A 450,860-nucleotide genomic window follows, 5' to 3' on the forward strand; every position below is an offset into this window, starting at 1 on the left:
GGCCGGTGAACAGATCGGAAATGGCTACGCCTGCCTTCTGCGGCTCGCGGCCGGCCTCGCCGGTGATCGACATCATGCCGGCCATCGCCTGGATGATGAAATCGTAGCCGGCGCGGGGCGCGTAGGGACCGTCCTGGCCGAAGCCGGTGATCGAGCAATAGATGAGGCGCGGGTTGACCTGCCTCAGGCTCTCATAGTCAAGGCCGTACTTCTTGAGCCCGCCGAGCTTGAAGTTCTCGATCAGCACGTCGGCGGTGGCGACGAGGCGACGCAGCGTGTCGGCGCCCTCGGGCTTGGAAAAATCGATGGCGATCGACCGCTTGCCGCGATTGCAGGAATGATAGTAGGCCGCCGACAGGTTCTCGCCGTCATGGCTCATGACGAAGGGCGGACCCCATTTGCGGGTGTCGTCGCCGCCGTCCGGGCTCTCGACCTTGATGACATCGGCGCCGAGATCGGCGAGCAACTGGCCGGCCCAGGGGCCCGCCAGGATGCGGGCGAGTTCGATAACGCGGATGCCTTTCAGCGGGGGTTCGGCCATGGATCACCGTGATGGGTCGAAAGCGCAGCCTCTATCAACAGCAGTCGTCCCTGTCACGGCTCTTGCAATGGGCCACGCCAGATCAGGATTTGAGCACGCTGTCTGCCCAGGCAGCGAAATCATTCATGACGGCGTCGCGGTTGACCTCGTTGAGGCTTTCGTGGCGGGTCTCGGCGTAAACCTTTGAAACCAGATTCGAAAAGCCCATTCGGTCCATGCGCCGGGCGAGATGGCGAACCGCCTTGCCATAGTCGGACGCCGGGTCCTTCTCGCCGCCGACCAGGTTGACGGGGAGCTCGCGGCGCACGCCGGCGAAGCTGGAATCCTTGCCGGCGTGGAGCGCCATGTTGACCACATCGCGCCACATCGAGATCGAGGCGTTCCAGCCGCAGAGCGGATCGGCGACGTATTTGTCGACCTCGGTCGGGTCGCGCGACAGCCAGTCGAACAAGGTCCGGTGGTTTGGCACGGCCTTGCCCCAGGCCTGGAAGGTGAGCCTGGGCAGCAGGCGGGACGGCACGTCGGAGCCCAGCCGCATCCGTTCCCAGCCGAGAATGCCCAGCGCCAGCTGGCCGAGCAGGCCTTGCGAGAAATTGCCGTTCCAGATCGCGGCGGCATGGACGCGCTGCGAGTGGCGCAGGACGAAATTCAGCGCGATCGAGGCGCCGAGCGAATGGCCGAAGACGATGACCGGCAATCCCGGGTGCTCGGCGGCGATCAGGTCGTGGGCGGCGCCGACATCCGCAATCACCTTGGCGATGCCGTCGACGCCGGCGAACCTGCCGGGCGGCGCATCGGGCGCCTTTGTCGAGCCATGACCGCGATGGTCATGGGCGTAGACGTGGAAGCCGCGCGGGGCGAGGAATTCGGCAAAGCGGGCATAGCGCCCCGCATGCTCGGCCAGGCCATGATTGATCTGGATCACGGCGCGCGGGGTCGTCAGCGCCTGTTTCACGTAGATGTTGAGGTCGGCCCCGGTCGGTGAAGCCAGCCTGGTCTGTTTGTCGAATGGCATGTCTCGCTCCCTTCGCGACTGATGGGCGAGGGTTTCTGCGACGTCAAGAGCGCGCGTTCCTTCGCCCGGTATCGAGAGGCAAGCGCCTATCGCTCTCCTGGGGATTATTTCTGCGCAGTGAAAAAGATCGCAATTCTGACACGCCGCCTGTTCTAGGGTGACGAATTCAATATGGGTTCAATGATCGCCGGGAGAGTGGAATGCGGGTTTGGGCAGTTTGGGGTTCGGTTGTTCTGGCTCTGGTCGGCGCCGGGGCGGCACGGGCCGATGTGAAGATGAGCGGGACCTTCGTGTCCGACAGCGCCTGTCCTGCGACACAAGCCATCAAGAGCGGCAAGAACCCCGGCAACGTGTCCACCCAGGCAGGACAAAGCTATCAGCTTCTGGCCGGCAACAAGGACGAGCCCACGCATTACCTCATCCAGGTTCCGGGCGCCGATCCCGAGCGGCGCTGGGTGAAGATCAGCTGCGGCCATGTCAGCGGCGGCAACGCGGCGACGGCCCCGGCGCCAGCCGGCCAGACCAAGCCGCCGTCGTCGGCCTCCGGGAAACCGGAATATGTCTTTGCGCTGAGTTGGCAGCCGGCTTTCTGCGAGACCAAGGCAAGCAAGCCGGAATGCAAGGCGCAGAACCCCAGCGAGTTCGATGCCTCGCACTTTACCCTGCACGGGCTGTGGCCGCAGCCGAACGGCAATTTCTATTGCCAGGTGTCGGCGGGCGACAAGGCCAACGACAATCCCGCGCATTGGGGTGATTTGCCGCCCGTCAATCTCGACGCCAGCACGCGCGCCGAGCTCGACCAGGTGATGCCGGGCACGGCCTCCAAGCTGGAGCGTCACGAATGGATCAAGCACGGCACCTGCTACGGCAAGAGCCAGCAGGAGTATTTCTCCGACGCGCTCAATCTGATGCGCGCGGTGAACGCCTCGCCGGTGCGCGATCTCTTCACCAAGAGCGTCGGCAAGCAGCTGACATCGGAACAGATACGCGATGCCTTCGACCAAGCCTTCGGCAAGGGCGCCGGCGAGCGCGTGCGCGTCTCCTGCCTTGTCGATCCGTCGAGCGGCCGGCGGCTGATCGGCGAGCTGACGCTCGGTCTCTCCGGTCCGATCAGTCCTGACAGCAAGCTCGCCGACCTGCTCATGGCCTCGGCGCCGACGGGCAAGGCCGGCTGCCCGAAGGGCACGGTCGACGCGATCGGATTCCAGTAAGAGCTTCCGGCAGCCGGGTTGGCTGCCGGATCAGGCGCTCTTTGAGGCAGCCTCGCGACCGCCGGCGTCGCTGCCCGGTTCGCCGATGACGCGGTCGCGGCCGCCCGCCTTGGCCTTGTAGAGGCGCTGGTCGGCAAGCGCGAAGATATCGGCAAGGCAGCGTGTCGTCTCGCCGACGGTGGAGACGCCGGCGCTTACCGTGATGTTGAAGCGGCTGGTATGCGCCGAGGTCTTGACCGCGTTCCTGATGCCTTCTCCGAGCAGCTTCGCCAGCGCATGCGGTTGCGGGCTCAAGATCGCGAACTCCTCGCCGCCGATCCTGAACACCTGGTTTTCAGTGCCGACGGTTTCGATCAACACGGCCGCGACCGATTTCAGCACCTTGTCGCCCTCGGCGTGGCCGAACCGGTCGTTGATCGATTTGAAGTGGTCGACGTCGACGATGAGCAGGCTGAGCGGTCTGGCGGTCCGGATGCCCGCCGTGACAGCTGCCTCGCCGTCGGCATCGAAGCTGCCGCGATGCAAGAGCCCCGTGAGCCCGTCGCGGCCGACATGCTTGACCAGCGCCTCGTAGCGTTCGCGATAGGTGAGGGTGTCGAAAATGTCGGAGAGGCCGCGCGGCAGCGCGATCTCGTGGTCTTCGACCCATCTGAGATAGGCGACAAGCATGCCGCTGTAGACGAGTGCGGCCGCCATCTTGGCGAACCAGCCGCCGAAGAAGACCTCGATCGGCGCGCCGGCGACGAAATGCAATGCGGTGAAGAAGCCCGCCTGATCGAATGTCAGCACGCAGGCCACCGAAGCCAGGATGCGGGTGAAAGGCATATGGCGCAGATGGGCGCCGAGCTTTTCGTAGAGCAGGATGATCAGGATGGCATCGATGAAGAGCAGCGAGGTGCCCCACACCATCAGCCAGCCCATCTCGTCGATGAAGCCGATGTCGGGCATCTTGCCGTCCGGAAGCGGCGAGATCGCATGCAGGCGCAGGATCAGCACGAGCCCGATCATCACCGCATTGCCGAGCAGCAGGCCGTAGATCGGCTGGCGGACGGTCGCCGCGTCCTCCTTCATGTAGAGCAGGAGCAGCATCACCAGCTTGCCTGAAAACATGACGGCCGAGCCCGGCGAGACCATGCCGAAAGGCAGCGCGACGTAGAAGACGCTCGCGAGATAGGTTTCGAGGAACTGCATGACGCCGAGCGCGCAGACGAACACGCCAAGCCCGGTGCGGCGCCGGAAGCGGAAGAGCGTGACCATGGCGCCGAAGTAGAGAACCGCCTCGGCAAGGAGCAGGACAGCGTTCAGCACTGCGTCGATCCGATCTTTCCCGAAATCGCGCCCTCACGCGATTTTGCTCAACCTGCCATCGTTTTGACGGCGAATGGTTAACCGCTGCTTTCGTCAGCCGGGACGGAGCGACGAAAAGATCGATACCGGGGATGGATGTTTGAGCCCCGCGCAAGTTCCGGGACAAATTGCGGCATGCCGAAAGCGATTGCCGTTCGGCGCTTCATCGCCTACATAGCGCGCAACCCCCATTCAACCTGACACCTCAGTTTCCAGGGAAAGCGCGCGTGGCTCGCCAGTTCATCTATCACATGTCCGGCCTGTCGAAGGCCTACGGCACCAAGAAGGTGCTCGACAACATCCACCTGTCCTTCTATCCGGACGCCAAGATCGGCATTCTCGGCCCCAACGGCTCGGGCAAGTCGACCATCCTGCGCATCATGGCCGGGCTCGACAAGGAGTATCAGGGCGAGGCGTGGCTGGCCGAGGGGGCGACCGTCGGCTACCTGGCGCAGGAGCCGCAGCTCGACAACACGAAGACCGTGCGCGAAAACGTCATGGACGGCGTTGCCCGGAAGACCGCCATCATCGAGCGCTACAACGAGCTGATGATGAACTATTCCGACGAGACGGCGGACGAGTCCGCCAAGCTGCAGGACGAGATGGACCGCCTCAACCTGTGGGACCTGGAACAGCAGGTCGAAATGGCGATGGATGCGCTGCAGTGCCCGCCGCCGGAATCCGAGGTGACCAACCTCTCGGGCGGCGAGCGCCGCCGCGTGGCGCTGTGCCGGCTGCTGCTCGAGCAGCCCGACCTGCTGCTGCTCGACGAGCCGACCAACCATCTCGACGCCGAAACCACGCAATGGTTGGAAAAGCACCTGCGCGACTATCCGGGCTCGGTGCTGATCATCACCCACGACCGCTACTTCCTCGACAATGTCACCGGCTGGATCCTCGAGCTCGATCGCGGCCGCGGCATCCCCTACGAGGGCAACTACACCAAGTATCTCGACGCCAAGGCCAAGCGCCTGATCCAGGAAGGCCGCGAGGATGACGCGCGCCAGAAGTCGATCTGGCGCGAGCGCGAATGGATCCAGTCCTCGCCCAAGGCACGCCAGACCAAGTCGAAGGCGCGTATCAAGGCCTATGAGGAACTGGTCGAGCAGTCACAGAACCGCAAGCCGACCGACACGCAGATCGTCATTCCGTCGAGCGAACGCCTCGGCAATGTCGTGATCGAGGTCGAAGGCCTCAACAAGGGCTTTGGCGACGAGGTCCTGATCGAGAACCTGTCGTTCAGGCTGCCGCCGGGCGGCATCGTCGGCGTCATCGGCCCGAACGGCGCCGGCAAGACGACGCTGTTCAAGACCTTCACCGGCGCGGAAAAGCCGGATGCCGGTTCGATCCGCATCGGCGAGACCGTCAAGCTCGGCTATGTCGACCAGAGCCGCGACGCGCTCGATCCTAACAAGACGGTGTGGGAAGAGATCTCCGGCGGCGCCGAGGTCATCAAGCTCGGCAAGCACGAGGTCAACAGCCGCGCCTATTGCTCCTCCTTCAACTTCCGCGGCGGCGACCAGCAGCAGAAGGTCGGCAACCTTTCGGGCGGCCAGCGCAACCGCGTGCATCTGGCCAAGATGCTGAAGAACGGCGGCAATGTGCTGCTGCTCGACGAACCGACCAACGACCTCGACACCGAAACGCTGGGCGCGCTGGAAGACGCGCTCGAAGCCTATGCCGGCTGCGCGGTCATCATCAGCCACGACCGCATGTTCCTCGACCGCATGGCCACCCACATGCTCGCCTTCGAGGGCGACGCGCATGTCGAATGGTTCGAGGGCAATTTCGAGGAATACGAGAAGGACAAGCTGCGCCGCCTGGGCGCGGAAGCGGCGACCCCGCACCGCATGACGCACAAGCGGCTGACAAGGTAGGCCTGTTCGGGCGGCACGCCGGAGACACCACAAGAGGAGGCCTCACATGGCTGACTGGTCCGCCGCCCAATATCTGAAGTTCGAGGACGAGCGCACGCGGCCCGCGCGCGACCTGGCGGCGCAGGTGCCGGTCGACTTTCCGCGCCGCGTCGTCGATATCGGCTGCGGTCCCGGCAATTCGACGGAGCTTCTGGTCGCGCGCTGGCCGGATGCCGAGGTCAGCGGCTTCGACACTTCGCCCGACATGATCGAGAAGGCGAGGGCGCGGCTACCCAATGTCAATTTCGCGCTGGCGGATGCGGCCCAATGGCAGCCGGTACAGCCGGTCGACGTCATTTTCGCCAACGCGGTCTTCCAGTGGCTGCCGGAGCATCCGGCGGTGTTCCAGCGGCTGACGGGTCTGCTCGCGCCCGGGGGCGCCTTGGCCATTCAGATGCCCGACAATCTCGGCGAGCCTTCGCATCAACTGATGCGCGACACGGCGGCCGAGATGCCGTTCTCGGCCAAGCTCGAAGGCGCCGCTCGCGCGCCGCTGCCGCCGTTTTCCTTCTACTACGATCTTCTGTCGCCGCTCGCCGACCGCGTCGATATCTGGCACACGATCTACAACCATCCGCTGGCCGACGCGGAGGCAATCGTCGAATGGGTCAAGGCGACGGGACTGAAGCCGTTCCTCGATCCGCTCGACGCGGACGAGAAGAAGAGGTTCCTCGAAACCTACACCGCCAAGATCGCCAAGGCCTATCCGAAGACGGCGAACGGCAAGGTGCTGCTGCGTTTCCCGCGCATCTTCATCATCGCCAAGCGGGCTTGACCGGCCGCCGCTCAATTCGTCGCGATAACTGGGGCCAGCGGCCGGTTTAAGCTGGCATAAACCTGCCGAATGCGACAAGGGTTGCGCCGGGCCGTGTCCGCGCCCACATCAGAGCCCGCAACGCCCGTGCCTCGGACGGATTGGACATGCATCGCGTCATCATCAGCGGCATCGGCGCCGAAATCCCCGAACCCGTCATCACCAATGAAGAGCTGGTCGAAAGCTTCAACAGCTGGGTCGACGCCGAGAACGCGCGCCGCGCCGTCACCGGCGAGACGCCACTGCAGAAGTCGGACAGCGACTTCATCGTCCATGCCTCGGGCGTGCAGACCCGCCATGTGATCGAGCGCGAGGGCATTCTCGATCCCACCCGCATGGCGCCGCGCATTCCGGCGCGACCGGACGACGCGCTGTCGCTGCAGGCGGAATTCGGCATCGCCTCCGCCAGAAAGGCGATCGCCCATGCGGGTGTCGATCCGTCGGATATCGACCTGGTGATCTGCTCGGCCTCGCACCATCAGCGGCCGTATCCGGCGATCGCCATCGAGATGCAGGAGGCGCTTGGCACCAAGGGCGCCGGCTTCGACATGGGGCTGGGCTGCTCTTCCGCCGCGGCGGCGCTGCACATCGCGGTCAACCTGGTCAGGGCTGGGGCGCACAAGCGCATCCTGGTGTCGACGCCCGAGATCATCACCGGCCATCTCAACTTCCGCGACCGGCAGACGCATTTCATCTTCGGCGACGCCTCGGTCGCCATGATCGTCGAAGGGCTCAGCCAGGGCGAGAAGCGGCCGGGGCGTTTCGAGGTGCTCGACACGCGCACGTGGACGCAGATGTCGAACAACATCCGCACCAATCTCGGCTATCACACCCGCACCGCCCAGGACGATCCCTACATGATCAACCTGGAGGGGAACCTCATCAAGCAGGTCGGCAACAAGGTGTTCAAGGAAGTCACCGTTGCCGGCCACAAATTCATCGTCGAGTTCCTGGCCGAGCACGGGCTGACGCCGCAAGGCATCCGCCGCTTCTGGCTGCATCAGGCCAATGCGCGCATGAACGCGATGATCCTGAAGCTCGCCTTCGGCCACGACGTCGACCATGATCGCGCGCCGATGGTGCTCGAACGGCTCGGCAATACGGCGGGCGCCGGCGCCATCGTGGCGCTGTCCGAAAACCACGCCGACATGAAGGCCGGCGATTTCGGCCTGCTCTGCGCCTTCGGCGCAGGCTATTCGATCGGCGGCGCGCTGCTCAGAATGCTGTAGCCGTTTCAGGCCGGCGCGAAGGGCACCAGCATCGGCACGCGCTTGGCATACTCGTGATAGGCTGGGCCGAGCTCGCCGCGCAGGAAGCTCTCTTCCAACCTGGCCTTGACGACGATGCCGACAAGCAGAAGGGCGGCGCCGGCGATGCCCCAGACAGTGCCCTTCGCCGCCATGGTGGCCAGGATCGAGAGCAACAGGCCGGTATAGATCGGGTGGCGGACCAGCCGGTAGGGCCCGGTGTCGACGACGCGATGGTCGGCCTTCGCGGTGATGGTCCCGGACCACAGCCTGCCGAGATGCAGGCGCGCCCACCAGGCGAAGGCGATGCCGATGGCGATCAGGGCGACGCAGACCCAGGCCTCGACAAGCGTCGATGTCCAAAGCCGCAGCCGGCCGACATAGCCGTGCGCGGGGACGAACAGCAGGACGGTGCCGGCGAGCCACAGTACCCGATATTGGGCCTCGGCCCTGAAGCCGGCGCGCTTTTGCACGGGATCGGCCCAGAGGGTAGCCAAACTCCACGATACGATCCAAGCCAACCACAAGGCCGCGATTGCGGGTCCGGGATGCATGACCAAGCCTCTTTCCGATCGCGGCATCATCTAAGGGACGAGGCGCGGCAAAAGATAGTCGCGGCCGGTAAGAACGTCGTGATCACGGCAGGAAAGATCGTTCTCCGCCGGATCACGGCGCGGCGGCCATCGCTGCCGCCACCAGCGCCTCGCCAGAATATTGCCGGCCGCCGATACCCCAGCCGCCGTCGGGCGCATTGAGGATGTTGATCCAGTTGACCGGCGTCATGCATGGAATGTCGATCCAGGCGCGCGACGGCGCTTCGGCTGAAGACCTCAGGGCTCTGGCCGAGACCGCTCTTGCCGCCTGGGCAGCCGAAGTGCGAAAAGTGGCCGACTCGAAAGGCGAAACCGATGTCGGACCTTTTCTCCACGATTGAACCGCCCGTCGATATCGTGCCGGGCTGCAAGCTCGCCGCCAAGGCGGCAGCGCTCTACAGGGCGCCTTCCGATCATTTCGAGACAAGGCGGGTGGAGGAATTGCGGCTCGGCTTCGACGGCATCGAAGGGGATTTCCATGCCGGCGCGACGCGACGTTCGGGCGGGCGCGAGCCCTGGTATTCGCGCGGCACCGAGATGCGCAACGAGCGGCAATTGTCGCTTGTCGCTGCTGACGAACTGGCCATCGTCGCCGAGCGCATGGGCGTCGCTGAAGTCAAGCCGGAGTGGATTGGCGCGAACCTGCTGATCGAAGGTGTGCCGCGCCTTTCCATGCTGCCGGCGGGATCGCTGCTGTTCTTCAAGGGAGGCGCGACCATCAAGGTCGATGCGCAGAACGGGCCTTGCCGCTTCTCCGGACGTTCGGTCGCCGAGAATGCCGGCATGCCCGACCGCGAGGCAGGAGCGCTGCTGTTCCCCAAGGCCGCCAAACGGCTGCGCGGCCTCGTCGCGTGGGTCGAGAAGCCGGGCGTCATCAGGGCAGGCGAGGAGATCTCGGTGCGGGTGCCGGAGCAGTGGATCTACCGCGTATAGATCAAGGCCGCGCCACTTAGAGCGGTTCAGCTTTCACAAAGTCGCTGATCCGCTCTAAGCATTTGTTTTCACGCAATTCCGAACGGAAAACCGCTACGCACTTTTCCTGGAATTGCTCTAGCAGCGCGGCCTTGACGCACTCAGGCAGCCTTGCGGTTCTTGTTCGCGCCCTGGGCCATGACCGAGATATCGTCCCACCTCTCCCAGGTAGCGATACGGTTGGCGTATTCCTGGCGGATCATCGGCAGGCCGCCGTCGCCAAAGAAGACCCGGAGCGGCGGCTCGGCGGCATCGACAATGGCCAGCATCGCCGGTCCGGTTGCTTCGGGATCACCGGCCACGGCGCGGCCGCGGCGCTCGGCCATCGCGGCGCGGGCGGGCGCATAAGCCTCGATCGCTTTCGACGTCTTGGCCGACGGGCCGGCCCAGTCGGTGGAGAAACCGCCAGGCTCGACCAGCGTGACATGGATGCCGAATTCGGCGACCTCCAGGCTGAGCGACTGGCTGAACGCCTCCAGCGCCCATTTCGAGGCATGATAGAGGCCAAGTGAGGCGAAGGCGTTGACGCCGCCGATCGACGAGATCTGGATGATGTGGCCTGAGCGTTGTTCCCGCATGATGGGGAGTGCGGCCTGCGTCACCCAGAGCGCGCCGAACAGGTTGGTCTCGATCTGGTCGCGGGCCTCCTGTTCCGTGACTTCCTCGATGGCGCCGAAATGGCCGTAGCCTGCATTGTTGATGACGACGTCGAGGCGGCCAAAACGCCTGTGCGTTTCGGCAATGGCGGCTTCGACCGCCTTCTTGTCGGTGACGTCGAGCGCGATGGCGGCGACCTTGTCGCCATATTTCTCGACAAGATCGGCGAGAGTGCCCGCGTCGCGAGCCGTGGCAGCGACACGGTCGCCACGAGCCAGCGCCGCTTCGGCCCAGACGCGGCCAAAGCCCTTCGACGATCCGGTGATGAACCAAACCTTATCAGTCATGATCTACGATCCTTGCCCTGTGGGCGTGAATTCTCGGGGGTAAAACGGAGGAAGCTCCGCTTATAGGTACGGCGCCGTCAGCGTTTTTCCAGAGGCGGCGCCGGAATTATTTGGCCGGTGCCGCGACCGAAGCGAGGGGCGGAACCCTCACTCGTCCTCGTCGTCTTCCTCCAGCAAGCGCGTCGCGCGCCAACGGGTCAGCACCGCGTTGGTCTGCTCGATGACAAAGAAGCGCGCCGAGTCCCGGTCATAGCCTTCGGCGAGCAATTTCTCATAGTCCGTATGGGCGTGGCGGATATGGGCGATGGTTGCCAGCCATACCGCGATCGTCGGCGGCAAGGTCTTCATATGCACGGCGCCGGCATCGGCGCGGATCTTTTCCATGTCGGCATAGGGGGCGAACGGGAGGAGCGCGGTCAGCGCCTTGGCAATGGCGCGGCGACGGCCGGTCGGCGCGCTCATTTCTCGTCGCGTCCGACGATGGTCGCTTCGGGGAAGGCATCGGTCGAAGCGTAGTATGGCTTGATGTCGATGACCGCCGTGCCGTCGAGCACGTCGATGGCGTCGATCCCGATCCGGCCGGCCTCGATGTCGACCGCGACAAGCTTCGCGACATGCAGGCCGACAGGGTTCGGTCGGGCAGGGGAGCGCAGCGAGAAAACGCCTTTCGGTTCAGCGGCATGGCGCGGTTTCTGCACGATGAGATTCCGCGGCGCATGATCGAGCCAGGACAGGACGACGACGTGGCTGGCGCGGTCGAGATTTTGCAATCCCTGGCGATAGGGCTCGTCGATCAGAACCGTTGCCGTGCGTCCGGTCTCGCGGGCGGTGCGCATGTTCCTGGGGCAATCCTCGCGACTGGTCCAGGGCGAGACGATATGGCCGATGAAGACGATATGGCCGTCCGCCGGCATATCAGCCGGATCGATCTTCAGGAGCTTCTCGCCCTCGCGCGTCTCGAACATCGCTTCCGTCCGTTCAACCGTTCACGGCGCGCGGACCACGGCTGCGCCATTTTCTTGTCCGGAAGCGACATAGTGCTTGCCAGGGTTTCAAATTCGACATAAACATATCTTTATATCTTTCAGCGAGAAGCCGCTCATGCATGTCACGCTCGACACGATGGTAGATACATTGAAGGCGGCGGCCGAATCCAGCCGCCTGCGCATCCTGGTTCTGCTGTCGCGCGGGGATCTCACGGTCTCTGATCTTACCGAGATCCTGGGCCAGTCGCAGCCGCGCGTCTCTCGACACCTGAAGCTGCTGCTCGATGCCGGGCTGATCGGCCGCTACCAGGAAGGCTCCTGGGCCTTCTTCAGGCTGTCGGATACGGACAGCTCGCGCGATTTCGTACAGCGCCTGGTCTCCGGGGTGCGCGAGGCTGATCCGCAGGTGGTGCGCGATCTGGAGCGGCTGGCCGCGGTCAAGCGCAAGCGGCAGGACCGGGCCGCCGAATATTTCTCCGAGAACGCGGCGAGCTGGGATCGTATTCGCTCGCTGCATGTGCCCGATCGCGCGGTGGAAGCCGCATTGCTCAAGCTCGTCGGCAAGCGGCCGTTCCAGTCGATGCTCGACCTCGGCACCGGCACCGGCAGGCTGCTGGAGATCTTTGCGCCACTCTACCGGCGCGGCGTCGGCATCGACATGTCGCGCGAGATGCTGACGGTGGCGCGCGCCAATCTCGACAAGGCGGGGATCGCCAACGCGCAGGTGCGCCAGGGCGACATCTTTTCACCGCCCGTCGAACGCAACGCCTTCGATCTCGTCACCATCCACCAGGTGCTGCACTATCTCGACGACCCGGCACGCGCCATCGGCGAAGCGGCGAGGCTGCTGCGTCCGGCCGGCAGGCTGGTCATCGTCGACTTCGCGCCCCATAATCTGGAGTTCCTGCGCGACCAGCACGCCCATATGCGTCTCGGCTTCTCGGACCGGCAGATCGCAGACTGGTTCGAGGAGGCAGGGATCGATCTCGAGGACAGCCAGGAATTCGAGCCGCGCGGGCAGGCCGAGGCCAGGCTCACCGTCAAGCTCTGGCTCGGCCGCGATCGCCGCCTTCTGATCGCGGACCCGTCCAACGACACGCTTCCAGCGAAAGCATATCCAATGGGGGAAACAGCCTGATGAACCAGTTCCGCTTTTCCCGCCGCCCCGACATTGGCGACAAGGTCCGGGTTTCGTTCGAGTTCTTCCCGCCGAAGACCGACGAGATGGAAGCAAGGCTCTGGGACACCGTCACCCGGCTGGAGCCGCTCAAGCCGAGATTCGTCTCGGTCACCTACGGCGCCGGCGGCTCGACCCGCGAGCGCACGGCGCGCACGGTGAAGCGCATCCTCAACGAGACGACGCTGACGCCGGCGGCGCATATGACCTGCGTCGACGCGCCCCGTCACCAGGTCGATGCCGTCATCCGGGAATTCGCCGACTTCGGCGTCACCCGTTTCGTCGCCCTGCGCGGCGATCCGGCCGCGGGCGTGGGCACCGCCTACCGACCGCACCCGGATGGCTATGCCAACGGCGCCGAACTGGTCGGAGCGCTGAAGAGCGTCGGCGATTTCGACATCTCGGTCTCGGCCTACCCCGAAAAGCATCCGGAAAGCCCGGATTTCGCCACCGACATAGACATGCTGAAGCGCAAGGTCGACAATGGCGCGACGCGGGCGATCACCCAGTTCTTCTTCGACAACGATCTCTACGAGCGTTATGTCGAGCGGGCGCGCCGCGCCGGGATCTACATCCCGATCGTGCCCGGCATCCTGCCGGTGCACAATTTCACCCAGGTCGCCAATTTCTCCTCGCGCTGCGGCGCGCTGGTGCCGGCTTGGCTGGCCGAGCGCTTCGAAGGGCTAGAGAACGACCCGCAGACGCATGCGCTGGTGGCATCCGCCGTGGCGGCCGAGCAGGTGCTCGACCTCGTCGAGCGCGGCGTCGGCGATTTTCATTTCTACACGATGAACCGGGCCGATCTGGTCTTTGCCGTCTGCCACATGATCGGTATCCGCTCGCATGAGGCGGAGGCGGCCGGCTCGGCGGCAGCCTGATGCTATGTCGCCCAGAAGTGTGCAGCGGTTTGGGAGAACGACATGGATCACAGTGAGGACTGAAACGGAAAAGGCCGGGTGAAACCCGGCCTTTTCGAACTGTTCGGACTACTCTCGGTGCTGGTCTTCCCGGCTTCAGCGGGTCAGGGAAGAACGCCTATGATAAGGGCACCGATGAATGCGAAAGCGGCACAAATCATCAAAGCGTTGATTGGCCTCGTCAGTCCCATGCCATAGCCTCCTCTTCAGAGCTATGGCCGGAATCTAGAGTCATTTGGGTCACAGGCAAGCGGAAAACGTGCTGCAATGCGACATGATTGTGGAATTTGCGACTTCGGATTTGCCGTTAGCCATTGAAACTCTTCGGCAAAAGCCGACTTAGGAGTTGTGAATAAATTGTGGCGGCGCTGTGGCATGACACCGCTACCATCGGCCGAACAGGCGGCCGTCGATGGTGATCAGGCCGAGTCCGATCAGCACCATGCCGCCCATTTCGAAGAGCTGCAGCCGCTCGCCGAGGAACAGGAATCCGAGCAGCACGGCGCTGACCGGCACGATCAAGGTGACCAGCGAGGCATTGGTGGCGCCGGCCGAGGCGACGAGGTTGAAATAGAGGATATAGGCAAAGGCCGTGGAGAGCAGCGCCAGCCCAAGCACGGCGGCCCAGACCGGGGGCGAAGCCGAAAGCAGCCGGGCCGGGCCGTAGGCAACCAGCACCACGGGGATCATGATGATGGTCGAGGCGGTCAGCTGCGCGGTGGCGATGACCGGCGAGGGCACCCCCTTGAAGCGTCGCGCGACCATCAGGGCGACCGCGTAGGAGAGCGAGGCGCCGATCAGCGCGAACTTGGCCCAGACCGGCCCGCCAAGGCCGGCAGCCAGACCAGGACCGATCATGACAGCCGTCCCGGCAACGCCAAGCGCGATGCCGGCCAGCTTGTTCCATGAGAGCTTTTCGTCGGTGGTGAGCGCATTGGCGAAGATCAGCGTCCAGAACGGCGTCGTGGCGTTGAGCACCGAGGCGACGCCGGCGCCGAGCTCGGTCTGGCCGGCGAAGATCAGCGAGAAAGGGACAACGTTGTTGGTCAGCGCCAGCAGGAAGAACAGGCCGGCGTAAGGAAAGGCGAGGCGGAAGGACGGGCCGCGGACGGCCAGATAGAGCTGAAGCGCGGCCGCGGCGATCGCGACGCGAAACAGCACCAGCGCCAGCGGATGGATCTCCGACACGGCAATGCGGGCAAAGAAGAAGGAGCCGCCCCAGATCGCGCCGAGCAGCAGGAGCTGCGCCCAGTCCTTGAGCGTCATCGGGCCGCGCGTCGCCGCGGCGCCAACCGTAATCGTCATGTCGTCCACCCTCCCAGGCCGATCGCAATCTCAGCCGCCGAACAGCTTCAAACGATATCCGGTCCGGCGGCAAGGGCCACCCGAAACCTGACCGATGGTTTGGCGTTGGCGGAAAGGGTGCAGTCGGCCGAGCGCCAAGGCGAGACACAGAACTGTTTTCTTTGGCGGCTAGCTGTGAGCTTTCGGGAGGTTGTCCATTCGGACCGGACCGAGGAGACTGGAGTTACCACGCTTCAGCATCCATCGGAGGATCCGAATGAACATCCATAAGAATGCCCGTCTCACACCGCTGCGTCGAGAGGAGATGGCGCTGTCGGTGATAGAAGGCGCTTTCTCCAAAGCCCATGCGGCGCGTGTCTACGGCGTGTCGGCCAAGATCGTGGCGCGCTGGGTCGAGCGCTACAAGTCCGAAGGGCGGGCCGGCATGATCGACCGTTCCTCGCGGCCCGCCCATATGCCGCAGGCCACCGCTGCGTTGATCGCCGAGCGCATCATGGCGCTGCGGCGGCAACGTTGGACCGGCAAGCACATCGCCCATGAGGTCGGCGTCTCGCCCGCCACCGTTAGCCGGGTTCTCAAGCGTGCCGGACTGTCGCGGTTGCGGGATATCGAACCGGCCGAGCCGATCCGACGCTACGAGCGCGAGCATCCTGGCGAGATGATCCATATCGATATCAAGAAGCTCGGTCGTTTCGAGCGCATCGGTCATCGCATTACCGGCAAGCGCACCGGCAATGCCAGCTCGCGCGGCAGCAGTTGGGAGTTCGTCCATGTCTGCATCGACGACGCCTCCCGCATCGCCTTCTCGCAGATCCTGCCCGACGAGAAAAAAGAAAGCGCCATCGCCTTCCTCAAGGCGGCGGTGGCCTACTACGCCAGCCTCGGCGTCACGATAGCCCGCGTCATGACCGACAACGGCTCCTGCTACAGATCAAAGGCCTTCGCCAAGGCCTGCCGCGATCTCGGCCTCAAGCACGTCAGGACAAGACCCTATACACCCAAGACCAATGGCAAGGCCGAGCGCTTCATCCAGACAGCACTGCGCGAATGGGCTTATGCCATCGCTTATCCGACTTCAGATCACCGCGCCGCAGAGTTGCCGGTCTGGCTGCACAGATACAATTGGCACCGTCCCCACGGGAGCCTAAAGTCCAAAACACCTATCAGTCGCCTCGCTCTAACCGAGGACAACCTGTTGAGGCTCCACAGCTAGCTAGGATTAATTGTGCGCGCCCAGATCAAGGATTCCCCCATGCAGCGATTCGAAAATGCCCGCGAGGCGGCACTGGCGCTTCGTCCGGACGATCCGGTCTACTGCTTCCGCCCGCAGGTTCTCAGGGCCGACGCCCTGCAGTTCATGGGCATGTTTCCCGGCAAGACCGCCTATGCGGTCAAGACCAACGGCGAGCAGATCGTGCTGAGGACGCTGGTCGAGGCCGGCGTCAGCGCCTTCGATGTGGCCTCGCCCGGCGAGTTCGCCGCCGTGCGCGCCGCCTCGCCGGATGCCGAGATGCTCTACATGCATCCGGTCAAGGCGCAGTCGGACATCAAGCTGGCGCTGGAGAAATACGGCATCCGGGTGATCTCGCTCGACCACGAGGACGAGATCACCAAGCTGACGCGCGTGGTGCGGGCGCTCGACCTCGATCCGGGCGCTCTCACCGTCTTCGTGCGCATCCAGACCAAAGGCCATGCCGCTTACGAGCTGTCGAAGAAATTCGGCGCCGGGCCCGCCAACGCGGTCGAGCTTGCCGAGCGGCTCAACCGCACCGGCTACAAGGTCGGCCTGTGCTTCCATGTCGGCAGCCAGATCGAGGACCCGGACACCTATGAGCGGGCGTTGGCCTCGGCCGACTGGGTGCGCAACCGGCTGACTTTCGACATTGCCGGGCTCGATGTGGGCGGCGGCTTTCCGGCCGAATACGGCCACGATCCCAATCGCAAGCACATTGAGATGCCGTCACTCGGCCAACTTATGTCGCGGCTCGCAGGCGACCTCAAGGAATACCAGTTTGACGAGATGCCGCTGGTGGCCGAACCCGGCCGCGTCATCGTAGCGCGTTGCCTGTCGCTGATCGTGCGCGTGCTGCTGCGCAAGGGCAAGCGGCTCTACATCAATGACGGCATCTGGGCTTCGCTCTCGGATTCATGGACCGGCAAGATCACGCTGCCGGCGCGCTTCATCCCGGATCCGGCGATCCGCACGCGCAATGGCGCCGAGAAGAACATCGTGCCGTTCAAGGTCTGCGGGGCGACCTGCGATTCCGTCGACATATTGTCCAGGCCGTTCTGGCTGCCGGAAACGGTCGACACCGGCGACTGGATCGAGATCGGCCATATCGGCGCCTATTCGCTGTCGCTGAGGACGCGCTTCAACGGCTTCTTTCCCGATACGTTCGTCGAGGTGGCGACGCCGTTCGACGAGGGCGATGCGCCGGAAGGGTTTGCGAGCTTGGAAACCATGGCAGACTAGGCAACTCCGCCGCCGGCCTGGATGTTCTCGCCGGTAAGCCAACGGGCTGCGTCGCTGGCCAGGAAGACGGCGACATCGGCAACATCGCGTGGCGCGCCTATCCGGCCGAACGGCGACATGCCGGCTGCCACGGCGCGATCCCGCTCGGGCAGCAGGTCGGTGTCGGTGAAGCCCGGCGACAGCGCATTGACGGTGACGCCGCGCGGCCCGAGCTCGCGCGAGAGCACGCGAACGAACTGTTCGACGGCGCCCTTGCTGCCGAGATAGAGCGCGGTCTGCGTGAAGAACATCTTGGTGCCGCCGGTCGAGACGGCAATGATGCGGCCCCCGTCGCGGACACGCTTGGCCGCTTCCTGAAGCGTGAAGAACGTGCCCCTGGCATTGGTGCCGAAGACGAGATCGAAATCGGCCTCGCTTGCTTCGACGAGCGGCTTCATGACGGCGACGCCGACATTGGCAACGACAATGTCGATGGCGCCGAGTTGGTCCTCGGTTTCGTCGAAGAGTCTGCGGACATCGGCCGGAATGGAAATATCCGCTTGAATGGCCAACGCCTTTCCGCCGTTGGCCGAAATGGCGGCGACCGCGTCATCGGCGGCTTTCCTGTTGCCGACATAGTTGACGACGACGGAGGCGCCCTTGGCGGCGAGACCCTCGACGATGGCACGGCCGATGCCGCGCGAACTGCCGGTGACGATTGCGGTTTTGCCCTGCAACGATTGAGACATGATCGACTTCCTTCAACTCTTCGCGGCTGCGCCGGCGGCCGTTGGGTTGAGAGATAGTGACATGCAATTGATCGAATAATTGCCTATTATCTGACTGTGTTGTTAATCCAGGAATACATAATGCGCGGGTCCGAATTCACCGAGCTCAAGGCGTTCGCGGCGATCGTGGAAGAAGGCAGTTTCGTCCGTGCGGCAGCGCGGTTGCGGGTGTCGCCGCCGGCACTCAGCCAGTCGATCCGGCTGTTGGAGGCGCGTATCGGCGTGAGGTTGCTCAACCGCACGACGCGCAGCGTCTCGCCGACCGTGGCCGGCGAGAGGCTGTTCACGCGCCTTGGCGTTGCGTTCGGAGAACTGGAAGACGCCGTCGCCGAGGTTCAGGCCGCGCGCGACAGGCCGGGGGGCTCGCTGCGCATCAACGTTCCGCGCGTCGCCGCGATGCGCTTCGTCGCGCCGGTTCTCGGCGACTTCCAGCGCACCTATCCCGACATCGCGCTGACGGTCATCGTCGACGACATGCTGACCGACATTGTCGAGGGTCGTTTCGACGCCGGAATCCGCCTCGGTGAGCGGCTGGAAAAAGATATGGTGGCAGTGAAGCTGAGTGAGGATCTGCAGATGGCAGCGGTGGCTGCTCCGGCCTATCTGGAAGGCCGCGCGGTGCCGCGTCATCCACAGGACCTGCACCAGCACCGCTGCATCAATTTCCAATGGCCCGGCGGGGGCAACATCTACCGATGGGAGTTTTCGCGCGGCAAGCGATCGCTGGAAATCGCGGTCAAGGGAAGTCTCACCGTCAACGACACGGAGCTGTTGCTCAACGCCGCGCTGGACGGGGCAGGCGTGGCCTACATGATTGATTATCAGGTGCAGCCATGGATCGAAAACGGCAGGCTGGTCCGGTTTCTCGAACCGTGGTCGCCCCGCTTTCCGGGTTTCTATCTATACCATCCGAGCCGCCGGCTCGTGCCCCCGGCGCTGCGTGCATTCATCGATTTCGTGCGGTCGAGGCGAGGTTAGAGGAATCTCGCCGCCATTCACAATTTCGCCAGCAACTCAGGCGTCGGCCACCCGTCCACCGGAAGGCCAAGCCGCATCTGTTCCTTGCGGATCGCCTCGCGGGTGTTGGTGCCCAGGATGCCGTCGACGGTGCCGACGTCGTAGCCCTTGGCCTCGAGCTTGGTCTGCAGCGCCTTCATCTGGTCGCCGCTGAGGCCTTGCTCCGGCGTGCGCGGGTCGAACTGCGGCGCGCCGGCGAGCCGGCTCGCAAGCACCGCCGCGGTGAGCGCGTAGGTGAAGGACTGGTTCCACTCCAGATAGACGTCGAAATTGTCGTAGGTCAGGAAGGCGGGGCCCTTGCGGCCCATCGGCAAGGCGAGCCCGGCCTTCAGGCCGTTGTCGACCAGCGGCGTGCCGTCCGGATTGGTGACGCCCCACTGCGCCCATTGCGAGATCGGCAGCTTGTTGGTGCGGCCGGTCTGGTCCCAGGGCATGTCGTCGGGAACGCGCACTTCCTCGACCCAGTGCTGGTCGCGCTTCCAGCCGCGCGACAGGATTTTGTCGGCCGTGGTCATGATCACATCGGGCGCACTGTTGCGGAGATCGACCTTGCCGTCGCCGTCGCCGTCGACGCCTCGGGCGAGGTAGTCGGTCGGCAGGATCTGCGTCTGGCCGATCTCGCCTGCCCAGGCGCCCTTGACGTCGACCGGCAGCACGCCGCGGTCAATCAAGGTCAGCAGCGGCACCAGCTGCGGCCGGAAGAGCTGAGGCCGGCGGCAGTCATGCGAGAGGGTGACCAGCGCGTCCAGCGTATGGAAGTCGCCCTGCACGGCGCCGAAATCGGTCTCCAGTCCCCAGAATGCCGTAATGACGGCAGGCTGCACGCCGAATTCCTTGTCGGCGCGCGCGAAGACGTCGGCATACTTCTTGAGGTTGGCCGCGCCCTGCTTCAGCCGGTAGGCCGAGACCATGCGGTTCGAGAATTGGGTGAAGGTCTGGGCGAACACCCCTTGAGCGCGGTCGCGCGCCAGCACCTTCTCGTCGATGGTGGCATTTTCCAGCGCATCCAGGCCGGCGGCGCCGACGCCGGCTGCCTTGGCTTCCGCTGCCACGCCCTGTTTCCAGGCTTCGAAATCGCCGCCGCATTCCTGCGCCGCTACAGGCCAGGCGAAAGCGCCGACCAGCAGCGCCGCCAGGATTTCAACGCGCAATCGCATCGCTTCCCTTTCGAGACCGGCGCATGATCCGCTGCCCGGCGCAGACAGGACCATGCGTAGATTTCAAAATTCAGGAGCGCCGTTCGGCACCCCGGTGGGGTGCGCCGCTCCGCATCACCAGCGGTTGCATATATCGCCGCCCGCCGTGTCGAAAAGCAGGCACGGGGGCCGATGTCAACGGGTGTTCTGCCGCAGCCACTTGTTCCAGGCGGCTTCCGAGCCGTTGAAAACGTTGATGTCGGACTTGCCGGTCATGCCGGGCACGATGCCGGTGCCGGTGTATTGCCAGAAGGTGAAAGGATGGCTGCCATACTTCTGGCGCGGATGGCCGGCGACCGAGCGCAGCCAGTAAGGATAGCCGCGGAACGTCGCCAGCCCGTTGTCGTCGAAGAAGTCGAGCGAGGTGTAGATGATCGGCTTCTTGCCGTAATGGCGCTCGACGATTTCGAGGAAGGTGCTCATTTCGCTGCGCACGGTCGCGGGGTCGGGGCGCAGCCTGCAGGTCGGCGATTTCGGGTTCCATTCCATGTCGAGCACTGGGGGCATCGCCGACGGGTCCCTCGGGACATTGGCGATGAACCAGCGCGCCTGGGTGGCGGCCGGCGTGCAGAAATAGAAGAAATGATAGGCCGCGCGCGGGATTCCGGCGGCCTTGGTGCGCGACCAGTGCTCATTGAAATAGTCATCGAAACGGTCGCCGCCCTCGGTCGCCTTGATGAAGGCGAAGGAGATGCCGCTGGCCTTGGCCGCCGGCCAATCGACCGAGGTCTGGTATTTGGAGACGTCGGTGCCGTGGATGGCATAGCTCCAGGGCGCGCCGCTATCCCATTCATGCGGCTTGGAATCCTCGAAACGGGGCGCGCGCACCGCGACCGTCGGCGCTGACGGCGACAGCGGCGAAAGATCCTCGACGGTCGAGCAGGCGCCCAACAGCGTAAGCATCAGGATGGCCGCAAGACGGCGCATGATATCCCCCGAGCCGGGATCAGCCGGCCGCTGATGGGTCCTTCACTGATGGTGGTCGCTTACGCAGGCCCCCTTCGGACAGCCACCCCACAGGGCCGCCCGCTCTTCACACAAGTCGTTGTCCCAAAGCAAGCTTGGCACTTTTGGGCGACATCCCTCCGTGATCGCCGAACATGGTTGATAATCCATTGACGGCGATCGACATCAGACATGATTTTGCGGAAGCAATGGCGGCAAATCGATGACATAAAGCGAGCCGGAAATCCAAAGGGTGGGGAAAAATGCGAGCTGTCGTGAGGTTCATCAAATGGCTGCTGGGCCTCGTGGTGCTGGCGGCGGTCGCGCTCTTCGCCTGGCTTTACCTTGCGCCGCCCGAGCTGATCCGTGTCGGCTCCGGCTATTCGGCCAAGATCGTCTGCTCCAACGTCTTCATCGCCGGCCGCGACCCGAATGAAGTGCTGGCCGTCGACGTGCAGGCGCCAGGCCACCCGCTGCTCAAGCTGATGAAGGTATCCGTCGACAAGGAAAGGGGACTTGTTTCGGCGGGCCTGCTTTGGGTTCTGGGCAAGAGCGTCGCCGTCGAGCGCGACGGTGTCGGCTGCGCATCGGTTCCGGATGGCGACACCGGAACGGCGCGGCAGACCATCCTGCGCGCGGCACCGCCCGCTGCGGCGGCGCTGCCGGACGCGCTCTGGCCCGACGGCGAGCGGGTGGATGCTTCGCAGAACCCCGAGGCTTCGAAGGTCGTCGACGATGCCGCCATGGCCGGGGCCGGCATGCGCGCGATCGTCGTGGTGAAGAACGGCCGCATCGTCGCGGAGCGCTACGGCGACGGCTTTTCGGCCAAGACGCCGCTGCTCGGCTGGTCGATGACCAAGACGGTGAATGCCGCGATCGTCGGCACGCTGGTGAAGGACGGCAAGATGGTGCTCGACAGCAAGGGCCTGTTCGCGCCGTGGAAGGCCGACGGCCGGGCGGCGATCACCCTTGCCGACATGATGGCGATGTCGAGCGGGCTGGAATTCAACGAGGACTACGGCGACGTCGCCGACGTGACGCGCATGCTCTATCTCGAGCCGGACATGGCGGGCTTTGCCAACGGCAAGCCGCTCACCGGCGAGGTAGGCAAGGTGTTTTCCTATTCGAGCGGCACGGCCGTCATGCTGTCGCGCCTGTGGCAGGACGCGGTTGGCGACAAGGCGAAGGCGCTGGCGTGGCCGCGCACGGCGCTGTTCGAGCCGCTCGGCATGAAGAGCGCCGTGCTCGAGACCGACGAACAGGGCACTTTCGTCGGCTCGTCCTATCTCTATGCCACGGCGCATGACTGGGCGCGCTTCGGCCAATTCCTGCTGCAGGGCGGCGTCTGGAACGGCGCGCAGATCCTGCCGGCCAGCTTCGTCGACTGGATGAGGCAGCCCGCGCCGGCCTCGAAAGTCTACGGCAAAGGCCAGGTCTGGATCGAGGGGCCGGGCGATGAAGAAAGTCCCGGCGCGGGCGCCGCCGCCGGCCTGCCCAAGGACACCTATTGGATGGAGGGCCATGACGGCCAGATCGTGGCCATCATCCCGTCGGAGCAACTGGTCGTGGTGCGGCTCGGACTGACGCCGGCCAAGCTCAATTATCGACCGCAGACCATGGTGGCTGCGCTGGTGAAAGCCTTACACCAGTAGCGCCGCCTATTTCGGAGCGGCGATCACCGCCAGCCAGGCATAGCCGCGATAAAGCGTTCTGAAACGGAAGGTTGCGCCGGTTCGCTCGGCCACCGATTCAAGGACGTCGCGCAGCGAGGCGCGCGGCTCGACATGGAATTTCCGCAGCCAGCCGCGCAGCAGGGCGCGGAACCAGCGCGGCAGGCCTTCCTGCTGGCCGAAATCGACGACATGCAGCGAGCCGCCGGGAGCAAGCGAAGCTAGCGCCGCCGAAACCGTCTTTTCCCAGCCGGGGATCATCGACAGCGAATAGGAGACGAAGACACGGTCGAAGCGCTCGACACCGAAAAGCGCCTTGGCGTCGAAGTCGGTAGCGTCGCCGCGCGCGAGGCTGACGCGAGCCGCGAGACCTTCGCGGGCCATCGCGGCGTCCGCCGTCTCCAGCATCTCGGCCGAGATATCGAGGCCGAAGAAGCGTGCGTTGGGATAGCGGCGGGCGGCAAGCACGATGTTGCGGCCGGTGCCGCAACCGAGCTCGAGCCCGCTGCCGCCTTGCGGCACGTCGAGCCCTGCGATTAGCCGGTCGCGGCCGAGCAGGTAGTATTTGCGGGTGAGATCATAAATGTGGCGCTGCCAACGATAGACGCCGTCCATCAGTTCGGCATGGCTGGCCGGCAGATCCGTCGTGCTCATACGGCGCGCTTCACATAGAGGTGGAAGCCGCCATAGATGGCCGAACGGTCCCTGGCCGAGAATTCGCGCGAGGCCTCGTTGTCGTAGTGCCACTGATCGAGCAAGGAGTTGGAGACGCGGCCCGGCAGCAGGCTGGGTTCGGCCGCGGTGCGGAAGATCACGCGCGCGCCGACCGAGGCCGTGCGGGTGATCTCGGTCCACAGTGCGTTGAGCAGATCATCGGTCATCCAGTCCTGCGCATCGAGCAGGACGAAGCGGTCGACCGAGCCCGCGTCCTTGCCGGCGAGGAACTTGATCAGATTGGCATGATGGATGGCGACGCGATCGATGTTGGCGCGGATCGCCTTGTAATTGCCCTGCTCGAGGTAGGCAGGGAGCGCGGCCTCGCCGGGCTCCGGGTAGCGGCGCGCAAAGGCCTGCCAGGCGAAATAGTTGTTCTTCAGCGGGAAATCACAGGCGAGCTTTTCCAGCCGCGCCTTCAAGACGCTCGCCATCGAGCCGTCGCCGGAGGTGATCAGCGAGTCGTACTGCGCCGGCGGGATGCCGAGACCAAACAGCGAAGCCTTGCGCGACGTCGCCCAGCGCAGCAGCTTCCTGTCGAAGACCGGCGCCAGCTCCTCGTTGAAGAAGCGGCGCTGTTCGCCGATATTCTCGGCCTTCATGATGCCGGCCGGATCGACACCGAACAACTTGCCGACGCGATGGCCCATGGCGATGAAAAGGCCAAGCAGGCCGGTCTGATAGAAGTTGCGGTCGAAGACCGAGATGCGGCGCCGGCCGCGCCAGTTCCTGCGCTCCCAATAGTGGCGGCTCACCGGATCGAGATGCGGCGCGATGAAGCGGTCGTAGGCTTCCGAATTGTGGCTGGTGTCGGCGGCGCCGAAGAAACGGAACAGGTCGCCCTGCGAGGGCAGATGGCGAACCGCTTCCAGCTTCATGCGGTTCAGCGCGACGTGCGCGGCGTTGAGGTCGACGGCATCGATCCGGGCCGGCGAGCGCGTCAGGTAAGCCAGAATGTTGCAGCCGCCTGACGCGATTGTGACGATCCGATGCCCGGCGCCGAGCTGCATGGCCTCCATGTCGACATCGGGGTCTTCCCAGATCTGCGGATAGACGAGGCCGGAGAACAGGAAGGCGAAAAGCCGCTCGGAAATGCCGTCCTTCGACAGTGCGCGGTTCTGATAGACCGCTTTTCCAACTTCCTTGCCACGGCGATAAACGAGTTCTCCCGAAACATCCGACATGGCAAGGTGATTCCCCGTTTGCGTTGGCGCAAGCGGGTAGCGCAGCGTCATGACAGGCAGGTGACAGGCTGTTGACGTTAAGTTTACGCCTTGCCGAACCCGCCAGGCGTCGGCGTGACGACGACGACGGCCTCGCCGGCATCGAGCGTCGTCTGGTCACAGGCCTTGAGCACGTCGACCGATCCATCGTTGCGCCTGACCTTGGTCGAACCCGCCTCGCCATCGCCGCCGCCTTCGAGACCCCGCGGCGGCCGGTTGCGGTGCGAGGAGAGGATGGCGCACTCCATCTTCTCCAGGAAACGGATGGTGCGCTTGGTGCCGTCGCCGGCGTTCCACTTGCCCTTGCCGCCGGAGCCCTCGCGGATGTGGAAGTCTTCCAGCACGACAGGGAAGCGCAATTCCAGCACCTCCGGATCGGTGAGCCGCGAATTGGTCATGTGCGTATGGACGCCGGAAGTGCCGGCAAAGCCGCGGCCAGAATTCATCCGGCCGGCCGGCGAGCCGGAGCAGATCGTCTCATAATACTGGTATTGCTTGTTGCCGAAGGTGAGGTTGTTCATCGTGCCTTGCGCGTTCGCCATCGCGCCCATGGCTCCGAACAGCGCGTTAGTGACATGCTGCGAGGTCTCGACATTGCCGGCCACGACCGCGGCCGGGTAGGCGGGCTTCAGCATGCAGCCGTCGGGAATGACGATGTCGATCGGTCGCAGACATCCGGCATTCATCGGGATCATGTCCTCGACCATGACGCGGAATGCATAGAGCACGGCCGCTCGCGCCACCGGCTCCGGCGCGTTGAAATTGTTCTTCTCGACCTTCGAGGTGCCGGTGAAATCGACCGTCGCCTGGCGCTTTTCCCGGTTGACCGTGATCTTCACCTTGATCACCTGACCGGTGTCGGTGGGGTACTCGTATTCCGAAGCGTCTGGCAGCCGTTCCAGCACGCGGCGCACGCTTTCGGCGGCGTTGTCCTGGACATGGCCCATATAGGCCTCGACGACATCGAGGCCGAAATGCGCGACCATCTTGCGCAACTCCGCCACGCCCTTTTCGTTGGCGGCGATCTGCGCCTTGAGGTCGGCGATGTTCTGCGCGGGATTGCGGGCAGGGTAGGGATGGTCGGTCAGGAGCACCTCGAGCTCCATCTCGCGGAAGCGGCCGCGATCGACGATGCGGAAATTGTCGAACAGCACGCCTTCCTCGTCGACGGTGGTGGCCAAAGGCGTCATCGAGCCGGGCGCCGTGCCGCCGACATCGGCATGGTGCCCGCGCGAGGCTGCCCAGAACAGGATTTCCTTGCGCGCGTCATCGAACACGGGCGTCACCACGGTGATGTCGGGCAAATGCGTGCCGCCATTGTAAGGCGCGTTGAGCGCGAAGACGTCGCCCGGATGGATATCGCCCGAATTCAGCCGGATGACGGTATCGACCGAGCGATCCATCGATCCGAGATGCACCGGCATGTGCGGCGCGTTGGCGACCAGCGCGCCGTGGCGGTCGAACACCGCGCAGGAAAAGTCCAGCCGTTCCTTGATGTTGACGGAATAGGCGGTGTTCTGCAACGTCACGCCCATCTGCTCCGCGATCGACATGAAAAGGTTGTTGAAGACCTCCAGCATCACCGGATCGGCCTCGGTGCCGAGCGCCGCCTGCCGGCGTTTTTTCTCGATGCGGCGCAGGAGCACATGGTTGAGGGCCGTGATCTCGGCCTGCCAGCCCGGTTCGACGACGATGGTCTGGTTCGGCTCGATGACGAGGGCGGGACCCGCCACTTTATGGCCGGGCTTCAAATCCTCGCGCCGGAAGATACCGGCATCGCGCCAGGCGCCGTCGGCGAAGAATTGCCGGGTCTGCCAGGGGCTTGCCGCCTTGTCTTCGCGGCTTGATTCACTTTCGTCGCGCGCAGCCGTTCCGACATCGCTGCCTTCGACGCCAACCGCCTCGATGATCATCGGCTTGTTTTCGTAGACGAAGCCGAACTGGGCCTTGTGGGCGGCCTCGAAATCGCTTCTGGCGCGGAAAATCGAGCCATGCTCGAAATTCACCGGCAAAGTCGTGTCGGTGCCGTCATAGCGGATCTGCAGGACCGGTCTCGAGGTGATTGCGGCTTCCGCAATGCCTTGCGCGGCAAGGTCGGCGACGACGCTTTGGCGCAAAGCCGCAATCAGTTCTTCGATCGAGGAACGGGACTCTTCGGCCAGCGGCTTCAATAGCGCCTTTTGGCGCGAGGCGAAAACCGTCGACAGTCCGATGCCGTAAGCCGAAAGCAGACCCGAGAAGGGATGGATGAGCACCGCTTCCATGCCGAGCGCATCCGCGACCAGGCAGGCATGCTGGCCGCCGGCGCCGCCGAAGCAGTTCAAGAGATATTCGGTGACATCGTAGCCGCGCTGCACCGAGATCTTCTTGATGGCGTTGGCCATGTTTTCGACGGCGATGGTGACGAAGCCCTCGGCCACCGCTTCAGGCGAGCGTCCATCGCCGATCTCGGCAGCGAGCGCGGCGAATTTTTCGCGCACGGTGCCGGCGTCGAGCGGCTGGTCCTGGCCGGGACCAAAGATCGCCGGGAAGACATCGGGCTGCAGCTTGCCGAGCGTCACATTGGCGTCGGTGACGGCGAGCGGCCCGCCGCGCCTGTAGGCGGCGGGGCCGGGATTGGCGCCGGCCGAGTCCGGGCCGACGCGGAAACGACCGGCCTCGTAATGCAGGATCGACCCGCCGCCGGCCGCCACGGTGTGGATGCGCATCATCGGCGCGCGGATGCGCACGCCGGCGACTTCGGTATCGAAGGCGCGCTCATAGTCGCCGTCATAATGCGCGACGTCGGTCGAGGTGCCGCCCATGTCGAAGCCGATGACCTTGTCGAAACCGGCGAGCTTCGCCGTCTCGACCATGCCGACGACGCCGCCGGCCGGACCCGACAGCAGCGCATCCTTGCCCTGGAACATGTCGGCGGCGGTCAGCCCGCCCGACGACATCATGAACATCAGGCGAGGGCCGGCACCCAGCTCGCCCGCCACCTTCCGCACATAGCGCGACAGGATCGGCGACAGATAGGCGTCGACAACCGTGGTGTCGCCGCGACCAACCAGCTTGATGAGCGGCGAGACCTCATGGCTGACCGAGATCTGGCTGAAGCCGATCTTGCGGCAGACCTTGGCCACCGCTTTTTCGTGGTCCGGATATTTCCAGGCATGCATGAAGACGACGGCGACCGCGTCGATGCCGTCGGCCTTGGCCTGCTCTATCGCCGGGCGGCAGGCGGCGATGTCGAGCAGCCGTTCGACGCGGCCGTCGGCGCGCACGCGCTCATCGATCTCGATCACGCGCTCGTAGAGTTGTTCCGGAAGGACGATTTCCTTGGCAAAGATATCCGGACGCGCCTGATAGGCGATGCGCAGCGCGTCGCGAAAGCCCTTGGTGATGAGCAGGAGCACCCGGTCGCCCTTCCGCTCGAGCAGCGCATTTGTGGCGACCGTGGTGCCCATTTTTATGTCGCCGATCCGGTCGGTGGGAATGGTCGCGCCGGTTTTCAGTCCAAGCAGATCACGGATGCCCTGGATGGCAGCATCGGCATAAACCTCGGGGTTCTCCGACAACAGCTTTCGGGGATGCAACTGCCCTTGCGGATCACGGCCGATGATGTCGGTGAACGTCCCGCCCCGGTCGATCCAGAAATCCCATTTCTTGTTCACCGCGGCTGCCGTCATTCTGCCTATCCAATCTGTACGAGCGTGTGCTCAGTTAGTTCGCCGTTTCGGCCGCGGCAATCACAAGTTGATGTTACATTTGGAAACGCAACGTTATGAAACCTGTGAGGCGCCCGATGCATTTCCCTTGCGGCCGTTCACCGAAACGTGAACGCTTGCTGAAGGAGAGATACCATGAAGAAGCTCATTCTGGCGTCTGTTTCGGCGCTCGCCCTGCTGGGGGTCGCGGCTTGCAGCGACAGCGGCACCGGCACAGACAACACGACCACCCAGAGCACCAACCCGCCGGCCAACGAGCAGCCGATGAAGCCAGCTACGCCTGACGCATCGAAGCCTGCTGAACCGGCTCCGGCAACACCTCCTGCTGCGCCCGCGCAGTAGAACTCAATCCAATGAAATCGGGAAGGCCGGCCTTGCGCCGGCCTTCCTTTTTTTGGCGGAACTGCCGTCCACAGCCGTTTGACCTGCGGCATCGTCCCGGCTTGATAGCGGTGCCCGGTTCGCACTAAGAAGCCGGCATGTCGATTTGGGACCGCCTCGGCGACTTCATCGCTCGTGTTTCGTCGTCGGCGTCCTCGGGCGTCGCCGATGTCGTCGAGGCCGTGCGGACCGTGTTTTCCGGCGATGCGGACCTGCGCCGGCGCGTTGCCTTCTCGGTGGCGATGATCGCGCTTTCGGCCAAGATGGCGAAGGCCGACGGCATCGTCACCCAGGACGAGGTGCGCGCTTTCCAGGAAATCTTCGAAGTGCCGCCCAGGGAAACACGCAACGTGGCGCGCCTCTACGACCTCGCCAAGCGTGACGTTGCCGGGTTCGAGATCTATGCCGAGCGCATGGCGCAGCTATGCGGTTCCGGCCATGCGAATTGCATGATGCTGGAAGACATACTCGACGGGCTGTTCCATATCGCCAAGGCCGACGGACTGATCCATGAGCGGGAAGGGCAGTTCCTGCATCGAATCGCCGAGATCTTCCGGATCGACGAGGCGCACTACCAGGCGATCCTGTCGCGGCACGTCCATCTCGGCGCCGCCGATCCCTATGTTATTCTGGGCGTCGAGCGGGGCAAGCCGTTCGAGGAGGTCAGGAAGCGCTATCGCAAGCTGATCTCCGACAATCATCCCGACAGGCTGATCGCGCGCGGCCTGCCGCAGGAATTCATCAAGATCGCCACGACCAGGGTCGCCGCGATCAATGCGGCCTATGAGATGATCGAACGGGGCCTCAGGCACGTATGAGCGGTTCTTTGCCCGACCAGCCGGGTGCCGAGGTCAGGGTGTCGCCAAATTTCGGTCCGCGGCGCGACACGCTCAGGCCCGACATGATCGTGCTGCACTATACCGGCATGGCGACGGGCGCCGGCGCCGAAGCGTGGCTGTGCAATCCGGCAAGCGAGGTGTCCGCGCATTATCTTGTCCATGAGGACGGCCGCATCGTGCAGATGGTGCGCGAGAGCGACCGCGCCTGGCATGCCGGCAAGAGTTCATGGTGCGGACGTGTCGACATCAACTCCTGCTCTGTCGGCATCGAGATCGTCAATCCCGGACATGCGCTGGGCTATAAAGCCTTCCCGAAGCGGCAGATCGACGCCGTGATCGGTTTATGCGAGGGGGTCGCCGGCCGGCATTCGATTCCACAGCAAAGGGTGCTCGCGCATTCCGATGTCGCGCCGGGACGCAAGGTCGATCCGGGCGAGAAGTTTCCCTGGAAAGCGCTCTTCGCGGCCGGCGTCGGCCATCTCGTTCCAGCGACCCCGATCAGGCATGGCGCGGCGCTGAAGGCGGGCGACAGCGGCGCTGACGTGGAGGCGCTGCAATCGATGCTGGCGCTTTACGGGTACGGCGTCGAGAAATCGGGCGCCTTCGATCGCCAAACGGAAATTGTTGTGGCGGCATTTCAGCGGCATTTCCGCCGGCAACTTGTCGACGGCGTGGCGGACGACTCGACGATCCGCACGCTGCAAAGGCTGCTGGCTTCCGTTAAGATCGCCTCGCCCAAATAGTCCCCCAAATCCTCTAAATTACAATTTGTCATACAAAGTGAATTGCCTCGCCTTCATTGGCGCCAATTCCCTCTCCAAACGCATCTCCCGCAAGTTGTCGGACATCTATCCTCCCGGGATGCTCCGATGTTGAGTTGGCCCAGCTGCGCGAAGTTCTTCGCGCGGTTCTAAAAGAACAGGACTACATGCAAAGATTGACCGTTGTAGCGGCAGCCGTTGCTGCCGGAGTGATGACTTTTACCTTCAGCTCGGCAAACAGTGCCCCGCTTAGCCTGCGGGCAGCCGACAATGGGTTCGCTGCCACCCCCGCGACGCCGAAGGCTGCCCCCGAGCCCAAAACCGCAAAAACTACGAAAGTCGACCAGGCAAAGGTGCAGAAAGCCGCGGTAACGCGGTCGGCAAAATCAACGGTCAAGCGAAGTGCAAGGCGCGGCAGGAAGACCGTCGACCTGACGACCACGGCTTCCATCCACCCCGAAAAGCCCGCCCTGTCATCCGTCGCCACCGGCGGCGGCCAATATTCGGCGATCATCGCCCGCTATGCAGCGAGCTACGGCGTGCCGGTATCGCTCGCCAAGGCCGTCATCAAGATCGAAAGCAACTATCGGCCGAACATGGTCGGCAGCGCCGGCGAGATCGGCCTGATGCAGATCAAGCCGGCGACGGCGCGGATGATGGGCTATACCGGTTCGGCCAAGGGGCTGTTCGATCCCGACACCAACATCAAATACGGCATGAAGTACCTGGCCATGGCGCAGGGCCTCGGCGGCGGCACGACCTGCGGCACGATCCTGAAGTACAACGCCGGCCATGGCGCGAGGCGGATGAATCCGGTTTCGGCCGCCTACTGCAGCAAGGTGAAGGTGCAGATGGCGGCGCTCGGCTCGCCCGCCTAAAGGCGATTTGCTTCTCTTGCATGTCGTTGTCCCAAACCGCTGCACACTTTTGGGCGACATGCATTGGCTTTTTCGTTTGCGTTTTCCGGCGGGAATCCCTTTATACGCGCTTGCCAGCTGGCCGGGCGGCCGCGCCCGCAAGAGCCGAAAGGCTGCGGGTGAGGAAAGTCCGGGCTCCATGGAGACACGGTGCCGGCTAATGGCCGGCGGGGGCGACCCCAGGGAAAGTGCCACAGAAAGCAAACCGCCGCGGCGAATGCCGCGGCAAGGGTGAAAGGGTGGAGTAAGAGCCCACCGCGCGACTGGCAACAGGAGCGGCACGGCAAACCCCACCGGGAGCAAGACCGAATAGGGGCGGTGCGAAGGGAAACCTTCGAGGGCTGTTTCCGGCCCACCGCCCGGGTAGGTTGCGTGAGGCGTGTGGCGACACGCGCCCAAGATGAATGGCCGCCACGTTCTCGCGCCGCAAGGCGCGGGAGCCATACAGAACCCGGCTTACAGGCCAGCTGGCATTTTTCCGCGACAGCCAAGAGAGCTCCTGAAATCAGCGGGTTGTGCCGTCAGGCTCGCCTGTTGATTCAGGGACGGCGGGCAGACGCTTCTTCGCACCCGGCATCCGCCACCTGATCGTCGGTGAGTATCTTACCTTTTATCGCGTTGCCGAGGACGCGATAGAAATCATCCGCATCCTGCATGGCCGGCGCAACATCGAAGCTGACGACCTGGATTCGTGATCGATCCGGCGGGTCGATCATGGTCAACCGCCAAGCCGCTCCAGCGACGCCTCGATCGCCCGCCAGAGCTCCTCGACCGGCTCGCAGCCGACCGACAGGCGCACGAAGCCGGGCGCCACGGCGTCGCCGCGCTTCGAGCGCCGCTCGGCCGACGTATGCACGCCGCCGAAGGAAGTCGCCGCTTCAATCAAAGCGCAATTGTCGATGAAAGCCTCGGCCTTCTCTTCCGACGCCAGCTCGAACGAGATCAAAAAGCCGAAGCGCTCCATCTGGGCGCGCGCCAGATTGTGCGAGGCGTCGCCCTCAAGGCCTGGAAAACGCAGGCCGCTCACGGCGCGATGCCCCTTGAGCCGGCGGGCGATCGTTTCGGCTGACGAGCACATGCGATCGAAACGCACCTCCAGCGTCTCGAGGCCGCGATGCACGAGCCAGGCCTCGAACGGTCCGGGGATGCCGCCTGCCAGCTCGCGCCAGTTCGTAACCTTGGCGATGATGTCGGAATCGCGGCTTGCGACGTGGCCGAACAGCACGTCCGAGTGGCCGTTCACCGCCTTGGTGTCGGCCGAGACCACGATGTCGGCGCCGAGGTCGAGCGGGCGCTGACCGAAGGACGTCATCGTCGTGTTGTCGACGACGAAGATCGCCCCTTGCTCATGGGCAGCCTCGGCCACAGCCGAGATATCGCAGATATCCAGTCGCGGATTGGACGGGGTTTCGGCAAAGACGAGCCGATAACCGTCGAAGCCGCCATCGAGGAAAGTCGGTGTCGGCCTTGTGTCAAAAGCGATGCCAAACGGCTTCAGGAAGCGCTCCGCCATCGCGCGCGTCGCATGATAGCCGTCCGACGGCAGAAGCACGCGATCTCCGGACTTCAGCAGCGCGAAAAACACCGAAGAGATCGCGCCCATTCCCGACGGAAAGGCAACGCATCGCGCATCTTCCAGATGGCCGAGCGCATGCTCCACGGCGCGCCAGGTCGGATTGTCGTAACGGCCGTATTGATCGAATCCGGCTTCGGCGCCCGGCGTATGGAAGATCGAGGCCATGATCAGCGGCAAGGGGATGGGGTCGCCTTTGGCGAAATCGACGCTGCGCAGATGGGCAAGTGTCGCGGCGCGTGACTTCGCGGTTTCGGTCATGGGCTCATTCCTTGCTGAACAGGGGTTCGACGCTAGGCGCGCCGCAGGCTCGCAGCAAGCGGCGTCCTTTTGGGCCAGACGGTTCTAAACGCTTCGTTAGGCTTAATAGAGGATAAAGACGAGACGTGCCGTCAGGCTGCTCTTCCTGGTTGTGGCGCGCGCGTTTGTGATGCCTCTTCCCGTTGACGCCCATAGTGCCCCATGATATCCCATTCAAATCAAGCCTTCGTTCCGCGTCAGGGTGAAGCGTGCGCCAACCGGGCAGTCGCGGCGGCTGCGCGTTTGCCGGTTTTCGCCTTGGTGAATGAAGCGGTTTGCCGCGAGGCGATGCGCGGCGGCGCGGAGAAAAACATGGGAAGGGGTGCGGCGGCGACAGCGGCTGTAACGTGTAGTGGACCGATTTCTGTCAAACGCAGTGAACAGGATCGATGCGAAGGGGCGGGTGTCCGTTCCGGCGCATTTCCGCGCGGTTGTGCAGAAGCGTGGCTATGGCGAGCTCTATGCGCTACGCTGCCTCGACCTTCCGGCGATGGACGTCGGCGGGCTCGACCTGCTCGACCGCTACGAGCAGCGGATCGCGCTGGAGGATCCCTTCCTGCAGACGGCGGACGACATGTCCTTCTTTTGCCATGGCGACGGGACGTTCCTGAAGCTCGACCAGGACGGTCGCATCACGATGACCGATTTCATCCGCGAGCATACGGGCATCTCGAACGAGGTGGCCTTTGTCGGCCGCGGCAATTTCTTTCAGATATGGGAACCGGGCCGGCTTGCCGCCTATGGGGCGCAGGCGCGGGCCAGGCTCTTGCAGCTTCGGCAGGGGACGAAGCCCGGGGAGCGACCGGAATGATGGCTGGCCACGGCGATGATCCTCACGCCGTTGGCGGACTGGTCCGTCACATTCCGGTCCTCCTTGGCGAAGTGCTGGAGGCGCTTGAGCCCAAGGCGGGCGAGACTGTCGTCGACGGGACGTTCGGCGCCGGCGGCTACACCGGAGCCATTCTCGAGTGCGGAGCTTCGGTCGTGGCGATCGACCGCGATCCGGATGCGATCGGCGCAGGCAGGGCTCTGGAACAGCAGGCCGGCGGCAGGCTGAAACTCGTGCAGGCGCCGTTTTCGACGCTCGACAAGCATGTCGAGAGCGCCGACGGCGTGGTGCTCGACATCGGCGTTTCTTCCATGCAGCTCGACCAGGCCGAGCGCGGCTTTTCCTTTCGCGCCGATGGGCCGCTCGACATGCGCATGGCACAGGCGGGCCTGAGCGCTGCAGACGTCGTCAACACCTTCAAGGCGGGCGATCTTGCCCGCATCTTCGGTTTCCTCGGCGAGGAGCGGCATGCCGGCCGCATCGCCCGCATGATCGAGACCCGGCGCCAGAAACGGCCCTTCGAGCGCACGCTCGATCTGGCCGACGCCATCGCCACCCATATCGGACGCGCGCCGAAGGACAAGATCCATCCGGCCACCCGGGTCTTCCAGGCGCTGCGCATCTTCGTAAACGACGAGCTCGGCGAACTGGCCGGCGCGCTGTTCGCCGCCGAGCGTGTGCTGAAACCTGGCGGGCGGCTCGCCGTCGTGACCTTCCATTCGCTGGAGGACCGCATCGTCAAGCGTTTCATCGCCGATCGCGCCGATGCGGCATCGGGTTCGCGCCACATGCCCGACGCGCCTGCGCGGCTGGCGACCTTCCGCAAGTCCGGCGGTGGGGTGACGCCGGGCGAGGCCGAGATCGCCGTCAATCCCCGCGCGCGTTCGGCCAGGCTGCGCGCGGCAATCCGCACCGACGTGCCGGCGCGCCCCGGCGACTTTTCGATTTTCGGCCTTCCAAAGCTTCCCGCCGTCGAGCGGCCGGGGGAGAGGTAAGCACGTGTTTCGTACCAGCGACATAGTCCTGATCGCCGTCATGGTCTCGGCGGCGGCGTTGACCTACAAGACCAAGCGCGAAGCCGAGGACCAGTTGGCGGCGGTGCAGAAGCTGCAGGCGCAGATCCGCTACGAGGAAGACACGATCGATCTTCTGAAGGCCGACTGGAGCCTGCTCACCCAGCCGGCGCGGCTGCAGAAGCTTGCCGAACTCTACAAGTCGCAGCTCGGGCTCGAGCCGCTCAACGCCCGGCAGATCGGCGGTCTCGACGACGTGCCCGTGAAACCTGTCAACATCGAGGACCTGTCGTCGCAGCGGCTTGGCGGCATGGCTGACAATTCCGGCAAAGAGCCCCCGGGAGGCAAGGATCCGGTGGTCACCGGGAGCACCGTGCAATGATCGGCAGGCTTCCAAAGATCGGTAACCTGCTGAAGCGTCGAATGAAGATGGCCGAGGACGGCTCGATCGTCGTCGATGCCGCCCGCAAGGCGACCGGCGGCAAGGCCAAGACGCGCATCGTCATGACGATGGCGGTGTTCTTCACCATCTATTCGACCATTGCCGGTAGGCTGGTCTATCTCGGCCTGCAGAACCCGGACATGTCGGGCGGTCCGCAAAGCCGGGTCACGGCCTCGCGGCCGGATATCGTCGACCGCAACGGCGAGGTGCTGGCGACCGACATCAAGACGGCGTCGCTGTTCGCCGAGCCGCGCCGCATCGTCGACGCCGACGAGGCGATCGAGAAGCTGTCGACGGTGCTTCCGGAGATCGATTATGAGCAGACATATCACAAGCTGAAGAGCGGCGCCGGCTTCGTCTGGCTGCAGCGGCAGCTGACGCCGAAGCAGCAGGCCGACATCATGGCGCTCGGCATTCCGGGTCTCGGCTTCCGCACCGAAAAGCGGCGCTTCTATCCGAGCGGCGAGACGTCCTCCTACATTGTCGGTCTCACCAACATCGACAACCAGGGCATCTCCGGCATGGAGAAGTACATTGACGACCAGGGCCTGACCGACCTGCAGGCGTCGGGGCTGGCGGTAGCCCGGGATCTGAGGCCGGTAAAGTTATCGATCGACCTGCGCGTCCAGCACGTGGTGCGCGACGAAGTCGCTACCGGCATGGAACGGTTCCATGCAATCGCGGCGGGCGCAGTGGTGCTCAACATCAAGACCGGCGAAGTGCTGGCCATGGCGTCGGTGCCGGATTTCGACCCCAACAATCCATACAACGCTCAGGAAAAGGACCGGCTGAACCGCATGTCGGCGGGCCTCTACGAGATGGGCTCGACCTTCAAGAGCTTCACCACCGGCATGGCGCTGGACTCCGGCAAGGTGACGCTGGAGAGCCGCTTCGACGCGTCCCGTCCGATCAGGATTGGCCGCCAGACCATTCACGACTTCCACAGCAAGGGCCGTGTGCTTTCGGTGCCTGAAGTGTTCATCTATTCATCCAACATCGGTTCGGCCAAGGAAGCCGAGGCTGTCGGCATCGAGGGGCATCGCGAGTTCCTGCATCGCCTGGGCGTGCTCGAAAAGATGCAGACGGAATTGCCAGAAGTGGCGCGTCCGACCGAGCCCAAGGTCTGGAAGCAGGTCAATTCGATCACGATCGCTTTCGGCCACGGCGTCTCGACGACGCCGCTGCAGACCGCCGTCGGCTGCGCGGCGTTGATGAGCGGCTATCTGATCGAGCCGACCTTTCTGCCGCGCACTGCAGAACAGGCAACGGAGGTCGCCAAAAAGGTGGTCAAAGACAAGACCGTGGAAGGGATGCGCTATCTCTACGCGCTCAATGCCGAGAAGGGCTCCGGCAAGAACGCCAAGGTTCCAGGCTATCGCGTCGGCGGCAAAACCGGCACGGCGGAAAAGGTCGTCAACGGCCGCTACTCGAAGGAGAAGAATTTCAACGCTTTCGTCGCGGCTTTCCCGATGGACGATCCACAATATATCGTGCTGACCATCGCCGACGAGCCGAAGCCGGAAAAGCCGGGCATGGGCGCCACTGCCGCCTCGAATGCCGGCATCATGGCGGGCAACATCATCAGGCGCGCGGCTTCCATGCTTGGCGTGAAGCCAGATTTCAGCCATGAAAATGGTGCAACGCTGGTTTCCTATCAGTGATTCTTGGGGCGCGCCGGCAACTGCGCGCTATTTTGTTGCGGTGAACGGGACTCAATGCATCTGAAAGATCTAGCCGGTATCCTGCCTGTCGAGGGAGCAGCTTCCCCCGATCTGGAGGTGACCGGTCTCTCCTCCGATTCCCGCCAGGTAAAGCCGGGCGTCGTCTTCTTCGCGCTCGCCGGCAGCAAGGCCGATGGCTCGACCTATGCCGCCGATGCCGCCAGCCGAGGTGCTGCTGCAATCGTCACCGGCAAGGGCGCGGGCGTTTCCGGCCTGCCGGTCCCGGTCTTTGCCGTCGATGATCCTCGCCTGGCGCTGGCGCAGAGCGCGGCGCGCTTCTTCGGCAAGCAGCCCGAGACGATGGTCGCCGTCACCGGCACAAGCGGCAAGACATCGGTTGCCGCTTTCACCCGCCAAATCTGGGAGCAGGCCGGTTTTGCCGCCGCCTCGATCGGCACGACGGGCGTCGTGGCGCCCGGCCGCAACGAATATGGTTCGTTGACCACGCCGGATCCGGTGGCGCTGCACAAGCTGCTGAAGGAACTGGCGGAGGCCGGCGTTACCCACGCCTCGATGGAGGCCTCCAGCCACGGTCTCGACCAGCGCCGCCTCGACGGCGTGAAGCTCGCCGCCGGCGGCTTCACCAATCTCGGCCGCGACCACATGGACTATCATCCGACGGTCGAGGACTATCATCGCGCCAAGCTGCGACTGTTCGACGCGCTGCTGCCCAAGGGCGCGCCGGCGATCATCTTCGCCGACGATCCATGGTCGGAGCCGACGATCAAAGCAGCGCGGGCCGCGGGTCTCAACGTGCTCACGGTCGGCCGCCACGGCGGATTCCTGACGCTGAAGCGCGTCGAGCATGAGCGGCGGCGGCAGCGTGCCGAGGTCGAAGCCGACGGCGTGCTTTACGAAATCGACCTGCCGCTGGCCGGTGATTTCCAGATCGCCAACGCGCTGGTTTCGGCAGGCCTCGCAATCTCGACTGGAACATCCGTCGGCAAAGCCTTGGCTGCATTGGAGAAACTCAAAGGCGCGCCGGGCCGGCTCGACCTTATCGGCACGACGGCGGCCGGCGCTCCAGTCTATGTCGACTACGCGCACAAGCCCGATGCGCTGGAAAATGTGCTGACCTCGGTTCGCCCGTTCACCACCGGCCGGGTCGTTGTGGTGTTCGGCTGCGGCGGCGACCGCGATCGCGGCAAGCGGCCGATCATGGGCGAGATCGCCACCCGGCTCGCCGATGTCGTCATCGTCACCGACGACAATCCGCGCACAGAAATCCCCGAAACCATCCGCGCGGCCATCCTTGCCGCGGCGCCCGGCGCCATCGAGATCGGCGACCGCCGCAAGGCGATCCACGAGGCGGTGGCGATGCTTCATGCCGGCGATACGCTGATCGTCGCCGGAAAGGGGCATGAGGAGGGCCAGACCATCGGCACCGAAACCTTCCACTTCTCCGACCATGAGGAAGTGCGCGAGGCGCTTCAGGAGCGCGCCGCATGAGCCTGCTCTGGACGTCGGAAGCGCTCGTCGAGGCCATGGGCGGCAGGCCGATCGGCTCGCTGCCGGAAGGCATCACCGGCATTTCCATCGACAGCCGCAGCCTCGAGCCCGGCAATGTCTTCTTCGCCATCAAGGGCGAGACGATGGACGGCCACGATTTCGCGACCGCGGCGGTGAAGGCGGGAGCTTCCGTGCTGGTCGTCGCCGAGGGCAAGCTGCCGTCGCTCGGCCGGCTGACGGCGCCGATGATCGTCGTCCAGGATGTGCTGGCGGCGCTCGAGAAGCTTGGCGTTGCGGCGCGCGCGCGCTCACGGGCCAAGATCATCGCGGTGACCGGCTCGGCAGGCAAGACGACCACCAAGGAGGCGCTGCGCCATGTGCTGTCGGCGGTCGGCAGGGTGCATGCCTCGGCGCAGTCGTTCAACAATCATTGGGGCGTGCCGCTGACCTTGGCCCGCATGCCGCAAGACTGCGACTACGCGGTCTTCGAGATCGGCATGAACCATCCAGGCGAGATCAGGCCGCTGGTCAAGATGGTCAGACCGCATGTTGCGATCGTCACGCTGATTGCCGCCGCCCATCTCGGCTTCTTCAAGAATCTCGACGAGATCGCCATGGCCAAGGCCGAGATTTTCGAAGGGATCGAGCCTGGCGGCGCCGCGCTGCTCAACCGCGACGATCCGCGCTGGAAGCTGCTCGGGAAAATGGCGAGGGAGGCCGGCGTCGAGCATGTCTTCGGCTTCGGCGAAAATGCCCGCTCGGCTTTCCGCCTTGCCGGCTGCGAGCTCTACGCCGATCATTCCGATATCGCCGTCAAGATCGGCAAGAAGGACGTGACGGCCCGTGTCGGGGCGCCTGGCCGACACATCGTGCAGAATGTGCTGGCCGTGCTGGGCGCCGCACAACTGGTCGGCGCCGATCTCGACAAGGTGGCGGCGGCGCTTGCGGATCTTTCGGCCGAGCGCGGGCGCGGCAGGCGCCACATCTTGCATCATCCAAGCGGCCCGATCACGCTGATCGACGAGAGCTACAATGCCAACCCGGCGTCGATGGCGGCAGCGATCGCGCTGCTCAATGCCACGCCGGTATCGGGCGAGGGCAGGCGCATCGCCGTGCTTGGCGACATGCTGGAGCTCGGCAGCCATTCGGCGAAGCTCCATGCGGCGCTTGCCGAACTCATCGTCGGCACGGAAACGCGCAACGTCTTTCTCGGCGGCCCGGAGATGCGGGCGCTGGCCGAGGTTTTGCCTTCCGATGTCGAAACCGAGTACCGGTCAGGAGCGGAAGAGCTGAAGCCGGTCGTGATGTCGGCCATCAGGCCCGGCGACGTGGTGATGGTCAAGTCGTCGAAAGGCATCGGATTTTCAAAACTGGTCGAGGCATTGCTCGGCAAATTTCCGGCGGAAGCCACAACCATTGAACCGACCTAAGGTCGGGCTCCGGGGGACGGAAGCGCATGCTCACTTTACTCGTTGATTTCGCGGACAAGATCTCAGCCTTCAATGTCTTCCGCTACATCACCTTTCGCACCGGCGGCGCGCTGATCACCTCGGCGCTCATCGTTTTCATATTCGGACCGACCATCATCAACTCGCTGCGGCTTCGTCAGGGCAAGGGCCAGCCGATCCGCGCCGACGGGCCGCAGACGCATTTCAAGAAAGCGGGCACGCCGACCATGGGCGGGCTGATGATCCTTTGCGGCATCATCGGGTCATCGCTTTTGTGGGCGAACCTTTCCAGCATCTATGTCTGGGTTGTGATGCTGGTGACGCTAGGCTTCGGCTCGATCGGTTTCTACGACGACTATCTCAAGGTCACCAAACAGTCGCATCTGGGCTTTTCCGGCAAGGCGCGGCTGGCGATCGAATTCGTCGTCGCCGGCATCGCTGCCTGGGTGATCATGCACAACGGCCAGGCGCCGTTCTCGTCCTCGCTGACCTTTCCGTTCGCCAAGGAATTCCTCATCAATCTCGGTTGGTTCTTCGTGCCGTTCTCTTGCTTCGTCATCGTCGGCGCCGGCAATGCGGTGAACCTGACCGACGGCCTCGACGGCCTGGCGATCGTGCCGATCATGATCGCGGCGGCCTCCTTCGGCGTCATCGCCTATCTTTCGGGCAACGCGGTGTTCGCCGAATATCTGCAGATCCACTTCGTTCCCGGCACCGGCGAGCTGGCGGTCGTGCTCGGCGCGGTGATCGGCGCCGGCCTCGGCTTTCTCTGGTTCAACGCGCCGCCGGCGGCGATCTTCATGGGCGACACCGGCTCGCTGGCCATGGGCGGACTGATTGGCACCATCGCGGTCGCTACCAAGCACGAGATCGTGCTGGTCATCGTCGGCGGCCTGTTCGTGGTGGAGATCCTGTCGGTCATCATCCAGGTGGGCTACTTCAAGATGACCGGCAAGCGCGTCTTCCTGATGGCGCCGATCCATCACCATTTCGAGAAACTCGGCTGGACCGAGAGCCAGGTGGTGATCCGCTTCTGGATCATCGCCGTTATCCTGGCGCTGGTCGGCCTCTCCACCCTCAAGCTCAGATAGGACACCGCTTGATCCCCGCCGCTTCCTTCGCAGGCAAACGCGTTTCGCTCTTCGGGCTCGGCGGTTCGGGGATCGCGACCGCGCATGCGCTGATCGCCGGCGGCGCCGACATTCTCGCCTGGGACGACAATCCGGACAGCGTCGCCAAGGCGGCCGCCGCCGGCATTGCGACCGGCGACCTGCGCGCCGCCGACTGGTCGCGCTTCGCGGCCTTCGTCCTCTCGCCCGGCGTGCCGCTCACGCATCCTAAGCCGCATTGGACGGTGGAACTGGCGCGTGGCGCCGGCGTGGAGGTGATCGGCGACATCGAGCTGTTCTGCCGCGAGCGCATCCAGCGCGCGCCGTCCTCGCCCTTCATCGCGATCACCGGAACCAACGGCAAGTCGACGACGACCGCATTGACGGCACATATCCTGAAATCGGCGGGGCGTGACACTGAGATGGGCGGCAATATCGGCCGGGCTATCATGACGCTCGATCCGCCAGCGCCCGAGCGGCATTGCGTGGTGGAGTGCTCTTCCTACCAGATCGACCTGGCGCCCTCGATCAACCCGACCGCGGGCATCCTGCTCAACCTGACGCCCGACCATCTCGACCGCCACGGCACGATGGCGCATTACGCCTCGATCAAGGAAAGGCTGGTCGCAGGCAGCGACACCGCGATCATCGGCGTCGACGATTCCTGGTGCGCCCAGATCGCCGACCGGCTGGAGCGTGCAGGCCGGCAGGTCATCCGCATCTCCAAGCGCCTGCCGCTAACCGACGGCTACTTCGCCGACGGCACCAGCCTGATGGAAGCCGTGGACGGCCGCTACAGCCGCGTCGCTTTCCTCGAGGGGATCGGCTCGCTGCGCGGCCAGCACAATGCGCAGAACGCGCTGGCCGCCGTCGCCGCCTGCCTCAGGGTCGGGCTGGAACTCGGCGAGATCCAGGCGGGGCTTGAAAACTTTCCGGGGCTGGCGCACCGCATGGAGCAGGTCGGCCGCAAGGACCATGTGCTGTTCGTCAACGATTCCAAGGCGACCAATGCGGATGCGGCGGCGCCGGCGCTGTCGAGCTTCAGCCGCATCTACTGGATCGCCGGCGGCCTGCCAAAGGAAGGCGGCATCGAGCCGCTGCGCGGCTTTTTCCCGCGCATCGCCAAGGCCTATCTGATCGGCGAGGCGGCGCCTGCCTTTTCAGCCACGCTCGGCGAGGCGGTGCCTTACGAAATATCCGGAACGCTGGCTGCCGCGGTCGAGCATGCCGCCCTTGACGCCGCGGGCGACGCCGGCGGCGAGGCGGTGGTGCTGCTTTCGCCGGCCTGCGCCAGTTTCGACCAGTTCAAGAATTTCGAGGTTCGCGGCGAAGCCTTCAGGCAAGCTGCGACTGCTATTGATGGGGTGAAACCCATCGGAGGGCCACGTTGATGCAAAGCCGTCTCGACAAAAGTCCAGTCGCAACCTGGTGGTGGACGATCGATCGCTGGTTCCTGGCGGCATTCCTGTCGCTGATGGGGCTGGGCATCGTTTTGTCCTTCGCGGCAAGCCCGGCGGTCGCCGAGCGCATCGGCCTCGACAGCTTCCACTTCGCCACGAGGCAGATCATCTTCACTATCCCGGCTCTCATCGTGATGCTGGCGGTTTCCTTCCTCGAGGCGCGGCAAATAAGGCGCATGTCGCTGGTGATGCTCTGCATCATGCTGGTGCTGATGGTGGCTGTGCTCTACATCGGCGTCGAGGTGAAGGGGGCGCGGCGCTGGGTGTCGCTCGCCGGCCTCTCCATCCAGCCGTCCGAATTCCTGAAGCCTGCCTTCGTCATCATCTGCGCCTGGCTTTTTGCCGAGCACAAGCGCCAGCCCGACATTCCCGGCAATCTCTTCGCCATGCTGCTGCTCGCTTTGGTGATCTCTCTCCTGGTGGCGCAGCCGGATCTCGGCCAGACCATGCTGGTGCTTGGCACCTGGGGCGTGATGTTCTTCATGGCCGGCTTGCCCTGGCTCTGGATCATCGCGCTGGGCGCCGCCGGCGTCGGCGGCGTGTTCGCGGCCTATACGGTCTTCCCGCACGTCGCCGCCCGCATCGACAAGTTCCTCACCGGCGAAGGCGATACCTTCCAGGTCGACATGGGCCGCGAGGCGCTGATCAATGGCGGCTGGTTCGGCGTCGGCCCGGGCGAGGGTACGGTGAAGCGCGTCATTCCGGACAGCCATGCCGACTTCGTCTTCTCGGTCGCGGGCGAGGAGTTCGGGCTGATCATGTGCTTCTTCATCATGGCGATCTTCGCCTTCATCGTGCTGCGCGGATTGAGCATCGCGCTCAAGGAGCATGACGATTTCACCCGTTACGCCGTCGGCGGGCTCGTCACCATCTTCGGGCTGCAGTCGGCCATCAATATGTGCGTCAACCTGCAGCTGATGCCCGCCAAGGGCATGACGCTGCCCTTCATCTCCTACGGCGGCTCCTCGCAGATCGCGATTGCCGTCTCGATGGGCATGGTGCTGGCGCTGACGCGCAGACATCCCGAAAAGCGCAAGCAGATGGGCTATGCTTTCTCGCAGCGCACTATCGCGGCGGAATGAGGCCGGATGTCGAAGGGTGTTGTCTTGCTTGCGGCTGGCGGAACGGGCGGGCATCTGTTCCCGGCCGAGGCGCTTGCGCATGAGCTGACCGAGCGCGGCTGGAAGGTGCATCTCGCCACCGACCACCGCGCCGAGCGCTATTCGCGCCAGTTTCCCGCTGTCGAAGTCCACTCGATCCCGTCGGCGACGCTAGGCTCGAAGAATCCGATCGCCATGCTCTCGGCCTTCTGGACGATCTGGCAGGGCGTGCGGCAAGCGGGGCGGGTGATAGCCAGGATCAAGCCGGAGGCCGTGGTCGGCTTCGGCGGTTATCCGACGCTGCCGCCGCTCTATGCGGCGACCCGCCGCAAGGTGCCGACGCTGATCCATGAGCAGAATGCCGTCATGGGCCGCGCCAACAAGGCGCTGTCGGGCCGGGTCGACGCGATTGCCGGCGGCTTCCTGCCGGAAGGCGCAAATGCGGCCGGCGCCAAGACGGTGACCACCGGCAATCCGGTCAGGCCGCAGATACTCGAAGCGGCAAAAACCCCTTACACGGCATCCAGCGGCGGCGAGCCTTTCCGCTTTCTGGTGTTCGGCGGCAGCCAGGGCGCGCAATTCTTTTCCGATGCCGTGCCGGCGGCGATCGTGCTTTTGCCCGAGGAGCAGCGCAAACGGCTGGTGATCACCCAGCAGGCGCGCGCCGAAGACGTGGCGCGGGTGAAGGCCGCCTATGCCAATCTCGGCGTCGACGCGCAGGTCTCGCCCTTCTTCACCGATATGGCGGCGCGCATGGCGGCGGCCCATCTGGTGATGTCGCGCTCCGGCGCCTCGACCGTGTCGGAAATCGCCGTCATCGGCCGCCCCGCGCTGCTGGTGCCTTATCCGCATGCGCTCGACCATGACCAGGCAGCGAATGCCGCGGCGCTTGCCGCGGCCGGCGGGGCCGAGGTCCATCCGCAATCGACGCTTTCGGCCGAACGGATTGCCGCGCTGGTCGGCGGACTGATGGAGGACCCCGGCCGGCTTTCAGCGATGGCCGCGGCAGCCCGCTCGGCCGGAAAACCCGACGCGGCGCGGTTGCTCGCCGATCTGACAGAGGCTATTGCGTCCGGCAAAACGGTTTCGGACCACAGGAGGACGCGCGCATGAAGATGCCGCAGACGATCGGCCTCGTGCATTTCATCGGCATCGGCGGCATCGGCATGAGCGGCATCGCCGAGGTGCTGCACAATCTCGGCTACAAGGTGCAGGGTTCCGACCAGGCGGACGGCGCCAATGTGCAGCGGCTGCGCGACAAAGGCATCGAATGCTTCGTCGGCCACAAGGCCGAGAACATCGGCGACGCCGAAGTGGTGGTGGTGTCGACTGCCATCAAGAAATCCAATCCGGAACTCAAGGCGGCGCGCGAAAAGCTGCTGCCGGTCGTGCGCCGCGCCGAGATGCTCGCCGAATTGATGCGCTTCCGCCAGGCGGTCGCCATCGGCGGCACGCACGGCAAGACGACGACCACCTCGATGGTGGCGACGCTGCTCGAAGCCGGTGGGCTCGACCCGACCGTCATCAACGGCGGCATCATCAACGCCTATGGCACCAATGCCCGCATGGGCGACGGCGAGTGGATGGTGGTCGAGGCCGACGAGAGCGACGGCACCTTCCTCAAGCTGCCGGCCGATATCGCCGTCGTCACCAACATCGATCCGGAACACCTCGACCACTATGGCAGCTTCGACAAGGTGCGCGAGGCGTTCCGCCAATTCGTCGAGAACGTGCCGTTCTACGGCTTCGGCGTGATGTGCACCGACCATCCGGAAGTGCAGGCGCTGGTCGGCCGCATCGAGGACCGGCGCGTCATTACCTATGGCGAGAACGCGCAGGCCGACGTGCGCTTCACCAACCACCGCATGGACGGAGCCGTATCGGAATTCGATGTGGTGATCCGCGATCGCAAGGGCCGCGGCACGACGACGATCGCCAATCTGCGCCTGCCGATGCCCGGCCGGCACAATGTCTCCAACGCGACGGCGGCGATCGCGGTCGCGCATGAGCTCGGCCTGTCGGCCGAGGCGATCAAGAAAGGCCTGTCGTCCTTTGCCGGCGTCAAGCGTCGCTTCACCCACACCGGCTCCTGGAACGGCGTCGACGTGTTCGACGATTACGGTCATCATCCGGTCGAGATCGCGGCGGTGCTGAAGGCCGCGCGCGGGGCTACGAAGGGCCGCGTCATCGCGATCGCGCAGCCGCACCGCTTCACCCGGCTGCACGACCTGTTCGAAGAGTTCTCCGTCTGCTTCAACGATGCCGACACGGTCATGGTGGCGCCGGTCTATCCGGCCGGCGAGGAGCCGATCGAGGGCGTGACCTCGGACGCGCTGGTGTCGCGCATCCGTGCTGGCGGCCACCGCGACGCGCGCTATATCGAAGGTCCGGCGGCAGTCGCGCCGGCCATTCGCGAGCTTGCCAAGCCCGGCGACTTCGTCATCTTCCTGGGCGCCGGCAACATCACGCAATGGGCCTATGCGCTGCCCAAGGAGCTTGGGGGAACGCCCTCATGATGCGCGGCCAGGATCTGATCGATAAGCTCGGCAACAAGCTCGCCGGCCTGCGCGGCCGCGTCACGCCCAATGCCGAGATGGACAAGATCACCTGGTTTCGCGCCGGCGGCCTGGCGGAGGCGCTGTTCCAGCCGGCCGACGAGGAGGACCTCGCGGCCTTCCTGCGCGCGGTGCCGGAAGAAATCCCGATCACCGTCGTCGGCGTCGGCTCGAACCTCCTGGTGCGCGACGGCGGCATTCCCGGTTTCGTGGTGAGGCTCTCTGCCAAGGGATTTGGCGAGGCCGAAGTCACCGGATCGACCACCATCAAGGCCGGCGCCGCGACGCCGGACAAGCGCCTGGCGGCGGTGGCTTATGAAGCCGGTATCGGCGGCTTCCACTTCTATCACGGCATCCCGGGCGCCGTCGGCGGTGCGCTGAGGATGAATGCCGGCGCCAATGGCGTCGAGACACGCGAACGCGTGGCCGAGGTGCGGGCACTCGACCGCGCCGGCAATGTCCATACGCTCAGCAATGCCGACATGGGCTATGCCTACCGCCATTCGTCGGCGCCTGGCGGATTGATCTTCACCTCCGCCGTCTTCGAGGGCGTTCCGGAAGACAAGGCGGTGATCAAGGCGGCGATGGACGCCGTGCAGAACCATCGCGAGACGGTGCAGCCGATCCGCGAGAAGACCGGCGGTTCGACCTTCAAGAATCCCGAAGGCTCGTCGGCCTGGAAAGAGATCGACAAGGCCGGCTGCCGCGGGCTGATGATCGGCGGCGCGCAGATGTCGCCCATGCACTGCAACTTCATGATCAACACCGGCACGGCGACCGGCTACGATCTCGAATATCTCGGCGAGACGGTGCGCGCGCGGGTGCTGGAGAATTCGGGCATCCGCCTGCACTGGGAGATCAAGCGGCTGGGCAACTTCCGGCCGGGTCACGCGGTCCAGGAATTCCTGGGACAGCTTCTTTAGCTCGCTGCGATCTTCAAGTAGTGCTTGAACTTCCGTGGTCGGCGACGCCGTCAAGCGTTGCCGCAAAGACTCAACAACACTCTTTTCGGTCCTGTTTTCGCGGAAAGTGAATCTCTCGGAATCATAGGCACTTGCCAGGGAATCAACTCTCTGATTCTCTGCCCTTAAGCGTTTCCTGATTTGAGTCGTTTGACGCGTTACCCGCGTTTTCCGTCTGGGGGGGCAACCTGCCGGAAGACTCGGACTCACTATGCGGGAATGTTGCGTGCGGAAATATCGGTTGCAGGCCCGGCGTGAGAGGGAATGACGGGATGAAGAAGAAGCATGTGGCTGTTCTCCTGGGTGGATTCTCCTCGGAGCGGCCCGTGTCTCTGTCCTCGGGGAAGGCGTGTGCGGATGCGCTCGAGAATGAAGGCTATCAGGTCACCCGTGTCGATGTTTCGCGCGATGTCGGGTCTGTGCTTGCCGAGCTCAAGCCTGATGTCGCCTTCAATGCGCTGCACGGCCCGTTCGGCGAGGACGGCACCATCCAGGGAATTCTCGAATATCTCGGAATTCCCTACACCCATTCGGGTGTGCTCGCTTCGGCGCTGGCCATGAACAAGGAGCAGGCCAAGAAGGTCGCCAAGGCGTCCGGCATTCCGGTCGCGGAATCGAAGGTGGTCAACCGCTTCGCCGTCCAGAACAAGCATCCGATGAAGCCGCCTTATGTGGTCAAGCCGGTCAACGAAGGGTCGAGCTTCGGCGTCGTCATCGTGCATGAGGGGCAGTCGCATCCGCCGCAGGTGATCGGCTCCTCGGAGTGGAAGTATGGCGAGATCGTCATGGTCGAGCGTTACATCCATGGGCGCGAATTGACTTGCGCTGTGATGGGCGACGTGGCGCTCGGGGTCTGCGAGATCATCCCGACCGGCCATTCCTTCTACGACTACGATTCAAAGTACGTGCCAGGGGGATCAAAACACGAAACCCCTGCAAAAATTTCACCGAATATTTACCAAAAAATACAGACACTGGCCCTCAAGGCTCATCTTGCTATCGGTTGCCGGGGCGTTTCCCGGTCGGACTTCCGTTACGACGACCGTCACTCCGAAAACGGCGAGGTTGTCTGGCTCGAGATCAACACCCAGCCGGGCATGACGCCGACGTCTCTGGTGCCCGAAATCGCCGCGCAAGCGGGACATTCGTTCGGCGATCTGTTGAGTTGGATGGTGGAGGACGCTTCGTGTCTGCGTTGAGGTGGGGACAGGGCAAGGGCGACGGGGCTGGGCCTGCGCTGTTCGGCGTGCCGCTGTCGTTCGACCATTTCGTGCTGCCGCGCCAGCTTCGGCGGCCGGTGCGCTTGCTCGCCCGGCTCTGCGGTGGCGAGTACGAGCCACCGCGCTTTTCGGCCGCGATCCTCTCTGCTGCCTTGTTGGCTTCGTCCGGAGCCTATGGCGCCTATCTCGGCGGCTATGCCGACAGCATCGTGCAGGGCGTGACGGCTCGAACCGGTTTTGCCGTCGACCAGATCATGGTCGTCGGCAATCGTCAGACTTCAGAGATCGACATACTGGACCGGCTCGGCCTCGACGGCTGGACGTCGCTGATCGGCTTCGACGCCGAGGCCGCGCGCGAGCGCATCGCGACGCTGCCCTGGGTCGAGGTAGCGGCGGTGCGCAAGATCTATCCGCATACGCTGGAAGTGCGCGTCGAGGAGCGCCAACCTTTCGCGCTCTGGCAGCAGGGCAGCTCGCTTTCGGTGATCGAGCGCTCGGGCGAGGTGATCGCGCCGTTCTCGGGCGGCAAGGAGGCTTTGCTGCCGCTGATCATCGGCACGGGGGCGCCGGCCAAGGCGCCGGCCTTCCTGGAGAAGATCAAGCGCTATCCCGAGCTGGCAGCGCGGGTCAAAGGCTATATCCGTGTCGGCGAGCGGCGCTGGGATCTCAAGCTCGAGAACGGCATCACGGTGAAGCTGCCGGAGGATGACGAGGATCGGGCGATCGCCGGGCTCGTCAAGCTCGATCGTGACAACGGACTTTTGACGCGCGACATCGCCGCCGTCGACATGCGGCTCACCGATCGGCTGGTGGTGGAGCTCTCGCCGGAAGCAGCGACGCAGCGCGAAGCTGCGCTCAGCGCAAAGCCGAAGAGCCTGTCGAAGCGCAAGCCGGAGACGAAGATATGAGCTGGCTTGGCGGCAGCGGTGATGCTTCCTCGCGGCGGTCGGGCACGCTGACGGTGCTTGACGTCGGCTCGAGCAAGGTTTGCTGCGTGGTGGCGAAGCTGAAGCCGCGCGAGGACGGCAAGCTGCTGCGCGGGCGCTCGCATCGCATCCAGGTGATCGGCATCGGCCATCAGAAGTCGCAGGGCGTGAAGTCGGGCGTCGTCGTCGATCTCGACCGCGCAGAGCATGCCATCCGTCTCGCCGTCGACGCGGCCGAGCGCATGGCCGGCCTCACCGTCGACTCCCTCATCGTCAACATGACGGCCGGCCGGCTGAAGAGCGAGGCCTTCTCGGCAACCATCAATCTCGGCGGCCACCAGGTCGAGGAAGCCGACATCAAGCGCGTGCTCGCCGCCGGCGCCAAGCAGGCATTGCGGGCCGAGCGCGAGGTGGTCCATTCGATTCCCGTCGGTTTCTCGCTCGATGCCGAACGCGGCGTGCGCGACCCGCGCGGCATGGTCGGCGACGCGCTCGGCGTCGACATGCATGTGCTGACCGGCGACGCCGCGCCGATGCGCAATCTGGAGCTCTGCATCAACCGCTCGCATCTTTCGGTCGAGCGCATGGTGGCGACGCCCTATGCCAGCGGCCTCGCGGCCCTGGTCGACGACGAGCTCGAAATGGGCGCCGCCTGCATCGACATGGGCGGCGGCACCACGACGATCTCGGTGTTCTCGGAAGGCAAGTTCGTGCATGGCGACGCCATCGCCATCGGCGGCAACCACGTGACGCTCGACATGGCCAAGGGCCTGTCGACCTCGCTCGACGCCGCCGAGCGGCTGAAGGTGATGCATGGCTCGGCGCTGCCGGGCAGCGCCGACGACCGCGACCTGGTCTCCATCCAGCCGATCGGCGAGGAGGGCGAGCTGCCGCTGCAGATCCCGCGGTCGGTGATGACGCGCATCATCCGCGCGCGCATCGACGAGACGCTCGAGCTTCTGCGCGACCGGTTGAACAAGTCGGGCTACGGCAACGCCGTCGGCAAGCGCGTCGTTCTCACCGGCGGCGCCAGCCAACTGGCCGGCCTGCCCGAAGCGGCCCGCCGCATGCTCGGACGCAATGTGCGCATCGGCCGGCCGCTCGGCGTGGCAGGCCTGCCGGAAGCGGCCAAGGGGCCGGCGTTCTCGACCCCGGTCGGGCTTCTGATCTATCCGCAGATGGCGAGCTTCGAGAGCCATTCGGCGAAAGGACTTTCCGGTTTCAGAATGACCGGAACTGGCGGAAAACTGCATCGCATGAGTCAGTGGTTGAGAGACAGTTTTTGATTTGACGGGGACAGCCCCATAGGCGGCCGCAGCGGCGAAGCGGCGGGAAAGGCAAAGGACGGAGACAATGACCATCAATCTGCAAAAGCCGGACATCACCGAGCTGAAGCCACGCATCACCGTGTTCGGTGTCGGCGGCGGCGGCGGCAATGCGGTCAACAACATGATCACCGCCGGCTTGCGCGGCGTCGAATTCGTGGTGGCCAACACCGACGCGCAGGCGCTGACGATGTCGAAGTCGGAACGGCTGATCCAGCTCGGCGCGCATGTCACCGAGGGGCTCGGCGCCGGCTCGCAGCCGGAAGTCGGCCGCGCCGCGGCTGAAGAATGCATCGACGAGATCATCGATCATCTGTCCAACACGCATATGTGCTTCGTCACCGCCGGCATGGGCGGCGGCACTGGCACGGGCGCCGCGCCGGTCGTTGCCCGCGCCGCCCGCGAGAAGGGCATCCTCACCGTCGGCGTCGTCACCAAGCCGTTTCATTTCGAAGGCCAGCGGCGCATGAAGACGGCCGACATGGGTATCGAGGAATTGCAGAAATGCGTCGATACGCTCATCGTCATCCCCAACCAGAACCTGTTCCGACTGGCCAATGACAAGACCACCTTCGCCGATGCCTTCGCCATGGCCGACCAGGTGCTCTACTCGGGCGTGGCCTGCATCACCGACCTGATGGTCAAGGAAGGCCTGATCAACCTCGACTTCGCCGACGTCCGTTCGGTGATGCGCGAGATGGGCAAGGCGATGATGGGCACCGGCGAAGCTTCGGGCGAGGGCCGCGCGATGGCCGCCGCGGAAGCCGCGATCGCCAATCCGCTGCTCGACGAAACCTCGATGAAGGGCGCCAAGGGCCTGCTGATCTCGATCACCGGCGGCCGCGACCTCACCCTGTTCGAGGTCGACGAGGCCGCGACCCGCATCCGCGAGGAGGTCGACCAGGACGCCAACATCATCCTGGGCGCGACCTTCGACGAGGAGCTGGAAGGCGTGATCCGCGTCTCCGTGGTCGCCACCGGCATCGACAAGTCGGCGGCCGAAATCGCCGCGGCGCCGATCTCGATCCGCGCGCCGCAGAAGCCGGTCACCCGCCCCGCGGCGCCTGCTCAGGAAAGCCGCCCGGCGCCGGTTCAGCAGCAGGCTTACGAGCCGCGCGCCGTCGATCCGGTCGCCGAGGCGATCCAGCTTGCCGAGGCGAACGCCGCAGCGATGGCACAGCCGCGGCCGGCGCCGGTCGACGACTTCCAGCCGCAGAGCAAGATCTTCCAGGCTCCCCCGGCCCAGCCGCGTCCGCAGCCGGTGATGCCGCAGCAGGCCATGCAGCCCGCGCCGCAGCGCGAGATGCCGCAGCCGGTTGCCGCGGCGCCGCAGCGCATGCCGCGCGTGGAGGATTTTCCGCCGGTGGTGAGGGCGGAAGTGGAAGCCAAGACCCGTCCCGCCGACCATGAGAACAGCGGGCCGATGGGGCTGATCAAGCGGCTGACGAACGGCCTGACCCGCCGCGAGGAAGAGCCGGCCCGACTGCAGCCGGCGCAGCCGCGCGAGCCGAAACTGCGCCAGGCGGCACCGGAGATGCGCCGCCTCGCCAGCCAGGACCCGCAGCTCTACGCGCCGCGCCGCGGCCAGCTCGACGACCAGGGGCGCCTCACGCCGCAGAGCCGCACGGTGCAGGAAGACGACCAGCTGGAGATTCCGGCGTTCCTGCGCCGCCAGGCCAATTAATCGTTGAAGCGCGCCGCGACAGGCAGCGCGCTTCAAACCTTGTTTGATGCGATGTCGTTTCTCTCAAAACCGCTGCGTGTTTTGGGCGACATGCACCAACGATATATAACAGCCGTTAACAGGCAGGCGAGGAATCGTCTGCCTGTTGATGTTAAAAGTTTATCTAAAACAAAGCGTTACGGACGCTTTCTCAATCGATGTCGCGGTTACATGGGGTAAGAAACCGTGATTTGGAGTCTCCCAGACGGGCCATTATCTTCGCGTCGGACTTAAGTCGGTTTGCCGGGATTCGGGGAGTTGGCCCTGCCTGCCGATCACATCAGAGCCGCATGCCCTGTTCATTTGCCGCATTGCGCGGACGCCGGATGATCGATCTGGTTGAAAATGCTCAAAGGGCCGACAAAGCGGACGCTGGCAGCTAGGGCTTATGGGGTTTGTCTTGCACGACTATCAGACGACAGTTAAAGCGCGCGCGACGTTGACCGGCACGGGCGTCCACAGCGGCAAGCCCGTCACCGTTCATTTCCTGCCCGCCGACGCCGATACCGGCATCGTGTTCCACCTTTCCAATGGCGGCGAGGGGCACGAGTTTCGCGCACTGGTCTCCGAGGTTGGCGCCACCGACCTTTGCACCATGCTCGGCGACCCGTCCGGCGAGCACATCGGAACCGTCGAGCACCTCATGGCGACGGTTTTCGGACTCGGCATCGACAACCTCATCATCGAGATCGACGGCCCGGAAGTTCCCATCCTCGACGGCAGCGCCGTGGCCTTTGTCGAAGCCTTCGAGCAGGCGGGCATCGAGACGCTGGCGGTCAAGCGCCGCTATATCCGCGTAGTCAAGCCGGTTCGTATCGAAGCCGGCGCGTCCTGGGCGGAGTTCCGCCCTTATGACGGCACGCGATTCGAGGTGGAGATCGATTTCGAGAGCCCGGCCATCGGCCGCCAGCTCTTTGCCTCCGACATCAACCCCGATATCTTCCGCCGCGACATCGCGCGGGCGCGCACCTTCGGCTTCATGAAGGATGTCGAGCGGCTGTGGGCCGCCGGCTACGCGCTCGGCTCGTCGCTTGAGAACTCGCTGGTCATCGGCGACGACAACCGCGTCATCAATGTCGGCGGACTGCGCTATCCCAACGAATTCGCCCGGCACAAGACGCTCGACGCCATGGGCGACCTGGCGCTTGCCGGCGCGCGCTTCATCGGCTGCTTCCGCTCCTATCGCGGCGGCCATCGCATGAACGCGGCGGCGCTGCGCCGCCTGCTGTCCGACCGCACGGCTTTCGAGATCGTCGAGACACGGCGCCGCGAGCGCGGCCGCGTCGCCGAGATGATCGCTGTCAGCGGACCGGTCTACGCGCCCTGGGTGATCTGATTTTTAACCGTTTTCTGGCTTTGTATCGCGAGCTTGTGTTGCACAATTGCATCATAGGTCGGTGAAATTGCGCGGCCGGGGGCGCAACGCGAGACCGCCACAAAAATGCGCGATTGGCCGGACATAGCGTTGCCGGGCAAGGGGATAATGGTTTATGGCTGCGGCCCGGACCGAAACGACGCCGAAAGGGCGGAATCCAAACATGTTTTTCTCGCGAGTTGATCAATCGAGTACGCCATATCGGGCCGTGTTCCTGGCGTTTTCGTTGGTCGTCCCGTCGCTGCTGCTGTCGGCCTGCATGTCGTCCGAGAAGGACGTCAATCTGGCGACCTATGTCGACCAGACCGAACCCGCGGACGTCCTCTACAACCAGGGTCTCGCCAACCTGAATGCCGGCCGCCTCGATGAGGCCAGCAAGAAGTTCGACGCCGTCGACCGCCAGCATCCCTATTCGGAATTCGCCCGCAAATCGATGGTGATGGGCGCCTTCGCCGACTATCGCGCCGGCAACTACGACGAGGCGATCGGTTCCGCCAAGCGCTACCTGACGCTTTATCCGTCGACCGACGACGCGCCTTACGCGCAGTACATCATCGGCTTGAGCTACTACCGTCAGATCAAGGATGTCACCCAGGACCAGAAGGAAGCGCGCCAGACTGTGCAGACCATGCAGGACCTGGTGACGCGCTGGCCGACCTCCGAATATGTCGACGACGCCAAGGACAAGATCCGCTTCGCCACCGACCAGCTCGCCGGCAAGGAGATGCAGATCGGCCGCTACTATCTCGAACGCCGCGAGTATATCGCCGCCGTCAAGCGCTTCCGCACCGTGGTCGAGACCTACTCCAACACGCGCCATGTCGAGGAAGCGCTCGCGCGCCTGACCGAAGCCTACTATGCGATGGGCCTGACCTCGGAGGCGCAGACCGCCGCGGCGGTGCTCGGCAACAACTATCCGGACAGCCAGTGGTACAAGGATTCCTACAAGCTCCTGCAGAGCAACGGGCTTCAGCCGCGTGAAAATGCCGGATCGTGGATATCCAAGGCCGGGAAGCTGATCACCGGCGCCTGACACTCCTCATGCTGTCCAGACTGTCGATCCGCGATATCGTCCTGATCGAGAAGCTGGACATCGACTTCTTGCCCGGACTCTCAGTGCTGACCGGCGAGACCGGCGCCGGCAAGTCCATCCTGCTCGATGCGTTGTCGCTGGCGCTTGGTGCGCGCGGCGACGCTTCGCTCGTCCGCCATGGCGCGGCGCAGGGCCAGGTCATCGCGGTGTTCGATGTGCCGCGCAACCATCCGGCGCGCACGCTGCTTTCCGACAACGACATAGAGGACGACGGCGACATCATCCTGCGTCGCGTGCAGACGGCCGATGGCCGCACGCGCGTGTTCGTCAACGACCAGCCATCCAGCGTCACCCTGATGCGCGACGTCGGCCGCGCGCTGGTCGAGATCCACGGCCAGCACGACGAGCGCGCGCTCGTCGATCCCGGCGCCCATCGCGAATTGCTGGATAGTTTCGGCGGCCATCTCGGCGCCGTGCGCGGCGCGGGCGAGGCCTGGCGCTACTGGCGGAACTGCGAGCAGGAGCTTTCCCGCCACCGCGCCAAGGTCGAGGCGGCGGCGCGCGAAGCCGACTATCTCAGGGCCTCCGTCGCCGAGCTGGCGAAGCTCGACCCGCAGCCCGGCGAGGAGACCGAGCTGGCCGAACTGCGCGCCCGGATGATGCGGGCCGAGAAGATCGCGTCCGAGATCCACGATGCGCAGGATGTGCTGTCGGGGCCGTCCTCGCCGCTGCCGCAGCTTGCCAGCCTGCTGCGTCGGCTGCAGCGCAAGGCGGGCGAAGTGCCGGGGCTGCTCGACGACGTGGTGAAATCGCTGGACGAGGCGATGATATCGCTCGACGCGGCGCAGTCCGGCGTGGAATTGGCGCTTCGCGCCACCGAATACGATCCGCAGCGCCTCGAAAAGGCCGAGGAGCGGCTGTTTGCGCTGCGCGCGGCCTCGCGCAAGCACAATGTCGCGGTCGACGATCTGGCGCAGCTGCGCGACACGATGGCGGCCGACCTTGCCGATCTCGATGCCGGCGAGGAGCGGCTGCACGGGCTGGAGAAGCAAGCCGCCGCCGCAAGCGAGGCTTACGACATATCCGCGGCGCAGCTCTCATCGCTCCGTCACGCCGCCGCAGCCGGCCTGACCAAGGCGGTGATGGCCGAATTGCCGGCCCTCAAGCTCGAACGGGCCGAGTTCATCGTCGAGATGGTGAGCGATGCCGAAAGCCGGATGGAAGAGGGTATCGACCAGGTCGAATTCTGGGTGCGCACCAATCCGGGCACCAGGCCTGGGCCGATGATGAAGGTCGCCTCGGGCGGCGAGCTGTCGCGCTTCCTCCTGGCGCTGAAGGTGGCGCTGGCCGACCGAGGCTCGGCGCCGACCCTGGTCTTCGACGAGATCGACACCGGCGTCGGCGGCGCGGTGGCCGACGCCATCGGCCAGCGGCTGGCGCGACTCTCGAAGCGGGTGCAGGTGCTTTCGGTCACCCATGCGCCGCAGGTGGCGGCACGCGCCGCCACGCATTTCCTGATTTCCAAGTCCGGCGGCAAGGACCGCGTCGCTACCGGCATCGCCGAGATGGACCGCGCGGCGCGCCAGGAAGAGATCGCGCGCATGCTGGCCGGCGCGACCATCACCGACGAGGCGCGCGCGGCGGCCGAGCGGCTGCTGCGCGAGAATACTGCAGCAGCTTAGAGGCTGATCTCTCCGCTTGAAGGATGAGTCAGCAGATGGCTGCATCCCGCTGTTCAGGAATGATTCTTGCGCGAGCCGACTCCCCCATGCCGAATCCTGATTTATAGTGGCGCGCCATTAATCGAGGACCGCGCTTCATGTCGGAAAAACCAGTCGAATCGCTGAGCGAAAGCGAGGCCGCGGATGAGCTGAAGCGGCTGGCGACGGAGATCGCCGAACACGACCGGCGCTACCATACGGAGGACGCGCCGACGATCTCGGACGCCGAGTATGACGCGCTGGCGCGGCGCAACCTCGCCATAGAAGAACGCTATCCCGATCTCGTGCGCGAGGATTCGCCGTCGCGCCGGGTCGGCGCGCCGCCGGCGGAAGGCTTTGCCAAGGTGCGGCACGCCGTGCCGATGCTCAGCCTCGCCAAGGCCTATACCGACCAGGACGTCGCCGATTTCATCGAGCGCGGCCGGCGCTTCTTCGATCGCGACAAGGATCTCGACATCGCCTTCACCGCCGAACCGAAGATCGATGGGCTGTCGGCATCGCTGCGCTATGAAAACGGCGTGTTCGTGCAAGGCGCGACGCGCGGCGACGGCGCCGTCGGCGAGGACATCACCGCCAATCTGAAGACGATCGCCGACATTCCGAAGGTGCTGAAGGGCTCGGGCTGGCCGGAGGTCATCGAAGTCCGCGGCGAGGTCTACATGACCTATGCCGAATTCGAGGCGCTGAAGCAGCGCTCGGCGGCGGTCGGCGGCCAGGACTACGTCAATCCGCGCAACACGGCGGCCGGATCGCTGCGCCAGAAGGACCCATCGATCACCGCCAGCCGCAACCTCAAATTCTTCGCCTATGCCTGGGGCTACACGACCGCTGATCCGGCACCGACACAGTATGATTCGGTGCAGAAATTCAGCGAGTGGGGCTTCAAGGTCAGCCCGCTGATGGTGCGGGCGAAGTCGATCGAGGAGCTCATCGCGCAGTATCATCAAATCGAGGAGCTGCGCTCGTCGCTCGGCTACGACATCGACGGCGTCGTCTACAAGGTCGATCAGCTTGAGCTGCAGCGCCGCTGGGGTTTCGTAACCGGCGAGCCGCGCTGGGCGGTCGCCCACAAATTCCCGGCTGAGCAGGCGATGACGACGGTCGAGAGGATCGACATCCAGGTCGGCCGCACCGGCACGCTTGCGCCGGTGGCGCGGCTGGCGCCGGTTACGGTCGGTGGTGTGGTGGTCGAGAACGTCACGCTGCACAACGAAGACTATATCAAGGGTTTCGACAGCAACGGCCAGCCGATCCGCGACGGCATCGATGTGCGCATCGGCGACACGGTCGTCATCCAGCGGGCAGGGGACGTCATTCCGCAGATCGTCAGCGTCGTCATCGACAAGCGTCCTGCCAATGCCGTGCCTTACGAATTCCCGCACACCTGCCCGGTCTGCGGCTCGCCGGCGACGCGTGAGATCAACGAGAAGACCGGCAAGGAGGATTCACGCCGCCGCTGCACCGGCGAACTGATCTGCGCCGCGCAAGCCGTGGAGGGGCTGCGCCACTTCGTGTCGCGCGGCGCGCTCGATATCGAGGGCCTGGGCGCCGAAAACATCGACCTCTTCTTCAATTCGGGGCTGGTCAAGACGGCCGCCGACATCTTCACGCTGAAGGACCGCAGGCCGGCCGTCACCAAGGCGCTGGCCGAGCGGCGCGAGGAGCAGGCAAGGCTGCGCGAAGAAGCATCGGGCAAGACGCGCAAGAATGTGCGCAGCGTCGAGGAGCGCAACTACGAGGGTCTCGACAAGCTGTTCGCGGCCATCGACGCGCGCCGCGAGCCGGAGCTCGACCGCTTCATCTTCGCGCTCGGCATCCGCCATATCGGCGAAACGACTGCCGCCGTCCTTGCCCGCCAGTTCTCGACCATCGAGGAGCTGATCCGTATCGGCAAGGAGACGGCGAAGGCCGAGGATCCGCACACCGTCTTCCCATCGATCAACGGGATCGGCGACACCGTGATCAACGCGCTGCGCGACTTCTTCGGCAACGAGCGCAACGACGACGTGCTCGACGCGCTGTTGGCGCAGGTCCATCCAAAGCCGTATGTCGTCGAGATTTCGGCCGACAGCGAGGTCTCCGGCAAGACGGTGGTGTTCACCGGCACGCTGGAGAAGATGACGCGCTCCGAGGCCAAGGCGATGGCGGAGCGCCTGGGCGCCAAGGTTGCCGGTTCGGTTTCGGCCAAGACCGATCTGGTTGTGGCGGGACCCGGCGCCGGCTCCAAGCTCAAGGTCGCGACCGACCTCGGCATCGAGGTGATCGACGAGGACACCTGGCTGCAACGCATCGGCAGGGCCGGCTGATGGCCGGCGCGTTCAAGGGTCTCGGGCAGAAGGCCATCCCGTTCCTGAAGGCGCTCGACTTCCACCAGAGCCGCGAGTGGTTCCAGGAGAACCGCGACCTTTATCAAAGTGAACTGCACGAGCCGTTCTGCGATCTGGTCGAGACGCTCAGCGAACGTTTCGAGAAGGCGAAACTCGGCTTGCGCGGCGATCGCAAGAAGTCGCTGTTTCGTATCAATCGCGACGTACGTTTTTCGAAGGACAAACGGCCCTACAACCGGCATCTCTCGGCCATCCTGTCGCCCGACGGCACCAAGATGGAGCAGGGCGTGTTCTACGTGCATATCGGGCTCGAGCGGTGCTTCTCCGGCGTCGCCTGGTGGCAGCCGGCGCCGGAACTGCTGCAGGCGATGCGCAGGGCGATCGTGACGAAGCCAGCGGCGTTCCGCGGCATGGTCACTTCACTCAAGAAGGCAGGCCTTGAGCTCGATGCGGAGGACCGCCTGAAGCGCGCGCCACGCGGCTTCGAGGACATTGCCGACGACGATCTCGCCCAGGCGGTGCGCAATCGGCATTTCGTGGTGCGGCACGATATCGATCCGGCGACGATCCATTCGCCGAAACTGGTCGACGATCTGGTCGATTTCACCTTGCGGGCCAAGCCGCTGCTCGACTGGGGCAGGGCGATACAGGGCAAAACCGGATAACCGGAAATCCGTTTCGCGATCAGTTCCGCTGATCGTCGGCTCAAGCGAATTGGTGTGACAAGGAAGGCGACGCTCCCTACATCAAGCCGCCTGACGCGCGTCGCCTGAAACGGGTTCAGGCGACGCGCTTCAAGTCCTTGTTTTGATGCATGTCGTTATCCCAGAACCGCTGCGCACTTCTGGGCGACATGCAAAAGGGAGCAGTTGGATGTCAGCGGAAGCAATCTCCGAAGACCGCGCCAAGAGCGAGTTCTGGGACGGTGTACGGTTGTCGATGCCGGTGGTCGTCGCTTCTGCGCCGTTCGCCGTGCTGTTTGGCGCTTTAGCTGTCGACAACGGCTTTTCCGTCCTTGAGGCTTTCCTGATGAGCGCGCTGATTTTCGGCGGCGCCAGCCAGATGGTCGGCATCGAATTGTTCGGCCAGCATGTCGCGCCGTGGCTGATCGTGTTGTCGATCTTCGCGGTCAATTTCCGCCACGTGCTCTATTCCGCCGGCATCGGCCGCCGCATTGCGCATTGGCCGGTGCTGCAGCAGGCGCTCGGCTATTTCATCCTGACCGATCCGCAATATGCCGTTGCCGAGGCGAGGGCGGCCTCCGGCCAGCCGGTCGGGTTCGTCTGGTATCTGGGGCTCGGCCTGCCGGTCTACGTGTTCTGGGTCGCCGAAAGCGCGCTTGGCGCGGTGTTCGGCAAGATGATCCCTGACACCCATGCGCTGGGCATCGATTTCTTGCTGCCGATCTATTTTCTTGGCCTGGTGCTTGGCTTCCGCAAACGGCCGCTGTGGCTGCCTGTGGTCGTGGCGAGCGCCGTTGCCTCCATCGTCGCCTACAAGACGGTCGGCTCGCCCTGGCACGTTTCGATCGGGGCCGTGGCCGGCGTGCTGCTTGCCGTGATCCTGCCGCCGCATCACAGCGGCGTGGGAGAGCGGCCATGAGCACCACCTTCTGGATCATCCTTGCCGGCGCGATCGCCACCTATCTCACCCGCGTCGGCGGCCACCTCGTCATCTCGCGCTTCGACAACATCCATCCGCGGGTCGAGGCAGGCTTGAACGCCGTGCCGGCCGCGGTGCTGACGACGCTGGTGGCGCCGGCCGTGCTCGGCGCCGGACCGGCCGAATGGGCGGCGCTGATTGTCACCGCAATAGTGTCGCTGCGTGGCGGCCTGATGGCGATGTTCCTGGCCGGCGCTGCAGTCTTGATTCTGGCCAGGCAGTTCGTCGGGTAGAAATCAGATTTTCGCGTCGTGCGGCAGCGGCGCTGTCGCCTTCTCCAGCCAGGCCAGCGTTTCGCCGTCCACCATCGGACCGATCTCCGCCAAGACCCGTGCATGGTACTGATCGAGCCAGTGCAGCTCGTCGCGCGTCAGAAGATCGGTGCGGATGAGGCGCTTGTCGATCGGCGCCAGCGTCAGCGTCTCGAGGCCATGCACGGCGATGTCGCCGCCCTCGATCTGTTCGGCGGGCGTGACGAGGATCAGGTTCTCGATGCGAATGCCGTAGGCGCCCTCCTTGTAGTAGCCCGGTTCGTTGGACAGCATCATGCCGCCAAGCAGCTTCTCGGTGCCGGTGCGGGCGATGCGCTGCGGTCCTTCGTGCACGGCAAGATAGGAGCCGACGCCGTGGCCGGTGCCGTGGGCGAAGTCGCAGCCATGCTTCCACAGCGCCATGCGGGCGACCGCATCGATCTCCGAGCCGCGCGTGCCTGCCGGAAAGCGCAGCATCGAGATGCCGATCATGCCTTTCAGCACCAGCGTGAAGCGCTCGCGCATCTCCTCGGTCGGCTGGCCGATCGGCACGGTGCGGGTGATGTCGGTGGTGCCGTCCTGGTACTGTCCGCCGGAATCGAGCAGGAACAGCTCGCCGCTCTGAAGCTTGCGGCTGGTGGCACGTGACACGCGATAGTGCATGATGGCGCCGTTCGGGCCGGCGCCGGAAATCGTGTCGAAGGAGACGTCGCGCAGCGGCATCTGCGTTTCCTCGCCGGTCTGCCGGCGCACCTCTTCGAGCTTGGTGACGACGTCGATCTCGTCGAGCTTGCCCGGCTCCTGCCGGTCGAGCCAGCAGAGCAGCTTCGCGACAGCCGCGCCGTCGCGGCGGTGCGCGGCGCGGCTGCCGGCGATCTCGGCCTGGTTCTTGGTCGCGCGCGGGATGCGGGCGGGATCGGCGGCCGAAACGACCTTGCCGCCATTGTCCTCGACCAGCATCTTGAGCTTTTCCGCCGCCAGCACGGGATCGAGCGCGATCCTTGCGCCATCGTCGGCAAGCCCAGCGATGGCTGCTTCGAACTCGCCCGGATCGTGCAGGTCGGCAAGCTGGGTGAGATAGGCCGCGACCTGGCGCGAGAATTTGCGCGGGTCCATGAAGAGCTGGTGCTTGCCGTCTGCGGCGAGGATGGCGAAGCCGAGCGCCAGCGGCGTGTGCGCCACGTCACCGCCACGGATGTTGAAGGCCCAGGCTATTGAAGAGGGGTCCGTGAGCACGGCGTGCGTCGCGCTCTCCTTTTCGATTGCGCCCGCCAGCCGGGCCAGCTTGTCCTTGGCGAGCTCGCCGGCGAAGGCGATGGGGTGGAGCTCCACCGGTGCGCGAGGCGGCTCCGGCTGGTCTTTCCAGATGATGTCGATCGGATTCCTGTCGAGCGGCACCAGCGTCGCGCCGGACTGCTCGGCCGAAGCTTTCAGCGCCTTGACCTCGCCGATCGTATGCAGCCAAGGGTCGAAGCCGAGCCTGGCGCCCTTGCCGAGATTGTCGTTGATCCAGGAGGCCGGCGGATTGTCGACGAGGCTTTCGACGGTGAAGATCGAAAGGTCGACCTCGCCGCGCACCTGCAGCGTGTAGCGGCCGTCAACGAAGATGAAGGCGCGGTCGCGCAGGATGATGGCGACGCCGGCCGAGCCGGAAAAGCCGGTCAGCCATTTCAGCCGCGCCGAGCGGTCGGCGACATATTCGCCCTGATGTTCGTCGGCGCGCGGCACCATGAATCCGTCCAGGCCGTTCTCCGCCAGCCATTGACGCAGCATCGCCACGCGCGGCTTGCCGACAGCCGGATCACCGGCGGAATCAAAGGTCTGGAACATGGTCGTCTCCCTCGAATGGCGGCGCATGACCCCGAAAATCGGAGTCGATTTTCGGAAAGGATCATGCGCGAAATCAAAGTGCTACAGCGTCCTTTGCGCGTCCAAAGGACGCGCGGCGCTGTAGCCGCGACCGTAACGCATACACCTTCAAACCGGAATCAGTTTCGGCAGGGCCAGGCGGGATTGGATCGAGTCTGAATCACCGCTTGAGGTGGATCGTCACCCAGCCCTCGCGGTGCAAGGTGCGGACGTGGCGGAAAGCCTGGCCGACATAGGCCGAGATTACCGCATCGCGCTGGCGGTCGAGGATGCCGGAGAGCACCAGCGAGCCGCCCAGCTTAATGTGCCTGGCCATCTGTGGCGCCAGCCGCATCAGCGGCCGCGCCAGGATGTTGGCGACGATCAGGTCGAAGGGGGCGCGCATGGCGAAGATCGGATGATGGAAACCCGGTGCCGTCACCGTCTCGACCAGCGCCTTGACGTGGTTGAGGCGCGCATTGGCGGCAGCGACGCGGACCGCGACTGGGTCGATGTCGGTTGCAAGCACCGGAATATGCGCGAGCTTCGCCAGGGCAATCGCCAGCACCGCGCTTCCCGTGCCGAGATCCAGCGCGTTGCGCGGGCGCTCGCGTCGCACCACCTGGTCCAGCATTTCGAGGCAGCCGGCGGTGGTGCCGTGATGGCCGGTGCCGAAGGCGAGGCCCGCCTCGATCTCGATGGCGAGATCGCTGCTGTGGCGCTTGCCGCGATCATGCGCGCCATGGACGAAGAAGCGCCCGGCGCGAACCGGCTTCAGACCTTCGAGCGAGCGCGCCACCCAGTCGATGTCGGGCAGCGCTTCGCGTTCGACCTGCTTCGACAAGGCGAGGCCCGCGAGGATGTCGTTGATCCGGGCTTCGACGGCATCGACATCGCCGTCGGCGTAGAGCGAGACTTCGTGGATGTCGTTGGACTCGTCGACCTCCAGCACGGCAAGCGGCAGGCCTTCATCCTCGAAGGCGGCGTCGAGCGCGGCGAAGATACGGTCGGCTTCGGCCTTGCCGGCGATGAAATGCAGCCTGGTCTGTCCCATCAGGCTAGTTCTCGTTTGAGCATGATCTTTTCCGAAAACCGGACGCCACTTTTCGGGATCATGCTCTAGCCCGCCGCCAATCGCTTCAGCTTGGCAATGGCGGTATCGGCGCTTTCGCCATAGGCGATGGTGCCGGCGAACTCGCCCCTGGCGTTGAGCAGCAGCACGGAGGCCGTGTGGTCCATGGTGTAGTCGCCGTCGCCGGTGTCGACCTTCTTCCAGTAGATGCCGAAGGCCTTGGCCATGGCATGGACCTTGTCCGGATCGCCGGTGATGCCGGTGATGCGGTCGGAGAAATTGCTGACGTAGGAATTGATGATCTCGGGCGTGTCGCGCTCCGGATCCACCGTGACGAAGTAGGCGTTGAGGTTCTTGCCGTCATCGCCCATCGTCTTCAGCCAGCCGGCCAGCTCGAACAGCGTGGTCGGACAGACCTCGGGGCAGTGGGTGAAGCCGAAGAATACAACGGTCGGGTGACCTCGGAACGCGGCCTCGGTGATCGGCGCGCCTTTCTGGTCGGTCAGCGCGAACGCGGCGCCGTAGGGCTCGCCGCCATAATGGCCGCGGTACCAGTCGAAGGTGAGCCAGCCGATGCCCGCCGCCATCAGGACGAGAATGCCGACCAGGATTGAGCGCATCATCAGAAACTATCCGTCGTGATCGTCGCGGCCCAGCGGATCGTGCGCGGGGCCTGTTTTGGCGACAGTCTTAACGGTTTGGCGGCGCACGCGCAAAGATGTCGCGTTGCCGCAACCGCGAGACCGGCCGTCCACGGAGAGGGGCCGAGCCCGACGGCATCGAACGGCTTGCAAATGCCATGGTCCTATCCCACCTGACATCGGCTGAACGCGAACCCGAGGAGGCTTCCTTGCGAAAACTGATCGGCTTGATGGCCGCATGCCTTGCCCTGAGCGCCGGCACTGCTGTGGCGGACGAGGTCGGCAAGGTCGGCGTCGACTGGGTCGGCAACGACATCATGATCGACGCGATCAAGGATCCGAAAGTCGACGGGGTCACCTGCCACGTCGCCTATTTCGACCGCAGCATCATCGACCGGCTGCACAAGGGCAATTGGTTCGAGGATCCATCGGATTCCTCGATCTCCTGTCGCCAGACCGGGCCGATCACCATCGGCGACATCGACATGAGCGAGGGCGGTGAGGAGGTGTTCAAGCAAGGCCTCAGCCTGATCTGGAAGAAGCAGGTGGTGAACCGCATCTACGACAAGAACAACGAGACGCTGATCTATCTGTCGCATTCGCGCCAGGTGCAGAACGGCTCGGCGAAGATGTCGGTCACCACCGTGCCGCTCTACGGCCAAAACGTCGTGTGGACGAAGGGCAAGCCGCAATAGGCACCCAAGGCATGTCTCCCGAAAGTAGGAACCGGGTTCGGGACAAAGACATGGGTAAAATCAAAAACCTCAAGCGCATGGAGCGAATCTGGAAGATCGCGACGTGCTTGTCTTATGACTTTGCTTGCCGAACGGACGATTGGTGCCGCTTGCGGGACCAATCGCGCGGGCGTAAAGCCGCGCCATGGACCGTCCTGAACACCTCGTGCTCAAAGATCCCGAGCCGCGCATCCATCCGACCGCGGAACTGAAGGGGTGCAAGCTCGGCCGCTACGCCTCGATCGGCGAGCGGGTGATCCTGCGCGAGGTGACGGTCGGCGACTTTTCCTATTTCGAGCGGCATTCGGAAGCGATCTACACGACGATCGGCAAATTCTGCTCGATCGCCGCCAACAGCCGCATCAACGCGCTCGAGCATCCGATCGGGCGGCTGACCCAGCACAAGGTCAGCTACCGCCCGAACGAATATTTCCGTTGGCTCGGCGTCGACGCGGCCTTTCGCGAGCGGCGGCAGGCAAAGCCGGTCGGCATCGGGCACGATGTCTGGATCGGCCATGGCGCCGTCGTCATGCCAGGGGTTACGATCGGCAACGGCGCCGTCATCGGCGCCAATGCGGTTGTGACGCGTGACGTGCCGCCTTACGCAATCGTCGCCGGCGTCCCCGCGAAGCCGCTGCGGCAGCGGTTCGCCGCCGATGTCGCGGCGCGCATCGAGAAGCTTGCCTGGTGGGATTGGGCGCCGGAAAAACTCGCCAGGGCGATCCCGGACATGCAGTCATTGCCGATCGAAGCCTTCCTCGATCGTTGGGAAAACGAGCCTTTCTGACATTTTGCGGGGGTCGGTGCCCCTTCCGCCATGCGGGGGTGGCGCAGCGGAAGGGGCTGGAGGCATACCGCCGTGAAGCGGAAGAAGCAGGCTTTTTGGCCTGCACGGGGCACTATCGCAACAAACGGATAAGCTGTTTCTTCATGTCCGCACGCCTTTCGCGTGTATCCGATTGCAAGCGTCTGCGTCGGAAAACTCGAACGGCGGGAACCGGAGGTGCCGCCGCCTTGTTTCTCTCTCGAAATGCCGCGCGATGGCGGCTCGTCGAGGGATCGATGATCGAGAAACTCTTTACCCGGATTGCCAATTGGGTGGCTCACCTGGCCGGTATGCCGCCGACCTTCGCCTTCTGCATTCTGATCGTCGTCGCCTGGGCGTTGAGCGGTCCAATCTTCGGCTTCTCCGATACCTGGCAACTGGTCATCAACACCGGCACAACCATCGTCACCTTCCTGATGGTGTTCCTCATCCAGAACACGCAAAATCGCGACAGCGCGGCCATCCAGACCAAACTCGACGAGCTGATCCGGGTGAGCCGGGCCCACAACACCTTCATCGGTATCGAGCATCTGACCGAATCCGAGGTCGAGGAGATTCGCGACAAATGCGAAGAGGCCGCAAAGCGGCATGACCGGGAGGTCGCCCAGGCTGCTGTCAAGAAGGCCGTGGCGAGGAAGAACGGTTCCAAGAAGAAAGCAGCTTGAACGGCCCGTCAGCGGTTCATGAAGGCGGCGAAAGCGTCCTTGTGGTCCGGGTGCCAGCGCGACAGGGCGGGGCGGTTCTCGATGATGTCGCCGATCGCCCAGGCCATGCGCTTTTCATCCGTCGGCCGCGCGACCTCGTTGTCGGGGCAGAGGATGTAGAAGTCGTCGTCGATCAGCGATCCGAGCATGAAATCGATCACCTGCTCGCCTGTCCAGGCGCCGGCAGGCTTTTCCGCCGCGCCCTCGGTCAGGCCGGTAAAGGTGAAGCCGGGGATCAGCAGATGGGCCGAGACCTTTGCGCTCGGCTCGTTGCGCAACGCGTGCGCCAGACCCTCGGTGAAGGTCTTCACGCCTGCCTTTGAGACGTTGTAGGCGAGATTGCCGGGCGGCGTGGTGATGCCTTGCTTGGAGCCGGTATTGATGATCAGGCCTGGCTTGCCTGCAGCCAGCATGCGCGGCGCGAAGGCCTCGACGCCATGCACGACGCCCCAGAAATTGATGTCCAGCAGCCGTTTCCAGACGTCACGGTTTTCCCACGGCTTGCCCGGATTGTTGCCGACCCCGGCGTTGTTCATCAGCACCGAGACCGCGCCAGATGCGCCATAGGCGAGTTCCGCCAGGCGATCGACCTCGTCGGCAGCGGAGACGTCGGTGGGAACCGGGAGAACGGCATCGTCGCCGGCAATGGCGGCGACCGCCCGTCGCGCCTGGTCGAGGCGCACGCCGCCGATATCGGCAATCACCGTCTTCATGCCCATGGCAGCGAACCGTTTCGCGGCGGCAAGGCCGATGCCGCTGGCGCCGCCGGTGATGACGGCGACATTACCGGAGGCGAAAGCGGGCAGGGCGGTCTGGATTTCGGCGTCGCTGGTCATGGTCGATGTCCTTGTTCTGGGTCGAGCCGAACTTAACGCCGGCGAGAGCCGAGACAAGCCTTGATGGCGGCAACGTTGACCGCCATAGCGGCAACTGGTTGACCGCGACGGTGGCAACGGGTTGACCGCGATGGCTCGCGCCGCGCATGCTGCACAGAAAAGGAGTTCGGTTTTGACCGACTGGATCGGCATCCTGAAGGAGCAGACTGCAACCGGCGACCAGATGGGTCGCGAGGTGCCGAAGATGCTCGCCAATCCCGATATCAGCGAGACGCAGGTCAAGACCCTGTTCGCGGCGCTGGAGAAACAGGCCGATTTCGCCGAGAAGCTGCGCCTGGCGCTGGATAAGTTCGGCCACGATTTTCCCGTCATCAAGGCGGCCGAGCGGCTGGAGGAGCGCTATGCCGAGCTTGCCGCCTCGGTGGCCGAGAAGCTGAAGGCGATGCGGGAGTAGGGCGCTACTTTTCGATCAGCCGCTCGAAACGCTTGTCCGGCACGAACCAGACAACCGCCACCAGGACATAGATCGCGACACTGATCCACTGGTTGAGCAAGGTCAGCAGAACGGCGGCAATGTAGAGCGCCAGCGAGATCTTGCCCTTTTTGTCATGCCCCACCGCCCTGGCAAAGGTCGTATCGGCGCCGTGCAAATGGCCAAGCTTGACGACAAGAATGGTGTAGGCGACTGCGCAAAGCACCAGGTCGACGCCGTACACGGCGACCGGCACGGGGGCGAAATGGTTCTCGCCCATGAAGGCCGTGGTCACGGGCATCAGCGACAGCCAGAACAGCAGGTTGAGGTTGGCCCACAAGACCCGGCCGTCGACGCGCTGCACGGTGTGGAACATGTTGTGCAGGTTGTTCCAGTAAATGCCGACGTTGACGAAGGACAGCACGTAGCTGAAGAAAATCGGCCAAAGCGGCACCAGCGCGGCCAGGTCCTCGCCATGCGGCACCTTCAGTTCCAGCACCATGATGGTGATGATGATGGCGACGACGCCATCGGTGAATGCTTCGACCCGTCCCTTGCCCATGATTCCTCCCTCGTCGGCCGGCAGACGTTACGGGAGGACAGTGCGCAAGGCCATACTGCCACAATTGTCAGGAGGGCGTTCGGCAAGCGGGTGGGCCGCTCCTACATGGGGGCCAGGGGGTTCGCAAACTGGCCGGAGGTTCCGATGACCAGCTACGCTCAGACCATCGCACGCGACAAAGAACTTGGCGGCGGCATCGCAATGACAGTCGTTGCGGCCATGATCGCTGCGCTCTTTGCCGGCAGCACCGCGCTGACACCGCTCTATGTGATCTACAAACAGGCTTTCGGCTTCTCGCAGATCACGCTGACGCTGGTCTACGCGGTCTATGTGGTCGGCAATCTGGCGGCGCTGCTGTTTTTCGGCCGGTTGTCGGACATTGTCGGCCGCCGCCCGGCGGCCATGGCGGCGATGGGCGTCGCCGTTGTCAGCGCGCTGTTTTTCCTCTTCGCCGAAAATCTGGCGTGGCTCGACGCCGCCCGCATCCTCAGCGGGCTCGGCATCGGGATCGGCGCGGGAACCGGCACCGCCTGGCTCGCCGAACTGATCGAAGGCGAGGACAAGTCGCGCGCCGCCGTCATTGCCACCAGCACCAATTTCGTCGGCCTCGGCCTCGGCGCCCTGACATCGGGGCTGCTCGCCGAATATGCGCCCTGGCCGCTCAGGCTGACCTTCGCCGTCTATCTCGTTCTGCTGGTGCTGGTCACGCTGCTGATCTGGCGCACCCGCGAGACCGTGTCCGAGCCGAAGCGGCTCTCCGACGTCCCGATGCGACCGCGGCTCTCGGTTCCCGACGGCATCCGCGCGCGGTTCGTGGCGCCGGCGGTGACCGGCTTCGGCGCGATGGCGCTCGTCGGTTTTTATGCTGCGCTGGCGCCGAGCGTTCTGGCCCAGCAACTGCATGTCACCAACCACGCCGAGGCCGGCGCGCTGTTTTTCGAGCTTGCGGTCGTGACCGCCGCGACAATCCTGGCGACGGCACGGCTCGCCAGCCGCACCGTCATGCTGGCGGCACTTGTGCTGATGATCCCGACGGTGGCGCTGGTCGTCGCCGCGCAGGTCTTTGCGTCGATGGCGTTGATGATCGTCGCCACGGCCTTCTGCGGCGTGGCGGCGGCGCTTGGCTATCGCGGCGGCCTTCAGGTGGTCAACCACATCGCGCCGGCGGACCGCCGCGCCGAAGTGGTCTCGGCTTTCTTCATCTGCTGCTTCTGCGGCAATGCGCTGCCGGTGATCGGCATCGGCGTGCTGTCGAGCCTGACGAATGCGACCGTCGCCAGCCTGGCGTTCGCCGGCATGATCACGATCTTCTCACTGGTGGCGCTGGGGTTCGGCGCGCGCTATGCGAAGTGACACTTGGCGCGTCCTTAGCCGTTCGGCGTCTCGGGCGATAAGCGCGCGCGCTGGCGCGGCACGCCGAGGCCGGTGTCCGGCGGCTCGCCGGCGGCCGGACGATCCTCGATCATATGCATGGTCCGCCAGCGGCCGAAACGATAGTAGGCGGCGGCGAGCACCAGCGAGACGATCGAGCCGGCCGGAAAGCTCCACCATAGCGCTTCCTGGCCGATGACGCTTCGCATGGAATAGGCAAAGCCGGTGCGCACGATCAGCACCGAGACGATCAGGATGATGAGCGGCGGCATGACCGCGCCGGTGGCGCGCACCGTGGCGAACAAGACGATGGTGACCCCGAACAGGATGAAGGACCAGGACGCCACCTTGTTGATGTGGGCGGCGATGTCGATCGCGGTGCTGTCGCCGCTCAGGAAAAGGCCGAGCACCGGGCGGTCGAAGAGGAAAATCAGCGCCACCAGCGCGCCGGTGAGCACGAGATTGAAGCCGACGCCCGAGGCTGCGACCTTGCCGATCCGGTCCCAGCGTCCGGCGCCGACATTTTGCGCCGCCATCGAGGAGACGGCGGCGCCGATGGCCAGAGCCGGCATCTGGATATACGTCCAGAGCTGCGCCGCGATGCCATAAGCTGCCGCGACCTGCGAGCCATAGGTGTTGACGATGCCCATCACCGTCAGAGCCGCGGCCGAGATGACGATCATCTGCAAACCCATCGGAATGCCCTTGAAGACGACGATGCGCAAAAGCGCCGGATCGGGCTTGAGCAGAGCGAGGTCGCTGTCCGCCAGCCGCAGCGGGTGCCTGCGCGCATAAAGCACGATCAGGATGGCGATCACGCTCACCGTCTGTCCGATCAGCGTCGAGGCGGCCGAACCGGCGATGCCAAGCGCCGGAAAGGGGCCGATGCCGCGGATGAGCAGCGGGTTCAGGACGACGTCGAGCACGACCGCCAGCGCCATGAAGACAAACGGCGTGCGCGAATCGCCGGCGCCGCGCAGCACCGTCATGACGAAGGACAGAAGGTTCATCATCGGCACGGCGACGAAGATGATGCGCAGATAGGCGCGCGCCAGCGGCAAGGCGTCCGCCGGCGTGCCGAGCCCGGTGAGGATGGCGTCGACCCAGATCCAGCCACAGACCGCGAACACCACCGAGACCAGGAAGAAGAAAGTAGCGCTGGTGCCGACGATGCGGCGCGCTTCGGGCAGGTCGCGGGCGCCGACCGATTGCGCGACCAGGATGGTTGCCGCCATGCCGATGCCGAACACTGTGCCGAGGATCAGGAACAGCACCAGATTGGCGTTGGATGTCGCCGTCAGCGCCGCCTCGCCGAGGAAGCGGCCGACCCAGACGGCATTGATCGAGCCGTTGAGCGACTGCAGCACGTTGGAGCCGGGCACCGGCAGGGCGAACAACAGCAGCGTGCGCGGGATCGGGCCGCTGGTCAGGTCGCCGGTCCGCTGGCGAGCGGGCTTGTCGTCATCCATGCTGTTATCCATGGTGGGCGGGCACCGAAAATGAATCAGGCCCGCGATGCTATCGCGGACCTGATGGTGATGCATCCCTGGCGGGCTGGATCGGTGCCTGCGGTTGCCCGCCCGCAGCGTGAGCATATTGAAAGGGCCAGGCGCGAAATTCCACGCCTGACAGAGATATCTTCACCGTCTATTGTCGATAGAGGGTCATGCCGGCGTGGTGCAGGATGCCGTCGATGAACTCGCCGTCTGCGGTGAAGCCGGTGTCGTCCCAATAGTCGATATGGCTCGCGTCTATTTCGTAGCGCCCCTCGTAGGCCCGCTCACGATTGCCGCGTGCCTCGACATAGCGCCCGGTCGGCAGGAGTTCATGCCGGATGTGGCCGTCTGCCGTAACCCACACGCCGATGTAAGGATGGGTAGCGCTCATTTACCTTCCGCCTTCTGCCGATAGTAGTGCGCAATATCCTCCGGCTTGACCACCCGAGCGTAGTTCAGCTCCTGACGGATCTTCCACGCGCCGTCGATGCAGGCCCAACCGAGTTGCGATCGTCCGTCGAATGCGACGACCTTTCCGTCGAGGCGGCTGATCCGCCCGACAAAACCGATCGTCGTGGAGGCGACATTGTCTCCGGCAATCTGGTCATCGCCGCCGGTGAGCGCGTGGAGAACGGAGCGTGCGCCATTTTGCAGATCTTCCCAGTTCGCTCCGTAGACAGCGGCGTTGTCGAAGAGCTGTGACGCGCCGGGTGCGAAATTGTCGTAGAAAACGCCGCGCGGCGCGTTCACATCATAGTAGCGGCTCATCTTCTTAGCGAAGACGAAAGTCGGATCGCCTTGACGGCGTTCCCAGCCGTCCATGATCCACGACTTGTGAAGGGCAAGTGGAGCGTCGTCTCCGCCCCGCGGACAGGGTTGAGCCGCGACTGGTTCAGCCAAGGCCAGCAGGCAGGTTGTGAGAAGTAGCGCTTTCATGTCGATGTTCCTTCTGGTTGTCGAATGCTCCAGAAGGTTGGACGAGAATCGATGTTGCGTGTATCTGTCGAATGCTCGACCAGGTGGTTAGTGAAATTTGACAATGCAGCTAGACTACAATCTTCTCCCCCTCTTTCTCGCCGTGGCCGAGGAGGACAATTTTCGCGCCGCCGCCGATCGTCTAGGTGTCACCCGCTCCGCCGTCAGCCAGGGAATACGACGGTTTGAAGATGGTTTCGGTGCTACGCTGGTGACGCGAACCACCAGAGCCGTGCGCCTGACCGAGGCGGGACAGCGGCTCTATGATGCGCTCTGTCAGCCGATGTCCGATATCGTGCAGGCGCTTGAAAGTGTCGACGGCGATCAATCCCCGTGGGGGAGACTGAGGATCGCGGTCACCTCGATTGCCGAGCCGTTTCTGTCCGGCTCTTTGTTGGCGGCCTTTGCCGAAACGCATCCGCACGTGATTGTCGATGTCACCGTAACGGATGAGGAATTCGACATCGTTGCCGCCGGGTTCGATGCCGGGGTTCGGTTGGGCGAGGTCATAGAGCAGGACATGATCGCCGTACCCGTCGGTGGACAAGTGAGAGAGGCTGTCGTCGCTTCTCCTGAATACCTCTTGGCGAACGGCATGCCGGAACATCCCCGCGATCTGGTCCGCCACCGCTGCATTGGTTGGCGCCGCTCGCCGGAAATCGCGCCCCACCGATGGGAATTCGAGGAGAACGGCACTTCCTTCGCTGTCTCGGTTGAGCCGCAGATCACCACCAATGATCTGCGCCTTATGCTGCGCAGCGCTCTGGCCGGCGCCGGTGTCACCTTCGCTACCGAGGAGACTTTCCGCCCCTATATCGAGAGCGGCGCGCTCGTCTCCTTGCTCGAAGAATATCTGCCGTCATTTCCGGGCTTTTTCCTGTATTTCCCAAACAGAAGGAATATGGCTCCGAAACTGCGGGCCCTGGTCGATCACATCAAGGCCAGCCACTCGGGTGGACGTCGCGCTCGATCGCGCTGACCGCCACCGAGCGTATGCCGCCGCGAGCACGGCAAAGTCACTTGTTATCCCCGCGCTCGGAAGGAAATCGAGATCATTCCAGGCCCGCGTGTCATCGCGGGCCTGTTTCATATGCACCCGCCCAGATCAGTGCCTGCGCTGGCCGCCCGCAGCGCGAGCTAGTTCGCGGCGAGGCTGTTTCCCGGCAGGCCGGGAAGCGTTACCTGATAGACGAGGAAGGTGGTGTCGACATCGGCGCCGTCCTCGGCCTTGTAGGGCGCGCCGACCTGGAAGCCGTCCTGGGTGAGAAAATCGTTGTCGTTGGCGACGAACAGGAAATAGTCGTCGGGCAGCTTCGGATCGAGCACGCTGACCAGAGACATCGCTTCCCACTTCTCCGAGAGGTTGTTCCTGTCGTTCGGTGCGCCATTGTGCAGGCCGAAGCGGCCGAGCTCGCCCTTGTCGTTGATATCGATGAAGGCGGTGAGCTTGGCCGGGGTCACCGACGGGTCGAGCGCGCCTTTCGGCGCCACAGGCTTGTCGGCGGCGTCGAACGGGCCGTTGGCGATATCGGTCGCGGCGGAGAGATCGACGATCTCGATCTTGCGATAGAGCGACTCGTCGCCCTTGACGCCCTGGCCGTTGCCCGAGTCGCGCACCAGCATCAGGAAGCTCTTGTCGGACAGAGCCACGATCTCGCTCTGCGCGGCGACCTTGGTCTTGCCCTTGGCGTCCTTGAACACCGGCAGCGGCACGACATATTCGTGCGCCAGCTTGAGGTGGGCGAGGTCGGAAGCGTCATAGACCAGCGCGCGGGTGTTCTGGCGCGTCGAGCCGGAATCGCCGCCATCCTGGCGCGGCGCCGACTGCAGCACGGCGATCAGGAATTTGCCGTCCGGCGTCATCGACATGCCCTCGAGGCCCTGGTTGTTCTGCCGGCCGGTCTCGGGATCCTTTGGATCGGGCTCGGCGGCGCCGGGGCCGGGATTGTCGGAAGCGAAGTTCGGCTTGCCGTGGCGCATCGGCACCAGGGCCGCCGGCGGCTGGGTGGCCGACATCAGACGGCCCTCGGCCGAGAAGCGGTAGATGTTCGGTCCATATTCGTCGGAGATGAACATGGTGCCGTCGGGCAGCCGCACGATCGCCTCGTCGTCCAGCGCCAGCTTGCCGTTGTCGGCTTGCGGCAGCATCGGCATGTCGCCGGCAGCCTCACGCACGCCGTTGAGCGGATCGAGCCCGGTGGCATCAGTGCCCTTGTCGTCGGTCAAGAGCATGGTGTCGGCGAGCGTCGCCTTGACGCCCGCCTGTTCTTGTCCGGCGGCGGGCGTCGCGCCAGGAGCGGTCGACGTCAGCTCGATCGCAATGGTGTTGAGGCGCGGACGGTAGTCGGTGGTGCCGGCGACGTTGTAGCCGCGATCCGGCAACAGCCAAAGCGACCCCTTGTAGCCGGCGCCGTCATGCGTCCAGGACTTGGTGTCGATCGCCATGCCGGAGCCCGAACCAAAGGTCTCGCCGAACTTGTCCTTCTGGCTGGCAGGGATGCGGCCGACGCCGACAAGCCCCTTGTTGACATAGGCGACGCCGTCGGCCAGCGCCGGGGTGAGAGCGGTGAACAGCGCGAGAGCGACGCCGAGCGAGACGGTTCGGTTGAGATGTTTCATGAATATCCCCTTCTGGACGAACAGAGCGGCCAATGCCTGGAAGGACGCGGCATCGAAGATGCGGCGAGCCGGTTCCCGTCGAGCGGTCTAGGACGTGAACGTGATGGTTGCATGACAGGCGCCGTGCACTTGCCTTCTCCCCCCTGCGGGAGAAGGAGAGGGAGATCAATCGCTCTCCCGCGCGATCAGCTCCAGCGGCCAGACTTCGCGCATGATCCGCGTTCCCTCGGGGCCGGCATGGGCCGGGAGCGAGGCCAGCAACATCTCGGCCAGCCGCCGGCCCATGGGCTCCAGCGACGGACGGAAGGCGGTCAGCGCCGGCGAGAAGTAGCGGCAAAGCGGCGTGTCGACGATGACGATCACCGCGATGTCGTGGCCTGGCCTGATGCCCATCTCGGCCAGTGCCTTGCAGCCGCCGAGCGCCATGGCGTCATTGTTGAAGATGATGGCTGTCGGCCGGTCCTTGGAGAGCATCACGCGCGGCGTCACCTGGTAGCCGCCGGCCTCGTTGATGAAGCCGTCGGCGATGAGGCCGGGGTCGACTTCGATGCCGTGCCTCTTCAACGCCTTGCGGTAGCCGTCGAGGAACAGGTAGCCGAAGTTGAGATCAAGCGAAGGGCGGATGGCGGCAATGCGGCGGTGGCCGCGCGCGACCAGCCGGTCGACGGCTTCATCACCCGCCCTCTCGAAATCGATATCGAGCGAAGGATAGGTGTCGCCGCCGGATTGACTTCGGCCAAGCGTGGCGAAGGGAAAGCCGGCCTTGCTGAGATAGTCGATCCGATCGTCTTCCCGCCGTGTATTGGCCAACACGACCGCGTCGGCCCGGCGCGTCTCAACCACGCGGCGCAGCCTCTCCTGCTGATATTGGCCGGGCTCGCCCATGACGACCATCAGATCTAGGTCATGCTCGGCGAGCCGCGCCTGCAGACCGATCAGGAAGGGAATGAAGAACGGTTCGCCATATTGCTGGTCCCCCGGATGCGGCTGCAGCATGAAGGCGATTGAACGGGTGGCGCCCTGGCGCAGGCTGCGGCCCGACTGGTTGGGCGAATAGTTCAGCTTCCTGGCCGCCTCGAGCACGCGCTGGCGCGTCTCCGCATTGACATCGGCGCGGCCGTTCAGCGCGCGGGACACGGTGCCGATCGAAATGTTCAGATGACGCGCAAGGTCGTGAATGCTGGACGCCAAGAGCCACTCTCCCCTGTCTTCGCTAGCACCGGCCGCCCCTCAGGCCAAGGCTCTTCGGACGATTTTTCGCTGACAGCCAGTTGACATTCTACGCCATTGGGTGTGTTCTCGTAAACGTTTACGGAAAAACGTTTACGGTGATGCCGTGGATGCCTTTACACTCGGCCTGGAGGGGTCGAGCGGAGGAGGAGCGCTGGATGATGAAGGTCGTCCTGGTCGGGTGCGGAGCCATGAGCAGGCAATGGCTCGATGCCGCAAGGCAGATCGACGGGCTCGCTATTGTCGGCCTTGTCGACCTCGACGCCGAGCGGGCGCAGGCGAGGGCGCGCGAATATAACCTAACCAATGCCGTCATCGGCACCAGCCTCGACGCCGTCCTCGACCAGACCAGGGCCGACGCCGTGTTCGACGTCGTGGTTCCTGCTGCCCGGCGCGACGTGGCCTTTTCCGCCTTCGCCCATCATTGCCATCTGCTGACCGAAAAACCGCTGGCCGACAGTCCGGACAATGCGCGCGCCATCATCGAAGCGGCGCGCCGGGCAGGGCGCATCCACGCCGTCGTCCAGAACCGCCGCTATGTCGCCAATGTCAGGCGCATCCGCCGCTTTCTCGACTCCGGCGCCATCGGCGCACCGACCAGCATTCATGCCGACTTCTTCATCGCGCCGCATTTCGGCGGTTTTCGCGAGGAGATGGCCCACGTGCTGTTGCTCGACATGGCGATCCACACCTTCGACGCGGCCCGCTACATGGCCGGCGGCGAGCCGGCCAGCGTCTCCTGCCAGGAATGGGAGCCGGCCAATTCCTGGTACCGGCAAGGGTCGTCGGCGAGCGCCGTCTTCGATTTCGGCGGCGGCAAGGTCTTCACCTATGCCGGCTCCTGGTGCGCCGACGGCTTCCGCACCAGCTGGGAAGGCAGCTGGCGCATCGTCGCCGAGCGAGGCAGCCTGCTGTGGGACGGCCATGACGGACTGAAGGCTGAGGTGGTTGCGTCCGGCCGCGACGGTATCATCGACAAGACCCAGCCGATCGAGGTGCAGCCGCTCGACCCTGCCGACAGGATAGACGGCCATCTCGGCATCATCCGGGACTTCATGCACGCGATCGAAACCGGAACGGAACCGGAGACGCGCGGCAGCGACAACATCAAGAGCCTGGCCATGGTCTTCGGCGCGATCGAAAGCGCCGAGACCGGCCGCCGCGTGGCGATCGCACAGGAAACGCAGTGATGCCAAACCCGCTTCTCGACATCAGGATCGGCACCATGGTGCGGGCCAATCTCGACGACCCGGCCGCCTATGTCAGACAGATCCTGGGGCTCGGCTTCGAGAGCATCCAGCCCTTCTTCTGGCAGACGCTGGGCGGCAAGGACCTGAAGCGCCTGGCGGGCGACATCCGCGAAGCGATCGGCGATGCCGACGTGACCGTGTCCTCGATCGGCGTGTTCGGCAATCCTCTCGAAAACGGCGATATCGATCGCGGCGTGCTCGCGGCCTGGGAGACCGTCATCGACCATGCGCATCTGTTCGGCGCCTCGACGGTCACTGGCTTCACCGGCCGCGTGCGGGGCAAGCCGCTGACCGACAGCCTGCCGCGCTTCCGCGAAGTCTGGGGGCCGCTGGCGAAACGCGCCGCCGACAAGGGCGTGCGCATCGCCTTCGAGAATTGCGCCATGGACGGCAACTGGGCCAGCGGCGACTGGAACATCGCCCACAACCCCGATGCCTGGGAGCTGATGTTCAACGAATTGCCCAACGACAATCTCGGGCTGGAATGGGAGCCCTGCCATCAGCTCGTCTATCTGATCGACCCGATCCCGCAGATCCGCAAATGGGCGCCGCGCATCTTCCATGTCCACGGCAAGGACGCGACGGTGCGCTGGGACGTGATCCGCGAGCATGGCGTGTTCGGCCGGCAGCCTTTCGTGCAGATGCGCACGCCCGGCTTCGGCGACAGCGACTGGACGCGCGTGATCAGCGAATTGCGGCTGGCCGGCTATCGCGGCGCCATCGATATCGAAGGCTGGCATGACCCGGTCTATCGCGACGACCTCGAGATCACCGGCCAGGTACGGGCGCTGGACTATCTGAAGCAATGCCGGGGAGGCGCCAGCTACCTGCCCAATCCGACTTGAGGCCAAATTGATGTGAGGACTGGCCGGCGGGAGGAGCCGGCCGACCAAAGCCGAAGCGATCATCGAAAACGCCCTCGGCTCGCGAGGGACAAAAAGGGAGGAACGTGCATGAGCATCACGACCAGAAGGACTGTTCTGCGCTCGACCGTCGTGGCGGCTGCCGCGGCGCTCTGCGCCTCGATCTCAACCTTGCCGGCGCACGCGCTCGACGCCCAATGGTGCAAGGACGTCCATATCCGCTTCTTCGTCGGCGGCGCCGAGGGCGACGCCTTCGGCACCATCGTCTATAATGGCGCCAAGCAGGCGGCGGCCGATCTCGGACCGAAGGTCGACTACATCTTCTCCCAGTGGGACGCCGAGAAGATGGTGCAGCAACTGCGCGAGGCGGTCGCGGTCAAGCCGAACGGCATTGCCATGATGGGCCATCCGGGCGACGCGGCGATCATGCCGCTGGCCGAACAGGCGCATAAGGACGGCATCAAGATGATGTACCAGAACGTACCGGTGCCGAAGGTGACCGCGGCGTTCGGCGGCGGCTATGTCGGCGCGCAGCAGGAGCAGCAAGGCCGCGCGCTCGGCGCCGAGGCATTCAAGCTGGGCAAGCTCAAGGCCGGCGACAAGGCGATCATGATCGGCCCGTTCGAGAACGAGAACCGCGGCGCGCGCGAGCGCGGCACCGTGGCTGCCTTGAAGGAGGCCGGCGTCGAGGTCATCCAGCTCTCCTCGCCACCGAGCGGCGAATGGGCGTCCGATCCGAACCTCGCCATTCCGGTCATCACGGCGGCACTCCTCAACCACCCCGATGTCAAGGCGGTCGGCTATCCGGGCGGGCAGATGCTAGGCAATGTCGCCACCTACATGCAGGCGGCGGGGCGCAAGCCGGGCGACATCTTCAATTTCGGCTTCGACACCAGCCCGCAGATCGTCGAGGCTTTCAAAGGCGGCTGGGTTCAGCTGACGGCCGACCAGCAGCCATTCCTGCAGGGCTATCTGCCGATCCTGAGCCTTTGCCAGCAGGTGGTGCTCGGCCTTGCGCCGATGAATGTCGACACCGGCGCCGGCTTCGTCACGCCGCAGAATTATGAGATCGTCTCAGAGCTCGCCAAGCAGGCGTTGCGCTGACCTCCCAGGCTGCCGGCCGGGTTCGACCCGGCCGGCAGGACCGCCGGCGACAGCCGGCAAGCGACAATAAGGCGAGGATTCCCATGGGCGAACGCATCATCGAACTGCGCGACATCAAGAAGTCCTATGGTCAGGTCTATGCGCTGGGCGGCGTCGATCTCAACGTCGACCGCGGCGAGGTGGTCGGCCTGATCGGCGACAACGGCGCCGGCAAGTCGACGCTGATCAAGATCCTGTCGGGCGTCGTCAAGCCGACCAGCGGCGAGATCCTCGTGCGCGACAAGCCGGTCATCGGATGGAGCGCGGCACGCTCGCGCGAGGCCGGTATCGAGACGGTGTTCCAGGACCGGGCGCTGGCGGTGCAGCAGACCATCGTGCGCAACATCTTCATGGGCCGCGAGCTGACCGGCTTCATGGGCTGGCTGAAGGTCAACAAGGAGATCGAAGAGGCGAGCCGGCTGATGCGCGAGATCGGCTTCACCTCGAAAGTGTTCACGCCGCACTCGATCGTCGGCCAGCTTTCGGGCGGCGAGCGCCAGGGCGTGGCGATCGCGCGCGCCATCTACAAGCAGGCGGAGCTGATCATCCTCGACGAGCCGACGACGGCGCTGTCGCTGACCGAAACCGCCAAGGTCTTCCATTTCGTGCGCCAGGTGCGGGCGAGCGGCCGCTCGATCCTGTTCATCGGCCACAACATCCACCATGTCTTCGACATCGCCGACCGCTTCGTCGTGCTCGACCGCGGCAAGGTGGCGCTCGCCGCCGACCGCAGCGAGGTCAAGTCGGCCGAAGACCTGATCAACTTCATGGAAGACGTAGCACACCCGGGCGGCTTGCCGGGGCTGCACGAGGCAGGCGGAGCGGAGCAGAGAGCGTGATGAGCAAGGCCATGGAACCCGATCTGCAAACGCCTCTCGGAAGGGCAAGCGGCCAGGCAGGCAAGGAATGGAGCCATCCCTCCGATCACTGGCTGCGCGGCTTCGTGCTTGAAAACCGCGCATCGCTCGGCACGCTGGCCGTGTTCATCGTCATGATGGCGGTGTTCGTGATCGCCAACCCGACGGTCTTCACCACCTGGTATCTCTACAGGTCGGTGCTGACGACGCTTCCCGTCGCGCTGTTCGTGGTTGTGCCGCTGGTCTTCGTCGTCACCTGCGACGAGATCGATTTGTCGTTCCCGGCGACGATGGGTTTTGCGTCCTGGGTCTTCGCGCTTGTGGTGCAGGCCGGCTACGATCCTTTCCTCGGCATTGCCGCGGCGCTGGTCACCGGCACGCTGCTCGGCTTCCTCGTCGGCTCGCTGGTCGTCTATGGCGGGCTGTCGTCGCTGATCGCCACGCTCGGCATGAACTTCCTGCTGCGCGGCCTGATCCAGATCATCAACGAGGGCAAGTCGACGGCGCTGACCAGTCTGGCCGACAGCTGGGCCTACAAGATATTCTCGAGCCAGATCGGGGGCATCCCCGTGCAGATCTTCTGGGCCATCGCCTTCGTCGTGTTCGCCGCGCTGCTTTACAACCGCCATCGCTTCGGCGCGCAGGTGAAGGTCGTCGGCGACAATCCGGACAGCGCCAAGCAGATGGGCATCGACGTCAAGCGCGTCAAAGTCAAGGTGTTCGTCTTCACCGGCATCGGGGCGGCGATCGCCGGCACGTTCTCGGTGATGATCAACTTCACCTGGTGGCCGACGGCCGGCGACGGCTATCTGCTGCCGGTGCTGGCCTCGGTGTTCGTCGGCGGCACGCCGACCTGGGGCGGCATCGGCACGGTGGTCGGCGGCGCGATCGGCGCGGTGACCGTGTCGTTCATCCAGACCGGTGTCGTCGCGGCGGGGCTGAGCGGCTTCTACGTCCAGTTCTTCAATGGGCTGATCATCATCCTGTCGCTGCTCGGCCATAAGTGGAACCAGGCAAGGTATCGGTGAGGGGGCTGCTCAAACCCCGGTGACGAAGCCGTCCAGCACGCGTTTCTGGCCGGCCTTGTCGAAATCGATGGTGAGCTTGTTGCCATCGATCGCCGCAATGTTGCCGTTGCCGAATTTTTGATGGAACACGCGGTCGCCGACGCTGAAGGCCGACGGCGTGTCGGCGACGGATTTGGCGACCAATTCGCCATCGATGGTGCGGCCCTTGACCGAGGTGCGGCCGGCGCCATAGCCGCTATCGGTCTCGCCATAGCCGATGCGCTCGACCTGATGGCCGGAGCGCGTGCCCCAGTTGCGATCGGTCGCCTCGGTGCGGTTGGCCTGCGCGCGCTGCCAGCCGGGCGTCGCATAGGTGTTGGAGAAGCTGCCCGATTTCTCGGCGCCGATATTGTCGAAGCGCGAGGCGCCGTAGGGGTTTTGCCGGCCGCCGCCGCGGCCCGAGGCGAATGAGCCGCCGCCGTAAGGGTTGCCATAACCGCCATAGGAATTGCCGCTGTCGGCGACATCGACATGAGTCTCCGGCAATTCGTCGAGGAAGCGCGACGGGATCGTCGATTGCCACAGACCATGGATGAGGCGGTTGGAGACGAACCAGATGTGCAGGTTCTTCTTGGCCCGCGTCAGGCCGACATAGGCAAGCCGGCGCTCTTCCTCCAGGCCGGAACGGCCGCCTTCGTCCAGCGCGCGCTGATGGGGAAAGAGGCCTTCCTCCCAGCCGGGGAGGAAGACGGTCTCGAATTCGAGACCCTTGGCCGAGTGCAGCGTCATGATCGAGACCGCGTCGAGCGACTCGCCCTGCTCGGCCTCCATGACCAGCGCGACATGCTCGAGGAAGGAGCGCAGCGACTCGTACTCCTCCATGGAGCGGATCAGTTCCTTGAGGTTCTCCAACCGCCCTGGCGCCTCGGCCGAACGGTCGTTCTTCCACATGTCGGTGTAGCCGCTCTCCTCGAGGATGGTCTCGGCGAGCTCGGTGTGGGGCGTGGTCTCCAGCGCCTTCTGCCAGCGTTCGAAGTTGGCGGCGACCTCGCGGAGTGCTGCGCGCGGCTTCGGTTTCAGCTCGTCGCTTTCGGCCAGCGTCGCGGCGGCCTCCAGCATCGGGATACGCATGGCGCGCGCCGTGTCGTGGATCTGGCGGATGGTCGCTTCGCCAAGCCCGCGCTTCGGCACGTTGACGATGCGCTCGAAGGCGAGGTCGTCGCCGCTGTTGGCAACGACGCGGAAGAAGGCCAGCGCGTCGCGGATCTCCAGCCGCTCGTAGAAACGCGGGCCGCCGATGACGCGATAGTTCAAGCCGAGCGTGATGAAACGGTCTTCGAAGGCGCGCATCTGGAAGGACGCGCGGACGAGAATCGCCATGTCGTTGAGGTTGTGCCGATTGCCTTGCCTGTCGGGGCGCTGGTAGGCCTCGATGGTCTCGCCGATGGCGCGCGCCTCTTCCTCGGAATCCCAGGCGGCATGGACATGCACCTTGTCGTCGTCAGGGTCGTCGCGGTCGGTGAACAGCGTCTTGCCGAAACGGCCTTCATTGTAGGCGATCAGATGCGAGGCCGCGCCCAGGATGTGCGCGGTGGAGCGGTAGTTGCGCTCCAGCCGGATGATGGTGGCACCCGGAAAATCCTTGTCGAAGCGCAGGATGTTGTCGACCTCGGCGCCGCGCCAGCCGTAAATCGACTGGTCGTCGTCGCCGACGCAGCAGATATTCACGCTCACGGGCTGTTCCGCGCCTGCCGGCGCGGGCCCTCCGCGGGGGCCTCGCAACGGCTCGGACGCCCGGTCGGGCTTGCGGCCTTCGGCCGAAACATCCCAATCACGGTTGTGCTCTGGTGGATCCTCTTCGGGCGCTGGGGATCTGTATTGGCCTGCCTCGGTTCTGTCGAAAGGCGCAGATTTGGACGCGCTAGGGATTTGCGGGGAACCACTCCTCGGACTGCTGGGCCGCTGCGCCAGCAAGCGAAGCCACATGTATTGCGCGGTGTTGGTGTCCTGGTACTCGTCGACCAGGATGTATTTGAATTTGCGGTGATATTCCTTCAGCACGTCCGGATAGGCGCGGAAGATGCGGATCGGGTGATAGAGCAGATCGCCGAAGTCGCAGGAATTCAGCGTCTGCAGCCGTTCCTGATAGGCCTTGTAGAGCTGACGGCCCTTGCCGTTGCCGAAGCTGCGCGCGTCGCCTTCCGCAATCTCGTCCGGACCGAGGCCCTTGTTCTTCCAGTTGTCGATCATCTGCGCGAACTGCTTGGCCGGCCAGCGCTTGTCGTCCAGCCCTTCGGCCTGGATGATCTGCTTGATCAGCCGCACCACGTCGTCGGTGTCGAGGATGGTGAAATCGGATTTCAGTCCGGCAAGCTCGGCATGGCGGCGCAAGAGCTTGACGCCAATCGAGTGGAAGGTGCCGAGCCACGGCATGCCCTCGACATTGCCTTCGCCGATCAGGATGCCGATACGCTGCTTCATCTCGCGCGCGGCTTTGTTGGTGAAGGTGACGGCGAGAATCTGCGACGGGAAAGCCCTGCCGGTGGCAAGGATGTGGGCGATGCGCGTGGTCAGGACCCGCGTCTTGCCAGTGCCGGCGCCGGCCAGCACCAGAACCGGGCCTTCCGTTGTTTCGACAGCAAGCCGCTGCTCGGGATTGAGGCCTTTCAGATAGTCGGGCGCACTGTTTTGGGCGCTGCGGGCAGCCATGGCGCGCGCGGCAATACCGGACGGGGCCGCGGGCCGCGCATTCGGTTCGTCAAAGAAGGGCATGTCTTCGGAAAAGCCGGACATCGCCCCGAATGTAGTGATTCGGTAGCGAAAGGCCAGAAGTGTCTACGTTTTGTTCCATTTTTGCACCGCCCCGGTTCGCTTGACAGGCGCGGCCGGTGAGGAAAAGCTGCCGGCAGGGCAGGGACGGCATGCCGTTGCCTGGAGAGTCGCCTCAGGCGAGCAACAGTCGAAGGAGTATCGTCTTGGCTGTCACCATCACCTCCCTCGTCCTCTTCCTCATCGGTCTGGTTCTCGGCGGCGGCGGCATCTGGCTGGGGACATTGGGCGGCAGCTGGTACTACGCCATCGCCGGCCTGGTCTTCCTGATCACTGCCTGGCTGCTCGTCAGGCGCAGGTCGACATCGCTATGGCTCTACGCTGCGTTCGTGATCGCCACTCTGTGCTGGGCTGTGTGGGAGATCGGCTTCGACTGGTGGCAGCTCGGTCCGCGCGGCGGCGTCATCGTGCTGATCGCGCTGTGGCTGCTGACGCCATGGGCAAGGCGAGGATTTACCGGCCCCGACGGTCGCGCGCCGCTGATCCTGGCTGTGCTCGCCTCGCTCGCGGTGGCCGGCTATTCGATGACCGCCGACCCCAAGGATATCGGCGGCAGCCTCGGCACGGACAAGGTAACGCCGACTGCCAATCTCGGCGGCGACATGCCGGCCGGCGAATGGCATTTTTACGGCCGCACGCCGCACGGCCAGCGCTATTCGCCGCTCGGCCAGATCACGCCGGAAAACGTCGCCAAGCTGCAGCCGGCCTGGACTTATCGCACCGGCGATGTGAAAGGTCCCGACGACATCGGCGAGACGACCTACCAGGTGACGCCGCTGAAAGTGGGCGATGCGCTGTTCATCTGCACGCCGCACAATTTCGCCATCGCCATCGATGCCGCGAGCGGCAAGGAAAAATGGCGCTACGATCCGAAGATCAAGCTCGACCCCAACCGCCAGCACCAGACCTGCCGCGGCGTGTCCTACTACGCCGACGCCAAGATCGCGGCTGGGCAGCCCTGCGCCGCCCGTGTCTATCTGCCGACGTCCGACGCGCGCCTCATCGCGCTCGACGCGGCGAACGGGCAGGTGTGCCCGTCCTTCGCCGAGGGCGGCACGCTGAACCTGATGACCAATATGCCGTATCCGAAGTCGGGCTATTATTATTCGACCTCGGCGCCGCTTATCGTCGCCGGCAAGATCATCGTCGGCGGCGCGGTCAACGACAATTATTCGACCGAGGAGCCGTCGGGGGTCATCCGTGCCTACGATGCCGGCACAGGCGCGTTGCTGTGGAACTGGGATTCCGGGAATCCGGACCAGACGACGCCGCTGCCGGCCGGGCAAAGCTACACCCACAACTCGCCCAACATGTGGTCGACAGCGAGCGCCGACGAAAAGCTCGGCCTGCTCTACCTGCCGCTCGGCAACCAGACGCCGGACCAGCTCGGCATGGGCCGCAGCGCCAATGTCGAGAAATTCTCCTCCTCGATCACCGCGCTCGACCTCAACACCGGGCAGTTGCGCTGGGTTCGCCAGCTGGTGCATCACGATCTGTGGGACATGGACGTGCCGGCGCAGCCGACGCTCATCGACATCACCTCGGCCAGCGGCGCGGTCGTGCCGGCGCTGGTCGGACCGACCAAGCAGGGCGATCTCTATGTGCTTGACCGGCGCACCGGCGAGCCGATCGTCCCGGTGAAGGAAATGCCGGCGCCGGGCGGCGCGATCGAGGGCGACCATACATCGCCGACGCAGCCGGAATCGGGGCTTTCGTTCAATCCCAAGCCGCTGACGGGCGCCGACATGTGGGGCATCACCATGTTCGACCAGCTGGCATGCCGGATCGCGCTCAGGAAATTGCGCTACGAGGGGCGCTACACGCCGCCCTCGCTGCAGGGCTCGCTGATCTATCCCGGCAATTTCGGCGTCTTCAACTGGGGCGGCGTCGCGGTCGACCCGGTGCGGCAGGTGATGTTCGGCATGCCGACTTATCTCGCCTTCACGTCGAAGCTCATCCCGCGCGCGGACGTGCCGCCGCCGGGCGACAATGCCAAGGGCAGCGAACAGGGGCTCAACCGCAACGAGGGCGCGCCTTACGCCGTGGTGATGGGGCCGTTCCTGTCGCCGCTCGGCCTTCCCTGCCAGGCGCCGCCGTGGGGCTATGTCGCCGGCGTCGACCTCAGGACCGGCCAGATCGCCTACAAGCATCGCAACGGCACCGTCTACGACATGACGCCGCTGCCGCTGCCGTTCAAGGTCGGCGTGCCGGGCATCGGCGGGCCGATGATCACGGCCGGCGGGGTCGCCTTCCTCGGCGCCGCGGTCGACGACTATCTGCGCGCCTACGACCTCACCACAGGTAGGCAGCTCTGGCGGGCAAGGCTGCCGGCGGGCGGGCAGTCGACGCCGATGACCTACACGGTCGCCGACGGCCGCCAGTTCGTGGTCATCGTCGCCGGCGGCCATGGCTCGGTCGGCACCAAGCCGGGCGATTATGTGATGGCCTACACGCTGCCGAAATAGCCGCGTCCGTTCGCAAACCGAGTTGGCTTCTCAGCCAGGCACCTGCCCGAGCACCTGATTGGTGAGGTCGGGTCCGGCGGCCATCACATCGTATTTCTGGACCAGCACCTTCGCCAGCGGATGACTGGACCGCGCGCGTTCCAACCCTATCTTGCGCGTCGGACAGCCGTCGAGGAGAGCCATGACCGAACCTCTCGCAAAGCCCGTCATCACCCAGGCGATGATCGATGCCTATGACGAATACACGCATCTGACGCTCGACCGGCGGCGTTTCATGGAGCAACTGACCACGCTCGCCGGATCGGGCGCCGCGGCCGCGGCGATCGCGCCGATACTGGCGGCGAATTCGGCTAAGGCGGCGATCGTCGCCGAGGACGAACCGCGCGTGAAGGGCGAGGACATCACCTTTCCCGGCAGCAGCGGCGAGATGAAGGCCTACCTGGTCAGGCCGGCAGATCGATCCGGCAAGGTTGGAACTGTCATCGTCATCCATGAGAACCGGGGTCTCAACCCGCATATCCGCGATGTCGCCCGGCGCGTGGCGCTGGAAGGCTTTGTCGCGCTGGCGCCGGATTTCCTGTCGCCGCTCGGCGGCACGCCCGCCGACGAGGACAAGGCGCGCGACATGTTCACCAAGCTCGACCCTGCCCAAGTCGTTGCCGATGGTGTCGCGACGGTCGCCTATCTCAAGGGCTATAAGGACGGCAACGGCAAGGTCGGCGCGGTCGGCTTCTGCTGGGGCGGCGGCACGGTGAACACGCTGGCCGTCAATGCGCCGGACCTCAGCGCCGGCGTCGCCTACTACGGCATGCAGCCGAAGGCCGAGGACGTGCCGAAGATCAAGGCGGCGCTGCTGTTGCACTATGCCGGGCTGGACGAGCGCATCGACGCCGGCATCGATGCCTACAAGAAGGCGCTCGATGCCGCGCATGTCGAGTACACCGTCTATGTCTATGACGGCGTCAACCATGCCTTCAACAACGACACCTCGGCCGCCCGCTACGACAAGAAGGCCGCGGATCTCGCCTGGGGAAGGACGATCGCGTTTCTGAAAGAGAAACTGGTGTGACTGAGCGACTTAGGCATCGGTCGCGGGCTTGTGCATGGCGACGCCCGCCACGACCAGCGCGATGCCGAGGCAATCGGTGAGGCTCGGAACCTGCCGCAATATGACGACGCCGATCAGCGTCGCGGTGAGCGGCAGGAGCGAGAGCATCAAGGCGAAGCTCGCGCGGGGCAGCCGCGCCATGGCGAGCTGGTCACAGATATAGGGGATCACCGACGAGCAGATGCCGACGCCGATGGCGGCGATCAGCAGTTGCGGGGCCGAAAAGGCCGGCAACGCCTCGCTGAAGCCGATGGGCAACACGACCAGGAAGGCGATCGCCATGGCCGTGCCGAGGCCGGCAATGCCTATTCCGGTCTGGGCCATGCGGTGGCCCAGCACGATGTAGCCGACGAACAGCGCGCCGTTGAGAAAGGCCCAGAACAGGCCGATCGGATCGCTGGACCATTTGATGTCGATCAGCAGCAAGGTGCCGGCGACGGCGACGGCGAGCGCCGCGACATTGCGCCGGCTCCTGAGGCCGACGAGCGCGACGCCGATGGTGCCGACGAATTCGATCGCAGCGACCAGCGAGATCGGCAGCCGGTCGAGGGCCAGATAGAAGGCGCAGTTCATCACCGCCAGGCAGGCGCCGAGGGCCAACAGAAGCAGGCGGGCCGAGCGGTCGGCGCGCGCGAAGACCGTCCATGGCCTGGTAAGCGGCGCGAAGACGAGCGCGGCCGTGGCGATGCGCAGCCAAGCCATGCCGAGCACGCCGACCTGGGCGAACAAAAGCACGGCGAAGGCCGGCCCAAGATAGTGGAAGATCGCGCTGACGCAGAACCAGACATGCGGCGGCAGCGCATTGGCCAGCCCGGCGAGGGCAGGGCGCGCGGCGTCGGCGTCGCCAGCGGTCCGGTTTGTCGTGCGAACTAGCGCTTTGGAATTCATTTGATCATTATCGCAGGCGAACTTTATAGTTCATATGATCGATAAATGGCTTTGATGGCCGTTTACTTTCTGAAGAAAGAGAATTCTCTTGAAACGCCTTCGAAACGAAAATCCGGCGCTGGATGCGGCGGACCTGAAAATCCTGCGGTTGCTGGAAAAGGATGCGCGTACCAGCACGGCTGAGCTGGCGCGTGCCGTCGGGCTCTCCGCGCCGAGCGTTGCCGAGCGCATCCGCAAGTTGCAGGAAAACGGTGTGATCGAGGCCTATACGGTGAGGATCAATCCGGCGGCGCTCGGCATGAAGCTTTCGGCTTGGCTGCGGATCCGGCCGGTGCCCGGGCAACTCGCCGTCGTAACCGATGTCATCCGCGAGTTGCCGGAAATCGCGCAATGCGACCGGGTGACCGGCGAGGACTGCTTCATCGCGCTGGCGCATGTCGGCTCGGTCATCGAACTGGAGCGGGTGATCGACAGGATCATTCCCTATGCGATGACCAACACCGCCATCATCCAGTCGTCGCCGGTAGAGCCGCGCTCGCCGCTTCGCGGTCTAAGGGAGCGCTGAGGGCTCGGTGTGACCGCGCTTAATGCGCGCCTGCTTGAGAATCGCGCGCCAGCGGATCATGTCGAAGGGAATGGGCTCGTTGTTGTTGGCGATGTGAAAAATCTCGTTGTTGACGTTCTTCAGCGATCGCCAGAAATCATAGTCGGTGATGCGTGGATCGGCCGCCAACCGCTCCACTTCGATCTTGATGTCGGTTTTCATGCACTGTCCTCGCACCGCATTCCGCCTGCCGCCCGCGCGTAAACCCGGTGCGGCGGTTTTCGAACGCGCCACTGAGTCGTTCAACGGACTCAAGTGAGTTGTTCACGTTAAAACCTTGGTAAGGTTAACGCGGGCGTCCGGGTGCTTCAAGCGCCCTTGCGTTTGATGCCGATCGAACGGCCGGCACGCTCCGGCATCGGCAGCGCGGCGTGGATGGCGCGCATGGCTTCAACCTTTGCCATCACATCGGCCGGGAAGGGGGCGACCTTCGGACCGGCCATATCGACATGCAGCGAGAGCGATTCGGATGTGGCGGCCAGCCAGCCGTCGACGTGGCGGATTTCCTGATAGGCCCTCAGCCGCTTCTCGTCATGGTCGATGAGCTGGAACGAGACGTTCACTTTATGATCGAGGTGAAGCTCTTGCACGTAGCAGACATGGATTTCCGCCGTGTAGATGGTGAGGCGGCGCTCCTTGGCATAGTTCGGCCCCATGCCCATCAATTCGAAGGCTTCGTCCGAGCAGCGGTCGAACAGCACGTTGTAGTAGGCCATGTTGAGATGGCCGTTATAGTCGATCCAATCTTTCTCGATCGCCATCGGGCCGGAAATGATCGGTGCGGGAATTGGCATCTGGTCTTCCTTGATCGTCGCTGGACAGGGCGTGGCTGGTGGGGTTCTCTTGTTCCGGCGCAATTCCGGACGGAAAACCGCTTCACATTTTTCCCGGAATTGCTTTAGGCATCATCCATAGCTGCATGGCAAGAGTGGCCGCTGGTCCATTCGCGGAGGAATTCATGGCTTTGAGCGACCTCAATCCCATCGAGCGCAACGAGGAAGGGATCGCCACTGTGCTCGGCATCCTCAAGCAGCGCTTCGGCGAGCGCTTCCAGACCGGCGAGGCGATCCGCGGCCAACACGCGCATACCACCACCTATATCCCGACCCAGGCGCCGGACGGCGTGGTCTTTGCTGAAACCACGCCGGAGGTGCAGGAGATCGTGCGCGCCTGCGCCGCGCATCGCGTGCCGGTGATCGCCTTTGGCGTCGGCTCCTCGCTCGAGGGCCATACCAATGCGCCGGGCGGCGGCATCTCGATCGACACCTCGCGGATGAACCGCATCCTTGCGGTCAATCCGCAGGATCTCGACTGCACGGTCGAGCCCGGCGTGACGCGTGAGGACCTCAACCAGCATCTGCGCGACACCGGCCTGTTCTTCCCGATCGATCCCGGCGCCAACGCCTCGCTCGGCGGTATGGCGGCGACACGCGCCTCCGGCACCAATGCCGTGCGCTATGGCACCATGCGCGAGAACGTGCTGTCGCTGACGGCGGTCATGGCCGACGGCGAAGCGGTGACGACCGGCAAGCGGGCGAAGAAAAGCTCGGCCGGCTATGACCTGACACGACTGCTGGTCGGTTCGGAAGGCACGCTCGGCATCATCACTTCGCTGACGCTGAGACTCCAGGGCATTCCGCAGGCGATCTCGGGCGGCGTCTGCCCGTTCCCCAGCCTGGAGGCCGCCTGCAACACGGTGATCGCGACCATCCAGATGGGCATCCCGGTGGCGCGCATCGAGCTGGTCAATGCGTTGCAGATGCGGGCGATGAAGAACTATTCCAAGCTCGACTATCCGGAGAGCCCGTGCCTGTTCGTCGAATTCCACGGCAGCGATGCCGGCGTCGCCGAACAGGCCGAAACCTTCGGCATGATCGCCGAGGAACAGGGCGGGGGACCGTTCCTGTGGACCAGCGTCGCCGAGGAACGGACGAAGCTGTGGAAGGCACGGCACGACGCCTACTGGTCGTCGCTGACGCTGCGCCCCGGCGCCAAGGGGCTTTCGACCGATGTCTGCGTGCCGATCTCGCGGCTCGCCGAATGCGTCACCGAAACCGAGGCCGATATCGCCGAGATGGGCCTGATTGCGCCGATCGTCGGCCATGCCGGCGACGGCAATTTCCACGTGCTGGTGCTGATGGATGTCGACAACCCGCAAGAGATCGCGCTCGCCGAGAAATTCGTCGCCAGGCTCAACATGCGGGCGATCGCCATGGAGGGAACCTGCACCGGCGAGCACGGCATCGGCCAAGGGAAGGTCGGCTTCCTGCGCCACGAGCTCGGCCACGGCGTCGACGTCATGCGCACGATCAAGCAGGCGCTCGATCCGCTGAACATCATGAACCCGGGCAAGATCTTGCCGGGTATAGGTCACTAAGTCATGTCCACAACCGAAAGCCTGGCGCCGGTTGACCTACCGCCATCATCGGCCGGCGCTCCGTTGCCACGCGTTTTCGCGGATGAAGAGCGGCTTTTGATCGCCTATCTTGTTAACGTCCCGGACCCGGCATTTGACGGCAGCAATGCGCGTTCCGTTTCGCCCGCGACTGGTGATCAGTCCGTCGCGATCCTGGCGGCGGAGCCATATCTCGCTGTTCAATTTGGTCCGCCCAACGATGAAGCCATCGCCGGGCATCGGCTGTATGGACTAGGCCTACGGCCCTATTCCGCATTCGAAGTTCGAAATTCCTCGTGGGTAGAATCCTTCGAGAAAGCGAACCGGGTTCATCCGTCCCACTTTCCCGAGCTGTTTTCAGGCTATCGGCATTTCATACTGACATTTCATGATTCAACGGTCGAATTCATCGCCAGGGATTTTTCGGTAAGCGTGCGCCAAGGAGCGGTCTTGGCCGCACTGGTACAAGCGATAGGGAATTAGTGCACCTCGGACGGAGGCTTGCGTACGAGCGAAGCCGTTCAATCCTGCGCGCCGTCGGCAAGCTTCTGCAGCATGGGTCGGGTGGGCGCGAAGAAGGTCGTGCCGGTGTGCGGCGTCGAGAAGTCGAGCAGCCTGTCGTAGGCGCCCGGCGGTTCGCCGACATACATGCGCTGCAGCATCTTTTCGATCACCCACAGATAGCGGGTATAGCCGATGAAGTATGTTCCGAACTCCTTCTGTCCCGGCCGGCCGAAGGGCATGTTGTCGCGCAGGATGTCGAATTCGTTGCCGGCGTCGTCCTCGATCGTGGCGAGCGACTTGTGCGATTTGCGCGGCTTGTCGTCATCATCGATCTCGATGTTGTCGATCTTGGTGCGGCCGATGATCTCTTCCTGGACGTGCGTCGGCGTTTCGGCCCAGGCACCGAGATCGTGCAGGTATTTCTGGACGACGACATAGCTGCCGCCGGCAAAGCCGGCATCCTCGTCGCCGACAAGGGCTGAAGCAGGCAGATCGAGGCCGGTCGGGTTGGCGGTGCCGTCGACGAAGCCAAGCAGGTCGCGCGCGTCGAAATAGCGAAAGCCGGTGACCTCGTCGACGACGGTGATGCTGCCCTCCAGGCTGTCCAGCAGGATGCGCTCGAACTCGAAGCACATGTCGGAACGTTCAGCACGGATATGGAAGAGGAGGTCGCCCGGCGTCGAGGGCGCCGAATGCACCGGTCCCTTGATCGGCGCAAAGGCTTTCAGCTCGCGCGGCCGCCAGTCCGGGGAAAGACGCGCCCATAGGTCGGCGCCGATGCCGGCGATGCATGATAACCGGCCCGACAGGTCGCGGAAGCCGACATTCTTGACGAGATCGTCAAGCCCGCCGAGCACCGAGGCCACCTTGGAGAGGGCCGACCGATCACTGTCGACCGTGACGACGAGGAAGACCGCAGCGAGCGACAGCGGGGCATCGACGCTCTGGGCGTCGATCGGCACCCTGTCCCAGTTCTTGCCTGACATCGGGAATGCTCCGCGTTTGACGATTTGGTTCGGACGATCGCGGCCGGCATGGCCGCAGAGACTGAGCGTGCCCCGAATGATATCGCGACCGCGAGCAGCGGCGCAATCGCGTACGCCGCCCCTTGATCGCATGCCGGCGCCGGCGAATTGCCTCTTTATCGACACGCGGATGCGGGTAGAGTGCGGCTGACTTCAATCCGGGGAGAAAATGCTCGCACGCCTGTTCGTGATCTTCGGTGGGCTGTTCGTGCTGGTGCTGTGCGCGGCGCTGGTGGTGCCGTATTTCATCGACTGGACCGGCTACCGCGCCGATTTCGAGCGCGAGGCGAGCACCATCCTCGGCCGCAAGGTGACGGTGAAGGGCGATGCGACCGCGCGGCTTTTGCCGTTCCCCTCGGTGACCTTTTCCAACGTCGAGGTCGCCGGCGGCCCCGGCGGCCAGCCGGCGATGACGATGGAGACCTTCTCCATGGATGCGGAGCTTGCCCCTTTCCTGCGCGGCGAGTTGCTGATCTTCGACATGCGGCTGGTGCATCCGAAGGCGACGATCGACGTCGCCGGCGATGGCACGGTCGACTGGGCCATCCGGCCGTCGACGCCCTTCGATCCGGGCCAGATCGCGATCGAGAAGCTGACGGTGACCGGAGGGCAGATCGAACTGCGCCATGCCGCCGGCGGGCGCAGCCATCTTATCTCCGAGATCAACTCGACCGTTTCGGCCAAGTCGCTTGCCGGACCGTGGCGGATGGACGGCACGCTGCGCTTCGACGGCCTGCGCACGGACGTCTCGGCCTCCACCGGCAGGGTGGAAGCAAATGGGCGGATGCGCCTCAGGCTGAAGGCCGATCCGGATGCCTATCCGCTGATCATCGAGACCGACGGCAATGCCGGCATCGTCAGGGGCGCAGCGGTCTATTCAGGCCAGTTCAAGGTTTCGGCCTCTGACAAGAGCGGGGCCGACAGGAACACGGCCGAATTGCGGGGCACCGACGGCGAGCCTGTGAAGGTCAGCACCGGCAGGCCCGATCCGGGGTTCCGTTTGAACGGCAAATTCGCTCTCGATCACCAGAAGCTCGGCGTCGACGAATTCCGCTTCGAAACCGGGCCGCTCGACAATCCCTACACCGCGGATGGCAAGGCCGCGGTCGATCTCGGCCTCAAGCCGCATTTCTCGATCGAAGCGAGCGGCGCGCAGGTGCAGTTCGACGAGGCGGTGGGCGCATCCGCCGGAGCCGGGCTGACGCTCGATCAGCGCATCGCGGCGTTCGAGCAGACGCTGCTGCACATGCCGAAGCCGACGATACCGGGCACGGTCGAGGTCAGGCTGCCGGCGGTGGTGGCGGGCGACACGACGGTGCGCGACGTGCGGCTTTCAGCCGAGCCGGTCGAGGGCGGCTGGTCGGTGAAGTCGCTTGCCGCGACGCTGCCGGGCCGCGCGACGCTCGAAGCCGACGGCATGCTGAGTGTCGAGGACCGTTTCGGCTTCACGGGCTCCCTGCTGCTTGCCGTCGGCCAGCCGTCCGGTTTCGCCGCCTGGCTGTCGAAGGATGTCGACGACGCGATCCGCCGTCTGCCGGCGGCGGGCTTCAAGGCCAAGGTCGATCTCAGCGCGAACCGGCAGTCCTTCAGCGATCTCGAGCTCATCCTCGGCAAGGCGAGATTCTCGGGCAGCATCGATTCCAGCCAGCCCGACGGCGCCAGGCCCTCGGTGCTGATGCGGCTGGAGGGCGGCGAACTCGACGTCGACGGGCTGGCGGCCTTCGCCTCGATCTTCGTCAGCGACAAGGGCGCCAACCGCTTCTCTGACCGCGATCTCGATTTCCAGATCAAGGCGGGCCCGGTCAGCGCCGGCGGCTTGAGCGCCGACACGGTGGATACGGCGTTGAGGCTGCGTGAGGGACTGCTCGAGATCGACCGGCTCTCGGTCGGCGGGCTTGCCGGCGCCTCGATCAGCGCCACAGGGCGGATCAAGGACTTTCCGGAAAGCCCGACCGGCAAGCTCGACGCATCCGTCGTGGCGGTGGATCTCAAGCCGCTCATCGATGTCGCGGCGCAGCATTATCCGGACAATCAGCTTCTGAAGGGTCTGGCCAGCCGCGCATCTGCTTATCCCGAATTGTTCCAGGACGCCCGCATCGACCTGGTGACGAGTGCGGCCGACAATGGCGACGGCACCACCGGGCTCGCGCTTTCCGCGCAAGGCAGAGCCGGCGGCTCCGCCTTCTCGGCTTCGCTCTCGGGCAAGGGTACCGCCGATCGGCTTCTGGAGGCGCCGGTAGCGCTGACCTTCAACGCCAGGAACGAGAACGCCGCCACGCTGCTGGCGCTTTACGGCCTGCCGGCGCTGCCGCTCGGCATGCTTGGACAGGCAAGCACCGATCTCTCGGCGAAAGGCTCGCTCGGCGGCGGTCTGGCGACCAGCTTCAATCTCACGGCCGACGATTTCAGGGCGAGCTTCGACGGGACCGTCGCCGAGACGCAGCAAGGCGCCACCGCCAAGGGCAAGGTCAACCTCGACGCCGCCGACATCGAACCGTGGCTGATGACAACCGGCGTCGGGCTGCCCGGCATGGGCACCGGCACGTCGGCATCGCTTGCCGCCGATGCCGATTTCGGCAATGGGCTTCTGGTGCTGAGCGGGCTGACCGGCGCGATCAACAAGGCCGCGGTGTCGGGCGACGTCAACGTCGACAGCAAGGATGGGCTGCCGCATCTTGCCGGCGCGCTGGCGCTCGACGAACTCGACCTCGATCCGCTGGCCGTGTCGCTGTTCGGCGATCAGTCCTTCCTTGCCGCGAAAGGCGGCGGCTGGCCAACCACGCCGTTCAGCCAGAAGTCGACCCTGCCGTTCAGCGCCGATCTCGACCTCAACACGGCTGCGTTTGCCGCCGGACCGTTCGCCACCGCGCATGATGCGACACTGTCGCTGAAGCTCGACCGGGAAGGCATCCATGTCTCGGACCTCAAGGCCAAGCTCTATGGCGGCGCGCTGACCGGCCTGTTCGAGCTGAAGAACACCGACGGCACCGGCCTGTTTTCGGGGCAGTTGAGACTGGCCGGCAGTGATCTTTCGGCAGTGCTGCCGGGTTCAGGGGTCAGCGGCAACGGCGACATTTCGGCGGCGCTATCGACCAGCGGCAAGTCGGTCGACGCGATGATCGCCGCCCTGTCCGGGTCCGGCACGACAGCGCTGAAGGGACTGACCATCGCCGGCATCAATCCCGATGCCTTTGCCCCTATCATCGCCAAGGCCGATGCAGTCGGACGTGACATCGATGCCGCCAAGACCGCGAGCTTCGCGCCTGATATCGCCGGCGCGGGCAGTTTCGCGGCCGGTGACACCGACATCGCCTTCACCGTTGCCAACGGCACGCTGCGAGCGCCGCCCATCGGCCTCGACAACCCGGCGGCGACACTGTCGGCGGACGTGATGGCTGACCTCAGCGCCAGCACCGTCACAGCAAAGGGCGCGATCACCTACCGGCCAGGCGACGAGGCGCTGGTCGGCTCCGAGCCGGCCGTGAATTTCAGCCTCGCCGGCCCGCTCGGGGCGATGACGCGCCAGTTCGACAGCGCGCCGCTGGCGCAGTTCCTGACCCAGCGCGCGCTGGAGAAAGAGCAGCAGCGGGTCGAGGCGATGCAGGCGGCACTGCTCGAGAAGCAGAGGCTGCGGCGCGAGGTCCGCTACTACGCTGCCCTGCAGACGGAGCGCGACCGGGCGGCCGAGGAATTGCGCCGGCAAGAGGAGGAGGCGCGGCAGAAGGCCGAGGCTGAGGCCAGGGCAAAAGCCGAGGCGGAGGCTGAGGCTAGGGCGGAAGCGGAGGCTCAGGCCAAAGCGGAAGAAGAGGAGAAAGCCAAGGCCGAGGTCGAGGCGCGCGCCAAGGCGGAAGCTGATGCAAAGGCTGAAGCGGAAGCCGCCGCCAAGGCAAAGGCTGAACAACGGGCCGCGGACGAGGCAAAGGCCCAGGCCGAGGCGCAACGCAGGAAGGCCGAGCAGGCGAGGCTGGAAGCCGAACGCAAGGCGGCCGAGCAGACGCCAAAAGTCGACCGGTCGCTTCCCGGCGTCAACGACAGTTCCGCCCCGGAGCCGCCCAAGCCGAAGGCCAATCCATTCACCATCGACAATCTCTTGAAATCGCTGGACGGCGGTTGAGACTTATCCGCCAAATCGGCAGCCGGTTCGGCATTTGGTTGCCTTGTTCCTCAGACCGGCTCCCGCCGCGAAAGCAGGCGCTGCAGCATGGGCTCGATGCGCGAAAGCTCGTCGAGGTGAGCGGCCGACAATTCGGCGAGCCGGTCATCGGCAAGAGGCGTTAGCTGCAGCAGCACGCGGCGGTTGTCGGCCTTGTCCTGATCCCTTGTGACCAGTCCGGCCTCGCTCAGCCGGTTCACCAACTCGACGGCGCTGTGGTGGCGGATGCGCAAGCGCTCCGCCAGGTCGCCGACCGCCACAGGTCCGCCGCCGGGATAGCCCTTGATCGCCAGCAGCGCCTGGTGCTGGCGCGGGGTCAAGCCCGCCTCATTCGCCTGAAGCTGGCTGAATTCAAGGAAGCGTCGGATGAGATAGCGGAACTGCGACAGCCGCTGATAGTCGGCCTGGCTGATGGCGGGGCGTGATTTTTTCGGCGGCGTCATTCTCCGACTTATGGACCTTTCCGGCGAAAGCTCAACTCCTGCGAAGGCTCGAGAGCGTCTGGTGAGATCCTTGTCCAAAATGACGCGGACCGACGATCGAGAAACGCCCTTGAAGATTTATATCGTGGTACGATATGTAATCGCCCGACAACCGGACGGTATCGCGCCACCAGAAAGCTCAGGCTCCAATGAAATCCGCTCATGCCGGAAACAGCCATCTCCGCGACTTCACCACCGATCCAAGGGTGCTGCTCATCGCCGCGATCGCGGTCGTGGTCGCGACCGCCGGGCTGTTTGCCGGCATCGTGCTGCTGAAGCTGATAAGGCTTGCCACCAACATTGCCTATTTCGGCCAGTTCTCGCTGGCGGAACTGAGACTCGAGGACACGCCGCTCGGCTATGCCGCCGTGATCGTTCCGGTGATCGGCGCGCTGATCATCGGGCTGATGGCGCGCTTCGGCAGCGAGAAGATCCGCGGCCACGGCATTCCCGAAGCGATCGAGGCGATCCTGCTCGGGCGCTCGCGGCTCGACGCCAAAGTGGCGGTATTGAAGCCGTTGTCGTCGGCGATCTCTATCGGTTCCGGCGGACCGTTCGGCGCCGAGGGTCCGATCATCATGACCGGCGGCGCGATCGGCTCGCTGATCGCGCAGATGCTGCCGGTCAGCGACAATGAGCGCAAGACCCTGCTGGTGGCGGGCGCGGCGGCCGGCATGACGACCGTCTTCGGCACGCCGATCGCAGCCATCATGCTCGCCGTCGAACTGCTCCTGTTCGAATGGACGCCGCGCAGTTTCATCCCGGTCGCCGTCGCCGCGATCGTTGCGGAAGTCGAACGCACCTTGCTGCACCTGCCGGGTCCGATCTTCCCGTTCTCGGGCAGCATGGAGGCGTCGATCGCCGGATTGGGCGGATGGGTACTGGTCGGCATTGCCGCTGGGCTTCTTTCCTGCCTGCTGACGCAGCTGGTCTATGCCTGCGAGGACGCCTTCCAGAAACTGCCGATACACTGGATGTGGTGGCCGATGATCGGCGGCCTCGTGGTCGGCATCGGCGGACTGATCGAACCGCAGGCGCTCGGCGTAGGCTACGACAACATCGCCAACATGTTGGATGGCCATATCCTCGCGGCGGCCGCGCTGACGCTTCTGGTGGTGAAGGCCATCATCTGGTCGGTGGCGCTGGGTTCGGGGACGTCGGGCGGCGTGCTGGCGCCGCTCTTGATCATGGGCGGTGCGATGGGCGCTGCGCTTACCGGCATCCTGCCCGAGGCGACGCCCGGCTTCTGGCCGCTGCTGGCGATGGCCGCGACCATGGGCGGCACCATGCGCGCGCCGCTGACCGCGACCTTTTTCGCGGTCGAGCTCACCGGCAACACCCATATGCTGGTGCCGCTGATCGCGGCTTGCGCCAGCGCCCATGCCGTCACCGTGCTGCTGATGAAGCGCTCGATCCTGACCGAAAAGGTAGCGCGGCGCGGACATCACCTCGTTCGCGAGTATCGGGTCGATCCCTTCGCCTTGACCAGGGTGCGCGAAGTGATGACGACCAAGGTCGAGAGCGTGCCGGCAACGATGACGCTGCATGGCGCGGCGGCATTCCTCACCGCGCCGGATACGCGGCATCCGAGCTTTCCGGTGATCGACGGGAAAGGGCATGTGCTCGGCCTCGTCGATCCGCCGGCGATCCTGCGCTGGCGCCGCGCCGGCAAGCATCGCAAGGCGACGCTCGGCGAGCTTTTGACCGGCAGCAAGGTCACGCTCGCCTATCCGGACGAATATCTGGAAGGGCTGTCCGACAAGCTGCTCACCGCCAACGTCTCGCATCTTCCGGTCGTCTCGCGCGAGGATGCACGGCTCATCGGCTATATCGGCTGGAAGGACCTGATGCGGGTGCGGTCGAAAAAGCAGGCGGAGGAGCGCGACCGCTCGGCCTTGCTCAGCTTCGGCGCCAAGCGCAAGGCGCCGCGGAGCGTGAGCGATACCGTCGGCTAGAACGGTTCAGCATTTGATGATGGTTAGTAGTGTCTCAGTTTGAATTTTGCTGCGATCGAACGTGTCTCAGCAGCGAAGTGATATAAGGCTCAATCTCAAGCCGACGAGCGGTGGAGAGCACGCTTGTCCAAGTGTCTTGCGGCTCACAGCCAGAAGCAATCATGCTTGGCGCATTATGGAGCGCGTCAGCAAGCATCCGAGCTTTATCGAGATTATCGGTCGCACGAATATCGATGAGAACAATATGTAGAATCCGCAGGATGGTGTCGTTGGTGATCGGCTGGGGATCAGTCAATTAGGCAACTTTCTTTTTGCACTGGCGAGGCTTGCCCGGCTTCAGGGACTACCGGATGGCCGGCTCGCTCGAACTATTTTGTTTATGCGATTCCGGACGGAAAACGCCTACGTGTTTTTGGTGGAATTGCTCCGGGGACCCGTCAAAACGCCTTGCCGCCGCGCTTGGCCCAGGCCAGCACGTAGAGCCTCAGCGCTGAGGAGAGGTTGGCGTCGCGGGTTCGCGTCTCGTCGATCTCGGCAACAAGGGCCGCCAGCGAAATCGAGCGCTGCGCGGCGATCGTGACGAGGTCATCGTAGAAAGGTTGCTCCAGGGAAAAACTGGTGCGGTGGCCGCGGATCGTCACCGAGCGCTTTTCGACGGCAGCCATCGGGGCGCTCAGCGCCCGTCCGGATCGCCGGGCTTTTCGCGGCGATGGCCGTCCATGAATTTTTCCGTCCTGTCGGACGTCAGCCGGTCACGCTCTCGCTCGGCCTTGGAGCGGCCATGCAATGCCCGGTTCTCACCGGCCAGGCGTTGCTTCTCGATGCGCGCTTTCTGCTTGCGGGCCTGGCGGAGATTGATGACCTCGCCCATGTCCCGGTTCACTTCTTGCGGAAGGCGTCGAGCGAAACCACGTCGGCGCTCTTGCCGCCGGTATCGGCGACGGCCGGCTTCTTCTCGGCCTCGGCGGTCTTTTTCTTCGATTCCGGTTTCTTTTCGGCGACGACGGCAACCGGCAGTTCGGAGGCAGGCGCGGCATCGTCATCTTCCGCCGCGCCTTCCGCCTTGACGTCGAATTCCAGTTCGAAATTCACCGATGGGTCGTAGAAACCGCGCACGGCAGAGAAGGGGATTTCGAGCTTTTCAGGCACGTCGGAGAAGGAGAGCCCCACCTCGAAACCGGTATCGGTCACCTTCAGATCCCAGTACTGGAACTGGATGACGATGGTCATCTGCTCCGGATAACGCTCGCGCAGCCGCGAGGAAATGCGCACGCCCGGCGCACCGGTCAGGAAGGTGATGAAGAAATGATGGTTGCCCGGAAGACCGGTGCGCGCGACCTCGGCCAGTACCTTGCGCATGACGCCGCGCAATGCCTCCTGGGCCAGAATGTCGTAGCGGATGTGGTCGTCGGCCATGTGACGGTCGGGTTCCGTTGAATCGTCCGCATAGCTGTAATCAAGCTTGAGCGCGGCGTAAACCGCATATAGGCGCCTAACGCCGAGGCCAAGAGGGGGTGGCGGCGATTTGATCGCTCAGGCGTGGGCGAGGGCGGCCTGCCTGACAGTTGTTTTCCGCGATCCGAAAGCGCGAAGGAAGGTGCGCACGCCATTGGTGGCCGAGCGCAGCACCTCCTCTTCGGTCGGCATGCCGCCGAGCATGAAGGTTGTCTGCAACTCGGCGTTGACGAGGGCAATGAACTGGCGGGCCGCCACGTCCGGATCGTCGATCGACAGGTGTCCGGCATAGGCAAGCCGCGCGAAGCGGGCGGCTAGCGCCGACCAGGTGCGGCCTGGTCCCTGTTCGCGCCACTCGGCAAAAAGCTCCGGATATCGCTCGCCCTCGGCCTGGATCAGCTTGCGCAGGAAGCGGCCGTCGCGGTTGCAGATGCAGTTGCGGTTCATGCGCACCGCAAAGGCGACAAGATCGGATTCGAGATCGGCAGGTTGGTCGGGAAAGGTTGCAAAGGTGGCGAAGATGCCGGCATTGCAGCGCTCCGTCAGGTCGCGCACGACGGCCATGAAGAGCTTTTCCTTGTCGCCATGGTGATTATAGACGGTCTGGCGCGAGACGCCGGCCTCGGCCGCGATCAGGTCGATATTGGCGCCGGCATAGCCTTCCCTACAGAACACGGAAGCTGCGGCATCGACCACCGATATGCGCTTGGCCTCATGGCTGCGTGGCGGGAAAGTGTCAGGAGAAACGCCGGGCCTCATAAAAATCTATATAGCGGTGATTGACGAATTGGACAAGCCTGTCTAAATTTGTGGACATAACAAATGGAAATCCGCTCCGGGAGACGAAAGATTTTGCTCTTGGGCGTCGGAATTCCGCGGGATGGAACGTCCTGGGGTTAGACGCCGATTTCGTGGCGCCAACCAGATCCGAAAGAAGCCCTATCATGAGTCCCAAATTCCTCCGCATCGCGGTCGTGCTCGGCTTGTTGTCCGCGATCGGCCCATTCGCCATTGATATGTATCTTCCCGCGCTGCCGTCGATCGGCGAGGATCTGCACGCCGGAACTGCCGCCGTGCAGATGAGCCTCTTGATCTTCTTCCTGTCGATGGGTTTCGGCCAGATCGTCGTCGGCCCGATCTCCGACATGGTCGGGCGCAAGCTGCCGCTCTATGCCGGCCTCGCGCTGTTCATGGTCGGCGGCGTCGGCTCGGCCATGGCGCCGACCATCGAATGGCTGATCGCCTTCCGCTTCCTGCAAGGGCTCGGCGCCAGCGCCGGCATGGCCATTCCGCGCGCCATCGTGCGCGACCTGCACACCGGCAACGAGGCCGCCAAGCTGATGTCGCTGTTGATGCTGGTGTTTTCGGTGTCGCCCATCCTGGCGCCGCTAACCGGCAGCCAGATCATCGAGAGCTTCGGCTGGCGCGCCGTGTTCTGGACGGTCACGGGCGCCGCGGCTTTAGCCACCATCCTGCTCGCCACCTCGCTGAAAGAGACGCGGTCGGTCGAGGAGCGCGCCGGATCGTCTTTCGGCACGGCATTGGCTGGCTACCGCTACCTGATGAGCGACCGCAACTTCCTCGGACTGGTGGCGATCGCCGGCTTCGGCATTGCGAGCTTCTTCGTCTATCTGTCGAGCTCGTCCTTCATCCTGATCGACCACTACGGCCTGTCGCCGTCGGTCTACAGCGTCTTCTTCTCGATCAATGCGGTCGCCTTCATCGGCATGTCGCAGCTGACCGGGATGCTGGCGGACCGCTTTGGTCTGAAGCGCGTGGTCTGGGTGGCGGTGACCGGCTACGCCACGGTGATGGTGGCGCTGTTCGCCATCATGGCATCCGGTGTCGACCGGCTCGACGTGATGGCGGCGCTGCTCTTCGTCGGCTACGGCTTCCTCGGCCTGGTTATCCCGACCACATCGGTGCTGGCCATGGAAGAGCATGGCGAGATCGCCGGCACCGCCTCGGCGTTGATGGGCACGCTGCACTTCGCCATCGGCGCGCTGGCCATGGGCGTAGCGGGGCTCTTCTTCGACGGCACGCCGCTGCCAATGGTTGCCGGCATCACGCTCTGCGCGGTGATTTCGTTCACGCTGGCCAAGGTCACGCTTGGCCGGGTGCGGGAGGCGGTCGAAGCGCCGGCGGAGTAAGAACGCACGAAAGATCGGGAAAGGCCGGGCTTGCCCGGCCTTTTTCATGTCCGCGACAGACCGGTCGCATCGAGGGCAGGGACGGCGCGTACGCTGCGCACCGGCCACCGCCGTTCAGGCGGGTTCGGATGAAAGAAAAGAGAGGGAGAAGGTGGAGGTTTCTGTTGCCAGGTACCTCCGAACCCCGCCTAGAAGTGCGAACCTCTAGGGCTTGATTTGAAGCGTTCGCACCGCATTAAGCGGCGAGACGAGCTTCCGCATAGTTGTCGTTGGCAACTATAAGTTTAGCCCGATGACGGTGGTACAATGCCGGGCAAAAGTACGATCTTTACACCTTCGTCGATCCTATTTCGCCCCCAGCAAAAGCCGCTCCGTCACCCAGAGCGGTTTTTGGTGGAGGCGCCGGGTACCGCCCCCGGGTCCGAACGGCTTATTTCATCGCCTGTTTATCGCCATAGTCGGTCAAGCCGACGAAGCGAATATAGGGACCGATCATGGAAAATGAAAGGCCAAACCGGCACTTGTCCCCGGCGCCAAACGCGACAGCCGAGGGTTGACTTGCGTGCTCACTCAATCGAAGCTCCGCCGGTGATGAGGAGTCTCTGACCTAGCGCACAGGTTGCGCGGCGCGCCACAAGCCTCATCCATCGGATCAGTGGCGCCGACGAGGGGAAGTTCGATGGCCGACTATCTTGCGGATGTGAAGAAATACGATGCCGGCGCCAGCTCCGACGCGGTCGATAAGATCGTCAAGCATCTGGGCATAGCGCTCAGGAACCGCGATTCCTCGCTGGTCTCCTGCACGGACCCGAACGAGCTAGAGCGGGTCCGCGAGAACTGGGCCGGCAAGAAGCTCGGTGTCGCCGACGCCAAGAAGGCCGACGCCTCGATCGAGAAGGTCTGCAAGGCGATGGCCGCCGACAACACCAAGAGCCGCGTGACCTTCTACTATCTGGTGGCCAAGGATCTGGGCAAACTCGGTTCCCTCTGAGGCATAGCCGTCCGCAGCCGGCACGACATCGTGCCGGCATCCTGGACTTTGTGGCGTACCATCCACATCAGTGACCGGCTTTACAGTGTTCGACCGACAGCCAGTCGGCTATGATCATCTGCCATCCGAATCGAGGCGGAGCCGATGCGCCAATATCTTGACCTGCTGAAGCACGTGCTGGAAAACGGCACCGACCGCGGCGACCGCACCGGTACCGGCACGCGCTCGGTGTTCGGCTACCAGATGCGCTTCGACCTTTCGCGCGGCTTCCCGGTCACCACCACCAAGAAGCTGCACCTGAAGTCGATCATCCATGAGCTGCTGTGGTTCCTGGCCGGCGACACCAACATCAAATATCTCAACGACAACGGCGTCACCATCTGGGACGAATGGGCCGACGAGAATGGCGATCTCGGGCCTGTCTACGGCAAGCAGTGGCGCTCGTGGCCTGACGGGCATGGCGGCGAGACCGACCAGATCGCGGGCCTTCTCAAGGAGATTCGCAAGAATCCCAATTCGCGCCGGCTGATCGTTTCGGCCTGGAACCCGGCCGAGGTGGAAGCGATGGCGCTGCCGCCCTGCCACTGCCTGTTCCAGTTCTACGTCTCGGAGGGCCGGCTCTCCTGCCAGCTCTACCAGCGCTCTGGCGATATCTTCCTCGGCGTGCCGTTCAACATCGCGTCCTATGCATTGCTGACGCTGATGGTTGCACAGGTGACCGGTCTGAAGCCAGGCGACTTCGTCCATACGCTCGGCGACGCGCATCTTTACTCGAACCATTTCGAGCAGGCGCGCGAGCAGCTGCGGCGCACGCCGAAGCCGCTGCCGACGATGTGGATCAACCCGGAGGTGCAGGATCTTTTTGCCTTCCGTTTCGAGGATTTCCGCCTCGAAAACTATTTTGCGGACGCAACCATCAAGGCGCCGATCGCGGTATAAGGCCGGTCCGGCCGCGGCCAGCGCGCTCCGGTATCGTCAATCGATGCCGACCATGACGTCCGAAGCCTTGATCACGGCATAGGCCTGCTTGCCTTTCTCAAGCTGCAAATCGGCAACGGCTTCGTTGATGATCGAAGCGGTGACGATGGCGCCGCCGCCAATGTCGATCCTGACATGCGAGGTGGTCGCTCCCTTGGCGATTTCGGTGACGTTGCCCTTCAGGATATTGCGGGCGCTGATCTTCATCTGCCTCGCCTTGGCCATCGCTGTATCGAACGGGCTTCATCGTAGGCCGGGAACACCCTGTCATACAATGGCGAGGAGGGTAAAAGGCCTTTTCTTGTTATGTTCATCCGGATATATCGATCAAAGGCATTGGGCCGAACGGTTTTTCAAAACAGGGAGAGATTTCATGACGGGGAAGGGTTTTGGATTGAGGGCAATTGCCATCGGCGGGCTCACGGCGGCGCTGATGGCGGTGGTGCCTGCAGCCAATGCCGACGACAAGGTGGTCGTGTTCGCCGCGGCGAGCCTCAAGGACGCGCTCGATGCGGTCAACAAGGCCTGCGAGCCCGAGGTCGGCGAAGCGGCGACCATCTCCTACGCGGCGAGCTCGGCGCTGGCCAAGCAGATCGAGGGCGGCGCGCCGGCAGACGTGTTCGTCTCGGCCGACCTCGACTGGATGAAATATCTCTCCGACAAGAAGCTGACCAAGCCGGACACCGAAGTGAAGCTGCTCGGCAACCAGATCGTGCTGGTGGCGCCGAAAGATTCCAAGGTCGAAACCAAGGTGGAAAAGGGTTTCGACCTCGCCAGGCTTATCGGCGACGGCAGGCTCGCCATGGGCGACTTCAAGGCGGTGCCGGCCGGCAAGTACGGCAAGGCGGCGCTGGAATCGCTGGGCGTCTGGTCCTCGGTAGAAAGCAAGGTCGCGCAGGCCGAGAATGTCCGCGCCGCGCTCAAGCTGGTGTCGACGGGCGAGGCCGCGCTCGGCATCGTGTACACCACCGACGCCCATGCCGAAAAGGGCGTGAAGGTCGTCGGTACCTTCCCCGAGGATTCGCACCCGCCGATCATCTACCCGATTGCCCAGACGGCGGATTCGAAGGACAAGGATACCGCTGCCTTCCTGAAATGCGTCGAGTCGGCCAAGGCCGCCGCGCTCTTCAAGGAACAGGGTTTTACGGTGCTCGCGCCGAGCAACTGAGAGAGACCTTACACCGCATATGAACTGGCTGCTGGACCTCACTCCCGACGAATGGAATGCGGTCCGGCTGTCGATCAAGGTGGCGACGCTGGCGATGATCGCAAGCCTGCCGCCGGGCATACTGATCGCGCTGCTGCTGGCCCGGGGCCGGTTCTGGGGCAAGACCCTGCTCAACGGGCTGGTGCATCTGCCGTTGATCCTGCCGCCGGTGGTGACCGGCTATCTGCTCCTGCTCAGCTTCGGCCGTCGCGGACCTGCCGGTGCTTTCCTCGCCGAGCATTTCGGCATTGTCTTTTCGTTCCGCTGGACGGGTGCGGCGCTCGCGTGCGGCGTCATGGGCTTTCCGCTGATGGTGCGGGCAATAAGGCTGTCGATCGAGGCGGTCGACCGCAAGATGGAGGCTGCGGCCGGCACGCTCGGCGCCAATCCGCTGTGGGTCTTTGCCACCATCACGCTGCCGTTGACCCTGCCGGGGCTGATCGCCGGGGGGATCCTCTCCTTTGCCAAGGCGATGGGCGAGTTCGGCGCCACGATTACCTTCGTCTCCAACATCCCCAACGAGACGCAGACGCTCCCTTCGGCGATCTACACCTTCACGCAGGTGCCGGGCGGCGATGCCGGGGCACTGAGGCTGACGCTGATCTCGATCGTCATTTCCATGGTCGCACTGGTGGCTTCCGAGGTCCTTGCGCGGCGGGTCGGCCGGCGGATGGACATCGAATGACGCTTTCGGTCGACATCATGCATCGCCTCGGCGATTTCGCCGTCGAGGCGAATTTCGAAAGCGCCGGCCGGCTGACGGCGCTGTTCGGGCCTTCGGGTTCGGGCAAGTCGACGCTGATCAACCTGATTGCCGGGTTGATCCGGCCGCAGAAGGGGCGGATTGCCATCGACGGCCGCGTGCTGGTCGACACCGCCGCCGGCATGTTCGTGCCGATGCACAAACGGCGGATCGGCACGGTTTTCCAGGATGCTCGACTCTTCCCGCATATGAGCGTCGCCGGCAACCTGCGCTATGGCCGCTGGTTCACGCCGTCTGCCGAGCGCTACGCCAATATGGACGCGGTGGTTGAACTCCTCGGCATCGGCCATCTGCTCGACCGGCGGCCGGCGAAACTGTCGGGGGGCGAAAAGCAGCGCGTGGCGATCGGGCGTGCGCTGCTTGCCAGCCCGAAACTGCTGTTGATGGACGAGCCGCTTGCCTCGCTCGACGAAGCGCGCAAGGCCGAGATCCTGCCCTATATCGAGCGGCTGCGCGACGAGACGAAAATCCCCATCGCCTATGTCAGCCATTCCGTCGCCGAGGTGGCGCGGCTGGCGAGCGACGTGGTGGTTCTCTCGCAAGGCAAGGTCGCGGCTTTCGGCCCGACCGAGGCGATCATGCAGCGGCTCGACCTTTTGCCGGCGGAGGAGCGCGGCGAGGGTGGCGCGGTGCTCGACACCAGGGTGCTGCGTCACGACGAGGCTTTCGGCATGACTGTGCTCGGCTCGCCGGCCGGCGATATCCGCGTGCCGCGCCTGCCACGGCAAGCGGGGGCTCTGGTGCGGCTCCGCATCCGCGCTCGCGACGTCATGATCGCGACCGAACAGCCGGCGGGCCTCAGCGCGCTCAACATCTTGGGGGGAACGATCGCCGCGGTCAGGCCGGGCGTCGGGCCGACAGTGGAGATTGCCATCGATTGCAACGGTGCGATCGTTCTGGCGCGCATCACCGAACAGTCGAAACACACCCTTCGCCTCGCGCTCGGCCGCAAGGTCTTCGCGGTAATCAAGACGGTGAGCTTCGACAGCGCGACGACCGTTCCCGGATTGCCGGAAGAGGCTGATGGTTGACGAAAGGGCAATATCGCTATGTTGCTTTGGAATAGCGATATGGCGGCAGAGGGGGTAATCTCGACATGATTGCGGAGAACGAGAGATGCCATCGCTAAGCCTGCGGATAAATCTCGACCCCGACGGGCGAATTGGTCCGGGCAAGATCGAGTTGCTGGAGCAGATCGCCGCGTTCGGCTCGATCTCGGCCGCGGCGCGCGGCATGGAGATGTCCTACAAGCATGCCTGGGATCTGGTCGAGGACATGAACCGGGTGTTCGGCAAGCCGCTGGTCGCGGCGCAGACCGGCGGCAGGAAAGGCGGCGGCGCGCAGTTGACCGCGGTCGGCCTCGCCGTCGTCAGCCGCTTCAGGGCCATTGAGCGCGCGGCGGCTTCTGCGGCCGCGGTTCATATGCAGGCGTTGCAGGCCGAGATCGACGCCGGCTGACCGTGGCCTTTTGGAGCGCCTATTCTTCCGGTTCGCCGGGCTTGCGCAGCAGATAGGTATCCATGATCCAGCCCTTTTTCCGCCGGGCTTCCTCACGGACCCTTTCGATCTCGGGGCCGACATCGCCTAAGCGTCCGGAAATGATGATCTCGTCCGTCGTGCCGAGATAGGCGCCCCACTGGATTAAGACGTCCGGGTCGGCCAGCGTGCTGAAGGCGCACTTGCCGTCGAGCATGACCACCGCGCTCCCGGCGTTGGCCGGCAGCCCTTCTTCGGTCAGCCGCCGGCCGGTGGTGACGAGAATGGAATCGCCGATGCGGTTGAGCGCCGTCGCGTGGGATGCTGCCAGCGCCTGGATGGCGGTTATGCCTGGAATGACTTCGAGCTCGAAACCGACATTGCCTCTGTGGCGCACGCGCTCCAGGATGCGCAGCGCGCTGTCATAGAGCGAAGGATCGCCCCAGATCAGGAAGGCGCCGCAGCCGTCTTCGGTCAGCTCATCGCGGATCAACCCCTCATAGATCTCGGCAATCGCTTCGTGCCAGTCGTCGACCGTCACGCGATAGGACGATGTCGGGTCGGCGCGAACCGGCACGTCGAACTCGACGCGGCGCGATTGCGGGTTGGTGACGAAACGGTCGCAGATCTGCCGGCGGAGCTCGGCGAGATCGTTCTTCTTGGCGCCCTTATCAGGAATGAACAGCACGTCGGCCCGGTTCAGGCCGTTGATCGCCTGTACGGTCATGTGTTCGGGATTGCCGGCGCCGATGCCGATGACGAGAAGCTTGCGCATGAAAGCTTCTCCTGCCTGATCGGGCAGCCGGTGTCCAGACGGCGCAGGCAGCCAGAACGCAAAGGACTTTGAAACGCAGTCCATCGTTTGGCAGAAACGCTGAACTGCCCTAGCTAGTTTTCGTGGAATTGCTCTAGATGGAAGCGCGCATCGGGGTGGTCCCGGTATTGCCGTCGAGAGGGGGATTCATGTTCCGCACTATCCTCACCGCAGCGTTGGCTTTTTTGGCCGCGCCGGCCTTCGCTAACGATTCCGTCGCCGAACTGGGTACCGGCGGGCTGATCCTGTCGCGCAGCGACGCCGTCGCCATGGAAAGCGAGAACCTTTTCATCTCGCCGGAGAAGGTGACCGTCGACTACGTCTTCCGCAACAACACCGACAAGGACGTCAGCGCCATCGTTGCCTTCCCGATGCCGGATATCGAGGGCGATCCGAACGAGATGCCGGCGCTTCCGGAAGCGCAGAGCGACAATTTCCTCGGCTTCGAGGTGACGATCGACGGCATCGACGCGAAGCCGCAGCTCGAACAGAAGGCGTTTGCGCTGGGCATCGACATCACCGCCGACCTCAAGGCGCAGGGCGTGCCGCTCTATCCCTTCGGCGACGCGGCCAAGGCGGCGCTGGCCAAACTGCCCAGGGATGTCGCCGAGGACTGGGAAAACCGCGGCATCGTCATCGAGGACACCGCCGATGACGGCTCGGGCATGCAAACCGCCTACGCGCCGTTCTGGCAGTTGCGCTCGACCTATTGGTGGCGCTCGACCTTCCCGGCCAACAAGGAAGTCCACGTCTCGCACCGCTATAAGCCCAGCGTCGGCGGCACGTCATCGGTCAGCTTCTACTACGACGGCAAGTTCCAGGGGCAGTACGACAGCTACAAGACCCGCTACTGCATGGACCAGGCGTTCGAGAATGCGGTGCGCAAGGCAGCAAAGGAAAATCCCGACGGCTATCCGAAATATTTCGAAAGCCGCATCGCTTACATCCTGACCACGGGCGGCAACTGGGCGTCCGGCAGCATCGGCAATTTCAAGCTCACCATCGACAAGGGCAACGCCAGGAATCTGGTTTCCTTCTGCGGCGATAACGTCCGCAAGGTCGGCCCGACGACGTTCGAGATGACGGCCAAGGATTTTTATCCGGAGCGCAACATTGACATCTTGCTGCTCGAGCCGTCGGACAATGGCGGGAGCGGCGGCTGATGGAAATCGCGATCTATGTCGCCATTGCCGAGAATGGCGTGATCGGACGCGAAGGCGGGCTGCCGTGGCGGCTGTCCAGCGACCTGAAGCGCTTCAAGGCCGACACGATGGGCAAGCCGATCATCATGGGCCGCAAGACCTATGAGGGCATCGGCCGGCCGTTGCCCGGCAGGCTCAACATCGTGGTGACGCGCGCCAGGGACTGGCGCGCCGAGGGCATCGAGGTCGCCCACTCGCTGGACGAGGCGATCACGCTGGCCAAGGTGCGCGGGCGCTGCATGGCGGGTGCCGAGGAGATCTGCGTGGTTGGCGGCGGCGAGATTTATGCCCAGGCCTTGCCGGTCGCCGATCGTCTCCATGTCACCCATGTGCTGGCCGCAGTCGATGGCGACGCTCATTTTCCGCCGATCGACCCGGCGATCTGGCGGATCATGCGATCCGAGGATTTCCCTGCGGGCGAAAAGGACAGCCACGCGACGCGCTACACGGTCTACGGGCGTCGCGGCGACGGTCGGTGACGAGGACAAAGGGTCGCTGCCGGGCCAAATCGGACGGCGCGTGCGGCGGACCGCGTTGAAAGCGCGTCACGGCGTCCCTATAGAAGAACGACAGTACAGCGCCGCGCGTCCAACCGGACCCGCAAAAGGCCGCTGTAAAACTTTGATTTGGCGCATGATTCCTTTCCGAAAACCGATACCGGATTTCGGGGTCATGCGTTAGGATTGCGCCGCAAGGCCCGAGGGAACCGAAGCGAAAGGACATTCATGCCCTGGAACGACAAGAGCGGTGGCGGCGGCCCATGGGGCGGCGGCGGCAATCAGGGACCCTGGGGGCAGGGACCGAGGGGCCCGAGCGGCCCGCAGGGTTCGCCTCCCGATCTCGAGGACATCATCCGGCGCGGCCAGGACAGGCTGCGGCGCGCGCTTCCTGGCGGCGGCGGCGCCAGCCCCGCGGTTCTCGGGCTGATCGTGCTCGCGCTCGTCGTGCTTTGGGCCTTCAAGGCGATCTATACCGTGCAGCCTGACGAGGTTGCCGTCGAACTGCGCTTCGGCAAGCCGAAGGCAGAACTCTCGCAGCCCGGCCTGCATTTCCACTGGTGGCCGATCGAAACTGTCGAAACGGCAAAGATCTCCGAGCAACTCGTCAGCATCGGCGGCGGATCGAGCAGCGGTTCCGGGCTGATGCTCTCCGGTGACCAGAACATCGTCAACGTGCAGTTCTCGGTCGCCTATCAGGTTTCCGATCCACGGGCCTATCTGTTCGATGTCTCCGATCCCGACGGCATGCTGACGCAGGTGGCCGAGAGCGCCATGCGCGAGGTCGTCGGCCGGCGCCCGGCGCAGGATATTTTCCGCGACGATCGGCAGGGTATCGCCACTTCGGTGCGCGAGATCGTCCAGAACACGCTCGACGGCTACAAGACCGGTCTGCAAGTCAACGCGATCTCCATCGAGGACGCGGCACCGCCGCGCGAGGTCGCCGACGCCTTCGACGAGGTGCAGCGCGCCGAGCAGGACGAGGACAAGTTCGTCGAGCAGGCCAATCAGTATTCCAACCAGAAGCTCGGCCAGGCGCGCGGCCAGGCGGCACAGATCCGCGAGGATGCCGCCGCCTACAAGAACCGTGTCGTGCAGGAAGCCGAAGGTGAGGCGCAGCGCTTCATCTCCGTCTACAACGAATACGCCAAGGCGCCCGACGTGACGCGCAAGCGCCTTTATCTGGAAACGATGGAGAGGATCCTGAAGGACTCGAACAAGGTCGTCGTCGAGCAGGGCAACGGGCAAGGTGTGCTTCCGTATCTGCCGCTGCCAGCACTGCAGCCGAAGGCGCCGCCGGCGCCGGCGCTGGGAGGTAACCAGTGATGGCCAACCGTCTTCCCATCATCGCGGTCATCGCGGCCGTCCTTCTGTTCCTGCTCTATTCGTCGGTGTTCGTCGTCAAGGCGGGCGAGCAGGCGATCGTGCTCAGGTTCGGCGAGATCATCGACGTCAAGACCGAGCCGGGCATCTACTTCAAGGCGCCATTCGCCTTTTTCGACGCCGACAGCGTTCAGACGATCGAGAAAAAAGTGATGCGCTTCGACCTCGACAACATCCGCGTCCAGGTCTCCGGCGGCAAGTTCTACGAGGTCGACGCCTTCATCGCCTACCGCATCTCGGATCCGCGCACCTTCCGTGCGGCGGTGTCGGGGCAGGTGGAACTCGCCGAAGCCCGGCTGAAGACGCGTCTCGACGCGGCACTGCGCCGCGTCTACGGTCTGCGCGACTTCGAGGCCGCACTTTCCGAGGAACGTGGCGTCATGATGCGCGAGGTGCGCGACCAGCTCCGTCCGGACGCGACGTCGCTCGGCCTCGACATCGAGGATGTGCGCATCCGCCGGACGGATCTGACGGCGGAAGTCTCGCAGCAGACCTACGACCGCATGAAGGCCGAGCGTCTGGCTGAAGCCGAGCGGCTGAGAGCGCGCGGCAACGAGGCGGCGCAACGCATCAGGGCTCGGGCCGATCGCGAAGTCGTCGAGATCGTCGCCGAGGCCCAGAAGGAATCGGAAATCCTGCGCGGCGAAGGCGAGGCGCAGCGCAGCGCCACCTTTGCCGACGCCTACAAGCGCGATCCTGCCTTCTTCGACTTCTATCGCTCGATGAATGCCTATGGCACCGCGCTGGACAACACCGGAACGACCATGGTGCTGTCGCCCGAGTCCGAGTTCTTCCGCTATTTCCGCGATCCGGCCAGCAAGACTGTGCCCGGGCAACCGACTGCGCCGGCCGCGCCGGCGACGGCCCCAGCCGCGCCTGCGACACAACCCAGCACCGTCCAGTAGCGGGCGGTGCAGGATTTCCTGGCGGCGGTCGGCCTGGTCCTCGTCATCGAGGGCTTGGTCTATGGCGGGTTTCCGGCCCTGGCCCGGAAACTCGCCACGGAAGTGCTGTCGATGCCCGAGAATGTGCTGCGGATCGGCGGACTGGTTGCGATCGGCGTCGGCGTCGGCATCGTCTGGCTGGTCCGGGGCTGATGAAATTCCTTGGTGGCGAAGCGATTGACGATTTATCCTCCGCCGATAGCTATGGCCGCAAACGTGCCTTAATTCTTGCCAACATGACTTGGACTGGCGCCGTTGCGGATGCGCTTTTCCTTTTCAGAACCACCGGGAGGCCACGATGATATCCGACACTCTGTTGCGCGCGGCGCGGCGTACGCTTTTCGCCGGCGCCACCGCATTCGTCGTCGGCATGGTTGCCGTCCCGTCTTTCGTCACGCCCACCGTCGCTTCCGACGGGCCGCCTTCCGTCGCCGATCTTGCCCAACGCCTGCTCGGCGCAGTGGTCAACATCTCGACCTCGCAAACGGTGAAAGGCACCGAGGGGCCGGGCGCGGTGCCGATGCCGCAACTTCCCGAAGGCTCGCCCTTCCAGGACTTTTTCGACGACTTCTTCAAGAACCGCGGCGGCGACAAGGGCGGCGGCGGGCAGAAGGTGCAGTCGCTGGGCTCCGGCTTTGTCATCGACGCCGAGCAGGGCATCGTGGTGACCAACAACCATGTGATTGCCGACGCCGACGACATCGAGGTCAATTTCTCCGACGGCGTGACGCTGAAGGCGACGCTGGTCGGCACCGACACCAAGACCGACGTCGCGGTGCTGAAGGTCGATCCGAAGGGCCACAAGCTGACGGCGGTGAAATTCGGCGATTCCACCAAGATGCGCGTCGGCGACTGGGTGATGGCGATTGGCAACCCGTTCGGCCTCGGCGGCACGGTCACGGTCGGCATTGTCTCGGCGCGCAACCGCGACATCAATTCCGGCCCCTATGACGACTTCATCCAGACCGACGCCGCCATCAACCGCGGCAATTCCGGCGGCCCGCTGTTCGATGCCGAGGGCGAGGTCATCGGCATCAACACGGCGATCATCTCGCCCTCGGGCGGCTCGATCGGCATCGGTTTCTCCATTCCCTCGCAGCTCGCGGCGGGCGTGGTCGACCAGCTCCGTCAATATGGCGAGACGCGGCGCGGCTGGCTTGGCGTTCGCATCCAGCCGGTGACGGACGACATCGCCGAGAGCCTCGGCATGGCGACCGCCAAGGGCGCGCTGGTGGCCGGCGTCATCAAGGGCGGTCCGGTCGACAATGGTTCGGTGCAGGCCGGCGACGTCATCATCAAGTTCGACGGCAAGGACATCCACGAGATGCGCGACCTGCCGCGCGTGGTCGCCGAAAGCCCGGTCGGCAAGGCGGTCGACGTGGTGATCGTGCGCAAGGGCGTCGAGCAGACCGTGAAGGTGACGCTCGGCCGGCTCGAGGACGGCGAGAAGCTGGCCAGCGGCGAGAACGGCACCACCGACCAGGACAAGGGCGACAAGGCGGCTCCGGTGTCCACGGCTTCGGTGCTCGGCATGACCGTCGGCGAGCTCAATGACCAGACCAGGCAGAAGTTCGGTATCGCGGCCGACGTTTCGGGCGTGGTCATCACCGACGTCGCCAAGGATTCGGCGGCAGCCGAGCGCGGCATCCAGCCGGGCGAGGTGATCACCGAGATCGCGCAGGAATCGGTCGGAACGCCGAAGGACGTCATGGACCGGATCGGCGCGCTCAAGGAGCAGGGCCGCAAGAACGCGCTGCTGATGCTGGCTTCGAAGACAGGCGAGTTGCGCTTCGTGACGATCCGGATGGACTGAGTCCGGAAAATCGCCTAGCTGACTGAGTTGCAAGAAAAAGGGCGGCTAAAGAGCCGCCCTTTTTCGCGCCTGCCAGTCCTCGCGCGACAGCCTGTACAGCACATGCCGCTTGAGATGCGGGTGGCTTTCCGGAACCGCGGGATGGTCGAAATCGGCGCCCGTATCGGCGCGCATGCCGAGGCGCTTCATGACTGCGATAGAGCGATGGTTTTCGGCGACGGCGAAGGAGACGATTTCCTCCAGCCCCAGCGTTTCGAAGCCGAAGGCCAACCAGGCTTGCGCCGCCTCGGTGACATAGCCCTTGCCCCAGAATTCAGGCGCCAGCCGCCAGCCGATCTCGATCGTGCCGTCCGGTAGCGATGGCACATCATCCGTATCCAGGAGACCGACGAAGCCGATGCACTCGCCGGTGGCGGCGATCTCGGCCGCGGCGAAGCCATAGCCGTCGTCGTCGATCCAGGCGCGGAACTCATCCATCTTGGCGTCGGCCGCGGCGAGGTCGCGGCGGAACGGGAAGAACTCCATCACGCGCTCATCGGAATTGATGCGATGGAACAGCGCGCGGTCGCGCTCTTCCCAGTTGCGCAGGATGAGACGCCCGGTGCGGATCGGCTTCATTGCGTGAAATCCTCCTGGCGATAGCCCTGGAGGTAGAGTAGCGCAGTCAGGTCGCCATGATCGATGCGGATCCGCGCCTGCTCTGCCACCGACGGCTTGGCGTGGAGGGCGACACCTGTGCCGGCAAGGCGGATCATGTCGAGGTCGTTGGCGCCGTCGCCGACGGCAATCGCGTCGGCCGTCGCCAGGCCAAGCCTTGCCGCGATGTCGAGCAGCGCCTCCGCCTTGGCGGCGCGGCCGAGGATCGGCTCGGCCACCGTGCCGGTGAACTTGCCGTCTTCCTCGATCAGCCGGTTGGCGCGGTTCTCCTGGAAGCCGAGCAAGGCGGCAATGCGGCTGGTGAAGACGTCGAAACCGCCGGAGACGAGTGCCGTCCAGGCGCCGTTGGCGCGCATCGTCTGCACCAGCGCGCGGCCGCCGGCGGCCAGCGTCAGCCGCTTGGCGATGATGCGGTCGACCACTGCCGTGTCGAGGCCCTTCAGCAAGGCGACGCGCTCGCGCAGGGCGGGCTCGAAGGCGATCTCGCCATTCATCGACCGCGCCGTGATCGCCGCGACATGCGCCTTGACGCCGATCTCGTCGGCGAGTTCGTCGATGCATTCCTGGTCGATCATGGTCGAATCCATGTCGGCAAGCAGGACCTTCTTTCTCCTGCCTTCTGCCGGCTGGACGATGATGTCGACCGGTTCGGAGGCCAATGTCGCGCGCAGGTTGGCCGTCAATTCGCCGACATCGGGCGTCTCCGGCAAAACCAGATCGCAGGCGACATCTTCGGCCAGCCAGTGAAGGGCGCTTGCGCCGGCCGCATGCGAGGCCATATTCGCAAGCGAGGCCGACACTGCGCGGTCTTTGGGACGGGAAACAAGCGTGGCGATCAGCGGCATCGAAAATTCCGGCAGGCAGGCGGGCGAAGGCCGCGTGAAGAACGCGATCCTGATAGCCGGGCCGACCGCCAGCGGCAAGTCGGCGCTGGCGCTCGATCTTGCCGAACGCCAGGGCGGCGTCATCGTCAACACCGATTCCATGCAAGGCTATTCGGTGCTCGACGTGCTGACGGCGCGTCCAAGCGTCGAGGAGATGGCACGCGTGCCGCATTTCCTCTACGGCCATGTGCATCCTTCGACAGCCTACTCCACCGGCGCCTGGTTGCGCGACGTTACCCGGCTGATCGAGGAAGGCGCTTTGTCCGGGCGGCCGGCCGTCTTCGTCGGCGGCACCGGGCTCTATTTCCGCGCTTTAGCCGAAGGGATCTCGGATATGCCCGACATTCCGCCATTGGTGCGCGAGCGCTGGCGCTACGAGCTCAAGGAACAAGGGGCCGAACGGCTGCATCGCATTCTGATGCGCGAGGACTCGGCCGTCGCCATGCAGCTCAGGCTGACCGACGGCCAGCGCATCGTGAGGGCGCTCGAGGTGCTCGACGCCTCGGGACGATCGATCCTCGACTGGCAGGCGGCGCGCGGCCAGCCGCTTGTCGACCGCGACAGCGCGCGCTTCCTGGTGATCGAACCGGATCGCGGCGAGCTCGTCGCGCACATCGAGGCACGCTTCGACGATATGCTCGACAAAGGCGCGCTCGACGAGGTCAGGCAGCTGATGGCGCTCGACCTCGCTCCGAACCTGCCGGCAATGAAGGCCATCGGGGTCCGAGAGCTGCAGGCCGCCTTGGCCGGGCAGATCAGCTTTCCCGAAGCGATCGAGCGGGCCAAGATCGCAACGCGCCAATATGCCAAACGTCAGACGACCTGGTTCAGGCACCAACTGGGACCGGAGTGGAAAAGGCTCCGCCCGGGCGATGGCCCGCCAGTCTCGGATTGACAGATTGCTAATTCAATCAGAGGCTTAAAGTGGCAATCGCGGCTTCCCGTCGCGGTTGCTCCGGTTAACGGTCCGTAAGGCGGCGCATGCCATAACGACTATGGGTCGCAGTCCCGCGGGGAGTTATGCGTTTTCACAAGGCGGAATCCGCATTCTTTGTCTTTATTTTCGTGATCCTGGCCGCCGGCCTGGTGACCTTCCACGCCTATGGCCAGTTGCAGGACATTGCGACCGATCTCGACACCGCGTCGCGTCTCGAAAGAATAGTCTATCTCAATAAACTGCTGTTCGTGACCGGCGCGCTGCTGGCCGCCGCCTTGTTCTTCGGGATCTTCTTCATCTATCCGCTGATCCGCGGCCAGGTGCGGGAAGAGGGCAAGCTGCGCGCCATGACCGTGTCGCTGAGCGCCCGTTCGCAGACGCTGGAGCAGGCGGCGCTCACCGACGGCCTGACCGGCATGCAGAACCGCCGCTACTTCGACGACGCCCTGCGGGAATATCTCGACGAGTTCGGCCGCATCGACAAGCCGGTGGGGCTGATGATCCTCGACCTCGATCATTTCAAGCAAGTCAACGACACGCATGGTCACGATGTCGGCGACGAGGTCCTGCGTGCCGTCGCGCAATGCGTGCGCGGCATGACGCGCTATCACGATGTGGTGGCGAGGCTTGGCGGCGAGGAGTTTGCCGTCGTCACGCCCAACATGGACGCGGAACTGCTCGCCCGGTTCGCCGAGCGCATCCGCAAGGCTATCGCCAACATGTCCATCCTATCGGGCAATGTGCGCCTGAAAGTCACCACCAGCGTCGGCCTTGCCGTGTGGGACCGCAAGGAGAGCGCCGAGGACTTCTACCGCCGCGCCGACCGGCAGCTCTATGAGGCGAAGAAGCAGGGCCGCAACCGCGTCTGCGCCTAAAATCCCGTCATCAAATTCGTGATGCTGGTCGCCTGAAGCCGTTTCTGCGCTTCCGGCCTTCGCCGGCCGAAGCACTCATGGTGGTCGTGGCAGTTAAGGCTACGGCCGGCGTGGGCCGGTGCTCGCGCACGGGAAAGTACGCTCCGCCCCGGTTCTCGAAAGCGGCACCATCCGGCTCGGCCTGACGAATTCCGTGACGGGATTTACCCACGTTGGCCGACAAGCAGAGAGGCAATTCTGCCGTGGTTTCGACCGGGACGACGGCAAAGTCTGGGGATCAGTCGTTCTGCTGGCGCATGCCGAAGGTCGAGGGCTTCAGGCCGTAGCGCAGGTCGAAATCATCGTCCGGCTGTGCACGCGGCGCGGGCGGCTTGCGATAGTCCGGGTCGCCAGCCTGACGGGCGGAATCCACCACCTCGGCAAAGGCCATCGCCTGCTGCGGCTTCGGCACGTTGCGCAGCCGCTCGACAATTCCCGCGAGATCGACATCGTCGCCGGCTTCCGCGGGCAGGGTCTGCTCGCGCTTGGCCGTTCCAGGTATGAATTCGCGGGACAATTTCTCGAATTTGAGCCGCATGGTCGTCGCCACGCCTTCGCCGAAGGCGATTGCCTCGCGCTGGCCCATGGAGGACAGGAACGCCAGCGTCGAGGCCGAGGAATCGGCGATCGCCGAGCGTATGATCGCCTGGTCCTGCTCGTTGGCGAGCCGCATGGCGAAGAAGGTCGAGCATTGCGACAGGATGGTCGGATCGAGCTCGCCCGGACGCTGGGTGACGACGCCGAGGTAGCAGCCATATTTGCGGCCTTCCTTGGCGATGCGCGACAAGGCGTGCCTGGTCGGCGCGAAGCCGAGGCGCGGATCGGCGGGCATGTAGCGATGCGCCTCCTCGCACAGCAGAAGCAGCCGCAGCCGGCCCTCGCTCCAGAGCGCAAGGTCGAAGGCGAGACGCGCCAGCACCGAGCAGACCGAGTTGACGACCTCGGACGGCATGCCCGCCATCTCGAAACAGGTCACCGGACGCCCATGGTTCGGCACGCGGAAGATGTTGCCGATGGTCTCGTGGATGGTGTCCTCGATCAGCCGCGAATTGAACATGAAACGGTAGCGCGGGTCGGCTGCGGCCGATTCGATTCGCGTCCTCAGCGACTTCAACGTCGGCCGATCGTTCTTGCTCTCCAGGAGACCCATGCGCTCGTCGATCTGCTTGAGGAGATCGGCGATGCGGTAAGGCACCGGTGTGTCCGCCGTCAGCGCATCGCTGCCGCGCCTGACGTACGAGCCGGAACTCGGGTTGCGGTAGAGGTTCTTGGCGGCGGGGATGAGGTCGCGTAGGACGTCGACTTCCTCCGGCACGGTCTCGCGCCCGCGAAATAGAACCTCGGCGAATTCCTCCAGCCTGAACATCCAGAACGGCAGGTCGAGCGTCTTGGAATCGACCTTCACGCAATGTTCCGGTAGCGAGGCGGCAAACTCGTTGTGCGGATCTAGGATCAGGACGCGCAGATCGGGCCGGGCCTCGATCGACTTGCGCAAAAGCAGCGAGACAGCCGTGGATTTGCCGACGCCGGTCGTGCCGACAACGGCGAAATGGCGCGCCAGCGTGTCGTCGATGGCGATGTTGGCGTCGATCGCCTCGTCTTGGGACAGCGTGCCGATGGTGATCGAATGGCGGCCGGCGAGATCGTAGACGGCCTGCAGGTCGCGGCTGCGGATGCGATGGGCAACGGCGCCGATATGCGGATAGGTGGTGATGCCGCGGTCGAAGACAGGCTTGGCGCCAGGCTCGGCGCCGTCGCGTACCTCGCCGATCAGTTCGATGCTGACCTCGATCGCGTTCTGGCCCTCGTTGCTCCAAACGCGGTCAGACTTGCCGATCGCATAGACAAGGCCAACGGTGCGGGTCGCGCCAAGGTTGATGGAGATCATCTTGCCGACGGTCCACAGGCCGGTGACCGTGCCTTCGGCATCCTCGGCATAGGCGCTGATGGTGGCACGCGCGCCGTCGCATTGCACGACATTGCCAAGAATGCGCTTGTCGCTCTGCTGGGCGTCGCGGCGCTCCTGCGAGGTCGGCTCTCCAACGGAGGCTTCGCGTTCAACAAACATCGGTGACCTGTCCCATTCCCCTCGAGGCCAAACCTATCCAATCGGGGTTAAAGTCGGGTGAGGTCGGATGGTGTAGGGCCTGTTAAGGCGGTCGCGAAAATTCGATCGAATAGCACCTTTCGCTACTGTCTATTTTCGATATATTGGACGAATGGCTGATATATCGAATGAGATCACATCCACGATCGGCAGGCGGATACGCTCGGAACGGGACTTGCGGGGATGGTCGCTGGCGGAGCTGGCCGAGCGGTCGGCTGTCTCCAAGGCGATGCTGAGCGCGATGGAGCGCGGCATGACAAGTCCGACCGCGGCGCTCCTGGTGCGCATCGCGTCGGCTTTCGGCATGACGCTGTCGACATTGATCGCCCGTGCCGAAATGCAGGGTGGCGGTGTCTGCCGCAAGGATGAGCAGCCGGTCTGGCAGGATCCGGCGACGGGCTATGTGAGGCGGCACCTGTCGCCGGCGACGCAAATGCCGCTCGAACTGATCCGGGTCAGCTTGCCGGCAGGCGCGAAGGTCGATTTCCCGGCAGCGTCCTATGCCTTCATCAAGCAGCAGATATGGCTTATCGGCGGCCGCCTCGACTTCACCGAAGGCGATGTCGTGCATAGGCTGGAACCCGGCGATTGCCTGGCGCTCGGCGCTCCGTCGGACTGCACATTCCATGCCCCGGGACCGGAAGCCGCCGAGTATCTGGTGGCGCTGGTCAGGGGCTGATCGCATGGCGCGCCGGCCGAAACGCTCGCACAATGGCGGGCCGCCTATCGACGACTATCAAGGCCCACCCTGGGGCAAGGGCGACGCCTACATCTTCCTCGCCTGGCGCGCCGCTCATGACAAGGCCTGGAAGGCACCGAGCCAGACCATCATGCTGATGCGGCTGGAAAGGGCCGAGCGGCTTGGCCTCACCTATGAGGAATACACGCTCGAGATCCTGGAGCGCGGGCGCCACCTCAGCGAGGACGATGCCGAGCGCATCGCGGAAATCCGCAGGGCCCGCCGCCGAAGGCCGAGCAGTCATTTCGAATGACCCCGGCCCGGCACCTCATCCACCTGGAGAGCATGGACATGAAAACCCTTGAAATCAGGGCGCTGGACGACGACGCGCGAACCAGCGGGATGCTGGCCGACCTGCTGATCGAGACGGTCGCCGCCGGCGGATCGGTGAGCTTCATGCATCCGCTGTCGCCCGACGCAGCCTATGGTTTCTGGCGCAAAGCACTGGCCGCCGCCGCGCGGGGAGAACGGGCGGTGCTGGGCGCATGGCACGGCGAGACGCTTGTCGGCACCGTCACGCTGCTTCTCGACTGCCCGCCCAACCAGCCGCACCGCGCCGAGATCGCCAAGCTGATGACCCGCCTCGACCATCGCGGCAGAGGCATCGCGACCCGGCTGATGCGGGCCGCCGAGAAATTGGCCGTCGAGAAAGGGCGCACCCTGCTGGTGCTGGATACCGCGGCCGAGGAAGGGGCTGCCGGCCTTTACGAGAAACTCGGCTTCACGCTCACCGGCGAGATTCCGGACTATGCGCTCAAGCCGCATGGCGGGCTCACCGGCACGCTCATCTACTGGAAGCGGATAGGCGCGGCAGTCCAGGTCCTACCCTGAAATCCCGGCGAGGCGCGATAGAAGCCAGCGTCGAAAATCCTGCTCGGCGGCGGACAGCCGTGATGACGACGGCCATGTCAGGAAATGACCCGATGGGCTCGACAGCTCGAAATCCGAAAGCCTGACGAGTAAATTGTCCTTGAGAGCGGTGTCGATCAGTGGCCGCGAGCCCAGCAGCGCTCCGGCCCCGGCCTTCGCCGCTTCCATGGCGGCAACGAAGCTGTCGAAGCGGTGCGAACGTCGGGAATGTCCAGCAAGCCCGGAAGCGGCAAACCATTCCGCCCACATCTCGCGTGCGCCGGCCACCAGCAGCAGCGGCAACGATGTCCAATCATCGTCACCGGCCAATGGCGGAGCCGCGACCGGAACAAGCTGCTCGACGGTCAGCCGGTCGGCCTCTCTGCCAGGGAAGGATCCGTTGCCGAAGCGTATATCGAGCGCCGAACCCGGCTGGTCGTAGTCGGCCGGTCGATGGATGGTCACCAGATCGAGCCTGACCCGTGGCAGCGCCTTTGCCAGATCGGGAAGAGCCGGCACGATCACGAGAAGGGCGAAGGAGATGGGAACGCGGATGCTGACGGTCTGCACAGCGCGGGGCTCGAACAGCTCGCTGGTGCTGTTGCCGATGATCGCGAACGCCGACTGGATGTGCGGCAGATAGGCGGCGCCCTCCGGCGAGAGAGCCACACCTCGCGCCAGGCGCGCGAACAATCGCGTCTTGAGCCGCTCTTCCAGGAAGCGGATGTGCTGGCTGACGGCAGCTTGCGTAAGCCCGAGCTCGGTTGCCGCGGCGGTGAAGTTCGATAGGCGCGCTGCCGCCTCGAAACTGCGCAGCCAGTCGAGCGGAGGCATCGCGCCGAAAGTTTTTTCAGCCATCAGATTTTCCGCGCCATTGGCCGCAAAACGATAATTTGAGTTATGCCTTTGGCGGCGCCAGCATGCAACCGGCACCTACGGTGGCGGGATCGAAGATGGGAGTTCAGGATATGCTGACCAGAGCAACGCTGGCCGATGACGGGCGAATGATCGAGCTTGGCTGGGAAGAGGGAACGCGCCGCCGTTTCCATGCCATGTGGCTGCGTGACAATGCGCTGGACGACAAGACGCGCAGCATCGGCAATGGCCAGCGGCTGATCACCATTCTGGATATTCCGGCAGAAACGCGGATCGGCGCGGCCTCCATCAAGGGCGAAGCGCTGGAAGTCCGGTTCGTCCCCGAGGACAAGACCGTCAGCTTCCCGGCGCAATGGCTGAGAGCCAACGCCTATGATCGCGGAGAACCTCAGCTGCCAGGCTGGACGAGTGATGTCATTCAGCGGTGGACGAAGGCGACGATGCAGAATTCGGTGCCGCGCGCCAGCTACGCGGCGGCCTTTCATGGCCGTGGCGTGTTGCGCGAATGGCTTTCGGCGGTGCGGACCTATGGTTTTGCCGTGATGGACGGGCTGCCGGCGGAGTCCGGCGCGCTGTGCAAGGTGGCCGATCTCTTCGGTTACATCAGGGAGACCAATTACGGGCGCTGGTTCGAGGTGCGCGCCGAGGTCAATCCGAACAATCTCGCTTACACCAATCTCGGCCTGCAGGCGCATACCGACAATCCCTACCGCGATCCGGTGCCGACGCTGCAGATCCTGGCCTGCATCGAGAATACGGTCGAAGGTGGCGAATCCAGTGTCGTCGACGGATTTGCAGTGGCGGCAGCATTGCAATCCGAAAACCCCGAGGGCTTCCGGCTGTTGAGTTCCTACCCGGCACGCTTCGAATATGCCGGCTCTTCCGGCGTTCGGCTGCAGTCGAAGCGGCCGATGATCGAGCTCGGACCCGATCGCGAACTCATCTGCATCCGCTTCAACAACCGCTCGCTGGCGCCGACGGTCGATGTGCCGTTCGCCGAGATGGACACATACTACGCCGCCTATCGCCGGTTCGCCGAGCTGATCGAGGATCCTGCCTTTGAGGTGACCTTCAAGCTCGAGGCGGGGCAGTCCTTCATCGTCGACAACACCCGCGTCATGCATGCACGCAAGACATTTTCCGGCAGCGGCAAGCGCTGGCTGCAGGGCTGCTACGCCGACAAGGACGGCCTGCTGTCGACACTTGCCGCGATCGAACACGATTTCAGGGAGGCGGCCGAATGAGCCCGCAGGAACTGAACACCGGCAACATCGTCGAATTCATCGCCGATATCTTCGAGCGCCGCGGGGCGGAATCCTACCTCGGCGAGCCGGTCACCATGTCGGAGCACATGCTGCAGGGCGCCTGGCTTGCCGAACAGGACGGCGCGCCGGAGGAGCTGGTGGCGGCAGCACTTCTGCACGACATCGGCCACTATACCAGCGAGTTCGGCACCTATTCGCCCGACGACGTCGAGGACAAGCATCATGACGAGGCGGGTGGCGAGGTGCTGGCGCCGTTCTTCCCGCCGGTCATCGTCGAATGCGTGCGGCTGCACGTTGCGGCCAAGCGCTATCTCTGCACCACCGATCCGACCTATTTCAGCAAGCTCTCGCCGGCCTCGGTGCATACGCTGTCGCTGCAGGGCGGGCCGATGAGCGCTGACGAAGTGGCGCAGTTCCGTAGCAATCCGTTCCATGAGGAAGCGGTGCGGGTGCGCATATGGGATGAAGGCGGCAAGGTCGCCAACATGAAGACGCGGGCCTTTCGCGACTATATGCCGTTGCTGGAGCGGGTGGTGGGAAAGTTCGCGGCCGAAAAGGCAGCTTAGCCAGGCATCACCGGAAGGAGACGGCCATGTGCTTTTTGCTTCGACGGCGAGAACGCGCTGCGTGCATACCGGCCGGACGACTGCCGCGATCGCCTGCCTGGCGCAAGTGCTCGCGCGTTGGTCCGGATTGCTTCCCGCGCCGGGCTTGGCCAGCGAGATGCAGACGGCTTGTTCAAGCCCGGCGACACCGAGCACGACCGGCGCCTTGCTGTCCTGCTCGAACGCATGTATTAGCCGCGCCCGACATGCGGCCAGGCCGTTTCAACGGCCGTGCCGGAACCGACAACGCTTTTTATGGAGGCGAAGATGAGATCTTGTTCACGCATTTTGCGCCTTCGCGGCGTACGGACCGATTGACCCCGCTGCGGGTCGCCAACTTCCCGACGATGCGAGCGCCGTCCGCGATCTGCGGTGAGCATTATCCTCTCCACGCGTTGATGCCGCGTGGAACGAAACGACGGCGAGCCGAGCGCTTTCCGCGAACGATGGCGGCTGCTCGAAAGCCTCAGATGCAGCTTTGCAACACTCCGTCAGGCCATTGTAAACATTGAGAGAATGGCGCTTGCGTCAAGTTTGCGACGCGTCTACAGGGCGCGCCATCCATAACCCGTTATCCCCGAAAGGAGACCTGTCAATGATCCCGCAATCCAGATCGTCACAGTCCGTGCCGACGCTGGAAAAGCGCGCGGCCGACAGGGTTCCAACAGGGAAGAACGGCCATGGCCAAGTCCATGATCCAGCGCAGGCAGGACGCCGAGCGCGAACGCATTGAAGCTTATGATGCAAGGCTGCGGCAGGTTTTCGCCGCCGCGCGTCCCGTTCCGGATTTCGAACGGGCGCTGGACGACGCACGCTCGGGTCTTGCCGGCATGGCGATCCGAGACGGCGCGCTGTGGCGCCCGAAGCTGAAGACGCGCGACCGCGCGCGACTACGGCTGGCCGCGGCACGCTATCTCTATGCGCGTTATCCGGTTTCGGCCGCGCTCGAGAGCGTCTGGTTGGAGAGCACGGGGCTGGACGCCAACGAGATTGCGCTCCGCAAGGCCTGGTATGTGACGGTGGCGCGCGGCGACTCGCTCTACAAGGCGGGCGCCAACGCATGGCTGTCGCGCAAGGAGGTGCATTGCTTCCTCAACGTGTCTGGCGATTTTGGTTTCGCCGAAGCGTTCTGGCTGGCGATCGCCCGGTCCTACACAGATGACCAGGGATTGGCGGTCCGGCTTGCGCGGACCAAGATCGCGCGCACGCCGCGCCACGAACTGGCCTTCTGGCGCGAGGTGGCGCGCTTCTTCTGCGGACATCCCGCCTCGAAGGAGGAGATCGACGATCTTTGCGATTACATCGGCGCCATGCATCAGCGTGATGCGGCCTACAGCCTGAAGGGGCGCACGCTTGCCTCGCTACGCCGGCAGATGGTGGACTGGCACCGCGACATCGCCGCGATCGAACGCATCGAGGCCATGCGCCGCCGCGCCGCCGGACGCACCCAGCGAGGCGCCGGAACGCAGCCCGAGCGCGGCGCCTGGGACGGCTCGCGCCTCGAAGACTGGGAATGGCAGCCATCGGCGAAAGAGGCGAAGGTGCGCGGCGAGCGCTTCTTCGTCCGGCAGCTGAAGACGGCCGAGGATCTGGTCGCCGAGAGCCGTGCAATGCATCATTGCGTGTCGATGTACGCGGCCAAGTGCATCGCCGGCAACGCCTCGATCTGGGTGCTGCGGCGCACGGCGCTGGGCAAGATCGAGCGGCTGTTGACGATCGAGCTCGATCCCCAGAACCGTGCGGTCCAGGTGCGCGGTTTCGGCAATCGTCTGGCCCTGCCGGAGGAGCGCAAGGTCGTCGAGCGTTGGGCCAAGGCGAGGGGCGTGGCGCTCAGGGCCTGAAACAAAAGACCCGCGCGGCGGAGAGGCCGCGCGGGTCCTTTGATGACTAGCCCTTATGGTGCACCTCCTGCAGCCCATAGACGGGCGTCGGCAAGCCGACTTGCCTGGCCTTCAGCTGCAGCGACAGATACTGCGAGTAGTGGCGGGACTGGTGCAGGTTGCCGCCGTGGAACCACAGCGCTTCCTGCTGCGTCGGCTTCCACATGTTGCGCTGCTCGCCTTCCCACGGGCCGGGATCCTTGGTGGTGTTGGAGCCGAGACCCCAGACCTTGCCCACCTTGTCCGCCACTTCCTGCGAGATGAGGTCCGCGGCCCAGCCGTTCATCGAGCCGTAGCCGGTGGCATAGATCACCAGATCGGCCGGCAGTTCGGTGCCGTCGACGAATTTGACGCCGGTTTCGGTAAGTTCCTGCACCGCAGCGCCCGGGCCGCTCTTCAGCTTGATCGAGCCGTCGATGACAAGATCGCAGGCGCCGACATCGATGTAATAGCCGGAACCGCGGCGCAGATACTTCATGAACAGGCCCGAGCCGTCGTCGCCCCAATCGAGCATGAAGCCGGCCTTTTCCAGATCCTCGTAGAACTTCGCGTCGCGCTCCTTCATCTGCTGGTAAAGCGGGATCTGGAACTCGTGCAGGATGCGGTAGGGGAGCGAAGCGAAGATCATGTCCGCTTTTCGCGTCGTCATGCCGTTCTCGACCGCCTGCTCGGAATAGAGGGCGCCGAGGCCGATATCCATCAGGGTGTCGGACTTGACGATATGGGTGGACGAGCGCTGCACCATGGTCACGTCCGCGCCTGCTTCCCACAGCGCCGCGCAGATGTCGTGGGCGGAGTTGTTGGAGCCGATGACGACGACCTTGTTGCCGGCATATTTGTCCGGGCCGGGATGGGTCGAGGAGTGCTGCTGCTCGCCCTTGAAGACGTCCTGGCCCTTGTATTTCGGCCAGTTCGCCTTGCCGGACATGCCGGTCGCGAGCACCAGCTGCTTCGGCTTCAGCACGATCTCCTTGCCGTCGCGTTCGACGACAACGGTCCATTCCTTGGCCTTCTCGTCATATGTGGCGGATTTCGCGGTGGTGGAGCTCCAATAGCTCAGCTCCATCACCCTGGTGTACATCTCCAGCCAGTCGCCGATCTTGTCCTTCGGCGAGAAGATCGGCCAGTTCTTCGGAAAATCGATATAGGGCAGGTGATCGTACCAGACCGGATCGTGCAGGCAGAGCGACTTGTAGCGCTTGCGCCAGGAGTCGCCTGGACGCTCGTTCTTCTCGACGATGATGGTCGGCACGCCGAGCTGTTTCAGCCTTGCGGCGAGAGCAATTCCGCCTTGGCCGCCACCGACTATGACGACATAAGGCTGCCGGCTATGGCCGAGTTCGGCGATCTCGTCGTCACGCTCCTCGCGCCATGTCTTGCGGCCCTTGCCGTGGCCGTGCTTGGCGCCGAGCGGGCGGGTGAAGCCGGCTTTCTCTTCGTGACCCTTTAGTTCGGCAATGGTGGTCAGCAGCGTCCAGATCATCTCGCCCTTGAACCGCACGAGGCCAAAGCCGCGCGCCACGCTGGTCTCGAAAGTGATCCAGGCGGTGATGATGCCGCCGTCCTCTGTCGCTTCTTCGCCCTCGGCCACCGTCCAGCCGGTCGGCTTGGTGTTGCTGAGCGTCGCCTGCAGCATGTCGCGGATTTGGTCGCGGCCCTCCATGGTCTTCAAGTTCCAGGTGAAGGCCACGAGGTCGCGCCAGTAGCAGTCAGCCTGGAAACAATTGACGGCGGTATCGATGTCGCCGGCTTCCAGCGCCTTGCCGAACTTGTCGAGCAGCGCCTGCGCCTTGGTGGTGGGTGTCCTCTCGAGCATGTCTTCTCCTCCACTTGCTAGAGTCCGATCAGAATGGGGTCGATCAGGATTTTCAGTTGGGTTCCGGCAGGATCCAAACGGCGTCGAAGCTGGCCGTCGCGACGAGGTTCGCCAGCCATGCGTCCTCCTCGCAGGCAACGTCCTTTGCGGCCGCATAGTGGTGCCTCGGAGATACGCGCTCAACTGTACTATGGTAGCGCGCGACGGTGCCGATCTCTCTGGACGCGAATTCGCGCGGCACCCCATTGACGAGCCCGCGCTTTGGCCCTTATTGTCCGCGGCCATGAAAACAGCACTCATTCTCGTAGGCTGGCGCGTGGGCAAGGCGGTGTAACCGCCGGGCGAAAACCTCCCATGCGCATCCCACAGGCTCCCTCGGGGGCCTTTTTTATTGCCCAAAATCCAACTAAACGACCAGCAAATCGCCATGCGGCGAACAGTACGGGACCAGACCGATGAGCAATGGACAGAACGAGCGGCGCGAAATGACGGGCGCCGAAATGGTGGTGCAGGCGCTGAAGGACAACGGCGTCAAGCATGTCTTCGGCTATCCGGGCGGCGCCGTTCTCCCGATCTACGATGAAATTTTTCAACAAGACGAGGTCGAGCACATTCTGGTCAGACACGAGCAGGGCGCCGGCCATGCCGCCGAAGGCTATGCGCGCTCGACCGGCAAGGCCGGCGTGCTTTTGGTCACATCCGGCCCCGGCGCCACCAATGCGGTGACGCCGCTGCAGGACGCGCTGATGGATTCCATTCCCCTGGTGTGTCTCACCGGCCAGGTGCCGACCTCGCTGATCGGCTCCGACGCCTTCCAGGAATGCGATACGGTCGGCATCACGCGGCCCTGCACCAAGCACAACTGGCTGGTGAAGGACGTCAACGATCTCGCCGCCACGATCCATGAAGCCTTCCATGTCGCAACCACCGGGCGGCCCGGCCCGGTCGTGGTCGACATTCCGAAGGACGTTCAGTTCGCCAAGGGCATCTACGTGCCGCCGCAGACGGCACCGCGCACCAGCTACCAGCCAAAGGTCCAGGGCGATCTGGAAAAGGTCAAGGCAGCGGTCGAGCTGATGGCCGGCGCCAGGAAGCCGATCATCTATTCGGGCGGCGGCGTCATCAATTCCGGCCCGGAAGCCAGCCATCTGCTGCGCGAGCTGGTCGACCTCACCGGCTTCCCTATCACCTCGACGCTGATGGGGCTCGGCGCCTATCCGGCTTCGGGCAAGAACTGGGTCGGCATGCTCGGCATGCACGGCACCTACGAAGCCAACATGGCCATGCATGACTGCGACGTGATGATCTGCATCGGCGCCCGTTTCGACGATCGCATCACCGGCCGGTTGAACGCCTTTTCGCCGAACTCGAAGAAGATCCACATCGACATCGATCCGTCGTCGATCAACAAGAACGTCCATACGGACGTGCCGATCCTCGGCGATGTCGGCCGCGTGCTGGAAGACCTGGTGCGGCTGTGGCGGGCGACCGCCAAGGCCGACAAGAAGGCGCTCTATCCCTGGTGGGAGCAGATCGCGAAATGGCGCGCGCGGGATTCGCTCGCCTACAAGATGAACAACGACGTGATCATGCCGCAATACGCCATCCAGCGGCTCTATGCGCTGACCAAGGATATGGACACCTACATCACCACCGAGGTCGGCCAGCACCAGATGTGGGCGGCGCAGCACTATCATTTCGACAAACCGAACCGTTGGATGACATCCGGCGGGCTGGGCACGATGGGCTATGGCCTGCCGGCGGCGCTCGGCGTGCAGATCGCGCACCCGGATGCGCTCGTCATCGACATCGCCGGCGACGCATCGGTGCAGATGACGATGCAGGAGATGAGCTCGGCTGTGCAATATGAGGCGCCGATCAAGATCTTCATCCTCAACAACCAGTATATGGGCATGGTGCGCCAGTGGCAGCAGCTGCTGCACGGCAACCGGCTGTCGCATTCCTACACCGAGGCGATGCCGGATTTCGTCAAGCTGGCGGAAGCCTATGGCGGCCACGGCATACGCTGCGACAAGCCGGACGAGCTGGACGACGCGATCCGGGAGATGATCTCGGTGAAGAAGCCGGTGCTGTTCGACTGCCGCGTGGCGACCTTGGCCAACTGCTTCCCGATGATCCCGTCCGGCAAGGCACATAATGAGATGCTCCTGCCCGACGAGGCGACCGACGAGGCGGTGGCCAACGCCATCGACGCCAAGGGCAGGGAACTGGTGTAGCCGCGAGCCGGGCTTGCGGCGGGAAGCCGTGTGGAAACAGAGAATTAGATCCAACAGTTTGAAGTCGAGATTCACGTCATGAACGCACAGCTCCAGCCGACCGGCTCCGCCTATTTCATCGCCAAGGAAACGGAAAAGCCAGAGAACCACACGCTGTCCGTGCTGGTCGACAACGAGCCGGGCGTGCTTGCCCGCGTCATCGGCCTTTTCTCGGGGCGCGGCTACAACATCGAGAGCCTGACCGTCTCCGAGACGGAGCACGAGAAGCACCTGTCGCGCATCACCATCGTGACGCGCGGCACGCCGCATGTGCTGGAGCAGATCAAGCATCAGCTCGAGCGAATCGTGCCGGTGCACCGCGTGGTCGATCTCACCGTGCGCTCGCACGAGCTTGGCCAGGAGCGGCCGCTGGAGCGCGAGCTGGCGCTGGTCAAGGTCGCCGGGACTGGCGACAGCCGGGTCGAAGCGCTCAGGCTGGCAGACGCGTTCCGCGCGTCTGTCATCGACGCCAACACCGAGCATTTCATCTTCGAGATCACCGGCAAGGGTTCCAAGCTCGATCAGTTCATCGCCATCATGAAGCCGCTCGGCCTGGTCGAGATCTGCCGCACCGGGGTGGCGGCGATGAACCGCGGCCCGCAGGGCATGTAGTCGGCGGCACGGCCCATACCGCTCCAATCTTCTCTGGCCCGGAAATCGCCTGCCGGTGGCTTTTGTGCGTCCACCAGATAAGGACAATATGACTGACGTATCTGGGAGGATACAATGTCGCTCGACGCATTCCTTGCTCTCTTGGTCTATGCCTTCGTGACCTCGATCACGCCCGGGCCGAACAACCTCATGCTGCTGACGTCTGGGGTCAATTTCGGCATCGCCAGGACGGTTCCGCATATGCTGGGCATCAGCATTGGCTTCCTGGTTCTGCTGCTGGCCGTCGGTTTCGGGCTCGGCGCGGTGCTAACGGCGGTTTCGGCGCTGCACACGGCGTTGAAAATCGCGGGCGCCGCCTACCTGCTCTACCTTGCCTGGAAGATCGCCATGTCACGCTCGATGAGCGATAGAAAAGGCGCGGAGGCGCGGCCGATGCGCTTCATCGACGCTGCGGCGTTCCAATGGGTCAATCCCAAGGCATGGGTGATGGCGATAACCGCCATGGCCGTCTACACCAATCCGGTCCATCCGTTCGTCTCGGTGGCGCTGGTCTCGATTGCCTTCACCATCGTCAACCTGCCAAGCGTCTCCGTGTGGGCCGGATTCGGCACCGCGCTGCGCGGCTTCCTGTCGGATCCCGTGCGGCTGAAATGGTTCAACATCGCCATGGGTTTGCTGCTCGCGGCGACGCTTTGGCCGATGTTGCGCTGAGCTTATTTCGGACCGATTAGAGGGCCCGCCACGGCACGATGGCCGGCTGCACAGCGATTGTGCAGTGCACATTAAATCTTCGTAATGCCGCGCTTTGGCCCTTTTCCGCCAAAGGCTTGTCCTATCTATTCGGCGAAAATCGCGGCAAAGCGCCGTGAATCGAGCTAAAATGAGACCACCGGGTTCGGCGTGTCTGGTAGAGGCATGGTGTCGATGCGCGGAAAAATCGCTCTTGCAGTCGTTGCGCTGGCCTGCCTCGCAGGCGCCGGCCTCTACTTCTCGCCGGCAACGCTGGGCAAGGTCCAGCAGCTGATCTCGGGCCAGCAGGCCGGCACGGCTACTGCGGACAAGACGGCGAAGGCTTCGGACAATCCGAAGGGCGGCGGCGGTGGTGGCCCGCGGTCGGCCTCCATCGTCTCGGCAGCCGCGACGACCGCCGATTTTCCGATCCGCCGCTACGCCATCGGCTTCGTTTCGTCGCCGTCGGTGGTCAGTGTGAACGCCCGCGTCTCCAGCCAGATCGTGTCTATCGCGGTGAAGGACGGACAAATGGTCAAGGCCGGCGATCTCCTCTTCTCGCTCGACGATCGCGCGCTGAAAGCCCAACTCGCCAAGGACCAGGCGATGCTCGTGAAGGACCAGGCGCTGCTGGTGAGCGCCCAGGCCGACCTGCAGCGCGCCAAGGATCTTGTCGCCCGGCAGGCAGGCACGCAGCAGACCTACGACCAGGCGCTGGCGGCGCAAAAGGCCGCGGCCGCCACCATCGATGCCGACAAGGCGACGATCGACGCCGATACGGTCCAGTTGAGCTACGCGACCATCGCCGCGCCCATCTCGGGCAGGCTGGGAGCGGTCAACGTCTCCGTCGGCGACCTCGTCACCACCAGCAACGGCAACTTGAGCAGCTCGACGCCGCTTGTCACCATCACGCAGATGGACCCGCTGCAGGTGAATTTCACCTTGCCGGAAAGCAACCTCGCCTTGCTGCACAAGGAACTGGCGAACCCGCAGCAAGGGGACGTGACGCTTACCAAGGACGGCGATCCGACGCCGATCGGCAAGGGCACGCTCGACTTCGTCGATTCCAGCGTCGATACCGCCTCCGGCACCATTGCCACGCGCGCGAGCATACCGAACGCCGACCTTTCGCTTTGGCCGGGCCAGTATGTGAACGTCGTGCTCGACGCCGGCACGATGCCGCAAATGACCTCCGTGCCGACGGTCGCGGTGCAGCCCAGCCAGAAGGGTCCGTTTGTCTACGTCGTCAAGCCTGACAACACCGTGGAGATGCGGCCGGTGCAGGTGGCGCTGACGGAAGGCGAGAACAGCGCCATCAGCCAGGGGCTGAAGAGCGGCGAGAAGGTCGTCGTCGAAGGCCAGACCAGGCTGAAGGACGGCGCCGCCGTGCACGAAGGCAAGCCCGCCACCAGCGGCGCCGATCGGTCCGCCCCTAAGGTCGCTGAAGCGGACAAGGCGAGTGGTGCCGACAAGGCTGGCGAGGCGCGCCCATGATTTCCGAATTCTGCATACGCAGACCCGTCGCCACATTGCTGATGTCGCTCGCCCTCGTGCTGGGCGGAATCTTTGCCTACAAGTTCCTGCCGGTCGCGGCGCTGCCGAGCGCCGAATTTCCGGTGGTCAACGTCTCTGCCAGCCTGCCCGGCGCTTCGCCGGAGACGATGGCGACGTCGGTGGCGACGCCGCTGATCAAGCAGTTCGCCACCATTGCCGGCATCGATTCGATCTCGACCACCAACTCGCTCGGCCAGACTTCGATCGCCATCCAGTTCGTGCTCAACCGCGATATCGATGCTGCCGCGGCCGACGTCCAGGCGGCGATAGCGCGCACGCAGCGGCAACTGCCGCCGGAGATGACCTCGCCGCCGAGCTATCGGAAGGTCAACCCCGCCGATGCGCCGATCCTTTTGATGTCGCTGGTCAGCGACACGGTTCCGCTCACCGATCTCGACGCCTTCGCCGAAAACGTCATCTCGCCGTCGCTGTCGACCATCGACGGCGTGGCACAGGTCTCGATCTTCGGCCAGCAGAAATATGCGGTGCGCATCCAGATCGATCCGACAGCGCTCGCCGCGCGCGGCATCTCGATCGATCAGCTGCAGGCGGCGATCGCGTCGGCCAACAGCAACACGCCGCTTGGCGTGCTGCAGAACGACAAGCAGCAGCTCACCATTACCGCCAACACCCAGCTCGTCAACGCCGCCGGGTTCTCCAACCTGATCATCGCCACCAAGAACGGCCGCCCGGTGCGGCTGGGCGAGGTGACCCGCGTCGTCGATTCGGTGCAGACCACGACGACCGCAAGCTGGTACGACGGCACACGTGCCATCATCATGGCCGTGCAGCGCCAGCCGGACGCCAACACCGTCGACGTCGTCGACAAGGTCAAGGCGATGCTGCCCTCCTTCCAGGACCAGATGCCGGCGGCGGCCAGCATCAAGCTGCTCAACGACCGCTCGACCTCGATCCGCCAGGCCGTCGACGACGTGCAGTTCACGCTGCTCTTGACCATCGCCCTGGTGGTGATGGTGATCTTCGTGTTCCTGCGCAGGATAACCGCGACGGTCATCCCGGCGGTGGCGGTGCCGATCTCGCTGATCGCCACCCTTGGCGCGATGTTCCTGTTCGGCTTCTCGATCGACAACATCTCGCTGATGGGCCTCACGCTCGCGGTCGGCCTGGTCGTCGACGACGCCATCGTCATGCTGGAGAACATCTTCCGCCATATGGAGGAGGATGGGCTGTCGGCATTCGACGCCTCGCTGAAGGGCGCCCGCGAAATCGGCTTCACCATCATATCGATCTCGATCTCGCTGGTGGCGGTGTTCATTCCCGTGCTTTTGATGGGCGGCGTGATCGGCCGCATCTTCAACGAATTCGCGGTCGTGGTGACGGTCGCCATCCTGGCGTCGATGTTCGTGTCGCTGACGCTGACGCCGATGCTGTGCTCGCGGCTGCTGTCCGTCACGAAAGCCGATCGCGAGGCGCAGGGCGATGGCCGCAGACATGACATCGTGACCCGTGGATATGACTGGCTGCTGAGCTTCTGCCTGCGCCACACCTTCCTGGTGTTCCTGGTCTTCGTTGGAACGGCGGCTGCATCGGTGTGGCTAATCCAGGCCTCGCCGAAGGGCTTCTTCCCGCAGGAGGACATCGGCCAGATCTCGGTGACCACCATCGCGCGCCAGGACATCTCGTTCGACGCCATGGCGAAGCTGCAGGGACAAGTGGCCAGCGTCTTCTCGCACTCGCCCTATGTCGACCATGTCGCGTGGTCGGCGGGGAGCGGCAACAATGCGCTCAACCAGGGGCAACTCTTCGTCCAGCTCAAGGGCAAGGATCAGCGTCCCAATATCGAGAAGGTGCTTGCGGATCTGAGACGACAGCTGGCCGGCGTTGCGGGGATCGAGACCTATATGCAGCCGGTGCAGAATCTGCGGCTCGGCTCGCGCTCATCCGCCAGCGCCTACCAACTCGTGGTCCAGGGCTTGGATACCGGCCAAACCGATATCTGGGCGCAGAAGCTGAATGACGCGATGGCGGCGGACCACACGACCTTTACCGACGTCACAAGCGATCTGCAGAACAATGCCCTGCAGGCGTCGCTGGTGGTCGACCGCGACAAGGCCGCCCAGCTCGGTATCGACACCAGCACGCTGCGCTCGGCCCTCTATGGCGGGTTCGGCACCGACCAGGTCTCGACGATCTTCGGTTCGGCCGACAGCTATCAGGTCATCACCGAGCTCGATCCCAATATCGAGTGGTCGCCGGAGCGGATGCTGGCCATCGAGGTCAGGACAGCGAGCGGCAGCCTGGTGCCGCTCGGCGCCTTCGCCCATGTCGATCGCACGGCAGGCGCCTTGACCGTCAACCAGCTCGGCCAGCTGCCGGCGGTGACGATCTCCTACAACCTGCCGCAGGGCGTTTCGCTCGGCGACACGGTGACCCGCATCGACCAGCTGAAAGAGCAGATCGGCATGCCGAAGGTGATCTCGACCAGCTTCGCCGGTACGGCCAAGACCTTCCAGGACTCGCTCGCCAACCAGGGCCTTTTGATCGGCGGCGCGATCCTGACGATCTACATCGTCCTCGGCATGCTCTATGAGAGCTTCATCCATCCGCTCACCATCCTCACCGGTCTGCCGTCGGCGGTGCTTGGGGCGGTGGTCGCGCTCAGTCTCGCCGGCATGGATCTGTCGGTCATCGCGGTGATCGGCATCCTGATGCTGATCGGCATCGTCAAGAAGAACGGCATCATGATGGTCGACGTCGCGCTGGAGCTCAGGCGTCAGGGCATGTCGGCCAAGGAGTCCATCCACAAGGCCTGCCTGATGCGTTTCCGGCCGATCATGATGACGACGCTGGCGGCGTTGATGGGCACGTTCCCGATCGCGCTCGGGACCGGCGCCAGCGCCGAACTGCGCCAGCCGCTCGGCGTCGCCGTGGTCGGCGGCCTGCTCGCCTCGCAGGCGCTCACGCTGTTCGTCACGCCGGTGATCTACGTCTACTTCGAGAACTTCTCCGGCTGGCTGCTCAGCTTCTCGTCGAAGAAGAGCCGGCCGGCACTGCATGTGGTGGAAGGCGGCGAGCAACCCTCGCTGTTCGACCGCGAGGCAGAGCCGAAGAAGGTGGCGGCCGAGTAGGCCGCTGTTTTCTGGCCCAAGGCGTCGTGCTTGCGACGCTGCGCCGGCGCTTCTAGTCTGGCGTCATGTCCCATGATCATGATCACGACAACGAGCTCGATCCGTTCGCAGCGCGCGTGCGCGCGCTGGAGACGATCCTCACGCAGAAAGGCCTGATCGATCCGGCGGCCATCGACGTCATCGTCGATACCTATGAGACCAAGATCGGCCCGCGCAATGGCGCGCGGGTGGTGGCGAAGGCCTGGAGCGATCCGGCTTATGCCGAATGGCTGAAGCGCGACGCGACGGCGGCGATCGAATCGCTCTCCTATACCGGGCGCCAAGGCGAGCACATGCAGGCTGTGTTCAACACCGAGGACACGCACAATCTCGTCGTCTGCACGCTCTGCTCCTGCTACCCGTGGTCGGTGCTCGGCCTGCCGCCGGTCTGGTACAAGGCGCCGCCTTACCGCTCGAGGGCGGTAATCGATCCGCGCGGCGTGCTGGAAGAATTCGGGCTGACGCTGCCGAGGACCAAGAAGATCCGCGTCTGGGATTCAACGGCCGAGCTTCGCTATCTGGTGGTGCCGATGCGGCCTGAGGGCACCGACGGCTGGAGCGAGGAACAGCTTGCCGGGCTGGTCAGCCGCGATGCGATGATCGGCACGGCGCTGGCCAAAAAAGCCGGAATAGAGAGGCAGCCGGCATGAACGGGCCGCAGGATCTCGGCGGGCAGATGGGTTTCGGGCCGGTGGCGCCCGAAAAGGACGAGCCCTATTTCCATGCCGAATGGGAGAAGCGCGCACTCGGCGTGACGCTGACCGCCGGCGCCATGGGCGCCTGGAACATCGACGAGAGCCGGCACGCACGGGAATCGCTGCATCCAGCCGACTATTATGCATCCAGCTACTATCAGATCTGGATCAAGGCGCTGGAAGTGCTCTTGAAGCGCCACGGGTTCGTCACCGAGCGCGACCTTTCGGCCGGCAAGGCGGTCGATCCGGCCGCGACGCCCAAGCGCGTGCTGAAGGGGGCGGACGTGCCGGCGGTGCTCGCCAAAGGCGGGCCGTGCGACCGGCCGGTCGCCACGCCGGCGCTATTCAAGGCCGGAGATCGCGTGCGGACCAAGAACTTCAATCCCACCGGCCACACACGCCTACCGCGCTACGCGCGCGGCAGGAACGGGACGATCGAGGCTGTGCGTGACGGCTTTGTCTTTCCCGACAGCAACGCGCATGGCAAGGGCGAGAACCCGCAATGGGTCTACACCGTGGTTTTCGACGGCGCGGAGATCTGGGGCGAGGGCGCCGATCCGACGCTCAGCGTTTCGATCGATGCCTGGGAGAGCTATCTTGAGCCGGCCTGAGGGCGTATTGCCGGCGGGTTTCGACGAGCCGGTCTTCGCCGAACCATGGCAGGCGGAAGCCTTCGCCATGACGGTGGCGCTGCACGGCAAGGGATTGTTTTCGTGGAGCGAGTGGGCGGAAGCTTTATCCGCCGAGGTCAAGAAGCCGGGCGCCGCAGCGGACGGGCACGATTACTATGAGTGTTGGCTGGCGGCGCTGGAGAAGCTTTTGTCCAGGAAGGGTGTCGCCCGCAAGGGCGATGTCGATGAACTCGCAGCCGCCTGGGAACGTGCTGCGCATGCGACCCCGCACGGCAAGCCGATCCTGCTGGAGAATGATCCCGGACCTGGCACATAGCAGTTCTGTTCCCTTTACGTTCTTGTTGGCGCCTGATAGCGTGCCGGGCCGTAGCAAATGAGATCGCCGCCGGCGACGCCGGTGATGGAACGGCCAATCTTGTCTTTCGCTTGCGAATCCGGTCTGTCGCACTGATGGAATTTTCTCCCCAACAGGACGAGGCTTTGAAGGCGGTCGGGCGCTGGCTCAAAGAGGGCCGGCCGCAGGTCTTCCGGCTGTTTGGCTATGCCGGCACCGGCAAGACGACGCTGGCGCGCTATTTCGCCGAGCATGTCGACGGGCAGGTGCAGTTCGCCGCCTTCACCGGCAAGGCAGCTCAGGTGCTGCGCTCGAAAGGCGCGATCAACGCCCGCACCATTCATTCGCTGATCTACCGGCCAAAGGGCGAGGAATCGGTCGAGGACGAGGTGACCGGCAAGACCTCGATGTCGCCGACCTTCGCGCTCAACCGGCAGAGCCCGATCGCGCGCGCCAAGCTGGTCGTCATCGACGAATGCTCGATGGTCGACGAGCAGCTCGGGCGCGACCTGCAGAGTTTCGGGACGCCGATCCTGGTGCTTGGCGATCCCGCCCAGCTGCCGCCGATCTCCGGCGGCGGCTTCTTCACCGAGCATGAGCCTGATGTGCTCTTGACCGAAATCCACCGACAGGCGCGCGACAACCCGATCATCCGGCTGGCGCTCGACGTGCGCGAGGGGCGGGAATTCATGCATGGGGACTATGGCACGGCGCAAGTGATCGGCAGGGAAGCAGTCAATCAGGAGCTGGTGCTCAAGGCCGACCAGGTGCTGGTCGGCACCAACCGCACCCGCCGGCGCTATAATCAAAGGCTGCGCGAGCTGAAGGGGTTCAACGCCGACTTCCCGCAGGCCGGTGACAAGCTGGTCTGCCTGCGCAACGACCCGGCCAAGGGGCTGCTGAACGGCTCGCTGTGGAAGGTGATGACCTCGTCGCGCGAGACGGTGAAGCCGGGCATCAACCTCCTGGTCTCGCCCGAAGAGGACGATCCCGACCGCGGCGTCGCCAAGATCAAGCTCTTGAAGGCGGCGTTCGAGGATCCGGATGCCGAGATCCCATGGCAGCAGAAGAAGCGCTTCGATGATTTCGACTACGGTTACGCGCTGACCGTGCACAAGGCGCAGGGCTCGCAGTGGAACGACGTGGTTCTGTTCGACGAGAGTTGGGCCTTCAAGGAGACCCGGCAGCGCTGGCTCTACACGGCAATCACCCGCGCCGCCGAGCGGCTGACGGTCGTTCGCTGACGTTTTTGGCCATCAGGTCGGCCTTGCGCCAAGCCACTGCCAGGCGGCTTCCTCGTCGTCGACATCGAAGCGTCTGAATTCGAAAGGCAGCGTTTTCGGGAAGACGCCGGCGACGAGAGAGGCCCAATCCGGCTCGCCGATGGCCGCGCAGCGCACGACATGTTCCATCGCGCCCGCCACGCCCTGCTTGAGCGTGTCTTGTGCAATATTAGCCCAGTCCACGCTTTCCTCGTCGGTCAGCCTGACCAGCACGTCGATCCTCGGATGCAGCGCGTAGGCGGCCTCCAGCAGGCCGAACAGGTTTTCCGCATCGGCCGGCGAGACATCGCCGACGACGTCGATGGCGAAAAGCGCGTCGCGGTTAGTATCGAGGCGGCGTATCGCCGGCACGGCTTCCAGGAATTTCACAGGCAAATCCTTGTGTTGGCCACGATCCGGTCCTCTGGAACACCGGAAACCCTCTATCTGTTCCCTGCAAAGGCGCTATAGATGCGCGCCAAAACCAAGCTGGATGCCAATTCATGCCCGCAAAACTTTCGGTCAACCTCAACGCCGTCGCCATGCTGCGCAACCGCCGCGACCTGCCGTGGCCGAGCGTTACGGGGCTCGGGCGCATCGCGCTTGCCGCCGGCGCGCATGGGCTGACGGTCCATCCGCGTCCCGACGAGCGGCATACCAGACATTCCGACCTGCCTGAGATCAGGGCGCTGATCGACGATGAGTTCCCCAAGGCGGAATTCAACATCGAAGGCTATCCGACCGAGGATTTCCTGGCGCTGGTCGAGAAGAACCAGCCGGAGCAGGTGACGCTGGTGCCCGACGACCCGGCGCAGGCGACGTCGGATCACGGCTGGAACTTCGTCGCGCAGACGGCGTTCCTGACACCGATCGTCAAGCGGCTGAAGAAGGGCGGTTTCCGGGTGTCGCTATTTTCCGACGCCGATCCGGCCGGCGTGAATGCCGCGCGCGATACCGGCGCCGACCGGATCGAACTCTATACCGGGCCCTATGGCGGTTACCATTCCGATTCAGCCAAGGCGGCCAAGGAATTGGAAAGGCTGGGAAAAACCGCGGATGCGGCACTCGCGGCGGGGCTCGAGGTCAATGCCGGCCACGATCTGACCGTGGCCAACCTGCCGGCCTTGGCCAAGCGCATCCCGGCATTGGCCGAAGTATCGATCGGACATGGGTTGACAGCGGATGCGCTGGAGTATGGCATGGCCGGCACGGTGGGACGGTTCTTGAAGGCCTGCGGGTGGTAAGGGCGCCTTGCGGCGGCTCCCAGGCTATCTGGTGAGCCCCGTGCTTTGCGGCGGCGCGGGAGCGTGGCGAATTCGATGAAATGGGGTTCATGGTGCTAGCCAACGCCAGCGAAACAGAATCCCTCGAACGTTCGGGTCATGCCGAAGCCGAGCGCCAGCACAACACCAAGGTTCTCATGCTTGGCGCGCTCGGCGTCGTCTACGGCGATATCGGCACGAGCCCGATCTATGCCTTCCGTGAGGCGCTGCACGCTTCGTCGAGTTCGGTTGCTCGCCATGACGTGCTTGGCGTGCTGTCGCTGATCGTCTGGGCGCTCACCATCATCGTCACGATCAAATATGTCGCCTTCGTGCTGAGGGCCGACAACAAGGGCGAGGGCGGCACGCTGTCGCTGATGGCGCTGGCGCGCAGCGCCTATCCGCAGGGATCCGGCCTCATCCTGGCGATCGGTCTTTGCGGTGCGGCCCTGTTCTTCGGCGATTCGATCATCACGCCCGCAATCTCCGTGCTTTCGGCGGTTGAAGGCCTGGAAGTCGTCACGCCGGCGCTCGATGCCTATGTGGTTCCGATCACGCTTGTGATCCTGGCGGTGCTTTTCGCCGTGCAGCGTTTCGGCACGGGCAAGGTGGCGGCAGTGTTTGGACCCATCACGGCGACATGGTTCGTGGCGATCGGCGTTGCCGGCCTCTATCATATCGTCGACGACTGGTCCGTGCTGCTGGCGATCAACCCCTATTACGCGGTCTACTATCTGGCCACGACGCCGACGGGCGCCTTCGTCACCGTCGGCGCGGTGTTCCTGGCGGTCACCGGCGCCGAGGCGCTCTATGTCGACCTTGGTCATTTCGGCCGCAAGCCGATCGTGCTGGCATGGTTCTCGGTGGTCTTCCCTTGCCTGCTGCTGAACTATTTCGGGCAGGGTGCCTTCGTGCTCTCCCATGGCGGCAAGCCGACGAATCCATTCTTCCAGATGCTGCCCGAATGGGCGCTGATGCCGATGGTCGCACTGGCAACGGCCGCGACGGTCATCGCCAGCCAGGCGGTGATCTCCGGCGCCTTCTCGCTGACGAGGCAGGCGGTGCAGCTCAGTCTTTTGCCCCGCATCGAGGTGCAGCACACATCCGAGATGCAGAGCGGCCAGATCTATATGCCCAGGGTCAATTTGCTGGTCGCGCTCGGCGTGATGCTTCTGGTCGTCGGCTTCGGCAGCTCGAGCGCGCTGGCCGCCGCCTACGGCATTTCGGTGACCGGCGAGATGCTGATGACGACAGTGCTGCTGTTTGTCGTCATGCGTTGGCTCTGGAAGTGGCAGCTGGCTGTTGCCGTCGCGCTGGCGCTGCTCTTCGGCGTCATCGACCTCGGCTTCTTCTCGGCCAATGTCGTCAAGATCGTCGAGGGCGGCTGGGTGTCGATCACGGTGGCCTCGATCATGGGGCTGATCATGTGGACCTGGATCCGCGGCAGCCGTTATCTCTTCGACAAGACCCGCCGCAACGAGATCCCGCTCGACTTCCTGGCGGGCAATTTGCTGAAAAAGAAACCGCAGCTGGTATCCGGCACCGCGGTGTTCCTGACCAGCGATCCGCTGAGCGCGCCGACTGCACTGATGCACAGTCTCAAGCACTACAAGGTGCTGCACGAAAAGAACGTCATCCTGTCGGTGGTGACGGCGCCGCAGCCGGTGGTGTCCGACAGCGAGCGCGTGAAGCTGGAGACGGTCAACGAGCTGTTCATGCGCGTGTCGCTGACCTTCGGTTACATGGAGCAGCCGAACATCCCGCGCGCTTTGGCGATCTGCCGCAAGCAGGGCTGGAAGTTCGACATCATGACGACGTCCTTCTTCCTGTCGCGGCGCTCGCTGAAGGCCTCTCCCAATTCAGGCATGCCGGTCTGGCAGGACCGGCTGTTCATCGGCCTCGCGCGCACCGCGGCGGACGCGACGGAGTACTTCCAGATCCCCACGGGGCGCGTGGTCGAAATCGGCACACAGGTCGCGATTTGACCCTTCAAGCCGGCACTTTGCGCGATACATTTGAATGGACCGGTGCAGGCCGAGCCCTGCACCGGCGACATGGGAGCCCTTACGCCAGGGCACTTGATATTGCGCTGCAGCAAGCGTAGAGCACCGCGCATTTTATCGGAGCGTCGTCCATGGCCCTTGCGAATGGTGCTGAGACAGAACCCGTCGATCAGACCGGGCTTCCGGAAATAGAGCAGCACAGCACCAAGGTGCTGATGCTGGGCGCGCTGGGCGTGGTCTATGGCGATATCGGAACCAGCCCGATCTACGCGTTCCGCGAGGCTTTGCACGCTTCGTCCGGCGGCGACGTCGCCAACCGGGCCGATATTCTCGGCGTGCTGTCGCTGATCATCTGGTCGCTCACCATCACGGTCACCGTAAAATACATCATGTTCGTGTTGCGCGCCGACAACCGCGGCGAGGGCGGCGTGCTCTCGCTGATGGCGCTGGCGCGCGGTAGCTTCCCGACGCGCTCGGCAATCATCCTCGGCATCGGCATCATAGGCGCCTCGCTGTTCTTCGGCGATGCGGTGATCACGCCCGCCATCTCGGTGCTTTCGGCGGTCGAAGGTATGGAGGTCGTGACGCCAGCCTTCCAGCCTTACGTGGTGCCGCTGACCTTGCTCGTCCTCGCCATCCTGTTTGCCGTGCAACGGTTCGGCACGGGTGGCGTCGGCCTCGTATTCGGTCCGGTCACCGCGATATGGTTCCTGGCCATCGGCCTTTCCGGCCTTAATCACATCATCGACGACCCCGAGATCCTGTGGGCGATCAGCCCGCATTACATCGTCGCGTTCCTGATCAATTCGCCCGACGTTTCCTTCGTCACTATCGGCGCGGTGTTCCTGGCGGTTACGGGCGCCGAGGCGCTCTATGCCGACCTTGGCCATTTCGGCCGCAAGCCGATCGTGCTGGCGTGGCTGGCGATTGTCTTCCCCTGTCTGTTGCTGAACTACGCCGGACAGGGAGCCTACGTGCTCGCCCAGGGCGGCACGGTCGGCCATCCGTTCTTCGAGATGAACGAGGGCTGGGCTCTCATCCCCATGGTGGTGCTGGCGACAGCGGCGACGGTCATCGCCAGCCAGGCAGTGATCTCCGGCGCGTATTCGCTGACCCGGCAGGCGGTGCAGCTCAACATGCTGCCGCGGCTCGAGATCCTGCACACGTCGGAAAAACAGTCCGGCCAGGTCTACATGCCGCGCGTGAACATGCTGCTGGCGCTTGTGGTGATGCTGCTGGTGGTCGGCTTCGGCGCTTCGAGCAGACTGGCCTCGGCCTACGGCATCTCGGTCACGGGCAACATGCTGGTTACGACGACGCTGCTTTTCGTCGTCATGACGCGCATCTGGAAGTGGAACATCTGGCCGGCCGTCGCGCTGACGGCGGCATTCGCGCTCATCGATATCGGTTTCTTCGCCTCCAATATCGTCAAGGTCTTCGAGGGCGGCTGGTCTTCTCTGGCGGTGGCTTTCGCCATCATCCTCGGCATGTGGACCTGGGTACGCGGCAGCCGTTACCTCTTCGACAAGACCCGCCGCAACGAGATCCCGCTCGACTTCCTGGCGGCAAACCTTCTCAAGAAAAAACCACAGCTGGTGTCGGGCACGGCCGTTTTCCTGACCAGCGATCCGCTGAGCGCACCGACGGCGCTGATGCACAGTCTCAAGCACTACAAGGTGCTGCACGAACAGAACGTCATCCTCTCGGTGGTGACGGCGCCGCAGCCGGTGGTGCCGGACAGCGAGAGGGTGAAGATGGAGACTGTCAACGAGCTGTTCATGCGAGTGACGCTGATCTTCGGCTACATGGAGCAGCCGAACATCCCGCGCGCGCTGGCGATCTGCCGCAAGCAGGGCTGGAAGTTCGACATCATGACGACGTCCTTCTTCCTGTCGCGGCGCTCGCTGAAGGCCTCGCCCAATTCCGGCATGCCGGTCTGGCAGGACCGGCTGTTCATCGGGCTTGCGAAAACGGCGGCGGATGCGACTGAGTATTTCCAAATCCCCACGGGGCGCGTCGTCGAGATCGGCACGCAGGTCGCCATCTGACCAGCTGCATTATGTAGAGGGAAGCGGGAGGCGGGCATGAGCGGCGAATTGGTGCTCGTCACCGGCGGGTCCGGCTTCCTCGGCGCTCACTGCATCCTCGCGCTTCTGAAGGCGGGCTACCGCGTACGCACGACCGTACGCTCCGCCAAACGCGAAGCCGATGTTCTGGCCATGCTGAAGGTCGGCGGCGCCGGGCCGGGCGATGCGCTCTCCTTCGCCCATGCCGATCTCATGGCCGATGCCGGCTGGCGGGAAGCAGTCGCCGGATGCCGCTACGTCCTTCATGTCGCTTCGCCGTTCCCGCCCGGCGTGCCGAAACACGAAGACGAGCTGATCGTTCCTGCGCGCGAAGGGGCACTGCGCGTGCTGCGAGCCGCACGCGATGCGGGCGTCGAACGGGTCGTGCTGACCTCGTCCTTCGCCGCCATTGGCTATGGCCAGACGCCCGTTCCGGGACGTCCGTTCACCGAAGAGAACTGGAGCAACCTGTCGAAAGACGTGAGCGCCTATGTGAAGTCGAAGACGCTTGCCGAGCGGGCCGCGTGGGACTTCGTTGGCCACGAAGGCGGAGCCTTGGAACTGGCAGTCGTCAATCCGGTCGGGATCTTTGGACCTGTGCTCGGCCCGGATCATTCGACCTCGACGGATTTCATCAGGCGGCTGATGGACGGCGAGATGCCGGGGCTGCCGCGCATGGTGTTCGGCGTGGTCGACGCGCGCGACGTGGCGGACCTGCATCTGCGCGCCATGGCCAATCCGGCCGCCAAGGGCGAGCGGTTCCTGGCCGTCAGCGGCGATTTCATGACCATCCTGGAAATCGCGCAGGCGCTGAAAGCCCGGCTGGGCGATAGGGCGTCGCGCATCACGACGCGCGTGCTGCCGGACTGGCTTGTCCGGATCGTCGGGCTGTTCGACGGGCAAGCGGCGCAGATCGTGACGGAACTGGGCAAGGCCCGGAACGCAACCGGCGCCAAGGCCATGCGCATGCTCGGCTGGGCGCCGCGACCGCGCGAGGAGGCGCTTGCTGCGACCGGCGAAAGCCTGATGCGGCTCGGATTGCTCAAAAAGTCGAAATAGCGCGCCCGGTGGAACAGCCGCCGGGCGCGTCGGTTTCAGCCGAGCAGAGCGGCTTTGTTCGCTTCGAGGAACTGCTTCAGCGTCCGCGGCTTGCGACCCGACAACGTCTCGATCGCGTCGGTCACCATGCCGATACGGCCGGAGCGCGTGTTGACGTCGAAGGAGACGACGATGCGAGCAAAATCCTCGGGAAGGCCGGCTGCCTTGACGCCCTCGGTCAGTGCCTGGTCAGGCAATTGGATGACCTCCAGCGGCTTGCCGGTGACTTCGGTTACCAGGGCGGCGATTTCGTCCGTCGTGTAGGCATGCGGACCGGTCAGCGTGTAGATGCGGCTCTCCGTCGAGCGGGAAGCGAGGCTCGCGGCGATCGCGGCGGCCATGTCGTCGCGCGCGCCGTGCGCGATGCGCCCATCGGCGGCCGAGGTGTACCACTTGCCCGATGCAATGGCGTGCGGCAGCGCCATGAACAGGTTCTCCTGATACCAGCCGTTGCGAAAGATGGTGTAGGGAATGCCGCTCGCCTTGATCGCCTCTTCTGTGCCGTAATGGTCGCCGGCAAACAGCACCGGCGAGCCGGGCTCCGGATTCGGCATCGAGGTGTAGAGCAGGTGCGAGACGCCGACCGCCTTGGCGGCGGCCACCGCCGCCTGATGCTGCTTGAGGCGCCGGTCGCTCTTCAGGTCGAGTTCCCCGGTCGAGATGATCAGCACCCGGTCGGCGCCCTTGAACGCCTTTTCCAGCGAGGCCTGGTCGTCGAAATCGGCCGCCCTGACGGTGACGCCCAAAGCCGCCAGATCGGCGAGATTTTCGGGATTGCGCGTGGTGGCGACAATGCTGGCCGGCGCGATCTTCTGTGCGTCGAGCAAGTGGTTGACGACGGCGCGGCCGAGGTGGCCGGAAGCGCCGGTGACGAGGAGGGTTTCGGTCATGGAAGTTCCTTGAAAATTGCCGGTGGGCGGGTGCGGTTATAAGTCTCAAAAAGAGACCAGCGCTAAAATAGGAATTGACCGGAAGCCGTAAAGAAGGCAGTTTTTCGGGAGGTAGGCACAGCGGGGGAACTACCCGGCCGGTCGCCGCTTCGACCAACGGACGTCGCGATGGACAGCAAGATCTTCAATCTGAAATCGAAGCTCGAGGTCTACAAGGCCATGACCGGGGGCGGCAATTTCGCCGATTGCCCGGTTCGCGACGTGATCCAGGGCATCAGCGGCAAATGGAGCTCGCTGCTGGTCATGGCCTTGGCCGAGAAGCCTTACCGGTTCGGGGAGCTGCGCCGCCTTGTGCCCGATATCTCGCAGCGCATGCTGACGCAGACGCTCTACGACCTGCAGCGCGACGGCTATGTGCATCGCGAAGTCTTTCCGACCAAGCCGCCGAGCGTCGAGTACAGCCTCACCGATCTCGGCCGCTCGATGTTCGCGCCGTTGCAGATGCTCATCCAATGGGCCGAACTCAACCATGATGCCGTTCGTGAGGCACGCGCCGCCTTCGATGCCGCGCAGGCCTGAGGTCTGGCGGCTGGTGGTGATAGCGGCAAGAATTGCGCCTGGACCGCAATTCCTCGCCACCATGGTCACTGGCACGATGATCGAGCCGTTCAGGCGGATCGGGCCTGCGGTGCTACAATGGCCTGCAGGCGGATGATCTCGGAAAGATAGGATGCCTTCGCCCGCAGGAAGGCGTGCAGCCGCCGCGGATAGTCGGCGCCGACCGCTTCCTTGACCGATTGCCGCTTGCTCAATTTGTTGCGCCAGGCATGGACGAGAGGCTTTCCGTCCAGGATGCCGAAATCACCGATGCTGTCGAACGTGTCGAAATAGCGGAAGATTGGCCCGTAGACGGCATCGACCAATGAGAAGCGGTCGCCGGCGAACCACGGACCGCTCTGCCTTGCCGACAGCTCGGCCTCCACACGCGCAAACATTTCCGACAAGCCGCTGCTTTCCTTCAAGAACGCGGCCTCATCGGGAGCGGAATAGAAGCGGCCTATCGCATTGAGGATGGCCGAGCCGAATTCGATCCAGGCGCGGTGCCTGGCCCGCATGAGCGGGTCGGCTGGGTGCAACGGAGTGGTCTCTGTCTCCTCCAGGAATTCGAGGATGACGGCCGATTCGAAGATGACTTCCTCCTGGCCGCCTTGTCGGACGCGCAGCAAGGGCACCTTGCCGAGCGGCGAGACGGCCTTGAACCAGTCAGGCTTGTTGGCGAGGTCGACGTTGACCCTCTCGAACGGCACGCCTTTCTCGGCAAGCGCGATCGCCGCACGCTGGACGTAAGGGCAAAGATGATGGCTGACGAGGGTGTGTGCGGCCGTCATCTCACTCTCCCCAGACATAGTTCAGGGCACCGTCCTCGACACGGGACGACAGGAACATCAGGCGCGAGCCCTTCGGTGCCGGGCCTTCGATTCGCTTGCCGCTTTCCATGTCGAACTTGGCGCCGTGCCATTGGCAGACCAAGGCGCCGTCCTTGCAATCGAGCGGTCCGCCGAAACGCAGGCAGGCATTGGCCGCGGCGCGGATGCGCTCGCCGCTGCGCCAGACATGGACCTCGCGGCCGAAGAAAGGCACGAGCAGGCTGCCGGTCCGCGGGACGTCGGCCACCTTGCAGATTTCATGTTTCATCGGAATTCTCCTTGTCGATGCAATTGCATCTATATGGATGCATCTGCATCGACCATCAAGCTTGATGCAATTGCATCTATCGAATAGAATCCCGCCATGACGAAAAAGTTCCCTTCGCCCGAGGCCGTCAAAACCTGGGGCCGCCTGATGCGCGTGTCGCGCCAACTGGTCGAAAAGACCGAGGACGTCCTGAAGGCCGGCGGTCTGCCGCCGCTCGCCTGGTACGATGTGCTGCACGAGCTAGCCGAGGCGGGCGAGGGCGGCTTGCGCCCCTTCGAGCTCATCGATCGCGTCCTGCTGGCGCAGTACAACGTCTCGCGGCTGCTGGCCCGGCTGGAAGCGGACGGCCTGGTGGAAAAGCTGCCCGTCTCGGACGATGGCCGTGGCCAGACCGTGCGCATCACGGCCGCGGGGCGGGAGACGCGCCGGCGCATCTGGGCTGTCTACGGAAAGGCCATATCCGAGCTGATGGGCGACAAGCTCTCTGTCAAGGATCTGGGGCTGCTTTCCGGTTTGCTCGGGCGGCTGCGCGACCCGCCGATCATGGAGTGAAATGCGCCGACCGGCCGGACTTTCAGGGCAGATGCAGTGCCCAAAGAAAAGCAATAGTCGCCAGCGCGCCGAACGCGATACGGACCAGATGCATTTTGCCCCATTTGACGATCATTGATCTTGCCTGCGGATTGTCGACCTCAACCTCCATCGCCTCCAGCAAGCGATTGGTCGGCATCATCACCAGCAACGTCCATGGCCAGGGCAGGATGATCGTCACCGCGCCGGCCAGAAAGCCGGCTATGTCGGTTTGCCACCAGGCAATCAGCCCGAGAACGCAGGCGACTATGGCAATGGAGGCCTGCATGGCGGCGCCGCGCTTGTAGGAAGGCTGCCATTCCCGCAGCAGTGTCTTGTCGTCAAGGCCAAGCCGCGCCGGCTGCTCCGCGACGCTGACATAGACTGCGGCGCCCGTGAAGGCGGCCGCCACAGCCAAGGCAAGCAAACCGGCCAGCATCCCGTCCTCCGGCAAGAGAAGCCATCGACGAAAATAGCGCTTGCATGGCTGCGGGCAATACGGCATAGAGGCCGAACCGTAACGTACGGTACTCTCGCCGCCGTGGTGAGCATTCCGAGGGAAGTGTGTTGCACAGCGTGCCAGACATCGACAGCAGCGAAGCGCTGACCGAACGGCAGCAGGCCGTTCTGGACGCCGCACTTCGCCTGCTGGTCGAGGAGGGCGACAACCTCACCATGACAGCGGTGGCGCGGCGAGCGAGCTGCTCCAAGGAAACGCTCTACAAGTGGTTCGGCGACCGCGACGGGCTGCTCACCGCAACGGTGCAGTGGCAGGCTTCCAAGGTGCGTGTTGCGCCGGTCGACCGCAAGGGTCTCGACCTTGCCTCGTTGACGGCAAGCCTCGAGCGGTTCGCGTCCGACTGGCTGCGGGTGATCTCCAGCGACACGTCCGTCGCGCTGAATCGAGTGGCGGTCGGCCATGCCGGGTCCGGCAAGGATGACCTTGGCGCCATCGTGCTGCAGAATGGGCGCTTCGCGCTCGCCAGACGCCTGAAGCCGGTGCTGGAGGCGGGACGCGAGGCCGGGCTGCTCGACTTCGAGGAAGCCGAGACGGCGTTCAGGACCTTTTTCGGACTGGTCGGCCGCGACGTGCAGATTCGGCTTCTGCTCGGCGACCGGCTGCAATTGACCGAGGCGACGATCGGCGGCGATGCCGCCCGCGCGACGCAGCAGTTTCTCGCTCTCTACGGACCGAAGGCCCAGGGAGCAAACAACCGGCCGCAAGGCCCTGGAGCCGGATGATTTCAGGTCAAGTCGACCTGAAATCTGAATCCGGCTCCAAATCAAAGAGATAGTGCATGATGTCGTCCGAAAACCGCTTCACACTTTTCGGCATCATGCTCTGATCTTCAAAACGGGAAGGAAGACGAAATGCGTGTCTATTACGATCGTGACGCCGATCTCAATCTGATCAAGGGTAAGAAGGTCGCCATCATCGGCTATGGCAGCCAGGGCCGGGCGCATGCGCTCAATCTCAAGGATTCCGGCGTCAAGGAGATCGCCATCGGTCTCAAGGCCGGTTCGGCGACCGCCCAGAAGGTCGAGGCCGACGGGCTCAAGGTGATGAGCGTGGCCGACGCCGCCAAATGGGCCGACCTGATGATGATGGCGACGCCCGACGAATTGCAGGCCGACATCTACAAGAACGAGATCGCGCCGAATATCCGCGACGGCGCCGCGATCGCCTTCGCGCACGGCCTCAACGTGCATTTCGGCCTGATCGAGCCGAAGGCCTCGGTCGACGTCGTCATGATCGCGCCGAAGGGCCCGGGCCACACGGTGCGCGGCGAATACCAGAGGGGCGGCGGCGTGCCCTGCCTGGTCGCCGTCAACCAGGATGCCTCGGGCAACGCGCTCGATCTCGCGCTCTCCTACGCCTGCGGCGTCGGCGGCGGCCGCTCGGGCATCATCGAGACCAACTTCCGCGAGGAATGCGAGACCGACCTGTTCGGCGAGCAGGTGGTGCTGTGCGGCGGCCTGGTCGAGCTGATCCGCGCCGGCTTCGAGACGCTGGTGGAAGCCGGTTACGCCCCGGAAATGGCCTATTTCGAGTGCCTCCACGAGGTCAAGCTGATCGTCGACCTGATCTATGAGGGCGGCATCGCCAACATGAACTACTCGATCTCGAACACCGCCGAGTGGGGCGAATATGTCTCGGGCCCGCGCATCATCACCGCCGACACCAAGGCCGAGATGAAGCGCATCCTGAAGGACATCCAGACCGGCAAGTTCACCTCGGAATGGATGCAGGAATACCGCGCCGGACTGTCGCGCTTCAAGGGCATCCGCCGCATGAACGACGGTCACCAGATCGAGGAAGTCGGTGCGAAGCTCCGCGCCATGATGCCGTGGATCGCCAAGAACAAGCTGGTCGACAAGGCCAAGAACTAGGAAGCCTGCGCCAATTCTACCCTACCGGCCATCTGCCGCAGGTTTCTGCGCTTCCGGTGCTCACGGACTTCAAGTCCGCTCCGCTCCGGTTCTCGAAACCAGCACCAGCTGACTCGGCAGGGCGAATTGTCATCAGACTTCCCGCGTGAACGTCAAAGCCGGCGGAGCGATCCGCCGGCTTTTCCGTGTTCAGCCGTAATGCCAGCGCGGCTTCCGCTCTGTGCCGGTGAACTCGACGCCGATGCGGTCCTCGCGGCGCCAGCGGACGACCGCCTTGTAGGCGATGCCGTCGGTCGCCACGTAAAGCAGGAATTCGTCGGGCACACGCGCCTCGACCGGCACCTTCAGCTCGGCGCCGCCCGGATGCATGTTGCGCACCGTGCACGCGACCTCGGAATTGTTGATGCCGGTCAGGATCGCCGCGCCTTTCAGCACGCGTTGCCTGCGCTTGCCTCTCAGTTCGTCCTCGGTCATGGCAGGCAAATCCTAGCGCGTTTCACCGTTTCACGGAAACGGCGAAACGCCCTATCTCCTTGTTTTTACGCAATTCCGGACGGAAAACCGCTCACACTTTTCCTGGAATTGCTCTAGCAAATCGCGACACGGCGATCGTCGTGTTGGGGGCACCGGCACCAAGGATAGCCGCCCCCGCTGAATTTAAGGTTATCGCCCCGCAGGCGAACGCTTTTGCCGAAAAAGAAACGGCGCCGCGATGGGCGCCGCCTCTTTCTTGCTGCCCACACGCTCAGATATAGGGCGATATGCACTGCCGGCGCGGGCCGTAGTTGGGCTGGAACGTGTTGTCCCAGGCCCGGTAGGACCGATAGCGGTCGTAGCACCATTGGACATGGGCTCTGGAAAGCCGTTCGGTCCGGTAGATGCGCCGCGGCTGATAGTAGCGCGGATAGGGATCGTAATAGTAGGGATCGTAGTAATTGCCGTAGGCCAGGCTGCCCAGGCCCAAGCCGAGGCCGAGGCCCAGAATGGCCGCGTCGCTATCACTGAAATGCCGATGATGGCGATGACGCCGCCAGCGCCAGTCGCCATCGCCGCCATCCCAGTTGCGGGAGAAATGGCGGCTGCGGAAGTTATCGCCGCGCCATCTGGAGTCGCGGCCGCGCCACTCGCCGCCGCGCCGCCAGCGCCAGTCATACATCTGCGGCGAGTTGTTGTTGCCGCCGGCCCATTCGTCACGGACCGGGATGATTTGCGGCGCGGTCGCATTGGTCGCGGTCGAAAGATCGGGCTGCAGGATCGGGCCGGCAATCGACGGCACCGCCAAGCCCGCAAGGAGACCCAAGGTCACCAGCCCGGATCCGAGGGAAGACAAGAGCGGTTTCATTTCACTCTCCAAGGAGTAAGGCCCCACGCCCAGAATACCCCGGGAATGGGCCTATTGATGGGACTTTCCGTCTGAACGGAGGATGAACGGAAAGGTTCCGTCAACCATGACGGGCATGCGCCTGGCTCTTGTCTTCGCCTTTGCTTGCAGGCAAAGGTCTCGGCCATGTCGCTGCGCCTTGCCACCTTCAACGTCGAGAACCTGATGAACAGGTTCGATTTCTCCGGCTATCGCAACCAGCTCAACGAGGACCGGACGCTGGCGCTGTTCGATATCCAGAGCGAGGCCGAGTACAGGCTGCTCGAACAGGCGCGCACCATCGCCCAGTCCGACGACACCCGCCAGTTGACGGCGCTCGCCATAGCCGCGACCCGCGCGGATATCATCTGCATGCAGGAGGTCGACAATATCGAGGCGCTGAAGGCCTTCGAATATGGCTATCTCTTCAAGATGATCGGGCAGGGCTACCGCCAGAAATACACCACCGCCGGCAACGATTCACGCGGCATCGACGTCGCCGTGATGATGCGCAGCGAGACGGCGCAGGGCCAGCCGATCGAATTCGTGCGCATGACCAGCCACGCCTATGTCACGTTCGAGCAGTTCGGCCTGTTCACCCCGGAGCTTGCGGCATTCGGGCATCTGGCCAGCGACCGCATCTTCCGGCGCGATTGCCTGGAGATCGACGTGACGGTCGGCGGCGTGCCGCTGACGCTCTATCTGGTGCATTTCAAGTCGATGGGCTCGCCGCGCAACGGGCTCGACGGCCGCGAGGCGACGATGCCGCTGCGCATCGCCGAGGCGCAGGCCGTGCGCCGCATCATCGAGGACCGTTTCGGCAAGGACCATGCCGCCGACAAACGCTGGGCGATCTGCGGCGACATGAACGACTACCGGCAGCGAGTGAAGATCGAAGGCGACAGCTTCGACGGCTACCGTTTCGAGGTGGTCGACGAAGCCCAATCCGCGATCAACGTTCTGACCGCCGGCGGCTTTTGCGAAAATGTCGTGGAGCGGCGGCCGGAGATGGACCGCTGGAGTTTTTATCACACGCGCGGACCGGAGGAGCGGCACCTGTGCCAGCTCGACTACATCCTGCTCTCGAAGGCGCTGGCGGCGAAGAACGCCACCGCGGTGCCGGAGATCATCCGTAACGGCCAGCCGTGGCGTACCATCTTTCCGTCCGGGCAGGAGGTCGAGCGTTTCCCGCGCGCCGGCTGGGACAGGCCGAAGGCCTCGGACCATTGCCCGGTGGTGATCACCCTGGACATGGCTTGAGCACGATGAGCTTCGACCTGCCGCGCAACGTCATCTTGCCGGTCGATGAAGTCGACGTGCGGCTCGACCCAGCTGCTCATCCGTTCGAACGGGACAACCAGCCAGCGATCGCCGAGAACTGGCGGCGCGAAACGGCGGCGAAGCCGGCGCTGTACGACGGCACGGTGGTGCTGCTTTCGGCGCTGGGCTATCGCGGCAGGCGGCTCATCGGCCGCTGCCATGCGGTGAGGTATTCGACCTTCATGCTCTGGCGCAAGAACCGGGAGCTCAGCGGCGCCGAACATGCCTATGCGCATGCCGTGCTGGTCGCCGGCGACAATGCGCTGGTGGCGATCCGCATGGGCGCGCACACGGTGAACGCCGGCTACGTCTACTTCGCAGCAGGCTCCTTCGAGCCCGTCGATTTCCGCGACGGCCTCGTCGATGTCGATTTCAACATGATCCGCGAGGTGGGCGAGGAGACCGGGATCGATCTGTCAGCGGCCCGGCCGGGACGGCGCTATCACGCGCTGTCGACGGCGAGCGGCACGGTGATCTTCCGCCGCTACCGGGTGGCCGAACATGCCGATGATCTGGCGCGGCGCATCAGCGCCTTCGTTGCCGCCGAGACCGAGCCGGAAATCGAGGGGCCGGTCATCATCCGCGATGCCGATGACCTGCCGGACGGCCTGATGGGCCACATGAAGCCGTTGATTGAGTGGCACTTTGCTGGCAGCGACGCGGATCTCTGATCCTGGATGTCGCCTTGCAGGCGCAACGTCTTTCACGATCCGGCAACACGTCACTTTGGCAGCCGCCTGGACGAAGCCGGATCATGGAAAGATTGGAAGCAACGTGTCCTCAGGCGCGCGTTCCAGGGCGGCGGGCTCGCCCGCGAGCTTGGTCGCCGGGCGTTCGTCCTTGTAATAGTAGCTGTAGCCGTTGATGGCCGGTGCGCCACCGAGATGCGCGTAGAGAATTCTCGAACCTTCGGGAAAGAAGCCTTTCCTGGTCAGATCGATCAGGCCCTGCATCGATTTCCCCTCGTAGACCGGATCGGTGATCATGGCCTCCGTGCGGGCCGCCAGCCGGATCGCGTCATTCGTGGCCTCGGAGGGAACGCCATAGGCCGGATAGGCGTAGTCGGGGTTGATCACGATTTCGTCGTCGCGAATAGTGCGGCCCAGCCCGACGAGCGTGGCGGTGTCGTCGACGATGCGGCGGACCTGCGCACGGGTCTGGTCGAATGTCCCGGAGGCGTCGATGCCGATCACCCGGTCGGCCCGGTCCTGGGCGGCGAAGCCGACAATCATGCCGGCCTGCGTCGACCCGGTCACAACGCAGACGATGATGTAGTCGAAGGTGAAGCCGAGCTCGGCCTCCTGCCTCGCCACCTCCTCGGCAAAGCCGACATAGCCCAACCCGCCGAACTTGTGCACCGAGGCACCAGCGGGAATCGGATAGGGCCTGCCGCCCGCGTCCTTCACCGACTGGATCGCGTCCTGCCAGCTCTTGCGGATGCCGATATCGAAGCCGTCGTCGACGAGCCGGCTGTCCGCGCCCATCAGGCGCGTCAGCAGGATGTTTCCGACCCGGTCGTAGACCGCATCATAGTGCGGCACCCATTTCTCCTGGATCACCACGCATTTCATGCCGATCTTGGCTGCCGTCGCCGCCACCATGCGGGTGTGGTTCGACTGGACGCCGCCGATCGATACCAGCGTGTCGGCGCCGGTGCGAAGAGCGTCCGGCACGATGTATTCGAGCTTTCTCAGCTTGTTCCCGCCCATGGCGAGACCGGAATTGCAATCGTCACGCTTGGCGTAGACTTGCACCTTCCCGCCCAGCGCCGCGCTCAGGCGCGGCAGATGCTCGATCGGCGTCGGGCCGAAGGTCAGCGGGTAGCGTTCAAACTTGTCGAGAAGTGACATCGATCTGTCCTCCGCCACGGTGGTTTTCGATAGACAAAGGATAGCCGAACGAGGGCAAAAGGTGCTCTCGAAGGCTCGCCAGGATTTTTCCACTTCCATCAAAAATGCGCTAAACTTGGTTTTGATCGTCCACTCAGGCGCGTGAAAATGGAAGAATCTTCCGACCCAACTTTCGACCGCATTGACATCAAGATCCTGCGGGCCCTTCAGTCCGAGGGACGGCTGACCAATGCGGAACTGGCGGCGCGCGTGAATGTCAGCGCCGCCACATGCCACCGGCGCACGCAACGCCTGTTCGAAGAGGGCTACATCACCGGGGTCAGGGCTGAGATCGCTCCCGCCGCCGTAGCGCTTGGCGCGCTGGTGATGGTCGGCGTCGTGCTCGACCGCTCGACGCCGGAAAGCTTCGCCGCTTTCGAGGAGGCCGTGCTCAAGCTCAAGGAGGTGCTGGATTGCAATCTGGTGGCGGGCGACTTCGACTATCTGCTTAAGATAAGAGTGCGGGACATGGCGGATTTCAACAAGCTCCACGGGCAGAAGCTGATCGCGCTGCCGGGCGTCCGGCAGACCCGGACATTCTTTGTCATGAAAGAGGTCAAAGAGAATGCGCGACTTCCGTTTTGACAGATCGCGATCTTGACGATGGTCAGCGTCGCCCCTTGTCCTGCAAAGCCTTGCGGTCGTTGCGGGCGGCGACGAAAAACAACATGACGCCGAGGCCGAGCAGCGCGCCCATCGCCATTCCCATCGTCTGGCCGACAACCTCCTGGAAATTCGCAGCGACGCGATCGGGATTTTGGATGCCGTAGCGGGCCAGATACCACCACAGGCCGGCCAAGGCGACCTCGAAGATCGCCAGCACCAGGATGAGCCGCGCCTTCTTGCTCATTTGGATCTCCCCCACATAGCAAAGGCCACTACAACCGCATTGCCGGTGTGCGGCAACAGAGGGCGGGCGAATCCCTTCGCGGCCGCGCCTATTCATGCCTCAGCGCGTCGATCGGGTCGAGCCTTGCGCCGCGCAACGCCGGGAAGAATCCGAACACCATGCCGATCAGCGCCGAGAAACCGACGGCGAGCAGGATGACTGCCGGGCTTGGCGCGAAAGGTATCGTGAGCGTCGCCGAGGCGAGGCCGGCGATCGCCAGGCCGATCAGGATGCCGATGATGCCGCCGAGCAGCGACAGCACCGTCGCCTCGACCAGGAACTGGATCAGGATGTGTTTTTCGTGCGCGCCGATCGCCAGCCTGATGCCGATCTCGCGCGTGCGCTCGGTGACCGACACCAGCATGATGTTCATGATGCCGATGCCGCCGACAAGCAGGCTGACGCCGGCGACGGCGCCCAGCATTCCGGTCATGGTGGTGGTGGCGCTGGCCATGGCGTCGGCGATCTGGGTCATGTCGCGGATCGAGAAATCGGGATCGCGGTCCGGCGTGATGCGGCGCGTGTCGCGCAGGATGTCCTCGACGCGAGGCTGCAGTTCGGAGGTCGGCATCCTGTCGTCGGCGGCTATGTAGATCGAGTCGATGTCGCGGTTGCCAGCGATGCGCCGCTGGTAGGCGGCCAAAGGCATCAGCACGACATTGTCCTGATCCTGGCCGAAGCCGGTATAGCCCTTCGGCTCAAGGAGGCCGATGATCCTGCAGGAGGTGCGGTTGACGCGGATGATCTCGCCTTCGGGATCGCCCGCACCGAAGAATTGCTGGCGCACCGTCTCTCCGATCATGCAAACGCCGGCGCCGGCACGGGTCTCGGAATCGCTGAAGGGGCGGCCGGAAACCAGCTTCCAGTCGCGCGCGTCGAGATAGGCGCTGTCGGTGCCGGTGATGCCCGACGTCAGGCTCTCCGTGCCGAAGATGACGCGGACCTGCTTCTGCGAGGCCGGCGCGATGGCGCGGGCGCCGCTGAGATGGGCGACAAGCGCTTCGACATCCTTGGCGGCCAGCGGTCGAGTGACCTGGTCGAGCCCGCCCGGCCCGCCAGGGCCTGCCGGACGGCCGGAGCGGACGACGAGCAGGTTGCTGCCGAGTTTCGAGATGTCGGTCTTGACCTTCTCGGTGGTGCCCGAGCCGATGGTCAGCATGGCGATGACCGCGGCGACACCGATGACGATGCCGAGCAATGTCAGGAACGAGCGCAGCACGTTGCGGCGTATGGAAATCAGCGAAAGGCGGACGGTCTCCCAGATCACGCGGCCTCGGCTTTCGCTGTATCCGAAGCGACGTGGCCGTCGAGGAAGCGCACGGTGCGCTCGGCATATTCGGCGACATCGGCCTCGTGCGTGACCATGACGATGGTGAGGCCGAGCTCGGCGTTCAGCCTGGTCAGCAATTCCATGATTTCGTGCGTGCGCGCTGTGTCGAGATTTCCGGTCGGCTCGTCGGCGACAAGCAGCGTCGGCTTGGTGACGATGGCGCGGGCGATCGCCACGCGCTGCTGCTGGCCGCCCGACAACTCGGCCGGCGTGTGGTGTTCGCGCCCGACGAGCCCGACCTGGGCGAGCGCCTGCATGGCCAGGTGTCGACGCTCGCGGGCGGAAACGCCGCGATAGATCAGCGGCAGCTCGACATTCTCCGCCGCCGTGGTGCGAGGCAGCAGGTTGTAGCCCTGGAAGACGAAGCCGACATAGAGGTTGCGCAGGAGGGCGCGGCGGTTGCGGCCGAGCCGGCCGGCATCGACGCCCATGAAGCGGTAGGTTCCGGCGGTCGGCGTGTCGAGGCAGCCGATGATGTTCATGGCCGTCGACTTGCCCGAGCCGGACGGCCCCATGATGGCGACGAACTCGCCTTTGCGGATGGCGAGATCGACGCCGGCCAGCGCAAGCACGCGCGCCTCGCCCTCGCCGTAGCCCTTCCAGATTTTGTCGAAGGTGATGAGCAGGGGAGCGGACACGGGTCAGCTCCGCTGCTGCGAGCCGGTGATGACCTCGGCGCCTTCCTCGAGGCCGGACGTGATCTCGGTCAACTCGCCGTCGGTCGAGCCGATCCTGACGTTGACGGCATGCGGCCGCCCGTTTTCCAGCACATAGAGGGTGCGCGAGCCGTCGGTCGGCGCCCTGGTCGCCTCGCGCTGCCGGTTCGGACGGCCCATGCGGCCGGTGAAAAGGTCGGTCAGGCTCCAGCCGCGGGCCGCTTGTTGCGCCGGACGATAGCGGAAGGCGGTGGCCGGCACGGTCAGCACACCCTTGGCCTGCCTGGTCACCACCGCGACCGTGGCGGTCATGCCAGGCCTGAGCAGCAGCTCGCTGTTGTCGACATCGAGCCGCGCATTGTAGGTGACGACGCCGTCGGTGGTGACCGAGGCGTAGGAGATGTCGCGGATCTCGGCGTCGAAGGGACGGTCCGGGAACGCGTCGACGGTGAAGCGGGCATGCTGGCCGGGCTTGACCTGGCCGATATCGGCCTCGTCCACCGCCGCCTGCAGCTCCATGTTCCGCAAGTCGGCGGCGATGACGAAGAGCACCGGCGCCTGCAGCGAAGAAGCGACCGTCTGTCCCGGATCGACCGAGCGCGTCAGCACGATACCCTCGATCGGGGCGTAGATCGTGCTCTTGGCAAGATCGGTCTGCTGCGCTTTCAGATCGGCCTCGGCGATGGCGAGATTGGCCTCGGCGCTGTCGAGCGCCGCCTTGGAGCGATCGCGCGTCGCGGTCGCCGCCTCGAGCGACTGGTCCGTCGCCATGCCGCGTTTGGTGAGCGCGCTCGCGCGCACCACCGCGTTCTCGTTTTCCTGCAATGTGACCTTGGCATTCTCGACGGCCGCTGCTGCCGCCTTGGCCGAGGCGGTGGCGCGCTCGATCTGGACCTCGAGCTTGGCGGTGTCGAGCGTCGCCAGCACGTCGCCCTTCCTGACCTGCTGGTTTTCGCTGACCGCGACAGAGCGGACGATGCCGGAAAGCTCGCTGGAGATGTCGACCTGCGTCAGCGGCTGCAGCGTGCCGGTCGCCGACACCTGGACGGTCAGATCGGCGACTGCCGCCGGAGCGGTCGTGTATTCGATCCGGGGCGGCGAGGCGGCGTTCCACCGGTAGGCGCCGATCGCGGCCGCCACGACCGCCAGCGCCAGCAGCGCGTAGAGCCAGCCGCGGCGGCGCTTGCGGCGCACGCCTTTGCGATCGAGCCCGAGAGCCGCCTCGATGGAAGCATCGGATTCTGCGTTTGGCGGATTGACAACCTGGTCCACCCCAGACCCCTATAGCGAAAAATCGACGTCCCTATCATGCACAGATCAGGCCTTAAGGTTCGAATTTCAAATTAAATTTCCCTCATGTTGGGATTGAGGCAGAAATTCGAGACGAGGCGGAAGGTTTTCTCGATGGCGCGCAACTACTTGCTTTACGATGTGTTTACGACCGAGCGGCTGGCCGGGAATCCGGTGGCCGTGGTGCTCGACAGCGAGGGGCTGGACATGGCCGCCATGCAGGCGATCGCGCGCGAATTCAACCTGTCGGAGACGGTTTTCGTGCTGCCGCCGGAAAATCCCAAGCACCGCAATCGTATCCGTATCTTCACGCCGGATTACGAGATGCCGTTCGCCGGCCATCCGACGGTTGGTTCGGCGATCGCGCTTGCGGAGCTGGCGGGCGAGACGGCGGGCATCTTCGTGCTGGAGGAGAATATCGGCCCGGTGCGCTGCGCGGTGAGCAAGCATGACGGCGCCATCTTTGCCGAATTCGACCTGGCGAAACTGCCGGAGCGGCTGGAACTCGTTGCCGACCCGGAAATGATCGGCGCGGCGCTCGGCCTTGGCCCGCACGAGCTCGGCTTTGAGAATCACCGCGTCGCCTTCTGGTCGGCCGGCGTGCCTTACGTCACCATTCCGGTTGCGGACCTTGAAGCGGCGGCCAAGATCAGGCTGGACAATCAGGCGTGGTCGGAATTGGCACCCCGCAAGAGCGAATGGGCCTTCGCCAGCCCTTATGTCTATTGCCGCGAGACGGTGCACCACGACAGCGCCTTCCATGTGCGCATGATCGTGCCCGGCACGCCGTCCTACGAGGATCCGGCGACAGGCTCGGCGGCGGCCGCCTTTGCCGGCGCGATCATGCATTTCGACGGCCCGACGGACGGAATCTCGCAGCTGTGGATCGAGCAGGGGCTGGAGATGGGCAGGCCGTCGCGCATCAGGCTGGAGCTCAATGTCGAAGGCGGAAAGCTCGCCGCCGCCCGCATCGGCGGCCATGCCGTGAAGTTGGCCGAAGGCAAGCTTTCTGTGTGACCGGTGCGGCACTTAGGCGATTTGTCGGGAAATGATCCGGCAGGGCTAGACATGACCGAAAGCGGCGGCTATATGCGCCGCCGACGCTGGTTTTCCCGGCGGTGTGGGTGTGTAGCTCAGTTGGTAGAGCAGCTGACTCTTAATCAGCGGGTCCACAGTTCGATCCTGTGCACACCCACCAATTAACTCTCTGATATTATTCGTTTTCGCGGATCGCCGCTCCTCGTCCGAGAGCTCGGCAATGTCATAATCCAGATACCAGTTTATAGGGCGTCTACCTCATCGAGCCCACTTCGGCGCCCTGTTTGGGATGGTGGCGGAGTGCTCACGCCCGCGGCCCTTACCCCGTCAGTAACCCAGTTCGAGGTCGATCCTGTTGGACAGAGGCTCGCCTCTTGCGACTTGACCGCAGAGATCGGCGGCCTGGTCGATCCCAGAATCCACCCAGAAGCTCGCGACATGAGGTGTGATGGTCACCTTGGGATGATTCCACAGTGGCGACGAGGCTTCCAGCGGTTCATGCTGAAACACGTCAAGGCAAGCACCGGAAAGCTGATTTTCGTCGAGAGCGCGGATCAGATCGGCTTCGTTGACATGCGCCCCCCTGGCGACATTCACGAGATAGGCACCTCGCTTCATATTTCCAAAGGCACTGGAGTTCAGTAGCCCACGAGTGTCACCTGTCAGGGGAAGTGAACAGATAATGTAGTCCCGCCCTATGAGTGCCTCCGCAAGCTGGGCACGGCCGAAGTAGCTCTGTATGCCAAGGAGTGTCTTCTGCTGACGAGACCAGACGGCAGTGTCGTAGCCCAGTTCCGCAAACAGCTTTGCGGCCCAGCCACCGATCCGGCCCGCACCCAACACAACAATTCTTGTCTCGGAGATCTTCCGCGGCGCGATCGGATGCCAAACCTTGCTGGCTTGCTGCCTCACGTACTCTGCAACATGGCGTTGCTGGCAAAGAACGCGAAGGACGATGTACTGCGCCACTTCCGAGGCCTGTTCACGCGTTGCGAGCCTGATGAGCGCAACACTCTTGGGAAAGCTTTGGAGATCAATGCCGTCGACACCCGCCCCCAGATAGAGCACGGCGCGCAGCCCTGTCATCGCGTCGAAAAAACCGGAATCGGCACCCTTGTCGATCAGCACGATATCGATGTCACCTTTATTCCCGACATCCGGCCAAAGCCTGAACTCGAGCTGCGGCACACGATTCTTTAGCTCAGCAGCCCACACGTCGGCGTCGATGTAGTCGGGATACTCATTGACCATCAGCACGGTAATTGGTTGGCCGGACACTTCGCACCTCCAAGCAGAGGCAATGATCGGATGCGTATTCCCTCACAGTAGCACACCGGCCTTCAGTCGCCGATCCCGATCGATATCTTGCGCGCTGCCACGAAGCATCGACGGAATGCCGGGCGGGACGCGTCCGACACCGGGCAGCGCGTTTCTTCGAGCAGGAGCCAAAAACCCGCGTGAAGCCGGTTGCGGCCATCCCGGAGATTCTTCAGGCTGCCACCTGGGCCCGGACCCGGTTCGGTTGCCCGATCACCGGACCTGGCCATCCAACGGATTTATTTTTCCGAAACACCGGCCTCGGCGAAGCTCGCCATCCTTGCGTGGCATTCGAGCGCCGAGCGCACGATGTTGATGGCAAGGCAGGCGCCGGAGCCTTCGCCGAGGCGCATGCCGAGATCGAGCAGCGGCGGCAGGCCGAGCGCTTCGAGCAGGCGGCGGTGGCCGGCTTCGGCCGAGACGTGGGCGGCGATGGTGTGGGCCAGCCCGGTCGGGTGCAATCTTGCCAGCGGCGCTGCGGCGGCGGTGCAGACGAAGCCGTCGAGCAGCACCGGCACGTTGTTCTTGCGCGCGGCAAGCGCGGCGCCGAAGATCGCGGCGAGCTCGCGTCCGCCAAGCGCCGCGGCGATCTTCAGCGGGTCCGATAGCGAATCGGCATGGCGCTTTATGCCCGCCTCGATGGCCACGACCTTGCGCCGCAGACCGGCGTCGTCGACGCCGGTGCCACGGCCGGTCCATTTTTCCGCGCCGCCGCCGAAGAGGGCCGTCGAGATGGCCGCGGCCGGCGTGGTGTTGCCGATACCCATCTCGCCGAAGCACACGAGGTCGAGGTCTTCGGTCACGGCATCATAGCCGGCCGAGACCGCGGCGAGGAAGGTCTGCTCGTCCATGGCCGGCGTTATCGTGAAATCGCCGGTCGGGTGGTCGAGGTCGAGCGGGATGACATCGAGCTTTGCACCGGCAACGCGGGCAAGCTGGTTGATGGCGGCACCCCCGCCGGCGAAATTCGCCACCATCTGGACGGTGACCTCCGACGGATAGGCCGACACGCCCTGCGCGGTGACACCGTGATTGCCGGCGAAGACGAAGACTTTCACCGCGTCGAGCTTCGGCATGTCGCGGCCCTGCCAGCGGCCCAGCCAGGCAGCGATCGTTTCAAGACGGCCGAGGCTGCCCGGGGGCTTGGTCAAAGTGTCCTGGCGCCTGGCGACCGCAGCGGCGGCAGTATCGCTGCCCGCGGGGAGATCGAGGCAGGCGGCGCGAAGGTCTTCGAGCGATTTGAAGGACGTTGACTGGGGGGACATGGGGGCAAGGTCTCCGAAAGAGAATCAGGAAAGGCAAACGGAAGCGGCAAGCAGCACTGCGATCTCGCCGAGCTGCTGCAGCGCGCCGATCGTGTCGCCGGTCTGACCGCCGATCTGGCTGAGGCATAGCGAGCGGAACGCGGCGAATAAGAAGCCGAGCAGGATGAGCGCGGCAATGGCGCCGCCAAGGCCGAGCGCCAGCAGCGCCACGGCGCCGAGCGCTGCCCCGAAGGCGGCTGTCTCGAAGGCTACGGTGCCGGCATTCGCCGACAGGCCGTCGGCGCGAGCCGGCGGCAGCAGATGCATGAAGGCGCCGAACAGGCCGCGCGAGGCGGCATGTGCCGCCAAAAGCGCCAGGAAGACATGACCTGGGCCGGCCAGTTCCGACAACGCGCTCCAGCGGATGAGCAGCGAGACGCCGATCGCTGCCGCGCCATAGGCGCCGATGCGGCTGTCGCGCATGATCTCCAGTTTCCTTTCGCGGGTCCGGCCGCCGCCGAAGCCATCGGCGATGTCGGAGAGGCCGTCCTCGTGCAGGCAGCCGGTGGCGAGCATCGTCGCGGCCAGCGCGAGCGCCGAGGCCGGACCGGCGGCAAGGCCGACGCTGGCGACGATGGTATAGACGAGCGCTCCGATGACGGCGACGGCGAGACCGGCGAAGGGCGCGGCCCAGATGGCGTCGGCAAGGCCGCGGCCGCCGAAATCGCTCGATGGCAGCCTCAGCCTCGTGAAGAAGACAAGGCTCAGGCCGATATCGTCGAGCAACTGGCGAGGCTCGGAAAGGCCGCTCATCCGCCCCTCGCAATGGCGTGGAAGAAGGTGCCGCTGACATGGCCGCGCCGGTAGCCCGAGGCGCCCAACGGATTGCCCTGGCCGTCGGCGAGGTCGGCCAGCGGCTCGTCATTGCCGGTGGCGGTCATCTGGGCATAGTGGAACTCGTGGCCGCGGATCAGCGTGCCTTCGACGCCGAGCGGGCAGGCGGAGCGCAGCCGCGCCTCGCGGTAACCGAGATTCATCTTGCGCCTGGCGAAGCTGGTGGAATGGCCGAGCAGGCCAAGCATTTGGTGGCTCTCGCCATCCGCGTCTTCCAGTGCCTCTCCCAGCACCATGAAGCCGCCGCACTCGCCATGCACGGGCTTCGTCGCGGCGAAGCGAGCCATTCCCTCGCGGAATTTCATCGCTGCCGCGAGCCTGGCGGCGTGCAATTCGGGATAGCCGCCAGGCAGCCAGCAGACATCGCAGTCTTCGGCCGGCGCCTCATCGGCAAGCGGCGAGAACGGGACGATCTCGGCGCCGGCCTTGCGCCAGTGCGTGATGACATGCGGGTAGAGGAAGGTGAAGGCAGCGTCTTCGGCCAGCGCGATGCGCTGTCCGGGCGGCTGCAACGCGTCGCCAAAGTCGCCAGTCACAGGTTCCAGCGGTGTCGTCAGCTTCAGGATTGCGTCGATGTCGAGCGACTTCTCGACCATGTCGGCCAGCCGGTCGAGATGCGCCATCAGGTTTTCATATTCGCCAGCCTGGACAAGGCCAAGATGCCGCTCCGGCAGGTTGAGCGTGGGATCGCGCATGATGGCGCCGACCACCGGCAGGCCGATCGCCTCGATGGCGTCGCCCGACAATCGCCGGTGGCGCTCGCTGCCGAGGCGGTTGAGCACGACGCCGGCCATGCGCACGTCCGGATCGTAGGTGGCAAAACCCTTGGCGACGGCCGCGGCCGTGGTCGACTGTCCCGAAACGTCGAGCACCAAGAGCACCGGCAGGCCGTAGAGCCGGGCAAGATCGGCTGCGGAGCCCGATCGTCCCTCCGGCGCGGGAATGCCGTCGAACAGGCCCATCGCGCTTTCCAGGATGACGTATTCGGCGTCGTCCGCCGCCTGCGCGGCCAGTGCGTTGAGCAGGGAAGGCGACATCGCCCAACTGTCGAGGTTGACGCCGGACAGGCCCGTGGCGGCCGCGTGGAAGCCGGGGTCGATATAGTCCGGTCCGGATTTCGCTCCGCGCACCTTCAACCCGCGCCGGGCAAGCGCGCGCAGCAGGCCGATGGTGACGCTGGTCTTGCCCGAGCCGGAGCGCGGTGCGCCGATGATGATCGCCCGCGCCGTCACGTGCCGCCCGCCAGTGCCGCCCGCATGGCGACGATGCCGCCGACGACGATCAGCGCCGGCGAGGCGAGCCCGGCGGCCGCGGCCTCGTCGGCGATTGTCGCGAGCGTGGCGACGACGATGCGCTCCTGCGGCGTGGTCGCGGCGACGATCACGGCCGCCGGCGTCGACGGCGCCAGGCCGCCGCTGAGCAGCTTTGCCGCTATCACCGGCAGGTTGGCCATGCCCATATAGACGACAACCGGCTGGCCGGTGCGGGCGACCGCAGCCCAGTCGAGATCATCATCAGTGCCCGCGGCATGGCCGGTGGCGAGGATGACCGCCTTGTTGATGCCGCGCATGGTGGCGGGGATGCCGGTGGCGGCCAAGGCACTCAGACCGGAGGTGAGGCCGGAGAGAACGCGGAACGGAACGTTTTCGTGCGCAAGCGCCAAGGCTTCTTCGCCGCCCCGGCCGAAGATATACGGGTCGCCGCCTTTGAGCCGCACGACACGGCGGCCCTCGCGCGCCAGCCGCACAAGCAGAGCGTTGATGTCGTCCTGCTTCATCGACGGCTGTCCGCCGCGCTTTCCGGCGTAGAAAAGCTCGGCGCCGTCGGCGACCGCGACGACATCCGGCGAAACCAGCGCGTCATAGACCAGCGCATCGCACTGCCCGAGCGCCGCCAGCACCTCCAGCGTCAGGCAGCCGGGATCGCCCGGGCCGGCGCCGGCCAGCCAGACATGACCGGGCTCGAGCGTGCGCGGCTTGAAGTTCAGCCGCGCCAGCGCCTGATCCACCGTGGCCTGTCCGTTTCTGTTGGCGATGCCGTTCACAATCCGTCCCGTCCGCGAAAACGCCGCTGGTAGTGGGCGTCGTAGAGTGAGCTTTCGCCGAAATCCTGCGCGGCCAAGGCGCTGCCGACGAAGATGATCGCCGTGCGCTCCATCGGGTTTTCCGCAAGCTGCGCTTCGATGGTGCCCAGCGTGCCGGTCAGGATGCGCTCGTCCGGCCAAGAGGCGCGGAAGACGACCGCTACAGGGCATTCGGCGCCGTAGAGGGGCGTCAGTTCGGCAACGACGCGGTCGATGGCATGGATGGCAAGGTGAACGGCAAGCGTGGCGCCGGTGCGGCCGAAGCCGGCCAGCGTTTCGCCCGGCGGCATCTTCGAGGCGCGACCGGAGACGCGGGTCAGCACCAGGCTTTGAGCGAGCTCGGGGATGGTGAGCTCGCGGCGAAGCGCTGCCGCTGCCGCCGCAAAGGACGGCACGCCCGGCGTCAGCGTGTAGGGGATGTCGTGTTTCCCCAGGCGCCTGATCTGCTCTGCCACCGCGCTCCAGACCGAAAGGTCGCCGGAATGCAGCCGCGCGACGTCCTGGCCGGCCTTGTGGGCGGCGACATATTCGGCCTCGATCTCGTCGAGCGACATCGGCGCGGTGTCGATGAGCTTGGTTCCCGGCGCGCAATGTTCGAGCAGTTCCGGCGCGACGATCGAGCCGGCATAGAGACAGACTGGGCAAGATGCGAGCAGGCGGCTGCCGCGCAAGGTGATGAGGTCAGCCGCGCCCGGGCCGGCGCCGATGAAATGGACGGTCATTCGGCACCTCCGCCAAGCGCTATGGCGCAGGTCACCGGGCCGAGCACCGTGCGCGGCCCGAGCAGTTTTGCGTCCTTGCCTGCCGCGGCCAGGGCCGACGCTTCCGAAACCGACGGTATGCCGGCATGCGCTTGCGACAATTCGGATCGGCTGATCGTGCCGGAGGCGGCGACCTGCAGCGCGTCGTCGGTGACGACGATCACCGGCAGCGCAAGATCACGACCTGCGAGGAAGATCGCTTCCTCGTCGCGCTTGATTTCGCCGGTCGCCAGCGCCGAAAGCGCGGTCATCGCCAGCCCATGCGCTTCGAGCGCGGTTTCGATCGCGGCGCGCACATCGCGCGGTGTCACGCCTTTCCGGCTGCCGATGCCCGCGATCATCATGGCTTTACCCAGCTCCACTGAATGACAGGCATCGCCGGACGCCAGGCCTGCATGGACCCGACCGGGGCCGCGCGCGAAATCGCGATGCGGGTGAGGTCGCCGCCGCGCCGGTTGCACTGGTCGAGCAGCAGTGCCTCCATCTCCAGCGTCACCGCGTTGGCAACCAGCCGGCCGCCGGGACGCAGGACCTTGATCGCCTTGTCCAGCACGCCGGCATCGCTGCCGCCGCCGCCGATGAAGATCGCGTCCGGCGTCTCCAGCTTGGCTAGCGCCTTCGGCGCCGAGCCTTCGATCACGGCAAGGCCAGGCACGCCGCAATGCGCGGCGTTGCGGTGGATGCGGGCGGCGCGCTCGCTGTCGGCTTCGATGGCAATCGCCCGCATCGACGGGTGGGCCAGCATCCACTCGATGCCGATCGAGCCGGAACCGGCGCCGACGTCCCACAGCAATTCGCCGCGTCTCGGCGCCAGCGCCGAGAGCGTGATGGCGCGGATCTCGCGCTTGGTGATCTGGCCGTCATGCTCGAACAGATGATCGGCAAGGCCGACGGTCAAAGGCAGGACGCGCGCATCCGGCGTCTGCTCAATTTCCAGCGCCAGCACGTTGAGCGGGTTGATGTCTTTGAGATCGAAGCTGTCGGCGCGGGCGGCGCGGCGCGTTTCGTCGGGACCGCCGAGCGCCTCGAGGATGGTCAATCGCGAAGGGCCGAAGCCGAGTTCGTCGAGCAGTCCGGCGATGGCGGCCGGGGCGTCACCGTCGGATGTCAGCGCCAGGATGCGCGTGCCGGGATGCAGCAACGGCCGGATCAGGTCGACCGAATGGCCGTGCAGCGAAATGGTTTCGATCTCCGGCAAGGCCCAGCCCAGCCGGGATGCGGCCAGCGAGAGCGACGACGGCGCCGGCAGGACGATCATCTCATCCGCCTTGACCTTGCGCGCCAGCGTGACGCCGACACCGTGGAAGAACGGGTCGCCGGAGGCTAGCACGCAGACATTCTTGTCTTTCAGCGCCAGCACGTCATGCATCTCGGCGTCGAACGGCGTCGGCCATTGCTGGATTTCGCCTTTGACCAAGGACGCGACCAGCGCGAGATGCCGCCTGCCGCCGAAGATGACTTCGGCCTCGCCGATCCGGCGCTTGGCCTCATCGCCGAGACCCGCTACACCGTCCTCGCCGATGCCGACGATGGTCAGCCATTTTTGGCTGAGCGTGGCGCCGCGCGGACCCTTAGCAGGCATGATGACCCACCGTATTTTGATCCTCGCCGGCACAACGGAGGCCCGGCAATTGGCGGGCAAGCTGGCGCGTCGCGAGGATTTTTCCGTCACGCTGTCGCTGGCCGGCCGTACCGAAAGTCCGGTCGCGCAAGGTGTGCCCGTGCGTACCGGCGGCTTCGGCGGCGCGGAGGGATTGGCGACCCATCTCCGCCAAGAACGCATCCACCTGCTGGTCGACGCCACGCATCCTTACGCGGCGCGCATCTCGGCCAACGCCGCGGAAGCGGCAAGGCAATCCGGCGTGCCGATCCTTGCGCTGCGGCGTCCCGGCTGGGAGCCTGTCGCGGGTGATCGCTGGACGGTGGTCGACAATGTCCCGCAAGCGGCGAGGGCTCTCGGCACGCCACCGCGTCGCGTTTTCCTCGCGATCGGCCGACAGGAGGGACGCGCCTTCGAAGTCGCCCCGCAGCACCGTTATCTGATCCGCAGTGTCGATCCGGTCGAGCCGAGGCTTGCGGTGCCCGATGCGCTCTACTTGTTGGCGCGCGGACCATTCCCCGAAGCTGACGAACGGGTGCTGCTCGAAAAATACCGCATCGATGCCGTCGTCTCGAAGGACAGCGGCGGCGAGGCGACCTATGGCAAGATAGCAGCGGCGCGGTCGCTCGGCATCGAGGTGATCATGGTCCACCGGCCGCCGCTGCCGGACGTTCCCTCGGCTGAAACCGTCGATCAGCTGGCGGCTAGAGTCGATCATCTTTTCGAGCCCGTTGCCGATCGCGGCGTGTAGACCAGCGCGGGCCGCTCGCCGCGCTTGATGATCCGGGTCTCGGGCGAGCCGATGATGATGCAGGTCGCCATGTCGGCTTTTTCCGCATCGGCATCCGCTAGAAGGTAGACCTCGATCCGCTCGTCCGGCCGGCCGGCGGCGCGGCCGAAGATCACCGGCGTGGTGCCGGGCAGGATCGCCTTGAGGCATTCGAAGGCGCGGGCGAGCTGCCACGGGCGGGCCTTGCTGATTGGGTTGTAGAGCGCGATGACGAAGCCGGCGCCGGCAGCCGCCAGCAACCGCAGCTCGATCAGCTCCCACGGCTTCAGATTGTCGGAGAGCGAGATGGCGCAGAAGTCATGACCGAGCGGCGCGCCGATGCGGGCGGCGACCGCGAGCATGGCCGTCACGCCTGGAATGACCGAAATATCGATGGCGCGCCATTCGGCCGGACCGGCTTCGATCGCCTCGCAGACGGCCGCCGCCATGGCGAAAACGCCGGGGTCGCCCCCGGACACGACGGCGACGTTATGGCCCTCGGCTGCCTTGGCCAGCGCCTCGTTCGAGCGGGCAAGCTCCTCGCGGTTGTCGGAGGCGATGCGGGTCTGATCGTCCCTCAGCTCGAGCCGGTCGAGATAGGGCTTGTAACCATAGAAGAAGGAAGCCTCGGCCACGGCGCGGCTCGCCTGCGGCGTGACCTGATCGGCATTGCCGGGGCCGAGACCGATGACGGTGAGGCGGCGGCCGCTCATGGCTTTGCTCCGGGGGCTCCGGGACGGGCCGACCAGCCGGCGACCAGCACGATGGCGAAATAGGGCGCCTTGTCGTCGTGCTTTTCGGCGAGCCGCATCGAGACGCTGCCCGGCATGGTGCCGCGCTCGACATAGACCGCCTTGGCCAGCTTGCCGGCCGCTTCCAGCGCGCGGCGGATCTTCGGCAGGTTGCGGCCGACCTTCATGATGACCGCGGCATCGGTGTCGGCCAGCCGCCGCGTCAGTTCGAACTCGCTCATCGTGCCGGGCAGCACGGTGAGCACGTCGTCGCCCTGGACGATCGGCAGGCCGGTCGCAGACCAGCAGCCGGACATGGCGGTGATGCCGGGAATGACCTCGGTCGGGAACCGATGCGCCAGTCGGACATGCAGGTGCATGTAGGAGCCGTAGAACAGCGGATCGCCTTCCGACAGTACCGCCACCATCCTGCCGTCGCTGAGGTGCTCGGCAACCTGCTCGGCCGACCGTTCGTAGAAATCGGCGATCTGCGAGCGGTAGTCGTCGTGGTCCTTGTCGATCTCGGTCGTCACCGGATAGAGCAGCGGCAGCTCGATCATGTCCGGCCGGAAGCGGGCCTCGACGATGGCGCGCGCGTTGCTGTTGTTGCCGCGCTTGGCGAAATAGGCGATGACGTCGGCCTCGGCCAGCGCGCGCGCCGCCTTCAGCGTCAACAGTTCCGGATCGCCGGGACCGGTGCCGACTCCGACAAGACGGCCTTTTACAATCGCGTTCACAGCCCGGGCCTCGCCAATGAATTGAGCGCGGCCGCCGTCATGGCGCTGCCGCCCAGCCTGCCGCGCACGATGGCGTAGGGCACGCCGTAGGAATTCTCGGCCAGCGCATCCTTGGATTCGGCAGCACCCACGAAGCCGACCGGCATGCCGACAATCGCTGCCGGCTTCGGCGCGCCGTCGCGCAGTTTTTCGAGCAGATAGAAGAGCGCGGTCGGCGCGTTGCCGATGGCGACGACCGAGCCGGCCATGCGTTCGCCCCAGAGGTCGATCGCAGCGGCGGAACGCGTGTTGCCGATTTCCTTGGCGATTCCGGCGGTGCGCGGATCGCGCAGCGTGCAGATCACCTCATTGCCGGTCGGCAGGCGCGCGCGGGTGACGCCATGCGCGACCATTTCGGCATCGCAGAAGATCGGCGCGCCGGCGGCAAGGGCAGAGCGCGCCGCTGAGACGAAATCGCTGGAGAAGACGAAATTGCTGGCGGCTTCGACCTGGCCGCAGGCATGGATCATGCGGATCGCGACATCGGCCTCGGCCTCGGAGAAGCGCGACAGGTCCGCCTCGGCGCGGATGATGGCGAAAGAGCGCTCGTAGATCGCCATCCCGTCATGGATATAGTCGTAGGCGGCCATTCACTGGTTCCGTCGATAGAGTTCGGCGATGCCGGCCGCGCCAAGCCTTGTGAGGCAAGCGGCCGCGGTTTCGCCCTGAAGTCTTTGCGCGCGCACCGCGGCAAGGATGCCGCCGATGCCTTGCGCGGCGTCATAGCCCGGCCTGTATCCGGCAGGAAGGGCCTTTGCCGTCCCGTCCACGACAAGTCCGGCTCCGTTTTCGTCGCCGACCAGGGTCAGCATGGCGGGACGTGGATGTGCGCAGCCCTTGGCGCAGCCCGAGATATGAAGTGTTAGCGAGGTGTCGAAGATATCGGGGCTTTCCTTCGCGATCGTCTCGGCGATGGCGCGCGTCGCGATGCGGCCGGAAGCGCAGGCAGGTGTGCCGGGGCAGGCGGCGATGCGGGTGCGTGGGTCGGCGGGGGAGGTGACGAAGCCGAGGGTGGCGGCGGAAGCTTGTAGCGAGGCGCAGGCTGTGGGGGAGAGGCCGAGGAAGATCAGGGCTCGGCCGGGGGCGAGGCGGATTTCGGTGGTGCCGAGTTGCAGGGCTTGCCCGACGAGTTCGACAAGGTTTTGCGCCGGCATGCTGCCGAAAGGCAAGCCGATACCGAGGGCGTTGCTTTTGCTTAGGGCGACGAGGCTAATCGGTGAGCGAGGGTGCTCTACGGCGCCCCCCTCTGTCCTGCCGGACATCTCCCCCACTAGGGGGGAGATTGATCCGTCGCCGGCGGTTTCGCCAATCGCAGACGTCGAAACATGCGGGTTGGCTCCAGAAGGGGAGCCAGCGGCGAGGCTGCTAATCTCCCCCCTTGTGGGGGAGATGTCCGGCAGGACAGAGGGGGGCGCGAAGGAATGCCAGCTTGCAAGAGAGGCTAATTGCCGCTCCGACAAGTTCGTTGTGTGCGCCTCGCGGCCCTTCTCTGCGACCATCCTGAGCGCTGCCACGGTAATGTCTCGCGCGGCATCCGCACCGACCGTTGCGAGAAGCTTTGCAGTTCGGCCATCGCCGGCAACCGATACGCTCCAACGAACATCCTCGCCTGCCCGCATCGCTGTCAGCCTCACGTCAGCCGTCACCGCCTCCACGCCCAATTGCCCGCCACCATCGACGACCACCGACACCTTCGGCCCCAGCCGCGCCGTCAGCCCGGCTTCTTCAATCGCCGTCCTGATCCGCTCAGCCAACGGACGGGGGTCTGCAATCTCCAGCGGATCGATCCCCGCCAGTGGCCCGGTCTCAACGGGCACTCCGGTGCGCACCGCAATCCCCAGCGCATCCACTTCCGCCGCCAGCAACTTGGCGCTTTCGCTCGTCAAACCGCGGATCTGCAGGCTGCCGCGCGCGGTTACTTCCATGATGCCGTTGCCATGGCGCAAGGCCGATTCACCGAGTCCGATCAGGGACTTCGGCGCAAGTCCTCCTGCGATCGGATTGAGCCGCACCAGCAGCCCGTCGCCGGTTTGCATCGGGGCGCTCAAGGCAGGGCAGGCACCGCGCCGCGAGAAGGCATTCATGCCGCCACTCCGCTTGCCTGGGCTTCGGCGATCAAGGCGGCGAGGTCGTCGTCGATCGAATTGCGAAGCGGATGCCAGAGGCCGCGACGCCGCGCGGAGAGAAAGCGCTCGGCGATGACCTTGGCGGCGGCCGGGTTCTCGCGCAGCAGGAAGGCGCGGACGTCTGCGTCGCCAACATAGGCGTCATGCACGGCTTCGATCAGCGCGCCCGAAATGGCATGCGTGGTCTCGGCGAAGCCGACGAGGCGGTCGACCGTTTCCGCGAATTCCGAGGCGCCGCGCGGGCCGTGGCGCATCTGGCCGGCGATGAAGCGCGGGTTGACCGCGCGGGCACGCACGACGCGGGCCACCGCTTCGCCGACAGAACGCGGCTTGGGCTTCGTCGGATCGGTCGTGTCGAGCACGATGAGGTCGGCATTCCGGCCGAGCGCGGCAAGAGCCGCCGAAAACCCGCCGATGAAGGCGACATCGGCCGAGCCTTCGAGGATGTCGCGGCCCGGGTCATCGCCGGTGTGGACGAGCAGGTCGGCCTCGGCGACGCGGCCCTCGAAGGCGCCGGGCGCGGAGACCGCTTCGCCGTCGGCGCCGCCGTAGGCGTGCGAGGTGGCATCGAGATAGGCGCGGCCGATCTCCTCGCGCACGCCCCATTCGCCGCGCGACAGCAGATCCTCGACGCCGGCCCCATAGGTGCCGGGCGAGGTGCCGAAAATGCGGGGCTCGACCTTGCCCTGGATGCGGGTCGCGGCGGCGAGCGGGTTTTCTGAATCGTCCTCGTCGCGGCTGGCAACCGCATTGGCGGCTGCATCAATCAAAGCGATCTGGGTCGGGAACATGTCGCGGAACAGGCCGGAGATCCGCCAGGTGACGTCGACGCGCGGGCGGCCAAGCGCAGCCGGCGGCAGCACCTCGATGCCGGTGACGCGACCCGTTGCGGCATCCCATTGCGGCCGGCAGCCCATCAGTGCCAACCCTTGCGCAATCTCCTCTCCGCCGGTGCGCAAGGAGGCTGAACCCCAGAGGTCGATGACCAGCGAGCGCGGCCAGTCGCCATGGCTTTGCATATAGCTGCGCACGACTTCTTCCGCCGCCGCCTGGCCGAGATCACAGGCGGTCGGCGTCGGCATGGTGCGCGGGTCGGAGGTGAAGAGGTTGCGGCCGGTGGGCAGCACGTCGGAACGGCCGCGCGCTGGCGCGCCGGCCGGGCCTGCCTTGACGTGGCGACCGTCGAGTGCCGCCAGCAGTGCAGCCCTTTCCGCTTCGGCGCTTTGCCGGCGCGACGGATCGACCTCGCCATCCGGCGAGCGGCCATAGATATGCAGTCCGTCCTTGACGGCGAAATCCTTGAGGTCGCAAAGCCAGGCGTCGATGCGGCGCAGCGCCTCGTCCGGCGCATCGGTGCCGGCAACGCCGGCCTCGGCCGCCAGGCCGGACTTCTGCGCGGTCTCGACAATGAGTCTCGCCAGCCGGTCGCGGCGGCGGCGGTCCAGGCCGTCGGCCTGGGCGTATTCGTCGACCAGCCGTTCCAGCTTCTGTTGGTTCTCATCAAGGCCGGCGCCGGTCAATGGCGGCGGCAGATGGCCGAGCGTGACGGCCGAGATGCGGCGTTTGGCTTGCGCGGCTTCGCCGGGGTTGGAGACGATGAAAGGATAGATGACCGGCAGCGAGCCGGTGACGATCTCGGGGAAGCAGTTGTCCGAAAGGGCCACCGTCTTGCCCGGCAGCCATTCGAGCGTGCCGTGCGCCCCGACATGGATGATGGCATGCACGCCGAGCGACTTTTGCAGCCAGAGGCCGAAGGCGATCAGCTCGTGGCGCGGGGGCAGCGTCGGGTCGTGGTAGTCGGCGCGGCGGTCGGCGGAGCGGCCGCGGTCGGGGGCGAGTGCCACGGTGACGTTGCCGAAGGTCGCGGCGCGGAAGGGGAAGCGTTTTTCGTGGGCTGCTGGCAAAAGTTGGCGTTCTGTCGCGCCCACCTCGCGCAAATGTATCCCTTCTGTCTCTCCCCATGCCGCCTCCAGCGTATCGCGCGCTGTTGCAGGCAGTTCGGCAGAAAAGGCTAGGTAGTCCTCCAAAGAAAGGCTGTGCCCACCCACCTCCAACGCATCCAGCAAGGCGCGCGGCGATTGCGGAATCGCCTCAACCGCATAGCCCTGTTCCTTCAGGTCATGCAGCATGGCGAGCACGCTCGATGGAACGTCGAGACCGACGGCGTAACCAGTCCGCCCTGGCGCGCTCGGATAGTCCGGGATCAGGATCGTCAGCCTGCGGTTGGCTCGCTCGGTCCGCTGCAGGCGGATGAAGCCCGCGATGCGCTTGGCGACCTGCGCCACGCGATCCGCCTCCGGGCGATTGGCGAAGGCGCGGAAGGCGAGCGCCGGATCGGTCTCGACCTCGCCCTTGAAGGAGATCGCGCCGGCGAGGATGCGGCCGTCGAGCTCGGGCAACACGACGTGCATGGCAAGGTCGGCCGGCGCCAGGCCGCGCTGGTTCTTCTCCCAGACCTCGCGCCGCGTCGTGGCGACGATGACCTGGAAGACCGGCACGCCGGCGCGGTCGAACAGCGTTTGCGCGCCCGGCTCGGCGCCGGAGGCGAAGGCGGTGGCGGTGACGATGGCTGACGGGTTCAGCGATGCGATAGCGTTCTCGACGAAGGCCAGCGACGCCGGATCCTTCAGGCTGGAGACGAAGATCGGCACGGCCTCCACGCCCTGCGAGCGCAGCGCCTCAACCAGGGCGTCGATTGGCGCCACGTCGGCCGCCAGCAGCATTGAACGGTAGAAGAGGATGGGAATGATGGGGGAGCCGATATCGCCAGCGCTGAAGGAAGCTGGCTTTGCGACAACTCCTCGTCCCGGTTGGTAATATCCCGCCTTCGGCACGCCCACCGGCTCGAGCACCTCGGCCTCAGATCCCGCCAGCCGCGCCAGTCTCCTCACCAGCGCCGCCATATTGGCCGGGCCGCCTTTGCGGAAATAGCCGAGCAGGGCGTCGAGCTCGGCGCGCGGCAAGGTCGAGCCTTCGATCAGGCGCGGGTCCTCGTCATGGCTTTCGCCCGGCAGCAGCGCCAGCTTGATGCCGCGTTCGCGCGCGACCGCTGCCAACTGGTCGCAGCCATAGCGCCACCAGTCGTAACCGCCGAGGATGCGGACCAGGACGACCTTGGCATGGCGGGCGACGCTGTCGATCCAGAGGTCGACCGACATCGGATGGCGCAGATCGCGAAGTGCCGCGAGCCGCATCGACGGCAAGCGGTCAGCGTCCGCCTTCCAGGCGGCTGCCAGTCCGGCAAGATCGCTGTCGGTGAAGGACAGCGCCACGACATCCGCAGGCGTCTGCCTGAGGTCGATAGGCTCGGCGAGATCGTCGAGCGAAGCGGATGTCGTGGTGAGGATATGCATTGCTTCGTGTTGGGCTTTTCGTGTTGGCCTCAGCCGGCGAGGATACGCTCGATCGCCGGGCGGTTCAGCCCCTTGAGGCCGATGACGACGAGCCGCGAGCGGCGGTCGTCCTCGGTCGTCCAGGCGCGGTCGTAATAGTGGTTGACGCGCGGGCCAACGGCCTGAAGGAGGAGCCGCATCGGCTTGCCGCCGACCTCGACGAAGCCTTTGACGCGCAGCACGTTTTCCTGCTCGGCGGCAACGGCGACGCGTTTTGCCAGCTCGTCCGGATGCGAGATCGACGGGATGTCGATGACGAAGGAGTCAAAATCGTCATGCTCGTGGTCGAGCTCGTCGTCGTGATGCGTCTTGCGGTTCTCGATGTCGTCCTCGACGGCGAGGCCGAGGCCGAGCAGCACCGACGGGTCGACCTTGCCCTGCGCCGTCGGCACGACCTTCACGGCACGCGCCACATGCTCGCCGATCACGGCGTTGGCGCGCTCCGAACCCGCCGCGTCCATCAGGTCGCTCTTCGACAGGATGATCAGGTCGGCGCAGGCGATCTGATCCTCGAACACCTCCTCGACCGGATCGTCATGGTCGAGGGTCACGTCGGCGGCGCGCTGCGCCTGAAGGGCATCCATGTCGGACGCGACGCGGCCATCGGCCAGCGCCGGACCGTCGACCACGGCGATGACGCCGTCGACGGTGACGCGGCTCTTGACGGTCGGCCATTGGAAGGCCTGCACAAGCGGCTTCGGCAGAGCGAGGCCCGAGGTCTCGATCAGGATGTGGTCGACCTTTGGCGTGCGCGACAGGATCTGGTCGAGCGCCGGCACGAAGTCATCGGCGACGGTGCAGCAGATGCAGCCATTGGCGAGCTCGACGATGTTCTCCTCAGGGCAGGTGTCGACACCGCAGCCTTTCAGGATCTCACCGTCGATGCCGACATCGCCGAACTCGTTGACGATGATCGCCAGCCGCTTGCCCTTGGCGTTTTCAATGAGGTTGCGGATCAGCGTCGTCTTGCCGGCCCCGAGGAAGCCGGTGACGACGGTGCAGGGCACGCGGGAAACGGAAGCGTTCATGGTCAGTCCTTCAGCATGTCTAGGGGAGGGATGCGGGCGACGAGGCCGCGCTTGAGGGAGTCTGGCCGGCCGCGCCAGGGGATGAGGCCGTCGGTCGATGTGGCGAAGAGTTTTGCACCGGCGACCAGGTCGGCGCCGCTGGTCGTTTCGAGGTCGCCGAAGACGTAGCTCCAGCAGCCGTCGCGCAGAAGTGCCGCGCTCAGGCGGCGCTTGCAATTGCCGAGGCATTCGACGGTGCGAATACGGATGTTCTCGTCCGCTGCGGCGCGGCGCGTGTGCTCGGCCAGCAGCGCACCGGCGCGCGGATGGGCATCGGAACCCGTTTCGTCGCGGCAGGACGAGCAGACGATGACGGTCACGCCCGCCAAGGCTTCGGGCTCGGACGGAACGTCCACGATATTAGCCGGAAAACTGCCGTTGCGATCCAAAACCAGGCTCCTTGCCCGGAAAACCCGCCGGGCGATCGGATACTTAAAGTCTCAGACGGCAGGTCTCCTGGCTCGCGGGTCATCGCCTTGACGCCGCCTTCCCGGGAATTTCCCAGTGGCTTTCGGCTGAGGCTCGTCGCTCACAGTTGCGGGGACAGCCGCGGATTTGGAATTTTTCAACCCCGCACCGCATTCCCTCTTGGCTCCTCCCTTTGCCGGGAGAAGACCGTCTGCGGCGGATTTAGGCTTAGAGCTACGCGGCTGTCAACGCGCGGCTACGACACCTGGATGTCGGCCAGCGCCGGGCCGAGATCGCCAACTGGCGTCACTTCGATGGCTTCCAGGCCGAGCCACGCCTGCATCTGCTTCAATTCATCGAAGAGTTGGGCGGCCGTCTCCGGCGGCGCGCCCAGTTCGGCGTAAGCGGCGTGGACGCGCAGCACGCTGGCCGGGCGATCGGCCCTCAAGTCGACGCGGGCGACGATGCGGTCGCCGAGCAGGAAGGGCAGCACGTAATAGCCGTACTGCCGCTTTTCGGCCGGCGTGTAGATCTCGATGCGGTAGCGGAAGCCGAACAGTTTTTCGGTCCGGGTGCGCTCGAAGACGACGGGGTCGAAGGGAGCGAGCAGGGCGCGGGCCTCGATCCGGCGCGGAATGCGCGCGTCCTTGTGGAGGTAAACGGTCTTGTCCCAGCCCTCGACCCCTACCGGCAGCAGTTCGCCCGCCTCGACCAGTTCCGCGATGCGGTCTTTCGTGTCGCCCGGCGCCAGGCGGAAATAGTCGCGCAGGTCGCCATAGGTGGCGATGCCGTGGGCGCGGGCGGAAATGCGCAGCAATTCGCGATGCGCGTCCTCGATCGACGGCACCGGCAGGTCGAGCACGGCCTGCGGCAGCACGCGTTCCGGCAGGTCGTAATAGCGTTCGAAGCCGCGCCGGTAGGCGGTGGTGATGCGTCCGGCCCAGAACAGCCATTCGAAGGCGTGCTTGGCTTCGCTCCAGCCCCACCAGCCGCCATTGCCCTTATGGCCCTCGATATCGGATGCGGCGATCGGCCCGCGCTCGGCCACTTGCCCGTAAATCTCGTCGATCATCTGCTTGCGCTCGCGGCCCCATTTGGCGAGGCCGAGATACATTTCCTCGCCGCGTTCGGCGCGCTGCATGCGCCAGCGCATCAGCGGGTAGGTCTCGACCGGTAGGAAGGAGGCCTCATGCGCCCAATATTCAAAGACAGCGCGCCTGCGGGTGAGGGCGGCATTGTCGAGCAGCGAAAGCGGGTAGGGGCCGAGGCGCGAATAGAGCGGCATGTAGTGGGCGCGCACCACCGCGCTGACGGAATCGATCTGCAGCAGCCCGGTGCGGGAGAGCACGCGGGCGAGGTGCCTGCGGTTAGGCTCGCCGCCCGGGCGAGGGTCCGTGAAGCCCTGCGCGCCGAGCGCGATGCGCCTGGCCGCGCGAAGCGAGATTTTTTCCTTCTTCAAGGTGCCTTTGCCTCGATCCGTTTACCTGACGTCCAGCCGATGATTCCAGCCATGCTAGCAGGCAAATGGCGGGAGATATGTCAGGAGAGAAAAGTGGAGTAAAAAGCGAAGGAAATCAAACAGGAGCGGATCGGACCAGTTTCTTCCGATATGGCGTCCAGGGCCGCGTTTTGAACAAGGTTTGACTTGCTTCGCCGAAACCGCTGCGCTAACCCTCGCCGCGTCGCAGCATAGGGCTCCTAAAGCGGTTCAGCGGGTTAAACTGTCACGCTTCCGCATTAGAGTCCGTTGCTGTAATCAAAGTGAACTGGCCCGCCAAAGGAAAGTCGCCGCATGGCCGCACTCCTGAGTTCGTACCTGCCCATCGTCCTCTTCATCGCCGTGGCGATGGTCGTCGGCCTAGCGCTGATCATCGCGCCGTTCCTGGTGGCTTACCGCAATCCCGACCCGGAAAAGCTTTCCGCCTATGAATGCGGCTTCAACTCGTTCGACGACGCCCGCATGAAGTTCGACATCCGCTTCTACCTGGTGTCGATCCTGTTCATCATCTTCGATCTCGAGGTCGCCTTCCTGTTCCCATGGGCGGTCTCCTTCTCCAAGCTCGGCATGCTCGGCTTCTGGTCGATGATGGTGTTCCTGGCGGTGCTGACCATCGGCTTTGCCTATGAATGGAAAAAAGGAGCGCTGGAATGGGATTGAACGACAGTTCAGGCACCCTCGTCGCGCCGAAGCCCAAGGGTATCATCGACCCCAACACCGGCAGGCCGGTGGGGGAGGACGATCCCTTCTTCCTCGAAATCAACAATGAGCTGGCCGACAAGGGTTTCCTTGTCACCTCGACCGAAGCGCTGATCACCTGGGCGCGCAGCGGCTCGCTGATGTTCATGACCTTCGGCCTCGCCTGCTGTGCGGTCGAGATGATCCACACGTCGATGCCGCGCTACGACTCGGAGCGGTTCGGCGTCGCGCCGCGCGCGTCTCCGCGCCAGTCCGACATCATGATCGTCGCCGGCACGCTGACCAACAAGATGGCGCCGGCGCTGCGCAAGGTCTACGACCAGATGCCGGAGCCGCGCTACGTCATCTCGATGGGCTCCTGCGCCAATGGCGGCGGTTACTACCACTATTCCTATTCGGTGGTGCGCGGCTGCGACCGCATCGTGCCGGTCGACATCTATGTGCCCGGCTGCCCGCCGAGCGCGGAAGCGCTGCTCTACGGCATTCTCCTTCTGCAGAAGAAGATCCGCCGCACCGGCACGATCGAACGGTGAGCCGATGACCCAGGCGTTGAACGAACTCTCCACCTATCTCGGCGAGAAGCTCTCCGGCCGCATCGGCGAAGCCGTGCTTGCCTATGGCGAGCTGAGCGTTTCCGTCGAGCCGGGCAACCTGATCGAAGTGGCGACCTTCCTGCGTGACGACCCGCGCTGCCAGTTCATCTCGATCATCGACGTCTGCGGCGCCGACTATCCGTCGCGGGCCAGGCGCTTCGACGTCGTCTATCATCTCCTGTCGCCGAAGCAGAATGTCCGCATCCGCCTCAAGGTTCAGGCCGACGAGGAGACGCTGGTGCCGTCGCTGACATCGGTCTATCCCGGCGCCGACTGGTTCGAGCGCGAGACCTACGACCTTTATGGCGTGCTGTTCTCCGACCATCCGGACCTGCGCCGCATCCTCACCGACTACGGCTTCGAGGGGCACCCGCTGCGCAAGGATTTTCCGCTGACCGGCTTTGTCGAGGTGCGCTACGACGACGAGGCCAAGCGGGTCATCTACGAGCCGGTCGAGCTCAAGCAGGAATTCCGCAACTTCGACTTTTTGAGCCCATGGGAAGGGACGGACTACGTCCTGCCCGGGGACGAAAAAGCCAAGACGAATTGAGGCGCCAGAATGGCTGAAACCTCCGTCCGCAATTTTAACATTAACTTTGGACCTCAACATCCTGCAGCGCACGGTGTTTTGAGGTTGGTTCTTGAACTCGACGGCGAGGTGGTCGACCGCGTCGACCCGCATATCGGCCTTCTGCATCGCGGCACCGAGAAGCTGATTGAGGCCAAGACCTACCTGCAGGCGGTGCCTTATCTCGACCGGCTCGACTATTGCGCGCCGATGAACCAGGAGCATGCCTTCGCGCTCGCCGCGGAGCGGCTGCTCGGCATCGAGGTGCCGAAGCGCGGCCAACTGATCCGCGTGCTCTATTCCGAGATGGGCCGCATCATGTCGCACATCCTCAATGTGACGACGCAGGCGATGGATGTCGGCGCGCTGACGCCGCCGCTGTGGGGCTTCGTCGAGCGCGAGAAGCTGATGGTGTTCTACGAGCGCGCCTCCGGCTCGCGCATGCATGCGGCCTATTTCCGGCCCGGCGGCGTGCATCAGGATCTGCCGCAGAAGCTGATCGAGGACATCGGCAAGTGGATCGACCCGTTCCTGAAGTCGATCGACGATCTCGACGCGCTGCTCACGCCCAACCGCATCTTCAAGCAGCGCAATGTCGACATCGGCACGGTGTCGCTGGCCGACGCCTGGGCCTGGGGCTTTTCGGGCGTGATGGTGCGCGGCTCGGGCGCCGCCTGGGACCTGCGCAAGGCGCAGCCCTATGAATGCTATTCCGAGATGGATTTCGACATCCCGATCGGCAAGAACGGCGACTGCTACGACCGTTACCTCGTGCGCATGGAAGAGATGCGCCAGTCGGCCAGGATCATGCGCCAGTGCGTCGACCTGCTGCTCGGCAAGGAAAGCAGCGGGCCGGTGTCGAACCTCGACGGCAAGGTGGTGCCGCCGAAGCGCGCGGCGATGAAGCGCTCGATGGAGGCGCTGATCCATCACTTCAAGCTCTACACCGAGGGCTATCGCGTGCCGGCCGGCGAGGTCTATGCGGCGGTCGAGGCGCCCAAGGGCGAATTCGGCGTCTATCTCGTCTCCGACGGCACCAACAAGCCTTATCGCTGCAAGCTGCGCGCGCCAGGCTTCGCGCATCTGCAGGCCATGGATTTCCTGTGCCGCGGCCACATGCTGGCCGACGTCACCGCCGTGCTTGGCTCCCTCGACATCGTGTTTGGTGAGGTCGATCGCTAAATGTCAGTCCGTCGTCTCGCAGATGCCAGCGTCCAGCCAGCCTCCTTCGCCTTCAACAAGGCGAACGCGGCGGCGGCCCAGCAGTGGATCGCCAAATATCCGAAGGGGCGCGAGCAGTCGGCCATCATCCCGCTGCTGATGATTGCCCAAGAGCAGGAAGGCTGGGTGACGAAGGCGGCGATCGAGACGATCTCCGACATGCTCGGCATGCCGCGCATCCGCGGGCTCGAGGTCGCGACCTTCTACACGCAGTACCAGCTCAACCCGGTCGGCACGCGCGCCCATATCCAGGTCTGCGGCACCACGCCCTGCATGCTGCGCGGCTCGGAAGCGCTGATGGATGTCTGCCGCTCGAAGATCCACCACGACCAGTTCCACACCAATGAAAAAGGCACGCTGTCATGGGAGGAGGTCGAATGCCTCGGCGCCTGCGTCAACGCGCCGATGGTGATGATCTTCAAGGACACTTTTGAGGACCTGACACCGGAGCGCCTGGCCGAGATCATCGATCTCTACGAGGCCGGCAAGGGCGCCACGGTGAAGCCCGGCCCGCAGAACGGCCGCACCGGCTCGGAGCCGGCGACGGGGCTGACGACGCTGAAGAGCGAGAAGGCGATCCTGAAATCCACCCGCGAGAAGGAAGCCAAGGCAGCCGCGAAGGCAGCCAAGCAAGCCGCTGCGGCAGCGCCGGCTGCTGCATCGGCCGCCGTCGTCTCGCAGGCGCCTGCCGCGCCCTCGGCCCCGGTCGGGCCATCGAAGTCCGGCAAGCCGAAAACCGACGCACCCGAAACCAGCCCGGCGCTGACGACGCCGTCGCCGGTCAAGGTTTCGCCGGCCACCGAGAAGGCGGCCAGCGTCAGGGCGCCGCGTCACTCCGCCGCCAACGCCAACCAGGCTTCTCCGGAAGTCGAAGGGGTTTCGAAGTCGCGCAGCGGGCCGATAACCAAGGCCGAGCCGGCCTCCGCCTTCAAGTCGCCCGAAACCAAGCAGCCAGCCACCAAGACGGCCAAGCCGTCGCTCGAGGACAAGAACCGTCCGGCCGGCATCGAGCGTCCGGCGACGGTCGACGATCTGAAGCTGATCTCCGGCGTCGGCCCGAAGATCGAAGGCACCTTGAATTCGCTCGGCATCTTCACCTTCGCCCAGGTTGCCGCCTGGAAGAAGGCCGAGCGCGAATGGGTCGACGGCTATCTCAATTTCCGCGGCCGCATCGAACGCGACGACTGGGTGAAGCAGGCCAAGGCGCTCGCCAAGGGCGGCGTCGCCGAATACATCCGCGTCTTCGGCAAGAAGCCGGTCTGAGGGACGAGAAATGCTTCAGGACAAAGACCGCATCTTCACCAACATCTACGGCCTGTTCGACAAGTCGTTGGCCGGAGCGCAGGCGCGGGGCATCTGGGACGATACGCCGGGCCTGATTGCCAAGGGGCGCGACTGGATCGTCAACGAGATGAAGGCAAGCGGCCTGCGCGGCCGCGGCGGCGCCGGATTCCCGACCGGGCTCAAATGGTCGTTCATGCCCAAGCAGAGCGACGGGCGCCCGAGCTACCTGGTCATCAATGCCGACGAATCCGAGCCCGGCACCTGCAAGGACCGCGACATCCTGCGCAACGACCCGCACACGCTGGTCGAGGGCGCGCTGGTCGCCGGCTTCGCCATGGGCGCGATCGCCGCCTACATCTATGTGCGCGGCGAGTTCATCCGCGAGCGCGAGGCGCTGCAGCGCGCGATCGACGAGGCCTATGCGGCGAAGCTGATCGGCAAGAACAACACGTCCGGCTACGACTTCGACGTCTACATGCACCATGGCGCCGGGGCCTATATATGCGGCGAGGAGACGGCGCTGCTCGAAAGCCTCGAAGGCAAGAAGGGCCAGCCGCGGCTGAAGCCGCCGTTCCCGGCCAATGTCGGCCTCTACGGCTGCCCGACGACGGTCAACAACGTCGAATCGATCGCCGTGGCGCCGACCATCCTGCGCCGCGGCGCTGCCTGGTTCTCGTCCTTCGGCCGGCCGAACAATGCCGGCACCAAGCTGTTCTGCGTCTCCGGCCACGTCAACAATCCGTGCACCTTCGAAGAGGCGATGTCGATCCCGTTCCGCGAGCTGATCGAGACCCATTGCGGCGGCATCCGCGGCGGCTGGGACAATCTGCTCGCGGTCATCCCGGGCGGCGCCTCGGTGCCGCTGGTGCCGGCCGAGCAGATCATCGACGCGCCGATGGATTTCGACGCGCTGCGAGACCTCAAATCCGGCCTCGGCACAGCGGCTGTCATCGTCATGGACAAGTCGACCGATATCGTGAAGGCGATCGCCAGGCTGTCCTACTTCTACAAGCATGAGAGCTGCGGCCAGTGCACGCCGTGCCGCGAAGGCACCGGCTGGATGTGGCGGGTGATGGAGCGCCTGGTGCGCGGCGAGGCGCAGAAGCGCGAAATCGACATGCTGCTCGATGTGACCAAGCAGGTCGAGGGCCACACGATCTGCGCGCTGGGCGACGCGGCGGCCTGGCCGATCCAAGGCCTGATGCGGCACTTCCGCGGCGAGGTCGAACGCCGCATCGATGAGTTTTCGCGCAACGCGCATCGGGTCGAGCCGGTGATGGTGGCGGCGGAATAATATTTGAGAAGACGGGCAATTGCCCGGGACGGAACAGCAGGGGCGGGCGTACGAGGAAACGACCAGGAGATGTCTATGGCGACATATTCGATAGCCTACCCGCTGATGCCCTATTTGGACGAACTCGAGAAGATGAACCAGGACCTGACCAAGATGATGCCGAGGGAGATGGCCAGCGCCGTCAACCTCATGGCGCATCCCGTCGCGGGCGCGGCGGCGATGTCGGCGCTCGGCATGGGTCTTGCCAATCATGCGCTTGGTGTCTGGATGGGCGCGCTCTCGGGCGCCATCGAAGCCTCGCAGCGCATGTTCCAGCCGTTTCTTGACGATCTCGAGGCGCGGACCGAAGCCGCCAGCAATTCGTCCAAGGCGCGCAAGGCGACCGAGACAATTATCGCCGAGGCGCAGACCTTCGCCAGGGATGTCACCGACATCGCGGCGAACGCCACCGAGAAGGCGCTCGATGCCACAGGCGCCGACACGGTTGCCGGGACGGCAACGACTGGGCTGATGCCGGAGGATTTCAGGCAGCCCAAGGCGATCGACAGGCCGGCGACGCCTTCGGACCTGAAGGCGATCTCGGGCATCGGGCCGAAGCTGGAGAAAGTGCTGAACGGCCTCGGCATCTGGACCTATGGCCAGATCGCCGCCTGGACGTCGCCAGAGATCGCCTGGGTCGAGGACTACCTGTCGCTCGCCGGCCGCATCGGCCGCGACGACTGGGCCGTCCAAGCGGCGGCGCTGGCCGCGAAATAGTGAGATGAAATGCCGGGTGCAGCGCCAGTCGCGCCCGGAAAGAGAGATTGCGGGAAATCCGCGAGGGTTTGAGGCGAATGGCAAAGCTTAAGGTCGACGGGAAAGAGATCACGGTACCCGACCATTACACGCTGCTGCAGGCGGCCGAGGACGCCGGCGCGGAAGTGCCGCGCTTCTGCTTCCATGAACGGCTGTCCATCGCCGGGAACTGCCGCATGTGCCTGATCGAGGTGAAGGGCGGCCCGCCCAAGCCGCAGGCTTCCTGCGCCATGGGCGTGCGCGACCTGCGCCCCGGCCCGAACGGCGAGCCGCCGGAGATCTTCACCAACACGCCGATGGTCAAGAAGGCCCGTGAAGGCGTGATGGAGTTCCTGCTGATCAACCATCCGCTCGATTGCCCGATCTGCGACCAGGGCGGCGAGTGCGACCTGCAGGACCAGGCGATGGCCTTCGGCGTCGATTCCTCGCGCTATCACGAGAACAAGCGCGCGGTCGAAGACAAGTATATCGGCCCGCTGGTGAAGACGGTGATGAACCGCTGCATCCATTGCACGCGCTGCGTCCGCTTCACCACCGAGGTTGCCGGCATTTCCGAGCTCGGCCTGATCGGCCGCGGCGAAGACGCCGAGATCACAACCTATCTCGAACAGGCGATGACCTCGGAGCTGCAGGGCAATGTCATCGACCTCTGCCCGGTCGGCGCGCTGACCTCCAAGCCGTTCGCCTTCCAGGCAAGGCCCTGGGAGCTGACCAAGACGGAATCGATCGACGTCATGGATGCCGTCGGCTCGGCGATCCGCGTCGATTCGAGAGGCCGCGAAGTGATGCGCATCCTGCCGCGCGTCAATGAAGCGGTGAACGAGGAGTGGATCTCCGACAAGACCCGCTTCATCTGGGACGGCCTGCGCACGCAGCGCCTCGATCGCCCCTATGTGCGCAAGAACGGCAAGCTCGTTCCGGCCAGCTGGGCGGAAGCCTTCGCCGCGATCAAGGACGAGGTGGGCAAGACCGCGCCCGAGCGTATCGGCGCCATCGCCGGCGACCTCGCCGCGGTCGAGGAAATCTACGCGCTCAAGCTTCTGATGGCAGCGCTCGGCTCGAAGAACATCGACTGCCGCCAGGACGGCGCCGTGCTCGATCCGTCGCTCGGGCGCGCCAGCTACATCTTCAATCCGACCATCGAAGGCATCGAGCAGGCCGACGCGGTGCTCATCATCGGCGCCAATCCGCGCTTCGAGGCCTCGGTGCTCAACGCCCGCATCCGCAAGCGCTGGCGCGTCGGCAACCTGCCGGTCGGCGTCATCGGCGAGATCGGCGACACGCGTTATGACTATGAGCTCATCGGCGCCGGTCCGGAATCGCTGAAGGATCTGGCTGAGGGCAACGGCACGTTCTTCGAGGTGCTGAAGAAGGCGACGCATCCGCTGATCATCGTCGGCCAGGGCGCGCTGGCGCGCGCCGACGGGGCGGCGGTGCTCGGCCAGGCGGCCAGGCTCGCGGCAGCCGTCGATGCCGTGACGGCCGACTGGAACGGCTTTGCCGTGCTTCACAATGCTGCAGCCAGAGTCGGCGGCCTCGATGTCGGCTTCGTGCCGGGCGAGGGCGGCAAGAATGTCGCCGGCATGCTTGGCGAGACGGATCTCCTGTTCCTGCTCGGCGCCGACGAGATCGACATGGCCAGGACCGGCGGCGCCTTCGCCGTCTATATCGGCACGCATGGCGATGCCGGCGCGCACCGCGCCAACGTCATCCTGCCTGCCGCGGCCTACACCGAAAAGTCCGGTACCTATGTCAACACCGAGGGTCGCGTGCAGCAGACCAACCGCGCCGGCTTCGCGCCAGGCGAGGCGCGTGAGGACTGGGCGATCCTGCGGGCGCTTTCGGATGTGCTCGGCAAGAAGCTGCCGTTCGACAGCCTGGCGCAGCTGCGCGCCAAGCTCTATGGCGAATATCCGCATCTCGCCCGCATCGACCAGGTCCTGGCCGGCAGCGCGGACGATGTCGCCAGGGCGGCGAAGCTCGGCGGGCGGCTGAACAAGGGCGCCTTCACCTCGCCGGTGAAGGACTTCTATCTGACCAACCCGATCGCGCGGGCCTCGGCCGTGATGGCTGAATGCTCGGCGCTGGCCAAAAGCGGCTTCAAGCAGGCGGCGGAATAAGCATGGACACCTTCTTCTCCTTCTACGTGCTGCCGGCGCTGCTGATCCTTCTGAAGTCGGTCGTGCTGATCGTCGTGCTGCTGATCGGCGTTGCTTACCTGCTCTATGCCGACCGCAAGATCTGGGCAGCCGTGCAACTGCGCCGCGGCCCGAACGTCGTCGGCCCCTGGGGCACGCTGCAGGCTTTCGCCGACCTTTTGAAATTCGTCTTCAAGGAGCCGGTGATCCCGTCCGGCGCCAACAAGGGCGTCTTCCTGCTGGCGCCGCTGGTGTCGGCGGTGCTGGCGATTTCGGCCTGGGCGGTCATTCCGGTAAATGAGGGCTGGGCGATCGCCAACATCAATGTCGGCATCCTCTATGTCTTCGCCATCTCCTCGCTCGAGGTCTATGGCGTGATCATGGGCGGCTGGGCATCGAACTCGAAATATCCGTTCCTCGGCGCATTGCGCTCGGCCGCGCAGATGGTGTCCTACGAAGTCTCGATCGGCTTCGTCATCGTTACGGTGCTGCTTTGCGTCGGCTCGCTCAACCTCTCCGACATAGTCATGTCGCAGCAGGACGGCCTGGGCACCAAGCTCGGCCTGCCCAACACCTTCCTCGACTGGCACTGGCTGTCGCTGCTGCCGATGTTCGTGGTGTTCTTCATCTCGGCGCTGGCCGAGACGAACCGTCCGCCATTCGACCTGGTCGAGGCGGAGTCCGAACTCGTCGCCGGCCACATGGTCGAGTATTCCTCGACGCCATTCCTGCTGTTCTTCCTTGGCGAATATGTCGCCGTCGTGCTGATGTGCGCTTTAGCCACCATCCTGTTCCTCGGCGGCTGGCTGCCGCCGTTCGACTTCGCGCCCTTCACCTGGGTGCCGGGGGTGATCTGGTTCGTGCTCAAGATCTGCCTGATGTTCTTCATGTTCTCGATGGTGAAGGCCTTCGTGCCGCGCTACCGCTACGACCAGCTGATGCGGCTGGGCTGGAAGGTCTTCCTGCCGATCTCGCTGTTCATGGTCGTCGCCACCGCGGCCTTCCTCAAGATCACGGGGTTTGCGTGATGTCCGCTCTTGGCCAAGCTGCAAAGGCGCTGCTGCTGAAAGATTTCGTCAGCGCCTTCTTCCTGTCGATGCGCCAGTTCGTGGCGCCGAAGGAGACGATCAACTATCCGCACGAGAAGGGGCCGATCAGCCCGCGCTTCCGTGGCGAGCATGCGCTGCGCCGCTACCCCAATGGCGAAGAGCGCTGCATCGCCTGCAAGCTCTGCGAAGCGATCTGCCCGGCGCAGGCGATCACCATCGAGGCCGGCCCGCGCCGCAACGACGGCACGCGCCGCACCGTGCGCTACGACATCGACATGGTGAAATGCATCTATTGCGGCTTCTGTCAGGAAGCCTGCCCGGTCGACGCCATTGTCGAGGGGCCGAATTTCGAATTCGCGACCGAGACGCGCGAGGAGCTTTACTACAACAAGGAAAAGCTGCTCGCGAACGGCGATCGCTGGGAGCGGGAACTGGCGCGCAACATCGCGCTGGACGCGCCCTATCGCTGACATTTGACGCATGGACGGGGCGAGGGACCTCGTCCAGAGGATGATCCCGAAAAGTTGCAGACTTTTCGGACAAGAGCATCCTCCGGAATGAAAGAGTGTCGCATGTTTCTTTCGATCGGGTCTTTCAACCCGATCGAAACATGCGATAGGAAACGCAACTTTTGCCAGCCGGAGGCGGCGGCGGACATCGAGCAAGGCGCCGAGTGCCGTGTTCGGACAGGAACCCGGGGGAACCCATGCTGAGTGGACTAGAGGCGGCCTTTTTCTACCTCTTCGCCTTTATCGCCGTGGCGTCGGCCTTCATGGTCATTTCGTCGCGCAACCCCGTGCATTCCGTGCTGTTTCTGATCCTCACCTTCTTCAACGCTGCCGGCCTCTTCATGCTGACCGGCGCCGAGTTCCTGGCGATGATCCTGCTCGTCGTCTATGTCGGCGCGGTGATGGTGCTGTTCCTGTTCGTCGTCATGATGCTCGACGTCGACTTCGCCGAGATGAAGCAGGGCGCGCTGCAATACGCGCCGATCGGCGCGCTGGTCGGGCTGATCCTGGCGGCGGAACTGATCGTCGTGCTCGGCGGCTACAGCTTCGCGCCGCAGCTGGCCTCCACGGTGGCCAAGCAGACGCCGGATCTCGCCGCGCGCTCCAACACGGCCGCGCTCGGCGACATCCTCTACACGGACTACCTCTATTACTTCCAGATCGCCGGCCTCGTGCTCCTGGTCGCCATGATCGGCGCCATCGTGTTGACGCTGCGCCACAAGGAAGGCGTCAAGCGGCAGTCTATCGCCGCCCAGGTCGGCCGCACGCCGGCGACGGGCATGGAAATCCGCAAGGTCAAGTCGGGCGAGGGTATCTGAGATGGTCGTCGGCATCGCGCATTACCTGACCGTATCGGCGATCCTGTTCACGCTCGGCGTGTTCGGCATCTTTTTGAACCGACGCAACATCATCGTCATCCTGATGTCGATCGAACTGATCCTGCTCGCGGTCAACATCAACTTCGTCGCCTTCTCGGCGGCGCTGCATGACCTCGTCGGACAGGTCTTCGCCCTGTTTGTGCTGACGGTCGCCGCGGCCGAGGCCGCGATCGGACTTGCCATTCTTGTCGTCTTCTTCCGCAACCGCGGCTCGATCGCGGTCGAAGACGTGAACCAGATGAAGGGTTGACGGGAACAACCATGTACCAGGCCATCGTCTTCCTTCCGCTGCTCGGCTTCCTGATTGTCGGCCTGTTCGGCAATTCGCTCGGCGCAAAGGCATCCGAATACATCACCTCCGGCTTCCTGGTGATCTCGGGAGTGCTGTCGTGGATCGCCTTCTTCACCGTCGGCTTCGGCCACGGCGAGGTGTTCACCGTGCCGGTGCTGCGCTGGATCCAGGCCGGCGGGCTCGATGCCGCCTGGGCGCTGAGGATCGACACGCTCACGGTCGTGATGCTGGTCGTCGTCAACACCGTGTCGGCGCTGGTCCATATCTATTCGATCGGCTACATGCACCACGATCCGGACCGGCCGCGCTTCTTCGCCTATCTGTCGCTGTTCACCTTCGCGATGTTGATGCTGGTGACGGCGGATAATCTGGTGCAGATGTTCTTCGGCTGGGAAGGCGTCGGCCTCGCCTCCTACCTGCTGATCGGCTTCTGGTACAAGAAGCCCTCCGCCAACGCCGCCGCCATCAAAGCCTTCGTCGTCAACCGCGTTGGCGACTTCGGCTTCGCGCTCGGCATCTTCGGCGTCTTCGTGCTGTTCGGCTCGGTCAATCTCGGCACCGTCTTTGCCAACGCCGCGTCCTTCCTTCCGGCCGAAGGCGCGCCGGAGGGCGCCGCCGTACTCACCTTCCTCGGCAATGCGCTCGACAAGCACACGGCGCTGACGGTGGTCTGCCTGCTGCTCTTCATGGGCGCCATGGGCAAGTCGGCGCAGGTGCCGCTGCACACCTGGCTGCCCGACGCCATGGAGGGCCCGACGCCCGTCTCTGCGCTGATCCATGCCGCCACCATGGTGACGGCCGGCGTGTTCATGCTGGCGAGGCTTTCGCCGCTGTTCGAGCTGTCGCATTCGGCGCTCACCGTCGTAGTCTTCATCGGCGCCTTCACCGCCTTCTTCGCGGCGACCGTCGGTCTGGTCCAGAACGACATCAAACGCGTCATCGCCTATTCGACCTGCTCGCAACTCGGTTACATGTTCGTGGCGCTCGGCGTCGGCGCCTATGGCGCGGCGATCTTCCACCTGTTCACGCACGCCTTCTTCAAGGCGCTGCTCTTCCTCGGCTCGGGTTCGGTCATCCACGCCGTCTCCGACGAGCAGGACATGCGCAATATGGGCGGCTTGAGGACGCTTATCCCCAAGACCTACTGGATGATGGTGATCGGCACGCTGGCGCTGACCGGCGTCGGCATCCCGGCGACGGTGATCGGTACCGCCGGCTTCTTCTCCAAGGACGCCATCATCGAAGCATCCTTCGCCAGCCACAATGCGGTCGCGGGCTTCGCCTTCATCCTGCTGGTGATCGCCGCCGGCTTCACCAGCTTCTACTCCTGGCGGCTGATCTTCATGACCTTCCACGGCGAGCCGCGCGCCAGCCACGAGGTCATGCATCACGTGCATGAATCGCCGCCGGTGATGCTGGTGCCGCTCTATGTGCTGGCCGCCGGCGCTTTGTTTGCCGGCATCGCCTTCCACGGCGCTTTCATCGGCGAAGGCTATGGCGAGTTCTGGAAGGCATCGCTGTTCACGCTGCCGGAGAACCACATCCTGCACGAGATCCACGAATTGCCGCTGTGGGTGGAACTGGCGCCGTTCATCGCCATGGTCATCGGCTTCGCGGTTGCCTGGAAGTTCTACATCCGCTCGCCGGAGCTGCCGCGGAGCGTCGCTGCCAACCATCGCCTGCTCTACGGCTTCCTGCTCAACAAGTGGTACTTCGACGAACTCTACGACTTCCTGTTCGTGCGCCCGGCGAAGCGCCTTGGCCGGTTCCTGTGGAAGACCGGTGACGGCGCCATCATCGACGGGCTCGGCCCCGACGGCATCTCGGCGCGCGTCGTCGACGTCACCAACCGGGTCGTCAAGCTGCAGACCGGCTATCTCTACCACTATGCCTTCGCCATGCTGATCGGCGTGGCCGCTCTCGTCACCTGGATGATGCTCTGATGACCGACTGGCCAATCCTCTCGCTGGTCACCTTCCTGCCGCTGGTTGGTGTTCTGCTCATTCTGCCGATCAGCGACAACAGCGAAAACGCGCGCCGCAACATCCGCTCGATCGCCTTCATCACGACGGCGTTCACCTTCGTGGTGTCGCTGTTCATCTGGAAGGGCTTCGACAATTCGCAGGCCGGCTTCCAGTTCGTCGAGAAGCACGCCTGGCTGGATTCAGGCATCTCCTACCATATGGGCGTCGACGGCATCTCGATGCTGTTCGTGATCCTGACCACCTTCCTGATGCCGCTCAGCATCCTCGCCTCATGGGAGGCGATCGAGAAGCGGGTCAAGGCTTACATGATCGCCTTCCTGATCCTCGAGACGCTGATGATCGGCGTGTTCTGCGCGCTCGACATCGTGCTCTTCTATGTCTTCTTCGAGGGCGGCCTGATCCCGATGTTCATCATCATCGGCGTCTGGGGCGGCAAGCGGCGCGTCTATGCATCGTTCAAGTTCTTCCTCTATACGCTCGCCGGCTCGGTGCTGATGCTGCTCGCCATCATGGCGATGTTCTTCCAGTCAGGCACGACCGACATCACCACGCTGCTGACGCACAACTTCCCGGCCAACATGCAGACCTGGCTGTGGCTCGCCTTCTTCGCCTCCTTCGCGGTGAAGATGCCGATGTGGCCGGTGCACACCTGGCTGCCGGACGCGCATGTCGAGGCGCCGACCGCCGGCTCGGTCATCCTGGCCGCCATCCTCCTGAAGATGGGTGGATACGGCTTCCTGCGCTTCTCGCTGCCGATGTTTCCGCTGGCGTCGGAGACATTCGCGCCGCTGATCTTCACGCTGTCCGTCGTCGCCATCATCTACACCTCGCTGGTGGCGCTGATGCAGGAGGACATGAAGAAGCTGATCGCCTATTCGTCGGTCGCCCATATGGGCTTCGTCACCATGGGCATCTTCGCGATGAACCAGGAAGGCGTGCAGGGCGCGATGTTCCAGATGCTCAGCCACGGCCTCGTCTCCGGCGCGCTGTTCCTGTGCGTCGGCGTCATCTACGACCGCATGCACACACGCGAGATCGACGCCTATGGCGGCCTGGTCAACAACATGCCGAAATACGCCACCGTGTTCATGATCTTCACCATGGCCAATGTCGGCCTGCCGGGCACCAGCGGCTTCGTCGGCGAGTTCCTGACCATGCTCGGCGTTTTCCGGGTCAACACCTGGGTGGCCTTCTTCGCCGCCACCGGCGTGATCCTGTCGGCCGCTTACGCGCTCTGGCTCTACCGCCGCGTGATCTTCGGCGCACTAACGAAGGAAAGTCTGAAGAACCTGCTCGACCTGTCGCCGCGCGAGAAGGCGATCATCTACCCGCTGGTCGTGCTGGTCATCTTCTTCGGCGTCTACCCGGCGCCGGTGTTCGACGCCACGACGCAGTCGGTCAAGGCACTCGTCACCAACGTCACCGCATCCATCAATTCCGCGCAGACCGCGGCGGCGAACTGACGGGGGAAAAACCATGACGCCGGACCTTCTCTCCAGCCTTTCGCTCTCGACGCCGGAGCTGATCCTCGCCATCGGCGCGCTGGCGCTTCTGATGGTGGGCGCCTATTCGCGCTCCAACAACACGACGACGGTGACCGGCCTAGCGGTCGCGGTGCTTGTGATCGCCGGCCTGTGGCTGGCTTCCTCGGGCGGCGAGGGGGCTGCCTACGGCAGCGCCTTCGTCCAGGATTCCTTCGGCCGCTTCATGAAGATGCTGGCGCTGATCGGCTCGGCCGTGACGCTCGTCATGTCGATGCGCTTCGCCAGGCAGGAGCATTTCGACAAGTTCGAATATCCGGTGCTGATCGTGCTCTGCACGCTCGGCATGATGCTGATGATCTCGGCCAACGGCATGATCGGGCTCTATCTCGGCCTCGAGTTGCAGTCTCTGGCGATCTATGTGCTGGCGGCGATCAACCGCGACAACCTCCGCTCGACCGAGGCCGGCCTCAAATATTTCGTGCTCGGCGCGCTGTCGTCCGGCATGCTGCTCTACGGCATCAGCCTGGTCTACGGCTACACCGGCAATACCGGCTTCCACGAAATCGCGACGGCGCTCGGCAGCGGCGAGCGCCAGCTCGGCCTGGTCTTCGGCCTGGTGTTCGTGCTCGCGGGCCTTGCCTTCAAGATCTCCGCCGTGCCGTTCCACATGTGGACGCCGGACGTGTATGAAGGCGCGCCGACGCCGATCACCGCCTTCCTGGCCGCGGCGCCGAAGATGGCGGCGATGGCGCTGATCGTGCGCGTCACCATGGGCGCCTTCAAGCCGATCGCCGCCGACTGGCAGCAGATCGTCGTCTTCATCTCGATCGCCTCGATGGCGCTCGGCGCCTTTGCCGCCATCGGCCAGACCAACATCAAGCGCCTGATGGCCTATTCCTCGATCGGCCACATGGGCTACGCGCTGGTCGGCCTTGCCGCCAACAGCCAGGCCGGGGTGCGCGGCGTCGCCATCTACATGCTGATCTATCTGGTGATGACGCTCGGCACCTTCGCCTTCATCCTCGCCATGCGGCGCAAGGAGGGCAATGTCGAGCAAATCGGCGATCTCGCCGGCCTGGCTTCAACCAATCCGATGATGGCCACCATCCTCACCATCCTGATGTTCTCGCTGGCCGGCATCCCGCCGCTCGCGGGCTTCTGGGGGAAGTGGTACGTGTTCCTGGCCGCCATCAACGCGCATCTCTACGCGCTGGCGATTATCGGCGTGCTGGCTTCGGTGGTGGGCGCCTATTATTACCTGCGCATCATCAAGATCATGTGGTTCGACGAGCCTGTCGGCGGCTTCGTGCCGATGGCCAGCGAACTGCGGCTCGTTCTCGGCGTCAGCGGCGCCTTCGTGCTGTTCTACGTGCTGATCGGCGGACCGATCGGCAGCTACGCCGAAGCCGCCGCAAAGACCTTCTTCTGACGGGATGGCATTTCGGCTGGCTCCAACCGCGGCGTCGGAGGGATTCCGGATCGAGGCCCATGACAGCGTCGGCTCGACCAATGCGCTGGCGCTCGAGCATGCGCGGACCGGCGATCCCGGCAAGCTCTGGGTGGTCTCGAAGAAGCAGGAAAGCGGGCGAGGGCGGCGCGGCCGCGCCTGGGCGACGCCCGAGGGCAATCTGGCGGCGACGCTGCTCCTGGTTCCCGGCGGCGAGCTCAGGCTTGCCGCAACGCTCGGCTTCGTCGCCGGGCTTGCGCTTGCGGATGCGCTCGACGCCGTCGTCCCGCAAGGCCGGATCGCCGTTGCCCTGGACGGCGTCAGCGAAGGACGCAATCGCTTCGAATTGAAATGGCCGAACGACGTGCTGGCCTCCGGCGCCAAGCTCGCCGGCATCCTGCTGGAGTCGGCCATGCTCGATGGCGGCCGCTTTGCCGTCGCCGTCGGCATCGGTGTCAATGTCGTGGCTTACCCGCAGGATCTGCCTTATCCGGCGACTTCGCTCAAGGCGCTGGGCGCCAATTGCGATGCCGAGACGCTGTTCCTGGCGCTCTCCGACGCATGGAGCGAAAATGCCCGATTGTGGGACGACGGGCGCGGGCTTACCGCCATCAGGAAGCGCTGGCTGGCCCGGGCGGCCGGGCTCGGCGGTGAGGTTGCTGTCAGAATTGACGGCAATGTGGTGCGCGGCGTCTTCGAGACCATTGACGAGGACTGCCGTTTCGTGATCCGCGACGATGATGGATCCGTTCTGACGATCGCGGCCGGCGACGTGCATTTCGGCGCGGTCGCGTCAGCGCGGGTATAGTTTTGTTTTTGCGCAATTCCGGACGGAAAACCGTGACACACTCTTCCTGGAATTGCGCTGGTGGCTTGGCCTGAGCGGCCAGGAAGGAAAGAATGCATGGCGAATAAAGATAACGCCGAGCTCGTCTTCGCGCCGCTTGGCGGCGTCGGCGAGATCGGCATGAACTTCGCCCTCTATGGCTACGGGCCGGCCGACGCGCGCGAGTGGATTATCGTCGATGTCGGCGTAACCTTTCCCGACACCGCGCATCCGGGCGTCGATCTCATCCTGCCCGATACGCGCTTCATCGAGGAGAACCTCGACGGCTTGCGCGGCATCGTCATCACCCATGCGCATGAGGACCACTATGGCGCGCTGCTCGACATCTGGCCGAAGCTCAAAGCGCCTGTCTGGATGACGCCGTTCACCGCCGGCCTGCTCGAGGCCAAGCGGCAGGGCGAGCAGAATGCGCCGAAGATTCCGGCATCGATCTACCGGGCCGGCGAGAAGTTCACCATCGGGCCGTTCGAGATCGAGGCCATTCCGGTGGCGCACTCGATCCCCGAGCCGATGTCGCTGGCGATCGCCTCGCCGGCCGGCACCGTCATCCATACCGGCGACTGGAAGATCGATCCGGCGCCGACGATCGGGCCCATGACAGACGAGGCGCGCTTCCGCGCCTATGGCGACAAGGGCGTGCTGGCGCTGATCTGCGATTCCACCAATGCATTAAGGGAAGGCGAGTCGCCGTCGGAAGTGGCGGTGGGCGAGGGCCTGAAGGGCGTCATCGAGAAGGCCAAGGGCCGCGTCGCGGTAACCACCTTCTCCTCCAATGTCGGGCGCATCGTGTCGATCGCCAGGGCGGCGCGCGACGCCGGCCGGCAATGCCTGGTGCTCGGCCGCTCGCTGAAGCGCGTTATCGATGTCGCGGGTGAGCTCGGCTATATGGACGGCCTGCCGGAATTCATCGCCGAGGAGGATTACGGCTTCATCCCGCGCGAGAACCTGGTGATCATCTGCACCGGCAGCCAGGGCGAGCCGCTGGCGGCACTGGCGAAGCTGTCGCGCGACGAGATGAAGTCGGTGGCGCTGACGGCCGGCGACACGGTGGTGTTTTCCTCACGCACCATTCCCGGCAACGAGAAGGCAATTCTCGAGATCAAGAACCGGCTGATCGATCTCGGCATGAAGATCATCGAGGACGGCGATGCGCTGGTCCATGTTTCCGGCCATCCGCGCCGCAGCGAATTGCGCAAGATGTATGAATGGGTGCGGCCGCAGATCGGCGTGCCGGTGCATGGCGAGGCGGCGCATCTGGTGGCGCAGGGCTCGCTGATGTCGATGTCGGGCATCGGCCAGGTGGCGCAGGTGCGCGACGGCGACATGCTGAGGCTCTGGCCGGGCCCGGCCACGATCATCGACCAGGTGCCGTTCGGCCGCCTCTACAAGGACGGATACTTGATCGGGACCGACCAGGCGATGGGCATACGCGACCGGCGCAAGCTGTCCTATGCCGGCCATGTCGCGGTCAATGTCGTGCTCGACGACAAATACGAGCTGGCCGGCGACCCTGATCTGGTCGCCATCGGCGTCGCCGAGGCGGACGCCAGCGGCGAGACGCTGGAAGACCTGATGCTCGATGCGGCAATCGGCGCGGTGGACTCGATCCCCCGCCAGCGCCGAAAAGACCTCGACCTGGTGCAGGAGGCAGTGCGTCGCGCGGTGCGCGGCGCCGCCAACGAAGCCTGGGGCAAGAAGCCGCTGGTGACGGTGTTCGTCACGCGGTGACGAACAAGGGAATAGGGGAGTAAGGCAGTAGGGGAATAGGGAAGAATAAGCAGTTTGTATTTGTTCAGACTCGTTTCCCTACTGCCCTACTCCCTTACTCCCCTAAAGCGGAGCGCTTTATGCTCGGACGCCTGAACCATGTCGCGCTAGCCGTGCCGGACCTGGCCGCGGCGAGCGCGGCCTATCGCGAAATGCTGGGGGCCCGGCTGAGCGAGCCGCAGGCACTGCCGGAGCACGGAGTGACGGTGGTGTTCGTCGATGTCGGCAACACCAAGATCGAGCTGCTGGAGCCGCTGGGCGATGCTTCGCCGATCGCCGCATTCCTCGAGAGGAATCCCTCGGGCGGCATGCATCACGTCTGTTACGAGGTCGACGACATCCTGGCCGCGCGCGATCATCTCAAGGCGAGCGGTGCGCGCGTGCTCGGCGACGGCAACCCGAAGATCGGCGCGCATGGCAAGCCGGTGCTGTTCCTGCACCCCAAGGACTTCTTCGGCACGCTGGTGGAACTGGAGCAGGCATGAACTGGGTTTCCTTCGTAGCGCTGTTCTTCGTCACATGGTGGCTGGTGCTGTTCGCAGTGCTGCCGTTCAGCCTGCGCACCCAGGACGAGGATAAGGACGTGACGCTGGGCACCGTTTCGAGCGCGCCCAAGGGACCGCACATGCTGCGCGCGGCGATCCGCACGACGATCGTGACCGCGATCGTGATAGGCATTTTCTACGGGCTGACGAGGGGGCTCGGCCTTGGCTTCGATGACATTCCGCACATCGTGCCGGACTTTAGTCATACTACCGGCAACTAAAGTCCTACATAGTCTCCGCAAGTATTGAGCCGCCGGCGCGCGCTTTGGTTGAAATCGGAAGCCGGCTTCCGATTTTCGCGGCTAATTATGGGTAATGCTGTTTGGCAGTCTGTCGTGCTAAGCAGATGATTGCACAAAAAAAATGCAAGGCACGAGGCCTTGCAATTTAAACGCGTCCGATCCGTTTCCGGTGTCCGGCGGCAGCGAGTTACCGCGCCTAGATCGCATCCTCCCAAGACTTTGACCGCGTAGGAGAGCAGATTTTTCTCCGCCCTCTCGGTTATCGGCGCACACTAGACCAAGGCAGGCGACAATGTCACGAAGAATTTTGCCTCTAAATGGGCAATATCGTGCTGCACTGCACAATAGTGGGGCAAGGCTTGCTTGTGAATCGATCAAATAGCCGGAAGCGGCACTTTGGCGGCCAAACACGCCTTTTTGATCATGCGCAGAACACCCCAACACTTTGGCGCGCTCGGGTTTCCATTCTGTCATGAAATGGCTATGAAGCCCGGGCAAGCAGCCTCGTGCGCGCCGATTCCACGCGCCGCAATTTTTTCATTCACGGACCAGTCCATGCGTTTGTCGCGCTACTTCCTGCCCATTCTCAAAGAAAACCCCCGCGAGGCGGAAATCGTCTCGCATCGGCTGATGCTGCGCGCCGGCATGATCCGCCAGCAGGGGCAGGGCAGCTTCTCCTGGCTGCCGCTCGGCAAGCGGGTGCTGGACAAGGTCTGCCAGATCATCCGCGAGGAGCAGAACCGGGCAGGCGCGCTGGAAATCCTGATGCCGACCATCCAGTCGGCGGACCTGTGGCGCGAGAGCGGCCGCTACAACGACTACGGCAAGGAGATGCTGCGCATCAAGGACCGGCAGGACCGCGACATGCTCTACGGTCCTACCAACGAGGAAATGGTCACCGAGATCTTCCGCGCCTACGTCAAGTCCTACAAGGACCTGCCGCTCAATCTCTACCACATCCAGTGGAAGTTCCGCGACGAGGTGCGTCCCCGCTTCGGCGTCATGCGCAGCCGGGAATTCCTGATGAAGGACGCTTACTCCTTCGATCTCGATTTCGAAGGCGCCAGAGCCGCCTACAACCGCATGTTCGTCTCCTATCTCAGGACGTTTACGCGCATGGGCCTGCAGGCCATTCCGATGCGCGCCGACACCGGCCCCATCGGCGGCGACCTCAGCCACGAGTTCATCATCCTGGCCGACACCGGCGAGAGCCAGGTGTTCTGCGACCGCGCCTATCTGTCGCTGGACGTGCCCGGCGCGGACACGAACTTTTCAAACGATACCGAGATCGGCGGCATCGTGAAGAAATGGACGACGCCTTACGCCGCCACCGACGAGATGCATGACGAAACGGCCTGGGAGAAGGTCTCCGAAGGCGACAGGCTTTCGGCGCGCGGCATCGAGGTCGGCCACATCTTCCACTTCGGCGAGAAGTATTCGAAGCCGATGAATGCCAAGGTCACCGGGCCCGATGGCAAGGACCATTACGCTTCGGGCGGCTCGTACGGCATCGGCCCGTCGCGGCTTGTCGCGGCGATCGTCGAGGCGAGCCACGACGAGAACGGCATCATCTGGCCGGAAACGGTGGCGCCGTTCGACATCGGCCTGATCAATATGAAGGCAGGCGATGGCGAATGCGACCGCGTCTGCGACGAGGTCTACGCGGCGCTGACTTCGGCCGGCAAGGACGTGCTTTATGACGACACCGACCAGCGGCCGGGCGGCAAGTTCGCGACCGCCGACCTGATCGGCCTGCCCTGGCAGGTGATCGTCGGCCCGCGCGGCGTAGCCGCCGGCGAGGTCGAGATCAAGAACCGCCGCAGCGGCGAGCGCGAGACGCTGCCGATCGCCGAAGCCAAGAAACGCTTGGGAATCGCCTGATGAACGAGGCGGCTGCAGCTCGATCGCCGGCAGGCGCCTTTTCAGGCTTCGAGCGCATGGTGGCGTGGCGCTATCTGCGTTCGCGCCGCAAGGAGACGGTGATCTCCGTCATCGCCTCGATCTCCTTCCTCGGCATCATGCTGGGCGTCGCGACGCTGATCGTCGTGATGGCGGTGATGAACGGTTTTCGTGCCGAACTGCTCACCCGCATCCTCGGCGTCAACGGCCATCTGATCGTGCAGCCGCTGGATTCGCCGCTGGAGGACTACGCGCAGGTGGCGAGCCGCATCAACGGCGTTTCCGGCGTCAAATACGCCATCCCGCTGATCGACGGGCAGGTGCTGGCGCAAGGCAATGTCGGCGGCGGCACCGGAGCGCTGGTGCGCGGCATTCGCGCGGAAGACCTCAACAAGATCTCGATCGTGTCCGGCAACATCAAGCAGGGCACGCTAGACGGCTTCGACACCGGCGAGGGCGTGGCGATCGGCAAGCGCATGGCCGAGAATCTCGGCCTTGTGCTCGGCGACACCATCACGATGATTTCGCCTGAAGGCGACGTCACGCCGCTCGGCACCACGCCGCGCATGAAAGGCTACAAGGTGGCGGCGATCTTCGAGGTCGGCATGTCGGAGTATGACAGCTCGATCGTCTACATGCCCTTCTCCGAGGCGCAGCTCTATTTCAACATGGACGGGCGGGCGCAGACCATCGAGATCTATGTCGACAATCCCGACAATGTCGATGCGCTGAAGCCGCCGGTCGAGCAGGCGGCGCAACGGCCGATCGACCTCGTCGACTGGCGCCAGCGCAACGAGACCTTCTTTTCGGCGCTGCAGGTCGAGCGCAACGTGATGTTCATGATCCTGACGCTGATCGTGCTGGTGGCGGCACTCAACATCATTTCGGGCCTTGTCATGCTGGTGAAGGACAAGGGCCACGACATCGCCATCCTGCGCACAATGGGCGCCTCGCGCGGGGCAATCCTGCGCATCTTCCTGATGACCGGGGCCGCGATCGGCGTGACGGGCACGATCGCCGGCGTGCTGCTCGGCGTCGTCATCTGCCTCAACATCGAATCGATCCGCCAGTTCTTCTCCTGGATGACGGGCAGGATATTGTTCAATCCCGAGCTCTATTTCCTCAGCCAGCTGCCGGCGAAAATGGACCCGCGCGAGACCACCTATGTCGTCATCATGGCGCTCAGCCTGTCCTTCCTCGCCACGGTATTTCCGGCATGGCGGGCGGCACGGCTCGATCCGGTCGAAGCCTTGAGGTACGAGTGATGGCCGAAGCCATTATCGAGCTGAAGGGCGTCGAGCGGCACTATGTCCAGGGGCCGCGCAAGCTCACCATTCTGAACGGCGCCGACTTCTCGCTGCGGCGCGGCGAGATGGTGGCGCTGGTGGCGCCTTCGGGGACCGGCAAGTCGACCTTGCTGCATACGGCGGGATTGCTCGAGCGGCCTGACGCGGGGGACGTGATCCTCAGCGGCCGCGCCTGCGGCCGGCTCTCCGACGACGAACGCACCGCGATCCGCCGCAACGATGTCGGCTTCGTCTACCAGTTCCATCATCTGCTGCCTGAGTTCTCGGCGCTCGAGAACATCATGATGCCGCAGCTGATCAAGGGGCTCGGCCGCAAGGAGGCGTCCGAGCGGGCGGCGCAACTGCTCGACTACATGCAGATCGGCAAGCGCGCGCAGCACCGGCCTTCCGAGCTCTCGGGCGGCGAGCAGCAGCGCGTGGCCATCGCGCGCGCCGTCGCCAATGCGCCGCTGGTGCTCCTGGCCGACGAGCCAACCGGCAATCTCGATCCGGCGACCGCCTCATATGTGTTCGACGCGCTCGAGGCGCTGGTGCGGCAGTCGGGACTGGCGGCGCTGATCGCCACCCACAATCACGAGCTGGCCTCGCGCATGGACCGGCGGGTGACGTTGGCCGAGGGCAAGGTGGTGCCGCTGTAGGGCAGGCCGATATTCGGATGAGGCCGGCCTGGGAATGGCAGCTTCCTGCGCTTCCGGTACTCACCTACTATAAGTACGCTCCGTTCCGGTTCTCGGAATCCGCCATTCTCGACTCGGCCTGATCCGAATCTCGACCTGCCTTCGGCCCGGTTCTGCGACGACCCCAAAAAGAGCCCAACCTTCTCGTCAATCTTTCCTTAACCTTACCCAAACGGATCGCTCGAATTCGCTCGGCGTGCCGCTTAGCGATCGTTGACATTCGAACAAAATTAGAACAAATTACGAACATATGAAAAACAGGAGAGAGTTATGGCCGATCTGGTTCAGGATGTCGTCTCGCTGGTTTGCATGAGCACCTTTCTCATTTCCATGGCGATCTGGATTGGCGCCATGTGATCAGGCGGTCCGCCGCGGACGGACAAGAGCCCGCCCGTTGTTCGGGCGGGCAAAAAAAGGCCCGCCCGGGGATGGGCAAGAGCCCACCTCTTGTTAAGTCTTTCTTGGCCGCACGGCCGCTAGGCTGCTCCTTAAAGACGGGGAGCCAAAGGCAGTGTCGGTCATCGTCACGGTCACTCTCGTGGCCGGAAATCTCGGACTGATCTTTTTGCTGATGACCGTGCCGCTCGGGCGGCGCACGGTGACCGTCAGTCGTGTGATAGAGGCCGATCGGAAACGCCTCTGGCAGGCGCTTTGGCCGTTCGGCGCAGATGCCGGCTGGTCGGGTGAGATCCTCTCCGCCGAACCCTTGGACGGCGAGGGGACGGCGCTGATCAAACTGTCCTGGGAAGGGCGGGATGGCCGGCCGATCGAACGCAAGGCGCGCTTCGACGATGTGGCGGAAGGCAGCCGCTTCTCGATGCGCGTCATCGAGGATACGGCGCTCGATCCCTCGTTCTGGGCCGACTATCGCGAAACGACCGAACTGGTGCTCGAAGGCGGTGCGACGCGGGTCACGCTGACGCAGACCGACCGTTATCGCGGCGTCGCCTTCCTGATCTTCCGTTACTTCGCCATGCGCCGCGAACTCGCCAAGCTCAAGGTCTGGGCGAGAACCGGCAAGTATCGCAAGGGCGGCTGGTTCGAGCATCCGGTTAGCCAGATCGGCTTCGCCGTGCTTTCGGCCTTCATCCTGTGGCCGTTCTTCGGTCTCAATCCCGGCGGGCTGGCGCTGGCCGCGATCCTGACCTCGGTGGTGGCGCTGCACGAGCTTGGCCATATGGCGGCGTTCCGCCTGACGGGGCATCGGCGGGCGCGCATGATCTTCATCCCGCTGCTCGGCGGCATCGCCATAGGCGGCAGGCCCTATGACAGCCGCTTCGAGGTCGCCTTCGTGGCGCTGATGGGGGCCGGCTTCTCCGCCTTCCTGGTGCCTCTGCTGATCGCCGCCAGCGGCGTTGCCGGCAGCGAAGGGCACCGCTTGGCGGCGTTGCTGCTGGCAACACTTGCCGGCTGTGCGTCGCTGTTCAACATCGCCAATCTGGTGCCGGTGTGGAAGTTCGACGGCGGCCAGGTGCTGCGCCAGATCTGCCCGGGCCCGGTCGTTCTCGCGCTGGCGTCCTTCCTGCTGCTGACTGCCCTCTTGGCGCTCGGTTGGCGTGCCGGCTTCTCGCCCAGCTTCCTGCTTGTCGCCGGCGCGGTGTTCTCGATCCTCAGCCTGATCACCGTCGGAAGCGGCGTGAAGCCGCGCCACGAGCTGAAGCCGATCCATGCCTTCGACCGCCTGGCCATGGCCGGCGCGCTGCTCGCGGTCTTTGCCATCCACGGCTATGGCGTGCTCTGGGCCTCCGCACAGCTGATGTAGGGTGTGCTGAGATTCAAGTGATGCCGGCCTGCAAACGCTGGGTTCCTGCGCTTCCGGCCTTCGCCGGCCGGAGCACTCATGAGTGGCCTAGCAGCTAAACTAAGGCTACGGCCGGCGTAGGCCGGTTCTCGGAACCCAACGTTTTCCACGCGGCCTGACCTGAATCTCAGCACACCCTTGGGGGGTCAACCTGCCTTACGCGCCGGTTGGGCATTCGGAACTGCCGCAGGCCCGAACACATCCTCGAAGGCGGATTTCAGCGCGAGATCGAGGTCGGCCATGGTCACCGGCAGGCCGAGGTCGACAAGGCTGGTGACGCCATGGTCTTGTACGCCGCAGGGCACGATGCCGCTGAAATGGGAAAGCTCCGGCTCGACATTGATGGCGATGCCGTGAAAGCTCACCCAACGCCTGAGCCTGATGCCTATTGCCGCGATCTTGTCCTCGGCGGGTGAGCCGTCCGGCAGGGCAGGGCGGTCCGGCCGCACCACCCAGACGCCGACCCGGTCCTCGCGCCGCTCGCCGCGCACGTTGAAGGCGGCAAGGGTGCCGATGATCCATTCTTCCAGCGCGGCAACGAAGGCGCGGACATCCTCGCGCCGACGCTTGAGGTCCAGCATGACATAGGCCACGCGCTGTCCCGGACCGTGATAGGTGTATTCGCCGCCGCGGCCCGCGGCAAAGACGGGAAAACGATCGGGCTCGATCAGGTCCTCGATGCGCGCGCTGGTGCCGGCGGTGTAGAGCGGCGGATGCTCGACCAGCCAAACCATCTCGCTGGCGGCGCCGGTGCGGATCGCCTCGGCGCGCGCTTCCATGAAGGCAAGGGCATCCGGATAGGAAGTGAGGCCGGGCTCGATCACCCATTCGACCGGCGCCGAACCGGGAAGGGGCAGGAACGACGTGGCGATCTGGCTGCGTTCTGTCATGGACTGTTCGTTTACCGACTGTGTACGCCGGGTCCCAAACCTGTTGCAGCTTGGGGCGGCATTACGCCTGCGCTTATATGGCGGCAATCGGCCAAAACGTCCAGTTCCGGTAGTGCGATACCAGCTCCGCAAAGGGTTGTGCAAATCAGCGACGATTATTCCGCACGGCGCACTTGTTTCGCCGGAAACGATTTGCTACAGGCCCCGGGCCGGACGGTTCCGGCTCCTACCACGTGCGGTCGTGGCGGAATTGGTAGACGCGCAGCGTTGAGGTCGCTGTGGGGCAACCCGTGGAAGTTCGAGTCTTCTCGACCGCACCAAATCTCCCCCGAGATATCGCTTTGGTCGACTGACGGACGAGCAGGCTCGTCACTGCGCGGCTGGCAATGCGACGTCGTTCGCAGCGGACGTACCAGAGCGAAGGCGCGTCCTGCCGATTGGCTCACCGCTATGGGCAGAAACCCGCGCCTACCCCGTCCAGCCAAGGCCAGCGGAGATGCAATTGATCGACACAAGCAGGGCATCGGTCGCCCGTTTCTGATCCGCCGTGCCGGTATTTGCCCGAACTTCGCGCAGCAGATGGGCCTGCAGCCGGTGAATGTCATCCATCTGTCGCCGCAGGTTGTCGAATCGCCGCTTGAACATCGGAAAGCGCGCGGAAAGATCGCCGCCCGTGAGGTCGCCGATCAAGCGCCGCGTCAGCTCGTATTCGGCGGCGACACGGGCGTGGATTCGGCGGGCCGCATCGCTGTCGGACACCAGGCTCGCGTAGAGCTGCGCGATCTCCATGTCGGCCTGGTAGAGCGTCTTCTCGGCCTCATCGACGATCAGGCGGAAGAAGCGCGAGTGCTCGAACATGCGAGCCAGAAGCTCGCGCCCGGCCTCGCCGCGCACTGTAACGAAAGAGCTGAGCGCACTGCCGATGCCATACCAGCCGGTCAGCAGATGACGGTTCTGGCTCCAGGCGAAAACCCAAGGAATGGCGCGCAGGTCGGCAATGCCGCTGGCGCCGAAACGGCGATCCGGCCGTGAACCCATTTTCAGGAGCGCCAGTTCGGCGACGGGGCTCGCCTGGTTGAAATAATCGAGGAAGCCGGGCTCGGCCATCAGCCCTGCATAGGATGCCTGCGACATGCCGGCGAGCGCTTCCAGCGCTTCGTCGAACTCGGGTGTCGTCTCTCCGTCGGCGGGCGATCCGACACTGTGGGCCAGCACGCCGGCGGCGAGGATCTCGAGCTGGTTTAGGCCCGTGCCGCGATTGGCGAATTTCGACGACACGACCTCGCCCTGCTCGGTCACCCGCATGGTTCCGGTGACAGTGCCTGCCGGTTGCGCCGCGATCGCCCGGCCGGTCGGCGCGCCGCCGCGGCTGACGGAGCCGCCACGACCGTGAAAGAAGCTGATCCTGACCTTGTGCTTGCGCCCGACGGCAGCGAGGCGCTTTTGCGCTTTTGCCAGTTCCCAATTGGAAGCGAGGAAACCGCCGTCCTTGTTGGAATCGGAATAGCCGAGCATGATTTCCTGGCGGGCGCCGAAATCTTGCGTCGTCCGCCTCACCAGGGAAACGCCGAGCAATCCATTCAGGATCCCAGGGGCAGCCTGCAGATCGGCGATGGTCTCGAACAAAGGCACGATCCGCAGCCTGATTGTGCCGCCGCCATCGGGCGCGGTTGAAAGTCCGCAATATTGCGCCAGCAGATAGACGGCGAGCAGATCGTCGGCCGAGCGGGTCATGCTGAGAATGAAGGAGCCGACAGCGTCGGCATCCGAGCTTAGGATGTGCTCGCGAATGACGGAGAATGTCGAAAGCAGTTCAGATGCTTCAGGCGAGAGCCGGCCTTCGTCGATCTCCAGCCGCTCGCCCTGGCTGAGGCCCGCGCGAATGCGCGCCGACCATTGCGGCGTGCCGGCCGCGACTGGATCGGCGGGATGTGTCAGCGCAAACAGCTCGGCCAGCACCCGGTTGACGACCGTGGAGTTCTGCCGGATGTCGAGCGAGACCGTGCGGAAGCCGAAGCTTCCGACCTGCCAAAGCAGGGGCCGGACGAAACGCTTGGCAACCGCGCGCCCTCCGATCGCTTCGAGCACTGAAGACAGCGCGCTGAGATCGGCACGAAACGTCTCTGCAGAGAGGTATGCCGACGTACCGCCGTCCCGCGTGGCCGCCAGCCGGGCAAGCATGGCTGAAGCGAACTGACGAAGCGGTTCGTCAGGGTTGCGGGCGGCGATCGCCTGCGCCTGTCCGCTTCTATCAAGCGCCGTTTGCAGCACCGGCTTGAAGCCGGCGGGCAGGTCGATGACGTTCGAGCTGGCGCTGAGCACACTCACCAGCCGCTGCACCTGCGCCAGATACCAGGCTGTGGTGGTATTGCGGTATTCGGACAGGGCATGGGCGGTGGCTGCCGCCGTCACATTTGGATTGCCGTCGCGGTCGCCGCCGATCCACGAGGCATAGCGCATGAAGGAGGGAATCCTGATCGGCTCTCCCGGATAGTGACGTTCGAAAGCGCTTTCAAGCTTGTCATAGAGCTGCGGCGTTGCCTCGAAGATGACTTCGCGAAAGAAGTGCAGGCCCCAGGCAATTTCGCCTTCGACCGTCGGACGCTCCAGTCGCAATTCGCCCGTCATCCACAGAAGCTCGATCTCGCTTTCCAGATCGGCGACCAGCAGGTCGCGTTCGCGCGGCGCCCAGCGCGGCTGGTCGAGCTCGGTCAGCTTGCGATAGATGCGGCGGTGGATCTCCAGCACCGTGACGCGCTTGGCCTCCGTCGGGTGGGCGGTCATGGTCGGCCCGACGGATAGCTCGTTCAGCGTCCCTTGGACTTGCTCCGCGGAATGGCAAATTCGCCGCCATCTGCGCGACCACGCTGGCGAAGGACCCGGGCACCTCGTCGGCGCCCGCGCCTTGCTCAAGCTCGCGCCGCGCCCGCATGGCAAGCAACTCGTCGGCAATCGTCAGCAACTGGAACCACACGCCGCTCGCCTGGAGCGCCGGGATGCGCTGCTCAGGGGCGAGGGAGACAAGCGACCTGCGCCCGGTCAGGATGGCAGCGATCTCGGGCGCGCGCGCGCTTGCGACCTGAAGCAGCAGGCGCATCAAAAGGCTGCGCTCGTCCTCACGAAACTTGATGCGTCTGCTCTGTTCCAAACCGCTTTTCCTGATCCGTCCGCATCGATTGCCGCCGCGTCCTGGATTGAGGCCGGGCCGGCTTTCAGGCGACCCGGTCGGGGACCGGACGACCCTCGAAGAAGGCGGTCAGGTTCTCCACCACCTTCATGCCCATCGCCACCCGCGTTTCCTCGGTCGCGCTGCCGAGATGCGGCAACAGAACGACGTTCTCCAGCAGTTTCAGCGCCTCCGGAACGGCCGGCTCGCCGTCAAAGACGTCGAGGCCTGCACCGGCGATCTCACGCCTTTCCAGTGCGCCGATCAGGGCATCCTGGTCGACGACGTCGCCGCGCGCCGTGTTGATCAGAAAGGCGCTGCTTTTCATCGACCGCAGACGTCGGGCATCGATGAGATGGCGGTTTTCCGCGCCGCCCGGACAGTGCAGAGACACGAAATCGGATGCCGCGAGCACATCCTCCAGAGCTGGCATCTGCACCGCGCCCATGGCGCGCGTCTCGTCATCATCGACCGGTGACCGGTTGAAGAAGACGATCTTCATGCCGAAGCCGAAATGCGCGCGCCTGGCCGTCGCCTTGCCGATGCGGCCCATGCCGACAATACCCAGGGTCTTGCCCGAAACCCTGGCGCCGGCCATGTGGGTCGGCGACCAGCCGCGCCACTCTCCGGCCCGCAGCTGCCGCTCGCCCTCGCCAGTGCGGCGCGCGACGGCCAGGATCAGGCTGAGGGCGAGGTCGGCGGTGCAATCGGTCAGCACGCCGGGCGTGTTGGTCACCACGATGTCGCGGTCGCGGGCGGCCGTGACATCGATATGGCTGAAGCCGACGCCGAAATTGGCGATGATCCGCGTGCGGGCGGCGCTGTCGGGAAACACCGTGGAAGGCAAACGGTCGCTGACCGTTGCCAGGATCGCGTCGAAATCCGAGAACGCCGAGGTCATTGCGGCAGGACTAAGCGGCGCATCGCTGGTATTGAGCGTGGTGTCGAAGCGCTCGGTAAGGATCGCCTCGACGGCGGCCGGCCATCTGCGGGTGACAATCAAACGCGGTTTCATCGAATTCTCGCCGATCAAGGGGTCGCCGCCATGCTCGCGCCGACCCAGACGTCATATGTTGCGGGCTATGCGGGTCGTCACGCAGCCTTCTTCGTCCGCGCCAGCGTGTCGGCCACGACCTCGCCGAAGGAGGCCGGGGTGGGCACGATGACGACGCCGGCTTCCTTCAGGATCTCGACCTTCTCCTGTGCCGACTCGCCGAAGGCCGAGATGATGGCACCGGCATGGCCCATGCGGCGGCCCTTCGGCGCAGACAAGCCCGCGATGTAGGCGATCAGGGGCTTCCTCATATTGTCGCGCGCCCAGATCGCGGCTTCGGCCTCCTGCGGTCCGCCGATCTCGCCGATCATCACCACGGCGTCGGTCTCGTCGTCCTGCTCGAACAGTTTCAGGATGTCCTTGAATGACGAGCCGTTGATCGGATCGCCGCCGATGCCGACGCTGGTCGACACGCCGATGCCGAGCGCCTTCATCTGCGAGGCCGCCTCATAGCCCAGCGTGCCGGAGCGGCCGACGATGCCGACGCGGCCGGGAAGGTAGATGCTGCCCGGCATGATGCCCATCAGCGCCTGTCCGGGCGTGATGACGCCGGCGCAGTTCGGCCCGACGAGGCGCATGCGGTCCTCGAAGCGATAGCGGCGCATGTAGCGCTTGACCTGCATCATGTCCTGCGAGGGGATGCCGTCGGTGATGCAGACGCAGAGCTTGATGCCGGCATCCGCCGCCTCCATGATCGAATCGGCGGCGAAGGGCGGCGGCACAAAAACGATGCTGGCCTCGGCGCGGGTCTCGCGAACCGCGCCCTTGACGGTGTTGAAGATCGGCAGGCCGAGATGCGTCTGGCCGCCCTTGCCGGGGGTGACGCCGCCGACGAGCTTGGTGCCGTAGCGCTTCATGTCCTCGGCGTGGAAGCTGCCGATCTTGCCGGTGAAGCCCTGGACGATGACGCGGGTGCTGCGATTGAGCAGGATTGCCATTTTTTCGACCTCCCTCAGGCTGCTTTTTTCTTCTTGGCGGCCGCGCGCCAGGCGGCGACGGCCTTCTCGGCGGCTTCGGCCAGCGTGTCGGCAACGATCACCTTCTCGCCGGACTCGGCCAGGATCTTGCGCCCTTCCTCGACCTTGGTGCCGGAGAGGCGCACCACCAGCGGCACGTCGACGCCGACCTCGCGGATCGCCTTGATGACGCCTTCGGCGACCCAGTCGCAGCGGTTGATGCCGGCGAAGATGTTGACCAGGATGGTCTCGACATTCTTGTCGCCGAGCACGGCGCGGAAGGATTTCGCCACCCGCTCCGGAGAGGCGCCGCCGCCGATGTCGAGGAAGTTGGCCGGCTCGCCGCCGGCGATCTTGATCATGTCCATCGTCGCCATGGCGAGGCCGGCGCCGTTGATGATGCAGCCGATATTGCCCTCCAGGCCGACATAGGAAAGGCCGCGGTCGCTGGCGAAGGTTTCGCGCGGGTCTTCCTGGCTCTTGTCGCGCAATTCGGAGATCTCCGGGCGGCGGAACAGCGCGTTCTCGTCGAACGACATCTTGGCGTCGAGCGCGACCAGGCTGCCGTCGCGGGTCACCACCAGCGGATTGATCTCCAGCATCGAGGCGTCGTAGTCGCGGAACACCTGGTAGCAGCCGAGGATGGTCTCGGTCGCCTTGCCGATCAGGTTGCTTTCGAGGCCGAGACCGAAGGCGATCTCGCGCGCCTGGAAGCCCTGCATGCCGACACCGGGATCGACGGTGGCGCGGATGATGGAATCCGGCTTCTTTTCGGAGATGTCCTCGATCTCCATGCCGCCGGCGGCCGACGCCACGATCATGACGCGCTCCTCCTTCCGGTCGAGCACGAAGCCGAGATAGAGCTCCTGCGCGATGTCGACCGCCTCCTCGAGATAGAGGCGCGAGATCAGCTTGCCGCGCGGGCCGGTCTGCTGGGTCACCAGCTTGCGCCCGAGCATGGCTTCCGCCGCGTTGGAGATCTCTTCGTCGTTGGAGCAGAGCTTGATGCCGCCGGCCTTGCCGCGCGCGCCGGAATGAACCTGCGCCTTCAGCACCCATTTCGAGCCGCCGATCTCGCGTGCCCGGTAGGTCGCCTGCTCGGGGCTGTAGGCAAGCCCGCCGCGCGGCACATGCACGCCATGGCGGGCGAGCAGTTCCTTGGCCTGGTATTCGTGAATGTCCATCTTGTCCTCCCGGTAGTTCTTTAATGTGCCGCGCTATGCGCCTGGCCGGCGCGCTCGATCGCCTCGCTGACAACCAGCACGTTGCGCGCCATGCGTTCGGACGCCGCGTCGATCATCTTGCCGTCGAGCGCTGCCGCACCCTTGCCCTGCGCCTCCGCCTCCTTCAGCACCTCGAGGATGCGGCGGGCGCGCGTGACCTCCTTCTCCGGCGGCGAGAACACGTCGTTGGCCAAGGCGATCTGCGAAGGGTGGATCGCCCACTTGCCTTCGATGCCGAGTGCGGCGGCGCGCCTGGCGGCTGCCTTGTAGCCCTCGGGATCGGAGAAATCGCCGAACGGCCCGTCGATCGCGCGCAGGCCGTAGGCGCGACAGGCGACCGTCATGCGCGACAGGGCGAAGTGCCACTGGTCGCCGGGATAGTCGGGATTCAGCCCGCCGATGTTGACGGTGCGCGCCTTGTTGCTTGCGGCATAGTCAGCGACGCCGAAATGCATCGCCTCCAGCCGGCCGGGCGTGGCGGCGATCGCCTCGACATTGGCCATGCCGAGCGCGGTCTCGATCAGCGCTTCGAGGCCGACGCGGGTCTTGAAGCCCTTGGCCATCTCGATCTGGTTGACCAGCGCTTCGACCATATAGAGGTCGGCCGGCACGCCGACCTTCGGCACCAGGATCGTGTCCAGCCGGTCGCCGGCCTGTTCCATGACCTCGACGACGTCGCGGTACATGTAATGGGTGTCGAGGCCGTTGATGCGCACCGAGACGGTCTTGCCCCTGGCGCGCCAGTCAATGTCGTTCAGCGCCTGGATGATGTTCTTGCGGGCGCGTTCCTTGTCGGGCGGCGCCACCGCGTCCTCGATGTCGAGGAAGATGAAGTCGGCGGCGCTGTTCGCCGCCTTGTCGATCATCTCGGGGCTGGAGCCCGGAACCGCCAGCTCGCTGCGCTGCAGCCTGAGCTTCTTGAGGTGGTTGATGGTGTGGCTCATCGTCTGCTCCTCACGCTGCCTCGGCGACCGGCATTGCCGCGGTGCGCCGGAAATGGTCGATCGCGGCCGCCACGCCGGAGCCCGGCGCCAGGCGCACGCCGCAATCGAGCAGCGCCATTTCGGCGGCCGACAGCGAGGCGCAGACCATCACCTCGTTCAGCCAGCCGAGATGGCCGATGCGGAAGACCTTGCCGGCCACCTTGTTGAGACCGCCGCCGAGCGAGGTCTGGTAGGTGCGGTAGGCGCGCTTGACGACGTCGGCGCTGTCGATGCCTTCCGGCACCAGGATCGCGCTGACCGTGTCGGAGTGCCATTGCGGCGCCTTGGCGCACAGCTTCAGCCCCCAGGCGTCGACCGCCTTGCGCACGCCTTCGGCGAGGCGGTGGTGACGGGCGAAGATGTTCTCCAGCCCTTCCTCGGCGATGAGGTCGAGCGAGGCGCGCAGGCCGCGCAGCAGCTGCGTGGCGGGCGTGTAGGGGAAATAGCCGGTATCGTTGGCGCGGATCATGTCCTCGAAGGAGAAGTAGCACCGCCGGTGGGTCGAGACCCGCGACGCGGCAAGCGCCTTCTTGCTGACCGACAGGAAGCCGAGGCCGGCGGGCAGCATGAAACCTTTCTGCGAGCCGCTGACGGCGCAGTCGACGCCCCACTCCTCCTGGCGGAAATCGATCGAGCCGATCGACGACACGCCGTCGACGAAGAGAAGGGCAGGGTGGTTCGCGGCGTCAAGCGCGGCGCGGCAGCCGGCGACGTCGCTGGTGACCCCGGTCGCGGTCTCGTTCTGGGTGCAGAAGACCGCCTTGATGCGGTGCGCCTTGTCGGCCCGCAGCCTTTCCGCGTAGAGGTCGAGCGGCACGCCCGTTCCCCATTCGCAGTCGATGACGTCGACGTCGAACCCGAGGCGCTCGGCCATGTCGACCCACAGATGCGAGAATTGGCCGAAGCGCGACATCAGCACCCGGTCGCCGGGGCTAAGCACGTTGGTCATGGCCGCTTCCCAGGCGCCTGTGCCTGACGAGGGGTAGATGAAGACGCGGCCGGTCTCGTTCTTGAACACGCGTTTGATGTCCTCGAACAGCGGCAGCGTCAGATTGGGGAAGGAGGCGGCGCGCATGTCCTCCATCGGCAGGTTCATCGCCTGCCGGACCTCTTCGGGAATGTTGGTGGGTCCCGGGATGAAAAGATGATTGAACCCAGCCATGCGCGAACTCCTCCGATCGTTTGGGATGGTGGAGGAAGTTTCGTTTCGATCGCGCCTCGCAACAACACCTTGCCGGGTAAGTTGTCGCCACGCACGGGTAGGGGCGGACCTACCCGGCCCGCCTACCCGAAAGGCGGTTTGGAACTGCGGCGCTTCTCATTCGCATAGAGCGCGACGGCCATGGCGCGGTTGCGCACGTCGAGCTTGTCGTAGAGATTCTTGAGGTGGTACTTCACCGTGTTCTCCGAGATCCCGGTCCGGGTCGCGATCTGGAGATTGGTCCAGCCGTCGGACAGCACCGCAAGCAGCTCGCGCTCGCGCACGGTGAGCTGCGACAGCGGCGTGTCATTGACCTTGTTGATGTCGATGTAGGGGATGCAGATGCGCCCGTGCGCGACTGCGAGGATCGTCTCGAAAATGATCGGCGGATCGTCGAACTGGAAGCAGTAACCCTGGGCGCCGAGCCGCACGCACTGCTTCAGGATGCCGACGTCGTGGTCGTTGGAAAAGACCGTGATGCGCAGGTCGAGCTTGCGGCTCTGGACTTCGGCCAGGATGTCGGCGCCGTCCATGTCGGCGAGCTTCCAGCCGATGACGGCGACGTCGAACCCGGTGCTCTCCGCCAGTTCAAGGAATTGCTTGCCGCTCTGCACGGAACTCAGGAGCTCGAAACGCCCGTCGCATTCCAGCATCTCGCGGAGCGCCGATACAACGAGCGGATTGCGCTCGGCAACGACAACGCGCACGCGCCTCGAGCCAACTGCTTCGTTCGTTTTCCCCGACTCGAGGTTCAAGGCCTGCCGCTTGTCCTTTCGATCTCGCGCTTGCCGGCCGCTGCAGGCCTGCATCATGACAATTCTGCCCCAACCGTGAGGTGGCGCTCTTTCCGCAGCGACATGCTCTGTCGCGCCGGCTGAACCCGCAAAATGCCGCGCGACCCGCTTCAACTGGAGGCGTCACGAGCAGATTTCGCCGCAGATTCCGTACGCTAGGGCAATGTTTTGCCGAGACGAATCGCGTCGCGGCGCTATCTGCCGCACAGGCATCGGATTTTCCCGAAATGCGGTTTCCACTTTTCGGGATCATGCTCTAGACCTGATTCACACCCTTTCCGGATTCCTGTTGGCGGGAGGCGCTGGTGGAAAGCCAGGACAGACAGATGACCGGCGCCAAGACCGCTGAGGAAGGCGGCGCCGACATTTATGGCGAGGACGGCGCGGTCCGCGCTTCCTTCCTTGCGCAGATCGGCGCTGCCATCGCCGATCGCGACACGCTCACCTTGAAACGCGAGGTCGACGATCTCCATCAGTCGGAACTCGGCGACCTGTTGGAAGCGCTCCACCCTGAGCAGCGCCGCGCGCTGGTCGACTTGCTCGGCTCCGATTTCGATTTCTCCGCGCTGACCGAGGTCGACGAGGCGATCCGTCTCGACATCGTCGACAATTTGCCCAACGAGCAGATCGCCCAGGCCGTGCAGGAGCTCGATTCCGACGATGCGGTCTACATCCTGGAAGACCTCGACCAGGAAGACCAGGACGAGATCCTCTCACAGCTGCCCTTCACCGAGCGCATCAGGCTGAGGCGCGCGCTCGACTATCCGGAAGAAACGGCCGGCCGGCGCATGCAGACCGAGTTCGTCGCCGTGCCGCCGTTCTGGACGATCGGGCAGACCATCGACTACATGCGCGAGGACAAGAACCTTCCCGATCGCTTCAGCCAGATCTTCGTCATCGACCCGAGCTTCAAGCTGGTCGGCGCCATCGATCTCGACCAGATCCTGCGCACCAAGCGCGCGGTGAAGGTCGAGGAGGTGATGCATGAGACGAAGCATGCCATTCCGGCCACCATGGACCAGGAAGAGGCCGCGCGGGAGTTCGAGCAGTACGATCTGCTGTCAGCCGCCGTGGTCGACGAGAACGACCGTCTTGTCGGCGTGCTTACCATCGACGACGTCGTCGATGTCATCCAGCAGGAGGCGGAGGAAGACCTTCTGCGCATGGGCGGCGTCGGCGACGAAGAGCTATCCGACACGGTACTGGCGACGTCGCGTTCGCGTGTGCCGTGGCTGCTCGTGAATCTGATCACGGCGTTCCTGGCGGCCTCGGTGATCGGCCTGTTCGACCGGACGATCGAGCATATCGTGGCGCTGGCGGTGCTGATGCCGATCGTCGCCGGCATGGGCGGCAATGCCGGCTCGCAGACCATGACCGTCACCGTGCGGGCGCTGGCGACGAAGGACCTCGATATCTACAACGCCGCCCGTATCATCCGCCGCGAGGTCGGCGTCGGCTTCATCAACGGCATCGTGTTCGCAGTGCTGATCGGCATGGTCGCCGGGGTCTGGTTCCATGACCGCAATCTGGGCGGCATCATCGCCGCGGCGATGATCATCAACATGTTCGCGGCGGCGCTCGCCGGGATTCTCATTCCACTGCTGCTCGACCGCTTCAAGATCGATCCGGCGGTGGCTTCCGCCGTCTTCGTCACCACCGTCACCGACTGCGTCGGCTTCTTTGCCTTTCTCGGACTGGCCACTTGGTGGTTCGGCATTCCCTAAGAGAATGCTACAATTGACTTTTACGTAAGTGCCGTGCGACGTTGCCTTGGGGTCACATGCCGATTCCGGCACATGACGGGGTTTGATCGGAGGAAGGGCGACGCTCCTGCGCGGCGATGCCTGGATGTTTGGGCGTGGGAGCAAGAATGCGGGAATATTACACGATCACCGAGCTGACGCGCGAATTCGACGTGTCGACCCGGACGTTGCGGTTCTACGAGGACGAAGGGCTGGTGCAACCGATCAGGCGCGGCCGCACGCGGCTGTTTCGCCCGTCCGACCGGCATCTCATCCGTCAGATCATGCGCGGCAAGCGCCTTGGCTTCTCGATCGCCGAAATCCGCGAAATCATCCAGATGTACAAGGAGCCGCCCGGCGAGGTCGGCCAGCTCAAGCTGATGATCAGGCGCATCGAGGAGAAGCGCGAGGACCTGCGCCAGAAGCGGCGCGATCTGGAAGAAACGCTTGCCGAGCTCGATCAGGCGGAGGAGTCCTGCGTGGAGCGGCTGGCGGAACTCGGCGTCAACACCTGAAGGGCCGCCTGCTTTCGTTGAACTGGCGAACGATCAACCGTGTTCATAATTCTGGCCTGGCTGTTCGCAGCCGCAGTCGTCGTCCACAACCTGGAAGAAGCATTTCTGTTGCCCGCCTGGTCGGAGCAGGCTGGGCGCTGGCACAGGCCCGTCGGGGTGCGCGAATTCCGGTTCGCCGTGTTCGCACTCACCGCTCTTGCCGGTGGTGCGGCGTTGCTCGCTGCCGTGCAGGGGCGGGAGAGCTTTGGTGCTTATGTGTTGTCCGGCTATGCGCTGGCGATGCTGCTCAATGTGGTCTTTCCACACCTCCTCGCCACGATAGTCATGCGCCGCTACATGCCGGGCACGGCGACCGCTCTTGCCTTGAACCTGCCGGTCACCGTCGCCCTGCTGCGTCAGGCGTTTGAAGAGGGGTATATTTCGTCGATGCGTTTTGCGTTGGCGGGGCCGGCCGTCGTGCTGGCGATTGTGCTGTCGATCCCAGCGCTGTTCTGTCTCGGCCGGAAACTGTGGCCCGACACCGCAAAAGCGTCACGCCGAACGGCGGGCTGATTTTGCCAGGCTCAGATCCAGCGCCGCACCCTTTTTGCATAGTCCCGATATTTCTTGCCGAACTTCGCCGCCAGCATCTTTTCCTCCTTCTCGATCGCCATCTTCTGCGTCGCGAAGGCGGCGAGGAAGGCAAAGAGCAGGAACCAGGCGATGCCGGTGATGAAGGAGACGCCGATCAACAGCAGCGTGTTGGCGAGATACATCGGGTTGCGGGTGATGCCGAAGGGGCCTGACGTCACCAGATGATCGGGCTCGGCATTAGGATTGAGCGTCGTCCTGGCGCGCACCATGGCGCGGATCGCCGTGACCCAGAGCGCCGCGACGCCGAAGAGCGCCACCCAGCCGGCGCCGACCAGGATGTCGCCGAAGATGTCGCCGATCCAGGGCAGCGGGTAGAACATGCCAAGCACGACGCTGAGTGCGATCGCCGCGACATAGATCACAGGCGGCCAGGGGATGAACCCATGCTTCGGCTGGGTGCCGGTCATTGTTGCCCTCCCTCCATCTTGCTTTCGGTCGCTGCGGTGCAGGTGCTGGCGAGATCGGCAAGATGCGATTTCCAGATCTCGGACTGGTCGTTGCTGTAGAGCTTGTCGAGAGATCCTTCGCCCTTCAGCGTGTCGAGCATGCAGCCACAATAGCTGGAACAGAACTTCGTGTCCTGCTGCTGTTCACACTGCGCCTGGCAAGCCGGCAGGAAGCCGGCGTCCTTGTCCTGCGGCGTGGCGGGCATGGCCTGCGAAAGCAGCCAGACCGAGCCGAACAGCAGCGGCTGATGGATGAGGTAGAAGGCGAGGCTGTGCCGGCCGATGAAGGTCAGCGGATTCGACCAGCGGCCGGGCATCCAGGTTCCCAGCCGGGCGAGAAGACCGGAGGCTGAAGCGAGCTTGACGACCGCGATGCCTGCGAGCACCGCGCCGAACCATGGAAACAGCGGCACATAGTCGTTGGAGCGCGGGTTGGTCGCCGACAATCCGACCCACCACAGCGCCGGATGGTCGAAGACTTCCGATCGCAGATAGTAGGGTGCTGCAATCACGGCTGCCGCGACGATCGCCGTCAGCAGTGCCGGCAGCCTGAGGAAGGCAAGGCCGAGCAGGCTCGCCAGCGCGATCTCGTGCAGGATGCCGAAGAAGATGAAGCCGTCCGGCGTCGCGATGTAGGTGATGGCCGAGATGGCGATCGCCGCCACGGCGACCATGGCAAAACGCTTCCAGAAGCTCGGCCAGCGGATCTGGCGGCCATGCGCCAGGAACAGGCTGACGCCGACCAGGAACAGGAAGGTCGAGGCGATGCAGCGCGCGTAGAGCTTCCACCAGCCGAAAGCGGTTAGCCCCGGCGTGGTGTAGCCGAAATTCTCGAGATCCCAGGTGAAGTGGTAGCTCGCCATCGCGATCAGCGCGATTCCGCGCAGGATATCGAAGGCGACGATGCGGCTGTGTTTCGGCGCGTCCTGAGCGGCTTCGCTCGTCGTTTGAAGGCTCATCATCTCGCATTCCGATTCAGTCGTGCCAAACGACTATCACGGTTCTGGCCAACAACAGAGGGCGGATCGGCGGCTGCCATTCCGGCGGCATGGCAAGCCGCTTTAGGCCAGCGGCGGAAAGCCTTTGACCGGCTTCGCTTTTCGGCTTCTCGGAGTCGATTTCCTGCTACCGGTCCGCCACTGGTCCGGCCAGATTGGCGGGCGATTCACTTTCGGAGGGCCGATGTCCACCCATGTGCGCCATCCGATCTGGCTTCCGGCCCTGAGGCCCGCCGATGCGCGCACCTTCGCCTCGCTCTACGCGGTCGAATCGTTTGCCCGCGCCACGATCTCGAGCGTCATCCCGATCCAGGCTTACGAAATCCTGCACAGCGAGCAGATCGTCTCGATCCTCTACACCGTCGTGTCGCTGCTCGGGCTTTCGGTGACATTGTTCATGCCGATGCTGATCCGCCGCTTCGCGCGGCGCTGGGTCTATACGGCCGGCTGCCTGATGCTGGCGATCGGCTCGGTGTTCTTCGTCACCCACACGCTGCCGGGGCAGCTCGCCGGCATGCTTTGCCGTGTCATGGGGGCGAGCGCGCTGTCGATCACGCTCAACCTCTACATCATGGACCACATCCGCAAGGCCGACTTCATGCAGGCGGAATCGCTGCGCATGGCGTGGTCGATGTTCGCCTGGACCGGCGGGCCGACGCTGGGCATCTTCCTCTATACCCGATTCGGCATCTATGCCGCGCATGGCGCGGTCGTGGCGTTTGCGCTGGCGCTGCTTGCGCTGTTCTGGACCTACCGGCTGGGCGATAACCCGTCGATCCGCCCCGGCAAGAGCCGTCCGGCCAATCCGCTTGCCAATATCGGCCGCTTCATCGCGCAGCCGCGGCTCAGGCTCGCCTGGCTGATCGCCTTCGGCCGCTCCTGCTTCTGGACGACCTTCTTCGTCTATGGCCCGCTTTTCATGGTGATCACCGGCGAGGGCAAGCTTGCCGGCGGGCTGCTGGTGTCGGCAGGCAATGCGCTGCTGTTCATGGCGATCTTCTGGGGCAGGGCGGGCAAGCGCTTCGGTGGCAGACGCACCATGACCTTCGCCTATTTCGCCATGGCGGCAATGCTTTTTGCCGCGGGCGGCGTCGGCCAAGCCGCGCCGCTGCTCACGGCCGCGTTCCTGCTCTGCGGCGCGCTCTTTACGATTGCGCTCGACGCGCTGGGCTCGACCGCCTTCATGCGCTCGGTCCGTTCCTATGAGCGGGCGCAGATGGCGGCGGTCTACCGCACCTATCTCGACTTCTCCGAGCTGACACCGCCGCTGGTCTATTCGGTGGTGCTCACCTTCTTCGGCCTCGGCTCGGTCTTCGTCACGCTCGGCATACTGGCCGCCTTCTGCGGCTTCTTCACCTGGCGCTATCTGCCGAAGTCGTTTTGATCAGCGAGCGGGCTGGTACGCTGCATCGCGCCTGCCCGCCCACTTGGATCCGGCTGCATCGGCTGTTCCCCCGCTCCCGACAGCCGGCACCCCGGACCAGGCCGTTGTGAATTGCGGGGCCATTGTGGTGTCCGGGGACCGCCCTTAAGGTCGCTTGCCGATGCCGGCGCCTGCCGGCTGGCGAGGGCCGCAAAGCATGTCTGCAAGAACGATGTCGCTTACCGAGGAACTGGTAGCTCGTTGCTTTCGCATCGTCGAAGACACCGGGCCCGATCCTAACGCCGCGCATCTGGATGACGCCGACTACGATGCGATGCTGGACATCCTGGAAGCGGAACTCCCAGCTAGCGAGCCGCTCTGGCTGTTCGGCTATGGCTCGCTGATCTGGAAACCCGAGATCGAGCATGTCGAGGAGCGCGTCGCCGTGGCGCGCGGCTGGCATCGCTCTTTCTGCATGAAGATGACCCGCTGGCGCGGTACCAAACAGAGTCCGGGCCTGATGATGGCGCTGGATCGTGGCGGCCAATGCAAGGGCGTAGCATTCCGCCTGAACGGTGGCGACCGCCGGCGGGCTCTGGACAAGCTTTTCCGCCGCGAGATGACGCTGAAGCCAACCAGCTACCACCCCCGCCTGCTGCAGCTTGCAACCGACAAGGGGCCGTTGAAAGCGCTCGCCTTCGTCATCAATCGCAAGGGCACCACCTATGCCGGCCCGCTCGGCGAAAGCGAGGTGGTGGAAAGGCTGGCGACGTCCTGCGGCCATTGGGGTTCAGGCGCCGACTATCTCTACAACACCGTCAAGAATCTCGAAGCGCGCGGCATTCACGACGCCCATCTGTGGCGGCTGCAGCAGCTTGTCGCTGAAAGAATCGCCGCTTCCTAGCATGCGAATCCATGGCGCAATCGCGTTTGGCGATGACGGAAATTGGTTTGCCGCCTGCAGCGATTCTGCCTATAGTCGGTGCCGTCGTCGGTTCCGTTTTTGGAGCCAAGAGGGAATGCGGTGAGGGTGAATTTCCTGCCCAAAGCCGTGGCTGCCCCCGCAACTGTGTGCGGTAGTCCTCTCCATAGACCACTGGGGATTTTTCCTCGGGAAGGTGGGGAAGGGCGCGGATCCGCGAGCCAGGAGACCTGCCGGCGACGGGAAAGTTGACTTCGATGCCCTCGGGTGGAGGGCGAAAGGACAAGACATGAATACCGCTTCCGTCTCTCTCGGCGCCTCCGTCTCCTCGCAGTCGCGCGTCATGCAGCTGGCTCTGGCCGCGCTGCTCGGCATTTTCGTCGTCGGCTTTGTCGGCTTTTCGCATATCGATGCGGTCCACAACGCTGCGCACGACTATCGCCATTCGATGGCGTTTCCCTGCCACTGAGGAAGGCCTTACACCATGAATCTGTTTCGCAACGTCGTGTTCATCGCGGCGATCGCGGGGCTCGTGGCGGGCATCGCGCTCGCCTGCATGCAGGCCTATGCGACCGTGCCGCTGATCCTCAAGGCGGAAGTGTATGAAAAGGCAGGCGGCGGCCATCACCACGACCATGCCGCCACAACCACCGACAACAATGCGATGAGTTCGGCCGCGCCGGCGGCGATGAGCAGCGCGGCTCCAGCGCCTGCCGACGCGGCAGCTCCGGCCGAGGACGAAGGCTGGGCGCCGGCCGACGGCTTCGAGCGCTTCGCCTTCAACGTCGTCGCCAACATCGTCACCGGCATCGGTTTCGCGCTGATCCTGGTCGCGGTCTCGGAGTTTGCCGGTGGCATCGGCAATTGGCGTCAGGGAGTATTCTGGGGCCTTGCCGGTTTTGCCGTGTTCACTTTGGCGCCCGGCCTCGGCCTGCCGCCCGAACTGCCGGCGATGCCGGCGGCCGAGCTCCTGCCGCGCCAGATCTGGTGGATCTCGACTGTGGCTGCGACCGCCGCCGGACTTGGCCTGATCGCCTTTCGCAAGTCGCTGCCGCTGGCGATCCTCGGCGTCGCGTTGATCGTTGCTCCGCATATCGTCGGCGCGCCGCAGCCAGACAGCTTCGAGACGGCAATTCCGGAAGGGCTGCACCATCAGTTCGTGGTTGCCGTGACGCTCACCGACCTGGTGTTCTGGCTGGTGCTGGGCGCAGTTGTCGGCGTGGTGCGCGGCCGCTTCGCCGGCGCGGCGACCAGCCTGCGCGGCAGCTTTGCCTGATCGCGCCGAAGGTCGGCTGACCTTCATCATCGGCGGCGCGCGCTCCGGCAAGAGCGCGCATGCCGAAACCCTGGTCACGGCAAGCCCGTCGCCCTGGGCCTATATCGCCACCGCGCAAGCCTATGACGACGAGATGCGCGAACGCATCGCGCTCCATCGCGCGCGGCGCGGCGAAGGCTGGGCGACCGTCGATGCGCCTCTCGACCTCACCGGCGCGATTGAGGCTTTGCCCGATCACCAGCCGGTGCTGATCGATTGCCTGACATTGTGGCTGACCAATCATATGCTGGCGGACCATGATCTCGAGGCCGAGTGCCGGCGGCTCTCGGATGTGCTGTCGCGGCCGCGCGGGCCCTGGTTCGTGGTGGCGAACGAGGTCGGGCTCGGCATCGTGCCGGACAATGCGCTGGCGCGCCGGTTCCGCGACGCCGCCGGCCGGCTCAACCAGCAGGTCGCGGCCGTCGCCGACAGCGTGCTGATGATGGTGGCGGGGCTGCCGCTCAAGGTGAAGTGACATGGCCGAAATCGACGATAAGGATGCCGAGCGCCATCGCGCCAAGATGGCCAAGCGCAAGGCGGTGCAGGATGCCGAGGTGGCCGGCAAGACGATCGAGAAGGGACTGCTGATCGTCAACACCGGGCCGGGCAAGGGCAAGACCACCGCCGCCTTTGGCCTGGCGCTCAGGATGCTCGGCTACGGCAAGCGCGTCGGCGTCGTCCAGTTCATCAAGGGCAAATGGCACACCGGCGAGAAGAACGCCTTCGCCGCTTTCGGCGATCGCGTGGTGTGGCATGCGATGGGCGAGGGCTTCACCTGGGAGACCCAGGACCTGAAGCGCGACATTGCCGCCGCCGAGGCCGCGTGGGCGAAGGCACTGGAGCTGATGGCCGATCCTTCGATCAGCCTCGTCGTGCTCGACGAGCTCAACATCGCGCTGCGCTATGACTATCTCGATCTCGAGAAGGTGGTTGCGGCGCTGAAGGCGCGTCGCGAGGATTTGCATGTCGTCGTCACCGGCCGCAACGCCAAGCCACCGCTCGTCGAGGCGGCGGATCTCGTCACCGAGATGGGGCTGACCAAGCACCATTTCTCGGCGGGCGTGAAGGCGCAGCAGGGGATCGAGTTCTAGCCGCTGATCAAAATGGTCAGGTAGATCACGACCGCCGACAGAACCCCGAACAGAGCGATCAACAGCCCGTCGGCGATCCGGTAGAGTTTCAACGCCTGCCTGATGTCGGTGCTCTCGGCCTCGCGCCGGCCGCCTTCGCCCATGAAGGCGTCCTCGACCATCTCGCCGCCATAGCTGCGCGGCCCGGCCAGGGACAATCCCAGCGCGCCGGCCATGGCGGCTTCCGGCCAGCCGGCATTGGGCGAACGGTGTTTCTTCGCGTCGCGCCGCATGACCTGCCAGGCGTTGCGAGGATCGGCGCCCTTGACCAGGAAGGCCGCGAGCACGATCAGCAGGCCGGTGAGCCGCGAGGCCGGCAGGTTGATCAGATCGTCGAATCGCGCGGCGGCGCGACCGAAGGCCTCGTGTTTGGGCGTACGATGACCGATCATCGAATCGGCGGTGTTGGCGGCCTTGTACGCAGCCCCCCCGGCCAGCCCGCCGATGCCGGTCCAGAAGGCGGGCGCGACGATGCCGTCGGAGAAATTCTCGGCCAGGCTTTCGATCGCGGCACGGGCGATGCCTGCCTTGTCGAGCTTTTCCGGATCGCGGCCGACGATGCGCGAGACGGCGATGCGGCCGAGCGTCAGGCCACCGGTCTCCAGCGCGTCGGCAACATCCTCGACATGCTCCGCCAAGCTCTTCTGCGATAGCAGCGAAGATCCGAGTATGGCCGCGATAACCAGGCCGGAGGGGAAGATCAGCCAGAGCAGCACATGCAGCGTCAGGCCGATGGCGGCGGGCACCAGCAGGATGACGAGAAGCGCCTGGACGCCGCGACGGCGACGCAATTCGTCGGAATCGGTCGCGCGGTTGAGCCTGCGATCGAGAAAGGATATCAGCCTGCCGATCCAGGTGACCGGATGGCCGATGGCGTTGAACAGCCAGTCCGGATAGCCAAGGATACGTTCAACGGCGAGTGACAGGAAAGCGATCAGGATCGACATGAAGCTTCTGGATGGAGCGATTGCTGCGGTGGATCACGGCGGATCCCTCGGCCGGGCGAGCGCGCTCTTCCCCCACGCGCCACGGCCTTTCGTCGATCTTTCGACAGGTATCAATCCGCACTCCTACCCGCTTTTCGATCTGCCCGCCACCGCCCTGTCGCGATTGCCGGAATCCGATCGGCTGCGCGAATTGGCCGAAATTGCGGCCAGAACCTATGGCGCGCCGTCGGCGGCGCATGTCGCGGCAGCACCGGGCACGCAGATCCTCCTGCCGCGCGTCGCTTCGCTGGTGGGGCCCGGCAAGGCGCTGGTGCTCGGTCCGACCTATGCAGAGCACGCCCGGGCCGCCGCGATCGCTGGCCATGCGGCTGCGGAGGTGAACGACTTCGAGGCGTTGGCGGACGCGCACCTTGCCGTGCTGGTCAACCCGAACAATCCGGATGGGCGGGTGATCGAAAGGGATCGCCTGCTCGGCCTTGCCGCGCGGCTGCGCAGGAAGGGCGGGCTGCTGGTCGTCGACGAAGCCTTCATGGATGTCGGCCCGACCGAACACAGCTTGGCCAATGATGTCGGCGAGGGCGGCATCGTGGTGCTGCGCTCTTTCGGCAAGTTCTTCGGCCTCGCCGGCGTCAGGCTCGGTTTCGCGCTTACCGACACGCTGACTGCCGAGCGGCTGGAGGCGCAGCTTGGGCCGTGGGCCGTTGCCGGACCGGCGCTGGAATATGGCATTCGCGGGCTGTCCGACACCGAATGGCAAGCCGCCATGCGCAGACGCCTCGCTGAAGACGCCGGGCGGCTCGACGCATTGTTCGGCAAGGCCGAAGTGCCGGTTGCCAGCGGAACGACACTGTTCCGCTATCTGTCTTTCACGGATGCCCCAACCCTGTTTTCGGCGCTAGGCGAACGTGGCATTCTGCTGCGCCATTTTGCCGGGCGGCCACAAGTCTTGCGAGCCGGCTTGCCGGGCAGCGAGGCCGAATGGCAGCGCCTCGAAAGCGCGCTCGCCGCCTGGGCCGCGCGGCGCAAGGATATGGGCAAGGAGTCCGGACGATGATCCATGTCTGTCCGCTGTCGAAGATCGAGGAGACTGTGGCGAGGACCGGCGCCGAGCATTTGCTTTCGCTGCTTGCGGCCGGCACCGACGTTGTCCGCCCGGCCTCGATCCTCGCGGAAAACCATCTGCATCTGGTCATGCATGACATCGCCGTCGCGCAGGACGGCATGACCATGCCGGGCGAAGAGCATGTGCGCGCGCTTCTCGACTTCGCCTATCGCTGGGACCGGACCAAGCCGATGGTCGTGCACTGTTATGCCGGCATCAGCCGCTCGACGGCGTCCGCCTATATCATTGCGGCGGCGCTGGCGCCCAAACGCGACGAGGTGGAACTGGCCAAGACGCTGCGTTTCCTGTCACCGTCGGCGACGCCCAATCCGCGGTTAATCGCCGTCGCCGACACCTTGCTTGGACGCGACGGCCGCATGATCGCGGCGATCGAGGCGATTGGGCGCGGCGCCGATGCCTTTGAAGGGACTCCCTTCGAGCTCGATATCCAGGCTTAAGACAGCCAGTCCGCAAGCTTGGCCTTACGAACTTCCCTCACCAGGTTGATGAAGCCATCGGCCTGATGCTCGGCGGTGAGCCGGCCTTTTTCGGCGGTGGCGATGCTGGCGTCGCCGACCACCCCGTTCGGGTTGAGGTCGCTGGCGATCCAGGCGAAGGCATGCGTGCCGGTGTGGCGCAGCAGGGCGAATTCCTTTTCGGCGCGACCGACATTGGAGGCGAAATCATCGGCCTTGGTCATGTCGACGAGGTCGGGCCGGAAGCGCAGCATCAGCGAGGTCTCGACGTCGCCGCCATGGATGCCGTGACGGTCCTCCAGCTCGGTGTACATGCCGGCCGGACGGCCGAAACGCTGCCAGCTGGTCTTCACCGCCAGCATCTTCGCGCGCACACGCAATTCGCGCGTGACGATGCCCATGATCTCCTCGTTGCCGCCATGCGAGTTGACGACGATCAGTTTTCTCACGCCAGCGCGCGCGATCGACAGGCCGAGCTCGGTCCATGCATCCACCAGCGTGGTGGCCGGCAGGGTGAGTGTGCCAGGCGCATGCAGATGCTCGTTCGACTTGCCGACCGCCTGGACCGGCAGGATGCGGATATCGAGGTCGTCGGGCAGGCGCGCGATCACCGTCTCCAGCATGCCGGTCATGATCGAGGTGTCGGTCGAGACCGGAAGGTGCGGACCATGCTGCTCGATCGCCGCCACCGGCAGGACGGCGATCGTTGCCTCCGCGTCGATCGAGGCGTATTCGGTCGTCCGGTAATCGCCCCACCACACCCGTCTTGTCGTCAATTTCATCTCCCGATTGGCCCAGCTGTCACACTGGGGATGATCTAAAGCGCCTGGCCGTTCCGGGCAACCATCAGCCGGCAGCAAGCACCTCGACCTCGACCTTGAATTCCAGGCGCGCGAAGCCCGAAACGATCATAAGTGTCGAGGCCGGCGCCGGATCGGAAAAGAGGCGGTTGCGGACATCCATATAGGCCTGCAGATGCGCGCGGTCGGTGACGAAGGCGTTGATGCGCACGACGTCGTTCAGCGTCAGCCCGGCTTCGCTGAGTATCGCGGCAATGTTCTTGAAGCAGAGCTCGGTCTGCGCGCCGGCATCCTCAGGGACGGCATCATCCGGCGCTATGCCCAGCTGACCGGAGCACAGGACGATACGCTTTCCCGCCGGAATTTCGACGCCGTGGCTATAGCGGGCAAAGGGCGGCTTGATCGATTGGGGGGCGAGGTATTTGAGCATGGCATTCTCCTGTCCGCCGGCAGACTAAGGCCGGATTCACGAAACCTTCAAGATGCGGTTCATGCCGCCCGGGCGATTATGGACAGGCGTCCAAAAAATAGGCACGATGCCCCTCGTACAGCATGACCCGTCCGGTCTCGGCAATGACTGCCGCGCAAGCAGGCGGCCCAGGCGGTGGCATGTGTCTTGCTTCTTGAACAAATGGTGTCGAGCCCAGCGCGCAGCGCGCCGGAGCCAAGAGAGGGTGATGTTTATGCACGGAAAAGAGAAGATCCTGGCAGGCGCGATCGCGCTGCTGGCGGCCGGCACGATGGGCGCCGCGGCCAATGAGAAGGTCACCTTCGGCACCAACTGGCTGGCCGAGCCGGAACATGGCGGCTACTACCAGGCGATCGCCGACGGTACCTACGCCGCCTGCGGCCTCGACGTCACCATCATGCAAGGCGGCCCGCAGGTCAGCGGCCGGCCGATGCTGCTTGCCGGCAAGATCGATTTCTACATGGGCGGCAACCTGCTCTCGGCCTTCGATGCGGTGCAGCAGGGCATTCCGATGCGCGTCGTCGCCGCCGACTTCCAGAAGGATCCGCAGGTCATCATGTCCCAGCCGGGGCAGGGGCTCGACAAGTGGGAAGACCTGAAGAACGCGGATCAGTACATCCTCGGCGACGAAGGCGCGCAGACCTTCTTTCAGTGGATGGTCACCGATCTCGGCTTCGACGCTGCAAAGCGCGTGCCCTACACCTTCAATCCGGCGCCGTTCATCGCCAACAAAAAGTCGATCCAACAGGGCTATGTGACGTCCGAACCCTTCGCCGTGCAGAAGCAGGGCGGTTTCGTGCCGAACCAGTTCCTGCTCGCCGACAATGGCTGGGATACCTATGCCACGACGATCGAGGTGATGCAGGACACGATCGACAAGCGGCCGGAGGTGGTGCAGTGCTTCGTCGATGGCTCGGCCAAGGGCTGGTACAATTATCTCTACGGCGACAACAAGGCCGCCAACGATATGATCAAGAAGGACAATCCGGACATGACGGATGAGCAGATCGCCTTCTCGATCGAGCAGCTGAAGAAGTTCGGCATCGTCGATTCCGGCGATACGGAAAAGCTCGGCATCGGCGCCATGACGGATGCGCGCATCCAGAGCTTCTACGACAAGATGGTCAAGGCCAAGGTCGCGCAGCCGGGCATCGACATCAAGAAGGCCTATACGCTCGCCTTCATCAACAAGAGTGTCGGAATGGAGCTGAAGAAGTAAGGCGGCCTGCCTGAGATGATCCAGGAGAAAGTGGCGCGGAAGCCGGCATCGAGCGAGAGCCCGATGCTGCTTTCGCTGCGTAATGTCGGCAAGGTCTTCTCTAACGGCGTGACGGCGCTGAGCAAGGTCGACCTGGCGATCCGGGAGGGCGATTTCCTCAGCCTGCTCGGTCCGTCGGGCTGCGGCAAGTCGACTGCGCTTCGGCTGATCGCCGGCCTGTCGACGCCGACCTCCGGCCAGCTCGACTGGCGCGGCTCGATCGATCGCTCGAATATCGGCTTCGTCTTCCAGGAGCCGACGCTGCTGCCCTGGGCCAGCGTCTTCGACAATGTCTGGCTGCCGCTCCGGCTGAAGGGCGTGTCGCGTGCAAATGCCGAGCCGGCGGTGATGGAAATGCTGTCGCGCGTCCACCTCAACGGCTTCGAGACCGCAGTGCCGCGCGAGCTTTCCGGCGGCATGAAGATGCGCGTCTCGATCGCGCGGGCCATGGTGACCAAGCCGCGCATCCTCCTGATGGACGAACCCTTCGCCGCGCTCGACGAGATCACCCGCTTCAAGCTCAACAACGACCTTCTGGAGCTTTGGCAGGACGAGCGCTTCACCGTCGTCTTCGTCACGCACAGCGTCTTCGAGAGCGTGTTCCTGTCCAGCCGCGTCGTCGTCATGGCGGCGCGGCCGGGCCGCGTCTTCGGCGAGCTTGCAGTCGATGCGCCCTATCCGCGCGACGAGGCGTTCCGCACCTCGCCCGACTATGCGGCGCTGTGCCGGCAGGCGTCGGACGTGCTGGTCAATGCCATCAACTCAACCGCCGGATCCCATCATGACGGCCATTGAAGACACAGCCCTGAAGCTCGACCCGGAAGAGGCGCGCCGCGTCCGCCAGGAGCGGCTCGAGCGGATCGGCAAATGGGTGCTGCCGCTGGCGATCATGGTGCTGGCGATCTGGCTGTGGGACCGCATCTGCGTCTGGAACGAGATCCCGCAATACATCCTGCCGCGCCCCGGCGTGGTGCTGAAGACACTGCATGACGATGCCGGCCTGTTGTCCTCGTCGCTGCTGGTGACACTCAGGATCACCTTCCTCAGCCTGCTTCTCGCCGTCATCGGCGGCGTCGGGCTGGCGGTGCTTTTCGCGCAGTCGAAATGGGTGGAGATGTCGTTCTTCCCCTTCGCCATCGTGCTGCAGGTGACGCCGATCGTCGCGATCTTTCCGCTGATCAACATCTACATCAACAACCAGACGACCAAGCTTCTGCTCTGCGCCTGGATCGTCGCCTTTTTCCCGATCCTCTCCAACACCACGCTTGGGCTGAACTCGGTCGACCGCAACCTGCGCGATCTGTTCAAGCTCAACGGCGCGACCCGTTGGCAGCAACTGCGCTACCTGCGCCTGCCGGCGGCGATGCCCTATTTCCTCGGTGGGCTGAAGATCGCCGGAGGCCTGTCGCTGATCGGCGCCGTGGTGGCGGAATTCGTCGCCGGCGCGCAGGGGCAATCGTCGGGTTTGGCCTCGCGCATCATCGAGGCCGGCTACCGGCTCAACGCGCCGAGGCTGTTCGCGGCGCTGATCCTGATCTCGCTTACCGGCATCCTGATCTTCCTGGTGCTGTCGCTGATGTCGCATCTCATCCTGCGCCGCTGGCACGAGAGCGCGCTGAAGCAGGAGCGGTAGGGTGGTTCGTCCCGTCACCCAGGAGAGCAGCGGTTGATTCCGGTTTCGACTTCATACCATCTCGCCAACGTCCGTGTTCATCGGTCGCTGACGCCCGGTCTCGCCGCGACCTTCGACGCCGATGGTCTCGCGCTTGCCGACATGACCGTGGCCAACGGCAAGATCTCCAGCATCGTCGCGCACGGCAAATCGAAGGCCCTGGCCGAGGCCGTCGATCTCGGCGGCCGCATCGTGCTGCCGTGTTTCGTCGACTGCCATACCCATATCGACAAGGGCCATATCTGGCCGCGAAAACCCAATCCCGACGGCACCTTCATGAGCGCGCTCAATGCCACTGGCGCCGACCGCGCCGCGCGCTGGAACGCTGAGGACGTCGCGCGGCGCATGGATTTTTCGCTGCGCTCGGCCTACGCGCACGGCACCAAGGCCCTGCGCACGCATCTCGACAGCGTTGCGCCGCAGGAAGAAATCTCCTGGCCGGTGTTCGAAACGATGCGCGAGACTTGGCGCGGACGCATCGACCTGCAGGCCGCCTGCCTGCTCGGCATCGAAGGGGTGCGCGACAAGGCCTGGTTCGAGCGGCTGGCGAAGCGCGTCGCTGTGGCCAAGGGCGTGCTCGGCGTCGTCACCTATATGGTGCCCGACCTCGAGGAGTTGCTCGACCAGGTTTTCGCGCAGGCGATCAAGCACGGGCTCGACCTCGATTTCCATGCCGACGAGACAGACGACGTCGCGGCCATCTCGCTGAAGAAGATCGCCGAAGCTTCGTTGTGGAATGGTTTTGACGGCAATATCCTGGTCGGCCATTGCTGCTCGCTCTCGCGCCAGCCGGATCTCGAGGTGCTCGACACGCTGGACAAGGTGGCGAAGGCGGATCTCGCCGTGGTGTCGCTGCCGATGTGCAACCTTTATCTGCAGGACAGGCGCAACAATCAGACCACCCCGCGCTGGCGCGGCGTGACGCTGCTGCACGAGATGAAGGCGCGCGGCATCAAGGTGGCGGTCGCCTCCGACAACACGCGCGATCCGTTCTACGCCTATGGCGATCTCGACATGCTGGAAGTCTACCGCATGGCGACGCGCATCCTGCATTTCGACCATCCGATCGGCGACTGGCCGAAGGCTGTAGCGGCGACGCCAGCCGAGGTGATGCGCCTGGAAGGCGTCGGCACGCTTGCCGTCGGCGGCAACGCGGACTTCATCGTCTTCAAGGGGCGCAATTGGACCGAATTGCTGTCGCGGCCGGAATCGGATCGCATCGTCGTGCGCGACGGCCGGGCGATCGAACGCAAGCTGCCCGACTATGCCGAACTCGATGAACTGATGGTGGAATGATGGATATCGCAGCGCTGAAGCGCGATCTCGAAGGGCTGAAGATCGACGACCATCCGGCGATCGTCCAGCAGAAGAGCCGTGACTTCTACTGGTACAGCCCGGTTCTGAAGCAGCAGCTCGACCATATCACCGGCGACCTCATCGTCACACCGAAGAACGAGGACGAGGTGATCCGTGTGCTTGCCGCCTGCCACAGGCACAGCGTTCCGGTCACGCCGCGCGGCAGCGGTACCGGCAATTACGGACAGGCAATGCCGCTGTCGGGCGGCGTGGTGCTCAATCTCGCCGAGATGAACGAAGTAAAGGCGGTCGCGCCGGGACGCGTGGTGACCGGAGCGGGTGCGGTGCTGGCCGATATCGACAGAGCGACGCGCGCCCATTCCGCACAGGAACTGCGCATGTCCCCGTCGACCTACAATACCGCATCGATCGGCGGCTTCGTCGCCGGTGGCTCGGGCGGCGTCGGCTCGATCCGCTGGGGCGGATTGCGCGACCTCGGCAACGTCATCCGGCTGAGGACCGTGACGATGGAGGCCGAGCCGCGCGTCATGGAGCTCACGGGCGAGGACGTGCTCAAGGTCATGCACGCCTACGGCACCAACGGCATCATCACCGAGGTCGAGATGCCGCTGACGGCCTCATACGATTGGATCGACGTCATCGTCGGCTTCGACGATTTCATGGATGCGGCCGGCTTCGGCAACGATCTGGCCGTCCAGGACGGCATATTGGCGAAGCTGATCACGCCGATAGCGGCGCCCATCCCTTACGACTATTTCAAGCGCCACCAAAAATTCTTCCGGCGCGAGCAGAGCATCGTGGTTTGCATGATCGCGCCGCATGCGATGGACGCCTTCGTCGCTTTCGTCCACAGCACCAAGGGCGAAATCGTCTTCCGCGCCGACCGGGAAACTGATCTCAAGGGGCTGCCGCCGGCCTACGAGCTGACCTGGAACCACACGACGCTGCGCGCCATCCGGGTCGATCCGACCATCACCTATCTGCAGGCGCGCTATCCGTCGCCGGACCACCTCGCTCACGTCAAGGCGATGGTCGACCGCTTCGGCGACGAGGTGCCGGCGCATCTCGAATTCATCCGCTTCGACGGCGCGATCGGCGCCGCCGGCCTGCCGCTGGTGCGCTTCACAACGGAAGAGCGGCTGGATGAGATCATCCGCATCCACGAGGACAATGGCTGCTGGATCTTCAACCCGCACCGCTACACGCTGGAAGAGGGCGGCATGAAGCAGACCGACGAGGTGCAGCTTGCCTTCAAGCGCGAGACCGACCCGCAAGGCCTGCTCAACCCGGGCAAGATGATCGCTTGGGAAAACCCAAACTATGACTACCGCTCCGGCAAGTCGTTCCTGTTCAAGGGGCTGCAAAAGGCGGGCTGATGAAAATCCTCGTCCTCTTCGCTCATCCGGTGGAGACCAGCTTCAATGCCGGCCTGCACCGAGTGATCGTGGAGCGCTTGACGGCAGCAGGTCACGCGATCGACGACTGCGATCTCTATGCCGAGGATTTCGATCCCAGGCTGACGCGGGCAGAACGGCTCGGCTATCACGACCAGCGCGGGCCGAACGACGCGGTCGCCGGCTACGTCGAAAGGCTGCGCAAAGCCGAAGCGCTGGTGCTGTCGTTTCCGGTGTGGAATTACGGCTATCCGGCGATCCTGAAAGGCTTCTTCGATCGCGTCTTCCTGCCAGGCGTGTCGTTCAAGCTGGTCGACGGCAAGGTTCAGCCGACGCTGCACAACATAAGCAAGTTGGCGGCCATCACCACCTATGGCGGCAGCCGGTTTCGCGCCATGCTGATGGGCGATCCGCCGCGCAAGGTGGTGAAGCGCATGCTGCGCGCCACCATCAAGCCTGGCGCTCCGGTCTCCTATCTCGCGCACTATTCGATGAACCTGTCGACCGACGCGTCGCGAGCGGCATTCACGGCGAAGGTGGCCGCCAGCATGGATCAATTCTGATGCGCGTGCTGGTGGTCTATTGCCATCCGGTTCCCGAGAGCTATTGCGCGGCAATCCGCGACACCGCCGTCGAGGTGCTGGAGAGGAGAGGCTGGGACGTGCGGCTGCTCGACCTCTATGCCGAGAACTTCAATCCAGTGATGAGCTGCGAGGAGCGGCGCTTGTACAATGAGCGCGCGCCCCAGGATCCGGCGCTCGAACCACATTTCGATCATCTGATGTGGGCGGAGGCGATCCTCTTCATCTATCCGACCTGGTGGTACGGCCTGCCGGCGATGCTGAAGGGCTGGTTCGATCGCGTGTGGGCGGCCGACATCGCCTTCAAGCTTCCGGCCGGCAAGGGGCGGATCACGTCGCTGATGAGGCATGTGACCAAGGTCGGCGTCATCACCACTTGCGGCGCGCCGACGTGGTGGAGCGTGGTCGTCGGCCAGCCCGGCCGCAAGACCATCCTGCGCGGCATGCGGGCGCTGTGCGCGACACGCTGCAAGACGTTTCTGGCACATTACCTGATGGACGCCTCGACGCCGAAAAGCAGGGCGGCGTTTCTGGCGAAGGTGCGGGCGAGGCTGGAGCGGTTTTGAAGGCCGGACTTTCCCTTCTCCCCTTGTTGTGGGAGAAGGTGTCGCCGAAGGCGACGGATGAGGGGTGTTCCAGGGAAAGCCGGCGGCTCACTGTGCTGGAACACCCCTCGTCCGTCTCGGCGCTATCGCGCCGATCCACCTTCTCCCACAAGGGGAGAAGGGAAAGCGCCGCTACATCCTCACCCTTTCCGCCTTCGGATCGTACATCGGCTTCAGCGAGGCTTCGGCCGCAAACCGCTCCCCGGCGATCTCGACTTCGTAGGACGAGGCCAGCACATCCGCCTCGCTTTCACCTTGGCACGGCACATAGCCGAGACCGATGGCGCCGCCGAGATGGTGGCCATAGTTGCCCGAGGTGATCGGGCCGACGATCTTGCCGTCGCGCAGGATCGCCTCGTTGTGGAAGAGCAGCGGCTGCGGGTCTTTCAGGCGGAACTGGACCAGCCGGCGGGACAGGCCGGCCTCCTTCTTTCGCAACACGGCATCGCGGCCGATGAAGCCGGCCTTGCTCGTCTTCACTGCGAAGCCGAGGCCGGCTTCCAGCACATTGTCCTCGTCGGTGATGTCGTGGCCGAAATGCCGAAAAGCCTTTTCGATACGGCAGGAATCCAGCGTGTGCAGGCCGCAGAGCTTCAGGTCGACATCGGCGCCGGCATCGGCGATCGCCTCGAAGACGTGCGCCGCCTGCTCGGTCGAGACATAGAGCTCCCAGCCGAGCTCGCCGACATAGGTGACGCGGTGGGCGCGGGCCAGCCCCATGCCGATCTCGATCTCCTGAAAAGTGCCGAACGGGTTGGCCTCGTTGGAGAAGTCGTTCGGGCTGATTTTCTGGATCAGGTTTCGTGACTGCGGACCCATCAAGCAGATGACCGCTTCGGCCGCGGTCACTTCGGTGATGACGACGAACTCGTCGGCGACATGCCGTCTCAGCCAGGCAAGGTCGCGCTGCAAAGTGGCGCCCGGCACGACGAGGAAATAGGCCGTCTCCGAAAGCCGCGTCACGGTGAGGTCGCTCTCGATGCCACCCTTGGCGTTCAGCATCTGCGTGTAGACGATTTTTGCCGGCGCCACGTCCATGTCGTTGGCGCATAGCCGCTGCAGGAAGGCACAGGCATCGCGCCCCTCGACGCGGATCTTGCCGAAGGAGGTCATGTCGAACACGCCGACACCGTTGCGCACGGCGAGATGCTCCTCGCGCTGGTTGTCGAACCAGTTCTGCCGCTTCCAGGAATAGCGGTATTCGCGCTCCTGGCTCTCGCGGGCAAACCAGTTGGCGCGCTCCCACCCGGCGACTTCGCCGAAGACGGCGCCGCGCGCTTTCAGGTGCTCGTGCAGCGGCGAGCGGCGCACGCCGCGCGAGGTCGCCATCTGGCGGTAGGGGAAATGGTCGGCGTAGAGCAGGCCGAGCGTTTCGGAGACGCGTTCCTTAAGGTAGCGGCGGTTCTTCTGAAACGGCTGGGCGCGGCGGATATCGACCTCCCAGAGATCGAAGGGCGCTTCGCCGTCATTGATCCACTGCGCCAGCGCCATGCCGGCGCCGCCGGAAGAGACGATGCCGATCGAATTGTAGCCGGTCGCCATCCAGTAGCCGGCAAGTTCTGGCGCCTCGCCGAGATAGTAGCGGTCGTCCGGCGTGAAACTCTCGGGGCCGTTGAAGAAGGTGTGGATGCCCGCCGTGCCCAGCATCGGCATGCGGTTGACGCCCATTTCCAGGATCGGCTCGAAATGGTCCATGTCCTCGGGCAGCTGGTCGAAGCAGAAATCCTCGCGGATGCCGTCCATGCCCCAGGGTTTCGCCACTGGCTCGAAGGCGCCGAGCATCATCTTGCCGGCATCTTCCTTATAGTAAGCGCACTCGTCCGGCACGCGCAGCACGGGCAAGCGGGTCAGCCCCGGGATCGGCTCAGTGACGAGATAGAAGTGCTCGCAGGCGTGCAGCGGGATGGTGACGCCATTCTGGCGGCCGAGTTCGCGCGCCCACATGCCGGCGCAGTTGACGACGATGTCGGTCTCGATCGTGCCCTGTTCGTCGCCCTGCGCCCAGGAGACGCCGGAGACGCGGCCTCCCTTGGTATGGACCTTGGTCACCTTGACGTTCTCGATGACGGCCGCGCCGCGCTGGCGCGCACCCTTGGCCAGCGCCATGGCGATGTTGGCCGGATCGCACTGGCCGTCGAGCGGCAGGTGCACGGCGCCGACCACGTCCGACACATTGAGATGCGGATACATCTCCTTGACTTCGCTCGGCGAAATTTCGCGCACGTCGACATCGAAGGCGCGGGCCAGCGAGGCCTGCCTATAGATTTCGTGCTTGCGCTCTTCGGTGAGCGCCACCGTGATCGAGCCGACCCGGCGCATGCCGGTGCCGACGCCGGTCTCGGGCTCGAGCTTGACGTAGAGGTCGGCCGAATATTTCGCCAGCCGCGTCATGTTCTGCGAGGCGCGCAGCTGGCCGATCAGGCCGGCCGCGTGCCATGTGGTGCCGCAGGTAAGCTGCTTGCGCTCGAGCAGAACGATGTCGGTCCAGCCGAGCTTTGCCAGGTGATAGGCGACCGAGCAGCCGGAAACGCCGCCGCCGATGATGACGGCGCGGGCTTTGGCGGGAATGGTCTTGGTCATGCGGCCTCGCGGCGGTAGTTGGAGGCGAAGCGGCGCAGGCGAAGCGCTGCCTCTTTAAGAACGGGTTCCGGCTGGCAGAGGCTGACCCGGATGTGGCCGGCGGCGGCCCTGCCAAAGCTCGATCCCGGCATGACGCCGACTTTTTCCTTGTCGAGCAGGCCCCAGGCGAATTTTTCGTCGTCAGGCTCGATCGCCGAGATGTCGAGCATGACATACATGCCGCCCTCCGAGCCGTGCACGGTGACGTCGTTCATGCCGCGTACGGCCTCCAGCATCAGCGTCCGGCGCGCGGCGTAGCGCTCGGCGATTGCCTTCACGCCGTAATGGTTTTCGAGCGCCTCGGCGCAGGCAATCGAGATGAAGGCCGGCAGGCCGTAGGTCGTCACCAGGTTGAGGTCGGTGAGCAGCCTGATCATCTCTTTCGGACCGGTCAGCCAGCCCATGCGCCAGCCGGTCATGCCGTGGCTCTTCGACATGGAATTGATGACCAGCGTGCGCTCGGCCATGCCGGGGAGCGAGCGCGGCGAGATGTGCTCGCCGCCGCCGAGCGTCCAGTAGACCTCGTCGGACAGCAGCCAAAGATCGTGCTCGTTGCAGATTTCGGCCAGTTGCTCGAGCCGTTCGCGCGAATAGACGGCACCCGTCGGGTTGTTCGGCGTGTTGATCAGGATCGCGCGCGTGTTGGACCTGAGCGCCGCGCGGATCATATCGGCATGCGGCTGGAAGCCGTCCTCGGCCGGCGTCTCGACAACGGTGAAGCTGGCGCCGGCGGCGCTGAACGTATTGGGGTAGGTGGCGTAGTAGGGTGCGACGACGATGGCGTGGTCGCCTGGGTCGAGCACGCCTTGCACGGCCGCGTAGAGCGCGCCTTGGCCGCCAGCTGCGGCGATGATCTCGTCGGGTTCCGTCTGCATGCCGGTGCAAGCGGTGGAGGTCGCCGCCATCGCCTTGCGCAGGCGCGGCAGGCCGGGCAGGGGCGTGTAGTGATGGTTGCTGCCGCGAACGGCGTTGACGCAGGCCTCGATCGTTTCCGAAGGCGTGTCGAAATCGTGGTCGCCGACCGACAGCATGATGACATCCTCGCCCGCCTGCTTGCGGGCCCAGGCTGCGGAGTGGACCTCCCAGCCATCCTTGCCCGAGGGTACGATGCCGGTGATGCGCGATGATGGTCTAGGCATGTGGAACTCCGGAAATTTCGTGTCCGCCTCGCACGAGCCGATCGCGCAGGGCGGCGATATGGGCCGGTCCGACCTCGCAGCAGCCGCCGACGATGGCTGCACCGGCCTCGACCCAGCCGACGGCCTGATCGGCATAGGCCGGCGGATCGAGATCGTGGCGTGCGTGCAGCACTTCGACAGTGCCGCCATGCTTGAGCGCCTCGACCGAGGTGAAGCCGTTGGCATAGGCGCCGACCGGTCCACCGAGGGCGATCAACTCGGGCAGCGCTGCGCCGATCGCTTCGGGCCGGCAGCAGTTGAGCAGCCGGGCAGCGACAGGCAGATCGCGGAGCACGCCAGCTGCGGCTGCAATGCTTTCGCCGCTGCGCAGGCGTGGCGTGCCTTGATCGGCCAGTGTCCAAGATACCCATACAGGCTTGCCGCTTTCCGCTGCAGCGGTGACGGCGGCGCGTGCCTCATCGGCGGAAGCCATGGTTTCGCATAGGAACAGATCGACGCCATCGGCCTGCTCGGCAACAATGCGGCGATAGGTGTCGAGCGTCTCCTCGAAGGAGATGGTGAGCTTTGGCGCATAGCTGCCGAACAAAGGCGAGAGACAGCCGGCGATGGCCGCGTCACCGGCTTGCTCGCAAGCTTGCCTGGCAAGTTCAATGCCGCGCGCCTGAAGCGATTTGAACAGCTCTTCCGCGCCCTCGCGAGCCAGCCGCTCGGGCGTCGCCGAATAGGTGTTGATGGTGATGACGCGGGCGCCCGCCTTGATGAACTCCCCGTGCAGGTCGCGCACCAGGTCCGGTTCGTCGATCAGAACCCTCGCCGACCACAAGGGCGTCGGTTCCGATTTGCTGCGGCGGACCAGTTCCTGGCCCATGCCGCCATCGGTGAGAATGACGGACCTCATGCCCGCAACCTCTCATTCTTCGGATCCCACAGCGGCTCGTCTTTCTGCACCACCGCCTTGAAGCGGTCGCCGAAGATCTCGACTTCGACAGCCATGCCCGCTTCGGCGAGATCGGCGCGCAGCATGCCGAGCGCGATCGACTTCTCGACCCGGTGGCCATAGCCGCCCGATGTCGTCTCGCCGACGACCCTGCCGTCATGCCAGAGCGTCGACATATAGGGCGCGTCGCATTCGCCGGGGTTCTCGACGACCAGGGTGACGAAGCGCTTCTTCACGCCCTGCTGCTTCTCGTTGAGCAGTGCAGCCTTGCCGCGGAAGTTTGGCTTGTCCCATTTGACGAAACGCTCCAGCCCGCCCTGCAGGATCGTATAGTCGGTCGAAAGGTCGCCCTTCCAGCCGCGGTAGCCCTTTTCCAGACGCAGGGAATCGAGCGCGTACATGCCGAAGGGCTTCAGCCCGTGCTTCTGGCCGGCGGCCCAGACAGCATCGAACACCGTCGCCGTGTCTGCGACCTTGGTGTGGATCTCCCAGCCGAGCTCGCCGGTGAAGGAGACGCGCACCAGCTTCGACCAGCGTCCGGCGATCGTCGTTTCCTGATGCGTCAGCCACGGAAGCGTCAGGTCGGCGGCGCAGACCTCGGCAAGGATTTTTCGCGAGTTAGGGCCGGCAAGGATTTGTGTTGAATATTCCTCGGTCCGGTCGGTCAGCGTGAAGGCGGCATCCGCCGGCATGCGCGACTTCAGCCATTCGAGATCATGCCACTGGGCTACCGCCGCGGTGATCAGCGTCATCAGGTCTTCGCGGTGGCGCACGACCGACATTTCGGTGACGATGCGGCCCTTGTCGTCGGCGAAGTAGACGAGGCCGATACGGCCGGGCTTTGGCACGAGACCGGTGACCTGCAGCGCCAGCCACTCGGCGGCGCCCGGGCCTTCGAGGTTGAAGCGGGAGAAGCCGGGCAGGTCGAGGATGCCGGCGGCGTCGCGCACGGCCAGGCATTCCTGGCGCACGCTCTGCTGCCACGGCCCGTCGCGGCGGAAGGTGAGCGTCGATTCCTCCGAAATGTTGTCGCCGGGCCCGGCATACCAGGTGGCGCGCTCCCAGCCGTTATAGGCGTCGAACTGGCCGCCCAGCGCCTTGATGCGATCGTGCAGCGGCGACAGCTTGCGGTCGCGCCCTGCCGGCCAGGCGTGGCGCGGGAACTGGATGGCGTATTCGTTGCCGTAGATTTCCATGCCCTTGGCGACGCAATAGTCGGGTGCTGAGGCAAAGGAAGTGAAGCGGCGCGGGTCGCAGGACCACATGTCCCATTCGGTCTGGCCCTCGGTCACCCATTCGGCCAGCACCTTGCCGGCGCCGCCGCCTTGCGCGATGCCGAAGGTGAAGACGCAGGCCTCGAAGGCGTTCGGCACGCCGGGCATCGGCCCGATCAGCGGGTTGCCATCCGGCGCATAGGGGATCGGACCGTTGATCACCTTGGAGAGGCCGGCGGTGCCGAGGATCGGCACGCGGGCAACGGCATCGGCGAGATAATGCTCCAGCCGGTCGAGATCGTCGGGGAAGAGCTGGAAGGAGAAATCCTCCGGCATCGGATCGTTGTGGGTCGCCCAGTGCGCGCGGCAATTGCGCTCATAGGGGCCGAGATTCATCCCGGTCTTTTCCTGGCGCAGGTAATAGGAGGTGTCGACGTCGCGCAGCAGCGGCAGTTTCTTGCCCTGCTCCTTCGTCCAGGCGGCGAGTTCAGGGATCTCCTCGAACAGGATGTATTGATGGCTCATCACCATCATCGGCACTTCGCGGCCGAACATTTTTCCAACCTCGGCGGCACGGTAGCCGGCGGCGTTGATGACGATCTCGCAGCGGATTTCGCCCTGCGGCGTCGCGATCACCCATTCGCCGTTCTCGCGGCGGGCGCCGGTAACCGGGCAGAAGCGGATGATCCTGGCGCCCATGTCGCGAGCGCCCTTGGCCAGCGCCTGTGTCAATTGCGCGGGGTCGATGTCGCCGTCGCTCGGGTCGTAGAGGGCGCCCTTGAGGTCATGCGTCTCGATGAAGGGATAGCGGCGCTTGATCTCGTCGAGGCCGACGACGTCGATGTCCATGCCCTGGTAGCGGCCCATGCCCTTGGCGCGCTGGAACTCCTGCATGCGCTCCTTGGTGTGGGCGAGCCTGAGCGAGCCGGTGACGTGGTAGTTCATCGGATAGTCGACCGCGTCGGCGAGACCGCGGTAGAGCTCGGTCGAGTAGCGCTGCATGTTCATCAGCGACCATGACGAGGAGAAGGTCGGCACGTTGCCGGCCGCGTGCCAGGTCGAGCCGGAGGTCAACTCGTTCTTGTCCAGAAGCACGCAGTCGGTCCAGCCAGCCTTGCAGAGGTGGTAGAGCGAGGAGGCGCCGACGACACCGCCTCCGATGATCACCACGCGCGCCGTGGTCGGCAAACCGGCCATGTTCTCCCTCCAACGTTTATTTAGTACACCGGCGGCGAAACCACCCAGATGACGACCGCCGGCTCGGCGCCTGGATTGCGCCAGCGAAACGGCTTGCCTTCGAAACGGAACGAGTCGCCTTCGCCAAGCCGATGCCAGACGCCGCCGATCTCGATCTCGAACGTGCCGGACGCGACATAGCCGGCTTCCTCCGTCGGGCGGCGCGCTTCGGTCTTCAACTCGGCGCCCGGCGCGAAAACAGAGCGCAGCATCTCGAAGCTACCGCCAAGGTCGGGCGACAGAAGCTCCTCCACGAGGCCCGATTCGCTTGTGCCAAGCGAGCGGCGGCTGCCGCCGCGCACGACCACGCCGCGCTCCTGTTCGACAGGCACGTCATGGCTGAAGAACAGGCTGAGCGGCACGCCGAACAGTTCGGCGAAGGCTCTGAGATCGCCGAGCGAAGGGACTGAAAGGCCGCGCTCGACCTGGCTGACCCAGCCGACGGAGCGGCCGAGCTTGAGCGCGATCTCGCTGAGCGTCAGCCCGCGCGCCTTGCGCAGCGCACGGATGTCGCCGGCCAGCAGCCGCTCGCCATTGTCCTGCTCCGGTCTGACAGCGGTCGAGGTCAATCGTGCCTCATGAAAAAATACGAACAAATTTCATGAGAGGGCAAACTCATGAAAAAATCAAGCGGGTTTTCATGCCTTGCAAGATTTGCTTGCGCGATTTTGACGCTTGATGCAAAGGCTCCCCTACGAACGGAGGGTGGGGCGTCCGATCGGGACCAATCTAGTTTTGTGTCTGCGGATGGTCGTTGCGGAAATCGGGTTCCGGCCATGCCTGAAGGGACGGCCCATGCTGGATAAGAATAGCCGGATCGCGCTCGAAGCTGCGACTGTCGACGAGGCGATCATTTCGCGCCGGTCCGTGCGCGCATTTTTGCCCGACACGGTCGACGATGAGACGATCCGCGCCATCCTGAGGGTGGCGGCGCGGGCGCCGTCCGGCACCAACATGCAGCCCTGGCGGGTCTATGTGACCAAGGGGGAGGTGAAGCAGCGTATCAGCGACGCCATCCTCAAATCGGGCATTCGGGCCGAGAAGGCGGAATGGGACGAGTACCGGTACTACCCCGACCAGTTCTTCGAGCCTTATCTCAGCCGGCGCCGCGCCAACGGTTTCGGTCTGTACGGCGCCATCGGCATCGGCCGGCGCGAGGTCGACAAGATGCGCGCGCAGCACGACCGCAACTTCATCTTCTTCGACGCGCCGGTCGGCATGATCTTCACGGTCGATCGGCGGCTGAACAAGGGGTCGTGGATCGACTACGGCATGTTCCTGCAGAACATCATGGTCGCGGCGCGGGGCAGGGGGCTGCATACCTGTCCGCAGGCGGCCTTCGCGCCCTACCACCGGCAGATCCGCCCGGTGCTCAATATTCCCGATGAGGAGGTCGTCGTCTGCGGCATGGCACTGGGCTATGAGGACAACTCGAAGCCCGAGAATGAATTCCGCACCGACCGCGCGCCGCTCGAAGACTGGGTGACGTTCGCGGAATAACCGCCGGCGCGCACCCAGCCCGATTTGCTAGTCGGTGCTCATATGCGCGCCATGGCCGCTGACATGCGCGCCGTCCTGCGGAGTCAGCCTGAGATAGGCGAGCAGCGCGCAAAGCGTAATCAAGCCTTCGACGATGAACAGGATGCGGTAGTCGTTGACGCTGGCCTGGCCGCCGCCGGCGAGCAGCGACAGCATAGCCGCCGCCAGACCGACGCTGATCGCCACCGCCAATTGCCAGAGGATGTAGTAGAGCGCGCTGAAGCGCGAGAGCTGCTCCGGCGCGATGTCTGAGTAGGCGAGATTGCCGGTCGAGGCCCACTGCACCGAACGGAAGAGGCCGAAGACGAAGATGTAGGCAAGCACGATCCAGGTAGGCATGCTTTCCTGCATCAAGGCAAAACCGGCGACCAGCAAGGCGGCTATCGGCGTATTCGTGACCAGAACGCGCTTGAAGCCGAAGCGGTTCAAGATGCGCGGCATGAAGAAGCGCATCAGCAGCGATCCGATCGCCGCGACGAAGGTCAGCGATCCGGCCTGCACGGCGCTCATGCCGAAGCCGAGCTGGAACATCAGCGGCAGCAGGAAGACAACCGAGCTCAGTCCGATCGTGTCGAGCCCGCCGCCGGTGAGAAAGCTGATGCGGAATGTGCGGATGCGTAAGAGATTGAGGTCGAGCAGCGGATTGCGAGCGCGCAAGCAATAGAAGGCGGCGACAGTGAGGATGGCGATTGCCAGGCCGAGCTCGGCGCCGACAATGCCGGCGGCGGCGTCCTTCGCGGCAAGCGAATCCATGCCGAAGACGAGTAGCGCCATGCCGCTGCCGACTAGCAGGAAGCCTGGAAAGTCGAACGGCGTGCGCACCGGCTTGGTGGTTGTGGGGAACAGCGAGGCCGCGAGCAGCGCGGCGGTCAGCGCGATCGGGATGTTGATGTAGAAGATCCAGCGCCAGGAGACGTAAGTGGTCAGCGCACCGCCGACTAGCGGCCCGACCAGCGGCCCGGACTGGCCGGCAAGCGAGATGTACATATTGATCTTGAGCGTGCGGTCGCGCGGAAAGCTCGACAGGATCACCACCTGGCCGAGCGTGCCCATCAGCGCGCCGCCGAATCCCTGCAGGGCGCGCGAGCCGACCAGCATCCAGATGTTCTCCGAAAGGCCGCAGAGCGCCGAAGCGCCGGCGAAGACCAGCAGCGCAAAGCAATAGACGTTGCGCAGGCCGAAGCGATCGGCCAGCCAGCCGCCGAGCGGTGATCAAAAGGCCGAGCTGGCTGGGCGGCCGAGCGAGGCTTTCGCCGATGCCGGGGAGCGCGGTCACGATGACGTTCTGGTCGAGGCTGGTCATGAACACGCCGCAGGCGACGGTCGCCGGCAGCAGCAGCGACGGCTCACCCGCCGGAGCAAAGCGGGTCGTGGCTGTCGCCGTAGTCTCTGCGGTCATGGGAGGGTGTGGTCGAACTGGTTGCCTGAACGGGCCCCGGCAAGAGCCCATGATCCCCATCTATCGTCTTCGCTGGCCCGGGCCTCAAGCAGCAGTTGTGGCCGTCGATAGTGCCAGGCGACTGGTCCTAAAGCATGATCCCGAACCGAAGGTCAGCGAAAGCAAAAAATGGGAAGCGGTTTTCGGAGAAGATCATGCTCCAACAAAGAGTTGGGTCAGAATGACGATTCGACGAAACGTCATCCTGATCAGTGCACCTCGTAGCCGACTTCCTCGCTGGCGTGGCACAAGGCCTTCCAGAACGAACGCGCGAAGGAGCGAAACACATAGATGTCGAACTGGTCGGCGCCGCTGCGCTGGATCTGGGCAAAGACATCGTGATGGTTGGTCGAGCGACCCGCGCCCAGCGGGAAGGCCGGCAGGGCAAAGTCGATGGCGAAGAATTTCGCCATCACCCATTCCGCCTTCGGCCCGGCGATGCGGATCGCGGTGCGGCCATGCGAGAGGTCGGTGAGCGTGCCCATGTCCGGCGTGACGACGCCGCCGAATCCCGCCGCAAGCCCCTCGGCCTCGTCGACCACGGTGAATTTTCCCGGCGCGAAGCCGAATGCCGCCTTCGCGCCGTTGCTGACGCCGCCGCCGGCGCCATCCGGCAGGGCAAGGCCCGTCACCTTGTATATGCCGGACATCAGCCGCTTCTCTTCACCCGGCCATGCCGCGAGTTGCAGGATCGAGCCCGGCCGCGTCTCGGACAGGATGACGTCGATGCCATGTTCGAAATTGCCGTGCGAGCCTGGGTGATAAACCGGCTCAAGCGGAGATTGACGCTCAACCATGCATGCGGCTCCCGTCCGGATCGTAGAAATGGTTGGAGACGATCTCGACCGGCCCGAACCGATTGCGCAGCGGGTCGGAGACGAAGGCGCGTGTGCCATGGCGCGCCTTGCCGCCGTTGACCAGCGCAAGCGCTATGTATTTGCCGAGCGCCGGCGAATAGCAACAGGCGGTGATATGGCCGATCGAATCGTGCGGATTGGCTTCGTCCAGCTCCTCGACGATATGTCCGCCGCCGTTGAGCGCGCGGTTGTCGAGAGCGATCACGCCGACCAGTTCCAGCCGGTCAGGAGCGATCAGACCTTCGCGATCCATCATGGCGGAACCGATGAAGGGCTTCTTCTTCGACAGCATCCAGTCGAGATGCAGATCGCGCGCGGTCGTGCGGCCGTCGATCTCGGCGCCGGTGACATGACCCTTCTCGATGCGCATGGTGCCCAGCGCCTCGAGCCCGTAGGTGACCAGGCCGAACGGCTTGCCGGCCTCGATGAGCGCTTCCCACACCCTGGTGCCGTGGCCGGCGCCGGAATAGACCTCGAAAGCCATTTCGCCGGAGAAGGACAGGCGGCAGATCATCACCGGCACGCCGGCGATCTCGCCGTGGACGATGCCCATGAAGGGAAGCGCGGCGTTGTCGACGGCCGTGCCGGTGACGCTGGCGGCGAGGATTGCACGCGCCTTCGGGCCGCCGATCGCCGCACCCGCCCATTCGTCGGTGACGGAAGTGACGGTGACCTTCAACTCGTGCCAGATGACGTCGAGGAAATACTCCAGATGCTGCATCACCTTGCCGGCATTGGCGGTGGTGGTGGTCATCAGGAAGTCCTGCTCGCCGAGCCGCCAGGTGGTGCCGTCGTCGAAGGCGAGCCCGTCCTCGCGCAGCATCAGGCCGTAGCGCGCCTTGCCGACCGCGAGCGTCGAGAACATGTTGGTGTAGACTCGGTCGAGGAACTCCGCCGCATCCGGCCCCTGGACGGCGATCTTGCCGAGCGTCGAGACATCGACGATGCCGGCGCTCTCGCGCGTCGCCTTGGCCTCGCGGACATAGGCCTGCTCGACCGTCTCGCCGGCAAGGCCATAGATCATCGGGCGGTACCAGAGGCCGGCCGAATACATCCTCGCGCCATTGGCGAGGTGCCAGTCATGCATCGGCGTCAGCCTTTCGGGCTTGAGATCGCCGAAGCGCTCGGCCGCAAGCGAGCCGATCGACACAGCCGTGTAGGGCGGGCGGAAGCGCGTCGTGCCGACTTCGGGGATAGGCTTGCCGAGCGCCTCGGCCATGATGGCGAGGCCAGGCACGTTCGAGTTCTTGCCCTGGTCGGTCGCCATGCCGAGCGTGGTGTAGCGCTTCAGATGCTCGACCGACACGAAGCCTTCGCGATGCGCGAGGCGCACGTCCTCGGCGGTCACGTCGTGCTGGAAGTCGACGAAGCTCTTGCCCTTGGCCTTGATCTCGAAGACCGGCGCCGGATCAGGGTCGCCAGGGGCCGCCTCGACAGCGGGCAGAGGCGCTGAGGATGCGCTTCCGCCTGCGGCCTGAAGGCCGGCGGCGCGACCCTCGGCAATGGCTTCGGCTGTGGAAAAACTGCCGGTGAAGGCGCCGGCGCCGATCCAGCGCTGCGTCGGCTGCGGCGGCAGGAAGGCCTGCCTCGCCGGATCCCACACAGCTCTCGCGCCTGCCTGGCTGGCGAGATGGATGGTCGGCGACCAGCCGCCCGACATAGCCAGGCAGTCGGCATGAATGCTACGCTCGTCACCGCTGAGTACCCTGCTCGTCAGGTCGAAACGCTGCACCTTGAGACCGGTGAGCGCCTTGCCGCCTTCGGTCGCGACCACGGCATGGCCGGCGAGCAACTCGGCCTCTGCCTCGCTCGCCAGCCTGCTCATCTCGTTCGACACGTCGCTGCGGACATCGATGATGGCGACGACGGCGGCGCCGGCCTTCTTCAGCGCAACGGCCGAGCGATAGGCGCTGTCATTGTTGGTGAACACCGCGATCCGCTCGCCGGGCAGCACGCCATATTCATTGGCGTAGCGCTCGGCCGCGTGCGCCAGCATGACGCCGGGGCGGTCGTTGCCCGGAAACACCAGCGGGCGCTCGAAGGAGCCGGCGGCGAGCACCACCGTCCCGGCGCGGATCGCCCAATAGCGCTGGCGCGGCTCGCCTTTGGCCGAAACCGCTTTGTGGTCGGTCACCCGTTCGAGGGCGGCGAGCGTATTGCCGTCGTAGTAACCCCAGACCGTCGTGCGCGGCAGCAGGCGGACATTGTCATTGCCTTCGAGCTGGCCGACGAGGCGCGCTGCCCAGTCGGCAGCCGGCGCGCCGTCGATCGTCTCGCCCGACCAGTTGGCCGAGCCGCCGAAGCGCGCTTCGAGGTCGGCCAGGATCACGCGGGCGCCCTGGTCGGCCGCCGCCTTCGCCGCCACCAGACCGGCAGGGCCGGACCCCACGACCAGCACGTCGCAGAAGGCGTTCATGCGTTCGTAGCGCGAGGTATCGGGCGCCGTGCCGGCTCTGCCGAGGCCGGCGGCGCGACGGATGAAATGCTCGCAGAACATCCAGAAGCGCGTACCCTTCAGCGGGCCGACCACCGGCCCCATGAAGGTCTTGTAGTAGAAGCCGGCCGACAGGATCTTGCCGCCGAGCTGGTTGAGCGCGCCGATATCCCAGGCGAGCGAAGGCGAGCGGTTCTGGCTGACCGCGACGAGCCCGTCATAGATCTCGACCATGGTGGCCGGGATGTTGGGCTCGCGTACCTCGCCGCGCAACACCGTCACCAGGGCGTTAGGCTCTTCGACGCCGGCGGCGAGCAGGCCGCGCGGGCGGTGGTATTTGAACGAGCGGCCGAACAGCGTGACGCCGCTGGCGAGCAGCGCCGAAGCCAGCGTATCGCCGGCATGGCCTGTATAGGGTGCGCCGTCGAAGGTGAAGCGGATGGTGCGCAGCCGGTCGATGCGGCCGCCGGTCTCGGTACGGCGGGAGCTCACGGCTTGCCCTCCGTCCGGTGCCCTGGGGATTTGTGTCCGCCCCGGGCGAAGGCCGTGCTCAGGATTTCATGGGTCACGGTATTGCGCACGACCCTGAGATGGGCGCGGCAACCGCCGGAATGCTGCCAGATCTCATTGTGGTCGCCAGCCGGGTTCAGCCGGTCGTAGACATAGGCGTTCCAGGCGTCGAAATCCTGCGAGGCAGGCTGCGGCCGCTCGCGGTTGCCGTCGCCCTGGTAGGTGAATTCGATGACGTCGCGCGGGCCGCAATAGGGACAAGTGATCAGCATATTCCTTCCAAACCCTAGTGCAGCCGCGGGGTCGCGCCCTGGCCTTTGTCGTCGATGATCAGGCCGCGATAGAAGCGGTCGAGCGTGAAGGGCGCGTTGAATTCGTGCGGCTCGTCCCTGGCGATCGTCCAGGCGAAGCACCAGCCCGAGGCCGGGGTGGCCTTGAAGCCGCCATAGCACCAGCCGCAATTGAGATACATGCCGGGCAGCGGGCCGGTGGTGATAATGGGCGAGCCGTCCATCGTCATGTCGCAAAGGCCGCCCCAGGAACGCAGCATGCGCACCCGCGCCAGCCCCGGGAACAGCGCCAGCATCTCGCTCATCACCTCGTCGACGATCGGCAGGCTGCCGCGCTGGGCGTAGCTGTTGTAGCCGTCGAGGTCGCCGCCATAGACGAGGCCGCCCTTGTCGGATTGCGAGATGTAGAAGTGGCCCATGCCGAAGGTGAGAACGGTGTCGATGATTGGCTTCAGCGACTCCGTGACGAAGGCCTGCAGAACGTGGCTTTCGATCGGCATATGCGAGATGCCGGCAAGCTGCATCACCTGGCCGGTGCTGCCGGCAACGGCAAGCGCCACTTTCTTGGCGCGGATCTCGCCGCGCGTCGTCGTCACGCCAACGACCTTGTCGCCGTCGCGCAGAAAGCCGCTGACCTCGCAATTCTCGATGATATCGACGCCGCGCCGGTCGGCGCCGCGCGCATAGCCCCAGGCGACGGCGTCGTGACGGGCGGTGCCGGCGCGCGGCTGCATCAGCCCGCCAAGGACGGGGAAACGCGCCGAACCCGAAACGTCCAGCGCGGGCACAAGGCGCTTGATCTCACCGACGCTCATCAGCTCGGCGTCGACGCCGAGATGCCGCATGGCATTGCCGCGCCTTGCATAGTCGTCGAGCTGGGCCGGCGTGTGCGCGAGATTGAGGCAGCCGCGCTGCGAGAACATGACGTTGTAGTTGAGGTCGTGCGAGAGGTTCTCCCACATCTTCATCGAATGCTCGTAGAAGCGGGTGTTCTGCGGCAAAAGGTAGTTGGAGCGCACGGCCGTGGTGTTGCGGCCGACATTGCCCGAGCCCAGCCAGCCTTTTTCGAGCACCGCGACGTTGGTGATGCCATGTTCCTTGGCGAGGTAATAGGCGGTCGAGAGCCCATGGCCGCCGCCGCCGATGACGATCACGTCATAGGACGCCTTGGGATCCGGCTTGCGCCAGGCCGGCTTCCAGTCCTGGTTGCCGGTCAGCGCGTTCTTGAGCAGCGAAAAGGCTGAGTATTCCGCCATTCTTCCTGTCGTCCTGTTGATGCGAGGCGGCAGACTATAGAGCAGGCGAGAAGCGCAAAGCCAAGATTGCGCCATCGCTTTTCGACAGGCCGACTTCGATCCGCGCCGCCGGCCGCGGATGGAGACGGCTTGCCGCCTGATATGCCGGTCTTTATCAAGGACTGAATTTTCGAAGATCTTTCGACCGCGAGTCGCTCGTCACGTCATGATTTTCCGACTGCTACGCCTGATCCTGGTCGTCATTGTCGCCGTCGCGGCGCAGCCGTCGTCCGACGCGATGGCGCAGGCGATCGGCCAGGGCTCCACGCAGCTCATCGCCGACCAGACCAAGGCCATCCAGGACCTGACGGCGAAGACCGACGGCCTGGAGAAGAAGCTAAGCGCGCCCGACCAGGACGATGCCGGCCTTGTCGACATCCGTCTGCAGCTCGAGGAAATTTCGCGCGCGGCGCTGAACAGCGCGCTCGCGTTCCGTTCGCGCCTCAACGACATCAACGCCCGCATCGCGGTACTGGGACCGCCGCCGGCGCAGGGGCAGCCGCCGGAGCCTGCGGTCGTCGCCAATGAGCGCGCGGCGCTCACGGCCGAGAAGGCCGAGATCAATGCCGTGGTCGCCAGCGCGCAGAACCTGTCGATCCGCATCAGCGGGCTGGTCGACAAGATCGCTGTCCAGCGCAGCGAGCTTTTCCGCAGCGTTCTGACGAAACGCTACGAATTGACCGAAGCGCTGAGCCCGCAGGCCTTTTCCGACGCGCACGACCAGTTCACCGGCCTCTACAAGGCGGTGACGTCCTGGCTCACCTTCGCATTGAAGTTCAAGTTCCAGGCCATGCTTGCGGCGACGCTGATGGCGCTGGCGCTGGCGGCGGTGCTTCTGATCGGCGGCAAGCGCCTGTTCGGCCGCATCTTCGAGGCCGATCCTTCGATAGAAGAGCCGTCCTACCTCAGCCGCCTTTCCGTGGCGTTCTGGTCGACGCTGCTGCCGACCGTGGCGCTCGGCGCGTTCCTCGCCTCGACCGTGTTCTTCTTCAACTATTACAATGTGCTGCGCGGCGACATCGGCGAATTCCTCAATGCGCTGCTCGCCGTCGTCGCGGTGGTGTTCTGCGTCAACCGGCTGACCAATGCGGCGCTCGAGCCGCGGGTGCCGAACTGGCGGCTTATTCCAGTCGCAACCGGACCGGCGCGTTGGCTGGTGCGGCTGGCCACCGCCATGGCCGTGGTTCTCGGCTTCAACTACTTCCTGTCTGTCGTCAACGAGAAGATGGGTGCGCCGCTGTCGCTGACGATTGCCAGGAGCTTCGTCGCCACCATCATCGTGGGCGTCATCCTGATCCTGATGGGTCTTCTGAAGCCGTTCAAAGCCCATGATGGGTCCTGGCGTCCCTGGCCGGCCTGGCTTCGCTTCATTGCCATCGGGCTTGGCCTGCTCACCATTGCGGCGGCACTGCTCGGCTATATCGGTCTGGCGCTTTTCGTCTCGATCCAGGTCGTGGTCACCGGCACCACGCTTGTCACCGCCTATATCGGCTTCCTGTCGGCGCGGGCGATCGGCGAGGAGGGTGGCTTCGCCGACACCTCGGTCGGGCGCTGGCTGTCGGCCAATTCCAGCTATGAGGACACCGCGCTCGACCAGCTAGGCCTGGTGGTCAGCATCGCCATCAACCTGATGATCGTGCTGGTGTTCCTGCCGCTGATCCTCCTGATGTGGGGCTTCCAGCCCGGCGATATCGAAACCTGGGCCTTCAAGCTGGCGACGGGCGCCACGATCGGTTCGGTGACGATTTCCGTCCTCGGCATCCTTACCGGCATCGTCGTCTTCGTCATCGGCTATTTCCTGACGCGCTGGTTCCAGGGCTGGCTCGACGGCTCGGTCATGGCGCGCGGCAAGGTCGACACCGGCGTGCGCAACTCGATCCGGCTGGCCGTGGGCTATGCCGGCGTCGCGCTCGCGGCGCTCGTCGGCATATCGGCGGCGGGCATCGATCTTTCCAATCTGGCGCTGGTGGCCGGCGCGCTTTCGCTGGGTATCGGCTTCGGCTTGCAGAATGTGGTCTCGAACTTCGTCTCGGGCCTGATCCTGCTTGCCGAGCGGCCGTTCAAGGTCGGCGACTGGATCGTCGCCGGTGACATCAGCGGCACGGTCAGAAAGATCAGCGTGCGCGCCACCGAGATCGAGACGTTCCAGCGGCAGTCGGTGATCCTGCCGAACTCGAACCTCATCAACAACGCGGTCGGCAACTGGACGCACCGCAACAAGCTCGGCCGTGTCGACATCAAGGTGGGCGTCGCCTATGGCAGCGACGTCAAGCGCGTCCACGCAATCCTGCTCGACATTGCGCGTGCCCATCCGATGGTGCTCAAGAACCCCGAGCCCTTCGTGCTCTTCGCCAATTTCGGGGCGGCCGCGCTCGAATTCGAAATCCGCGTCTTCGTGGCCGACGTGCTGAACGGCAGCATTGTCCAGAACGACATCCGCTTCGCGATCTTCGATATCTTCGAGGGCGAGCATATCGAGATCCCGTCGACGCCGCGCGCCGTGGTCGAGACCACGAAGCATGAATCGTGGCCGATCGACGACGACAAGATCGAAGCCGAGTTCGCCGAACGCGAACGGCTCGAGGCGGAAGCCGCGGCCGAGCAGGCGCGTTTGGCCAAAACCAAGAGAAAAGGCCGCAAGCCCGACCCCGACTAGACTCGATTTGGCGGCCGGCCAAATTCCGCCCGAAGCCGATTGTGGCATGAATGCGGCATTCAGTTGCGGTTCAGGTTACATCTCATATAAGCTCTCACGCAAAGGGCGAGAATGCCTTGCGAAAATGAACAGAGGCGGTGTGGAAACACCGGAATTGCAATGTGGAAGTCTGTCGTTGCCGCCATCGCTTTCCTGGCTCTCGGCGGTTCGGCTTTTGCCGCCAGCGCGGTCAACAAGGACGCCCAGACGCGGACGTTGATCGTCACCGAAGGCGGCGGCAAGACCGAGCTGGCGCTGGCCGCCGGCGAGACGGTGGAATTCTGCCCGAATGGCTGCTTCGTCACCCTGCCCAACGGTGACCTCGAAGCGCTGACCGGTTCGGAAACGGTCGAGATCTCGGGCGGCATCGCCCGTATCAAGTAGGAGCGCCTATAAGCACGATCGGCAAAGGCCCGGGCGGATGTCCGGCCTTTTATCGTTTCCGGTAGCCGCGGCTTAACGATGCCGCCGGAAATACCGTCTGTACAGCGCGTTGCAACCGGACGTTTTAACGTTCGCTCCGCCATCTCCCGTTATATCCGTCGCGAGGGCGCCGAAACACGGCGCGGGGCGAGCAGGGCAAGGCAACAATGGACGCGCGGTCGGACAGGAACGCAATTCCGCTTGCGGTCGACCTCGACGGCACACTGGTTGCAACGGACCTTCTATGGGAAGGCCTGTTCATCCTGCTCAAGAAGAACCCGCTTTACCTCTTTTTCCTGCCGCTTTGGCTGACCGGCGGTCCGGCGCGGCTCAAGCGGGAAATCGCCGCGCGCGTCGACATCGATCCGGCCTCGCTGCCTTATCAGGCCGAATTGCTCGGGCGCCTCCGCGCCGAGCATAAGGAAGGCCGCAGGATCGTGCTGGCTACGGGCACGCCGCGCAAATTCGCCGAGGCGGTCGCGGCGCATCTCGGCATCTTCGACCGCGTGCTGGCGACGGACGGACCGCATGATCTGACTGCCGCCAGGAAGCGCGCCTCGCTGGTCGCCGCCTACGGCGATGGCGGCTTCGACTATGCCGGCAACAGCCGGCACGATCTCAAAGTCTTCGACGTCGCGCGCAACGCCATCGTCGTCGCGCCGGACCGCAGCGCCCGGCGCTGGCAGGCGGCGCATGGCGCCGAGACGATGCCGGCGCCGAAGCGGACGCTGAGGACCTACGTCAAGATGCTGAGGGTCCATCAGTGGCTGAAGAATTCGCTGATCGCTGTGCCGATGGTGCTGTCGCATGAGTATTTCAACGTCGGCATGATCTGGCAGTGCGTTCTGGCCTTCGTGTCCTTCAGCGCCGTCGCCTCCGCCATCTACATCGTCAACGACTTCTTCGACCTTGCGCTGGACCGTAAGCACCCGACCAAGCGTAACCGGCCCTTCGCCAGCGGTGTGCTATCGATCCCGTTCGGCCTCGGCGCCGTCGCCGTGCTGCTTGCCATCGGCATCGCCATCGGCTGCCCGCTGCCGATCCAATTCCTCGGCGCGCTCGGCGGCTACATGGTCGTGACCACTGCCTATTCGTTGTCCTTCAAGCGCATGCTGCTGATCGACGTGCTGACCCTCGCCGGCCTTTACACGATCCGCGTGCTGGCGGGCGCGGCGGCCACCGGCGTCGACGTCTCGTTCTGGCTGCTCGCCTTCTCGATCTTCTTCTTCCTGTCGCTTGCGCTGGTGAAGCGTTTCGTCGAACTGCGCACGACCGCCATCGCGGCCGGCGAGCGCATCGCCGGCCGCGGCTACCGCACCGAGGACCAGGAGATCGTCGCCCAGGCGGGCATGGCCTCGGCCTTCTCCTCGGCGCTGGTGCTGGCGCTCTACATGGACAGTGTGGCGGTGCGCGAGCTTTATCCGCATCCGTGGCTGATGTGGCCTCTGGCGCCGATCGTGCTTTATCTCACCATGCGGGTCTGGATCCTCGCGCGGCGCGACGAGATGCACGACGATCCGGTCGTCTTCATCATCCGCGACTGGCGCAGCCAGATCGTGGTCGCCATCGGCGCGGTGCTTCTGGTCGCGGGAGGCTGGGGCTGGTGACGGCGGGCGGCGAACGCTTCGGCAGCTTCGGGCTGGCGACGCCTCCGGCGCGCCATTCCATCCCCGCCGACGATGCCATCACGCTGTTGAAGAGCGGCGCGGCCAAGCCTGGTTCGCTCATCGGCTACGGCAATGGCCGCTCCTATGGCGACAGCTGCCAGAACGACGCCGGCACGGTCGCCGACATGCGGCCGCTCAACCGCATCCGCGCTTTCAACGCCGAGACGGGCGCGATCGAGGCCGATGCCGGGGTGCTGCTTTGCGACATCATCGCCCATGCCGCGCCTTACGGTTTCTTTCCGGCCGTGGTTCCGGGAACGCAGTTCGTCACGCTCGGTGGCGCCATCGCCAACGATGTCCACGGCAAGAACCACCACCGGCGCGGCACTTTCGGGTGTCATGTCGAATTCTTGACCCTGCTGCGGTCCGACGGCCGGATCTATCGCTGCTCCGATTCCGACAACGCCCATCTGTTCAGGGCGACGATCGGCGGCATGGGGCTCACCGGATTGATCCTGTCGGCGTCGATCCGGCTGATGCCTGTGCCCTCGCTCGACATCGTCGAGAAGGCGACCCGGTTTCGTGACCTCGGCGAATTCTTCGACCTTGCGGATGCCGCCGACAAGGCCAATGAATATGCCGTCGCCTGGATCGATCAGCTTGCCGGCGGCCACGAGCGCGGGCGGGGCCTTTTGTTCACCGGCAACCATGCCGAGCACGGCTCGCATGCCGCCACACGGGCAGGCAGCCGGCTCTCGGTGCCCGTGCGGCCTCCCTTCAACGTGCTCAACCGCCCGTTCCTGACCGTCTTCAACGCTGCCTATCGGTGGAAGAAGGGCCGCTCGCCTGATGCGCGCCGGGCGGGCTACCAGGGCTTCTTCTTTCCACTCGACGGCATTCGCGACTGGAACCGGCTCTATGGGCCGCGCGGGCTTTTCCAACACCAGAGCGTGGTGCCTGAGACCGCCGCGCGGCGCGCCGTGCCGACCCTGCTCGAAGCGGCGCGGCGGGCAGGCCAAGGCTCGTTTCTCACGGTGCTGAAGCGGTTTGGCGACGTCCGTTCGCCCGCGTTGCTGTCGTTCCCGCGGCCCGGCTACACGTTGACGCTCGATTTCCCCAACAAAGGCGAAATGACGCTGAGCCTCCTCGCCGAGCTGGACTGCATCACGGTCGAGGCCGGTGGCGCCGTCAATCCCTACAAGGATGCGCGCATGGGCCCCGAAACCTTCGCGGCGTCCTTCCCGGAATGGCAGCGGCTGGAGGCGCTTCGCGATCCCGCCTTCCTATCGAGTTTCTGGGCGCGGACAGCGAAAAACTGGATGTTGGACGAGGTGCGGCCGAGGCGGCGGAATAGGTCGAATTTGAGTAAGTCTTGGTAAATAGAACGTTAATTTCGGGGTTTACTCAAAATAGACATGTGATTTCACGAAATATTTGCGGGTTTGTAGTAGGACCGCTCTGGGGCGGGGTGGCAACAATGAAATACATCGTCTTTATTCTCTTCACGGTCCTGACCAATGCCGCTGCGCAGCTCATGCTGAAGCAAGGCATGATGTCGATGGGACCGATCTCGTTCGAGGGCGTCAATCCGCTCTTGAAGCTGCTGCAGATCGTGTTCAGCCCATGGGTCTTCCTCGGCCTGTGCACCTTCGTCATCTCGATGGCCTCGCATCTCTATGTGCTGTCGAAGGTCGAGCTCAGCTTCGCCTATCCATTCCTCAGCCTCGCCTATGTCGCGGTCGCGGTCTTTGCCTATTTCGTCTTCCGCGAGGACCTCAATGGCTGGCGCATCGCCGGCATTGCCTGCATCTGCGTCGGTACCGTGCTGATCGCGCAAAGCGGCCGCGATCTGGGCGGCCGCGATCTGGGCGGCCGCGGGCAGGAGGACCAAACCGCTTCCATCACTTCCGACAAGATCGGCACAAGCGAGATCGTTCGATGAGACATGTGATTTTCGGAGGCGACGGTTTCGTCGGCCGTCACCTTGCCCCCAAGCTTGCCGATGTCGGCGAGAACGTCGTTGTCGCCGACATCGTCAAGAGCGACCTGCCGCACTATCGTTCGGTGCGCTTTATCACTTGCGACGTGACCGATCCGGCTTCGGTCGCTGCAGTCGGCCTCAGGGCCGACGACATGGTCTACAATCTGTCGGCCAAGATGCTGTCGCCGATCCAGGTGCGCGCCAGGCGGCACGACTTCTTCTTCCCGGTGAATTTCCACGGCACCGAGCACATCATCCAGGCGATGGACATGGCCGGCGCCTCGAAGCTGGTGCACTACACGACCGACATGATCTACGGCCATACGGTGGTGCTGCCGATGACCGAGGAGCACCCGGTGGCGCCGCTCGGCGAATATGGCCTGTCGAAGCTCAGGACCGAGGAGCTCGCCGCCGAATGGCGCAAGCGCGGCATGTCGATCTCGCTGTTCAGGCCGCGCCTGATCATCGGCCCCGGGCGCCTAGGCATCCTGGAAAAGCTCTTCAAGCTGATCGATTGGAACCTGCCGGTGCCGATGATCGGCTCCGGCCGGAACCCCTACCAGTTCATCTCGGTGTTCGACTGCGCCGAGGCGGCGCGCGCGGCCTGGAAGGCCGGCGTGCCGAACGAGGCCTATAATCTTGGCTCGCTCAATCCGCCGCCGGTGAGAAAGCTGCTCGGCGACCTGATCCGCCATGCCGGCTCGAGATCGATTCTGCTGCCGACGCCGGGCTGGGCGGTCAAGCGCACGCTGGACCTGCTCGACCAGTTGAACATGCCGATCATGGATCCGGAGCAATACCTGATCGCCGATGAGGACTGCGTGCTCGACGTGTCCAAGGCCGAGCGCCAGCTCGGCTGGGTGCCGCAATATCGCGACGAGGACATGCTGATCGCCGCCTACAGCGAATACCGCGCCAAGAAGGACGGCCACGCCGTCGCCACCGAACAGGTTCCTGCCGAATAAGGCGACGAAGGGAGATTTTCGAGATGACCGTCATGGCCAAGCCGGAACACAAGGGCACGCGCGCGCTGGTCGAGGCGCCGGCGCTGTCGCCCGCCACCATCGCCAAGCCCGACCTGATCAGCGTCGAGCAGGCCAAGGCGATGGACGTCGCCCGCATCACCGGCCTGTTCAAGGCGCATCTCAATCCGGGCCAGCTGCATTTCATGAAGCTGCTCGGCTTCCACAAGGTCAAGGTCGAGCGCGCCGAAGGCATGTTCTACATCGACCAGAACGGCCGCGAGATACTCGACTTCTTCGGCGGCTTCGGTTCGCTGGCCTTCGGCCACAACCATCCGCGCATCCTGGAAGCGCGCAAGAAATTCCAGGAGGAGAAGCGCCAGGAGATCGCCATCGCCTTCATGTCGCAATATGCGGCGGCGCTCGCGCACAACATCGCCAAGTGCTCGCCCGGCGATCTCGACATGGTGTTCCTCGGCTCGTCGGGTTCGGAAGCCATGGAAGCGGCGGTGAAGCTCGCCGAACGCGCCGCCGGCCCGAAGCGGCCGAAGATCGTCTATGCGGAGAACTCCTTCCACGGCAAGACCAAGGGCGTGCTGGCGATCACCGACGGCCAGCTCTACCGGGCCGACTTCAAGGTGGCCGACAATGTCGTGCGCGTTCCCTTTGCCGACATCGACGCGGTCGAGCGCCTGTTCAAGAGCGATCCCGAGATCGGCGTGATCGTGCTTGAAACCATCCAGGGCGGCGGCGGCATCATCCAGGCAGAGGCGCAATACTGGCAGAAGCTGCGCGCGCTCTGCGACCGGCATGGCGTGCTGTGGGTCGCCGACGAAGTGCAGTGCGGCTATGGCCGCTCCGGCCGTTTCTACGCCTTCGAGCACTATGGCGTGGTGCCGGATGTGACGGCGCTGGCGAAATCGCTCGGCGGCGGCAAGGCGGCGGTCGGCGCCATGATCGCCAGGCGCGACGTCCACATGAAGGCCTATGGCACGCCGAAGACGGCGATGATCCATGCCATGGCGACGTTCGGCGGCATGGGCGAGGCCTGCGTCACCGCGATCGAGGCACTGAACGTCCTCTATGACGAGGGCCTGATCGACAATGCGGCTTCGACTGGCGACTACCTCCTGCAGCGGCTGCAGGCGCTCAAGGCGAAATATCCGAAGATCATCAAGGATGTGCGCGGCAAGGGCTTCATGGTCGGGCTCGAGTTTCACGATTTCTCGCACACCTTGCCGATGGTGCTGCGTCCGGTGGTGAGCGTGCTCGACGACAAGCTGAAGGGCTCGCTCTCCGGCTTCGTCGGCTCGCTGCTCCTGCGCGACTGCGACGTGCTCGTCGCCTTCACCGAATACAACCGCAACGTTATCCGGCTCGAGCCGCCGCTGATCTGCCAGCGCGAGCATGTCGATCGTTTCGTCGATGCCTTCGACAGCCTGCTGTCGCGCGGCATCGTGGCGATCGTGAAGGATTTCGTGAAGAGCCAGGTCCGCTGAGGCCGGCGATGCTGACCAGGCCGCCCATTGCCCCGACCAATGCGCTCGACCGGCTGACCGGCGCCGGTCTTGCCTGGGGCGAGGGAACATACGCACGGTTCGCCGCGCCGATCGGCGCGGCTGCCTTCTCGCTCTACATCCTGCTCACCGCTGTGACGGCCTGGTTCATGCCAGATGCCAATTGGGACATGCTGGCTTACCTCGCGATTGCCGAAGAAGGCACCTATCCAGATCCGAAGGCGCTGCATGACTATGCCTACAGCACAGTGAAAGCCGGCGTGTCGGCGGGCGACTACAAGACGTTGTCCGATGATGGCGGCGGCTTCCGCAGCCACATGGCGGAAAATGCTGCCGACTTCCATTCGCTGCTCGGCATGTACCGGATCAAGTTCCTCTACGCCGGGATCCTGTCGAGTGTCAGCCATGTCGTCTCGCCGGTTGAAGCGATGCGGCTGGTGCAGGTGTTCTCGGCGTTGTTGTTCGGCGCGATCACGCTCGCCTGGCTGCGCTCGGCAGGCGCGCTGGCGCTGGCGCCGGTCGTCGGCGCGGTGCTGATCATGGCCGCTTTCGGCGACGCGGCACGGGCCTCGACGCCCGACCTCTTGTGCTCGGCGCTGTTTCTCGGCGGGCTATTTGCCTATGTGCGCAAACGCGAAGCGGCGACGGCGATCCTGCTTTTCCTCGCCTTCATGGCGCGGCCGGACAACATCGTCTTCCTCGCCATTTTCGCCGTGCTGCTGGTCGCGTTCCGCCAGAAGGCGTGGGGGGCGCTGGCGGGCTTTGCCGCCTCGTTCGTCGCCTATTTCGCCATCTCGCATTGGGCGCAGCATCCCGGCTGGTGGCCGCATCTGTGGTTCTCCAGCATCGAGCAGCACTACAATATGGACGGTTTCGAGCCGCCGTTCTCGGTGGCGGCCTATCTCAAGGCTTTCGCCGCCTCGGTGGTGCGCGCCATCGACGTCAACAACTGGGTCGGCGTTTCCGTGCTGGCTTTAGCCGGATGGTATGGGCTCGACCGCGCCGGGTTCCGGCTCGACCGCCGCGCCGGTATCCTGCTTGCGGCATTGGTGCTCGGCGTGCTTGCCAAGTTCACCGTCTTTCCGATCCACGATACCCGCATCTATTTCCCTAACCTTCTGCCGCCCTTCCTGCTGCTGGCAGCGCCGCTGATGGCGCTCTGGGCATCGGCGAGCCCGGGCGGGCAGCGCGAGGCGCAGCATCTCGTTCCCGGAGGCAAGTCATGAGCCCGGTTTCCAGCTTCGCGCGCGTTCTGTTGTCGCTCGGCTTGCCTGCCAGCCTGCTCGATCGCGGGCCCGCGCTGCGCGGCACCAAGTTCCTCGCCAAGGCGGCGCTCAAGGCGCGCTTCGGCGGTGGACGGCCGTTCCAGATGGTCAATGTCGGCGCCTGCGACGGCGCGCTGTTCGACGACGTGACGCCCTGGCTGCACCGCATCAGGGGTGCTCGGGCGATGCTGGTCGAGCCGATCCCGTACAACCAGAAGCGGCTGCGCGCCAATTATCCGGACAAAAGCCGCTTCGTCATCGAGCCGGTGGCTGTGACCAGGACAAAGGGCACGATAACGGTCCACACCTTTGATGCCGCCGCGCTCGAGGCCGGCACGCTGCCGATCGAGTTCATCGGCTGCTCGTCGGTGACCGACACCAATCTGATGTCGGGCAAGAATGCCTGGGGCGAGGCCGACGCCAACTTCAACAAGTTCGCGCCGCATCTGAAGGACATCGAGGTGCCGTCGGAGACGCTGCAGACGCTGCTCGACCGCAACGGCATCGGCTATATCGACGCTTTCCTGGTCGATTGCGAGGGCGCCGACTGGATGGTGTTCGACCAACTCGAGCTCCAGCGCTACCGGCCCGGCATGATCAAGATCGAGGTCGGCGCGCTGCCGGCCGCCGAGATCGGCCAGGTCGTGGTCAAGCTGAAGACCGCCGGCTATCAGGTCGGCTTCCAGGCCGAGGACATCTGGGCCTTCGCCTGACTTTCGCCGTCGGCTTACGCTCCACCGCCATTGTCGGCCCGGCCGGCCTTGATGCGCTTGACAAGACGGCGCCGGCCCGTTCAACTTGAGCCATTCACCAGGGGAGTCCCGGCAAGGGGCTGAGATACTGCTGGCTTTCGCGGCGCAGTGACCCGTTGAACCTGATCCAGTTCATACTGGCGTAGGGACGGTGCAAGCGCTTTGCGGGGCTCCATGCCCGAAGACCTGTTTCGCGCAGGTGGACCAAGGCGGCTTTTCATCCTTCCGGCACAGAACTGGGTCTCCAATGCAGATGAGCAAAGGAGCCTCAAATGAATGCCTTGACCCCCACCGTTTCGACGGGACCGCTGCCTGCGTCGCGGAAGATCCACAAGAGCGGCATCCTCCATCCGCAGGTCAGGGTTCCGATGCGCGAGATCGCCGTCCACCCCACCGCCGGCGAGCCGCCGGTGACGGTCTACGATCCGTCGGGCCCCTATACCGACCCGGCGATCGAAACGGACATCGAAAAAGGACTTGCCCGGCTTCGCCAGGACTGGATCGCGGCGCGCGGCGATGTCGAAGCCTATGACGGCCGCCACGTCCGGCCGGAGGACAACGGATTTGCGACGGGCGAACGGCTGACGCCGGAATTTCCTGTCCGCAATCGTCCGCTGCGGGGGAAGGCCGGCAAGGCGGTGACGCAGCTTGCCTATGCACGCGCAGGCATCATCACGCCCGAGATGGAGTTCGTGGCCATACGCGAGAACCTTGGCCGCGAGATGCTGCGGGGCAGGCTGCAACAGGATGGGGAAGCGTTCGGCGCGTCGATACCGGATTTCGTCACGCCGGAATTCGTGCGCGACGAGGTGGCGCGCGGCCGCGCCATCATCCCCGCCAACATCAACCATCCCGAGAGCGAGCCAATGATCATCGGCCGCAACTTCCTGGTGAAGATCAACGCCAACATCGGCAACTCCGCCGTCACCTCCTCGATGGCCGAGGAGGTCGAAAAAATGGTCTGGGCGATCCGCTGGGGCGCCGACACGGTGATGGACCTGTCGACCGGCCGCAACATCCACAACATCCGCGAATGGATCGTGCGCAACGCGCCGGTGCCGATCGGCACGGTGCCGCTCTACCAGGCGCTGGAGAAGGTCGGCGGCATTGCCGAGGACCTGAGCTGGGAGGTCTATCGCGACACGCTGATCGAGCAGGCGGAGCAGGGCGTCGACTATTTCACCATCCACGCCGGCGTGCGGCTGCACTACATCCCACTGACCGTCGACCGGGTCACGGGCATCGTCTCGCGCGGCGGGTCGATCATGGCCAAATGGTGCCTGCACCATCACCGCGAAAGCTTCCTTTACGAGCACTTCGAAGAAATCTGCGACATCGCCAGGGCCTATGACGTCTCCTTCTCGCTCGGCGATGGCCTTCGCCCCGGGTCGATCGCCGACGCGAACGACAAAGCGCAGTTCGCCGAACTGGAGACGCTTGGCGAACTGACCAAGATTGCCTGGGCAAGGGACTGCCAGGTGATGATCGAAGGGCCCGGCCATGTTCCCATGCACAAGATCAAGCAGAACATGGACAAGCAGCTTGCCGTCTGCGGCGAGGCGCCGTTCTACACCCTCGGACCATTGACCACGGACATAGCGCCCGGCTACGACCACATCACATCCGGCATCGGCGCCGCCATGATCGGCTGGTTCGGCACGGCAATGCTCTGTTACGTGACGCCGAAGGAACATCTCGGCCTGCCGGACCGCAACGACGTCAAGACCGGCGTCATCACCTACAGAATAGCCGCGCATGCGGCAGACCTTGCCAAGGGGCATCCGGCTGCGAAGGTCCGCGACGACGCGCTTTCCCGCGCGCGCTTCGAGTTCCGCTGGGAAGACCAGTTCAACCTGTCGCTCGATCCCGAAACGGCGCGCTCGTTCCACGACGAAACCTTGCCCAAGGAAGCACACAAGGTGGCGCATTTCTGCTCCATGTGCGGGCCGAAATTCTGCTCCATGCGCATCTCCCACGACATCCGCGCGGAAGCGCAGAAGGAGGGAATGGCGGCGATGGCGGAGAAATACCGCGCCGGCGGCGATCTCTACATGCCGGTCGACGCCAACTCGGCCGAGCCGTCATGAAGGTGCTGGTCAAAGGGGCCGGCGTCGCCGGCCTCACCGTGGCCTATGAGCTCGTCCGCCGCGGCGCGGCGGTCACCGTCGCCGAGGTCCGGCCTCGCCTGGGCGGCAATGCGTCGTGGGCCGCAGGCGGCATGCTGGCGCCATGGTGCGAGCGCGAGAGCGCGGAGCAGCCGGTGCTGGATCTCGGACGCGGCGCCGCCGACTGGTGGGATGCTGTTTTGCCCGGCCAGGCGACACGTGCGGGAACGCTCGTCGTGGCTGCGCCGCGCGATGCAGGCGAGGTCGACCGCTTCGCCAACCGCACTTCGGGCCATCGCTGGCTTGGCGAGGACGACATCGCTGGGCTGGAGCCGGACCTTGCCGGTCGTTTCAGGCGCGGGCTGTTCTTCCCCGGCGAAGCGCATCTCGACCCGCGACGGGCCATGGCCGCGCTTCATGACAAGCTTGTCGCGATGGGCGTCGACTTCCGTTTCGCAACCGACGGCCAAGGCCTTGCGGGCTTCAACCACCAGGTCGACTGCCGGGGGATCGCGGCGGGTGATGCGGCCCTGCGCGGCGTTCGCGGCGAGATGCTGATCCTGCGTACGCCGGATGTCTCGCTGTCTCGCCCCGTCCGGCTGCTGCATCCGCGCTTTCCGCTCTACATCGTGCCGCGCGCCGATCATCATTTCATGGCCGGCGCGACGATGGTCGAAAGCGATGAGGCCGGCCCGGTCACTGTCCGTTCCATGATGGAACTGGCGGGCGCCGCCTTTGCGGTCCATCCGGCCTTCGGCGAGGCGGCGATTGTCGAGATGAGCGCTGGTGTCCGTCCAGCCTTTGCCGACAATTTGCCATGCGTCGAAACGCTCGGCAACGGCGTCGCCATCAACGGGCTTTATCGCCATGGCTTCCTGCTTGCCCCCGCCATGGCGCGGCAGGCGGCCGACATCCTGTTCAATCCCGACAAACGCGTGGAGCTTGCGCATGAAACTGATCGTCAACGGAGAAGCGCTCGACAGTGCCGCCGCGACGCTGGCGGCGCTGCTTGCCGAGCTTGACTATGAAGGCGATTGGCTGGCGACGGCCGTCAACAGCGACGTCGTGCACAAAGCCAACCGGGCCGAATTTCGATTGAACGACGGCGACCGGATCGAAGTCCTTTCGCCCATGCAGGGAGGCTAGCCATGTTCGACCTTCTCGGAGCGGCGCTGCCTTCGCGCCTGCTGCTCGGCACCGCCCAGTATCCTTCGCCGGCCATCCTGGCCGATGCGGTCAAGGCGTCGGGCGCCTCGGTGGTGACGGTTTCGCTGCGCCGTGAAATGGCTGGCGGCAGGGGCGGCGAGAAATTCTGGTCCCTCGTCAACTCGCTCGGCGTGAGGATCCTGCCCAACACCGCCGGCTGTCACTCCGTGAAGGAAGCCGTCACGACCGCCAAGATGGCGCGCGAAGTCTTCGGCACGTCCTGGATCAAGCTGGAGGTGATCGGCAACCATGACACGCTCCAGCCGGACGTGTTCGGCCTGGTCGAAGCCGCCCGCATCCTGTGCGAGGACGGTTTCACGGTGTTCCCGTATACCACCGACGATCTCGTCGTCGCCGAGCGGCTGCTCGGCGCAGGCTGCAAGGTCCTGATGCCGTGGTGCGCGCCCATCGGTTCGGCGCTGGGGCCGGTCAACATCCCGGCGCTGCGATCGATGCGCGCACATTTCCCCGACGTGGCGTTGATCGTCGATGCGGGGCTCGGGCGTCCGTCGCACGCGGCAACCGTCATGGAACTCGGCTTCGACGCCGTGCTCCTGAACACAGCGGTCGCCAAGGCGGCCGACCCGGTCGGCATGGCACGGGCCTTCAGCAAGGCGGTCGACGCCGGCCGCGAAGCCTTCGGCTCGGGATTGCTCGAGCCGCGCGATGTCGCCGTGCCGTCGACCCCGACAATCGGCAAGGCGGTTTTTTCATGAAGCTCGATCCGTTCTACCTGATCGTCGACAGCGCTCAATGGATCGAGCGGCTGGTGCCGCTCGGCGTCAGATTGGTGCAGCTCCGCATCAAGGACATGGAGGAGGAGAGGCTGCGCGCTGAAATCCGCAAGGCGAAAGCCTTGTGCGCCCGGCACCATTGCCAGCTCATCATCAACGATCATTGGCGGCTGGCGATCGAGGAGGGCTGCGGCTTTGTCCATCTCGGCCAGGAGGACCTGCAAACGGCCGACCTTCCGGCGATACAGGCGGCCGGCATCAGGCTCGGACTGAGCACGCATGATGATGCCGAGCTCGAAACGGCCCTTGCGGCGAGGCCCCACTACGTCGCGCTCGGCCCGATCTACCCCACGATCCTGAAGAAGATGAAATGGGCGCCGCAGGGACTGGAGCGGATCCGTGCGTGGAAGGGACAGGTCGCGCCTCTCCCGCTGGTTGCTATCGGCGGCCTCAACCCCGAGCGGCTCGACGGCGTTTTCGGGGCCGGCGCCGACAGCGCGGCGGTGGTCACGGACATAACGCTGAATTCCGATCCCGAAGCGCGCACCAGGGAATGGATCGAAAAGACGGATCGATGGCGCTGAACCGGGACCCGCACGTGCTTGTCGTTGGCGGATCGGATTCCAGCGGCGGCGCCGGGATTGCCCGCGATATCGAGACGATCTCCTCGATCGGCCTGCGGAGCTGTCTCGCCGTCACCGCGGTGACGGTGCAGACGCATGGCGCCGTAAAGGACATCCTTCATCTGCAACCCGGCCTGGTCGCCGATCAGATGCGGGCAGCGTTGCAGGCCAACGAGGTGGCGGCCATCAAGATCGGCATGCTCGCAACGGCGCCGACCATCGCCGCCGTTGCCGCCGTGCTGAGCGAAAATCCGCGGTTGCCGGCAATCCTCGATCCGGTGCTGGCTTCCTCTTCAGGCAGGCCGCTGGTGGAACCGGATGCCGTCGACGTCATGAAACGTGATCTCATGCCGCTTTGCCGCCTGGTCACGCCGAACCTCATTGAGCTGGCGGTGCTGACGGGTTCGCAATTGGCCGTGAACGACGAAGACATCTTGCGGCAGGGAAGGCGATTGCTTGCGGCCGGGCCGCGGGCGCTGCTGCTCAAGGGCGGCCATGGGGCGGGGGCAAGCTCAACGGACATCCTGTTGAGCTCCGGCCGGGAACCCATCCGCTTCGACATGCCCAGGCTTGCCGCATCGATGCGCGGGACGGGCTGCATGCTGGCCAGCGCGATTGCCGCGCATCTCGCCCGGGCGAATCCGCTCGAGGACAGTGTGCGCGGAGCCAAGCAGCGAGTCTTCGAGAAGCTCATGCAGGCTTCCGCCTAGATTAACTCCGGCGCACAAAGGAATTTCTGATTGGTGGCACCTGGGAAAGCGCGTTCGTTCGTCAGGGTCGCTCGGCTCTTTCGCAATGTCGCAAACAGGCTTCAATCTCCCTACCGCTCCGCCCTATAGTCCCGCCCGCTTTTATCCCTTTGGAGTCGCGGGCAATGGCAGAGTTTCCGAAAAAGGCGAAGGTCGTCATCGTCGGTCTTGGCGGTATCGTCGGCGCGTCGGTCGCCCATCATCTGATCGAGCGCGGCTGGGACGATATCGTCGGCATCGACAAGTCGGGCATCCCGACCGATATCGGCTCGACGGCGCATGCTTCCGATTTCTGCTACACGACCAGCCACGATTTCCTCTCCTGCTGGACGACGCTCTATTCGATCGATTTCTACGAGAAGATGGGCCATTACGCGCGCATCGGCGGCCTCGAAGTGGCGCGTGTCGGCGATGACGGCCGCATGGACGAGATCAAGCGGAAGATCGCTTCGGCCAAAGCCTTCGGCACCCGTGCCCGCCTGATCGAGCCGGCCGAGATCAAGGAAAAGTTCCCGCTGATCGAGGAGCATATGGTCCAGGGCGGACTGTGGGATCCCGATGCCGGCCTCGTCATCCCGCGCTCGCAGACGGTTGCCGGCAAGCTGGTCGACCAGGGCGTTGCTTCCGGCAAGCTCCAGGCCTTCGCCAACACGTCGGCCAAGGAATTGATCGTCGAGAATGGCCGCATCAAGGGCGTGGTGACCGAGCGCGGCACGATCGAGGCCGACTATGTCGTCGTCTGCACCGGCATCTGGGGCCGTTTGACCGCGGCACTGGTCGGCGAGGACCTGCCGGTCATGCCGATCGACCATCCGCTGACCTTCTTCGGCCCCTACAACGAGTTCGCCGGCACCGGCAAGGAGATCGGCTGGCCGCTGCTGCGCGACCAGGGCAACTCGGCCTATATGCGCGACACCGGCGATCCCAAGACCGCCGAGGGCGGGCAGATCGAGTGGGGTTACTACGAGGAGAACAATCCGCGTCTCTGCCACCCGCGCGACCTGCTGGAAAAGGACCAGGCGCGGCTTTCGCCGTCGCAGCGCGACCTCGACATGGAGCAGATCATGGCGCCGCTCGAGCGCGCCATGGAACTGACGCCGATCCTCGGCGAGCTCGGCTACAATGAAGGTCACTCCTTCAACGGCCTGCTGCAGGTCACCACCGACGGCGGCCCGTCCATGGGAGAGAGCCAGAAGGTGAGGGGGCTGTGGTACGCCGTCGCCATCTGGGTCAAGGACGGTCCCGGCATGGGCAAGCTGATCGCCGACTGGATGACCGACGGCCGCACGTCGATCGATCACCACGCCATCGACTATTCGCGCTTCTATCCTCATCAGACGAAGGAACAGTTCATCTGGGATCGCTGCACCGAGACGGCGATGAAGGTCTACAATCCGGCGGTGCATCCGCGCGAGCCCTTCTCCAAGGGCCGCAACATCCGGCGCTCGCCGTTCTGGGAGCGCGAGAAGGAGCTCGGCGGCTATTTCATGGAACTCGGCGGCTGGGAGCGCGCCCACGGCTATGCCACCAATGAGCATCTCCTGGAAAAATACGGCAACCGCGTGCCGGTGCGCGAGAACGAGTGGGACAATCGCCATTTCTGGCGCGTCTCCAATGCCGAGCATCTGGCGATGAGCGAGGATTGCGGCATCGTCAACCTCTCGCATTTCTCGATGTATGACGTCGAAGGCCCGGACCATGTCGCGCTGCTGGAGTGGCTGTGCGCGGCCAAGATCGGCGGCGACAACAATATCGGCAAGGGCATCTACACCCACTTCCTCGACGAGGAAGGCATGGTGCGCGCCGACTTCACGGTGATCCGCATGGCCGATCGCTGCCGGGTGATCGACGGCGCCGACGCCGGACCGCGAGACTTCCGCTACATGCAGCGTACCGCGCAGGACAAAGGTTTCGACGTCACCGTCACCGACGTGACCGAGAAATACGTCACCATCGGCATCTGGGGGCCGAACGCGCGGGCGACCCTGCAGAAGGTTGTCGAGAACCCCGAGGGCTTGACGCCGGAGAATTTTCCGTTCGCGGCGATCAAGCCTATTCGGATCGGCGGCAAGGATGTGACGGCTTTCCGGATTTCCTATGTCGGCGAGCAGGGATGGGAACTGCATATGCGCTACGAGGACGGGCTCGCCGTCTGGGACGCGCTGCGCTCGACCGGCGTCATGCCGTTCGGCGTCGAGACCTATGCCAACACGCGCCGGATGGAGAAGAGCCTTCGGCTGCAGAACGCCGATCTCTTGACCGAGTACAACCTGCTCGAGGCCGACCTTGCCCGCCCGAAGGTCAAGGAGAACGATTTTTGCGGCAAGGCCAAGCATCTGGAATATCGCGCCCGCGAGCACCAGCCGGCGATGCTCTGCACGCTGGTGATGACCGGGAACACAGATTCCAAGGGGGTCGCGCGCTATCCGGTCGGCACCATGCCGGTGCAGGATCCCGCGACCGGCGAGACGCTGGTCGACGACCTCGGCCGCCGCTCCTTCACCACTTCGGTCGCCTACGGCCCGACCATCGGCCGGAACATCGCGCTCGCTTATCTGCCCTGGACCCACTGCCAGGAGGGCCGCAAGCTGCAGGTGGAGTATTTTGGCGAGACCTATCCGGTCGAAGTCGCCGGCGTTGGCTACAAGCCGCTCTACGATCCGGAGAATCTCAAGCCGCGCAGCTAATGCATGTCGCCCAAAAATGCGCAGCGGTTTTGGGACAACGACATGCACCAACACAAAGACTTAAAGCGCGTCGCCTGAATCCGTTTCAGGGCGACGCGCCTTAGGCGCGCGTTTGTCCGGATCGGCAAAGGCCCGGTCGACGCCGGGCCTTTTGCTTTGTTCATGCCGGATTATCGCTTACCGTTGCGTCATGTCCGCTTCCGGTCGAACAGGGCATTGGCTTTCGGGCGCCGCTGCGCTGGCGCTGCTCCTCGGCCTGACCGCGCGTTCCACTGCGATAGAGCCGGTCGATGTCGAGCTGGTGCTGGCGGTCGATGTTTCGCTCTCCATGTCGCCGACCGAACTCGAGATCCAGCGCCATGGCTATGCGGCGGCACTGACGCATGACAATGTGCTCAAGGCCATCGCCGACGGCGTCTATGGCAAGATTGCGGTTGCCTATGTCGAGTGGGCCGGCACCAGATGGCAGCGGGTCGTCGTGCCGTGGACGGTGATCGCCAATCGCGCCGATGCTGAACGGGTCGTCGCGCAGATGAACGCGCGTCCGCCGGACAGCGCGCGACGCACCTCCATCTCCGGCGCGCTTGCCTTCGGCAGCGACCTTTTCGCCGAAAGCGGCTTTCAGGGCACCAAGCGCGTCATCGATGTTTCGGGCGACGGACCCAACAACCAAGGCGCGCCGGTCGATATCACGCGCGACGAGGTGGTGAGGCAGGGCATCACCATCAACGGGCTGCCGCTGATGACGCGCGGCGGGTTCAGCGGCGCCTTCGATGTCGACAATCTCGACCGCTACTACAGCGACTGCGTCATCGGCGGGCCGGGCGCCTTCATGATCCCGGTCAACGACTGGACGCAATTCCCGGAAGCGATCCGTCGCAAGCTGGTGCTCGAGCTTGCCGGTCCGGCCTCGCCGCAATGGGCGGCGGAAGAGGCGGCCCATCCGCCGGTCGTGCTGGCCGACGACAAGCCGGCGGCCGATTGCCTGGCCGGTGAGAAGATGTGGCGCAACCGCGGCTGGATGCTGGACAGCCGGTAAAAGCAATCCCAGGAAAAAATACTCGGTACTTTCCGTTGGAAACTGCCGCCGAGGGTTGCCGGACGCAGGGTTGCTTCCGTGCGCAGCACGATGGCAATGTGCCGTGGGGTCGGCGCAACTGGTCGAAGCGACCAAGGAGGAAGTCACAATGAAGCGTTTGGTCATCCTGGCGGCCCTTGCCTCGACAATATTTATCGGCAGCGCCAGCGCCCAGTTCTACGGCGAGGCGGCCTGTGTGCTGTTCGAGAATGCAAACTTCCGCGGACGCTCGCTTGAAATGGGGCCCGACGACTCCGTCAATTTCCGGGGCGGGTTCTGGAACGACCGCGTTTCCTCGGTGCTCGTGCGCCCGGGCTGTACGCTCGTTGCCTATGAAAATTCAGGAAGGCGCGGCCGCTCGATCGAACTCAACCGCAGGGTCCGCAATTTCGGAGACTCCGCCTGGAACGACCGCATCTCGTCCGCGGAATGCTATTGCGACCGATATTGAAGCCGGTCGAAACCCGGCGAGCGGTCGCAACCGGTCGAGCATGCGCGGCTCGCCAGGGGCGTCCCGCGCGCTGGATCAGACCATCGTCCATGACCGGTCCTGTTTCATTGACAAGCCTTTTGGGCTCTGTGATGCGCTGGACGCAAAAAACGAAGGAAAGAAGTTCTGATCCGGTTTCCCAGCCAGTGAGTCCAATAGACCAACCGCTTATGCCGCCAGCAACTGCTTGCGGTCGACGCGTTCCTGCTGCGGCGAGCGGGCATAGAGCTCGCGATAGCATTTGGAGAAGTGCGAGGCCGAGACGAAACCGCAGGCCACCGCCACCTCGACCACCGGCATCGACGACTGGATGAGCAGGTGCCTGGCGCGGTCGAGCCGGATCTCCAGATAGTAGCGGGCGGGGGAGCGGCCCATCTCGGTGCGGAACAGGCGCTCGATCTGCCGGCGCGACAGATCGACATGGTCGGCGATCTCGATCAGCGACAGCGGTTCGGAAAGGTTCGCCTCCATCAATTCGATGATGGTCAGCACCTTGGAATTCTGCACGCCCAGGCGGGCGCGCAACGGCAAGCGCTGGCGATCGGTCGGGCTGCGCACGCGGTCGGTCAGCACCTGCTCGCAGACGCGGTTGACGAGGCTCTCGTCGAAATCGTCGCCGATCAGCTTCAGCATCATATCGAGCGCCGCGGTGCCGCCGGCGCAGGTGTAGACGTTCTGATCGATCTCAAAGAGGTCGGCAAAGACATTGGCCTTCGGGAAGGCCTCCGAAAAGCCGGGAAGGTTCTCCCAATGGATGGCGCAGCGCTTGTTGGACAACAGACCTGCGGCGGCGAGGATGTGGGCGCCGGTGCACAGGCCGCCCACGGCGACGCCGCGGTTGTATTCCTCGCGCAGCCAGGCGAAAGCGGACTTGTTGTGGTAGCGCTCGACATTGATGCCGCTGCAGACGATCGCCATGTTCGGCCTGTCAGCTCCGGCCATCTTCCTGCGCTCTTCCTCGAGCGAGGTGTTGACGGCGCATTCGACACCGTTCGAGGCGCGCACCGGCTTGCCGTCGATGCTGGCCAGCCGCCAGCTATAGGCCTCGTGGCCGAGCATCCGGTTGGCCGAACGCAACGGGTCGAGCGCCGTCGCAAAGGCGATCATGGTGAAATCGGGGATGAGGAAGAATACAAACGATCTCTTGATCGGATGCTTTACTGCATTCACGGGGAAACCTCACGCAGCCATGACGCGAACAGAATGTCGCGAACAGCATAGCGTCATCAGGAAATACCATTCTTGTCAATCGGGTAGGTGTTTAAGTGAAGATTAAATTTGCGACACGGGTCGCAAATGGGCAATTGGTCCGAGGCTGGACCCTCCACCTATGCAACGAAAGCCCGATGAAAATGAAAACGCCGCCGCGGCAAGGCCGGGCGGCGTCGAATTCCATTCTGTGCGACGGCAATCAGTTGCCGTTCGAAAAACCGGTGTCTCAGGCTACGAAGCCGAGGCGAGCGGCAGCCATGGCGCCGGTCTGGCCGGGCATGGTCTTGGCGAGACGCTGACGCTCGAGAGCGGTCGTCAGGTTCATTTCGCGGCGGGTGAACAGGCGGGCAAAGAGCTTCATCATCATCTCCATTTGGTTGCTCAGACGGGTCGCCTTCGCTTAATGGAGTGGGGCAGCTCGTTGGCTGGCAGTGATATAGGCTTGCTTTGGCGAAAACTAAATCGCAAAAGCGAAGCGCTTGATATGAAAAGCGACATCAATTGCGACATCTTTGGGCAGGATGCCCGAAATTTGCGATTATTTACAATGAATTAAATAGGGAACTGTGTCGCTATGCGAGTGCTTCATATGCGTCATGCAGCGGCCGCATGGCTCGAAAACTCGTTTGAGTGCAAACAAAAAGGCCTGCCGGTCTGACGCCACGGCAGGCCTTCAGCACTTTAGACACACTTAACTACTTGGCTCCGGCCCAGGTTCCGACGCCGTAACGCATACCGGTCTTGGCATCGGCGGCTTCCGGCCAGCCGATATCCTTCTGCAGTTCGATCGGCAGCGCATGGATGGCGCGTTCGGTCTGGTAGCGTGCACGGGCCGCGCTGAATTCGGTCGCGAGCCGACCGATGGACGACAGGATGGACATTTTCTTTCTCCTCTATGCGGGCAGGGAGGCGCCCGGCAATGCGTTACGTCAGGTCTGTTTCAGCTTCATTTCATGTCGATTGCAGGTCTGTGTCGTGGTCCTTCGATGGCTGCTTTTGGCAGCATCCTGCATCGATCGAGTTGACTATGCGCCCGAAGTGATGTTCAATCAAACGAAATGGAATGATTGTTTGCATCAGAAAAATTGAAGGCAAGCTCCAATGAACGCCCCGCTCAACCATCCTCTGCCGCTGCTCGATCTCGACGTGCTGCGCACTTTCGTGGCGATCGCCGAGACTGGCAGTTTCACCACCGCCGCCAACGCGGTGTTCCGCACGCCCTCGGCCGTCTCCATGCAGATCAAGAAGCTGGAAGACATTCTCGGCCGCTCCGTTTTCGCGCGCGACGCGCGTTCCGTGACGCTGACCACCGATGGCGAGATGCTGCTTGGCTACGCCCGTCGGCTGTTGTCGATCAACCGCGAGGTGGTGTCGAAATTCATCATTCCCGACATCGTCGGCGTGGTCAGGCTCGGCTCTCCTGACGATTATGGCGAGCGCGTGCTGCCGCATGTGCTGAAGCGCTTCGCGCAGTCGCATCCGTCGATCGCGGTCGACGTCACCATCGACCAGAGCATCAATCTGCGCCGGCGCATGGACGATCGCGCGCTCGACATCACGCTGCTCACCAATTCCTACAAGACCAGCGCGCTCGGCGCCGAGGTGCTTTTGACCGAACCGATCGTCTGGGCCGGCGCCAAGGGCGGCTGCGCGCATCTGCGCGAACCGCTGCCGGTGTCGCTTTGGGAAGAGGGCTGCGCCTGGCGGGCCGGCGCCCTGGAAGCGCTCGGGCGCGAGGGCCGCAACTACCGAATCGCGTATATGAGCGCCCACACGGCCGGCCAGCGCGCCGCGATCATGGCCGACCTTGCCGTGGCGCCGCTGCCCAAGTCGTTCCTCGGCGACGAGATGGTGTCGCTTGGCGCGAAGGACGGCATGCCCGACATCGGCACCTACAATCTCGCCATGGTGGTGGCGCCCGATGCCAGCGCGCCGGTGAAGGCCGTCGCCGACCACATCCGCGCGACGTTCGAACTGTTCCGCGAAACCGGCAAGTTCTGAGCTATTCGGCCGCCGGTGCGGCGCTGGCCGCGATAGCGGCTTTTGTCCTGCGCCGTACGCGGGCGCGCCGTGATCTCGGCCCGCTGGTGAGGAAGTTGACGATGCTGTCACGCGCGCGGCGCGCTTCCGGCATCTCGATCAGCGGCCAGACGTGGAACATGCCTTCTTCGTAGACTACGTCGACCTCGACGCCGGCGCCGCGCGCCCGTTCGGCGAAGATCAGATTGTCGGGGCTGAGCAGGTCGCGCGAGCCGGTGAGCAGCAGCGTTTTCGGCAGCACGGAGAGATCGCCGTAGAGCGGGCTGATGCGCCAGTCGGCGCGGTCGATGCCGGCGCTGTAGAGCCGGATCGCCTCGAGCCCGCCGGAAATGCCGAGCCATGGATCGTTGCGCTCCGCCTCGAACACCTCCGGATTGGACAGCGACATATCGAGGCCGGGCGAGATCAGCACGTGCCGCGACGGTGCGGGAAGGCCTTCCTCGGCGGCCATCATGGTGAGCACCACGGCCATGTTGCCGCCGGCGGAATCGCCCATGAAGACGATATCTGCGGCATCGGTCTCCTCCAGCATGCGCCGGTAGACGTCGCCGACCATGCCGAACATGTCATGGAAATTGTGCTCCGGCGCGATCGGATAGATCGGCACGGTGACGCCGAAACCCAGTCGCTCCGCCATCTCGGCGATCAGCACCCAGTGATAAGACGTGATCTGGAAGACGAACGCACCGCCATGCATATAAAGGATGCGCCGGCGCTCGCCGGCCCTCGGTGCGATCTCATAGACGGGAAAGCCGTCGACGCTGGTCTCGGTGATATCCAGCCGTGCCTTGAGCAATACCGGTGGATGGTAGTCCTCGGTCTTGCGCGCGTAGGCGATCCAGCGCTGCAGATTTTCGGGACTGGAAAAGGCCTTCTTACGGCTGTGCCTAAGAATGAACGAGACGACGTGGCTTTTCAAACTGGGCATGCGGATACACGGACTTCGGCAGAGCCGACTAAGAGAATTCCCCCATCATGCGAAGATTGTAGCTCGGTAAAAAATGTCAAGGCGCGCCGCGGCCACATCGGCGTGATGCGACGCCCGATTCGATGGCGGGCGCCTCACCGTCGTCCCGGCAGCATCGCGGCGCGCAGCTTGTTGTCGCCGCTCGCCGAGGCCGCTTGCCGGTCCCGGCGCCTGCCGAGCAGCTTGCATTTGTCCGCGAAGGTCATCAGCGCGGCGTGCCCAGCAGCAGCTTGTGAAGGGCTGCCTGCGGGTCGCTCGGCGGCGAAGCCGGCCAGCCGAGATCCTTCTGGACATGCGCGGGCAGGTCGTTGAGCGCGCGGATCGCCTTGTTGCGGGCATGGGCGTGCCGGATGGCAACACCGAAGCGGCCAAGACTATTGAACATCGACATTGTGGTTCCTCCGGAAGGTCGCGCTGGCCCGAAGACATTTCACGCCAGCCCTTCGATGGCGGGCTAAATGCGCCCGGCATGTTTCCAGCGGATTTCACCAAAACAGCATTTCGGTTTCCGGATCGGGCTGATCCGGAAACATTTGCATGCAAATGAAATCGAAATGCGTTCCGGTGGGAGGCCGGCCTATTCGCGGCCGCGTCGCGCCGCACGCTCCTCGCGCGAGCGCCGGCGCGGGGTGGCATCGCCCGCCGCGCCATCCCCGCTCGTTGCCTTGCGCGGCGGCAGCTTCACCGCGGCGGCCAGCTTCGGGAACGGATCGATCTTGTTCGGCAGCGCCATGGCGTAGACGAAATGCTCCTGGAATTTTGGTTCCAGCGCGGTCTCGATCTTCTCGATCCTGCTCACTGTCTCCTCGATCTCACGGCGGTAGCCGCGATTGAGGAGCGCCATACGCGCGCCGGCACCGGCGGCATTGCCAACGGCTTTGACCTTGTCCAAGTCGCAGTCGGGGATCAGTCCCAGCACCATGGCGTATTTCGGATCGATGAAGGAGCCGAAGGCGCCGGCGAAATGGATGCTGTCGACATGGTCGGTGTGCTGCTTTTCCATCAAAAGCTTGGTGCCGGCATAGAGCGCCGCCTTGGCAAGCTGGATGGCGCGCACGTCGTTCTGGGTGATGGTGATCTTGGGCTCGCCGTCCTTCAGCACGTAGGAGAAGGTGCGGCCGTTGGCGACGATGCGCGGCGAGCGCGCGGCAAGCGAACCGTCGACGACGCCATCTTCCGAGATGATGCCGGCGAGATACATCTCGGCGATCACTTCGATGATGCCGGAGCCGCAAATGCCGGTGACGCCGGTCGCCTGCACGCTTTCGGCGAAGCCAGGCTGATCGGACCAGAGCTCCGAGCCGATGACGCGGTAGCGCGGCTCCAGCGTGTCGGGGTCGATGCGCACGCGCTCGATGGCGCCGGGCGCGGCGCGCTGGCCGCCGGATATCTCCGCACCCTCGAAGGCGGGACCGGTGGGGGAGGAGGCCGCCACCACCCGCGTGGAGTTGCCGAGCACGATCTCGGCATTGGTGCCGACATCGACGATCAGCATCATCTCGTCCTGCCGATGCGGACCTTCGGAGAGGGTGACCGCGGCGGCATCGGCGCCGACATGCCCGGCGATGCAAGGCAGCATATAGAGGCGCGCGCCCTGGTTCAGCTTCAGGCCGATGTCGGAGGCTTTGATGCGCACTGCGCCCGAAACGGCCAGCGCGAAAGGCGCGCCGCCGAGCTCGGTCGGATCGATGCCGAGGAACAGGTGATGCATGATCGGATTGCCGACGAACACCGCGTCGAGGATGTCGTTGCGCTGCACATTGCCCTCCGCGCAGACCTTGTCGACGAGGCCGGAGACGGCCTCGCGCACCGCGACCGTCATGCCTTCGCGGCCGTCCGGGTTCATCATCACATAGGAGACGCGGCTCATCAGATCCTCGCCGAAGCGTATCTGCGGATTGGACGTGCCGGAGGAGGCGGCGACGCGGCCCGACAGCAGCGACACCAGATGCATGGCGATGGTGGTCGAACCGATGTCGCAGGCGAGGCCATAGGCCTCGTTCTTCAGCCCGGGCCATAGCGCGATGACGCGCGCGATGTCGCTGTCGGCATCCTTGTGAATGGCGGCGGTGGCGGTCCAGTTGCCCTTGCGCAGGATGCCTTGCACCTGCGGCAGCAGATAGAAATCGAATTCGAGGTTCTTGAAGCCCCAGTCCTTCATCAAGGCGATCTTCAGCCGGTCGAGATCGCCGAGCGGCTTGTGCATGTCGGGCTCTTCGATCTCGACATAGCAGATGCGCACCGCCGTATCGCGGGCGATGACCCTGGTGTCAGCATCCTTGCGGATGGTCTGGGCATTGATGACCGTGTCCTGCGGCACGTCGATGACGAGGTCGCCGAGGATCTGCGCCGAGCAGGACAGGCGGCGGCGGTCGGGCAGGCCGCGGACGCGCTCGTAGCGCTCTTCCTTGGCGCCCTTGGACGAGATGTGATCGTTGGACGAGACGATCTTGTGCTTGGCGAAGTTGCCTTCCTGCACCTCGATCTGGCAGCGCCCGCAGGTGGCGCGGCCGCCGCACACGCTCTCGACATAGACGCCAAGCTGGCGTGCCGCATCGAGCACCGGAGTCCCAATAGGGAACCGCCCGCGCTTGCCTGACGGCATGAACAGCACGAGCGGGTCGGTTATGTTCGGGGGAGGGTTCATATGCGAATACCTCCCTCTGTCGAAAACGTCACAATCTTTACCTTATGCCCTCGCCATGCGGGCCTCTCGGCCGCCGCGGCGGCGACCACCGGCAGCGGCGGCGCCATCGCCAGGGGCGGTGACCGCAACCGGAGCCGCGACCGCATGGCCGCCTTCAGCCGGCTTGTAGTCCTTGTAGGTGCGAATCCAGGTGGTGCAGTTCTCGTCGCTGCCGTTCAGCACGTTGGCGCCGCGCACGGCCTCCATCTCCTGCGGTCGGACCGGGTTCATGATGGCGCTCGTCATGCCGGCGCCGATCACCATCGGGATGAAGGCGGCGTTGATGCCGTGGCGATGCGGCAGGCCGAAGGAGATGTTGGAGAGGCCGCAGGTGGTGTTCACCTTGAGCTCCTCGCGCAGGCGGCGCAGCAGCGCGAAAACCTGGCGGCCGGCATCGCCCAGCGCACCGATCGGCATCACCAGCGGGTCGACGACGACGTCGTGCGAGGGGATGCCGTGATCGGCGCAGCGCTCGACGATCTTCTTGGCGACGGCGAAGCGGACGTCCGGATCCATCGAGATGCCGGTCTCGTCATTGGAGATGGCGACGACCGGAACGTTGTATTTCTTGACCAAGGGCAGGATCGCCTCGAGCTTTTCTTCCTCGCCGGTGACGGAGTTGACCAGCGGGCGGCCCTTGGCGACCTTGAGCGCCGCCTCGATCGCGGCGGTCACCGAGGAGTCGATCGACAGCGGCAGGTCGACCAGGTTCTGCACGATCTCCAGCGTCTGCACCAAGAGCGCCGGCTCGGTCGCATTGGGGTCGACGGCGGTGACGCCGGCATTGACGTCGAGCATGGTGGCGCCGCAGGCGGCCTGTTCCAGCGCATCCTTGATGACGGTTTCGAAATTACCGGCCACCATCTCGGCGGCAAGCTTCTTGCGGCCGGTCGGGTTGATGCGCTCGCCGATCACGCAGAAGGGCTGGTCGAAGCCGATGACGATTTCTCGGGTCGCCGAGGCGACGATGGTACGGGTCATGCGATCTCTCCGTCGGGATATAAAGACTTCTTTATATCGTTATCTGGTCTCTTTCAAGCGGAAGGGTGCAGGCAGCGCCCTTAGACACTAAGTTAATCTATATCGTTGTCCCAAAACCGGTTCCCGCTTTTGGGGCGACATACATCAATGCGCGGTCTTCACCATATCCACCTGGGTTTCGGTAATTTCGTCATGCAGGATGTGGTCGAGCCGCTCGGCGACGATCTGGTCGTCGCGGCGGATCTCCCGCTTCCAGGGCCGGCGGCCTTTCAGCACGCCGGATTCATCGACGATCTCGGCGACATACTCTTCCTGGCGGTAGGCCATCACATGGACGCCAGCGACGCCCGGGATTTCCTTCACCTCGTTGATGATGTCGATGCAGAGCTGCTTGCCTTCCTTCTTCTGGTCCTGCGCGCCTTCGAGCCGCTTGATCACCGCATCGGGGATATGGATGCCCGGCACGTTGGAGCGGATCCATTTCGCCGTCTTGGCGGAAGCGAGCGGCCCGACGCCGCACAGGACGAAGACCTTTTCCGTATGCCCCAAGTCCCGCGCCTTCTGCATGAAGGTTTTGAACATCGGCACGTCGAAGCAATACTGCGTCTGTACGAACTGCGCGCCGGCGGCGATCTTCTTGCCGAGATGGATCGGGCGGAAATCGAAGGGCGGCGCGAAGGGGTTGACGGCGGCGCCGAGGAAGACCTGCGGCGGCGTGGTCAGCTTGCGGCCGGACAGGAACTTGCCGTTGTCGCGCATGATGCGGATGGTTTCGAGCAGCGACATGGAATCGAGGTCGAACACCGGCTTGGCGCCCGGCTGGTCGCCGGCCTGCACGCCGTCGCCGGTGAGGCACAGCATGTTGGCGACGCCCATCGCCGCGCCGCCCAGCACGTCGCCCTGGATGGCGATGCGGTTCTTGTCGCGGCAGGCGATCTGCATGATCGGGGCATAGCCCATGCGGGTGAGCAGGGCGCAGATGCCGACCGACGACATGTGGCAGTTGGCGCCTGAGGCGTCGACCGCGTTGATGGCATCGACCCAGCCGTCGAAGATCTTGGCGCGGTTGTAGACGTCTTCCGGGTCGGCGCTGTCGGGCGGGTTGAGCTCGGTCGTCACCGCGAACTCGCCGCGGCGCAGCACGCGCTCCAGCCGGCCGCGCGAGGTGTGGCCGGGCAGGGGATCGAGCGGCAGGTGGATGCCGGCCGGGTTCTCGTCGCGCTGGCGGGCGCTCATGCCGAAGCTCCGGTGTTCTGGGGGTTCTGGGCGGTTTCACGTGCTGCAGCGGCCTGCGCGGTTACCCTGAGCCAGGCCGAGGTTTCGCGCAGCGACTGGTCGACCGGCTTCTGCACGTTGAGGATATTGTCGCCATGCACCATGTTGCGGGAGCCTTCCCAGGCCTTGACCCAGACGCAGGGCATGTCCGGCTCGACCTCGCAATTGCCGTTGGCGCGCACGCCGCCGCAAGGGCCGTTGCGCAACTGCTTCGGGCAGTTCATCGGGCACGACATGCCGGTCGAGGAGAGGATGCACTGGCCGCACATGCGGCAGTCGAACATGAAGCCCTTGACGCGTTTCTCGACGAATTTGACGGGGACCTCGACACGGCCGTAGCCGATGCCTTTCCACAAGGGATGCAAGAGCAGGAAGACGTCGGCGAACCTGCTGTAGAACCATTCGAGCAATCGCGAGTGCCGGATCGACCACAATCGCACGGCAAAAGTGCGCTGGACGCGCCGCTGCGGCGACACGTCGGCAGGCTTGTAGTCGGACTTCGGCGCTGCCTTCTTGACCAATGTGGCCTGGGTAACCGCCGGCTGCTTCTCAGACATTTTCTTTCCCGCCAGCCTTGACCAGAGCGACCAGCCGCTCGCGGTCGTATTTCGCGTCGAGTTCGTTGAACGCCTTCTCGACCTCGGCTTCGATGTCGTCGCCGACCGGAACCGGCTCGGCCTTGCGCCATTCGGCCAGGTAATCGTCGGTGCCGCCGGCGCCGGTGCGCATGGCGCACATGTCGATCGCCTCGGTGAAGCGCAGCGGCAGCTCGCGCTTGGCGTTCTGCCGGCCCTTCTTGACGATGACCTGCGCAGGGATGTCGCGCCAATAGACGACGATCAGATCGGCCATGAAACTCTTGCTCCTTGATGCTGCGAGCATTGCCGCAAGCGCCATGAGGCCGCTTGTTATGGGACGACGCGCGCGCCTTCAAAAGCGACGCAGCCGATGACGAAAAGCGAACGCTGAAATTCGACGCCGGCTGATTACCAGACGCGCTTCGTCAGACCCGTCCAGAGATAGAACCAGATCGTCGGGTGGTACCATTGCTTCGACGGCAGGCCGGGATCGATCGTCGCAAGCTTTCCAGCCACCGCGTCGCTCACCGCCTCGGCGCAGATGTCGCGTGAAAACGCCGCCTGCCGCAGCGCGTAGCTGGCGATGGTGTCGCCGTGCTTCGGCTTGCCGCGCGCCTGCTTCAGCACGCCGCCGGTGTCGACGCCGGCATCGACCAGATGTACGGTCGTGCCGAAATTCTCTGGATCGCCAGAGGCCAGAGCCCAGTAGCCGCCATTCATGCCGCGATATTTCGGCGCGATGCCGGCGTGGTAGTTGAGCACCGGGCAAGGCATGTTTGCCAGAGTGTCCTTCGACAGCAGCCGGCAACCGGCGAGCAGCACGACGCCCGGCCTTATCTTCCGGATCGTCTCAAGACATTCCGGTCCGTCGGCGGAAGGCACATGGACGATCGCCTGGCCGGGGCGAGGCTCGGTCTCGAGCTTCTCCTTGGCGACCAGGCGCGCGGCGTGACCGGCAAGGAAGCGCTTGCCGAGCCTGGTCAGCACCATGGTGCCGAGCTGGCCGATGGCCGAGATCCAGCCCTGGCGGCGGGCGCGGCCGAGCAGCAAACGCTTTTTCGATTCAGGCGTTTCGAGGATGACGCTGACGGGGCCGGCGCGATCGGCAAGCGCATTCACGATGGCCCAGATATGGGGACCGCCTTCCGTGACGACCACGATCGGTCGAGGACTGGATTCCAACGCTGCCACGGCAAGCACCCGCTCTGAAAACCGGGCGGATGCTATGCGGGGTGGGTTAATCCTTGGTGTGCCAGGAGCCCGTCAGGACGCTCTCCTCAGCGCTTGAATTCCATGATGTCGAGCTTCGATTCGTAATAGGGCGCGGGGAATTCGATGCGCCATTCGGTGGCGCTGTTGCGGAAGGCGTAGCCGACCTGGTCGCTTTCGGGACCGCTGCCATAAGGCTTGGCCTTGTCGTCATTGACCGAGAAAGAGCCGAGATAGATGGCGCGCTTCTCGCCGTCGTCGAAGAAGCGGCCCATCGTGCGCTGCGAGCCGCTGGTCTTTTGCAGCCGCCAGCCGGAGCCGTCGTCGGTCACCTTGCATTTGAACCAGCCATAGATGACGAGCGGGCTCAAGCCGCCGGCCTTGATGGTGCGGCATTTCCAATTGCCGGTCAGATCCTTGTCGGAGAAGGCGATCAGCGGCTTGGCGAGCAGCGCGTCCAACTGCTTCACCTCGGCCGGATCGCCGGCCTTCGCTTCCTCGAGGGCGACCTTGCGCGTCTCGCCATATTTGTCGAGCCGCGCCTTGTCCGCGGCGGTGATCAGCTTCTGTACCTCGCCGTCGGCATGGGCCGGCAGGGCGAAGCCGATCAGGCAAAGAGCGGCAAGCAGGAGGCGAGGGGTCATGGATGCGTTTTCCCGGGTCGGTAGCTGGAGCAGTTGTTTGGTCTTCTGGCGTACAACTTACCGGTTCGCGGGCTGCTGTCAGCCATGCTTAACAGCGTTGGGAGCGGAAATGGCGGTTTGATCGATGCGTATCTTGCTCACAGGATCGTCCGGCTGGCTGGGCAGTGCGCTTGGCCCCCGGCTCGACGCGCTCGGCCATGAGGTGATCGGCCTCGATCCTGTTGCCTCGGCGCGCACGCAAGTCGTCGGCTCGATTGCCGACCGCGAGCTCGTCTTCGGAACCGTCCGCGAGCACCGCATCGAAGCTGTCATTCACAGCGGCGCGCTGCACAAATCGAACATCGAACATTACGAGAATGCGGACTTCGTCGCGACCAATGTGCAAGGGACGCTGAACCTGCTCGACGCAGCGGTGGCGTGCGGCATCGACCGTTTCGTCTTCACCTCGACGACATCGCTGATGATCTCGCAGGCGATTCGCGCCGGTTTCCAGGGCGGCGCGCGCAAGGCTGCGTGGTTGACCGAGGACATGTCGCCCGAGCCGCGCAACATCTATGGCGTGACCAAGCTTTCGGCGGAGCATCTTTGCCGTCTTTACCACATCGAGCATGGGTTGCCGGTCGTGGTGCTGCGCACGGCGCGCTTCTTTCCCGAGGCCGACGACATGGCGCATGCCATCGAGCAGTCGGACGCCAACACCAAGGCGAATGAATTGCTGTTCCGCAGGCTGACGGTCGAGGACGCGGCCGAGGCGCATGTTCTGGCGCTGGAGAAGGCGCCGCAGCTCGGCTTCGACCTGTTCATCGTCTCGGCGCCGACTCCGTTCCGGCCGGAAGACTGCGCCGAGCTGATCGCCGACGCGCCGGCCGTCGTCGCGCGCTATTTCCCGGATTACCCGAGGCTCTATGCGAGGAAGGGGTGGACGATGTTCTCCTCGATCGACCGCGTCTACGACCCGTCGCGGGCGAGGGAGAAGCTGGGCTTCGTCTGCAAGACGAGTTTTGCCGATGTGCTTGCAGCGCTGGAAGCGGAGGCGTGAAGGTAGTCAGGCGCTGGCCGCCGCCCGCGCCAGCTCGGCCGTCAAATCGCCATAACCGGTCGCACGGCGCTCATAGGCGAGGCCGAGCAGGGCGGCAGCCTTCTCCGCGACCTTGTCGAGTTCCGGATCGTCGGTCTGGGCGAGATAGATCAGCTTCTCGTAGTTGCCGAAATAGTCCTTGATCAGCTCCGGATGCCTGTCCAAGCCGAGCGGCTTGATGAAGAAGGCCTCGAACTGGCGGCAGAGGAAGTCGGTCATGTAGAACGACATCATGTCGCCGTCGGCGACCTTCGCATAGGCGTCCATGCCTTGGTAGAAGGCAAAGCAGTGCGGGCCTGCCATGCGCTCGACGCCGTGCTTCTCGATCACGCGGTCGAGCAGGCCGCCGGTGCCGCAGTCGGCATAGCCGACGAAGATGTGCTTGTAACCGTCCGCCTTCGCCTTCGCGATCGCCTTGTCCATCGCCGGCGCGATGCGGTCGGGATAGAAATGGAACTCTGCCGGCAGGCAGGTCAGCTCGAGATGGTCGAGCTTTAGCTGTTGCTTGACGGCCAAAACTTCGCGCGCAATCATCCCGCAGGCGATGACGAGCAGCCTGTCTGTTTGATTCGGTTCCGTTTTTTGCGTTTTGACCAAGTCGGGCCGGCTTTCGCTGCGGGGCGCTAATTTCTGTCCAGGGAGACACCATCCATGAAACTGCTACGCATCGCGCCGATGGCCATCCTTGCCTGCGCGCTTGCACTCACGGCTTGCGCCAACACCATCCGGGGCGTCGGCAAGGACGTCAATCGACGGCAAGGGCGGTCAAAGACACTGTCGCCAACTGATTCAGTCTCGTCCATCATCTGGGAACAAAAAAGCCGCGCTGCAAGGCGCGGCTTTTTCGATCCATCCTGATGCCTTGGGTCAGGCGGTAGCGCGAACGTTGTGCTTGCGCTTCATGAAATCCTTGGCGGTCTCGACGGCAACCGCCGCGTCGCGGCAATAGGCGTCGGCACCGACGGCCTTGCCGAATTCCTCGTTGAGCGGCGCGCCGCCGACCAGCACGACATAGTCGTCGCGGATGCCCTTTTCCTTCATCGTGTCGATGACGACCTTCATGTAGGGCATGGTGGTGGTGAGCAGCGCCGACATGCCGATGATGTCGGGCTGGTGCTGCTCGATCGCTTCGAGATATTTCTCGACGGCGTTGTTGATGCCGAGGTCAATGACGTCGAAGCCGGCGCCTTCCATCATCATGCCGACGAGGTTCTTGCCGATGTCGTGGATGTCGCCCTTGACGGTGCCGATCACCATCTTGCCCTGCTTCGGCGCGCCGGTGGCGGCGAGCAGCGGGCGCAGGATGGCCATGCCGGCCTTCATGGCGTTGGCCGACAGCAGCACCTCCGGCACGAACAGGATGCCGTCGCGGAAATCCTCGCCGACGATGCGCATGCCTTCGACCAGGGCTTCGGTCAGCACCTTGTAGGGCGCCCAATTGCGCTCAAGAAGGATATGGGTGCCTTCCTCGATCTCTTCCTTAAGCCCGTCATAGAGGTCGTCGTGCATCTGCTGCACAAGCTCCTCGTCGGAAAGCTCGGAAAGGATGATCTCGTCGTCGGACATTTTTCTCGGGCTCCTTGCTGCTCGGAATGACTGCGGCAGCCTAAAAATCGATGCGCCAATACCTAACCCGCGAGGGCGAGGTAGCCATAGCTGATTTGCGACTTCCCGCAAAAGGAAAGCGACTGAAAAGTTGGCGCTTTTCTTGTCGATTTTGCGACAGCCGTTGGCGCTCACGGGCCGTTTCGAATAGGGTGCATGGCTACGATCCGGCGAGAAGCAGCGGTATGCGGCCGCGAGCGAATTCATTCAGCACGGTTTCAGGGAAGAACGATCATGAGCGAGAACGCGGCAGTCGAGCAGGAGCCGACAGGCGGACGGCGCGGACGCGGCGCAAGCAGCGGCGCGGCGGCGCGGCGTGCGGCGCGCTCGGGCGGCGGGCCGGGCACCCAGCTCACCTACATCAAGCGCAAGATCAACGTCTATGAGGTCCTCAATGAGGAAGGCCTGGCGCTGATCGAGAAGAACACCGACACGGTGCTGGAAGAGATCGGCATCATCTTCCGCGACGACGCCGAGGCGCTGGCGCTCTGGAAGGAAGCCGGCGCCGACGTCAAGGGCGAGCGCGTGCATTTCCCCAAAGGACTCTGCCGCTCGCTGCTCAAGACCGCGCCTTCGATCTACACCCAGCATGCGCGCAATCCGGAGCGCTCTGTGCAGATCGGCGGCAATGCGACTGTCTTCGCCCCGGTCTACGGCCCGCCCTTCGTGCGCGATCTCGACGGCAATCGCCGCTACGCCACGATCGAGGATTTCCAGAATTTCGTGAAGCTCGCCTATATGGCGCCGTCGATCCACCATTCCGGCGGCACGGTGTGCGAGCCGGTCGACGTGCCGGTCAACAAGCGCCATCTCGACATGGTCTACTCGCACATCCGTTATTCGGACAAACCGTTCATGGGCTCGGTCACCGCGCCGGAGCGCGCGGAAGACACGGTGGCGATGGCCAAGCTCGTGTTCGGCGACGATTTCGTCGAGAACAACACGGTGCTGACCAGCCTGATCAACGCCAACTCGCCGATGGTGTTCGACGAAACGATGCTCGGCGCGCTGAAAGTCTATTCGCGCCACCACCAGGCCTGCATCGTCACGCCGTTCATCCTGGCCGGCGCGATGAGCCCGGTGACGGTCGCCGGCACGCTGACACAGGTGCTCGCCGAAGTGCTGGCCGGCGCCTCGTTCACGCAGCTCATCCGCCCCGGCGCGCCGGTGCTGTTCGGCACCTTCGCCTCGTCGATTTCGATGCAGTCGGGCGCGCCGACCTTCGGCACGCCGGAGCCGTCACTGGTCTCCTATGGCGCGGCGCAGCTTGCCCGTCGCCTCGGCTTGCCGTTCCGCACCGGCGGCTCGCTCTGCGCCTCGAAGATCCCGGACGCGCAGGCGGCCTATGAGAGCGCCAACACGCTGAACTCGACGATCCTTGCCGGCGCCAATTTCGTGCTGCATTCGGCCGGCTGGCTCGAGGGCGGTCTCGCCTCCTGCTATGAAAAATTCATGATGGACATCGACCAGCTCGGCATGCAGCAGAAATTCGCAGAGGGCGTCGACCTGTCCGAAAACGGCCAGGCGATGGATGCCATCCGTCAGGTCGGTCCGGGCAGCCATTATCTTGGCTGCGACCACACGCAGGCGAATTTCCAGACGGCCTTCTACCGCTCCAACATCGCCGACAACAATTCCTACGAGCAGTGGCTGGCCGAGGGTGAGAAGACCGCGCCGCAGCGCGCCAACGAGCTTGCCCGCCGCTGGCTGGAAAGCTACGAGGCGCCGCATCTCGATCCGGCGATCGACGAGGCGCTGAAGGACTTCATCGCCAAGAAGAAAGCCTCGATGGCCGACGCCTTCACTTGAAAGGAGCCCGAGTCAGGCCGGGCTAAAGTCGCCAACATCATCCACAAGGAAGTCTGGCGGAGCGCGTTCTCCGACCCGGACCGGAAGGGATGATTCTTTCGCGCGGCACGACTGATGGGGTCGCGGCCGCGCTTGCCGCCCATGGCCTGATCCTTCGTGGCGGCTTCCGTTTCGCCGGCGATGAAGCCGTGCCTGCGGGGCTTTCGGGTGCGCTAGCTGTGGAGCCTCAACAGGTTGTCCTCGGTTAGAGCGAGGCGACTGATAGGTGTTTTGGACTTTAGGCTCCCGTGGGGACGGTGCCAATTGTATCTGTGCAGCCAGACCGGCAACTCTGCGGCGCGGTGATCTGAAGTCGGATAAGCGATGGCATAAGCCCATTCGCGCAGTGCTGTCTGGATGAAGCGCTCGGCCTTGCCATTGGTCTTGGGTGTATAGGGTCTTGTCCTGACGTGCTTGAGGCCGAGATCGCGGCAGGCCTTGGCGAAGGCCTTTGATCTGTAGCAGGAGCCGTTGTCGGTCATGACGCGGGCTATCGTGACGCCGAGGCTGGCGTAGTAGGCCACCGCCGCCTTGAGGAAGGCGATGGCGCTTTCTTTTTTCTCGTCGGGCAGGATCTGCGAGAAGGCGATGCGGGAGGCGTCGTCGATGCAGACATGGACGAACTCCCAACTGCTGCCGCGCGAGCTGGCATTGCCGGTGCGCTTGCCGGTAATGCGATGACCGATGCGCTCGAAACGACCGAGCTTCTTGATATCGATATGGATCATCTCGCCAGGATGCTCGCGCTCGTAGCGTCGGATCGGCTCGGCCGGTTCGATATCCCGCAACCGCGACAGTCCGGCACGCTTGAGAACCCGGCTAACGGTGGCGGGCGAGACGCCGACCTCATGGGCGATGTGCTTGCCGGTCCAACGTTGCCGCCGCAGCGCCATGATGCGCTCGGCGATCAACGCAGCGGTGGCCTGCGGCATATGGGCGGGCCGCGAGGAACGGTCGATCATGCCGGCCCGCCCTTCGGACTTGTAGCGCTCGACCCAGCGCGCCACGATCTTGGCCGACACGCCGTAGACACGCGCCGCATGGGCTTTGGAGAAAGCGCCTTCTATCACCGACAGCGCCATCTCCTCTCGACGCAGCGGTGTGAGACGGGCATTCTTATGGATGTTCATTCGGATCCTCCGATGGATGCTGAAGCGTGGTAACTCCAGTCTCCTCGGTCCGGTCCGAATGGACAACCTCCCGAAAGCTCACAGCTAGCCAAGTCCGCCCTCCTGGTCGGGCAGGCAGGCGCGGCACCCTGGCCGCATTTCCAGCGCTGGCTCGAGGGCCAGCCGCAGCCCATCGCCAATCCACTCGACACCTGGTCACGCGAGGCGATCGGCGCCGTGGCCGAGGAATTCGGCGCCCGCGCGGTATCACCCTCCGACCGGCCCTATCTGCCGTTCCAGCAATGGGCGATGCGGGCGGAAGGGCTGAGGCCATCGCCGCTCGGCATCCTCATGCATCCAACGTTTGGGCTTTGGCATGCCTATCGTGGGGCCTTGTTGTTCGAGCAGGAGATTTTCCTCCCCGAACCTGAGGAAACGATGCATCTCTGCGACACATGCGCCGAAAAACCCTGCGTGAAATCCTGTCCGGTCGATGCCTATTCCGAGCAGGGTTTTGCCCATGACGCCTGCCTTGGCCATGTGCGTGGCGCCAGAGGCGGGCCTTGCCGCACCGGCGGCTGCCTCGACCGCAATGCCTGTCCGTATGGCACGGACTATCGCTATCCGCCGGAGGTTCAGGCCTTTCACATGGCGGCGTTTGCGCGCCTGTAGGATCGGGGCCGTCCACACGAAACCTTGAACGGCGGGCTCCGGGATTGTCTTGCCGGCGCAGACGATGCCGATATCTATCGCGCGACAGCCGACGGAGAGCATCATGGCGAAGCAAGAGATCGAGATCAAAACCCAGGACGGCACAGCGAAGGCGCGGCTGTTTCGTCCAGCCTCACCCGCCAGGGCCGGCGTTATCCTCTACATGGACATTTTCGGTCCGCGCCCGGCTCTCGACGAGATCGCCGAGCGCCTGGCGGGGCATGACTATGCCGTGCTGGTGCCCGACTTGTTCTACCGCAGCGCGCCCTACGGGCCATTCGACCCCAAGACCGCTTTTGGCGGGGAAAGGACGAAGGCTGAACTGACGGCGTTGAGAAATGCGACGACGCAGGACATGACGATCAGTGACGGCGAGGCCTTCCTCGATGCCCTGGCGGCGGATGGTTTTGTCGGACCTGTCGGCGTCGTCGGCTATTGCATGGGCGGCGCGCGGGCGTTGAACGCTGCGGCGGCTTATCCCGGCCGCATCGCCGCCGCAGCGAGCTTCCATGGCGGCAATCTGGCAAGCGACGCGCCCGACAGTCCACACCTCAAAGCGGCGTCGATCAAGGCGCGCGTCTATGTCGGCGTCGCCGGCGTCGACGGCAGCTTTCCGCCGGAGCAGTCGGCGCGGCTGGCCGAGGCCTTGCGCGTGGCGGAGGTCGACCACGTGATCGAGAACTATGTCGGCATGGCGCATGGCTGGTGCGTGCCGGACCATGGCGTCTTCGACAAAGCCGGCGCCGAGCGGCACTGGAAGCGGCTGACCACGTTCTTCGGTGAGACCCTCGGATAGGTTTCGCCCGCGCGGCGCGGCGAAGCCTCGGCCCAGCGCAGGCCGCGCCGCCCTTCGGGCGTTTGTCATGCGAAAGGCCAAGCACTTGGCTTTTCGCCCCGCTGCGTGGGCCATTCCCGTGAACAGGAGGAAAGCAGCGCCCCAAAAAAATCTTTCCATCGCCCCAAGGATTGGCCATTAGCCTTCGTCCAACGGGCAAATGACGGCGATGATGCTGGACGACAGCGAAGCCTCCGATGCCGACTTGATCGGGCGGGCGAGGGGCGGAGACAGGGGGGCTTTCGGCAAACTGCTCGAAAGGCACTATGGCTTCGTCTATCGCGCCGCCTATCGCTGGTGCGGCCGCAAGGCCGATGCGGAGGACATAGCCCAGGACGTCTGCGTGCGGCTCGGCCGGGCGATCCGCGACTATCAGGGCAACGGCGCCTTCACGACATGGCTCTACGCCATGACGCTTAACGCGGCGCGCGATATGATTCGCAAGCGGGCGCGCGACACCGCCAAGACCGAAGCCTTTGGCACCTACACGCTGATTGCGGGGGAGGGCTCGGGGGAAGCTCATGACCCGGCCGAGGCGCTGTGGGCGGCGGTGCGGATGCTGCCGGACAAGCAGCGCGACGCGGTGCTGCTGGTCTATGGCGAAGGGCTGAGCCATGCCGCGGCGGCGGAGGTGATGGCAATCTCGGAGACGACGGTTTCCTGGCACATCCATGAAGCGAAGAAACGGCTGAAGCTGCTCATGCGTTCAACCGGGGAAGTGTGACCATGGTCGACGACAACGAACTCGAAAGGCTGCGCGACATCGCGGTGCCGGCGCCGGACGGCGAGGCGAAAGCCCGCGCGTTCGCTGCTGCGATGAGCGCCTTCGAGGCCCAAGAAAAAATTTCGACCGCCTCCCAAGGAACCGCGGCAGGCCTTCGTCTCACGGAGCGAGCAAGAAAGCTCTGGAGAGAGATCATGCAACGGAAACTCATTGCCACGCCGGCCATCACCGCTCTGGTCGCGCTGCCTATCGCCGGATATGCCGCTTTCGAGATGTTGAAGGAGCAGCCGCCTGCCATCGGCGGCAACGACAAGATCACCGAGACGCTGGCCGACAAGCCGGTGGCGCAGAAGCCCGCGGCCAACAGGCTGGCGAACAACGAGCCGCTGGCGGCTGCGCCCGCCAAGGAGAAGAAGACCGACGCCGAAAGTGAGGGTCGTCTCAAGGATGAGGCGGAGATCGCGCCGGCGGCGCCGCCGAAGCCGGCCACCGAAGTCGACAACCTGGGCAATCAGGAAACGACGCCCGAGGCGGCGCCTTCGCCGGCGCCGGCTGGGACAGCTGGCGACAAAGCTGCGGCGAGCGACGGGGTGGTTCGAATGGGCTTTTCGGCCCCGGGTGATGCAGCGAAGTTGAGACGCGCGCCTGGTGCCGTCGCCGATTCCAAGCTGATGGTGCAGCCCGCGCCGATGCCGTCCGACCAAATGCAGCCGCAGGAGGAAAACCGCGACCGCATCGAGACCTTCAAGACCAATCCGGTGCACCAAGCCGCCCAGGATCCGGTCTCGACTTTCTCGATCGATGTCGACACGGCGTCCTATTCCTTCGTGCGGCGCTCGCTGAAGGAAGGCGCTCTGCCCGACCCGGACACGGTCCGCGTCGAGGAGATGATCAACTACTTCCCCTATGACTGGAAGGGTCCGGATTCGGCCGCGACGCCGTTCAACTCGACCGTCACCGTCATGCCTACGCCCTGGAACGAGCGCACCAAGCTGATGCATGTCGCGATCAAGGGTTTCGACGTGAAGCCGGCCGCGGCGCCCAAGGCCAACCTGGTGTTCCTGATCGACGTGTCGGGCTCGATGGACGAGCCGGACAAGCTGCCGCTCTTGAAGTCCGCCTTCCGGCTGCTGGTTAGCAAGCTGAAGCCCGACGACACCGTTTCCATCGTCACCTATGCCGGCAATGCCGGCACGGTGCTGATGCCGACGAAGGCTGCGGAAAAGCAGAAGATCCTTTCGGCCATCGACAATCTGGAGCCTGGTGGATCGACGGCCGGCGAGGCGGGCATCAAGGAAGCCTACAAGCTTGCGCAGCAGTCCTTCGTCAAGGACGGCGTCAACCGCGTGATGCTGGCCACGGACGGCGACTTCAACGTCGGCCAGACCGATGACGATGACCTCAAGCACCTGATCGAGAAGGAGCGCAAGACCGGAGTGTTCCTCTCGGTGTTCGGTTTCGGCCGCGGCAATCTCAACGATCAGATGATGCAGACCATCGCGCAGAACGGCAACGGCACGGCGGCCTATATCGACACGCTTGCCGAGGCCGAGAAGGTGCTGGTCGAGGACGCATCCTCGACGCTGTTCACCATCGCCAAGGACGTCAAGATCCAGGTCGAGTTCAACCCGGCGAACGTCTCGGAATACCGCTTGGTTGGCTACGAGACCCGCGCCTTGAAGCGTGAGGATTTCAACAACGACCGCGTCGATGCCGGCGATATCGGCTCCGGCCATTCGGTGTCGGCGATCTACGAGATCACGCCCAAGGGCAGCGGCGCCGAGCAGGTCGATCCGCTGCGTTACGGCCAGGCGAAGGTCGACAATGGCGGCGTCGCCAATGCGGACGAATATGCCTTCGTCAAGATCCGCTACAAGCTGCCGAACGAGGATGTCTCGAAGCTGATCACCACGCCGGTGACCGCCGCCAACGAGGTGCGGTCCTTCGACGAGGCAGGAAGCGACCAGCGGTTCTCGGTCGCGGTCGCGGCCTTCGGGCAGAAGCTGCGCGACGAGGATCAGACGGCCAATTTCGGCTACGACCGGATCCTGGAGATCGCCAACGCCGCCCGCGGCGCCGATCCGTTCGGCTACAGGGCCGAATTCTTGTCGCTGGTGCGGCTTGCCTCGTCGCTGGGAACCAACAAATAGGACGTGCGGCGTCTTTTGAGCAAAGGGCCGGCGTGGAAAACCGCCGGCCTTTTTCCGATCGTTAAATTGCGTGGCTTTTCCGGAACTTCATCGCAATGCCCTCCTGTTAGTCAAAGCTGATAGACGGCTTGAGGGGATGGAATTGCATATCACCGGGAACGTGGCTTCGACCGCGGGAAATCTTCAGGCGCGAGCACCGTCCCCTCCGTCGGCTGAATCCGCGCGTATCAGGAACGATGTCGACGCGGCCCGCAACACGGCGCTCTCGGCGCTGAACAACGACCGCTTCCGCGTAATGCTGGAACAGATCAGCGACCCGCGCGCGTCGGGCGCGTTGATGACGCTGAGTGCTGACAGCAACAACAGCGCCGCTACCGACCTCAATACAGCGCTGTCGCGTTACGCCGAGAACAGCGAGTAAGCAGCACAATTTCAGGCGCGGCTGCGCCGGCGCTCGCGACGACCTTCACCGGCCTCGGCCGAACCGGCCGAGGCGATCTTGTTGCGCATCGGACCGATGCGCTCGACGATCGTCTCGACGGTCGGACGCGCCGACTTTTTATGCGCGTCGAGCGCCTTGCGCATCGCGGCGAGGTGGGCGAACGAGGTGCCGCAGCAGCCGCCGACGATTTTCGCGCCGGCGTCGACCGCCAGCCGGACATAGTCGGCCATCAGCTCGGGCGTGCCGGAATAGTGGATCTCGCTGCCGCGGAATTCCGGAATGCCGCAATTGCCCTTGACGATCACGGTGGCCTCCGGCTTCGCGTCGGTCATGTCGAGCAGCGAGGCCAGGATGTCGGCGGCACCGACGCCGCAATTGGCACCGACGCCGAGCGGCGCCTGCGACAGCCCGTCGGCGACGCCGTGGATGTCCTTCGGCAGCAGCCCCATCATGGTGCGGCCGGCGGTGTCGAAGGAGCCGGTGTAGGTGTAGGGCAGGCCGACGCGGATCGCCGCTTCGGCCGCGGCGCGGATCTCGTCCGGCGCCGACATGGTCTCGATCCAGGCGACTTCGGCGCCGCCGGCCTTCAAGCCTTCGATCTGCTCGGCAAAGGCATCGACCGCGTCCTCATAGGTCATGGCGCCGAGCGGCACCAGCAACTCGCCGGTCGGGCCGACCGAGCCGGCGACAATCACCTTGCGGCCGGCCTTGTCGGCGACGGAGCGGGCGATTTCGGCGGCGCGCTTGTTGAGCTCGTAAACGCGGTCCTGCGCATGATGCAGCTTCAGCCGGTGCCGGGTGCCGCCGAAGGAATTGGTCAGGATGATGTCGGCGCCGGCATCGACGAAATTCTGATGCAGGCTGGCGATGGTGGCAGGCGCTGTCTCGTTGAGCAGCTCGGGCGCTTCACCGGCCTCGAGGCCCATGGCGAACAAATTCGTGCCGGTGGCGCCGTCAGCCAAAAGCACGCCTTTTTCGGCAAGCAATGCGTCGATCGGATTGGTCGCGGTCATGGCTTTGGCTTTCGTATCCTGAATTCGGATAACGATATAAAGAAGTCTTTATGTCCCGTCAATGAATTTGCGGTCGCGACGGTGTACCGGATAACCGCCTTTCCGGCCTGAGAGTGATCTTGACCTCGATGCAGGGGCCGCCGTTGGTCAGATGCTGACCGCAAGGCACGACGACGATGATGAAACGTTCAGACGGAGACTGAAGGGAAGGACATGCCGGCCAACCTTTGCGTGAAGCTCGCCGCCTCATGCGCGTTGATGTCGGCGGCGCGGATCAGATTGTCGAAATGGCTGGTCAGGGTGCGGACCGGCTGGGTGGCGTTCAGCACCAGATACATGTCGCCGACGTAGATCGCGGCGCGGTAGGGACCGAAGATCGTGTAGGGGATCGAATAGCGCATGCGGCCGTCATAAAGGAACAGTCGGAAGGTCGGGTAAAGGTCGTCGAGCAGCGTTGCCATGTGCAGCAATTGCTTGCGGCGCTCGGCTTCCGGGAAACGATCCCAGACGCCGAGACCGCGCGCGAAGATCTCCAGCGTATGACGCGGCATGCAGACCTCCATATCGGTCTCGGGCCGCCTGTTGTAGTCGATACGGTATTGCGTTTCGCCGGCCTGCGCCTCGCGGCTCTTGTTGGCAATGCCGGCCTCGTACTCGACCAGCGCCTCGGTGCGCAGGAGGTCCGGAATGCCCGCAGGCACGTAGCGGATCTTGGTGCCGGCCGCCTCGGCGTGCCATTTGGCGAGCAGCGTGCGGTCGAAGCCGTCGGGCGCCTCCTCGATCTCCAGGCTCTCGCGGATCTCGCCGGTGACGCCTTCGTCCTGGCTCAGGCCCAGCAGCCAGTCGAGCGACACCTTGAACTCGGCGGCGATGTTGAGAAGCGTCTCGGCGCGGGGCAGGCGGGTCGAGGCGCCGGACAGCAGCTGCGACAGCGCCGATCGGTCGATGCCGACGGCGGTCGCGAAGGCCGACTGGTTCAAGTCGGAGCGTGTCAGTAGCAATTTCAGACGCTCCCGGAAGATCGTCGACAGATCTCGCTTATCCATCACGCCACTCCTGTGCCGAGGAGGAAAAATTTGCGCCGGGGCCTTTCTGACGACTGCTCAGGCGCAAATGAATCCCCAGGTTTGTTTACAAAGTATAACATCTGCAGCTAAAAATGCGCATTCGCAACAGTTTGTGCGCTTTGTCGCGTTGCGACAACGGCGGGCTCCTGACACAATGTTGTCAGGAATCAAACTGGTTCCGGCGACTGGAGGGCAGTGGTCGATAGCATGACTGGCATAAGCAAGAGACGCAGCAGCACACCGGCCGTGGAATGGCCGACGGTATTCCTCACACTCTTCTGCTATGGCGCCTGGCTCGCCACCGGCTTCCTGCTTTGGCCTTCCCATCCCCTGCTGGCGCTCGCCATCCTCGCCCTGATACTGGCCCTGCAATCCTCGCTGATGCACGAAGTGCTGCACGGGCACCCGACCCGCAACGCCAGGATCAATGAAGCCTTCGTCTTCCTGCCGATCGGCCTGGTCTGGCCGTTCCGCCGCTTCAAGGCGATCCATCTTCGCCATCATGCCGACGAGCGGCTGACCGATCCGCTGGACGATCCGGAAAGCTATTATCAGGCGCTCTGGATGCATGCGGAAATGCCGCCGGCAATGAAGTTCCTGCTCAAGATCAACAACACCATGGTCGGCCGTTTGATCCTCGGCCCGTGGCTGTCGTCGATCGGCTTCTTCATCGACGATGCCAGGCAGATGGCCGCGGGTGACAAGGCGATCCGCAAGGGCTGGCTGCTGCATGCCGTCGGCCTCGCCGTGGTCGTGCCGATCGTGACCTTCGGCTTCGGCATCCCGCTCTGGCTCTACATTCTGGTGCCGGTGTGGCTCGGCCAGTCGCTGATCTCGGTGCGCACCTATGCCGAGCACCAATGGTCGGAGCATCCGGAAGGCCGCACGATCATCGTCGAGCGGTCGCCGCTCTCCTACCTGTTCCTCAACAACAACCTGCATTTCGTGCACCACAAGAGCCCGACGGTTGCCTGGTACAGATTGCCGAAGATGTTTCGCGATCGCCGCGAAGAATGGCTGCGGATGAACAACGGCTATGTCTATCCGAATTACTTCGCGCTGATCAAATCCTTTGCCTTCAAGGCCAAGGAACCGGTAGTGCATCCGGTGCTGCGCCGCGCGCCCGAACCCGGCCGCGCCTTCAAGCCGCGCATCAGAGCGCGTAATGTGAACGGACTTGGAACGGCTCCCGTGCCGGCTGAGCCGCCCAAGGAATAATTCGACTTTCCGCGACTGTTTTTTCGCCGCGGGACGCAGGCACCGACGGTAGCCTGTTTCTGAAAGCTGTTCGTTATGAGCAAATTGGTTGCGGCCTTGCCGATGTATGACTGGCCCGAGGCGCGTGGCGAGGTCGACGCGCAATGGGCGCGGCTTCGCGATGCGTTCCGGCAGAAGGGCATCGATGCGCCGGAGAAAATGGTGCGCAGCAATCGCGACCTGCCGCCGGTACCCGACGGCATCCGCGACGGCGCAGGAAAGCTGATCGCCCCCGACCCGGCGACATTGCCGCCGGACGAGTTCGATTTTCGCCAACTGTGGCTGAGCCCTGCGCTGCTTTTCGGGCAAACCTGCTGGGGGCCGATGGAACTCGGCTTGGCCCGGCATGTGCAGGTGGTTGCCCAGCCTGACTACGACGGATTCGAGGGCGGGCAGGGCGAGCTCTATTCCAGCGCGCTAGTGATGTTTTCGGATGGCGGCCCATCGGTCACGTCGCCCGCGGATGGCAATGCGGTCATCCCGCTCGGTCTCATGCGCGGCAAGCGCTTCGTCTTCAACAATCCGGATTCGATGTCCGGGCTGCTCGGGCTGACGCGCGACCTGCAGGCGATCGGCGAAAGTCTCGACATCTTCGGCTCGCGCAGCGAGAGCGGCGGCCACCGGTCGTCGATCGTAGCCGTCGCCGAGGGCAGGGCCGACATCGCCGCCATCGACTGCCAGAGCTGGGCATTGGCACGGCGTTTCGAGTCTGCGGCGCGGCACGTGAAGGTGGTCGGCTGGACAGCAAGGCGGAAAGGGCTGCCGTTCATCACCGCCAGGACGACGCCGGCGAGCACCATCGACGCGATGCGCGAAGCGATCGCCGGGCTCGGGCCGGGCGGCTCAGTTGCCCAGCAATCTTTCGTCCAGCGGGTAGGCTGAGAGCTTTTCGTTGCCGGTATCGGTGATCAGGATCTGCTCCTCGATCTTGACGCCTTCGCGTCCGCCCAACCGGCCGATATAGCTTTCCACGCACAGCACCATTCCGGGTTCGAGCACGCCGTCGGGTGTGTCGTCCGTCCAGTCACTGGCATGCGGCAGCGTCGGATACTCGTCCGCCAGTCCGACGCCGTGGTAGAGCACGCCGTAGCGCGCCGGGAAACAGTCACCGGGCGGCACCGCCGAGCGCTCGACGAGATCGAGGAAGGAGATGCCCGGCCGCATCAGGCTGGTGTTGTGGGCGATCTGGTCGGCGGCGATGCGGAACAGGTCGCGCTGCTCGTTCGACGGTCGGCCGTCGCCGCAGAGCCAGGTGCGCGAAAGATCGGCGCAGAAGCCGTAGGGGCCGATGAGGTCGGTGTCGAAGGCGACGAGATCGCCGTCCTCGATGACGCGCGATGAGCATTCCTGGAACCAGGGATTGGTGCGCGGACCCGATGACAGAAGCCGGGTCTCGATCCATTCGCCGCCGCGGGCGATGTTGCCGCGATGGAGTTCCGCCCACAGTTCGTTTTCGGAGATGCCCGGCTTCAGCGCCGCCTCCATCTCGCCCATCGCCGCCTCGCAGGCGACGATGGCGCGGCGCATGGCAAGGATCTCGTCGGGCGACTTGATGAGGCGCGCATTCTCCATCACCGCCTCGCCATTGCCGACGGTGATGCCGCGGCGGGCGAGCTCGTCGACGCCTTCCGGATTGATGTGATCGACGGCGATGCGGCGATTGCCGCCACCGTGCTCGGCAAGGAGCTCGGCGATGCCGGCCGCCCAGCGGCGGACTTTTTTGTCGGTCAGCTCGCCGCTGTAGAGATATATCCACGACACCGCCGGCCGCACCTCGTCGACGACGCCAGCGTGGTCCGATAGATGCTCGCAGGAGAAATAGTCGAACAGCACCACCGGACCGTCTGTCGCCACGAAACAGTGGCGTGTCGGATTGTGTGCGACCCAGGGCTGCATGTTGGTCGAATCCGTCGCGTAGCGGATGTTGACCGGGTCGTAGAGCAGGGCGCCGGCATAGTCGCGGCGCGCGAGCTCGGCGCGAATGCGTTCGAGCCGGTATTTGCGCATGGCAGGCAGGTCGGGAGCGGCAATGCCTGCCGTCGCCCATTCGGCTTCGGCCTGCACGCCATAGCCCAGCACATGCTGGTTGAGCGCGGCAGCCTTCTCGCGGGAAGCCGCGCGCAGGGCTTCGACCGAGCCCGGTTCGAACGGCATGATCTTGCGATGACGGCCGAAGCGAAGTTTTTCCATGCGGCCTCCCGGGCGCTACTGCGCCGCGATCTTGTGAAGTCTCGTGATCGTGACCTGGCGGGTCGTGGGCTTGTTCGCCAGCAGCTCAGGCACCGCGATGCTGCGATGGACAGTGTCCATCACATAGCCGGCCGTGGCGATCCTGTCGAAAATGACCGAAGCTGGTTCTTCGTCGTCCGCCAGGACAAGCACCGCTGGCTCGCGGATCGAACTGGCAAAATCGGGGATCTCGTCGTCGAGCACGACGAGATCGGGATCGACCAGGCGGAGATTGCCGATCCAGAACCAGCTCGACACCACTGTGCCGACCGGCCCGTCGGCCGCCAGCTGACGATGGAGCGAAGCGTAGTCCATCCGCACGATGCTACCGCGATTGTCGCCGCCACGGAGATGCATGTACCAGCTCACCGGCAGCACCAGGATGGCGATCACGGCGCCGACAAAGACGATCGTGGCCTGCGTCTTCCTGCCTCTTTCTCCCATCGTGTCCAGGCGGATGGCAAGGGCAGCCGGCAGCAGCACAAATACAGGAAGCATCCAGCGATCGCGAAACTGCGTGATACCGCCGGCGAGCACCACCGCCAACGTGATCACCACGGCAAAGCCAATCGCGCGCCAGAGCAGTTTTTCGGGCCAGGGTCCGAGACCGGACGATAGTGTGGGTTTCTTGCGTGCCAGGAAAAACGCAACGGCAAAGACCGCCACCGGCAGCCCGGCGAAATTCAGTATTGCGTTGCCGAGGCCAAGAATGCCTCGAGACGCCGTCCTCGCCGCGCTGGCGCCCTCGGCAACGCCTAAGCCGGCGCTGTGCGCCAGCAGATCCCCCAGATGCGTGAGGCTCCAGTAGAATGTCGGCAGGCAGGCAAGGATCGCCACGATCACGCTGATCAGGAAACGACGGTCGAAGATCGCCTCGCGCGTTTCGCGAAGGGACAGAGCTGCAATGAACAGCGAGGCAATGAAGATGACGATGTTGTATTTCGACAGCATCGCCGCTGCCGTGACCAGGCCCAGCAGCGCATAGGCGACCGTGGATCGCCGTTTCTGTACCTCGACCAGCGCCAGGAGCAATAGCGACGAAAAGCAAAAGACGGCGACTGAGTGGGTGAGGGCGTGCTGCATCTCCCACACGATCTGCGGAAAGAGAAGCAGGCCGAACATTGCGGCGGTCGCCGCCCGGTTCGAGTACCCCAGGCGGCGCACCGCGGCGAAGCACGCGATCAGCGCGCCGGCCATCAGGGTGTATTTCACGATCTTCAGCGCAAAGATGCCGGTTCCGACAAGCGATGCGGTGAGGATGCCGAGCCAGGTGTATAGAGGCGGCTGCGAGCTGCCGTAGCCGGCCGCGAGGAAGCGCATCGCCATCAGCTGCTCGGAGTCGTCGACGCCAACACCGGTGCCCGCGACGTGCGACGAGAACGTCATCACCACGATCTGGACAAGGCAATATGCAAGGACGAATGCGACCGCGGCGCTGAAAGGGCCGACCCATTCATCGCAGAGCCAGTCGGTCCATTTCTCTAAGTGCCGCAAAGGGGTCGTCTTCTCATCTGATGCGTTGGTGACCGTTGCTATATAGCCGGCCACCCGCACGATCCAAAAGCGGTACCGGCTCTTATGTGCGCATCTTCTCGCCGCTCGGGTCGAAAGGCGGCTCGACATTGATGCGGGCCGGGCGGCGGTGGCCGAGGATCTCGATCTCGAACAGGCCGGCGCTCTCGTCTTCCGCGAGGGCCGCCGGCACATAGCCCTGCGCCATCGATTTCTGCACGTAGTGCGCATAGCCGCCCGAGGTCACCCAGCCGACGACGCGCCATTCGCCGTCGACAATGCCGCGCACGGCCGAGGCGCCTTCGGCTGCCTTGGAGCCGCGCACTTCCTTGCCGGTCTCATCGAAGCGCGGCGCGCCGTAGCCATGCGGCCTTTCCACCGTGCCGTAGTCCTTGCTGACCTTGGCCCAGATCGGCTCGTCGCCCATCACATCGGCATCCGCCGCATCGACGATGAAGGAGACGCGCCGCAGCTTCGGGCCTTCGGCCTGCTCCTTGGCTGACGCTTCGCGGCCGATGAAGTCGTTCTTCTCCAGCTTGATGAAGCGGTCCATCGAACCTTCGAACGGACCGTAGATCGGGCGCAACTCGCGGAACCAGGTCGGGAAGTTCTTTTCGAGGCGCATCGACAAGAGCGCGCGCATGCCGAAATCGACGAGACCGAATTCCTCGCCGGCTTCCTTGATCGCGAGATAGACAAGGCGCTGATAGGCGGGCGCCATCCAGATCTCGTAGCCGAGGTCGCCGGTATAGGTGATGCGGTTGACCATGCAGGGAGCGCCGCCCACCGCCATCTCCCGGAAATCCATGAAGCGGAAGGCCTTTGTCGAGACGTCGACATCGACCAGCTTCTGCAGCAGGTCGCGCGACTTGGGCCCGGCGATCGACAGGCCGACCAGTGTCTGGTCGAAGCGGTGGATGCGCACCGAGCCATCCGTCGGCAGGTGCTTCTCGAACCAGCGCATGTGATATTTCTGCGCCGCCGACGAGCCCCAGATCATGAAGCGGTCCTCGCCGTTCTTGGCGATGGTGAAGTCGCCGATCAGCTTGCCGAATTCGTTGACCATCGGGGTCAGCACGATGCGGCCAATTTTAGGCATGCGGTTGGTCATCAGCCGGTTGAGGAAATCCTCGGCCGCAGGTCCAGAGACCTCGTATTTGGCGAAGTTGGCGATCTCGGTGACGCCGACCTTCTCGCGGGTGGCGCGCACTTCCTCGCCGATCGGGCCGAAATCGTTCGAACGATGGAAGGAGACGATGTCCCTCGGCTCGGTGCCTTTGGGCGCGAACCAGAGCGGGGTTTCGAGGCCCCATGAGTCGCCCATGACGGCGTTGTTGGCGAGCATGGTGTCGTAGAGCGGCGTCGTCTGCGCCGGCCGGGCGGCAGGCAGTTCCTCGTTCGGGAAGCGGATCGAGAAGCGGCGCGAGTAGTTCTCGCGGACCTTGGCGTTGGTGTAGCGCAGCGTGGCCCATTCGCCGAAGCGGGCGACATCCATGCCCCAGACGTCGAAGCCCGGATCGCCGTGGACCATCCAGTTGGACAGGGCGAGGCCGACGCCGCCGCCCTGGCTGAAGCCGGCCATGACGGCGCAGGCGCACCAGAAATTGGTCAGGCCCTGCACGGGACCAACCAGCGGATTGCCGTCGAGCGCGAAAGTGAAGGGGCCGTTGATGACCTGCTTGATGCCGGCCTTCTCGATGCCGGGGAAATGCTTGAAGCCGATCTCCAGCGACGGCGCGATGCGGTCGATGTCGGGCTGCAGCAGTTCATGGCCGAAATCCCACGGCGTGTTGACGGGCGACCACGGCTTGCAGGCCTTTTCATAAGTGCCGAGCAGGATGCCGTTGCGCTCCTGACGGGTGTAGATCTCGCCCTTGAAATCGAGCACGCCGATCATCTCGCGGCCGGTCGACTTGTTGAATTCCTCGACCTCCGGCATCGGCTCGGTGAGCAGGTACATATGCTCCATCGCCAGCACCGGCAGCTCGACGCCGACCATGCGGCCGATCTCGCGCGCCCACAGGCCGCCGCAGTTGACGACATGCTCGGCGTGGACCGTGCCCTGCTCGGCGACGACGTTCCAGGTGCCGTCGGGCTGCTGCGTCAGGTCGACGACGCGGTTGCGCAACACGATCTCGGCGCCGAGTTTTTTCGCTGCCTTGGAATAGGCAATGGTCGTGCCTGAGGGATCAAGATGGCCTTCGACCGGGTCCCACATGGCGCCGACGAAATTCTTCTCGTCCATCAGCGGGAACATCGCTTTTGCTTCGGACGGTGTGATCAGTTCAGTGTCCATGCCGAGGTAACGGCCCTTGGCGTGGGCGAGGCGCAAGAAGTCCATGCGCTCCGGCGTATCGGCCATCATCACGCCGCCGGTCAGATGCAGCGAGCAGGACTGGCCGGAAAGCTCCTCGATCTCCTTGTAGAGCTGGACGGTATAAGCCTGCAGCTTGGCAACGTTCGGATCGCCGTTCAGCGTGTGGAAGCCCCCCGCCGCGTGCCAGGACGAGCCGGAGGTCAATTCCGAACGCTCGATCAGCATAATGTCGGTCCAGCCGGCTTTGGCCAGATGATAGAGCACCGAGCAGCCCACGACGCCGCCACCGATGACAACCGCTTTCACATGAGATTTCATACAGATAGGTCCGTTTTTGTAGGGGCCGAATTGAGTGAGCGGGATCTTCCCTGCGGAGGGAGAGGAAAGGTGTCGGCTGGGATCGATTCGCGCCTTTCCTCTCCCCCGTCGATCGGCGGAGAGGTGTCGAGCGAAGCTTGACGGAGTGGGGGTCGACTACGCATCAAACCAATATTGACGACTAAAAATCCGTCGGCGCGCCGCCTTCGGCGCGGCGCTTGTCGACGAAATCGTTGAGCTCCTCGCGGATGGCCGGATCCATATAGGGCTCCTCGTAGGCGGCAAGACGTTCCTTCCAGACCTTGTTGGTCCGTTCCAGCGCCGTCGGCGAGCCGGCTTCGGCCCAGGTCTCGAAATTGCGCCAGTCGGAAACGATCGGCGAGTAGAAGGCGGTCTTGTAGCGTTCCTGCGTGTGCTGGGTGCCGAAGAAATGGCCGCCCGGGCCGACCGACTGGATGGCGTTGAAGCCGAGCGCATCCTCGGAGAGGTCGAGCGGGGTGAGGAACTCGGCCACCATCTGCAGGAGGTCGATGTCGAGGATGGTCTTTTCGTAGGAGCAGCGCAGGCCGCCTTCCAGCCAGCCGGCGCCGTGCATCATCAGATTGCCGCCGCCCTGTATGGCGCCCCAGAGCGAGAAGACGCTCTCGTAGGCGGCCTGCGCGTCGACAGTGTTGGCGGCGCAGGTGTTGGAGGTGCGATAGGGGATGCTATAGCGGCGGGCGAGCTGGCCGCCGACGAGCTGCGCCTTCATGTATTCAGGCGTGCCGAAGGCCGGCGCGCCGGATTTCATGTCGACGTTGGAGGTGAAGCCGCCATAGCCGACCGGCGCGCCCTTCTTCACCATCTGCGCGAAGGCGATGCCGGACAGCGCCTCGGCATTCTGCTGCACCAGCGCGCCGGCGATGGTGACGGGGGCCATGGCGCCTGAGAGCGTGAATGGGGTCACGATCACGACCTGGCCCATGCTCGCCATCTGGATAATGCCTTCCATCATCGGCACGTCGAGCTTGAGCGGCGAATTGGTGTTGATGATGGTGAAGACCGACGGCTCCTGCATCAGCTGCTCGCGGCTGACGCCGCGGGCGATGCGGGCGATCTCGATGCCATCGACATTGCGCTCCTTGCCGAGCGAATAGATGTGAAAGACCTTGTCGGTCAGCGTGGCGAGGTCGCGGATGCATTCGAGGTGCCGGACCGAGGGATGGATGTCGATCGGCTCGACCGGATAGCCGCCGGTGCACTGCAGGATGTTGTGCATCTGGGCCAGGCGCAGGAAGTTGCGATAGTCAGCCTGGTTGCCGGGCCGCCGGCCGCGATCGAGGTCGGAGCAATTGGGCGCCGAGGCCATCATCGACAGGATGACGTTGTTGCCGCCGAAGCGCAGATTATGCGCCGGGTTGCGGGTATGGAGCGTGAATTCCGAGGGGCAGTGCGAAATCAGCTCGAGGATCAGATCGCTGTCGAAGCGCACGCGCTCGCTGCCTTCGCTGACGTCGGCGCCATGCGCCTTCATGATGCGGCGGGCTTCCTCGTGCAGCACGTCGACGCCGATCTCCCTCAGCACCCGCAGCGAGGCGAGATGGATCGATTCCAGCTCGTCGTCGGAAACAAGCCGGGTCGGCGTCAGTGGATTCTTCAACTGCCGGAAAGGCGGCTGCTCGAAGGCAGCCGATCCGCCGGCGCGCTTTCCCGCACGGCCGCCGCGGCGAGCGCGATCTGTTGCCAATGCCGGTTCGGCGGGATGAAGGGCGGCAGTCATGAGAAGCCTCGTGCGAATGCGAAAGTGGCCGGCATAATGGACCGGCGGCAATCTCGCCGGTAAGGAGGCGGCGACCACTAGGGCGAGGGAAGCGACATGACGAAACGGCAGCAGGCTGGCCCTGGTCTGCCAACCAGGTTCGGGCGGCGTCGCTCTTGAATGTTCGTGCCGCGGACGCGATGTAGGCAGGGCCAGCCAGACGACATCCCGGAGAACCGCATGACCAGCACAATGACCAAACCCCAACCCGAGTTGGCGGCCGAGGACCCCTTCGTGTGGCTGGAAGATCGCAACGGCAAGGAAGCGCTCGACTGGGTTCATCGCCAGAATGCGGTGACGGTGGCCGAATTGCAGGGCGATCCCTCCTACCGGGCGGCATTCGAGACCGCGCTCGACCTGATGACGGCCGAGGACAACATCGCGGTCGGGGCGGCGCTTGCCGGCCACGTCTACAATTTCTGGCAGGACAAGACCAATGCGCTGGGCCTCTGGCGCCGGGCGACGGTCGCGTCCTACAAGACCGACAAGCCGGACTGGGAAACGATCATCGATTTCGACCAGCTCTCCGCCAAGGAGGGCGTCAAATGGGTGTTCGGCGGGGCGAGCCGGCTCTATCCGGATTTCGACCGCTGCCTGCTCTACATGTCGCCGGACGGCGGCGACGCCAGCGAGATGCGCGAGTTCGACATCGCGACGAAGTCGTTCGTCGCGGACGGTTTTCGCGCTCCTGCCTCGAAGTCGGGCTTTTCCTGGCTGGACAAGGACACGGTGATCGTCTCGGCGGCGTTCGAGGAAGAAGACAAGACCCAGTCCGGCTATCCGCGCGTGATCAAGCTCTGGCAGCGCGGCACGAAACTGGAAGACGCAACGCCAATCTTCGAGGGCGAGAAGCAGCATCTCGCGGTCGGCGGCGGCGTGGAGTTCGACGGCGACAAGCGGCATGTGCTGCTTGGCAGAACAATCGACTTCTTCACTTCGCACAGCTTCCTGCGGCTGGCCTCGGGCGAGACCAGGCGCGTCCCGCTGCCCGACGACGCCACCGACACGGCGATCTTCAAGGGCCAGCTCGTCTTCGGCGTGCGCAGCTCGTGGACGGCCCCTGACGGCACAAGCTGCCTGCCCGATGGGCTCTACTCGGTGGATTTCGACCGCTGGATCGACACCGGCACGTTCGGACCTTTCGAAACCGTGCTCGAGCCGGCGCACCGCGTCTCCATCGCCGGCCTCGCCAGGACACAGGACCGGCTGTTCATCAACCTGATGGACAATGTGCGCGGCAAGGTCGTCGTTTGCGATCGAACCGAGAATCATTGGTCGCTGAAGCCGGTCGGCCTGCCCGACAACGGCAATGTCGGCATCAGCCATGCCGACCATTTCGGCTCCAGCGTCTCCTTCTCCTTCACCGACTTCCTGACGCCGAGCTCGATCATCTGGTCGGACGATGATGGCGAGACGCTGCAGACGGTGAAATCGCAGCCGGCGCGCTTCGATGCCTCGCCCTATGTTTCCGAGCAGTTCGAGGCGCGCTCGAAGGACGGCACGATGATCCCTTATTTCGTCGTCCGCCGGCGGGATCAGAAAGGGGCGGCGCCGGCGCTGCTCTATGGCTATGGCGGCTTCGAGGTGCCGCTGTTGCCAGGCTATGCCGGCATCCGCGGCAGGCTTTGGCTGGACAAAGGCAACGCCTATGTGCAGGCCAACATCCGCGGCGGCGGCGAATTCGGCCCGGCCTGGCACCAGGCGGCTCTCAAGGGCAAGCGCCAGAAGGCCTTCGACGATTTCGCGGCGGTGGCGGAGGATGTGGTCAAGCGCGGCATCACCACGGCTGCCCAGCTCGGCATCCAGGGCGGGTCGAACGGCGGCCTGCTTACCGGCGTGTCGCTGACGCAGCGGCCGGAGCTGTTCGGCGCCGTCATCATCGACGTGCCCCTGCTCGACATGCTGCGCTACACCGAACTGCCGCCGGGCGCGTCCTGGATCGCGGAATATGGCGACCCGTCGAAGCCGGAGGAGGCAGCCTGGCTCGGCGCTTATTCGCCCTATCAGCATGTGGCGGCGGGGGTCGCCTATCCGCCGGTGCTGCTGATGACCTCGACCGCCGACGACCGTGTCCATCCGGGACATGCGCGCAAGATGGCGGCGCGGCTGCAGGCCGCTGGTCGCGGCAAGACGCTGTTCTTCGAGGAAACCGAAGGCGGCCATGGCGGGCGCGGCGACCGCCGTCCGCAGGCCGCGCAGACGGCAATACGCTATGTCTTTTTGCAGCAGGCGCTGAGCATCGGACCGGAAAGTGGAAGCCGCCTATCGGACAACCCGATGCTCGACCGGAAAACGCGGTGAAGCTTGAATTCGTGGCCGTTGGCGGCTTAAGGTGCCGCCATGGTCCGCATCAGCACATCAGGCGCCTTCGGGGTCGCGGTGACGCCGTCACCGCGCACGCTGCGCGCCGAGCTCTTGCGGCTGTGCGCCCGCATCGGCTATTCGCCGCCTGCCTTCCTCTGACGAATCCGCCCCGGCCGTTGCCGGATTGATTCAAGAGGAAAGATCAAATCCATGACCTATCAGAACTATTCGCTGAAGCAGCTTCAGCAAATCGACGCCGCGCATCACCTTCATCCCTTCACCGACCACAAGGAGCTGCGCGAGGCAGGCTCGCGCATCATCACCCGCGCCGACGGGCCGTTCATCTACGATTCGGAAGGAGCGGAGATCCTCGACGGCATGGCGGGCCTCTGGTGCGTCAATGTCGGCTATGGCCGCGACGAGCTGGCGGACGCCGCTTATGCGCAGATGAAGGAACTGCCTTACTACAACTCCTTCTTCAAATGCTCGACGCCGACGCCGGTGCTGTTGTCGAAGAAGTTGGCGGAACTGGCGCCCAAGCATGTCAGCCAGGTCTTCTACGGCTCGTCCGGCTCGGAGGCCAACGACACGGCGCTGCGGCTCGTGCGCCACTATTGGGCGCTCGAAGGCAAGCCCGAGAAGAATCGCATCATCTCGCGCAAGATGGGCTATCACGGCTCGACCATCGCCGGCACCTCGCTCGGCGGCATGGAGCCGATGCACAAGCAGCTTGGCGGTGCGGTGCCCAACATCGTCCATGTGATGATGCCCTATGCCTATGAGCTCGCGCTGCCCGGCGAGAGCGATCATGATTTCGGCATCCGCGCGGCCAAGGCCGTCGAGGACGCGATCCTCGAGGCGGGCGCCGACAAGGTCGCCGCCTTCATCGGCGAGCCGGTGATGGGCGCGGGCGGGGTGAAGATCCCGCCGATGAGCTACTGGCCGGAGGTGCAGCGCATCTGCCGCAAGTACGATGTGCTGTTGATGCTGGACGAGGTGATCACCGGCTATGGCCGCACCGGCGAATGGTTCGCGGCGCAGACCTTCGATGTGGAACCCGACACCATCACCACGGCGAAGGCGCTTACCTCCGGCTACCAGCCGCTGTCGGCGCTGCTGGTCGGTGACCGCATCACCAGGACGCTGGTCGAGAAGGGCGGCGAGTTCTATCACGGCTATACCTATTCCGGTCATCCGGTGGCCTGCGCGGTGGCGCTGAAGAACCTCGAGATCATCGAGCGGGAAGGCCTGGTCGATCGCGTCAGGACCGACACCGGTCCCTATTTCGCGCAGGCGCTGCAGGAACACATCGCCGGTCACAGGCTGGTCGGCGAGGTCCGCTCGATCGGCCTGATGGGGGCGATCGAGATCGTCAAGGACAAGGCGACCAAGGAACGCTACCTGCCGTCAGGCAGTGCTGCCGTCGTCGTGCGCGACCATGCGATCTCGCAAGGCATGATGTTGCGCGCCACCGGCGACACGATGATCCTGTCGCCGCCGCTGATCTGGACGCGCGCCACGATCGACATGGCCTGCGAGCGCATCGCCAAGGCGCTCGATCTCGCCGACGCGGATTTGCGGAAGCGCTAAGCAAAAGCGCGGGCGCCCTTCATGGAGGGCGCCCGGGATGGCTGATCCTTCTGCCTGCGGCGAAGCCATTCCATAACGCAAAAACCGCGCCCCAAACGGGAACGCGGCTTTGCCAGATACGCATGGCGTTTCGCTACGAGAGACTTGCGAAACTTACGGGCTCCGGTACGCGAGACCTGATCCGGAGCGCCGGGCGGTTGCGATGTCCGCCTCGCAGTCCGTTTTAAAGGCACATCGTTACCGGTGCGTTATCGAGAGCTTAAGCAAATCTAAATTTGCCGGCTTTCTGTCGAAAAAATCCGCTAATAATTATTTTAAAGCAGGCGTTTAGCTTTTATCTCCGCGGAGGAAATTTATGATGCCGGAAAAATCGGCGCCGGCATTCCCTTGCGCGTTGAACAGCGCGTAGAGTTGCGTCGCCTCTGCGCCCAGAGGTGTCACCGCACCGGCGCTTTGCGCGGCCTCCTGCGACAGTTTCAGGTCCTTCAGCATGAGGGCCGCGGCAAAGCCCGGCTTGTAGTCGCGGTTGGCGGGCGATGCCGGAACAGGTCCCGGCACCGGGCAGTAGGTGGTGAGCGACCAGCACTGGCCGGAGGAGGTGGAGGCGACGTCGAACAGCGCCTGATGCGACAGGCCGAGCTTTTCGGCGAGCACGAAGGCTTCGGCGACGCCGATCATCGAGATGCCGAGGATCATGTTGTTGCAGATCTTGGCCGCCTGGCCGGCGCCGTCGCCGCCGCAATGGACGATGCGTCCGGCCATCGGCTTCAGGATCGGTTCGGCGGCAGCGAACGCCGCGTCCGAGCCGCCCGCCATGAAGGTGAGCGTGCCTGCCGCGGCGCCGCCCGTGCCGCCGGACACCGGCGCGTCGATCGACGGCAAGCCGTGCTTCGCGGCAATCGCGTGCGCCTTGCGCGCCGATTCGACATCGATGGTCGAGGAATCGATGAACAGCGCGCCTTTCTTGGCCTTGGGCGCGATGTCCTCATAGACCGACAGCACATGCTTGCCGGCAGGCAGCATGGTGATCACCACATCGGCGTCTTTTACGGCGGCGACGGCATTGGCCATGACGGTAACGCCGTGTTCTTTCGCAATAGTCAGGTTCTCGGGAACGAGATCGAATCCCAGCACAGCATGGCCTGCTTTGACCAGGTTGGCGGCCATCGGGTTGCCCATATTGCCGAGGCCGATGAAGGCGATAGTGGTCATAGCGGCGCTCCGTGCAGTTGGTGGTGAATGGTGAATGGTCAGTAGTCAGTAGTCAGTAGTCAGTAGTCAGTAGTCAGTAGTCAGTAGTCAGTAGTCAGTAGTCAGTAGTCACTACTCACTACTCACTACTCACTACTTTTCCCCTCGCCCGATCAGCGTGCGGGCAATGATGACGCGCATGATCTCGTTGGTGCCTTCGAGGATCTGGTGGACGCGAAGGTCGCGCACCAGCTTCTCGATGCCGTAGTCGTGCAGATAGCCGTAGCCGCCATGCAGCTGCAGCGCCGAGTTGGCGACCTCGAAGCCGATATCGGTGACGAAGCGCTTGGCCATCGCCGACCATTTGCCGGCATCCGCCGCCTTGCGGTCGAGCTTCGAGGCGGCGGCGTAGAGGAAGATGCGGGCCGCCTGCAGCTCGGTCTCCATGTCGGCCAACCTGAACTGCAGCGCCTGGAACTGGTTGATCTTCGAGCCGAAGGCCTTGCGCTCGGCGGTATAGGCGAGCGCCTTGTCGAGCGCCGACTGCGCGCCGCCCAGCGAGCAGGCGGCAATGTTGAGCCGGCCGCCGTCGAGCCCGGCCATGGCGATGCCGAAGCCTGCGCCTTCGGTCGCAAGCAGGTTCTCGGCCGGCACCTTGCAATCCTCGAAGATCACCTGGCGGGTCGACTGCATGTGCCAGCCCATCTTGTGTTCGTTGGCGCCGAAGGAAAGGCCGGGCGCATCCTTGGGCACGACGAGGGTCGAGATGCCCTTCGGTCCATCGCCACCGGTGCGCGCCATCACGACATAGAGATCGCTGTCGCCGGCGCCGGAGATGAACTGCTTCGCGCCGTTCAAGACATAGTCGTCGCCTGTCTTCACCGCCCGCGTCTTCAGCGCCGCGGCATCCGAGCCTGAGCCTGGCTCGGTCAGGCAATAGCTCGCCAGCCAATCCATCGAGGTCAGCTTCGGCAGGAAGCGCTGGCGCTGCTCGTCGCTGCCGAAGCGGTCGATCATCGAGGCCGCCATGTTGTGAATCGAGATGAAGGAGGAGAAGGCCGGGTCGGCGCGGGCGAGCGCCTCGAAGATCAGCACCGCATCGAGGCGGCCGAGAGCCGAACCGCCGACATCGTCCTTGACATAGATACCGCCGAGCCCGAGCGGCCCGGTCTCGCGGATCACATCGGCGGGGAAGTGCTTGGCCCGGTCCCAGTCGAGCGCGTTCGGCGCGACGCGGTCGGCCGCGAAAGCCTCTGCCATCTCCTGGATGGCGCGCTGTTCCTCGGTGAGTTCGAATTGGCCAGTGCCCGCATCGACTGCCGCGTCCATGGCGTGCTCCCTGTCGTTTCAGGCCTTGTGGCCTGTCGTTTTTGGCTTTGCGCAGCGATCAATCTAGACCAATGATGCCGCCGCGCAACCCGGGCCTCCGCGGACCGGCTGTGCATGGATTGATCAACGGAGCCTTGCGTGTCGACAGTTTTCGATCAGTTGCTGGACCGCTTCCATGGCTGTCTCGCAGGCGTCGACAGCGACCTGGTTTCGGACGCGGTCGCTCGCATCGACTGGGATATGCCGGTCCGTTCGCTCGATCCGCGTTGGCTTGATTGTCTCCGCTATCTCGACCGCATCGCCGAACTTGCGCCGCAGGACGTCAGGCCGCTGGCGCGATTCGTGGCCGACCACCGGGATGAGCTGCGCTGGGGGCAGACCTATACGGCGTCCGACTTTGGCCGGGCCTTTATCGACAATTACGGCTGGCTGGAGGTGTTCGGCACGCGCGGGCATTTCGTCAATGACGATGTCGCGGCCGGCCTGCTGATCCTCGGGCCCGGCATCGTCTATCCCGACCATCACCACATCGCCGAGGAGATCTACATTCCGCTGACCGGCGGCACGGAGTGGCGAATGGGCGAGGGCGGCTTTCACGTTCGCGAAGCCGGAGAGGTTATCCACCACGCGTCCAACGTCAGTCACGCCATGCGCACGGGCAAGGAATCGTTGATGGCGCTCTATATCTGGCGCGGCGGACCGCTGGCGCAGAAGTCGACCATTGGCTCGGAGGGCAGGAACTGATGGCCAAGGCGATCATGCTGCAGGGAACCGGCTCGGATGTCGGCAAGACCGTGCTGGTGGCGGGGCTTTGCCGGGTGGCGAAGAAACGCGGGCTGAAGGTCAGGCCGTTCAAGCCGCAGAACATGTCGAACAACGCCGCCGTCGCCGATATTCCCGGCGACGACAGAGCGGGCGGCGGCGAGATCGGCCGCGGGCAATGGCTGCAGGCGCTGGCCTGCGGGGTCAGGCCGACCGTGCACATGAACCCGGTGCTGCTCAAGCCGCAGAGCGATATCGGCTCGCAGGTGGTGGTGCAGGGCAAGGTGTTCGGCGAGGCGCGGGCGCGCGACTACCAGGCGATGAAGGCCAGGTTGATGGACGCGGTGCTCGATTCCTGGGCGAAGGTCGGGGAGGGCGCCGACCTGGTGATTGTCGAAGGCGCCGGCTCGCCGGCCGAGATCAATCTCCGCAGCCGCGACATCGCCAATATGGGGTTCGCCACCCGCGCGAATGTGCCGGTCATCCTGGTCGGCGACATCGACCGCGGCGGCGTCATCGCCTCGGTCGCCGGCACGCACCTGATCCTGCCGGAGGAAGACCGGCGCATGATCGCCGGCTACCTGATCAATAAATTCCGCGGCGATGTCTCGCTGTTCGACGATGGTATCAGCGCGATCGGGAAATTCACCGGCTGGCGCTGCTTCGGCGTCGTGCCGTGGCTGAAGGCGGCCGCCCGGTTGCCGTCCGAGGATTCGGTCGTGCTCGAGCGTCTCGCCTCCGCCGAGAAGCGGGCGCTGAAGGTGGCGGTGCCGATGCTGGCCCGCATCGCCAATTTCGACGACCTCGACCCCCTCAAGGCCGAGCCACAGGTCGAGGTGGTGTTCGTGCCACCGGGCAAGAAACTGCCCGAGGATGCCGGGCTGGTGATCATCCCCGGCTCGAAATCGACCATCGGCGATCTGATAAAATTCCGCGAGAACGGCTGGGATCGCGACCTCGTCGCCCACCGCAAGCGCGGCGGCCATGTCGTCGGCATCTGCGGCGGCTATCAGATGCTGGGTCGCATGGTGCGTGACCCCGACGGCATCGAAGGCCGCGTCACCGAAGCGGAAGGCCTCGGCCTGCTCGACATCGAAACGGTGATGGAGCCGGAAAAGACGGTGCGCAATTCAAGCGCCCGTTCGGTGCAGTTCGGCCTGCCGCTCGAGGGCTATGAGATCCATCTCGGCCGCACCACCGGTCCGGATACGGCGCGACCGTCGGCGATCATCAACGGCGTCGAGGACGGCGCGGTGTCGGCCGACGACAAGGTGATCGGCACCTATCTGCACGGGCTTTTTTCGGCGGATGCCTTCCGCACCGCGTATCTTGAGAGCCTGGGCGTCAGCGGCGGCGGCGTCGACTATCGTGCCGACGTCGAGAAGGCGCTGGACGAGGTCGGGGCCGAACTGGAGAGGCATCTCGACTGCGATGCGATTTTTTCGCTGTCGCGGTAGGTCCTCCCGTCGATGCGCATACGCTTGCCATTAGCGAAAGCTTCCGTCGCATCGTCATCCACGGGCTGAGCAAGGAGCGAAGCGACGCGGCGCAGACCCGAGGATCCATTCCGTGACGGGAAGGCGTTGCTACCGTGCAGATTCTGCTCCGCTGCGCCCTTCGATCGAGGTCACGGAATGGATCCTCGGGTCTTCGCGTCCGCTTCGCTCCCGCTCCGCCCGTGGATGGCGAAGTTCAGGCGTTTTCGCCAGCCGCAAATGCCGGCGCCGATAGAAACTACGCCTTCTCGCCAGCCTTCGGCCAGTAGGTGCCGAAGGACCAGACGTTGCCTTCCGGGTCGCGGCAGATGAACTCGCGGCTACCGTAATCGCGGTCGACCAGTTCCTGGATGATTGTAGCGCCTGCCTTCTTGGCACCCGCATAGACGGCATCGGCGTCGTCGACGGCGATGTAGATCGACTTGCCGCCACCACCGCCCGGCTCGCCGACCATCCTGCCGTAGTCGTCATCGCGTGCGGTGCCCAGCATGATCATCGAGGAACCCAAGGTGAGTTCGGCGTGATGGACGATATCGCCTTCGCCATAGCGGGCACGCAGTTCGAAGCCGAAGGCTGCGCATAGCCAGTCGATCATCCTGGCGGCGTCCCTGTAGCGCAAGGCGGGATAGATGCGAGGGGCTTCCGTTGCTGAGGGCATGGCGATCTCCTTGTTGCGGTCGATGAACCCAGTCTCGACCATGGCCGCCCCAGCGTCTTGAAGAAATGTTACCTCGCCTGAGGTCTATATCAGCGCTGCGAGCGCGGTCGGCGTTTCGCCGGCGAGTTGGCGGAATTCGCGCACCAGATGCGCCTGGTCGGCATAGCCGCAGTCGGCGGCGATGCCGGCCCAGTCGTCCTCTTGCTGCTTCGATAGCGAAAACGCGCGGTTGAAGCGCACAATGCGGGACAATGTCTTCGGCCCGATGCCGATCGCGTCGGAAAATTTTGCCGCGAGATGCTTGCGGCTCCAGCCGATCTCTCCGGCAAGCGCCGAAATGCGGGTGCGGCCGCCCGACGCGACGAGCGTCCTGTGGGCCCAGGCGATTTCAGGCGAAAGCGCATTCGCCTCGGCAAGCCGATTGGCGATGAAGCCCTCGGCAATGGCAAAGCGCGTGTCCCAATCCGATGCTTCGCCAAGCCGTTCTCGCAATGCAGTGCCCTCGAAGCCCAGCGCATCGTCGAGGCCGACCATGCGATCCCGCAGCTCGCTCATCGGCAGGCCGAAGAATTGTCTGGCGCCGAGCGGCGTGAAATTGACCTGAACGCAGCAGGAGCCGCCGAAGGATTCGATCACGACAGGACCGGCATAGAGGCCGGCTGCAAAGCTGGCGAAGCGGTCGTTGTCGCCCGGGTCGCGGCCAAGCCCGATGGCGAAGGCATCGGCGAAGCTGATCACCAGCGGCACGGTCAGGGAGGCATATTCGACGATACGGAAATGGCCGGGGCAAATCTCGCGATAGCCGCAGATATCGGTGACGATGCCCGCAAGCGCAGCCGCAGGCTGGCGCCGGACCGTCTCAAAACGGAGGGCGGGAGAGCGATTGTCCCGTCGATAGCGCTCAGTCTCGTCGGACATCGCCAAAATCTAGCAGACCATGCTCCCAAATCAAAAGCGCCCGGCAGGGCCGGGCGCTTCGAGTTGCCAGAGATCTGCGAGTCTTTATGCGCCGCGCATAAGGCAACCGGCGGCAAGCACGATATAGGCGATGAGCATGATCCATACCGACGCAAGAGGAATGAACGCAAGAAGGCCAAGAGCGGCAAGAAGGCCGATGATGGCGATGACCAACGAGATAATGAACACGACCTGGGTGGGTGCACTGAGATTCATGTCTGGTCCCTCCAACGTGATTCGCAACACCCGAATTCTACCAGCAGGGCCGTCACACACCAATTAGCTGGCGCAGGGGATTGGCCGGATCGGCCAGGAGCTTGACCGCCAGCGCCACGCACACGACGACCAGCAGCGGTTTGATGAGCCGGGCGCCAACCCGGATGGCAAGGCTCGCGCCTATGCGGGCACCGAGGAATTGTGCCACGCCCATGATCAGACCGATCTTCCAGTCGATGACGCCGACGGCGGCGAAGACGACGAAGCCGCCGATGTTGGAGGCGAAGTTGAGCAGCTTAGTGTGCGCCGTCGCCTTCAGCACGCCGTAGCCGGCAAGAGTGACGAAGGCGAGCATCAGGAATGAGCCCGTGCCTGGACCGAACAGACCATCGTACAGTCCGACGGCAGGCACGACCGTGAGCCCGAACAGAAGCGGAGACAGGCGTTCTGCGCGGTCGACGTCGTTCATGTTGGGCTTGAACGCGAAATAGAGAGCGATCGCAATCAGGAGAACCGGCAAGAGGGCGCGCAGGAAATCGCCGGGCACGACCGTCGCCAGCAGCGCGCCGATGGCGCCGCCGACGAGCCCCAGCAGCGCGGAAGGCAGCTGTCGACGCAGGTCGACCTGGCCGTTCGCGGCATAGTGGATCGTGGCCGAGCCGGAGCCGAACATGCCCTGCAGCTTGTTGGTGCCGAGCGCTGCGACCGGCGAGAAGCCCGCCAGGAGCAGCGCCGGGATGGTGATCAGGCCGCCGCCGCCGGCGATCGAATCGACGAAGCCGGCCGCGAAGGCGGCAGCAGTGAGCATCAGGACAGTCTGCAGGGTAAGGTCGATCATCGGGCTGTGGATCAAGGCGAGGAGGACGGCTGCTTCCATCATGCCCGCCCAGTTTGCGCAAGATCGATTCCGCGCTGGATCGGTTCACCGTCTCACGGAAACGCCCAACCGCTCTATCCTTTGTTTTGACGCAATTCCGAACGGAAAACCGTTTCACATTTTTCCTGGAATTGCTCTAACAATCAGACTGGAATCGCAAGGGGAGGCTTTTGGCGATGGCGCTGCTCGACCAGATACGCTCGATCTTCGACGGCGACCCGGGCGTCCGCAAGGTGGCGGACGATCCGGTGCTGTCAGCAGAGCTTTTGATGCTGTTTCGCATGATCCTGGCCGACGGCTCGGTCTCGGAGAGCGAGATGGTCGCCTTCCGGCGCATCTGCAAGGAAGCCTTCGGCATTCCCGAAGCCTCGATCGACAGCGTCATCGAATATCTCAACGACTACGGCTACGAGACCAACGGCTCGCAGGCGATCGCGCTGTTTCGCGATCTCGATGTCGAGCGGCGCAAGCTGCTTGCGCGCCATATGGCGGAGATCGCCAAGGCAGATTCAAAGCTGGCCGAGAGCGAAGTGAAGCTGCTGCGCCGCACGCTCGACCTGCTCGACATCAGCCCCGTCGATGTGGTCAAGCCAGAGAGCTGAAAGGCGCGCCGCTCACCCCTGTTCCTGCATGCGCCGCGCGATCGCGCGGTGAAGGTCGGGCGCAGCCGCGACCAGCGCCTTTGCGGCCTCCGAGCGCGGATGATCGAGCACCTCGGCCGTCCTGCCTCGCTCGACGATCTTACCTTCATGCATGACCAGCACCTCGTCGGACATGGCGCGGGCAACGGTCAGGTCGTGCGTGATGAAGAGGTAGGCGATCCCGAGTTTCTGATTGAGGTCGGCGAAGAGGTCGAGGATCTGGGCGCGGATCGAGACATCCAGCGCCGAGACTGGCTCGTCGGCCACGACCAGCTTGGGGCGGGTGATGATGGCGCGGGCGATCGACAGGCGCTGGCGCTGGCCGCCGGAGAATTCATGCGGGTATTTGTCCATGTCGCGCGGGCCGAGCCCGACTTCGTCGAGCGCATGCGCGACCATCTCGCGGCGCTCGATCCTGGCCGGTTGCTTCTCCAGAAGATGCAGCGGCTCGGCCACCAGCCTCTCGACCTTCTGGCGCGGGTCGAAGGAGCCGTAGGGGTCCTGGAATACCACCTGCATGTCGCGCCGGGCCGGCTTGAGCTCAGCCTCCGCCTTGCCGGTGATGGTCTCGCCGCGAAACCGGATCGCGCCGGCTGTCGGCTTGTCCAGCGCCAGGATCATCCGGGCAAGGGTGGACTTGCCGCAGCCGGAACGGCCGACGAGGGCCATCGACTGGGCCGGCTCGATGGTCAGCGAGACGTCGTCGACGGCGCGGATCGGGTCTCCCGGTCTGAACAAGGATTTGCGCCGGCCCTGATAGTCCCGGCTGACGCTTTCGACCTCGAGCAAGGGTTTTGCCGAGCCGGCAAGGTGCGTCTTTGGCCGCGCCGGCACATGCATGGAAGCCAGCGCCAGCTCACGCGTGTAGGGATGCGACTGCTCCGACAGCGTGCGTGCGGTGTCGCCGGCCTCCATCACCTCGCCACGGCGCAGGATGGTCAGGCGATCGGCCATTTCGGTCACCACCGCGAGGTCGTGCGAGATGAGCAGCAGGCCCATGCGGTTCTCGCTGACGAGGTCGCGCAGCAGGTCGAGGATCTGCGCCTGCAGCACCACGTCGAGCGCCGTCGTCGGTTCGTCGGCGATCAAGAGCTTCGGCTTCAGCGCGCAAGCGATGGCGATGACGACCCGCTGGCGCTGGCCGCCGGACAGTTCGTGCGGGTAGCGCGACAGCGGGAATCTCGCTACCGGCAGGCCGACGCGGTCGAGCATTTTTCGAGCGCTCTCCTCGGCCTCGGCGCGGCCAGCCTTGGTGTGCCAGCGAATGCCTTCGGCCACCTGCTCGCCAATCGTCTTGACCGGATTGAGCGCCGTCATCGGCTCCTGGAAAACCATGCCGATGTCGTCGCCGCGCATCGCGCACATCTGGTCTTCGCTCGCGCCGAGGATGTCGATGCCGTCAAAGGCGACGCGCCCATCGGCGCGCGCCAGATGCGGCAGCAGCCGCATCACGGTCAGCGCCGTCATCGACTTGCCGGAGCCGGATTCGCCGACCAGGCCGACCACTTCGCCCGGCGCGATAGCGAGATCGACGCCTTTGAGGATCGGCGTCTCGCCGATGACAAGCGACAGGTTCTCGATCTCGAGCAGGCTCATCGCTGTCGCCGCGATTTCGGATCGAGGATGTCGGCGATGCCGTCGCCGAGAAGGTTCAGTCCAAGCACGGTGACGACGATCGCCATGCCGGGAAAGATCGCCATCCAGGGTGCGGTGACCATGCGGGTCTGGGCGTCGAACAGCATGCGGCCCCAGCTCGGCATCGGCGGCTGGGCGCCGAGGCCGACATAGGAGAGGCCGGCTTCAGCGAGGATGCCCAGCGCGAACTGGATCGTGCCCTGTACGAGCAGCAGTGTGGCGATGTTGGGCAGGATGTGCTCGACGGTGATCTCAGTCATGCCCTTGCCCGCGACGCGCGCGGCCAGGATGAACTCGCGCGGCCAGATCGCCAGCGCGCCGGCGCGGGCGACGCGCGCGAAGACCGGTATGTTGAAAATGCCGATGGCGATGATGGCGTTGACGGCGCCGGGGCCGAAGATGGCGGTGATCATGATCGCCGAAAGCAGCGCCGGGAAGGCGAAGACGAGATCGTTGATGCGCATCAGCGCCTCGTCGGCAATGCCGCCGCGCGCCGCGGCGAAGGCGCCGAGCGGCACGCCGACGCCCATGCCGATGCCGACCGCGACCAGCGCCACGGCGATCGAGTTGCGGGCGCCGACCATGATCATCGACAGGATGTCGCGGCCGAAATGGTCGGTGCCGAACCAATGGGTCCACGTGGGCGCCTGCGTCTTGTCGGCGATCACCAGTCTGGTGACGTCATAGGGCGTCCAGACGAAGGAGGCGAGAGCGATCGCGGCTACCAGCAGCGTGATGGCGAAACCGACCAGGAATGAGCGGTTGCCGAAGGCCTTGGTCAGAACCGCGGCAAGCGTTTCCTCGGGCAGGTCGACGCGCATCGTCATTGCCGGCCCCTGAGCCGCGGATCGACGACCGCATAGGAGAAGTCGACAAGCAGGTTGACGGCGATCACGGCGGCGACCAGGAGCATCACGACGCTCTCGACGACGATCAGGTCGCGCTGGGTGATGGCCTGGAACACCAGCCGGCCGAGCCCCGGCAAATAGAAGACATTCTCGATGATGATGGTGCCGGCAAGCAGGAAGGCGAATTGCAGACCGAGGATGGTCAGCACCGGGATCAAGGCGTTGCGCAGGGCGTGACGCCAAAGCACCGCGCGGTAGGGCAGGCCCTTGGCACGGGCGGTGCGGATATAGTCCTCGCCCAGCACCTCGATCAGCGCCGAGCGGGCGACGCGCGCCAGGATCGCCGCTTGCGGCAGGGCCAGCGCGACGGCCGGCAGCAGCAGCGACTTCACCGCCGGCCAGGCTCCGGCTCCCCAGCCGGGAAATCCGCCGGCCGGCACCAGCCGCAGCCAGACGGCGAAGAGGTAGATCAGCATCAGCGCGAACCAGAAGTTCGGCACGGCGACGCCGAGCTGGGCGGCGCCCATGGCAAGCGCGTCGCCGGCACGGCCTTGCCGACTGGCAGAGAAAAGGCCGACCGGAATGGCGATTGCCGTCGACAGCGCCAGCGCGATAAGCGCCAGCGGCAGGGAAACCACGACGCGCTCACGCACGAGATCGATGACGGGAACCGAGTAAGTGTAGGAGCGGCCGAAATCGAGACTGAGCAGCCCGCCAGCCCAATGCAGGTAGCGCAGGGGAAGCGGCGCGTTCAGCCCCATCTGGTCGCGCAGGAGCTCGACCTGGTCGGCGCTGGCGTTGAATCCGAGCATCAGGCGCGCCGGGTCGCCGGGCAGGATCTCCATCACCGCAAACACCACCATCGAGGCCAGCACGAGCGTGATGGCCGCAATGATGAAGCGCTTGAGGAGATAGGCGGTCATGGGAGGCGATCAGGCGATCGCGGCGGCTGTCAATCTGTCCACTTCACCTTGGTGAGGTCGTTGGCCTGGATCGGCGCGTTCTCCCACAGGCCCTGCAGCTTGGCGTCCCAGACCCCGACCTTCGGCAGTTCGTAGAGGAAGCCGACCACGGCATCGTCGGCGAGGATCTTCTGCGCCTCTCCCAGCAGCTCTTTCCGCTTCGCCTCGTCCGAGGTCAGGTTGAGCTTGGCGATGATGGCGTCGAAGGCCGGGTTGTCGTAATTGAAGTAGTAGTCCTTGCGCGAATAGATATCGATGTCGTTGGGCTCGGTGTGGGAGACGATGGTGAGATCATAGTCTTTCTTGGTGAAGACCTGATCCAGCCATTGGGCCCATTCCACCGGCACGATCTCCAGGTCGATGCCGATCTCGCGAAGCTCGGAGGCGATGATCTCGCCGCCAAGCCGCGCGTAGGAAGGCGGCGGCAGCTTCAGCGTCGCCTTGAAGCCTTTCTCGAGACCTGCCTCCTTCAGCAGTTCCTTCGCCTTGTCGACATTGTGTGGATAGAGGCCGGTGAGGTCGACATAATCCTTGTTGGCGGGCGACATATGCGAGCCGATCGGCACGCCGAGGCCCGCCGAGGCGCCGTCGATGATCGCCTTGCGGTCGAGCGCGAAGGAGATCGCCTGCCTGACCTGGAGGTTGTCGAAGGGCGGCTTCTTGTTGTTGATCGCCAGGATGGTCTCGCCCTCGGTCGAGCCGATCACCACATGGAAGCGCGGATCGTCCTTGACCTGGGAGACGCTGTCGGGATCGAAGAAGGGGAAGGCCTGGATGTCGCCGGAAAGCAGTGCCGGCACGGCGGCCGCGGCATCAGGCACGATGCGGAACTCGACCTTGTCGAGAAAGACAGGCGCGCCCCAGTAATTGTCCGATTTCACCAAGCTGATCGACGAACCCTTGGCCCAACTCTGGAATTTGAAGGGACCGGTGCCGATCGGCTTTTCCTTGTTGGTATCGGCCGATTTCGGCGACACCATCACCGCGTCGCCCCAGCCCATATTGTAGAGGAAGGAGCCTTGCGGGTTCTTCAGCGTGACCTTCACGGTCGCCGGATCGACGACGTCGACCTTGTCGATCTGCGCAAACAGGCCCTTTTGCGCGTTGACCGAATTGTCGGCGCGGGCGCGGTCGAGCGAGAATTTCACGTCGTCGGCGCCGAAGTCGCTGCCGTCGTGGAATTTCACGCCGGCATGCAGCTTGAAGGTGTAAGTCTTGCCGTCATCCGAGATGGCCCAGCTTTCGGCAAGGTCGGGCACCACCTCGCCGTTCGGGCCGATGCGGGTGAGACCTTCGAAGACGTTGGCGTAGAGCACCTCGTCGATCGCGGCGGCGGCGCCCGCGGTCGGGTCGAGATGAGGGGGTTCGAGCGGAATGCCGATAACGAGGTCGGTGCGCGCCGCAAACGCCGACGTGGCGGCGGCGAATGTCAGCACGGCCGCGGCGAAAATGGTCTTCCACAATTTCATCGCTGAACTCCCATTGCTCAAAAACATGCTCAAGCCAGCGGATAGAAGCGTGATTTGGCCTGTGAGTAAATTGCGTTTCGTGCTGCCGGGCAGCGCCAGGGGAAATGTTTTCCGGATCAGGCCGTCGTGCCGCGCAGCAGCTCATTGAGACCGATCGCCATCACCTTGGCCGATTCCACCATGTCGGCGATGCCCACCCACTCGTCCGGCCGATGGGCGAGATCGAGGATGCCGGGGCCGTAGGCGATGCAGTCGTAGATGTGGCCGATGCGGGCAACGTGCTTCTGGTCGTAGGTGCCGGGCGAGATCACATAGTCCGGTTCGCGGTCGAAGACCTCCATGATGCCCTTCGCGACGGCTTTCGCGACCGGCGCGTCGCGCTCGGTCATCAGCGGCAGGACCTCCATCAGGTCGCGGATCTCGTAGTCGAACTTCTTCCGTTCGCGCTTCAGCCGTTCGAGTATGCCGGTGACTTCGCCCTTGACGGTGGCGAGGTCCTCCTCGAGCAGGAAGCGGCGATCGATGGTCAGCCGGCAGGAATCCGGCACGTTGGGCGAGGGCAGTCCGGGACGGAAGTCCTCGGTCTGGCCGCCATGGATGGAATTGATGTTCATGGTCGAGCGCCGGGCGCCCTCAGGCACCACCGGCATCCGCGTCACCTTGCGGTCGAGCGCCGGAAACAGCTCGTCCTCGAAGGCCTGCAGCACGGCGCCCATGTGGCGCACCGCATTGTCGCCGAGGAATGGCATCGAGCCATGCGCGATCTCGCCCTTGGTCTCGATCTCCGCCCACCAGACGCCGCGATGGCCGAGACAGATGCGGTCCTTGTTGAGCGGCTCTGGGATGATGACGTGATCGACCTTCGGACTGGAGAAATAGCCGAGCTGCGCCAGATGCGCGACGCCGCCGAAGCCGCCGGATTCCTCGTCGACCGTGCCTGAAATCTCGATGGCGCCGGGAAAGTCGGGATAGACCTCCATGAAAGCTTCCGCGGCGATGACCGAGGCGGCCAGCCCGCCTTTCATGTCGCAGGCGCCGCGGCCATATACCCGGCCGTCCTTCACCTCGCCGGCGAAGGGGTCGACGGTCCAGCCGTCGCCGGCCTCGACCACGTCGATATGCGAATTGAAATGCACGCAGGCGCCGGGCGAGCGGCCGTCGAATCGGGCCACAACGTTGACACGCGGATAGCGGTCTGTGTCGCCGGGCGTGCCTTCGGCGCGGATGAACTTGGTCTCGAAGCCGAGCTTTTCCAGCCGCGCGCCGAGATATTCGGCGCATGGCCGGTAGGCCTCGCCGGGCGGATTGACGGTCGGAAAGCGGATCAGGTCGGCGGTCAGCGCGACCAGGTCGTCGACGCGGTCATCGACGGCCCGAAGGAGTCGTTCGTTCATCGGCGGATTGAAAATGCAACGCGGCGCTTTTGCAAGCAGCCTTTCGCCGGTCGCCAGACAATGATCGAGGCAGGCTCTCAGGCTAAACCGTCGAGGGTGCGTGGCGTGCCAGCAACTATGGCGGGAAAATCGTTCAAATTCGCCGCATCGGATTGGCGGTTTCGTCAACAAGTGTGTGGTACTTAACGCACCTGCCGGCAAAATGATGGAAAAAAATCATGTGATGGCAGGGGGCAATCGAAGGGGTTTGATCGCATGAAAAAGTTCGTTCTCATGGCAGCCGTGCTGGCAACAGCGTTGCTCGGCACGTCGATCGCAAGTCGCGCGGCCGCGCTGGTCGCCAACATCGATGTGTCATCGCAGACGATGACCGTCAGCAAATACGGCCAGGTGCTTTACCGCTGGAACGTGTCGACGGCGCGCAGGGGCTACTTCACGCCGCGCGGCAGCTACCGGCCGCAATGGACCGCGCGGATGTGGTACTCGCGCAAGTACGACAATTCGCCGATGCCGTATTCGGTATTCTTCCGCGGCGGCTACGCCATCCATGGCACCGGCGCCGTGAAGTATCTTGGGCGTCCGGCCTCGCATGGCTGCGTGCGCCTGCATACGGCCAATGCCGCGACCTTCTATTCGATGGTGAGGGAAGCCGGCTACGGCAACACGCGAATCGTCGTCACTGACTGAAAACGGACCGGGGTGCCGGGGTCGCCGGGAGCAATTGCTGCCTGCCCCCTTTTTGGAGCGTTGCAGTAATGCCTCACATGTGTCGAAAAGCAACGGCTTACGATGCCCTCAATAGTTGCGAAAGCTGGTCCGTGTCATAGAGCGGTGGTAAATGCGAGGCGTTAATTCTCACGCTTGGGGACTATGATGTATCGATTTCTTTTGAGCGCTGCGATCGCGGCGACGGCAACTTCGGCTTTCGCCGCGGACGCGCCGGTTGTTCTGGACCAGGAACTGGCCCAGCCGCATATATCAGGTTATGGCGAAGTTTATCTCGGCGGTCTCTATTTCGCGACTCCCGGGGACGATGCAGACGGCACGACTGCCGGTGGCGCCGCTCGAATCAATTTCCCGATCGACGCCCGCTGGAACATCCAGACCGACGCGGTGATCGATTCGCTCTGGATCGAAGGCACGAACATCTACAGCTACGGCGGCGCGATTCATGGCTACTGGCGCGATCCGAGCTCGTATGCGCTCGGCGGCTTTGCCACGATCACCGGATATGGCGGCGACGAGTTTGTTAGCGATGCGGATCTGTACACTTTCACCGTTGGCCCAGAGGCGCAGGCCTATTTCGGCAATGTGACACTCTACGGCCAAGTCTACTACGGCCAGTTGCGGGCCAGCGGCGAGTCCGAACATCTCGACAATTGGGGCGGCCGTGGTGTCGTGCGGTATTTCGCGCAGGACGATCTGCGCTTCGACGGTGAACTCGGCTTCTCGAGGCTGTCCGGCTTTGGCGGGCATTTCGATACTGTCACGGCAGCGTTGCAGGCCACCTATCGGTTCTCGGGGACCCCTTGGTCAGCGTTTGGCCGCTATCAATTGGACCACCTGACCTTCTCGGAAGGTTCGGGCAGCGTGAACGTCCACAAATATGTGATCGGGCTGCGGGCAAGCTTCGGTTCCGACACGCTGCTCTCGGAAGACCGCAATGGCGCCACCATGGATACGTATCGACCCAACTTCACGATACCGTTCCTCTAGGAACTACTCTGCCAGTTCAGGTCGCCTGAAATCAGAGCCGCGAAGAGCGATCTTCGCGGCTTTTCCTTGCGCAGGCACTGCGCTCGGGCTGAGTTGATCGAGCCGGAGAACCGCGCTGAGCGATTTCTGAGATACGGCCCGGAGGCTCAGCCGGCCTCTTTGGCCAGCCCACGCCGATTGCGCCGGCGACCGCTCATTTCCCAGCGCTTGTGGAACCACATCCACTGTCCGGGATCCTCGCGCACCCAGCGCTCGACGACGTCGGCCAGCAGCTGGGTGGTGGCGTGGACATCGACGCTGCCGCTTTCGGTGCGGGGCAGGCTCAGCTTGTCTTCGATCTCGAGGCGGAACCGGTTTCCCGGCAGCCTGACGCAGCGCGCCGGATAGACATCGCAGTCATAGTGGCGGGCGAGCATGCCCAGCACCGGATTGCTCTGGCAGGGCCGGCCGAAGAAGGTCGTCTCGACGCCGTTGGTGAATTTCTGGTCGACAAGAACGCCGATATTGCCGCCGTTTTCCAGGATGGCGGCGAGCGCGAATGACGCGCCGGTGGAAGACGGCAGCAAGCCTCCCATCGTCGAGCGGCGCGTCGAGTGGATATAGTCGGCGAGGTAGGGGTTGTTGGGCGGGCGGAACAGCGCCGTGATGTTCATGCCGAAGGTGGCGGCGGCGACCGGCAAAAGTTCGAAATTGCCGAGGTGGCCAGTGAACAGGATATGCGGCCTCTTCTCGCCGGCGATCTCGACAAAATGGTCGACGCCGCGGACCTCGACCCGGCCCGGCTCGGCGGCATTCGGGTCGAAGTCGAAGAGGGCATCAAGGAAAATGTATTCGGCGGCAAGCCGGGCCATGTTGCCCCACATGTCGGACGCGATGGCCTCGATCTCGGCATCGCTCTTTTCCGGATAGGCGAGGCGCAGATTGTTGACGGCCACCCTATGCCGCCCGACCATCGGCCCGATGCGGCGGGCGACGCGGTCGGCGAAGTTGAGCGCGCTGTCCGGCGGCAAAAGGCGCAGCAGCCCGATCATCGCCATGGCAAGCCGCGCGACCAGCCAATGCTCCATCTGGCGCAGCCGCCGGCCATAGCGGAACATGAAGTCCCGGCGGGCTTTCTTGAGCACCTTGCCGACCATATGCCTCAGGAAACGCGCAGGATGATCTTGCCGAAGACGTCGCGGCCTTCCATGCGCTTCAGCGCCGCGTCGATGTCGTCGAAGCCGACCTCGGTATCGACGACCGGGGCGACAAGGCCGGCCGCCATCTTCTGCATGGCGTTGGCCATGTTTTCCATGCGGCAACCGAAGGAACCGAGCAGCTTCAACTGCTGCTGGAAAAGCTGCATCAGGTTGACCTGCGTCGACACGCCGGAGGTCGAGCCGCAGGTGACAAGACGGCCGCCGCGCTTCAAGGAGAGCATCGAGCCGGCAAAGGTGTCAGCGCCGACATGCTCGAAGACGACGTCGACGCCCTTCTTCTTGGTCAGCTTGCGCACGACGCCTTCGAAACGGTCCTCGCGGTAGTTGATGACATGGTCGGCGCCAAGCGCCTTCGCCTTGTCGATCTTGTCGTTCGAGCCGACCGTGGTGATGACGGTGCAACCCATCTTCTTGGCCAGCTGGATCGCGGCAGTGCCGATGCCGGAGCCGCCGGCATGGACGAGGATGGTCTCGCCGGGTTCCAGCTTCGCGTTGTCGAACAGCATATGCTCGACCGTGCCGAAGGTGACGGGCGCGACGGCGGCGCCGATTTCCGTGACGCCGGGTGGCGCGGGCACCAGCAGGCGGGCCGGCAGGTTGATCTTCTCCTGCGCGAAGCCGTCGAGATGAAAACCGTGGACGCCGGAGACATGCTCGCAGAGATTGTCGCGGCCTTGGCAGCAGGCGCGGCAAAGCCCGCAGGTGCGCGCGCCGTAGATCGACACCAGCTGGCTCGGCAGGAGGTTGGAGACGCCAGGCCCGACCGCCTCGACCTCGCCGGAGGCTTCGGCGCCGACGACCAGCGGCAGCTTGCGCTTGGCGAAGGCCATGCCGCGCCAGCCCCAGACGTCGATATGGTTCAGCGCCACCGCCTTGATGCGGAGCGTCACTTCGCCGAGCGAAGGCGGCGGGGGAGGCGGCAGATCCACCGTTTCAAGGCGGCGGTCCTCTATAAGTTGCAATGTGCGCATTTGGCCTGTCGGTGCTGTGGAAGCGGAAAAACGTCCGCTTAGACCGGTTCCCGCGCCATGACAAGGCAGGTGTTCTGGCCGCCGAAGCCGAAGGAATTCGACAGAACCGTGCCGACCTCGGCATTGCGCTTCTTGTTGGGCACCACGTCGAGCACGATCGCAGGATCGGGATTGTCATAGTTGATGGTCGGCGGAATGACGCTTTCGCGCATCGTCATCAGCGAGAATGCGGCCTCGACGGCGCCCGCGGCCGACAGCGTATGGCCGATCATCGACTTGTTCGACGAGATCGGCATCGAGCCGGTCCGCTCGCCGAAGACGGTCGACAGCGAGAGATGCTCCATCTTGTCGTTTTCCGGCGTCGAGGTGCCGTGCGCGTTGACGTAGTCGATCTCGTCTTCGCCGAGGCCCGCATCGGCAAGCGCGGCACGGACCGCGGCAATCGCCGGCGAACCGTCCGGCTTGGAGCGGGTGCGGTGGAAGTCGTCGGCCTTTTCGCCGCAGCCGCGCATGATGCCGAGGATGGTCGCGCCGCGGGCAAGGGCCGCCTCCAGCGATTCCAGCACCAGCGCGCCGGAGCCTTCGGCAAGGACAAAACCGTCGCGGTCCTTGGAAAAGGGTTTCGAGGCCTTTTCCGGGATATCGTTGTGGGTAGAGAGCGCCGAAAGCAGCGAGAAGCGGATGAGCGCCTCGGCCGTCGCGGAGCCATCGGCACCGATCGACAACGCCTTGTCGCATTCGCCGCGGCGGATCGCCTCGACACCGAGCTGGATCGCGGTGGCGCCGGAAGCGCAGGCAGTCGACAGCGTGATCGGCAGACCGCGCGTGCCGAAACGGTCGGCGAGGCGATCGGCGATCGAGCCGAACTGGGTGGTCTCGAAAATTTCCAGCTCCTTCAGCCCGCGCGCGACCCTGAGCAGCCTTTCGGAACCGCTTTCCTTCTTGTCGGAATTGTAGAGCGAGAAGCGGTCGGCCCAGTCGAGCTCGACCGGCGGCGAAGCGAGGAATAGCGGTCCGCTGAAATCGCCGCTGTCGAGGCCGGCTTCCGCCACCGCTTCCTGCGCGGCGGTCTCAGCCAGCTCGTAGGTGAGGGGGCTGGCACCCTTGGAGCTCGACGGCAGGAAGTCGACCATACCGGAGATGCGGGTGTTCAGATGATCGACCGGAAAGCGGGTGATCGGGTGGATACCGGATTTGCCGGAGGTCAGCGCCGCCCAGTTGTCGGCCTTGCCAACGCCGAGCGACGTCACAACGCCGATGCCGGTGACGGCGACGATCGGCCTGCCCATGTGATCGCGGAGATTGGCCATGCTTTTCATTTGCCTTCGCTTCAAGCGGCTTTGACCAGCCCAAGGCCTTCGAATTGGTGATAGCCGATGGCCGTTGCAAGGACTGCTGCGGGAGCGCCATCGAATGGCCGCTCCACTGTTGCATCGAAGACAGGGTAGGGAGCCTTGCGATCGACGGCGAGCGCGGCGAGCGCCACGGCGAAGGGAAACTGCGCTTCCTTCATGTGCCCGGTCAGCGTCGAGAGAGCGCGCACGGCGAGTGCCGGGCGGGCGTCGAGCGCCGCCTTTTCGGCCGCCGTGGCGGCATGGGCGCCTGACGCCCCGGAAATCGTCAGCAGCTCACCGGCAGGCAGAGCCGTCTGCTCGATCAGCGCGGCGATTTCCGAATTCAACTCGCCGCGCCGACGCCTGGCCCGGCCGGAAACCACGGGACCGAGCTCCGCATAGATCTTGCGGCCGCGGCTAACCGCGTGCTCGCGGTGCTCCAGCACCAGGAAGGCGCCGCCAGAGCCCGTCACCACGCCGCCGCCCTCGGCGCCCTGCCGCTGCCAGACCGGCCGCCAGGGGCCGCGATGCAGATAACCGGCGAGCTCATAGCCCAGCAGCATGTCGGAATGTTCGGTCTGGAACGCGCCGCCGACCAGCACATGGGTCGACTGGCCGGAGCGAATGCGCGCGGCGGCCGTCTCGACGGCGGAGACGCCGGCGCCTTCCTCGCCCATGAAGGTGCGGGAGGACCCGGTGACCTTGTGGACGATCGAAATATTGCCCGCGAGCAGGTTGGAAAGCTGGGCGAGGAACAGCGTCGGCCGCAGTTCCGTGGTCAGCTTCTCGTTGAGCAGCACGTCGCGGTCGTTGCGGCTCTCGGAGGCGGCAAGGATCGCGCTGTCGACAGCCTCGTCGCGCTCGCCGCCGCCGGCCGCCACCACCATGTCCATGGTGGCGCAGAGCTCGTCATTGCCCTTGATGCCGGCGTCGTCCAGCGCCAGGCCGGCTACATAGGTGCCGAGCCGCTGCCAGGTTTCCATCTGGCGCTGGTCGCCGCGCTTGGCGATCTGCAGGTTCCAGTCGATCTCGGGCAGCGGATGGATGGTATAAGGCGCAAAGCGCGTCGCATCGAGCACCGGCTCAACACCCGGGCGGGTCAGCTTCTGCCAATGTGCGTCCGGTCCTTCTCCCAGCGAGGAGACAAGGCCGATGCCGGTGATGACGACGTCGCGCGGGCTGCTCATGAGCGGCTTTGTGGGTCGAGCTGGAGGCTGGTCAAGATCGCGCTCGTCAGGCGGCCTTGGCCGCGACCAGCGCGTCGATCTTGGCGCACAGGTTCTTCATGACGAAGTAGTCGTCGGTCGAGGCCTTGCCGTCATTGACCTCCTGCGTCCACTTCTCCAGCGGCACCTTGATGCCGAATTCCTTGTCGATGGCAAAGACGATATCGAGGAAATCGAGGCTGTCGATGCCGAGATCGTCGATGGTGTGGCTTTCGGGCGTGATGGTGTCGATATCGATCTCGCTGGTGTCGGCAATGATCTTGGCGACTTTCTCGAACGTGGTGGACAAGGGCTCTTCCTTCGGGTTGCGGGCGGAATCTGTCCGCATCTTGTTTGGGCGCTGTCTAATCGGTTTTTCCCGGCAGGAAAAGGCCTGTTGCGCCGGGCGCAAATGGGTAGAGGCCGCGTGAAACGCAAGAAGGGCCGCCGGTCGGCCCGGCGGCCCTTCCCGTTAACCTTAAGTCAGCTCAGCTCTCGCGGAGCTTGACCAGGTCGTTCAGCAGCCCGCCCGTACCGTTATGGACAGTGAGCCGCTCGACCTTGCCGGCGATGGCTTCGAGAGCCTCGAGCTCCTTCAGCCGCAGCATCACCGGGTTCTCGGCCATCACCTTGGCCGTGTTGAGCAGCGAACGCGTGGCGTTCGTCTCCTCGCGGCGGCGGATGACGTTGGCCTCGGCCTGCTTCTCGGCCGAAACCACCTGGTTGAGGATCTCGCGCATCTCGCCCGGCAGGATGACATCCTTGAGCGCGATATCGCTGACCTCGAGGCCGATCGCGGCCATGTCAGCACGCACCTTGGCGGCCGCCTCCTCGTCGACGGTGACCTTCTTGTCGAGGATCTGGTCGAGCGTGAGCGCGCCAAGCGTCTTGCGGAAGGCGTACTGCAGGGCGCGGTAAAGGGCTTCCGCGAAGTCCTTCACCGTGCTCACCGCCGTCACCGGATCGACGACCCGGTATTCGGCCGCGATGTTGACGCGGATGGTCACGCGATCCCTGGTCAACATTTCCTGCCCGGCGACATCAAGCGACTGGCGCTTGAGGTCGACGACCTTCACCTGGACCATACGTCCGACATTCCAGAAGGCATGCACGCCCGCGGCAAGGGTGCGGGCGTAGACGCCGTCCACGAAGAGCAGCCCGACCTGGCCGTCCACGACCGAATGCAGGAACATGTGTTCCGTCTTCCGGGCCTGGCCGATCCGGCGCATCAAGGCCGGATCGACGGCGAGATCGGCCGCCGTGTCGACAGACGTCACCTTCCAGGGGCCGGCATCCGTCCACAGCACGAGCTTGCGGTCCGGAATGAGAACGGCATGGAGGGCGCCATCGCGCTCGATGACGGCAATGTCGGTGCGCCCGGTGCGGACGACGGTGAAGTGACGCGCGGCTACATCCGGGAGCTTGTCGAACAATGCCTTCTCGTATGCCGAAACGAATTCCGGGTTCTTCAGGTCGTGCCTGGAGATTTCCAGGTTGCCGCGCCGGTTGGCGAGCCAATGCTCGCCCGGCATCAGGACAGCCTGGATCTCGCCCTTGTAGAGGGCGACGGCACGCTCATTTTCCTTCACGAGGACGCGCTGGCGTCCAAGAAGCTTTTCGAGAATCGTCTTCATTGTCTTTACTCCCGTCGGGCATGGCCCCATGCGAGGCGTCACGTCATGCGTCGATCGTCCTTTCGTTTCTCGTTTCACATCGTCTGTTCACAGTTCCGGGCACGAATGATCCGGAGACCGGTGGCATCAATCCGTAGCGGGCCTTCGGGAGCGGATCGCGGGGCGGCAAAGCGGGCGCTGGAGCCCGAAGGCTCCGTTGCCGGCACTGTCGCGCCTTGATCGTCACCGCGGGCCTGGCCGCGAGGCGATGGCGCAGGACATCGCGGGCCGGTGGGGCCGAAGCCGTGCCGTCCTTTGAAGCCTTCGCATTCCGGTCCCCGGACCGATTTTCCAGATAACACCGTGACAGGGTGGCTTGGCTTGGAAGGCCAATGGAGAAGGATTCGAACCTTCGACCGTCAGATTATGAGTCTGATGCTCTACCCAACTGAGCTATCCGTGGTGCAGACAGCAGGAGTCGAACCTGCGACCTCCGGATCCAAATCCGGCGCTCTTCCGCTGAGCTACATCCGCGATCCCAATCCCCGAAACGGCGCCGCACACAGCTCGGCAAAGCCGGCTGCGCGGGCGGAGACGAAAGCTCCAACCGTTGTGCTCGCTTCGGTTTTCGTGACCGGGAGCGCGCCTATAGACCCTGCGACGGGTTGTCGCAAGCGGCATTGTCGCGGCGGATTTGGGGCTTCTTTCGGCAGTGGCATTTCTGCAACAGTTGCAACCATCGCCTGTATCAGGCTCGCGGCTGTCAGAAAGTGACGCGGCCAAGCACCCTTAGGCCGTCGCCCTGCGGCTCGACCACCACCGCTTCGCCTTCGCGCGGCGCGACGCCGGTCAGCGCCACGATGTTCTCCAGATGGGTGACCAGCACCAGATTGTCGGAACCGGAATAGCCGCGGATTTCCTTCAGCGTCGCCTCAAGCTGTGCGGCCTTCCCGGCGGGATCGGCCTTCAGGAGGTCGAGCGGCGCGAAGGGTTCCGGTTCCGCCTCGAAGGCGATGCGGGCGGTGTCGAGGCAGCGGCAGTAGCGGCTGGAGAGGACCCGCTCGATGGGCGCCGCGCGCGCCGCGAAGAGGGCGCCGATGCGACTTGACTGCTGCTTGCCGCGCTCCGACAGGTTGAGCTGAGTGGCACAATTGCCGATGTCGAAATTCGCCGGGTCGGTGGTTCCGGTGACGAAGGCGTGGCGAAGCAGCACGATATGGGCGCCGTCGCGCAACAGCGCCCAGCCCGCGTCGGTCGCGTGGGCGAGGGTCGGAACGGCAAGCAGGAAAAGCGCCAGGGCGAGTCGCAGCATGAGAAGTCCTTGTGGCGGCCGGGGAGGCCGGGGCCAAGAGGCATATAGGGACCGCAAAGCTGGGTGAAAAACAAGCGGAGGACCCGTCGGATGGTCGGTGAGCGGTTAGGCTGGTCGATTGCACCGCGGTCGGGGCTCGCCTATCACGGGAAAGATGTCCCCGCTTGTTGCAACCGTCCTCTTCGTCTTCAGTCTCGTCGCGCTCGGCTATCTCGCCGGGTTCACCGGCTATCTGAAGCCGGCAAGCGGAGAGGGCATATCCGAATTCGCCGTCAACGTGGCGATGCCGCTGCTGCTCTTCCAGACCATGGTGAAGTCCGATTTCCACGGCGTGGCGCCGTGGTCGCTGTGGGGCGCCTATTTCGCGGCGGTCGCCGTCACCTGGGCCGCCGGCCATCTGGTGACGACGCGCATCTTCGGCCGGGATGCCCGCGCCGGAATCGTCGGCGGCGTTTCCTCGGCCTATTCCAATGTCGTGCTGCTCGGGGCGCCTTTCATCCTCGGCGTTTTCGGCCCGAGCGGCTTCGAGGTCCTGTCGCTGCTCGTCTCCATCCACCTGCCGGTGATGATGATGGCCTCGATCGTGCTGTTCGAGATGTTCGGCCGTGGCGGCGGCGAACCGGTGCACCCGCTGCGCGTCATCCGGAATTTTCTGAGGCGGCTGTTCTTCAATCCGCTGATCGTCGGCATCCTGGCGGGGCTTGCCTGGCGCTTGACCGGCGCGCCGCTGCCGGCGCTGATCGGGCGACTGGTCGACGCCCTCGCCGCTACGGCGGGACCGGTGGCGCTGTTTGCGATGGGCCTCAGCCTGTGCCGCTTCGGCATTTCCGGCAACGTCCGGCCGGCTCTGGCGCTCTCGGTGCTCAAGCTCTTCCTGATGCCGGCGCTTGTCCTTCTTCTCGTCTGGTTGCTCGGCCTGCCGCCGCTGACGGCAAAGGTGGCCGTGGTGGCGGCGGCGCTGCCTTCCGGCATCAACTCCTATCTCATCGCCGTCCAGTTCAACACCGGCCAGGCGCTGGCGTCGAACCAGATGACGATCGCCACGGCAAGCGCGGTGCTGACCACGTCGTTCTGGCTGACGGTGGTCCTGCACGTATTTGGCTAGGTATGGCGGTGTTCAGGTAATGCGGGCCTGACCTGAACCTCGGCACACCCTTCCGGTGACTTGCTGCTCGCCTTTGCTGGCCTAACCCCTATATGCCATCTTGTGATTGCTTGCCGGGCTTTCCCTAGGTAAGAGCAATGCGCCAGCGTGCGGCCTTGCACGCCCATCGAATATCCAGAAAAACGGCCGATCAGCGCGCCGAACGGAGGCCAGACCATGCTTCAGAAAACCAGTCATTTCATGCGCCAGGCCAATCTCATCAACGGCGAGTGGGTGCAGGCCGACAGCGGCCAGACGGTCGACGTCAACAACCCCGCCACGGGCTTGAAGATCGGCACCGTGCCGAAGGCCGGCAAGGCCGAGACGCGCCGCGCCATCGAGGCCGCAGAGGAAGCATTCAAGAGCTGGCGCAAGACCACCGCGCTCGAGCGCTCGAAGCTCTTGCGCAAGCTGCACGACGCCATGATGGACAATCAGGACGTGCTCGCCGAGCTGTTGACCATCGAGCAGGGCAAGTCGCTGTTTGAATCGAAGGGCGAGATCGGCTCGGCCGCCGCCTACATCCTTTGGTTCGCCGAGGAGGGCCGCCGGACTTATGGCGACATCGTGCCGTCGCCCTGGGGCGACCGCCGCATCCTGGTGACCAAGGAGCCCGTCGGCGTCATCGCCGCCATCACGCCGTGGAATTTCCCGTCCTCGATGCTCGCCCGCAAGCTCGGGCCGGCGCTGGCCGCCGGCTGCACCGCCGTGGTCAAGCCAGCCTCGCAGACGCCTTATTCGGGCCTCGCCTGGGGCGCGCTTGCCGAGGAAGTCGGCTTCCCCAAGGGCGTCATCAACATCCTGACCGGTTCGGCCGCCGAGATCGGCGACGAGATCTGCGCCAACCCGCTAGTCAAGAAGATCACCTTCACCGGCTCGACCGAAATCGGCAAACTTCTCATCCAGAAGTCGTCGGTGACGGTCAAGAAAGTGTCGATGGAACTCGGCGGCAATGCGCCGTTCATCGTCTTCGACGACGCCGACATCGACCGCGCCGTGGCCGGCGCCATCACCGCCAAGTACCGAAATTCGGGCCAGACCTGCGTCTGCACCAACCGCTTCCTCGTGCAGGCCGGCGTCTATGACAAGTTCGTCGACAAGCTGGTCGTCGCCAGCAACAATCTGAAGGTCGGGTCCGGCCTCGAAGAGGGCGTGCAGCAGGGACCGCTGATCGACGACAAGGCGGTCGAGAAGGTTGAGGAGCTGATCGCCGACGCGACGTCGAAGGGCGGCAAGGTTGTGGCCGGCGGCAAGCGCCACGCGCTCGGCGGCTCGTTCTTCCAGCCGACGGTGATCGCCGATGCGACGCCGAAGATGCGCTTCATGAAGGAGGAGATCTTCGGCCCGGTCGCTCCGGTGTTCAAGTTCGACACCGAGGAAGAGGCGATCGCGCTCGCCAACGACACCGAATTCGGCCTTGCCTGCTATTTCTACACCGGCGATCTCGGCCGCGCCTTCCGCGTCATGGAAGGGCTGAAATACGGCATGGTCGGCGTCAATGAAGGCCTGATCACCACGCCCGAGGCGCCGTTCGGCGGCGTCAAGGAATCCGGCCTCGGCAAGGAAGGAGGACATCAGGGCATCGAGGACTATCTCGACACCAAATATGTCTGCATCGGCGGCCTCGGCCTCTGACCACCATCCATGGGAGCAGGGCAGGCGTTTAGCCTGCCCTTGCCGGAGTTGGGACAGCCGGCCGAAGTCCATTGATCAACTGACGTTTCGGGCACAACGATGAAGGACGGCGAGGTCTTCGGCACCACACAGGCGGGCGAGCCGGTTCGCCGTTTCACCATCCGCGGCGGTGGGCTGACCGCCAACATCATCGGGCTCGGCGCGATCGTCCAGGATCTCAGGCTCACCGGCCACGACGCGCCGCTGGTGCTGGGCTACGACCGGTTCGAGCCCTATGAGACCGATCGCGCCTATTTCGGCACCGTCGTCGGCCGCTTCGCCAACCGCATTCGCGACGGCCGTTTCACCATCGCCGGCAAGCGCTACCAGACGGAGCGCAACTTCCTCGACAAGCACACGCTGCACGGCGGCTCGGAAGGCTATTTCCACCGGCCATGGACCGTTTCGCTGCACGGACGCGATTTCGTGACGCTGACGCTGCACGATCCGGACGGCACGATGGGCTTTCCAGGGGCGCTGGACGTCACCTGCACCTACCGGCTGAAGATCCCCGGCACGCTCAGCATGGAATTGACCGCGACCTGCGAGGAGCCGACACTCTGCAACCTGGCGCAGCACTCCTACTTCAACCTTGAGGACGGCGGCGCGGGCGACATCCTCGACCACCGGCTTATGCTCAACGCAGGCGCCTACACACCGGTCGATGGCGAGATGATCCCGACCGGGGCGGTGAAGCCGGTCGACGGCACGCCCTATGATTTCCGTCAGGCGCGGCCGCTGCGCATGGAGACGGAAGGCGAGCAACTCCCCTACGACGTGAATTTCTGCCTCGCCTCCAGCCGCGGACCGCTTCACCAGGCCGCCTGGGTGCAAGGGGCCAATTCGGGCGTCGAGATGGAAATCTGGACCACCGAACCCGGCCTGCAGCTCTATATCGGCCAGTATGTCGCGCCGTCTTCGCCCGGGCTGGATGGCCGGCATTACAAGCCGTTCTCCGGCTTTTGCCTCGAAGCGCAGGCCTGGCCGGACGCGCCGAACCGGCCTTATTTCCCGCAAGCCACGCTGTGGCCTGGGCAAATCTATCATCAGGTTACGGAATACCGGTTCCGGCTCCCCTGACTTAGCCGTCGAAAGCAGCTCTAAGCGTCTCGAACGGAGCCAAGGCGCCGCGCACCTGCACGACGGCGGCGGCCACGCGATGCGCGCGCCGAGCGGCATCGGCAGGCGCATGGCCGGCGAGCCGGGCGGCGAGATAGCCGCCGTTGAAGGAATCACCGGCGCCGGTGGTATCGACGGGCGCGGCGACATGCACGGCGTCGACTGTTTCCGAGGCGCCGTTCGCAACAATCAATGCCGGCTGCTCGCCGTTCTTGACGACGACCTCACCGACCAGCTGGCCGAGCCGCGTTGCGGTCGCCTGCGGCGCCTCGTCGCCGAACAGCATCTGCTCGTCGGGAAACGTTGGCAGCGCGATGTCGGCGACCGCGAGCGCTTCCAGGATCGCTGCCTGCGCGGCCTCGCGGCTCCGCCAAAGCCTGGGGCGGTAGTTTGGATCGAAAGCGACAAGCGAGCCGGCCGAGCGGGCCGCCGCAACGGTCGCAAGCAGGGTCTTGCGCGCGGCCTCATCCAGAATTGCCAGGGTGATACCGGAAAAGTACACAAGCGCCTGGTTTTCAAGGCTTTTCGCCAGCGCGGCCGGATCGGAGGCGAGCTGGCGGGCCGCCGCGTCGCTTCGCCAGTAGGTGAAGGCGCGCTCGGCTCCGGTGAGCGTGATGGCGTAAAGCCCGGGCCTGGCGCCGGCAATGACCGGGCTGTTGCCGATGCCGACGCCGTTCTGGGCGAAGAAGTCGATCTGATCGCGCGAGAACGGATCGTCGCCGAAGGCCGAGACATAGGTCGCCGGCCGGTTCGGGCTCAGCGCATGCAATGCCCACAGCGTGTTGAAGGTGTCGCCGGCAAAGCCCATGCGCCAGTTCGGCCCTGTCTGGCTCGACAGTTCGAGCATGCATTCGCCGATCGAGGCGATACCGTTGGCAGCCATGCGGTGATTTCCTCCTAAGAGTTTGTTGCTGTAGCTTTTTGCGGCCGGCAGCGCCATGCTTGGCTAGGGCCGAATTTTGCGCCAGAAGCGATTTCCCACAGGCGGGGCGGGATGCGGCAAGCCGCCCGTGACGTTATCAGCCGAAGAGGAACCGGTTTGGCATCGATATGGCGTTACATTCTTACGGGCCTCGGTCTGACCGCCCTTTTGGTCGGCATCCTGGCGGTCGTCTATCTGACGGCGCCGCAGTCGGCGCCGGGACCCGACACGTCGCGTTCCAAGAAGACGGCGAGCGGCCTGTTTGTGGCGAGCTTCGAGCCGGAGCGCGGCGTCGTCCGGCACGGCGAGCTGCAGTCCTGGCTGCTGACGCTGAAAACCGCCGCGGGCGCGCCGGTGGAGGGTGCCGCGATCACAGTTTCCGGCGGCATGCCGCAGCACAATCACGGCCTGCCGACCAGCCCGCAGGCGACCGACTATCTGGGCGAGGGGCGCTACAGGATAGACGGCGTGAAATTCACCATGAGCGGCTGGTGGCAGCTGCGCTTCGCCATCTCGGCGGCGGCGGGTTCCGATTCCGTCGTCTTCAACATCGTGTTGTGAGCGGGCGATGAGGCGTCTCGCCCGTGTCGCAAGCATCGCGGTTCTGGTCGCGCTCAGCTTGCTTAGCGGCTGCGGCAAGCCCGAGTTCAGCGACGCCGAGAAGAAGACAATCGCCTCGCTGGCGCTGAACACGCTGCCGGCGCTCAAAGCCGACACCACGAACCGGTATGCCGACTTGCCGGCCGCGGCGGCGCTCGGATCGACGCTGTTCTTCGATGTCGGCATGAGCCGCGATGGCACGGTTTCCTGCTCGACCTGCCACAAGATCGACCGTCAGTTCCAGGACGACCTGCCGCAGGCCGTCGGCGTCGGCCGCACCAACCGGCGCACCATGCCGCTGGCCGGCGTGGCGCGCGATCCGTGGTTCTTCTGGGACGGTCGCCGCGACAGCCTTTGGGCGCAGGCGCTGACGCCGCTCGAAAATCCGCTGGAGCAGGCCGGCAATCGCGCCGCCTTCGCGCACTACATCAAGAACCGGTTCGGCGAGCGCTACGAGCGCATCTTCGGACCACTGCCCGATCTCTCCGCCGTTCCAGCCGATGCCAGCCCGCTCGGCACAGAGGCCGAGAAGGCGGCGTGGAACGCCATGCCGGCCAGCGAGCAAGAGGACGTCAACCGAGTCTTCGCCAATATCGGCAAGGCGATCGCCGCCTTCGAGCAGTCGATCGATCCGCCGCAGACGCGCTTCGACCGCTTCGCCATCGATCTTGCGACCGGCGCCAAGCCTGAGAGTGACGCGGCGTTCTCGCCGGAAGAGATCCTTGGGCTGAAGCTGTTCATCGGTAAAGCCAATTGCGTGACCTGCCACAACGGGCCACGCTTTACCGACAATTCTTTCCACAACACCGGCGTGCCGCCAGTGAAGGACCTGCCGCCGGACCGTGGCCGGGTCGATGCGGTGGCTCAAGTCGAGGCCGATCCGTTCAACTGCTTCGGCAAGTTCCGCGACGGCGACGCCGGCGCCTGCCGTGAGTTGCGCTTCATGGTGAAGGATGGCGAGCAGCTTGTGCGCGCCTACAAGACGCCCTCGCTGCGCGGAGCTGCCTCGCGTGCACCCTACATGCATGCGGGGCAGTTTTCCTCTCTCGATGAAGTGGTGGCGCATTATTCGAAGGCAGCGCCCAGCGACGAAGGCGTTTCGGAAGTCCACCCGCTCAATCTGTCGGACCGCGAGCGGTCGGCGCTGGTGGCGTTTCTCAAGACACTGGCCGAGTAACTAGCGATCCTTGACCGTTTCCATCGCCACGAAGGTAGACGTCTGCGCCACGTGGGGGAGGGCGGAGATGCGCTCGCCGAGCACGCGGCGATAGGCGGCAATGTCGGTGGTGCGGACTTTCAGGAGATAGTCGAAGCTCGACGCCATCATGTGGCATTGCTCGATCTCCGGCACGCCTTGCACAGCGCGGTTGAAGGCGTCGAGCGCGGCAGAGCGCGTGTCGGAAAGCTTCACCTGCACGAAGGCGACATGGCCTTCGCCCATGCGTTCGCGGTCGATGATGGCGCGATAGCCCCTTATATAGCCGTCCTTCTCCAGCCGCTTCACGCGCGCCTGCACCGGCGTCTTCGACAGGCCGACCTTCAAAGCCAGCTCGGACATGGAAAGCCTGCCGTCACGCCCGAGCGCGGACAGGATGTTGCGGTCGATGCGGTCCAATTGGTCTTCAGTCATCGAAATGGCGGTCGAAATGACGAGGGTTTGGCCTATATGATAGATCGTTCGGACTATCTTGTCGATTTCTTTGGACCGACTGAAATTCGCAGCTGTGCTAGCTTGCGCCAATCGGTCCGGTGACCGCCAGACCGCTCCCCAACGCTTGCTTTCATGGACCCGACATGCCGCTCGATGCCATCCGCCAGCAGATCCGCGCCAATTACCTGCCCGACGAAGACGAGGCCGTGAAGCGCCTCTCCGCGGCGGCCGGGCTTTCGGCAGAGGAGCGCAAGGCGATTTCGGCCCGCGCCGCCGATCTGGTGCGCGCGGTGCGCGGTTCGACCGACCCTCGGCTGATGGAGGTCTTTCTCTCGGCCTATGGCCTTTCGACCAAGGAGGGCGTGGCGCTCATGTGTCTGGCCGAGGCGCTGTTGCGCGTGCCCGATGCCGAGACGATGGACGATCTCATCGCCGACAAGATCGCGCCGCATGACTGGTCGGCGCATTCGGGCAGCTCGAGCTCAATCTTCGTCAACGCCTCGACCTGGGCGCTGATGCTGACCGGCCGCGTGCTCGACGAAGGCGAGGGCGGCATCGAAGGCACGCTGCGCGCCATGGTGAGACGGCTCGGCGAGCCGGTCATCCGCAAGGCGGTGGCGGCGGCGATGCGCGAAATGGGCGAGCAGTTCGTGCTCGGCCGCACCATTGCCGAGGCGGTAAAGCGCGGCCGGCCGATGACGCAGAAAGGCTATCTTTATTCCTTCGACATGCTGGGCGAGGCGGCTCGCACCGAAGCCGATGCGCTGCGCTACCACCGGGCCTATGCGGATGCGATTTCGGCGCTGGATTCCGGCTCGAACGGACCCGACATTCGCTACAATCACGGCATTTCGGTCAAGCTCTCGGCGCTTCATCCGCGCTACGAGGTAGCCCAGAAGGAAAGGATGCTGCCGGTGATGGCCGAGCGGCTTCTGTCGCTTTCGCTCGCCGCGCGGCATTCGCGCATGGGGCTCAACATCGATGCCGAGGAGGCAGACCGGCTCGATCTGTCGCTCGGCGTCATCGAGCGCGTGCTGGCCGAGCCGGAGCTCGCTGGGTGGGACGGTTTTGGCGTCGTCGTCCAGACCTATGGCCCGCGCGCGGCCTTCGTCATCGACTGGCTCTATGCGCTTGCGAAGAAATACGACCGCAACATCATGGTGCGGCTGGTGAAAGGCGCCTATTGGGACACCGAGATCAAGCGGGCGCAGACGCTTGGGTTGCCCGGTTATCCGGTCTTCACCCGCAAGACCAACACCGACGTCTCCTATCTCGCCTGTGCGCGAAAGCTGCTGTCGATGACCGATCGCATCTATCCGCAATTCGCCACGCATAACGCGCATACGGTCGCCGCCATCCTGTCGATGGCAAAGGACCGCGATTCCTTCGAGTTCCAGCGCCTGCACGGAATGGGCGAATCCCTGCACGAGACGGTGCGCAAGTCTGAACGGACGCGCTGCCGCATCTACGCTCCGGTCGGTGCCCATTCCGATCTGCTCGCCTATCTGGTGCGGCGGCTCCTGGAAAACGGCGCCAACTCCTCCTTCGTCCACCAGCTGACCGACGAGGAGGTCGAGCCGGAGGAGATCGCTCGCGATCCGCTGGCGACGGTGGAAAGCCAAGGTCCGGCAGCCAATCCAGCGATCGCGCGTCCTGCCGCGATCTTCGGCGCCAACCGGTGCAACTCCAAGGGGTTCGACATCACCGATCCGGTGACGCTCGCAGCCATTGACAGGGCAAGGGCGGAGTTTGCCGGAGCGGACCGCTGGCATGCCAAGCCGATCACGCGCGCCGCCGGCTACGGCAAGCAGCGCCAGATCGTCAATCCGGCAAAGCCCGACGAGATTGTCGGCACGGTGCATGAGGCGGCGGCCAAGCAGGTCGCGACCGCCGTGCGCATCGCCGCCGATGCGCAACCGGCCTGGGCGAAGCGCCCGGTTGCCGAGCGCGCCGCGATCCTCAACCGCGCCGCCGATCTTTACGAGGCCAATGCGGCCGAATTCTTCGCTTTGGCCACCCGCGAGGCCGGCAAGTCGCTGGCCGACGGCGTCGCCGAGGTGCGCGAGGCGGTCGACTTTCTGCGCTATTACGCTGCCGAGGCGGCGAATGCCGAAGCGGGTACGCAAGCGCGCGGCGCGATCGTCTGCATCTCGCCCTGGAATTTCCCGCTGGCGATCTTCACCGGCCAGATCGCCGCGGCGCTGGTCACCGGCAATTCGGTGATCGCGAAGCCCGCCGAACAGACGCCGCTGATTGCTTTCCGTGCCGTCGAGATGCTGCGCGAGGCCGGTGTGCCGGAGGATGTCATCCAGCTTCTGCCGGGCGACGGGCCGTCGGTCGGTGCGCCGCTCACCGCTGATCCGCGCATCGCCGGTGTCTGCTTCACCGGCTCGACCGAGGTCGCCAAGCTGATCGAGAAGCAACTGGCCGAGACCGCGGCGCCCGACGCCATGCTGATCGCCGAGACCGGCGGACTCAACGCCATGATCGTCGATTCCACCGCGCTGCCCGAGCAGGCGGTGCGCGACATCCTCGCTTCCGCCTTCCAGAGCGCCGGCCAGCGCTGCTCGGCGCTGCGCGTGCTCTATGTCCAGAAGGACGTCGAGAAGAAGATGCTGGAAATGCTGAAGGGCGCGATGGAGGCCCTCAATGTCGGCAATCCCTGGCTTATCTCGACCGATGTCGGCCCGGTCATCGATGAAGAGGCGCAGGCCTCGATCAGCGACTATTGCTCGAAGAAGGGGCTGGAGGGCCGGCTGATCGCCAAGCTGGAAGCGCCGAAGAACGGACGCTTCGTCGCGCCGCACGTCTTCCGGGTCAAAGGCATCGAGGAGATGGAGCGCGAGGTGTTCGGCCCGGTGCTGCATGTCGCGACTTTCGACGCCGACGATATCGATGCGGTGATCGCCGCCATCAACCGCAAGGGCTACGGCCTGACCTTCGGCCTGCATACCCGCATCGAGGGCCGCGTGCAGCATTTCGTCGACGGCATTCATGCCGGCAACATCTATGTCAACCGCAACCAGATCGGCGCCGTCGTCGGCTCGCAGCCTTTCGGTGGCGAAGGGCTGTCGGGCACCGGGCCGAAGGCCGGCGGGCCGCATTATCTGCGCCGCTTCCGCAAGGGACCGGAGGCCGGCACGGAAGTTGGCGAAGGCCACAAGGTGACGGCGACCGAGCTCGCAGACAACCTGCCGGATCCGACGCTGGGCGGCTGGTCGACCCGGCCGGATCGGGTGGCGATCCTGAGAAAGCATCTGCGCGGCAAGGGCGCCGCTGCGATCGCGGCAGCGGCTAGCCTCGATTTCGGCCAGGTCGACCTGCCGGGCCCGACGGGCGAAGCCAACACGCTGTCGCTGGCGCCGCGCGGCCGGGTGCTCTGCCTCGGGCCGGACGCCGAGACGCTGCTTTCCCAGACGATCCAGGCTTTGGCCGCCGGCAACGCGGTGCTGGCGGTGGCGCCTGGCGCGCCGGCGGTGCTGTCGGCGCTGACCGGCAAGGGACTGCCGCTTGCTGCAATCGACGGCCGTCCGGATCCGGTCGAGGCGCGGGCGCTGAAGGTCGACGTCGTCGCCTTCTCCGGCACGCCGGAAGCGGCGCGCATCGTGCGCAGGGTGATCGCCGAGCGCGCCGGGCCGATCGTGCCGCTGGTCAGCGAGGTGCTCAACCCGGCGGCCTACGCGCATGAGCGCGCTGTCTGCGTCGACACGACGGCGGCTGGCGGCAATGCCAGCCTGCTGGCAGCGGCCTAGGGTGTATTGATATTCAGATTATGCCGGCGTGCGAACGGCGGCTTCCTCGCTTCCGGAAACCACCATTCTCGGCTCGGCCCGACCTGGATCTCAACACACCCTCACCGTCGGCGGAGATTGGGTTTGCGCGCTAGAAGTCAGGCGCCCTCGACGACCGAAAAACCCTCGAACTGAGGGTGGCCGAGATAGTGCACCTCCGAGGTGCCGGCGTTGCGGTGGGCGGCGCGGAAATTCTCCGACTTCGTCCAGGCGACAAAATCGTCCTGGCTGGCCCAGACGGTGTGCGAGGCAAACAGCGTGTAGCCCTCGGTCTCGTTGACCGCGCCGCGCAGCAGATGGAATTCCCTGAAGCCCTTCATGTCGGAGAGGCTGGAATCGCGGTTCTTCCAGACATCTTCGAAGGCTTCCTCCGAGCCGTTCTGGACCTTGAAGCGGTTCATGGCGATGTACATTGGTTTTTCCTTTCGAAATGGATGAATCCTGACGGTTAAGACGGCTTCAGCGGTGGCCTTAAAAGGGGCCGATCCGCGCTTTGAACAGCCAACTTGACCTTCCGGTCTCGGGTGGAATGGGAGGAAAGGGGGCTTGCTTGCGCACCAGCGTCAGGGCGAATTCATCGAGCTCGGGAGATCCTGAGCTTTCGGCGAGCTGCAAGTCGCTGATGCTCCCGTCCGCTGCGACGATGAAAACCACCCTGGCATTGTTGCGAGCCTTGGCCTGGACCGATTTCGAAACGCGACGGTTGGCACGGGCAAGCTTCTTTTGAATTTCGCCGCTGTAGCGGGATTCCAGGGCACTGCCGGCAGCCGCCTTTATCTTGCCCTTGCTGGCGATGACCGGCGCATCGCGCGCATCGCCATCCGCTGTTTCCGTGCCGCGCGTTTCAACGGGTTGGCCTGACCCTGCCGATCCGGCTGGTGCGTTCGGCACGGCGGCCGGGACCGGCGGCTGCTCGGGCTCGGCAGGGCCCGCTTCGGCGCTTTGAGGTTCGATCGCGGCCGTCGGCTCGCTGTCCGCGGGAACACTCTGATCGTCTTGGCGCAGTGCGGCGGCCGCCAGGATATCCGGCGTGGGGGTCGGCTCTTTAGCGGTTTCTGCCTTGGGCTGGGGCGTCACCGGTTCGCTTGCCGATTGCAGCGCTTCGGCTGGCGGAGTCGGCTCGACGGTCCGCGGTTTCACCGGCTGCGGATCCGGCACCAAGGTTACATCCAGCGCGCCGGACGCGGCGTCATTCAAGGCGCTGCCCTGGGCGTCGGCGCCTGACTGGTCAGTGCCCTCGGCCTGGATCGCGTCCAGGGAGTCGAACGTTCCGGCGGGCGCGATCAGAAACGCCGCCGCCGCGGCGCCATGGAGCAGGCCGGAGGCGATGATGGCCACCGGCCATTTGCGCCGCCCGGCCGTTTGCCGCGGCTGCACAACCTGCTCGGCCGGCGTGACCGCCAATTCGCTGCCTGCGTCGGAGGGGTGATCGATGTCCTGCATATCTGGCGCCGAGACCTGCCGCGCGCGATAGGGACTTGTCAAATCAAGATCGGTTGCCGGCCATCGCGCCGGACCGGTGGCAGGCCACACCATGGCATCTCGCCGGAGAGCCCTATGCAATCCCATCTCTAGACCCCGAATGCGATTCCGGTCTTGGTTGAGGTCTTCAGCCCGCGCATGCACGTAGCAGGCTCGACGCCGGTTCCGGCGCATTCCGTCGCGCTGTTGATCAGCACGCGGTCGATCCTTCCGCAATCGGCGCCGGAGAGGTCGAAGCGCGTGACCTTCGTCTTGCCGGCCTGCAGGTCCTTGAAGTCGAGCACGGTGAGGCGATCAACGACGCCGGCCTCGTTGAACAGGGCGATCTCGAACGCCGCTTTCGACAGGTCGGCGCCGAGCGCGTTGTTGACAACGAAGGTCAGCCTACAACCCTTGTCGGAAGGCTGCGCCGCGTTGAGGTCGAGGTTTAGGGTCGGGGCCGGCGCGGATTGAGCCCACGCCGGCGCCGGGCCGAGCGACATCGCCAGCGCCGAGGTCAGGAGACGAAGCGATGTCGTCAAGTTCATGATCCTCAGCCTCCGAAGCGCATGGTTGCCGCCAATTTCAGCGTGACGCCGGGTTCGTAGAGGACCGCGGTCGTGCTTCCGTTGAGCGGGTTGGTGTATTTGACGTCGAACAGGTTGTCAGCGCGGAGGTCGACCTTGAGGTTGTCCGTCGCCTGGTAGCTGGCGAAGGCGTTGACCAGCGTATAGTCCTTGGCCACCGGATTGCCCTTGGGCTTGCCGTTGTATTGCACTTCGCCGCCAACCGTCAGCTTGTCTTCGAGGAAGCGCAAGCCAAGCTGCGCCGTCACCTGGGAAGAGGGGATGGTGGCGAGGTCGGCCCGCTCGCCTTCATAAGAGACGGTGTGGCCATTGATGATGGAGGCCGAAAGCCCGGCGTAGCCCCAGCCGGCGTCGTAGACGCTTTCCAATTCGAAACCGTTGATCTTGGCCTTGGCGAAATTCTGGTACTGGAAGCAGATCGGGATGCCCGGGCCGAACGGGCAGCCGCTGGTGGGGTCGAAGGCAGAGAGCGTGACGCCGTCGATATAGTCTTCGACATTGTTGTTGAAGTAGGCGGCTTTGAGCCGCAGAGCGTCGCCGCCTTCGAAAATGTCGTTCTGCTTGTAGTTGACCCCGAACTCGACAGTCTTGCCGGTTTCAGGCTTGAGATTGGGGTTGGGCAAGAACGGGAAGGTGACGCCCGCCGGATGGTTGCCGCTGATCAGCGTCTCCGTCAGCGAGGGCGAGCGGTAGCCTTCCGCATAGGTGCCATAGAACTGCAGGCCGGCGAGGCCGGCGCTTTCGAAGGGCGAGACGCCGACGGTGATACGCGGCGACAGCCGGTCGCCGGATGTTTTATGATCCGAGTCCTTCAGGCTATAGCTGTCGTAGCGCAGGCCGGTGATGACCTCGAGCCATTCCCAGGTCAGCTTGTCCTGGACATAGGCGCCCGAAACGTTGCGCTTGCCTGACGGCGTGTAGAAGCTGTCGCCGCCGGCCGTGCCGCCCGTCTCGACGTCGTCGCCGACCCAATCGCCGCCATAGGTCAGCTCATGCGCGACGCCTGCGGTCTCGAAGCGCGAGGTATTCCAGATATCGATGCCGGTCGTGCCGACGTCGAAGGTCGACAGCGAACCGGCCGGCAGTACCACGGGAAGGCCGGTGACCGGATCGAACCGGTTCTGCGGAACGAGCGTCGTCAGATCGAGAGCTGTCTTGTTGTAGGAGGCGTTGATGTGGAGATCGAGCCAACTCTTGGCGTCGTCGGTGATGTTGTAGCGGGCGGTGAAGGTGTTCGACTTGAGGTCGACGTCGTTCGCTGGGACGCCGCCGCTCGTCTCCGTCCAGCCGTCGCTCGATCCGACCCAGCCCAGCTTCAATTCGCTGTTTTCGCTTGGACGGATGGTGGTCTTGAGCAGGCCGCTCAGCACGTCGAAGCCGGTGCCGGCAACGGTGTCGCCGCCGCCGTTTTTGTAGTCGCCGTAGTCGCGGTAGACGATGTTGCCCAGCGCGTCCCAGTTCTCGTTGAAGCGGTAGGCGCCGCTGGCGCTGGTGGTCCAGCCCTTGCCGTTGCTTTCATAGCGCCCGGTGACGGAAGCGGCCCAGCTTTCCTCTGGCTTGAGGAAATCCCCGGCGTCCTTGGTATCGAAGAAGACGACGCCGCCGATGGCGCCGGAGCCATAGGTGTTGGCGACCGGGCCGCGGATCACGTCGACCGATTTGATGAGCTCCGGGTCGACATAGAAGGTCGATTGCGTGCCGTGGTCGGAACGCTGGAAATCCTGCCTGGCGCCGTCGACGATCACCGCGACGCGGCCGAAATCCTGCAGGCCGCGGATGTTGATGCTGGAGCTGACGCGCCGCGCGTCGGCCTGCACGGTGACGCCGGGAACGCCAAGCAGCATCTCGTTCGGCGTGGTCGCCATGCGGCGCTCAAGCTGCTCCCTATCGACATGGCTGGCCGAGGCCAGCGACTGGATCGCCGTCTCGCCGGTGCGGCTGATGACCAGGATCTTGTCGAGCAGCGTCGAGTCGCCTGCAGGCTTCTCGTCAGTCTTCTTCGGTTGATCCGTTTGCTGTTCTGCCGCCGGCTGAGTGCCCTGTTGCGCTTTGGCCGTCGGCATGCAGAGCGCGATTGCCGCCGCGCCGGCCAGTAACGCGGCCATTCCCTTCGCCATCGACCGGTCCCTCTGACTCGGTCGTCCCCAATTCGCCAACCCCATGCCCCAACTCCAGTTTTTCAGGCTCGATGCTGGCTGGCGCGGGGCTCGCTCGCATTTTTGATCACGTCCGGCGTCTTAAATGTTGACTCATTTAGTCCGGTAATGCACTGACTAGTAAACATGACTATTCGAGTCAAGAATTGAATCGGCAATTTACGGAGCGCTTGGCCAGGTGGCCGGCACAGCAGAAGGACCGACCGATGAACACGCACAATCCCAACGACTTTCGCTATCGCGTCCGCCGTTCAGACGACACGCAGATGCGCTACGACCGGGTGCCGATGGCGGTGCGCACGCTCTCCAGCAACACGCTTTTCCAGGGCGAGCACGAGATCGGCATCGAGCATCACGGCGCTCTCTACCGCCTGAAGATCACCCGCCAGGGCAAGCTGATCCTCAACAAGTGACCGGCCACCGGCAGGCGAATAGGCATCAAGCATTACAGGTGGACGACATGGATCAGCGCGTGAAGCCGTCGCCGGACGAGATCCGGCGGGCGCGGGAAGACAATCCGAAGATGCGCGAGCGCGATCTCGCGGCTCAACTCCGCATTTCGGAAGCGGAACTGGTCGCGGCGCATTGCGGCCATGGCGCCGTTCGCATCGAGCCGCGCGTCAACGACCTGCTGACCGGCCTCGACGCGGTCGGCGAGGTGATGGCGCTCACCCGCAACGAAAGCGCCGTTCACGAGAAGATCGGCGTCTACGACAAGATCGTCACCGGCAACCACAATGCCATGGTGCTCGGCGAAAACATCGACCTGCGGATCTTCCCGAAAGCGTGGGCGCATGGCTTTGCGGTCGAGAAGCGTGACGGGGGTGAGATCCGCCGCAGCCTGCAGTTCTTCGACGCGACCGGCGAGGCCGTGCACAAGGTGCATCTGAGACCGGCCTCGAACCTCTATGCCTACCAGAAGCTGGTGGCGAGCCTTGAATCGTCGAACCAGGAACCAGCGGTCGCGATCGGCTCAAGCGTGTCGGAAGGCAAGGACGAAAACCAGGGCGCGGTTGCCAGCATCGACGATCTGCGCGATCGCTGGAGCCGGATGACCGACGTGCATCAGTTCTTCGGCATGCTGAAGACGCTGAAGCTCAGCCGCCGCGAGGCGGTGCGCATGGTCGGCCAGGACTATGCCTGGCTGCTCGACAACGATGCCGTCAACGCCATGTTCCACCACGCCGCGGAAGGCGAGATGCCGATCATGTGCTTCGTGGGAAATCGCGGCTGCATCCAGATCCATTCCGGTCCGATCAAGTCAGTCAAGCCGATGGGGCCGTGGATCAACGTGCTCGACGAGACCTTCCACCTGCATCTGAGGACCGACCACATGCATGAGGTCTGGGCGGTGCGCAAGCCGACCAAGGACGGCCATGTCACCTCGCTCGAGGCCTATGACGCAAACGGCAGCATGATCATCCAGTTCTTCGGCAAGCGCCACGAGGGCGAGGGCGAGCGCGAAGACTGGCGCTTCCTCGCCGAGAACCTGCCCCGCATCCCCAGCCCGACCGCTGCATAAGGCAAGACCCGATGCGTGTTGTTTTCAGTTTCCGCCCGGCGCTGGCGCCGTTGCTCGGCGCTCTGCTTGCCTTCGCCGTTCTGCCTGCGAAAGCCGATGACGGTAAGCTCGTCTTTTCAGACACCTCGCGAATCGCCTCCATCGGCGGCTCCATCACCGAGATCGTCTACGCGCTTGGCGAAGAGGGGCATCTCGTCGCCCGCGATTCGACCAGCAATTTCCCGCGAGCCGCGCTCGAGCTGCCCGATGTGGGCTACATGCGTGCGCTGTCGCCGGAGGGGGTGCTGTCGGTCAACCCGACTGGAATCCTCGCGCTGCATGGCAGTGGCCCGAAGGAAGCGGTCGATGTGCTGAAGAAGTCGAGCGTGCCCTTCATCGAAGTGCCGGAACACTACAGTCGTGAAGGCATCCTCGAAAAGATCCGCGCCGTCGGCAAGGCGCTCGGCGTCGATGCCAAGGCCGAGACGCTGGCCGCCGAGATGGACGCGAAGCTGAAGTCGGTCGAGAAGCGGACGGCTTCGATCAAGGAGCGCAAGCGCATCCTGTTCGTGCTGTCGACGCAGGGCGGCAAGATCCTGGCCGCTGGCAGCAACACCGCCGGCGACGGTATCATCAAGCTGGCCGGCGCGGTCAACGCGGTCGAAGGCTTCTCCGGCTACAAGCAGATGTCCGACGAGGCGATCGTTACCGCCAGGCCGGACGTGATCCTGACGATGAAGAACGCAGGGCCGCCGATTTCGGAAGACGAACTGTTCGCAAATCCCTCGATCGCCTCGACACCCGCGGGTGCCGCCCGCAAGGTGATCAGCATGGACGGCGGCTATCTGCTCGGCTTCGGGCCGCGCACGGCCGAGGCCATCCACGACCTTGCCGTCTCGCTTTACGGCAATCAGGTCGCGGACTGAACAGTCATGGCCGAACAGTCGATCGCCGGCGCGGCGGGCAGGGTGACGGCAGCCGAAGGCGACCGCTCGGCTCGGGCAAGGATCGTTATCCTGCTTTTGTCGCTGGCGCTCGCACTGTCCATGTTCCTGTCGCTGACCTCAGGCGCCTCCGACGCGTCCGCCGTTCGTGTCATCCGCGACTGGCTCACCGGAGCCGTGCCGGCCGATGCGGCGCTCGCGGCCCGCGACCAGCTGATCGTCTATGACGTCCGCATGCCGCGCGTCCTGCTCGGCGTGCTGATCGGCGCGGCTCTCGCCGTCTCCGGCGCGGTGATGCAGGGATTGTTCCGCAATCCGCTTGCCGATCCGGGCCTGATCGGCGTCTCCGCCGGATCGAGCCTCGGCGCGGTGGCGATCATCGTTCTTGGCACGACCTGGCTTGCCCCTGCCACCTTGGCTCTCGGCACGCTCGCCTTGCCGCTCGCGGCATTCTTCGGCGGCCTTTCGGTGACCTTGCTGCTTTATGCCATCGCAACGCGCCAGGGCCGGACCTCGGTCGCCACGATGCTGCTCGCCGGTCTCGCGATCGGCGCCCTTGCGATGGCACTCACCGGCATCCTGATCTTCATGGCCGACGATAGGCAATTGCGCGACCTGACCTTCTGGCAGCTCGGCTCGCTCGCCGGCGCGACATGGCCGAAGATCGGCACCGTCGGCCCGGTGATCGTGCTGGCGCTGGCCGCGATGCCGTTCCTGTCGCGTGGCCTCAACGCGCTGGCGCTCGGCGAGGCGACCGCCGGCCATCTCGGCATTCCGGTGCAGCGGCTGAAATACACTGCCATCGTCGGAGTGTCGGCGGCGGTCGGCGCGTCGGTCGCCGTCGGCGGCGGCATCGGCTTCATCGGCATCATCGTGCCGCATCTCCTGCGCCTCGCGATCGGTCCGGACAATCGTTACCTGCTGCCGGCCTCGGCCTTGCTCGGCGCCTCGCTGCTGCTGCTCGGCGACGCGGTCGCCCGCACCATCGTCGCTCCGGCCGAGCTGCCGATCGGTATCGTCACGGCAGTCGCCGGCGCGCCGTTCTTCCTGTGGATCCTGCTGCGCAAGCGCGGCATCGTCGATTTGTGAGCTGCCGATGATCGAAGCACGCGACATCTCGGTAGCGATCGGCGGCAAGCGCATCGTCTCGCATGTCAACTTCGCGGCGAGGCCGGGCGAAGTGACGGCCATCGTCGGGCCGAACGGTTCGGGCAAGACGACGCTGCTCAAGGCGCTGACGTGCGAGCTTTCCCATTCCGGCACGGTCGCTCTCAACGGCCGCGATCTGTCCGCCATGAAGCCCGTGGAGGCCGCGACGCTGCGCGCGGTGCTGCCCCAATCCACGACCCTCTCGTTCCCCTTTACCGTGCGCGAGATCGTGCGCCTCGGCCTGATCGGCGGCCGTTCCGGCGTGCTGCCCGGCGAAGATGCGCGCCTGCCCGAGCGGGCGCTGGCGCGCGTCGATCTCGAGGGTTCTGCCGGACGTTTCTATCAGGAGCTTTCCGGGGGCGAGCAGCAGCGGGTGCAGCTTGCCCGCGTGCTCTGCCAGGTCTGGGCGCCGGTGCTGGAGGGCAGACCGCGCTACCTGTTCCTCGACGAACCGGTCTCCAGCCTGGACGTCAAGCACCAGCTCATCATCATGAACATCGCCCGCGACTTCGCCCGGCGCGGCGGCGCGGTGGTGGCGATCCTGCACGACCTCAACCTAACAGCCATGTATGCCGACCGCATTTTCGTGCTGCATGGCGGCCAACTGGCGGCCGCCGGCTCGCCAACGGACGTGCTCAACGACGAGCTGATTGAAAAAGTGTTCGACTGCCGCCTCAAGGTCGGTGCGCTGCCGGCCGCGAATATGCCGTTCGTGCTGCCGCAATCGGCGGCCTAGGTCATGCGGCGGGAGCGCGCTGCTCCAGGAGGTCGATGCCGAGCAGGTGGCGCACGCTCGGGCGCGCGGCGACGAGGTCGGCGATCGTGTAGCGGGACAGCACGGCAAAGAAGGCGTTGAGCGCTTCGCGCAGCGCCGAATTCAAGGCGCAGCTGTCGACCAGCGGGCATTCGGCGGCGTCGTTCTCGAAGCATTCGGCCATGGCGAAGCTCTCCTCAGTGACACGCACGACATCGAACAGGCTGATCTGCTCGGCCGGGCGGCCGAGCCTGACGCCACCATTCCTGCCGCGCACCGTCTCGACCAGGCCGGCCTCGACCAGCGGCTGCAGGATCTTGAACAGGAACAGCTCCGACACGGAATAGGCGGCGGCGATCTCCGGGATGCGGCTCAGCCTGTCGGTGTTCGCGGCACAATACATCAGGATGCGCATCGCATAGTTGGTCTGGCGCGTGAGCCGCATGGTAGTCCTCGCGAAAACATTAGCTTAGGCCGAATATGGCCCATAGTTTGGAACAATTCCAGACTGCACCGCCACATAGCTGAATAATCGTGTCAACTTTTTGTGCATGCCGGCGCGTATCGGCGACCCGATATGTCCCACACGCTTTGGGCGAGCGTTTCGCATGCGCAAGTCCTAGATAGATGCGGGTGCAAACAGGAAACGGCCTTTCCATGTCACAGTCAGCTCCGGCCCTCACGCCGGTTCGATTCGACGCCGATGCGCAGGCAAAGCTCTCGGCATTGCGGCGGACCAAGTTCACCGCCGCCGCGGCGCTTGGCCTGTGCATCCTTGTCTTCGCGCTCGCCAAATCCTTCGAGGGCAGCCATCCATGGCTCGGCTTCGTCGCCGCCTTCGCCGAGGCAGCGACCATCGGCGGGCTCGCCGACTGGTATGCGGTCGTTGCCCTATTCAGGCGGCCGCTCGGCCTGCCGATCCCGCACACCGCCATCATCCCGGAGAACCAGCACCGCATCGCCGACAATCTCGGCCGCTTCATCGAGGCCAATTTCCTCGCACCGGAGCCGGTGCGCGAAAAGCTCGCCGAGGTCGACTTTGCGGCTTTGGTCGCCGACTGGCTGGTCGATGCAGAACGCGCCGCCGGGCTGTCGCGATTCGTCGCCCGGCTGGTGCCTCAGACCCTCACCGCCGTGGAGCAGTCCGGGCTGCGCGACTTCGTCACCAGTCGCATGCTGGAGCAGATCGAGAAAGTGCCACTGGCGCCTTTAGCGTCCGAGCTTTTGTCGGCGCTCACCGACGATCGCCGTCATCAAAAACTGTTCGACGAGTTCACCAGGGTGGTCGGGCGTTTTCTCAACGACGAGAAGGCGCTGGCGACGATGCGCGAGAAGATCCGCGAGGAACTGCCGTCGCTCTTCAACCTGTTTCGCGCCGACGCCTATCTCCTGAAGAAGATCGTCGCTTCCGCCGGATCGCTGCTCGAGGAGGTGCGGGCCGATCCCAACCATCCGATGCGCGCCGAATTCGACCATTTCGCGCTCGCTTTCATCGAGCGGCTCAGGACATCCAGGCAATATGCAAGGCGTGCCGAGAAGCTGAAGCGCGATTTCCTGGGCCGCCCGGAAGTCAGGGCGCTGGCCGGCGATACCTGGGCAAGCATGCGCCTGTTCATCGAGCAGGACGCCAATGCGCCCAACTCGATGATCCGCAAGCATCTCGCCAACATGTTCGTCGAGGTCGGCCGGCATCTGGCCGACGATGCGCAGATCAGAGCCGACATGAACCAGGGTTTTGTCGTCGCGCTCGCCTCGTTCGTCGAGAACCAGAAGAGCGGCGTGTCGAAATTCATCGCCGACCAGGTCAAGCGCTGGGACCTGGGCCAGCTGACGCGGCTGATTGAGGCGAACATCGGCAAGGACCTGCAATATATCCGCTTCAACGGCATGGTGATCGGCGGCCTGGCCGGTTTGGTACTCTATACGGCCGAGCGGCTGTTTCTCCTCAATTGACGCGGACCGGGCGCGCACTATTCTCCCTAACGGGCGCCGCAAAAGCGGCAGATCGGGAGGCGATGAGATGGCAAGACAACCGGAATCCGATTCTTTCTTGGACATCTTCAGCAGGTTCGGCCGCGACCTGAAGCTGCCGACGGTCGATGTCCAGGCGATCCTCGATCATCACCGCAAGAATCTCGAGGCCCTGGAGAAGTCGGCCAGGGCAAGCGCCGCCGGGGCGTCGTCCATTCTGTCGAGGCAGCACGAAATGGTGCAGGAGGCGCTCGGCGAAATCACCCGGATGGCGCGGAACTACCAGGTCCCGGGCAATCCGCAGGAGTTGATGACAAGGCAGGTGGATTTCGCCAGGAAATCCTTCGAGACGACGCTGAAGAATGCCGGCGAGGTCGCCGACCTGGTCCGCAAATCCGGCACCGAATCGATCGAGATCCTGCGCGACAGGATCAAGGATGCGATGGCGGAAATCCGGGCGGGCTACGACGGGAAGTGAACCAGCGGCGCGTGGTCTCGCGTTCCCAGCTTGCGGCGAAACCGTCAACTCCAAGAGCGAAATCGCGCCTCCGCGAATTGACAGGAGCCGCCGGTTCATGGTCGGGAGACTGGCAGAAGCCACTGGGAAAGCAGGAATGACGGAAAATCGGCCGAGGACGCCGCCGACCTTCGAACAGTTGCGGACAATGGCCGGCCAGGAGATCGGCGTGTCGGATTGGACCACGGTCGACCAGCAGCGCATCGACCAGTTCGCCGAGTGCACCGGCGACCATCAATGGATCCATGTCGATCCCGAGCGTGCGAAACGGCAGAGCCCGTTCCGCACCACGATCGCGCATGGCTATCTGACGCTGTCGATCATCGGCGCGCTGGCGCTGGAGATGGGCATCGTGCCGGAGAACACGCAGGCCGCCTTCAACTACGGCTTCGACAAGGTGCGTTTCCTGGCGCCGGTGAAGTCCGGAGCGCGCATCAGGCTGCGCACGACGCTGCTCTCCATGGAGGATCGCGGCCCGGGGCAGTACCTGATGAAGGCTGCGAACACCGTGGAGATCGAAGGCGAGCAGAAGCCGGCGCTGACCGCCGAGACGCTGGTGATGATGTACGAGCGCCGCAAGCGGGCAGCAACCTGAGCCGCAGGCCGCGCTCCCTCACTTTGCCATCGCTTTTTCGAGCACCCTGAAGATTCGCTCATCTCCGCATTGGGCGACGTTGAAGCGCATGAAGCGGCCGGCGCTGTGCGACAGGCTGAAGGCATTGCCGGGCGCCAGCACGACATTTTCCGCCAACGCATTGCGGGCGACATCGGCAGCGTCGATGCCGTCGGGCAGGCGGCACCACAGGAACATGCCGGCCGGCTGGTCGATCCAGGGCATGATGCCCATCCCTTTCAACCTACCGGCGGTCTCGACCATGGCGCGCGACAGGCGAGCGCGCAACTGCTCGACATGCTTGCGGTAGCTGCCGTCCTTCAGAAGGGTCAGCACCAGTTCCGAGGAGAGCCGCCCGCCGCCGAAAGAGGTGGCGATCTTGAGGTCGGTCAGCCCTTCCATCCGGTCGCGGGGCGCGGCGATGAAGCCGCAGCGCACCGAAGCCGACAGCGTCTTGGAGAAGGAGCCGATCTGGACGACGCGGCCGAGGCCGTCGAAGGCCGCAAGCCGCGGCGCCGGCGCGTGCTCGAAATCGGCGAAGATATCGTCCTCGATGATGGCGAGGTCCGATTGGTCGGCGAGCTTCAGCAGCCGGTGCGCAACGACCGGCGACAGCACCGCGCCGGTCGGGTTGTGGAGCGCCGAATTGGTGATGTAGACGCGCGGTCGATGCTCGGCGAGCGCCTGCGCGAACAGGTCGATATCGGGTCCGGCCGGCGTCATGGGGACGCCGACGACCTTCGCCCGATGGGCGCGAAGCAGCGCGTGGAAATTGAAGTAGCAGGGATCGTCGACCAGCACGGTATCGCCAGGCTCGAGCAGGAAGCGGCATAACAGGTCGATCGCCTGCGTGCCGGATTCGGTGAGCATGATCTGGTCGGGCGAAGCCTCGACGCCATGCGCCGCAAGGCGGCGGGCAAGCAACTGCCGCAGCGCCGGCAGGCCAAGCGGCGTGCCGTAGTCGGCAAGCGTCGCGTCATCGGCTCGAGCGGCTCCGCGCAATGCCCGGCGCAAGGCGGCCTGCGGCATCCAGGAGGCCGGCAGCCAGCCGCAGCCCGGCTTCAGGATATCGTCGGTTGCCTCCAGTGATTGCCGCGAGACCCAGAGCGGATCGACGGCGCGATCGAGCCGCGGGCCGATCTCGGCCAGGGACAGCGGCGCCAGCGGGCCGGCTGCGTAGAAGCCCGAACCCGGCCGCGAGCGGATCGCGCCTTCCGCCGCAAGCCGCTCATAGGCTTCCACGACGGTCGATTTCGATACTTGCATCGCGCCGGCGAAGGCGCGGATCGACGGCAGGCGCGCGCCCGGTGTCAGGATTCGCGCGGCGATCCGCTGCCGGATAGCCGCCATCACCGTTTCGACAAGCGTTCCGCCAAGAGTCGGGTCCGGCGTGTCCATCTGTACTTCTCTGCAGACCATTACAGTTTTGTAGAATTGTACCCCATTGTCTCTGGCAAGACCATGCCCCGCGCCGGTACGGAAATGCAAACGGAGCGGATGATGGACAAGAGTTTTGACGGCTGGCTCAGTGGCTTCATCGGCGTGCTGATCTTTAGCGGATCGCTGCCGGCGACGCGCGTGGCGGTGATGGATTTCGACCCGACCTTCCTGACGTCGGCCCGGGCGGCAATCGCCGGCCTGCTCGGGATCGCGATGCTGCTTTTGTTCCGCGAGAAGCGTCCGGAGCGAGGAGATCTGGTCTCGCTGGTCGTCGTCGCGCTGGGTGTTGTGGTCGGCTTTCCGCTGCTGACGGCGCTGGCGCTGAAGCATGTCACCTCGGCGCATTCGATCATTTTCGTGGGCCTGCTGCCGCTGGCAACCGCGATCTTCGGTGTGCTGCGCGGCGGCGACCGTCCGCGCCCGGCCTTCTGGCTGTTCTCGTGCCTGGGAAGCGCCTTGGTCGCCGGCTTTGCCCTGGCGCAAGGCGTGACCTCATCGCCAGTCGGCGACGGCCTGATGCTCGGCGCCATCATCGTCTGCGGGCTGGGTTACGCAGAAGGGGCTAAGCTGTCGCGCAAGCTCGGCGGCTGGCAGGTGATCTGCTGGGCCTTGGCGCTGTCGCTGCCGGTGATGATGGCGTTGAGCTTCGCGACGCTGCCGCCATCCTTCGCGGCCATCGGTTCGGGCGCGTGGATCGGCCTCGCCTATGTCTCGCTGTTCAGCATGCTGATCGGCTTCGTCTTCTGGTACCGCGGCCTGGCCCAAGGCGGCATCGCCGCCGTCGGGCAGTTGCAGCTTCTGCAGCCCTTCTTCGGCCTGGCGCTGGCGGCGACGCTGCTGCACGAGCAGGTCAGTTCGCTGATGGTGGTCGTTACTCTGGGCGTCGTGGCATGCGTGTTCGGCGCGAAGAAGTTTGCGCAGTAGGCTCCTACTGGAATTTGGTGACGACCCCGATGCCGATCCCCTCGAATCCGCCCATCGCCATCAAGGCCGCGGGCGCTTCCTCGAGGCTGATCTTCTTGCCGACCAATAACTCGGGCTTCAGCTTGCCGGTGCGGATCATCTCCATCATCGCGGTATAGCGGTAGGCCTGCATGCCGTGGCTGCCGAGGATTTCAAGCTCGAAGGCGATCACCTTGTCCATCGGCACCTGCGGACGGGCGTGCTCGGCGAGCATCAGTCCGACCTGAACGTGGCGGCCGCGCCGGCGCAGATTGGCGATCGAGTTAAAGCATGTCGTCGGGTGGCCGAGCGCGTCCATCGACATATGTGCGCCGCCATTGGTGATCTGCTTGACCGCCTTGACCACATTCGGCGTGGTCGAGGCGTTGATCGTCGCTACGGCGCCGATCTTCCTGGCGAACTCCAACTTCTCGTCCGTCAGGTCGATGGCAATGACATTGGCGCCCATGGCGCTGGCGATCATGATCGCCGACAGGCCGACGCCGCCGCAGCCATGCACCGCCACCCATTCGCCGGGCGTCACCCGGCCCTGGTCGACGATGGCGCGAAAGGAGGTGACGAAGCGACAGCCGAGGCTGGCGGCTGTGGCGAACTCCATCTCATCCGGCAAGCGCACGAGATTGGTGTCGGCATGCTCGATGCCGACATATTCGGCGAACGAGCCCCAGCCGGTGAAGCCCGGCTGGGTCTGGTGCTCGCAGACCTGATGGTTGCCGGAGTTGCACTCAAAGCAGCGGCCGCAGCCGACAGCAAAGGGAACGGTGACGCGGTCGCCGGCCTTCCAGCGGCTCACCTGCTTGCCGGCGGCGACGACGACGCCCGCCAGCTCGTGTCCAGGGACATGCGGCAGGGTGATGCCGTCGTCATGGCCCATCCAGCCATGCCAGTCGCTGCGGCAGAGGCCGGTCGCCTCGACCTTGATGACAACGCCGTCCGCAGCCGGCTTCGGGTCGGGCACGGTCTGGATCGTCGGCGTTTCACCGAATTTTTCGAAGACGACAGCTTTCATGGAAGTGCTTTCATACGTCTCAGTTCAAAAGGCAGTGCGGGCTTAAGGTGTCCGAAGCTAAGGTGACGACGGCGGATGGTCGAGAAGCGGCTGCCGTTTGAGAAACCACTCGTCGGCTTGGGCATCCCACGGCCAAATGCCGGAGGTTGTTGGAAAAATTAGCTGCATAACCCGGAAATCCGGACCGTCGTAGAACCAGATATCCCAACCGAAGTATTCGGGATAGTGGTCCGGATGGACCGCGCCGAACTGACAGTCGAAGCCGCCTCCCAGAAAACCCGAGGCTCGCTCTCCGACGCTGAACCTCTCGCCGCTACGCACTCGTCGGCAATACTCATTGATTATGGTCTGCGAAAGCTCCGGCTTCAGACCGATGACAACAAGTTCAGGGGCTTTGAAATTGTGCTCTATCCCCACCGAATAAGCGAATGGAGGATGCTCGTCCTCCTCCAGCACACAAAGGATATGGCAGCCATACTCCTCAATATCGCCGAGAGTCTTGGCCTCGTCCGGGTCCCTGGCTTCTCTATTCCGCATCGATCTGATTCTCCGGCGCTGCCTTGCGGAAAGCCGGCAGCGCCATGCAGGCGGCATGGATGCGCGAGATCACCGGGTAGGGCGCCATATCGACACCGAAGCGAGCGTTATTGGTGACCTGGGCGGCGAGACAGATGTCGGCAAGGCCGGGTGCGTCGCCGTGACAGAAGGTGCCGGTCTCGGCCGATGAAGCGAGAATCGTCTCAAGCGGCTGGAACCCTTCGTTCACCCAGTGGCGGAACCAGTTGACGACATCCTCGTCGCCGGCGCCGAACAGCGTGCGCAGCGAGGTCAGCACACGCAGATTGTTCACCGGGTGGATGTCGCAGGCGATCATCTGCGCCAGCATCCGGACGCGGGCGCGTCCCAGCGCGTCCTTCGGCAGAAGCGGCGGCTCGGGTGCGATCTCGTCGAGATATTCGATGATCGCCAGCGACTGCGTCAAAAGCGTGCCGTTGTCGAGCACCAGCGCCGGCACCAGCCCTTGCGGATTGACCGCGAGATAGGCGGGCTCGAGGTGCTCGCCATGGCGCAGATGATGCGCCACATAGGTATAGCTCAGCCCCTTCATTTCCAGCGCGATCCGCACCCGGTAGGAGGTGGAGGAGCGGTAGTAGTTGTGAAGGACGAGGTCGCTCATCGGATCAGGGCCTCGGCTGGCCGATCGTCACCTCGATCGCGCCGATGCCGTCGACGCCGCCGGTGATCCTGTCGCCCGGCTGGACCGCACCGACGCCGGCCGGCGTGCCGGTGAAGATCAGGTCGCCAGGCTGAAGCTCGGCCGCCTCGCTGCAGATCGAGACGACATCGGCAACCGGCCAGATCAGCTCGGCGAGATCGCCATCCTGCCTGGTTTCGCCGTTGACCGCGAGCCAGATGCGGCCTTTTTCGGGATGACCTGACTTGGCGACCGGGAGCAGTGGGCCGCAAGGCGCGGACTGGTCGAACGCCTTGGACCAATCCCAGGGACGGGCCGCTTTCTTGGCCTGATCCTGCAGGTCGCGGCGGGTCAAGTCGACGCCGACGCCATAGCCCCAGATATGGGTGAGCGCCTCGGTGCGGGGAATGCGGAAACCGGCCGTGCCGATCGCGACGACCAGCTCGATCTCGTGGTGGAGATTGGCGGTCAAAGGCGGGTAGGGGATCTCGGCGCCGCTGTCGACGACGGCGTCGGCCGGCTTGGTGAAGAAGAAGGGCGGGTCGCGCTCGTCATTGCCGAGTTCGCGCGCATGCGCCGCGTAATTGCGGCCGACGCAGAAGATGCGGCGCACGGCAAAGCGCTCCGTCGAACCGGCGACGGCGACCGAAGTGATCGCGGGCGGCGGAAGGACGAAGTCTGGCATGGGCTGTCTCTTGTCTGGCATGAATCGTCCGCACATTCGGCCGATTTCGACGGTCGGGCAAGGCTCTATAGCCGCAAACGGGTTGGCCCTGTCGTTTCACCGACAATACCCTGTACCAATAGGGCCCTGTACCATTGGGCGATATATAATTGGCAATAATCTGGCCATGGTCGCGGGACTATCCTGTGCCGGACGAAATCGAACCGATGCCATCATGACCGCCGTCAACGAGCGCGCCCGCTTCCTGATCATCGACGACCATCCGCTGTTTCGCGAGGCTCTGCACAGTGCCGTGCAGATGGCCTATCCGGATGTCGACACGGTCGAGGCGCGCTCGATCGCCGAAGCGATCGATCTTCTTGCCGATGCAAAGCCGTTCGACCTGGCGCTGCTCGACTTGAGCATGCCCGACGTGCACGGCTTCGAAGGGTTGCTGCAGCTCAGAACCCGCTACCCGCGGCTGCCGGTGGTGATCGTGTCGGGCTATGAAGAGCCGAAGATCATCTCCGAGGCGCTGTCCTATGGCGCGGCCGGCTTCATCCCGAAATCGGCGCGCAAGAGCGACCTCGCCGCCGCCATCCGCTCGGTGATGGAGGGCGCCGTCTATGTGCCGGAAAACTACGAAGGCCAGCCGCCCGACCCCGACAGCACCGACCGCGCCGACATGGTGCAGCGCCTGGCCAGGCTGACGCCGCAGCAATTGCGCGTGCTGCAGATGCTGCGCCAGGGCATGCTCAACAAGCAGATCGCCTATGAGCTGCAGGTGGGCGAGACCACGGTCAAGGCGCATGTCTCGGAGATTTTGCGAAAGCTCAATGTGTATAGCCGCACGCAAGCGGTGATCGAGGTGTCGAAGCTGGACAATGCGGAGCTGTTTCGGGATCAGGCGGGGTTTTGATGATCAACCTCAAGCCAACAAATGCGCCAGCAGCGCGCGTAGCTGCGCCGGCTTCAGCGGCTTGCGCATCAATTCGATGCCGGCGGCCCGCGCCGCCTTGGCGACCGGTTCGGAACCGTCGGCGGTAACGATCAGCGCCGGCACGGGGCGGCCGAGATAGTCGCGGACTTCGGCGATGGTCGCGGTGCCGAGGTCGCCGCCGTCGAGATGCTGGTCGGCAATGACAATGTCGGGGACCCAGGCGGTATCGCCCAAGAGGTCGAGCGCGTCGTCGGTCGAAGTGGCGGCGCGCACCAGGCATTGCCAGCGCTCGAGCAGCGAGGTCATCGCGGAGAGCACGTCGGTGTCGTTCTCGACCAGCAGCACCTTGGTGCCGAACAGGCCATAGCCGCGCGGCCTTTCCATATCGGCGCTGCCTGTTGCAGGCTCAGCCGCGGCGCTCATGCCGACCGGCACGTCGATGTGGAAGATGGTGCCGCGTCCTACTTTTGAGGAAAAAGTGACTGGGTGTCCGAGGGCAGCCGCCATGCGGCGGACGATGGCGAGGCCCAGCCCCAGCCCTCCCGCCAATCCGCCATCGGCGAGCGTGGAGATGCCGCGGTGGAATTCCTCGAACACCGCCTCGCGCTGGTCGTCGGGGATACCGCAGCCGGTGTCGGCGACGTCGATGCGGATGGTGTCGCCGCGATGCCTGGTGCCGACCAGCACGCCGCCGGAGCGGGTGTAGCGCAGCGCGTTGGAGAGGATGTTCTGCAGGATGCGGCGCAGCAGCGTGCGGTCGGAGCGCACGATCACGTTGACCGGCCGGAATTTCAGCGAGAGGCCCTTCTTTTCCGCCTCGGGCAGGAAGTCCGAGCGCAGCGAGGAAAACAGCGTCTCCAGGCTGACGTCGCCGATCTCCGGCTGCACCACGCCGGCGTCGAGCTTGGAGATGTCGAGCAGCGTGCGCAGCAGGTCCTCCATCGTCTCCAGCGAGCGCTCGACCTGACGGACGAGCTTTTTGCCCTCCTCGCTGGTCTGGACTTCCGCAAGCGCTGAGACCGACAGATGCGCGGCGTTGAGCGGCTGCAGCACGTCGTGGCTGGCGGCGGCGAGGAACCTGGTTTTGGAAAGGTTCGCCAGTTCGGCGGTTTCCTTGGCGGCGACGAGATCGATGTTCGACCGCTCCAGCCGGCGCAGCGTCGCGTGCAGTTCCTCGGTGCGGGTGCGCACCCGGTTTTCCAGCGAGATCGCGGTCTGGAACAGCGAGAAGGCATTGCCCTGCTGGTCCATCGAGCGCTCGACGCGGCTGACGAGCGCGGCGTTGATCTTCTTCAGCTTTTCGAGGTCGTCTATGTCGCGGAGCGGCATGGCAGCCGTCACTCGGCCGCCTGGCGCTCGCCGAAGGCGATGCCGGTAAAAGTCTGGTTGAGATGCATCGAGCGATACTGCTCGCCATAGGTGCCGAAGCCGATGACGTTGTTGGTGCGATAAAGCTCGGAAATGTCGCGGAAGACCTGGCGGTTGCGTGCGTCGAGCCGGCGCAGCACGCAGTCGAAGCCGAGGATCATGTCGATGCCGCCGAGCTTGTCCTCGACATCCTGCAACGCGGCGCGCGTTGCTTCCACCATGTTCTTGGGCTGGGCGATGGACAGAACCACACCGTCGTCGATGGCGCAGAAAAAGGACAGCGAGCCGTCGGCATGCATGCGCTGGATCGAGCGGCAATAATATTCGCCGCCCACCTTCACCACCACGGGGTGCGAGGCGAAGCTCAAGGGCGTCAGCGTTTGCGGAACGATGCCGACGGAAGCGGCGTATTCCTCGGCCGCGTTGGTGGCGTTGAATTCGCGCACGATGCGATGGTCGGGATCGGACTCCGTCACCACCAGCTTCTCGTCGGTGGGAATGAAGTTGTCGGTCTTGAAGACGTGGAACGGGATTTCGGTCGCGATCAGCACGACGATGGCGCTGTCGGACGCAAACTTGCCGTTGCAGATCAGCCGGGTCGTTTCGAATTTCAGGTCGTCGCCGGCGGAGCCGCCGATCAGCGGGATATCGTCCAGTCCCCAATGGATGGCCGAAGTCACCGCTTCCTCGGCATAGGAAAGCCCGTCGATGAAGCAGAGCGCGAACACGCTTTTCGCCCGCTTATGGTCGGCGCGGCCGCGCAGCAGCCGCCGCAGCGCCGCGACCTCGCCGGTGATCCTGTCCATGCCGGAGGAAGAGAGGTTTTCGACCATGGTGCTGACGGTCGAAAATGATGCCGACGGCAAAAGCAGGGCAAGCACATGGCCTTCCTCAAGCCCTTGCGGCGTGATCTCGCCGGCGGTCGAGCAGCCGGCATAGGCCAGCGAAGGCGCATGCAGCTTCAGCGAATGCGTCAGTGCCGATGCGTCGACAAGGCTTTGGGAGAAGAAGAGCAGCGCGAAGCCGGCGTCGACTGCGGCGGCTTCGGCCGCGATTGCCCGGGCAAAGGCGTTTGTATCGGGCTCATCCGTGGTGAGCGCCGAGAGGCCGCATGCGTAGCGCGTGCTCGAACTGGCCAGCTTGCCTTCTCCCGCATTCCTCCAACGCTGTTTTTCGTGCGTGTCCCTATGCGTGTTCGGCACGCGTGCGTCGAGGGCATCTTTGCCTTCAATACATGTTTTGGCAATGGGCCGGGCACTGCTACCGCACAGCGCCTTGGCCATGGCCGAAAGTACAATTGGCGGAATGCCGGCCGCGCTGTTTCTTACCCATTGTGCGGTATGAGGATAACGCACAGCCGATGCATCAGCGCGGCATCGGCAACGTGATGGCCAAGGTTACGCCCAGGGGAGGTTGCATGTCGGACGTGTCGTTGACTGTGAATGGCAGACGGGTCAGCGGGAGCGCCGAGGACCGAACGCTGCTGGTACATTTCCTGAGGGAACATCTCGGCCTCACCGGCACGCACGTCGGCTGCGATACCTCGCAATGCGGCGCCTGCGTCGTGCATGTCGACGGCAGGGCCGTGAAATCCTGCACGATGCTGGCCGTCCAGGCCTCGGGGTCGACAATCGTCACCATCGAGGGGCTGGCGAACGGGGCCGACCTGCATCCGGTGCAGGCGGCCTTCAAGGAGCATCACGGGCTGCAATGCGGCTTCTGCACGCCGGGCATGATCATGGCGGCGACAGACATGATCGCCCGCCACCCGGAGGGTCTCGACGAGGTCACCGTGCGCGCCGAGCTCGACGGCAACATCTGCCGCTGCACCGGCTATCACAACATCGTCAAGGCGATCCTCGCCGCATCGCAAGCGATGGCGAAGGGATCCAAGGGCAAGGCCAGGCAGGCGGCGTGAGGCTGAGCGAGTAGCGAATAGGGAGTGGCGAATAGTCGGTTCCTTCCGACAGCCCTTCGCTCCACCCGTTCACTACTCCCTATTCGCTACTCACTACGCGCTATTTTCGGGAGGAATTTCTGATGGGTATCGAAGGTGTCGGCGCTCGCGTGGCGCGCAAGGAAGACAAGAGGTTCATCACCGGCGGCGGCCGCTATGTCGACGACATGGTGGTTCCCGGCATGAAGCATGCCGTGTTCGTGCGCAGCCCGCACGCGCATGCGCAGATCAAGAAGATCGATGTGAAGAAGGCTCAGGCGATGCCTGGCGTCGTCGGCGTTCTGACCGGCAAGGAGCTCAAGGCCGACGGGATCGGCAACCTCATCTGTGGCTGGATGATCCACTCCAAAGACGGCACGCCGATGAAGATGGGCGCGTGGTCGCCGCTCGCGGTCGACAAGGTGCGCTATGTCGGCGACGCCGTCGTCATCGTCATCGCCGACACCAAGGGCCAGGCGCGCGACGCGGCCGAAGCGGTCGAGATCACCTACAAGGAACTGAAGGCGGTGGTCGAGGCGACCAAGGCCCTCGAAAAGGGCGCGCCGCAGATCCATGCCGAAGCCGAGAACAATCTGATCTTCGACTGGGAACTCGGCGACGGCAAGGCAACCGACGCCGCGATCAAGTCGGCGGCCCATGTCACGCGCATGAAGATCGTCAACAACCGGCTGGTGCCGAATGCGATGGAGCCACGCGCGGCTCTCGGCCACTACGACAAGGCCGAGGACCACTATACCTGCTGGACGACGTCGCAGAACCCGCATCTCGCTCGGCTGGTGATGAGCGCCTTCTACAATGTCGCGCCGGAAAACAAGCTGAGGGTCATCGCGCCCGATGTCGGCGGCGGCTTCGGCTCCAAGATCTACATCTATCCGGAAGAGATCGTCTGTCTGTGGGCCTCGAAGAAGACCGGCGTGCCGGTCAAATGGGTCGCCGACCGCACCGAGAGCTTCCTCTCGGACGCGCATGGCCGCGACCATGTCTCGACGGTGGAGATGGCCTTCGACAAGGACAACCGGATCACCGGCCTCAAGGTCGACACCATTGCCAATCTTGGCGCCTACATGTCGCTGTTCTCGTCATGCGTGCCGACGTATCTTTACGCGACGCTTCTGTCGGGCCAGTACGACATCCCGGCGATCCACGCCAATGTGCGCACCGTCTACACCAACACCGCGCCGGTAGACGCCTATCGTGGGGCCGGGCGTCCGGAAGCGACCTATCTTCTGGAGCGAACGATGGAGACGGCCGCGCGCGAGCTTGGCGTGTCGCCGGCGGAATTGAGACGCAAGAACTTCATCACGTCCTTCCCGCACCAGACGCCGGTGATCATGAACTATGACGCGGGCGACTATAGTGCCTCGCTCGACGCGGCGATGAAGACCGCCGACTATGCCGGCTTCACCAAGCGGCGGGCGGATGCCGCCAAGCAGGGCAAGCTGCGCGGCATCGGCATGAGCTGCTATATCGAGGCTTGCGGCCTCGCGCCGTCGGCGGCGGTCGGTTCGCTCGGCGCCGGCGTCGGGCTGTGGGAGTCGGCGGAGGTGCGCGTCAATGCCGTCGGCACGATCGAGGTGCTGACGGGCTCGCACAGCCATGGCCAGGGCCACGAGACGACCTTCGCGCAGTTGGTCAATCAGCGCTTCGGCGTGCCGATCGACTCGGTTTCCATCGTCCATGGCGACACCGACAAGGTGCAGATGGGCATGGGCACTTACGGCTCGCGTTCGGGCGCCGTCGGCATGTCGGCCGTCGCCAAGGCACTCGACAAGGTCGAGGCCAAGGCCAAGAAGATCGCGGCGCATCTGCTCGAGGCGGATGAAGGCGACATCGTCATCGAGAATGGCGAGGTCAAGGTCGCCGGCACCGACAAGAGCCTGCCCTGGTTCCAGGTGGCGCTTGCCTCCTACACCGCCCACAATCTGCCGGCCGGCATGGAACCGGGCCTGAAGGAAACGGCCTTCTACGATCCGTCCAACTTCACCTTCCCGGCCGGCTGCTACATCTGCGAGGTCGAGATCGATCCGGACACCGGCCTGACGGAAATCATCCAGTTCGTGGCGGCCGACGACTTCGGAAACATCATCAATCCGATGATCGTCGAGGGGCAGGTGCATGGCGGCATCGCGCAGGGTGTCGGCCAGGCGCTGCTCGAAGGCGCCCACTATGACGCGAACGGTCAGCTTTTGACGGCAAGCTACATGGACTACACCATGCCGCGTGCCGGCGATCTGCCGTCGTTCAAGGTCTCGACCTCGAACACGCCGTGTCCCGGCAATCCGCTCGGCGTCAAAGGCTGCGGCGAGGCCGGCGCCATCGGCTCGCCGCCGGCGGTGATCAACGCCATCACCGATGCGCTCGGCGTCGTCGATATCGCCATGCCGGCATCACCGTCGATCGTGTGGTCGGCGATCCACGCCAAGAAACACTGAGGAGGAGCAAAGATGTATTCGGTCAACTACCATCGCGCCGCCTCGGTCGCCGACGCCGCCAAGCTGTTGAAGAGCGGCGATGCCAAGCTGCTCTCCGGCGGCATGACGCTAATCCCCGCCATGAAGACGCGGCTTGCAGCGCCCTCCGACCTGGTCGACGTGTCGCGGCTGAAGGAGCTGCAGGGCGTCAAGGTGTCCGGCAAGACGGTCACCATCGGTGCTGCGGCGACGCATTACGACGTCTCCGCCGACGAGAAGCTGAAGAAGGCCTGCCCGGCGCTCGCGCATATGGCCTCGCTGATCGGCGACCCGGCGGTGCGCTACAAGGGCACGATCGGCGGTTCGATCGCCAACAATGATCCGGCGGCCGACTATCCGGCAGCGCTGCTGGCGCTGGGGGCGACCATCGTCACCAACAAGCGCCAGATCGCCGCCGACAAGTTCTTCAAAGGGCTGTTCGAAACGGCGCTGAAGGACGGCGAGATCATCACGGCGGTGACCTTCACCGCCCCCGCCAAGGCGGCCTACCAAAAGTTCCGCAACCCGGCCTCGCGCTACGCGATCGTCGGTGTGTTCGTGACCAAGGGCAAGGATGGGGTGAGGGCAGCGGTCACCGGCGCCGGCGACGACGGCGTCTTCCGCTCCAAGGAAATCGAGGCGGCGCTGGCAAAGAATTTCAACGCCTCGGCGCTCGACGGCCTGAAAGTGCCGGCAAAGGGCCTGATGAGCGATATGCATGCCTCCGCGGACTATCGCGCCAATCTGATCACCGTGATGGCGAAGCGCGCGGTGGCCGCGGCCAACGCCTGACGCTCTCAGCCTGGCTGAAAGGAAGGGGCCGTCGCGGCCCCTTTTCTTTTGCATTCGCAGCGGCTTGGCAGGAAATACCTGAGAATTTGCGGCTTCGCACTTGCACAAGATTATCCCGCACTGCAAAATAAACGCGGCGGGAATACAAAAGGGTCCAGGCGCGGCTATAGGCGTCTTCGGGCCTCGAGTTGCGAAGGACGGGCATGACCGACATCTCCGCGACGGCCGGTGTCCTGCCACGGACCACAGCCGATAAAGCGGCACGGACAAGGCTGGCTTATCTCGACGGCTGGCGCGGCCTGTCTATCGCGCTCGTGCTGATCGGCCACTTCTTTCCGGTTCCCGGCATCAATCTCGGCGTGCTTGGCGTCGAGTTCTTCTTCGTGCTCAGCGGCCGGCTGATGGGCGAGATTCTGTTCATCGAGCGCTTTCCGCTGAAGAAATTCTTCAAGCGCCGCTTCTCGCGCATCTATCCGGCATTGCTGGTGTTCGTGATTGCCGCCATGATCGGGCTTTCCGGCACCTTTATCGCCTTCAAATGGAAGGCGGCGCTCACCGCGCTGACATTCACCTACAACTACGCAGGCATTCTCATCAATCGCGCGGGCGCGCTCGACCATATCTGGTCGCTCGCCATCGAGGAACACTCTTATGTCATCCTGGCGCTGATCAGTGTTGTGGTGTCAGGGCGCGCCAATGTCGTGCGGCTGCTGGTGGCACTCTCGGTGTTGGCCATGGCCAACGGCGCCATCTCCTACTGGGTTCTCGGCATGGACTACGAGACCAGCTATTGGCGCACCGACGTGCATATCGCCTCGATCCTGCTTTCGGCTGCGATCTGCCTGCTGAAGGCCGACGGGCGGCTGCCGGCATTCCTCAGGAACCGGCATGTGGCGCTGGGTGCGGCCGCGGGCGCGGTCTTGCTGTTCCTCGACCCGGTGCCGACGCCTGTTCACTATCTGCTTGGTGTGCCCTTGCTGGCGCTCGCCGTCAACGCGCTCGACTTCGCAGGCGCCTATTTGACCGGATTGCTGTCATCGCGGCCGATGGTGATGCTGGGGCTGTGGTCCTATTCGCTCTATCTCTGGCAGCAGCCCTTCTACAAATTCGTCTACGACCGGGGCGTCACACCGCTCCCGATGCTGGCCGCGGTCTTCGCCTGCGCGCTGGCGAGCTATTACATCGTCGAAAAACCGGCCCGTGGCTGGCTCAACCGGAACTGGTGAGGTTCCTGGTTTTGTTGACGCATGTCGTTCTCCCAAAACCGCTGCGCACTTTTGGGCGACATACATTGGTCAGGCCGCCCTGCCGCTCTTCCGCGCGGCGAGATAGCGACGAAGTCCGGCTTCGCCGCGCGGTGTCGTCCAGCGATGGTTCCAGGCAAAGGCCGGCCTGAGCAGGGGCGCCAGGAGCTTGAGGATCGGCCTCTCCACGATGACCTGCCAGGTGAGCTTCACATGCGTTCCGGGTCCGGACGGCGACAGTTCGGCCCGCCACAGGCCATCGAAATCGCCGAGCGTCTTCACCACCACCAGACGGCCCGGCTCCAGCTCGGCGGCCTCGATGATGAAGTTCAGCTCGTAGGGCAGGGCGCCTCGCGCCCTGGCTCGCGCCCGCGAACCGACGACGCCCTTGCCTTTCCTGTCGAGCGGCTCGACTTCCTTATAGGCGTCGCCCCACCAGAGCGGCAGCAACTCGGCGTCGGACAGAACGTCCCACACTTCCTGCGGCGTCCCTTCCGGGACGTCCCAGCTCTCGTCGAAGCGGAAGACGTTGCTTGGCATGACGGCCGGCCCCTGTGGCGCTTACATTAGCGGCGACTGTTTTGTGGTGCCAGTGCCTCTCGCGGCCCTGGAGGGTTTCTTCGAAATCGGCAACTCGCTCTGAATGGTTTGTTTCGATTCGATTTGGCCGCAAAATGCCCTAGTTGATCCATTTGCCCCAATGCACCTCAAGAAGCCGCATGAGCAAGCCTGATCCCGACGAAGTCTCCCGTCAATTGGCCGCCCGTTCGCTCGCCAATGACGATCCGACCGGCTGGTTTGAAGCGCTCTATCGCGCGGCGGAAGCCGGCGAGGCGCAGGTGCCATGGGAGCGGACAGCACCCAATGCATTGCTTGCCGAATGGGCGGCCGGCAGCGATGGCCATGGCAAGCGCGCCGTCGTCATCGGTTTTGGCACCGGTCACGACTCGGAATTCATCGCCTCGATCGGCTATGACACCACTGCCTTCGAGGTTGCCGCCACCGCTGTCTCTGCCGTCCGGCGGCACTTTCCCAACTCGAGGGTCGACTATGCCGAGGCCGATCTCCTCGCCCTTCCGGCCCGGTGGATCGGCCGCTTCGAACTCGTCGTCGAGTGCCTCACCGTGCAGTCTCTGCCGCGCCCGTTGCGTGCCCAGGCAATCGCCGCGGTTGTGAGCCTCCTCGCCCCCGGCGGCCGGCTTATCGTTGTCGCGACCTCGATTTCTCCCGCCGGCGACCTGAATGCAGGTCCTCCCTGGCCGCTGACCGAAGCCGAGATCGGCGTCTTCGCAAGGCCCGGGATCACCGTTGTGAGACAAGAGCATTTCCCCTTCGCGGACGATCCCGGCTTTGGACGGTGGCGCATCGAGTTCGCGCGTGAAAGTCTCTAGAGCAATTCCAGGAAAAGTGTGTAACGGTTTTCCGTCCGGAATTGCGCAAAAACAAATACTTAGAGCGGTTCGGCGATTCTATGAATCGCTGAACCGCTCTAGAGGGTTCAGCTTTTCACCGAATCGCCGCTGCGTACTTCCCTGGAACGGCTCTAGCTGGTGACCGGCTTGGCGTAATAACGCACCGACTTCTTGCCGCCGTGGATCACGGCGTCGCCGACTTCGGCGAAGCCGAGCGCGGCGTGGAAGGCAACCGAGGCAGGGTTCGGCGGATCGGCGTTGACTTCGCAGGTGACGACCGTGTGGCCGGCGCGCCGGACATGTTCGAACAGATCCTCGTAGAGGCGTCGAGCATGGCCACGGCCGCGCGCCTCGGCCGCGACCACCACCCGGTCGACATAGACGAAGCGCGGATAGCGCTCGCGGAACCACAGGAAATTCGGGCTGTCGTAGCGGGCGTCCTGGTCGAAGCACATGATGAAGGCTTCGAGCGCGCCGATGCGGCGCGCGTAGAAAGCCTGGCCGATCAGAAACGACAACCGCTCCCCCTCCAGCCAGGACAGTTCGGCGGCATGCTGGTTGTTGAGGACGAGGATCGCGGCCTCGTCGGCGGGCGAGACGTGTTCGATCGGCAGCCGATCCTTCGACATCCTCTCTTCCGGCATCACGCCCTCGCGGCCGCGATCGTTGTCGCCACCAGTGCCTCGTCGGTAACGGTATTGCGATATTCGCGATCGAGATCGGCGCCGCCCATGCCGACATGCGGGTTGCGGTAGCGCATGGCGCTCGGCACGTCGGCAAGCGCTGCAAAATGCATCTCGCGCAGTCCGGTTCGTCTGCGGACTTCGCCTATGTTGCCGGGCGCCAGCCCGCCGCAACCTAGAATGACGATGCGTTCGCCCGCCTGACGAACGATCTGCGCAAGCATGTCGGCGCCTTCCAGCGCCGTGTCGCGCTGGCCGCTGGTCAGCACGCGGCCGACCTTGCAGCGGATCAGCGCTTCGAGCGCCTCGGCCGGATCGCGCGTCATGTCGAAGGCGCGGTGGCAGGTGACGTTGAGGGGGCCGGCGGCGCGAACCAGTTCGCCCATGCGCACCTCGTCGATGGCCCCGTCGGCGGTCAGGCAGCCCACGACGACGCCGGTCACGCCGAGATCGCGCAACGCGCCGACATCGGCGAGCATCGATTGATATTCCGCATCGCTGTAAAGAAAATCGCCGCCGCGCGGACGCACGATGACATGGAAGGGAATGGTCGCGCGTTCAAGTGCTGCGCGCACCGTGCCGAGGCTGGGCGTGATGCCGCCTTCGACTAGGCTGGCGCAAAGCTCGACCCGGTCGGCGCCTGCGGCTTGCGCGGCAAGCAGCCCATCGATGCCTTCGACGCAGATCTCGATCAGGGGTTTTTGGGCGTCGGTCACCGGCATCCATCCATATTGCAGAGCAAGCGCAGCCCTAGCATCGGGATGATTGCCGTAAAAGCCGCATCGATCGGTCCAGCAGGGCGAGGCGACAAGCCTTCCGACTTTTCTCAGCGTCGCTTGACAACGCATAACTGGAAAGTTATGGATAATTCATAACTGGATAGTTATCGATCGAGTGCCTGTTGCACGGCGGCGGCGACGAGAAACCAAAGGAGACAGACCATGGAAGCCAGATTGAAGAACCCGGTGATGCTCATTCCAGGCGCCCTGCAGGCGCTGCTGGCGCTGGACAAGTCGACTGAAGCCGCCGAGGTGCCCTATGTGACGCGCAAGCTCATCCACCTGCGCGCCAGCCAGATCAACGCCTGCAGCGCCTGCGTCGACATGCATGCGCGCGAGCTGAAGAAGGCGGGCGAGAAGGACGAGCGCATCTTCGCCGTATCCGCCTGGCGGGAAACGCCTTACTTCACCGGTGCCGAACGGGCCGCGCTTGCGCTGGCGGAAGCCGCGACGCGATTGGCCGACCGCTCCGACGCAGTGCCCGACAACGTCTGGGACGAGGCTGCTCGCCATTATGACGACAAGCAACTCGCCGCGCTGGTGATCCAGATCGCGCTGATCAACGCTTTCAATCGCCTCAACGCGCCGACCCGGCAGCCGGTGGGCGCCTGGGGCTGAGGGCAGATGATCAGGCGCCTGCTTTTGGGGCGGGCGCCTTGCTTGCGAAGCAGCCTTGCCCGGCAGATTACTGCTTCAGGATCGTGTTCTTGGCGCCTTGCTCGACCTGGTCGATCACCAGGAGCTTCACCGCATCGGTGCCGATGTTGGTGGCCTGGTGCCATTGCCCGATCATCTCGACGATGAAATCGCCGGTCTTGTAGGTGTTGCTGTTGCCGGTCTCGACATTGGTGACCTTGAGCGTGCCGGCCTCGACATAGGCGTAGCGCGGGAAGGGGTGCTTGTGCACCGGCAGCGTCGCGCCCGGCGCGATCTCGTAGGCCGAAACCTGGACCTCGACATTCTTCTGCGGCAGCGTGATCGGCTGGCCGGAAGCCGTCGCCGTCCTCGATGCCAGCGGCGTCACGACGACCGGTGTGCCGGAACTATCAAGAGCGAGGGCGGTGGTCGAAGAAAGCGCTGCCGCCAGCAGCAGCGCCGATGCCAGGACATTGCGCATGAGTCCCTCCCGGAAAATTGCGCGAGCATCGCCCGGCATGCATTGGCGCGCAAGTGCGACGGCGGTGTCTTCAAGAACCGCGAGCCGTCCTCAGGCCAGCGGGCGAACGGCGTCGCCGGCACCCACGGATACACTCAGCGCGCGCTCATGCGGCGAGCGGAGGCTGGCCCAGGACCGCGCATATAGTAGAGTTCCGGCCGGTAACGCGGTGCAACAAATTCGCGAAAAGCCGATGCCAATCGAGTGATCAAAGCCCACATCGAGCGCCCCCTTTGACCTTGCGAAGGATTGAGGACATGGGGGCAAAGTCCGCGACGCCGACTCGAGCACTGGACCGCTTGAACAAAGGACCGAACGGGATCGAGAGGCAGTCAGAAGTCCCCGTGCGGTCTCGGACGACAAAAGAGCCGCCAAAAGGGCCGAAGCCAACAGCACCGCAGGCAGGCCGAACAGAAGCTTACGCGACATCATTGTCCCAACCTCACACACGCCGGTGTCGATATGGAACAGCGTCTTTGCGCGCCGGCATGCTTACAGTTCTGGCATCAAAAACCGTGCCAAGCCTGCCCGTGCGAGCGAGGAACCAGCGTTTTGGGACGTTCTCAGTTTAGCGAAAGGATTTTCGCGTCGAGTCTCGAATGGCGTCCGAGAAATGGGCTCATGACAGGTTCGATGTTGCCCTGTGCCGGGCCAGAGGCGATGTATCAGGAGAGGGAAACTCACCTAAAACCTTGGAAATGTTGGCTCCCCGGGCCGGATTCGAACCAGCGACCAACCGGTTAACAGCCGGTTGCTCTACCACTGAGCTACCGGGGAACGGAGGCTCTGATGTGAGTGGCGCAGCCTATAGCAAACACCTTTCGGCTTTGCAAAGCAGCAATTCGTAATTTTTCTCCAGTTTTTCGTGCGGCCATTTGTGGCATCGTTTCGGCGTGCCCACATATGAACCGCTTCACACCGGCACGGAACAAAGCGGCCGGTTGTCGCCTTTGGTAGCTATGGCCTCGGCCATTGCAGACAGGATCTGGTTTTGAATGACGGCAACTGACGACGATAACGGCCCGGCGCGCAAGATCACGGTATTCGGCCGCGAGTTCACGATGCCGCGCTCGCGGGGATTGCGGATCGCGATCGGCGTGCTGCTCACCGTCGGCGGGATTCTGGGCTTCCTGCCGATTCTGGGTTTCTGGATGGTTCCTCTGGGCCTGCTGGTGCTGTCCTACGAATTCGCGCTGGTGCGTCGCCACAGGCGGCGCTTCGTCGTCTGGTGGCAACGCCGGCGGCGGCCGGATTGAGAGCCTGCCTGGAGGCGGCCGGCGAGCTCCGGCGGCACCGTCGGGACCGGCGGCAAGCGATTGGCAACCACTGTCTTGGATGACGTATGGAAAGCGCCGGGAATGACTTGCCGGCGCTTGACGACCTTTCACGGCCAACATAATGAGTTCGCTCGGAACGCCGGGAGCATGGAAGGCCTCGTGGCGGAGTGGTTACGCAGAGGACTGCAAATCCTTGCACCCCGGTTCGATTCCGGGCGAGGCCTCCAATGCCCGGACTCCGGCGCTGTCGCGCCGGAGTGCCAGGTTCCGGTCGAATTTGCCCGCGGACTTTGCCTGAGAATTGCGTTGGGCGCGGGTAGCGAATTGGGCGCGGAAAGCGGGTTGGTTGGAACATGAACGCTGATTTCTCCGAACGCCGCGTGAAGATGGTCGATGGCCAGATCCGCACCACCGACGTGACCAGCGCGCCGCTGATCGAAGCCATGCTGTCGGTGCCGCGCGAGGCTTTTGTCGGCGCCGGGCAGCAGGACCTGGCCTATATCGACGAGGACATCCGTGTTTCCGCCGGCGTCAACGGCGGCGGCGCCCGCTACATGATGGAACCGTCGCCGCTCGCCAAGCTTTTGCAGCTGGCCGAAATCAGCGACGGCGATTCGGTGCTCGATATCGGCTGCGGCACCGGCTATTCGGCCGCTCTGCTCTCCCGAATCGCAAAATCGGTGGTTGCGCTGGAAAGCGATCCGGCGTTGGCCGAGGCCGCGAAGTCGACGCTGTCGGCGCTGGATTGCCAGAACGTGACGGTGGTGACCGGGCCGTTGCCGCAGGGTCATGCCGCGAAGGCGCCCTATGATGTCATCTTCATTGGCGGCAGCGTCGAGGAGGTGCCGGCGGCGCTGCTCGACCAGCTCGCCGAGGACGGGCGGCTGGTTGTGGTCGAAGGCCAGGGCAACTCCGGCGTGGCCCGGCTATTTTTCAAGGCCGGGGGGTTGTAACCGGAAGACGGGCATTTAATGCGGCAATTAAGCCACTACCGGGCTTCGAACGTGTCCATGCGTTCGAATTTTAAGCGGTTTTGCCTTGCAGCGAAGGCGTGGTCATGATCGCTTGCGCTTGAACAATCGTTGCTGATTTGCTTTCCAGGGTTTCGGGGGCAGTCAGCGGGGGAACGAGAAACAGCGCGGCGCGGGCCGATCCGAAAGGGTGGGCTGGCGTGGCGTGGTTCCCATGCAAAACGAATGAGGGATAATACGTGCCGCCCCTACGCAAGACTTTTCTAACAGCCATGCTTGTTTCGGCGACCGCGCTTTCGCCGCTGGCCGCATCCGCCGAAACGATTACCGGCGCGCTCGCCAAGGCGTATCAATACAACTCGCAGCTGAACTCCGCCCGCGCCGGCACCCGTGTCACCGACGAGGGCGTGGCTATCGCCAAGTCGGGTTACCGCCCGACGATCAAGGGATCGGCAAGCATCGACTACACAAGCAGCCACTCCAACAGCCTGGGTCAAACCTTAAACATAACCACAGGCAACTTCGGGGTTGAGATCGACCAGACGCTGTTCGACGGTTTCCAGACCAAGAACAATGTCGCTGCCGCCGAGGCCCAGGTCAGCGCCTCGCAAGAGAGTTTGCGCAACTCCGAGGAGAACATCCTGTTCAACGCGGCCAGCGCGTACATGGATGTGATCCGCGATCGCCAGATCGCGGTGCTGACCGAACAGAACCTGCAGTTCCTGACCGAGCAGGCGCGCGCCGCACGGTCTCGCTTCGAGGTCGGCGAGGGTACGCGCACGGACGTCGCGCAGGCCGACGCCTCGCGCTCCACGGCCGTGGCTCAGCTTAGCGCAGCCCGCGCGACGGCGCTTGCCAGCGCGGCTACCTACCACCAGATCGTCGGCGACGAGCCGGGCAGGCTCAAGGCGGCCGCGCCGGTAGGGAAGCTGTTGCCGGGCAGCCTCGATTCGGCCTTCACCATTGCCGCCGCCGAGCATCCGGCCATCCTTGCCACCGAGCATCTCGTCGACGCCGCGGCGTTTTCGGTGAAGTCGGCTGAAGGGGCGCTTTTGCCGCAGCTTTCCGCCAGTGCCGGAATTTCGAGCCAGTACCGCAACACCACGCCTGGCACTTTCGCGTCGTCCGCGTCGGAAGGGACGACCAATTCGGCCAATATCGGCGCCACGCTCACCGTGCCGATCTATTCGGGCGGCCGCACCTCCGCTCTGGTTCGCCAATCGAAGGAATCGCTCAGCCAGGCGCGCATCGAGGTCGACGTCAGCCGTGACCAGGTGCGCCAGGCGGTGGCCTCGGCGTGGACGCAATACACCGCCGCGCGCGAAAGCGTGGATGCCAACCGTCAGGTGATCGCCGCCGCGCAGCTGGCGCTCAACGGCGTCATCGAGGAGCGCAATGTCGGCCAGCGGACTACGCTCGACGTGCTCAACGCGCAGAACGCCGTCATCACCGCCAAGATCAACCAGGCCAGCTCCGAGCGCGATGTCGTCGTGGCGAGCTACGCCATCCTGTCGGCCATCGGCCGCCTTTCGGCCGACCGGCTCGGCCTGGCGGTCACGAAGTACAAGCCTGAAGAGCACTACAACGCCGTCAAGGACAAATGGATCGGGCTGCGCACGCCGGACGGCCGCTGATCCTTTTTTAATTCCAAATGCGCCGCGTGTCCGACGGATGCGCGGCGCTTTTGCATTTGAAAGTCGACCAGTCCGGCTGCGGGCAGTGGAGGCCGCTAATCTGTTGAAATCCAACGTCTCCCCAGATTGGGGATTCTCGGATGGCGATCGGTCGGTTACGCTGTTGCCATTGATTCGAATTCCGGCCCGGCCGAAATCGAAATCTGCAATGGGTCACAAGGGCGGCGGATGTGACGATGGCGACGGCAAGCAGCGCACAGCGCGAACCCTCGATGGAAGAGATACTTGCTTCCATCCGGAGGATCATCGAGGACAGCGATACCGGCCGCAAGCAGCCGGCGGCGGACAGCGATGACCTGCGGCAGGACCTCCAGCCGGCGGCGCCGACCGCCGATGTTGACGCCTTCCGTTCCGAGCTGAATACGGAATCCGCTCCCAGGAAGCCGGTGAGTCTGGCGGAGATACAGGCCCAGCTTGCGGCGTCCGATCCGGCGCCCGCGCGCGCCGAGCCGCGCCCCGAACCCGTGAAGGCCGCGCCATCGCCCACCACCCTGGCGGAAGTCGGGGCCAGGGTCGCCGCCGAGGCCGACACGCCGGCGGTTGCGGGGGGCGCTGCAAGCGCGCCGCAAAGCGCCGATAGCATCGTTGCCGACTGGCGGCGCGAGATCGCCGCCGTCGGCGGAAGCTCCGTCAAGGCGAAGGCGCCAACCCGCGAGCCGGAGATTGCGCCCGAAGTCGAGATCGACCAGGAGGATCTTGCCCCGCCACCTGTCGAAGCCACGACGACCGGCACGGGTTCAGGGCCGTCCTCGGTCGACGCCCCGCCGGCGCGGCCGGCGATCCTGTCCGAGCATGCGGGCCGTCAGGTCGCGGCGGCGTTCGGCGAGCTTTCGGATGCTTTCGCCAGCCGCAGCAAGAAGACCTTCGACGAGATGGCCGAGGAGATGCTGCGGCCGATGCTGCAGGACTGGCTCGACAACAACCTGCCGACGCTGGTCGAACGGCTGGTGCGCGAGGAAATCGAGCGCGTGGCCCGCGGCGCGCAATGATTTCGCTGAACCGTTCAAGGTGAAATCCGCCGCCACCGGACGGCGCTTTCGTTTTCCGGAACATGCGGCCCTGAAGCACGTCTCCCGAAAGTGGGAACCGGCTTCGGGACAAGGACATGCGTAAGATCAAAAATCCAAAGCGCGTAGAGCGATTCCGAAAGATCGCGCCGCGCTTTAGGATCGATTTGCGATAAGCGATGGGATTGCCGCCGACCGCGGCAGGCCTATCTGGGCGAGGTGGGCCTATCCTTCTCGCGGTTGACTCGACCAAGAGCTTCCGATTTACAGCGGACGCTTGTTCCCGACAGTTCGGACTTCCTCCATGCTTGATAAAACCTACGACGCCAAGACCGTCGAGCCGAAGATCGCCAAAATCTGGGAAGAGGCCGACGCTTTCCGCGCCGGCGCCGGCGCCGAGGAAGGAGCGGAAGCCTTCACCATCGTCATCCCGCCGCCGAACGTCACCGGCTCGCTGCATATGGGCCATGCGCTCAACAACACGCTGCAGGACATACTGGTGCGCTTCGAGCGCATGCGCGGCAAGAATGTGCTGTGGCAGCCCGGCATGGATCATGCCGGCATCGCCACGCAGATGGTGGTCGAGCGCCGGCTCATGGAAAGGCAGATCCACCGCCGCGATCTTTCGCGCGAGGAGTTCATCGAAAAGGTCTGGGAGTGGAAGGCCGAATCCGGCGGCGCGATCTTCAACCAGCTGAAGCGGCTTGGCGCCTCGGCCGACTGGAGCCGGGAGCGTTTCACCATGGACGAGGGCCTGTCCAGGGCAGTGCTGGAGGTCTTCGTCACGCTCTACAAGGAGGGCCTGATCTACAAGGACAAGCGCCTTGTGAACTGGGATCCGAAGCTGTTGACGGCCATCTCCGATCTCGAGGTCGAGCAGCACGAGGTCAATGGCAATCTCTGGCATTTCCGCTATCCGGTCGAAGGCGCGGCGTTCGACCCTGAGAACCCGAAGACATTCATCACCGTCGCCACGACGCGCCCCGAAACCATGCTCGGCGACACCGCGGTGGCCGTGCATCCGGACGACGAACGGTTTCGCGACCTGGTTGGCAAGAACGTCATCCTGCCGATCGTCGGCCGGCGGATCCCCATCGTCGCCGATGAATATTCGGACCCGGAGAAAGGCTCAGGCGCGGTCAAGATCACGCCTGCGCATGACTTCAACGACTTCGAGGTCGGCAAGCGCCACAAGCTGCCGGCGATCAACATCCTGACGGTCGAAGCCAACGTCAAGCTCAAGGACAACGAGGACTTCCTCGCCGGTCTCGAGGTGACGCCGGAGCGCCAGGCCGTCTGGGACGAGCTCGACTGGCTGGACCGCTTTACGGCGCGCAAGAAGGTCGTCGAGCTGATGGAAGCCAGCGGCTTCCTGGAAAAGGTCGAGCCGCATCGCCACACGGTGCCGCATGGCGACCGCGGCGGCGTGCCGATCGAACCGTTCCTCACCGACCAGTGGTATGTCAACGCGGCCGAGCTCGCCAAGCCGGCCATCGCCTCGGTGCGCGAGGGCCGTACCAACTTCGTGCCGAAGAACTGGGAGAAGACCTATTTCGACTGGATGGAGAACATCCAGCCCTGGTGCATCTCGCGGCAGCTGTGGTGGGGTCACCAGATTCCGGCCTGGTATGGGCCGGACGGGCGCGTCTTCGTCGAGAAGACCGAGGAAGAGGCGCTTGCCGCGGCGATCGAATATTATCTGGCGCTGGAAGGTCCGTGGAAGGCCTGGGTCGAGGACAAGTTGGAGAATTTCCAGCCGGGCGAGATCCTGTCGCGCGACGAGGACGTTCTCGACACCTGGTTTTCCTCGGCGTTGTGGCCGTTCTCGACGCTCGGCTGGCCCGACCGGACGCCGGAGCTGAAGACCTACTACCAGACCGACGTGCTGGTGACCGGCTTCGACATCATCTTCTTCTGGGTGGCCCGCATGATGATGATGGGCCTGCATTTCATGGACGAGGAGCCGTTCCATACCGTCTATGTCCATGCGCTCGTGCGCGACAAGAACGGGCAGAAGATGTCGAAGTCGAAAGGCAACGTCATCGACCCACTCGATCTGATCGACGAGTACGGCGCGGATGCGCTGCGCTTCACCTTGACCGTGATGGCGGCGCAGGGGCGCGACGTGAAGCTCGACCCGGCGCGCATCGCCGGCTACCGCAATTTCGGCACCAAGCTCTGGAACGCGACGCGCTTTGCCGAAATGAACGAGGTCGCGCGCAACGACGATTTCTGGCTGAACGACGCCAGGCTCGCGGTCAACCGCTGGATCCTGACGGAGCTGACGCGGGCGGCGCGCGCGATCACCGAGGGCATCACCAGCTATCGCTTCAACGAGGCGGCGGGCGCCGCATACCGGTTCGTGTGGAACCTCTTCTGCGACTGGTATCTGGAACTGCTGAAGCCGGTGTTCATGGGCACGGACGAGGCCGCCAAGGCGGAGAGCCGGGCCTGCGTCGCCTTCGTGCTCGACGAGATCTACAAGCTGCTCCATCCGATGATGCCGTTCATGACCGAGGAGCTGTGGGCGCAGACGGCGGGCGAAGGCAAGGAACGCGCCTCGCTGCTTTGCCACGCCGCCTGGCCGTCGCCCGACTTCGAGGACGACGACGCAGCCGCCGACATCAACTGGCTGGTTGATCTCGTTTCAGGCATCCGCTCAGTGCGTTCGGAAATGAACGTGCCGCCGGCGGCGATCGCACCCCTGGCGGTGATCGGCGCCAACGCCGTGACACGCGAGCGGCTCGAACGCCACGACCAGGCGATCAAGCGCCTGGCGCGCGTCGGCAGCATATCGCTGGCGGAAGCGCCGCCCAAGGGCTCGGCACAGATCGTCGTCAACGAAGCCACCGTCTGCCTGCCGCTCGGCAGCCTGATCGACCTTGCGGCCGAAGCCGCGCGGCTGCAGAAGGAACTGGCCAAGGTGACCGAGGAGATCGCCCGCCTGCACAAGAAGCTTTCGAACGAGAAATTCGTCGCCAACGCGCCCGAAGAGGTGGTCGAGGCCGAGCGCGAAAAGCTTGCCGAATATCGCGAGGCGCAAGAGAAACTTTCGATCGCGCTGACCAGGGTTCGCGACGCCGGCTAAGGGCCAAGATTCGTGTGTTTCAGGAGCCGCTTAAAGCGGCTTCGTTGCCTCGAAAACAGGTATTCCGCAGCGTTAATTTTGACGTAAACGGAAAGTTTCGGCCCCATTGTTGCCATAATGTAACAATCGGCCCAATTCCCCTCAAAATCGCCCGTTTTGGCGTTGTTTTGGGCGGATTTTGCGATTTTTTCCCGACACTCGATCCCAGTTGAGCCAGTTTTTGAGCTCAATTTGGGGTCGGCGACAATGGCGAAAATACGAGCTGTCAACGTATACATGTACAGCTCGCGAATTCGTTGTTGCGCCGTTAACCCGAATTGGTTCTAGCTTGACCCACTCGTGTTTCGGGGAGGGATTTCCATGAACATTTTGCGTCTGAAAGCACTGCTGGGGGCAGGGTGCTTTTCGATTGCTTTGATCGGCGCGGCAATGCACCCGGCGCATGCCGGCGGTATCGAGCGCGGCGGTTATGATATCGACCTTCTGTTCGATCCGGCGCCTTTCGCGACGGAAGCGGAAGCGACCTATGTGATGCCGAACCGTAAGCTCAAGAACGGAGTGGACACCAACCCGCTCGATGGCAACATCACTGCTCTCGGCAGCTCGACGAATGAAAGCGCGGACTATTGGGTGCCGCACATCGGCGCGAAGGCCCAGATCGTCCAGGGCGTCGACTGCATGGTCGACTATTCGCAGCCTTGGGGGGCGCATACGACACCCGGTCTCTGGGCCGGCGCCCAGTCCAATATGGAAACCGATATCAAAAGCGACAGCTACGGGGCGACCTGCTCCTACAAGATGGACGCCGGCAAAGGCCAGCTTCGCTTCATCGGCGGTGTCTTCTACCAGAAGGTCTACGGCTTCAAGGAGGATTTGGTGTCGCCGCTGGTGCCCAACTTCGCGGGTACTGGCCGGGTCGATTTGACGAGCAGCGGCTGGGGCTGGCGTGCCGGCATCGCCTATGAAATCCCCGACATCGCGCTGCGCGCTAGCCTCGTCTACAACTCGAAGGTCAAGCTCGACAATATCGAGGGCACGCTGGACTTGACGAACGTCGGCGTGGGCGTGATCCCGATCTACGGCTCGACCCAGTACATGCCGGATGTTGTGGAACTGAAACTTCAGTCCGGCATCGCACCTGGCTGGCTTGCCTTCGGTTCGATCAAGTGGGTTAATTGGAGCACGTTGCAAAGCGTCCCGATCTGCCCGGTGGGTGTTCCTTCGTCGCTCTGCTTCACCGGCAACGCCGCGTCTGGTTCGCAACAGGTTACATCGCTGGATTTGATGTATCGTGACGGCTGGACGGTTTCTGGAGGCATCGGCCACAAGTTCAACGATCAATGGAGCGCTGCCGGCCAGCTCAGTTGGGACCGTGGCACGTCCCATGGCTATGGCTCGCAGACCGATACCTGGACCTTTGGTGGCGGCGTTGCCTACACTCCGCGGCCAAACATCGAAGTTCGCCTCGCCGGCGCGATCGGCGTCATGACCAGCGGTCATTCGGGGATAGTGAATGGCGAGAACGGCTACCAGGCCGGCACGGAGGTCAGCTACGACTTCGGCAACGATCTGGTCACCGCGCTTTCCGGCGGCGTGAAGATCAAGTTCTAAGGGACTGAAAATTCAGGAAAACGGCCGGGCATCGCCCGGCCTTTTTTGTTGGGCAATCGGCTGTCCGGCCTGACCGACCGACGCGCTGTTGCAGGTTGGTGCCACAGCCGGCGCCCCTCACGATTGTGACGTTTCAGCAACAGTTTATGAACAACCCCTGCGCTAGAAGTCTTGCCGAGGGAACTGCCCATTTCCCGCCATAAACCCGGAGCAACTCGAATAGGTCTCGGGATGCGTGCCAGGTTGGCCCGGCGATGGGGCGGGCCGCGGGGTGTGCGGCAAGGACGAGTATGGACGCCAAGGCAATCTCCAAGGCCAAGCTGCCGAGCCGCCACGTGACCGTTGGTCCGGCGCGCGCGCCGCATCGCTCGTATCTCTACGCCATGGGATTGTCGGCGGCCGAGATCGCGCAGCCGCTGGTCGGCGTCGCCAGCTGCTGGAACGAGGCGGCGCCCTGCAACATCTCGCTGATGCGCCAGGCGCAGGTGGTCAAGAAGGGCGTGGCGGCCGCCAACGGCACGCCGCGCGAATTCTGCACCATCACCGTTACCGACGGCATCGCCATGGGCCACCAGGGCATGAAGTCGTCGCTGGTGTCGCGCGAGGTGATCGCCGATTCGGTCGAGCTCACCATGCGCGGCCATTGCTATGACGCGCTGGTCGGGCTTGCCGGCTGCGACAAGTCGCTGCCCGGCATGATGATGGCGATGGTGCGACTCAACGTGCCGTCGATCTTCATCTATGGCGGCTCGATCCTGCCCGGCAGCTATCGCGGCCGGCAGATCACCGTGCAGGACGTGTTCGAGGCGGTCGGCCAGCATTCTGTCGGCGCGATCGGCGATGACGAACTGCTCGAGATCGAGCAGGCCGCCTGTCCGTCGGCGGGTTCCTGCGGCGCCCAGTTCACCGCCAACACCATGGCGACGGTCGCCGAGGCGATCGGCCTGGCCTTGCCCTACTCCTGCGGCGCACCGGCGCCCTACGAGATGCGCGACCGCTTCAATTTCGCCTCCGGCGAAAAGGTCATGGAACTGATCGCCAAAAACATCCGGCCGCGCGACATCGTCACCCGCAAGGCGCTGGAGAATGCCGCGACCGTCGTGTCGGCCACCGGCGGCTCGACCAACGCGGCGCTGCACCTGCCGGCGATCGCGCATGAGGCCGGGATCAAGTTCGACCTCTTCGACGTGGCGGCGATCTTCGAGAAGACGCCTTATATCGCCGACCTCAAGCCCGGCGGCAAATATGTCGCCAAGGACATGTTCGAGGCCGGCGGCATTCCGCTCCTGATGAAGACGCTGCTCGATCACGGCTATCTGCACGGCGACTGCATGACGGTCACTGGCCGCACTTTGGCCGAAAACATGGAGCACGTTGCCTGGAATGACAGCCAGGATGTTGTGCGTCCCGCCAATCGGCCAATCACCAAGACGGGCGGCGTTGTGGGCTTGAAGGGCAACCTTGCCCCCGAAGGCGCGATCGTGAAGGTCGCCGGCATGTCGGAGCTGAAATTCTCAGGCCCGGCGCGCTGCTTCGATTCGGAAGAGGAGTGCTTCGAAGCGGTCACGCAGCGCAATTACCGGGAAGGCGAGGTTCTCGTCATCCGCTACGAGGGGCCGCGCGGCGGTCCGGGCATGCGCGAGATGCTGTCGACGACAGCGGCGCTCTACGGCCAGGGCATGGGCGGCAAGGTGGCGCTGATCACGGACGGGCGTTTTTCCGGTGCTACGCGTGGCTTCTGCATCGGCCATGTCGGGCCGGAGGCGGCGGTCGGCGGTCCGATCGGGCTCATCAAGAATGGCGACGTGATCTCAATCGATGCCGTGAAGGGCACGATCGAGGTAGCTCTGTCCGATGCCGAGCTGGCGGCACGGGCAAAGAGTTGGAAGGCGCGCAAGACCGACTATCAGTCCGGCGCGATCTGGAAATATGCGCAGACCGTAGGGTCGGCCCGCGACGGCGCGGTCACCCATCCGGGCGGTGCGAAAGAAACACACTGCTATGCGGACATTTGAGGTGTTGAGGTCGTCTGTCTTTTCGGCACTGGTCGCGGTTGCGACCTTGGGCGCCGTCGGGCAGGCCATGGCCTTCGACGACAAGGTGTTCGACGACAAGACCGGCGTGAAGCCGCAGTCGAGCCCGTGGGCGGTGTTCCAGTTCGGCTTCTCCGCCTACAAGAACGGCCACAAGGACCAGGCGGTCGAGGCCTACAAATATGCCGCCGAGAACGGCCAGATCGGCGCCACCTGGAAGCTTGCGCGCATGTATGCCGAAGGCGACGGCGTGGCACGCGACGACTATGCGGCTTTCAAGTTCTTCTCGGAGATCGTCGACCAGGATGTCGAGCCCGGCTCGCCGGAGGAAAGCTATGTCTCGGACGCGCTTGTCGCGCTCGGCGACTATCTGCGCAAAGGCATCCCGGGCAGCCCGGTCGAAGAAAACGAGGTTGCGGCGCAGGAATACTACATGCGCGCTGCCGCCAATTACCGCAACCCGAACGCCCAGTTTGAGATCGGCCAGATGTTCTTGAAGGGCGAGGGCGGCGTGAAGGCCAGCGTCAAGCAGGCCGGGCGCTGGCTGCAGTTGGCAGCCGAAAAAGGCCATGCCGGCGCGCAGGCGACGCTCGGCAATCTGTTGTTCCAGAGCGGCAAAGTCGTGCGCGGGCTGGCGATGATGACGGCCGCGCTCGAGCGCGCTCCGCCGGCCGACCAGCCCTGGATCCGCAGCATGCAGGAAGAGGCCTTCGCCGCCGCCGGCGAAGCCGACCGCCGCACGGCGATTTCGCTGGCCGACGACATCCTGACCAAAGGCAACAACGGCGACCAGTAGGCAGCGGCTGCCAATCTCCTCCTCAAGAGGAAGTCGCCGAGCCTAACCGCTACGCACTTTTCCTGGAATTGCTCTAGTTATCGGTCGGCTCTGTCGGCGCTGTGCTTGGGGGCGGCGTCGAGATCGATGTGGAGTGGAGTTTTGGGGTGTCCCCGGGCACTTGTCCTTGATCTTCGTCCAGGACGTGTTGTTGAGAACCATGTCGCAGCGGGCGAGGTGGCTTTCGCCGGCAACGGTCAGACAGGCCGTCTCACCGACCTTGAAGGATTTGCCGTTGGCAAGGCACTCCGGGGCCGCGAGCGCCGGCGCCGGCACGGCGAACGCCAGCGCAAGGCCAATCGGGCAAAGAACAGATCGGATCACCATCGAACCCCCGCAACAATCCGCATCCAACGCGCGATTTGTGGCGATATCAGGGATCGGCGAGGGTCGGTAAGCAGCGCCTTCAGGCCGGCTGCAGGTCGAGATCGATCGCCACCGGCACGTGGTCGGAGGGTTTTTCCCAGGCGCGCACGTGTTTCTCGACCGAGGCCGAGGAAAAGCGGTTGGCGGCTTCGGGCGACAGCAACAGATGGTCGATGCGGATGCCGTTGTTCTTCTGCCAGGCGCCGGCCTGATAGTCCCAGAAGGTATAGACATCGGACGAATCGGTGACGGCGCGAACGGCCTCGGTGAAGCCGAGGTTCTTCAGCCGTCGGAAGGCCTGCCTCGTCTGCGGTTGGAACAGCGCGTCGCCGAGCCAGTTCTCGGGGAACCTGGCGTCGGCGCGCTCGGGAATGACGTTGTAGTCGCCGGCCAGCACCAGCGCTTCCTCGAGCCTCAACCGTTCTTGCGCCCAGCGTTCGAGCCTCGCCATCCACGACAGCTTGTAGGAGAACTTCCTCTCGTCGTCGATCGGATTGCCGTTCGGCAGATAGAGCGAAGCGACGCGCAAGGACCCTTTGTCGGTCGAGAAGACGCCTTCGATGAAGCGCGCATGGTCATCGGCATCGTCGCCGGGCAAACCGCGATTGACTTCGTCGAAGGGCAGCTTCGACAGGAGCGCGACGCCGTTGAAGCTCTTCTGGCCGTTGGTCTCGACATTGTAGCCCAGCGCCTCGATCTCGGCGCGCGGGAACTGATCGTCGAGCGTCTTGATCTCCTGCAGGCAGACGATGTCCGGCGCGCTCTCGGTCAGCCAGTGGGTGAGGTTGCCGATGCGGGCGCGAACGCCGTTGATGTTCCAGGTGACGATCTTCATGCGGACCTCAATGTTCTTCCGGCGCTAGGCGCTCGACGAGGCCGATCGTATTGCCTGCCGGGTCCTTTAGGAAGGCCATCCATTCGCTTTCCCCCGCCGCACCGAACCGGCCCTCGGTGTCGCGATGGACGAGTGCCGGCGGTGCGGTGAAAGGAACGCCGGTCGCCTTCGCCTCGGCATGGAAAGCCTCGAGATCGGCAATGTCGAGATAGACGGTGCCGGGCGGTACGCCATCGGCAAAGAACAGCCGCACATCGCCGGCCATGATGAAGGCAATGCCCGGCGGATCGTAGCGCGCATGCACGCTCATGCCGAGCACGCCCTGCCAGAAGGCCAGCGTCGCATCGAGATCGCGCCCGGCCGACAGCGCGACCTGACGGACCGCGCCGATTGCAGGCATCGGAAATCAGATGGAGAAACTGGTGCCGCAGCCGCAGGAAGCGACGGCGTTGGGGTTCCTGATCTGGAACGACTGGCCCATCAGGTCGTCGACGAAGTCGATCACCGAGCCGCCCATATAGACCAGCGAGAGGTCGTCGATCAGGATCGTCGCGCCATCCTTCTCGATGGCGACGTCGCCGTCGTTCGCCCCTTCGACCAGATCGAACTTGTAGGAAAAGCCGGAGCAGCCGCCGCCTTCGACGGAAACGCGCAGAGCCGTCTTGCCCGGTTCGCCGGACAGGATCCTGGCGATCCGCTTCGCGGCCGCTTCGGTCATCTCGACCTTCATGGCAGTCTTGGCATCCGCGCCCATCGGCGTCACCTTGCTTTCGGTTTCCCATGATAGGTATGAAGCGGGCGGGGGCAAGTCAACTGGTGGGCGAATGGGCAAGGATGCTCTCGGCGATATCGGATTCGGCTACCGGCCGCGCGCCGTCTATGCGAGCGACCCGGCGCAGTCGCGCGGCCGGCTGTTCGACGAGCCGGAAAGTCCGACGCGCACGCCGTTCCAGCGCGACCGCGACCGCATCATCCATTCCACCGCCTTTCGCCGGCTGAAGCACAAGACGCAGGTGTTCGTCGCGCATGAGGGCGATCACTATCGCACCAGGCTGACGCATTCGATCGAGGTGGCGCAGATCGCGCGTGCCCTGGCGCGGGCGCTGCGCGGCGACGAGGATCTCGCCGAAGCGGTCGCCCTGGTCCATGATTTCGGCCACACGCCTTTCGGCCACACCGGCGAGGAGGCGCTTAACGAGAAAATGGCCGGCTGGGGCGGGTTCGACCACAATGCGCAGTCGCTGCGCGTCGTCACGCGCCTCGAGCGGCGCTATGCCGAATTCGACGGGCTGAACCTCACCTGGGAGACGCTGGAAGGGCTGGTCAAGCACAATGGGCCGCTGACCGACGACAGCGGAAGGGGCTTGAAGGGGCCCGTGCCGCAGGCGATCCGCGACTATTCCGAACTGCACGACCTCGAGCTCGACCGCTTCGCCGGCATCGAGGCGCAGTGCGCGGCAATCGCCGACGACATCGCCTACAACACGCATGACATAGACGATGGCCTGCGCGCCGGTTTCCTGACGCTCGACATGCTCGAGGACGTCGGCCTGCCGGGTTCGATCTTGAAGGGCGTGCGCGCCCGCTATCCGCAGCTCGACGACGTCCGCACCGGCCACGAGCTGATGCGCCGGCAGATCACATTGATGGTGGAGGACGTCATTGCATCGGCCAAGGCCAATATCGAGCGCCTCAAGCCGGACAACGCCGATGCGGTGAGGGCGGCGGGCGAGACGCTGGTGACCTTCTCCGCAGGCATGGCTGCAGCCGAAAAGGAACTGAAGGCTTTTCTCTACAAGCATCTCTACCGGCACGCCGAGGTGATGCGCGTACGCGCCGATGCCGAACAGATCGTCCGCGACCTGTTCGATGTCTATTTCGCCGACCCGCGTGCCATGCCGGACGGCTGGCGCGAAGGGCTCGACAGAGCCGAGGATCGCATCAAGGCGCGCAGCGTCGCCGATTTCCTGGCCGGCATGACCGACACCTACGCGCTGAAGGAGCACAGGCGTCTGTTTGACCATACGCCCGATTTGAGCTAGGGCGAGCCACGATTTTGCCGGCCAAGCAGCCGGTCGCCTCTTTAAAGCCCAGAGCACACCCAATGAATATCTTCGCCGATTTCAACGCGCGGATCGTAAAAGCTGTCGAAGCCCTTGATCTGAAAGACAAGGACGGCGGAGCGCTGGACCTATCGCGCATCGCGGTCGAGCCGCCGCGCGACGCGAGCCACGGCGACCTTGCCACCAATGCGGCGATGGTGCTGGCGAAGCCCACCGGCCAGAACCCGCGCGCTTTGGCGGAAAAGCTGGCCGAAGCGCTGCGCGCCGATACCGATATTGCGTCCGCCGACATTGCCGGGCCGGGCTTCGTCAATCTGAGGCTCAAGGACGGGTTCTGGCAGGCGCATCTGGCGGCGCTGCTCGGCGAGGGCCGCAACTATGGCCGCTCCATGATCGGCGGCGGCCGCAAGGCCAATGTCGAATATGTCTCGGCCAATCCGACCGGCCCGATGCATGTCGGTCATTGCCGCGGCGCCGTCGTCGGCGACACGCTGGCCAATCTGATGGCCTTCGCCGGCTACGACGTGACCAAGGAATACGTCATCAACGATGCCGGCTCGCAGATCGACGTGCTCGGCCGCTCGGCGATGCTGCGCTATCGCGAGGCGCTCGGCGAAGGCATTGGCGAGATCCCGCCCGGCCTCTATCCGGGCGACTATCTGATCCCCGTCGGCCAGTCGCTGGCCGAGGAGTTCGGCCTCGGCCTGCTGGAAATGCCGGAAGAGGAAGCGCTGGCAATCGTCAAGGACCGCACGGTCGGCGCGATGATGGCGATGATCCGCGAGGATCTGGCGCTGCTCAATGTGCATCACGACGTGTTCTTCTCCGAACGCACGCTGCATGCCGACAACGCCAAGAAGATCCGGGCGGCGATCGCCGACCTGACGCTCAAGGGGCATATCTACAAGGGCAAGCTGCCGCCGCCCAAGGGCGAGAAGCCGGACGACTGGGAAGATCGCGAGCAGACGCTGTTCCGGTCCACCGCGGTCGGCGACGACATGGACCGGGCGCTGGTGAAGTCGGACGGCTCGTTCACCTATTTCGCCGCCGACGTCGCCTATCTCAAGGACAAGGTCGAGCGCGGCTTCGTCGATCTCATCTACGTGCTCGGCGCCGACCATGGCGGCTACGTGAAGCGGCTTGAAGCGCTGGCGCGCGCGGTTGCCGGCGACACGGTCAAGCTGGCCGTTCTGCTGTGCCAGTTGGTGAAGCTGTTCCGTGACGGCGAGCCGGTCAGGATGTCGAAGCGGTCGGGAGATTTCGTCACGCTGCGCGACGTGGTGGAGGAGGTCGGCCGCGACCCGATCCGCTTCATGATGCTCTACCGCAAGAACGACGCGCCGCTCGATTTCGACTTCGCCAAGGTCACCGAGCAGTCGAAGGATAATCCCGTGTTTTATGTCCAATACGCCTCGGCGCGGTGCCATTCGGTGTTCCGGCAGGCAAGCGAGCAATTGGGCGAGGCGAATTTCGATCGCGACCGGCTTGTGGCTTCGGTCGCGTCGCTGACTGACGAGGGCGAGATCGGCCTCATCCGTAAGCTGGCTGAATATCCACGGCTGATTGAATCCGCGGCGCTTGCGCTGGAGCCGCACCGGCTGGCATTCTATCTCTACGATCTGGCGTCCAGCTTCCACGCACACTGGAATCGGGGCACCGACAACCCGGACTTACGTTTTGTTAAGGTTAACGACCCACAATTGACGTATGCCAGACTAGGGCTGGTGCAGGCTGTTTCGGATGTTTTGACTTCCGGCCTGACGCTGATAGGAGCTGATGCGCCTACCGAAATGCGTTAGGTTTGACTAAAAAACCTGTCACCTTTTGCCCACATTGCGCTGGTAAGGGCCAACCCTGCGCGACGTCCATGGCGTCCGACTGTGTGCGAGTTCGGGAACAATAATGGCAGACAGAACCCAGCTGAAAGCAGCCGCAAGCAACCACATCGCCGACGACGATCCGTTCGCGGAACTGACCCGGATCATGGGTTTCGACCCGCGTCAGCCGGTCAGGCCGCAGACGCCAGCGGCCGCAAAGGCTCCGCCCGCAAACCAGGCTGCGGAGGAGGCCGATTTCGACATCGACCTCGAAAAGGAGATGATGGGCGAATTCGACGCCGTCAAGGAAGACGCGCCGGCCATGCAGCACAAGCCGGCCAACTTTGCTCTCACCGACGATGAGATTGCCGCGTCCTTCGAGCGGGACTTTGTTTTTGACGACGCAGCGGATCATGCCCATTTTGCCACGCCCCATGCGCCGGAGCCGGTCGCCGACACGACCTCCGACGACAGGGACGATGATTCCGGCAGGGACGATGATTCCGGCAGGGCGGTCGTGAGTTCCCTGGAAGTCTCGCCGCTGCAGGATGACCTTTCCATCGACCGGGAAATGGCGGCCTCGCTGGATGAGGGCTTCCGGATCGACGATGATGCGGCCGACGCGAACCAGGGCGCCGCCGCGCCTGAGGTTGTCGAGGCCGCCGTCGCTGCGCCTGCGGCCGAAACGGCGTTCGATGCCGAATTCGACAACGCGGTCCAGATGTCGCTCGAGGACGAGCTTGCGTTCGACGACAGTGAGATCGAGCAGCCCGAAACCGCTGACGTTCAGCCGATCGAGGCTCACGCCGTTGCCGACCGGCCGATCGCCGACGAAGATTTCGACAGCCAGTCCGATGAGGCCCGGCTTGATCAGGCCGACGTCGACATGGATCACGATCAGCCGCAGGACCTGATCCTGGAACAGGAACTGTCGGTCGATGACAGTGAGCCGCAGGCGATCGAAGCGGCGCATGTCGCTGCCGATCACGAACCTGCCGCCGATCCGGAGCCCATGGCCGACCACGAAGCCGCGGCGGATCCGGTCCTCGAACACGATCTCGAGCTCAGCTTCCGTGACGCCCTGGCCGAGGAGCCGGAGGCTCCCGCTGTCGAACCTGAACCCGTCGCCGACCATGAGGCCGCGGCCGATCAGGTCCTTGAAGACGATTTCGAGCTCAACTTGGCCGACGCCGAGGAACCGGAAGTTCCCGCTGTCGAGCCTGTCGCCGCAGCCGAGCCGTCTTTCGAGGAGCCTGCTCAGGCCGTGACGGCTCCGGTTCCGCCAGTTGCGGCGGTCGAGCCGGCCAAGCCCGCCGCGACCGCTGGCGAGCGAAGCCTGGAAGACGAACTCAACGCGTTGCTCGGCGCCATGACCGCGCGACCCATTCCGGTTGCGCCGGCTCCGGTTGCTTCCATTCCGGTCGTTCAGGCCCCAGTCGCCCCGGCTCCGGTCGCCCCAGTTTCCGCTCCGGCACAGCAGCCGGCCAGCTACACGGGCGATCAGGCCGCTGCTGCCGATGATCTCGATTGGGATCTGGATGGGGACAAGCCTGAGCGCAACGAGCAGACCGACCAGCCTGCCGATGCCGATGTCGATACGCTGTTCGCCGGCGAACTCGACCGGCAGGGCTTCGAAGACTTCGCGGCTGAGCAGGACGCCGAACCGAGCATCGATTTCGATGATGAGGCTTTCGATGCGGCTTTCGCCAAGGGCATCGAGCAGGACCTGCCAGCGGCCGAGCCGTCCCGGTCGTGGAGCCGGGTGACCCCGGTCGCCGCGCCCGCGCAGGCGTCGTTCGCGCCGCAGCCGCCTACGGCCTCGGCGCCGCAAATGGCTGCTCCCGCCTATCGTGAGGAGCCGGCGGAGGACTACTTGGCCTACGCCAAACCGGCTTCGTCGCCGCAGATGGCGGCGCCGGCCTATCATGACGAGCCGGCGAAGGACTATTCCGCTTACGCCAAGCCAGCCGCGGCGCCGCAGCCCCGCCATCAGGAGGAAATGCCCGATGTCGAGACGGTCGACGTGCCGGAGCGCGTTGTGGCGCTGGCCGACGATCTCGATATCCCGGAGCTCAGCTTCGAGGAGGATCAGCCGGCGGCACCCGCCTACGATGATCTCGACGCCGAGTTTGCCGGCCTGCTCAGCGAGATGAACGCGACCGAGATCGCGGCCGCTCCGGTGCAGAGCCGGGGCTATGACGACGATTCCTACAATGCCGGATTCAAGACTGGCTACGATCGTCACGAGCTGCGCGCCGAGACGCCCGCCGCGCCTGCGGCCTCGTCCTATGCCGCGGCCGCGAGCGCGTTCGATGCCGATGATTTGCCCGGCAGCCGTCCTGTCTCTCAGGCGGACGATTTCGCCGCAGACGAGCTCGACTACGATCCCGAACTCGACGAGGCAATGACTGTGCCCGGCCTTGCCGAGCGCGAAGCCGCGAAGCCGCGCAGCCGCAATCTGATGGTCGCCGCGCTTGTCGGCGCAGCGGTGATTGCCGGCGGCCTCGGCGCTCTCGCCTTCTCATTCGGCGGCAAGGGCGGCAGCGAGGCACCCGTGATCGTGAAGGCCGACAATTCGCCGATCAAGGTCAAGCCGGAAAACCCGGGCGGCACGGTGGTGCCGAACCAGGACAACAAGGTCTATGACGCCGTGGCCAAGGGTGGGACGGCCAAGTCCACCGAACCGGTGCAGCAGAAGCTGGTGACCAATGTCGAGGAACCGATCGATGTTGCGTCGAAGGAACCGCCGCAGAGCCGGATCGTCGACCTTTCGCCTGACGACACCGATGCCGCGCCCGGTACCGACGCAGCGGCCAGTCCGAAGGCGGCAGCGCCGGCTTCCGACGCAGCGGCGCCGGATGCAGCAGCGCCGGCTGCCGCCCAGGCCGCCGCGCCTGCAGGCACACAACCGGCAGCCCCGGCGCCGAAGTCGGAGGACCGCATCGCCCAGGTGCTGCAGGAGGCCGACAAGGGGACCAGCAACGATGTCGTCGCCGTGGCGCCGCGCAAGGTCAAGACCATGATGGTGAAGCCTGACGGCTCGCTGGTTCCTCGCGAGGACCCGGCTCCTGCGCCGCAAGTCGCGGCGACCGAGCCGGCCGATCCGGCGCCACAGCACGTCGCCGCGGCCGGACAGGGCGATGCCCAACCGACGGGAACCGTCACGCCGGCGACCGACCAGGCTGCCGATCAGGGCGCGGATGACCAGAGCGATACCGCCAAGCCGGCCGTGGCAGCGAAGCCCGCTGCCGCTCCGAAGGCTGAAGCCAAGGCCCAGTCGGCCAACACGCCGGCGAAGGTGCCGGTGGCCCCGCCGCGCCCCTCCGACCAGCCGGTCGACATCGTTGGCGAGGTCAAGCCCGACAAGGTCGCCTCCATCGATCCGGCGGCAGCAGGCGGCGGCTCGTGGTCGATGCAGGTCGCTTCGCAGCCGACGGTCGAAAGCGCCCAGTCGACCTACCAGGACCTGCAGCGCCGCTACGGCAGCGTGCTGTCCGGGCGCACCGCCAACATCGTGAAGGCGGAGATCGCCGGGAAGGGCACTTTCTACCGCGTCCGCGTGCCGGCGCAGTCGCGCAACGACGCGATCAATCTGTGCACCAGCTACAAGGCGGCCGGCGGCACCTGCTTCGTGTCGCGCTGATCGCGCTGAACCATTCAAAGCCGGCGCCGCCGCGGGGCAGCGCCGGCTTTTCGTTGTGGACCGTTCCCGGCATTCAGGCGGCAGCGGGCAGGGGTGATTCCCATTGCGTTCCCAAAGGCCTAAGGTTCCGTTCATGACCGAATCAAAATCCATGATCCTCGGCTGCGCCGGGAAATCCCTCACTGAAGATGAAATCCGTTTCTACAGCGACGAACGTCCCTGGGGCTTCATCCTGTTCGCGCGCAATGTCGGCGAGACCGAGCAGATCCGCGACCTGGTCGCCTCGATGCGCGACTGCGTCGGACGCCCGGACGCTCCGGTCTTCATCGATCAGGAAGGCGGCCGGGTGCAGCGCCTGCGGCCGCCGCTGGCGCCGAACTATCCTGCAGGTGGCGCGCTTGGCGCCCTTTGGCGCGACGATCGCGAGGCCGGCCGCCGCGCCGCGTGGCTGCTCGCGCGACTTCACGCCTTCGATCTGCTGCGCCACGGCATCACCGCCGACTGCCTGCCGGTGCTCGACGTCCCCATCGCGGGCGCCAGCGATGTCATCGGCGCGCGCGCTTACGGCATGGAACCCAATGCCGTGATCGAGCTTGGCAAGGCTTCGGCCGAGGGCTTGATGTCGGGTGGCGTCCTGCCGGTTATGAAGCATATTCCCGGCCATGGCCGAGCCTTTGCAGATACGCATTTCGCGCTGCCGACGGTCGACACGCCGCTCGCCGAGTTGCGGCAACATGATTTCGCCCCGTTCAAGGCGCTCAAACACCTGCCGATGGCGATGACGGCGCATGTCGTCTACAGCGCCGTCGACCCGGACAATCCGGCGACGACCTCGGCCAAGGTCGTCGACGAGCTGATCCGCGGCGAGATCGGCTTCGACGGGCTCTTGATGAGCGACGACACCTCGATGAAGGCACTTTCTGGGGATTTCCCAACAAAGGCTGCCTCGATCCTTGCGGCCGGCTGCGATCTGGTCCTTCACTGCAATGGCGTTTTCGAGGAAATGTCCGGCATCGCGTCGCGCACGACGGTACTCGAAGGCAAGTCCCTGGCAAGAGCGGAGCGGGCGCTGACCTATATAAAGAGCCGCGACGTCGCCGAAGAAAGCGCGATACGCGCGGAATTCGCCACCTATTTCGAAGCGGTGGCCTGAACCGAAGGGATAGAAGGGCAAGTGGCGGAAACATTGGACAGCAAGGCCGCGAAGGCCGCACCGATGGACCGTCTGTGGGCCGAGAACGACGATTCACGTCTGACCGGCGACCCGTCGCTGGTGGTCGATGTCGCCGGCTTCGAGGGACCGCTCGACCTTCTCCTGCATCTGGCGCGCAATCAGAAGGTCGATCTGGCGCGCATCTCGATCCTGGCGCTCGCCGAGCAGTATCTGGCCTTCATCGAGAAGGTGAGGGCGCTCAGGCTCGAGCTCGCCGCCGACTACCTGGTAATGGCGGCGTGGCTCGCCTTCCTCAAGTCGAAGCTTCTGATCCCGAAGCAGCCGGGCGAAGAGGGCGAGAGCGGCGAGGAACTGGCGGCGGTGCTGCAATTCCGGCTGAAGCGGCTGGAAGCGATGCGAGACGCTGCAGCTCGGCTGGTCAACCGCAACCGGCTCGGCCGCGACGTCTTTGCGCGCGGCATGCCGGAAATGGTGATCGTCGAGAAGCGCAACGCCTATTCGGCCTCGCTCTACGACCTTTTGACCGCCTATGCGCAGCAGCGCCAGCGGCAGGCGATCAACAACGTGACGATCGCCCGCCGCGCGGTGTGGTCTCTGAAGGACGCGCGCGACGTGCTGGCGCGGCTGGTCGGAACGATTGGCGACTGGACGGCGCTGGACAGCTTCCTCATCCAATATCTGGCGACGCCGGAAGAGAGGCGCACGGCAGTCGCCAGTTCCTTCGCCGCGACGCTCGAAATGGTACGCGAGGGCAAGCTGGAAGTGCGGCAGGATCAGGTTTTCGCGCCGATCTACCTGCGCGGCCGCGCACAAGGGGTTAAGGCAGTCGAGGTGGTATCATGAGTGAACGCGCCAACGCTTCGGTCATTCCGTTCAAGGTCGAGGACGAGCCGGAAGACGAGATGGCCGAACAGGGTTCCATCGAGAACCCCGCCGAGCGGCTGCAACTGTCGGAGGCCGTCCGCATGGCCGAGGCGATCATCTTCGCCAGTGCCGAGCCGGTCAGCGAAAGGCAATTGGCGGCGCGCCTGCCAGAGGGCGTCAACATCGCGGCGGCAATGACCGATCTGCAGGAAATCTATGCCAAGCGCGGGGTCAACCTGGTGCGGGTCGGCGACGCCTGGGCGTTCCGCACGGCCGGCGATCTCGCTTTCCTGATGAGCCGGGACTCCGTGCAGCAGAGAAAGCTTTCGCGCGCGGCACTCGAAGTGCTGGCGATCATCGCCTATCACCAGCCGGTGACGCGGGCCGAGATCGAGGACATCAGGGGCGTCGAGACCTCCAAGGGCACGCTGGACACGCTCTTGGAAACCGAGTGGGTGAGGATGCGCGGCCGGCGCCGCACGCCGGGCCGGCCGGTGACCTACGGTACGACCGATGCCTTCCTCGACCATTTTGCGCTGGAGGAAGTCCGCGATCTGCCCGGCATGGAGGAACTGAAGGGCGCTGGGCTCTTGTCGACGCGCATGCCGTCCAACTTCTCGATGCCGGTGCCGCCGGCCGATCCGGACGCGCTGGCCGAGGACGAGGATGCGCTGACCGACATCGACCTCGAGGAGCTCGGATTGCTCACGCCGCGCGTCACGGAAGAGTGACCCGCGAATTCGGCTCGATTGGTCTATTAGCAGGGGCTGCGCGGATTCGTAGCAAGGCGCTCACGCCGAAAGTGCGTGACATCCGCCAGCCATTTTATCAACTTCATTGCGGTTGTGTTTGAATCCCTGAGCGAAAACGCATAGATCATCGCCGAGGGAAACCGTTCGAGAGAGATTGTTATGGGTTCGTTTTCGATTTGGCACTGGATGATCGTGCTGGTCATCGTGCTTCTGGTGTTTGGCCGCGGCAAGATTCCCGAACTGATGGGCGACATGGCCAAGGGCATCAAGAGCTTCAAGAAGGGCATGGCCGACGACGACGTTGACGACAAGCGTACCGTCGAGCATCGTGCCGACGAGACCGTTTCGCCGGGCAAGGAAAAGGTCAGCAAGAGCTGAGCCCCAGGCTCTCGTTGGAACAGCTCTCGTTGGAATAGATTGCCATGTTCGAAGTCGGTTGGAGCGAACTGCTGGTGATCGCGGTCGTCATGATCGTGGTCGTCGGCCCGAAGGATTTGCCCAGCATGTTGCGCACCTTCGGCCGCACCGCGGCCAAATTGCGTGCCATGGCGGCTGACTTCCAGAAGCAGTTCAACGACGCGCTGAAGGAAGCCGAACTCGACGACGTCAAGAGTTCGATAGATAGCCTTCGCGGCCTCAATCCGATGACAGAAGTCCGCAAGCAGCTCAATCCGTTCGAGCAGGCGGCGGCCGATGTGCGGTCCGGTGTCGACACGATGATGAAGCCCAAGCCGGCGGTCGATCCGTCGACACCGGCAGCGTCGACGCCGCAGGCCGCCGAGCCGCTCAAGAACGGCGCAACGGACATGCCCGGCGTCAGCGGGACGGAGGCGACCCCACCGACCTTTCCGGCCATGACCGAGGCTTCGGTGACCGCGCCTGCAGTGGAGGCCGCAGTACCGGCCCAGTCAGCGAAGAGGGTGGCGACCTCCAAGGCGAAGGCCGCCAGTGCAGCAGCGAAAACAAATTCGGCCAAAAGCCCGGCGGAAAAAGCCCCGGCAAAGTCTGCGCCGGTGGCGGTAAAAGCCGCGGCGTCGGCCAAGAAGCTGTCGCCTCAGGCCGAGGCGAAGCCCGCCCAGGCGAAGAAGCCGGCCGCGAAGAAGGTGACTGACAACAAGAAGGTGGCGGGCGACACCAAGAAGACGGCGGGAGCCGCCAAGTGAGCGTTTCGGACCAGGACAAAGAAGAAATCGAGAAATCGTCGGCGCCTCTGATCGAGCACCTTATCGAGCTGCGCCGCCGGCTGATCTGGTCGCTGGGCGGCTTCTTCGTCGCCTTCCTCGTCTGCTTCTTTTTCGCCAAGCGCCTGTTCAACCTGTTGGTCGTCCCGTTCAAATGGGCGACGCAATGGGCCGGGCTCGACCCGCACAAAGTCGAGCTGATCTACACCGCGCCGCAGGAGTTCTTCTTCACTCAGGTGAAGCTCGCCATGTTCGGCGGCATGGTGATCGCCTTTCCGCTGATTGCCACGCAGATCTACAAGTTTATCGCGCCTGGCCTTTACAAGAACGAGCGCAACGCCTTCCTACCATTCCTTATCGCGTCGCCCATCCTGTTTCTGATGGGCGCCTCGCTGGTCTATTTCTTCTTCACCCCGATGGTGATGTGGTTCTTCCTCGCCATGCAGCAGGTCGGCACCAACGACCAGGTGCAGATTTCGCTGCTGCCGAAGGTGTCGGAATATCTCAGCCTGATCATGACGCTGATCTTCTCCTTCGGCCTGGTGTTCCAATTGCCGGTCGTGACCAGCCTTTTGACGCGCGTCGGCCTGCTGTCGTCGCAGGCGTTGGCCGACAAGCGCAAATGGGCGATCGTCCTTTCTTTCGTGGTTGCCGCGGTGCTGACGCCGCCAGATCCCTTGAGCCAGTGCGGCCTCGCCGTCCCGACCATCATTCTCTACGAGGTCGCGATATGGTCCTCACGTATGATCGAGCGCAGCCAGGCACGTGACCGCTTGGCACGCGAGCAGCAGGGGGAAGGCAGCTCGGTCGCCGGCAACACGCCGGACGCCTCGTCGACCTGAACGGAACCGCCAAGGTTCGGGAAAATCAAGGCAGTCCGCTTACCCGCCGTCTTGCATCGGTGACGGATGCGGTTTACGCCCTCTGGCCTCAGCCAGGAGCGTTCAGACCATGCTTGACATCAAATGGATTCGCGACAACCCCAAGACCCTTGTCGATGCGCTTGTGAAGCGCTCGTGGTCGGCGGGCGACGCGCAGTCCACCGTCGACGATCTGATCGCCGGGGACGAGGCGCGCCGCGCGCATCTTAGCGAACTGCAGGTCAAGCAGGAGCGCCGCAACGCCGCGTCGAAGGAGATCGGCAACGCCATGCGTTCGGGCGACGCCGCGCTTGCGGAGAAGCTCAAGGGCGAGGTCAGCGACATCAAGGCGTTCATCCAGAACGGCGAGGCGCGCGAGCGCGAGCTCGACAAGGCTCTGAACGACGCGCTCGCGGTGCTGCCCAACGTACCGCTCGACGACGTGCCGGTCGGCAAGGACGAGCACGACAATGTCGTCAAGCGCATCGTCGGCGAGGTGCCGCCCCGCCCGAACTGGGTGAAGGAGCATTTCGAGATCGGCGAAGCGCTCGGCATGATGGATTTCGAGCGCGCGGCGAAACTATCGGGCTCGCGCTTCACGGTGCTAAAGAGCCAGCTCGCGCGCCTGGAGCGCGCTATAGGCCAGTTTATGCTTGATCTCCACACGACCGAGCACGGCTATGAGGAAGTCCAGCCGCCATTGATGGTGCGCGACGAGGTGCTGTTCGGCACCGGCCAGCTGCCGAAGTTCGAGCTCGACCTGTTCTTCACGCCGCATGGCGACGGGCGTCTCGGGCTGATCCCGACGGCCGAGGTGCCGCTCACCAACCTGGTGCGCGAGGAGATCACCGCGCATGAAAAGCTGCCGCTGCGCTATACGGCGCTGACGCCTTGCTTCCGTTCGGAAGCGGGTTCGGCCGGCCGCGACACGCGCGGCATGCTGCGCCAGCACCAGTTCTACAAGGTTGAGCTGGTCTCGATCACCGACCAGGAAAGCTCGATCGCCGAGCATGAGCGCATGACGCAATGCGCCGAGGAGGTGCTGAAGCGGCTCGGCCTGCCGTTCCGCACCGTGACGCTTTGTACCGGCGACATGGGCTTTGGCGCGCGCAAGACCTACGACATCGAGGTCTGGCTTCCGGGTCAGAACGCCTATCGCGAAATCTCGTCCTGCTCGGTCTGCGGCGACTTCCAGGCCAGGCGCATGGACGCCCGGTACAAGGACAAGGACGGCAAGGGCAATCGATTCGTCCATACGTTGAACGGCTCGGGCACCGCGGTCGGCCGCGCGCTCATTGCCGTCATCGAAAACTACCAGAACGAGGATGGCAGCGTAACCATTCCTGAAGTGCTGCAGCCTTACATGGGTGGTCTCGCCAAGATCGAATCGAAATGAGTTCATGCGCATCCTGCTGACCAACGACGACGGCATCCATGCCGAGGGGCTGGCGTCACTCGAACGCATCGCCCGCACGTTGTCGGATGACGTCTGGGTGGTGGCACCCGAGCAGGACCAGTCCGGCTACGCGCATTCGCTGTCGATCTCGGAGCCGCTGCGGCTAAGGACGGTCGGCGAGAAGCACTATGCCGTGCGCGGCACGCCGACCGATTGTGTTATCATGGGCACGAAAAAGATCCTGCCGGGACCGCCCGACCTGATCCTGTCGGGCGTCAATTCCGGCGCCAACATCGCCGACGACGTCACCTATTCCGGCACCGTCGCCGGCGCCATGGAAGGCGCGCTGCTCGGCATCCGCTCGATCGCGGTGAGCCAGGCCTACTCCTATGTCGGCGAAGACCGCGTCGTCCCTTACGAGACGACCGAGGCGCTGGCGCCGGCGCTGCTGAAGAAGCTGATCGCGACGCCGCTGCCGGAAGGCGTGCTGCTCAACGTCAATTTCCCGAACTGCGCGCCGGACGAGATCGAGGGCACGGTCGTCACCTCGCAGGGCAAGCTGGTGCACAGCCTCTGGGTCGACGAGCGCCGTGACGGCCGCGGCCTGCCTTACTACTGGCTGCGCTTCGGCCGCGAGCCCGTCGAAGGCAAGAAGGGCAGCGACCTTCACGCGCTGCGCAACCGGCTGGTGTCGGTGACGCCGCTGCAGCTTGATCTCACCGCCCATGAACTCCGCGACCAGCTGACCAAGGCGTTGTCATGAGTAAGGTTTTGGCATGAACACGGCCATCGACGAACGCGAAGGTTTTGCCGCTTTCCTGCTCCGCCTGCGGGGCAGGGGCACGGCGCTGAAGGCGCTGGTCGCTGCCTTCGAGGCGACGCCGCGCCGCGGCTTCCTCTCCGCGCAATTTCATTCCATGGCCTGGTCAGAAGGTATGCTGCCGATCGAATGCGGCGAAGCGATCGAAGGCGCGGACCTGCAGGCGGCCGTGATCGCGGCTTTGGCCATCGAGCCGGGCAACCGCATGCTCGAGATCGGCACCGGGTCGGGCTATACGGCCGCCGTGATGTCCAGGCTTGCCGCGCGCGTCGTCACCGTCGACCGCTACAAGACCTTGACCGAGCAGGCAAAACAGCGTTTCGAGGCGCTCGGCATCAGCAATGTCATCGTGCGCCAGGCCGACGGGTCTAACGGCCTGCCCAACGAAGGGCCGTTCGACCGCATCCTCGCCTGGGCGGCTTTCGACAGCCTGCCGCGCTTTCTGCTCGATCAATTGTCGAGCGGTGGCGTCGTCATCGCGCCGATCGGCCCGGAGGAGGGCGAGCAGGTGCTGGCCAAGCTCACCAAAGTCGGCAGCCGTTTCGAGCGCGAGGATATCGGCATGGTCAGGCTGCAACCGATCCTGCGCAGCGTCGCTGCAGTGATCTAGCGAGCGCCTAGCGGTCCCCGCCAAAATTCCCCCTAATATTTTAAGAAAATTTTCGACGGATTCTAATGGGTTAACCGGCCAGTAACATTAACGCGCTTTAATCATGACCAGTTTGTACCGGGTCTGTGCGGGTTAGTGCGATGCAATTCAATGGTTTGAAGGCAAACGGACGCAATCTGGCGCGTGGCTGCGCCGTCCTCATGATCGCCGGCGCCGCGGCAGGATGCAGCTCGCAGGCGATGCGTTTCAACGGTGTCGACGACGTCTTCACCTCGTCGACCAACAACCAGCGCGCCATCATCAACAAGCAGGGCGCCGACCAGCCCTATCCGGGCGATACGGTGGCGCCGGCACCCGTCGACGGCACCCACACCCAGTCGGTGAGCCGATCAAGCCTCGAGCCGGTGACGTCCCAGCAACTGCCGCCGCCCTCGGCGCCGGCTGCCGCGCCCGCCAAGCCGATGCGCACCGCGTCGGCCCCGGCTCTGGCGCCGGCTCCCGCCGCGCCGCATCTCGACAAGACGGCCACCGGCACGGTCGCGCCGGCGGCGAAGCCCTTCAAGAGCGCCGAGCCCGATGCCGTGCGCAACGCAAGTGCTGCGCCGCACGCGACCGAGATCGTGGTGAGGGAAGGCGAGACGATTTCGGGCCTCGCGCGGCAATATCATGTGCCGGCTGACGCGATCATCAAGGTCAACGGGCTCGATGCCAGCAAGGGTGTCAGGACCGGCCAGAAGATCGTCATCCCGGCCTATGCCTATTCGAGCAAGGGCGAGCCGAAGGCTGCCGACGCCGGCAAGCCCGCCAACACGCCGAAGCAGCCCGCGGGCGCGCCGGAGAAGGTTGCCGTGCTGCCGCAGCAGCCGAAGCTCAAGGACGGCAAGTCGGCCGCGCAGGTCGATGCATCGGCGGCGGCCAGCGGTTCGAAGAACGCCAAGCCCGCGCAGATGGCCGATGCAAAGCCGGCTGGCGCCGGCGGAACCTACACTGTCCAGCAGGGCGATTCCCTGTCCTCGATCGCGCGGAAGACCGGCGTCGGCGTCACGGCGCTCAAGCAGGCCAACGGCATGAAGGACGGGCTGCTGAAGATCGGCCAGACGCTCAAGGTTCCGGCCGGCGGCACCGTTGTTGCCACCGCCAAGCCTGCCGCGACCAAGTCGACCGTCGACCCGGTGACGACGGCGACCACGCAGCCGCCGGCAAAGACCACGCCGTCGGAGACGCTCGCCTCCTACACGCCGCCGAAGAAGGACGCCAAGGTCATCCAGCAGGCCGAGGACGACGATGCGGTTGCGCCGGATGCGACCGGCATCGGCAAGATGCGCTGGCCGGTGCGCGGCCGCGTGATCTCCGGCTTCGGCTCCGGCAAGGACGGCGTCGACATCGCGGTGCCGGAAGGAACGCCGATCAAGGCGGCCGAGAACGGCGTCGTCATCTACGCGGGCGACGGTCTCAAGGAGTTCGGCAACACCGTACTGGTGCGCCACGAGAACGGGCTGGTCACCGTCTATGGCCATGCCAGCTCGATCGAGGTGCAGCGCGGCCAGAAGGTCAAGCGCGGCCAGGAGATCGCGCTTTCGGGCATGAGCGGCACCACGGACTCGCCGAAGCTGCACTTCGAGGTGCGCAAGAACTCCGCCCCGGTCGACCCGAGCGGCTATCTCGAATAGAACAAGAACAAATTGCGGGCCGCCTGACCTCCAGTCCGGACCGCCGGCTTCAGCCCGCTCCACCAGGAGCGGGCTTTTTCAGTTGCGGTCAATCGAGTTCGATCAATCCTTGAGCGGCTTGCCGAGACGGCCGGCGAGATCCTGCGTGAACTGCCAGGCGACGCGGCCGGAGCGGCTGCCGCGCGTCGTTGCCCATTCCAGCGCTTCGGCGCGCAGCGTGTCGGGATCGATGGCGAGGCCGTGATAGCGGACATAGCCGTCGATCATGTCGAGATATTCGTCCTGCGAGCATTTGTGGAAGCCGAGCCACAGGCCGAAGCGGTCCGAGAGCGAGACCTTTTCCTCTACCGCCTCCGACGGGTTGATGGCTGTCGAGCGCTCATTGTCGATCATGTCGCGCGGCAACAGATGCCGCCGGTTCGAGGTGGCGTAGAAGATGACGTTGGCCGGCCGGCCCTCGACGCCGCCTTCGAGCGCCGCCTTCAGCGACTTGTAGGAGGTGTCGTCGTGGTCGAAGGACAGGTCGTCGCAAAACAGGATGAAGCGGTAGGGGGCAGCCTTCAGCAAACCCATCAGCTTGGGCAGCGTGTCGATGTCCTCGCGGTGGATCTCGATCAGCTTGAGCGGGAGGTCGAGCTTGTCCGAGGCGTTGACCTTGGCGTGCACGGCCTTGACCAGCGATGATTTGCCCATGCCGCGCGCGCCCCAGAGCAGCACGTTGTTGGCGGCGAAGCCGGACGCGAAGCGCTCGGTGTTGTCGAGCAGGATGTCGCGGACCCGGTCGACGCCGCGGATCAGGCCGATGTCGACGCGGTTGACCTTGCGCACCGGCTCAAGGTAGCCGGGATCGGCCTGCCATACGAAGCAGTCGGCGACGCCGAGGTCGGTCTCCGGAACCGGTGGCGGGGCTAGGCGGGAGACGGCCTCGATCAGGCGGTCGAGCTTCTTGTTCAGGTCATCCAGGCTATCGGTCATTTGCGGTCTTCTTCGCTTTGGCAATCTCGGAACGTGAAACGGGTCCGGGACCGCACACCAAGAACCAAGTGCAAGCTTTTGTTGGAGCACGATCTTTTCGGCCAGCTCCAAGCGGCTTCCGGCTGCGACCCTCTAGCACGCGCCAAACGGCTGGAAAAGCAACGGATTCGGCTGGTCGCAGAGTTGCATTGGCAACTTTACCGACTATATTCCGGCCAAATTTTCGCGAGGCCGCCCCGGCGGTTTTCAATCATCCAGGAGTTTCTTGATGTTCGTCACACCGGCATACGCCCAAGGCGTCGGTACCTCGCCAGACATGTTCATCAGCATTTTGCCGTTTGTCCTGATTTTCGTGATCATGTATTTTCTGATCATCCGGCCGCAGCGCACGCAGTTGAAGAAGCGCCAGGAAATGCTGGCCGCGGTGCGCCGCGGCGATACGGTGGTGACCGGCGGCGGCTTCGTCGGCAAGGTGACCAAGGTGATCGACGACAACGAACTGGAGATCGACCTTGGCGGCGGAACCAAGGTGACGGCGCTGCGCTCGACGATCTCCGACGTTCGGGTCAAGGGCGAGCCGGTGGCGAACCAGAACGCCAAGAAGTAGGCGAAATCCCGGCGGCATTAGCCGCGGGCAGGGCTCTGACGAGCGGCGGCACATGATTTATCTTTCGCGCCTGAAGGTCATTCTGATCGGTCTTGCCCTGGTCTCGATGGTCTTCGGCGCGTCGAATGCCTTCGCCGCCGATCCCCATATGCTGCTTCGCGTCGATGTGACCGATCTAGTCAGCAGTCGCATGGCGGCGGCGCGCGACGAGATCAGGACGCTGCTGCGCGATGCCCAACCGAGGATCGGCTACAGCGGCCTTGCCGCGTCGGACCGCGCCGTTCAAGTCCGTATCGACGACGTCAATCAGGTCGAGGCCGCCAAGGCGTTACTCAAGGTGTTGACCGATCCTGTCGCGGGCATGCAGCAAATGGCCCTGGACGAGAGCGAGTCCGGCCTGTTGAAGTTCACGATGACGGACGCTGGCGTGAAATCCCGAACGTCCGCCGCCCTCAAGCAATCGATCGAGGTCATCAAAAATCGCCTGCACGATCTTGGCATGGCTGACGCGGCTGTCGAGCAAGCGGACGACAACGAGATACTGGTTCGGGCGCCGAGCGCCGGGGATTTGCAGGGGCTGGGGGAAATCCTCGTCCGGCCGGGCCGGCTGAGCTTGCAATTGGTCAACACCTCGATGCCGGTGGAGGACGCGATTAAGAGCGGCCCGCCTCCCGGAACGAAAGTGGTTTATACTTCAGACGATCCGCCCGTCCCTTATCTGGTCGAGGACAGGGTGATCGTGGCAGGCAAAAGCGTGGTGGATGCGAAGGCGACAAACAGCCCTGAGATCGGCGAGCCCGTTGTCGTATTCCTGCTCGATTCCAGGGGTACGGAACGCTTCAAATGGGCAACTGAGCGCAACATCGGCAAGCCGTTTGCGGTGATTTTGGACGACAAGGTGATTTCGGCACCGATCATTCGCGAGCCGATCAAGGGCAACACCGGTCAGATTTCAGGAAATTTCACGGACCACGACGCCAAGACCATTGCGCTGCTGATGCGCACTGGTGCGCTGCCGGCGCGATTGACAATCGTCGAGGAAGCGAGATAGGGCCGGCCGTGGTTGAAATGACGACATTAGACGACAACCGAGCCGATGGCGGAACGCTGCCGCTTGTACGCCTGAACGGATAAGAACGAATGCTGTATTTCTCGCGCCTGAAGATGATCCTGATCTGGCTGGCAGTGGCCGTCACAGTGATCCTCGCCGCGCCCAACCTGTTCCCGGCAAGCATGCTGGCGCAACTGCCGAGCTGGGTGCCGAAGCGGCAGATGACGCTTGGCCTCGACCTCCAGGGCGGCTCGCACATCCTGCTCCAGATGGATCAGAACGACCTGATCAAGGATCAACTGGAGACGACGCGCGACGAGATCAGGACGCTGTTGCGGGAAGCCAAGATCCAATACACCGGCCTTGGTGGAACGGGCCGGACCGTGCAGGTGCGCATCAGTGATCCGAGCCAGGTCGAAGCCGCCAAGACAGCGCTGAAGCCGATAACCAATCCGATCGCGGCCGGCCTCTTCACCGGCGGTTCCGTGCAGTCGATGACGCTGGACGATTCCGAGTCCGGCTTGCTGAAGTTCACCGTCACGGATGGCGGTATCAAGTACCGTACGTCGACGGCCCTGTCGCAGGCGATCGAAGTCGTGGAGCGGCGTGTCAACGCGCTCGGCACGACCGAGCCGATCGTGCAGCGGCAGGGCGATGATCGCATTCTGGTCCAGGTGCCTGGGCTTCAGAATCCGCAAAGGCTCAAGGACATTATCGGTCAGACCGCCAAGCTGACGTTCCAAATGGTCGATACGTCGGTGCCGGTCCAGGACGCGATGAAGAACCGCCCACCGCCAGGCGATTCGGTCCTGTATTCCCAGGACGATCCTCCGGTTCCCTATCTGATCGAGAACCGCGTGATCGTGTCGGGCGAAGACCTGTCGAACGCGACGCCGACTTATAACTCGCAGACGAATGAGCCGGTGGTTTCGTTCACGTTCAATTCTCGCGGGGCGACCCGGTTCGGTCAGGCGACCCAGCAGAATGTCGGCAAGCCGTTCGCCATCGTGCTCGACAATCAGGTGATCTCGGCGCCGGTGATCCGCGAGCCGATCCTTGGCGGAAGCGGGCAGATCTCTGGCAATTTCACCGCCGAGAGCGCTAACGATCTTGCCGTGTTGCTGCGCGCCGGCGCATTGCCGGCCAAATTGACCATCATCGAAGAGCGCACGGTTGGTCCTGGCCTCGGTCAGGATTCAATTCATGCCGGCAAGGTCGCGGGCGTGATTGGCTCGATTCTGGTCGTCGCCTTCATGTTCGTCGCTTACGGCTTTCTCGGTTTCCTCGCCAACGTCGCGCTTGCCGTGCACGTGGCGATGATCGTGGGTGCGCTTTCGCTGCTTGGCGCCACGCTGACCTTGCCGGGTATCGCCGGTATCGTGCTCACCATCGGCATGGCGGTGGACTCGAACGTTCTGATCTACGAGCGTATCCGCGAGGAGCGACGAAACGGCCGTTCGGTCATCCAGGCGATCGATACCGGCTTCACCAAAGCGCTGGCCACCATCGTCGACTCCAACGTCACCTCGCTGATCGCGACCGTGGTGCTGTTCTGGCTAGGCACCGGCCCGGTGAAGGGCTTCGCCATCACCTATGCGATCGGCATTCTGACGACGGTCTTCACCGCCTTCACCTTCACCCGCATGCTGGTGGCGATCTGGCTGCGCCGCGCGCGTCCTAAGGAATTGCCGCGAGCGCCGGTCACCTTCATCCCGCCGGGCACCAAGATCCCGTTCATGGGCATCCGCCGCTGGACCTTCGCTTTGTCCAGCCTGCTGTCGATCCTGTCGGTGGTTGGGTTCCTGACCATCGACATCAACTACGGCATCGACTTCAAGGGCGGCTCGATGATCGAGGTGCAGGCGAAGCAGGGCAACGCCGATCTCGCCGACATCCGTGGCCGGCTGTCCGAGCTCAACATTGGCGAGATCCAGGTGCAGCAATTCGGCCAGCCGAATGACGTGCTGATCCGCGTCGGCACCCAGGACGCCGGCGAGAATGCCGAGCAGACCGTCATCGACAAGGTGAGGGGCGAGCTGCAGGACCAGTATGACTTCCGCCGCGTTGAGGTGGTGGGACCGACGGTTTCCGGGGAGCTTGCCAAGCAAGGCACGATCGCCATGCTGATCGCGCTGGTCGGCATCCTGCTCTACGTCTGGTTCCGCTTCGAATGGCAGTTCGCGGTCGGCGCCATCGTCGCCACCGTGCACGATGTGGTGATGACGATTGGCTTCTTCGTCATATCGGGGCTGGAATTCAACCAGTCGTCGCTGGCGGCGATCCTCACCATCATCGGCTATTCATTGAACGATACCATCGTCGTCTACGACCGCGTCCGCGAGGATTTACGCAAATACAAGAAGATGCCGCTGCCGCAGCTTCTGAACAATGCCATCAACGAGACGCTGTCGCGAACCACGCTGACCTCGGTCACGACATCCCTGGCGCTTTTGGCGCTGGTGCTGTTCGGCGGCGAGGTGATCCGCTCCTTCACGCTGGCAATGCTGTTCGGCGTGGTGTTCGGCACCTATTCGTCGATCTTCATCGCCGCGCCGCTGCTGATCCTGTTCAAGTTGCGGCCGCAGGCCGCGACCGCCGACGAGGAGAAGAAGCCGGTGAACGGCAAGGCCGTGACGACCTGACGCCGTTAGATCAGGATGGCGTTTCGTTGAACCGTCATCCTGATCTAATCTTTGGAGCATGATCTTTTCCGAAAACCGGTTCTCACTTTTCGGGATCATGCTCTGATGCCGGATGATTTCGGATCGAGTCGACCTGAAATCTGAATCCGGCTCTAAATCAAAGAGACAGAGCATGATGTCGTCCGAAAACCGCTCCACACTTTTCGGCATCGCGCTCTAGACCCATGGCCAAAGGCATCGTCATCCGCGAGGCGCATTTTCCCGGCAGGGCGCCGATTGAAGCCTATGGCAATGGCGGGTTCCGCTTTGCTGACATGTCGCATCGCGGCTCGCTGCTCTGCCTGCCGTCGGGCATCCATGGCTGGGAGCCAGCCGATCCGCAGGCACTGAAAGCTTCGGACTTCGACAAGCTGTTCGCCCAGGCCGACAAGGTCGAAATCCTGCTGGTCGGCACCGGCAAGGATCTGCGGCCGCTGCCGGCGGCGTTGCGCGCCGCGCTGAAAGAGGCCGGCATCTCGGCCGACCCGATGTCGACGGGCGCGGCCGTGCGCACCTACAACGTGCTTCTGGCCGAGGACCGCGCCGTGGCTGCAGCGCTCATTGCCGTCGATTGAATGGGCGGCGGCTCAACCATTGTCATGGACGCGGTGCGCGCCGCCGATCCTGACCGCTATCTCTGCGCGCTCTACGCGCCGGCTGACAAGCGCGACGCGTTGCTTGCGCTCTATGCCTTCAATGCGGAGATCGCCAGCGTTCGCGACCGCATCCATGAGCCGCTGCCGGGCGAGGTGAGGCTGCAATGGTGGCGCGATGTCATCATGGCCGAGGGCGGGGCTGAGACCGGTCATCCGACCGCCGATGCGCTTGGGGCTACGATTACCGCCAGTCATCTGCCGAAGGCTGCTTTCGACAACATGCTCGAAGCGCGCATCTTCGACCTCTATGACGACCCGATGCCGTCGCGAACCGATCTCGAGGGCTACTGCGGCGAGACGGCCGCGGCGCTGATCCAGCTTGCGGCGATGGTGCTCGATGCGGCTGCCGCGCCGCACTTTGCCGAATTGGCAGGCAGGGCGGGCTGCGCGCAGGCGATTACGGGCCTGCTGCTTTTGTTGCCGCTGCACCGCAGGCGAGGCCAATGCTACGTGCCCGCCGATATCCTGGCGGCCGCGGGTACGACACCGGAAGAGTTCGTCAAAGGCGACGGCGGCGCCGGCGCGGAGCGGGCGGTGGCGGCGATGATCGCCCTGGCGCGGGAGCATCTCAATGCCTTCGAGAAGAGCGTGCCGGCGCTTCCCGCGTCGTTGCGCCCGGCTTTTCTGCCGCTGGCGCTGACGCGCGCCTATCTCGACAAGATGGACAAAGCGGGACGGTCTCCACTCGCAGACACCGCGACGCTTTCAACCTTGCGCCGGCATTGGCTGCTCTTGCGCCATGCCATGCGAGGCTGGACACCCCTTTGACGTAAACGTCAATCATGCTAGGGATTCCGCCGCGCGGACTCGCGTCAAAGAAATGCGAGCCGCCGGAGGAGCGCCTTTCCATGAGCCTGCCAGTCCTGGTCGTCCTTGTCGTTTTCGGCATCGCGCTGTCGGTCGCGGCCGTGCATTTCACCGGCGGCACGACGACCGCGGAGCTTGCCACTGCTGATCAGGCGCTCGCGCGCTTCGCCGAAGATTTTCCCGATGAAAAGCCGGGTGCCGTGCGGCTGACATCGGACAGGCATGCCGCGTTTCTTGAACTTGGCCTGCAGCGCTGCGGCATCGTCCAGAGCATCGGCGACTGCTTCCTGACGCGCATCGTCACGCCGCGGGATGTTCTCGCCCTGGCGCGGGAAGGGAACGCCGTGGCGCTGCGAATGGACGATTTCAGCTGGAAAGGCGGGCGGTTTGCCTTTGCCAACGAAGCCGACGCGCTGGCCGTGGCGGCGGCGCTGCAGGGCCACGATCGGATCCGAAAGGCAGCGTGATGGACGACTACAATTTCCCGCAGGTCACCCAGCTTGCCATCCCGTTCTTCGTCACCGCGATCCTGATCGAGCTCTGGCTGGTGCGCACGGGCCGCGCCAAGGGATCATTCGAGACGCGCGACACGCTGGCGAGCCTGATGATGGGAACGGGCAATGTCGTCGCCGGCCTGCTGCTCGGCGTCGTGTCCTACTGGGCGCTGCTGTGGCTCTGGCAATTCCGCTTCTTCAATCTTGGCCTGTCGTTCTGGGTGTTTGTCGCCGCCTTCCTGCTCGATGATCTGCGCTACTATGTCTATCACCGCATCGCGCACCGGGTGCGCTGGGTGTGGGCCGAGCACGTCAACCATCATTCCAGCCAGCACTACAATCTCTCGACGGCGCTGAGGCAGAGCTGGACCGGCCTCTTTACGTTCACCTTCGTCCTGCAGGCGCCGCTGGTGCTGCTCGGCTTCCATCCGGCGGTGATCGCCTTCGTTTTCGGCTTCAACCTCGTCTGGCAGTTCTGGATCCACACAGAGACAATCGGCAGGATGTGGGGCTGGTTCGAGTTCATCTTCAACACGCCCTCGCACCACCGCGTCCACCACGCCACCAACCCACGAACTATGCCGGAACGCTCATCATCTGGGACCGCATGTTCGGCACCTTCGTCGCGGAACTTGAGGAAGACCGGCCGCGCTACGGCATCGTCAAGAACATCGGCACCTTCAACCCGCTGAAGGTCGCCTTCCACGAATGGATCGGCATGTTCAAGGATGCTTTTGCGCCAGGGCTGACGCTCGGCCAGCGCCTCAGCTATCTCATCCGGCCGCCGGGCTGGAGCCATGACGGTTCGCGCGACACCTCCGAGACGCTGAAGGCGGCTTATGTGCGGAGAAATCCGGGAGAGGCAGGCAAGCCGGGGTTGCCGGCGGTGGATGCGGAGCCGGCGGAGTAGTTATTCCGCCGCCTGCGCCTGCGAGGGCAGACCCAACCACTCGCGACAATCGGCCAATGCGCGCGCGGTGATCGCGCGGCGCTTGGCGACGGTCTTGTCCTTGCCGCGCAGGCGCTTGCCTTCGACCTTCGATGCTTCCATCGGCGGGAACAGGCCGAAATTGACGTTCATCGGCTGGAAGGAGCGTTTGCCGGGCTCGTCGTCCGAAACGATATGGCCGCCGGTGATATGGTTGAGCAATGCGCCAAACGCAGTGGTCGCCGGTGGCAGCGAAACTGCCTGGCCGAGGCGCCCGGCGGCGGCGAAGCGGCCGGCAAGCAGGCCGATAGCGGCGCTTTCGACATAGCCTTCGCAGCCGGTGATCTGGCCTGCGAAACGCAGGCCCGGCCGCGATTTTAGCTGCAGCGACGGATCGAGCAGCGTCGGCGAGTTGATGTAGGTGTTGCGGTGCAGACCGCCGAGCCGTGCAAACTCGGCGTTTTCGAGCGCCGGGATGGTGCGGAAGATGCGCACCTGCTCGGCATGCTTCAGCTTGGTCTGAAAGCCGACCATGTTGTAGAGCGTGCCCAGCGCATTGTCCTGGCGGAGCTGCACGACCGCATAGGCTTTCACCGACGGATTGTGGACGTTGGTCAGGCCCATCGGCTTCATCGGCCCGTAGCGCAGCGTTTCGACGCCGCGTTCGGCCATCACCTCGATCGGCAGGCAGCCGTCGAAATAGGGCGTGCCTTCCCACTGCTTGAACTCGGTTTTTTGGCCTTCCAGCAGGGCCGAAACAAAGGTGAGATACTGCTCCTTGTCCATCGGGCAGTTGATATAGTCCTTGCCGGTGCCGCCGGGCCCGACCTTGTCGTAGCGCGACTGGAACCACGAAGTGTTCATGTCGATCGTGTCGAAATGCACGATCGGCGCAATGGCGTCGAAGAAGGCGAGCGCATCGGCGCCGGTCGCCTCGGCGATCGACTGGGCGAGCGAGGGGGCCGTCAGCGGGCCGGTGGCGATGATCGCCTGGTCCCACTCCGCCGACGGCAGGCCGGGGACTTCCTCGCGCTCAATCGTGATCAGCGGATGCGCCTCGATCTTCTTCGTCACCGCGTCGGAAAAGCCGTCGCGGTCGACGGCTAAAGCGCCGCCTGCCGGCACTTGGTGCGCGTCGCCTGCGCCCATGATCAGCGAGCCGGCAAGCCGCATTTCGGCATGCAGCAGGCCGACCGCGTTGTTCTCGGCATCGTCGGAGCGGAACGAGTTCGAGCAGACGAGCTCGGCCAGGCCGTCTGTCTTGTGGGCGTCGGTGCCGCGCACGGGGCGCATTTCATGCAGCACGACAGGGACGCCGGCCTCGGCGATCTGCCAAGCGGCTTCGGAGCCGGCGAGGCCGCCGCCGATGACATGTACGGGATTTTTGCTCATGAGCGCCGGAATAGTCGCTTGGCGGCCTGATTGCAATTGCCGGGCAATGGGCACTGCGGGAAGCTGCCGCCAAAACAACAACACCCGCCGGGGGAGGAGGTCCGGCGGGTGTCGTTTTGGGGGTCGATCCTCGGGAGGAGGTGAAGATCGACCGTATTCGCCATCGCCGGGGAGGAGGTCGGCTTTGACGAAATTCCTTCCGCCAATTGAAAAGGGGCGGATCCTTCGAAGACGAACTACGTTCGCTTCTGGAACAACGCCCGCCGGGGGAGGAGGTCCGGCGGGCGCCGTTTCGATGGTCAACCTTTGGGAGGAGGTAAAGGCTGACCGTATCCGTCAGGGTCGGGGAGGAGGTCGACCCTGGCGAAATGCCTTGCTTAGACCGCCTTGCGGGCGATCATCTTGATCTCGTCGCGAACGATGCCGAGATCATGGAGCTGGCGGTTCGAAAGCCGACCCAGCTCGGAAACCGTCTCGCGATAAACGCGCCAGTTACGATAGCTGCGGATCAGGTTCATTGTCTTACTCTTCTCAAAACTGGTTCGGACCATTCGCGGTCCGAAGCGGATTAGACCGCCTTGCGGGCGACGTAGTGGATGTCGCTGCGGCTGATGCCGAGGTCGGTCAGTTCACGGTTCGACAGGCGGCTCAGCTCGGAAACGGTTTCCCGGTAGCGGCGCCAGTTGCGGTAGTTGCGGATCAAGTTCATGGTAGTGCTCGTTTCGTCTTTGGTTCGGATCATTCCGTTTGTGTACGAACAGAAAATAGGTGGGGTTATATCGGTTTAAAAGTGCCATTGGCGCATGGCAGCAATGCAAATTGTGCAATGCAACATTAACGGCCATTCACGCTTGAGACACAAAGAAGACCGAATCGGAAAATGCCGCTGCGTCAACGGTTTGGGCCGCGCGGCTAGAAAAAGGGCCAAGCTCGGGGGAGGCGCATGGCGGGCTATGTGACACGGGTTGGGGCGGATATCGCCCGCTGGCGGGAGGCGGGCCTGATCGACGCGCCAACCGCGGACGCCTTGGCGCGCGACGTGGCCGCCAACGAGCGCACTTCGCTGAGCTTCGGCTCGATCCTGGCGATGATGGCGGCGTTGCTGTTCGGTGCAGCGATCCTGATCTTCGTCGCGGCCAATTGGGAAGCCATTCCGCGGCTGGCGCGGGTGGCGGCGTTGTTTGCCGTCATCCTAGGCGGCTATGTCGGCGGCGCATTCTTGAAGACGCGCGATCACGCGGCGATCGGCGAGGCGCTGTGGGTCGTCGCCGCCGCGGCCTTCGGCGGATCGATCGCCTTGATCGGCCAGATGTACCACCTGTCGGGTGACGAAGCCTCGGCGCTGCTGACCTGGTGCGCCGGCACGGCGCTGGCAGCGGTCGCATTGCGCTCGAACCCGCTCACAGTCGCGTCGGTCGGCATCGCCGACGCCTGGTTGTTCCTCAAATGGGGCGGATTTTTCCGCCGGGCCGAGTTTCCTTATCTCTTCGCCGCCGTGGCGCTGGTGCTGTTCGCCATTTCATTCTGGACACGCAGCCAGGCGGCGCGACACCTGATCATCCTGTCGATCCTGTTCTATCTGGCGCTGCTGGTCATAGACCACAACACGCTCCAGGTCGCGATTCCCCTCGTGCTCGTCTCGGCGCTGCTGTTTGCAGCGGCGATCTTCGCCGCCGAGCCCGTCGAAAGGATCGCGCAACTCGGCGGCCGGCTGCCCTTGCACGCGCTGATCGGCTTTCTTGCCGGCCTGGCAATGGTCCAGTTCGAACTGGCCGACGAGGCGAGCTACAATAGCGGCTTTGCCGTTGCCTCGGCGGTCGCGCTTGCCGGCATCGTCGCAGCGATCATGCTCGGCGGCCGTGAGAGCAGGGGCTTGCGCTGGGTAGCCTATGCCGGCTTCGCCTTCGAACTCGCCATCATCTATGTGGTGATGTTGCAGTCGATGCTCGACACGGCGGGCTTCTTCCTGTCCGCGGGCGTGCTGCTGGGGATACTGGCGCTGGTCATCATCCGCGTCGAAAAACGCATGAAAAAGCCCGCCGGAGGAGGAGCAGCGGCATGAGCGGCAAAAGACTGATCATCGCGGCGCTGGTGCTGGCGCTCGTCCAGATAGGCTTCCTCAGCTGGATCATTGCCGGACGCGCGGCGATCCTGCGCAACGGCAAGGAAGTCCTGCTCAAGGTCGAGCCCGTCGATCCGCGCGATCTCCTGCGCGGCGACTATATTTCGGTCAACAACAACATCTCGCGGATCCCGGTGAAGCTCATCGCCAACATTCCGCCAGGCAGGGTCACGAGCAACGACTCCGAGCTCGTCGTCAGGTTGAAGAAGGGTGCCGACGGCTATTGGCAGCCGACCGCGGCATGGTTCGACCAAGCGCCGGCGCCTGCCGTTTCCGATGAGGCCGACATCGTAGGGCATGTGGCGGATGGCTGGGATCTACGCTCACCCGACATGACGATCGCGCCGGAATACGGAATCGATCGCTTCTATGTGCCGGAAGGCGAGGGGATGGCGATCCAGAGCGACGTGCGGGTACGGCCGTTCGGCATCAAGCTGGCGCTCGCGGCCGACGGCACGGCGCAGATCAAGGCGCTGATGGATGGCGACAAGACGCTGTTCGAGGAGCCGCTTTATTAATCCTCCTTCGCCAAGGCTTCGGAGGCTACGCCTTCGTCTAACGACTAGGCCTAACGAACTGGGGTGGCCTGCCGCCCGAAGCTCGAAGAGCGAAGGATGGTGCGGATGAAGGGACTCGAACCCCCACGCCTTTCGGCACTGGAACCTAAATCCAGGGCGTCTACCAATTCCGCCACATCCGCGTTCCCCGGCAATCCCATGTAGCCATCATTCTGTCAATGTCGGGGTCCAATGGGTCCGGGGCACCCTCATTCGCCTAATCGCGAAGATGGTTGAAAATTAGCCTAGCCTGTGACAAAAGGCGTGTCGAATGTGACGGGACGCGACTATCCGCTTCTGCAGAATGTAAAAAGAAGTAGGAAAAACAAAGACTTCTTCACATTTTGGGAAGTGGAGTTCAGGAGAGTTTGAGCCGCGTTAGCGGTCAAATCACTGGGTTCCGTGCCAAAAGCCATTTCCGGCAAGATTATACCGGCAGGCTGTGAACGGCTAAGAACCGTTTGGCAGCCTCATTGGTGAAAACAAAGGTTTTAGGATGCAGGTCACCGAAACGCTCAACTCCGGTCTCAAGCGCGAGATCAAGATCACCGTGCCGGCCGGTGACATGGAAGCCAAGCTGATGGCGCGGCTGAACGACGCCCGCGACAAGGTGCGGATCAACGGCTTCCGCCCCGGCAAGGTGCCGGTGCAGCACCTGCGCAAGATGTACGGCAAGTCGTTCATGGCCGAGGTCGTCAACGAGATCCTCAACGACTCGACCCGTTCGATCATCTCGGGCCGCGGCGAAAAGGCCGCCATGCAGCCCGAAGTCATCATGACCGAAGACGAGAAGGAAGCCGAAAAGATCCTGGCCGGCGGCGCCGATTTCGAGTTCCGCCTCAATTACGAGGTCATCCCGGCCATAGAGGTCAAGGATTTCTCCGACATCAAGGTGACGCGTCAGGTCTACGACGTGCCTGAACAGGAAGTCGAAGACCAGGTGAAGCGGGTCGCCGAGTCGGCTCGCAGCTACGAGCCGAAGGACGGCAAGGCCGCCGAAGGCGACCGCGTGAGCATCGACTATGTCGGCAAGATCGGCGGCGAGGCCTTCGCTGGCGGCGCCGGCACCGACCAGCCGCTGGTGCTCGGCTCCAAGGAATTCATCCCGGGCTTCGAGGACCAGTTGATCGGCGCCAAGGCGGGCGACGAGAAGCAGGTCACCGTCACCTTCCCGGAGAACTACCAGGCGGCGCATCTGGCCGGCAAGGAAGCCACCTTCGACGTGACAGTCAAGGAAGTTTCGGCGCCCGGCGCGCTGGAAATCAATGACGAGACGGCCAAGAACCTCGGCCTGGAATCGCTGGAACGCCTGCGCGAGATCGTGCGCGGCCAGATCGAGAACCAGTTCGGTTCGATGACCCGCCAGAAGGTGAAGCGCCAGCTGCTCGACCAGCTCGATGCCGCCTACTCCTTCGAGGCGCCGTCGAAGCTCGTCGAGGCCGAGTTCAACAACATTTGGGCGCAGGTCAACCGCGACCTCGAGGCTGCCGGCCGCACCTTCGCCGACGAGGAGACGACGGAAGAAGAGGCGCGCGCCGAATATATGCGTCTGGCCGAACGCCGGGTGCGTCTCGGCCTGGTTCTCGCCGAGATCGGCGAGAAAGCCGGCGTCACCGTGTCGGACGAAGAGCTGCAGCGCGGCCTGTTCGAGCAGGTCCGCCGCTTCCCGGCCAACCAGCAGCAGGAAGCCTTCGAGTTCTATCGCAGCAACCCGGAAGCGATCAATTCGTTGCGCGCGCCGATGTTCGAGGAGAAGGTCGTCGACTACCTGCTCGGTCAGATCTCGGTCGATGACGTCAAGGTCAGCAAGGAAGAGCTGATGGCCGACGACGAGGAGGCGGAAATCGCAACCAAGGCGAAGCCGGCGAAGAAGGCAACCTCGAAGAAGGCCGAGGCCAAGGCAAGCGAAGCAAAGGCGAGCGAAGCCGCCGGCGAGGCCGAAGAGCCCAAGAAGAAGGCCGCGCCGAAGAAGAAGGCAGCCAAGGACGCCGAGTAATACGGCTCAACAACGCGATTTCGAAAGGCCGCCCTCGAGGGCGGCCTTTTTCGTTGCCGTATTCGTTTGTTGCCGCGCGGCAACACAATCGGCTTCGGATGGATGTCCGCTGCTGGCGATACCGAACGTTGATGATTATCTGCGCGATATCGCATTCGGCAGGGTCGTTTGGAGGCACGGGTGATCATGGCATTCAAGACGAGGGGCGTGGTTGTTGCCGCGGCGCTCTTGCTTGCCACCGCTTGTGTGGCACAGGCCGGACCCGATCTCGGCAACTGGCGCGTCGATGCCGGCAGCGACGGCCAGGTGACGGCATCGCTCTACGCCACCAACAAGCTGATCACCGGCAACGGCGCGCTGGGCTACAGTCCGGTATTGACGCTGGCCTGCCGGCCGGGCGGCGAACCGCGCTGGAGCGAATGGCTGCAGCTCAACGACGCTGTGTCGGCCAGCCGCAAGATCACCATGTCGGTCATGCTCGACGGGGGCAGCAAATTCGACGAAAGCTGGTCCGTCGGGCCACGCGGCAAGCTGCTGGTCAGGGAAGGCGATGACGGCATCAAGCGGCTGGTTTCGGCGAGCCGGCTGTTGCTGTCCTGGCGCTTCGGCCTGCTGTCCGGACGCGGCGAGGCCGATTTCGACCTCGCCGGGCTGTCCGAGGCGATCGGACAGATGGCCTCAAGCTGCAACACCGATCCGCCGTGACCTGTCCGCGCGCGGCCTAAAGCTTCGCAAACGCTGGCTTTTTCTACCCACTGCGAGGATTCTGTGGTATGCAGATGCCGCAATTCCACGAAGGACGTGAATATTCCGCTTTGCCGAGCAGGCACGCCAGCGGGCCGGTGTGGTGCGGATCGTCCGACGCAAACGACGTTCAGGGAGGAAGTGCCATGCGCTCAATCGCGCTTTTCATCGTCTTGTCCGCTACAACCTTCCTCGCAAGCCCAACGCAGGCCCAGGATGCTGCCGCAGGCGAGAAGGTCTTCACCAAGTGCAAGGTCTGCCACATCGCCGACCAGGACCAGAACAAGGTCGGCCCGTCTCTGAACGGCGTCATCGGGCGCACCGCAGGCACGCATCCCGGTTTCACTTATTCCACGGCCATGATCGAAGCTGGAAAGTCCGGCATCAAATGGGACGAGCCTACGCTGACAAAATATCTTCACGACCCCAAGGCGATGGTCAAAGGGACGAAGATGGCGTTTCCCGGTCTCAAGAACGATGAGGACGTAGCCAACGTCATCGCTTACCTGAAGCAGTTTTCCAAGTAAGCGGGTTCTCATAGGCTCGTCGGTGGTTGCCGGCTCGCGCCGGCCGATTGCGTTGCTGAAGTGGCGCGCCCGGCGCCATCATGCCGGCAGGGCAAAGAATCCCAACACCAGCAGAATAACGATGCCAAGGCCGAGTATGAGAAGCGTCCGCGTGTCCATGACATTCGCCTTCGACCGGGCGCATGATCCCGAAAATCGGGACAGGATCATGGGCCAATCAAAGTGATCCCGCGTCCTTTGCGCGCCCCTCCAGGGACGCGCGGCGCTACAGGAGAATACCGCAAAAAAACCTGTGGAACCAGTGTACAGCGCCGGCTGGCCACCGCACCTGGTCCAATGAAGAGACGACAAATCGGGCACGAAGGAGTATGTTGGCTGCCGGTGCAGGTCGCGGTTTGCGTGGCCATTCACGCAGAGCGGTAGCACCGTGAATCCGCGACCTTGCCGGACCTTGTCTGGAGGAATGGTCATGGCAAATTTTCACGTGATTGCAGGGGCCAGCGAAACGCTGGAGCATACGAGAGTGAGAAAGATCGGTATTTCCGATCTTTTCGATGCGCTGAGGCGCGGTATCGACGACTTCATGGTCAAACCCTCTCACATCGTGTTTCTTTGCATGATCTATCCGCTCGTCGGCGTGGTGCTCGCGACCTGGACATCGGGGGCGAACGCGCTGCCGCTGCTATTTCCACTGGTATCCGGCTTTGCGCTGATCGGCCCGTTCGCGGCGATCGGCCTCTACGAAATCAGCCGCAGACGGGAAGCCGGTCTCGATACATCCTGGCGCCACGCGTTCGAGGTCAGGAATTCCCCAGCGTTGCCGGCAATCGCCGCGGTCGGGATCATGCTATTTGCCATCTTCATCACGTGGCTTTTGACCGCCAAGATTTTCTACGAGCAGCTGTTCGGCCCCGAGCCACCGGCGTCGCTGTCCAGCTTCATCACCGAGATATTCGCAACCGGGCGCGGCTGGAGCCTGATCGTGCTGGGTCACGTCATTGGGTTCGTATTCGCCGTGGTCGTGTTGTGCACCACGGTGGTGGCTTTCCCGCTGCTGCTTGATCGCGATGTCGGCGCCTACGAAGCCATTCACACGTCTGTGCGCGTTGTGCTGGCGAACCCAATCGTCATGGCCGTCTGGGGACTTATCGTCGCCGTCGGGCTGATCATCGGATCGCTGCCGGTGTTTGCGGGGCTGGCGGTCGTGCTGCCAGTCCTCGGCCATGCCACCTGGCACGTGTATCGCAAGGTGGTGGAAGCGCCGGCCGTGCCAAGACCGGCGACCTGAGCGAACCCCGTCACGGGTAGCGGTCCGGAGTACCGGCCGAGGTCAAGAGCACCGGCGAAGGTGTCGGTACTCTCCTATAAGGCCGGGTGGCTGAACCGTGCCTGACGCGCGCCAGTGGTCAGATTGCGGAAATCCTTGCCGCTGACATGAACAAGCGTCTTGTGGTCGCCGCCCTCAAAATAGATATCGGCGGCATCGCGCAGACTTTCGTCCAGAATGACCGGCACATCATAGGCCGCGCCGATCGGCGGTATGGCGCCGACGTCGCAATCGTCGAAGAGCGATACCACCTCGTCCTCGGAAGCGAGCCCGAGGCGCGTGTCCATGACGTCCTGCAGCTTGCCGAGTTCGATCCTGTGGGTGCTTGGGACCACGGCCAGCGCATAGCCGAGCTCGTGGTGAACGACCACGGACTTCGCCATCATGCTGCCGGGCACGTGCGCGGCAATGGCGGCCTGCCTGCTGGTGGCAGTTCGATGATGCCCGACGGTATCGTAGGAGATGCCTTTGCCGTCGATAAAGTCTCTCAGTCTGTTTGCGATCGTCATTTTGGCCTCCCTTGCTTGAGTTCACGAGCGCATGCTTGTCGCGCCCGCGTTGCCATGCCGGGAAAAATGGCCCGGCCGCCTGTTGTTTCAAGGCATCGGCATCCGCGGCTGCCGGCCGATCTGCCGCGGTGCATTCGAAATGCGGTCAGGGGCCGGGCCCGAAAAAAGCGATGCGGGTCAAAAGCGTATAGTCGGCCTCGAAAACCATCATGGTCACGAAAACCAGCACCAGTATCGGCGGCAGGATGATCGCATACATCATCGCCAGCCGCTCCCAGGCCATATGCATGAAGACGGCGACGATCAGTCCCGCCTTGAGCATCATGAAGATCAGGATCAGCGACCATCTGAGATAGCCGTGGAGACCGAAATAATCGACCAGATAGGAGCAGGTGCTGAGAATGAACAGCCATGCCCAGACCACCAGATAGAGCTTGATCGGGTGCTCCTGATGCGTGTCCGCCTTGGCGGCGGCCATCGCATCGTGAGTGGAGTGCAGCGCGTGTTGCCCGAGACCGTTTGCGGTTGCTTCAGCCATGTCTTCCTCTCAAAGCCCGCCTCTCACCAAAGATAGAAGAACGCGAAGATAAACACCCAGACCAGGTCGACGAAGTGCCAGTAAAGACCCATGATCTCGACATTCTCGTAACGGCCCCGGCGGCTGGTGAAAAACCCGGGGCGCCCGACGTCGAAATCGCCGCGCCAGACTTTTCGCGCCACGATGATCAGGAAGATCACGCCGATGGTCACGTGGGTGCCGTGGAAGCCGGTAATCATGAAAAAGCACGATCCGAATTGCGCGGCTCCCCAGGGGTTGCCCCAGGGCCGTACCCCTTCGGTGATCAGCTTGGTCCATTCGAAGGCCTGCATGCCGACGAAGGTCGCGCCGAGTGCGGCGGTCAATAGCATCAGAATCGCGGTTTTGCGGCGATCGCGGCGGTAGCCGAAATTGACCGCCATGGCCATGGTGCCGCTGCTCGATATCAGCACGAAAGTCATGATGGCGATCAGGATGAGCGGGATCTCCGAGCCGCCGATGCGCAAGGCGAAGACCTCGCTCGGGTTTGGCCATGGCACGCGCGTCGACATGCGCGCCGTCATGTAGGAAAGCAGGAAGCAGCCGAAGATGAAGGTGTCGCTGAGCAGGAAGATCCACATCATGGCCTTGCCCCAGGACACGTTCTTGAACGCGCGCTGATCCGAGGCCCAGTCGGCGGCGATCCCGCGCCAGCCCGGGGGGCGATCCAACTGGCTGGTGTGCATCAGTGTCGTCTCGGCCATCGCCAGTCTCCTAGGTCAGCAGCAGTTGGCAAATGCTCACGAACGTCGCCGCCCAGCCGGCCAGAACGGCGAAGATGCAGAGCCAGACGAAAAGCAGGAAATGCCAATACATGGCGCAGAGCTCGACGCTGAGGCTGAGCCGCTCCGGACGCGCTCCGTTCCAGGCGGCCGCGCTCGTCCTGCCGAGGCCGACCAGGCCGCCCAGTATGTGCAGGCCATGCATTGCGGTGATCAGATAGAAGAAGCTGTTGGCCGGATTGGAGGCCAAGAGGTAGCCGTCTTCCGTCAGTTGCCGCCAGGCCATCAACTGGCCGGCAAGGAAGGCGAGGGCGGTCAGTCCGGCCGTTGCAAGACCGAGCCTGACCATGTCCGGCTGGCCTCTGCGCGCGGCGACCACGGCACATTGCAGCGCGACGCTGCTCAGCATCAGCACGCCGGTGTTCAGCCAGAGCAGGCGCGGCAACGGCAGGGGCTGCCAGTCCGGCAGGCCCATGCGCATGAAGTAGGCGCTGGTGAAGAGCGAGAACAGGCAGCCGACGACAGCGAGGAAGACGCCGAGGCCGATCTTGGCGGTGGGGAGGGCCGACCGATCGAGACCGACGAAATCCCCCGCCAGGCCTTGCTCGAGCCACGGCTTCGCGGTCAGCCGCTGGTGCGAAAGCCACCACCCGGCAAAGCCTGCGATCACAGCCAAGAAGACCAAGATGACGCTCATGCTGGCTCCCTGGAAGGGCCGAGGCCGAAGGAGCCGGGCACGTTCTGCGGGATGAAGTCCTCCTTGGCGCCCGGCACGCTGTAGTCATAGGCCCAGCGATAGACGATCGGCAGCTCCTTGCCGAAATTGCCGTGCGCCGGCGGCGTATGGGGCGTCTGCCATTCGAGCGTCGTTGCCCGCCACGGATTGCCGCCGGCCTCGCGGCCGTGGCGGATACTCCAGATCAGGTTGAACAGAAACACCATCTGGGCGAAGCCGACGATGAAGGCCACGATGGAGATGAACGAGTTCAGGTGGTGGGCCGACTCCGTCATGATGGTCATGTCGGTCAGTTCGGCGTAGCGCCGCGGGATGCCCATCAGGCCGAGATAGTGCATGGGGAAGAAGATCAGATAGGCGCCGAGGAAGGTCACCCAGAAATGGAAGCGGCCGAGCGTCTCGTCGAGCATCCGTCCGGTGACCTTCGGATACCAGTGATAGATCGCGCCGAAGATGACCAGGATCGGTGCGACGCCCATGACCATGTGGAAATGGGCGACGACGAACATCGTGTCGGAAAGCGGCACGTCGACGACGACGTTGCCCAGGAACAGGCCCGTCAGGCCGCCATTGACGAAGGTGACGATGAAGGCGAGCGCGAATAGCATGGGGATGGTGAGGTGGATGTCGCCGCGCCAGAGCGTCAGCACCCAGTTATAGACCTTGATCGCGGTCGGCACCGCGATGATCAAGGTGGTGGTGGCGAAGAAGAAGCCGAAATAGGGGTGCATGCCGCTGACATACATGTGGTGCGCCCAGACCACGAAGCTCAGCGCGCCGATGGCGACGATGGCCCAGACCATCATGCGGTAGCCGAAGATGTTCTTGCGCGCATGAGTGCTGATAAGGTCGGAGACGATGCCGAAGGCCGGCAGCGCCACGATGTAGACTTCCGGGTGGCCGAAGAACCAGAACAAATGCTGGAACAGGATCGGGCTGCCGCCATTGTGCTGCAACTGCTCGCCCATCTCGACGATCGCCGGCATGAAGAAGGAAGTGCCGAGCGCACGGTCGAGCAGCATCATCACGCAAGCGACGAACAGCGCCGGGAAGGCGAGCAGGGCCATGACGGTGGCGGTGAAGATGCCCCAGACGGTGAGCGGCAGGCGCATCAAGGTCATGCCGCGGGTGCGGCCCTGCAGCACCGTCACCACATAGTTCAGGCCGCCCATGGTGAAGCCGATGATGAACAGGATGAGCGAGGAGAGCATTAGGATGATGCCCCAGTCCTGGCCGCCCGGCGTGCCGGTCATGATCGCCTGCGGCGGATAAAGCGTCCAGCCGGCGCCGGTCGGTCCGCCCGGGGCAAAGAAGCTCGACACCAGCACCAGCACCGCGAGCAGATAGACCCAGTAGCTCAGCATGTTGACATAGGGAAAAACCATGTCGCGGGCACCGACCATCAGCGGGATGAGGTAGTTGCCGAAGCCGCCGAGGAAGAGCGCGGTGAGCAGGTAGATCACCATGATCATGCCGTGCATGGTGATGAACTGGTAATAGGCTTCCGGGGTGATGAAATCGAAGGTGCCGGGGAAGCCGAGCTGCAGGCGCATCAGCCAGGACAGCACCAGCGCCACAAGGCCGATCGCCGTTGCCGTCGCCGAATACTGGATGGCAATGACCTTGGCGTCCTGCGAGAAGACGTATTTCGTCCACCAGCTGTGCGGATGGTAGAGTTCCACCTCCCCGACTTCGGCGGGGGGGACGGCATCTGCCGGTGTGACGTCGACCATCGGAGCACCTCCGTGCCGTGTTCAGCGGGCCTCGAGCGTTTCGAGTTTTGCCGCGACGTCCAAAGCGGACGCCATCGTCTTTCCTGTCGGTTGGCTCGCCGAGCCCGTTTGCTTGGGCGCCGACAATTGCGCAAAGGTCTGCTGCTGGCCGACCCAGGCCGAATAGTCCTGCTCGGTGTCGACCACGACCACACCATGCATCAGCGGGTGTCCCTGGCCGCACAGCTCGGCGCACAGGACCTGGAAGGTGCCGGTCCTGGTAGGGGTGAACCAGAAATAGGTGACTGAACCCGGGATCATGTCCATCTTGGCGCGGAATTCCGGGATGTAGAAATCGTGCAGCACGTCGATCGAGCGCAACAGCACCTTGACCGGCTTGCCGACCGGCAGGTGCAGGTCCGCCGCCTCGACCACGATATCGTCCTGGCCGTTGGGGTCGCCGGGTGCGATGCCGAGCGGATTTTCAGCCGATACGTCGCGGGTGTCGGACGTGCCGAGCTTGCCGTCCTTGCCGGGCAGGCGGAAGCTCCATTGCCATTGCTGGGCAACAACCTCGATATCGGCCGCCCCAGTGGGAACGTTGACAAAGCGGCTCCAGACGAACAGGCCAGGGACCAGCAAGGCGGTGACGCCAACCGCGGTGCCGACCGTCAGCCACGATTCGAGCCGCTTGTTCTCGGGCTCGTAGGCGGCGTGGTTGCCCTCGCGATGGCGGAAGCGGAACACGCAATAGGCCATGAAAAGCACAACGGCGGAGAAGACGACGCCGGTGATCCAGAAGCTGATGATGATGGTGTTGTCGATATAGTCCCAGTTCGACGCAATCGGCGTCCACCACCATGGGCTCAGGAAGTGGAACAACACCGAGCCCACGACGATCAACACGAGTACAAGCGCAATGGCCATGTCCCGTCCTCCCGGCATTCCGAGGGGGCGCGAAGCCGTCCCGGCGGATGCCAGGATCATCTTAGCGTGATTTGTGGTTGAAATTCCAGAGCCGACTACTTGCCGGTGGAAAAGTAACTTTTCGAACCGCCGGGAGCGGTATACCGCTTTGGATCGGCAGCAGCCCTTCGTGCCGGTGTTGCCATTCTCCGCGCAACGATCGAGTCGGCTGCCGCCTTGAGATCGCGACGGCTGCGACGGCGGATCGAGCCGTTTCTTATCGCCCGTCGATATTTGCGGTTCGCACCGGTAGCGCAGCCGCGTTCCGATTGATGGTGTTGTGCATGTGACATCGTCAAGATCGAAACATGAGCAATCACGTCTCTCTTGACCTCAACTTGCTGCGAACGCTTGTAGCCGCAATCGAGGAACGCAGCACGGTCGGGGAACCTCGCCGCCTCTTCGTATCTCAGCCCACGGTGTCAGGCGCACTGGGCTTGCGGCCGATGATGAGAGCGGCGAAATGGCCCGGCTTGATGACGCAGGCGGGTGATCAATTGGTAATTTTAGGCATCCGCGCGGCTGCCGTGGCCATTTGTCGGCGAGCTTTGACCGCCTCCAGCAGTTCGCGCTCGTTGGTGTGAGCATTGCGAAAAATGGCCACAACCAATACCGCCAAGATTTCGGCGTCCGGGTCCAAGGGATCGAGCTGTTCATCCGCGCAGACCTGATTGAACACGCGTTCGCAAACAGCCAGATCGAGAGGGCTAAGACAGGTGCGATTGAAACGGCGACGCAGCATTTGAGCGAACCTTTCCGGGCCCGCCGGCCGTTCTCCGCGGCGGGCCTTTATCACCGAGGCTTGAACGATGTTGTCCACAGCCTTCTAGTAATGTTACTCCATGATCGGCGCTTGCGTTGTCAATAATTCCAAAATCTGTGCGCATTCGCGAGATCTATATTGCCCGGCTGTCATAAGCTGGTGATAGTCCTGCCGCTTGTTTTCCGGTATGCTGAAGCCGCGTCGAAAGTCAGCCGCTTCTTTTGGAGTTCGAGTGCAGCCAAGTTTGCTGGCGCTGACTTTCAAACTCGCCAGTGAGCATCCGATCTTTGCCGCAATATCTTTCAGTGGTTCGTTATTCACGTATCCATCAAGAATTATCTTGCGGCGCGCTTCTCCTTTGAGCTTTTCGTTCATTTCGTGGTCTCCTCAACGTCGTTTTGACGATGTCGGAATCTATAGGCACCAGCCTGAAGTGTGTCGTTAGCCTCGCATCCAGAAACTTATCTCGGGATGCATTTCTTGTTGTAACCCAGCGTGATCGACGATGCGGTCGACAGGCTTGCCAGATACCCTGGATACACCACATGATTGCGGGGGCATGGGCATACCGGATTCGGATATGGCACCACGCGCGATGGACGCTAAGGAGCAAGACGAGGCGCATACCGGGCTGGGGCCGGAGCGTGAGCGTCGTCGTTGGCCGCGCGACGTTCAACCTCACAACGAGGTGGCCCCGCCAATCGCGCCGGCGCTGGAACCGTTGTGCTTTTCAACGCACGAACTGGCGCCAAAGGATCAATTCGCTGCTTGGCAAGCGCATGTAGCGCCGCTTGTCGAGATCAGCTTGCCGGATAACAAGTCGCCGGAGGACGGCTTCCCCGCGGCCCACACGGCTTGGAATCTTGGCGGCATGCTGATCGTCGAGCAGCAGGTGCCGGCGCACAGCTACATCCGTTCCGCCGCCAAGCTTCGGTCCAGTTCGATCGACCACTGGTATGTCGTGCTGCCGCATAGCGGCCGGTCATGGACGGAGGTCAATCGCCGCGTCGCGGAGGCACAGCCTGGCAAACTGGAGATCAGGTCGCTCGGCTACCCGTTTCGCGGGAGGGCGACGGAATCCGAAGGTCTCTTTCTCTATTTGCCGCGCGATTTGTTCGCCGATGCGGCCGCAACCCTCGACGCAAACAACAATTCGATCCTTTCCGGCAATTTTGCCGATCTCTTGATCGACTACGTCGACAGCATCGCAACAAGACTGCGCAGCCTCACAGCGGACGACCTGCCCCGCATCGTACACGCGACGCGCAGCATGATCATTGCTTGCCTCGCGCCTCCGGCTGAACATGCCGCTGCGGCCGAACAGCTGGCGAGTGTCGCGCTGATGGAGCGGGCGCGTCGGTACGTTCAAAACAACCTGGACGCGGCTCGCCTGACGCCGGATTCAATGTGCCGGGCGCTCGGTGTTTCGCGGTCCCGTCTCTACCAACTGTTCGAACCGAGCGGTGGTGTGCTCCATTACATTCAAAGCCGCCGACTTTTGGCAGCCCATGTTGCGCTCAGCGATCCGACGGACAGCCGGCGTATTGTTCAAATTGCGGAGGCGTTTGGGTTCAGTTCAGCAGCTAATTTCAGCCGAGCATTCAGCAAAGAGTTCGGTTACAGCCCCCGAGAAGGCCGCCGGACGATGGTGTTGCCGCGCCCCGCCCACTCTGTTTCGCTTGGCGAGCACGAGAAGGCCTCGTCCTTTGAAGGATGGCTCAAGGCGCTTGGAAGCTGAGCACAGCGTCGGCCCGATCGAGATCAGCGATGTTCATCGAAATGCGCCCAAGTCTGCCGGGTGCCGGCGGCAATCCGCTTCTGGGCAAGGCGGCTGCGGGACTGACGGCCCCCCGAAATAGCGCAAGCCTTCAGAGCGATGCCGCGCCGATATGGAGATATGTACGCCGGGACAAGTATTTGGATGCGCAGCTAACGACAATGCGACCTTATTCGTAGAAGTTCGCGATGACTTTAGCGGGGGGCTCGGCACAGGCGGCAGGTTTCCAAGTTGGGGGGAATATCACACCGCCTGTGCCGATCGCGCCACCGCTATCCGTCAAAGATAGTGGCGTAGTTGAGTTAGCGTACCAAGGCCGGCGGCGGCCGGTTGGAGTTCATTCCGTCGCAGAATGGCTTAGTGGGGGCCCGATGGCTTAGTGGGGGCTCGGCACAGGCGGCAAGTGTCCGAGTTGGGGGGCATCGGATCGCCTGTGCCGCTCACCGCCAGACGTCAAAGGTAGCGGCGCAGTTGAGTAAGCGTGCCAAAGGCCGGGGCGACGGCCGGCTGGTGTTCATTTCGTCGCAAAATGGCTAGTGGGGGCTCGGCACAGGCGGCAGGTGTCCAAGTTGGGGGACACCGGATTGCCTGTGCCGCTCGCGCCGCCGCTATCCGTCAAAGATGGTGGCGTAGTTGGGTAAGCGCGACAAGCTGGACGGCGACCGGCTGGAGTTCATTCCGCCGCAGATGCCAACTCTTGTCGAGCAGCCGCCCCAGGATCAGGGGTGGGTTCATGAGGCCAAGCTCGACGGGTACCGGACGCAGATCATCATCGATAAAGGTGGCGTGCGTCTCTACAGCAAGAACGGCCGTGACTGGACGACAAAATATTGGCCCATCGCGCTGGCGGTCGACCTGCCATGCCGGGCTGCCATTCTCGACGGCGAGGTGATTGTGTCAGGCGAGCGGGGTGCACCCGATTCCCTTGCGCTGGAAGCCGCGATCTGGAACGAGCCGAGCCGTCTGGTGTTCGTCGCGTTCGACATCCTGCATCTCGACGGTCGCAATCTTGGCCCCTTGCCCTTGCTGCAGCGCAAGCACGCGCTGCGGCAACTGGTTGAGCCTGGCGTCGGCAAGATCCAATACGGCGAGCATTTTGAGGGCGATGCGCTGGCTATCTTTCGCGTCATCGAGAAGACAGGGCGCGGTGGCGTCATCTCGAAACGCGCCGACAGCCCCTACAGGAGCGGACCGTCGAAAACGTGGCTGGAAACCAGATATTCGAGAAAGACCGATATCGAATCGCCGGGTCTTTGATCGAACCCGGCCTCGCGAACGTCGCTCGGTCCTGTGCGTCGCAATATTTCGAATCACGATCGGCGCGGCGCAAATTATCTGTCAATTTTCGATTTATTAACGATCAATGAACGTCCATCGTGTGGATAACTTGCCGCCAATAGCAGCGGAGCGTGCACTGCAATTACGGCATAGGCGGCGCTTGTTGAAACGGCGAGTTGAAAGTTTGCCAAGCTTGTTCCTTATGCTATTTCTAATCTGGGGGACGCTAATTTGCACCGCCTATGGAGGTGGTTTTTGCGCCCAGAGGCATCAGGCGTCGGCACGGACAGAGAGGGGTCTTCCTCGAGCGATGTTTCACGTGCGGGCGAAGCGCTTCTCGTTGACCTTTTGGCGAATACGACCGAACTTCTGTCGTTCTATGATCGCGACTTTCGCCTAACGCACTACGCAGCCAGGCTCAAAGGCCTGTACGGAGGCGCGGTGGCGCACGGCGCCGCCGTGTGGGAGATCTACCCGAGCTTCCTCGATGCGCGGTGTCGCGACGAATTTCTTCGGGTGTTCCAGGGCGGCTCCCCGGCGAGCATCGACTTGCCGCGGTCGTCGGGCGAAGCGCCCCGGTCGGTCTACGTCTTCGGCACCGCAAATGGTGTGGGAATCATCGAATCGCGGGGGCAGGGAGAGCGCAGCGCGGCGGAGGAGCAGGAACATGTGGTTCTGCTCCATCAGGCGACGCACGACGTGCTGACCGGACTGCAGAATCGGCGGCGATTCGGCGAGCGACTGCAGCAAGCGCTGGCGAGCGTCGGCGGACCAAAGCCGAAAGCCGCCCTGCTGCAAATCGACCTTGATGACTTCAAAGCTGTCAACGACACGCTCGGCCATGGAGCAGGCGACACGCTTCTCCAGCTCGCGGCAGGTCGAATCCGCGACACGCTGCAGGATGGCGAATCCGCCTACCGCTATGCCGGCGATGAGTTCGCTGTCATCCAGTTGGGCAAGGAGCAGCCCGCGGAAGCCGAACGCCTCGCCGCATCTCTGGTCAGCGCGTTCAAGGACCCTTTCGTCATCAACGGCATTCCCGTCTTCGTCGGCTCGAGTGTCGGAATTGCTTTCGGGCCGGAGCACGGGACCGATGGCGAGCAGCTGATGAAAGCCGCCGACATTGCTCTTTACGCAGCCAAGACAGATGGACGCGGCTGCGCTCGGACGTTCAACCGTTCGATGCTGCTCCTGCTCGAACAACGCGAGAATTTGAGGCGCAGCCTTCGAACCGCGCTGGAGCGGGAAGAGCTTTATCTGGAGTATCAGCCGCTCATTCGGCCTCCTTCGTCGGTGATCGGTTTCGAAGCGCTGCTGCGGTGGCGGCACCCCGAGATCGGCATCATTCTGCCTGGCGTGTTCATACCCATCGCCGAGGCCGACGGTCTGATGGACGACATAGGACGGTGGGTGCTCGAGCAGGCCTGTCGCCAGGCATTGACGTGGCCTTCTTCGCTGACGGTCGCGGTTAACCTGTCGCCGGCGCAGTTCCTGAGTGGCTCGCTGACAGACACGGTCGCTCAGGTCATCGACGCGGTTGGAATCCGGGCTGAAAGACTCGAGCTCGAGATAACCGAAACGGTTCTTCTCGAGAGGACGATCGACAATCTCGACACGTTAAATACTCTGAATGTCTTGGGAATAAGAATCTCGCTCGACGATTTTGGAACATACTATTCATCGTTGAGCTATTTGAAGAATTTTCCGTTCGACACTTTGAAGATCGATCAGTACTTCATTGCAGACCTGGAGACTGATCTCAAAAGCCAAACGATCGTGCGATCGATCATCAATCTGGCGCACGGCCTGGGAATAAGCGTGACCGCCGAGGGGGTCGAGACGTTGGGACAGGCTCGGTGGCTGATCAAGGAGAATTGCGATTGCCTGCAAGGCAATTTCCTCGGACGGCCGCTTGCGGCCGAGGCAACCAGCGATTTCATCAGGCGGCCCCGGCCGAAGGGAGCGCGCGCTATGGAGGAATCGGATCGGGCGCTCTAGCGCGTTGCGCCCTTTGTTAAGTTGGGAGTTGTAGTATCGATCGAGGCAGATACCGCGCATTCCTGTCGCGCGGAACGGGTTCATCACGAGGCAGCCAGATTGCGGTCTCAGGGATCATCGCGCCGCCGGGCTCGAAAACGGATGGAATAGGAGAGGATGCCGATGCGATCTGTTCACCATGACACGGCTGGCCAGCCTACTTTTGAGCCGATGATCCAGATCGACATGGAAATCAAGACTTTTGTCTCCGCTTGGAAACACTGCGACTATGTCTCGACATATATGGCCCGGATGATCAGTCAGAACAGATCAGACTCGGTCCGGCATTTGAATCTCTTTTCTTCTGCCTTTAACGAATTGCTGGAAGTCGCCTTTCGTACGCGCCACGCCGACGGCGAACTGGCGTGCAGGGTATCTCGCCATGGCGCGACGGACAGGATCGAACTGACGTTTCCTTGCGTGCCGGAGGAGCGCCAATTCTACGAGAAAGCCGTGTCGCAAGTCGCGGGATCCGAGGCAAGGGAGCGATATCTCAATTCTGTGTCTGGCGATCTCGCGCCCAGCCGGGAGGTGGTACTCCTGGAACTGGCTGTCGACTACAACGCGACACTCAGGGTCGAGGAAGCCGAAGGCGATGCGATCAAGCTTGTCGTGGATCTTCCGCTTGAGGGCCTGCAACATTGAGCCCTTACAACCTTCTCCCGCGCTTCAAGGCGCAATATGACGCGAACAGCCAGGAGTTCTCCATATCTGGGGTGGTCCGGCCTCAGGCCATCGACGAGCTTGGGCCCAGCCTGGCGTTGCTTCGTGAGGCGATCGGCCGTGTGCGCGGTGTTCTCTATGTCAATGTCAGACGCCTGGCGCAGATGAACAACGCTGCATTTTACGCCTTTTCGAGGATCATCATCGACGCCTGTCGCGCTCGACCCGATCTCAAATTCGTCGTCGTCACGTCAAGCGTGGTCGGCTGGACCTCGCGAAAATTCGGCCGCTTGACCCGACTCGAGCCGAATATCACGGTCGAGGAGTATGACAGCGAATTCTACCCGGGGCAGGGCTTCCTAGAGGAAGGCGGGTTCGTTCCTATACTGCGCACACAGACAAAGATGACCTGGCGCCACGAGCGTGAGATTTTGCCGCGACACGGCATGAGGCCCGGGATCGTCATGGCCGACATTTGTTGCGGGATCGGCGATTTCGCCGTGCTCGTGCAGAAGGAGTTCCAGCCATCGCGGATCGTCGCCCTCGACCACTCCATATCCAGCCTGAATTACGCCCGACAGGTGATGCGGGAGTTCGATATCCGGGGGATCGAATATACTTATGGCGACGCGTCGGAAATGCTGCTTGATGAAGCGCAGTTCGACTTGGTCACTTGCCGACATTCGCTTCAAATCTTCAATCGCCCCGAACTCATCCTCAAGGAACTTTACCGCATATGCAAGCCGGGCGGGCGGATCTACATCACCAACGAGAAGAATTCGCATTGCCTCGGCGAGCCGCGCGCCGAAAGCATTCGCTGGACCTACAATGAAGTGGCGAAGCTGTTCGCGCATTTCGAGATGGACGTCGAGCTCGGACCCAAGAGCCGGCGGTACCTGATTGAAGCCGGACTCGAAGACATTCGTATCGAGACCTTCATGGTCACCAACCTGGACGGCGATCCGCAGGACTTCGCCGACGTCATTGTAGCCTGGTCGGATGTCTATGCCGGCGAAATGGCCGCCAAACGCGGCGATGGGCCGGAGTTCGTCGCACGGTTCCGGCAGGGATTCCAGGACCACATTTTCGCTGCGCTGCACCCCAAGGGGTATGCGGGCTGGCCGATCTGGGTCGCATCGGGGCGGCGGCCGCAATGAAAGCCGACGCTCAGCGCACACCGGGTTTCGGCCTACGCTCCTTTCGAGCGAAATTCGTATTGGTTGTTGGCGGCGCCGTGCTGTTCGACCTCCTGCTGAGCGGTGGCCTGGCGCTTTGGAACGTTCAAAAACTGTCGCGCGACGCCACGTCGGAAGTCGGTGAGGGCCTGACGACCGCAAACCAGGAATACATTCGCTCCTATGCCGAATCGACAGCGTCAAGCGCCGACCTCCTGCTCGATCGGGTTCATGGGGACGTGAAGGCGCTGGCCGGCGTCCTGCAGGCCCAGATCGACGATCCGAGCAGGCAGCAACAGGTCGGAGCAACGCTTTCGCATCAAGCGCCCGGCTCCGTGAAGGTCGTCTATGACGCAAAGGGCGATTGGGCGCAGAATTTGCCGGGCGCGCCTTCCGTGATAAGCGTCTGGGGCTATCTGCTGGGCGCCGACCACACTCCGCTGCCGGGCGTTCAGCGCGAAATAGAAGACAGTACCGTTCTGGATCTCGTCGCGCCGACCCTGATGGCCAGCGGATCGCCAAAACTGCAGATGTATTACATTGGTCCAAAGGAACGGCCGATCTTCAGGACGGTACCCTATACGGACCAGGCACAGACCTTCGACCGACTCTATCCAGGCCACAACAAGGCGGAATTCTGGGAGTTCTTCTTTCCAGGAATCTACGGGTCATGGCAGCAATGGGCCAGGGAACCGGCCTCACATCCGGTCCCCGACGATATCACTCAGACAGCGCCTTACACCGATGCGATCACGGGAAAGCTGATCGTCAGCTTTTTCCACCCGCTGTGGACGCGCGATCGCACCGGTATCGCCGGTGTAGCGGGTGCGGACATCACTCTCGATCAGCTCGCGGAAGTCGTCGAGCGCGTGAAGATCGCTGAAACCGGGTTCGGCTTCCTGACCATGTCGACCGGCAACGTGGTGGCGATCAATCCTTCGGGCCAGGCGATCATCGGCCTGACATCATCCAGCGATGCGGACACGCAGGGGGTCACCGGCCTGGAGAGATCCCTGCGGGGAAGCACGCAGCCGGCGATTGCGTCGCTGCCTCTCGACCAGAACAATGACGGTGTCATTCAACATATCATGCTCGACAACAAGGGCGAACGCGTACCCTACATTGTTGTCCTCAAGAGATTGAAGCCGACCAATCTGTGGAGCTCGGGACCGATCAAGTCCGAAGCGATGTCGGTCGGAATCGTCGTTCCCGAACGCGAGATCTATGCGTCCCTGTTCGCCGCGCAGGAGAGTATTTCCCGCGCGACCAATCGCATCTTGCTGTTTCAGGTCGCCGCGATCGCCGTTTCGCTTCTGATTGTTTTTGCGGCCGTGCTCGGGATTTCGAAGCGGATCACAGCGGGCCTCAGGGCGCTTGCCGGCGCCGCGCAGAAGCTCCAGTCCAAAGACTATTCAGTCCGCGTCAGCATTCCAACGCGCGACGAGGTTGGAGCGGTAGGGGTCGCCTTCAATCGAATGGCCGAGCAGATCAGCTTCCATACGGAAAACCTCGAGCAACTCGTCGACGAACGAACCAGGGAGCTCGGCGACGCAAATCAGGAGATTTCCGCGCTCAACGAAAAGCTGCGGGATGAGAACATCCGGCTCGGCGCCGAGCTCGCGGTTGCCAGGCATATCCAGATGATGGTTCTGCCAAAACCATTCGAGCTCGAGGCTATACCGGGGCTGGAGATCGCGGCCTACATGCGGCCGGCCGACGAGGTCGGCGGGGACTATTACGACGTCCTGCAGAATGGATCACGGGTCAAGATCGGCATCGGCGACGTGACCGGCCATGGTCTGGAAAGCGGCGTGCTGATGCTGATGGTCCAATCCGTTGCACGCGCCCTGCAGGAGGCCAACGAAGGCGATCCGCATCAGTTTCTGGTTCGGCTGAACAGAGCGATCTACAAGAACATCGAGCGGACGAACACCGACAAGCACCTCTCGCTGGCCTTCCTCGATTTTGAGGACGGACGGGTAACGCTGTCCGGCCAGCATGAGGACGTTCTCGTCGTGCGCGCGGATGGGGACGTCGAACGCATCGATACGCTCGATCTGGGTCTGCCGGTCGGCCTGGAGAATGACATCTCGCAGTTCATCGACACGCGTGACATTGTGTTCGGGAGCGGCGACGTGATCGTGCTGCACACCGACGGCGTGACCGAGGCGGAAGATGAAGACAGAAGATTGTTCGGGTTCGAGCGCCTCTGCCAAAGCGTGCAAAAGCGTCACGGCAGGAGCGCCGAGGATATCAAGATCGGGATCATCGATGATCTGATGGCCCATATCGGTGTCCAAAAGATCCACGATGACATCACCCTCGTGATCATAAGGCATACATAGGATGACAGAGCTGTTCGGTACCCCTGACATCGCAATCGGGATGAAGGAGAGCGTCAGTCGCCTGCGGCTGTTCGACGGACCTCTCGACTTGAGTTGGCGCCATTGTGCCACGACCTCGGACTTCATCGCCGATCTTTTCGCGCTGCGCTTCCAGTCGTCCCGCAATGACTACCTGGAAGTACGGCATAGCATCGGATATCTCGCCAACGAGCTCATCGAAAATGCCGTCAAGTTTCGCGCACCGGGCGAGATCGTGATCGAAGCGTCGATGGATTCGGAGTGCTTCAAGCTCAAGGTGTCGAACGACGTCGACGGTGAAAACGCGTCTGAGTTCCAAAGTCTCCTGGCGGATATCACGGTTGGCGACCCCAAGGACCTGCTGATACAGCGAATTGAAGCGAATGCCGCGAATCCTGACGTGGCGCGCTCCGGACTGGGATTGCTGACGCTGATGAGCGACTATGGCGCACGCCTGGCCTGGATATTCAGCTCCGCTGATGAAAGCGATAGGATTTGCCTGGAAACGTACGCCTCCATTCCGATATCGCAGACTCACAACTAGATGAGACGAAGCCAGCGATGGAAATCAAGACGGACGACTACCGCGTGTGGATCGAAGGAAGCGATATTTTTTTCGACGGCGCAATGCGGCTTGCCAGTTCAGAGGCCGGTGCGCCGATCATGGCATTGGCGAACAGTGTTCTTGCCTCAAATCCCGCAACCATCACGCTCGATTTGAAGGACCTTCACTTTCTCAACTCTTCCGGCATCAACCTGCTGGCGAAGTTTACCATCGAGGTGCGCAAGCATCCCGATGTTCGGTTCGTCGTGCGCGGAACGCCAGGCATCCCCTGGCAATCAAAATCATTGCCGAATTTGAAGAAGCTGCATCCCGCCCTGGTTCTTTTGATGAACTGACCGGCTTGTCCGAAATAGACGCGTCTCAGTCGAGCCGTAGGCAGATCGACCGTCGGATGATTCCTGAAATCGGCGCCCACTTTCATGTTCGGGCAGCCGTCAGATCAGCAGCAGGCCCTTCATCGAGGCGTTGCCCTTGCGGCCGATGATGACGTGGTCGTGCACCGCGATGCCGAGAGGCTTCGCCGTTTCGATGATCTGCTTGGTCATGTCGATGTCGGCGCGCGACGGCGTCGGGTCGCCGGACGGGTGGTTGTGGACCAGGATGATGGCGCTGGCGGAAAGTTCGAGCGCCCGCTTCACCACCTCGCGCGGATAGACCGGCGTGTGGTCCACAGTGCCGGTCTGCTGCACCTCGTCGGCGATCAGTCCGTTCTTCTTGTCGAGGAACAGGATGCGGAACTGCTCGCGGGGCTCGAAGGCCATGGCCGAGCGGCAATAGTCGAGAAGCTGCGTCCAGTTGGACAGCACCTCGCGGCCGCGCACTTCGCCGCGCGCCATGCGCTGAGCGGTGGCGGCGACAACCTTGAGATCGGTCGCCACGGCCGGCCCGATGCCTTTCACCTCTTCGAGCAGGGACGCCGGCGCGCCCAGCACTTCGGCCAGCGAGCCGAAGCGTGCGATCAGCGCCTTGGCGATCGGCTTGGTGTCGACGCGCGGGATGAGCCGGAAAAGCAGGAGTTCGAGCAGCTCGTAGTCGGGCAGAGCGTCCGCGCCGCCCGCGACGAAGCGCTCGCGCAGGCGGTCGCGATGGCCGTGATAATGCGGCTTCTCCGCCGCTACGGTCTTTTTCTGCAGCTTCTGCGGTAGTTCGACCCAGGCTTCGGAAAAGAACGCCCGCTCGTCGTCGTTTTTTCCCATGGCCTGCCTCTCCCCCTTCAGGCTTTGGCCAGGAAACTAGGCCGGCAGGCCGGGCCGGTCGAGCTTTTTCGGCGAGAGCGTGAAGATCTCGCAGCCGGAGTCGGTGACGCCGATCGTGTGCTCGTATTGCGCCGACAGAGAGCGATCACGCGTCACCGCCGTCCAGCCGTCCGACAGCACCTTCACATGCGGGCGGCCGAGATTGATCATCGGCTCGACGGTGAAGATCATGCCGGGCCGCATCTCGACGCCTTCGTTGGCGGTGCCGTAGTGCAGGATGTTCGGCGCGTCGTGGAAAAGCTGGCCGACGCCGTGGCCGCAGAAGTCGCGCACCACCGAGCAGCGCTCGGCCTCGGCATAGGTCTGGATGGCGGCGCCGATGGCGCCGGTGCGGGCGCCGGGCTTGATGGCGGCGATGCCGCGCATCAGGCATTCGTAAGTCACCTCGAGCAGCCGCTCGGCGGCGCGCTTGATCGTGCCCACCGGATACATGCGCGAGGAATCGCCATGCCAGCCGTCGAGGATATAGGTGACGTCGATATTGACGATGTCGCCGTCCTTCAGTGGCTTGTTGTCGGGGATGCCGTGGCAGACGACGTGGTTGATCGAGGTGCAGGACGATTTGGTGTAGCCGCGGTAGTTGAGCGTCGCCGGCAGGGCGCCTTGGTCCATGCCGAACTCGAAGACGAAGCGGTCGATGGCCTCGGTGGTGACGCCGGGCTTCACCATCGGCACAAGCTCGTCGAGGCAGCGCGCGGTGAGGTCGCAGGCCTTGCGCATGCCGGCAAAGCCTTCCTCGCCGTAAAGGCGGATCTGCCCGGTGTTTCTCAAGGGGGCCGTCGCGGCGTCGAGATAGGTAACCATTCGTGTCCGTTCGCGGATTGGCTCCTGACGCGAGCCGATGCGGAAAATTTCTCCAGATTTGGCACCGGAAGCCGCAAGGTTCAAGGACGAAGTGCCTTCAACCGGTTTGCCGCGCGGAATATTCGCCGGCGCAGGGGTCGGCGCGTGCGGGTCGTGGCAAGCTTTCCTTTCGTTGCCCCATGAGATAGGGCGGGATGGATTGAGGAGATTTGTGCCGTTGACGGCATTGGAACGCGCAAGATCGACGCTGCTGCCGGTCAGGACCGCATGCTCGGCCCTGATGGCGCTGCTCGTGCTTGCGCTGGTGGGTTTCACCCAGGCTGAAGTCTCCGCTTCCATAGCGGCGGCTTCGGGCGGCGCCGGCATCAGCGCAAAGCGGCAGGGCGAAACGCTCGCACTGCCGAGGGTCACCGCCAAGGCGCAGGCCGTCGAAGCCCGCGCCGGCCGGCCGCTGCCGATGAAGCTCGTCAGCGGTAATCCCGGCGCGCTCGCCTCTGTTGCCGATTTCCTCGTTGCCGGCCAGGCTTTGCCGGCGCAGGCGCACATCGCGCCTGTCCTTGCGGCTGCGCCGTTCTCGCACGCCAACCAGCCTCGGGCGCCACCAGCCGCCTGAGTTCGCGGTCGCCGACCGTAGCCTTCACACCCCAGACATTCCTTCGCGCCGCAAGCTGGCGACGGCTATCGGCTGTCCGCCGGTCGCGTGGCGCGTCCATTGGACATTTCTCGATGCAACGTATCAGGACGTTCAAGACACTCACGCGCGCTGCCGCGGCAGCCTTGTTTCTCGCTGTCCAAGCAGTCATCTGCATCGGCACCGTCTATTGGGCCGTTGCCGCAACGCTTCGCATGGAAGGCACGGCCGCGCTGGTGCTAGCCGCCATCTTCGCCCTGCCTTCCGCCCATCTCCTGATGGTGGTCTCCCGCATGGCCTACGAGGCGGAGACGGATCCGGCGAACCAGTAGACGCCCTGGATGGAGAAACCTGTGACAGGGCGACGGCGGGTGCATCGCCCTGTCAAACGATGTGACCAGAGTGCCGATCTGCCGCACCCGAGCGCCGGACCGCTTACCGCACTGAGGTCACATTCGTGGGCCAGAAGGCGGAAAAAGCAACTTTTCGGAACGAACGGCGTTGCTGCACCTGCGCCGGTTCGGGAGACAGGGAATGGACAGACTGCAATTCGAGGTGCCGGTGCGCATCACGCCTGCGCCTGGCCTGCCGGTCGAGGAAATCTACAGTGTCGAGCAGGCGCTCGACTTCCTGCAGAACTGGCCGAAGCGCCGGCAGGGCAAGGTCTACGACGCCGCCTTCAACGCCTGCTTCGGCGCGACGGTCGATGTGGCAAGCTCGGAGGACGCTTGCCGGGCCTTCATGGCCTTCTGCCGCGTCAGCGGGCTGCTCGCCAGGGACATGATGTTGCCGGTCAGGCGCGGCGGCAGCGCAAGAGGCTTTCGCGAGGCGAGGGCGTAAAGCTTCAACCGGCGAAAGATACCCCTCGGTAGCGCATTCCCACCTGCACGCCGCGAACGATCAGTCTGGACAGGATCTCCATGTCCAGCGGCATTTCCGGACGCCACACATCGAGCAGCAAGGCAATGCGCGCCTGATCGGCGTTGTTCATGACCTCGTGCTCGAAAGTGTCGTCCCACAGCATGCACTCGCCGTCGGAGATCCGCCTTTCCTCGTGGTTGATCATCATGATCGTCGCCGGCCGGCCATCCGCCTGTTTCGGGATGACCAGGCCGAGATGAAATCTCATGATGCCGCGAAAGGGACCGCGATGGGCCGGGATGTGCTTGCGTGGCGCCAGGAATGACACAGCCGCCGATTTAACCTCGGGGCATTCGGACAGCAGCCGGCTGAGGCTAGGCATCCGCGCCAGATTTTCCGGGATCGTCATGTCGTAGGCCTTGAGCACGAACATGCGCCAATCGAGGCCATCATTGGCCGAGATCTCGGCCTGCTCGGGCATGATGTCGTGGAAACGCGGCACCCTGTTCAACTGCACCGACAGCGCTTCGTCGCGAATGCTCCGCCAGGCGGCCGCAAACTTCGTCGCATTGGGAAAATGGGTGCCGGCATCAAGAATCGCCGGTGCATCTATGCGCTTTTCATAGATACGACGCACCAGATCGGTCCCAAGGTCGTAGACGTTCGACATCGCATTGCCTCGACCAGGTTATAGTATAGTGGATGATTGCTTTCAGCTATTGCTCACGGAGATTTGTTCGGAGAGCCTCCGATAGATGTTCGGCGGTCGCGACGATGGCTGTTGCCAACGCTTCTGCCTCAGGGATCAGATTCGGCCCGCAAGCCCATTGACCATCTCTTCGCTCGGGAGCACGCCCGGCGGCAATATTCCTCGATCGTACGCCTTATGAGGGTAAGCGCTGCCCGGCACTCCGCAGTGTCCATGGTCGCCATAATCAACTAAACATTCAATTTTGCTAAAATGTTCCCGGAAGTCGGGATGTGTGCATGCGTAACGTTGGTGAGCGGCTGACATTCATAAAGCCGATGGAACCGGAACTGGTCGAGCAGCCGCCCCTAGGCGGTGAGTGGACCCATGAGGTCAAATTCGACGGCTACCGCACCCAGCTCATCAAGGACGCCGACGGCATCCGCCTGTACACCAGGACCGGGATAGACTGGACGGCCAAATATCGGCCGCTCGCGGAGGAGGCCGCGTCGCTCGATGCGGAAAGCTTCATCATCGAAGCCGAGACGATTGTCACCAACGAGGCGGGCCTCTCCGACTTCCACGCGCTGCGCTCGGCCATCACCAGGCGCCCGCAAGACCTCTATCTGGTCGCCTTCGACCTCCTGAACGTCAACGCCCACGATCTGCGTGACATGGCGCTGAAGGATCGGCGCGAAATCCTCCAGGCTCTGATCCCGGTCGGTGGCCGTATTCAGTTCAGCGAAGCGCTGCCGGGTGATGGCGATGCTGTCTATTACCTCGCTTGCGAGGCGGGTTTGGAGGGCATCGTTTCGAAGCGACTGGACAGCGTCTACCGTAGCGGCTCGACGATGAACTGGCGCAAGATCAAGTGCTATGTCGACAAGGAAATGGAGATAATCGGGGTGAAGCGTGAGAGCGGCAAGCCCGCGATGGTGCTGATGGCGGATCGGGGCCGCTACATGGGCGGAGCCTTCGTCACCTTCAAGGCCGACAAACGGCAGGCACTATGGGATCTCGTGCAGGGAAAGGCCGGCGCTCCACCGCCGAAGGGCTTGGCGAAGGAGAAGGCCCAATGGCTCACGCCCGGCCTCGTCGGCCGCGTGAAGTTCCTGAAGGGCGAAGAGAAGCTTCGCCACGCGTCTCTGAAGGATTTCCGGGAGGACTAAAAGGTCGATCGCTTAGCAGGATCCGCACCATGAGCTCGGTGAATGTGATCACCGGAGCGACGGCGGCACTGCCGGCACGGCATGTGAGCGCCGGGATCAGCAGCAGATTGCCGCCGCCTGCCGATAGACCAGAAAGTCCGCGCCGTTCTCGCGATTTTATGGGAACACGGCGACGAAACGCGGCGTTGAGGACGTGAAGGGACGACCGTCCCCGCCACCGTTAATCTTCCGAGCAAGTCGAGGTCGGGCGCGCCGGATGGGACGTTGAAATCCCGTTGGAGAATCCATCATGCGAACACTTATTGTCTTTGCAGCGTTCTCGCTGCTTGCCGGCCCCGCGTCGGCAGCCGATCACCTCTTCACCGCCACGGCGGCAGGCGGTTTGACGACCGACAGCCAACCTTTCCAGAACGGCATAAACAACACGGCTCCGACAGGCGAGGACGTGCCGGGCGGGGGTAGTCCGCTGTCGGGTGAAGACCACACCGTCCCAGCCACCGACACCCAGACGGGTGCCGCGACCAGGGACATGCCGGCGGCCACGCAGGACAAGACGGCGCCATCAGCCAACGCCCACTGACTGATGGTCGGGTCGGTTCGGGACTTCATCGCCTATATGGATGAGTTTGGCGGGTCGGACGCTTCGTTAAGCCGATGCTAATATTTGCGAGCGGACGTGGAACAGACGGTCGCGATTGCTGGTTATAGGTTTCAGCGTCATGTCCGCTTCTTCTGGGTCCAAAGCCCGTCGCCATTCTCTCCGGCGACGGGCTTTCATTAGCTAAGTCTTAGAAAATGTTAATGTCAGTCGCCGCAAAGGCGGCGCATAATGCGCGTCTGCCCCGCCACGCGAGGTAAGCGCCCGGCCTGTATGCCCAAGTCCCCCAAAATCCCCCAACAGGCCGGGCATCTGGGGGCGGCTGTGTGTGGCGTCCTCACGACGGCTTGTCCGCCAACGGCGTCTTTCTCGCTGGCGGATTGTAGGGCGTGACCAGCCTAACCGTGTCGGCACTCACGGTGACGGGAATGCCCAGGTTGATTGTCACCTTGCCTTCATCGACGCGGGTGACATCACCCCGAACTCGATCTCCTGACCCTGCTTCATCTTCGAGGTCCGATCGACAATCGAGCGAGGCTGTCCGTAGGAGGGATACGCGACCCTCCGTGACCCGCCTGCGCACTTTGGCTGTGATCGCGACCTCGTCGCCGATATTGATGCCCTTCGCCATGAAAGGACTCTGGCGCATGCGCCGGCTTCGTCGAGCGGTCGCTAAAATGCTATGATTGAAGGTGCAATGCCACGTCGGGAAAGCCTCATGGAAATGGCAGAGCGCCACGTCCGTGAGGGAGCCGAGCGCATCGCTCGCCAGCGTGCCCTGATCGACAGATTAGCGGAACGAGGGCTTCCCATCTACGACGCGGTGGTGATGCTGCAGGCTTTCGAAGCGGCTCAGCGAGAACATATCGCTCATCTACAATTGCTGAGGAATTCCGCTCGAGGTCGGTTGCTAAGAAGCAAGGGCTGGACGCCGTTTCCGTAGCGGGAGGAACATTAGCGCCGCCTAACGGTTCTCTCGGGTAAACACATCCTGGGCGGAACCATGGCCGAGTTGGCATTCGCATTCGCATATTATTCAGGGCTGACTGGCCAGGACATGGCGGGCGCCATCGTGTCGTTACTGGCAGGCCTGCTCCTCTACAATATCATGCGTGAGGACAGGCCAAATCGATAGGCTCGTGACGAGATAACCATTCACAAAGTGACGGCGCTGCGCGGCAAGGCAGCAAGGATAGGCATGGCCATTTGCCCCGGACCTCAGTTCCGCTCCAATCGAACTCGCAGCTATCTTTTTTGGGTGTATCGTCTTCGCGTTGTGGCGTCGCGGTTAAGGTCCTGAGCCTTTTCGAAGGCGATTGTATATTTGACAGTCCCGTAAAACTGCAGGGAACCCAACGCTAATCCCACCACTATCTAGAAAGGCGGTTATCATCCCCCGTAAGGCCGCCGGCACATAAGTCCCAAGAGCAGAAAGCCCGCCGCCAATTCTCCCCCCTGCGGCGGGCTAAGAGCGCTATCCGAAGCACGTTCATTCCCGCCTCCATGGCTGAGAGCGAGCCGAACTTTACGCTTTCGGGTTGAGGTTGACCTACTGTCACCGGCGAATGACGTTAATAGCGCGTTTCCACCCCACGCTCGACGCGGATGCGCCTCTTGAACGGAAGCGATCTCGTCCACACTGTCCATGGCGTATTTCGCGGGAAATTTCTGGTACGCCCAAGGGGAATCGAACCCCTGTTACCGCCGTGAAAGGGCTTCTAAGCTGTCTAGCCCAGTCCAGCCGAATTTACTGAACCCCTTGCAGCGTAAGGCATTCCGTCCAGTTGTGTTTCTGCTTGTCCAATACGGTACACGCCGGTATATTGGACAAACTGTTGGACACGACGGGGTAGGGACATGGCAAAAAGGGTTCGCGACGCCACACTGGACAGCAAGGAAGCTCGGGCGAAACTGAAGCCACGCGGCAAGCCCTATTACAAGAGCATCGGCCCGGGCCTCCATGTCGGCTACCGCAAAGGAAAGGAAGCCGGCCGGTGGGTCGTGCGCATGTATGTTGGAGATCAGGATTACCGCGTCGAAACCATCGCGGACGCCGACGACAAGCTGGACGCCAACGGCGGCTCGATCCTGACGTTTTGGCAGGCTCAGGATAAGGCGAGGGAGGTCCACAAGGCCATGTCGGGGGAGTCCGGCAAGGTCGCCGGTGCCTATACCGTCAAGGAAGCGGTGGAAGATTACCTTCAATGGATGGAGGGCGCCCGGAAGTCCTCCAAGGATGCCCGTTATCGCGCTGAGGCGCTGATCCTGCCCGAGATCGGCGACACAGACGTTTCGAAGCTCACCGCGAAGCAAATCAGGAAGTGGCACAGTGACGTCGCGAAGACCGCGCCACGCCTTCGCACAAAGGCCGGTAAGGAACAGCGGTTCAAGGTGATCGAGGACGATGCGGAGTCGATCCGCCAGCGCCGCGCAACTGCAAACCGCGTCCTGACGATCCTGAAAGCCGCGCTGAACTATGCGTGGCGGGAAGGGAAGGCGGCATCGGATAGAGAGTGGCGCCGCGTCGAGCCATTTGAGGATGTCGAGAGCGCTCGGGTCCATTATTTGACGATCGTCGAAGCTCAGCGGCTTGTGAACGCCTCCAGCGGTGCCTTCCGGGATCTGGTACAGGCGGCTCTGCAGACCGGCGCCCGCTACAGCGAACTAGCCCGGCTCCGCGTCGAAGACTTCAACAGCGATGTCGGCACCCTCACGATCAGGGCGAGCAAATCCGGCAAGGGTCGACATATCGTCCTGACTGACGAAGGGTCGGAGCTTTTCAAGCAGCTCTCTCGTGGCAAGCAGCACGGGCAATTGATGCTGACCACGCCGGCCGGCGGAGTGTGGGAGAAGTCGCACCAGTTCCGGCCGATGAAGGAAGCCTGCAAGAACGGGAAGATCGTGCCGGCGATCGGCTTCCATGGCTTGCGGCACACCTGGGCCAGCTTATCAGTCATGAATGGCATGCCGCTAATGGTCGTCGCCAAAAACCTTGGCCACAGCGACACAAGGATGGTCGAGAAGCACTATGGGCACCTCTCGCCATCCTATGTCGCCGATGCAGTCAGGGCGAGCGCGCCGCGGTTCCAGACTGTCGAGAAGAGCAACGTCGCCGACATTCAACAGGCGTGACGATGGCAATCTCTGACGACGACGACATGATGTTGGAGGCCTACCAGGGCAACTTTGAGCATGGGGATCAGATGTCGCTCATGCTGGCCTTGAAGCACTGTCTGAAAAGGAGCCAGCCCGTGCCCGAATGGGCGGCGACTGCCTTACTCGCCGCTATCGGTCAGGTGCAAAAGTATGAGGCAACATCATGGGACGAAGTTTTTGGCGTTCCACATCCTGGGCGCAAGGTCGATCAGCTGCGGATCGAACGCCGACTGCGGTGGGAGGTGTTGCATCGCGTTACAAAGTACCGCCGCCAAAGGCCAAAACCGAAGGACATCTTCCAAGTTGTCGCCGACGAGCTGAGCATCAGCCGCGCCACATGCAAACGTTACTTCGACAACCTGCATAGATGGTTCAGGAAATCGCCTTCCTAATGAACCGGACAGCATAGCCAGCCCGGCCTTATCCATGGTGGACATCCTCGAACAAAGGAGACCGCGATGGATACCAACTTTGAAGCCTACTCAATTCCTGAATTCTGCGTCGCGCACCGCATTTCCCGCGCGACTTTCTACAACCTCCTGAAGATCGGCCAAGGCCCGCGAACGATGCATGTCGGCGGGCGCGTTCTCGTCAGCAAGGAAGCCGGCGCCGAGTGGCGTAGGGCGCGCGAAGCCGCCTCGACGGAGGCCGCGTGATGAACAACCGCCTCCCGATCCTGGCCGGCGAGATCGCGGCCGAGCACAATGCAGTCCTGAAGGCTTCCGCCGACTTCGTTCAACACGCTGTGGCCGCCGGCCACCGCCTCATCGAGGCTAAGTCTCTGGTAGGTCATGGTGCCTGGCAGACCTGGCTTTCCGAACAACTTCCCGATGTCTCGATCCGCACCGCTCAACGGTACATGGCAGCCGCGAAGAGGGTCGGGAAAAACGACATCGTGTCGTTTTCGACGCTCAGGGAGATCATCGGCGGCGGCAACGATGAAGATCTAGATGCAGACGCCTGGGTGCAGGAAATGGTCCGGATCTGGGAATCGATGTCGATCTGCGGCCAGGAACGGTTCCGCGCCTATCTCGCCATCGTCAGCACCGGAGATATTCCCGGCTACTTCGCCCATCTGGACACCGGCACGCTCAGGAAGATGGGCAAGGCCGCCGCGGCTGCCGGGGGCCACGCATGATCCGGCAAACCACCATCAACACCACCGATCACGCCGGGGAGGCGCCGCGGCTCGAAGAGGCCGTCGCCTGGTTCCGCGAACATCATTTGACTTGCGAACGGCCGTTTGTGCCGGCGCTCCGCCGCCGGTTCGGCCTGAGCCCGCTCGAAGCCATCAACGTCATGCGCTTCGCAAATCTTCGAGAGGATTGGGGAGGCGCCGATGCTGCTCCCTAACAACGACGAAAAAGAAAAACCGGCACCGCTCGCGACGGCACCGGTTCTGGAAATCCAAGTAGTCGAACAAGCCGAGCTTAAACAAAGAGGGCGAAAAGCTCAAGACCGCCTGACTCCGCAACAGCGATGGCAGAAGGCGAATCCGCTGGCTCGCTGGGCTCATGTGGCCACGACGAGCGCCATCAGGAAAGGCATTCTGGTTCGGGAATGCTGCGCGATCTGCGGCTCGCCCAAAACCGACTTTCACCACGATCCGCGCTTTTATGACCAGCCGCTTCGGGGCACCTGGTTATGTCGCCGCGACCATGTTGCCGAACATCGCCGGCTTCGGCAGGAAGGCGGTGCCGATGGCTAAAAATGGCCCCGTCTTCTGTCCCGATCCGCCGCGTGCAATGGCGGATCAGCGTCTCTCTTCGCTCGACATCCGGGTGCTGATGGCGATCTCGGTGCATGACCGTTTCAGCAAGAACGGAGTCGGTTGCACGGCCAGTCATACCCGACTGGCCAACCTTGTCGGCTGCCATCTCAAGAGCTTGTCGCGATCGATCAAGACCCTGGCCGAATGCGGTTATGTCGGCGGCCGGGCGAATCCTCTCAACCCGAAATCCCGCTGCTACTTCGTCATCTACAACGAGATGGACGAAGCCATTCTGAAGTCCGTCAAGGGTAACGAGCCTGTTACCCACATAGGTAACGAAGCTGCTACCGATGCGACGCCGACAGGTAACCAACTCGCTACCCCACTGGTAACCAACTCGTTCCGCATAGGTAACCAACTCGAAAAAAACGCTCAATCAATTCAAGGAGATGCTGGCTATAATATATTCAGTGAAACTGTAAGAGATCATGTAGAAACAGAGGAAATAGATCCCGTTGAAACGGCGCCTGTCGGCGCGAAAGGGGCTTTTGAGAGGGAGAACGGCAGGAGCGTCGGCGCGATCCTCGCCATGATCGAGCGTGGCATCAAGGAGCCAGGACGGACCACGTTCCCGGACTGGTGGCAAACCTACCTGGACGACTGCATCAGCGACCGTGGAAGCCTCGAATACGGCAGTCCCGAATACGGCCGAGCATTTCGCCTCGCTGAAACCCTCGCAGGGAGGGCGGCAGCATGAAGGCGCTCTCTCCCAATGCTGAAATGCAGCGTGCTTCAGAGGCCGAGCGTCTGTGCGGCATCGATGTGAAGCGATGCTGCCCGAGGCATGATCGGTCTATCCACGGCTGGCTGGCGCGTAGCCTCAATCAGAGCCGTCGCGGCCTGTTCGACCTGATCGGCCGCATCATCGAGTTTGGACATACGCTTCAGAATGCGAGCGTGCAGCATTTCGAGCCGCGCGACCCTATGCAGTTCGGCGCGCTTTCCTCCGTTCAAGTCCAGGGGTTCAAACATCACCATGGCGATGTCTCCTTACTGCACGGTCGCCGGCGGCACGATCTTCAGCAATTGCCTTCTGGCTGCTTTAGCGCGCCGTTGTTCAGCCCGAATGCGGGCACAAAGGGCGAGGCTGACCGCGACCCCACAACTCTCTTCGAGCATCGTCTTGGCTTGCTTGAGGGAGAGTTCCGCTCGCTTCACGCGTTGTCTGGCGACTGCCTGTTCCAAAACTACAAGTTCGACCATTATTCCGCTTCCTCACGACGGTTAGCGATCCCTTCAAAAGGAGAACCGCCGCCTATCTCTTTGGTTCCGCTGACGGAATGTCGCGGAGGGGCAACTCGACGCGAGCACATGTTTGCTGCGCACATCGCGCTGACTGCCATTGCCTTCGCCACTGTGTTGGCCGCCATAGCGGGGTGCCTGCCATGAGCACCATGCGGCGATGCCAACGGTGTGATGTCAGCCTTGCCGGAAAGAGGTCGGACGCGAAGTTCTGCAGCGCTGCCTGCCGTGTTGGCTCTCATCGCCAGGAAGTCGGCCGCGCCGAGGCAATCGCTTCCGGCTTTACCATCGATAGGGCCATGCGAGATGCCTTGATCGAGAGCGATCGGCTCAACCCACAAGACGAGCATGACCCCGTCAAAGTCCGCGCGGCCTTCGCCGAGATGTGCCGGCAGTTCGCGGAGAAGTTCGCCTAAGCGTTACAGGCTTCCCGGTAACACTTCCAGGCGCCGGTTAGAATGCGTGCAGTTCGAATTTCGTTGTCAACCGGAGCACCGAATGCTTGCCCGCGTTAAATCAGTAGAACATGACGGCGCCTATTTCCGGCGCGTCCTGAAGCTTCCCCGCCCAAGCGTGGAATTTGAAATCGCGCGGGAGGAAAACCGGCGAGCCTCATCGGATCTGCGCCGTCTGACCGAACGCCGAGAGACTTTGAAACTCGAAGCGACGGTAGGGCACGCAGCAAAGCCCAGGCTTACGGATGATGTATTGCGCGAGACGCTCGACAGTCTCGCCGATGAGATCATCGCGGCCACAGCCCGTGATCAATCGGCGCGCGCCGAATTCGACAAGCTTAAGGCGGCTTATCGCGAGCAAGTGAGCGCAAGCCTCGCCGCCGACATCGAAGGCCTTGGGGCACAAATCACCAAACACATCGGCGCAGTGTTCGAATTGCTCGACATCGCTACCGCGCTCGGCGCCGAAGCTCGCGAAGCTCGTGTCGAGATGCCAGCCCTTATCAGTGGCGCGCACGATGCCAGGCGACTCCTCCA

At 64.2% G+C, this 450,860-nt stretch carries 426 protein-coding genes, 7 tRNA genes, 2 other RNA genes, 7 pseudogenes and 3 riboswitches (2 of these 445 running past the window's edge); of the genes and pseudogenes, 265 read left to right on the forward strand and 177 right to left on the reverse strand.

The window, feature by feature from the left end; translation table 11 throughout:
* On the reverse strand, positions 1-541 hold the start of the coding sequence (locus EJ067_RS28290) for a CaiB/BaiF CoA-transferase family protein (RefSeq protein WP_126088439.1). The gene continues 635 nt to the left of window position 1, outside the view; 541 of the gene's 1,176 nt are visible here — the first part of the coding sequence; it begins with the start codon at positions 539-541; the stop codon falls past the left edge of the window.
* An 82-nt stretch (positions 542-623) separates the two neighbouring features.
* Positions 624-1,556 carry an alpha/beta hydrolase gene (locus tag EJ067_RS28295; protein ID WP_126088440.1) on the reverse strand — a complete coding sequence of 311 codons (933 nt, stop codon included), beginning with the start codon at positions 1,554-1,556 and terminating at the stop codon, positions 624-626.
* A gap of 200 nt (positions 1,557-1,756) precedes the next feature.
* On the opposite strand from EJ067_RS28295, the gene EJ067_RS28300 reads away from it, so the two are divergent.
* Positions 1,757-2,767 carry a ribonuclease gene (locus EJ067_RS28300; protein WP_126088441.1) on the forward strand — a complete coding sequence of 337 codons (1,011 nt, stop codon included), beginning with the start codon at positions 1,757-1,759 and terminating at the stop codon, positions 2,765-2,767.
* A 30-nt stretch (positions 2,768-2,797) separates the two neighbouring features.
* Here EJ067_RS28300 and EJ067_RS28305 read toward each other — a convergent pair whose 3' ends face one another.
* A complete protein-coding gene (locus EJ067_RS28305) occupies positions 2,798-4,075 on the reverse strand; it encodes a GGDEF domain-containing protein (protein WP_126088442.1) in 1,278 nt (425 codons plus the stop codon).
* Between the two features lie 266 nt (positions 4,076-4,341).
* Between EJ067_RS28305 and ettA the strand changes: the two genes are divergently transcribed.
* The 3 genes from ettA to EJ067_RS28320 all read left to right on the forward strand — a co-directional run bounded on the left by ettA (position 4,342) and on the right by EJ067_RS28320 (position 8,073).
* Complete coding sequence (gene ettA / locus EJ067_RS28310) at positions 4,342-5,991, forward strand: energy-dependent translational throttle protein EttA (protein ID WP_126088443.1); 1,650 nt, start codon at positions 4,342-4,344, stop codon at positions 5,989-5,991.
* A gap of 46 nt (positions 5,992-6,037) precedes the next feature.
* Positions 6,038-6,805, forward strand: coding sequence for a trans-aconitate 2-methyltransferase (tam, locus tag EJ067_RS28315; RefSeq protein ID WP_126088444.1), 768 nt, complete (start codon positions 6,038-6,040; stop codon positions 6,803-6,805).
* A 146-nt stretch (positions 6,806-6,951) separates the two neighbouring features.
* Positions 6,952-8,073, forward strand: a complete 1,122-nt coding sequence (locus EJ067_RS28320) for a beta-ketoacyl-ACP synthase III (protein ID WP_126088445.1) — start codon at positions 6,952-6,954, stop codon at positions 8,071-8,073.
* Positions 8,074-8,078: 5 nt separating this feature from the next.
* On the opposite strand, the gene EJ067_RS28325 is transcribed toward EJ067_RS28320, so the two are convergent.
* A complete protein-coding gene (locus EJ067_RS28325; protein WP_245468079.1) occupies positions 8,079-8,588 on the reverse strand; it encodes an isoprenylcysteine carboxylmethyltransferase family protein in 510 nt (169 codons plus the stop codon).
* 411 nt (positions 8,589-8,999) lie between these two features.
* Here EJ067_RS28325 and EJ067_RS28330 point away from each other — a divergent pair, with 411 nt between their 5' ends.
* Positions 9,000-9,617, forward strand: coding sequence for an MOSC domain-containing protein (locus EJ067_RS28330; protein ID WP_126088447.1), 618 nt, complete (start codon positions 9,000-9,002; stop codon positions 9,615-9,617).
* Positions 9,618-9,757: 140 nt separating this feature from the next.
* Here the strand turns inward: EJ067_RS28330 and EJ067_RS28335 are convergent, their stop codons facing one another.
* The 3 genes from EJ067_RS28335 to tsaA form a co-directional block, all read right to left on the reverse strand.
* The gene (locus EJ067_RS28335) at positions 9,758-10,600 is read right to left on the reverse strand and encodes an SDR family oxidoreductase (protein ID WP_126088448.1); all 843 of its coding nucleotides are present in this window, start codon (positions 10,598-10,600) and stop codon (positions 9,758-9,760) included.
* A gap of 147 nt (positions 10,601-10,747) precedes the next feature.
* A complete protein-coding gene (locus EJ067_RS28340) occupies positions 10,748-11,062 on the reverse strand; it encodes a DUF2293 domain-containing protein (RefSeq protein WP_126088449.1) in 315 nt (104 codons plus the stop codon).
* Positions 11,059-11,565, reverse strand: coding sequence for a tRNA (N6-threonylcarbamoyladenosine(37)-N6)-methyltransferase TrmO (gene tsaA / locus EJ067_RS28345; RefSeq protein ID WP_126088450.1), 507 nt, complete (start codon positions 11,563-11,565; stop codon positions 11,059-11,061). The genes EJ067_RS28340 and tsaA overlap by 4 nt, the downstream gene beginning before the upstream one ends.
* Before the next feature lie 136 nt (positions 11,566-11,701).
* Between tsaA and EJ067_RS28350 the strand changes: the two genes are divergently transcribed.
* Positions 11,702-12,724, forward strand: coding sequence for a metalloregulator ArsR/SmtB family transcription factor (locus EJ067_RS28350; protein WP_126088451.1), 1,023 nt, complete (start codon positions 11,702-11,704; stop codon positions 12,722-12,724).
* Positions 12,724-13,641 carry a methylenetetrahydrofolate reductase [NAD(P)H] gene (gene metF / locus EJ067_RS28355; RefSeq protein WP_126088452.1) on the forward strand — a complete coding sequence of 306 codons (918 nt, stop codon included), beginning with the start codon at positions 12,724-12,726 and terminating at the stop codon, positions 13,639-13,641. Before EJ067_RS28350 ends, metF begins: the two co-directional genes overlap by 1 nt.
* A gap of 423 nt (positions 13,642-14,064) precedes the next feature.
* On the opposite strand, the gene EJ067_RS28360 is transcribed toward metF, so the two are convergent.
* Positions 14,065-14,985 (reverse strand): DMT family transporter, encoded by a 921-nt coding sequence (locus tag EJ067_RS28360; RefSeq protein ID WP_126088453.1) that lies wholly within the window; start codon positions 14,983-14,985, stop codon positions 14,065-14,067.
* Positions 14,986-15,241: 256 nt separating this feature from the next.
* On the opposite strand from EJ067_RS28360, the gene EJ067_RS28365 reads away from it, so the two are divergent.
* Both EJ067_RS28365 and EJ067_RS28370 read left to right on the forward strand, forming a co-directional pair.
* A complete protein-coding gene (locus EJ067_RS28365; protein ID WP_126063820.1) occupies positions 15,242-16,198 on the forward strand; it encodes an IS481 family transposase in 957 nt (318 codons plus the stop codon).
* Between the two features lie 39 nt (positions 16,199-16,237).
* Positions 16,238-17,458 (forward strand): alanine racemase, encoded by a 1,221-nt coding sequence (locus EJ067_RS28370; protein WP_126088454.1) that lies wholly within the window; start codon positions 16,238-16,240, stop codon positions 17,456-17,458.
* Here the strand turns inward: EJ067_RS28370 and EJ067_RS28375 are convergent.
* On the reverse strand, positions 17,455-18,186 hold the full coding sequence (locus EJ067_RS28375; RefSeq protein ID WP_126088455.1) for an SDR family oxidoreductase: 732 nt from the start codon (positions 18,184-18,186) through the stop codon (positions 17,455-17,457). The two genes, EJ067_RS28370 and EJ067_RS28375, sit on opposite strands and share 4 nt — an antisense overlap.
* Positions 18,187-18,306: 120 nt before the next feature.
* Between EJ067_RS28375 and EJ067_RS28380 the strand changes: the two genes are divergently transcribed.
* Positions 18,307-19,203 (forward strand): LysR family transcriptional regulator, encoded by an 897-nt coding sequence (locus EJ067_RS28380; protein ID WP_126088456.1) that lies wholly within the window; start codon positions 18,307-18,309, stop codon positions 19,201-19,203.
* Positions 19,204-19,220: 17 nt separating this feature from the next.
* Here the strand turns inward: EJ067_RS28380 and EJ067_RS28385 are convergent, their stop codons facing one another.
* The 3 genes from EJ067_RS28385 to EJ067_RS34755 form a co-directional block, all read right to left on the reverse strand.
* The gene (locus EJ067_RS28385) at positions 19,221-20,399 is read right to left on the reverse strand and encodes a lytic murein transglycosylase (RefSeq protein ID WP_126088457.1); all 1,179 of its coding nucleotides are present in this window, start codon (positions 20,397-20,399) and stop codon (positions 19,221-19,223) included.
* A 174-nt stretch (positions 20,400-20,573) separates the two neighbouring features.
* On the reverse strand, positions 20,574-21,365 hold the full coding sequence (locus EJ067_RS28390) for a GH25 family lysozyme (RefSeq protein ID WP_126088458.1): 792 nt from the start codon (positions 21,363-21,365) through the stop codon (positions 20,574-20,576).
* Between the two features lie 106 nt (positions 21,366-21,471).
* The gene (locus EJ067_RS34755; protein ID WP_189510865.1) at positions 21,472-21,669 is read right to left on the reverse strand and encodes a hypothetical protein; all 198 of its coding nucleotides are present in this window, start codon (positions 21,667-21,669) and stop codon (positions 21,472-21,474) included.
* On the opposite strand from EJ067_RS34755, the gene EJ067_RS28395 reads away from it, so the two are divergent.
* Complete coding sequence (locus tag EJ067_RS28395) at positions 21,647-23,035, forward strand: serine hydrolase (protein ID WP_126088459.1); 1,389 nt, start codon at positions 21,647-21,649, stop codon at positions 23,033-23,035. The genes EJ067_RS34755 and EJ067_RS28395 overlap by 23 nt on opposite strands.
* Before the next feature lie 6 nt (positions 23,036-23,041).
* Here EJ067_RS28395 and EJ067_RS28400 read toward each other — a convergent pair whose 3' ends face one another.
* The 3 genes from EJ067_RS28400 to EJ067_RS28410 are packed head-to-tail and all read right to left on the reverse strand — an operon-like array spanning position 23,042 to position 28,646.
* Positions 23,042-23,707: a class I SAM-dependent methyltransferase gene (locus EJ067_RS28400; protein WP_126088460.1), complete on the reverse strand. Its 666-nt coding sequence runs from the start codon at positions 23,705-23,707 to the stop codon at positions 23,042-23,044.
* On the reverse strand, positions 23,704-25,002 hold the full coding sequence (locus tag EJ067_RS28405; protein ID WP_126088461.1) for a DUF3419 family protein: 1,299 nt from the start codon (positions 25,000-25,002) through the stop codon (positions 23,704-23,706). The genes EJ067_RS28400 and EJ067_RS28405 overlap by 4 nt, the downstream gene beginning before the upstream one ends.
* 32 nt (positions 25,003-25,034) lie before the next feature.
* Positions 25,035-28,646: a hydantoinase B/oxoprolinase family protein gene (locus tag EJ067_RS28410; RefSeq protein ID WP_126089781.1), complete on the reverse strand. Its 3,612-nt coding sequence runs from the start codon at positions 28,644-28,646 to the stop codon at positions 25,035-25,037.
* A 189-nt stretch (positions 28,647-28,835) separates the two neighbouring features.
* On the opposite strand from EJ067_RS28410, the gene EJ067_RS28415 reads away from it, so the two are divergent.
* The 6 genes from EJ067_RS28415 to EJ067_RS28440 all read left to right on the forward strand — a co-directional run bounded on the left by EJ067_RS28415 (position 28,836) and on the right by EJ067_RS28440 (position 32,293).
* Complete coding sequence (locus tag EJ067_RS28415) at positions 28,836-29,042, forward strand: hypothetical protein (RefSeq protein WP_126088462.1); 207 nt, start codon at positions 28,836-28,838, stop codon at positions 29,040-29,042.
* A gap of 137 nt (positions 29,043-29,179) precedes the next feature.
* A complete protein-coding gene (locus EJ067_RS28420; RefSeq protein ID WP_126088463.1) occupies positions 29,180-29,899 on the forward strand; it encodes a DnaJ family molecular chaperone in 720 nt (239 codons plus the stop codon).
* Entirely contained in the window at positions 29,896-30,663 is a 768-nt protein-coding gene (locus tag EJ067_RS28425) for an N-acetylmuramoyl-L-alanine amidase (protein ID WP_126088464.1), read from the forward strand. The genes EJ067_RS28420 and EJ067_RS28425 overlap by 4 nt, the downstream gene beginning before the upstream one ends.
* Positions 30,664-30,848: 185 nt before the next feature.
* Positions 30,849-31,559 (forward strand): transglycosylase SLT domain-containing protein, encoded by a 711-nt coding sequence (locus EJ067_RS28430; RefSeq protein WP_126088465.1) that lies wholly within the window; start codon positions 30,849-30,851, stop codon positions 31,557-31,559.
* 113 nt (positions 31,560-31,672) lie between these two features.
* Positions 31,673-32,073, forward strand: an RNA gene (rnpB, locus tag EJ067_RS28435) — RNase P RNA component class A.
* Between the two features lie 40 nt (positions 32,074-32,113).
* Positions 32,114-32,293, forward strand: coding sequence for a type II toxin-antitoxin system RelE/ParE family toxin (locus EJ067_RS28440; RefSeq protein WP_126088466.1), 180 nt, complete (start codon positions 32,114-32,116; stop codon positions 32,291-32,293).
* A 23-nt stretch (positions 32,294-32,316) separates the two neighbouring features.
* Here the strand turns inward: EJ067_RS28440 and EJ067_RS28445 are convergent, their stop codons facing one another.
* The gene (locus EJ067_RS28445) at positions 32,317-33,432 is read right to left on the reverse strand and encodes a cystathionine gamma-lyase (protein WP_126088467.1); all 1,116 of its coding nucleotides are present in this window, start codon (positions 33,430-33,432) and stop codon (positions 32,317-32,319) included.
* Between the two features lie 391 nt (positions 33,433-33,823).
* On the opposite strand from EJ067_RS28445, the gene mraZ reads away from it, so the two are divergent.
* The 23 genes from mraZ to EJ067_RS28560 all read left to right on the forward strand — a co-directional run bounded on the left by mraZ (position 33,824) and on the right by EJ067_RS28560 (position 61,104).
* Entirely contained in the window at positions 33,824-34,282 is a 459-nt protein-coding gene (gene mraZ / locus EJ067_RS28450; protein ID WP_126088468.1) for a division/cell wall cluster transcriptional repressor MraZ, read from the forward strand.
* Positions 34,279-35,295, forward strand: coding sequence for a 16S rRNA (cytosine(1402)-N(4))-methyltransferase RsmH (gene rsmH, locus EJ067_RS28455; RefSeq protein WP_126088469.1), 1,017 nt, complete (start codon positions 34,279-34,281; stop codon positions 35,293-35,295). The genes mraZ and rsmH overlap by 4 nt, the downstream gene beginning before the upstream one ends.
* Before the next feature lie 4 nt (positions 35,296-35,299).
* Entirely contained in the window at positions 35,300-35,695 is a 396-nt protein-coding gene (locus EJ067_RS28460) for a hypothetical protein (protein ID WP_126088470.1), read from the forward strand.
* Positions 35,692-37,416 (forward strand): penicillin-binding protein 2, encoded by a 1,725-nt coding sequence (locus tag EJ067_RS28465; protein WP_126088471.1) that lies wholly within the window; start codon positions 35,692-35,694, stop codon positions 37,414-37,416. The genes EJ067_RS28460 and EJ067_RS28465 overlap by 4 nt, the downstream gene beginning before the upstream one ends.
* 54 nt (positions 37,417-37,470) lie before the next feature.
* Positions 37,471-38,925, forward strand: coding sequence for a UDP-N-acetylmuramoyl-L-alanyl-D-glutamate--2,6-diaminopimelate ligase (locus EJ067_RS28470; RefSeq protein ID WP_126088472.1), 1,455 nt, complete (start codon positions 37,471-37,473; stop codon positions 38,923-38,925).
* A complete protein-coding gene (locus EJ067_RS28475; protein WP_126088473.1) occupies positions 38,922-40,355 on the forward strand; it encodes a UDP-N-acetylmuramoylalanyl-D-glutamyl-2,6-diaminopimelate--D-alanyl-D-alanine ligase in 1,434 nt (477 codons plus the stop codon). Before EJ067_RS28470 ends, EJ067_RS28475 begins: the two co-directional genes overlap by 4 nt.
* 26 nt (positions 40,356-40,381) lie before the next feature.
* Positions 40,382-41,464, forward strand: coding sequence for a phospho-N-acetylmuramoyl-pentapeptide-transferase (mraY, locus tag EJ067_RS28480; RefSeq protein WP_095812511.1), 1,083 nt, complete (start codon positions 40,382-40,384; stop codon positions 41,462-41,464).
* Positions 41,465-41,472: 8 nt separating this feature from the next.
* Positions 41,473-42,873 carry a UDP-N-acetylmuramoyl-L-alanine--D-glutamate ligase gene (murD, locus tag EJ067_RS28485; protein WP_126088474.1) on the forward strand — a complete coding sequence of 467 codons (1,401 nt, stop codon included), beginning with the start codon at positions 41,473-41,475 and terminating at the stop codon, positions 42,871-42,873.
* A complete protein-coding gene (ftsW, locus tag EJ067_RS28490) occupies positions 42,873-44,024 on the forward strand; it encodes a putative lipid II flippase FtsW (RefSeq protein WP_126088475.1) in 1,152 nt (383 codons plus the stop codon). The genes murD and ftsW overlap by 1 nt, the downstream gene beginning before the upstream one ends.
* A 6-nt stretch (positions 44,025-44,030) precedes the next feature.
* Complete coding sequence (murG, locus tag EJ067_RS28495; protein WP_126088476.1) at positions 44,031-45,155, forward strand: undecaprenyldiphospho-muramoylpentapeptide beta-N-acetylglucosaminyltransferase; 1,125 nt, start codon at positions 44,031-44,033, stop codon at positions 45,153-45,155.
* On the forward strand, positions 45,152-46,558 hold the full coding sequence (gene murC / locus EJ067_RS28500) for a UDP-N-acetylmuramate--L-alanine ligase (protein WP_126088477.1): 1,407 nt from the start codon (positions 45,152-45,154) through the stop codon (positions 46,556-46,558). Before murG ends, murC begins: the two co-directional genes overlap by 4 nt.
* Positions 46,555-47,520: a UDP-N-acetylmuramate dehydrogenase gene (murB, locus tag EJ067_RS28505; RefSeq protein WP_126088478.1), complete on the forward strand. Its 966-nt coding sequence runs from the start codon at positions 46,555-46,557 to the stop codon at positions 47,518-47,520. Before murC ends, murB begins: the two co-directional genes overlap by 4 nt.
* Before the next feature lie 311 nt (positions 47,521-47,831).
* Positions 47,832-48,758: a D-alanine--D-alanine ligase gene (locus tag EJ067_RS28510; protein ID WP_126088479.1), complete on the forward strand. Its 927-nt coding sequence runs from the start codon at positions 47,832-47,834 to the stop codon at positions 48,756-48,758.
* Complete coding sequence (locus EJ067_RS28515) at positions 48,746-49,687, forward strand: cell division protein FtsQ/DivIB (RefSeq protein WP_126088480.1); 942 nt, start codon at positions 48,746-48,748, stop codon at positions 49,685-49,687. Before EJ067_RS28510 ends, EJ067_RS28515 begins: the two co-directional genes overlap by 13 nt.
* Entirely contained in the window at positions 49,684-50,991 is a 1,308-nt protein-coding gene (ftsA, locus tag EJ067_RS28520) for a cell division protein FtsA (protein ID WP_126088481.1), read from the forward strand. Before EJ067_RS28515 ends, ftsA begins: the two co-directional genes overlap by 4 nt.
* Before the next feature lie 67 nt (positions 50,992-51,058).
* Positions 51,059-52,714, forward strand: a complete 1,656-nt coding sequence (gene ftsZ / locus EJ067_RS28525; RefSeq protein WP_126088482.1) for a cell division protein FtsZ — start codon at positions 51,059-51,061, stop codon at positions 52,712-52,714.
* A gap of 427 nt (positions 52,715-53,141) precedes the next feature.
* Positions 53,142-54,089 (forward strand): UDP-3-O-acyl-N-acetylglucosamine deacetylase, encoded by a 948-nt coding sequence (gene lpxC, locus EJ067_RS28530; RefSeq protein WP_126088483.1) that lies wholly within the window; start codon positions 53,142-53,144, stop codon positions 54,087-54,089.
* Between the two features lie 202 nt (positions 54,090-54,291).
* A complete protein-coding gene (locus tag EJ067_RS28535) occupies positions 54,292-55,161 on the forward strand; it encodes an outer membrane protein assembly factor BamD (protein ID WP_126088484.1) in 870 nt (289 codons plus the stop codon).
* Positions 55,162-55,169: 8 nt separating this feature from the next.
* Positions 55,170-56,843, forward strand: a complete 1,674-nt coding sequence (recN, locus tag EJ067_RS28540; protein ID WP_126088485.1) for a DNA repair protein RecN — start codon at positions 55,170-55,172, stop codon at positions 56,841-56,843.
* Between the two features lie 137 nt (positions 56,844-56,980).
* Positions 56,981-59,188, forward strand: a complete 2,208-nt coding sequence (ligA, locus tag EJ067_RS28545; RefSeq protein WP_126088486.1) for an NAD-dependent DNA ligase LigA — start codon at positions 56,981-56,983, stop codon at positions 59,186-59,188.
* The gene (locus EJ067_RS28550) at positions 59,188-59,874 is read left to right on the forward strand and encodes a TIGR02453 family protein (protein WP_126088487.1); all 687 of its coding nucleotides are present in this window, start codon (positions 59,188-59,190) and stop codon (positions 59,872-59,874) included. The genes ligA and EJ067_RS28550 overlap by 1 nt, the downstream gene beginning before the upstream one ends.
* 208 nt (positions 59,875-60,082) lie before the next feature.
* The gene (locus EJ067_RS28555) at positions 60,083-60,811 is read left to right on the forward strand and encodes an AzlC family ABC transporter permease (RefSeq protein ID WP_126088488.1); all 729 of its coding nucleotides are present in this window, start codon (positions 60,083-60,085) and stop codon (positions 60,809-60,811) included.
* A complete protein-coding gene (locus tag EJ067_RS28560) occupies positions 60,808-61,104 on the forward strand; it encodes an AzlD family protein (RefSeq protein WP_126088489.1) in 297 nt (98 codons plus the stop codon). Before EJ067_RS28555 ends, EJ067_RS28560 begins: the two co-directional genes overlap by 4 nt.
* A 3-nt stretch (positions 61,105-61,107) precedes the next feature.
* Here EJ067_RS28560 and EJ067_RS28565 read toward each other — a convergent pair whose 3' ends face one another.
* From EJ067_RS28565 to EJ067_RS28575, 3 genes are all read right to left on the reverse strand, one after another.
* The gene (locus tag EJ067_RS28565) at positions 61,108-62,952 is read right to left on the reverse strand and encodes an aminopeptidase P family protein (protein WP_126088490.1); all 1,845 of its coding nucleotides are present in this window, start codon (positions 62,950-62,952) and stop codon (positions 61,108-61,110) included.
* A 199-nt stretch (positions 62,953-63,151) separates the two neighbouring features.
* On the reverse strand, positions 63,152-64,024 hold the full coding sequence (locus tag EJ067_RS28570; RefSeq protein ID WP_126088491.1) for a 50S ribosomal protein L11 methyltransferase: 873 nt from the start codon (positions 64,022-64,024) through the stop codon (positions 63,152-63,154).
* Positions 64,025-64,089: 65 nt separating this feature from the next.
* The gene (locus EJ067_RS28575; RefSeq protein WP_126088492.1) at positions 64,090-64,665 is read right to left on the reverse strand and encodes an SCO family protein; all 576 of its coding nucleotides are present in this window, start codon (positions 64,663-64,665) and stop codon (positions 64,090-64,092) included.
* A gap of 248 nt (positions 64,666-64,913) precedes the next feature.
* Here EJ067_RS28575 and EJ067_RS28580 point away from each other — a divergent pair, with 248 nt between their 5' ends.
* The 3 genes from EJ067_RS28580 (at position 64,914) to EJ067_RS28590 (ending at position 66,908) form a co-directional block, all read left to right on the forward strand.
* A complete protein-coding gene (locus EJ067_RS28580; protein ID WP_126089782.1) occupies positions 64,914-65,378 on the forward strand; it encodes a CreA family protein in 465 nt (154 codons plus the stop codon).
* Between the two features lie 184 nt (positions 65,379-65,562).
* Entirely contained in the window at positions 65,563-66,204 is a 642-nt protein-coding gene (locus EJ067_RS28585) for a DapH/DapD/GlmU-related protein (protein ID WP_126088493.1), read from the forward strand.
* 275 nt (positions 66,205-66,479) lie between these two features.
* A complete protein-coding gene (locus EJ067_RS28590) occupies positions 66,480-66,908 on the forward strand; it encodes a low affinity iron permease family protein (RefSeq protein WP_168247513.1) in 429 nt (142 codons plus the stop codon).
* 8 nt (positions 66,909-66,916) lie between these two features.
* Here EJ067_RS28590 and EJ067_RS28595 read toward each other — a convergent pair whose 3' ends face one another.
* The gene (locus EJ067_RS28595; protein ID WP_126088494.1) at positions 66,917-67,783 is read right to left on the reverse strand and encodes an SDR family NAD(P)-dependent oxidoreductase; all 867 of its coding nucleotides are present in this window, start codon (positions 67,781-67,783) and stop codon (positions 66,917-66,919) included.
* Between the two features lie 172 nt (positions 67,784-67,955).
* Between EJ067_RS28595 and EJ067_RS28600 the strand changes: the two genes are divergently transcribed.
* The gene (locus EJ067_RS28600) at positions 67,956-68,237 is read left to right on the forward strand and encodes a hypothetical protein (protein WP_126088495.1); all 282 of its coding nucleotides are present in this window, start codon (positions 67,956-67,958) and stop codon (positions 68,235-68,237) included.
* 4 nt (positions 68,238-68,241) lie between these two features.
* Here the strand turns inward: EJ067_RS28600 and EJ067_RS28605 are convergent, their stop codons facing one another.
* On the reverse strand, positions 68,242-68,817 hold the full coding sequence (locus EJ067_RS28605) for a TMEM175 family protein (protein WP_126088496.1): 576 nt from the start codon (positions 68,815-68,817) through the stop codon (positions 68,242-68,244).
* Positions 68,818-68,961: 144 nt separating this feature from the next.
* On the opposite strand from EJ067_RS28605, the gene EJ067_RS28610 reads away from it, so the two are divergent.
* A complete protein-coding gene (locus tag EJ067_RS28610) occupies positions 68,962-70,170 on the forward strand; it encodes an MFS transporter (protein ID WP_126088497.1) in 1,209 nt (402 codons plus the stop codon).
* Between the two features lie 14 nt (positions 70,171-70,184).
* On the opposite strand, the gene EJ067_RS28615 is transcribed toward EJ067_RS28610, so the two are convergent.
* From EJ067_RS28615 to EJ067_RS28625, 3 genes and pseudogenes are all read right to left on the reverse strand, one after another.
* The gene (locus tag EJ067_RS28615) at positions 70,185-71,657 is read right to left on the reverse strand and encodes an MATE family efflux transporter (protein WP_126088498.1); all 1,473 of its coding nucleotides are present in this window, start codon (positions 71,655-71,657) and stop codon (positions 70,185-70,187) included.
* Between the two features lie 178 nt (positions 71,658-71,835).
* Positions 71,836-72,063: pseudogene (locus EJ067_RS28620) on the reverse strand (Atu4866 domain-containing protein); the annotation flags it as partial.
* Between the two features lie 8 nt (positions 72,064-72,071).
* Positions 72,072-72,620, reverse strand: a complete 549-nt coding sequence (locus EJ067_RS28625; protein WP_126088500.1) for a hypothetical protein — start codon at positions 72,618-72,620, stop codon at positions 72,072-72,074.
* Positions 72,621-72,723: 103 nt separating this feature from the next.
* On the opposite strand from EJ067_RS28625, the gene EJ067_RS28630 reads away from it, so the two are divergent.
* Positions 72,724-73,638, forward strand: a complete 915-nt coding sequence (locus EJ067_RS28630) for a LysR family transcriptional regulator (RefSeq protein ID WP_126088501.1) — start codon at positions 72,724-72,726, stop codon at positions 73,636-73,638.
* Positions 73,639-73,796: 158 nt separating this feature from the next.
* Here EJ067_RS28630 and EJ067_RS28635 read toward each other — a convergent pair whose 3' ends face one another.
* Together EJ067_RS28635 and EJ067_RS28640 are read right to left on the reverse strand one after the other, a co-directional pair.
* A complete protein-coding gene (locus tag EJ067_RS28635; protein ID WP_126088502.1) occupies positions 73,797-75,278 on the reverse strand; it encodes an esterase-like activity of phytase family protein in 1,482 nt (493 codons plus the stop codon).
* Positions 75,279-75,443: 165 nt separating this feature from the next.
* The gene (locus EJ067_RS28640) at positions 75,444-76,469 is read right to left on the reverse strand and encodes a LacI family DNA-binding transcriptional regulator (protein WP_126088503.1); all 1,026 of its coding nucleotides are present in this window, start codon (positions 76,467-76,469) and stop codon (positions 75,444-75,446) included.
* 197 nt (positions 76,470-76,666) lie between these two features.
* Here EJ067_RS28640 and EJ067_RS28645 point away from each other — a divergent pair, with 197 nt between their 5' ends.
* The 5 genes from EJ067_RS28645 (at position 76,667) to EJ067_RS28665 (ending at position 81,649) form a co-directional block, all read left to right on the forward strand.
* A complete protein-coding gene (locus EJ067_RS28645; protein ID WP_126088504.1) occupies positions 76,667-77,698 on the forward strand; it encodes a Gfo/Idh/MocA family oxidoreductase in 1,032 nt (343 codons plus the stop codon).
* Entirely contained in the window at positions 77,698-78,603 is a 906-nt protein-coding gene (locus tag EJ067_RS28650; protein WP_210211674.1) for a sugar phosphate isomerase/epimerase, read from the forward strand. The genes EJ067_RS28645 and EJ067_RS28650 overlap by 1 nt, the downstream gene beginning before the upstream one ends.
* A gap of 108 nt (positions 78,604-78,711) precedes the next feature.
* Positions 78,712-79,725 carry a substrate-binding domain-containing protein gene (locus EJ067_RS28655; protein WP_126088506.1) on the forward strand — a complete coding sequence of 338 codons (1,014 nt, stop codon included), beginning with the start codon at positions 78,712-78,714 and terminating at the stop codon, positions 79,723-79,725.
* Positions 79,726-79,808: 83 nt separating this feature from the next.
* Positions 79,809-80,603 carry an ATP-binding cassette domain-containing protein gene (locus tag EJ067_RS28660; RefSeq protein ID WP_126088507.1) on the forward strand — a complete coding sequence of 265 codons (795 nt, stop codon included), beginning with the start codon at positions 79,809-79,811 and terminating at the stop codon, positions 80,601-80,603.
* A complete protein-coding gene (locus tag EJ067_RS28665) occupies positions 80,603-81,649 on the forward strand; it encodes an ABC transporter permease (RefSeq protein WP_126088508.1) in 1,047 nt (348 codons plus the stop codon). Before EJ067_RS28660 ends, EJ067_RS28665 begins: the two co-directional genes overlap by 1 nt.
* Before the next feature lie 9 nt (positions 81,650-81,658).
* Here EJ067_RS28665 and EJ067_RS28670 read toward each other — a convergent pair whose 3' ends face one another.
* A complete protein-coding gene (locus tag EJ067_RS28670; protein WP_126088509.1) occupies positions 81,659-84,421 on the reverse strand; it encodes a UvrD-helicase domain-containing protein in 2,763 nt (920 codons plus the stop codon).
* Positions 84,422-84,603: 182 nt separating this feature from the next.
* Here EJ067_RS28670 and EJ067_RS28675 point away from each other — a divergent pair, with 182 nt between their 5' ends.
* Entirely contained in the window at positions 84,604-86,922 is a 2,319-nt protein-coding gene (locus EJ067_RS28675) for a glucose/quinate/shikimate family membrane-bound PQQ-dependent dehydrogenase (RefSeq protein ID WP_126088510.1), read from the forward strand.
* Between the two features lie 30 nt (positions 86,923-86,952).
* Here the strand turns inward: EJ067_RS28675 and EJ067_RS34760 are convergent, their stop codons facing one another.
* The gene (locus EJ067_RS34760; RefSeq protein ID WP_189510155.1) at positions 86,953-87,105 is read right to left on the reverse strand and encodes a hypothetical protein; all 153 of its coding nucleotides are present in this window, start codon (positions 87,103-87,105) and stop codon (positions 86,953-86,955) included.
* Between EJ067_RS34760 and EJ067_RS28680 the strand changes: the two genes are divergently transcribed.
* A complete protein-coding gene (locus EJ067_RS28680; protein ID WP_126088511.1) occupies positions 87,104-87,991 on the forward strand; it encodes a dienelactone hydrolase family protein in 888 nt (295 codons plus the stop codon). The two genes, EJ067_RS34760 and EJ067_RS28680, sit on opposite strands and share 2 nt — an antisense overlap.
* 9 nt (positions 87,992-88,000) lie before the next feature.
* Here EJ067_RS28680 and EJ067_RS28685 read toward each other — a convergent pair whose 3' ends face one another.
* Positions 88,001-88,918, reverse strand: coding sequence for an EamA family transporter (locus tag EJ067_RS28685; RefSeq protein ID WP_126088512.1), 918 nt, complete (start codon positions 88,916-88,918; stop codon positions 88,001-88,003).
* An 88-nt stretch (positions 88,919-89,006) separates the two neighbouring features.
* Here EJ067_RS28685 and EJ067_RS28690 point away from each other — a divergent pair, with 88 nt between their 5' ends.
* Positions 89,007-89,483, forward strand: coding sequence for an Lrp/AsnC family transcriptional regulator (locus EJ067_RS28690; protein ID WP_126088513.1), 477 nt, complete (start codon positions 89,007-89,009; stop codon positions 89,481-89,483).
* Here EJ067_RS28690 and EJ067_RS28695 read toward each other — a convergent pair.
* Positions 89,469-89,684 carry a hypothetical protein gene (locus EJ067_RS28695; RefSeq protein WP_126088514.1) on the reverse strand — a complete coding sequence of 72 codons (216 nt, stop codon included), beginning with the start codon at positions 89,682-89,684 and terminating at the stop codon, positions 89,469-89,471. The genes EJ067_RS28690 and EJ067_RS28695 overlap by 15 nt on opposite strands.
* A 146-nt stretch (positions 89,685-89,830) precedes the next feature.
* The gene (locus EJ067_RS28700; RefSeq protein WP_126088515.1) at positions 89,831-90,316 is read right to left on the reverse strand and encodes a thioesterase family protein; all 486 of its coding nucleotides are present in this window, start codon (positions 90,314-90,316) and stop codon (positions 89,831-89,833) included.
* 164 nt (positions 90,317-90,480) lie between these two features.
* Here EJ067_RS28700 and EJ067_RS28705 point away from each other — a divergent pair, with 164 nt between their 5' ends.
* Both EJ067_RS28705 and EJ067_RS28710 read left to right on the forward strand, forming a co-directional pair.
* Positions 90,481-91,899 carry an FAD-linked oxidase C-terminal domain-containing protein gene (locus tag EJ067_RS28705; RefSeq protein WP_126088516.1) on the forward strand — a complete coding sequence of 473 codons (1,419 nt, stop codon included), beginning with the start codon at positions 90,481-90,483 and terminating at the stop codon, positions 91,897-91,899.
* A gap of 3 nt (positions 91,900-91,902) precedes the next feature.
* Positions 91,903-92,400: a hypothetical protein gene (locus tag EJ067_RS28710; RefSeq protein WP_126088517.1), complete on the forward strand. Its 498-nt coding sequence runs from the start codon at positions 91,903-91,905 to the stop codon at positions 92,398-92,400.
* Positions 92,401-92,438: 38 nt separating this feature from the next.
* Here the strand turns inward: EJ067_RS28710 and EJ067_RS28715 are convergent, their stop codons facing one another.
* Positions 92,439-93,407, reverse strand: a complete 969-nt coding sequence (locus tag EJ067_RS28715; RefSeq protein ID WP_126088518.1) for a Dyp-type peroxidase — start codon at positions 93,405-93,407, stop codon at positions 92,439-92,441.
* A 208-nt stretch (positions 93,408-93,615) separates the two neighbouring features.
* On the opposite strand from EJ067_RS28715, the gene EJ067_RS28720 reads away from it, so the two are divergent.
* Complete coding sequence (locus EJ067_RS28720) at positions 93,616-97,560, forward strand: AsmA family protein (RefSeq protein ID WP_126088519.1); 3,945 nt, start codon at positions 93,616-93,618, stop codon at positions 97,558-97,560.
* A gap of 50 nt (positions 97,561-97,610) precedes the next feature.
* On the opposite strand, the gene EJ067_RS28725 is transcribed toward EJ067_RS28720, so the two are convergent.
* Complete coding sequence (locus EJ067_RS28725) at positions 97,611-98,042, reverse strand: helix-turn-helix domain-containing protein (protein WP_126088520.1); 432 nt, start codon at positions 98,040-98,042, stop codon at positions 97,611-97,613.
* Positions 98,043-98,230: 188 nt separating this feature from the next.
* Here EJ067_RS28725 and EJ067_RS28730 point away from each other — a divergent pair, with 188 nt between their 5' ends.
* The gene (locus tag EJ067_RS28730; RefSeq protein ID WP_126088521.1) at positions 98,231-100,036 is read left to right on the forward strand and encodes a chloride channel protein; all 1,806 of its coding nucleotides are present in this window, start codon (positions 98,231-98,233) and stop codon (positions 100,034-100,036) included.
* A 34-nt stretch (positions 100,037-100,070) separates the two neighbouring features.
* Here the strand turns inward: EJ067_RS28730 and EJ067_RS28735 are convergent, their stop codons facing one another.
* From EJ067_RS28735 to EJ067_RS28755, 5 genes are all read right to left on the reverse strand, one after another.
* Positions 100,071-100,331, reverse strand: coding sequence for a hypothetical protein (locus tag EJ067_RS28735; protein ID WP_126088522.1), 261 nt, complete (start codon positions 100,329-100,331; stop codon positions 100,071-100,073).
* 142 nt (positions 100,332-100,473) lie between these two features.
* Entirely contained in the window at positions 100,474-100,701 is a 228-nt protein-coding gene (locus tag EJ067_RS28740) for a ribbon-helix-helix domain-containing protein (protein ID WP_126088523.1), read from the reverse strand.
* A gap of 8 nt (positions 100,702-100,709) precedes the next feature.
* Positions 100,710-100,907, reverse strand: coding sequence for a DUF4169 family protein (locus EJ067_RS28745; RefSeq protein WP_126088524.1), 198 nt, complete (start codon positions 100,905-100,907; stop codon positions 100,710-100,712).
* An 8-nt stretch (positions 100,908-100,915) separates the two neighbouring features.
* Positions 100,916-101,452 (reverse strand): SspB family protein, encoded by a 537-nt coding sequence (locus EJ067_RS28750; RefSeq protein ID WP_126088525.1) that lies wholly within the window; start codon positions 101,450-101,452, stop codon positions 100,916-100,918.
* A gap of 117 nt (positions 101,453-101,569) precedes the next feature.
* Positions 101,570-102,250, reverse strand: a complete 681-nt coding sequence (locus EJ067_RS28755) for a TetR/AcrR family transcriptional regulator (protein WP_126088526.1) — start codon at positions 102,248-102,250, stop codon at positions 101,570-101,572.
* Positions 102,251-102,435: 185 nt separating this feature from the next.
* On the opposite strand from EJ067_RS28755, the gene EJ067_RS28760 reads away from it, so the two are divergent.
* A complete protein-coding gene (locus EJ067_RS28760; RefSeq protein ID WP_126088527.1) occupies positions 102,436-103,641 on the forward strand; it encodes a multidrug effflux MFS transporter in 1,206 nt (401 codons plus the stop codon).
* A gap of 150 nt (positions 103,642-103,791) precedes the next feature.
* Here EJ067_RS28760 and ssrA read toward each other — a convergent pair.
* Positions 103,792-104,152, reverse strand: a transfer-messenger RNA (tmRNA) gene (ssrA, locus tag EJ067_RS28765).
* A 168-nt stretch (positions 104,153-104,320) separates the two neighbouring features.
* Between ssrA and EJ067_RS28770 the strand changes: the two genes are divergently transcribed.
* Together EJ067_RS28770 and EJ067_RS28775 are read left to right on the forward strand one after the other, a co-directional pair.
* Positions 104,321-104,632, forward strand: coding sequence for a DUF2853 family protein (locus EJ067_RS28770; protein WP_126088528.1), 312 nt, complete (start codon positions 104,321-104,323; stop codon positions 104,630-104,632).
* Between the two features lie 144 nt (positions 104,633-104,776).
* Positions 104,777-105,571: a thymidylate synthase gene (locus EJ067_RS28775; protein WP_126088529.1), complete on the forward strand. Its 795-nt coding sequence runs from the start codon at positions 104,777-104,779 to the stop codon at positions 105,569-105,571.
* 36 nt (positions 105,572-105,607) lie between these two features.
* Here the strand turns inward: EJ067_RS28775 and EJ067_RS28780 are convergent, their stop codons facing one another.
* Positions 105,608-105,817, reverse strand: coding sequence for a molybdopterin-binding protein (locus EJ067_RS28780; RefSeq protein ID WP_126088530.1), 210 nt, complete (start codon positions 105,815-105,817; stop codon positions 105,608-105,610).
* A 166-nt stretch (positions 105,818-105,983) separates the two neighbouring features.
* Here EJ067_RS28780 and modA point away from each other — a divergent pair, with 166 nt between their 5' ends.
* From modA to EJ067_RS28800, 4 genes are all read left to right on the forward strand, one after another.
* Positions 105,984-106,778: a molybdate ABC transporter substrate-binding protein gene (gene modA, locus EJ067_RS28785; RefSeq protein WP_126088531.1), complete on the forward strand. Its 795-nt coding sequence runs from the start codon at positions 105,984-105,986 to the stop codon at positions 106,776-106,778.
* Positions 106,779-106,797: 19 nt separating this feature from the next.
* Positions 106,798-107,502: a molybdate ABC transporter permease subunit gene (gene modB / locus EJ067_RS28790; protein ID WP_126088532.1), complete on the forward strand. Its 705-nt coding sequence runs from the start codon at positions 106,798-106,800 to the stop codon at positions 107,500-107,502.
* Positions 107,499-108,611 carry a molybdenum ABC transporter ATP-binding protein gene (gene modC, locus EJ067_RS28795; RefSeq protein WP_126088533.1) on the forward strand — a complete coding sequence of 371 codons (1,113 nt, stop codon included), beginning with the start codon at positions 107,499-107,501 and terminating at the stop codon, positions 108,609-108,611. Before modB ends, modC begins: the two co-directional genes overlap by 4 nt.
* A gap of 85 nt (positions 108,612-108,696) precedes the next feature.
* Entirely contained in the window at positions 108,697-109,038 is a 342-nt protein-coding gene (locus tag EJ067_RS28800; protein ID WP_066990897.1) for a winged helix-turn-helix domain-containing protein, read from the forward strand.
* Between the two features lie 19 nt (positions 109,039-109,057).
* On the opposite strand, the gene cobF is transcribed toward EJ067_RS28800, so the two are convergent.
* On the reverse strand, positions 109,058-109,831 hold the full coding sequence (cobF, locus tag EJ067_RS28805; protein ID WP_126088534.1) for a precorrin-6A synthase (deacetylating): 774 nt from the start codon (positions 109,829-109,831) through the stop codon (positions 109,058-109,060).
* 188 nt (positions 109,832-110,019) lie between these two features.
* Here cobF and EJ067_RS28810 point away from each other — a divergent pair, with 188 nt between their 5' ends.
* The 6 genes from EJ067_RS28810 (at position 110,020) to EJ067_RS28835 (ending at position 115,709) form a co-directional block, all read left to right on the forward strand.
* Entirely contained in the window at positions 110,020-111,033 is a 1,014-nt protein-coding gene (locus tag EJ067_RS28810; protein ID WP_126088535.1) for a DUF4424 domain-containing protein, read from the forward strand.
* A complete protein-coding gene (locus EJ067_RS28815; RefSeq protein WP_126088536.1) occupies positions 111,033-111,551 on the forward strand; it encodes a dihydrofolate reductase in 519 nt (172 codons plus the stop codon). The genes EJ067_RS28810 and EJ067_RS28815 overlap by 1 nt, the downstream gene beginning before the upstream one ends.
* Positions 111,552-111,797: 246 nt before the next feature.
* Positions 111,798-112,895, forward strand: coding sequence for an FtsH protease activity modulator HflK (gene hflK / locus EJ067_RS28820; RefSeq protein WP_126088537.1), 1,098 nt, complete (start codon positions 111,798-111,800; stop codon positions 112,893-112,895).
* Positions 112,895-113,857 carry a protease modulator HflC gene (locus EJ067_RS28825; protein ID WP_126088538.1) on the forward strand — a complete coding sequence of 321 codons (963 nt, stop codon included), beginning with the start codon at positions 112,895-112,897 and terminating at the stop codon, positions 113,855-113,857. Before hflK ends, EJ067_RS28825 begins: the two co-directional genes overlap by 1 nt.
* Before the next feature lie 6 nt (positions 113,858-113,863).
* Positions 113,864-114,049 (forward strand): DUF2065 domain-containing protein, encoded by a 186-nt coding sequence (locus EJ067_RS28830; RefSeq protein WP_126088539.1) that lies wholly within the window; start codon positions 113,864-113,866, stop codon positions 114,047-114,049.
* A gap of 145 nt (positions 114,050-114,194) precedes the next feature.
* Positions 114,195-115,709 carry a DegQ family serine endoprotease gene (locus EJ067_RS28835; protein ID WP_126088540.1) on the forward strand — a complete coding sequence of 505 codons (1,515 nt, stop codon included), beginning with the start codon at positions 114,195-114,197 and terminating at the stop codon, positions 115,707-115,709.
* Between the two features lie 45 nt (positions 115,710-115,754).
* Here EJ067_RS28835 and EJ067_RS28840 read toward each other — a convergent pair whose 3' ends face one another.
* Positions 115,755-116,327 (reverse strand): GNAT family N-acetyltransferase, encoded by a 573-nt coding sequence (locus EJ067_RS28840; protein ID WP_126088541.1) that lies wholly within the window; start codon positions 116,325-116,327, stop codon positions 115,755-115,757.
* Positions 116,324-117,211, reverse strand: a complete 888-nt coding sequence (serB, locus tag EJ067_RS28845; RefSeq protein WP_126088542.1) for a phosphoserine phosphatase SerB — start codon at positions 117,209-117,211, stop codon at positions 116,324-116,326. Before serB ends, EJ067_RS28840 begins: the two co-directional genes overlap by 4 nt.
* Between serB and miaA the strand changes: the two genes are divergently transcribed.
* Together miaA and EJ067_RS28855 are read left to right on the forward strand one after the other, a co-directional pair.
* Positions 117,201-118,145 (forward strand): tRNA (adenosine(37)-N6)-dimethylallyltransferase MiaA, encoded by a 945-nt coding sequence (gene miaA, locus EJ067_RS28850; protein ID WP_126089784.1) that lies wholly within the window; start codon positions 117,201-117,203, stop codon positions 118,143-118,145. The genes serB and miaA overlap by 11 nt on opposite strands.
* A gap of 125 nt (positions 118,146-118,270) precedes the next feature.
* The gene (locus tag EJ067_RS28855; RefSeq protein ID WP_126088543.1) at positions 118,271-119,062 is read left to right on the forward strand and encodes a GGDEF domain-containing protein; all 792 of its coding nucleotides are present in this window, start codon (positions 118,271-118,273) and stop codon (positions 119,060-119,062) included.
* Positions 119,063-119,339: 277 nt separating this feature from the next.
* Here EJ067_RS28855 and EJ067_RS28860 read toward each other — a convergent pair whose 3' ends face one another.
* Positions 119,340-121,169: an ATP-binding protein gene (locus EJ067_RS28860; RefSeq protein ID WP_126088544.1), complete on the reverse strand. Its 1,830-nt coding sequence runs from the start codon at positions 121,167-121,169 to the stop codon at positions 119,340-119,342.
* A 151-nt stretch (positions 121,170-121,320) separates the two neighbouring features.
* Here EJ067_RS28860 and EJ067_RS28865 point away from each other — a divergent pair, with 151 nt between their 5' ends.
* From EJ067_RS28865 to EJ067_RS28875, 3 genes are read left to right on the forward strand one after another with little or no spacing between them, the layout of a single operon-like run.
* The gene (locus EJ067_RS28865) at positions 121,321-121,887 is read left to right on the forward strand and encodes an XRE family transcriptional regulator (protein ID WP_126088545.1); all 567 of its coding nucleotides are present in this window, start codon (positions 121,321-121,323) and stop codon (positions 121,885-121,887) included.
* A 4-nt stretch (positions 121,888-121,891) separates the two neighbouring features.
* Positions 121,892-122,200, forward strand: coding sequence for a hypothetical protein (locus tag EJ067_RS28870; protein WP_126088546.1), 309 nt, complete (start codon positions 121,892-121,894; stop codon positions 122,198-122,200).
* 38 nt (positions 122,201-122,238) lie between these two features.
* Positions 122,239-122,778 (forward strand): GNAT family N-acetyltransferase, encoded by a 540-nt coding sequence (locus EJ067_RS28875; protein ID WP_126088547.1) that lies wholly within the window; start codon positions 122,239-122,241, stop codon positions 122,776-122,778.
* Here the strand turns inward: EJ067_RS28875 and EJ067_RS28880 are convergent.
* Positions 122,770-123,654 carry a LysR family transcriptional regulator gene (locus EJ067_RS28880; protein WP_189510157.1) on the reverse strand — a complete coding sequence of 295 codons (885 nt, stop codon included), beginning with the start codon at positions 123,652-123,654 and terminating at the stop codon, positions 122,770-122,772. The genes EJ067_RS28875 and EJ067_RS28880 overlap by 9 nt on opposite strands.
* A 110-nt stretch (positions 123,655-123,764) precedes the next feature.
* Here EJ067_RS28880 and EJ067_RS28885 point away from each other — a divergent pair, with 110 nt between their 5' ends.
* The 3 genes from EJ067_RS28885 to EJ067_RS28895 all read left to right on the forward strand — a co-directional run bounded on the left by EJ067_RS28885 (position 123,765) and on the right by EJ067_RS28895 (position 127,383).
* The gene (locus tag EJ067_RS28885; RefSeq protein WP_126088548.1) at positions 123,765-124,916 is read left to right on the forward strand and encodes a gamma-butyrobetaine dioxygenase; all 1,152 of its coding nucleotides are present in this window, start codon (positions 123,765-123,767) and stop codon (positions 124,914-124,916) included.
* Positions 124,913-125,503, forward strand: coding sequence for an HD domain-containing protein (locus EJ067_RS28890; RefSeq protein ID WP_126088549.1), 591 nt, complete (start codon positions 124,913-124,915; stop codon positions 125,501-125,503). The genes EJ067_RS28885 and EJ067_RS28890 overlap by 4 nt, the downstream gene beginning before the upstream one ends.
* A 719-nt stretch (positions 125,504-126,222) precedes the next feature.
* Positions 126,223-127,383 (forward strand): PcfJ domain-containing protein, encoded by a 1,161-nt coding sequence (locus tag EJ067_RS28895; protein WP_126088550.1) that lies wholly within the window; start codon positions 126,223-126,225, stop codon positions 127,381-127,383.
* A 46-nt stretch (positions 127,384-127,429) separates the two neighbouring features.
* Here EJ067_RS28895 and EJ067_RS28900 read toward each other — a convergent pair whose 3' ends face one another.
* Positions 127,430-129,238: an NAD(P)/FAD-dependent oxidoreductase gene (locus tag EJ067_RS28900; protein WP_126088551.1), complete on the reverse strand. Its 1,809-nt coding sequence runs from the start codon at positions 129,236-129,238 to the stop codon at positions 127,430-127,432.
* A gap of 485 nt (positions 129,239-129,723) precedes the next feature.
* On the opposite strand from EJ067_RS28900, the gene EJ067_RS28905 reads away from it, so the two are divergent.
* The 9 genes from EJ067_RS28905 (at position 129,724) to EJ067_RS28945 (ending at position 140,442) form a co-directional block, all read left to right on the forward strand.
* A complete protein-coding gene (locus EJ067_RS28905; protein WP_245468354.1) occupies positions 129,724-131,475 on the forward strand; it encodes an acetolactate synthase 3 large subunit in 1,752 nt (583 codons plus the stop codon).
* Between the two features lie 78 nt (positions 131,476-131,553).
* Positions 131,554-132,126 carry an acetolactate synthase small subunit gene (ilvN, locus tag EJ067_RS28910; RefSeq protein WP_006204962.1) on the forward strand — a complete coding sequence of 191 codons (573 nt, stop codon included), beginning with the start codon at positions 131,554-131,556 and terminating at the stop codon, positions 132,124-132,126.
* A gap of 114 nt (positions 132,127-132,240) precedes the next feature.
* The gene (locus tag EJ067_RS28915) at positions 132,241-132,837 is read left to right on the forward strand and encodes a LysE family translocator (RefSeq protein ID WP_126088553.1); all 597 of its coding nucleotides are present in this window, start codon (positions 132,241-132,243) and stop codon (positions 132,835-132,837) included.
* Positions 132,838-133,050: 213 nt separating this feature from the next.
* Positions 133,051-134,349, forward strand: a complete 1,299-nt coding sequence (locus tag EJ067_RS28920) for an efflux RND transporter periplasmic adaptor subunit (protein ID WP_126088554.1) — start codon at positions 133,051-133,053, stop codon at positions 134,347-134,349.
* The gene (locus EJ067_RS28925) at positions 134,346-137,498 is read left to right on the forward strand and encodes an efflux RND transporter permease subunit (protein ID WP_126088555.1); all 3,153 of its coding nucleotides are present in this window, start codon (positions 134,346-134,348) and stop codon (positions 137,496-137,498) included. The genes EJ067_RS28920 and EJ067_RS28925 overlap by 4 nt, the downstream gene beginning before the upstream one ends.
* Before the next feature lie 65 nt (positions 137,499-137,563).
* Positions 137,564-138,187, forward strand: a complete 624-nt coding sequence (gene nthA / locus EJ067_RS28930; protein WP_126088556.1) for a nitrile hydratase subunit alpha — start codon at positions 137,564-137,566, stop codon at positions 138,185-138,187.
* Positions 138,184-138,843, forward strand: a complete 660-nt coding sequence (nthB, locus tag EJ067_RS28935; RefSeq protein WP_126088557.1) for a nitrile hydratase subunit beta — start codon at positions 138,184-138,186, stop codon at positions 138,841-138,843. The genes nthA and nthB overlap by 4 nt, the downstream gene beginning before the upstream one ends.
* Positions 138,830-139,180, forward strand: a complete 351-nt coding sequence (locus EJ067_RS28940; protein WP_126088558.1) for a nitrile hydratase accessory protein — start codon at positions 138,830-138,832, stop codon at positions 139,178-139,180. Before nthB ends, EJ067_RS28940 begins: the two co-directional genes overlap by 14 nt.
* Positions 139,181-139,314: 134 nt before the next feature.
* Complete coding sequence (locus EJ067_RS28945) at positions 139,315-140,442, forward strand: ATP-dependent RecD-like DNA helicase (protein WP_126088559.1); 1,128 nt, start codon at positions 139,315-139,317, stop codon at positions 140,440-140,442.
* Positions 140,443-140,454: 12 nt separating this feature from the next.
* Here EJ067_RS28945 and EJ067_RS28950 read toward each other — a convergent pair whose 3' ends face one another.
* Positions 140,455-140,850: an STAS/SEC14 domain-containing protein gene (locus tag EJ067_RS28950; RefSeq protein WP_126088560.1), complete on the reverse strand. Its 396-nt coding sequence runs from the start codon at positions 140,848-140,850 to the stop codon at positions 140,455-140,457.
* 113 nt (positions 140,851-140,963) lie between these two features.
* On the opposite strand from EJ067_RS28950, the gene EJ067_RS28955 reads away from it, so the two are divergent.
* The 4 genes from EJ067_RS28955 to EJ067_RS28970 all read left to right on the forward strand — a co-directional run bounded on the left by EJ067_RS28955 (position 140,964) and on the right by EJ067_RS28970 (position 146,850).
* Positions 140,964-141,704: a pyridoxine 5'-phosphate synthase gene (locus tag EJ067_RS28955; protein WP_126088561.1), complete on the forward strand. Its 741-nt coding sequence runs from the start codon at positions 140,964-140,966 to the stop codon at positions 141,702-141,704.
* Positions 141,705-141,793: 89 nt separating this feature from the next.
* The gene (locus tag EJ067_RS28960) at positions 141,794-143,707 is read left to right on the forward strand and encodes a potassium transporter Kup (protein ID WP_126088562.1); all 1,914 of its coding nucleotides are present in this window, start codon (positions 141,794-141,796) and stop codon (positions 143,705-143,707) included.
* Between the two features lie 149 nt (positions 143,708-143,856).
* Positions 143,857-145,773, forward strand: a complete 1,917-nt coding sequence (locus EJ067_RS28965) for a potassium transporter Kup (RefSeq protein WP_126088563.1) — start codon at positions 143,857-143,859, stop codon at positions 145,771-145,773.
* A gap of 36 nt (positions 145,774-145,809) precedes the next feature.
* The gene (locus EJ067_RS28970) at positions 145,810-146,850 is read left to right on the forward strand and encodes an aldehyde reductase (protein ID WP_126088564.1); all 1,041 of its coding nucleotides are present in this window, start codon (positions 145,810-145,812) and stop codon (positions 146,848-146,850) included.
* Between the two features lie 35 nt (positions 146,851-146,885).
* Here EJ067_RS28970 and EJ067_RS28975 read toward each other — a convergent pair whose 3' ends face one another.
* Positions 146,886-147,779: an SDR family oxidoreductase gene (locus EJ067_RS28975; protein WP_126088565.1), complete on the reverse strand. Its 894-nt coding sequence runs from the start codon at positions 147,777-147,779 to the stop codon at positions 146,886-146,888.
* 168 nt (positions 147,780-147,947) lie between these two features.
* On the opposite strand from EJ067_RS28975, the gene EJ067_RS28980 reads away from it, so the two are divergent.
* On the forward strand, positions 147,948-148,358 hold the full coding sequence (locus tag EJ067_RS28980) for a helix-turn-helix domain-containing protein (RefSeq protein ID WP_126088566.1): 411 nt from the start codon (positions 147,948-147,950) through the stop codon (positions 148,356-148,358).
* 89 nt (positions 148,359-148,447) lie between these two features.
* On the opposite strand, the gene EJ067_RS28985 is transcribed toward EJ067_RS28980, so the two are convergent.
* Together EJ067_RS28985 and EJ067_RS28990 are read right to left on the reverse strand one after the other, a co-directional pair.
* Positions 148,448-149,167 carry a glutathione S-transferase family protein gene (locus EJ067_RS28985; protein WP_189510161.1) on the reverse strand — a complete coding sequence of 240 codons (720 nt, stop codon included), beginning with the start codon at positions 149,165-149,167 and terminating at the stop codon, positions 148,448-148,450.
* Between the two features lies 1 nt (position 149,168).
* Positions 149,169-149,474, reverse strand: coding sequence for a Rieske (2Fe-2S) protein (locus tag EJ067_RS28990; protein ID WP_126088568.1), 306 nt, complete (start codon positions 149,472-149,474; stop codon positions 149,169-149,171).
* Between the two features lie 96 nt (positions 149,475-149,570).
* Between EJ067_RS28990 and EJ067_RS28995 the strand changes: the two genes are divergently transcribed.
* Positions 149,571-150,026, forward strand: a complete 456-nt coding sequence (locus EJ067_RS28995) for a helix-turn-helix domain-containing protein (protein ID WP_126088569.1) — start codon at positions 149,571-149,573, stop codon at positions 150,024-150,026.
* A 22-nt stretch (positions 150,027-150,048) separates the two neighbouring features.
* Here the strand turns inward: EJ067_RS28995 and EJ067_RS29000 are convergent, their stop codons facing one another.
* Entirely contained in the window at positions 150,049-150,480 is a 432-nt protein-coding gene (locus EJ067_RS29000) for a DUF1772 domain-containing protein (protein WP_189510828.1), read from the reverse strand.
* Positions 150,481-150,608: 128 nt separating this feature from the next.
* Between EJ067_RS29000 and EJ067_RS29005 the strand changes: the two genes are divergently transcribed.
* Both EJ067_RS29005 and ilvC read left to right on the forward strand, forming a co-directional pair.
* The gene (locus EJ067_RS29005) at positions 150,609-151,286 is read left to right on the forward strand and encodes a TetR/AcrR family transcriptional regulator (protein ID WP_126088571.1); all 678 of its coding nucleotides are present in this window, start codon (positions 150,609-150,611) and stop codon (positions 151,284-151,286) included.
* Between the two features lie 129 nt (positions 151,287-151,415).
* Complete coding sequence (gene ilvC / locus EJ067_RS29010) at positions 151,416-152,435, forward strand: ketol-acid reductoisomerase (RefSeq protein WP_126088572.1); 1,020 nt, start codon at positions 151,416-151,418, stop codon at positions 152,433-152,435.
* Positions 152,436-152,624: 189 nt separating this feature from the next.
* On the opposite strand, the gene EJ067_RS29015 is transcribed toward ilvC, so the two are convergent.
* Together EJ067_RS29015 and EJ067_RS29020 are read right to left on the reverse strand one after the other, a co-directional pair.
* Positions 152,625-152,909: a PilZ domain-containing protein gene (locus tag EJ067_RS29015; RefSeq protein ID WP_126088573.1), complete on the reverse strand. Its 285-nt coding sequence runs from the start codon at positions 152,907-152,909 to the stop codon at positions 152,625-152,627.
* Positions 152,910-153,180: 271 nt separating this feature from the next.
* Complete coding sequence (locus EJ067_RS29020) at positions 153,181-153,777, reverse strand: BA14K family protein (protein ID WP_126088574.1); 597 nt, start codon at positions 153,775-153,777, stop codon at positions 153,181-153,183.
* Positions 153,778-153,942: 165 nt separating this feature from the next.
* Here EJ067_RS29020 and EJ067_RS29025 point away from each other — a divergent pair, with 165 nt between their 5' ends.
* Entirely contained in the window at positions 153,943-155,055 is a 1,113-nt protein-coding gene (locus EJ067_RS29025; protein WP_126088575.1) for an endonuclease/exonuclease/phosphatase family protein, read from the forward strand.
* Between the two features lie 5 nt (positions 155,056-155,060).
* Positions 155,061-155,786, forward strand: a complete 726-nt coding sequence (locus tag EJ067_RS29030; RefSeq protein WP_126089786.1) for a hypothetical protein — start codon at positions 155,061-155,063, stop codon at positions 155,784-155,786.
* Between the two features lie 81 nt (positions 155,787-155,867).
* On the opposite strand, the gene EJ067_RS29035 is transcribed toward EJ067_RS29030, so the two are convergent.
* Positions 155,868-156,965: a 1-aminocyclopropane-1-carboxylate deaminase gene (locus tag EJ067_RS29035; RefSeq protein ID WP_245468080.1), complete on the reverse strand. Its 1,098-nt coding sequence runs from the start codon at positions 156,963-156,965 to the stop codon at positions 155,868-155,870.
* Between the two features lie 147 nt (positions 156,966-157,112).
* Here EJ067_RS29035 and EJ067_RS29040 point away from each other — a divergent pair, with 147 nt between their 5' ends.
* Positions 157,113-157,589 carry an Lrp/AsnC ligand binding domain-containing protein gene (locus EJ067_RS29040; protein WP_126088576.1) on the forward strand — a complete coding sequence of 159 codons (477 nt, stop codon included), beginning with the start codon at positions 157,113-157,115 and terminating at the stop codon, positions 157,587-157,589.
* 22 nt (positions 157,590-157,611) lie between these two features.
* Here the strand turns inward: EJ067_RS29040 and EJ067_RS29045 are convergent, their stop codons facing one another.
* From EJ067_RS29045 to EJ067_RS29060, 4 genes are all read right to left on the reverse strand, one after another.
* Entirely contained in the window at positions 157,612-157,854 is a 243-nt protein-coding gene (locus EJ067_RS29045; protein ID WP_126088577.1) for a hypothetical protein, read from the reverse strand.
* 88 nt (positions 157,855-157,942) lie between these two features.
* Complete coding sequence (locus tag EJ067_RS29050; protein ID WP_126088578.1) at positions 157,943-159,160, reverse strand: ABC transporter permease; 1,218 nt, start codon at positions 159,158-159,160, stop codon at positions 157,943-157,945.
* Complete coding sequence (locus tag EJ067_RS29055) at positions 159,157-159,861, reverse strand: ABC transporter ATP-binding protein (protein ID WP_126088579.1); 705 nt, start codon at positions 159,859-159,861, stop codon at positions 159,157-159,159. The genes EJ067_RS29050 and EJ067_RS29055 overlap by 4 nt, the downstream gene beginning before the upstream one ends.
* Before the next feature lie 3 nt (positions 159,862-159,864).
* Positions 159,865-161,151, reverse strand: coding sequence for an efflux RND transporter periplasmic adaptor subunit (locus EJ067_RS29060; RefSeq protein ID WP_126088580.1), 1,287 nt, complete (start codon positions 161,149-161,151; stop codon positions 159,865-159,867).
* A 132-nt stretch (positions 161,152-161,283) separates the two neighbouring features.
* Between EJ067_RS29060 and EJ067_RS29065 the strand changes: the two genes are divergently transcribed.
* Together EJ067_RS29065 and EJ067_RS29070 are read left to right on the forward strand one after the other, a co-directional pair.
* Positions 161,284-162,186: a PhzF family phenazine biosynthesis protein gene (locus tag EJ067_RS29065; protein ID WP_126088581.1), complete on the forward strand. Its 903-nt coding sequence runs from the start codon at positions 161,284-161,286 to the stop codon at positions 162,184-162,186.
* A gap of 105 nt (positions 162,187-162,291) precedes the next feature.
* Positions 162,292-162,367 (forward strand) — tRNA-Lys (locus EJ067_RS29070).
* A gap of 167 nt (positions 162,368-162,534) precedes the next feature.
* On the opposite strand, the gene EJ067_RS29075 is transcribed toward EJ067_RS29070, so the two are convergent.
* The 8 genes from EJ067_RS29075 to cbiE all read right to left on the reverse strand — a co-directional run bounded on the left by EJ067_RS29075 (position 162,535) and on the right by cbiE (position 170,088).
* A complete protein-coding gene (locus EJ067_RS29075) occupies positions 162,535-163,485 on the reverse strand; it encodes an NAD(P)-dependent oxidoreductase (protein ID WP_126088582.1) in 951 nt (316 codons plus the stop codon).
* A 278-nt stretch (positions 163,486-163,763) separates the two neighbouring features.
* Positions 163,764-164,789 carry a nicotinate-nucleotide--dimethylbenzimidazole phosphoribosyltransferase gene (gene cobT, locus EJ067_RS29080; RefSeq protein ID WP_126088583.1) on the reverse strand — a complete coding sequence of 342 codons (1,026 nt, stop codon included), beginning with the start codon at positions 164,787-164,789 and terminating at the stop codon, positions 163,764-163,766.
* A 24-nt stretch (positions 164,790-164,813) separates the two neighbouring features.
* Positions 164,814-165,581, reverse strand: coding sequence for an adenosylcobinamide-GDP ribazoletransferase (locus tag EJ067_RS29085; RefSeq protein ID WP_126088584.1), 768 nt, complete (start codon positions 165,579-165,581; stop codon positions 164,814-164,816).
* Positions 165,578-166,894 (reverse strand): cobyrinate a,c-diamide synthase, encoded by a 1,317-nt coding sequence (locus EJ067_RS29090; protein WP_126088585.1) that lies wholly within the window; start codon positions 166,892-166,894, stop codon positions 165,578-165,580. The genes EJ067_RS29085 and EJ067_RS29090 overlap by 4 nt, the downstream gene beginning before the upstream one ends.
* Positions 166,891-167,706, reverse strand: coding sequence for a uroporphyrinogen-III C-methyltransferase (gene cobA, locus EJ067_RS29095; protein ID WP_126088586.1), 816 nt, complete (start codon positions 167,704-167,706; stop codon positions 166,891-166,893). Before cobA ends, EJ067_RS29090 begins: the two co-directional genes overlap by 4 nt.
* A complete protein-coding gene (cobM, locus tag EJ067_RS29100) occupies positions 167,703-168,467 on the reverse strand; it encodes a precorrin-4 C(11)-methyltransferase (RefSeq protein WP_126088587.1) in 765 nt (254 codons plus the stop codon). The genes cobA and cobM overlap by 4 nt, the downstream gene beginning before the upstream one ends.
* Positions 168,464-168,850 carry a cobalamin biosynthesis protein gene (locus tag EJ067_RS29105; protein ID WP_126088588.1) on the reverse strand — a complete coding sequence of 129 codons (387 nt, stop codon included), beginning with the start codon at positions 168,848-168,850 and terminating at the stop codon, positions 168,464-168,466. Before EJ067_RS29105 ends, cobM begins: the two co-directional genes overlap by 4 nt.
* Entirely contained in the window at positions 168,847-170,088 is a 1,242-nt protein-coding gene (gene cbiE / locus EJ067_RS29110) for a precorrin-6y C5,15-methyltransferase (decarboxylating) subunit CbiE (RefSeq protein WP_126088589.1), read from the reverse strand. The genes EJ067_RS29105 and cbiE overlap by 4 nt, the downstream gene beginning before the upstream one ends.
* A 1-nt stretch (position 170,089) precedes the next feature.
* On the opposite strand from cbiE, the gene EJ067_RS29115 reads away from it, so the two are divergent.
* Complete coding sequence (locus tag EJ067_RS29115) at positions 170,090-170,857, forward strand: cobalt-precorrin-6A reductase (protein ID WP_126089787.1); 768 nt, start codon at positions 170,090-170,092, stop codon at positions 170,855-170,857.
* Here EJ067_RS29115 and EJ067_RS29120 read toward each other — a convergent pair.
* The 8 genes from EJ067_RS29120 to EJ067_RS29155 form a co-directional block, all read right to left on the reverse strand.
* The gene (locus tag EJ067_RS29120) at positions 170,821-171,588 is read right to left on the reverse strand and encodes a precorrin-3B C(17)-methyltransferase (protein WP_126088590.1); all 768 of its coding nucleotides are present in this window, start codon (positions 171,586-171,588) and stop codon (positions 170,821-170,823) included. The genes EJ067_RS29115 and EJ067_RS29120 overlap by 37 nt on opposite strands.
* Complete coding sequence (locus EJ067_RS29125) at positions 171,585-172,343, reverse strand: precorrin-2 C(20)-methyltransferase (RefSeq protein ID WP_126088591.1); 759 nt, start codon at positions 172,341-172,343, stop codon at positions 171,585-171,587. The genes EJ067_RS29120 and EJ067_RS29125 overlap by 4 nt, the downstream gene beginning before the upstream one ends.
* Complete coding sequence (locus tag EJ067_RS29130) at positions 172,340-172,972, reverse strand: precorrin-8X methylmutase (protein WP_126088592.1); 633 nt, start codon at positions 172,970-172,972, stop codon at positions 172,340-172,342. The genes EJ067_RS29125 and EJ067_RS29130 overlap by 4 nt, the downstream gene beginning before the upstream one ends.
* Positions 172,973-174,466, reverse strand: coding sequence for a precorrin-3B synthase (gene cobG, locus EJ067_RS29135; protein WP_126088593.1), 1,494 nt, complete (start codon positions 174,464-174,466; stop codon positions 172,973-172,975).
* Entirely contained in the window at positions 174,463-177,861 is a 3,399-nt protein-coding gene (cobN, locus tag EJ067_RS29140) for a cobaltochelatase subunit CobN (RefSeq protein ID WP_126088594.1), read from the reverse strand. Before cobN ends, cobG begins: the two co-directional genes overlap by 4 nt.
* A 29-nt stretch (positions 177,862-177,890) precedes the next feature.
* Positions 177,891-178,928 (reverse strand): cobalamin biosynthesis protein CobW, encoded by a 1,038-nt coding sequence (cobW, locus tag EJ067_RS29145; RefSeq protein WP_126088595.1) that lies wholly within the window; start codon positions 178,926-178,928, stop codon positions 177,891-177,893.
* Between the two features lie 2 nt (positions 178,929-178,930).
* Positions 178,931-179,356: a DUF1636 family protein gene (locus EJ067_RS29150; RefSeq protein WP_126088596.1), complete on the reverse strand. Its 426-nt coding sequence runs from the start codon at positions 179,354-179,356 to the stop codon at positions 178,931-178,933.
* Positions 179,357-179,395: 39 nt separating this feature from the next.
* Positions 179,396-179,602, reverse strand: a riboswitch (cobalamin riboswitch).
* A gap of 29 nt (positions 179,603-179,631) precedes the next feature.
* Positions 179,632-180,834: a winged helix-turn-helix domain-containing protein gene (locus EJ067_RS29155; protein WP_126088597.1), complete on the reverse strand. Its 1,203-nt coding sequence runs from the start codon at positions 180,832-180,834 to the stop codon at positions 179,632-179,634.
* Positions 180,835-181,167: 333 nt separating this feature from the next.
* On the opposite strand from EJ067_RS29155, the gene EJ067_RS29160 reads away from it, so the two are divergent.
* The 23 genes from EJ067_RS29160 (at position 181,168) to EJ067_RS29270 (ending at position 206,155) form a co-directional block, all read left to right on the forward strand.
* On the forward strand, positions 181,168-181,533 hold the full coding sequence (locus EJ067_RS29160; RefSeq protein ID WP_126088598.1) for an NADH-quinone oxidoreductase subunit A: 366 nt from the start codon (positions 181,168-181,170) through the stop codon (positions 181,531-181,533).
* Complete coding sequence (locus EJ067_RS29165) at positions 181,524-182,105, forward strand: NADH-quinone oxidoreductase subunit B (RefSeq protein ID WP_013531090.1); 582 nt, start codon at positions 181,524-181,526, stop codon at positions 182,103-182,105. Before EJ067_RS29160 ends, EJ067_RS29165 begins: the two co-directional genes overlap by 10 nt.
* 4 nt (positions 182,106-182,109) lie before the next feature.
* A complete protein-coding gene (locus EJ067_RS29170) occupies positions 182,110-182,715 on the forward strand; it encodes an NADH-quinone oxidoreductase subunit C (RefSeq protein ID WP_126088599.1) in 606 nt (201 codons plus the stop codon).
* 9 nt (positions 182,716-182,724) lie between these two features.
* Positions 182,725-183,915, forward strand: a complete 1,191-nt coding sequence (locus EJ067_RS29175; RefSeq protein ID WP_126088600.1) for an NADH-quinone oxidoreductase subunit D — start codon at positions 182,725-182,727, stop codon at positions 183,913-183,915.
* Positions 183,916-185,217, forward strand: a complete 1,302-nt coding sequence (locus tag EJ067_RS29180) for an NADH-quinone oxidoreductase subunit E (RefSeq protein ID WP_126088601.1) — start codon at positions 183,916-183,918, stop codon at positions 185,215-185,217.
* A gap of 10 nt (positions 185,218-185,227) precedes the next feature.
* On the forward strand, positions 185,228-186,532 hold the full coding sequence (gene nuoF / locus EJ067_RS29185) for an NADH-quinone oxidoreductase subunit NuoF (RefSeq protein WP_126088602.1): 1,305 nt from the start codon (positions 185,228-185,230) through the stop codon (positions 186,530-186,532).
* Positions 186,533-186,607: 75 nt separating this feature from the next.
* Positions 186,608-187,288 carry an NADH-ubiquinone dehydrogenase gene (locus EJ067_RS29190; protein WP_126088603.1) on the forward strand — a complete coding sequence of 227 codons (681 nt, stop codon included), beginning with the start codon at positions 186,608-186,610 and terminating at the stop codon, positions 187,286-187,288.
* Between the two features lie 77 nt (positions 187,289-187,365).
* Complete coding sequence (gene nuoG, locus EJ067_RS29195; protein ID WP_126088604.1) at positions 187,366-189,447, forward strand: NADH-quinone oxidoreductase subunit NuoG; 2,082 nt, start codon at positions 187,366-187,368, stop codon at positions 189,445-189,447.
* A gap of 2 nt (positions 189,448-189,449) precedes the next feature.
* The gene (nuoH, locus tag EJ067_RS29200; protein ID WP_041007647.1) at positions 189,450-190,493 is read left to right on the forward strand and encodes an NADH-quinone oxidoreductase subunit NuoH; all 1,044 of its coding nucleotides are present in this window, start codon (positions 189,450-189,452) and stop codon (positions 190,491-190,493) included.
* Positions 190,493-190,984, forward strand: coding sequence for an NADH-quinone oxidoreductase subunit NuoI (gene nuoI, locus EJ067_RS29205; protein ID WP_126088605.1), 492 nt, complete (start codon positions 190,493-190,495; stop codon positions 190,982-190,984). Before nuoH ends, nuoI begins: the two co-directional genes overlap by 1 nt.
* 236 nt (positions 190,985-191,220) lie before the next feature.
* Positions 191,221-191,841, forward strand: coding sequence for an NADH-quinone oxidoreductase subunit J (locus EJ067_RS29210; protein ID WP_126088606.1), 621 nt, complete (start codon positions 191,221-191,223; stop codon positions 191,839-191,841).
* A gap of 1 nt (position 191,842) precedes the next feature.
* Positions 191,843-192,151, forward strand: coding sequence for an NADH-quinone oxidoreductase subunit NuoK (gene nuoK / locus EJ067_RS29215; RefSeq protein ID WP_066998791.1), 309 nt, complete (start codon positions 191,843-191,845; stop codon positions 192,149-192,151).
* An 11-nt stretch (positions 192,152-192,162) separates the two neighbouring features.
* On the forward strand, positions 192,163-194,136 hold the full coding sequence (nuoL, locus tag EJ067_RS29220; RefSeq protein WP_126088607.1) for an NADH-quinone oxidoreductase subunit L: 1,974 nt from the start codon (positions 192,163-192,165) through the stop codon (positions 194,134-194,136).
* A complete protein-coding gene (locus EJ067_RS29225) occupies positions 194,136-195,641 on the forward strand; it encodes an NADH-quinone oxidoreductase subunit M (protein WP_126088608.1) in 1,506 nt (501 codons plus the stop codon). Before nuoL ends, EJ067_RS29225 begins: the two co-directional genes overlap by 1 nt.
* A gap of 13 nt (positions 195,642-195,654) precedes the next feature.
* Entirely contained in the window at positions 195,655-197,091 is a 1,437-nt protein-coding gene (nuoN, locus tag EJ067_RS29230; RefSeq protein ID WP_126088609.1) for an NADH-quinone oxidoreductase subunit NuoN, read from the forward strand.
* 4 nt (positions 197,092-197,095) lie between these two features.
* Positions 197,096-197,917 carry a biotin--[acetyl-CoA-carboxylase] ligase gene (locus tag EJ067_RS29235; protein ID WP_126088610.1) on the forward strand — a complete coding sequence of 274 codons (822 nt, stop codon included), beginning with the start codon at positions 197,096-197,098 and terminating at the stop codon, positions 197,915-197,917.
* Between the two features lie 96 nt (positions 197,918-198,013).
* Complete coding sequence (locus EJ067_RS29240; RefSeq protein WP_126088611.1) at positions 198,014-199,684, forward strand: ribonuclease J; 1,671 nt, start codon at positions 198,014-198,016, stop codon at positions 199,682-199,684.
* 119 nt (positions 199,685-199,803) lie between these two features.
* The gene (gene mce / locus EJ067_RS29245) at positions 199,804-200,208 is read left to right on the forward strand and encodes a methylmalonyl-CoA epimerase (protein WP_126088612.1); all 405 of its coding nucleotides are present in this window, start codon (positions 199,804-199,806) and stop codon (positions 200,206-200,208) included.
* Entirely contained in the window at positions 200,205-200,489 is a 285-nt protein-coding gene (locus tag EJ067_RS29250) for a DUF1467 family protein (protein WP_126088613.1), read from the forward strand. The genes mce and EJ067_RS29250 overlap by 4 nt, the downstream gene beginning before the upstream one ends.
* Positions 200,490-201,065: 576 nt before the next feature.
* Positions 201,066-202,391 carry a proline--tRNA ligase gene (proS, locus tag EJ067_RS29255; protein ID WP_126088614.1) on the forward strand — a complete coding sequence of 442 codons (1,326 nt, stop codon included), beginning with the start codon at positions 201,066-201,068 and terminating at the stop codon, positions 202,389-202,391.
* A complete protein-coding gene (locus EJ067_RS29260; protein WP_126088615.1) occupies positions 202,391-203,674 on the forward strand; it encodes a lipoprotein-releasing ABC transporter permease subunit in 1,284 nt (427 codons plus the stop codon). Before proS ends, EJ067_RS29260 begins: the two co-directional genes overlap by 1 nt.
* Positions 203,671-204,354, forward strand: coding sequence for an ABC transporter ATP-binding protein (locus EJ067_RS29265; RefSeq protein WP_189510163.1), 684 nt, complete (start codon positions 203,671-203,673; stop codon positions 204,352-204,354). Before EJ067_RS29260 ends, EJ067_RS29265 begins: the two co-directional genes overlap by 4 nt.
* Positions 204,355-204,904: 550 nt before the next feature.
* Positions 204,905-206,155 carry a site-2 protease family protein gene (locus tag EJ067_RS29270; RefSeq protein ID WP_126088617.1) on the forward strand — a complete coding sequence of 417 codons (1,251 nt, stop codon included), beginning with the start codon at positions 204,905-204,907 and terminating at the stop codon, positions 206,153-206,155.
* Between the two features lie 185 nt (positions 206,156-206,340).
* Here EJ067_RS29270 and lipB read toward each other — a convergent pair whose 3' ends face one another.
* Positions 206,341-207,084 carry a lipoyl(octanoyl) transferase LipB gene (lipB, locus tag EJ067_RS29275; RefSeq protein WP_126088618.1) on the reverse strand — a complete coding sequence of 248 codons (744 nt, stop codon included), beginning with the start codon at positions 207,082-207,084 and terminating at the stop codon, positions 206,341-206,343.
* Between the two features lie 235 nt (positions 207,085-207,319).
* Here lipB and EJ067_RS29280 point away from each other — a divergent pair.
* Positions 207,320-207,404: transfer RNA gene (locus tag EJ067_RS29280), tRNA-Leu, on the forward strand.
* A 148-nt stretch (positions 207,405-207,552) separates the two neighbouring features.
* Here EJ067_RS29280 and EJ067_RS29285 read toward each other — a convergent pair.
* Positions 207,553-209,868, reverse strand: a complete 2,316-nt coding sequence (locus tag EJ067_RS29285) for a phosphoenolpyruvate carboxylase (protein ID WP_245468081.1) — start codon at positions 209,866-209,868, stop codon at positions 207,553-207,555.
* A 146-nt stretch (positions 209,869-210,014) separates the two neighbouring features.
* Here EJ067_RS29285 and EJ067_RS35555 point away from each other — a divergent pair, with 146 nt between their 5' ends.
* Positions 210,015-210,167, forward strand: coding sequence for a hypothetical protein (locus tag EJ067_RS35555; RefSeq protein WP_245468082.1), 153 nt, complete (start codon positions 210,015-210,017; stop codon positions 210,165-210,167).
* Positions 210,168-210,296: 129 nt separating this feature from the next.
* On the opposite strand, the gene EJ067_RS29290 is transcribed toward EJ067_RS35555, so the two are convergent.
* The 6 genes from EJ067_RS29290 to EJ067_RS29315 all read right to left on the reverse strand — a co-directional run bounded on the left by EJ067_RS29290 (position 210,297) and on the right by EJ067_RS29315 (position 216,374).
* Complete coding sequence (locus EJ067_RS29290; RefSeq protein WP_126088619.1) at positions 210,297-211,265, reverse strand: D-glycerate dehydrogenase; 969 nt, start codon at positions 211,263-211,265, stop codon at positions 210,297-210,299.
* A 77-nt stretch (positions 211,266-211,342) separates the two neighbouring features.
* Positions 211,343-212,242 (reverse strand): succinate--CoA ligase subunit alpha, encoded by a 900-nt coding sequence (gene sucD, locus EJ067_RS29295; RefSeq protein ID WP_126088620.1) that lies wholly within the window; start codon positions 212,240-212,242, stop codon positions 211,343-211,345.
* A gap of 14 nt (positions 212,243-212,256) precedes the next feature.
* On the reverse strand, positions 212,257-213,444 hold the full coding sequence (locus EJ067_RS29300; RefSeq protein WP_126088621.1) for a malate--CoA ligase subunit beta: 1,188 nt from the start codon (positions 213,442-213,444) through the stop codon (positions 212,257-212,259).
* Positions 213,445-213,464: 20 nt separating this feature from the next.
* Positions 213,465-214,427, reverse strand: a complete 963-nt coding sequence (locus EJ067_RS29305) for a CoA ester lyase (RefSeq protein WP_126088622.1) — start codon at positions 214,425-214,427, stop codon at positions 213,465-213,467.
* A gap of 10 nt (positions 214,428-214,437) precedes the next feature.
* Positions 214,438-215,628: an aminotransferase class V-fold PLP-dependent enzyme gene (locus tag EJ067_RS29310; RefSeq protein ID WP_126088623.1), complete on the reverse strand. Its 1,191-nt coding sequence runs from the start codon at positions 215,626-215,628 to the stop codon at positions 214,438-214,440.
* Between the two features lie 122 nt (positions 215,629-215,750).
* Positions 215,751-216,374 carry a response regulator transcription factor gene (locus tag EJ067_RS29315; RefSeq protein WP_126088624.1) on the reverse strand — a complete coding sequence of 208 codons (624 nt, stop codon included), beginning with the start codon at positions 216,372-216,374 and terminating at the stop codon, positions 215,751-215,753.
* Positions 216,375-216,787: 413 nt separating this feature from the next.
* Between EJ067_RS29315 and mgtE the strand changes: the two genes are divergently transcribed.
* The 3 genes from mgtE (at position 216,788) to EJ067_RS29330 (ending at position 219,270) form a co-directional block, all read left to right on the forward strand.
* Positions 216,788-218,185, forward strand: coding sequence for a magnesium transporter (gene mgtE / locus EJ067_RS29320; RefSeq protein ID WP_189510830.1), 1,398 nt, complete (start codon positions 216,788-216,790; stop codon positions 218,183-218,185).
* Between the two features lie 146 nt (positions 218,186-218,331).
* Entirely contained in the window at positions 218,332-218,718 is a 387-nt protein-coding gene (locus EJ067_RS29325) for a MerR family DNA-binding transcriptional regulator (RefSeq protein ID WP_126088626.1), read from the forward strand.
* 39 nt (positions 218,719-218,757) lie between these two features.
* Complete coding sequence (locus tag EJ067_RS29330; protein WP_126088627.1) at positions 218,758-219,270, forward strand: HXXEE domain-containing protein; 513 nt, start codon at positions 218,758-218,760, stop codon at positions 219,268-219,270.
* A gap of 11 nt (positions 219,271-219,281) precedes the next feature.
* On the opposite strand, the gene EJ067_RS29335 is transcribed toward EJ067_RS29330, so the two are convergent.
* The gene (locus tag EJ067_RS29335; protein WP_126088628.1) at positions 219,282-219,758 is read right to left on the reverse strand and encodes an isoprenylcysteine carboxylmethyltransferase family protein; all 477 of its coding nucleotides are present in this window, start codon (positions 219,756-219,758) and stop codon (positions 219,282-219,284) included.
* Complete coding sequence (locus EJ067_RS29340; RefSeq protein ID WP_126089788.1) at positions 219,755-220,756, reverse strand: DUF1624 domain-containing protein; 1,002 nt, start codon at positions 220,754-220,756, stop codon at positions 219,755-219,757. Before EJ067_RS29340 ends, EJ067_RS29335 begins: the two co-directional genes overlap by 4 nt.
* Before the next feature lie 223 nt (positions 220,757-220,979).
* Between EJ067_RS29340 and EJ067_RS29345 the strand changes: the two genes are divergently transcribed.
* The 6 genes from EJ067_RS29345 to cobO all read left to right on the forward strand — a co-directional run bounded on the left by EJ067_RS29345 (position 220,980) and on the right by cobO (position 225,486).
* Positions 220,980-222,179, forward strand: coding sequence for an MFS transporter (locus tag EJ067_RS29345; RefSeq protein WP_126088629.1), 1,200 nt, complete (start codon positions 220,980-220,982; stop codon positions 222,177-222,179).
* A gap of 196 nt (positions 222,180-222,375) precedes the next feature.
* Positions 222,376-223,062: a gamma-glutamylcyclotransferase gene (locus EJ067_RS29350; RefSeq protein WP_126088630.1), complete on the forward strand. Its 687-nt coding sequence runs from the start codon at positions 222,376-222,378 to the stop codon at positions 223,060-223,062.
* 71 nt (positions 223,063-223,133) lie between these two features.
* Positions 223,134-223,333, forward strand: a riboswitch (cobalamin riboswitch).
* Between the two features lie 36 nt (positions 223,334-223,369).
* A complete protein-coding gene (locus tag EJ067_RS29355) occupies positions 223,370-223,549 on the forward strand; it encodes a CbtB domain-containing protein (RefSeq protein ID WP_126088631.1) in 180 nt (59 codons plus the stop codon).
* Between the two features lie 15 nt (positions 223,550-223,564).
* Positions 223,565-224,356 carry a CbtA family protein gene (locus tag EJ067_RS29360; RefSeq protein WP_126088632.1) on the forward strand — a complete coding sequence of 264 codons (792 nt, stop codon included), beginning with the start codon at positions 223,565-223,567 and terminating at the stop codon, positions 224,354-224,356.
* The gene (gene cobU, locus EJ067_RS29365; RefSeq protein WP_126088633.1) at positions 224,349-224,870 is read left to right on the forward strand and encodes a bifunctional adenosylcobinamide kinase/adenosylcobinamide-phosphate guanylyltransferase; all 522 of its coding nucleotides are present in this window, start codon (positions 224,349-224,351) and stop codon (positions 224,868-224,870) included. Before EJ067_RS29360 ends, cobU begins: the two co-directional genes overlap by 8 nt.
* Position 224,871: 1 nt before the next feature.
* Positions 224,872-225,486 (forward strand): cob(I)yrinic acid a,c-diamide adenosyltransferase, encoded by a 615-nt coding sequence (gene cobO / locus EJ067_RS29370; RefSeq protein ID WP_126088634.1) that lies wholly within the window; start codon positions 224,872-224,874, stop codon positions 225,484-225,486.
* Here the strand turns inward: cobO and cbiB are convergent.
* On the reverse strand, positions 225,483-226,472 hold the full coding sequence (gene cbiB, locus EJ067_RS29375) for an adenosylcobinamide-phosphate synthase CbiB (protein WP_126088635.1): 990 nt from the start codon (positions 226,470-226,472) through the stop codon (positions 225,483-225,485). The two genes, cobO and cbiB, sit on opposite strands and share 4 nt — an antisense overlap.
* Between cbiB and cobD the strand changes: the two genes are divergently transcribed.
* Complete coding sequence (cobD, locus tag EJ067_RS29380) at positions 226,471-227,526, forward strand: threonine-phosphate decarboxylase CobD (protein WP_126088636.1); 1,056 nt, start codon at positions 226,471-226,473, stop codon at positions 227,524-227,526. The two genes, cbiB and cobD, sit on opposite strands and share 2 nt — an antisense overlap.
* Positions 227,523-228,032: a tyrosine phosphatase family protein gene (locus EJ067_RS29385; protein WP_126088637.1), complete on the forward strand. Its 510-nt coding sequence runs from the start codon at positions 227,523-227,525 to the stop codon at positions 228,030-228,032. Before cobD ends, EJ067_RS29385 begins: the two co-directional genes overlap by 4 nt.
* On the opposite strand, the gene EJ067_RS29390 is transcribed toward EJ067_RS29385, so the two are convergent.
* On the reverse strand, positions 228,029-228,832 hold the full coding sequence (locus tag EJ067_RS29390) for a creatininase family protein (RefSeq protein WP_126088638.1): 804 nt from the start codon (positions 228,830-228,832) through the stop codon (positions 228,029-228,031). The genes EJ067_RS29385 and EJ067_RS29390 overlap by 4 nt on opposite strands.
* A gap of 64 nt (positions 228,833-228,896) precedes the next feature.
* On the reverse strand, positions 228,897-229,280 hold the full coding sequence (locus tag EJ067_RS29395) for a RidA family protein (protein WP_126088639.1): 384 nt from the start codon (positions 229,278-229,280) through the stop codon (positions 228,897-228,899).
* 253 nt (positions 229,281-229,533) lie between these two features.
* On the opposite strand from EJ067_RS29395, the gene EJ067_RS29400 reads away from it, so the two are divergent.
* From EJ067_RS29400 to EJ067_RS29430, 7 genes are read left to right on the forward strand one after another with little or no spacing between them, the layout of a single operon-like run.
* Entirely contained in the window at positions 229,534-230,538 is a 1,005-nt protein-coding gene (locus tag EJ067_RS29400) for an ABC transporter substrate-binding protein (RefSeq protein WP_126089789.1), read from the forward strand.
* Between the two features lie 15 nt (positions 230,539-230,553).
* Positions 230,554-231,372: an ABC transporter ATP-binding protein gene (locus tag EJ067_RS29405; protein ID WP_126088640.1), complete on the forward strand. Its 819-nt coding sequence runs from the start codon at positions 230,554-230,556 to the stop codon at positions 231,370-231,372.
* A complete protein-coding gene (locus tag EJ067_RS29410) occupies positions 231,359-232,210 on the forward strand; it encodes an ABC transporter permease (protein ID WP_126088641.1) in 852 nt (283 codons plus the stop codon). The genes EJ067_RS29405 and EJ067_RS29410 overlap by 14 nt, the downstream gene beginning before the upstream one ends.
* A 33-nt stretch (positions 232,211-232,243) precedes the next feature.
* Positions 232,244-233,545: a cytosine deaminase gene (locus EJ067_RS29415; protein WP_126088642.1), complete on the forward strand. Its 1,302-nt coding sequence runs from the start codon at positions 232,244-232,246 to the stop codon at positions 233,543-233,545.
* A complete protein-coding gene (locus EJ067_RS29420; RefSeq protein ID WP_126089790.1) occupies positions 233,545-234,942 on the forward strand; it encodes an FAD-binding oxidoreductase in 1,398 nt (465 codons plus the stop codon). Before EJ067_RS29415 ends, EJ067_RS29420 begins: the two co-directional genes overlap by 1 nt.
* Positions 234,942-235,523, forward strand: a complete 582-nt coding sequence (locus tag EJ067_RS29425; protein WP_189510166.1) for an NAD(P)H-dependent oxidoreductase — start codon at positions 234,942-234,944, stop codon at positions 235,521-235,523. Before EJ067_RS29420 ends, EJ067_RS29425 begins: the two co-directional genes overlap by 1 nt.
* Complete coding sequence (locus tag EJ067_RS29430) at positions 235,523-236,107, forward strand: NAD(P)H-dependent oxidoreductase (RefSeq protein WP_126088644.1); 585 nt, start codon at positions 235,523-235,525, stop codon at positions 236,105-236,107. The genes EJ067_RS29425 and EJ067_RS29430 overlap by 1 nt, the downstream gene beginning before the upstream one ends.
* Before the next feature lie 171 nt (positions 236,108-236,278).
* Here EJ067_RS29430 and EJ067_RS29435 read toward each other — a convergent pair whose 3' ends face one another.
* The 5 genes from EJ067_RS29435 to EJ067_RS29455 are packed head-to-tail and all read right to left on the reverse strand — an operon-like array spanning position 236,279 to position 243,860.
* Complete coding sequence (locus EJ067_RS29435) at positions 236,279-238,726, reverse strand: FAD-dependent oxidoreductase (protein WP_126088645.1); 2,448 nt, start codon at positions 238,724-238,726, stop codon at positions 236,279-236,281.
* A complete protein-coding gene (locus EJ067_RS29440) occupies positions 238,723-239,904 on the reverse strand; it encodes a pyridoxal phosphate-dependent aminotransferase (RefSeq protein ID WP_126088646.1) in 1,182 nt (393 codons plus the stop codon). The genes EJ067_RS29435 and EJ067_RS29440 overlap by 4 nt, the downstream gene beginning before the upstream one ends.
* Positions 239,897-240,802 (reverse strand): homocysteine S-methyltransferase family protein, encoded by a 906-nt coding sequence (locus EJ067_RS29445; RefSeq protein WP_126088647.1) that lies wholly within the window; start codon positions 240,800-240,802, stop codon positions 239,897-239,899. The genes EJ067_RS29440 and EJ067_RS29445 overlap by 8 nt, the downstream gene beginning before the upstream one ends.
* Entirely contained in the window at positions 240,799-243,252 is a 2,454-nt protein-coding gene (locus EJ067_RS29450) for an FAD-dependent oxidoreductase (RefSeq protein ID WP_126088648.1), read from the reverse strand. Before EJ067_RS29450 ends, EJ067_RS29445 begins: the two co-directional genes overlap by 4 nt.
* Before the next feature lie 20 nt (positions 243,253-243,272).
* A complete protein-coding gene (locus tag EJ067_RS29455) occupies positions 243,273-243,860 on the reverse strand; it encodes an XRE family transcriptional regulator (protein ID WP_126088649.1) in 588 nt (195 codons plus the stop codon).
* 226 nt (positions 243,861-244,086) lie between these two features.
* Here EJ067_RS29455 and EJ067_RS29460 point away from each other — a divergent pair, with 226 nt between their 5' ends.
* On the forward strand, positions 244,087-244,791 hold the full coding sequence (locus EJ067_RS29460; protein WP_126088650.1) for a nitroreductase: 705 nt from the start codon (positions 244,087-244,089) through the stop codon (positions 244,789-244,791).
* 27 nt (positions 244,792-244,818) lie between these two features.
* Here the strand turns inward: EJ067_RS29460 and EJ067_RS29465 are convergent, their stop codons facing one another.
* The 5 genes from EJ067_RS29465 to EJ067_RS29485 form a co-directional block, all read right to left on the reverse strand.
* Positions 244,819-246,024 (reverse strand): MFS transporter, encoded by a 1,206-nt coding sequence (locus tag EJ067_RS29465; RefSeq protein ID WP_348639550.1) that lies wholly within the window; start codon positions 246,022-246,024, stop codon positions 244,819-244,821.
* Between the two features lie 453 nt (positions 246,025-246,477).
* Positions 246,478-247,065 carry a sarcosine oxidase subunit gamma gene (locus EJ067_RS29470; RefSeq protein WP_126088651.1) on the reverse strand — a complete coding sequence of 196 codons (588 nt, stop codon included), beginning with the start codon at positions 247,063-247,065 and terminating at the stop codon, positions 246,478-246,480.
* Positions 247,058-250,051 carry a sarcosine oxidase subunit alpha gene (locus tag EJ067_RS29475; protein WP_126088652.1) on the reverse strand — a complete coding sequence of 998 codons (2,994 nt, stop codon included), beginning with the start codon at positions 250,049-250,051 and terminating at the stop codon, positions 247,058-247,060. Before EJ067_RS29475 ends, EJ067_RS29470 begins: the two co-directional genes overlap by 8 nt.
* The gene (locus EJ067_RS29480; RefSeq protein WP_126088653.1) at positions 250,048-250,341 is read right to left on the reverse strand and encodes a sarcosine oxidase subunit delta; all 294 of its coding nucleotides are present in this window, start codon (positions 250,339-250,341) and stop codon (positions 250,048-250,050) included. Before EJ067_RS29480 ends, EJ067_RS29475 begins: the two co-directional genes overlap by 4 nt.
* 14 nt (positions 250,342-250,355) lie before the next feature.
* Positions 250,356-251,615 (reverse strand): sarcosine oxidase subunit beta, encoded by a 1,260-nt coding sequence (locus EJ067_RS29485; protein ID WP_126088654.1) that lies wholly within the window; start codon positions 251,613-251,615, stop codon positions 250,356-250,358.
* 205 nt (positions 251,616-251,820) lie between these two features.
* On the opposite strand from EJ067_RS29485, the gene EJ067_RS29490 reads away from it, so the two are divergent.
* The 18 genes and pseudogenes from EJ067_RS29490 (at position 251,821) to EJ067_RS29575 (ending at position 272,489) form a co-directional block, all read left to right on the forward strand.
* Positions 251,821-254,310 carry a mechanosensitive ion channel family protein gene (locus EJ067_RS29490; RefSeq protein ID WP_126088655.1) on the forward strand — a complete coding sequence of 830 codons (2,490 nt, stop codon included), beginning with the start codon at positions 251,821-251,823 and terminating at the stop codon, positions 254,308-254,310.
* A gap of 159 nt (positions 254,311-254,469) precedes the next feature.
* Complete coding sequence (locus EJ067_RS29495) at positions 254,470-254,733, forward strand: hypothetical protein (protein ID WP_126088656.1); 264 nt, start codon at positions 254,470-254,472, stop codon at positions 254,731-254,733.
* Positions 254,734-254,939: 206 nt separating this feature from the next.
* Complete coding sequence (locus EJ067_RS29500; RefSeq protein WP_126088657.1) at positions 254,940-256,379, forward strand: UbiA family prenyltransferase; 1,440 nt, start codon at positions 254,940-254,942, stop codon at positions 256,377-256,379.
* A pseudogene (locus EJ067_RS29505) lies at positions 256,376-257,733 on the forward strand (FAD-binding oxidoreductase). The gene EJ067_RS29500 and the pseudogene EJ067_RS29505 overlap by 4 nt, the downstream one beginning before the upstream one ends.
* A gap of 123 nt (positions 257,734-257,856) precedes the next feature.
* Positions 257,857-258,321, forward strand: a complete 465-nt coding sequence (locus EJ067_RS29510) for an EamA family transporter (protein ID WP_126088659.1) — start codon at positions 257,857-257,859, stop codon at positions 258,319-258,321.
* Positions 258,318-259,325 carry an NAD(P)-dependent oxidoreductase gene (locus tag EJ067_RS29515; protein ID WP_126088660.1) on the forward strand — a complete coding sequence of 336 codons (1,008 nt, stop codon included), beginning with the start codon at positions 258,318-258,320 and terminating at the stop codon, positions 259,323-259,325. Before EJ067_RS29510 ends, EJ067_RS29515 begins: the two co-directional genes overlap by 4 nt.
* Positions 259,326-259,348: 23 nt before the next feature.
* Entirely contained in the window at positions 259,349-260,821 is a 1,473-nt protein-coding gene (locus EJ067_RS29520) for an aspartate aminotransferase family protein (RefSeq protein ID WP_126088661.1), read from the forward strand.
* 8 nt (positions 260,822-260,829) lie between these two features.
* Positions 260,830-262,065: a hypothetical protein gene (locus EJ067_RS29525; RefSeq protein WP_126088662.1), complete on the forward strand. Its 1,236-nt coding sequence runs from the start codon at positions 260,830-260,832 to the stop codon at positions 262,063-262,065.
* Entirely contained in the window at positions 262,062-262,817 is a 756-nt protein-coding gene (locus EJ067_RS29530; protein ID WP_126088663.1) for an FkbM family methyltransferase, read from the forward strand. Before EJ067_RS29525 ends, EJ067_RS29530 begins: the two co-directional genes overlap by 4 nt.
* A gap of 89 nt (positions 262,818-262,906) precedes the next feature.
* Positions 262,907-263,023: riboswitch (TPP riboswitch) on the forward strand.
* Positions 263,024-263,128: 105 nt separating this feature from the next.
* Complete coding sequence (gene thiC / locus EJ067_RS29535; RefSeq protein ID WP_126088664.1) at positions 263,129-264,943, forward strand: phosphomethylpyrimidine synthase ThiC; 1,815 nt, start codon at positions 263,129-263,131, stop codon at positions 264,941-264,943.
* A complete protein-coding gene (gene thiO / locus EJ067_RS29540; protein WP_126088665.1) occupies positions 264,940-265,983 on the forward strand; it encodes a glycine oxidase ThiO in 1,044 nt (347 codons plus the stop codon). Before thiC ends, thiO begins: the two co-directional genes overlap by 4 nt.
* Positions 265,910-266,107, forward strand: coding sequence for a sulfur carrier protein ThiS (gene thiS / locus EJ067_RS29545; protein ID WP_126088666.1), 198 nt, complete (start codon positions 265,910-265,912; stop codon positions 266,105-266,107). The genes thiO and thiS overlap by 74 nt, the downstream gene beginning before the upstream one ends.
* 2 nt (positions 266,108-266,109) lie before the next feature.
* A complete protein-coding gene (locus tag EJ067_RS29550; protein ID WP_126088667.1) occupies positions 266,110-266,883 on the forward strand; it encodes a thiazole synthase in 774 nt (257 codons plus the stop codon).
* Complete coding sequence (locus EJ067_RS29555) at positions 266,880-267,485, forward strand: thiamine phosphate synthase (protein ID WP_126088668.1); 606 nt, start codon at positions 266,880-266,882, stop codon at positions 267,483-267,485. Before EJ067_RS29550 ends, EJ067_RS29555 begins: the two co-directional genes overlap by 4 nt.
* Entirely contained in the window at positions 267,476-268,234 is a 759-nt protein-coding gene (locus EJ067_RS29560; RefSeq protein WP_126088669.1) for a hydroxymethylpyrimidine/phosphomethylpyrimidine kinase, read from the forward strand. The genes EJ067_RS29555 and EJ067_RS29560 overlap by 10 nt, the downstream gene beginning before the upstream one ends.
* Positions 268,235-268,398: 164 nt before the next feature.
* Complete coding sequence (locus tag EJ067_RS29565; protein WP_126088670.1) at positions 268,399-270,960, forward strand: FAD-dependent oxidoreductase; 2,562 nt, start codon at positions 268,399-268,401, stop codon at positions 270,958-270,960.
* A 190-nt stretch (positions 270,961-271,150) separates the two neighbouring features.
* A complete protein-coding gene (locus tag EJ067_RS29570) occupies positions 271,151-271,999 on the forward strand; it encodes a DUF1194 domain-containing protein (RefSeq protein WP_126088671.1) in 849 nt (282 codons plus the stop codon).
* Between the two features lie 148 nt (positions 272,000-272,147).
* Entirely contained in the window at positions 272,148-272,489 is a 342-nt protein-coding gene (locus EJ067_RS29575; protein WP_126088672.1) for a peptidase inhibitor family I36 protein, read from the forward strand.
* A 207-nt stretch (positions 272,490-272,696) separates the two neighbouring features.
* Here EJ067_RS29575 and EJ067_RS29580 read toward each other — a convergent pair whose 3' ends face one another.
* Positions 272,697-273,635 (reverse strand): GlxA family transcriptional regulator, encoded by a 939-nt coding sequence (locus EJ067_RS29580; RefSeq protein WP_348639551.1) that lies wholly within the window; start codon positions 273,633-273,635, stop codon positions 272,697-272,699.
* Positions 273,636-273,858: 223 nt separating this feature from the next.
* On the opposite strand from EJ067_RS29580, the gene EJ067_RS34765 reads away from it, so the two are divergent.
* Entirely contained in the window at positions 273,859-274,296 is a 438-nt protein-coding gene (locus EJ067_RS34765) for a hypothetical protein (RefSeq protein ID WP_189510168.1), read from the forward strand.
* Between the two features lie 139 nt (positions 274,297-274,435).
* Here EJ067_RS34765 and EJ067_RS29590 read toward each other — a convergent pair whose 3' ends face one another.
* Entirely contained in the window at positions 274,436-274,621 is a 186-nt protein-coding gene (locus EJ067_RS29590) for a hypothetical protein (RefSeq protein WP_126088674.1), read from the reverse strand.
* 220 nt (positions 274,622-274,841) lie between these two features.
* Here EJ067_RS29590 and EJ067_RS29595 point away from each other — a divergent pair, with 220 nt between their 5' ends.
* Positions 274,842-275,741, forward strand: coding sequence for a LysR substrate-binding domain-containing protein (locus EJ067_RS29595; protein ID WP_126088675.1), 900 nt, complete (start codon positions 274,842-274,844; stop codon positions 275,739-275,741).
* Position 275,742: 1 nt separating this feature from the next.
* On the opposite strand, the gene EJ067_RS29600 is transcribed toward EJ067_RS29595, so the two are convergent.
* From EJ067_RS29600 to EJ067_RS29640, 9 genes and pseudogenes are all read right to left on the reverse strand, one after another.
* A complete protein-coding gene (locus EJ067_RS29600; protein WP_126088676.1) occupies positions 275,743-276,708 on the reverse strand; it encodes an alpha/beta hydrolase in 966 nt (321 codons plus the stop codon).
* A 244-nt stretch (positions 276,709-276,952) separates the two neighbouring features.
* The gene (locus EJ067_RS29605; RefSeq protein ID WP_126088677.1) at positions 276,953-277,138 is read right to left on the reverse strand and encodes a hypothetical protein; all 186 of its coding nucleotides are present in this window, start codon (positions 277,136-277,138) and stop codon (positions 276,953-276,955) included.
* Positions 277,139-277,324: 186 nt separating this feature from the next.
* A pseudogene (locus EJ067_RS29610) lies at positions 277,325-279,501 on the reverse strand (ASKHA domain-containing protein).
* A complete protein-coding gene (locus EJ067_RS29615) occupies positions 279,437-280,414 on the reverse strand; it encodes a methyltetrahydrofolate cobalamin methyltransferase (RefSeq protein WP_126088679.1) in 978 nt (325 codons plus the stop codon). The pseudogene EJ067_RS29610 and the gene EJ067_RS29615 overlap by 65 nt, the downstream one beginning before the upstream one ends.
* 144 nt (positions 280,415-280,558) lie before the next feature.
* Positions 280,559-281,650 carry a methylenetetrahydrofolate reductase gene (locus EJ067_RS29620; protein WP_126088680.1) on the reverse strand — a complete coding sequence of 364 codons (1,092 nt, stop codon included), beginning with the start codon at positions 281,648-281,650 and terminating at the stop codon, positions 280,559-280,561.
* A complete protein-coding gene (locus EJ067_RS29625; RefSeq protein ID WP_126088681.1) occupies positions 281,647-282,246 on the reverse strand; it encodes a methylenetetrahydrofolate reductase C-terminal domain-containing protein in 600 nt (199 codons plus the stop codon). The genes EJ067_RS29620 and EJ067_RS29625 overlap by 4 nt, the downstream gene beginning before the upstream one ends.
* Positions 282,239-282,541, reverse strand: coding sequence for a virulence factor (locus EJ067_RS29630; protein WP_126088682.1), 303 nt, complete (start codon positions 282,539-282,541; stop codon positions 282,239-282,241). The genes EJ067_RS29625 and EJ067_RS29630 overlap by 8 nt, the downstream gene beginning before the upstream one ends.
* Positions 282,542-282,675: 134 nt before the next feature.
* Positions 282,676-283,458 (reverse strand): formyl transferase, encoded by a 783-nt coding sequence (locus EJ067_RS29635; protein WP_126088683.1) that lies wholly within the window; start codon positions 283,456-283,458, stop codon positions 282,676-282,678.
* A gap of 86 nt (positions 283,459-283,544) precedes the next feature.
* A complete protein-coding gene (locus tag EJ067_RS29640; RefSeq protein ID WP_126088684.1) occupies positions 283,545-284,120 on the reverse strand; it encodes a DUF4893 domain-containing protein in 576 nt (191 codons plus the stop codon).
* A gap of 124 nt (positions 284,121-284,244) precedes the next feature.
* Between EJ067_RS29640 and EJ067_RS29645 the strand changes: the two genes are divergently transcribed.
* The gene (locus EJ067_RS29645; RefSeq protein ID WP_126088685.1) at positions 284,245-285,159 is read left to right on the forward strand and encodes an NAD(P)-dependent oxidoreductase; all 915 of its coding nucleotides are present in this window, start codon (positions 284,245-284,247) and stop codon (positions 285,157-285,159) included.
* Positions 285,160-285,165: 6 nt separating this feature from the next.
* On the opposite strand, the gene EJ067_RS29650 is transcribed toward EJ067_RS29645, so the two are convergent.
* The gene (locus tag EJ067_RS29650; RefSeq protein WP_126088686.1) at positions 285,166-285,795 is read right to left on the reverse strand and encodes a DUF1638 domain-containing protein; all 630 of its coding nucleotides are present in this window, start codon (positions 285,793-285,795) and stop codon (positions 285,166-285,168) included.
* 54 nt (positions 285,796-285,849) lie between these two features.
* Between EJ067_RS29650 and EJ067_RS35560 the strand changes: the two are divergent.
* Positions 285,850-285,986 (forward strand): annotated as a pseudogene (locus tag EJ067_RS35560) (EncA/B family entericidin).
* A gap of 79 nt (positions 285,987-286,065) precedes the next feature.
* Here EJ067_RS35560 and EJ067_RS29660 read toward each other — a convergent pair.
* Entirely contained in the window at positions 286,066-286,764 is a 699-nt protein-coding gene (locus EJ067_RS29660; protein WP_126088687.1) for a B12-binding domain-containing protein, read from the reverse strand.
* A gap of 273 nt (positions 286,765-287,037) precedes the next feature.
* Here EJ067_RS29660 and EJ067_RS29665 point away from each other — a divergent pair, with 273 nt between their 5' ends.
* Positions 287,038-288,612, forward strand: a complete 1,575-nt coding sequence (locus EJ067_RS29665; RefSeq protein WP_126088688.1) for a trimethylamine methyltransferase family protein — start codon at positions 287,038-287,040, stop codon at positions 288,610-288,612.
* Positions 288,613-288,824: 212 nt separating this feature from the next.
* Here EJ067_RS29665 and EJ067_RS29670 read toward each other — a convergent pair whose 3' ends face one another.
* Positions 288,825-289,781 carry an IS481 family transposase gene (locus EJ067_RS29670; protein ID WP_126063820.1) on the reverse strand — a complete coding sequence of 319 codons (957 nt, stop codon included), beginning with the start codon at positions 289,779-289,781 and terminating at the stop codon, positions 288,825-288,827.
* An 87-nt stretch (positions 289,782-289,868) separates the two neighbouring features.
* On the opposite strand from EJ067_RS29670, the pseudogene EJ067_RS29675 reads away from it, so the two are divergent.
* The 5 genes and pseudogenes from EJ067_RS29675 to EJ067_RS29695 form a co-directional block, all read left to right on the forward strand.
* Positions 289,869-290,432, forward strand: a pseudogene (locus EJ067_RS29675) (4Fe-4S dicluster domain-containing protein); the annotation flags it as partial.
* Positions 290,433-290,535: 103 nt separating this feature from the next.
* Positions 290,536-291,267 (forward strand): dienelactone hydrolase family protein, encoded by a 732-nt coding sequence (locus EJ067_RS29680; protein ID WP_126088689.1) that lies wholly within the window; start codon positions 290,536-290,538, stop codon positions 291,265-291,267.
* A 199-nt stretch (positions 291,268-291,466) separates the two neighbouring features.
* Positions 291,467-292,030 (forward strand): RNA polymerase sigma factor, encoded by a 564-nt coding sequence (locus tag EJ067_RS29685; RefSeq protein WP_126088690.1) that lies wholly within the window; start codon positions 291,467-291,469, stop codon positions 292,028-292,030.
* A gap of 2 nt (positions 292,031-292,032) precedes the next feature.
* Positions 292,033-294,180 carry a VWA domain-containing protein gene (locus EJ067_RS29690; RefSeq protein ID WP_126088691.1) on the forward strand — a complete coding sequence of 716 codons (2,148 nt, stop codon included), beginning with the start codon at positions 292,033-292,035 and terminating at the stop codon, positions 294,178-294,180.
* A 136-nt stretch (positions 294,181-294,316) separates the two neighbouring features.
* Entirely contained in the window at positions 294,317-294,601 is a 285-nt protein-coding gene (locus tag EJ067_RS29695; RefSeq protein WP_245468083.1) for a hypothetical protein, read from the forward strand.
* Positions 294,602-294,612: 11 nt separating this feature from the next.
* On the opposite strand, the gene bmt is transcribed toward EJ067_RS29695, so the two are convergent.
* A complete protein-coding gene (bmt, locus tag EJ067_RS29700; RefSeq protein ID WP_126088692.1) occupies positions 294,613-295,635 on the reverse strand; it encodes a betaine--homocysteine S-methyltransferase in 1,023 nt (340 codons plus the stop codon).
* Positions 295,636-295,823: 188 nt separating this feature from the next.
* A complete protein-coding gene (locus tag EJ067_RS29705; protein ID WP_126088693.1) occupies positions 295,824-296,681 on the reverse strand; it encodes a helix-turn-helix transcriptional regulator in 858 nt (285 codons plus the stop codon).
* Positions 296,682-296,909: 228 nt separating this feature from the next.
* Here EJ067_RS29705 and EJ067_RS29710 point away from each other — a divergent pair, with 228 nt between their 5' ends.
* A complete protein-coding gene (locus EJ067_RS29710; protein WP_126088694.1) occupies positions 296,910-297,920 on the forward strand; it encodes a fatty acid desaturase in 1,011 nt (336 codons plus the stop codon).
* 75 nt (positions 297,921-297,995) lie between these two features.
* Positions 297,996-298,841: a PhnD/SsuA/transferrin family substrate-binding protein gene (locus EJ067_RS29715; RefSeq protein WP_126088695.1), complete on the forward strand. Its 846-nt coding sequence runs from the start codon at positions 297,996-297,998 to the stop codon at positions 298,839-298,841.
* Here the strand turns inward: EJ067_RS29715 and EJ067_RS29720 are convergent.
* The 4 genes from EJ067_RS29720 to EJ067_RS29735 all read right to left on the reverse strand — a co-directional run bounded on the left by EJ067_RS29720 (position 298,803) and on the right by EJ067_RS29735 (position 306,094).
* Positions 298,803-300,149 carry a Xaa-Pro peptidase family protein gene (locus tag EJ067_RS29720; RefSeq protein WP_126088696.1) on the reverse strand — a complete coding sequence of 449 codons (1,347 nt, stop codon included), beginning with the start codon at positions 300,147-300,149 and terminating at the stop codon, positions 298,803-298,805. The two genes, EJ067_RS29715 and EJ067_RS29720, sit on opposite strands and share 39 nt — an antisense overlap.
* 15 nt (positions 300,150-300,164) lie before the next feature.
* On the reverse strand, positions 300,165-301,682 hold the full coding sequence (locus tag EJ067_RS29725) for a glycosyltransferase family 39 protein (protein WP_245468084.1): 1,518 nt from the start codon (positions 301,680-301,682) through the stop codon (positions 300,165-300,167).
* An 82-nt stretch (positions 301,683-301,764) separates the two neighbouring features.
* Positions 301,765-304,335, reverse strand: a complete 2,571-nt coding sequence (locus tag EJ067_RS29730) for an FAD-dependent oxidoreductase (protein WP_126088698.1) — start codon at positions 304,333-304,335, stop codon at positions 301,765-301,767.
* Positions 304,336-304,516: 181 nt separating this feature from the next.
* The gene (locus EJ067_RS29735) at positions 304,517-306,094 is read right to left on the reverse strand and encodes a trimethylamine methyltransferase family protein (protein ID WP_126088699.1); all 1,578 of its coding nucleotides are present in this window, start codon (positions 306,092-306,094) and stop codon (positions 304,517-304,519) included.
* 219 nt (positions 306,095-306,313) lie between these two features.
* Between EJ067_RS29735 and EJ067_RS29740 the strand changes: the two genes are divergently transcribed.
* From EJ067_RS29740 to EJ067_RS29750, 3 genes are read left to right on the forward strand one after another with little or no spacing between them, the layout of a single operon-like run.
* On the forward strand, positions 306,314-308,434 hold the full coding sequence (locus EJ067_RS29740; protein ID WP_126088700.1) for a prolyl oligopeptidase family protein: 2,121 nt from the start codon (positions 306,314-306,316) through the stop codon (positions 308,432-308,434).
* Between the two features lie 39 nt (positions 308,435-308,473).
* Complete coding sequence (locus EJ067_RS29745; RefSeq protein ID WP_126088701.1) at positions 308,474-308,596, forward strand: capsid protein; 123 nt, start codon at positions 308,474-308,476, stop codon at positions 308,594-308,596.
* A gap of 51 nt (positions 308,597-308,647) precedes the next feature.
* Entirely contained in the window at positions 308,648-310,027 is a 1,380-nt protein-coding gene (locus EJ067_RS29750) for an aspartate aminotransferase family protein (protein WP_126088702.1), read from the forward strand.
* A 327-nt stretch (positions 310,028-310,354) separates the two neighbouring features.
* Here EJ067_RS29750 and mmsB read toward each other — a convergent pair whose 3' ends face one another.
* Together mmsB and EJ067_RS29765 are read right to left on the reverse strand one after the other, a co-directional pair.
* The gene (gene mmsB / locus EJ067_RS29760) at positions 310,355-311,239 is read right to left on the reverse strand and encodes a 3-hydroxyisobutyrate dehydrogenase (protein ID WP_126088703.1); all 885 of its coding nucleotides are present in this window, start codon (positions 311,237-311,239) and stop codon (positions 310,355-310,357) included.
* Between the two features lie 132 nt (positions 311,240-311,371).
* The gene (locus EJ067_RS29765) at positions 311,372-312,547 is read right to left on the reverse strand and encodes an isobutyryl-CoA dehydrogenase (protein ID WP_126088704.1); all 1,176 of its coding nucleotides are present in this window, start codon (positions 312,545-312,547) and stop codon (positions 311,372-311,374) included.
* Between the two features lie 138 nt (positions 312,548-312,685).
* On the opposite strand from EJ067_RS29765, the gene EJ067_RS29770 reads away from it, so the two are divergent.
* Positions 312,686-313,291: a dimethylsulfonioproprionate lyase family protein gene (locus tag EJ067_RS29770; protein ID WP_126088705.1), complete on the forward strand. Its 606-nt coding sequence runs from the start codon at positions 312,686-312,688 to the stop codon at positions 313,289-313,291.
* A complete protein-coding gene (locus EJ067_RS29775; RefSeq protein WP_126088706.1) occupies positions 313,291-314,766 on the forward strand; it encodes a cobyric acid synthase in 1,476 nt (491 codons plus the stop codon). The genes EJ067_RS29770 and EJ067_RS29775 overlap by 1 nt, the downstream gene beginning before the upstream one ends.
* A gap of 277 nt (positions 314,767-315,043) precedes the next feature.
* Here EJ067_RS29775 and EJ067_RS29780 read toward each other — a convergent pair whose 3' ends face one another.
* The 4 genes from EJ067_RS29780 to EJ067_RS29795 form a co-directional block, all read right to left on the reverse strand.
* Positions 315,044-315,463, reverse strand: a complete 420-nt coding sequence (locus EJ067_RS29780) for a VOC family protein (RefSeq protein ID WP_126089792.1) — start codon at positions 315,461-315,463, stop codon at positions 315,044-315,046.
* A gap of 84 nt (positions 315,464-315,547) precedes the next feature.
* Entirely contained in the window at positions 315,548-316,381 is an 834-nt protein-coding gene (locus EJ067_RS29785) for a helix-turn-helix domain-containing protein (protein WP_126088707.1), read from the reverse strand.
* 84 nt (positions 316,382-316,465) lie between these two features.
* Entirely contained in the window at positions 316,466-316,636 is a 171-nt protein-coding gene (locus tag EJ067_RS29790) for a hypothetical protein (protein ID WP_126088708.1), read from the reverse strand.
* A gap of 52 nt (positions 316,637-316,688) precedes the next feature.
* Entirely contained in the window at positions 316,689-317,474 is a 786-nt protein-coding gene (locus EJ067_RS29795) for a TSUP family transporter (protein WP_126089793.1), read from the reverse strand.
* 209 nt (positions 317,475-317,683) lie between these two features.
* On the opposite strand from EJ067_RS29795, the gene EJ067_RS29800 reads away from it, so the two are divergent.
* Positions 317,684-318,115, forward strand: coding sequence for a TerB family tellurite resistance protein (locus EJ067_RS29800; protein WP_126088709.1), 432 nt, complete (start codon positions 317,684-317,686; stop codon positions 318,113-318,115).
* A 12-nt stretch (positions 318,116-318,127) separates the two neighbouring features.
* On the opposite strand, the gene EJ067_RS29805 is transcribed toward EJ067_RS29800, so the two are convergent.
* The 5 genes from EJ067_RS29805 to EJ067_RS29825 all read right to left on the reverse strand — a co-directional run bounded on the left by EJ067_RS29805 (position 318,128) and on the right by EJ067_RS29825 (position 324,462).
* Positions 318,128-319,750 carry a dipeptide ABC transporter ATP-binding protein gene (locus tag EJ067_RS29805; RefSeq protein WP_126088710.1) on the reverse strand — a complete coding sequence of 541 codons (1,623 nt, stop codon included), beginning with the start codon at positions 319,748-319,750 and terminating at the stop codon, positions 318,128-318,130.
* Positions 319,747-320,616 carry an ABC transporter permease gene (locus EJ067_RS29810; protein WP_126088711.1) on the reverse strand — a complete coding sequence of 290 codons (870 nt, stop codon included), beginning with the start codon at positions 320,614-320,616 and terminating at the stop codon, positions 319,747-319,749. The genes EJ067_RS29805 and EJ067_RS29810 overlap by 4 nt, the downstream gene beginning before the upstream one ends.
* Positions 320,613-321,560, reverse strand: a complete 948-nt coding sequence (locus EJ067_RS29815; RefSeq protein ID WP_126088712.1) for an ABC transporter permease — start codon at positions 321,558-321,560, stop codon at positions 320,613-320,615. The genes EJ067_RS29810 and EJ067_RS29815 overlap by 4 nt, the downstream gene beginning before the upstream one ends.
* 29 nt (positions 321,561-321,589) lie before the next feature.
* Positions 321,590-323,068 carry an ABC transporter substrate-binding protein gene (locus tag EJ067_RS29820; protein WP_126088713.1) on the reverse strand — a complete coding sequence of 493 codons (1,479 nt, stop codon included), beginning with the start codon at positions 323,066-323,068 and terminating at the stop codon, positions 321,590-321,592.
* Positions 323,069-323,184: 116 nt separating this feature from the next.
* On the reverse strand, positions 323,185-324,462 hold the full coding sequence (locus EJ067_RS29825; protein ID WP_126088714.1) for an acetylornithine deacetylase/succinyl-diaminopimelate desuccinylase family protein: 1,278 nt from the start codon (positions 324,460-324,462) through the stop codon (positions 323,185-323,187).
* A 255-nt stretch (positions 324,463-324,717) separates the two neighbouring features.
* On the opposite strand from EJ067_RS29825, the gene EJ067_RS29830 reads away from it, so the two are divergent.
* Together EJ067_RS29830 and EJ067_RS29835 are read left to right on the forward strand one after the other, a co-directional pair.
* Positions 324,718-325,149: a L,D-transpeptidase gene (locus EJ067_RS29830; RefSeq protein ID WP_126088715.1), complete on the forward strand. Its 432-nt coding sequence runs from the start codon at positions 324,718-324,720 to the stop codon at positions 325,147-325,149.
* Positions 325,150-325,332: 183 nt separating this feature from the next.
* On the forward strand, positions 325,333-326,178 hold the full coding sequence (locus EJ067_RS29835) for a hypothetical protein (protein ID WP_189510170.1): 846 nt from the start codon (positions 325,333-325,335) through the stop codon (positions 326,176-326,178).
* Positions 326,179-326,324: 146 nt separating this feature from the next.
* Here EJ067_RS29835 and EJ067_RS29840 read toward each other — a convergent pair whose 3' ends face one another.
* From EJ067_RS29840 to EJ067_RS29880, 9 genes are all read right to left on the reverse strand, one after another.
* Complete coding sequence (locus EJ067_RS29840; RefSeq protein WP_126088717.1) at positions 326,325-327,314, reverse strand: lipid A biosynthesis lauroyl acyltransferase; 990 nt, start codon at positions 327,312-327,314, stop codon at positions 326,325-326,327.
* A 5-nt stretch (positions 327,315-327,319) separates the two neighbouring features.
* Positions 327,320-328,348: a zinc-binding dehydrogenase gene (locus EJ067_RS29845; RefSeq protein WP_126088718.1), complete on the reverse strand. Its 1,029-nt coding sequence runs from the start codon at positions 328,346-328,348 to the stop codon at positions 327,320-327,322.
* Between the two features lie 38 nt (positions 328,349-328,386).
* Positions 328,387-329,658: a beta-ketoacyl-ACP synthase gene (locus tag EJ067_RS29850; RefSeq protein ID WP_126088719.1), complete on the reverse strand. Its 1,272-nt coding sequence runs from the start codon at positions 329,656-329,658 to the stop codon at positions 328,387-328,389.
* 20 nt (positions 329,659-329,678) lie between these two features.
* Positions 329,679-330,869: a beta-ketoacyl-ACP synthase gene (locus EJ067_RS29855; RefSeq protein ID WP_126088720.1), complete on the reverse strand. Its 1,191-nt coding sequence runs from the start codon at positions 330,867-330,869 to the stop codon at positions 329,679-329,681.
* A gap of 46 nt (positions 330,870-330,915) precedes the next feature.
* Positions 330,916-331,197: an acyl carrier protein gene (locus EJ067_RS29860; RefSeq protein ID WP_027167184.1), complete on the reverse strand. Its 282-nt coding sequence runs from the start codon at positions 331,195-331,197 to the stop codon at positions 330,916-330,918.
* Positions 331,198-331,375: 178 nt separating this feature from the next.
* Positions 331,376-332,521, reverse strand: a complete 1,146-nt coding sequence (locus tag EJ067_RS29865; RefSeq protein ID WP_126088721.1) for a slipin family protein — start codon at positions 332,519-332,521, stop codon at positions 331,376-331,378.
* Positions 332,522-332,882: 361 nt separating this feature from the next.
* A tRNA-Ile gene (locus EJ067_RS29870) sits at positions 332,883-332,959 on the reverse strand.
* Between the two features lies 1 nt (position 332,960).
* Positions 332,961-333,034 (reverse strand) — tRNA-OTHER (locus EJ067_RS29875).
* 229 nt (positions 333,035-333,263) lie between these two features.
* Complete coding sequence (locus EJ067_RS29880; RefSeq protein ID WP_126088722.1) at positions 333,264-333,812, reverse strand: histidine phosphatase family protein; 549 nt, start codon at positions 333,810-333,812, stop codon at positions 333,264-333,266.
* Positions 333,813-333,966: 154 nt separating this feature from the next.
* Between EJ067_RS29880 and EJ067_RS29885 the strand changes: the two genes are divergently transcribed.
* The 3 genes from EJ067_RS29885 to EJ067_RS29895 all read left to right on the forward strand — a co-directional run bounded on the left by EJ067_RS29885 (position 333,967) and on the right by EJ067_RS29895 (position 337,710).
* Entirely contained in the window at positions 333,967-334,917 is a 951-nt protein-coding gene (locus tag EJ067_RS29885) for an AEC family transporter (protein WP_126088723.1), read from the forward strand.
* Between the two features lie 216 nt (positions 334,918-335,133).
* On the forward strand, positions 335,134-336,591 hold the full coding sequence (locus EJ067_RS29890) for an NAD-dependent succinate-semialdehyde dehydrogenase (protein ID WP_126088724.1): 1,458 nt from the start codon (positions 335,134-335,136) through the stop codon (positions 336,589-336,591).
* A gap of 99 nt (positions 336,592-336,690) precedes the next feature.
* Positions 336,691-337,710: an aldose epimerase family protein gene (locus tag EJ067_RS29895; RefSeq protein ID WP_126088725.1), complete on the forward strand. Its 1,020-nt coding sequence runs from the start codon at positions 336,691-336,693 to the stop codon at positions 337,708-337,710.
* A gap of 1 nt (position 337,711) precedes the next feature.
* On the opposite strand, the gene EJ067_RS29900 is transcribed toward EJ067_RS29895, so the two are convergent.
* The gene (locus EJ067_RS29900; RefSeq protein WP_126088726.1) at positions 337,712-338,632 is read right to left on the reverse strand and encodes a sugar kinase; all 921 of its coding nucleotides are present in this window, start codon (positions 338,630-338,632) and stop codon (positions 337,712-337,714) included.
* 156 nt (positions 338,633-338,788) lie between these two features.
* On the opposite strand from EJ067_RS29900, the gene EJ067_RS29905 reads away from it, so the two are divergent.
* Positions 338,789-339,232, forward strand: coding sequence for a FixH family protein (locus EJ067_RS29905; RefSeq protein ID WP_126088727.1), 444 nt, complete (start codon positions 338,789-338,791; stop codon positions 339,230-339,232).
* A gap of 7 nt (positions 339,233-339,239) precedes the next feature.
* On the forward strand, positions 339,240-340,448 hold the full coding sequence (locus EJ067_RS29910) for a cytochrome c peroxidase (RefSeq protein ID WP_126088728.1): 1,209 nt from the start codon (positions 339,240-339,242) through the stop codon (positions 340,446-340,448).
* Here EJ067_RS29910 and EJ067_RS29915 read toward each other — a convergent pair whose 3' ends face one another.
* Positions 340,449-340,901 carry an Lrp/AsnC ligand binding domain-containing protein gene (locus EJ067_RS29915; protein ID WP_126088729.1) on the reverse strand — a complete coding sequence of 151 codons (453 nt, stop codon included), beginning with the start codon at positions 340,899-340,901 and terminating at the stop codon, positions 340,449-340,451.
* A 164-nt stretch (positions 340,902-341,065) separates the two neighbouring features.
* On the opposite strand from EJ067_RS29915, the gene putA reads away from it, so the two are divergent.
* The gene (gene putA / locus EJ067_RS29920; RefSeq protein ID WP_126088730.1) at positions 341,066-344,674 is read left to right on the forward strand and encodes a bifunctional proline dehydrogenase/L-glutamate gamma-semialdehyde dehydrogenase PutA; all 3,609 of its coding nucleotides are present in this window, start codon (positions 341,066-341,068) and stop codon (positions 344,672-344,674) included.
* A gap of 137 nt (positions 344,675-344,811) precedes the next feature.
* On the opposite strand, the gene EJ067_RS29925 is transcribed toward putA, so the two are convergent.
* The 4 genes from EJ067_RS29925 to EJ067_RS29940 form a co-directional block, all read right to left on the reverse strand.
* Positions 344,812-345,126, reverse strand: coding sequence for an antibiotic biosynthesis monooxygenase (locus EJ067_RS29925; protein ID WP_126088731.1), 315 nt, complete (start codon positions 345,124-345,126; stop codon positions 344,812-344,814).
* A 58-nt stretch (positions 345,127-345,184) separates the two neighbouring features.
* Entirely contained in the window at positions 345,185-346,156 is a 972-nt protein-coding gene (locus EJ067_RS29930) for a TonB family protein (RefSeq protein ID WP_126088732.1), read from the reverse strand.
* 128 nt (positions 346,157-346,284) lie between these two features.
* The gene (locus tag EJ067_RS29935; RefSeq protein WP_126088733.1) at positions 346,285-346,725 is read right to left on the reverse strand and encodes a hypothetical protein; all 441 of its coding nucleotides are present in this window, start codon (positions 346,723-346,725) and stop codon (positions 346,285-346,287) included.
* 2 nt (positions 346,726-346,727) lie between these two features.
* Positions 346,728-348,866 carry a TonB-dependent hemoglobin/transferrin/lactoferrin family receptor gene (locus EJ067_RS29940; protein WP_245468085.1) on the reverse strand — a complete coding sequence of 713 codons (2,139 nt, stop codon included), beginning with the start codon at positions 348,864-348,866 and terminating at the stop codon, positions 346,728-346,730.
* Between the two features lie 257 nt (positions 348,867-349,123).
* On the opposite strand from EJ067_RS29940, the gene hemP reads away from it, so the two are divergent.
* Genes hemP through EJ067_RS29965 form a run of 5 tightly spaced genes read left to right on the forward strand, consistent with a single transcriptional unit; the run spans position 349,124 to position 353,247 of the window.
* Positions 349,124-349,330, forward strand: a complete 207-nt coding sequence (gene hemP / locus EJ067_RS29945; RefSeq protein WP_126088735.1) for a hemin uptake protein HemP — start codon at positions 349,124-349,126, stop codon at positions 349,328-349,330.
* 47 nt (positions 349,331-349,377) lie between these two features.
* Positions 349,378-350,439 carry a hemin-degrading factor gene (locus EJ067_RS29950; protein WP_126088736.1) on the forward strand — a complete coding sequence of 354 codons (1,062 nt, stop codon included), beginning with the start codon at positions 349,378-349,380 and terminating at the stop codon, positions 350,437-350,439.
* An 11-nt stretch (positions 350,440-350,450) separates the two neighbouring features.
* Positions 350,451-351,344, forward strand: a complete 894-nt coding sequence (locus EJ067_RS29955) for a hemin ABC transporter substrate-binding protein (protein ID WP_126088737.1) — start codon at positions 350,451-350,453, stop codon at positions 351,342-351,344.
* A 6-nt stretch (positions 351,345-351,350) separates the two neighbouring features.
* Positions 351,351-352,451, forward strand: coding sequence for an iron ABC transporter permease (locus EJ067_RS29960; protein ID WP_126088738.1), 1,101 nt, complete (start codon positions 351,351-351,353; stop codon positions 352,449-352,451).
* 7 nt (positions 352,452-352,458) lie between these two features.
* Positions 352,459-353,247 carry a heme ABC transporter ATP-binding protein gene (locus EJ067_RS29965; protein WP_126088739.1) on the forward strand — a complete coding sequence of 263 codons (789 nt, stop codon included), beginning with the start codon at positions 352,459-352,461 and terminating at the stop codon, positions 353,245-353,247.
* Position 353,248: 1 nt separating this feature from the next.
* Here the strand turns inward: EJ067_RS29965 and rirA are convergent, their stop codons facing one another.
* Complete coding sequence (rirA, locus tag EJ067_RS29970; protein ID WP_126088740.1) at positions 353,249-353,710, reverse strand: iron-responsive transcriptional regulator RirA; 462 nt, start codon at positions 353,708-353,710, stop codon at positions 353,249-353,251.
* A gap of 212 nt (positions 353,711-353,922) precedes the next feature.
* On the opposite strand from rirA, the gene EJ067_RS29975 reads away from it, so the two are divergent.
* The 3 genes from EJ067_RS29975 (at position 353,923) to EJ067_RS29985 (ending at position 356,348) form a co-directional block, all read left to right on the forward strand.
* Positions 353,923-355,218 carry a DUF445 domain-containing protein gene (locus tag EJ067_RS29975; protein WP_126088741.1) on the forward strand — a complete coding sequence of 432 codons (1,296 nt, stop codon included), beginning with the start codon at positions 353,923-353,925 and terminating at the stop codon, positions 355,216-355,218.
* A 67-nt stretch (positions 355,219-355,285) separates the two neighbouring features.
* Positions 355,286-355,714, forward strand: coding sequence for a TIGR01841 family phasin (phaP, locus tag EJ067_RS29980; RefSeq protein WP_126088742.1), 429 nt, complete (start codon positions 355,286-355,288; stop codon positions 355,712-355,714).
* A gap of 136 nt (positions 355,715-355,850) precedes the next feature.
* Positions 355,851-356,348 (forward strand): MaoC family dehydratase, encoded by a 498-nt coding sequence (locus EJ067_RS29985; protein WP_126088743.1) that lies wholly within the window; start codon positions 355,851-355,853, stop codon positions 356,346-356,348.
* 18 nt (positions 356,349-356,366) lie between these two features.
* Here the strand turns inward: EJ067_RS29985 and EJ067_RS29990 are convergent, their stop codons facing one another.
* Positions 356,367-357,785 carry a PLP-dependent aminotransferase family protein gene (locus tag EJ067_RS29990; RefSeq protein ID WP_189510172.1) on the reverse strand — a complete coding sequence of 473 codons (1,419 nt, stop codon included), beginning with the start codon at positions 357,783-357,785 and terminating at the stop codon, positions 356,367-356,369.
* An 81-nt stretch (positions 357,786-357,866) separates the two neighbouring features.
* On the opposite strand from EJ067_RS29990, the gene EJ067_RS29995 reads away from it, so the two are divergent.
* The gene (locus tag EJ067_RS29995; RefSeq protein ID WP_126088745.1) at positions 357,867-358,730 is read left to right on the forward strand and encodes a DMT family transporter; all 864 of its coding nucleotides are present in this window, start codon (positions 357,867-357,869) and stop codon (positions 358,728-358,730) included.
* Between the two features lie 4 nt (positions 358,731-358,734).
* On the opposite strand, the gene EJ067_RS30000 is transcribed toward EJ067_RS29995, so the two are convergent.
* Genes EJ067_RS30000 through EJ067_RS30015 form a run of 4 tightly spaced genes read right to left on the reverse strand, consistent with a single transcriptional unit; the run spans position 358,735 to position 361,658 of the window.
* Positions 358,735-359,778 carry a zinc-dependent alcohol dehydrogenase family protein gene (locus EJ067_RS30000; RefSeq protein WP_126088746.1) on the reverse strand — a complete coding sequence of 348 codons (1,044 nt, stop codon included), beginning with the start codon at positions 359,776-359,778 and terminating at the stop codon, positions 358,735-358,737.
* A 57-nt stretch (positions 359,779-359,835) separates the two neighbouring features.
* Complete coding sequence (locus EJ067_RS30005; protein ID WP_126088747.1) at positions 359,836-360,315, reverse strand: DUF4262 domain-containing protein; 480 nt, start codon at positions 360,313-360,315, stop codon at positions 359,836-359,838.
* Positions 360,305-360,955, reverse strand: a complete 651-nt coding sequence (gene maiA / locus EJ067_RS30010) for a maleylacetoacetate isomerase (protein ID WP_126088748.1) — start codon at positions 360,953-360,955, stop codon at positions 360,305-360,307. The genes EJ067_RS30005 and maiA overlap by 11 nt, the downstream gene beginning before the upstream one ends.
* A 4-nt stretch (positions 360,956-360,959) precedes the next feature.
* Positions 360,960-361,658, reverse strand: a complete 699-nt coding sequence (locus EJ067_RS30015; protein WP_126088749.1) for a fumarylacetoacetate hydrolase family protein — start codon at positions 361,656-361,658, stop codon at positions 360,960-360,962.
* A gap of 214 nt (positions 361,659-361,872) precedes the next feature.
* Between EJ067_RS30015 and EJ067_RS30020 the strand changes: the two genes are divergently transcribed.
* Positions 361,873-362,556 carry a response regulator transcription factor gene (locus tag EJ067_RS30020; protein ID WP_126088750.1) on the forward strand — a complete coding sequence of 228 codons (684 nt, stop codon included), beginning with the start codon at positions 361,873-361,875 and terminating at the stop codon, positions 362,554-362,556.
* 9 nt (positions 362,557-362,565) lie between these two features.
* Here the strand turns inward: EJ067_RS30020 and EJ067_RS30025 are convergent, their stop codons facing one another.
* Both EJ067_RS30025 and EJ067_RS30030 read right to left on the reverse strand, forming a co-directional pair.
* Entirely contained in the window at positions 362,566-363,906 is a 1,341-nt protein-coding gene (locus EJ067_RS30025) for a hybrid sensor histidine kinase/response regulator (protein WP_126089794.1), read from the reverse strand.
* 8 nt (positions 363,907-363,914) lie between these two features.
* Positions 363,915-365,084 carry an FIST signal transduction protein gene (locus EJ067_RS30030; protein ID WP_126089795.1) on the reverse strand — a complete coding sequence of 390 codons (1,170 nt, stop codon included), beginning with the start codon at positions 365,082-365,084 and terminating at the stop codon, positions 363,915-363,917.
* Positions 365,085-365,362: 278 nt separating this feature from the next.
* On the opposite strand from EJ067_RS30030, the gene EJ067_RS30035 reads away from it, so the two are divergent.
* From EJ067_RS30035 to EJ067_RS30050, 4 genes are all read left to right on the forward strand, one after another.
* Positions 365,363-365,863, forward strand: a complete 501-nt coding sequence (locus EJ067_RS30035; RefSeq protein ID WP_126088751.1) for a (2Fe-2S)-binding protein — start codon at positions 365,363-365,365, stop codon at positions 365,861-365,863.
* A gap of 122 nt (positions 365,864-365,985) precedes the next feature.
* Entirely contained in the window at positions 365,986-368,334 is a 2,349-nt protein-coding gene (locus EJ067_RS30040) for a xanthine dehydrogenase family protein molybdopterin-binding subunit (protein ID WP_126088752.1), read from the forward strand.
* Positions 368,335-368,346: 12 nt separating this feature from the next.
* Entirely contained in the window at positions 368,347-369,144 is a 798-nt protein-coding gene (locus EJ067_RS30045; protein WP_126088753.1) for a xanthine dehydrogenase family protein subunit M, read from the forward strand.
* Positions 369,145-369,347: 203 nt separating this feature from the next.
* Positions 369,348-370,370, forward strand: coding sequence for an acyltransferase (locus tag EJ067_RS30050; protein ID WP_126088754.1), 1,023 nt, complete (start codon positions 369,348-369,350; stop codon positions 370,368-370,370).
* 69 nt (positions 370,371-370,439) lie between these two features.
* Here the strand turns inward: EJ067_RS30050 and EJ067_RS30055 are convergent, their stop codons facing one another.
* Positions 370,440-370,928 (reverse strand): SRPBCC family protein, encoded by a 489-nt coding sequence (locus tag EJ067_RS30055; protein WP_126088755.1) that lies wholly within the window; start codon positions 370,926-370,928, stop codon positions 370,440-370,442.
* Between the two features lie 179 nt (positions 370,929-371,107).
* On the opposite strand from EJ067_RS30055, the gene EJ067_RS30060 reads away from it, so the two are divergent.
* The gene (locus EJ067_RS30060; protein WP_126088756.1) at positions 371,108-371,779 is read left to right on the forward strand and encodes a class I SAM-dependent methyltransferase; all 672 of its coding nucleotides are present in this window, start codon (positions 371,108-371,110) and stop codon (positions 371,777-371,779) included.
* Between the two features lie 152 nt (positions 371,780-371,931).
* Here the strand turns inward: EJ067_RS30060 and EJ067_RS30065 are convergent, their stop codons facing one another.
* The gene (locus tag EJ067_RS30065) at positions 371,932-372,429 is read right to left on the reverse strand and encodes a GNAT family N-acetyltransferase (RefSeq protein WP_126088757.1); all 498 of its coding nucleotides are present in this window, start codon (positions 372,427-372,429) and stop codon (positions 371,932-371,934) included.
* Positions 372,430-372,443: 14 nt separating this feature from the next.
* Positions 372,444-373,205 (reverse strand): copper homeostasis protein CutC, encoded by a 762-nt coding sequence (locus tag EJ067_RS30070; protein ID WP_126088758.1) that lies wholly within the window; start codon positions 373,203-373,205, stop codon positions 372,444-372,446.
* A gap of 219 nt (positions 373,206-373,424) precedes the next feature.
* Here EJ067_RS30070 and EJ067_RS30075 point away from each other — a divergent pair, with 219 nt between their 5' ends.
* Complete coding sequence (locus EJ067_RS30075; RefSeq protein WP_126088759.1) at positions 373,425-373,880, forward strand: carboxymuconolactone decarboxylase family protein; 456 nt, start codon at positions 373,425-373,427, stop codon at positions 373,878-373,880.
* 67 nt (positions 373,881-373,947) lie between these two features.
* On the opposite strand, the gene EJ067_RS30080 is transcribed toward EJ067_RS30075, so the two are convergent.
* Both EJ067_RS30080 and EJ067_RS30085 read right to left on the reverse strand, forming a co-directional pair.
* Positions 373,948-374,379 carry a cupin domain-containing protein gene (locus EJ067_RS30080; protein WP_126088760.1) on the reverse strand — a complete coding sequence of 144 codons (432 nt, stop codon included), beginning with the start codon at positions 374,377-374,379 and terminating at the stop codon, positions 373,948-373,950.
* Between the two features lie 741 nt (positions 374,380-375,120).
* Positions 375,121-375,195, reverse strand: a tRNA-Asn gene (locus EJ067_RS30085).
* 218 nt (positions 375,196-375,413) lie between these two features.
* Between EJ067_RS30085 and EJ067_RS30090 the strand changes: the two genes are divergently transcribed.
* From EJ067_RS30090 to EJ067_RS30115, 6 genes and pseudogenes are all read left to right on the forward strand, one after another.
* Positions 375,414-375,674: a hypothetical protein gene (locus tag EJ067_RS30090; RefSeq protein WP_126088761.1), complete on the forward strand. Its 261-nt coding sequence runs from the start codon at positions 375,414-375,416 to the stop codon at positions 375,672-375,674.
* Positions 375,675-375,848: 174 nt separating this feature from the next.
* Positions 375,849-375,922, forward strand: a tRNA-Cys gene (locus EJ067_RS30095).
* Positions 375,923-376,048: 126 nt separating this feature from the next.
* Positions 376,049-376,722: pseudogene (locus tag EJ067_RS30100) on the forward strand (protein-L-isoaspartate O-methyltransferase).
* A 183-nt stretch (positions 376,723-376,905) separates the two neighbouring features.
* Positions 376,906-378,300 (forward strand): TolC family outer membrane protein, encoded by a 1,395-nt coding sequence (locus EJ067_RS30105; RefSeq protein WP_126088762.1) that lies wholly within the window; start codon positions 376,906-376,908, stop codon positions 378,298-378,300.
* Between the two features lie 236 nt (positions 378,301-378,536).
* Positions 378,537-379,349, forward strand: a complete 813-nt coding sequence (locus tag EJ067_RS30110; protein WP_126088763.1) for a PopZ family protein — start codon at positions 378,537-378,539, stop codon at positions 379,347-379,349.
* 322 nt (positions 379,350-379,671) lie between these two features.
* Positions 379,672-382,455 carry a valine--tRNA ligase gene (locus tag EJ067_RS30115; RefSeq protein WP_126088764.1) on the forward strand — a complete coding sequence of 928 codons (2,784 nt, stop codon included), beginning with the start codon at positions 379,672-379,674 and terminating at the stop codon, positions 382,453-382,455.
* On the opposite strand, the gene EJ067_RS30120 is transcribed toward EJ067_RS30115, so the two are convergent.
* Positions 382,452-382,733, reverse strand: coding sequence for a hypothetical protein (locus EJ067_RS30120; protein ID WP_126088765.1), 282 nt, complete (start codon positions 382,731-382,733; stop codon positions 382,452-382,454). The genes EJ067_RS30115 and EJ067_RS30120 overlap by 4 nt on opposite strands.
* An 82-nt stretch (positions 382,734-382,815) precedes the next feature.
* On the opposite strand from EJ067_RS30120, the gene EJ067_RS30125 reads away from it, so the two are divergent.
* From EJ067_RS30125 to EJ067_RS30135, 3 genes are all read left to right on the forward strand, one after another.
* Positions 382,816-384,066, forward strand: coding sequence for an OmpP1/FadL family transporter (locus tag EJ067_RS30125; RefSeq protein ID WP_126089796.1), 1,251 nt, complete (start codon positions 382,816-382,818; stop codon positions 384,064-384,066).
* 290 nt (positions 384,067-384,356) lie between these two features.
* The gene (gene ilvD, locus EJ067_RS30130) at positions 384,357-386,081 is read left to right on the forward strand and encodes a dihydroxy-acid dehydratase (protein WP_126088766.1); all 1,725 of its coding nucleotides are present in this window, start codon (positions 384,357-384,359) and stop codon (positions 386,079-386,081) included.
* The gene (locus EJ067_RS30135) at positions 386,068-386,895 is read left to right on the forward strand and encodes a tetratricopeptide repeat protein (protein WP_126088767.1); all 828 of its coding nucleotides are present in this window, start codon (positions 386,068-386,070) and stop codon (positions 386,893-386,895) included. Before ilvD ends, EJ067_RS30135 begins: the two co-directional genes overlap by 14 nt.
* A 445-nt stretch (positions 386,896-387,340) precedes the next feature.
* On the opposite strand, the gene xth is transcribed toward EJ067_RS30135, so the two are convergent.
* The 3 genes from xth to erpA are packed head-to-tail and all read right to left on the reverse strand — an operon-like array spanning position 387,341 to position 388,889.
* Entirely contained in the window at positions 387,341-388,135 is a 795-nt protein-coding gene (gene xth, locus EJ067_RS30145; protein WP_126088768.1) for an exodeoxyribonuclease III, read from the reverse strand.
* A gap of 7 nt (positions 388,136-388,142) precedes the next feature.
* Positions 388,143-388,535, reverse strand: coding sequence for a VOC family protein (locus EJ067_RS30150; protein ID WP_126088769.1), 393 nt, complete (start codon positions 388,533-388,535; stop codon positions 388,143-388,145).
* A 6-nt stretch (positions 388,536-388,541) separates the two neighbouring features.
* On the reverse strand, positions 388,542-388,889 hold the full coding sequence (gene erpA / locus EJ067_RS30155) for an iron-sulfur cluster insertion protein ErpA (RefSeq protein ID WP_126088770.1): 348 nt from the start codon (positions 388,887-388,889) through the stop codon (positions 388,542-388,544).
* A gap of 70 nt (positions 388,890-388,959) precedes the next feature.
* Here erpA and EJ067_RS30160 point away from each other — a divergent pair, with 70 nt between their 5' ends.
* The 13 genes from EJ067_RS30160 (at position 388,960) to EJ067_RS30220 (ending at position 404,985) form a co-directional block, all read left to right on the forward strand.
* Positions 388,960-390,177 (forward strand): deoxyguanosinetriphosphate triphosphohydrolase, encoded by a 1,218-nt coding sequence (locus EJ067_RS30160; protein WP_126088771.1) that lies wholly within the window; start codon positions 388,960-388,962, stop codon positions 390,175-390,177.
* Between the two features lie 62 nt (positions 390,178-390,239).
* The gene (argS, locus tag EJ067_RS30165) at positions 390,240-391,997 is read left to right on the forward strand and encodes an arginine--tRNA ligase (protein ID WP_126088772.1); all 1,758 of its coding nucleotides are present in this window, start codon (positions 390,240-390,242) and stop codon (positions 391,995-391,997) included.
* A gap of 103 nt (positions 391,998-392,100) precedes the next feature.
* The gene (locus EJ067_RS30170) at positions 392,101-395,658 is read left to right on the forward strand and encodes an SPOR domain-containing protein (protein ID WP_126088773.1); all 3,558 of its coding nucleotides are present in this window, start codon (positions 392,101-392,103) and stop codon (positions 395,656-395,658) included.
* Positions 395,659-395,791: 133 nt separating this feature from the next.
* Positions 395,792-396,811 carry a beta-N-acetylhexosaminidase gene (gene nagZ, locus EJ067_RS30175; RefSeq protein WP_126088774.1) on the forward strand — a complete coding sequence of 340 codons (1,020 nt, stop codon included), beginning with the start codon at positions 395,792-395,794 and terminating at the stop codon, positions 396,809-396,811.
* Positions 396,812-396,874: 63 nt separating this feature from the next.
* On the forward strand, positions 396,875-397,675 hold the full coding sequence (locus EJ067_RS30180) for a ScpA family protein (protein WP_126089797.1): 801 nt from the start codon (positions 396,875-396,877) through the stop codon (positions 397,673-397,675).
* Positions 397,672-398,427: an SMC-Scp complex subunit ScpB gene (scpB, locus tag EJ067_RS30185; RefSeq protein ID WP_126088775.1), complete on the forward strand. Its 756-nt coding sequence runs from the start codon at positions 397,672-397,674 to the stop codon at positions 398,425-398,427. Before EJ067_RS30180 ends, scpB begins: the two co-directional genes overlap by 4 nt.
* Before the next feature lie 180 nt (positions 398,428-398,607).
* Complete coding sequence (locus EJ067_RS30190) at positions 398,608-398,826, forward strand: twin-arginine translocase TatA/TatE family subunit (protein ID WP_095815328.1); 219 nt, start codon at positions 398,608-398,610, stop codon at positions 398,824-398,826.
* A gap of 44 nt (positions 398,827-398,870) precedes the next feature.
* A complete protein-coding gene (gene tatB / locus EJ067_RS30195) occupies positions 398,871-399,611 on the forward strand; it encodes a Sec-independent protein translocase protein TatB (RefSeq protein WP_126088776.1) in 741 nt (246 codons plus the stop codon).
* On the forward strand, positions 399,608-400,471 hold the full coding sequence (tatC, locus tag EJ067_RS30200; RefSeq protein ID WP_126088777.1) for a twin-arginine translocase subunit TatC: 864 nt from the start codon (positions 399,608-399,610) through the stop codon (positions 400,469-400,471). Before tatB ends, tatC begins: the two co-directional genes overlap by 4 nt.
* 109 nt (positions 400,472-400,580) lie before the next feature.
* Entirely contained in the window at positions 400,581-401,885 is a 1,305-nt protein-coding gene (serS, locus tag EJ067_RS30205) for a serine--tRNA ligase (protein WP_126088778.1), read from the forward strand.
* A 4-nt stretch (positions 401,886-401,889) separates the two neighbouring features.
* A complete protein-coding gene (gene surE, locus EJ067_RS30210; RefSeq protein ID WP_126088779.1) occupies positions 401,890-402,648 on the forward strand; it encodes a 5'/3'-nucleotidase SurE in 759 nt (252 codons plus the stop codon).
* Between the two features lie 13 nt (positions 402,649-402,661).
* Positions 402,662-403,315, forward strand: coding sequence for a protein-L-isoaspartate(D-aspartate) O-methyltransferase (locus EJ067_RS30215; protein WP_126088780.1), 654 nt, complete (start codon positions 402,662-402,664; stop codon positions 403,313-403,315).
* A gap of 140 nt (positions 403,316-403,455) precedes the next feature.
* Positions 403,456-404,985, forward strand: a complete 1,530-nt coding sequence (locus EJ067_RS30220; RefSeq protein WP_126088781.1) for a LysM peptidoglycan-binding domain-containing M23 family metallopeptidase — start codon at positions 403,456-403,458, stop codon at positions 404,983-404,985.
* A 102-nt stretch (positions 404,986-405,087) separates the two neighbouring features.
* Here EJ067_RS30220 and EJ067_RS30225 read toward each other — a convergent pair whose 3' ends face one another.
* Positions 405,088-405,960: an ATP-binding protein gene (locus EJ067_RS30225; protein WP_126088782.1), complete on the reverse strand. Its 873-nt coding sequence runs from the start codon at positions 405,958-405,960 to the stop codon at positions 405,088-405,090.
* A gap of 268 nt (positions 405,961-406,228) precedes the next feature.
* On the opposite strand from EJ067_RS30225, the gene yajC reads away from it, so the two are divergent.
* The 7 genes and pseudogenes from yajC (at position 406,229) to EJ067_RS30260 (ending at position 413,166) form a co-directional block, all read left to right on the forward strand.
* Positions 406,229-406,567, forward strand: coding sequence for a preprotein translocase subunit YajC (gene yajC, locus EJ067_RS30230; RefSeq protein ID WP_067000009.1), 339 nt, complete (start codon positions 406,229-406,231; stop codon positions 406,565-406,567).
* Between the two features lie 52 nt (positions 406,568-406,619).
* Complete coding sequence (locus EJ067_RS30235) at positions 406,620-407,618, forward strand: hypothetical protein (RefSeq protein ID WP_126088783.1); 999 nt, start codon at positions 406,620-406,622, stop codon at positions 407,616-407,618.
* Between the two features lie 89 nt (positions 407,619-407,707).
* Positions 407,708-410,260 carry a protein translocase subunit SecDF gene (secDF, locus tag EJ067_RS30240; RefSeq protein ID WP_126088784.1) on the forward strand — a complete coding sequence of 851 codons (2,553 nt, stop codon included), beginning with the start codon at positions 407,708-407,710 and terminating at the stop codon, positions 410,258-410,260.
* 224 nt (positions 410,261-410,484) lie between these two features.
* Complete coding sequence (locus tag EJ067_RS30245) at positions 410,485-410,874, forward strand: Mth938-like domain-containing protein (RefSeq protein ID WP_126088785.1); 390 nt, start codon at positions 410,485-410,487, stop codon at positions 410,872-410,874.
* Entirely contained in the window at positions 410,875-411,723 is an 849-nt protein-coding gene (locus EJ067_RS30250; protein ID WP_189510176.1) for a phytoene/squalene synthase family protein, read from the forward strand.
* An 80-nt stretch (positions 411,724-411,803) separates the two neighbouring features.
* Positions 411,804-412,229, forward strand: coding sequence for a hypothetical protein (locus tag EJ067_RS30255; protein WP_126088786.1), 426 nt, complete (start codon positions 411,804-411,806; stop codon positions 412,227-412,229).
* Positions 412,229-413,166 (forward strand): annotated as a pseudogene (locus EJ067_RS30260) (sterol desaturase family protein). The gene EJ067_RS30255 and the pseudogene EJ067_RS30260 overlap by 1 nt, the downstream one beginning before the upstream one ends.
* Here the strand turns inward: EJ067_RS30260 and trmFO are convergent.
* From trmFO to EJ067_RS30275, 3 genes are all read right to left on the reverse strand, one after another.
* Positions 413,167-414,576: a methylenetetrahydrofolate--tRNA-(uracil(54)-C(5))-methyltransferase (FADH(2)-oxidizing) TrmFO gene (gene trmFO, locus EJ067_RS30265; RefSeq protein ID WP_126088787.1), complete on the reverse strand. Its 1,410-nt coding sequence runs from the start codon at positions 414,574-414,576 to the stop codon at positions 413,167-413,169.
* Positions 414,577-414,953: 377 nt separating this feature from the next.
* Positions 414,954-415,094 carry a DUF1127 domain-containing protein gene (locus tag EJ067_RS30270; RefSeq protein WP_071096637.1) on the reverse strand — a complete coding sequence of 47 codons (141 nt, stop codon included), beginning with the start codon at positions 415,092-415,094 and terminating at the stop codon, positions 414,954-414,956.
* Positions 415,095-415,144: 50 nt separating this feature from the next.
* Complete coding sequence (locus EJ067_RS30275) at positions 415,145-415,285, reverse strand: DUF1127 domain-containing protein (RefSeq protein ID WP_071031999.1); 141 nt, start codon at positions 415,283-415,285, stop codon at positions 415,145-415,147.
* A 234-nt stretch (positions 415,286-415,519) separates the two neighbouring features.
* Between EJ067_RS30275 and EJ067_RS30280 the strand changes: the two genes are divergently transcribed.
* Complete coding sequence (locus EJ067_RS30280) at positions 415,520-416,638, forward strand: DUF2157 domain-containing protein (RefSeq protein WP_126088788.1); 1,119 nt, start codon at positions 415,520-415,522, stop codon at positions 416,636-416,638.
* Positions 416,635-417,216, forward strand: a complete 582-nt coding sequence (locus EJ067_RS30285; RefSeq protein ID WP_126088789.1) for a GDYXXLXY domain-containing protein — start codon at positions 416,635-416,637, stop codon at positions 417,214-417,216. Before EJ067_RS30280 ends, EJ067_RS30285 begins: the two co-directional genes overlap by 4 nt.
* 97 nt (positions 417,217-417,313) lie before the next feature.
* Here the strand turns inward: EJ067_RS30285 and EJ067_RS30290 are convergent.
* Positions 417,314-417,398, reverse strand: a tRNA-Leu gene (locus EJ067_RS30290).
* 353 nt (positions 417,399-417,751) lie between these two features.
* Between EJ067_RS30290 and tig the strand changes: the two genes are divergently transcribed.
* The 4 genes from tig to EJ067_RS30310 all read left to right on the forward strand — a co-directional run bounded on the left by tig (position 417,752) and on the right by EJ067_RS30310 (position 421,810).
* Positions 417,752-419,251, forward strand: coding sequence for a trigger factor (gene tig / locus EJ067_RS30295; protein ID WP_126088790.1), 1,500 nt, complete (start codon positions 417,752-417,754; stop codon positions 419,249-419,251).
* Positions 419,252-419,437: 186 nt separating this feature from the next.
* Positions 419,438-419,956 carry a hypothetical protein gene (locus tag EJ067_RS30300; protein ID WP_126088791.1) on the forward strand — a complete coding sequence of 173 codons (519 nt, stop codon included), beginning with the start codon at positions 419,438-419,440 and terminating at the stop codon, positions 419,954-419,956.
* Between the two features lie 185 nt (positions 419,957-420,141).
* Positions 420,142-420,522, forward strand: coding sequence for a cytochrome c family protein (locus EJ067_RS30305; RefSeq protein WP_126089799.1), 381 nt, complete (start codon positions 420,142-420,144; stop codon positions 420,520-420,522).
* Positions 420,523-420,991: 469 nt separating this feature from the next.
* Positions 420,992-421,810 carry a DUF2189 domain-containing protein gene (locus EJ067_RS30310; protein WP_126089800.1) on the forward strand — a complete coding sequence of 273 codons (819 nt, stop codon included), beginning with the start codon at positions 420,992-420,994 and terminating at the stop codon, positions 421,808-421,810.
* 74 nt (positions 421,811-421,884) lie between these two features.
* Here EJ067_RS30310 and EJ067_RS30315 read toward each other — a convergent pair whose 3' ends face one another.
* The 8 genes from EJ067_RS30315 to EJ067_RS30350 all read right to left on the reverse strand — a co-directional run bounded on the left by EJ067_RS30315 (position 421,885) and on the right by EJ067_RS30350 (position 428,209).
* Positions 421,885-422,358 (reverse strand): aminoacyl-tRNA deacylase, encoded by a 474-nt coding sequence (locus EJ067_RS30315; protein WP_126088792.1) that lies wholly within the window; start codon positions 422,356-422,358, stop codon positions 421,885-421,887.
* Between the two features lie 145 nt (positions 422,359-422,503).
* Complete coding sequence (locus EJ067_RS30320) at positions 422,504-422,896, reverse strand: cytochrome C oxidase subunit IV family protein (protein WP_126088793.1); 393 nt, start codon at positions 422,894-422,896, stop codon at positions 422,504-422,506.
* 23 nt (positions 422,897-422,919) lie between these two features.
* Positions 422,920-423,639 (reverse strand): heme-copper oxidase subunit III family protein, encoded by a 720-nt coding sequence (locus EJ067_RS30325; protein ID WP_126088794.1) that lies wholly within the window; start codon positions 423,637-423,639, stop codon positions 422,920-422,922.
* Between the two features lie 10 nt (positions 423,640-423,649).
* Positions 423,650-424,354: a cytochrome c oxidase subunit 3 gene (locus EJ067_RS30330; protein ID WP_126088795.1), complete on the reverse strand. Its 705-nt coding sequence runs from the start codon at positions 424,352-424,354 to the stop codon at positions 423,650-423,652.
* Entirely contained in the window at positions 424,351-426,126 is a 1,776-nt protein-coding gene (gene ctaD, locus EJ067_RS30335) for a cytochrome c oxidase subunit I (protein WP_126088796.1), read from the reverse strand. The genes EJ067_RS30330 and ctaD overlap by 4 nt, the downstream gene beginning before the upstream one ends.
* Before the next feature lie 21 nt (positions 426,127-426,147).
* A complete protein-coding gene (locus EJ067_RS30340) occupies positions 426,148-427,032 on the reverse strand; it encodes a cytochrome c oxidase subunit II (RefSeq protein WP_126088797.1) in 885 nt (294 codons plus the stop codon).
* Positions 427,033-427,564: 532 nt separating this feature from the next.
* Positions 427,565-427,891: a hypothetical protein gene (locus EJ067_RS30345; protein ID WP_126088798.1), complete on the reverse strand. Its 327-nt coding sequence runs from the start codon at positions 427,889-427,891 to the stop codon at positions 427,565-427,567.
* A gap of 15 nt (positions 427,892-427,906) precedes the next feature.
* Positions 427,907-428,209: a hypothetical protein gene (locus EJ067_RS30350; RefSeq protein ID WP_126088799.1), complete on the reverse strand. Its 303-nt coding sequence runs from the start codon at positions 428,207-428,209 to the stop codon at positions 427,907-427,909.
* Positions 428,210-428,414: 205 nt separating this feature from the next.
* On the opposite strand from EJ067_RS30350, the gene EJ067_RS30355 reads away from it, so the two are divergent.
* The 8 genes from EJ067_RS30355 (at position 428,415) to EJ067_RS30390 (ending at position 438,027) form a co-directional block, all read left to right on the forward strand.
* Entirely contained in the window at positions 428,415-429,572 is a 1,158-nt protein-coding gene (locus EJ067_RS30355) for an AraC family transcriptional regulator (protein WP_245468086.1), read from the forward strand.
* Between the two features lie 672 nt (positions 429,573-430,244).
* Positions 430,245-430,868: a DNA ligase gene (locus tag EJ067_RS30360; protein ID WP_126088800.1), complete on the forward strand. Its 624-nt coding sequence runs from the start codon at positions 430,245-430,247 to the stop codon at positions 430,866-430,868.
* A 369-nt stretch (positions 430,869-431,237) separates the two neighbouring features.
* Entirely contained in the window at positions 431,238-432,887 is a 1,650-nt protein-coding gene (locus EJ067_RS30365; protein ID WP_126089802.1) for a bifunctional diguanylate cyclase/phosphodiesterase, read from the forward strand.
* Between the two features lie 162 nt (positions 432,888-433,049).
* Positions 433,050-433,571: a ubiquinone biosynthesis methyltransferase UbiE gene (locus EJ067_RS30370; RefSeq protein ID WP_126088801.1), complete on the forward strand. Its 522-nt coding sequence runs from the start codon at positions 433,050-433,052 to the stop codon at positions 433,569-433,571.
* Positions 433,568-434,746: a class I SAM-dependent methyltransferase gene (locus EJ067_RS30375; protein WP_126088802.1), complete on the forward strand. Its 1,179-nt coding sequence runs from the start codon at positions 433,568-433,570 to the stop codon at positions 434,744-434,746. Before EJ067_RS30370 ends, EJ067_RS30375 begins: the two co-directional genes overlap by 4 nt.
* Positions 434,743-437,109 carry a SpoIIE family protein phosphatase gene (locus EJ067_RS30380; RefSeq protein ID WP_126088803.1) on the forward strand — a complete coding sequence of 789 codons (2,367 nt, stop codon included), beginning with the start codon at positions 434,743-434,745 and terminating at the stop codon, positions 437,107-437,109. Before EJ067_RS30375 ends, EJ067_RS30380 begins: the two co-directional genes overlap by 4 nt.
* Before the next feature lies 1 nt (position 437,110).
* Entirely contained in the window at positions 437,111-437,671 is a 561-nt protein-coding gene (locus tag EJ067_RS30385; protein ID WP_189510178.1) for an ATP-binding protein, read from the forward strand.
* A gap of 17 nt (positions 437,672-437,688) precedes the next feature.
* Positions 437,689-438,027, forward strand: a complete 339-nt coding sequence (locus EJ067_RS30390; RefSeq protein WP_126088804.1) for a hypothetical protein — start codon at positions 437,689-437,691, stop codon at positions 438,025-438,027.
* 99 nt (positions 438,028-438,126) lie between these two features.
* Here EJ067_RS30390 and radC read toward each other — a convergent pair whose 3' ends face one another.
* On the reverse strand, positions 438,127-438,888 hold the full coding sequence (gene radC / locus EJ067_RS30395; protein WP_126088805.1) for a DNA repair protein RadC: 762 nt from the start codon (positions 438,886-438,888) through the stop codon (positions 438,127-438,129).
* A 36-nt stretch (positions 438,889-438,924) separates the two neighbouring features.
* Positions 438,925-439,752, reverse strand: a complete 828-nt coding sequence (map, locus tag EJ067_RS30400) for a type I methionyl aminopeptidase (RefSeq protein ID WP_126088806.1) — start codon at positions 439,750-439,752, stop codon at positions 438,925-438,927.
* Between the two features lie 217 nt (positions 439,753-439,969).
* Here map and EJ067_RS30405 point away from each other — a divergent pair, with 217 nt between their 5' ends.
* From EJ067_RS30405 to EJ067_RS30415, 3 genes are all read left to right on the forward strand, one after another.
* A complete protein-coding gene (locus tag EJ067_RS30405; RefSeq protein ID WP_245468088.1) occupies positions 439,970-440,365 on the forward strand; it encodes a hypothetical protein in 396 nt (131 codons plus the stop codon).
* Positions 440,366-440,478: 113 nt separating this feature from the next.
* A complete protein-coding gene (locus EJ067_RS30410; protein ID WP_126088807.1) occupies positions 440,479-440,715 on the forward strand; it encodes a hypothetical protein in 237 nt (78 codons plus the stop codon).
* Between the two features lie 202 nt (positions 440,716-440,917).
* Entirely contained in the window at positions 440,918-441,223 is a 306-nt protein-coding gene (locus EJ067_RS30415) for a DUF982 domain-containing protein (RefSeq protein WP_126088808.1), read from the forward strand.
* 4 nt (positions 441,224-441,227) lie between these two features.
* On the opposite strand, the gene EJ067_RS30420 is transcribed toward EJ067_RS30415, so the two are convergent.
* Positions 441,228-441,914 carry an aspartyl/asparaginyl beta-hydroxylase domain-containing protein gene (locus EJ067_RS30420; RefSeq protein ID WP_126088809.1) on the reverse strand — a complete coding sequence of 229 codons (687 nt, stop codon included), beginning with the start codon at positions 441,912-441,914 and terminating at the stop codon, positions 441,228-441,230.
* Between the two features lie 317 nt (positions 441,915-442,231).
* On the opposite strand from EJ067_RS30420, the gene EJ067_RS30430 reads away from it, so the two are divergent.
* Both EJ067_RS30430 and EJ067_RS30435 read left to right on the forward strand, forming a co-directional pair.
* Entirely contained in the window at positions 442,232-443,101 is an 870-nt protein-coding gene (locus EJ067_RS30430) for an ATP-dependent DNA ligase (RefSeq protein ID WP_126088810.1), read from the forward strand.
* Between the two features lie 289 nt (positions 443,102-443,390).
* A complete protein-coding gene (locus EJ067_RS30435; protein WP_126088811.1) occupies positions 443,391-443,681 on the forward strand; it encodes a hypothetical protein in 291 nt (96 codons plus the stop codon).
* Positions 443,682-444,036: 355 nt separating this feature from the next.
* Here EJ067_RS30435 and EJ067_RS30440 read toward each other — a convergent pair whose 3' ends face one another.
* Positions 444,037-444,330 (reverse strand): hypothetical protein, encoded by a 294-nt coding sequence (locus EJ067_RS30440; RefSeq protein WP_348639500.1) that lies wholly within the window; start codon positions 444,328-444,330, stop codon positions 444,037-444,039.
* Positions 444,331-444,417: 87 nt separating this feature from the next.
* Here EJ067_RS30440 and EJ067_RS30445 point away from each other — a divergent pair, with 87 nt between their 5' ends.
* The 11 genes from EJ067_RS30445 to EJ067_RS30495 form a co-directional block, all read left to right on the forward strand.
* Complete coding sequence (locus EJ067_RS30445) at positions 444,418-444,642, forward strand: hypothetical protein (protein WP_189510180.1); 225 nt, start codon at positions 444,418-444,420, stop codon at positions 444,640-444,642.
* A gap of 914 nt (positions 444,643-445,556) precedes the next feature.
* Positions 445,557-446,831, forward strand: a complete 1,275-nt coding sequence (locus tag EJ067_RS30450; RefSeq protein WP_126088812.1) for a site-specific integrase — start codon at positions 445,557-445,559, stop codon at positions 446,829-446,831.
* Positions 446,832-446,833: 2 nt separating this feature from the next.
* Positions 446,834-447,247, forward strand: a complete 414-nt coding sequence (locus tag EJ067_RS30455; RefSeq protein ID WP_126088813.1) for a hypothetical protein — start codon at positions 446,834-446,836, stop codon at positions 447,245-447,247.
* A gap of 66 nt (positions 447,248-447,313) precedes the next feature.
* Positions 447,314-447,511 carry a hypothetical protein gene (locus tag EJ067_RS30460; protein WP_126088814.1) on the forward strand — a complete coding sequence of 66 codons (198 nt, stop codon included), beginning with the start codon at positions 447,314-447,316 and terminating at the stop codon, positions 447,509-447,511.
* The gene (locus EJ067_RS30465) at positions 447,511-447,993 is read left to right on the forward strand and encodes a DUF3102 domain-containing protein (RefSeq protein WP_126088815.1); all 483 of its coding nucleotides are present in this window, start codon (positions 447,511-447,513) and stop codon (positions 447,991-447,993) included. The genes EJ067_RS30460 and EJ067_RS30465 overlap by 1 nt, the downstream gene beginning before the upstream one ends.
* Positions 447,990-448,208: a hypothetical protein gene (locus EJ067_RS30470; RefSeq protein ID WP_126088816.1), complete on the forward strand. Its 219-nt coding sequence runs from the start codon at positions 447,990-447,992 to the stop codon at positions 448,206-448,208. The genes EJ067_RS30465 and EJ067_RS30470 overlap by 4 nt, the downstream gene beginning before the upstream one ends.
* Entirely contained in the window at positions 448,195-448,563 is a 369-nt protein-coding gene (locus EJ067_RS34770) for a hypothetical protein (protein WP_189510182.1), read from the forward strand. Before EJ067_RS30470 ends, EJ067_RS34770 begins: the two co-directional genes overlap by 14 nt.
* On the forward strand, positions 448,514-449,323 hold the full coding sequence (locus EJ067_RS30475; protein ID WP_189510184.1) for a helix-turn-helix domain-containing protein: 810 nt from the start codon (positions 448,514-448,516) through the stop codon (positions 449,321-449,323). The genes EJ067_RS34770 and EJ067_RS30475 overlap by 50 nt, the downstream gene beginning before the upstream one ends.
* On the forward strand, positions 449,320-450,015 hold the full coding sequence (locus EJ067_RS34775; protein ID WP_189510186.1) for a hypothetical protein: 696 nt from the start codon (positions 449,320-449,322) through the stop codon (positions 450,013-450,015). Before EJ067_RS30475 ends, EJ067_RS34775 begins: the two co-directional genes overlap by 4 nt.
* Complete coding sequence (locus EJ067_RS30490; protein ID WP_126088820.1) at positions 450,012-450,284, forward strand: hypothetical protein; 273 nt, start codon at positions 450,012-450,014, stop codon at positions 450,282-450,284. Before EJ067_RS34775 ends, EJ067_RS30490 begins: the two co-directional genes overlap by 4 nt.
* An 82-nt stretch (positions 450,285-450,366) precedes the next feature.
* Positions 450,367-450,860, forward strand: partial view of a hypothetical protein gene (locus tag EJ067_RS30495; protein ID WP_126088821.1) — the 5' portion only. The gene runs 52 nt beyond the window's last position; the window shows 494 of its 546 coding nt (coding positions 1-494); it begins with the start codon at positions 450,367-450,369; its stop codon lies off the right edge, out of view.

Source organism: Mesorhizobium sp. M1D.F.Ca.ET.043.01.1.1, assembly GCF_003952385.1.
Lineage (GTDB): Bacteria > Pseudomonadota > Alphaproteobacteria > Rhizobiales > Rhizobiaceae > Mesorhizobium.

Coding starts and splice junctions, on each gene's coding strand:
- EJ067_RS28430 (WP_126088465.1), top strand. CDS start 30,849: ATGCAAAGATTGACCGTTGTAGCGGCAGCCGTTGCTGCCGGAGTGATG.
- tatB (WP_126088776.1), top strand. CDS start 398,871: ATGTTCGAAGTCGGTTGGAGCGAACTGCTGGTGATCGCGGTCGTCATG.
- EJ067_RS29015 (WP_126088573.1), bottom strand. CDS start 152,909: ATGACCGAGGACGAACTGAGAGGCAAGCGCAGGCAACGCGTGCTGAAA.
- EJ067_RS28350 (WP_126088451.1), top strand. CDS start 11,702: ATGCATGTCACGCTCGACACGATGGTAGATACATTGAAGGCGGCGGCC.
- EJ067_RS29030 (WP_126089786.1), top strand. CDS start 155,061: ATGAGCTTCGACCTGCCGCGCAACGTCATCTTGCCGGTCGATGAAGTC.
- EJ067_RS30235 (WP_126088783.1), top strand. CDS start 406,620: ATGATTTATCTTTCGCGCCTGAAGGTCATTCTGATCGGTCTTGCCCTG.
- EJ067_RS30060 (WP_126088756.1), top strand. CDS start 371,108: ATGAGCAAGCCTGATCCCGACGAAGTCTCCCGTCAATTGGCCGCCCGT.
- EJ067_RS28685 (WP_126088512.1), bottom strand. CDS start 88,918: ATGAATTCCAAAGCGCTAGTTCGCACGACAAACCGGACCGCTGGCGAC.
- EJ067_RS28645 (WP_126088504.1), top strand. CDS start 76,667: ATGATGAAGGTCGTCCTGGTCGGGTGCGGAGCCATGAGCAGGCAATGG.
- EJ067_RS29515 (WP_126088660.1), top strand. CDS start 258,318: ATGAGACATGTGATTTTCGGAGGCGACGGTTTCGTCGGCCGTCACCTT.
- EJ067_RS30350 (WP_126088799.1), bottom strand. CDS start 428,209: ATGAACGAAAAGCTCAAAGGAGAAGCGCGCCGCAAGATAATTCTTGAT.
- EJ067_RS30435 (WP_126088811.1), top strand. CDS start 443,391: ATGCGAACACTTATTGTCTTTGCAGCGTTCTCGCTGCTTGCCGGCCCC.
- EJ067_RS29730 (WP_126088698.1), bottom strand. CDS start 304,335: ATGAAATCTCATGTGAAAGCGGTTGTCATCGGTGGCGGCGTCGTGGGC.
- EJ067_RS28425 (WP_126088464.1), top strand. CDS start 29,896: ATGAGCGGTTCTTTGCCCGACCAGCCGGGTGCCGAGGTCAGGGTGTCG.
- EJ067_RS28380 (WP_126088456.1), top strand. CDS start 18,307: ATGCGCGGGTCCGAATTCACCGAGCTCAAGGCGTTCGCGGCGATCGTG.
- EJ067_RS29440 (WP_126088646.1), bottom strand. CDS start 239,904: ATGCCTAGACCATCATCGCGCATCACCGGCATCGTACCCTCGGGCAAG.
- EJ067_RS29630 (WP_126088682.1), bottom strand. CDS start 282,541: ATGGCCGATCTGATCGTCGTCTATTGGCGCGACATCCCTGCGCAGGTC.
- EJ067_RS30120 (WP_126088765.1), bottom strand. CDS start 382,733: ATGTATACGTTGACAGCTCGTATTTTCGCCATTGTCGCCGACCCCAAA.
- EJ067_RS30460 (WP_126088814.1), top strand. CDS start 447,314: ATGGATACCAACTTTGAAGCCTACTCAATTCCTGAATTCTGCGTCGCG.
- EJ067_RS28840 (WP_126088541.1), bottom strand. CDS start 116,327: ATGAAGCCGATCCGCACCGGGCGTCTCATCCTGCGCAACTGGGAAGAG.
- EJ067_RS28360 (WP_126088453.1), bottom strand. CDS start 14,985: ATGACGATTACGGTTGGCGCCGCGGCGACGCGCGGCCCGATGACGCTC.
- EJ067_RS29895 (WP_126088725.1), top strand. CDS start 336,691: ATGAAGGACGGCGAGGTCTTCGGCACCACACAGGCGGGCGAGCCGGTT.
- EJ067_RS29235 (WP_126088610.1), top strand. CDS start 197,096: ATGGCATTTCGGCTGGCTCCAACCGCGGCGTCGGAGGGATTCCGGATC.
- EJ067_RS29940 (WP_245468085.1), bottom strand. CDS start 348,866: ATGGCCGCGTTACTGGCCGGCGCGGCGGCAATCGCGCTCTGCATGCCG.
- EJ067_RS28510 (WP_126088479.1), top strand. CDS start 47,832: ATGAAGAAGAAGCATGTGGCTGTTCTCCTGGGTGGATTCTCCTCGGAG.
- EJ067_RS30215 (WP_126088780.1), top strand. CDS start 402,662: ATGAACACGGCCATCGACGAACGCGAAGGTTTTGCCGCTTTCCTGCTC.
- EJ067_RS28300 (WP_126088441.1), top strand. CDS start 1,757: ATGCGGGTTTGGGCAGTTTGGGGTTCGGTTGTTCTGGCTCTGGTCGGC.
- nuoN (WP_126088609.1), top strand. CDS start 195,655: ATGACGCCGGACCTTCTCTCCAGCCTTTCGCTCTCGACGCCGGAGCTG.
- EJ067_RS29510 (WP_126088659.1), top strand. CDS start 257,857: ATGAAATACATCGTCTTTATTCTCTTCACGGTCCTGACCAATGCCGCT.
- EJ067_RS28635 (WP_126088502.1), bottom strand. CDS start 75,278: ATGAAACATCTCAACCGAACCGTCTCGCTCGGCGTCGCTCTCGCGCTG.
- EJ067_RS29735 (WP_126088699.1), bottom strand. CDS start 306,094: ATGACTGCCGCCCTTCATCCCGCCGAACCGGCATTGGCAACAGATCGC.
- EJ067_RS28385 (WP_126088457.1), bottom strand. CDS start 20,399: ATGCGATTGCGCGTTGAAATCCTGGCGGCGCTGCTGGTCGGCGCTTTC.
- nuoL (WP_126088607.1), top strand. CDS start 192,163: ATGTACCAGGCCATCGTCTTCCTTCCGCTGCTCGGCTTCCTGATTGTC.
- proS (WP_126088614.1), top strand. CDS start 201,066: ATGCGTTTGTCGCGCTACTTCCTGCCCATTCTCAAAGAAAACCCCCGC.
- EJ067_RS28825 (WP_126088538.1), top strand. CDS start 112,895: ATGGCCAACCGTCTTCCCATCATCGCGGTCATCGCGGCCGTCCTTCTG.
- EJ067_RS28755 (WP_126088526.1), bottom strand. CDS start 102,250: ATGAGGCCCGGCGTTTCTCCTGACACTTTCCCGCCACGCAGCCATGAG.
- EJ067_RS29285 (WP_245468081.1), bottom strand. CDS start 209,868: ATGACCGCCCACCCGACGGAGGCCAAGCGCGTCACGGTGCTGGAGATC.
- EJ067_RS29795 (WP_126089793.1), bottom strand. CDS start 317,474: ATGATCGACCTTACCCTGCAGACTGTCCTGATGCTCACTGCTGCCGCC.
- EJ067_RS29810 (WP_126088711.1), bottom strand. CDS start 320,616: ATGACGATGCGCGTCGACCTGCCCGAGGAAACGCTTGCCGCGGTTCTG.
- EJ067_RS29355 (WP_126088631.1), top strand. CDS start 223,370: ATGAATACCGCTTCCGTCTCTCTCGGCGCCTCCGTCTCCTCGCAGTCG.
- EJ067_RS28925 (WP_126088555.1), top strand. CDS start 134,346: ATGATTTCCGAATTCTGCATACGCAGACCCGTCGCCACATTGCTGATG.
- serS (WP_126088778.1), top strand. CDS start 400,581: ATGCTTGACATCAAATGGATTCGCGACAACCCCAAGACCCTTGTCGAT.
- rirA (WP_126088740.1), bottom strand. CDS start 353,710: ATGCGGCTCACGCGCCAGACCAACTATGCGATGCGCATCCTGATGTAT.
- rsmH (WP_126088469.1), top strand. CDS start 34,279: ATGATGGCTGGCCACGGCGATGATCCTCACGCCGTTGGCGGACTGGTC.
- EJ067_RS29965 (WP_126088739.1), top strand. CDS start 352,459: ATGATCGAAGCACGCGACATCTCGGTAGCGATCGGCGGCAAGCGCATC.
- EJ067_RS28465 (WP_126088471.1), top strand. CDS start 35,692: ATGATCGGCAGGCTTCCAAAGATCGGTAACCTGCTGAAGCGTCGAATG.
- cobM (WP_126088587.1), bottom strand. CDS start 168,467: ATGACCGTCCATTTCATCGGCGCCGGCCCGGGCGCGGCTGACCTCATC.
- nthB (WP_126088557.1), top strand. CDS start 138,184: ATGAACGGGCCGCAGGATCTCGGCGGGCAGATGGGTTTCGGGCCGGTG.
- EJ067_RS29410 (WP_126088641.1), top strand. CDS start 231,359: ATGACGGCCATTGAAGACACAGCCCTGAAGCTCGACCCGGAAGAGGCG.
- EJ067_RS30385 (WP_189510178.1), top strand. CDS start 437,111: ATGACAGAGCTGTTCGGTACCCCTGACATCGCAATCGGGATGAAGGAG.
- EJ067_RS29390 (WP_126088638.1), bottom strand. CDS start 228,832: ATGAAATTGACGACAAGACGGGTGTGGTGGGGCGATTACCGGACGACC.
- EJ067_RS28880 (WP_189510157.1), bottom strand. CDS start 123,654: ATGGCTGAAAAAACTTTCGGCGCGATGCCTCCGCTCGACTGGCTGCGC.
- EJ067_RS29160 (WP_126088598.1), top strand. CDS start 181,168: ATGGCCGCACTCCTGAGTTCGTACCTGCCCATCGTCCTCTTCATCGCC.
- EJ067_RS28895 (WP_126088550.1), top strand. CDS start 126,223: ATGGCCAAGTCCATGATCCAGCGCAGGCAGGACGCCGAGCGCGAACGC.
- EJ067_RS29695 (WP_245468083.1), top strand. CDS start 294,317: ATGGAATTGCATATCACCGGGAACGTGGCTTCGACCGCGGGAAATCTT.
- EJ067_RS29490 (WP_126088655.1), top strand. CDS start 251,821: ATGATTTTCCGACTGCTACGCCTGATCCTGGTCGTCATTGTCGCCGTC.
- EJ067_RS28860 (WP_126088544.1), bottom strand. CDS start 121,169: ATGTTTGTTGAACGCGAAGCCTCCGTTGGAGAGCCGACCTCGCAGGAG.
- EJ067_RS30270 (WP_071096637.1), bottom strand. CDS start 415,094: ATGAACCTGATCCGCAGCTATCGTAACTGGCGCGTTTATCGCGAGACG.
- EJ067_RS28420 (WP_126088463.1), top strand. CDS start 29,180: ATGTCGATTTGGGACCGCCTCGGCGACTTCATCGCTCGTGTTTCGTCG.
- EJ067_RS28660 (WP_126088507.1), top strand. CDS start 79,809: ATGGGCGAACGCATCATCGAACTGCGCGACATCAAGAAGTCCTATGGT.
- EJ067_RS28905 (WP_245468354.1), top strand. CDS start 129,724: ATGACGGGCGCCGAAATGGTGGTGCAGGCGCTGAAGGACAACGGCGTC.
- EJ067_RS29855 (WP_126088720.1), bottom strand. CDS start 330,869: ATGAGCAGCCCGCGCGACGTCGTCATCACCGGCATCGGCCTTGTCTCC.
- EJ067_RS29955 (WP_126088737.1), top strand. CDS start 350,451: ATGCGTGTTGTTTTCAGTTTCCGCCCGGCGCTGGCGCCGTTGCTCGGC.
- hflK (WP_126088537.1), top strand. CDS start 111,798: ATGCCCTGGAACGACAAGAGCGGTGGCGGCGGCCCATGGGGCGGCGGC.
- EJ067_RS29190 (WP_126088603.1), top strand. CDS start 186,608: ATGGCGACATATTCGATAGCCTACCCGCTGATGCCCTATTTGGACGAA.
- EJ067_RS30070 (WP_126088758.1), bottom strand. CDS start 373,205: ATGCCGGTGACCGACGCCCAAAAACCCCTGATCGAGATCTGCGTCGAA.
- argS (WP_126088772.1), top strand. CDS start 390,240: ATGAATATCTTCGCCGATTTCAACGCGCGGATCGTAAAAGCTGTCGAA.
- EJ067_RS30455 (WP_126088813.1), top strand. CDS start 446,834: ATGGCAATCTCTGACGACGACGACATGATGTTGGAGGCCTACCAGGGC.
- EJ067_RS29600 (WP_126088676.1), bottom strand. CDS start 276,708: ATGCCCAGTTTGAAAAGCCACGTCGTCTCGTTCATTCTTAGGCACAGC.
- cobN (WP_126088594.1), bottom strand. CDS start 177,861: ATGCATATCCTCACCACGACATCCGCTTCGCTCGACGATCTCGCCGAG.
- ftsW (WP_126088475.1), top strand. CDS start 42,873: ATGCAAAGCCGTCTCGACAAAAGTCCAGTCGCAACCTGGTGGTGGACG.
- EJ067_RS29210 (WP_126088606.1), top strand. CDS start 191,221: ATGCTGAGTGGACTAGAGGCGGCCTTTTTCTACCTCTTCGCCTTTATC.
- EJ067_RS28570 (WP_126088491.1), bottom strand. CDS start 64,024: ATGGGACAGACCAGGCTGCATTTCATCGCCGGCAAGGCCGAAGCCGAC.
- yajC (WP_067000009.1), top strand. CDS start 406,229: ATGTTCGTCACACCGGCATACGCCCAAGGCGTCGGTACCTCGCCAGAC.
- EJ067_RS28295 (WP_126088440.1), bottom strand. CDS start 1,556: ATGCCATTCGACAAACAGACCAGGCTGGCTTCACCGACCGGGGCCGAC.
- EJ067_RS30340 (WP_126088797.1), bottom strand. CDS start 427,032: ATGGCCATTGCGCTTGTACTCGTGTTGATCGTCGTGGGCTCGGTGTTG.
- EJ067_RS30280 (WP_126088788.1), top strand. CDS start 415,520: ATGGCGGGCTATGTGACACGGGTTGGGGCGGATATCGCCCGCTGGCGG.
- EJ067_RS28710 (WP_126088517.1), top strand. CDS start 91,903: ATGTCCACAACCGAAAGCCTGGCGCCGGTTGACCTACCGCCATCATCG.
- EJ067_RS30445 (WP_189510180.1), top strand. CDS start 444,418: ATGGAAATGGCAGAGCGCCACGTCCGTGAGGGAGCCGAGCGCATCGCT.
- EJ067_RS29040 (WP_126088576.1), top strand. CDS start 157,113: ATGGAAGAATCTTCCGACCCAACTTTCGACCGCATTGACATCAAGATC.
- EJ067_RS29910 (WP_126088728.1), top strand. CDS start 339,240: ATGAGGCGTCTCGCCCGTGTCGCAAGCATCGCGGTTCTGGTCGCGCTC.
- EJ067_RS30115 (WP_126088764.1), top strand. CDS start 379,672: ATGCTTGATAAAACCTACGACGCCAAGACCGTCGAGCCGAAGATCGCC.
- EJ067_RS28565 (WP_126088490.1), bottom strand. CDS start 62,952: ATGTTCCAGACCTTTGATTCCGCCGGTGATCCGGCTGTCGGCAAGCCG.
- EJ067_RS30040 (WP_126088752.1), top strand. CDS start 365,986: ATGGGTATCGAAGGTGTCGGCGCTCGCGTGGCGCGCAAGGAAGACAAG.
- EJ067_RS29565 (WP_126088670.1), top strand. CDS start 268,399: ATGGCAGAGTTTCCGAAAAAGGCGAAGGTCGTCATCGTCGGTCTTGGC.
- EJ067_RS30225 (WP_126088782.1), bottom strand. CDS start 405,960: ATGACCGATAGCCTGGATGACCTGAACAAGAAGCTCGACCGCCTGATC.
- EJ067_RS29745 (WP_126088701.1), top strand. CDS start 308,474: ATGGTCCGCATCAGCACATCAGGCGCCTTCGGGGTCGCGGTGACGCCG.
- EJ067_RS30420 (WP_126088809.1), bottom strand. CDS start 441,914: ATGTCGAACGTCTACGACCTTGGGACCGATCTGGTGCGTCGTATCTAT.
- EJ067_RS29615 (WP_126088679.1), bottom strand. CDS start 280,414: ATGACCCGTACCATCGTCGCCTCGGCGACCCGAGAAATCGTCATCGGC.
- EJ067_RS29845 (WP_126088718.1), bottom strand. CDS start 328,348: ATGCGCACATTGCAACTTATAGAGGACCGCCGCCTTGAAACGGTGGAT.
- EJ067_RS28630 (WP_126088501.1), top strand. CDS start 72,724: ATGCAGCTAGACTACAATCTTCTCCCCCTCTTTCTCGCCGTGGCCGAG.
- EJ067_RS28725 (WP_126088520.1), bottom strand. CDS start 98,042: ATGACGCCGCCGAAAAAATCACGCCCCGCCATCAGCCAGGCCGACTAT.
- EJ067_RS30135 (WP_126088767.1), top strand. CDS start 386,068: ATGCGGACATTTGAGGTGTTGAGGTCGTCTGTCTTTTCGGCACTGGTC.
- EJ067_RS29995 (WP_126088745.1), top strand. CDS start 357,867: ATGGACAAGAGTTTTGACGGCTGGCTCAGTGGCTTCATCGGCGTGCTG.
- EJ067_RS29590 (WP_126088674.1), bottom strand. CDS start 274,621: ATGTCCATCCTGTCGTCCATCGGTCGGCTCGCGACCGAATTCAGCGCG.
- EJ067_RS29850 (WP_126088719.1), bottom strand. CDS start 329,658: ATGGCCAATCTCCGCGATCACATGGGCAGGCCGATCGTCGCCGTCACC.
- EJ067_RS28730 (WP_126088521.1), top strand. CDS start 98,231: ATGAAATCCGCTCATGCCGGAAACAGCCATCTCCGCGACTTCACCACC.
- EJ067_RS29065 (WP_126088581.1), top strand. CDS start 161,284: ATGGCGCGCAACTACTTGCTTTACGATGTGTTTACGACCGAGCGGCTG.
- EJ067_RS30325 (WP_126088794.1), bottom strand. CDS start 423,639: ATGGCCGAGACGACACTGATGCACACCAGCCAGTTGGATCGCCCCCCG.
- trmFO (WP_126088787.1), bottom strand. CDS start 414,576: ATGAGCAAAAATCCCGTACATGTCATCGGCGGCGGCCTCGCCGGCTCC.
- EJ067_RS30380 (WP_126088803.1), top strand. CDS start 434,743: ATGAAAGCCGACGCTCAGCGCACACCGGGTTTCGGCCTACGCTCCTTT.
- EJ067_RS30370 (WP_126088801.1), top strand. CDS start 433,050: ATGCGATCTGTTCACCATGACACGGCTGGCCAGCCTACTTTTGAGCCG.
- tsaA (WP_126088450.1), bottom strand. CDS start 11,565: ATGTTCGAGACGCGCGAGGGCGAGAAGCTCCTGAAGATCGATCCGGCT.
- nuoG (WP_126088604.1), top strand. CDS start 187,366: ATGGCAAAGCTTAAGGTCGACGGGAAAGAGATCACGGTACCCGACCAT.
- EJ067_RS29665 (WP_126088688.1), top strand. CDS start 287,038: ATGAGCGAGAACGCGGCAGTCGAGCAGGAGCCGACAGGCGGACGGCGC.
- EJ067_RS29780 (WP_126089792.1), bottom strand. CDS start 315,463: ATGCCCTCAGCAACGGAAGCCCCTCGCATCTATCCCGCCTTGCGCTAC.
- EJ067_RS28560 (WP_126088489.1), top strand. CDS start 60,808: ATGAGCACCACCTTCTGGATCATCCTTGCCGGCGCGATCGCCACCTAT.
- EJ067_RS30315 (WP_126088792.1), bottom strand. CDS start 422,358: ATGACGATCGCAAACAGACTGAGAGACTTTATCGACGGCAAAGGCATC.
- EJ067_RS30180 (WP_126089797.1), top strand. CDS start 396,875: ATGGACCGTCTGTGGGCCGAGAACGACGATTCACGTCTGACCGGCGAC.
- EJ067_RS29340 (WP_126089788.1), bottom strand. CDS start 220,756: ATGAGCCTTCAAACGACGAGCGAAGCCGCTCAGGACGCGCCGAAACAC.
- EJ067_RS28585 (WP_126088493.1), top strand. CDS start 65,563: ATGGACCGTCCTGAACACCTCGTGCTCAAAGATCCCGAGCCGCGCATC.
- EJ067_RS29520 (WP_126088661.1), top strand. CDS start 259,349: ATGACCGTCATGGCCAAGCCGGAACACAAGGGCACGCGCGCGCTGGTC.
- EJ067_RS30015 (WP_126088749.1), bottom strand. CDS start 361,658: ATGCCAGACTTCGTCCTTCCGCCGCCCGCGATCACTTCGGTCGCCGTC.
- EJ067_RS29685 (WP_126088690.1), top strand. CDS start 291,467: ATGACGGCGATGATGCTGGACGACAGCGAAGCCTCCGATGCCGACTTG.
- ilvN (WP_006204962.1), top strand. CDS start 131,554: ATGAACGCACAGCTCCAGCCGACCGGCTCCGCCTATTTCATCGCCAAG.
- EJ067_RS28655 (WP_126088506.1), top strand. CDS start 78,712: ATGAGCATCACGACCAGAAGGACTGTTCTGCGCTCGACCGTCGTGGCG.
- nthA (WP_126088556.1), top strand. CDS start 137,564: ATGTCCCATGATCATGATCACGACAACGAGCTCGATCCGTTCGCAGCG.
- nuoH (WP_041007647.1), top strand. CDS start 189,450: ATGGACACCTTCTTCTCCTTCTACGTGCTGCCGGCGCTGCTGATCCTT.
- EJ067_RS29170 (WP_126088599.1), top strand. CDS start 182,110: ATGACCCAGGCGTTGAACGAACTCTCCACCTATCTCGGCGAGAAGCTC.
- EJ067_RS28335 (WP_126088448.1), bottom strand. CDS start 10,600: ATGACTGATAAGGTTTGGTTCATCACCGGATCGTCGAAGGGCTTTGGC.
- EJ067_RS30430 (WP_126088810.1), top strand. CDS start 442,232: ATGCGTAACGTTGGTGAGCGGCTGACATTCATAAAGCCGATGGAACCG.
- thiO (WP_126088665.1), top strand. CDS start 264,940: ATGAAGGTGCTGGTCAAAGGGGCCGGCGTCGCCGGCCTCACCGTGGCC.
- secDF (WP_126088784.1), top strand. CDS start 407,708: ATGCTGTATTTCTCGCGCCTGAAGATGATCCTGATCTGGCTGGCAGTG.
- EJ067_RS28945 (WP_126088559.1), top strand. CDS start 139,315: ATGGAATTTTCTCCCCAACAGGACGAGGCTTTGAAGGCGGTCGGGCGC.
- EJ067_RS30020 (WP_126088750.1), top strand. CDS start 361,873: ATGACCGCCGTCAACGAGCGCGCCCGCTTCCTGATCATCGACGACCAT.
- EJ067_RS29335 (WP_126088628.1), bottom strand. CDS start 219,758: ATGACCGGCACCCAGCCGAAGCATGGGTTCATCCCCTGGCCGCCTGTG.
- murC (WP_126088477.1), top strand. CDS start 45,152: ATGAAGATGCCGCAGACGATCGGCCTCGTGCATTTCATCGGCATCGGC.
- EJ067_RS28650 (WP_210211674.1), top strand. CDS start 77,698: ATGCCAAACCCGCTTCTCGACATCAGGATCGGCACCATGGTGCGGGCC.
- EJ067_RS28980 (WP_126088566.1), top strand. CDS start 147,948: ATGGACAGCAAGATCTTCAATCTGAAATCGAAGCTCGAGGTCTACAAG.
- EJ067_RS29595 (WP_126088675.1), top strand. CDS start 274,842: ATGAACGCCCCGCTCAACCATCCTCTGCCGCTGCTCGATCTCGACGTG.
- cobD (WP_126088636.1), top strand. CDS start 226,471: ATGAAGCTTCTGGATGGAGCGATTGCTGCGGTGGATCACGGCGGATCC.
- EJ067_RS29550 (WP_126088667.1), top strand. CDS start 266,110: ATGTTCGACCTTCTCGGAGCGGCGCTGCCTTCGCGCCTGCTGCTCGGC.
- EJ067_RS29500 (WP_126088657.1), top strand. CDS start 254,940: ATGGACGCGCGGTCGGACAGGAACGCAATTCCGCTTGCGGTCGACCTC.
- EJ067_RS30005 (WP_126088747.1), bottom strand. CDS start 360,315: ATGCGGAATAGAGAAGCCAGGGACCCGGACGAGGCCAAGACTCTCGGC.
- EJ067_RS30255 (WP_126088786.1), top strand. CDS start 411,804: ATGAGCCTGCCAGTCCTGGTCGTCCTTGTCGTTTTCGGCATCGCGCTG.
- cobG (WP_126088593.1), bottom strand. CDS start 174,466: ATGAATGCCTTCTCGCGGCGCGGTGCCTGCCCTGCCTTGAGCGCCCCG.
- EJ067_RS28395 (WP_126088459.1), top strand. CDS start 21,647: ATGCGAGCTGTCGTGAGGTTCATCAAATGGCTGCTGGGCCTCGTGGTG.
- EJ067_RS34770 (WP_189510182.1), top strand. CDS start 448,195: ATGCTGCTCCCTAACAACGACGAAAAAGAAAAACCGGCACCGCTCGCG.
- EJ067_RS30110 (WP_126088763.1), top strand. CDS start 378,537: ATGGCGACGGCAAGCAGCGCACAGCGCGAACCCTCGATGGAAGAGATA.
- EJ067_RS29260 (WP_126088615.1), top strand. CDS start 202,391: ATGAACGAGGCGGCTGCAGCTCGATCGCCGGCAGGCGCCTTTTCAGGC.
- ctaD (WP_126088796.1), bottom strand. CDS start 426,126: ATGGTCGACGTCACACCGGCAGATGCCGTCCCCCCCGCCGAAGTCGGG.
- EJ067_RS29115 (WP_126089787.1), top strand. CDS start 170,090: ATGACCCACCGTATTTTGATCCTCGCCGGCACAACGGAGGCCCGGCAA.
- EJ067_RS30245 (WP_126088785.1), top strand. CDS start 410,485: ATGGCCAAAGGCATCGTCATCCGCGAGGCGCATTTTCCCGGCAGGGCG.
- EJ067_RS30170 (WP_126088773.1), top strand. CDS start 392,101: ATGGCAGACAGAACCCAGCTGAAAGCAGCCGCAAGCAACCACATCGCC.
- putA (WP_126088730.1), top strand. CDS start 341,066: ATGCCGCTCGATGCCATCCGCCAGCAGATCCGCGCCAATTACCTGCCC.
- EJ067_RS29570 (WP_126088671.1), top strand. CDS start 271,151: ATGTCCGCTTCCGGTCGAACAGGGCATTGGCTTTCGGGCGCCGCTGCG.
- EJ067_RS28595 (WP_126088494.1), bottom strand. CDS start 67,783: ATGACCAGCGACGCCGAAATCCAGACCGCCCTGCCCGCTTTCGCCTCC.
- tam (WP_126088444.1), top strand. CDS start 6,038: ATGGCTGACTGGTCCGCCGCCCAATATCTGAAGTTCGAGGACGAGCGC.
- EJ067_RS30410 (WP_126088807.1), top strand. CDS start 440,479: ATGCAACGTATCAGGACGTTCAAGACACTCACGCGCGCTGCCGCGGCA.
- EJ067_RS29660 (WP_126088687.1), bottom strand. CDS start 286,764: ATGTCCGACGACGAGATCATCCTTTCCGAGCTTTCCGACGAGGAGCTT.
- EJ067_RS28470 (WP_126088472.1), top strand. CDS start 37,471: ATGCATCTGAAAGATCTAGCCGGTATCCTGCCTGTCGAGGGAGCAGCT.
- EJ067_RS28775 (WP_126088529.1), top strand. CDS start 104,777: ATGCGCCAATATCTTGACCTGCTGAAGCACGTGCTGGAAAACGGCACC.
- EJ067_RS28745 (WP_126088524.1), bottom strand. CDS start 100,907: ATGGGCGAGGTCATCAATCTCCGCCAGGCCCGCAAGCAGAAAGCGCGC.
- EJ067_RS28985 (WP_189510161.1), bottom strand. CDS start 149,167: ATGACGGCCGCACACACCCTCGTCAGCCATCATCTTTGCCCTTACGTC.
- EJ067_RS28615 (WP_126088498.1), bottom strand. CDS start 71,657: ATGGATGACGACAAGCCCGCTCGCCAGCGGACCGGCGACCTGACCAGC.
- EJ067_RS29425 (WP_189510166.1), top strand. CDS start 234,942: ATGAAAATCCTCGTCCTCTTCGCTCATCCGGTGGAGACCAGCTTCAAT.
- EJ067_RS29950 (WP_126088736.1), top strand. CDS start 349,378: ATGGATCAGCGCGTGAAGCCGTCGCCGGACGAGATCCGGCGGGCGCGG.
- sucD (WP_126088620.1), bottom strand. CDS start 212,242: ATGGCAATCCTGCTCAATCGCAGCACCCGCGTCATCGTCCAGGGCTTC.
- EJ067_RS28740 (WP_126088523.1), bottom strand. CDS start 100,701: ATGGCTGCCGTCGAAAAGCGCTCGGTGACGATCCGCGGCCACCGCACC.
- EJ067_RS29105 (WP_126088588.1), bottom strand. CDS start 168,850: ATGATGATCGCGGGCATCGGCAGCCGGAAAGGCGTGACACCGCGCGAT.
- cobF (WP_126088534.1), bottom strand. CDS start 109,831: ATGCGCAAGCTTCTCGTCATCGGCATCGGCGCCGGCAATCCCGAACAC.
- EJ067_RS29670 (WP_126063820.1), bottom strand. CDS start 289,781: ATGAACATCCATAAGAATGCCCGTCTCACACCGCTGCGTCGAGAGGAG.
- EJ067_RS34755 (WP_189510865.1), bottom strand. CDS start 21,669: ATGAACCTCACGACAGCTCGCATTTTTCCCCACCCTTTGGATTTCCGG.
- EJ067_RS28340 (WP_126088449.1), bottom strand. CDS start 11,062: ATGAGCGCGCCGACCGGCCGTCGCCGCGCCATTGCCAAGGCGCTGACC.
- mgtE (WP_189510830.1), top strand. CDS start 216,788: ATGACCGGCGCCAAGACCGCTGAGGAAGGCGGCGCCGACATTTATGGC.
- thiC (WP_126088664.1), top strand. CDS start 263,129: ATGAATGCCTTGACCCCCACCGTTTCGACGGGACCGCTGCCTGCGTCG.
- mce (WP_126088612.1), top strand. CDS start 199,804: ATGCTCGGACGCCTGAACCATGTCGCGCTAGCCGTGCCGGACCTGGCC.
- EJ067_RS30045 (WP_126088753.1), top strand. CDS start 368,347: ATGTATTCGGTCAACTACCATCGCGCCGCCTCGGTCGCCGACGCCGCC.
- nuoI (WP_126088605.1), top strand. CDS start 190,493: ATGTCCGCTCTTGGCCAAGCTGCAAAGGCGCTGCTGCTGAAAGATTTC.
- murB (WP_126088478.1), top strand. CDS start 46,555: ATGATGCGCGGCCAGGATCTGATCGATAAGCTCGGCAACAAGCTCGCC.
- EJ067_RS29470 (WP_126088651.1), bottom strand. CDS start 247,065: ATGGTTGAGCGTCAATCTCCGCTTGAGCCGGTTTATCACCCAGGCTCG.
- EJ067_RS34775 (WP_189510186.1), top strand. CDS start 449,320: ATGAAGGCGCTCTCTCCCAATGCTGAAATGCAGCGTGCTTCAGAGGCC.
- EJ067_RS28760 (WP_126088527.1), top strand. CDS start 102,436: ATGAGTCCCAAATTCCTCCGCATCGCGGTCGTGCTCGGCTTGTTGTCC.
- EJ067_RS30470 (WP_126088816.1), top strand. CDS start 447,990: ATGATCCGGCAAACCACCATCAACACCACCGATCACGCCGGGGAGGCG.
- EJ067_RS30150 (WP_126088769.1), bottom strand. CDS start 388,535: ATGCCTGCAATCGGCGCGGTCCGTCAGGTCGCGCTGTCGGCCGGGCGC.
- ftsZ (WP_126088482.1), top strand. CDS start 51,059: ATGACCATCAATCTGCAAAAGCCGGACATCACCGAGCTGAAGCCACGC.
- EJ067_RS29560 (WP_126088669.1), top strand. CDS start 267,476: ATGGCGCTGAACCGGGACCCGCACGTGCTTGTCGTTGGCGGATCGGAT.
- EJ067_RS28400 (WP_126088460.1), bottom strand. CDS start 23,707: ATGAGCACGACGGATCTGCCGGCCAGCCATGCCGAACTGATGGACGGC.
- ilvD (WP_126088766.1), top strand. CDS start 384,357: ATGGACGCCAAGGCAATCTCCAAGGCCAAGCTGCCGAGCCGCCACGTG.
- EJ067_RS29525 (WP_126088662.1), top strand. CDS start 260,830: ATGCTGACCAGGCCGCCCATTGCCCCGACCAATGCGCTCGACCGGCTG.
- EJ067_RS29430 (WP_126088644.1), top strand. CDS start 235,523: ATGCGCGTGCTGGTGGTCTATTGCCATCCGGTTCCCGAGAGCTATTGC.
- EJ067_RS28890 (WP_126088549.1), top strand. CDS start 124,913: ATGAGCCCGCAGGAACTGAACACCGGCAACATCGTCGAATTCATCGCC.
- EJ067_RS28855 (WP_126088543.1), top strand. CDS start 118,271: ATGCGTTTTCACAAGGCGGAATCCGCATTCTTTGTCTTTATTTTCGTG.
- EJ067_RS30025 (WP_126089794.1), bottom strand. CDS start 363,906: ATGCCGCTCCGCGACATAGACGACCTCGAAAAGCTGAAGAAGATCAAC.
- tig (WP_126088790.1), top strand. CDS start 417,752: ATGCAGGTCACCGAAACGCTCAACTCCGGTCTCAAGCGCGAGATCAAG.
- EJ067_RS29820 (WP_126088713.1), bottom strand. CDS start 323,068: ATGAAATTGTGGAAGACCATTTTCGCCGCGGCCGTGCTGACATTCGCC.
- EJ067_RS29815 (WP_126088712.1), bottom strand. CDS start 321,560: ATGACCGCCTATCTCCTCAAGCGCTTCATCATTGCGGCCATCACGCTC.
- EJ067_RS29290 (WP_126088619.1), bottom strand. CDS start 211,265: ATGAAACCGCGTTTGATTGTCACCCGCAGATGGCCGGCCGCCGTCGAG.
- EJ067_RS29640 (WP_126088684.1), bottom strand. CDS start 284,120: ATGACCCCTCGCCTCCTGCTTGCCGCTCTTTGCCTGATCGGCTTCGCC.
- EJ067_RS28555 (WP_126088488.1), top strand. CDS start 60,083: ATGTCAGCGGAAGCAATCTCCGAAGACCGCGCCAAGAGCGAGTTCTGG.
- radC (WP_126088805.1), bottom strand. CDS start 438,888: ATGGGAAAAAACGACGACGAGCGGGCGTTCTTTTCCGAAGCCTGGGTC.
- EJ067_RS29975 (WP_126088741.1), top strand. CDS start 353,923: ATGTCACAGTCAGCTCCGGCCCTCACGCCGGTTCGATTCGACGCCGAT.
- EJ067_RS28995 (WP_126088569.1), top strand. CDS start 149,571: ATGACGAAAAAGTTCCCTTCGCCCGAGGCCGTCAAAACCTGGGGCCGC.
- cobW (WP_126088595.1), bottom strand. CDS start 178,928: ATGAACGCTTCCGTTTCCCGCGTGCCCTGCACCGTCGTCACCGGCTTC.
- EJ067_RS29785 (WP_126088707.1), bottom strand. CDS start 316,381: ATGTCCGACGAGACTGAGCGCTATCGACGGGACAATCGCTCTCCCGCC.
- EJ067_RS29720 (WP_126088696.1), bottom strand. CDS start 300,149: ATGGAAAAACTTCGCTTCGGCCGTCATCGCAAGATCATGCCGTTCGAA.
- recN (WP_126088485.1), top strand. CDS start 55,170: ATGCTGTCCAGACTGTCGATCCGCGATATCGTCCTGATCGAGAAGCTG.
- EJ067_RS30035 (WP_126088751.1), top strand. CDS start 365,363: ATGTCGGACGTGTCGTTGACTGTGAATGGCAGACGGGTCAGCGGGAGC.
- EJ067_RS29765 (WP_126088704.1), bottom strand. CDS start 312,547: ATGGACGCGGCAGTCGATGCGGGCACTGGCCAATTCGAACTCACCGAG.
- EJ067_RS30310 (WP_126089800.1), top strand. CDS start 420,992: ATGGCAAATTTTCACGTGATTGCAGGGGCCAGCGAAACGCTGGAGCAT.
- EJ067_RS28750 (WP_126088525.1), bottom strand. CDS start 101,452: ATGGCCGACGACCACATCCGCTACGACATTCTGGCCCAGGAGGCATTG.
- EJ067_RS29805 (WP_126088710.1), bottom strand. CDS start 319,750: ATGAGCCTGCTCGAGATCGAGAACCTGTCGCTTGTCATCGGCGAGACG.
- EJ067_RS28800 (WP_066990897.1), top strand. CDS start 108,697: ATGCCATCGCTAAGCCTGCGGATAAATCTCGACCCCGACGGGCGAATT.
- EJ067_RS29580 (WP_348639551.1), bottom strand. CDS start 273,635: ATGATCGCCTTTGCGACGGCGCTCGACCCGTTGCGTTCGGCCAACCGG.
- EJ067_RS30065 (WP_126088757.1), bottom strand. CDS start 372,429: ATGTCGAAGGATCGGCTGCCGATCGAACACGTCTCGCCCGCCGACGAG.
- EJ067_RS29625 (WP_126088681.1), bottom strand. CDS start 282,246: ATGTCTGAGAAGCAGCCGGCGGTTACCCAGGCCACATTGGTCAAGAAG.
- EJ067_RS29790 (WP_126088708.1), bottom strand. CDS start 316,636: ATGAATCTCAGTGCACCCACCCAGGTCGTGTTCATTATCTCGTTGGTC.
- EJ067_RS28680 (WP_126088511.1), top strand. CDS start 87,104: ATGACCGAACCTCTCGCAAAGCCCGTCATCACCCAGGCGATGATCGAT.
- EJ067_RS28720 (WP_126088519.1), top strand. CDS start 93,616: ATGCTCGCACGCCTGTTCGTGATCTTCGGTGGGCTGTTCGTGCTGGTG.
- EJ067_RS30160 (WP_126088771.1), top strand. CDS start 388,960: ATGGGCAAGGATGCTCTCGGCGATATCGGATTCGGCTACCGGCCGCGC.
- EJ067_RS30440 (WP_348639500.1), bottom strand. CDS start 444,330: ATGGCGAAGGGCATCAATATCGGCGACGAGGTCGCGATCACAGCCAAA.
- EJ067_RS28920 (WP_126088554.1), top strand. CDS start 133,051: ATGCGCGGAAAAATCGCTCTTGCAGTCGTTGCGCTGGCCTGCCTCGCA.
- EJ067_RS29395 (WP_126088639.1), bottom strand. CDS start 229,280: ATGCTCAAATACCTCGCCCCCCAATCGATCAAGCCGCCCTTTGCCCGC.
- EJ067_RS29575 (WP_126088672.1), top strand. CDS start 272,148: ATGAAGCGTTTGGTCATCCTGGCGGCCCTTGCCTCGACAATATTTATC.
- EJ067_RS28330 (WP_126088447.1), top strand. CDS start 9,000: ATGTCGGACCTTTTCTCCACGATTGAACCGCCCGTCGATATCGTGCCG.
- lipB (WP_126088618.1), bottom strand. CDS start 207,084: ATGACAGAACGCAGCCAGATCGCCACGTCGTTCCTGCCCCTTCCCGGT.
- EJ067_RS28575 (WP_126088492.1), bottom strand. CDS start 64,665: ATGATGCGCTCAATCCTGGTCGGCATTCTCGTCCTGATGGCGGCGGGC.
- EJ067_RS30305 (WP_126089799.1), top strand. CDS start 420,142: ATGCGCTCAATCGCGCTTTTCATCGTCTTGTCCGCTACAACCTTCCTC.
- EJ067_RS29605 (WP_126088677.1), bottom strand. CDS start 277,138: ATGTCGATGTTCAATAGTCTTGGCCGCTTCGGTGTTGCCATCCGGCAC.
- EJ067_RS30250 (WP_189510176.1), top strand. CDS start 410,875: ATGGGCGGCGGCTCAACCATTGTCATGGACGCGGTGCGCGCCGCCGAT.
- EJ067_RS28835 (WP_126088540.1), top strand. CDS start 114,195: ATGATATCCGACACTCTGTTGCGCGCGGCGCGGCGTACGCTTTTCGCC.
- EJ067_RS29750 (WP_126088702.1), top strand. CDS start 308,648: ATGACCTATCAGAACTATTCGCTGAAGCAGCTTCAGCAAATCGACGCC.
- EJ067_RS28625 (WP_126088500.1), bottom strand. CDS start 72,620: ATGAAAGCGCTACTTCTCACAACCTGCCTGCTGGCCTTGGCTGAACCA.
- EJ067_RS30220 (WP_126088781.1), top strand. CDS start 403,456: ATGCAATTCAATGGTTTGAAGGCAAACGGACGCAATCTGGCGCGTGGC.
- EJ067_RS28810 (WP_126088535.1), top strand. CDS start 110,020: ATGTTCCGCACTATCCTCACCGCAGCGTTGGCTTTTTTGGCCGCGCCG.
- EJ067_RS28320 (WP_126088445.1), top strand. CDS start 6,952: ATGCATCGCGTCATCATCAGCGGCATCGGCGCCGAAATCCCCGAACCC.
- EJ067_RS28535 (WP_126088484.1), top strand. CDS start 54,292: ATGTTTTTCTCGCGAGTTGATCAATCGAGTACGCCATATCGGGCCGTG.
- EJ067_RS34760 (WP_189510155.1), bottom strand. CDS start 87,105: ATGGCTCTCCTCGACGGCTGTCCGACGCGCAAGATAGGGTTGGAACGC.
- EJ067_RS30090 (WP_126088761.1), top strand. CDS start 375,414: ATGACGGCAACTGACGACGATAACGGCCCGGCGCGCAAGATCACGGTA.
- EJ067_RS29165 (WP_013531090.1), top strand. CDS start 181,524: ATGGGATTGAACGACAGTTCAGGCACCCTCGTCGCGCCGAAGCCCAAG.
- EJ067_RS34765 (WP_189510168.1), top strand. CDS start 273,859: ATGCAACGAAAGCCCGATGAAAATGAAAACGCCGCCGCGGCAAGGCCG.
- EJ067_RS28695 (WP_126088514.1), bottom strand. CDS start 89,684: ATGAAAACCGACATCAAGATCGAAGTGGAGCGGTTGGCGGCCGATCCA.
- EJ067_RS29460 (WP_126088650.1), top strand. CDS start 244,087: ATGCTGGATAAGAATAGCCGGATCGCGCTCGAAGCTGCGACTGTCGAC.
- cobO (WP_126088634.1), top strand. CDS start 224,872: ATGGCCGAAATCGACGATAAGGATGCCGAGCGCCATCGCGCCAAGATG.
- EJ067_RS28865 (WP_126088545.1), top strand. CDS start 121,321: ATGGCTGATATATCGAATGAGATCACATCCACGATCGGCAGGCGGATA.
- EJ067_RS29830 (WP_126088715.1), top strand. CDS start 324,718: ATGAAAAAGTTCGTTCTCATGGCAGCCGTGCTGGCAACAGCGTTGCTC.
- EJ067_RS29880 (WP_126088722.1), bottom strand. CDS start 333,812: ATGCTGCGACTCGCCCTGGCGCTTTTCCTGCTTGCCGTTCCGACCCTC.
- xth (WP_126088768.1), bottom strand. CDS start 388,135: ATGAAGATCGTCACCTGGAACATCAACGGCGTTCGCGCCCGCATCGGC.
- cbiB (WP_126088635.1), bottom strand. CDS start 226,472: ATGTCGATCCTGATCGCTTTCCTGTCACTCGCCGTTGAACGTATCCTT.
- EJ067_RS30300 (WP_126088791.1), top strand. CDS start 419,438: ATGGCATTCAAGACGAGGGGCGTGGTTGTTGCCGCGGCGCTCTTGCTT.
- EJ067_RS28770 (WP_126088528.1), top strand. CDS start 104,321: ATGGCCGACTATCTTGCGGATGTGAAGAAATACGATGCCGGCGCCAGC.
- EJ067_RS28590 (WP_168247513.1), top strand. CDS start 66,480: ATGATCGAGAAACTCTTTACCCGGATTGCCAATTGGGTGGCTCACCTG.
- EJ067_RS28875 (WP_126088547.1), top strand. CDS start 122,239: ATGAAAACCCTTGAAATCAGGGCGCTGGACGACGACGCGCGAACCAGC.
- EJ067_RS29495 (WP_126088656.1), top strand. CDS start 254,470: ATGTGGAAGTCTGTCGTTGCCGCCATCGCTTTCCTGGCTCTCGGCGGT.
- EJ067_RS28715 (WP_126088518.1), bottom strand. CDS start 93,407: ATGTCAGGCAAGAACTGGGACAGGGTGCCGATCGACGCCCAGAGCGTC.
- EJ067_RS29480 (WP_126088653.1), bottom strand. CDS start 250,341: ATGCTGATCACTTGTCCCTATTGCGGCCCGCGCGACGTCATCGAATTC.
- EJ067_RS28415 (WP_126088462.1), top strand. CDS start 28,836: ATGAAGAAGCTCATTCTGGCGTCTGTTTCGGCGCTCGCCCTGCTGGGG.
- EJ067_RS28975 (WP_126088565.1), bottom strand. CDS start 147,779: ATGACCGAAACCCTCCTCGTCACCGGCGCTTCCGGCCACCTCGGCCGC.
- EJ067_RS28550 (WP_126088487.1), top strand. CDS start 59,188: ATGGCCGGCGCGTTCAAGGGTCTCGGGCAGAAGGCCATCCCGTTCCTG.
- EJ067_RS28955 (WP_126088561.1), top strand. CDS start 140,964: ATGCCCGCAAAACTTTCGGTCAACCTCAACGCCGTCGCCATGCTGCGC.
- EJ067_RS30390 (WP_126088804.1), top strand. CDS start 437,689: ATGGAAATCAAGACGGACGACTACCGCGTGTGGATCGAAGGAAGCGAT.
- EJ067_RS28475 (WP_126088473.1), top strand. CDS start 38,922: ATGAGCCTGCTCTGGACGTCGGAAGCGCTCGTCGAGGCCATGGGCGGC.
- EJ067_RS30055 (WP_126088755.1), bottom strand. CDS start 370,928: ATGCCAAGCAACGTCTTCCGCTTCGACGAGAGCTGGGACGTCCCGGAA.
- EJ067_RS29990 (WP_189510172.1), bottom strand. CDS start 357,785: ATGGTCTGCAGAGAAGTACAGATGGACACGCCGGACCCGACTCTTGGC.
- EJ067_RS29325 (WP_126088626.1), top strand. CDS start 218,332: ATGCGGGAATATTACACGATCACCGAGCTGACGCGCGAATTCGACGTG.
- EJ067_RS30000 (WP_126088746.1), bottom strand. CDS start 359,778: ATGAAAGCTGTCGTCTTCGAAAAATTCGGTGAAACGCCGACGATCCAG.
- lpxC (WP_126088483.1), top strand. CDS start 53,142: ATGGGGTTTGTCTTGCACGACTATCAGACGACAGTTAAAGCGCGCGCG.
- EJ067_RS28885 (WP_126088548.1), top strand. CDS start 123,765: ATGCTGACCAGAGCAACGCTGGCCGATGACGGGCGAATGATCGAGCTT.
- EJ067_RS29825 (WP_126088714.1), bottom strand. CDS start 324,462: ATGAACGAACGACTCCTTCGGGCCGTCGATGACCGCGTCGACGACCTG.
- EJ067_RS29180 (WP_126088601.1), top strand. CDS start 183,916: ATGTCAGTCCGTCGTCTCGCAGATGCCAGCGTCCAGCCAGCCTCCTTC.
- EJ067_RS29710 (WP_126088694.1), top strand. CDS start 296,910: ATGACTGGCATAAGCAAGAGACGCAGCAGCACACCGGCCGTGGAATGG.
- EJ067_RS29485 (WP_126088654.1), bottom strand. CDS start 251,615: ATGGCGGAATACTCAGCCTTTTCGCTGCTCAAGAACGCGCTGACCGGC.
- EJ067_RS29035 (WP_245468080.1), bottom strand. CDS start 156,965: ATGTCACTTCTCGACAAGTTTGAACGCTACCCGCTGACCTTCGGCCCG.
- EJ067_RS28990 (WP_126088568.1), bottom strand. CDS start 149,474: ATGAAACATGAAATCTGCAAGGTGGCCGACGTCCCGCGGACCGGCAGC.
- EJ067_RS29530 (WP_126088663.1), top strand. CDS start 262,062: ATGAGCCCGGTTTCCAGCTTCGCGCGCGTTCTGTTGTCGCTCGGCTTG.
- EJ067_RS30190 (WP_095815328.1), top strand. CDS start 398,608: ATGGGTTCGTTTTCGATTTGGCACTGGATGATCGTGCTGGTCATCGTG.
- EJ067_RS29120 (WP_126088590.1), bottom strand. CDS start 171,588: ATGAGCGGCCGCCGCCTCACCGTCATCGGTCTCGGCCCCGGCAATGCC.
- EJ067_RS30415 (WP_126088808.1), top strand. CDS start 440,918: ATGGACAGACTGCAATTCGAGGTGCCGGTGCGCATCACGCCTGCGCCT.
- EJ067_RS29960 (WP_126088738.1), top strand. CDS start 351,351: ATGGCCGAACAGTCGATCGCCGGCGCGGCGGGCAGGGTGACGGCAGCC.
- EJ067_RS28900 (WP_126088551.1), bottom strand. CDS start 129,238: ATGCTCGAGAGGACACCCACCACCAAGGCGCAGGCGCTGCTCGACAAG.
- EJ067_RS29435 (WP_126088645.1), bottom strand. CDS start 238,726: ATGACCAAGACCATTCCCGCCAAAGCCCGCGCCGTCATCATCGGCGGC.
- scpB (WP_126088775.1), top strand. CDS start 397,672: ATGAGTGAACGCGCCAACGCTTCGGTCATTCCGTTCAAGGTCGAGGAC.
- hemP (WP_126088735.1), top strand. CDS start 349,124: ATGAACACGCACAATCCCAACGACTTTCGCTATCGCGTCCGCCGTTCA.
- EJ067_RS28670 (WP_126088509.1), bottom strand. CDS start 84,421: ATGTCCGGCTTTTCCGAAGACATGCCCTTCTTTGACGAACCGAATGCG.
- EJ067_RS29300 (WP_126088621.1), bottom strand. CDS start 213,444: ATGGACATTCACGAATACCAGGCCAAGGAACTGCTCGCCCGCCATGGC.
- mmsB (WP_126088703.1), bottom strand. CDS start 311,239: ATGACCACTATCGCCTTCATCGGCCTCGGCAATATGGGCAACCCGATG.
- thiS (WP_126088666.1), top strand. CDS start 265,910: ATGAAACTGATCGTCAACGGAGAAGCGCTCGACAGTGCCGCCGCGACG.
- nagZ (WP_126088774.1), top strand. CDS start 395,792: ATGACCGAATCAAAATCCATGATCCTCGGCTGCGCCGGGAAATCCCTC.
- ftsA (WP_126088481.1), top strand. CDS start 49,684: ATGAGCTGGCTTGGCGGCAGCGGTGATGCTTCCTCGCGGCGGTCGGGC.
- EJ067_RS29620 (WP_126088680.1), bottom strand. CDS start 281,650: ATGAGCGCCCGCCAGCGCGACGAGAACCCGGCCGGCATCCACCTGCCG.
- EJ067_RS30475 (WP_189510184.1), top strand. CDS start 448,514: ATGTTGCCGAACATCGCCGGCTTCGGCAGGAAGGCGGTGCCGATGGCT.
- nuoF (WP_126088602.1), top strand. CDS start 185,228: ATGCTTCAGGACAAAGACCGCATCTTCACCAACATCTACGGCCTGTTC.
- EJ067_RS30275 (WP_071031999.1), bottom strand. CDS start 415,285: ATGAACTTGATCCGCAACTACCGCAACTGGCGCCGCTACCGGGAAACC.
- EJ067_RS29130 (WP_126088592.1), bottom strand. CDS start 172,972: ATGGCCGCCTACGACTATATCCATGACGGGATGGCGATCTACGAGCGC.
- murG (WP_126088476.1), top strand. CDS start 44,031: ATGTCGAAGGGTGTTGTCTTGCTTGCGGCTGGCGGAACGGGCGGGCAT.
- EJ067_RS29705 (WP_126088693.1), bottom strand. CDS start 296,681: ATGGATAAGCGAGATCTGTCGACGATCTTCCGGGAGCGTCTGAAATTG.
- EJ067_RS30355 (WP_245468086.1), top strand. CDS start 428,415: ATGGCACCACGCGCGATGGACGCTAAGGAGCAAGACGAGGCGCATACC.
- mraY (WP_095812511.1), top strand. CDS start 40,382: ATGCTCACTTTACTCGTTGATTTCGCGGACAAGATCTCAGCCTTCAAT.
- ilvC (WP_126088572.1), top strand. CDS start 151,416: ATGCGTGTCTATTACGATCGTGACGCCGATCTCAATCTGATCAAGGGT.
- EJ067_RS29240 (WP_126088611.1), top strand. CDS start 198,014: ATGGCGAATAAAGATAACGCCGAGCTCGTCTTCGCGCCGCTTGGCGGC.
- EJ067_RS28915 (WP_126088553.1), top strand. CDS start 132,241: ATGTCGCTCGACGCATTCCTTGCTCTCTTGGTCTATGCCTTCGTGACC.
- EJ067_RS29645 (WP_126088685.1), top strand. CDS start 284,245: ATGCGTATCTTGCTCACAGGATCGTCCGGCTGGCTGGGCAGTGCGCTT.
- EJ067_RS30330 (WP_126088795.1), bottom strand. CDS start 424,354: ATGAGCGTCATCTTGGTCTTCTTGGCTGTGATCGCAGGCTTTGCCGGG.
- EJ067_RS29840 (WP_126088717.1), bottom strand. CDS start 327,314: ATGGTCGGCAAGGTGCTCAAGAAAGCCCGCCGGGACTTCATGTTCCGC.
- EJ067_RS30125 (WP_126089796.1), top strand. CDS start 382,816: ATGAACATTTTGCGTCTGAAAGCACTGCTGGGGGCAGGGTGCTTTTCG.
- metF (WP_126088452.1), top strand. CDS start 12,724: ATGAACCAGTTCCGCTTTTCCCGCCGCCCCGACATTGGCGACAAGGTC.
- serB (WP_126088542.1), bottom strand. CDS start 117,211: ATGCCGCTGATCGCCACGCTTGTTTCCCGTCCCAAAGACCGCGCAGTG.
- EJ067_RS29250 (WP_126088613.1), top strand. CDS start 200,205: ATGAACTGGGTTTCCTTCGTAGCGCTGTTCTTCGTCACATGGTGGCTG.
- EJ067_RS30285 (WP_126088789.1), top strand. CDS start 416,635: ATGAGCGGCAAAAGACTGATCATCGCGGCGCTGGTGCTGGCGCTCGTC.
- EJ067_RS28405 (WP_126088461.1), bottom strand. CDS start 25,002: ATGACGCTGCGCTACCCGCTTGCGCCAACGCAAACGGGGAATCACCTT.
- EJ067_RS29915 (WP_126088729.1), bottom strand. CDS start 340,901: ATGACTGAAGACCAATTGGACCGCATCGACCGCAACATCCTGTCCGCG.
- EJ067_RS29405 (WP_126088640.1), top strand. CDS start 230,554: ATGATCCAGGAGAAAGTGGCGCGGAAGCCGGCATCGAGCGAGAGCCCG.
- EJ067_RS29985 (WP_126088743.1), top strand. CDS start 355,851: ATGACGGAAAATCGGCCGAGGACGCCGCCGACCTTCGAACAGTTGCGG.
- EJ067_RS30490 (WP_126088820.1), top strand. CDS start 450,012: ATGAGCACCATGCGGCGATGCCAACGGTGTGATGTCAGCCTTGCCGGA.
- bmt (WP_126088692.1), bottom strand. CDS start 295,635: ATGACCGCGACCAATCCGATCGACGCATTGCTTGCCGAAAAAGGCGTG.
- EJ067_RS29930 (WP_126088732.1), bottom strand. CDS start 346,156: ATGCAGGACATCGATCACCCCTCCGACGCAGGCAGCGAATTGGCGGTC.
- EJ067_RS29740 (WP_126088700.1), top strand. CDS start 306,314: ATGACCAGCACAATGACCAAACCCCAACCCGAGTTGGCGGCCGAGGAC.
- EJ067_RS29305 (WP_126088622.1), bottom strand. CDS start 214,427: ATGAGCCACACCATCAACCACCTCAAGAAGCTCAGGCTGCAGCGCAGC.
- EJ067_RS28370 (WP_126088454.1), top strand. CDS start 16,238: ATGCAGCGATTCGAAAATGCCCGCGAGGCGGCACTGGCGCTTCGTCCG.
- EJ067_RS28815 (WP_126088536.1), top strand. CDS start 111,033: ATGGAAATCGCGATCTATGTCGCCATTGCCGAGAATGGCGTGATCGGA.
- EJ067_RS30465 (WP_126088815.1), top strand. CDS start 447,511: ATGAACAACCGCCTCCCGATCCTGGCCGGCGAGATCGCGGCCGAGCAC.
- EJ067_RS29690 (WP_126088691.1), top strand. CDS start 292,033: ATGGTCGACGACAACGAACTCGAAAGGCTGCGCGACATCGCGGTGCCG.
- EJ067_RS28580 (WP_126089782.1), top strand. CDS start 64,914: ATGGCCGCATGCCTTGCCCTGAGCGCCGGCACTGCTGTGGCGGACGAG.
- nuoK (WP_066998791.1), top strand. CDS start 191,843: ATGGTCGTCGGCATCGCGCATTACCTGACCGTATCGGCGATCCTGTTC.
- modB (WP_126088532.1), top strand. CDS start 106,798: ATGAACTGGCTGCTGGACCTCACTCCCGACGAATGGAATGCGGTCCGG.
- EJ067_RS29360 (WP_126088632.1), top strand. CDS start 223,565: ATGAATCTGTTTCGCAACGTCGTGTTCATCGCGGCGATCGCGGGGCTC.
- EJ067_RS28960 (WP_126088562.1), top strand. CDS start 141,794: ATGGTGCTAGCCAACGCCAGCGAAACAGAATCCCTCGAACGTTCGGGT.
- EJ067_RS28365 (WP_126063820.1), top strand. CDS start 15,242: ATGAACATCCATAAGAATGCCCGTCTCACACCGCTGCGTCGAGAGGAG.
- EJ067_RS29890 (WP_126088724.1), top strand. CDS start 335,134: ATGCTTCAGAAAACCAGTCATTTCATGCGCCAGGCCAATCTCATCAAC.
- EJ067_RS29865 (WP_126088721.1), bottom strand. CDS start 332,521: ATGAAGACGATTCTCGAAAAGCTTCTTGGACGCCAGCGCGTCCTCGTG.
- EJ067_RS29420 (WP_126089790.1), top strand. CDS start 233,545: ATGGATATCGCAGCGCTGAAGCGCGATCTCGAAGGGCTGAAGATCGAC.
- EJ067_RS29775 (WP_126088706.1), top strand. CDS start 313,291: ATGGCCAAGGCGATCATGCTGCAGGGAACCGGCTCGGATGTCGGCAAG.
- EJ067_RS28665 (WP_126088508.1), top strand. CDS start 80,603: ATGAGCAAGGCCATGGAACCCGATCTGCAAACGCCTCTCGGAAGGGCA.
- EJ067_RS30080 (WP_126088760.1), bottom strand. CDS start 374,379: ATGCGCAATGTCCTGGCATCGGCGCTGCTGCTGGCGGCAGCGCTTTCT.
- EJ067_RS29885 (WP_126088723.1), top strand. CDS start 333,967: ATGTCCCCGCTTGTTGCAACCGTCCTCTTCGTCTTCAGTCTCGTCGCG.
- EJ067_RS29020 (WP_126088574.1), bottom strand. CDS start 153,777: ATGAAACCGCTCTTGTCTTCCCTCGGATCCGGGCTGGTGACCTTGGGT.
- EJ067_RS29345 (WP_126088629.1), top strand. CDS start 220,980: ATGTCCACCCATGTGCGCCATCCGATCTGGCTTCCGGCCCTGAGGCCC.
- EJ067_RS29680 (WP_126088689.1), top strand. CDS start 290,536: ATGGCGAAGCAAGAGATCGAGATCAAAACCCAGGACGGCACAGCGAAG.
- EJ067_RS28705 (WP_126088516.1), top strand. CDS start 90,481: ATGGCTTTGAGCGACCTCAATCCCATCGAGCGCAACGAGGAAGGGATC.
- EJ067_RS28700 (WP_126088515.1), bottom strand. CDS start 90,316: ATGCCAATTCCCGCACCGATCATTTCCGGCCCGATGGCGATCGAGAAA.
- EJ067_RS28970 (WP_126088564.1), top strand. CDS start 145,810: ATGAGCGGCGAATTGGTGCTCGTCACCGGCGGGTCCGGCTTCCTCGGC.
- EJ067_RS29715 (WP_126088695.1), top strand. CDS start 297,996: ATGAGCAAATTGGTTGCGGCCTTGCCGATGTATGACTGGCCCGAGGCG.
- EJ067_RS30050 (WP_126088754.1), top strand. CDS start 369,348: ATGACCGACATCTCCGCGACGGCCGGTGTCCTGCCACGGACCACAGCC.
- EJ067_RS29045 (WP_126088577.1), bottom strand. CDS start 157,854: ATGAGCAAGAAGGCGCGGCTCATCCTGGTGCTGGCGATCTTCGAGGTC.
- EJ067_RS28390 (WP_126088458.1), bottom strand. CDS start 21,365: ATGCGCCGTCTTGCGGCCATCCTGATGCTTACGCTGTTGGGCGCCTGC.
- EJ067_RS35555 (WP_245468082.1), top strand. CDS start 210,015: ATGGCAAGCAACTCGTCGGCAATCGTCAGCAACTGGAACCACACGCCG.
- EJ067_RS28780 (WP_126088530.1), bottom strand. CDS start 105,817: ATGAAGATCAGCGCCCGCAATATCCTGAAGGGCAACGTCACCGAAATC.
- modA (WP_126088531.1), top strand. CDS start 105,984: ATGACGGGGAAGGGTTTTGGATTGAGGGCAATTGCCATCGGCGGGCTC.
- EJ067_RS29350 (WP_126088630.1), top strand. CDS start 222,376: ATGTCTGCAAGAACGATGTCGCTTACCGAGGAACTGGTAGCTCGTTGC.
- EJ067_RS29555 (WP_126088668.1), top strand. CDS start 266,880: ATGAAGCTCGATCCGTTCTACCTGATCGTCGACAGCGCTCAATGGATC.
- ligA (WP_126088486.1), top strand. CDS start 56,981: ATGTCGGAAAAACCAGTCGAATCGCTGAGCGAAAGCGAGGCCGCGGAT.
- EJ067_RS29400 (WP_126089789.1), top strand. CDS start 229,534: ATGCACGGAAAAGAGAAGATCCTGGCAGGCGCGATCGCGCTGCTGGCG.
- maiA (WP_126088748.1), bottom strand. CDS start 360,955: ATGAGCGACCTCGTCCTTCACAACTACTACCGCTCCTCCACCTCCTAC.
- EJ067_RS29310 (WP_126088623.1), bottom strand. CDS start 215,628: ATGGCTGGGTTCAATCATCTTTTCATCCCGGGACCCACCAACATTCCC.
- EJ067_RS28375 (WP_126088455.1), bottom strand. CDS start 18,186: ATGTCTCAATCGTTGCAGGGCAAAACCGCAATCGTCACCGGCAGTTCG.
- EJ067_RS28610 (WP_126088497.1), top strand. CDS start 68,962: ATGACCAGCTACGCTCAGACCATCGCACGCGACAAAGAACTTGGCGGC.
- EJ067_RS29925 (WP_126088731.1), bottom strand. CDS start 345,126: ATGTACATCGCCATGAACCGCTTCAAGGTCCAGAACGGCTCGGAGGAA.
- surE (WP_126088779.1), top strand. CDS start 401,890: ATGCGCATCCTGCTGACCAACGACGACGGCATCCATGCCGAGGGGCTG.
- EJ067_RS28965 (WP_126088563.1), top strand. CDS start 143,857: ATGGCCCTTGCGAATGGTGCTGAGACAGAACCCGTCGATCAGACCGGG.
- EJ067_RS29445 (WP_126088647.1), bottom strand. CDS start 240,802: ATGAGGTCCGTCATTCTCACCGATGGCGGCATGGGCCAGGAACTGGTC.
- cbiE (WP_126088589.1), bottom strand. CDS start 170,088: ATGCCTGCTAAGGGTCCGCGCGGCGCCACGCTCAGCCAAAAATGGCTG.
- EJ067_RS29385 (WP_126088637.1), top strand. CDS start 227,523: ATGATCCATGTCTGTCCGCTGTCGAAGATCGAGGAGACTGTGGCGAGG.
- modC (WP_126088533.1), top strand. CDS start 107,499: ATGACGCTTTCGGTCGACATCATGCATCGCCTCGGCGATTTCGCCGTC.
- EJ067_RS30320 (WP_126088793.1), bottom strand. CDS start 422,896: ATGGCTGAAGCAACCGCAAACGGTCTCGGGCAACACGCGCTGCACTCC.
- EJ067_RS28605 (WP_126088496.1), bottom strand. CDS start 68,817: ATGGGCAAGGGACGGGTCGAAGCATTCACCGATGGCGTCGTCGCCATC.
- EJ067_RS29835 (WP_189510170.1), top strand. CDS start 325,333: ATGATGTATCGATTTCTTTTGAGCGCTGCGATCGCGGCGACGGCAACT.
- EJ067_RS29450 (WP_126088648.1), bottom strand. CDS start 243,252: ATGGCCGGTTTGCCGACCACGGCGCGCGTGGTGATCATCGGAGGCGGT.
- map (WP_126088806.1), bottom strand. CDS start 439,752: ATGGTTACCTATCTCGACGCCGCGACGGCCCCCTTGAGAAACACCGGG.
- EJ067_RS30450 (WP_126088812.1), top strand. CDS start 445,557: ATGGCAAAAAGGGTTCGCGACGCCACACTGGACAGCAAGGAAGCTCGG.
- cobT (WP_126088583.1), bottom strand. CDS start 164,789: ATGTCCCCCCAGTCAACGTCCTTCAAATCGCTCGAAGACCTTCGCGCC.
- EJ067_RS29025 (WP_126088575.1), top strand. CDS start 153,943: ATGTCGCTGCGCCTTGCCACCTTCAACGTCGAGAACCTGATGAACAGG.
- EJ067_RS28870 (WP_126088546.1), top strand. CDS start 121,892: ATGGCGCGCCGGCCGAAACGCTCGCACAATGGCGGGCCGCCTATCGAC.
- EJ067_RS29900 (WP_126088726.1), bottom strand. CDS start 338,632: ATGGCTGCCAACGGTATCGCCTCGATCGGCGAATGCATGCTCGAACTG.
- erpA (WP_126088770.1), bottom strand. CDS start 388,889: ATGGGCGCGGATGCCAAGACTGCCATGAAGGTCGAGATGACCGAAGCG.
- EJ067_RS28445 (WP_126088467.1), bottom strand. CDS start 33,432: ATGACCGAAACCGCGAAGTCACGCGCCGCGACACTTGCCCATCTGCGC.
- EJ067_RS29085 (WP_126088584.1), bottom strand. CDS start 165,581: ATGAGCGGCCTTTCCGAGCCTCGCCAGTTGCTCGACGATATCGGCCTG.
- EJ067_RS29225 (WP_126088608.1), top strand. CDS start 194,136: ATGACCGACTGGCCAATCCTCTCGCTGGTCACCTTCCTGCCGCTGGTT.
- EJ067_RS29175 (WP_126088600.1), top strand. CDS start 182,725: ATGGCTGAAACCTCCGTCCGCAATTTTAACATTAACTTTGGACCTCAA.
- phaP (WP_126088742.1), top strand. CDS start 355,286: ATGGCAAGACAACCGGAATCCGATTCTTTCTTGGACATCTTCAGCAGG.
- EJ067_RS30075 (WP_126088759.1), top strand. CDS start 373,425: ATGGAAGCCAGATTGAAGAACCCGGTGATGCTCATTCCAGGCGCCCTG.